This window comes from Pseudomonas sp. S3_B11 (assembly GCF_054667715.1).
In genome coordinates this window covers 114,163-575,535 of sequence record NZ_CP162749.1, presented here as the reverse complement: position 1 = coordinate 575,535, position 461,373 = coordinate 114,163, and the positions used below count along the sequence as shown (strand labels likewise).

Annotated in this window: 393 protein-coding genes, 8 tRNA genes, 3 rRNA genes, 1 other RNA gene and 9 pseudogenes (1 of these 414 only partly in view); 195 read left to right on the top strand and 219 right to left on the bottom strand. The window is 61.1% G+C overall.

Annotation, left to right across the window (positions count from 1 at the left end; genetic code table 11):
* The 4 genes from AB4O22_RS02595 to secA form a co-directional block, all read right to left on the bottom strand.
* Positions 1 to 841, bottom strand: the 5' portion of a protein-coding gene (locus AB4O22_RS02595) for a Nudix family hydrolase (RefSeq protein WP_003205066.1). 104 nt of this gene lie to the left of the window's left edge; only the first 841 of its 945 coding nucleotides appear in the window; the start codon lies at positions 839 to 841; the stop codon falls past the left edge of the window.
* Complete coding sequence (locus AB4O22_RS02590; RefSeq protein WP_223472716.1) at positions 838 to 1,470, bottom strand: glutathione S-transferase family protein; 633 nt, start codon at positions 1,468 to 1,470, stop codon at positions 838 to 840. Before AB4O22_RS02590 ends, AB4O22_RS02595 begins: the two co-directional genes overlap by 4 nt.
* 163 nt (positions 1,471 to 1,633) lie before the next feature.
* Complete coding sequence (gene argJ / locus AB4O22_RS02585) at positions 1,634 to 2,851, bottom strand: bifunctional glutamate N-acetyltransferase/amino-acid acetyltransferase ArgJ (protein ID WP_003205069.1); 1,218 nt, start codon at positions 2,849 to 2,851, stop codon at positions 1,634 to 1,636.
* Positions 2,852 to 2,974: 123 nt separating this feature from the next.
* The gene (gene secA / locus AB4O22_RS02580) at positions 2,975 to 5,710 is read right to left on the bottom strand and encodes a preprotein translocase subunit SecA (RefSeq protein WP_003205071.1); all 2,736 of its coding nucleotides are present in this window, start codon (positions 5,708 to 5,710) and stop codon (positions 2,975 to 2,977) included.
* A gap of 307 nt (positions 5,711 to 6,017) precedes the next feature.
* On the opposite strand from secA, the gene AB4O22_RS02575 reads away from it, so the two are divergent.
* Complete coding sequence (locus AB4O22_RS02575) at positions 6,018 to 6,473, top strand: DUF721 domain-containing protein (protein ID WP_003205074.1); 456 nt, start codon at positions 6,018 to 6,020, stop codon at positions 6,471 to 6,473.
* 136 nt (positions 6,474 to 6,609) lie between these two features.
* Here the strand turns inward: AB4O22_RS02575 and AB4O22_RS02570 are convergent, their stop codons facing one another.
* Entirely contained in the window at positions 6,610 to 8,097 is a 1,488-nt protein-coding gene (locus AB4O22_RS02570) for a helicase HerA-like domain-containing protein (RefSeq protein ID WP_003205079.1), read from the bottom strand.
* Positions 8,098 to 8,405: 308 nt separating this feature from the next.
* Between AB4O22_RS02570 and AB4O22_RS02565 the strand changes: the two genes are divergently transcribed.
* The 3 genes from AB4O22_RS02565 to AB4O22_RS02555 all read left to right on the top strand — a co-directional run bounded on the left by AB4O22_RS02565 (position 8,406) and on the right by AB4O22_RS02555 (position 11,431).
* Positions 8,406 to 9,497, top strand: coding sequence for a glycosyltransferase family 4 protein (locus tag AB4O22_RS02565; protein WP_460095840.1), 1,092 nt, complete (start codon positions 8,406 to 8,408; stop codon positions 9,495 to 9,497).
* Between the two features lie 177 nt (positions 9,498 to 9,674).
* On the top strand, positions 9,675 to 10,439 hold the full coding sequence (locus tag AB4O22_RS02560) for a DUF2334 domain-containing protein (protein ID WP_460097779.1): 765 nt from the start codon (positions 9,675 to 9,677) through the stop codon (positions 10,437 to 10,439).
* Positions 10,436 to 11,431, top strand: a complete 996-nt coding sequence (locus AB4O22_RS02555; RefSeq protein ID WP_053163188.1) for a lysylphosphatidylglycerol synthase transmembrane domain-containing protein — start codon at positions 10,436 to 10,438, stop codon at positions 11,429 to 11,431. Before AB4O22_RS02560 ends, AB4O22_RS02555 begins: the two co-directional genes overlap by 4 nt.
* Positions 11,432 to 11,435: 4 nt before the next feature.
* Here the strand turns inward: AB4O22_RS02555 and AB4O22_RS02550 are convergent, their stop codons facing one another.
* Positions 11,436 to 11,609 (bottom strand): hypothetical protein, encoded by a 174-nt coding sequence (locus AB4O22_RS02550; RefSeq protein WP_003205087.1) that lies wholly within the window; start codon positions 11,607 to 11,609, stop codon positions 11,436 to 11,438.
* Between the two features lie 58 nt (positions 11,610 to 11,667).
* Positions 11,668 to 12,516: a formyltetrahydrofolate deformylase gene (purU, locus tag AB4O22_RS02545; protein WP_003205089.1), complete on the bottom strand. Its 849-nt coding sequence runs from the start codon at positions 12,514 to 12,516 to the stop codon at positions 11,668 to 11,670.
* A 305-nt stretch (positions 12,517 to 12,821) separates the two neighbouring features.
* Between purU and mvaT the strand changes: the two genes are divergently transcribed.
* Positions 12,822 to 13,199, top strand: coding sequence for a histone-like nucleoid-structuring protein MvaT (gene mvaT, locus AB4O22_RS02540; RefSeq protein ID WP_003205091.1), 378 nt, complete (start codon positions 12,822 to 12,824; stop codon positions 13,197 to 13,199).
* Between the two features lie 83 nt (positions 13,200 to 13,282).
* Here mvaT and sbcB read toward each other — a convergent pair whose 3' ends face one another.
* On the bottom strand, positions 13,283 to 14,716 hold the full coding sequence (gene sbcB, locus AB4O22_RS02535; protein ID WP_013694117.1) for an exodeoxyribonuclease I: 1,434 nt from the start codon (positions 14,714 to 14,716) through the stop codon (positions 13,283 to 13,285).
* A 331-nt stretch (positions 14,717 to 15,047) separates the two neighbouring features.
* Here sbcB and AB4O22_RS02530 point away from each other — a divergent pair, with 331 nt between their 5' ends.
* The 6 genes from AB4O22_RS02530 to AB4O22_RS02505 all read left to right on the top strand — a co-directional run bounded on the left by AB4O22_RS02530 (position 15,048) and on the right by AB4O22_RS02505 (position 22,567).
* Positions 15,048 to 15,773: an RDD family protein gene (locus AB4O22_RS02530; protein WP_223472717.1), complete on the top strand. Its 726-nt coding sequence runs from the start codon at positions 15,048 to 15,050 to the stop codon at positions 15,771 to 15,773.
* Positions 15,770 to 16,744, top strand: a complete 975-nt coding sequence (locus tag AB4O22_RS02525) for a stage II sporulation protein M (protein ID WP_223472718.1) — start codon at positions 15,770 to 15,772, stop codon at positions 16,742 to 16,744. The genes AB4O22_RS02530 and AB4O22_RS02525 overlap by 4 nt, the downstream gene beginning before the upstream one ends.
* Positions 16,731 to 18,275, top strand: a complete 1,545-nt coding sequence (locus tag AB4O22_RS02520) for a DUF4129 domain-containing protein (RefSeq protein ID WP_223472719.1) — start codon at positions 16,731 to 16,733, stop codon at positions 18,273 to 18,275. The genes AB4O22_RS02525 and AB4O22_RS02520 overlap by 14 nt, the downstream gene beginning before the upstream one ends.
* Entirely contained in the window at positions 18,272 to 19,435 is a 1,164-nt protein-coding gene (locus tag AB4O22_RS02515; RefSeq protein WP_460105786.1) for a DUF4350 domain-containing protein, read from the top strand. The genes AB4O22_RS02520 and AB4O22_RS02515 overlap by 4 nt, the downstream gene beginning before the upstream one ends.
* On the top strand, positions 19,432 to 20,436 hold the full coding sequence (locus AB4O22_RS02510) for an AAA family ATPase (RefSeq protein ID WP_003205102.1): 1,005 nt from the start codon (positions 19,432 to 19,434) through the stop codon (positions 20,434 to 20,436). The genes AB4O22_RS02515 and AB4O22_RS02510 overlap by 4 nt, the downstream gene beginning before the upstream one ends.
* A gap of 799 nt (positions 20,437 to 21,235) precedes the next feature.
* The gene (locus tag AB4O22_RS02505) at positions 21,236 to 22,567 is read left to right on the top strand and encodes a DUF58 domain-containing protein (protein WP_460095839.1); all 1,332 of its coding nucleotides are present in this window, start codon (positions 21,236 to 21,238) and stop codon (positions 22,565 to 22,567) included.
* Between the two features lie 9 nt (positions 22,568 to 22,576).
* Here the strand turns inward: AB4O22_RS02505 and AB4O22_RS02500 are convergent, their stop codons facing one another.
* The 6 genes from AB4O22_RS02500 to AB4O22_RS02475 form a co-directional block, all read right to left on the bottom strand.
* Positions 22,577 to 25,534: an Ig-like domain-containing protein gene (locus AB4O22_RS02500; protein WP_460158238.1), complete on the bottom strand. Its 2,958-nt coding sequence runs from the start codon at positions 25,532 to 25,534 to the stop codon at positions 22,577 to 22,579.
* Between the two features lie 1,500 nt (positions 25,535 to 27,034).
* Positions 27,035 to 29,548 carry a Tc toxin subunit A-related protein gene (locus AB4O22_RS02495; RefSeq protein ID WP_460158237.1) on the bottom strand — a complete coding sequence of 838 codons (2,514 nt, stop codon included), beginning with the start codon at positions 29,546 to 29,548 and terminating at the stop codon, positions 27,035 to 27,037.
* A gap of 20 nt (positions 29,549 to 29,568) precedes the next feature.
* Positions 29,569 to 31,158 carry a neuraminidase-like domain-containing protein gene (locus tag AB4O22_RS02490; protein ID WP_460158236.1) on the bottom strand — a complete coding sequence of 530 codons (1,590 nt, stop codon included), beginning with the start codon at positions 31,156 to 31,158 and terminating at the stop codon, positions 29,569 to 29,571.
* Complete coding sequence (locus AB4O22_RS02485) at positions 31,136 to 33,001, bottom strand: Ig-like domain-containing protein (protein ID WP_460095837.1); 1,866 nt, start codon at positions 32,999 to 33,001, stop codon at positions 31,136 to 31,138. The genes AB4O22_RS02490 and AB4O22_RS02485 overlap by 23 nt, the downstream gene beginning before the upstream one ends.
* Complete coding sequence (locus AB4O22_RS02480; RefSeq protein ID WP_460095836.1) at positions 32,992 to 34,764, bottom strand: Tc toxin subunit A; 1,773 nt, start codon at positions 34,762 to 34,764, stop codon at positions 32,992 to 32,994. Before AB4O22_RS02480 ends, AB4O22_RS02485 begins: the two co-directional genes overlap by 10 nt.
* 132 nt (positions 34,765 to 34,896) lie before the next feature.
* Positions 34,897 to 36,924 carry a hypothetical protein gene (locus tag AB4O22_RS02475; protein WP_460095835.1) on the bottom strand — a complete coding sequence of 676 codons (2,028 nt, stop codon included), beginning with the start codon at positions 36,922 to 36,924 and terminating at the stop codon, positions 34,897 to 34,899.
* Positions 36,925 to 38,162: 1,238 nt separating this feature from the next.
* Here AB4O22_RS02475 and AB4O22_RS02470 point away from each other — a divergent pair.
* Both AB4O22_RS02470 and AB4O22_RS02465 read left to right on the top strand, forming a co-directional pair.
* Entirely contained in the window at positions 38,163 to 38,531 is a 369-nt protein-coding gene (locus AB4O22_RS02470) for a DUF6124 family protein (protein WP_028237348.1), read from the top strand.
* A gap of 299 nt (positions 38,532 to 38,830) precedes the next feature.
* On the top strand, positions 38,831 to 40,141 hold the full coding sequence (locus tag AB4O22_RS02465; protein ID WP_460095834.1) for a Fic family protein: 1,311 nt from the start codon (positions 38,831 to 38,833) through the stop codon (positions 40,139 to 40,141).
* A gap of 145 nt (positions 40,142 to 40,286) precedes the next feature.
* Here AB4O22_RS02465 and AB4O22_RS02460 read toward each other — a convergent pair whose 3' ends face one another.
* A complete protein-coding gene (locus AB4O22_RS02460; protein WP_003205114.1) occupies positions 40,287 to 40,646 on the bottom strand; it encodes a PilZ domain-containing protein in 360 nt (119 codons plus the stop codon).
* 290 nt (positions 40,647 to 40,936) lie between these two features.
* Entirely contained in the window at positions 40,937 to 41,311 is a 375-nt protein-coding gene (locus tag AB4O22_RS02455) for a tetratricopeptide repeat protein (protein ID WP_003205116.1), read from the bottom strand.
* A 120-nt stretch (positions 41,312 to 41,431) separates the two neighbouring features.
* Here AB4O22_RS02455 and AB4O22_RS02450 point away from each other — a divergent pair, with 120 nt between their 5' ends.
* Positions 41,432 to 41,566, top strand: a complete 135-nt coding sequence (locus AB4O22_RS02450; RefSeq protein WP_256212897.1) for a hypothetical protein — start codon at positions 41,432 to 41,434, stop codon at positions 41,564 to 41,566.
* A 55-nt stretch (positions 41,567 to 41,621) separates the two neighbouring features.
* Entirely contained in the window at positions 41,622 to 43,073 is a 1,452-nt protein-coding gene (gene pyk / locus AB4O22_RS02445; protein ID WP_367859782.1) for a pyruvate kinase, read from the top strand.
* A gap of 211 nt (positions 43,074 to 43,284) precedes the next feature.
* Here the strand turns inward: pyk and AB4O22_RS02440 are convergent, their stop codons facing one another.
* The 3 genes from AB4O22_RS02440 to AB4O22_RS02430 are packed head-to-tail and all read right to left on the bottom strand — an operon-like array spanning position 43,285 to position 46,097.
* On the bottom strand, positions 43,285 to 44,034 hold the full coding sequence (locus AB4O22_RS02440; protein WP_003205119.1) for an enoyl-CoA hydratase: 750 nt from the start codon (positions 44,032 to 44,034) through the stop codon (positions 43,285 to 43,287).
* A 28-nt stretch (positions 44,035 to 44,062) separates the two neighbouring features.
* Entirely contained in the window at positions 44,063 to 44,998 is a 936-nt protein-coding gene (locus tag AB4O22_RS02435) for an iron-sulfur-binding ferredoxin reductase (RefSeq protein ID WP_460095833.1), read from the bottom strand.
* Positions 44,991 to 46,097, bottom strand: a complete 1,107-nt coding sequence (locus AB4O22_RS02430; protein WP_003205125.1) for a GGDEF domain-containing protein — start codon at positions 46,095 to 46,097, stop codon at positions 44,991 to 44,993. Before AB4O22_RS02430 ends, AB4O22_RS02435 begins: the two co-directional genes overlap by 8 nt.
* 378 nt (positions 46,098 to 46,475) lie before the next feature.
* Here AB4O22_RS02430 and AB4O22_RS02425 point away from each other — a divergent pair, with 378 nt between their 5' ends.
* From AB4O22_RS02425 to AB4O22_RS02400, 6 genes are all read left to right on the top strand, one after another.
* Positions 46,476 to 47,999, top strand: coding sequence for a fumarate hydratase (locus AB4O22_RS02425; protein ID WP_003205127.1), 1,524 nt, complete (start codon positions 46,476 to 46,478; stop codon positions 47,997 to 47,999).
* A gap of 208 nt (positions 48,000 to 48,207) precedes the next feature.
* Entirely contained in the window at positions 48,208 to 52,641 is a 4,434-nt protein-coding gene (locus tag AB4O22_RS02420; protein WP_460095832.1) for a SpvB/TcaC N-terminal domain-containing protein, read from the top strand.
* Positions 52,642 to 52,651: 10 nt separating this feature from the next.
* A complete protein-coding gene (locus AB4O22_RS02415; RefSeq protein ID WP_460095831.1) occupies positions 52,652 to 55,465 on the top strand; it encodes an RHS repeat-associated core domain-containing protein in 2,814 nt (937 codons plus the stop codon).
* A gap of 148 nt (positions 55,466 to 55,613) precedes the next feature.
* Entirely contained in the window at positions 55,614 to 57,380 is a 1,767-nt protein-coding gene (locus AB4O22_RS02410) for an ATP-binding protein (protein ID WP_223471476.1), read from the top strand.
* The gene (locus AB4O22_RS02405; protein ID WP_460095830.1) at positions 57,373 to 58,698 is read left to right on the top strand and encodes a sigma-54-dependent transcriptional regulator; all 1,326 of its coding nucleotides are present in this window, start codon (positions 57,373 to 57,375) and stop codon (positions 58,696 to 58,698) included. Before AB4O22_RS02410 ends, AB4O22_RS02405 begins: the two co-directional genes overlap by 8 nt.
* Before the next feature lie 309 nt (positions 58,699 to 59,007).
* Positions 59,008 to 60,327, top strand: a complete 1,320-nt coding sequence (locus AB4O22_RS02400; protein WP_057452573.1) for an MFS transporter — start codon at positions 59,008 to 59,010, stop codon at positions 60,325 to 60,327.
* Between the two features lie 124 nt (positions 60,328 to 60,451).
* On the opposite strand, the gene AB4O22_RS02395 is transcribed toward AB4O22_RS02400, so the two are convergent.
* Entirely contained in the window at positions 60,452 to 61,207 is a 756-nt protein-coding gene (locus AB4O22_RS02395) for a COG4705 family protein (RefSeq protein ID WP_223471474.1), read from the bottom strand.
* Positions 61,208 to 61,548: 341 nt separating this feature from the next.
* On the opposite strand from AB4O22_RS02395, the gene AB4O22_RS02390 reads away from it, so the two are divergent.
* Complete coding sequence (locus AB4O22_RS02390; protein ID WP_460095829.1) at positions 61,549 to 61,998, top strand: heme utilization protein; 450 nt, start codon at positions 61,549 to 61,551, stop codon at positions 61,996 to 61,998.
* Positions 61,999 to 62,296: 298 nt separating this feature from the next.
* Positions 62,297 to 62,917: a flavin reductase family protein gene (locus AB4O22_RS02385; protein WP_223471472.1), complete on the top strand. Its 621-nt coding sequence runs from the start codon at positions 62,297 to 62,299 to the stop codon at positions 62,915 to 62,917.
* Positions 62,918 to 63,018: 101 nt separating this feature from the next.
* Here the strand turns inward: AB4O22_RS02385 and AB4O22_RS02380 are convergent, their stop codons facing one another.
* Together AB4O22_RS02380 and AB4O22_RS02375 are read right to left on the bottom strand one after the other, a co-directional pair.
* The gene (locus tag AB4O22_RS02380) at positions 63,019 to 63,264 is read right to left on the bottom strand and encodes a hypothetical protein (RefSeq protein ID WP_024617534.1); all 246 of its coding nucleotides are present in this window, start codon (positions 63,262 to 63,264) and stop codon (positions 63,019 to 63,021) included.
* 43 nt (positions 63,265 to 63,307) lie between these two features.
* Positions 63,308 to 63,661 carry a putative quinol monooxygenase gene (locus AB4O22_RS02375; protein ID WP_223471471.1) on the bottom strand — a complete coding sequence of 118 codons (354 nt, stop codon included), beginning with the start codon at positions 63,659 to 63,661 and terminating at the stop codon, positions 63,308 to 63,310.
* A 328-nt stretch (positions 63,662 to 63,989) separates the two neighbouring features.
* Between AB4O22_RS02375 and AB4O22_RS02370 the strand changes: the two genes are divergently transcribed.
* Positions 63,990 to 64,919 (top strand): AraC family transcriptional regulator, encoded by a 930-nt coding sequence (locus AB4O22_RS02370; RefSeq protein WP_003205146.1) that lies wholly within the window; start codon positions 63,990 to 63,992, stop codon positions 64,917 to 64,919.
* Between the two features lie 135 nt (positions 64,920 to 65,054).
* Here AB4O22_RS02370 and AB4O22_RS02365 read toward each other — a convergent pair whose 3' ends face one another.
* From AB4O22_RS02365 to AB4O22_RS02340, 6 genes and pseudogenes are all read right to left on the bottom strand, one after another.
* The gene (locus tag AB4O22_RS02365) at positions 65,055 to 66,110 is read right to left on the bottom strand and encodes an ABC transporter ATP-binding protein (RefSeq protein WP_223471470.1); all 1,056 of its coding nucleotides are present in this window, start codon (positions 66,108 to 66,110) and stop codon (positions 65,055 to 65,057) included.
* Positions 66,111 to 66,125: 15 nt separating this feature from the next.
* Entirely contained in the window at positions 66,126 to 66,974 is an 849-nt protein-coding gene (locus AB4O22_RS02360) for an ABC transporter permease (protein WP_003205149.1), read from the bottom strand.
* Positions 66,971 to 67,879, bottom strand: coding sequence for an ABC transporter permease (locus AB4O22_RS02355; protein WP_223471469.1), 909 nt, complete (start codon positions 67,877 to 67,879; stop codon positions 66,971 to 66,973). Before AB4O22_RS02355 ends, AB4O22_RS02360 begins: the two co-directional genes overlap by 4 nt.
* Before the next feature lie 345 nt (positions 67,880 to 68,224).
* Entirely contained in the window at positions 68,225 to 69,328 is a 1,104-nt protein-coding gene (locus AB4O22_RS02350) for an ABC transporter substrate-binding protein (protein WP_003205153.1), read from the bottom strand.
* A gap of 216 nt (positions 69,329 to 69,544) precedes the next feature.
* Positions 69,545 to 70,992: pseudogene (locus AB4O22_RS02345) on the bottom strand (aldehyde dehydrogenase family protein).
* Positions 70,989 to 72,626 carry a 5-guanidino-2-oxopentanoate decarboxylase gene (locus AB4O22_RS02340; protein WP_460097777.1) on the bottom strand — a complete coding sequence of 546 codons (1,638 nt, stop codon included), beginning with the start codon at positions 72,624 to 72,626 and terminating at the stop codon, positions 70,989 to 70,991. Before AB4O22_RS02340 ends, AB4O22_RS02345 begins: the two are co-directional and overlap by 4 nt.
* A gap of 160 nt (positions 72,627 to 72,786) precedes the next feature.
* On the opposite strand from AB4O22_RS02340, the gene AB4O22_RS02335 reads away from it, so the two are divergent.
* Positions 72,787 to 73,695 (top strand): LysR substrate-binding domain-containing protein, encoded by a 909-nt coding sequence (locus AB4O22_RS02335; RefSeq protein WP_003205161.1) that lies wholly within the window; start codon positions 72,787 to 72,789, stop codon positions 73,693 to 73,695.
* Between the two features lie 133 nt (positions 73,696 to 73,828).
* Here the strand turns inward: AB4O22_RS02335 and AB4O22_RS02330 are convergent, their stop codons facing one another.
* Positions 73,829 to 74,848: an alpha/beta fold hydrolase gene (locus AB4O22_RS02330; RefSeq protein WP_223471468.1), complete on the bottom strand. Its 1,020-nt coding sequence runs from the start codon at positions 74,846 to 74,848 to the stop codon at positions 73,829 to 73,831.
* 290 nt (positions 74,849 to 75,138) lie between these two features.
* Complete coding sequence (gene metE / locus AB4O22_RS02325) at positions 75,139 to 77,451, bottom strand: 5-methyltetrahydropteroyltriglutamate--homocysteine S-methyltransferase (protein ID WP_460095827.1); 2,313 nt, start codon at positions 77,449 to 77,451, stop codon at positions 75,139 to 75,141.
* Between the two features lie 109 nt (positions 77,452 to 77,560).
* On the opposite strand from metE, the gene metR reads away from it, so the two are divergent.
* Both metR and AB4O22_RS02315 read left to right on the top strand, forming a co-directional pair.
* On the top strand, positions 77,561 to 78,478 hold the full coding sequence (gene metR, locus AB4O22_RS02320) for a transcriptional regulator MetR (RefSeq protein WP_058546066.1): 918 nt from the start codon (positions 77,561 to 77,563) through the stop codon (positions 78,476 to 78,478).
* Positions 78,479 to 78,628: 150 nt separating this feature from the next.
* Entirely contained in the window at positions 78,629 to 79,876 is a 1,248-nt protein-coding gene (locus AB4O22_RS02315; RefSeq protein WP_039013834.1) for a hypothetical protein, read from the top strand.
* Between the two features lie 4 nt (positions 79,877 to 79,880).
* On the opposite strand, the gene AB4O22_RS02310 is transcribed toward AB4O22_RS02315, so the two are convergent.
* From AB4O22_RS02310 to AB4O22_RS02295, 4 genes are all read right to left on the bottom strand, one after another.
* Complete coding sequence (locus AB4O22_RS02310; protein WP_003205171.1) at positions 79,881 to 80,426, bottom strand: GNAT family N-acetyltransferase; 546 nt, start codon at positions 80,424 to 80,426, stop codon at positions 79,881 to 79,883.
* Between the two features lie 2 nt (positions 80,427 to 80,428).
* Positions 80,429 to 81,067: a LysE family translocator gene (locus AB4O22_RS02305; RefSeq protein ID WP_003205173.1), complete on the bottom strand. Its 639-nt coding sequence runs from the start codon at positions 81,065 to 81,067 to the stop codon at positions 80,429 to 80,431.
* Between the two features lie 24 nt (positions 81,068 to 81,091).
* Positions 81,092 to 81,508, bottom strand: a complete 417-nt coding sequence (locus tag AB4O22_RS02300) for an NUDIX hydrolase (protein WP_003205175.1) — start codon at positions 81,506 to 81,508, stop codon at positions 81,092 to 81,094.
* A gap of 542 nt (positions 81,509 to 82,050) precedes the next feature.
* Positions 82,051 to 82,383 carry a DUF6124 family protein gene (locus AB4O22_RS02295; RefSeq protein WP_003205177.1) on the bottom strand — a complete coding sequence of 111 codons (333 nt, stop codon included), beginning with the start codon at positions 82,381 to 82,383 and terminating at the stop codon, positions 82,051 to 82,053.
* A 585-nt stretch (positions 82,384 to 82,968) separates the two neighbouring features.
* Here AB4O22_RS02295 and AB4O22_RS02290 point away from each other — a divergent pair.
* The gene (locus AB4O22_RS02290) at positions 82,969 to 83,901 is read left to right on the top strand and encodes an IS110 family transposase (protein WP_460095826.1); all 933 of its coding nucleotides are present in this window, start codon (positions 82,969 to 82,971) and stop codon (positions 83,899 to 83,901) included.
* Between the two features lie 619 nt (positions 83,902 to 84,520).
* On the opposite strand, the gene AB4O22_RS02285 is transcribed toward AB4O22_RS02290, so the two are convergent.
* Positions 84,521 to 85,888, bottom strand: a complete 1,368-nt coding sequence (locus AB4O22_RS02285) for an HD domain-containing phosphohydrolase (protein WP_460095824.1) — start codon at positions 85,886 to 85,888, stop codon at positions 84,521 to 84,523.
* A 227-nt stretch (positions 85,889 to 86,115) separates the two neighbouring features.
* On the opposite strand from AB4O22_RS02285, the gene AB4O22_RS02280 reads away from it, so the two are divergent.
* The 6 genes from AB4O22_RS02280 to AB4O22_RS02255 all read left to right on the top strand — a co-directional run bounded on the left by AB4O22_RS02280 (position 86,116) and on the right by AB4O22_RS02255 (position 96,321).
* On the top strand, positions 86,116 to 88,407 hold the full coding sequence (locus AB4O22_RS02280) for a GGDEF/EAL domain-containing response regulator (RefSeq protein WP_039013839.1): 2,292 nt from the start codon (positions 86,116 to 86,118) through the stop codon (positions 88,405 to 88,407).
* Complete coding sequence (locus AB4O22_RS02275) at positions 88,404 to 90,278, top strand: putative bifunctional diguanylate cyclase/phosphodiesterase (protein WP_060614112.1); 1,875 nt, start codon at positions 88,404 to 88,406, stop codon at positions 90,276 to 90,278. The genes AB4O22_RS02280 and AB4O22_RS02275 overlap by 4 nt, the downstream gene beginning before the upstream one ends.
* 42 nt (positions 90,279 to 90,320) lie before the next feature.
* Positions 90,321 to 91,280, top strand: coding sequence for a cytochrome-c peroxidase (locus tag AB4O22_RS02270; RefSeq protein ID WP_223471463.1), 960 nt, complete (start codon positions 90,321 to 90,323; stop codon positions 91,278 to 91,280).
* Positions 91,277 to 93,079, top strand: a complete 1,803-nt coding sequence (locus AB4O22_RS02265; protein ID WP_223471462.1) for a DAHL domain-containing protein — start codon at positions 91,277 to 91,279, stop codon at positions 93,077 to 93,079. Before AB4O22_RS02270 ends, AB4O22_RS02265 begins: the two co-directional genes overlap by 4 nt.
* Positions 93,076 to 94,482, top strand: coding sequence for an ATP-binding protein (locus tag AB4O22_RS02260; RefSeq protein ID WP_223471461.1), 1,407 nt, complete (start codon positions 93,076 to 93,078; stop codon positions 94,480 to 94,482). The genes AB4O22_RS02265 and AB4O22_RS02260 overlap by 4 nt, the downstream gene beginning before the upstream one ends.
* Before the next feature lie 219 nt (positions 94,483 to 94,701).
* Entirely contained in the window at positions 94,702 to 96,321 is a 1,620-nt protein-coding gene (locus tag AB4O22_RS02255) for an FMN-binding glutamate synthase family protein (protein WP_223471460.1), read from the top strand.
* Between the two features lie 475 nt (positions 96,322 to 96,796).
* On the opposite strand, the gene AB4O22_RS02250 is transcribed toward AB4O22_RS02255, so the two are convergent.
* Positions 96,797 to 98,218 carry an amino acid permease gene (locus AB4O22_RS02250; protein WP_223471459.1) on the bottom strand — a complete coding sequence of 474 codons (1,422 nt, stop codon included), beginning with the start codon at positions 98,216 to 98,218 and terminating at the stop codon, positions 96,797 to 96,799.
* A 615-nt stretch (positions 98,219 to 98,833) separates the two neighbouring features.
* Here AB4O22_RS02250 and AB4O22_RS02245 point away from each other — a divergent pair.
* Positions 98,834 to 101,941 (top strand): transglycosylase domain-containing protein, encoded by a 3,108-nt coding sequence (locus tag AB4O22_RS02245; RefSeq protein WP_460095823.1) that lies wholly within the window; start codon positions 98,834 to 98,836, stop codon positions 101,939 to 101,941.
* Positions 101,942 to 101,962: 21 nt separating this feature from the next.
* On the opposite strand, the gene AB4O22_RS02240 is transcribed toward AB4O22_RS02245, so the two are convergent.
* The 7 genes from AB4O22_RS02240 to AB4O22_RS02210 all read right to left on the bottom strand — a co-directional run bounded on the left by AB4O22_RS02240 (position 101,963) and on the right by AB4O22_RS02210 (position 109,908).
* Positions 101,963 to 102,451, bottom strand: a complete 489-nt coding sequence (locus AB4O22_RS02240) for a CS1 type fimbrial major subunit (protein ID WP_460095822.1) — start codon at positions 102,449 to 102,451, stop codon at positions 101,963 to 101,965.
* Between the two features lie 289 nt (positions 102,452 to 102,740).
* Complete coding sequence (locus tag AB4O22_RS02235) at positions 102,741 to 103,223, bottom strand: CS1 type fimbrial major subunit (RefSeq protein ID WP_460095821.1); 483 nt, start codon at positions 103,221 to 103,223, stop codon at positions 102,741 to 102,743.
* Positions 103,224 to 103,267: 44 nt separating this feature from the next.
* Entirely contained in the window at positions 103,268 to 104,011 is a 744-nt protein-coding gene (locus AB4O22_RS02230; protein WP_460097775.1) for a molecular chaperone, read from the bottom strand.
* A gap of 60 nt (positions 104,012 to 104,071) precedes the next feature.
* Positions 104,072 to 105,304, bottom strand: coding sequence for a hypothetical protein (locus AB4O22_RS02225; RefSeq protein ID WP_013694143.1), 1,233 nt, complete (start codon positions 105,302 to 105,304; stop codon positions 104,072 to 104,074).
* Positions 105,305 to 105,366: 62 nt separating this feature from the next.
* Positions 105,367 to 106,614 (bottom strand): hypothetical protein, encoded by a 1,248-nt coding sequence (locus tag AB4O22_RS02220; RefSeq protein WP_460095820.1) that lies wholly within the window; start codon positions 106,612 to 106,614, stop codon positions 105,367 to 105,369.
* Between the two features lie 150 nt (positions 106,615 to 106,764).
* Positions 106,765 to 109,296, bottom strand: a complete 2,532-nt coding sequence (locus tag AB4O22_RS02215; protein WP_223471456.1) for a CS1-pili formation C-terminal domain-containing protein — start codon at positions 109,294 to 109,296, stop codon at positions 106,765 to 106,767.
* Positions 109,297 to 109,422: 126 nt separating this feature from the next.
* A complete protein-coding gene (locus AB4O22_RS02210; RefSeq protein ID WP_003205213.1) occupies positions 109,423 to 109,908 on the bottom strand; it encodes a CS1 type fimbrial major subunit in 486 nt (161 codons plus the stop codon).
* Here AB4O22_RS02210 and AB4O22_RS02205 point away from each other — a divergent pair.
* The 3 genes from AB4O22_RS02205 to AB4O22_RS02195 all read left to right on the top strand — a co-directional run bounded on the left by AB4O22_RS02205 (position 109,907) and on the right by AB4O22_RS02195 (position 111,698).
* Entirely contained in the window at positions 109,907 to 110,098 is a 192-nt protein-coding gene (locus tag AB4O22_RS02205; protein WP_460095819.1) for a hypothetical protein, read from the top strand. The two genes, AB4O22_RS02210 and AB4O22_RS02205, sit on opposite strands and share 2 nt — an antisense overlap.
* 242 nt (positions 110,099 to 110,340) lie before the next feature.
* On the top strand, positions 110,341 to 110,916 hold the full coding sequence (locus tag AB4O22_RS02200) for a PadR family transcriptional regulator (protein ID WP_223471455.1): 576 nt from the start codon (positions 110,341 to 110,343) through the stop codon (positions 110,914 to 110,916).
* Complete coding sequence (locus tag AB4O22_RS02195) at positions 110,913 to 111,698, top strand: siderophore-interacting protein (protein WP_027911403.1); 786 nt, start codon at positions 110,913 to 110,915, stop codon at positions 111,696 to 111,698. Before AB4O22_RS02200 ends, AB4O22_RS02195 begins: the two co-directional genes overlap by 4 nt.
* Before the next feature lie 70 nt (positions 111,699 to 111,768).
* On the opposite strand, the gene AB4O22_RS02190 is transcribed toward AB4O22_RS02195, so the two are convergent.
* A complete protein-coding gene (locus AB4O22_RS02190) occupies positions 111,769 to 114,063 on the bottom strand; it encodes a hypothetical protein (protein WP_460095818.1) in 2,295 nt (764 codons plus the stop codon).
* 196 nt (positions 114,064 to 114,259) lie between these two features.
* Here AB4O22_RS02190 and AB4O22_RS02185 point away from each other — a divergent pair, with 196 nt between their 5' ends.
* Positions 114,260 to 114,736 (top strand): preQ0 transporter, encoded by a 477-nt coding sequence (locus AB4O22_RS02185; RefSeq protein WP_003205220.1) that lies wholly within the window; start codon positions 114,260 to 114,262, stop codon positions 114,734 to 114,736.
* A 77-nt stretch (positions 114,737 to 114,813) separates the two neighbouring features.
* The gene (gene purT / locus AB4O22_RS02180; protein WP_003205223.1) at positions 114,814 to 115,995 is read left to right on the top strand and encodes a formate-dependent phosphoribosylglycinamide formyltransferase; all 1,182 of its coding nucleotides are present in this window, start codon (positions 114,814 to 114,816) and stop codon (positions 115,993 to 115,995) included.
* Positions 115,996 to 116,219: 224 nt separating this feature from the next.
* Here the strand turns inward: purT and AB4O22_RS02175 are convergent.
* Positions 116,220 to 118,633: pseudogene (locus tag AB4O22_RS02175) on the bottom strand (glucose/quinate/shikimate family membrane-bound PQQ-dependent dehydrogenase).
* Between the two features lie 498 nt (positions 118,634 to 119,131).
* On the opposite strand from AB4O22_RS02175, the gene AB4O22_RS02170 reads away from it, so the two are divergent.
* Positions 119,132 to 119,362 carry a VF530 family protein gene (locus AB4O22_RS02170; protein ID WP_003205228.1) on the top strand — a complete coding sequence of 77 codons (231 nt, stop codon included), beginning with the start codon at positions 119,132 to 119,134 and terminating at the stop codon, positions 119,360 to 119,362.
* A gap of 3 nt (positions 119,363 to 119,365) precedes the next feature.
* Entirely contained in the window at positions 119,366 to 120,019 is a 654-nt protein-coding gene (locus AB4O22_RS02165; RefSeq protein WP_223471452.1) for a Pr6Pr family membrane protein, read from the top strand.
* Positions 120,020 to 120,181: 162 nt separating this feature from the next.
* On the opposite strand, the gene AB4O22_RS02160 is transcribed toward AB4O22_RS02165, so the two are convergent.
* The 3 genes from AB4O22_RS02160 to AB4O22_RS02150 are packed head-to-tail and all read right to left on the bottom strand — an operon-like array spanning position 120,182 to position 121,528.
* Positions 120,182 to 120,391, bottom strand: a complete 210-nt coding sequence (locus AB4O22_RS02160; protein WP_003205232.1) for a DUF1289 domain-containing protein — start codon at positions 120,389 to 120,391, stop codon at positions 120,182 to 120,184.
* On the bottom strand, positions 120,388 to 120,912 hold the full coding sequence (locus tag AB4O22_RS02155) for a gamma carbonic anhydrase family protein (protein ID WP_204127686.1): 525 nt from the start codon (positions 120,910 to 120,912) through the stop codon (positions 120,388 to 120,390). Before AB4O22_RS02155 ends, AB4O22_RS02160 begins: the two co-directional genes overlap by 4 nt.
* A gap of 16 nt (positions 120,913 to 120,928) precedes the next feature.
* Positions 120,929 to 121,528, bottom strand: a complete 600-nt coding sequence (locus AB4O22_RS02150; protein WP_003205236.1) for a CoA pyrophosphatase — start codon at positions 121,526 to 121,528, stop codon at positions 120,929 to 120,931.
* 145 nt (positions 121,529 to 121,673) lie between these two features.
* Here AB4O22_RS02150 and AB4O22_RS02145 point away from each other — a divergent pair, with 145 nt between their 5' ends.
* Both AB4O22_RS02145 and AB4O22_RS02140 read left to right on the top strand, forming a co-directional pair.
* Positions 121,674 to 122,225 (top strand): NUDIX hydrolase, encoded by a 552-nt coding sequence (locus AB4O22_RS02145; protein WP_003205238.1) that lies wholly within the window; start codon positions 121,674 to 121,676, stop codon positions 122,223 to 122,225.
* A 41-nt stretch (positions 122,226 to 122,266) separates the two neighbouring features.
* The gene (locus tag AB4O22_RS02140; protein WP_003205240.1) at positions 122,267 to 122,773 is read left to right on the top strand and encodes a L,D-transpeptidase family protein; all 507 of its coding nucleotides are present in this window, start codon (positions 122,267 to 122,269) and stop codon (positions 122,771 to 122,773) included.
* Positions 122,774 to 122,974: 201 nt separating this feature from the next.
* Here the strand turns inward: AB4O22_RS02140 and AB4O22_RS02135 are convergent, their stop codons facing one another.
* The 3 genes from AB4O22_RS02135 to AB4O22_RS02125 form a co-directional block, all read right to left on the bottom strand.
* Positions 122,975 to 123,331 carry a DUF6124 family protein gene (locus tag AB4O22_RS02135; protein WP_003205242.1) on the bottom strand — a complete coding sequence of 119 codons (357 nt, stop codon included), beginning with the start codon at positions 123,329 to 123,331 and terminating at the stop codon, positions 122,975 to 122,977.
* A 242-nt stretch (positions 123,332 to 123,573) separates the two neighbouring features.
* Complete coding sequence (locus AB4O22_RS02130) at positions 123,574 to 124,026, bottom strand: hypothetical protein (protein ID WP_027911406.1); 453 nt, start codon at positions 124,024 to 124,026, stop codon at positions 123,574 to 123,576.
* Positions 124,010 to 124,645: a DUF6036 family nucleotidyltransferase gene (locus tag AB4O22_RS02125; protein ID WP_223471450.1), complete on the bottom strand. Its 636-nt coding sequence runs from the start codon at positions 124,643 to 124,645 to the stop codon at positions 124,010 to 124,012. Before AB4O22_RS02125 ends, AB4O22_RS02130 begins: the two co-directional genes overlap by 17 nt.
* Positions 124,646 to 125,196: 551 nt before the next feature.
* On the opposite strand from AB4O22_RS02125, the gene AB4O22_RS02120 reads away from it, so the two are divergent.
* The 5 genes from AB4O22_RS02120 to nagE are packed head-to-tail and all read left to right on the top strand — an operon-like array spanning position 125,197 to position 132,369.
* On the top strand, positions 125,197 to 125,928 hold the full coding sequence (locus tag AB4O22_RS02120) for a GntR family transcriptional regulator (RefSeq protein ID WP_003205245.1): 732 nt from the start codon (positions 125,197 to 125,199) through the stop codon (positions 125,926 to 125,928).
* Positions 125,929 to 125,945: 17 nt separating this feature from the next.
* Positions 125,946 to 127,052, top strand: a complete 1,107-nt coding sequence (nagA, locus tag AB4O22_RS02115) for an N-acetylglucosamine-6-phosphate deacetylase (RefSeq protein ID WP_003205247.1) — start codon at positions 125,946 to 125,948, stop codon at positions 127,050 to 127,052.
* Entirely contained in the window at positions 127,033 to 128,055 is a 1,023-nt protein-coding gene (locus AB4O22_RS02110; protein WP_003205249.1) for an SIS domain-containing protein, read from the top strand. The genes nagA and AB4O22_RS02110 overlap by 20 nt, the downstream gene beginning before the upstream one ends.
* Before the next feature lie 51 nt (positions 128,056 to 128,106).
* Positions 128,107 to 130,620 (top strand): phosphoenolpyruvate--protein phosphotransferase, encoded by a 2,514-nt coding sequence (gene ptsP / locus AB4O22_RS02105; RefSeq protein ID WP_460095817.1) that lies wholly within the window; start codon positions 128,107 to 128,109, stop codon positions 130,618 to 130,620.
* A 33-nt stretch (positions 130,621 to 130,653) separates the two neighbouring features.
* Entirely contained in the window at positions 130,654 to 132,369 is a 1,716-nt protein-coding gene (gene nagE / locus AB4O22_RS02100) for an N-acetylglucosamine-specific PTS transporter subunit IIBC (protein ID WP_363808914.1), read from the top strand.
* Positions 132,370 to 132,619: 250 nt separating this feature from the next.
* On the opposite strand, the gene AB4O22_RS02095 is transcribed toward nagE, so the two are convergent.
* Both AB4O22_RS02095 and purL read right to left on the bottom strand, forming a co-directional pair.
* On the bottom strand, positions 132,620 to 132,931 hold the full coding sequence (locus AB4O22_RS02095) for an NGG1p interacting factor NIF3 (RefSeq protein WP_460095816.1): 312 nt from the start codon (positions 132,929 to 132,931) through the stop codon (positions 132,620 to 132,622).
* A gap of 4 nt (positions 132,932 to 132,935) precedes the next feature.
* Entirely contained in the window at positions 132,936 to 136,832 is a 3,897-nt protein-coding gene (purL, locus tag AB4O22_RS02090) for a phosphoribosylformylglycinamidine synthase (RefSeq protein ID WP_460095815.1), read from the bottom strand.
* A gap of 288 nt (positions 136,833 to 137,120) precedes the next feature.
* Between purL and mltF the strand changes: the two genes are divergently transcribed.
* A complete protein-coding gene (gene mltF / locus AB4O22_RS02085; RefSeq protein WP_003205258.1) occupies positions 137,121 to 138,581 on the top strand; it encodes a membrane-bound lytic murein transglycosylase MltF in 1,461 nt (486 codons plus the stop codon).
* 84 nt (positions 138,582 to 138,665) lie between these two features.
* On the opposite strand, the gene pdxJ is transcribed toward mltF, so the two are convergent.
* From pdxJ to lptF, 8 genes and pseudogenes are all read right to left on the bottom strand, one after another.
* On the bottom strand, positions 138,666 to 139,409 hold the full coding sequence (gene pdxJ / locus AB4O22_RS02080) for a pyridoxine 5'-phosphate synthase (RefSeq protein ID WP_460095813.1): 744 nt from the start codon (positions 139,407 to 139,409) through the stop codon (positions 138,666 to 138,668).
* A 49-nt stretch (positions 139,410 to 139,458) separates the two neighbouring features.
* On the bottom strand, positions 139,459 to 140,148 hold the full coding sequence (recO, locus tag AB4O22_RS02075) for a DNA repair protein RecO (protein WP_460095812.1): 690 nt from the start codon (positions 140,146 to 140,148) through the stop codon (positions 139,459 to 139,461).
* Positions 140,149 to 140,318: 170 nt separating this feature from the next.
* Positions 140,319 to 141,221 carry a GTPase Era gene (gene era / locus AB4O22_RS02070; RefSeq protein ID WP_003205264.1) on the bottom strand — a complete coding sequence of 301 codons (903 nt, stop codon included), beginning with the start codon at positions 141,219 to 141,221 and terminating at the stop codon, positions 140,319 to 140,321.
* A pseudogene (rnc, locus tag AB4O22_RS02065) lies at positions 141,214 to 141,902 on the bottom strand (ribonuclease III). Before rnc ends, era begins: the two are co-directional and overlap by 8 nt.
* 183 nt (positions 141,903 to 142,085) lie before the next feature.
* The gene (lepB, locus tag AB4O22_RS02060) at positions 142,086 to 142,940 is read right to left on the bottom strand and encodes a signal peptidase I (protein ID WP_003205272.1); all 855 of its coding nucleotides are present in this window, start codon (positions 142,938 to 142,940) and stop codon (positions 142,086 to 142,088) included.
* 5 nt (positions 142,941 to 142,945) lie between these two features.
* Entirely contained in the window at positions 142,946 to 144,745 is a 1,800-nt protein-coding gene (gene lepA / locus AB4O22_RS02055; protein ID WP_003205274.1) for a translation elongation factor 4, read from the bottom strand.
* Between the two features lie 198 nt (positions 144,746 to 144,943).
* Positions 144,944 to 146,005, bottom strand: a complete 1,062-nt coding sequence (gene lptG, locus AB4O22_RS02050; protein ID WP_057448993.1) for an LPS export ABC transporter permease LptG — start codon at positions 146,003 to 146,005, stop codon at positions 144,944 to 144,946.
* Positions 145,998 to 147,119, bottom strand: a complete 1,122-nt coding sequence (gene lptF, locus AB4O22_RS02045) for an LPS export ABC transporter permease LptF (protein ID WP_223470414.1) — start codon at positions 147,117 to 147,119, stop codon at positions 145,998 to 146,000. Before lptF ends, lptG begins: the two co-directional genes overlap by 8 nt.
* A gap of 313 nt (positions 147,120 to 147,432) precedes the next feature.
* Here lptF and AB4O22_RS02040 point away from each other — a divergent pair, with 313 nt between their 5' ends.
* The 5 genes from AB4O22_RS02040 to rlmF all read left to right on the top strand — a co-directional run bounded on the left by AB4O22_RS02040 (position 147,433) and on the right by rlmF (position 154,157).
* The gene (locus AB4O22_RS02040; protein WP_223470413.1) at positions 147,433 to 148,923 is read left to right on the top strand and encodes a leucyl aminopeptidase; all 1,491 of its coding nucleotides are present in this window, start codon (positions 147,433 to 147,435) and stop codon (positions 148,921 to 148,923) included.
* 60 nt (positions 148,924 to 148,983) lie between these two features.
* The gene (locus tag AB4O22_RS02035) at positions 148,984 to 149,412 is read left to right on the top strand and encodes a DNA polymerase III subunit chi (RefSeq protein WP_003205282.1); all 429 of its coding nucleotides are present in this window, start codon (positions 148,984 to 148,986) and stop codon (positions 149,410 to 149,412) included.
* Positions 149,413 to 149,420: 8 nt separating this feature from the next.
* Positions 149,421 to 149,786, top strand: a complete 366-nt coding sequence (locus AB4O22_RS02030; protein ID WP_027911412.1) for a hypothetical protein — start codon at positions 149,421 to 149,423, stop codon at positions 149,784 to 149,786.
* A gap of 241 nt (positions 149,787 to 150,027) precedes the next feature.
* Positions 150,028 to 152,874, top strand: coding sequence for a valine--tRNA ligase (locus tag AB4O22_RS02025; RefSeq protein WP_003205286.1), 2,847 nt, complete (start codon positions 150,028 to 150,030; stop codon positions 152,872 to 152,874).
* 257 nt (positions 152,875 to 153,131) lie between these two features.
* Positions 153,132 to 154,157 (top strand): 23S rRNA (adenine(1618)-N(6))-methyltransferase RlmF, encoded by a 1,026-nt coding sequence (gene rlmF, locus AB4O22_RS02020; RefSeq protein WP_460095811.1) that lies wholly within the window; start codon positions 153,132 to 153,134, stop codon positions 154,155 to 154,157.
* Between the two features lie 80 nt (positions 154,158 to 154,237).
* Here rlmF and AB4O22_RS02015 read toward each other — a convergent pair whose 3' ends face one another.
* A complete protein-coding gene (locus AB4O22_RS02015; RefSeq protein WP_003205289.1) occupies positions 154,238 to 154,519 on the bottom strand; it encodes an HU family DNA-binding protein in 282 nt (93 codons plus the stop codon).
* Positions 154,520 to 154,915: 396 nt separating this feature from the next.
* Between AB4O22_RS02015 and yejK the strand changes: the two genes are divergently transcribed.
* Both yejK and AB4O22_RS02005 read left to right on the top strand, forming a co-directional pair.
* Complete coding sequence (gene yejK / locus AB4O22_RS02010) at positions 154,916 to 155,920, top strand: nucleoid-associated protein YejK (protein ID WP_003205290.1); 1,005 nt, start codon at positions 154,916 to 154,918, stop codon at positions 155,918 to 155,920.
* Positions 155,920 to 156,276, top strand: coding sequence for a glutaredoxin family protein (locus tag AB4O22_RS02005; RefSeq protein WP_027911414.1), 357 nt, complete (start codon positions 155,920 to 155,922; stop codon positions 156,274 to 156,276). Before yejK ends, AB4O22_RS02005 begins: the two co-directional genes overlap by 1 nt.
* A 51-nt stretch (positions 156,277 to 156,327) precedes the next feature.
* On the opposite strand, the gene AB4O22_RS02000 is transcribed toward AB4O22_RS02005, so the two are convergent.
* From AB4O22_RS02000 to AB4O22_RS01980, 5 genes are all read right to left on the bottom strand, one after another.
* Entirely contained in the window at positions 156,328 to 157,263 is a 936-nt protein-coding gene (locus AB4O22_RS02000; RefSeq protein ID WP_100264019.1) for a glutathione S-transferase family protein, read from the bottom strand.
* A gap of 79 nt (positions 157,264 to 157,342) precedes the next feature.
* Positions 157,343 to 157,666: a GIY-YIG nuclease family protein gene (locus AB4O22_RS01995; protein ID WP_460095810.1), complete on the bottom strand. Its 324-nt coding sequence runs from the start codon at positions 157,664 to 157,666 to the stop codon at positions 157,343 to 157,345.
* Positions 157,667 to 157,706: 40 nt separating this feature from the next.
* A complete protein-coding gene (locus tag AB4O22_RS01990; protein WP_063324522.1) occupies positions 157,707 to 158,177 on the bottom strand; it encodes a nuclear transport factor 2 family protein in 471 nt (156 codons plus the stop codon).
* Positions 158,178 to 158,264: 87 nt separating this feature from the next.
* Positions 158,265 to 159,569: a CynX/NimT family MFS transporter gene (locus AB4O22_RS01985; protein ID WP_223470426.1), complete on the bottom strand. Its 1,305-nt coding sequence runs from the start codon at positions 159,567 to 159,569 to the stop codon at positions 158,265 to 158,267.
* Positions 159,570 to 159,605: 36 nt separating this feature from the next.
* Positions 159,606 to 160,265, bottom strand: a complete 660-nt coding sequence (locus tag AB4O22_RS01980) for a FadR/GntR family transcriptional regulator (protein ID WP_460095809.1) — start codon at positions 160,263 to 160,265, stop codon at positions 159,606 to 159,608.
* Between the two features lie 166 nt (positions 160,266 to 160,431).
* Here AB4O22_RS01980 and AB4O22_RS01975 point away from each other — a divergent pair, with 166 nt between their 5' ends.
* Together AB4O22_RS01975 and AB4O22_RS01970 are read left to right on the top strand one after the other, a co-directional pair.
* Entirely contained in the window at positions 160,432 to 160,743 is a 312-nt protein-coding gene (locus tag AB4O22_RS01975; RefSeq protein ID WP_003205297.1) for a type II toxin-antitoxin system MqsR family toxin, read from the top strand.
* Entirely contained in the window at positions 160,740 to 161,228 is a 489-nt protein-coding gene (locus AB4O22_RS01970) for a type II toxin-antitoxin system MqsA family antitoxin (protein WP_223470408.1), read from the top strand. Before AB4O22_RS01975 ends, AB4O22_RS01970 begins: the two co-directional genes overlap by 4 nt.
* Before the next feature lie 67 nt (positions 161,229 to 161,295).
* On the opposite strand, the gene AB4O22_RS01965 is transcribed toward AB4O22_RS01970, so the two are convergent.
* The 4 genes from AB4O22_RS01965 to AB4O22_RS01950 form a co-directional block, all read right to left on the bottom strand.
* Positions 161,296 to 162,060, bottom strand: coding sequence for an amino acid ABC transporter ATP-binding protein (locus AB4O22_RS01965; protein ID WP_003205299.1), 765 nt, complete (start codon positions 162,058 to 162,060; stop codon positions 161,296 to 161,298).
* Positions 162,061 to 162,071: 11 nt separating this feature from the next.
* Complete coding sequence (locus AB4O22_RS01960) at positions 162,072 to 163,169, bottom strand: amino acid ABC transporter permease (RefSeq protein WP_003205300.1); 1,098 nt, start codon at positions 163,167 to 163,169, stop codon at positions 162,072 to 162,074.
* A 10-nt stretch (positions 163,170 to 163,179) separates the two neighbouring features.
* Complete coding sequence (locus AB4O22_RS01955) at positions 163,180 to 164,361, bottom strand: amino acid ABC transporter permease (protein WP_214512392.1); 1,182 nt, start codon at positions 164,359 to 164,361, stop codon at positions 163,180 to 163,182.
* 65 nt (positions 164,362 to 164,426) lie between these two features.
* Positions 164,427 to 165,458: an amino acid ABC transporter substrate-binding protein gene (locus tag AB4O22_RS01950; RefSeq protein ID WP_003205302.1), complete on the bottom strand. Its 1,032-nt coding sequence runs from the start codon at positions 165,456 to 165,458 to the stop codon at positions 164,427 to 164,429.
* Positions 165,459 to 165,931: 473 nt separating this feature from the next.
* Here AB4O22_RS01950 and AB4O22_RS01945 point away from each other — a divergent pair, with 473 nt between their 5' ends.
* From AB4O22_RS01945 to AB4O22_RS01925, 5 genes are all read left to right on the top strand, one after another.
* Complete coding sequence (locus AB4O22_RS01945; protein ID WP_223470406.1) at positions 165,932 to 166,588, top strand: alpha/beta hydrolase; 657 nt, start codon at positions 165,932 to 165,934, stop codon at positions 166,586 to 166,588.
* 98 nt (positions 166,589 to 166,686) lie between these two features.
* Entirely contained in the window at positions 166,687 to 168,150 is a 1,464-nt protein-coding gene (rhlB, locus tag AB4O22_RS01940) for an ATP-dependent RNA helicase RhlB (RefSeq protein ID WP_057448977.1), read from the top strand.
* A gap of 163 nt (positions 168,151 to 168,313) precedes the next feature.
* Entirely contained in the window at positions 168,314 to 169,261 is a 948-nt protein-coding gene (locus tag AB4O22_RS01935) for an ornithine cyclodeaminase family protein (protein ID WP_460095808.1), read from the top strand.
* A gap of 147 nt (positions 169,262 to 169,408) precedes the next feature.
* Entirely contained in the window at positions 169,409 to 170,536 is a 1,128-nt protein-coding gene (locus AB4O22_RS01930; RefSeq protein WP_460095807.1) for an NAD(P)/FAD-dependent oxidoreductase, read from the top strand.
* An 89-nt stretch (positions 170,537 to 170,625) separates the two neighbouring features.
* On the top strand, positions 170,626 to 171,252 hold the full coding sequence (locus tag AB4O22_RS01925; protein ID WP_003205307.1) for a helix-turn-helix transcriptional regulator: 627 nt from the start codon (positions 170,626 to 170,628) through the stop codon (positions 171,250 to 171,252).
* Positions 171,253 to 171,358: 106 nt separating this feature from the next.
* Here the strand turns inward: AB4O22_RS01925 and AB4O22_RS01920 are convergent, their stop codons facing one another.
* From AB4O22_RS01920 to AB4O22_RS01895, 6 genes are all read right to left on the bottom strand, one after another.
* Positions 171,359 to 172,135, bottom strand: a complete 777-nt coding sequence (locus tag AB4O22_RS01920; RefSeq protein ID WP_003205308.1) for an ABC transporter substrate-binding protein — start codon at positions 172,133 to 172,135, stop codon at positions 171,359 to 171,361.
* Positions 172,136 to 172,389: 254 nt separating this feature from the next.
* Entirely contained in the window at positions 172,390 to 172,842 is a 453-nt protein-coding gene (gene moaE, locus AB4O22_RS01915; RefSeq protein ID WP_003205309.1) for a molybdopterin synthase catalytic subunit MoaE, read from the bottom strand.
* Between the two features lie 3 nt (positions 172,843 to 172,845).
* The gene (locus tag AB4O22_RS01910; protein ID WP_003205310.1) at positions 172,846 to 173,088 is read right to left on the bottom strand and encodes a MoaD/ThiS family protein; all 243 of its coding nucleotides are present in this window, start codon (positions 173,086 to 173,088) and stop codon (positions 172,846 to 172,848) included.
* A complete protein-coding gene (gene moaC / locus AB4O22_RS01905; protein ID WP_003205311.1) occupies positions 173,085 to 173,558 on the bottom strand; it encodes a cyclic pyranopterin monophosphate synthase MoaC in 474 nt (157 codons plus the stop codon). Before moaC ends, AB4O22_RS01910 begins: the two co-directional genes overlap by 4 nt.
* A gap of 200 nt (positions 173,559 to 173,758) precedes the next feature.
* Positions 173,759 to 175,153, bottom strand: coding sequence for a PhoH family protein (locus AB4O22_RS01900; protein WP_003205312.1), 1,395 nt, complete (start codon positions 175,151 to 175,153; stop codon positions 173,759 to 173,761).
* A 336-nt stretch (positions 175,154 to 175,489) separates the two neighbouring features.
* On the bottom strand, positions 175,490 to 176,620 hold the full coding sequence (locus tag AB4O22_RS01895) for a polysaccharide deacetylase family protein (protein ID WP_003205313.1): 1,131 nt from the start codon (positions 176,618 to 176,620) through the stop codon (positions 175,490 to 175,492).
* Positions 176,621 to 176,928: 308 nt separating this feature from the next.
* On the opposite strand from AB4O22_RS01895, the gene yaaA reads away from it, so the two are divergent.
* Positions 176,929 to 177,708 (top strand): peroxide stress protein YaaA, encoded by a 780-nt coding sequence (gene yaaA, locus AB4O22_RS01890; protein WP_223470404.1) that lies wholly within the window; start codon positions 176,929 to 176,931, stop codon positions 177,706 to 177,708.
* Positions 177,709 to 177,792: 84 nt separating this feature from the next.
* On the opposite strand, the gene AB4O22_RS01885 is transcribed toward yaaA, so the two are convergent.
* A complete protein-coding gene (locus AB4O22_RS01885) occupies positions 177,793 to 178,047 on the bottom strand; it encodes a hypothetical protein (protein ID WP_223470402.1) in 255 nt (84 codons plus the stop codon).
* 471 nt (positions 178,048 to 178,518) lie between these two features.
* On the opposite strand from AB4O22_RS01885, the gene AB4O22_RS01880 reads away from it, so the two are divergent.
* From AB4O22_RS01880 to AB4O22_RS01825, 12 genes are all read left to right on the top strand, one after another.
* On the top strand, positions 178,519 to 179,835 hold the full coding sequence (locus tag AB4O22_RS01880) for a nucleotide sugar dehydrogenase (RefSeq protein WP_223470401.1): 1,317 nt from the start codon (positions 178,519 to 178,521) through the stop codon (positions 179,833 to 179,835).
* A gap of 100 nt (positions 179,836 to 179,935) precedes the next feature.
* The gene (gene alg8 / locus AB4O22_RS01875) at positions 179,936 to 181,417 is read left to right on the top strand and encodes a mannuronan synthase (RefSeq protein ID WP_003205316.1); all 1,482 of its coding nucleotides are present in this window, start codon (positions 179,936 to 179,938) and stop codon (positions 181,415 to 181,417) included.
* Between the two features lie 35 nt (positions 181,418 to 181,452).
* Positions 181,453 to 182,622, top strand: coding sequence for an alginate biosynthesis protein Alg44 (locus AB4O22_RS01870; RefSeq protein WP_028236669.1), 1,170 nt, complete (start codon positions 181,453 to 181,455; stop codon positions 182,620 to 182,622).
* A gap of 15 nt (positions 182,623 to 182,637) precedes the next feature.
* A complete protein-coding gene (algK, locus tag AB4O22_RS01865) occupies positions 182,638 to 184,122 on the top strand; it encodes an alginate biosynthesis TPR repeat lipoprotein AlgK (RefSeq protein ID WP_028236668.1) in 1,485 nt (494 codons plus the stop codon).
* Between the two features lie 5 nt (positions 184,123 to 184,127).
* Positions 184,128 to 185,618 (top strand): alginate export family protein, encoded by a 1,491-nt coding sequence (locus AB4O22_RS01860; protein ID WP_028236667.1) that lies wholly within the window; start codon positions 184,128 to 184,130, stop codon positions 185,616 to 185,618.
* A 26-nt stretch (positions 185,619 to 185,644) separates the two neighbouring features.
* Positions 185,645 to 187,234 carry a mannuronan 5-epimerase AlgG gene (gene algG / locus AB4O22_RS01855; RefSeq protein WP_053163312.1) on the top strand — a complete coding sequence of 530 codons (1,590 nt, stop codon included), beginning with the start codon at positions 185,645 to 185,647 and terminating at the stop codon, positions 187,232 to 187,234.
* Between the two features lie 11 nt (positions 187,235 to 187,245).
* On the top strand, positions 187,246 to 188,694 hold the full coding sequence (locus AB4O22_RS01850) for an alginate O-acetyltransferase (RefSeq protein WP_053163315.1): 1,449 nt from the start codon (positions 187,246 to 187,248) through the stop codon (positions 188,692 to 188,694).
* A gap of 11 nt (positions 188,695 to 188,705) precedes the next feature.
* Positions 188,706 to 189,842: a mannuronate-specific alginate lyase gene (locus AB4O22_RS01845; RefSeq protein WP_003205322.1), complete on the top strand. Its 1,137-nt coding sequence runs from the start codon at positions 188,706 to 188,708 to the stop codon at positions 189,840 to 189,842.
* 194 nt (positions 189,843 to 190,036) lie between these two features.
* Complete coding sequence (locus tag AB4O22_RS01840) at positions 190,037 to 191,602, top strand: MBOAT family O-acyltransferase (protein WP_460095806.1); 1,566 nt, start codon at positions 190,037 to 190,039, stop codon at positions 191,600 to 191,602.
* An 11-nt stretch (positions 191,603 to 191,613) separates the two neighbouring features.
* The gene (locus AB4O22_RS01835) at positions 191,614 to 192,789 is read left to right on the top strand and encodes an alginate O-acetyltransferase (RefSeq protein WP_223470397.1); all 1,176 of its coding nucleotides are present in this window, start codon (positions 191,614 to 191,616) and stop codon (positions 192,787 to 192,789) included.
* Positions 192,790 to 192,803: 14 nt separating this feature from the next.
* Positions 192,804 to 193,469 (top strand): alginate O-acetyltransferase AlgF, encoded by a 666-nt coding sequence (locus AB4O22_RS01830; RefSeq protein WP_223470396.1) that lies wholly within the window; start codon positions 192,804 to 192,806, stop codon positions 193,467 to 193,469.
* Between the two features lie 217 nt (positions 193,470 to 193,686).
* A complete protein-coding gene (locus tag AB4O22_RS01825) occupies positions 193,687 to 195,138 on the top strand; it encodes a mannose-1-phosphate guanylyltransferase/mannose-6-phosphate isomerase (RefSeq protein ID WP_223470395.1) in 1,452 nt (483 codons plus the stop codon).
* Positions 195,139 to 195,210: 72 nt separating this feature from the next.
* Here the strand turns inward: AB4O22_RS01825 and AB4O22_RS01820 are convergent, their stop codons facing one another.
* Positions 195,211 to 197,928, bottom strand: a complete 2,718-nt coding sequence (locus AB4O22_RS01820; RefSeq protein WP_460097774.1) for an RHS repeat domain-containing protein — start codon at positions 197,926 to 197,928, stop codon at positions 195,211 to 195,213.
* A 167-nt stretch (positions 197,929 to 198,095) separates the two neighbouring features.
* Between AB4O22_RS01820 and AB4O22_RS01815 the strand changes: the two genes are divergently transcribed.
* On the top strand, positions 198,096 to 198,560 hold the full coding sequence (locus tag AB4O22_RS01815) for a multidrug transporter (protein WP_460095805.1): 465 nt from the start codon (positions 198,096 to 198,098) through the stop codon (positions 198,558 to 198,560).
* 35 nt (positions 198,561 to 198,595) lie between these two features.
* Positions 198,596 to 199,420 carry an SDR family oxidoreductase gene (locus AB4O22_RS01810; RefSeq protein WP_123350945.1) on the top strand — a complete coding sequence of 275 codons (825 nt, stop codon included), beginning with the start codon at positions 198,596 to 198,598 and terminating at the stop codon, positions 199,418 to 199,420.
* A gap of 118 nt (positions 199,421 to 199,538) precedes the next feature.
* Here AB4O22_RS01810 and AB4O22_RS01805 read toward each other — a convergent pair whose 3' ends face one another.
* From AB4O22_RS01805 to AB4O22_RS01790, 4 genes are read right to left on the bottom strand one after another with little or no spacing between them, the layout of a single operon-like run.
* The gene (locus AB4O22_RS01805) at positions 199,539 to 200,402 is read right to left on the bottom strand and encodes an efflux RND transporter periplasmic adaptor subunit (protein ID WP_123350944.1); all 864 of its coding nucleotides are present in this window, start codon (positions 200,400 to 200,402) and stop codon (positions 199,539 to 199,541) included.
* A 10-nt stretch (positions 200,403 to 200,412) separates the two neighbouring features.
* Entirely contained in the window at positions 200,413 to 200,613 is a 201-nt protein-coding gene (locus tag AB4O22_RS01800) for a DUF1656 domain-containing protein (protein ID WP_003205331.1), read from the bottom strand.
* Complete coding sequence (locus AB4O22_RS01795; RefSeq protein WP_003205332.1) at positions 200,603 to 202,807, bottom strand: FUSC family protein; 2,205 nt, start codon at positions 202,805 to 202,807, stop codon at positions 200,603 to 200,605. The genes AB4O22_RS01800 and AB4O22_RS01795 overlap by 11 nt, the downstream gene beginning before the upstream one ends.
* A gap of 14 nt (positions 202,808 to 202,821) precedes the next feature.
* Entirely contained in the window at positions 202,822 to 204,294 is a 1,473-nt protein-coding gene (locus tag AB4O22_RS01790) for an efflux transporter outer membrane subunit (RefSeq protein ID WP_123350943.1), read from the bottom strand.
* 330 nt (positions 204,295 to 204,624) lie between these two features.
* On the opposite strand from AB4O22_RS01790, the gene AB4O22_RS01785 reads away from it, so the two are divergent.
* Positions 204,625 to 205,593 (top strand): LysR family transcriptional regulator, encoded by a 969-nt coding sequence (locus tag AB4O22_RS01785; RefSeq protein WP_003205334.1) that lies wholly within the window; start codon positions 204,625 to 204,627, stop codon positions 205,591 to 205,593.
* Positions 205,594 to 205,620: 27 nt separating this feature from the next.
* Here AB4O22_RS01785 and AB4O22_RS01780 read toward each other — a convergent pair whose 3' ends face one another.
* The gene (locus tag AB4O22_RS01780; protein ID WP_223470390.1) at positions 205,621 to 205,878 is read right to left on the bottom strand and encodes a hypothetical protein; all 258 of its coding nucleotides are present in this window, start codon (positions 205,876 to 205,878) and stop codon (positions 205,621 to 205,623) included.
* Between the two features lie 236 nt (positions 205,879 to 206,114).
* Here AB4O22_RS01780 and AB4O22_RS01775 point away from each other — a divergent pair, with 236 nt between their 5' ends.
* From AB4O22_RS01775 to AB4O22_RS01755, 5 genes are all read left to right on the top strand, one after another.
* Positions 206,115 to 207,272 (top strand): efflux RND transporter periplasmic adaptor subunit, encoded by a 1,158-nt coding sequence (locus tag AB4O22_RS01775; RefSeq protein WP_223470388.1) that lies wholly within the window; start codon positions 206,115 to 206,117, stop codon positions 207,270 to 207,272.
* Complete coding sequence (locus tag AB4O22_RS01770; protein WP_223470386.1) at positions 207,269 to 210,385, top strand: multidrug efflux RND transporter permease subunit; 3,117 nt, start codon at positions 207,269 to 207,271, stop codon at positions 210,383 to 210,385. The genes AB4O22_RS01775 and AB4O22_RS01770 overlap by 4 nt, the downstream gene beginning before the upstream one ends.
* Positions 210,386 to 210,394: 9 nt before the next feature.
* Positions 210,395 to 211,078 carry a heavy metal response regulator transcription factor gene (locus AB4O22_RS01765; protein ID WP_027911423.1) on the top strand — a complete coding sequence of 228 codons (684 nt, stop codon included), beginning with the start codon at positions 210,395 to 210,397 and terminating at the stop codon, positions 211,076 to 211,078.
* On the top strand, positions 211,065 to 212,432 hold the full coding sequence (locus tag AB4O22_RS01760; protein WP_027911424.1) for a heavy metal sensor histidine kinase: 1,368 nt from the start codon (positions 211,065 to 211,067) through the stop codon (positions 212,430 to 212,432). The genes AB4O22_RS01765 and AB4O22_RS01760 overlap by 14 nt, the downstream gene beginning before the upstream one ends.
* 231 nt (positions 212,433 to 212,663) lie before the next feature.
* The gene (locus tag AB4O22_RS01755; protein WP_027911426.1) at positions 212,664 to 214,160 is read left to right on the top strand and encodes a sensor domain-containing diguanylate cyclase; all 1,497 of its coding nucleotides are present in this window, start codon (positions 212,664 to 212,666) and stop codon (positions 214,158 to 214,160) included.
* Positions 214,161 to 214,289: 129 nt separating this feature from the next.
* On the opposite strand, the gene lpxC is transcribed toward AB4O22_RS01755, so the two are convergent.
* From lpxC to rsmI, 18 genes are all read right to left on the bottom strand, one after another.
* Positions 214,290 to 215,201, bottom strand: coding sequence for a UDP-3-O-acyl-N-acetylglucosamine deacetylase (gene lpxC, locus AB4O22_RS01750; protein ID WP_003178240.1), 912 nt, complete (start codon positions 215,199 to 215,201; stop codon positions 214,290 to 214,292).
* Positions 215,202 to 215,313: 112 nt separating this feature from the next.
* Positions 215,314 to 216,507: a cell division protein FtsZ gene (ftsZ, locus tag AB4O22_RS01745; RefSeq protein ID WP_003205341.1), complete on the bottom strand. Its 1,194-nt coding sequence runs from the start codon at positions 216,505 to 216,507 to the stop codon at positions 215,314 to 215,316.
* Positions 216,508 to 216,605: 98 nt separating this feature from the next.
* Positions 216,606 to 217,865 (bottom strand): cell division protein FtsA, encoded by a 1,260-nt coding sequence (gene ftsA, locus AB4O22_RS01740; RefSeq protein ID WP_003205342.1) that lies wholly within the window; start codon positions 217,863 to 217,865, stop codon positions 216,606 to 216,608.
* 15 nt (positions 217,866 to 217,880) lie between these two features.
* Positions 217,881 to 218,747 carry a cell division protein FtsQ/DivIB gene (locus AB4O22_RS01735; RefSeq protein ID WP_013694173.1) on the bottom strand — a complete coding sequence of 289 codons (867 nt, stop codon included), beginning with the start codon at positions 218,745 to 218,747 and terminating at the stop codon, positions 217,881 to 217,883.
* Positions 218,748 to 218,750: 3 nt separating this feature from the next.
* Positions 218,751 to 219,716, bottom strand: coding sequence for a D-alanine--D-alanine ligase (locus AB4O22_RS01730; protein WP_460095803.1), 966 nt, complete (start codon positions 219,714 to 219,716; stop codon positions 218,751 to 218,753).
* Positions 219,713 to 221,173 (bottom strand): UDP-N-acetylmuramate--L-alanine ligase, encoded by a 1,461-nt coding sequence (gene murC / locus AB4O22_RS01725; RefSeq protein ID WP_003205345.1) that lies wholly within the window; start codon positions 221,171 to 221,173, stop codon positions 219,713 to 219,715. Before murC ends, AB4O22_RS01730 begins: the two co-directional genes overlap by 4 nt.
* Positions 221,166 to 222,236: an undecaprenyldiphospho-muramoylpentapeptide beta-N-acetylglucosaminyltransferase gene (gene murG / locus AB4O22_RS01720; RefSeq protein ID WP_057451742.1), complete on the bottom strand. Its 1,071-nt coding sequence runs from the start codon at positions 222,234 to 222,236 to the stop codon at positions 221,166 to 221,168. Before murG ends, murC begins: the two co-directional genes overlap by 8 nt.
* A complete protein-coding gene (gene ftsW, locus AB4O22_RS01715; protein ID WP_411740630.1) occupies positions 222,226 to 223,443 on the bottom strand; it encodes a putative lipid II flippase FtsW in 1,218 nt (405 codons plus the stop codon). Before ftsW ends, murG begins: the two co-directional genes overlap by 11 nt.
* The gene (murD, locus tag AB4O22_RS01710; protein ID WP_212799089.1) at positions 223,440 to 224,786 is read right to left on the bottom strand and encodes a UDP-N-acetylmuramoyl-L-alanine--D-glutamate ligase; all 1,347 of its coding nucleotides are present in this window, start codon (positions 224,784 to 224,786) and stop codon (positions 223,440 to 223,442) included. Before murD ends, ftsW begins: the two co-directional genes overlap by 4 nt.
* A 5-nt stretch (positions 224,787 to 224,791) precedes the next feature.
* A complete protein-coding gene (mraY, locus tag AB4O22_RS01705; protein ID WP_003205349.1) occupies positions 224,792 to 225,874 on the bottom strand; it encodes a phospho-N-acetylmuramoyl-pentapeptide-transferase in 1,083 nt (360 codons plus the stop codon).
* Positions 225,874 to 227,241 (bottom strand): UDP-N-acetylmuramoyl-tripeptide--D-alanyl-D-alanine ligase, encoded by a 1,368-nt coding sequence (locus AB4O22_RS01700; protein WP_223470382.1) that lies wholly within the window; start codon positions 227,239 to 227,241, stop codon positions 225,874 to 225,876. Before AB4O22_RS01700 ends, mraY begins: the two co-directional genes overlap by 1 nt.
* Positions 227,234 to 228,697, bottom strand: coding sequence for a UDP-N-acetylmuramoyl-L-alanyl-D-glutamate--2,6-diaminopimelate ligase (murE, locus tag AB4O22_RS01695; protein ID WP_460095802.1), 1,464 nt, complete (start codon positions 228,695 to 228,697; stop codon positions 227,234 to 227,236). Before murE ends, AB4O22_RS01700 begins: the two co-directional genes overlap by 8 nt.
* Complete coding sequence (locus AB4O22_RS01690) at positions 228,697 to 230,436, bottom strand: peptidoglycan D,D-transpeptidase FtsI family protein (protein WP_162893922.1); 1,740 nt, start codon at positions 230,434 to 230,436, stop codon at positions 228,697 to 228,699. The genes murE and AB4O22_RS01690 overlap by 1 nt, the downstream gene beginning before the upstream one ends.
* Positions 230,436 to 230,729 (bottom strand): cell division protein FtsL, encoded by a 294-nt coding sequence (ftsL, locus tag AB4O22_RS01685; protein ID WP_003205353.1) that lies wholly within the window; start codon positions 230,727 to 230,729, stop codon positions 230,436 to 230,438. The genes AB4O22_RS01690 and ftsL overlap by 1 nt, the downstream gene beginning before the upstream one ends.
* On the bottom strand, positions 230,726 to 231,673 hold the full coding sequence (rsmH, locus tag AB4O22_RS01680) for a 16S rRNA (cytosine(1402)-N(4))-methyltransferase RsmH (protein ID WP_003205354.1): 948 nt from the start codon (positions 231,671 to 231,673) through the stop codon (positions 230,726 to 230,728). Before rsmH ends, ftsL begins: the two co-directional genes overlap by 4 nt.
* Positions 231,670 to 232,125 carry a division/cell wall cluster transcriptional repressor MraZ gene (gene mraZ, locus AB4O22_RS01675; RefSeq protein ID WP_003205355.1) on the bottom strand — a complete coding sequence of 152 codons (456 nt, stop codon included), beginning with the start codon at positions 232,123 to 232,125 and terminating at the stop codon, positions 231,670 to 231,672. Before mraZ ends, rsmH begins: the two co-directional genes overlap by 4 nt.
* 309 nt (positions 232,126 to 232,434) lie before the next feature.
* Positions 232,435 to 232,787, bottom strand: an RNA gene (gene rnpB / locus AB4O22_RS01670) — RNase P RNA component class A.
* Between the two features lie 74 nt (positions 232,788 to 232,861).
* Positions 232,862 to 233,767, bottom strand: a complete 906-nt coding sequence (rsmI, locus tag AB4O22_RS01665) for a 16S rRNA (cytidine(1402)-2'-O)-methyltransferase (protein WP_080561008.1) — start codon at positions 233,765 to 233,767, stop codon at positions 232,862 to 232,864.
* A 191-nt stretch (positions 233,768 to 233,958) separates the two neighbouring features.
* Here rsmI and AB4O22_RS01660 point away from each other — a divergent pair, with 191 nt between their 5' ends.
* The 4 genes from AB4O22_RS01660 to AB4O22_RS01645 all read left to right on the top strand — a co-directional run bounded on the left by AB4O22_RS01660 (position 233,959) and on the right by AB4O22_RS01645 (position 237,403).
* A complete protein-coding gene (locus AB4O22_RS01660; protein ID WP_460095801.1) occupies positions 233,959 to 235,770 on the top strand; it encodes a penicillin-binding protein activator in 1,812 nt (603 codons plus the stop codon).
* Positions 235,770 to 236,132, top strand: a complete 363-nt coding sequence (locus AB4O22_RS01655) for a YraN family protein (protein ID WP_223470376.1) — start codon at positions 235,770 to 235,772, stop codon at positions 236,130 to 236,132. The genes AB4O22_RS01660 and AB4O22_RS01655 overlap by 1 nt, the downstream gene beginning before the upstream one ends.
* A 102-nt stretch (positions 236,133 to 236,234) precedes the next feature.
* Positions 236,235 to 236,828, top strand: coding sequence for a phosphoheptose isomerase (locus AB4O22_RS01650; protein WP_007928463.1), 594 nt, complete (start codon positions 236,235 to 236,237; stop codon positions 236,826 to 236,828).
* Positions 236,825 to 237,403, top strand: coding sequence for a BON domain-containing protein (locus tag AB4O22_RS01645; RefSeq protein WP_003178201.1), 579 nt, complete (start codon positions 236,825 to 236,827; stop codon positions 237,401 to 237,403). Before AB4O22_RS01650 ends, AB4O22_RS01645 begins: the two co-directional genes overlap by 4 nt.
* A 225-nt stretch (positions 237,404 to 237,628) precedes the next feature.
* Here the strand turns inward: AB4O22_RS01645 and AB4O22_RS01640 are convergent, their stop codons facing one another.
* The 7 genes from AB4O22_RS01640 to rplM form a co-directional block, all read right to left on the bottom strand.
* Positions 237,629 to 238,042: a ClpXP protease specificity-enhancing factor gene (locus AB4O22_RS01640; RefSeq protein ID WP_003205360.1), complete on the bottom strand. Its 414-nt coding sequence runs from the start codon at positions 238,040 to 238,042 to the stop codon at positions 237,629 to 237,631.
* Positions 238,043 to 238,058: 16 nt separating this feature from the next.
* Positions 238,059 to 238,676, bottom strand: a complete 618-nt coding sequence (locus tag AB4O22_RS01635; protein WP_003178195.1) for a glutathione S-transferase N-terminal domain-containing protein — start codon at positions 238,674 to 238,676, stop codon at positions 238,059 to 238,061.
* A gap of 148 nt (positions 238,677 to 238,824) precedes the next feature.
* Positions 238,825 to 239,607 (bottom strand): cytochrome c1, encoded by a 783-nt coding sequence (locus AB4O22_RS01630; protein WP_109754819.1) that lies wholly within the window; start codon positions 239,605 to 239,607, stop codon positions 238,825 to 238,827.
* Positions 239,607 to 240,818, bottom strand: coding sequence for a cytochrome b (locus AB4O22_RS01625; protein ID WP_003205362.1), 1,212 nt, complete (start codon positions 240,816 to 240,818; stop codon positions 239,607 to 239,609). Before AB4O22_RS01625 ends, AB4O22_RS01630 begins: the two co-directional genes overlap by 1 nt.
* On the bottom strand, positions 240,818 to 241,411 hold the full coding sequence (petA, locus tag AB4O22_RS01620) for a ubiquinol-cytochrome c reductase iron-sulfur subunit (RefSeq protein ID WP_003205363.1): 594 nt from the start codon (positions 241,409 to 241,411) through the stop codon (positions 240,818 to 240,820). The genes AB4O22_RS01625 and petA overlap by 1 nt, the downstream gene beginning before the upstream one ends.
* Positions 241,412 to 241,667: 256 nt before the next feature.
* Positions 241,668 to 242,060, bottom strand: a complete 393-nt coding sequence (gene rpsI / locus AB4O22_RS01615; protein WP_003205364.1) for a 30S ribosomal protein S9 — start codon at positions 242,058 to 242,060, stop codon at positions 241,668 to 241,670.
* A 14-nt stretch (positions 242,061 to 242,074) separates the two neighbouring features.
* A complete protein-coding gene (gene rplM / locus AB4O22_RS01610) occupies positions 242,075 to 242,503 on the bottom strand; it encodes a 50S ribosomal protein L13 (protein WP_003205365.1) in 429 nt (142 codons plus the stop codon).
* Positions 242,504 to 242,748: 245 nt separating this feature from the next.
* Between rplM and AB4O22_RS01605 the strand changes: the two genes are divergently transcribed.
* Positions 242,749 to 243,789, top strand: coding sequence for an NADP(H)-dependent aldo-keto reductase (locus AB4O22_RS01605; RefSeq protein ID WP_003205366.1), 1,041 nt, complete (start codon positions 242,749 to 242,751; stop codon positions 243,787 to 243,789).
* Between the two features lie 129 nt (positions 243,790 to 243,918).
* Here AB4O22_RS01605 and AB4O22_RS01600 read toward each other — a convergent pair whose 3' ends face one another.
* A complete protein-coding gene (locus AB4O22_RS01600) occupies positions 243,919 to 245,055 on the bottom strand; it encodes an acyl-CoA dehydrogenase family protein (RefSeq protein ID WP_003205367.1) in 1,137 nt (378 codons plus the stop codon).
* Between the two features lie 244 nt (positions 245,056 to 245,299).
* Here AB4O22_RS01600 and AB4O22_RS01595 point away from each other — a divergent pair, with 244 nt between their 5' ends.
* Positions 245,300 to 246,196, top strand: a complete 897-nt coding sequence (locus tag AB4O22_RS01595) for a GlxA family transcriptional regulator (RefSeq protein ID WP_172681420.1) — start codon at positions 245,300 to 245,302, stop codon at positions 246,194 to 246,196.
* Positions 246,197 to 246,382: 186 nt separating this feature from the next.
* On the opposite strand, the gene zapE is transcribed toward AB4O22_RS01595, so the two are convergent.
* The 3 genes from zapE to AB4O22_RS01580 form a co-directional block, all read right to left on the bottom strand.
* Positions 246,383 to 247,477 (bottom strand): cell division protein ZapE, encoded by a 1,095-nt coding sequence (gene zapE, locus AB4O22_RS01590; RefSeq protein ID WP_003205369.1) that lies wholly within the window; start codon positions 247,475 to 247,477, stop codon positions 246,383 to 246,385.
* 102 nt (positions 247,478 to 247,579) lie between these two features.
* Entirely contained in the window at positions 247,580 to 248,935 is a 1,356-nt protein-coding gene (locus AB4O22_RS01585) for a tryptophan--tRNA ligase (protein ID WP_223470372.1), read from the bottom strand.
* A gap of 24 nt (positions 248,936 to 248,959) precedes the next feature.
* On the bottom strand, positions 248,960 to 249,589 hold the full coding sequence (locus tag AB4O22_RS01580) for an alpha/beta hydrolase (RefSeq protein ID WP_460097771.1): 630 nt from the start codon (positions 249,587 to 249,589) through the stop codon (positions 248,960 to 248,962).
* A 147-nt stretch (positions 249,590 to 249,736) separates the two neighbouring features.
* Between AB4O22_RS01580 and AB4O22_RS01575 the strand changes: the two genes are divergently transcribed.
* Entirely contained in the window at positions 249,737 to 250,174 is a 438-nt protein-coding gene (locus AB4O22_RS01575) for a Z-ring associated ZapG family protein (protein ID WP_003205372.1), read from the top strand.
* 178 nt (positions 250,175 to 250,352) lie between these two features.
* On the opposite strand, the gene AB4O22_RS01570 is transcribed toward AB4O22_RS01575, so the two are convergent.
* From AB4O22_RS01570 to ehuR, 8 genes are all read right to left on the bottom strand, one after another.
* Positions 250,353 to 251,738: an aspartate aminotransferase family protein gene (locus tag AB4O22_RS01570; RefSeq protein WP_223470370.1), complete on the bottom strand. Its 1,386-nt coding sequence runs from the start codon at positions 251,736 to 251,738 to the stop codon at positions 250,353 to 250,355.
* Positions 251,735 to 253,222, bottom strand: a complete 1,488-nt coding sequence (locus AB4O22_RS01565) for an NAD-dependent succinate-semialdehyde dehydrogenase (protein ID WP_223470368.1) — start codon at positions 253,220 to 253,222, stop codon at positions 251,735 to 251,737. The genes AB4O22_RS01570 and AB4O22_RS01565 overlap by 4 nt, the downstream gene beginning before the upstream one ends.
* Before the next feature lie 130 nt (positions 253,223 to 253,352).
* Positions 253,353 to 253,832 carry an Lrp/AsnC family transcriptional regulator gene (locus AB4O22_RS01560; protein WP_223470366.1) on the bottom strand — a complete coding sequence of 160 codons (480 nt, stop codon included), beginning with the start codon at positions 253,830 to 253,832 and terminating at the stop codon, positions 253,353 to 253,355.
* Between the two features lie 97 nt (positions 253,833 to 253,929).
* Entirely contained in the window at positions 253,930 to 254,931 is a 1,002-nt protein-coding gene (gene doeB, locus AB4O22_RS01555; RefSeq protein ID WP_038859366.1) for a N(2)-acetyl-L-2,4-diaminobutanoate deacetylase DoeB, read from the bottom strand.
* Positions 254,932 to 254,934: 3 nt separating this feature from the next.
* Complete coding sequence (doeA, locus tag AB4O22_RS01550; protein WP_053163286.1) at positions 254,935 to 256,125, bottom strand: ectoine hydrolase DoeA; 1,191 nt, start codon at positions 256,123 to 256,125, stop codon at positions 254,935 to 254,937.
* Positions 256,126 to 256,167: 42 nt separating this feature from the next.
* Positions 256,168 to 257,160, bottom strand: a complete 993-nt coding sequence (locus AB4O22_RS01545) for a cyclodeaminase (protein WP_460095800.1) — start codon at positions 257,158 to 257,160, stop codon at positions 256,168 to 256,170.
* 21 nt (positions 257,161 to 257,181) lie between these two features.
* On the bottom strand, positions 257,182 to 258,153 hold the full coding sequence (gene eutB / locus AB4O22_RS01540; protein WP_028236654.1) for a hydroxyectoine utilization dehydratase EutB: 972 nt from the start codon (positions 258,151 to 258,153) through the stop codon (positions 257,182 to 257,184).
* Between the two features lie 240 nt (positions 258,154 to 258,393).
* Positions 258,394 to 259,788 (bottom strand): MocR-like ectoine utilization transcription factor EhuR, encoded by a 1,395-nt coding sequence (gene ehuR / locus AB4O22_RS01535; RefSeq protein ID WP_460095799.1) that lies wholly within the window; start codon positions 259,786 to 259,788, stop codon positions 258,394 to 258,396.
* Between the two features lie 290 nt (positions 259,789 to 260,078).
* Between ehuR and ehuB the strand changes: the two genes are divergently transcribed.
* From ehuB to ehuA, 4 genes are all read left to right on the top strand, one after another.
* Positions 260,079 to 260,933: an ectoine/hydroxyectoine ABC transporter substrate-binding protein EhuB gene (ehuB, locus tag AB4O22_RS01530; RefSeq protein WP_003205381.1), complete on the top strand. Its 855-nt coding sequence runs from the start codon at positions 260,079 to 260,081 to the stop codon at positions 260,931 to 260,933.
* An 84-nt stretch (positions 260,934 to 261,017) separates the two neighbouring features.
* A complete protein-coding gene (ehuC, locus tag AB4O22_RS01525; RefSeq protein WP_204127525.1) occupies positions 261,018 to 261,677 on the top strand; it encodes an ectoine/hydroxyectoine ABC transporter permease subunit EhuC in 660 nt (219 codons plus the stop codon).
* Entirely contained in the window at positions 261,674 to 262,330 is a 657-nt protein-coding gene (ehuD, locus tag AB4O22_RS01520) for an ectoine/hydroxyectoine ABC transporter permease subunit EhuD (RefSeq protein WP_003205383.1), read from the top strand. Before ehuC ends, ehuD begins: the two co-directional genes overlap by 4 nt.
* A gap of 74 nt (positions 262,331 to 262,404) precedes the next feature.
* A complete protein-coding gene (ehuA, locus tag AB4O22_RS01515; RefSeq protein ID WP_223470419.1) occupies positions 262,405 to 263,199 on the top strand; it encodes an ectoine/hydroxyectoine ABC transporter ATP-binding protein EhuA in 795 nt (264 codons plus the stop codon).
* Positions 263,200 to 263,423: 224 nt separating this feature from the next.
* Here the strand turns inward: ehuA and AB4O22_RS01510 are convergent, their stop codons facing one another.
* Both AB4O22_RS01510 and AB4O22_RS01505 read right to left on the bottom strand, forming a co-directional pair.
* Complete coding sequence (locus tag AB4O22_RS01510) at positions 263,424 to 264,158, bottom strand: OmpA family protein (protein ID WP_003205385.1); 735 nt, start codon at positions 264,156 to 264,158, stop codon at positions 263,424 to 263,426.
* Between the two features lie 152 nt (positions 264,159 to 264,310).
* The gene (locus AB4O22_RS01505; protein ID WP_460095798.1) at positions 264,311 to 265,486 is read right to left on the bottom strand and encodes an acetylornithine/succinylornithine family transaminase; all 1,176 of its coding nucleotides are present in this window, start codon (positions 265,484 to 265,486) and stop codon (positions 264,311 to 264,313) included.
* A 99-nt stretch (positions 265,487 to 265,585) separates the two neighbouring features.
* Here AB4O22_RS01505 and AB4O22_RS01500 point away from each other — a divergent pair, with 99 nt between their 5' ends.
* The 4 genes from AB4O22_RS01500 to AB4O22_RS01485 all read left to right on the top strand — a co-directional run bounded on the left by AB4O22_RS01500 (position 265,586) and on the right by AB4O22_RS01485 (position 269,396).
* Positions 265,586 to 266,503 (top strand): LysR family transcriptional regulator, encoded by a 918-nt coding sequence (locus tag AB4O22_RS01500; protein ID WP_223470357.1) that lies wholly within the window; start codon positions 265,586 to 265,588, stop codon positions 266,501 to 266,503.
* Positions 266,504 to 266,721: 218 nt separating this feature from the next.
* Positions 266,722 to 267,735: a sensor domain-containing diguanylate cyclase gene (locus AB4O22_RS01495; protein WP_003205388.1), complete on the top strand. Its 1,014-nt coding sequence runs from the start codon at positions 266,722 to 266,724 to the stop codon at positions 267,733 to 267,735.
* 91 nt (positions 267,736 to 267,826) lie between these two features.
* Positions 267,827 to 268,570, top strand: a complete 744-nt coding sequence (locus AB4O22_RS01490) for a DUF72 domain-containing protein (protein WP_003205389.1) — start codon at positions 267,827 to 267,829, stop codon at positions 268,568 to 268,570.
* Positions 268,571 to 268,691: 121 nt separating this feature from the next.
* Positions 268,692 to 269,396, top strand: a complete 705-nt coding sequence (locus AB4O22_RS01485; protein WP_003205390.1) for a hypothetical protein — start codon at positions 268,692 to 268,694, stop codon at positions 269,394 to 269,396.
* A gap of 212 nt (positions 269,397 to 269,608) precedes the next feature.
* Here the strand turns inward: AB4O22_RS01485 and AB4O22_RS01480 are convergent, their stop codons facing one another.
* The 9 genes from AB4O22_RS01480 to hmpA all read right to left on the bottom strand — a co-directional run bounded on the left by AB4O22_RS01480 (position 269,609) and on the right by hmpA (position 278,173).
* Entirely contained in the window at positions 269,609 to 269,923 is a 315-nt protein-coding gene (locus AB4O22_RS01480) for a helix-turn-helix domain-containing protein (RefSeq protein WP_003205391.1), read from the bottom strand.
* Complete coding sequence (locus AB4O22_RS01475) at positions 269,920 to 270,264, bottom strand: hypothetical protein (RefSeq protein WP_013694185.1); 345 nt, start codon at positions 270,262 to 270,264, stop codon at positions 269,920 to 269,922. The genes AB4O22_RS01480 and AB4O22_RS01475 overlap by 4 nt, the downstream gene beginning before the upstream one ends.
* A gap of 139 nt (positions 270,265 to 270,403) precedes the next feature.
* Positions 270,404 to 271,291, bottom strand: coding sequence for a heme o synthase (cyoE, locus tag AB4O22_RS01470; protein WP_003178131.1), 888 nt, complete (start codon positions 271,289 to 271,291; stop codon positions 270,404 to 270,406).
* 11 nt (positions 271,292 to 271,302) lie between these two features.
* Positions 271,303 to 271,638: a cytochrome o ubiquinol oxidase subunit IV gene (gene cyoD, locus AB4O22_RS01465; protein ID WP_003205394.1), complete on the bottom strand. Its 336-nt coding sequence runs from the start codon at positions 271,636 to 271,638 to the stop codon at positions 271,303 to 271,305.
* Positions 271,639 to 272,265: a cytochrome o ubiquinol oxidase subunit III gene (locus AB4O22_RS01460; RefSeq protein ID WP_003205395.1), complete on the bottom strand. Its 627-nt coding sequence runs from the start codon at positions 272,263 to 272,265 to the stop codon at positions 271,639 to 271,641.
* A 3-nt stretch (positions 272,266 to 272,268) separates the two neighbouring features.
* Positions 272,269 to 274,299, bottom strand: a complete 2,031-nt coding sequence (gene cyoB / locus AB4O22_RS01455; protein ID WP_003205396.1) for a cytochrome o ubiquinol oxidase subunit I — start codon at positions 274,297 to 274,299, stop codon at positions 272,269 to 272,271.
* Positions 274,300 to 274,302: 3 nt separating this feature from the next.
* Positions 274,303 to 275,250, bottom strand: a complete 948-nt coding sequence (gene cyoA / locus AB4O22_RS01450; protein WP_003205397.1) for a ubiquinol oxidase subunit II — start codon at positions 275,248 to 275,250, stop codon at positions 274,303 to 274,305.
* 775 nt (positions 275,251 to 276,025) lie between these two features.
* On the bottom strand, positions 276,026 to 276,535 hold the full coding sequence (locus AB4O22_RS01445; protein WP_003205398.1) for a disulfide bond formation protein B: 510 nt from the start codon (positions 276,533 to 276,535) through the stop codon (positions 276,026 to 276,028).
* Between the two features lie 456 nt (positions 276,536 to 276,991).
* Entirely contained in the window at positions 276,992 to 278,173 is a 1,182-nt protein-coding gene (gene hmpA, locus AB4O22_RS01440; RefSeq protein WP_460095797.1) for an NO-inducible flavohemoprotein, read from the bottom strand.
* A gap of 152 nt (positions 278,174 to 278,325) precedes the next feature.
* On the opposite strand from hmpA, the gene norR reads away from it, so the two are divergent.
* The 5 genes from norR to AB4O22_RS01415 all read left to right on the top strand — a co-directional run bounded on the left by norR (position 278,326) and on the right by AB4O22_RS01415 (position 283,424).
* Positions 278,326 to 279,882, top strand: a complete 1,557-nt coding sequence (gene norR, locus AB4O22_RS01435) for a nitric oxide reductase transcriptional regulator NorR (protein WP_223470354.1) — start codon at positions 278,326 to 278,328, stop codon at positions 279,880 to 279,882.
* A gap of 160 nt (positions 279,883 to 280,042) precedes the next feature.
* The gene (locus AB4O22_RS01430; protein ID WP_003205401.1) at positions 280,043 to 280,945 is read left to right on the top strand and encodes a chemotaxis protein CheV; all 903 of its coding nucleotides are present in this window, start codon (positions 280,043 to 280,045) and stop codon (positions 280,943 to 280,945) included.
* A gap of 101 nt (positions 280,946 to 281,046) precedes the next feature.
* Positions 281,047 to 281,373, top strand: a complete 327-nt coding sequence (locus AB4O22_RS01425) for a hypothetical protein (RefSeq protein WP_223470353.1) — start codon at positions 281,047 to 281,049, stop codon at positions 281,371 to 281,373.
* Between the two features lie 80 nt (positions 281,374 to 281,453).
* On the top strand, positions 281,454 to 282,203 hold the full coding sequence (locus tag AB4O22_RS01420) for a YkgJ family cysteine cluster protein (RefSeq protein ID WP_460095796.1): 750 nt from the start codon (positions 281,454 to 281,456) through the stop codon (positions 282,201 to 282,203).
* A gap of 249 nt (positions 282,204 to 282,452) precedes the next feature.
* Positions 282,453 to 283,424, top strand: a complete 972-nt coding sequence (locus AB4O22_RS01415; protein ID WP_003205404.1) for a 2-hydroxyacid dehydrogenase — start codon at positions 282,453 to 282,455, stop codon at positions 283,422 to 283,424.
* A gap of 41 nt (positions 283,425 to 283,465) precedes the next feature.
* Here AB4O22_RS01415 and AB4O22_RS01410 read toward each other — a convergent pair whose 3' ends face one another.
* Positions 283,466 to 284,368 carry a DMT family transporter gene (locus AB4O22_RS01410; protein ID WP_013694188.1) on the bottom strand — a complete coding sequence of 301 codons (903 nt, stop codon included), beginning with the start codon at positions 284,366 to 284,368 and terminating at the stop codon, positions 283,466 to 283,468.
* A gap of 136 nt (positions 284,369 to 284,504) precedes the next feature.
* On the opposite strand from AB4O22_RS01410, the gene AB4O22_RS01405 reads away from it, so the two are divergent.
* Positions 284,505 to 285,380 carry a helix-turn-helix domain-containing protein gene (locus AB4O22_RS01405; RefSeq protein ID WP_003205406.1) on the top strand — a complete coding sequence of 292 codons (876 nt, stop codon included), beginning with the start codon at positions 284,505 to 284,507 and terminating at the stop codon, positions 285,378 to 285,380.
* A 135-nt stretch (positions 285,381 to 285,515) separates the two neighbouring features.
* Here AB4O22_RS01405 and AB4O22_RS01400 read toward each other — a convergent pair whose 3' ends face one another.
* Complete coding sequence (locus AB4O22_RS01400; protein ID WP_003205407.1) at positions 285,516 to 285,926, bottom strand: HPF/RaiA family ribosome-associated protein; 411 nt, start codon at positions 285,924 to 285,926, stop codon at positions 285,516 to 285,518.
* Positions 285,927 to 286,434: 508 nt separating this feature from the next.
* On the opposite strand from AB4O22_RS01400, the gene AB4O22_RS01395 reads away from it, so the two are divergent.
* The gene (locus tag AB4O22_RS01395) at positions 286,435 to 286,752 is read left to right on the top strand and encodes a DUF3509 domain-containing protein (protein ID WP_003205408.1); all 318 of its coding nucleotides are present in this window, start codon (positions 286,435 to 286,437) and stop codon (positions 286,750 to 286,752) included.
* Here the strand turns inward: AB4O22_RS01395 and AB4O22_RS01390 are convergent.
* Positions 286,749 to 287,249 (bottom strand): phosphate-starvation-inducible protein PsiE, encoded by a 501-nt coding sequence (locus AB4O22_RS01390; protein ID WP_003205409.1) that lies wholly within the window; start codon positions 287,247 to 287,249, stop codon positions 286,749 to 286,751. The two genes, AB4O22_RS01395 and AB4O22_RS01390, sit on opposite strands and share 4 nt — an antisense overlap.
* A 322-nt stretch (positions 287,250 to 287,571) precedes the next feature.
* On the opposite strand from AB4O22_RS01390, the gene AB4O22_RS01385 reads away from it, so the two are divergent.
* Positions 287,572 to 287,832, top strand: a complete 261-nt coding sequence (locus AB4O22_RS01385; protein WP_003205410.1) for a YebG family protein — start codon at positions 287,572 to 287,574, stop codon at positions 287,830 to 287,832.
* A gap of 75 nt (positions 287,833 to 287,907) precedes the next feature.
* Here AB4O22_RS01385 and AB4O22_RS01380 read toward each other — a convergent pair whose 3' ends face one another.
* The gene (locus AB4O22_RS01380) at positions 287,908 to 289,299 is read right to left on the bottom strand and encodes an aminotransferase-like domain-containing protein (protein ID WP_003205412.1); all 1,392 of its coding nucleotides are present in this window, start codon (positions 289,297 to 289,299) and stop codon (positions 287,908 to 287,910) included.
* Between the two features lie 342 nt (positions 289,300 to 289,641).
* Between AB4O22_RS01380 and AB4O22_RS01375 the strand changes: the two genes are divergently transcribed.
* From AB4O22_RS01375 to glyA, 5 genes are all read left to right on the top strand, one after another.
* Positions 289,642 to 290,847 (top strand): benzoate/H(+) symporter BenE family transporter, encoded by a 1,206-nt coding sequence (locus tag AB4O22_RS01375; RefSeq protein WP_003205413.1) that lies wholly within the window; start codon positions 289,642 to 289,644, stop codon positions 290,845 to 290,847.
* Positions 290,844 to 292,016, top strand: coding sequence for an NAD(P)/FAD-dependent oxidoreductase (locus AB4O22_RS01370; protein ID WP_003205415.1), 1,173 nt, complete (start codon positions 290,844 to 290,846; stop codon positions 292,014 to 292,016). Before AB4O22_RS01375 ends, AB4O22_RS01370 begins: the two co-directional genes overlap by 4 nt.
* 29 nt (positions 292,017 to 292,045) lie before the next feature.
* Positions 292,046 to 292,477 (top strand): Rid family detoxifying hydrolase, encoded by a 432-nt coding sequence (locus tag AB4O22_RS01365; protein ID WP_003205417.1) that lies wholly within the window; start codon positions 292,046 to 292,048, stop codon positions 292,475 to 292,477.
* A 94-nt stretch (positions 292,478 to 292,571) separates the two neighbouring features.
* A complete protein-coding gene (gene thrC / locus AB4O22_RS01360; protein WP_003205418.1) occupies positions 292,572 to 293,825 on the top strand; it encodes a threonine synthase in 1,254 nt (417 codons plus the stop codon).
* Between the two features lie 11 nt (positions 293,826 to 293,836).
* Entirely contained in the window at positions 293,837 to 295,075 is a 1,239-nt protein-coding gene (gene glyA / locus AB4O22_RS01355; RefSeq protein ID WP_003205420.1) for a serine hydroxymethyltransferase, read from the top strand.
* Between the two features lie 137 nt (positions 295,076 to 295,212).
* Here the strand turns inward: glyA and AB4O22_RS01350 are convergent, their stop codons facing one another.
* A complete protein-coding gene (locus AB4O22_RS01350) occupies positions 295,213 to 296,232 on the bottom strand; it encodes a Glu/Leu/Phe/Val dehydrogenase family protein (protein WP_003205422.1) in 1,020 nt (339 codons plus the stop codon).
* Positions 296,233 to 296,419: 187 nt separating this feature from the next.
* Here AB4O22_RS01350 and AB4O22_RS01345 point away from each other — a divergent pair, with 187 nt between their 5' ends.
* Positions 296,420 to 297,223 (top strand): SirB1 family protein, encoded by an 804-nt coding sequence (locus AB4O22_RS01345; RefSeq protein ID WP_003205424.1) that lies wholly within the window; start codon positions 296,420 to 296,422, stop codon positions 297,221 to 297,223.
* A 140-nt stretch (positions 297,224 to 297,363) separates the two neighbouring features.
* Here AB4O22_RS01345 and maiA read toward each other — a convergent pair whose 3' ends face one another.
* Genes maiA through hmgA form a run of 3 tightly spaced genes read right to left on the bottom strand, consistent with a single transcriptional unit; the run spans position 297,364 to position 300,625 of the window.
* Positions 297,364 to 298,002, bottom strand: coding sequence for a maleylacetoacetate isomerase (gene maiA, locus AB4O22_RS01340; protein ID WP_460095795.1), 639 nt, complete (start codon positions 298,000 to 298,002; stop codon positions 297,364 to 297,366).
* A 10-nt stretch (positions 298,003 to 298,012) separates the two neighbouring features.
* Positions 298,013 to 299,317, bottom strand: coding sequence for a fumarylacetoacetase (gene fahA, locus AB4O22_RS01335; protein WP_003205427.1), 1,305 nt, complete (start codon positions 299,315 to 299,317; stop codon positions 298,013 to 298,015).
* Between the two features lie 3 nt (positions 299,318 to 299,320).
* Positions 299,321 to 300,625: a homogentisate 1,2-dioxygenase gene (gene hmgA, locus AB4O22_RS01330; RefSeq protein ID WP_013694190.1), complete on the bottom strand. Its 1,305-nt coding sequence runs from the start codon at positions 300,623 to 300,625 to the stop codon at positions 299,321 to 299,323.
* Positions 300,626 to 300,776: 151 nt separating this feature from the next.
* Here hmgA and AB4O22_RS01325 point away from each other — a divergent pair, with 151 nt between their 5' ends.
* Entirely contained in the window at positions 300,777 to 301,598 is an 822-nt protein-coding gene (locus AB4O22_RS01325; RefSeq protein WP_003205431.1) for an IclR family transcriptional regulator, read from the top strand.
* Here the strand turns inward: AB4O22_RS01325 and AB4O22_RS01320 are convergent.
* The 4 genes from AB4O22_RS01320 to AB4O22_RS01305 all read right to left on the bottom strand — a co-directional run bounded on the left by AB4O22_RS01320 (position 301,563) and on the right by AB4O22_RS01305 (position 308,256).
* Positions 301,563 to 301,958 (bottom strand): hypothetical protein, encoded by a 396-nt coding sequence (locus AB4O22_RS01320; protein WP_050516632.1) that lies wholly within the window; start codon positions 301,956 to 301,958, stop codon positions 301,563 to 301,565. The two genes, AB4O22_RS01325 and AB4O22_RS01320, sit on opposite strands and share 36 nt — an antisense overlap.
* 264 nt (positions 301,959 to 302,222) lie before the next feature.
* Entirely contained in the window at positions 302,223 to 304,772 is a 2,550-nt protein-coding gene (locus AB4O22_RS01315) for a LuxR C-terminal-related transcriptional regulator (RefSeq protein WP_460095794.1), read from the bottom strand.
* Between the two features lie 300 nt (positions 304,773 to 305,072).
* Positions 305,073 to 306,440, bottom strand: coding sequence for a DUF1329 domain-containing protein (locus tag AB4O22_RS01310; RefSeq protein ID WP_003205434.1), 1,368 nt, complete (start codon positions 306,438 to 306,440; stop codon positions 305,073 to 305,075).
* Between the two features lie 22 nt (positions 306,441 to 306,462).
* Positions 306,463 to 308,256, bottom strand: coding sequence for a DUF1302 domain-containing protein (locus AB4O22_RS01305; RefSeq protein ID WP_223472615.1), 1,794 nt, complete (start codon positions 308,254 to 308,256; stop codon positions 306,463 to 306,465).
* A 656-nt stretch (positions 308,257 to 308,912) separates the two neighbouring features.
* Here AB4O22_RS01305 and AB4O22_RS01300 point away from each other — a divergent pair.
* Positions 308,913 to 309,677, top strand: coding sequence for an N-acetylmuramoyl-L-alanine amidase (locus tag AB4O22_RS01300; RefSeq protein ID WP_460095793.1), 765 nt, complete (start codon positions 308,913 to 308,915; stop codon positions 309,675 to 309,677).
* Positions 309,678 to 309,721: 44 nt separating this feature from the next.
* Here AB4O22_RS01300 and AB4O22_RS01295 read toward each other — a convergent pair whose 3' ends face one another.
* The 4 genes from AB4O22_RS01295 to AB4O22_RS01280 all read right to left on the bottom strand — a co-directional run bounded on the left by AB4O22_RS01295 (position 309,722) and on the right by AB4O22_RS01280 (position 313,111).
* Positions 309,722 to 310,633 (bottom strand): SDR family oxidoreductase, encoded by a 912-nt coding sequence (locus AB4O22_RS01295; RefSeq protein ID WP_053181805.1) that lies wholly within the window; start codon positions 310,631 to 310,633, stop codon positions 309,722 to 309,724.
* Between the two features lie 204 nt (positions 310,634 to 310,837).
* Positions 310,838 to 311,740 (bottom strand): alpha/beta fold hydrolase, encoded by a 903-nt coding sequence (locus AB4O22_RS01290; RefSeq protein ID WP_003205441.1) that lies wholly within the window; start codon positions 311,738 to 311,740, stop codon positions 310,838 to 310,840.
* The gene (locus AB4O22_RS01285; RefSeq protein WP_223472613.1) at positions 311,740 to 312,522 is read right to left on the bottom strand and encodes a class II aldolase/adducin family protein; all 783 of its coding nucleotides are present in this window, start codon (positions 312,520 to 312,522) and stop codon (positions 311,740 to 311,742) included. Before AB4O22_RS01285 ends, AB4O22_RS01290 begins: the two co-directional genes overlap by 1 nt.
* Before the next feature lie 133 nt (positions 312,523 to 312,655).
* On the bottom strand, positions 312,656 to 313,111 hold the full coding sequence (locus tag AB4O22_RS01280; protein WP_223472612.1) for a flavodoxin: 456 nt from the start codon (positions 313,109 to 313,111) through the stop codon (positions 312,656 to 312,658).
* Positions 313,112 to 313,264: 153 nt separating this feature from the next.
* On the opposite strand from AB4O22_RS01280, the gene AB4O22_RS01275 reads away from it, so the two are divergent.
* Together AB4O22_RS01275 and AB4O22_RS01270 are read left to right on the top strand one after the other, a co-directional pair.
* The gene (locus tag AB4O22_RS01275) at positions 313,265 to 313,738 is read left to right on the top strand and encodes a PAS domain-containing protein (protein WP_460095792.1); all 474 of its coding nucleotides are present in this window, start codon (positions 313,265 to 313,267) and stop codon (positions 313,736 to 313,738) included.
* Positions 313,739 to 313,792: 54 nt separating this feature from the next.
* Positions 313,793 to 314,398, top strand: a complete 606-nt coding sequence (locus AB4O22_RS01270) for a hypothetical protein (RefSeq protein WP_223472610.1) — start codon at positions 313,793 to 313,795, stop codon at positions 314,396 to 314,398.
* A gap of 54 nt (positions 314,399 to 314,452) precedes the next feature.
* On the opposite strand, the gene AB4O22_RS01265 is transcribed toward AB4O22_RS01270, so the two are convergent.
* On the bottom strand, positions 314,453 to 315,412 hold the full coding sequence (locus AB4O22_RS01265) for a MerR family transcriptional regulator (protein WP_460095791.1): 960 nt from the start codon (positions 315,410 to 315,412) through the stop codon (positions 314,453 to 314,455).
* Positions 315,413 to 315,632: 220 nt separating this feature from the next.
* Between AB4O22_RS01265 and AB4O22_RS01260 the strand changes: the two genes are divergently transcribed.
* The 7 genes from AB4O22_RS01260 to AB4O22_RS01230 all read left to right on the top strand — a co-directional run bounded on the left by AB4O22_RS01260 (position 315,633) and on the right by AB4O22_RS01230 (position 320,325).
* Positions 315,633 to 316,193, top strand: a complete 561-nt coding sequence (locus AB4O22_RS01260; protein WP_028236649.1) for an antibiotic biosynthesis monooxygenase — start codon at positions 315,633 to 315,635, stop codon at positions 316,191 to 316,193.
* 210 nt (positions 316,194 to 316,403) lie between these two features.
* A complete protein-coding gene (gene folM, locus AB4O22_RS01255; RefSeq protein ID WP_223472998.1) occupies positions 316,404 to 317,114 on the top strand; it encodes a dihydromonapterin reductase in 711 nt (236 codons plus the stop codon).
* A 20-nt stretch (positions 317,115 to 317,134) separates the two neighbouring features.
* On the top strand, positions 317,135 to 317,695 hold the full coding sequence (gene folE / locus AB4O22_RS01250) for a GTP cyclohydrolase I FolE (protein WP_003205453.1): 561 nt from the start codon (positions 317,135 to 317,137) through the stop codon (positions 317,693 to 317,695).
* Positions 317,696 to 318,067: a dihydroneopterin triphosphate 2'-epimerase gene (folX, locus tag AB4O22_RS01245; protein ID WP_003178065.1), complete on the top strand. Its 372-nt coding sequence runs from the start codon at positions 317,696 to 317,698 to the stop codon at positions 318,065 to 318,067.
* Between the two features lie 104 nt (positions 318,068 to 318,171).
* Positions 318,172 to 318,468, top strand: coding sequence for a DUF1244 domain-containing protein (locus tag AB4O22_RS01240; RefSeq protein WP_003205454.1), 297 nt, complete (start codon positions 318,172 to 318,174; stop codon positions 318,466 to 318,468).
* Entirely contained in the window at positions 318,461 to 318,799 is a 339-nt protein-coding gene (locus tag AB4O22_RS01235) for a HopJ type III effector protein (RefSeq protein WP_460095790.1), read from the top strand. Before AB4O22_RS01240 ends, AB4O22_RS01235 begins: the two co-directional genes overlap by 8 nt.
* Before the next feature lie 275 nt (positions 318,800 to 319,074).
* Positions 319,075 to 320,325 carry a 2-aminoadipate transaminase gene (locus AB4O22_RS01230; protein WP_460095789.1) on the top strand — a complete coding sequence of 417 codons (1,251 nt, stop codon included), beginning with the start codon at positions 319,075 to 319,077 and terminating at the stop codon, positions 320,323 to 320,325.
* Positions 320,326 to 320,510: 185 nt separating this feature from the next.
* On the opposite strand, the gene trxB is transcribed toward AB4O22_RS01230, so the two are convergent.
* Complete coding sequence (gene trxB, locus AB4O22_RS01225) at positions 320,511 to 321,473, bottom strand: thioredoxin-disulfide reductase (RefSeq protein WP_003205459.1); 963 nt, start codon at positions 321,471 to 321,473, stop codon at positions 320,511 to 320,513.
* Between the two features lie 311 nt (positions 321,474 to 321,784).
* On the opposite strand from trxB, the gene cysZ reads away from it, so the two are divergent.
* Positions 321,785 to 322,540 (top strand): sulfate transporter CysZ, encoded by a 756-nt coding sequence (gene cysZ, locus AB4O22_RS01220; RefSeq protein ID WP_003205460.1) that lies wholly within the window; start codon positions 321,785 to 321,787, stop codon positions 322,538 to 322,540.
* Between the two features lie 40 nt (positions 322,541 to 322,580).
* On the top strand, positions 322,581 to 323,780 hold the full coding sequence (locus tag AB4O22_RS01215) for a glycosyltransferase family 4 protein (RefSeq protein ID WP_003205462.1): 1,200 nt from the start codon (positions 322,581 to 322,583) through the stop codon (positions 323,778 to 323,780).
* 118 nt (positions 323,781 to 323,898) lie between these two features.
* Here the strand turns inward: AB4O22_RS01215 and AB4O22_RS01210 are convergent, their stop codons facing one another.
* From AB4O22_RS01210 to AB4O22_RS01200, 3 genes are all read right to left on the bottom strand, one after another.
* Positions 323,899 to 325,002 (bottom strand): NADH:flavin oxidoreductase, encoded by a 1,104-nt coding sequence (locus AB4O22_RS01210; RefSeq protein ID WP_003205464.1) that lies wholly within the window; start codon positions 325,000 to 325,002, stop codon positions 323,899 to 323,901.
* Between the two features lie 262 nt (positions 325,003 to 325,264).
* Positions 325,265 to 325,747: a glutathione peroxidase gene (locus tag AB4O22_RS01205; RefSeq protein WP_003205465.1), complete on the bottom strand. Its 483-nt coding sequence runs from the start codon at positions 325,745 to 325,747 to the stop codon at positions 325,265 to 325,267.
* Between the two features lie 121 nt (positions 325,748 to 325,868).
* Complete coding sequence (locus AB4O22_RS01200) at positions 325,869 to 326,354, bottom strand: FKBP-type peptidyl-prolyl cis-trans isomerase (protein WP_003205467.1); 486 nt, start codon at positions 326,352 to 326,354, stop codon at positions 325,869 to 325,871.
* Between AB4O22_RS01200 and AB4O22_RS01195 the strand changes: the two genes are divergently transcribed.
* From AB4O22_RS01195 to AB4O22_RS01185, 3 genes are read left to right on the top strand one after another with little or no spacing between them, the layout of a single operon-like run.
* A complete protein-coding gene (locus AB4O22_RS01195; RefSeq protein ID WP_080684674.1) occupies positions 326,323 to 326,661 on the top strand; it encodes a DUF3565 domain-containing protein in 339 nt (112 codons plus the stop codon). The genes AB4O22_RS01200 and AB4O22_RS01195 overlap by 32 nt on opposite strands.
* Before the next feature lie 54 nt (positions 326,662 to 326,715).
* Positions 326,716 to 328,815: a phosphate acetyltransferase gene (pta, locus tag AB4O22_RS01190; RefSeq protein ID WP_003205469.1), complete on the top strand. Its 2,100-nt coding sequence runs from the start codon at positions 326,716 to 326,718 to the stop codon at positions 328,813 to 328,815.
* Positions 328,816 to 329,724 carry an acyltransferase gene (locus AB4O22_RS01185; protein ID WP_460095787.1) on the top strand — a complete coding sequence of 303 codons (909 nt, stop codon included), beginning with the start codon at positions 328,816 to 328,818 and terminating at the stop codon, positions 329,722 to 329,724. It begins immediately after the preceding gene.
* 158 nt (positions 329,725 to 329,882) lie between these two features.
* Here the strand turns inward: AB4O22_RS01185 and cysN are convergent, their stop codons facing one another.
* The 3 genes from cysN to AB4O22_RS01170 all read right to left on the bottom strand — a co-directional run bounded on the left by cysN (position 329,883) and on the right by AB4O22_RS01170 (position 333,719).
* Complete coding sequence (gene cysN, locus AB4O22_RS01180) at positions 329,883 to 331,781, bottom strand: sulfate adenylyltransferase subunit CysN (RefSeq protein ID WP_460095786.1); 1,899 nt, start codon at positions 331,779 to 331,781, stop codon at positions 329,883 to 329,885.
* 9 nt (positions 331,782 to 331,790) lie between these two features.
* Entirely contained in the window at positions 331,791 to 332,708 is a 918-nt protein-coding gene (gene cysD / locus AB4O22_RS01175) for a sulfate adenylyltransferase subunit CysD (RefSeq protein WP_003178041.1), read from the bottom strand.
* Between the two features lie 252 nt (positions 332,709 to 332,960).
* Positions 332,961 to 333,719, bottom strand: coding sequence for a Nif3-like dinuclear metal center hexameric protein (locus AB4O22_RS01170; RefSeq protein ID WP_460095785.1), 759 nt, complete (start codon positions 333,717 to 333,719; stop codon positions 332,961 to 332,963).
* Positions 333,720 to 333,823: 104 nt separating this feature from the next.
* Between AB4O22_RS01170 and algW the strand changes: the two genes are divergently transcribed.
* The 3 genes from algW (at position 333,824) to AB4O22_RS01155 (ending at position 338,056) form a co-directional block, all read left to right on the top strand.
* On the top strand, positions 333,824 to 334,984 hold the full coding sequence (algW, locus tag AB4O22_RS01165; RefSeq protein WP_003205476.1) for a Do family serine endopeptidase AlgW: 1,161 nt from the start codon (positions 333,824 to 333,826) through the stop codon (positions 334,982 to 334,984).
* 233 nt (positions 334,985 to 335,217) lie between these two features.
* The gene (locus AB4O22_RS01160; RefSeq protein WP_460095784.1) at positions 335,218 to 337,323 is read left to right on the top strand and encodes a TonB-dependent siderophore receptor; all 2,106 of its coding nucleotides are present in this window, start codon (positions 335,218 to 335,220) and stop codon (positions 337,321 to 337,323) included.
* 13 nt (positions 337,324 to 337,336) lie between these two features.
* Positions 337,337 to 338,056: a DUF4198 domain-containing protein gene (locus AB4O22_RS01155; RefSeq protein WP_013694201.1), complete on the top strand. Its 720-nt coding sequence runs from the start codon at positions 337,337 to 337,339 to the stop codon at positions 338,054 to 338,056.
* Positions 338,057 to 338,172: 116 nt separating this feature from the next.
* Here AB4O22_RS01155 and AB4O22_RS01150 read toward each other — a convergent pair whose 3' ends face one another.
* Genes AB4O22_RS01150 through AB4O22_RS01140 form a run of 3 tightly spaced genes read right to left on the bottom strand, consistent with a single transcriptional unit; the run spans position 338,173 to position 339,294 of the window.
* Positions 338,173 to 338,796: an SOS response-associated peptidase gene (locus AB4O22_RS01150; RefSeq protein WP_223472414.1), complete on the bottom strand. Its 624-nt coding sequence runs from the start codon at positions 338,794 to 338,796 to the stop codon at positions 338,173 to 338,175.
* A 39-nt stretch (positions 338,797 to 338,835) separates the two neighbouring features.
* The gene (locus tag AB4O22_RS01145) at positions 338,836 to 339,096 is read right to left on the bottom strand and encodes a putative signal transducing protein (RefSeq protein ID WP_072344436.1); all 261 of its coding nucleotides are present in this window, start codon (positions 339,094 to 339,096) and stop codon (positions 338,836 to 338,838) included.
* 15 nt (positions 339,097 to 339,111) lie between these two features.
* Positions 339,112 to 339,294, bottom strand: coding sequence for a CPXCG motif-containing cysteine-rich protein (locus AB4O22_RS01140; RefSeq protein WP_003205483.1), 183 nt, complete (start codon positions 339,292 to 339,294; stop codon positions 339,112 to 339,114).
* Between the two features lie 139 nt (positions 339,295 to 339,433).
* On the opposite strand from AB4O22_RS01140, the gene AB4O22_RS01135 reads away from it, so the two are divergent.
* The gene (locus AB4O22_RS01135) at positions 339,434 to 340,600 is read left to right on the top strand and encodes a 1-acyl-sn-glycerol-3-phosphate acyltransferase (RefSeq protein WP_223472413.1); all 1,167 of its coding nucleotides are present in this window, start codon (positions 339,434 to 339,436) and stop codon (positions 340,598 to 340,600) included.
* Between the two features lie 191 nt (positions 340,601 to 340,791).
* Here AB4O22_RS01135 and AB4O22_RS01130 read toward each other — a convergent pair whose 3' ends face one another.
* The gene (locus AB4O22_RS01130; protein ID WP_072344446.1) at positions 340,792 to 341,073 is read right to left on the bottom strand and encodes a hypothetical protein; all 282 of its coding nucleotides are present in this window, start codon (positions 341,071 to 341,073) and stop codon (positions 340,792 to 340,794) included.
* Positions 341,074 to 341,303: 230 nt separating this feature from the next.
* Between AB4O22_RS01130 and AB4O22_RS01125 the strand changes: the two genes are divergently transcribed.
* Positions 341,304 to 341,510, top strand: a complete 207-nt coding sequence (locus AB4O22_RS01125; RefSeq protein WP_014340170.1) for a hypothetical protein — start codon at positions 341,304 to 341,306, stop codon at positions 341,508 to 341,510.
* 170 nt (positions 341,511 to 341,680) lie between these two features.
* Here AB4O22_RS01125 and AB4O22_RS01120 read toward each other — a convergent pair whose 3' ends face one another.
* On the bottom strand, positions 341,681 to 342,265 hold the full coding sequence (locus AB4O22_RS01120; protein WP_003205489.1) for a YajG family lipoprotein: 585 nt from the start codon (positions 342,263 to 342,265) through the stop codon (positions 341,681 to 341,683).
* A gap of 205 nt (positions 342,266 to 342,470) precedes the next feature.
* Between AB4O22_RS01120 and AB4O22_RS01115 the strand changes: the two genes are divergently transcribed.
* Both AB4O22_RS01115 and mqo read left to right on the top strand, forming a co-directional pair.
* Complete coding sequence (locus AB4O22_RS01115) at positions 342,471 to 342,704, top strand: hypothetical protein (RefSeq protein ID WP_460095783.1); 234 nt, start codon at positions 342,471 to 342,473, stop codon at positions 342,702 to 342,704.
* A gap of 738 nt (positions 342,705 to 343,442) precedes the next feature.
* A complete protein-coding gene (gene mqo, locus AB4O22_RS01110) occupies positions 343,443 to 344,951 on the top strand; it encodes a malate dehydrogenase (quinone) (protein WP_223472411.1) in 1,509 nt (502 codons plus the stop codon).
* A gap of 113 nt (positions 344,952 to 345,064) precedes the next feature.
* Here mqo and AB4O22_RS01105 read toward each other — a convergent pair whose 3' ends face one another.
* Together AB4O22_RS01105 and AB4O22_RS01100 are read right to left on the bottom strand one after the other, a co-directional pair.
* Positions 345,065 to 345,352 carry a PA4642 family protein gene (locus tag AB4O22_RS01105; RefSeq protein WP_223472410.1) on the bottom strand — a complete coding sequence of 96 codons (288 nt, stop codon included), beginning with the start codon at positions 345,350 to 345,352 and terminating at the stop codon, positions 345,065 to 345,067.
* A gap of 61 nt (positions 345,353 to 345,413) precedes the next feature.
* Positions 345,414 to 345,899: a hypothetical protein gene (locus AB4O22_RS01100; protein WP_230148014.1), complete on the bottom strand. Its 486-nt coding sequence runs from the start codon at positions 345,897 to 345,899 to the stop codon at positions 345,414 to 345,416.
* Between the two features lie 268 nt (positions 345,900 to 346,167).
* On the opposite strand from AB4O22_RS01100, the gene dauA reads away from it, so the two are divergent.
* On the top strand, positions 346,168 to 347,910 hold the full coding sequence (dauA, locus tag AB4O22_RS01095) for a C4-dicarboxylic acid transporter DauA (protein WP_223472408.1): 1,743 nt from the start codon (positions 346,168 to 346,170) through the stop codon (positions 347,908 to 347,910).
* Between the two features lie 165 nt (positions 347,911 to 348,075).
* Here the strand turns inward: dauA and AB4O22_RS01090 are convergent.
* Together AB4O22_RS01090 and AB4O22_RS01085 are read right to left on the bottom strand one after the other, a co-directional pair.
* Positions 348,076 to 348,167 (bottom strand): annotated as a pseudogene (locus AB4O22_RS01090) (WbuC family cupin fold metalloprotein); the annotation flags it as partial.
* Positions 348,168 to 348,192: 25 nt separating this feature from the next.
* On the bottom strand, positions 348,193 to 348,750 hold the full coding sequence (locus AB4O22_RS01085) for a hypoxanthine-guanine phosphoribosyltransferase (protein ID WP_223472407.1): 558 nt from the start codon (positions 348,748 to 348,750) through the stop codon (positions 348,193 to 348,195).
* Between the two features lie 164 nt (positions 348,751 to 348,914).
* On the opposite strand from AB4O22_RS01085, the gene upp reads away from it, so the two are divergent.
* Complete coding sequence (gene upp / locus AB4O22_RS01080; RefSeq protein ID WP_223472406.1) at positions 348,915 to 349,553, top strand: uracil phosphoribosyltransferase; 639 nt, start codon at positions 348,915 to 348,917, stop codon at positions 349,551 to 349,553.
* A gap of 2 nt (positions 349,554 to 349,555) precedes the next feature.
* Positions 349,556 to 350,830, top strand: coding sequence for a uracil-xanthine permease family protein (locus tag AB4O22_RS01075; protein ID WP_223472405.1), 1,275 nt, complete (start codon positions 349,556 to 349,558; stop codon positions 350,828 to 350,830).
* Positions 350,831 to 350,954: 124 nt separating this feature from the next.
* On the opposite strand, the gene hemH is transcribed toward AB4O22_RS01075, so the two are convergent.
* Both hemH and AB4O22_RS01065 read right to left on the bottom strand, forming a co-directional pair.
* Entirely contained in the window at positions 350,955 to 351,980 is a 1,026-nt protein-coding gene (gene hemH, locus AB4O22_RS01070) for a ferrochelatase (RefSeq protein WP_460095782.1), read from the bottom strand.
* A 13-nt stretch (positions 351,981 to 351,993) separates the two neighbouring features.
* The gene (locus AB4O22_RS01065) at positions 351,994 to 352,893 is read right to left on the bottom strand and encodes a TIGR01777 family oxidoreductase (RefSeq protein WP_460095781.1); all 900 of its coding nucleotides are present in this window, start codon (positions 352,891 to 352,893) and stop codon (positions 351,994 to 351,996) included.
* Between the two features lie 196 nt (positions 352,894 to 353,089).
* Here AB4O22_RS01065 and AB4O22_RS01060 point away from each other — a divergent pair, with 196 nt between their 5' ends.
* The 6 genes from AB4O22_RS01060 (at position 353,090) to AB4O22_RS01035 (ending at position 358,853) form a co-directional block, all read left to right on the top strand.
* Positions 353,090 to 354,076: an NAD(P)/FAD-dependent oxidoreductase gene (locus AB4O22_RS01060; protein ID WP_460095780.1), complete on the top strand. Its 987-nt coding sequence runs from the start codon at positions 353,090 to 353,092 to the stop codon at positions 354,074 to 354,076.
* 173 nt (positions 354,077 to 354,249) lie between these two features.
* Positions 354,250 to 355,212, top strand: coding sequence for a YbgA family protein (locus tag AB4O22_RS01055; protein WP_460095779.1), 963 nt, complete (start codon positions 354,250 to 354,252; stop codon positions 355,210 to 355,212).
* Positions 355,212 to 356,159 carry a MerR family transcriptional regulator gene (locus AB4O22_RS01050; protein WP_223472400.1) on the top strand — a complete coding sequence of 316 codons (948 nt, stop codon included), beginning with the start codon at positions 355,212 to 355,214 and terminating at the stop codon, positions 356,157 to 356,159. Before AB4O22_RS01055 ends, AB4O22_RS01050 begins: the two co-directional genes overlap by 1 nt.
* 12 nt (positions 356,160 to 356,171) lie before the next feature.
* Complete coding sequence (phrB, locus tag AB4O22_RS01045; protein ID WP_460095778.1) at positions 356,172 to 357,623, top strand: deoxyribodipyrimidine photo-lyase; 1,452 nt, start codon at positions 356,172 to 356,174, stop codon at positions 357,621 to 357,623.
* Between the two features lie 123 nt (positions 357,624 to 357,746).
* Positions 357,747 to 358,520, top strand: coding sequence for an SDR family NAD(P)-dependent oxidoreductase (locus AB4O22_RS01040; protein ID WP_013694208.1), 774 nt, complete (start codon positions 357,747 to 357,749; stop codon positions 358,518 to 358,520).
* Positions 358,521 to 358,547: 27 nt separating this feature from the next.
* Complete coding sequence (locus tag AB4O22_RS01035; protein ID WP_003205513.1) at positions 358,548 to 358,853, top strand: YkgJ family cysteine cluster protein; 306 nt, start codon at positions 358,548 to 358,550, stop codon at positions 358,851 to 358,853.
* Positions 358,854 to 358,977: 124 nt separating this feature from the next.
* Here AB4O22_RS01035 and AB4O22_RS01030 read toward each other — a convergent pair whose 3' ends face one another.
* From AB4O22_RS01030 to hemA, 6 genes are all read right to left on the bottom strand, one after another.
* On the bottom strand, positions 358,978 to 359,496 hold the full coding sequence (locus AB4O22_RS01030) for an acyloxyacyl hydrolase (RefSeq protein ID WP_003205514.1): 519 nt from the start codon (positions 359,494 to 359,496) through the stop codon (positions 358,978 to 358,980).
* Between the two features lie 113 nt (positions 359,497 to 359,609).
* Positions 359,610 to 360,401 (bottom strand): glutamate racemase, encoded by a 792-nt coding sequence (gene murI / locus AB4O22_RS01025; protein WP_460095777.1) that lies wholly within the window; start codon positions 360,399 to 360,401, stop codon positions 359,610 to 359,612.
* On the bottom strand, positions 360,394 to 361,149 hold the full coding sequence (locus AB4O22_RS01020; RefSeq protein ID WP_223472397.1) for a molybdopterin-synthase adenylyltransferase MoeB: 756 nt from the start codon (positions 361,147 to 361,149) through the stop codon (positions 360,394 to 360,396). Before AB4O22_RS01020 ends, murI begins: the two co-directional genes overlap by 8 nt.
* A complete protein-coding gene (prmC, locus tag AB4O22_RS01015) occupies positions 361,143 to 361,973 on the bottom strand; it encodes a peptide chain release factor N(5)-glutamine methyltransferase (RefSeq protein ID WP_223472396.1) in 831 nt (276 codons plus the stop codon). Before prmC ends, AB4O22_RS01020 begins: the two co-directional genes overlap by 7 nt.
* 14 nt (positions 361,974 to 361,987) lie before the next feature.
* Positions 361,988 to 363,070, bottom strand: a complete 1,083-nt coding sequence (gene prfA, locus AB4O22_RS01010; protein WP_003205519.1) for a peptide chain release factor 1 — start codon at positions 363,068 to 363,070, stop codon at positions 361,988 to 361,990.
* Positions 363,067 to 364,356, bottom strand: coding sequence for a glutamyl-tRNA reductase (gene hemA, locus AB4O22_RS01005; protein ID WP_003205522.1), 1,290 nt, complete (start codon positions 364,354 to 364,356; stop codon positions 363,067 to 363,069). Before hemA ends, prfA begins: the two co-directional genes overlap by 4 nt.
* 172 nt (positions 364,357 to 364,528) lie before the next feature.
* Between hemA and AB4O22_RS01000 the strand changes: the two genes are divergently transcribed.
* The 8 genes from AB4O22_RS01000 to ychF all read left to right on the top strand — a co-directional run bounded on the left by AB4O22_RS01000 (position 364,529) and on the right by ychF (position 371,448).
* Positions 364,529 to 366,253: a tetratricopeptide repeat protein gene (locus AB4O22_RS01000; protein ID WP_460095776.1), complete on the top strand. Its 1,725-nt coding sequence runs from the start codon at positions 364,529 to 364,531 to the stop codon at positions 366,251 to 366,253.
* 4 nt (positions 366,254 to 366,257) lie between these two features.
* Positions 366,258 to 366,875, top strand: coding sequence for a lipoprotein insertase outer membrane protein LolB (gene lolB / locus AB4O22_RS00995; RefSeq protein WP_003205525.1), 618 nt, complete (start codon positions 366,258 to 366,260; stop codon positions 366,873 to 366,875).
* A 1-nt stretch (position 366,876) separates the two neighbouring features.
* Complete coding sequence (gene ispE / locus AB4O22_RS00990) at positions 366,877 to 367,728, top strand: 4-(cytidine 5'-diphospho)-2-C-methyl-D-erythritol kinase (protein ID WP_223472394.1); 852 nt, start codon at positions 366,877 to 366,879, stop codon at positions 367,726 to 367,728.
* Positions 367,729 to 367,764: 36 nt separating this feature from the next.
* Positions 367,765 to 367,839, top strand: a tRNA-Gln gene (locus tag AB4O22_RS00985).
* 47 nt (positions 367,840 to 367,886) lie between these two features.
* Positions 367,887 to 368,828, top strand: a complete 942-nt coding sequence (locus AB4O22_RS00980) for a ribose-phosphate pyrophosphokinase (RefSeq protein ID WP_003205529.1) — start codon at positions 367,887 to 367,889, stop codon at positions 368,826 to 368,828.
* 143 nt (positions 368,829 to 368,971) lie between these two features.
* Positions 368,972 to 369,574 carry a 50S ribosomal protein L25/general stress protein Ctc gene (locus AB4O22_RS00975; protein ID WP_003205531.1) on the top strand — a complete coding sequence of 201 codons (603 nt, stop codon included), beginning with the start codon at positions 368,972 to 368,974 and terminating at the stop codon, positions 369,572 to 369,574.
* Positions 369,575 to 369,740: 166 nt separating this feature from the next.
* Entirely contained in the window at positions 369,741 to 370,325 is a 585-nt protein-coding gene (pth, locus tag AB4O22_RS00970) for an aminoacyl-tRNA hydrolase (RefSeq protein ID WP_003205533.1), read from the top strand.
* 22 nt (positions 370,326 to 370,347) lie between these two features.
* Positions 370,348 to 371,448, top strand: a complete 1,101-nt coding sequence (gene ychF, locus AB4O22_RS00965) for a redox-regulated ATPase YchF (protein ID WP_003205534.1) — start codon at positions 370,348 to 370,350, stop codon at positions 371,446 to 371,448.
* 229 nt (positions 371,449 to 371,677) lie between these two features.
* Here ychF and AB4O22_RS00960 read toward each other — a convergent pair whose 3' ends face one another.
* From AB4O22_RS00960 to AB4O22_RS00940, 5 genes and pseudogenes are all read right to left on the bottom strand, one after another.
* Positions 371,678 to 372,055: a c-type cytochrome gene (locus tag AB4O22_RS00960; protein WP_460095775.1), complete on the bottom strand. Its 378-nt coding sequence runs from the start codon at positions 372,053 to 372,055 to the stop codon at positions 371,678 to 371,680.
* A gap of 106 nt (positions 372,056 to 372,161) precedes the next feature.
* Complete coding sequence (locus AB4O22_RS00955) at positions 372,162 to 372,749, bottom strand: hypothetical protein (RefSeq protein ID WP_057451738.1); 588 nt, start codon at positions 372,747 to 372,749, stop codon at positions 372,162 to 372,164.
* A gap of 4 nt (positions 372,750 to 372,753) precedes the next feature.
* Positions 372,754 to 373,197: a DUF3592 domain-containing protein gene (locus tag AB4O22_RS00950; protein WP_367861805.1), complete on the bottom strand. Its 444-nt coding sequence runs from the start codon at positions 373,195 to 373,197 to the stop codon at positions 372,754 to 372,756.
* 370 nt (positions 373,198 to 373,567) lie between these two features.
* On the bottom strand, positions 373,568 to 374,356 hold the full coding sequence (locus tag AB4O22_RS00945; RefSeq protein ID WP_460158253.1) for a methyl-accepting chemotaxis protein: 789 nt from the start codon (positions 374,354 to 374,356) through the stop codon (positions 373,568 to 373,570).
* Positions 374,357 to 374,467: 111 nt separating this feature from the next.
* Positions 374,468 to 375,490 (bottom strand): annotated as a pseudogene (locus AB4O22_RS00940) (methyl-accepting chemotaxis protein); the annotation flags it as partial.
* 1,166 nt (positions 375,491 to 376,656) lie between these two features.
* Here AB4O22_RS00940 and AB4O22_RS00935 point away from each other — a divergent pair.
* Positions 376,657 to 378,957, top strand: a complete 2,301-nt coding sequence (locus AB4O22_RS00935) for a hypothetical protein (protein ID WP_460095774.1) — start codon at positions 376,657 to 376,659, stop codon at positions 378,955 to 378,957.
* A 243-nt stretch (positions 378,958 to 379,200) separates the two neighbouring features.
* On the opposite strand, the gene AB4O22_RS00930 is transcribed toward AB4O22_RS00935, so the two are convergent.
* A complete protein-coding gene (locus AB4O22_RS00930) occupies positions 379,201 to 380,418 on the bottom strand; it encodes an MFS transporter (protein ID WP_460095773.1) in 1,218 nt (405 codons plus the stop codon).
* 332 nt (positions 380,419 to 380,750) lie between these two features.
* On the opposite strand from AB4O22_RS00930, the gene AB4O22_RS00925 reads away from it, so the two are divergent.
* The 3 genes and pseudogenes from AB4O22_RS00925 (at position 380,751) to ggt (ending at position 385,006) form a co-directional block, all read left to right on the top strand.
* On the top strand, positions 380,751 to 382,808 hold the full coding sequence (locus AB4O22_RS00925; protein WP_223472794.1) for a methyl-accepting chemotaxis protein: 2,058 nt from the start codon (positions 380,751 to 380,753) through the stop codon (positions 382,806 to 382,808).
* 103 nt (positions 382,809 to 382,911) lie between these two features.
* Positions 382,912 to 382,988, top strand: a tRNA-Met gene (locus AB4O22_RS00920).
* Between the two features lie 162 nt (positions 382,989 to 383,150).
* Positions 383,151 to 385,006: pseudogene (gene ggt / locus AB4O22_RS00915) on the top strand (gamma-glutamyltransferase).
* Positions 385,007 to 385,177: 171 nt separating this feature from the next.
* Here ggt and AB4O22_RS00910 read toward each other — a convergent pair.
* Both AB4O22_RS00910 and AB4O22_RS00905 read right to left on the bottom strand, forming a co-directional pair.
* Positions 385,178 to 385,609, bottom strand: a pseudogene (locus tag AB4O22_RS00910) (methyl-accepting chemotaxis protein); the annotation flags it as partial.
* Positions 385,610 to 385,717: 108 nt separating this feature from the next.
* Positions 385,718 to 386,404, bottom strand: a pseudogene (locus AB4O22_RS00905) (PAS domain-containing protein); the annotation flags it as partial.
* A 308-nt stretch (positions 386,405 to 386,712) separates the two neighbouring features.
* Between AB4O22_RS00905 and AB4O22_RS00900 the strand changes: the two are divergent.
* The 3 genes from AB4O22_RS00900 (at position 386,713) to AB4O22_RS00890 (ending at position 390,111) form a co-directional block, all read left to right on the top strand.
* Entirely contained in the window at positions 386,713 to 388,131 is a 1,419-nt protein-coding gene (locus AB4O22_RS00900; RefSeq protein ID WP_003205576.1) for a short-chain fatty acid transporter, read from the top strand.
* Positions 388,132 to 388,243: 112 nt separating this feature from the next.
* Positions 388,244 to 389,404: a hypothetical protein gene (locus AB4O22_RS00895; protein WP_223472796.1), complete on the top strand. Its 1,161-nt coding sequence runs from the start codon at positions 388,244 to 388,246 to the stop codon at positions 389,402 to 389,404.
* Positions 389,405 to 389,583: 179 nt separating this feature from the next.
* Entirely contained in the window at positions 389,584 to 390,111 is a 528-nt protein-coding gene (locus AB4O22_RS00890; RefSeq protein ID WP_223472797.1) for an SET domain-containing protein, read from the top strand.
* Positions 390,112 to 390,121: 10 nt separating this feature from the next.
* On the opposite strand, the gene can is transcribed toward AB4O22_RS00890, so the two are convergent.
* Together can and AB4O22_RS00880 are read right to left on the bottom strand one after the other, a co-directional pair.
* A complete protein-coding gene (can, locus tag AB4O22_RS00885; RefSeq protein ID WP_003205581.1) occupies positions 390,122 to 390,766 on the bottom strand; it encodes a carbonate dehydratase in 645 nt (214 codons plus the stop codon).
* Positions 390,767 to 390,771: 5 nt separating this feature from the next.
* On the bottom strand, positions 390,772 to 390,900 hold the full coding sequence (locus AB4O22_RS00880) for a hypothetical protein (RefSeq protein ID WP_256365268.1): 129 nt from the start codon (positions 390,898 to 390,900) through the stop codon (positions 390,772 to 390,774).
* Between AB4O22_RS00880 and AB4O22_RS00875 the strand changes: the two genes are divergently transcribed.
* Positions 390,899 to 391,303 carry a serine kinase/phosphatase gene (locus AB4O22_RS00875; RefSeq protein WP_460095770.1) on the top strand — a complete coding sequence of 135 codons (405 nt, stop codon included), beginning with the start codon at positions 390,899 to 390,901 and terminating at the stop codon, positions 391,301 to 391,303. The genes AB4O22_RS00880 and AB4O22_RS00875 overlap by 2 nt on opposite strands.
* A gap of 188 nt (positions 391,304 to 391,491) precedes the next feature.
* On the opposite strand, the gene rimI is transcribed toward AB4O22_RS00875, so the two are convergent.
* Both rimI and AB4O22_RS00865 read right to left on the bottom strand, forming a co-directional pair.
* The gene (gene rimI, locus AB4O22_RS00870; RefSeq protein WP_003205585.1) at positions 391,492 to 391,944 is read right to left on the bottom strand and encodes a ribosomal protein S18-alanine N-acetyltransferase; all 453 of its coding nucleotides are present in this window, start codon (positions 391,942 to 391,944) and stop codon (positions 391,492 to 391,494) included.
* Positions 391,937 to 392,716, bottom strand: coding sequence for a hypothetical protein (locus AB4O22_RS00865; protein WP_064106943.1), 780 nt, complete (start codon positions 392,714 to 392,716; stop codon positions 391,937 to 391,939). Before AB4O22_RS00865 ends, rimI begins: the two co-directional genes overlap by 8 nt.
* A 181-nt stretch (positions 392,717 to 392,897) precedes the next feature.
* Here AB4O22_RS00865 and mksB point away from each other — a divergent pair, with 181 nt between their 5' ends.
* From mksB to mksF, 3 genes are read left to right on the top strand one after another with little or no spacing between them, the layout of a single operon-like run.
* Entirely contained in the window at positions 392,898 to 394,178 is a 1,281-nt protein-coding gene (gene mksB / locus AB4O22_RS00860; RefSeq protein ID WP_041476417.1) for an Mks condensin complex protein MksB, read from the top strand.
* Positions 394,168 to 394,869, top strand: a complete 702-nt coding sequence (gene mksE, locus AB4O22_RS00855) for an Mks condensin complex protein MksE (protein ID WP_003205590.1) — start codon at positions 394,168 to 394,170, stop codon at positions 394,867 to 394,869. The genes mksB and mksE overlap by 11 nt, the downstream gene beginning before the upstream one ends.
* The gene (gene mksF, locus AB4O22_RS00850) at positions 394,866 to 397,706 is read left to right on the top strand and encodes an Mks condensin complex protein MksF (RefSeq protein WP_367861796.1); all 2,841 of its coding nucleotides are present in this window, start codon (positions 394,866 to 394,868) and stop codon (positions 397,704 to 397,706) included. The genes mksE and mksF overlap by 4 nt, the downstream gene beginning before the upstream one ends.
* A 214-nt stretch (positions 397,707 to 397,920) precedes the next feature.
* Here the strand turns inward: mksF and AB4O22_RS00845 are convergent, their stop codons facing one another.
* The 14 genes from AB4O22_RS00845 to AB4O22_RS00780 all read right to left on the bottom strand — a co-directional run bounded on the left by AB4O22_RS00845 (position 397,921) and on the right by AB4O22_RS00780 (position 413,394).
* Complete coding sequence (locus tag AB4O22_RS00845) at positions 397,921 to 400,224, bottom strand: PqiB family protein (protein ID WP_003205594.1); 2,304 nt, start codon at positions 400,222 to 400,224, stop codon at positions 397,921 to 397,923.
* Entirely contained in the window at positions 400,217 to 400,840 is a 624-nt protein-coding gene (locus AB4O22_RS00840; protein ID WP_013694217.1) for a paraquat-inducible protein A, read from the bottom strand. The genes AB4O22_RS00845 and AB4O22_RS00840 overlap by 8 nt, the downstream gene beginning before the upstream one ends.
* Entirely contained in the window at positions 400,827 to 401,486 is a 660-nt protein-coding gene (locus AB4O22_RS00835; RefSeq protein WP_072344579.1) for a paraquat-inducible protein A, read from the bottom strand. Before AB4O22_RS00835 ends, AB4O22_RS00840 begins: the two co-directional genes overlap by 14 nt.
* A 147-nt stretch (positions 401,487 to 401,633) precedes the next feature.
* Positions 401,634 to 401,749 (bottom strand): 5S ribosomal RNA (gene rrf, locus AB4O22_RS00830).
* A gap of 168 nt (positions 401,750 to 401,917) precedes the next feature.
* A 23S ribosomal RNA gene (locus tag AB4O22_RS00825) occupies positions 401,918 to 404,809 on the bottom strand.
* Positions 404,810 to 405,051: 242 nt separating this feature from the next.
* Positions 405,052 to 405,127: transfer RNA gene (locus AB4O22_RS00820), tRNA-Ala, on the bottom strand.
* A 10-nt stretch (positions 405,128 to 405,137) separates the two neighbouring features.
* A tRNA-Ile gene (locus AB4O22_RS00815) sits at positions 405,138 to 405,214 on the bottom strand.
* Between the two features lie 123 nt (positions 405,215 to 405,337).
* Positions 405,338 to 406,874, bottom strand: a 16S ribosomal RNA gene (locus tag AB4O22_RS00810).
* The 16S, 23S and 5S rRNA genes sit together here with 2 tRNA genes alongside, the layout of an rRNA operon.
* Positions 406,875 to 407,415: 541 nt before the next feature.
* On the bottom strand, positions 407,416 to 408,036 hold the full coding sequence (msrQ, locus tag AB4O22_RS00805) for a protein-methionine-sulfoxide reductase heme-binding subunit MsrQ (RefSeq protein WP_003205600.1): 621 nt from the start codon (positions 408,034 to 408,036) through the stop codon (positions 407,416 to 407,418).
* On the bottom strand, positions 408,036 to 409,049 hold the full coding sequence (msrP, locus tag AB4O22_RS00800; RefSeq protein WP_003205603.1) for a protein-methionine-sulfoxide reductase catalytic subunit MsrP: 1,014 nt from the start codon (positions 409,047 to 409,049) through the stop codon (positions 408,036 to 408,038). Before msrP ends, msrQ begins: the two co-directional genes overlap by 1 nt.
* Positions 409,050 to 409,124: 75 nt before the next feature.
* On the bottom strand, positions 409,125 to 409,970 hold the full coding sequence (gene pssA, locus AB4O22_RS00795; protein WP_013694218.1) for a CDP-diacylglycerol--serine O-phosphatidyltransferase: 846 nt from the start codon (positions 409,968 to 409,970) through the stop codon (positions 409,125 to 409,127).
* A gap of 144 nt (positions 409,971 to 410,114) precedes the next feature.
* The gene (gene ilvC / locus AB4O22_RS00790) at positions 410,115 to 411,131 is read right to left on the bottom strand and encodes a ketol-acid reductoisomerase (protein ID WP_003185459.1); all 1,017 of its coding nucleotides are present in this window, start codon (positions 411,129 to 411,131) and stop codon (positions 410,115 to 410,117) included.
* Positions 411,132 to 411,175: 44 nt separating this feature from the next.
* Positions 411,176 to 411,667, bottom strand: a complete 492-nt coding sequence (gene ilvN, locus AB4O22_RS00785; RefSeq protein ID WP_003205610.1) for an acetolactate synthase small subunit — start codon at positions 411,665 to 411,667, stop codon at positions 411,176 to 411,178.
* A gap of 2 nt (positions 411,668 to 411,669) precedes the next feature.
* Entirely contained in the window at positions 411,670 to 413,394 is a 1,725-nt protein-coding gene (locus AB4O22_RS00780) for an acetolactate synthase 3 large subunit (protein WP_003205612.1), read from the bottom strand.
* 401 nt (positions 413,395 to 413,795) lie between these two features.
* Here AB4O22_RS00780 and AB4O22_RS00775 point away from each other — a divergent pair, with 401 nt between their 5' ends.
* Entirely contained in the window at positions 413,796 to 414,218 is a 423-nt protein-coding gene (locus AB4O22_RS00775; RefSeq protein ID WP_013694219.1) for a DUF4124 domain-containing protein, read from the top strand.
* Positions 414,219 to 414,224: 6 nt separating this feature from the next.
* Here the strand turns inward: AB4O22_RS00775 and AB4O22_RS00770 are convergent, their stop codons facing one another.
* From AB4O22_RS00770 to mrcB, 3 genes are read right to left on the bottom strand one after another with little or no spacing between them, the layout of a single operon-like run.
* Complete coding sequence (locus AB4O22_RS00770; RefSeq protein ID WP_003205615.1) at positions 414,225 to 414,554, bottom strand: YqcC family protein; 330 nt, start codon at positions 414,552 to 414,554, stop codon at positions 414,225 to 414,227.
* Complete coding sequence (locus AB4O22_RS00765) at positions 414,554 to 415,273, bottom strand: tetratricopeptide repeat protein (RefSeq protein ID WP_003205617.1); 720 nt, start codon at positions 415,271 to 415,273, stop codon at positions 414,554 to 414,556. Before AB4O22_RS00765 ends, AB4O22_RS00770 begins: the two co-directional genes overlap by 1 nt.
* A gap of 16 nt (positions 415,274 to 415,289) precedes the next feature.
* Positions 415,290 to 417,608 carry a penicillin-binding protein 1B gene (mrcB, locus tag AB4O22_RS00760; protein ID WP_114731617.1) on the bottom strand — a complete coding sequence of 773 codons (2,319 nt, stop codon included), beginning with the start codon at positions 417,606 to 417,608 and terminating at the stop codon, positions 415,290 to 415,292.
* Positions 417,609 to 417,726: 118 nt separating this feature from the next.
* Between mrcB and AB4O22_RS00755 the strand changes: the two genes are divergently transcribed.
* The 3 genes from AB4O22_RS00755 to AB4O22_RS00745 all read left to right on the top strand — a co-directional run bounded on the left by AB4O22_RS00755 (position 417,727) and on the right by AB4O22_RS00745 (position 420,219).
* Positions 417,727 to 419,283 carry a bifunctional aminoglycoside phosphotransferase/ATP-binding protein gene (locus tag AB4O22_RS00755; RefSeq protein ID WP_460095768.1) on the top strand — a complete coding sequence of 519 codons (1,557 nt, stop codon included), beginning with the start codon at positions 417,727 to 417,729 and terminating at the stop codon, positions 419,281 to 419,283.
* Positions 419,284 to 419,373: 90 nt separating this feature from the next.
* Complete coding sequence (locus tag AB4O22_RS00750) at positions 419,374 to 419,715, top strand: pentapeptide repeat-containing protein (RefSeq protein ID WP_003205621.1); 342 nt, start codon at positions 419,374 to 419,376, stop codon at positions 419,713 to 419,715.
* 231 nt (positions 419,716 to 419,946) lie between these two features.
* Positions 419,947 to 420,219, top strand: coding sequence for a TfoX/Sxy family protein (locus AB4O22_RS00745; protein WP_003205623.1), 273 nt, complete (start codon positions 419,947 to 419,949; stop codon positions 420,217 to 420,219).
* 222 nt (positions 420,220 to 420,441) lie between these two features.
* Here AB4O22_RS00745 and AB4O22_RS00740 read toward each other — a convergent pair whose 3' ends face one another.
* From AB4O22_RS00740 to AB4O22_RS00725, 4 genes are read right to left on the bottom strand one after another with little or no spacing between them, the layout of a single operon-like run.
* Positions 420,442 to 421,296, bottom strand: a complete 855-nt coding sequence (locus AB4O22_RS00740) for a ChaN family lipoprotein (protein WP_223470881.1) — start codon at positions 421,294 to 421,296, stop codon at positions 420,442 to 420,444.
* Between the two features lie 16 nt (positions 421,297 to 421,312).
* On the bottom strand, positions 421,313 to 422,080 hold the full coding sequence (locus AB4O22_RS00735) for a heme ABC transporter ATP-binding protein (protein ID WP_003205626.1): 768 nt from the start codon (positions 422,078 to 422,080) through the stop codon (positions 421,313 to 421,315).
* Positions 422,080 to 423,063: a FecCD family ABC transporter permease gene (locus tag AB4O22_RS00730; protein ID WP_167331299.1), complete on the bottom strand. Its 984-nt coding sequence runs from the start codon at positions 423,061 to 423,063 to the stop codon at positions 422,080 to 422,082. The genes AB4O22_RS00735 and AB4O22_RS00730 overlap by 1 nt, the downstream gene beginning before the upstream one ends.
* A 50-nt stretch (positions 423,064 to 423,113) precedes the next feature.
* Positions 423,114 to 423,992: a heme/hemin ABC transporter substrate-binding protein gene (locus AB4O22_RS00725; protein WP_038857101.1), complete on the bottom strand. Its 879-nt coding sequence runs from the start codon at positions 423,990 to 423,992 to the stop codon at positions 423,114 to 423,116.
* A gap of 255 nt (positions 423,993 to 424,247) precedes the next feature.
* Here AB4O22_RS00725 and AB4O22_RS00720 point away from each other — a divergent pair, with 255 nt between their 5' ends.
* On the top strand, positions 424,248 to 424,565 hold the full coding sequence (locus AB4O22_RS00720; RefSeq protein ID WP_223470883.1) for a Rieske (2Fe-2S) protein: 318 nt from the start codon (positions 424,248 to 424,250) through the stop codon (positions 424,563 to 424,565).
* Here AB4O22_RS00720 and sfsA read toward each other — a convergent pair.
* Entirely contained in the window at positions 424,521 to 425,267 is a 747-nt protein-coding gene (gene sfsA, locus AB4O22_RS00715) for a DNA/RNA nuclease SfsA (protein ID WP_223470885.1), read from the bottom strand. The genes AB4O22_RS00720 and sfsA overlap by 45 nt on opposite strands.
* Entirely contained in the window at positions 425,267 to 426,439 is a 1,173-nt protein-coding gene (locus tag AB4O22_RS00710; protein WP_223470887.1) for a pyridoxal phosphate-dependent aminotransferase, read from the bottom strand. Before AB4O22_RS00710 ends, sfsA begins: the two co-directional genes overlap by 1 nt.
* A gap of 351 nt (positions 426,440 to 426,790) precedes the next feature.
* Between AB4O22_RS00710 and dksA the strand changes: the two genes are divergently transcribed.
* From dksA to AB4O22_RS00635, 15 genes are all read left to right on the top strand, one after another.
* Positions 426,791 to 427,234, top strand: a complete 444-nt coding sequence (gene dksA / locus AB4O22_RS00705; RefSeq protein WP_003185494.1) for an RNA polymerase-binding protein DksA — start codon at positions 426,791 to 426,793, stop codon at positions 427,232 to 427,234.
* A gap of 222 nt (positions 427,235 to 427,456) precedes the next feature.
* Entirely contained in the window at positions 427,457 to 428,347 is an 891-nt protein-coding gene (gluQRS, locus tag AB4O22_RS00700) for a tRNA glutamyl-Q(34) synthetase GluQRS (RefSeq protein WP_460095767.1), read from the top strand.
* Positions 428,348 to 428,425: 78 nt separating this feature from the next.
* Positions 428,426 to 428,602 carry a hypothetical protein gene (locus AB4O22_RS00695; RefSeq protein WP_003176118.1) on the top strand — a complete coding sequence of 59 codons (177 nt, stop codon included), beginning with the start codon at positions 428,426 to 428,428 and terminating at the stop codon, positions 428,600 to 428,602.
* A complete protein-coding gene (locus AB4O22_RS00690; RefSeq protein ID WP_181819118.1) occupies positions 428,586 to 431,540 on the top strand; it encodes a sensor histidine kinase in 2,955 nt (984 codons plus the stop codon). The genes AB4O22_RS00695 and AB4O22_RS00690 overlap by 17 nt, the downstream gene beginning before the upstream one ends.
* 22 nt (positions 431,541 to 431,562) lie before the next feature.
* Positions 431,563 to 432,993, top strand: a complete 1,431-nt coding sequence (locus tag AB4O22_RS00685; RefSeq protein ID WP_460095766.1) for a sigma-54-dependent transcriptional regulator — start codon at positions 431,563 to 431,565, stop codon at positions 432,991 to 432,993.
* A 715-nt stretch (positions 432,994 to 433,708) separates the two neighbouring features.
* Entirely contained in the window at positions 433,709 to 435,106 is a 1,398-nt protein-coding gene (locus AB4O22_RS00680) for a polynucleotide adenylyltransferase PcnB (RefSeq protein WP_003205647.1), read from the top strand.
* 3 nt (positions 435,107 to 435,109) lie between these two features.
* On the top strand, positions 435,110 to 435,595 hold the full coding sequence (folK, locus tag AB4O22_RS00675) for a 2-amino-4-hydroxy-6-hydroxymethyldihydropteridine diphosphokinase (RefSeq protein ID WP_460095765.1): 486 nt from the start codon (positions 435,110 to 435,112) through the stop codon (positions 435,593 to 435,595).
* Positions 435,596 to 435,961: 366 nt separating this feature from the next.
* A complete protein-coding gene (gene panB / locus AB4O22_RS00670) occupies positions 435,962 to 436,762 on the top strand; it encodes a 3-methyl-2-oxobutanoate hydroxymethyltransferase (protein WP_460095764.1) in 801 nt (266 codons plus the stop codon).
* On the top strand, positions 436,759 to 437,619 hold the full coding sequence (gene panC, locus AB4O22_RS00665) for a pantoate--beta-alanine ligase (RefSeq protein ID WP_460095763.1): 861 nt from the start codon (positions 436,759 to 436,761) through the stop codon (positions 437,617 to 437,619). Before panB ends, panC begins: the two co-directional genes overlap by 4 nt.
* A 184-nt stretch (positions 437,620 to 437,803) precedes the next feature.
* A complete protein-coding gene (gene panD, locus AB4O22_RS00660; RefSeq protein ID WP_003205654.1) occupies positions 437,804 to 438,184 on the top strand; it encodes an aspartate 1-decarboxylase in 381 nt (126 codons plus the stop codon).
* Positions 438,185 to 438,525: 341 nt separating this feature from the next.
* On the top strand, positions 438,526 to 440,190 hold the full coding sequence (pgi, locus tag AB4O22_RS00655; protein WP_003205656.1) for a glucose-6-phosphate isomerase: 1,665 nt from the start codon (positions 438,526 to 438,528) through the stop codon (positions 440,188 to 440,190).
* Between the two features lie 223 nt (positions 440,191 to 440,413).
* A complete protein-coding gene (gene acs / locus AB4O22_RS00650) occupies positions 440,414 to 442,351 on the top strand; it encodes an acetate--CoA ligase (RefSeq protein WP_053163343.1) in 1,938 nt (645 codons plus the stop codon).
* Between the two features lie 140 nt (positions 442,352 to 442,491).
* Positions 442,492 to 443,508, top strand: a complete 1,017-nt coding sequence (locus AB4O22_RS00645) for a class I SAM-dependent rRNA methyltransferase (RefSeq protein WP_069971386.1) — start codon at positions 442,492 to 442,494, stop codon at positions 443,506 to 443,508.
* Positions 443,509 to 443,628: 120 nt separating this feature from the next.
* A complete protein-coding gene (locus tag AB4O22_RS00640) occupies positions 443,629 to 446,562 on the top strand; it encodes a DUF748 domain-containing protein (RefSeq protein WP_013694227.1) in 2,934 nt (977 codons plus the stop codon).
* Position 446,563: 1 nt separating this feature from the next.
* Entirely contained in the window at positions 446,564 to 446,860 is a 297-nt protein-coding gene (locus tag AB4O22_RS00635; RefSeq protein ID WP_013694228.1) for a DUF2845 domain-containing protein, read from the top strand.
* Positions 446,861 to 447,188: 328 nt separating this feature from the next.
* On the opposite strand, the gene AB4O22_RS00630 is transcribed toward AB4O22_RS00635, so the two are convergent.
* Both AB4O22_RS00630 and AB4O22_RS00625 read right to left on the bottom strand, forming a co-directional pair.
* On the bottom strand, positions 447,189 to 447,542 hold the full coding sequence (locus AB4O22_RS00630) for a BON domain-containing protein (RefSeq protein ID WP_038857822.1): 354 nt from the start codon (positions 447,540 to 447,542) through the stop codon (positions 447,189 to 447,191).
* A 272-nt stretch (positions 447,543 to 447,814) separates the two neighbouring features.
* Positions 447,815 to 448,240 carry a pilin gene (locus AB4O22_RS00625; protein WP_038857823.1) on the bottom strand — a complete coding sequence of 142 codons (426 nt, stop codon included), beginning with the start codon at positions 448,238 to 448,240 and terminating at the stop codon, positions 447,815 to 447,817.
* A gap of 224 nt (positions 448,241 to 448,464) precedes the next feature.
* On the opposite strand from AB4O22_RS00625, the gene pilB reads away from it, so the two are divergent.
* The 5 genes from pilB to yacG are packed head-to-tail and all read left to right on the top strand — an operon-like array spanning position 448,465 to position 453,082.
* The gene (gene pilB / locus AB4O22_RS00620) at positions 448,465 to 450,165 is read left to right on the top strand and encodes a type IV-A pilus assembly ATPase PilB (RefSeq protein ID WP_003205669.1); all 1,701 of its coding nucleotides are present in this window, start codon (positions 448,465 to 448,467) and stop codon (positions 450,163 to 450,165) included.
* A gap of 2 nt (positions 450,166 to 450,167) precedes the next feature.
* Positions 450,168 to 451,385, top strand: a complete 1,218-nt coding sequence (locus AB4O22_RS00615) for a type II secretion system F family protein (RefSeq protein ID WP_003205670.1) — start codon at positions 450,168 to 450,170, stop codon at positions 451,383 to 451,385.
* Position 451,386: 1 nt separating this feature from the next.
* Positions 451,387 to 452,256 (top strand): prepilin peptidase, encoded by an 870-nt coding sequence (locus AB4O22_RS00610; RefSeq protein WP_003205672.1) that lies wholly within the window; start codon positions 451,387 to 451,389, stop codon positions 452,254 to 452,256.
* Entirely contained in the window at positions 452,256 to 452,879 is a 624-nt protein-coding gene (gene coaE / locus AB4O22_RS00605; protein ID WP_223470904.1) for a dephospho-CoA kinase, read from the top strand. Before AB4O22_RS00610 ends, coaE begins: the two co-directional genes overlap by 1 nt.
* Positions 452,876 to 453,082, top strand: coding sequence for a DNA gyrase inhibitor YacG (gene yacG / locus AB4O22_RS00600; protein WP_003205675.1), 207 nt, complete (start codon positions 452,876 to 452,878; stop codon positions 453,080 to 453,082). The genes coaE and yacG overlap by 4 nt, the downstream gene beginning before the upstream one ends.
* Here the strand turns inward: yacG and AB4O22_RS00595 are convergent.
* The 3 genes from AB4O22_RS00595 to AB4O22_RS00585 form a co-directional block, all read right to left on the bottom strand.
* On the bottom strand, positions 453,079 to 453,294 hold the full coding sequence (locus AB4O22_RS00595) for a hypothetical protein (RefSeq protein ID WP_013694234.1): 216 nt from the start codon (positions 453,292 to 453,294) through the stop codon (positions 453,079 to 453,081). The two genes, yacG and AB4O22_RS00595, sit on opposite strands and share 4 nt — an antisense overlap.
* Positions 453,295 to 453,357: 63 nt before the next feature.
* Positions 453,358 to 454,044, bottom strand: coding sequence for an energy-coupling factor ABC transporter permease (locus AB4O22_RS00590; RefSeq protein ID WP_258636247.1), 687 nt, complete (start codon positions 454,042 to 454,044; stop codon positions 453,358 to 453,360).
* 41 nt (positions 454,045 to 454,085) lie between these two features.
* Positions 454,086 to 454,496 (bottom strand): tautomerase family protein, encoded by a 411-nt coding sequence (locus tag AB4O22_RS00585; protein WP_003205679.1) that lies wholly within the window; start codon positions 454,494 to 454,496, stop codon positions 454,086 to 454,088.
* 151 nt (positions 454,497 to 454,647) lie between these two features.
* Here AB4O22_RS00585 and AB4O22_RS00580 point away from each other — a divergent pair, with 151 nt between their 5' ends.
* From AB4O22_RS00580 to AB4O22_RS00560, 5 genes are all read left to right on the top strand, one after another.
* On the top strand, positions 454,648 to 455,541 hold the full coding sequence (locus AB4O22_RS00580) for a LysR substrate-binding domain-containing protein (protein ID WP_003205681.1): 894 nt from the start codon (positions 454,648 to 454,650) through the stop codon (positions 455,539 to 455,541).
* A 546-nt stretch (positions 455,542 to 456,087) separates the two neighbouring features.
* Positions 456,088 to 456,714 carry a DUF1780 domain-containing protein gene (locus AB4O22_RS00575; RefSeq protein WP_003205682.1) on the top strand — a complete coding sequence of 209 codons (627 nt, stop codon included), beginning with the start codon at positions 456,088 to 456,090 and terminating at the stop codon, positions 456,712 to 456,714.
* Positions 456,711 to 457,238, top strand: coding sequence for an MOSC domain-containing protein (locus AB4O22_RS00570; protein WP_460095762.1), 528 nt, complete (start codon positions 456,711 to 456,713; stop codon positions 457,236 to 457,238). The genes AB4O22_RS00575 and AB4O22_RS00570 overlap by 4 nt, the downstream gene beginning before the upstream one ends.
* A gap of 52 nt (positions 457,239 to 457,290) precedes the next feature.
* A complete protein-coding gene (locus tag AB4O22_RS00565; RefSeq protein WP_003205686.1) occupies positions 457,291 to 457,464 on the top strand; it encodes a DUF3094 domain-containing protein in 174 nt (57 codons plus the stop codon).
* 60 nt (positions 457,465 to 457,524) lie between these two features.
* The gene (locus AB4O22_RS00560) at positions 457,525 to 458,823 is read left to right on the top strand and encodes an NAD(P)/FAD-dependent oxidoreductase (RefSeq protein ID WP_003205688.1); all 1,299 of its coding nucleotides are present in this window, start codon (positions 457,525 to 457,527) and stop codon (positions 458,821 to 458,823) included.
* Positions 458,824 to 458,952: 129 nt separating this feature from the next.
* Here the strand turns inward: AB4O22_RS00560 and AB4O22_RS00555 are convergent, their stop codons facing one another.
* The 6 genes and pseudogenes from AB4O22_RS00555 to AB4O22_RS00530 form a co-directional block, all read right to left on the bottom strand.
* On the bottom strand, positions 458,953 to 459,816 hold the full coding sequence (locus tag AB4O22_RS00555; RefSeq protein WP_371916764.1) for a methyl-accepting chemotaxis protein: 864 nt from the start codon (positions 459,814 to 459,816) through the stop codon (positions 458,953 to 458,955).
* Positions 459,808 to 460,578, bottom strand: a pseudogene (locus AB4O22_RS00550) (MCP four helix bundle domain-containing protein); the annotation flags it as partial. The pseudogene AB4O22_RS00550 and the gene AB4O22_RS00555, both read right to left, overlap by 9 nt.
* A gap of 148 nt (positions 460,579 to 460,726) precedes the next feature.
* Positions 460,727 to 460,803, bottom strand: a tRNA-Pro gene (locus tag AB4O22_RS00545).
* A gap of 93 nt (positions 460,804 to 460,896) precedes the next feature.
* Positions 460,897 to 460,972 (bottom strand) — tRNA-Lys (locus tag AB4O22_RS00540).
* 5 nt (positions 460,973 to 460,977) lie between these two features.
* Positions 460,978 to 461,054, bottom strand: a tRNA-Pro gene (locus AB4O22_RS00535).
* A gap of 7 nt (positions 461,055 to 461,061) precedes the next feature.
* A tRNA-Asn gene (locus AB4O22_RS00530) sits at positions 461,062 to 461,137 on the bottom strand.
* Positions 461,138 to 461,373: the final 236 nt, after the last annotated feature.

The following is a 461,373-nucleotide window of genomic DNA, read 5'->3' as shown; positions in this document are numbered from 1 at the left end:
GCCTGTTGAAGCCCTCGATCAAGCGTGCGGCCTCGGCCCACCCCAACGGCTGTGCGTCAGGGTGGGTCTGGGTCGGCTGCACCGGCGAGAGCGTCACGAAGTCCACGTCCATCTGCTGCGCCAGGGACAGTTCCTCGGCGCTATGGCAGGAGGCCGCCAGCCAGCGGTCCTTGCCAAACGGTCGACCGGCCGCTGCATGCTTGCGCAACTGCGCGGCGGTAATGTGCCAGCCGGCGGAAGGAAAATCTCCCAGCCATTCGAACGGCCCCTTGAGCATCAGCTGGGCCTTGCCGGCACACAGCCCCGCCGCATCCACCGCCAGATCGCGGTATTTCGGGTCGTAACCACCGGGGGCACGTAGCTGGACCAACTTGATCCCGCCGGCAATCGCCTTCTGCATGCCGCGCAGCAAGGCCGGCGTCTCAAGGCCGTCAGGCGTGATCAGGTACTGACCCGGCAAACGGGCCGCCGCGACGATCGGCTGATTGGCCGCCGGGAACTCATAGTTCGTCAGGTCGCGGGCCGTCACCCAGGCCAACGGCTGCCCTTCGGCGCCGTGGGGCTCGCCGGTGAACGCCGAGACTTCCCAGACATCCAGCAACACCTGTTTGTCCGGGTAGTCGTGACGCACCTTGATCAACGGCCGGGCGGCATCGACGACAATACCCAGCTCTTCATGAAGTTCGCGGGCCAGGGCGGTTTCGACGGATTCATCGGCCTCGACCTTGCCACCGGGGAACTCCCACAGGCCACCCTGGTGCTGGGTGTCGGCCCGTCGGGCGATCAGGATTTTACCGGCGGCATCGCGAATGACCGCTGCCGCCACATGGACTCGTTTCACCGCGCAGTGTCCTCCAGGCCAGCTTGTTGCCACGCCTTGAACGCCGGCCATTGATAAAGGGTTTCGACGTAGGCCTCATCGACCTCCGACAGTTTCACCTGATAAGTGCGCAAGCGCACGGCAACAGGGGCAAAAAACGCATCGACCAGGCTCACGCGGCCAAACAGGTAGGGACCGGTTTCGGTCGCCGCGGCACGGCATTCGGCCCACAGCGCCAGCATCCGCTCGATTTCCGCCTGGACGTCAGCCGGCATGGGCGACAGCGGTGCATCGTGCAGCAGGTCAAAGGGCATGTTGCTGCGGACGGCGAAGAAACCGCTGTGCATTTGTGCACAGGCCGACCGCGCCTGGGCCCGGGCGGCCACATCCTTTGGCCAGAGGCCGGCATCCGGGAACTGTTCAGCCAGGTATTCGGCAATCGCCAGGGAATCGGCGATCACGCCGAACTCGGTCTTGAGCAACGGGACCTTGGCCGTGGCCGAATACTTGAGCAGCTTCTCGCGGGTGTCGGGTTGGTCGAGCCTGACCAGCTCTTCGGTGTACTTTGCGCCGGTCAGCGCCAGGGCCAACGCGCCGCGCAGGGACCAGGAAGATAGATCTTTGTCGCCGATGATCAGGTGCAGGCTCATGTCTGGATTCCTTTCTTGTGGTTCTGAGGGTGTCTGTTCTGACGCCATCGCGAGCAAGCTCGCTCCCACAGTGGATTTGTGTTGAGACCACTATCGATGCCACTCAACAAATCCCTGTGGGAGCGAGCTTGCTCGCGATTGGAGCAGCTCGGTCCCGGGCCTGTTAAGTCCGGTACTCAGCGTTGATCTTGACGTACTCGTGGGACAGGTCGGTGGTCCAGATCGTTTCGCTGCAATCCCCACGTCCCAGCTCGATACGGATGGTGATTTCTTCCTGCTGCATCACAGCCGCGCCCTGGGCTTCGGTGTAGGTCGCAGCGCGAGCGCCTTGGCTGGCGATGCAGACTTCACCGAGGAACACGTCGATCTTGCTCACGTCCAGCTCAGGCACGCCGGCACGGCCAACGGCAGCGAGGATCCGGCCCCAGTTCGGGTCGGAGGCGAACAGCGCGGTCTTGATCAGCGGCGAGTGGGCCACGGTGTAGCCGACATCCAGGCATTCCTGATGATTGCCACCGCCATTGACCTGCACGGTCACGAACTTGGTCGCACCTTCGCCGTCACGGACGATGGCCTGGGCCACTTCCATGCACACTTCGAACACCGCCTGCTTCAGGGCCGCGAACAGCGGGCCGCTGGCTTCGGTGATTTCCGGCAGGCTGGCCTTGCCGGTGGCGATCAGCATGCAGCAGTCGTTGGTGGAGGTATCACCGTCGATGGTGATGCGGTTGAACGATTTGTTGGCACCGTCAAGCATCAGGTCTTGCAGCACCTGGCGCGAGACTTTGGCGTCGGTGGCGATGTAGCCGAGCATGGTCGCCATGTTCGGGCGGATCATACCGGCGCCTTTGCTGATACCGGTGACGGTGATGATCACGCCATCATGCTCGAACTGGCGGCTCGCGCCCTTGGGCAAGGTGTCGGTGGTCATGATGCCGGTGGCGGCTGCTGCCCAGTTGTTTTCCGACAGATCATCGAGAGCGGCTTGCAACGCGCCTTCGATCTTCTCGACCGGCAACGGCTCGCCGATCACGCCGGTGGAATACGGCAGCACCTGGCTGGCATCGACACCGGTCAGTTGCGCCAACTTGGCGCAGGTGCGCTCGGCAGCGGCCAGGCCTGGCGCGCCGGTGCCGGCGTTGGCGTTACCGGTGTTGGTCAGCAGGTAACGCACCGGCCCCTGCACGCGCTGCTTGGCCAGGATGACCGGCGCGGCGCAAAAGGCATTGAGGGTGAACACGCCAGCGACCGTCGAGCCTTCGGCGCAACGCATGACCACGACGTCCTTGCGCCCGGGGCGCTTGATGCCCGCCGAGGCAATACCGAGTTCAAAACCGGCAACCGGGTGCAACGTTGGCAACGGACCAAGACCAACAGCCATGAATGCGCTCCTTAAATGAGATGTATATCGGCACCGTCTCCATCGGGACGGTAGATCAAATGGCAAAACGCCGCGACGGCTGGAAGCCGGTCGCGGCGCGGGTCGTTCAGCGTTGAAACGGGATTATTGGATCTGCCCGTGGCAATGCTTGTATTTCTTGCCCGAACCGCAATAGCACAGTTCGTTACGGCCCAGCTTCTGCTCGTTGCGCACCGGTGCGGTCGCCAAGGCGACATCCACATCGACGCCCTCTTCGGCGACCACTTCCAGGCCCGGGGCTTCGGCGTGTTCGAACTGCATGCGCGCAGCCAGGGCTTCGGCTTCCTGGCGCAAGCGGGCTTCTTCTTCGGCCGGGTCTTCGCGGCGAACCTGAACGTGGGACAGCACACGGATCGAGTCGCGCTTGATCGAGTCGAGCAACTCGGAGAACAGCGTGTAGGACTCGCGCTTGTACTCCTGCTTCGGGTTCTTCTGGGCGTAACCACGCAAATGGATACCGTGACGCAGGTGGTCCATGGTCGACAGGTGGTCTTTCCACAAGTCGTCCAGTACCCGCAGCACAATCTGCTTCTCGAAGGAACGCAGCGCCTCGGCGCCCGCCTGGTCTTCCTTCTCGTTGTAGGCAGCGATCAGTTCGGCCAGCAGTTTCTCGCGCAGGGTTTCTTCATACAGGTGATCGTCTTCGTCGAGCCATTGCTGGATCGGCAATGCCACGCCGAAGTCGCTCTGCAGGGCGGCTTCCAGGCCGGCGACGTCCCACTGCTCCGGCAGCGACTGCGGCGGGATGTGGGCGCTGACGGTTGCGTTGAGCACGTCCTGGCGGAAATCGGCGATGGTTTCGCCAATGTTGTCGGCGGCCAACAAACTGTTACGCATGTGATAGATCACTTTACGCTGTTCGTTGTTGACGTCATCGAACTCGAGCAATTGCTTGCGGATATCGAAGTTGCGACCTTCGACCTTGCGCTGGGCCTTCTCGATGGCGTTGGTCACCATGCGGTGCTCGATCGCCTCGCCCGGTTGCATGCCCAGGGCCTTCATGAAGTTCTTCACCCGGTCAGAGGCGAAGATGCGCATCAGGCTGTCTTCCAGGGACAGGTAGAAACGGCTGGAACCGGCGTCACCCTGGCGACCGGCACGGCCACGCAGCTGGTTGTCGATACGACGCGACTCGTGACGCTCGGAAGCGATCACCTGCAAACCGCCGGACTCCAGCACCTGCTGGTGACGTTTCTGCCAGTCGGCCTTGATCTGCGCGATCTGCTCTGGGGTCGGGCTTTCCAGGCTGGCGACTTCCACTTCCCAGTTGCCGCCCAAGAGAATGTCGGTACCACGGCCAGCCATGTTGGTGGCGATGGTCAGCGCACCCGGGCGACCGGCCTGGGCGATGATCTCGGCTTCCTTCTCGTGGAACTTGGCGTTGAGGACCTTGTGCTCGATGCCTTCCTTGTTGAGCAGGGCGGACATGTGCTCGGAAGTCTCGATGGTGGCGGTACCCACCAGGATCGGACGGCCCTGGGCCATGCCGTCCTTGATGTCGTTGATGATCGCCGCGTACTTCTCTTCGGCGGTCAGGAACACCAGGTCGTTGTAGTCTTTACGGGCCAGCGGCTTGTTCGGCGGAATCACCACCACTTGCAGGCCGTAGATCTGGTGGAACTCGAACGCTTCGGTATCAGCGGTACCGGTCATGCCGGACAGCTTGTTGTACAGGCGGAAGTAGTTCTGGAAGGTGGTCGAGGCCAGGGTCTGGCTCTCGGCCTGGATATTCAGGCCTTCCTTCGCTTCGATGGCCTGGTGCAGGCCTTCGGACAGGCGACGACCCGGCATGGTACGGCCGGTGTGTTCGTCCACCAGTACGACCTGGCCGTCCTGCACGATGTATTCGACGTTGCGATGGAACAGCTTGTGCGCACGCAGGCCAGCATAAACGTGGGTCAGCAGGCCCAGGTTGTGGGCCGAGTACAGGCTCTCGCCTTCGGCCAGCAAACCAACACGGGTGAGCATTTCCTCGACGAACTGGTGACCCGCTTCGTTGAGCTCGACCTGACGGGTCTTCTCGTCAACGGTGTAGTGCCCGGCCTGGGTCACTTCGCCTTCGACTTCCTCGACGTGCAACTTGAGCTGCGGGATCAGCTTGTTGATCTCGATGTACAGCTTGGAGCTGTCCTCGGCCTGACCGGAAATGATCAGCGGGGTACGGGCTTCGTCGATGAGGATGGAGTCGACTTCGTCGATCACGGCAAAATTGAGTTCACGCTGGAATTTTTCTTCCATGCTGAACGCCATGTTGTCGCGCAGGTAGTCGAACCCGAATTCGTTGTTGGTGCCGTAGGTGATGTCGGCGGCGTAGGCGGCGCGCTTCTCTTCCGGCGGCTGGAACGGCGTGACGACGCCGACAGTCAGGCCGAGGAACTCGTAGAGCGGGCGCATCCAGTTGGCGTCGCGGCGGGCCAGGTAGTCGTTGACCGTCACTACGTGCACGCCCTTGCCGGACAGCGCGTTGAGGTACACACCCAAGGTCGCCACGAGGGTCTTGCCCTCACCGGTACGCATTTCGGCGATCTTGCCTTCGTGCAAGGTCATGCCGCCGATCAACTGAACGTCGAAGTGGCGCATGCCCATGATCCGCTTGCCGGCTTCACGGGCGACCGCAAAGGCTTCAGGCAGGAGCTGGTCAAGGGTTTCCCCCTTGGCGATGCGGTCCTTGAATTCGGCAGTCTTGGCGCGTAACTGATCGTCCGAAAGGGCCACCATTTGCTCTTCGAAGGCATTGACAGTCTGTACCGTCTTGAGCATGCGCTTGACTTCACGCTCGTTCTTGCTTCCAAAAAGTTTCTTTAACAAAGGCGCAAACATATCGGCAGGATCTTCCACACTAAAGGGATGGAGGGCGGCCCCGTGAGTCGCCCGTGCAGCCCTCATGGCCGCATGCGAACGAGCATTCTACCCGGAAACGATGGAGAGGAAAGTGGCGTTATTCCACGATGCTGGCACAGCGCTGTGACGGGGCTTGCATAAAATAAGGGCTTTTGCGCGAACTTCAACCCACCCAGCGCAGAAGTTAATCATTGATTGTGCAGCCAAAAGCCGCTGGGCGAGAGGGTCGAGGCGCATCCGGCGCTTTCTGCTACCATGGTGCCTCTGTCACTTGCGGTATTCATTCATGGCCTTTCGCCCTCTTCCAGCCAAGGCACCCGCCGTTCTGCTGCGCGAAGCCAAGCCGCTGAAAGCCATCTTTGGCCACGCCAAACGCCTGGGCCACTTGCAACGCCTGCTCGACAGCCAGTTGCAACCGGCCGCGCGCGAGCATTGCCACGTGGCCTCCTGGCGCGAAGGCAGCTTGCTGCTGATCGTCACCGACGGCCACTGGGCCACGCGCCTGCGCTACCAGCAAAAACGCCTGCTGCGCCAACTCCAGGCGTTCGAAGAATTCGCCAACCTGACGCGAATCCTGTTCAAGGTGCAACCGCCCACCGTCCAGGTCGGCGCCAAGGGGCACACGCTGGATTTGTCCACCGACGCCGCCGCGACCATTCAGGCCACGGCGGATGGCATCACCGACCCCAACCTGCGGGCGGCGCTGGAGCGGTTGGCGGCGCATGCGCGGCCAAAGGATTGAGACTTTCGGCGCCGGTTGGATAGCTATCGCGAGCAAGCTCGCTCCCACAGGGGATCTGCGGCGGACACCTATTTCGTGTACGACGCCAATCCTTGTGGGGGCGAGCCTGCTCGCGATGGCGGCGACTCGGCCCTGACTACCGGCGCTTGCTGCCACCAAGCAACGACCCCATCAACCCACGCACCAATTGCCGGCCCAACTGATTGGCCGCCTGGCGCATGGCCGATTTCAATGCCTGGCCGGCCGCGGTGCCGAGAAACTCGCCGGCCTTTTCGGTGAAGCTCGGTTCTTCCGCCGTCGGCTTGCCCGGCGCCTCTTCGGCCTGCGGTTCCAGCCCTTTACGGCCCATCAGCACTTCATAGGCCGATTCGCGATCTATGGGTTTGTCATAGCGCCCTTGCAACGGCGAACTGGCGATCAACCCGGCGCGCTCGGCTTCGCTCAGCGGCCCGATGCGCGATTGCGGTGGCGCCACCAACACCCGCTGGACCACTTCCGGCGTACCTTTTTCCTGCAAGGTGCCCACCAGGGCTTCACCGATGCCCAGTTCGGTCAGCACCGCCAGGGCATCGAACTGCGGGTTGGGCCGGAAGCCGTCGGCCACCGCCCGCAGGGATTTCTGCTCCTTGGCAGTGAAGGCCCGCAACCCGTGCTGGATGCGCAAGCCCAACTGCGCCAGCACGTCGTCCGGCAAGTCGCCCGGCGACTGGGTCACGAAATACACCCCCACACCCTTGGAACGGATCAGCCGCACCACTTGCTCCAGGCGTTCCTGCAAGGCCTTGGGAGTGCCGGCAAAAAGCAAATGCGCCTCGTCGAAGAACAGCGCCAACAGCGGTTTGTCCGCATCGCCGCGCTCGGGTAACTGCTCGAACAGCTCGGCCAGCAGCCACAACAGGAACGTCGCGTAGACCTTCGGCGCCTCATGGACCAGACGGCTGGCGTCGAGCAAGTGAATGCGACCACGGCCATCACTGGCCGGTTGCAGGATGTCTTCGAGCTGCAACGCCGGCTCGCCGAACAACGCGTCCGCGCCCTGCTGTTCCAGGGTGGACAAACGTCGCAACAACGCCTGGCTGGAGCCGGTGGTCATCAGGGCCGCGTCGTCCCCCAGCAACTCGGGGTTGTCCTTGAGATGGTTGAGCAGCGCCTTCAGGTCCTTGAGGTCCAGCAGCAACAGCCCTTCGCGGTCGGCCACCTTGAACGCGGCGTAGAGCGCCGACTGCTGGCTGTCCGTCAGTTCCAGCAGACTGCCGATCAACAACGGGCCCATTTCACTCAAGGTGGTGCGCAGCGGATGACCGGACTGGCCGTGGATATCCCACAAGGTCACCGGATAAGCCTGGGGCTTGTGATTGAGCCAAGGCATGCCGGCGATGCGCTCGGCGATCTTGCCCTGGGGGTTGCCCGCCGCGCCGAGGCCGCACAGGTCACCCTTGATGTCCGCCGCGAACACCGCCACGCCGGCGTCGCTGAACATTTCGGCCAGGCGCTGCAAGGTGACGGTCTTGCCGGTACCGGTGGCGCCCGCCACCAGACCATGACGGTTCGCCAGGCGCATGGCCTGGGCGATGGGCTGGCCGCTAAGGTCGGCCCCGATAACAAGTTGCGATGAGTCAGGCATGTGGTCACCCGTGGTGTTTGCGATGTGACGCCATTTTGCACGCTTATATAAAAGCATGCCTGGCGCATTAAGCCCCTGGCGTCAGGAATAATAGCCTGCGAACCCGGACTGGCCCTATCGCGAGCAAGCTCGCTCCCACATGGGATCTGTGCCTCTCCTGTGGGAGCGAGCTTGCTCGCGATGAGGCCCTGTCAAACCCCACAACCCCACAACCCCACAACCCCAACCGAACATCTATTCTTACTAAAGGTCAACACAGGAGAACACTGACCGGAGGGACGTTCATCGTGCATATAGCGGACATAACCATGTTCTACGCCCCCGCCAGCGGAGGCGTGCGCACTTATCTGGATGCCAAGCACCGGCGCCTGGGCGATCGGCCCGGTATTCGCCACAGTCTGTTGATCCCCGGCGCGCATTTGAGCGAGCACGACGGGATCTACAAGGTCCCGGCCCCTGCACTGCCGTTCGGCAAGGGCTATCGCTTCCCCCTTCGCCTGGCCCCCTGGCGCAATGTCCTGCGCGATCTACAGCCCGATCTGATTGAAGTCGGCGATCCCTACCTTACGGCCTGGGCCGCGCTGGATGCCCGTCGCCAGCTCGACGTGCCCGTCATCGGTTTCTATCACTCCGACCTGCCACTGCTGGTCAGCAACCGCATGGGCAACTGGTTCACCCCCAACATCGAAGCTTATGTCAGCAAGTTGTACGGCAATTTCGACCGGGTCCTGGCGCCGAGCCAGGTCATGGCCGACAAACTGACCGGGTTGGGGGTCAAGAACGTCTACGTGCAACCGTTGGGCGTCGACCTGCAAACCTTCAACCCGGCCGCCCGTGACCCGGAGTTGCGCGCCGAGTTGGGCATCGCCGAAGACGCGCGCCTGCTGATTTTCGCCGGTCGTGGCTCCAAGGAAAAAAACCTGCCGGTGCTGCTCAAGTGCATGAAACGCCTGGGCGAACGCTACCACCTGCTGTTGGTGGGCTCGTCGATGCCCGCCTTGGTGCCGGACAACGTCACGGTGATCGATGAATTCTGCCCGGCGCCGCAAGTCGCCCGGCTCATGGCCAGCGCCGATGCCCTGCTGCACGCCGGTGACCAGGAAACCTTCGGCCTGGTGATCCTCGAAGCCATGGCCAGTGGCATTCCCGTGGTGGCGGTGGCGGCCGGGGCCTTCACCGAAATCGTCGACGAAGACTGCGGCCTGCTGTGCATGCCCAACAACCCACAGGCCATGGCCAATGCCGTGCGCCAACTGTTTTCCGAAGGCTGTCAGCGCCGGGGGATATTGGCACGCCGGCACGTGGAGCGTCATTACGCCTGGGATACCGTGGTCAACAGTTTGCTGGGGCACTACTACGCCGTGCTCGGCGAGCAGATGCCACTGCAGGCCAATGGTTGAGGCGAGGTCCGTGTCGATGAATCACTCGTCCAGTGTCGTGTTTCGCAAATACGTTTCTTTCTTGGCGAGTGGCTGTTGTCGTCAGGCAAGGCGCCGCGACGAGTCATAGCCCGCTATGGCGAGGAGGCAACGCAGCATGACGACAACAGACACCGTTAAAAAGGAACAGTATTTGTGATACAGGACACTAGCGTCCTCCTGGTGCTACACGACGTGGCACCGCAAACCTGGCCCGACTACCAGCCCTTCGTTGACGCCGTTGACGCCCTCGGCCAGGTGCCGATGACCTGGTTGGTGGTGCCGGACTTTCATCGCCACAATGCCTTGGAGGCTCATCCTGGCTTTCGGCGCCTGCTCGACAGCCGGGTCGAGCGCGGCGACGAACTGGTGTTGCATGGCTACTACCATTGCGACGACGGTCCTGTTGCCCGTCACCCCAAGGACTGGTTCATGCGCCGGGTCTATACCCACGAAGGTGAGTTCTACAACCTGTCCGAGGCCGCCGCCCTCGCCCGCCTGCGCGCCGGGATCGACACCTTTGAACGCTACCACTGGCCGCTGGAGGGTTTCGTCGCCCCCGCCTGGTTGATGAGCGAAGGCACGCGCCAGGCCTTGCGCCAGTTGCCGCTAAGCTACACCAGTGACACCCAACACCTTTATCGCCTGCCCGACTTCACTGCCATCGACGCGCCGGGGCTGGTCTGGAGTGCCCGCAGCGCCTGGCGCCGTGGCCTGTCGAAAGTCATCAGCGACCAACGCGAACAGCGCTGGCGCCAGGCCCCGGTGATTCGCCTGGGCCTGCACCCAGTGGACATGCGCCATACCTTTTCCCGGGACTATTGGCTGCGCACCCTCGAACGCCTGCTCAACGACGGTCGTGTACCCATGACCAAAGTCGGCTGGCTGGCGACCCAGGGGCTGCGGGTCAGCAGCGCCGCATGAAACGGCTGATCTGGCTGGGCGCCGCCCTGCTCACAGCGCTACTGGTGCCGCTGCTGGTCGGCGGCGGGGAAATGTGGTCACGGGTGCAGCGCTTTCCGTTGTCGCTACTGCTGGCCATGCTCGGCATGATCGTGCTGTGCTGGGGCTTGAACTCCGTGCGCTTGCGCCTGCTGCTGGGGGAACACCGTGGGCGGATCGGCGGGCTGAAAAGCATCGGCGTGGTGATGTCCACCGAGTTCGCCATGTGCGCGACGCCCGGTGGCAGTGGCGGCCCACTGACGCTGATGGCCCTGCTGGCGCGCAACGGCGTACGCCCGGCCCATGGCAGCGCGGTGTTTGCCATGGATCAATTGAGCGACTTGCTGTTCTTCCTCTGCGCCTTGGTCGGCATTCTGTGTTACGCGCTGTTCCAGAACCTCAGCCAGCGCATGGAATGGATGCTGGCGTTAAGCGCGATTTCATTGTTTGGCGGGCTGTTTGGCTGCGTGTTGGTGGCCCGCTATCACCGCAGATTGATTCTGCTGGGTGCTCGACTGCTTCGCCACCTGCGCGTAAAAGCCGTTACCCGTCGACGCTGGGCGCGCAAGATCCTGAGCTTCCTGGCGGCGTTCACCGACACCTTGAAACTGCCAAAACAGACACTGTTCCAGGTCTTCGGCCTGACCTGCCTGCATTGGGCGCTGCGCTACAGCGTGTTGTACCTGGCGTTGAAGGGGCTGGGAGCGGATCTGCAGTGGGCCTGGAGTTTCCTGATCCAGATGCTGTCCTTGAGTGCGGGACAGTTCAGCCTGCTGCCGGGCGGTGCCGGGGCGGCCGAATTGACTTCGGCGGCGCTGCTGGCCCCCATGGTGGGCAAATCCACCGCAGCGGCGGCGATTCTGATCTGGCGGGCGGTGACCTATTACTTTTATCTGGTGGCCGGCGGGCCGGTGTTCTTCCTGATGGTCGGGCGACCGTTGCTCAAGAAACTGGTCAGGCTCAGACAGGCCTGACGCATCACGGCTTCTGTTCGGGCTCGTCCTGGGGATGCAGTTGCTCCCACAATTGCGCGGCATCGGGAAACTCAGTGCCGTCCTCCGGGCCCAACGCATCTGGGTCATAGCGGCTGAGGCAGCCCTCGCCCAGGGTCGCCGGCGCCTTGGAGGTGGCTTTGTCCAATGGATCGGTCATGGCGAACCTCATGAAAAAAGGGCCTGGCGATCGCTCCTCCAGGCCCTTTGCAGTGTAGTCAGAACACCACGGTCTTGTTGCCGTGCACCAGCACCCGGTCTTCCAGGTGATAACGCAGGCCCCTGGCCAACACCATCTTCTCTACGTCACGGCCGAAACGCACCATGTCTTCGATGCTGTCGCTGTGGCTGACGCGCACCACGTCCTGCTCGATGATCGGGCCGGCATCCAGCTCTTCGGTCACGTAGTGACAGGTGGCGCCAATCAGCTTCACACCGCGCATCGACGCCTGGTGGTACGGCTTGGCACCGACGAACGATGGCAGGAAGCTGTGGTGGATGTTGATGACCTTATGGGCGTATTCGCGGCACAAGGCCGGCGGCAGGATCTGCATGTAGCGGGCCAGCACCACCACCTCGGCATCATGCTGCTTGACCAGCCGCGAGACTTCGGCGAACGCCGGCTGCTTGTCCTGAGGGTTGACCGGCACATGGTAGTAAGGGATGCCGTGCCATTCCACCATGCTGCGCAAGTCGTCATGGTTGGAAATCACACAGGCGATGTCGCAATCGAGCTCATCGCTGTGCCAGCGGTGCAGCAGGTCAGCCAGGCAATGAGACTCGCGGCTGGCCATCAGCACCACGCGTTTTTTCTGCGCGGTGTCGGTGATACGCCAGTCCATCGAGAACTCTTCGGCAATGGGAGCGAATGCTTCACGAAAGGCTTCGATACCAAAGGGCAGCGAGTCGGCACGAATCTCGTGACGCATGAAAAACCAACCGCTTTGATTGTCCGAGTGATGGCTCGCTTCGGTGATCCAGCCGTTATGGGACGCCAGAAAGTTACTGACTTTAGCAACGATGCCGACGCGGTCCGGACAAGCAATCACCAGACGAAAAGTGCGCATTAGGGAAACTCCAGAACTTCGCAAAGGCGGCCATTCTAGCCATTGCGCGGCAAAACTGCAGTATCGATGACGCGCCGAATCATGGGCGACAGCCCAGGTCACAGCCTGCGAGGGTCGGGAAGGCGGATTATATGTGTGAACAGATGTGAAGACTCTGCCGCAGTATTTAACTGCAACAGGCGTTTTTGTGGCACAGCACTAATTAATTAAATAAAACACCGGTTAAATGTTTACTTGATGAAACTGTCTGATTACTATTGCCACACTGTCTCCTTGTCACCCGCGTCCTACATAAGGTAGTCCACATGTCCTTGATCAATGAATACCGTGCCACAGAAGAAGCCATCAAAGAACTGCAAGCTCGCCTGAAAAACCTGTCCCAAGACGACAAACTGCAAACCGAGCTTGAATTCGAAGGCAAACTGCGCACACTGATGGGCGAATACTCCAAGTCGCTGCGCGACATCATTGCCCTGCTGGATCCAGAAGCCAAGTCGAGCAAAGCCCCACGTGGCGCCGTCAAAACTACCGGCACCAAACGCGCTCGCAAAGTTAAGCAATACAAGAACCCGCACAACGGCGAAGTCATCGAAACCAAAGGTGGCAACCACAAGACTCTGAAAGAGTGGAAAGCCAAGTGGGGCGGTGACGTGGTTGAAGGCTGGGCAACCCTGCTGGGTTAAGCCTCACCGGTTCGCACCGTTCTTAGCGAACAAAAAACGCCAGCGATTGCTGGCGTTTTTTTGCCTGTCATCTTTTCACTTCATCACGGCTCAAGGCTTAAACGTTTGCGCAATTGCTGACTGTAACCCTGCCACTCCCTGAGTACTTCTTGCTGTACTGGTGTAGACAGGGCCATCCACTCCCTCATCGCCGCATCAAAACTTTCCAAGGTATTAGGCGCTCCCCATTCCGGGGATGACAGCCGTTGTTGACAGAAAAGTCTCCAACGCCCGTGCTCTTCGGGATTCAACGTGTCTGGAAAGTTGCGCGCGCGATATCGGAACAATAGTTCCGGCAAACGCTCATCATCAAAAGGCCAGCGTTCTTGGGTCAATTGCAGCGGATCCGCCATACGGACTTGTTCACATAAACGTCGATCGCGATCCCCCAGGAAGCCCGCGTATAACTGTTGCTCGGGATCCTCGCTGGCGGTGAAATCCTCCCGACCATAAATAGCCTGAAGTTTATCCTGCCAAACTTTCTGTGCGTCAGTTAGCCGCAATGCCCGTTGCTGATAGCCCTCCATGTCCAGTTCCAGTCGCTGCTGGTCCTCGGCACGCAGCACCGACAACGGCGCGATCACCGGGCATTTGTTGATATGGATAAGCTTGAGCGGCACCGGCAACTCACCTTCGAGCAGTTCTTCACGGCGGGTATACAAACGCTGGCGCAGGCTTTCGGCATCGTGGTCCAGCAGGCCCTGGGGGTCCAGGTGCAGGTCGCAGACGATCAGGGCGTTGCGGTTTTTCGGGTGCCAGGCCAGCGGCAAGACCACGCCGATGTAGTTGCGCGCCGCCGAGAAGCGACCGGAAATATGCACCATCGGCTGCAACAGGCGGATCTGGTCCATTACCTTCTGTTTGCTGCGCAACTGGAACAGCCAGTCGTAGAGCCGGGGTTGCTGCTGACGGATCAGCCGAGCCAGGGCAATGGTCGCGCGCACGTCCGACAACGCATCGTGGGCCTGGCCATGGTCGATGCCATTGGCGGCGGTCAGGCGCTCGAGCTTGAGGGTCACGCGACCGTCCTCTTGCGGCCAGACAATGCCTTGCGGGCGCAACGCATAGGCCGCGCGCACCAGGTCGATCAAATCCCAGCGACTATTGCCGCCCTGCCATTCCCGCGCGTACGGGTCGAAGAAATTTCGATAGAGGCTGTAGCGGGTCATTTCATCGTCGAAGCGCAGGGTGTTGTAGCCGGCGCCACAGGTACCGGGCGCGGCCAGTTGCCCATGGACACGGGTCATGAAATCGGCTTCGCTCAAGCCTTTTTCGGCCAGGCATGTCGGGGTGATACCGGTAATCGCACAGGCCGCCGGATGAGGCAGGATGTCATCGCTGGGCCGGCAATACAGGTTCACCGGTTCGTCGATTTCATTGAGCTCGAAATCGGTACGGATACCCGCCACCTGCAAGGGTCGGTCGCAACGCGGGTTGATGCCGGTGGTTTCGTAGTCGTACCAGAAAATGGAAGTCACGGGCTGTTCCTGAACTGAAGACTGGCGAAGTCTAGGCGCTCGAACCCGCCTGCGACCAGCAGTCCTGTAACTTTTGAAGACTAATGCGCCGCTCCACCACCCACCCCATGTGGGAGCGAGCTCGCTCGCGATAGCGGTGGTTCAGCTTGCATCAATGTTGAATAGACTGATGTCATCGCGAGCAAGCTCGCTCCCACAGTTGATCTGCGGTACCCACGAATCTTGTTGCAAACCATGAAATGACACACACAGTTCTATCGTTTGCCCGCACGAAGACTGCTAGCATCTGGGCCGAGATTGAACATTCGGTCTGGCCCATCACAGGTTGCCCATGCTCGAGACACCAGCACTGCAAAGGAACGCGACGCTGCCCGCGCCCCTGGACACGCGCTATCAGGTTGAAACGCCCGAAGGCATCGACCTGCCGCTGCGCCCGGCGGGATTGATGCCGCGAGCCATCGCTTTCGCCATCGACCTGGGCATACGCGGGCTGGTCCTGGGGCTTTTCTTCCTGGTCCTGGCGTTTTTCGGCGAACTGGGGATCGGCCTGGGCTCCATCCTGCTGTTTGTCGTCAGTTGGTGGTACATGGTGCTGTTCGAGGTGCTCAACCAGGGGCGCTCTCCCGGCAAGCAGATCATGGGGCTGCGCGTGGTGCAGGACGATGGCCGGCCCATCGGCTGGTCGGCGTCGTTGATCCGCAACCTGCTGCGTTTCGTCGACATGCTGCCCTTCGGCTACACCTTCGGGGCCATCAGTTGCCTGCAACATCCGGCGTTCAAGCGCCTGGGCGATCTCGCGGCCGGCACGCTGGTGGTATATCGCGAACAACCGGTCAAACGCCCCGCCTTGCCGATGGCAGCACCGATACGAACACCTTTCACCCTCAGCCTGCATGAGCAACGCGCCGTGCTGGGCTTCGCCGAACGCCAGGCAGAACTGTCCCCAGCGCGGGTCAACGAACTGGCTGCCATCCTGGCCGCGCCACTGAACGTCCAAGTGCCGAATGCCGCGGCCGAACTCAATGGCGTCGCCCGCGGCCTGCTGGGGCCGACATGAAGCAAAGCCTGTTCGAAAGCCGTCACCAAGGGGAATGGGAGCACCTGACCCGGCAACTGGACCAACTGGAGCGCAGCCGCAGCGTGCCCCAGAGCAGCGACTTCCCCGCTACCTACCGACGGCTTTGCCATCACTTGGCACTGGCCCAGGCCCGGGGCTACAGCAGCTTGCTGGTCGACACGCTGCAACAACTGGCGCTGCGCGGTCACCAGCAACTCTACCGGGACCGCAGCCGACCCTCGGCCAGTCTCTCGGCGTTTATCCTCGCCGGTTTTCCCCGACTGGTGCGTGAACAATGGCGATTCGTGCTGGCCGCCAGCCTGATGTTCCTGGGCAGCCTGGTGGGCATCGGGCTGCTGGTCTATCTGTTCCCGGAGCTGGTCTACAGCGTGCTCGGCGCCGACGAAATCAGCCAGATCCGTAGCATGTATGACCCGGCGTCCGGGCACCTGGGGCGCTCGGTCGAACGGGCCGCCAGCGAGGACTGGGTCATGTTCGGTTACTACATCATGCACAACATCGGCATTGCCTTTCAGACCTTTGCCAGTGGCTTGATGTTTGGCCTGGGGAGCGCGTTTTTCCTGTTTTTCAATGGCCTGACCATTGGCGCGGTGGCCGGGCACCTGACCCAGATCGGCTCTGGCGGGACGTTCTGGTCGTTCGTGATCGGCCACGGCGCCTTCGAACTCACCGCCATCGCCCTGGCCGGGGCCGCAGGCCTGCAACTGGGCTGGGCGTTGATCGCGCCGGGGCGCCTGACCCGGGGCGAGGCCTTGCGGCTCGCGGCGGGCAAAAGCGTGCTGATGATCGGCGGTGTGATGCTGTTTTTGCTCATGGCCGCGTTCATCGAGGCCTACTGGTCTTCCAGCGCCGTGACACCGGCCACCAAATACACGGTGGGCGCCTTGTTGTGGTTGTTGGTGATCAGCTATCTGTCGCTTGCCGGACGGGTCCGCCATGCGCCTGAGTGACGCCACCGTCGTCATCCGCCCACGCACCACCTGGGAAGCCATGGACCTTGGGGTGTTGATGAGCCAGCAGCATCGACGCCTGCTGATGACCAGTTGGGCGATCATCACGCTGCCGGTGTACCTGTTGCTGACCCTGCTGCTGTGGGACTCACCATCACTGGTGGTGATGCTGTTCTGGTGGTTGAAGCCGGCCTTCGACCGGCTGCCGCTGTACATTCTGTCCAAGGCACTGTTTGGCGAAACCCCCACCTTGCGGCAGGCGTTGCGTCAGTGGCCTGCGCTGCTCAAGCCGCAGTTGCTGGCCAGCCTGACCTGGCGCCGGCTGAGCCTGAGCCGCAGCTTCGTGATGCCGGTTGTGCAACTCGAGGGCCTCGCCGGTGAGGCGCGAGCGCAGCGCTTGCGGATATTGCAACAACGCAACCGCGGCGCGGCGCAATGGTTGACCATCATCGGCATGCACCTGGAAACCGCCTTGTGGTTCGGCCTGACGGCCCTGTTCTATCTGTTCGTGCCGCAACAAGTCGAACTGCAATGGGATTGGGAAACGCTGGTGTCAGCGGCCGAGCACGACTGGTTGTGGTTCGAACACCTGGTCAACTTCCTCTATCCACTGCTGCTGATCCTGTGGGAGCCGGTGTATGTCGCCTGCGGCTTCAGCCTCTACCTGAACCGGCGCACGATCCTCGAGGCGTGGGACATCGAACTGGTATTCCGGCGCCTGCGCCAGCGCCTGAGCGGCGTGGCCCCAGTGCTGATGCTGCTGGTGTTCATGCTGCTGCCGCTGGCGCCCCCGACGTTTGCCGCCGAAGACAGCGACGCCCCCGACAGCCCGCGGCTGCTCAACCAGCCCCTCACCAGCGAGGCCTCCCGGGACGGTATCAAGGCAATCCTCGACGCCCCGCCGTTCAAGAACCCCGAGACCGTCATCCGTTATCGTTTCGGCGAAGAAACGGCCGAATCCCCCAAGACCGAGACCGAGGCGAAATCGAACTGGCTCAAGACCCTGTTCAAATGGCTCGGCAGCCAACGTTTCGACATCGCCGCCGCACTGATCCAGGTGGTGCTGTGGGCCTGCCTGGTGGCGGCGATCGTCTGGCTGGCCTGGCGCTACCGTGAACGACTCAAGGCCCTGGTCAATCGCCGACCGACGCAGCGCCTGCCGGTGGAGCGTGCCGCACCTGCGCGCATGTTTGGCCTGGATATTCGCGAAGAGAGCCTGCCCGCCGACGTGGCCGCCAGCGTCGAACAACTGTGGGCCACGCAACCCCGTGAAGCCCTGGGCCTGCTGTACCGGGCGTTGCTCAGCCGATTGCATCATGACTTCAAGATCCCCTTGAAACCGGCCGACACCGAAGGCCAGGTGCTGGAACGTGTCGAACAGCTCAAGCAGGGCAACCTGCTGGGCTTCAGCAAAAACCTGACCCTGCATTGGCAGAACATTGCCTATGGACATCGTCCACCGCCGCCACACCTGCAACAGGAACTGTGTGACGGCTGGCGCGAGCTGTTCGGTCCGGGAGCGTCTCGATGAGCCGGCACGCAGGGTGGCTGATCGGCGCCGTGCTGGCCGCGCTGGTGTGCGCATTCGGCCTCTACCTCTACACCAAGGCCGAGCCCTATGAAGAGGTCGTCGAGCACGGCCCCTCCCCTGAAGCCCAGACCAATCCTTACCTGGCCGCCGAACTTTTCCTGCGCCAGCGGGGTATCAACGTCGAGCACGCCAACAGCCTGGACGTGCTGCCCACCCTGGAACCTCGCCAGCACAGCCTGCTGTTGCTGGGCGAGCGTACCCACATGACGCCACGGGAAGTCGAACAACTGATGAACTGGACCCGGGCCGGCGGGCGCTTGCTCTTCGTTGCCGAAGCCTTGTGGGACGACAGCACCGGCAGCAGCGGCGATCTGCTGCTCGACCGCGTGCGCCTGCGGCAACTTTTGAGCAAGGACCTCAAGGAGCCAGCCCCTGAATTGATCAAGGACCGTTACCCGGAACTGACCAAGCTCTATCTGGAAGATGAAGAGGCGCCGGCGTATATCGGCTTCGACACCGACTTCCACCTCGAAGACCCGCATAACCTGGCCCAGGCCTGGGCCAACAGCGCGCTGTCGACCCACATGATGCAGTTGAACCTCGGTCTGGGCTCGATCACCGTGATCACCGACGCCGAGCTGTGGAAGAACGACTCCATCGAGCAGTACGACAATGCCTGGCTGCTCTGGTACTTGAGCGCCGACACGGACGTCACGCTGCTGTTCAACAGCGACCACGACAACTTGCTGACCCTGCTGCTGCGTTATTTCCCTCAGGCACTGGTGGCGCTGCTGGCCTTGATTGCCCTGTGGTTCTGGCGTTCAGCGGCGCGCCATGGCCCACTGCAACAACCGGCCTCCAAGGCGCGGCGTCAGTTGGAAGAGCATGTGCAGGCCAGCGCCGGTTTCCACCTGCGGCACAACGGCCAGGAGTACCTGTTGCATGCCTTGCAACAAGACGTGCTGCGCCGGGCCCGTCATCTTCACCCAGGCTTCGAACAACTGGCCGTCGCCGAACAATGGCAGGTACTCGCCCGCCTGACCCGACAACCGACGCGAGCCATCAGCCAGGCCTTGAGCCCCCGGCCGAAACAGCGCCTCTCCCGCGCTGACTTCTGCCGCCAGGTCGCCCATTTGCAAACCCTCAGGAATGCCTTATGACTGAACAGAACGAACCTGTCGACGGCCAGGCCCACGCCGCCCAACAGCGCCAGCGCGCCAGTCAGTTGGCCCAAGCCATCCGCACGGAACTGCGTAAAGCGGTGGTCGGCCAGAGCGCGGTGATCGACGATGTGCTCACGGCACTGATCGCCGGCGGGCACGTGCTGCTCGAGGGTGTTCCCGGGCTGGGCAAGACTTTGCTGGTGCGAGCCCTGGCTCGCTGTTTCAACGGCGAGTTCGCGCGCATCCAGTTCACCCCCGACCTGATGCCCAGCGACGTCACCGGACACGCGGTGTACGACTTGCAGACCGAGCAGTTCAAGCTGCGCAAGGGCCCGGTGTTCACCAACCTGCTGCTGGCCGACGAGATCAACCGCGCACCGGCCAAGACCCAGGCCGCGCTGCTCGAAGCCATGCAGGAACGCCAGGTCACCCTCGAAGGCCGTGCCCTGCCCATCAGCCAGCCGTTCATGGTCCTCGCCACCCAGAACCCCATCGAACAGGAAGGCACCTACCCGCTGCCGGAAGCCGAGCTCGACCGCTTCATGCTCAAGGTGCGCATGGACTACCCGGACGCCGACCAGGAGCTGGACATGGTGCGCCAGGTCAGCCGCTCGACCCGCGCCGACATGCTCGACGTGCAGCCGCTGCGCATAGTGTTGCAGGCCAAGGACGTGCAAGCGCTGCAACGCATTGCCAGTGACCTGCCGATGGACGACCAGGTACTCGACTACGCCGTGCGCCTAGCCCGTACTACCCGCAGTTGGCCGGGCTTGACCCTCGGCGCCGGCCCGCGCGCCTCGATTGCGCTGGTACGTTGCGCCCGGGCCCGGGCGTTGTTGCGCGGGGGCGAGTTCGTGGTGCCGGATGACATCAAGGGCTGCGCCCTGGCCGTGCTGCGCCATCGCGTACGCCTGGCGCCGGAACTGGACATCGAAGGGCTGTCGGTAGACCAGGTGCTGGGGCAACTGCTCGATCAAGTGCCGGCGCCGCGGTTGTGAGTAACACCAACATGGCGAGGGGATTTATGTGGGAGCAAGGCTTGCCCGCGATGAAAGCGACGCGTTCTCGCAGAAATCGAGATGCCCGTTTCGCGAGCAAGCTTTGCTCCCACCAGCACCATCCCGCTTGTCTGTGGGAGCAAGGCTTGCCCGCGATGAAAGCGACGCGGTCTCGCAGAAATCGAGATGCCCATTTCGCGAGCAAGCTTTGCTCCCACCAGCAGCATCCCGCTTGTCTGTGGGAGCAAGGCTTGCCCGCGATGAAAGCGACGCGGTCTCGCAGAAATCGAGGCGCCTGTTTCGCGAGCAAGCTTTGCTCCCACAAGCACCATCCCGCTTGTCCGTGGGAGCAAGGCTTGCCCGCGATGAAAGCGACGCGGTCTCGCAGAAATCGAGGCGCCTGTTTCGCGAGCAAGCTTTGCTCCCACAAGCACCATCCCGCTTGTCTGTGGGAGCAAGGCTTGCCCGCGATGGAAGCGACGCGGTCTCGCAGAAATCGAGATGCCCGTTTCGCGAGCAAGCTTTGCTCCCACAAGCACCATCCCGCTTGTCTGTGGGAGCAAGGCTTGCCCGCGATGAAAGCGACGCGGTCTCGCAGAAATCGAGGCGCCTGTTTCGCGAGCAAGCTTTGCTCCCACCAGCACCATCCCGCTTGTCTGTGGGAGCAAGGCTTGCCCGCGATGAAAGCGACGCGGTCTCGCAGAAATCGAGGCGCCTGTTTCGCGAGCAAGCTTTGCTCCCACATGAGCCCCCTCTCCACAAAAGCTCGCTCTGCATTTCTCCCAAAGGGTATGTGTCAATGAAACCCTCGCGCCTGCTATTGACCTGGCTTGCGCTTCTGCTGGCCCTCGGCATCGTGTTGGGCGCACTGCGGGCGCTGGGCATCGCGCTGCCATCGACACTGCTGTCGATCAACTGGGGGCTGCTGTTGGCCTTGCTGGCCCTGGCGCTGCTCGACGCGGTGCGCGTCAGGCGCCTGCCTTCGCCCCGGGTGCAACGGCAAATGCCTGGAAGCCTGGCCCTCGGTCGCTGGGGTGAAGTCCGCCTGGAGATCAGCCATGACTTTGCCCAAGCGCTGCACGTGCAGGTCTTCGATCACGTACCCGACGGCCTGGACTTCGAAAACCTGCCACTGTCCGTCGAGCTGCAACCCGACCAACGCAGCCAGGTCGGCTACCGCCTGCGCCCGCTCAAGCGCGGGCACTTCGCCTTCGAACATTGCGAGATCAACCTGCCGAGCCCATTGGGCTTGTGGACAGACAAGCGTCTGCTGGATGCGCTCGATGAGACTCGGGTCTACCCGGATTTCGCCAGGCTCTACGACGGTCAACTGCTGGCGGTGGACAACTGGCTGAGCCAGCTCGGCATCCGCCAGCGGCAACGACGCGGCCAGGGCCAGGAATTCCATCAACTGCGCGAATTCCGCGAGGGCGACAGCCTGCGCCAGATCGACTGGAAGGCCACGGCCCGCCATCGCACGCCGATTGCCCGGGAATACGAAGACGAACGCGACCAACAGATCATCTTCATGCTCGACTGCGGCCGGCGCATGCGTAGCCAGGACGGCGAGCTGTCGCACTTCGACCACGCCCTCAACGCCTGCCTGCTGCTCAGTTACACCGCGCTGCGCCAGGGCGATGCCGTGGGCCTGAGTACCTTCGCCAGCGAACAGTCGCGCTACCTCGCGCCGGTCAAAGGCACGGGACAGCTCAATGTGTTGCTCAACACCGTCTACGACCTCGACAGCAGCCAGCACCCCGCGGACTACCAGGCCGCTGTCACCCAACTGCTGGCCCGGCAGAAACGCCGGGCCTTGGTGGTGTTGGTGACCAACCTGCGGGACGAAGACGATGAAGAACTGCTGACCGCCGTCAAACGGCTGGGTCAACGGCATCGGGTATTGGTGGCGAGCCTGCGGGAAGAGGCGCTGGACCGGCTGCGCCAGGCGCCGGTGCAAACCTTGCCCGAGGCGCTGGCGTATTGCGGGACGGTGGAGTATTTGAATGCCCGGGCGACGCTGCATGAACGGCTGAGCGCCCATGGAATGGCGGTGCTGCAAGCCCGGCCCGGGGAATTGGGGGCCGAGCTGGTGACGTTGTATTTGGGGTGGAAGAAAGCGGGGGATTTGTAGGCGATGTTGTCAGGTCCCATGAACATTCACCTCGGCGTCGATTGACCGCGAGGGCAGGTCCGGACTTCTTAACTCCAACGTGAAAGAACCCCAATGTGATGCTTTGGTCAGGATCGACCAACTCAAGGGGACTGTGGTCACGGGCTGTGGTTGAAACAACGGCGGATCGAAAACCAACTGAAGCGCGTCTCCTCCCGACATCCACAAAGCGACACTCGTGGCGTTTATCAGGGCGCTATCTTCCTTGGCTCGCAGCTCCCAGGTGTTATTGGTTCCATCTTTCAGGCTGAGCCTTCTATGAGCCAGATCGAATTCCTGACTGTTCAGGTAGAAGGTGAACTCCTCCAGCCAGCTATCTTCATCGCGAGTAATCCCTGACAAAGGAGGCGACGGTGGCATTTCGGTTATCAAGGGAATATCGAATTCCAGAACAAAAGGCCTGTTTTGCGCCTGGTCGGTAAAAATAGTCCAACTCAAAGAAGTACCGCCCTGCTCCATCGCAACCAATTGCCCCAAAGGCGGATCGAACACCAGACCCTGCACCTCTTCTCCCGGCTTGAATTGCAGACAAATCTGGGCATCCGGCTCGCCAATCAGCCAACTGCCCCCATAATCCAGCTTCAGCGTGCAAACCTGTCCTGCGAATACATTCAACTTGACTTCAGACCACTCTACGGGCCTGCCATCAACGTAAGGTCTGAAGTCCTGCAACCATGTCATGTCATTGGGCAGCAGCTCAAAGCTGAGAGCTGCCATCTCCCATCCCGCATACCCCCCCGTGACAATGGCGTATAGAACCCCCTTCCTGACTCCGGGCAGCCTGAATTGCACCTCGGCTTGCCCATCGACATTTGTTCTGGTCGCTGCAATCGTGATCTGGGGATACTCCCATCGCACCTCGACGTCCTCCAGAGGTTCGCCAGTCATGGCCGACACCACAGTCACGACCGCTGAAACCAGCTCCCCTAGGTGACCGTTGGGTTTGTCGCTGATGAGCGACTGGATTTCCCGGGGCTCGTGCAAAAAGTACGACAGCGCCACCGATGACGCGTACTGCCCTTGCCCCACCGTCGCAGTCAACTGCGCGGCGCCGGGCGTGGTGGGAACATAGCGCACGCGCGCCACCCCGTAATAATCGGTCACGGTGGTCACTTCCCCCAGGTCATCACCACGCCAGATCACGGTCACCCCGGCAATCGGCTTGCCGCTGATGGAAGAGACCACGGCGACCTGTTCGACCAGTTCCTGCTCCCAGTCCAGTGTCTGGTGAACACCGCTGTCCCAGCGGATCTCCAGCACTTGCTCGCCCTCGCCCAACGACATCGCGTTCGCCGGGGAGAGGCTGGCCAGGCGCTGGGACGCCAGGCGCAAAGCAAAGCCCCCGTCCTTCAGATCGCCGGCCTTGAGCGTGAACCGCAGGCCATCGCTGGGAAACTCGCGAGGCATTCCCAGGGGGTCAGGCAAAAAGCTGATGCCCAGTTCGCTCGGCCCGGTTCCGGTCATGCCAAGCGTCAGCTCGCGCTCAAACAGAGGACTGTTCTCGGGAGCCATCAGCTCAAAAACATGTTCACCCTTGCGGCGTGGGAAGTAGGTTTTTTCGCCCCAGGGCTGCGCCGCGGCGCCATCAAAGCTGACCGTCAGCCCGGCCCAGGGATCAGTTGCCAGCGCCGTGACTTCAAAGGGGCGCTCCTCTTCGTAGCCGTCGTAACGACTGCTCACGGAGGCCTTCACCGCCTGGGTTCCGGCGGCGGCCGGCGCCACGGGAAAACCGGACCAGCCTTCGGCGTCGGTGGGTTGCGCGCTTGACCTGCCCGCTGTCCAGGTCACCGGAACCTGACTCACGGCAAGCCCTGTGAAATGAGAAACCACTTGGACCCACAGCCACGCAGGATCCTGCCCGACCACCGGGTCGACCGGCGATTCGCGCCAGCCCTGGATCCTGACTTTGTTATGCGCCAGCGTCATCGGCTTGGCGGTGGCGACGAAGTCCAGCGCAGGCACTGCCCACGCCAGGGCAAACTCGCCCGGTTGCTCACTGGCGGTAAAATCCAGCATCCAGATCGCGCCGCCGTCGTTGATCGGTTGCGCAAGATTCAACACCGGACGAACCGTTGCCCCCAACTCCTCGGCGGGTGTCCCGGACCATGCCAGCGTTGATTCCAACCCCACCAGCGGGCTCAGCGCATTGGGCAAAACGCTAAACCGATGAAGCGCCCCCAGGCACGGATAAAGCGCCTGGGCGTCCAGTGCTGCGGCAATCTGGTCGAGTCTCAGGCTGACTTCTTCCGCCAGGTCCTCGGACACCAATCGCCCCGTCAGCTCGCGAACGACTGAAACGCTCTCAAGACGCAACTCCAGCTCAAACAGGCTGCTGGTACTGTTATTGACCTGTGAGGCGAGCGTCCATTGGGCGCCAGCCGCCTCCAACCGCTTGGGCGTTCCAAGGTCACTGGGCAACAGCCCAATATCCGGCGCGGCCCCTCGCCAATGCAAACTGATGTTTTTATCGATCCACAGGCTGCCGGCGTTGGGCACGACTTTCAGTGTGTGGGTCTGCCCGCGTCGACAGAGCACACCGAGCGTATTGCGCTGGACCACCTCGCCATCGACCAGAATACTGACTTCGCTTTTCCAGGGGCTGGTCGCAATCGCCGTCACATCGAAAGGCTGCTCCACCGCAACGGCTTGCTCGTGGGCCTTGATGCTGGCGATGACCACCTTGTCCCCAGCGCTCTGCGGCGTGTACAACACACTGGCCCAACCACCGGCGCCCGTGGTGACGGTGGAAATCGACTCGGCGCCAGCCTTCCATTCGACCTGGGCATTGATGACCGGATCGCCGTCGCCGCTGGCCACGAAGTGCACCACCTGCACCCGCAACAGCACGCTTTCGTTTTCGTCCACCACGGGAAATTTGTTGGCCTCTCGGACGTTTCCCACCCGGACCAGATTGCGCGCCAGCGACATGGTTTTTTCGGTGAAGGCAGCAACAGTTTCGAGCAGGCCAGTTGCAGCTCGAAGCGACCGTCATAACGATCTTCGCTGGTCAGGGTCCAGACCAGCTCGGCACCGGTGACCGGCACCGCCGCTTCAAGGGCCGGATTGACGACAACCCCCAGTTGCTCGTGGGAATCACCGCTCCAGTGCAACGACAGCTGCGTCCCCTGCAAGGGACTGGCGGCGGGCAGTTTCACGTCGAGGGGATAATCCGAGCCGCGGTTGGGGTAACCGGTTTTTTCCTCCCAAGGCGACTCAACCCCCTCGACCACCGTTCGCACATCCTTCCACGGATCCGTCGCCAGCACCCGCACCATCAAGGTTTGAGTCAACACGCCAGAGGCGTAGTAAAGGCTCTCGACCGACGCCTGGATCTCGACATCACCGGCCTGCGCCGGCTGAAAATCAAAGTAGGCCCAGCCGTCAGTTCGGGTGATGGCAACGCTGGCGACCTGCCCGGTCGTGGAAGTCCAGTTCACGGTGCGGTCGCTCAAGGGTTGCCCGGTGTAATAAGAAGTGACCTGCACCCCCAAGCGCACACTTTGGTCGTATTCCAGCACCGGGTAATACGCCGCCTCGAGCACTTCACGAAAAGCCAATCGATGATGACCCAGGGACACCTGCACCGGATAGACCTCAGCGGCGTACTGGTTGACCAGGTCCATGGAGAACGAATACGGCCCGTCTTCACCGATTGCCGGGCAGTCCAGGGTCCAGGCCGAATCCAATGGGTGATCCACGCCCCAGGCCGGGGTCGCCATCAGCGCCTCCTGGGGATTGTCGTCGCTGGTCAACGCCGCTTGGGTGCCGACCCAGGCATTGCCCGGATCGGGAACGAACTCTAGCTGGTGAGCCAAGTCACCCGAGGCCCCCAGGCACACGTACAAGCGCCCGGTTGCCGGCCGTGTTTGCTCATCAAGTTTGAGTGCTTGCATCAGCGCTGGCTCAAGGTGCAACTGGAGGTTGATACGCGTGATGCGGACATCCGAGAAAACGTCACCGGGAACGTTTCGCGGGCTATGAATACTCACCGTGAGGATGTCTTGAGCGTTGAACGGCAGGTCCAACGGGACGTTGTAGGGAATGGGTCTGTACTCCCGCGGCTGACCGTCCCTGCGTCGCGCCTGATCCTCCTGCGCATCCCGGGCCGGACCCGGCGGCAACAGGATTTCCTGCTCCTGCGGCTGTTTATCGCTGCTAATGAGCAGCCTGCCCGGTTCGGTGTGCCTCGTCTCGCACAGGAACGTGAGGACGTAGCGAGCTTGAGCGCCCGGATCCTTGGGCGCCGTCAGCGCCTGATTGACCGAAGCCCCATTGCCGGCGGTCAGAAAACGAACGTGCTGGCCCTCCTCTTCATACCAATCGCTCGCAGTCCCCAAGTAACCCGAAGCCGGTTCCTGTATCCAGTGATCGATCCATTGTTCGAAGTCGCCATTGAGCACCAGATTTTCATTGGCCAGGATAATCGGTTTATTCATGGCGACCTGCTCCTTCGACGGTTGAGAAGGGGGACAGTTTGCTTTCGGTCTTGGTGATCTGATCTTCGACGGCTCGCACGAAAGGCGGCTCTCCGGCCCTGGCCATGTAACGGATACGCACGATGATGTCCGTCAAGGACAGCAGCATGCTCTTCTGCGGTTCCTTTTCCGGCCTTGGGAAGCTCAACAGCCAGCGTGAAACCACCCCGGTGTTTTCGAAGGGATTGAGCAGGCTGTCATCGAATTTCATCGCCACCATGCCGTGGTCGCCAAGCCCCATCGACAAGGCTATCTGCTGACCGCTGCGCAGGTTGATCTGCACATCGGAAGGCGCCACGCGACCCGCGGGATCATGCAAGTACTCCACCGCCGGAATGGTGGCCTTGGTAGCCGTCATGCTGCTGATCTGCAGCAAGGTGGCACGTACATGTTCATAAGGCCCGATCAGCACAGGCAGGTCGACCTCGACCGAGCTGATTTGCCGACAGTAATGCCCCGGATGGTCGCGGTCGAACAGCAATTGCGAGAGTTTGAACTCCAGCGTTCCTTTGGTACGCAACTGATCCAGTGCGTTGGCCCAACTGCTGTTGGTGCCCGCCTGCGGGTCGCTCGCGTCATCGAACAACTGGCGCAAGGAAAGGGTCTTGACCAGCTCCAGCCGCCGTTCATAGCGTTGCAGGTACTCGCGCTCCATGCGCAGCAAATGCCCGCGCAGGTGTTCGCCTGCCGTCAGGCCGTGGCGATTGTCCAGCCAGACCTGGGGCAAGGGGATCTGCGAATCATAATCACCGGTTTCGGCACTCAGCGAGGCCTGGGCGCTGAGGCACAGACTGACGACGGCATCGTAGGCCTGGTAGTGCAACGCCTTGAACTGGCCCAGCAGCCAGCCGTACAGCTCGGCGTTGGTTGCGCGCTTTTTGATGAAGTTGTACACCGTCAAGGCCTGGTTGTTGGCCAGGAGGGTTTGATCCAGTGTGGTTTGAGCGGCGCTCACCGCATGGGTCTGGGCGGTGATTTGTGCATCGAGCGCACGCACCTCCGCCAGTGCCTGATTACGCTGCAGTAGCCACTCTTCGCGGCGGCGACGGTAACTTTCGGTGGTGGCCTGTTTGTCCGCGTCTATCTGCATCGTCGACGACGCTATATCCAGGCCGAAACAAACCGCGTCGACCATTTTGTCGATACGATGCCCACCGTTGGCCAAACCAAAAATAGTGGGCAGCGAGGCAATCACGGCGCCCGCAGGTTTGATGCTTGCCGAGGTCAGCGCCAGGATTTTGGAGATCTGCAAGTTCTCCATGACCTCGTACTCAACCTTCGACACATTCTCGTCATAGAGAAGCGCATAAGCGATTGCCCGCTCCTCTGCCACGGCCCGGCTTTGCTCCAGCGCGCTCTTGCTCGCCTGTAGCTGAGTGATGTTCTGTTCCTGCACAGTCCGGGCGTAGATACCCAGTTCCACCAAATGGTTCTGCTGCAGTTCCTGCTGTTCGATCAGGTCCCGTTGTTCGAGTAATCGCAGCACCTGGGTGCCGTGTTCCTGGAGCGCCTGCACGGCGCGCAATGCCACCTCGAACGTCGTGCGCCAGCGGAAAGCCCCCACCACCAACCGCCCGCCCATGGGTCTTGGCGCACCGGAACCACCGGCCGCCAGGTCGCGCAGCAACGCGTTGGGATCGGTGGGCGGGCTGAACAGCGCGAGTTCCAGTGGCTTGCCGTCCAGGGTGAGGTTGTTGCGCAGGTTATGCAGGCGCTGGCCAGGCAAATCGTACAGCGCGAGCAACTGTTCATTGATCGGTGCCTTGAAGGGCTCGTTGGCCAACAGCCCCAGCAGCGGCGGCGCCTCGGCGGCAGCAGGAAAGTCCGCCAGGCTGAACGCGAGGTTTTGTTCAAATTGTTCAAGGGCCGGTCGCGACATGCTTTTGTTCATCAAGCTGTCCACCGTGTCGGTTTCCCAACGGTTGACCGTTCGCACCGCTGGCGCCTTGCCCATCAGGAATTCGGCCTGCACGTAACACAGCTTGGCCGCTACCAGGCTGTCACGGGTGAGTTGGCGGTAATACCAGTCGCCCCAGGCCATCAGGTTCTTGACGTACTCCGAGAACACCAGAATCTGGAAGTGCCGGGGCGCCGAATAGCCGATGGCGTCGGGGTCGGTGGGCGCCCGGGTTTCACAGCCCAGGTTGCCGGCGCTACTCAAGGGGCGGCAGCGCCAATACGCCGGTTTTGGATTGAGGTACTGGCCGTTGTCGGGGTCGGCCGGCGCTTGCGGGTCGAACAGGTAATGCGACCAGTTCTGCGCTTCCAGGAAGCGGTCCTCGGTGCGCAAGCGTGTGGCCACCAGGTGCGGCAGGTGGAAAAACAGTTCCCAGAAGAACAGACCGTTAGCACCGTCGAAGGCCCCGTTGGGCTCACTGATCGTTTTCGATTCCGGGGGCGGCTCCGGCAGAAACTGCGTGTCCCAATCCAGCACCGCATCGACGGAGATATTGGAACGCTGTACCAACTCTGGGCCGAACAGCGAATTCAGCCGGGCGTATTCAAGGGTGAGCTCGGCCTGGTTGAGGGAGAGGAACTGCGCCGCATCGAAGCTGTTCTTGAGCAGTGAGACGGGGGGAAATCCGTCACATTGATAATGGTCAGTTGAAACTGATTTTGGGCACCCAGACCCAAGGAGCCACCCAACGTAAACGTGGTCGGCTGCGGCCATGAACCGCTCGCCCGTCTATAAACCCGCCATGGGGTACTCCAGCCACCGGCAATGGGAAAAGCCTCCGAGACGTCCTCTGGATCATCGGTGGTGCGACCGACCAACCTCAAGTCCATGAGGACAGGGAGTCCGGTCAAACCCGTTGGCCGGCAGTAGCCGCAGACCACCAGTTCATCGAAGCCATCGACGCGAAACACCGCAGCCTGCAGACCCAGGTAGGGTGTCATCGTGCCCGGCCTGTCCACGACAGTGACCATGGCCGGCTGATTCATCAGCGGGTGTTGAACCGTCTCAGCCGTGACAAAACGCTTGAGCGCCGCCTGCTCCAACCAGCCACCATCGTCCCAGGCCAGGGGGCGGAACAGCACATCGCGCACCGCAAACACCTTGAGGGAAGCCTCGTCGTTGGTTAAAAAAACGCCCAGCTTGCCCTTGGGGTTGTAAGGGTCGGCCCACACAGTCGCAATCAACCGGGCGCCTTGGGAAAGGTCGCTGTCATGCACGCTGCTGTGCAGGCTCAGCGGCGCCGACCACCGGCCGTTCTGGGCCTTGAACGCCACTTTGATGTCCAGCCGGTGGGGCAGGCTTACATTGGCCTCCTCGTCCTCTTTCTCTTCCTCTTCCGCGTCCTCGTCTTCGCTTTCGACCTTGTACTGCCACTCGGCCCACACCAGGCACAGTCGCCCACTCCAGAACACCGGCCGGATGTCCATCACCGTCACGCCCGTGGGCGTATCCACCGGCAGCCATTCACTCCAGGCCGCCGGGTTAATGGCGGTGCTACTGGGGGAAAGCTCGACCTCGGCCTTGCGCCAGAAATACTGGTAAGGCGGCACCCGCTGGCGTCCGACAAAGTAGTAGTCGGCCCGGGCCGGCGAGACGCTGTCCATGTAGCTGCTGAGCACGTCCAGGTTGCAGGTTTGCTCGAACGTTTGCAGGTACTCCTGCAAGGCAACCTGAACCGAATCGCTGTTCAAGTGTGCCTGGTTGAGGTTGTTTTCAAGGGTCTTGAACAGGCTGGTCTTGCGCTGCCGCACGAAGGGGTTGATGAAGTTTTCCGGGTAAAGGCCGATCATTTGCAGCGCCGACCAATCCGGGTAGTTGTTGTAGAGTTCCCAGGTGGCCAGGTCCCGCTTGTCGAACTCGGTGTCGGCATAGCCGGGTTCCAGTTTGCGGTAGGCGGCGTGGATGAACTGCTGGGCGCAGCTGGTCGCTTCAGCGACCCAGGAGCTCTGCACCGGGTACCTGTCCAGAGGATCCAGACGCAGCAGTTCAAACAGGTCCGCTGGGGTACGCAGGAATTTGTAGGGTGGATTCTCGCCACTTTTACCAACGTGCCCGAGACTGTATTCGATCAGGGCGGTCCGGCGTTTTTCGAGCAAGTCACCCATCGTGTTCCCTGTCATGATGCTTGCTCCTCGCTTTCAAAGCTGATGGGCGGGAAATCAGCGAACGCGTCACCGTCGGGAGTGATGGTGATCTTGAGCCTTCCGCCGGTAGGGCTGGAAGCAAATGTCCGGGCCAGACCCTCCTGGTTGGTGTAGGACTGGTCCGGTCGATAAACCACCCGGCCTTCCCCCCTCCCATATCCGTGGTTAGCCAGCGTGTCGGATGGTTTGTCGCAAGGTTTCCATGACGGTCCATAATGGTGGCGTAGAGTTCGACTTCCTGACCGAAGGGCACCGTTCCCAGAGGTACTGGCGACATGTACGCTCTTGGGACGTCCAGGTTGAGCTTATCGAAAATGACCTCGACGGTAGGGGCATACTCGCGCTCAAACAGATCGAGCCAGAATTGCGGCGTGTCCCGCCCCAACACCTTGCCCGGTATGTACTCGGCCTCAACTACCCCGTCTGTATTCGTCGCCTGGGTTTCAATGGTTCCCAGCTCGGCGCTCCAGTAAACGTTGACTCCGCTCAACGGTTCCCCATTGCTGTCCATAAGGGTGACGGTGAAGGTGATTTTTTTCCCAGGCGCCGCCACCACCACGGTATTGTCCGGGACGCATGTCACGGTAACGAGCTGTTTCAGATCCCCGGTGAAGGTCGCCGGCGGCCTATCGGATTCGGACAGGCTCAGCAAGGCATGCTCGGCGGCTTCCTTGTAGGCGGCTTTGTCGATCTCTTCCGGCAACCTGCCCAGCAGGAAAATCGTCAAGGCATCCATGCCGGTGCGCGCCGCCAGCACCCGAACCCGCATCAACAGATCCAGTTGGGGCAGGTTTTTCAGGATCTTGTGCTCGGATTCGATGCGGCTGACGCACTCGCGCACCTCTTGCACGCTCCAGTCAAAAAAGTTGGCCAGCCGGATGGACGCCGCTTGTTCGGCCAAATGCATTGCGTGCCCCCCTATCGGAGAAGGCAGCGCATTGACCTCGCGCAGGTAGTCGAGCAACGTCTGCGCCGGCTGGTCGCTCAGCTCAAACGCACGGGCGAGGGTGCTCAGGTAGTAAAGCGTGCGCACCGTGAACGCGTGCTTGTCGTCCTGGTCCAGCCAGGCTTTATGGCCGTAATCCAGATAGTCGCGCAACACCTCGGCGCCAAGCTCCAGTTTCGCCACCACCGCACTGCGACGGCGCACATCGGCCAACAGCGCAAGCAATGGGTCAGTCAATGCGTTGCGACCCTTCACCAGGCCTTCAAGACTCGAAAGGTCGCGTTCGAGCACCTGGCGCAGCAGCCGACTCACCGTTGAATTGGCCCACACCAGCACCTCGAGCGCTTGCTCGGTACCGATACCCGTGTAAACCGCCAGGCATTCCTTGACCACCGACACCTGAGCATCCCTGGCTTCCAACACCACGGTGAGCATTCTCTCGACAATGGCGGGGCGCTCCAGCTCATATTGTTCCCCGAGGCCGATTTCCACGGCGTGCTCAAGCTGTTCTCGCGCAAAGGCCAGGTATTGAGCCTCGGTTCCCGTGCGCGACATCACCAGCCCATCGAACTCGACCAATGTCGTCTGCATCCCCAGCAGCTCCAGCCAACTGGCACCCGCCATCGCCGGCACACCCGCCATCAGGATCGCCGAGTGGGTGAGCAGTGCGCCGGGCAACAGGTTGAGCACCTGTTCAAAAAACCGCCCTTCGGCGTCCAGGGAGGTGTCCAACACCGAGGGCTGGGAGACCTGCTGCACCATCCAGAGCACCGGCAGGTCGCGATCGGCGCACCAGTCCACACACAATTGCATGGCCTGGATGAGGTTCAGCACATCCGGGCTATCGCTTGCGGTGGAATTGATCAGGGGCACACCCGCCAGGCCGTCGAGCCAAAGCTCCCCCCCAGCATCGTCAGCATCAACACGCCTTCGACCGGGGTGATGCCCAACAGCCGGGGCAGCTTCACCATGCGGTAGAAACTGGACATGATCGCCAGGTTACGCGACAGACTCTCTCCGTCGACGCCATGGGCATTGGCAATCGCCAAGGCCAGGTAGTTGTAGGTCTGCAGGTCGATGCCCAACGCGCTGCACAGTTGGCTGACGGTCAGATCGGGCACCTCAGGTGCCGGCACGATCGGAAACGGTCCGTTGTCGAGCTTCAAGGGCTCACGATAATCGCCCTGGTTATTGAAGACCTGATCGAAATGGGAGAGTGCTTCACCGCGACCGTAAATCGACAACTCGTCGATAAACACGGCAAAGTCGTTCACGGGACATTCATAGCGCTCGCGCAACGACTGAAACAGCCCCAGTGCATGCACGACCTGTTCGGTGATCCACCAGGCACTGGTGGCTGCATCACCGCGCACTTCAGCCTTGATGGCTGCCACCAGCAGCGCATCCACCTGTTCACTCGGCAGTGCCAGCCATTGATCCAGGCGCAACTTGCGATTCATTCGGTCGTAACGCGCAAGTCCTGCGGCGTCGCCAGGGCTTACTGACAGCCTGTGGAGGAACGCAGGGCCATCTGCGCTACCCACAATACTGACACCCGGGTGGTCGTTGGCGTTGAGATAAACCGACCCCGAGCGCCCGCTTTCCGGCACGTCGGACTCCGTTTGCGACGAGTAGGTCACATTGGCCGAACGCACTGGCGCAAAGCCGCGTACCGACAGCAAGACCTCGAGCCCCCGGGTGTCGAGTTTGGTCCGTTCGCCGAAGAATGGCATCTCTTCGAGGTCCTGCCATGTCAAGTCATCGGTGCCAAAGTTGTGCGCATAAAATACGTCGCGGTCGGCGAGCTTGGCAGCCTCCTCCGTGAGCAACCGCCGCTGATAAGGTCCCAATCTCGACGCATGGGCCAGGGCCGGTCCCGCATCGTTGTACCAGGCCTGAGCCTGAAAAAAATACGGAAAGGACGGGCTCACGCTTTGGACAAAACTGCCCACCGACAGGCCATGGTGACGGGCGACCGTATCCACCGTGACCCAATGCTGGAAGTAAGGCAGCCCATTGGGATAGCGCGCCTCGATCATGGCTTGCTCAAGGGCCTCTGGCGCCATATCGATAAACCTTTCCAGCACCGGGACGATGATGTCCACCGATGACACGGATCGATGCACCGCGTTGAAATCGACGCTCAGCGGCTTCAGGTCTTTGCGCCGATCATGCAATGGCAGCTTGAACATATCGTTGGAAGCCGCTTCGATGCGTTGCTCGATCCACCTCATCAACTCAATCAAATACGCCACGGGTGACGCAACAGATTCCAGGGCCTGGGGTGGACACAAACTGTCGAACCGGGGATTGAACAGCAGCTCAAAACTGGGGCCTCGAACCATCGACAGCAAGCCACTGCTTGCTCGCCGCTGCTCTTTTGCAGAATCGTACAGGCTGTGCTCGATGAACTGACGCCGCAGGTAAATGGCCATGCTGTTGAGGCGCCGTGACAGCTGACGGGCGTCATCGGGGCTCACGCCAAAGTCTCTCACCAATCCCTGTACGCCCTTTTCCACCAGCGTAAAGATCGAACCGCCCTCTTCAAGGTACGTTTGCAGCGTCGCGTAGGCTGTGAGTTGCTGGTCACTGAACACCTGAGTCAGCAGCTGTAAAGCAGGGCGGGAGTCAGCCATGGACGAGACCTCGAGTTCGATAACGGCCCGCAGCGGTCCGACGAAGCCGTCAGGCCGAGCGTCTGGTAAACGTGATTTGGCGCTTAAGGGCCCAAGCCGTCTACTGTCAGAACCGACAGGTTTTATGACCGTCTATCGGGAGTTGGGCGCCAGGGTCGGGCGGGTGGGCAGCAGGACTTCGAAGCGCCGGCTCTCAACCCAATCGGAAGCCGTCGCGCCGTCCACCGTGTCGGTGATGGTCTGTCCGAACCGGCACCAGTTACCGCCAGCCGAGAGCGCCTGCGACGCCCCGCCTTCCCAACCACTGGCAGCGACGGGGAGACCCGTCGCCCACACCTGATCAGGGTTGAACCAGCTCACCACCTGGCCGATGCCCGGCCGGCCCTGACCTTCGAAGTTGACCGGGTTGTCGACCCAGCCTCCGGCCACGGGCACGTCGATGGAAGGTCGATAGGTGCCCAGCACCACCGGCCGCGGCGGTGAATCGGCAGAATGAAAACCTTCGCTCGACGCCACGGCCATCAGGTCGTAGAGGCCGCCGGGGTGATCGAACGCCACCGTCACCGACCAGGTACGATCCTCCAGCACCGGGCTATCGCCCAACACCGTCAGCGCAGCGTCACCCAGCTTCACCGTCACCGTATCCCCCGGTACGCCGAAACCCGACACCACCACCCGCCGGCCGATGTGCTCGTCGGTGGCCGGGGTTTCAATGAACGGGGCAGCCGGGACGACGTTGAAGGTCAACGGCGCAGTGTCCTTGGAGGTCCGTCCTTCGAAGCGTTGCCGGGCCAGAATCGTGGTCTCGCCCACCGGCAGCGTCACTTCAGCTTTCCAGCCTTCGGCGCCCACAAAAATATCCTCGATCAACGGCTCACTGGCGCCCAGCAGCCAGACATCGACCCGCCCGCCCGGCATGCCTGTGCCAGACAACACCATAGTGCGCGGCAGGTCGCTGCCTGGCTGCGGCACGTCAAACACCGGTGGCAATACCACCACCTCGAATGTCACCGTCTCACTGCGCTCGGAAGGCACCCCACGCAGGGTCTGTTGCGCGTCGATGGTGTAGCGACGAAAGGCCAGCACGGGCAGCTCGACAGACCATTCGCCATCGGCAGTCAGCACCTTGGGCTCGCCCAGATTCGTTTGAAATTGGGCGTCGCGCACTTGCATCGATGCCTCGGCCATGCCCTCACGCCCGCGGACGATCAGCTCGCGACCGACCTCGGCATTGGGGATGGGGTCAGTGATCACTGGCTGGCGCATGGGCAGAACGACCGTGAAGGTTCTGGATGCTGCAGGTGAGGGTTGCTGGGCGGCGGTCTGGATCAGCGTCGCGGTGTGGATGACCTCGGGTGCAAACGGCTCGGTGCGGCGGAAATTCCAGGTGCCGTTGTTATTCTCGACGGGGTGTTCGGTGGTGCTGTCACTGAATGTGAGTGTCAGCACCGCGTCCGGCCAGCAGGTGCCATTGAGGTTGGGCGAGAGGCCATTTTCCACGGGCACGTTCATGACCGGTGCCAGCGGTGGGATGGTGACCTCGATTTCCTGCCAGGTCGGCGACGGTGCTCCATTCAGGTATTGCCTGATATGGACTTTCCGTTTGAATGTCGGCCCCCAAACCTCTGATGCCCTGCTCTGCCACTGACCGGACGACACGCCAGCATCCGGCGCCACCTTCGACGCACCACCGGGATTGAACAGCATCACCGTCGCACCGTTGAACCCTTTACCCGAGAATACGGGCTGGTAGACCGGTGTGTAGGTGATATCGGTCGGGTCTGGAAGTATCAGGTTGACGGGGAAGGTGTATGGCTGCGAGTCAATCCAGCCATTGGCACCGTCGGGAAACCGCTGGATCGCCCGCAGGCTGTACGAGCCAAATGGCCAGTTTGTCGCGGTTGTGTTCCAGCGGCCTCCGTTTACCGGCGCAGGGGCCGGCGCTGTGGCGTTGGGGCCGCTGACGACCGTGATCTCGACGGTTGAGCCGGTATAGCCGTCGCCTTCGAATTTCACTGAGGTGTCGGTCGGGGTGGTGACGGTGACGGCGGTCAATGCCGGTGGGCGGATTTTGAACGCTTGAGGAGCACTAAGCCCCGACGGGAAGGTTTGATAGGTTTGTTCCGCCACCAACGAAACCGTCCCTGGCGGCACTTGCACGTCGGCATTCCAGGAACCGCTCGACCCTACCCCAACTGGAGGACCGACCGGTCTGCCGATGACATCGAGCCTCACTTCGACACTGGCGCCCGACCTCCCGAGTGTTCCGAATACAGTGAAATTCATCTCCTGATGGGTGGTGGGCGCGGTGATGGTCGGTGGGCTTAGGCTTAACACCTCGAAAGATAAATCATTTGTGTAACTTGGAACTGGACTGCTCTCAACTTTGTATTCAGCCCGCACGGTATAGATTTTTCCAGACAGTGCCGCCGTTGATGTGGCTTCCCATGTTGTTCCTGGCCCTACGGCAATCACCGAAGCCAATTCAGTGGTGCCGTCAAGTACTCGGATACGCATACCTGGATCAGTTGGAGTTTCACCTGGAAAGCACTCCCCACCGAAAACAACCTGACCGGGAGCGACTAAACCATTTGAGGGGGGCGTGGTGAGCGTGGTTGGACGCCTTAGGACCGTCCTCGGCCGCGTTTGTCCATGTCCACTTTGGACGGCAACGTACCTTAGGTCAGACTCGTTTCGCATAGTGGCGTCCACCGTCCAACTACCGTCACTATTGACATCGTAACTCGCGCCCAGGCTCTGGGCAGTGCTGGCATCCAGAATCATTACGGCAATGCCAGGTCTGGCGCCGACGCCTGAAACAAGAAAGGTTGATTCTGGGATATAACCCGAGGGAGATAAGATTTGAAACTCAGGATCACGAATCTCCATGTCCTTTATGTTTTCACCAGACTCGTTTTTTTCAATATCGTCGTCAGTGTCCATGACGCACTCCGTAGTCTCTGGCTAACAGGCTGGCGATATGACCGGATAGTTCGTGGACTCATTGAATATCCATCTGGCGACTCTAAACACCTGTTAGTTCTGACAGTGCCGACGAGTGGCGGGGCCTGGTGCAAGGAAATATCCGGGTGACTACAGCGTCTTGCGCAACGGACTACAGATCCGCCAGAATCCGCCGGCTTGTGCGCCTTGGCCTTGCCCCGTAACTTGATTCGCGTCGCTGATATCCAGCGATCGGGTTTAGTCGCCCGGAGGCAAAAGTGATGTGTACAAGCGTCATCCAGTCGGGCTCCCTGCCCGCACTTGATGGTGGCTGTTCGCAGGGCGCCCTCGGGCGCGCCGGGCTTCACTTTTCCACCGGTCGACTAACCTGCGTCCAGCCGCCTCCCTTCGTTTAGTCGCGAACCGGGTGGCAGCCCCATCATGGAAAAGTGAATATGATCAAACCAACTCCAAATCCGCCCCACACCGACCCGCTATCCCCCCACGAAACCCTCGACCCCGAAAAACTCGACCAGGCCGCCCAAAAAGCCCTGGACTATTACCTCAAGCCCAACCACGGCCAACCCGACAAGAAGACTGTCAAACCACCGGATTACTTCATCGTCGCCCCCGACGCCGACCCCGAAGGCATGCTCGCGCACACCTACGAAACCTTCTGCTCGGTGAGCACGCTGATTCTGGATTTATCGGAAGACCTGGAAGGCGCCCCGCGCAACCTGGCCCTGGCGATTCACCAGATGGGCGAGATGGGGGTGTTGTTGCTGGAGAAGATGCTGGATAACGAGGCGAAGGTTCAGCGCTGAAAGCGCCCTGTAGGCGCTGCCGAAGGCTCGGGCCGCGTTCGGATGGTCTTTTGATCTTGATCCGACGGTCTTTCGCTCAGGACTCAATTGTCTGGAAAAAGATCGCAGCCTCGTTGCACTCGGCAGCTCCTACAGGTGTCACGTTTGGGGAACGTATAGGGCATCAAGCCAATGCCAGGCCAGAATCATGATCTCGCCTGCCAGTTCCAGCCTATAGGTTCTCCGCCGTTTCGACGGCTTGCGCACATGTGCAGGTGCTGATTAATCAATTTTAAGTTTTCCGCATAAAAATCCGCAAAATGCTGAAAACAATCTATCGTACGGCATCACTAAACCAAGCAACCACGGGCGTTATCGGCCGTTTTATTTTCCGCATAAATTTCCGCAGAAATTGCCGTTTTGTTCACTGGAAGCAAAAAATGATGATTACCTCGAAAACGTACCTTGACCCGGTACTGCCAGAAAATCTGCCCGACTCGATCATTCAGGCCGCGGATCAGTTGCCGCGTAAGGCAGAATTTCTTGCCGGACGGCTCGCCGATGAGACATCGAAGCAACTGGCGGGCCTGCTGCGCATCACCAATACCTACTACTCGAATCTGATCGAAGGGCATCGAACTGAGATCGCTGACCTCCAGGCTGCACGCACGATACCGAAACGGGAAAGAAAGGAACTCAAAGAGCTTGCCGTGCAACACATGACGCAGCAGGAGGTGATGGAGCGGGTGCTTCGCATGCGCCCAATAGATAACTTCTCCGCTATGTTCGATCCCAAGTTGATCGCTACCCTCCATCGTCGGCTGTTCATGGGTGCTTCTACGCAGGACCTGACCCTAGGCGATGGTCGCATGATGGAACCCGGCAGACTGCGGGCCGAAGAGAATGAGCAGGTCCAGGTTGGCGCACATGTCGCTCCAGCTGCCGCAGCTGTATTGCCCATGCTTGAGCATCTGCAGTTGCATTACGGACGAATAAAGGATCCGCGGCGCCAATTGATCGCCGCCCTGGCGGGTCATCACCGAGTGGCGCTTGTCCACCCCTTCCTTGATGGTAATGGCCGAGTGATTCGGATGCTCACCCACCTGCAACTTGTTCATCTCGGGCTGAAACCTACCCTCTGGTCACTGTCTCGTGGTCTGGCTCGCAGGCAGGATGAGTACTATCGCGTCCTCGCTTTGGCTGATCGCCCTCGTGAGGGTGACTATGACGGGCGCGGCCAACTCTCACAGCGTCACTACTTCAACTTCATTGAGTTCATGCTCGATGTCTGCCACGACCAGATTGATTACATGACGACCTCGCTAAACCCAGCCAGGTTGCGCGAACAGGTTGTTCAGGTGTTCTCTACGGATCCTGACCTTCGCCGTGCCGGTATCAGACCCACCAGCGCAGCTGCTGTGTTGGCTCTTCTCACTCAAGGTGCGATGCCGCGTGCGGAGTTTAAGGTGTTCACAGGTTTGAAGGATCGGCTTGCAACGGAAGAACTGGGCCGCTTGATCGAAGCGGGGATAGTGGTCAGTAATACCCCCAGATCCCGCACGGTGGAAGCGGGTTTGCCCGCACGCTTCGCCGGATTGATCTTTGCGAACCTGCATTTCCAAATGGGTTAAGTTGTGACGGTGACTCAGTGTGTTGTTGCTGGATAACGAGGCGAAGGTTCAGCGCTGAAGCTTTGGACTGTTTCTGAGTAACCTGTGGGAGCACAGCTTGCTCCCACAGAGGCATCAACCAGGCTGGTTATTCCATGGCCTGATTTCAGGCCGATTCCGGCAACGGATAAAAACTGAAATATTGCTGCAACGCGCTGATCAGTTGCCCGTACTCCGGCGGCGCCCATTTCAGGCTGAAACCGGCGTCGAAATGCTGCGGCGTCACGTCTTCGCGGCACCACAGGCAATTGGCTCTGAGCACAATGTTCTGCTGCGGTCCCTCATCGGAAGGGATCTTCAGGTGCAGGTCAAAGTCCGCGCCGACCATCAACGGTAAATGGCTGATCAGCATCAGGCCATCTGCAGAAACGTTGCCCAAGAAACCGATGGGCTTGCCGTTGACGCCATTGAACACTCTCAGGAAACACGGCAACTGCTGCCGTTCGATTCGCCGCTTTTTGTACATGTCCTGTATCGCTTTTTGAACGACCCCGAATCGGGGCAACCTAATACTTCGGAACGAGCACACGCCAGCTCGCTCTCCCCGATCCCGGTGCCAGACGCTCGCAAGCGTCCAGGCCCTACTGCCGCCGGTCACAGGTGACGCTTGAAGTTAGAGATTTAGCTCTAATGACGATTTGTACAAATATAGCTCATGGTCGTGTGGCAGCCAGTCCGTCCGTACACCTTTCATAAACAAAAACACGCCAGGCGCTTGTGGCCAGGGATCGCCCCGGCCATGGCTTGATGAGCCTGTCAGGACGCCGTCGGGCGCATCGCCGACGCGCTGCGGGTCGGATAATGGCCTAGGCTCTGCAGGGTCTCGAGCCGGGCGCGGGCGCGGAAGGCGTATTCGCTGTCAGGGTATTGGGTGATGATGAACTGGTAGGTCTGCGCCGCATCGATAAACAGCTTCTGCCGTTCCAGGCACTGGCCGCGCAGCATCGAGACTTCCGGCTGCATGTAGCGGCGGGCACGGCTGGCGCGGTCGACCTGGGACAGTTCGAGCATGACCTGCTCGCAATTGCCGCGGTCATAGGCCTTGTAGGCCAGGTTCATGTGGTGGTTCATCGACCAACGGGTGCAGCCCGTGACGCTCAGGGCCAGGGCAACGAAAAGCACGAATCGCATGGGAGGTTCTCCTGTCTTGAGCTCTGTATCGACCTGGGTGGGAAAATCTTCAGCCTGAAAAATGGAACTGGGCTTTGTCCTTCTGATAAGGAGGATGATCAGTGATGGAGGCACAGTGACATGAATGAAGCCTTGCTCCCACAGATCATTCCAGCTCACCACCAAGCTGTACTTGAAAGCTCATCCAAGGCGCAAAAATTTTCAGGAATGTTCATTTCGAAAAACAAACGAAAAAGTAGTGCATATGAACAATGACTACACCCAAAGAGCATAGTAGCCTTCGCTGGCGCTTGAACTTGAGGAGTCTTGCATGTCCGTCCGTCGCACCAAAATCGTCGCTACCCTTGGCCCGGCCAGTAATTCGCCGGAAGTTCTCGAACAGCTGATTCTGGCTGGCCTGGACGTTGCCCGCCTGAATTTCTCCCACGGTACCCCCGACGAGCACAAGGCTCGTGCCAAGCTGGTGCGCGACCTCGCCGCCAAGCACGGTCGCTTCGTTGCCCTGCTGGGTGACCTGCAAGGCCCGAAGATCCGTATCGCCAAATTCGCCAACAAGCGCATCGAGCTGAAGATCGGTGACGCCTTCACCTTCTCCACCAGCCATCCGCTGACCGAAGGCAACCAGCAAGTGGTCGGCATCGACTACCCGGACCTGGTCAAGGACTGCGGCGTGGGCGACGAACTGCTGCTCGACGACGGTCGCGTGGTGATGCGCGTCGAAACCGCCACCGCCACCGAACTGAACTGCATCGTGACCATCGGCGGCCCGCTGTCGGACCACAAAGGCATCAACCGTCGCGGTGGTGGCCTGACCGCACCGGCCCTGACCGAGAAAGACAAGGCCGACATCAAGCTGGCCGCGGAAATGGAAGTCGACTACCTGGCCGTGTCCTTCCCGCGTGACGCCGCCGACATGGAATACGCCCGTCAACTGCGCGACGAAGCTGGCGGCACTGCCTGGCTGGTGGCCAAGATCGAACGCGCCGAAGCCGTGGCCGACGACGAAACCCTCGATGGCCTGATCAAGGCGTCCGACGCCGTGATGGTGGCCCGTGGCGACCTGGGTGTGGAAATCGGCGACGCCGAGCTGGTGGGCATCCAGAAGAAGATCATTCTGCACGCACGCCGCCATAACAAAGCGGTGATCGTCGCGACCCAGATGATGGAGTCGATGATCCAGAACCCGATGCCGACCCGCGCCGAAGTGTCCGACGTAGCCAACGCCGTGCTCGACTACACCGACGCCGTGATGCTCTCGGCCGAAAGCGCCGCCGGCCTCTACCCGCTCGAAGCGGTGCAGGCCATGGCGCGTATCTGCATCGGCGCTGAAAAGCACCCGACCAGCAAGACTTCCAGCCACCGCATCGGCAAGACCTTCGAGCGCTGCGACGAAAGTATCGCCCTGGCGACGATGTACACCGCCAACCACTTCCCGGGCGTGAAGGCGATCATCGCCCTGACTGAAAGTGGCTACACGCCGCTGATCATGTCGCGCATCCGCTCCTCGGTGCCGATCTACGCGTTCTCCCCGCACCGCGAAACCCAGGCCCGTGCCGCCATGTTCCGTGGCGTCTACACCGTGCCGTTCGACCCGGCCGCCCTGCAACCAGGCGAAGTCAGCCAGGCGGCGGTGGATGAACTGGTCAAGCGTGGCGTGGTGCAGACTGGCGACTGGGTCATCCTGACCAAGGGCGACAGCTACCACACCATCGGCGGCACCAACGGGATGAAAATCCTGCACGTTGGCGACCCGATGGTCTGAGTGACCGAGCGCTGAAAAACAAAAGCCCTGCCATGTGAATGGCGGGGCTTTTTGGTTTTTGCTCTCGGAGAATGCAGTGCCTGAACTGCCGTCATCGCGAGCAAGCTCGCTCCCACAATGGTTCTGTGGTGTTCCGAGACTTTCCGCTCGCCCCCAACCCCCTGTGGGAGCGAGCTTGCTCGCGATAGGGCCAGTCCAGGCGCTGCAAAACTCAATGCCTGTTGATAAACCCCGACAACGCCGCTACCGCCTCGGGCGAGCGCAGGCGTTGGGTGAACAGCCTGCCCTCTTCTTCGATCACCCTGAGCAGTTGCTCCCGGTCGGGCGCTTTCATCAGTTGCTTGCTGATGTTCACCGCTTCAGCCGGCAGCGATTCGAAGCGCAACGCCACTTCCCGAGCCTTGGCCAAGGCCGCCTCGCCACTGTCCAGCGCCTCGGTGGCAATGCCCCAGGCGACCGCCTGTTCACCACTGAAACCCTCGCCCAAGAGCAACAATTGCGCAGCCCGGGCCTGGCCCAGCAGCCGCGGCAGGATCAGGCTGGAGCCGAACTCCGGACACAGTCCCAGGTTGACGAACGGCATACGCAGCCGCGCGTCCCGGCTGACGTAGACCAGGTCGCAGTGCAGCAGCAATGTGGTGCCGATGCCCACCGCCGGCCCGGCCACGGCGGCGATCACCGGTTTGCGGCAATCGAGCAGGCTGAGCATGAACTGGAACACCGGGTTATCGAGGTCGTTCGGTGGTTGTTCGAGGAAGTCGATGATGTCGTTGCCGGCGGTGAAGCAGTCACTGGAGCCGGTGAGCAGCACTGCGCGAATCTGCGGGTCGGTATCGGCCATCGCCAGGGCTTGGGCCAGTTGACTGTACATGGCCCGGGTCAGGGCGTTTTTCTTTTCCGCACGGTTCAAGCGCACCGTCAGCAGGCCGCGTTCTCGGTCGAGCAACAGGGTTTCGGTCATGGTCGGTCTCGCGTCTGAAGATCAGCGCTCAACCACGGGGCAGGAAGACGTCGGCCAGCAGTTGATTGCGCGGCAAGCCGGCCAGGTACAAGCGCTTGGCGAAGGCCTCGACCCGGTCGGGATGGCCGCAGAGTAAGGCCTGGGTTTGCCGCGAAACAAGCCGCAGTTGCGCCAAGGCGGACGGCGCCTCGGCCGCGGTCAGTAGCTCCACGCTGAGGTTTTGATGCTTGGCCGCCAGCGCCGCCAGGGGTTTGGCCAGGTAATGCCCGGTTCCATCATGGGCCACGTGAATAAGGCGAATCGCGCCTTGGTGATGCTGGCGCAAAGCTTCGCGCAGCAAGCCAAACAACGGCGCCAGGCCGGTGCCAGCGGCGAGCAGCCACAGCGGCCGGTCGTGCCAGTCGGGGTCGTAATGCAAGGCACCGCCGCGCAGTTCGCCCAGGCGGATCGGGTCGCCGGCCTTCATCTGCCGGGCCGCCTCGATGAATTGGCCGGGCTCGCGGCAATCGAGGTGGAACTCCAGGAAACGGTCTTCCTCGGGCAGGCTCGCCAGGGAATACGGCCGGGCCACGTCACCGGCCCACAGCACCAGGTGCTGCCCGGCCTGATAACGCAGCGACCGCTCGGGGGTGATGCGCAGGCGCAGCACCTCGCCACCGAGCCAATCCACTGCAGCCACGTGAGCGGCCTGGCCGTCGCGTTGCGGGTCGAAGGCGTGGATCTGCACATCCTCGACTACCTGGCATTGGCAGGCCAGCCGCCACCCCTGGTCGCGCTGCGTCGGGCTCAGGGCGTCGGGGCGGCTGTCGCGCACATCGCCGCCCACGCACTGCACCAGGCAAGCGTGGCAGCTGCCGGCGCGACAACTGTAGGGCACCGCCACACCGGCGCCGTTCAACGCGTCCAGCAGGTTACTGCCCGCCGCCACCGTCCATTGCCGACCGGCGACTGTCAGTTCAGGCATCAGTGTTCTCCCAGCCGGCAGCGCACCGATTGCGGCCGTCTCGCTTGGCACGGTACAGGGCCTGGTCGGCACGCTGCAACGCGTTGTCCAGGTCATCCCCCATTTCCAGCATCGTCATGCCCGCCGACAAGCTGAGGGCGCCGACCTGCAGACCGATCAGCTCGACTTCAGTGAACGCCAGCCGCAGCCGCTCGCAGCAGGCCGTCAGGCGCTGGGGGTCGCAGGCGGGCAGCAGCATGACAAATTCCTCGCCGCCATATCGGGCCAATACATCGCCCTCGCGCAGGCACGCGGTGGCGACCGCGGCAAAAGCCTGCAGCACCTGGTCGCCCGCAGCGTGGCCGTGCAGGTCGTTAATGCGCTTGAAATGGTCGAGATCGATCAGGGCCAGGCCATGGGCGATGCCGGGCCTGAGGGTGTTGAGCTCGCGGGAAGCGAGGCGCAGGAAGTGCCGGCGATTGAACAGCCCGGTCAGCTCATCGGTGGCCACCAGGTCTTCGAGCTGGCGCATCATCCCGCGCAAGGTGTCCTGGTGCGCTTGCAAGGCAAACCGCCGCTGGCGCATGCGCTGGCGTGATATCTGGACGTAGCGGGCGTAAAACACCAGCCACACCAGCACGAGAAACAGCACGGCCACCTGCAACCCGGCCAAGGTGGGATCGGGCAGCCTGAAGAAGTAACCGTCCCATAGGGTAATCGCGGTGAAGCTGATGAACACCAGCGACGCGCAGCGCACAAAGGCCCGGCGCGACAGGTGGAACAGCCCGAACAACAGGATCAATACATAAAACACCAGGAACACGCCCCGGGCCTGGTCCAGGTGCGCCATCATCCAGGTCTGCCAGCCCAGGCCGATCAGCACCTGCGCTTCGGTGAGGCTGGGGTCGGCGAAGCGCAGGTTACGGTCGGTGATAAACAGCGCGAACAACCCGGCCTGGCACAGCACGACCAACACGCTGCCGATGATGACACCGCGCAACGAATCGAGGTAATGACCACTGAAAAATGCCAGCCACAACAAAACCAGTGCCAGCGCGTACGTCGCGGCCGCCAAAGCGAAGCGTTTCAGCAAAAGACGTTGAATGGCGTTATGGGTCAATCGTTGACTCACCATGGGAAAGGAAACTGACAGGAGGCGTCCTACGCTACAGGCCAGACGCCACTTTAGTGGCGTGTAGGACAAATGACCATTCAATTCTGGAGCAGAAAAATGGCGTCAAAGCAATGGCCTATATTGACGCAGTGGTTTGGTGCCTGACACGTCACCTGTGCACAGCTCTGTTGGGCTGTGGGAGCAAAGCTTCTGTGGGAGCAAGGCTTGCTCCCACAGGGGGGCTAGCCTGCGATATACTGCCGCGCCTTTTTAGCGTCGCGCCAGCATGCCCGGCGTGCCTTATAGAGGTGCCGCCCGTCGACCGATGCACCCAGCGGCCGGCACCTTATTGAATGTTCCCGTCTTTAGAGAGGAGCGCGACTCATGACCGTGATCAAGCAAGATGACCTGATACAGAGCGTTGCCGACGCCCTGCAGTTCATTTCCTACTACCACCCCGTGGATTTCATCCAGGCGATGCACGAGGCCTACCTGCGCGAAGAATCGCCGGCAGCCCGCGACTCCATGGCGCAGATCCTGATCAACTCGCGCATGTGCGCCACCGGCCATCGGCCGATCTGCCAGGACACCGGCATCGTGACCGTGTTCGTGCGCGTGGGCATGGACGTGCGTTGGGATGGCGCGACCATGAGCCTGGACGACATGATCAACGAGGGCGTGCGTCGCGCCTACAACCTGCCGGAAAACGTCCTGCGTGCCTCCATCCTCGCCGACCCGGCAGGCGCACGTAAAAACACCAAGGACAACACCCCGGCGGTCATCCACTACTCCATCGTCCCGGGCAACACCGTGGAAGTGGACGTGGCGGCCAAGGGCGGCGGCTCCGAGAACAAGTCGAAGATGGCCATGCTCAACCCGTCCGACTCCATCGTCGACTGGGTGCTGAAAACCGTTCCGACCATGGGTGCCGGCTGGTGCCCACCGGGCATGCTCGGTATCGGCATCGGCGGCACCGCCGAGAAAGCCGCGGTCATGGCCAAGGAAGTGTTGATGGAATCCATCGACATCCATGAGCTCAAGGCTCGCGGCCCGCAGAACCGTATCGAAGAGATGCGCCTGGAGCTGTTCGAGAAGGTCAACCAACTGGGCATCGGCGCCCAGGGCCTGGGTGGCCTGACCACCGTGCTCGACGTGAAGATCATGGACTACCCGACCCACGCCGCCTCCCTGCCGGTGTGCATGATCCCCAACTGCGCCGCCACCCGTCACGCCCACTTCGTGCTCGACGGCAGCGGCCCGGCGTCGCTGGAAGCGCCACCGCTGGACGCCTACCCGGAAATCGTCTGGGAAGCCGGCCCGTCGGCCCGTCGCGTCAATCTCGACACCCTGACCCCGGAGGACGTGCAGAGCTGGAAACCGGGCGAAACCGTGCTGCTCAACGGCAAGATGCTCACCGGTCGCGATGCCGCGCACAAGCGCATGGTCGAGATGCTTAACAAGGGTGAAACCTTGCCGGTGGACCTCAAGGGCCGCTTCATCTACTACGTCGGCCCGGTCGACCCGGTAGGCGACGAAGTCGTCGGCCCGGCCGGCCCGACCACGGCCACGCGGATGGACAAGTTCACCCGCCAGATCCTCGAGCAGACCGGCCTGTTGGGCATGATCGGCAAATCCGAACGCGGCCCGACCGCTATCGAAGCGATCAAGGACAACAAGGCTGTCTACCTCATGGCCGTCGGCGGCGCCGCTTACCTGGTGGCCCAGGCGATCAAGAAATCCAAGGTCCTGGCGTTCGCCGAACTGGGCATGGAAGCGATCTACGAGTTCGAGGTCAAGGACATGCCGGTGACCGTCGCCGTGGACAGCAAAGGCGAGTCGGTGCACATCACAGGCCCAGCGATCTGGCAGCAGAAGATCAGCGAAAGCCTGGCGGTGGAAGTGCAGTAACCCGCACGCAAGCGTTGTGACGAAGGCCGGTGAGTGACAAGCCCACCGGCCTTTTTCATGTCTCAACCAAAAACCTGTGGGAGCACAGCCATTCATCGGCTGCACCCACCCACCTGTCAGATCTGACAGGTTACACCCCTGCTCTCTCTTGGCATCCTCACCCTGGCCGGGGATCAACCCTGGCGCGGATCAAAGGGATGAACCTTCAATGGCAGAGCAAGCCCCCCTCCAGATCATCACGCCCACCATTGCCGGCGGCGCGTCAATCGCGACCCTCGGCAACAGCCTCGGCCCGGTAGGCACAAGGGGCGCCGCCTCGTTCGAGTTGCCGCTGCCCGTGTCGAGCGCCCGGCATCTGACGCCGGACCTGGCTCTGCAATACAACAGCCAAAACGGCAATGGCCTGTTCGGCATCGGCATGCAGTTGTCGGTCCCCAGCATCAGCCGCAAGACCAGTAATGGCGTCCCGCACTACGGGGAAGACGACGTCATGGTCGGCCCCGATGGGGTGGATCGCTGGCCAGATCTTGAGCGGCAGACCAGCCGCAAGATGGGCGAGCGTATTTTCGCGGTGGTGCGCTATTACCCGAGGGTCGAGAGCACCTTCGACATTTATGAACTCTGGACCTCCATCGATGGCCATCCGTTCTGGCGAGTACAGGGCAGCAACGGCCACGTGTATTGCTATGGGAAAAGCACGACGTCACGTATTGCCGACCCGCAGGTCCCGTCGCGCATTGCCCAATGGCTGCTGCTGGAAGAAGTCAGCCCGCTGGGCGAGCACATCTATTACGAATACAAGGCCGACCCCTGTCCCCCTGACGGCCCCCACGACTATAGCGCCCAGCGTTACCTGCAACGGTTGTGTTATGGCAACGCCACGGCCAGCGAAACCTTGTATTGCTTTGAAGTTGAAGACCCGACCGAACTGGCCTGGCACTTTCACCTGATATTCGATTACGGCCAACGCCCCCTCGAACTCGAGGAAAAACCCGCCTGGACCGCCCTCGACGAAAACGCCTGGCAACTACGCAGCGATCCTATCCACGCTTACCGGTACGGCTTCGAGGTGGGCACCCGGCGCCTGTGCCATCAGGTGCTGATGTTTCACCAATTCCCTGCCGGAGCCGACAACGAACCCGCGCTGCTGCGTCGGTTGCTGTTGGAATACACCCCGACCGAGTTGGGCTACAGCCTGTTGACCGCCGCCCATTATCAAGACTGGGATGCCGAGGGTCGGGTCGGATACAGCCCTCCGGTGGAACTCCGATACACCGACTTCGAGCCGAACCTTGAGCCAGCGGCATTTTTTGCCTTGGAAACCATGCCCGCCCTGGAAGACGGTCGTCGCTACCAGTGTGTCGACCTCTACGGCGAAGGCATTCCGGGTTTCTTGTGCCGCCATGCCGATAGTTGGTACTACCGCGAGCCTGAGCGCGGCGAGAGCGAAGATCATGACGAAATCAGCTATGGTCCCTGGTCAATGCTGCCCAGCATCCCGATCGCCACCGATAACTCGGCGGTGATGCAAATACTGACGGACCTCACCGGCAGCGGTCGTCTCAATTGGGTCATCGCCCAACCCGGCATGAGTGGCTTTTATACCCTCAACCCCGACCGCAGTTGGTCGACCTTTACCGACTTCAAGCGCTTCCCCAGCGAATTCCTGCATCCCGCCGCCCAACTGGGCGACTTGTCCGGCGACGGCTTGCGCTCATTGGCCCTGATCGGCCCGAAAAGCGTGCGGCTCTACGCCAATCTGCGGAAAGAGGGTTTCGCCCCCGGCGTGGACGTCCCCCATGAACCGGACAGCGACCTGCCCCTGTTCAGCGACGTGCGCAGCGAGTTGGTGTTGTTTGGCAATATGCTCGGCAGCGACAGCACCGAGCTGTGCCGTATTCGCTGCAATGAAATCAAGTGTTGGCCGAACCTGGGCCATGGACATTTCGGGGCGGGCTTCGTCGTGAGTGCCCTACCCTTCACCTATAGCGAGTTCGATGCCGAGCGGGTGCGGATCGCCGATCTGGATGGCTCCGGGGCACCCGCATTGATTTATCTGCAAAGCGATTGTTTCGAGATCTACTTCAACCGCGGCGGCAATGGCTTGGAGCAAACACCCCTGCGGGTCCAGTGGCCCGACGGCCTGCGCTATGACCGCCTCTGCCAGGTCACCCTGGCTGATCTGCAAGGCGTGGGTTGTGCCAGCTTGATCCTGAGTGTTCCCCATCACACGCCGGACCTGAAACCGCGCCATTGGCGCTACGACTTCGTCGCGACACGGCCCTACCTGCTCAGCGCCACGAACAACAACATGGGCTACAGCAGTAGCCTGGCCTACCGCAGCAGCGCGCAGTTCTGGCTGGACGAAAAACAGCAGATCCTGAAACGCTCCCAGCCGCCGGTCTGCCATCTACCCATGGCTTTGCCGCTGGTGGCCAGCCAGCAACAATTGGACGAAATCACTGGAAATTGCCTGACCCAGCGCTTCACGTATTTCGAGGGCGACTACGACAGCTTTCAGCGTGAATTCCGAGGCTTCGCCCGGCTTTATCAGCTCGACAGCGAAACCCCCGCCGCAGACTTGGACAGCGGTTTTACCGCGCCGGCACTGGTCAAGACCTGGTTTCACACCGGTCGTAGCGTCGACCAGCCCCTCAAGGATTGTTTCGAAGCCGACAACGACGCGCCAGTGCTGGGCCCAACATTGCTGACTCGTTTCCACGAACAGGACGGAGCCGACCAGATCATCACGCCCGACCCCGAGACCGCCCGGGAAATGGCCTACGCCTTGGCTGGCCATGTATTGCGCAGCGAGACCCACCACGCCGAATCCATCGCCATGCTCCAACCCTACACCGTGACGCAACAACGCTACCTGTTGCGTCAACCTCATGCGGGCCATAAAAGCTTATTGGTACTGGCACTGGAAACAGTCAGCCTTCAATACGATGGGTTTATCAACGACCCACAAGCCCAGCACGGCATCTCCCTGAATTGGAATCACTACGGCCAGCCGGTGCACAGTTTCGTCGTTCATTACGCCCGACGCCTGATCGCAAATGATAATCCCCCCTTCGAAGACGAAGACGAGAACACTTGGTGGCGCGATGCCCATGACGATCAGCAACAGATCTTCCATATCATCGAGAGCCGATCCGAATCACTGGACCTGTCCGACGAGACCGGACTGCGCATAAAGCTCGGCCTCCCTTGGCGCGCTCGCACCAACGGGTTGCGACGCCCCAAGGGAAACCTCCCCGAAGGATTGAACCCGCAACAGGTCAGCTATGAATGCTTCCTGGAACATCAGGATTCGGCTGAGTGGACAGCTGCCCGGGTGTTGATCAGTCTTGACGAACAAACCTACCTGCGCGATGAATCGAACACTATCCTGTTCCAGGCCTTGCCCGGTCCGTTGGAAGTGGCCGAGTTCGATAAGCAGGCGCTGGACGCCTATGACGCCGTGCCAGACCCGTTCGACATTCGCCAGCAATTGGAAACGATTGGCTTCGAACCCATGAGGCTGTTCCTGCCTGAAGACCCAGGCAAGGACGCTGCGCAGGAACTGTGGTCAAGGAAACTCAGTTTCACCACGTACCTGCCGCTGGAAGGTTTCTTCCATGCCAGTGCGTTGCAGGAAACCCAGAGCCATGGCGTTACCACGACCGACTATGACGCCTATCACCTGATGCCCATCGCCGTAACCCTACCGGACGGCTGCGCAACCCACATCGAATACAACTATCACTCGCTGCTGCCACGAAAAATCATCGACGCCAACGACAATGTCCAAGAGGCGCTTTGTGGCCCGGACGGCGTGCCCTTGGCTATCACCTTTCACGGCACCGAGAATGGCGCTCCGGCGGGTTTCGATTCCATCGATACTTATGAGCCGCCCGAAGACCTGTCTCCCGCTCACGCCATTGAAAATCCGGCGGACACCTTGGGCGACATGGCCAGCGCCGTACGGATCGAAGATTTGAGCTGGATGGGCACGCTCGACCTTGCGCTGGTGTTGCCGGAGCAGCGCGATGAATGGATCAGCGCCCGCTACGTGCTGCCCAGCGGCCACATTCGCGCCTCGGCGCGCATTCGCCTGGCCCGGCTCAAGACCCGGAGCGCCGGCGAGGAACTGCTCTGGATGCTGATCCAGGCCACAACCCGGGAACCGGCCCACAGCGTCGTGCTGAGCGCCGATCGCTATCCGGATGATCGACTGCGACAGATCCGCATCGCCGTCAGCGCCGTCGACGGTTTTGGTCGCCCGCTGCAAAGCAAGCAATTGGTCGAGCCTGGGCAAGCCTATGCCGTGGCCGAGGACGGCTCGCTGAGATTGGGCGACGATGGGCGGCCGATCCAACATGATGCCAACCCGCGCTGGCGCGTCAGCGAACGGGTCGAGTACAACAACAAAGGCCTGGTCACGCGGGTCTACCGCCCTTACTTCGCCGATGCCTGGCGTTACATCAACGACGCGTCGCTGCGTGAACACGGCTACCACGACCGGCAGTTCTACGACCCGCCGGGGCGGCTGGTCAAAGTCGTCAATGCCAAGGGGCATGAGGCCTGGCATGTCTATCACCCGTGGTACCAGTGCGATCACGATTACAACGATACCGCGCCATTCGATGGTTCATCGTAGAAGGGCCGACATGAACAGTGTTCACTCCCGAACCCCGGATATCGTTGCCGTCGATGGCCGTGGCCTGCCGGTGCGGCAGATCGCTTATCTGCGAAGCCAGGCCAAGGCCCCCGCAGCCGCGCTGATCACTCGTCAACGGTTCAACGTAACCGGCCATTTGACCGAGCAATGGGACCCACGTCTGTTCGACCATGCCCCCAAACCCAATCAGGCCAAGGTCTACAACCTCCTGGCCAGCCCCCTGCAGACCGACAGCGTCGACGCTGGATGGCGCCTGGCCTTGCCGGGGTTGGCGGGTGAAACCTTGCAGGTATGGAATGCGCGCGGCAACCATTGGCGCACGCAGTATGACAACCAGCTGCGCCCGCTAGTCCTGGAGGAGAATGGCCAGGCGAATGCCGAAACGTTCACCTACGCCGACGCCACTGAAGACACCGTAGATAACCTGCGTGGGCAGTTGCTGGAGCAGACCGACACCTCGGGCGCCTTGCGCCTCGACCGTTACAGTCTGTTGGGTGAATCGTTGCGCCAGGTACGCAGTTTTGCCGACGCCATCCCCTATACCAGTACACAAACCCGGGACGCCTTCGGCGCATTGGTAAGCCAGACTGACGCCGGCGGCCACCGATATGATTTACGCCTGGACGTTTGCGGGCAACTCAAACAAGCGGACCTGAAACTCAAGGACCATGAGACATCACAACCGATTTTGCTGGACACCCTCTATAACGCAGCCGGCCAGATCGAGCGCCAGGACACCGCCAACGGCGTGACCAGCCGCTGGACCCGTGACCCAGCGGATGGTCGGATGAGCACCCTCAAGACAGGAAAAGCCGGTGAGGCCCTGCGCCAGGACCTGGCCTATTTCTATGACCCCGTGGGCAATGTGCTGCGCATCGAGGACCAGACGGTGAGCACCCTGTACTTTGCCAATCAGCGCATGGACGCTCACCGTGAATTCACCTACGACTCGCTCTATCGCCTGACCAGCGCCACCGGCCTGGAGGGAGACACACCACACCTGCTGCCCGGTTTACCGGCCCCGGTCGTTCCCATCGACCCCTCCGTCCGTTTCAACTATACCCAGCTCTACACCTACGACAGCGGCCACAACCTGACCCAACTGCGGCATGTTCGCGAAGGCAACAATCACACCCAGGCACTGCGCATCGCCCCCCACAGCAACCGGGGCGTGCGCTGGACAGTAGACGACCCGGAACCGGATTTCGACGCGCTGTTCGATGCCCACGGTAACCCATTGTATTTGCAACGCGGTGCCCAGCCACTGGTATGGAATGCCCGCGACCAGCTCAGCAGAGTGACATTGCTCAAGCGCGACAACGGCATGGCCGACGATGACGAAACCTACCTTTACAGCCTGGGCGAGCGGGTCAGCAAGACCCACATCACCGCCAGTACCCGCCACGAAACCCGTTATTTGCCGGACCTTGAAATCCGCACGAGCAGCCACGGGGAGCAATTGCACATCATCACATTTGCGTTGGCCCACGGCAGCGTCCGTTGCCTGCATTGGGAAGCCGGCCAACCGGACGGCATCGAAGCCGACCAACTGCGCTACAACCTCGACGACCACCTGGGCTCCAGCACATTGGAGCTGGACCGCGAGGGCGCCTTGATCAACCTTGAGCATTACTATCCGTTCGGTGGTACCAGCTGGCAGGCCGCCCGTTCGAGAATAGAAGTCGACTACAAGACTTTGCGGTATTCGGGCAAGGAGCTGGATGCCAGTGGCCTGTATTACTACGGTGCGCGTTATTACCCGCCGTGGTTGCAGCGCTGGTTGAGCCCGGACCCGGCGGGCACTGTCGACGGGTTGAACCTGTATGGATTCGTCGGCAACAACCCGATGACGCTGACCGACGACCAAGGCTTGATCCTGGAGACACAGGCAGAGAGGGATGACAGGAAAGCGCAGGCCGCGGCCGACCATGAAGGGCGGAAGAAAAAACACAAACTGAACCGGGAGATAGCCAAGTTCAAGGACATCCTGAAGCTGACTTCACGCAGGGCCCGCGAAGCGCAGACCCAACTGGAAAGCCATCGCTCGGTAGCGGCTCACGCCCAGTCCGCCGCGGTACGTGTCGGCGCTCATGTTGGCGCGCAGGTCATCAGTTATGGCGCGGGCATCGCGGTGGGCATGGGGGCGGCGGCACTGGGCAGCGTTGCGGGCCCACCCGGTATCATCCTGGGGGCCGCGCTGGGGTTCACGACCAGCAAAGGCGTGAGCATTGGCCTTGACTATGCACTGGAGCGATTGAGCCTGAGCGCAGCGGTCAACTTCAAGACCCGCAAACTGGACCCGAGCCGCATCGTGAAGAGAGGCGAATACAGGCACCTCAATCTGGACGAGTATGCCAAGGCGAAAGGTCAGGACCTGCTCCATGCCGTGACCGCGCCCACCACCCGAAACGTCTTGAAAGCCGGCAAGGAAGCGGCTGTCACCGGCACCAAAATCGCGCTGAAAGCCAGTGGAAACGTGACCGCCAGCGAAATCGGGGCCGCGGTGGGTACAGTGCTCGGGACAATCGAGATCATTCACGAAATCCGCAGCGCCAACCGTGAACTTTCCGAGGAAAAAATCGCCCGGGCCGACGAGTATATCAATGGCATGATCGAGGTGCTGAACGCACAAATGGACTACATCGACAAGCTGTTCAATAAGGCGGAACTCGGCGCTACCAATACCTACCAGCCGCTGGAAAAGCTATTCGGAGAATCCAGTGGCGACACGCCTCAAAACCTGAGACTTCAGATGAAAGCCACGATCGTTCAACTGAAGAAGACCCAAAGCATGCTCAGATAGCCGGTTTGTCTTGAAGCGAAAGCGGCGGATCGGCTTGCTTCAACGCCGAATGTGAACCTCTTTACGAACTGGCTCTCGATAGCGGCGATTCAGCCGCTAATTCGGCGTGCTATCGTGCCCATCCCTGCCCTGCCCTTGAAACAATCAAATGCCCGCAATGCCGCGCCCCTTGCGCCTGCTCCTTGCCATCGTCCTGATCCTCGCCGGCGCAGCCCTTGCCGCCGTCCTCGCCGTGCGCCATGCCGAGCGCGTGGCCCTGGAGGAAGATGCTAGCCGGGCGAGCCAGCAACTGGCGCTGTACGCCAACTCCCTCCACACCCTGATCGAACGCTACCGCGCCCTGCCCGCCGTGCTGGCGCTGGACCCGCAGTTGCGTGATGCCCTCAAGGGCTCGCTGAGCGCGACGCAACAGGATGCATTGAATCGCAAACTGGAAAAAATCAACGGCGCCGCACAATCGTCCACGCTTGAATTGCTCGACCATACAGGCCTCGCCGTGGCGGCCAGTAACTGGCGTCTGCCCAGCAGCTACGTCGGGCACAATTATGGTTTCCGCCCCTACTTCATCCAGACTCGCACCCAGGGCACCGGGCGGTTTTATGCAGTGGGCGTGACCAGCGGTATTCCGGGTTATTTCTTATCCAGTGCGGTGACCGGCGACAATGATGACTTCCTCGGCGCGATGGTGGTAAAGCTGGAGTTTCCGGAGCTGGAGCGCGAATGGCGCCAAGGCAGCGACACCCTGCTGGTCAGCGATGCCCGGAGCATCATCTTCATCGCCAACCGCCCGGGCTGGCGTTATCGGCACTTGCAGCCGCTGAGCGACAGCGACCGCGCCGAGCTCAAGGCCACCCGTCAATATGACAAGCAACCATTGCAACCGCTGGCTTACGAAACGTTGCGGCGCTTTGACGACAATAGCCATCTGGCCCGGGTCGAGACGCCCGATGGCTCGACGGACTACCTGTGGGAATCCTTGCCGCTGACCGCCGAAGGCTGGACGCTGCACTTGCTGCGCCGTCCGCAGATCGCCTTCGAAGACCGTCGCAACGCCGGGCTCGCGGCCGCCGGGTCGTGGCTGGCGCTGGTGTTCCTGCTGCTGTTTCTCAACCAGCGCTGGCGCCTGGCAAAGTTGCGCCAGCGCAGCCGCGAAGAGCTTGAACGGTTGGTCGAAGAACGTACCCGGGATCTGCACACGGCCCAGGACGGGCTGGTGCAATCGGCCAAGCTGGCGGCACTGGGGCAGATGTCAGCGGCCCTGGCCCATGAAATCAACCAGCCCTTGACCGCCCAACGCATGCAATTGGCGACCCTGCGTTTGCTGCTCGATCATGGTCGGGTCGATGACGCCTACAAGGCCCTCAAGCCGGTGGACGACATGCTGACCCGCATGGCCGCCCTCACCGGTCACCTGAAGACCTTCGCCCGCAAAAGCCCCAGTGGCCTGCGCGAACGCCTGGACCTGGCGGCGGTGGTCGACCAGGCGCTGCAATTGCTGGACACGCGCCTGCGCGACGAACAGATCAGCACCGTGCTGCACCTGACTCGACCGGCCTGGGTGCGCGGCGATGCGATCCGCCTCGAACAGGTATTGATCAACCTGCTGCGCAACGCCCTCGACGCCATGGCCGACCAACCCATCAAGCGCCTGGAAGTGCGCCTGGAAGCCGATGAGCAATTGTGGCGCCTGACCGTCAGCGACAGCGGCACCGGGATCGCCGAGGAACACCTGGCCCAGGTGTTCGATCCATTCTTCACCACCAAGGCGGTGGGCGATGGCCTGGGTCTGGGGCTGGCGGTTTCGTTTGCAATCATCCATGAATCCGGTGGACGACTGACGGCGGACAACCATGAGCACGGCGCGGTATTCTGCGTGACCTTGCCCATTGATCAGGAGGCGCAACTGAATGCTTGATTCAGTCATGGCCGTTGATGACGAAGGCAGCATTCGCAGCGCCGTCGAGCAATGGTTGAGCCTGTCGGGGTTTCAGGTGCAGTTGTTCAGCCGCGCCGATGAATGCCTGGCCCGGTTGCCGGAGCATTTCCCTGGAGTGATCCTCAGCGATGTGCGCATGCCCGGCCTCAGTGGCCTGGAGCTGTTGGCCGAAGTACGCCGCCGCGATCCGGACCTGCCGGTGATTCTGTTGACCGGCCACGGCGACGTGCCGATGGCCGTGGAGGCCATGCGCGACGGCGCCTACGACTTCCTGGAAAAACCCTTCAGCCCCGAAGCCCTGCTCGGCAGCCTGCGCCGGGCCCTGGACAAGCGCACCCTGGTCCTGGAAAACCGTCGCTTGCATGAACAGGCCGACGCCCGGGGTCGCCTCGATGGTACGCTGCTGGGCGTTTCCCGTGCGTTGCAAAACCTGCGGCGCCAGGTGCTGGACCTCGCTGCACTGCCGGTCAACGTGTTGATCCGCGGCGAAACCGGCAGCGGCAAGGAACTGGTCGCCCGTTGCCTGCACGACTTCGGCCCGAGGGCGAGCAAACCCTTTGTCGCGTTGAACTGCGCGGCCATTCCCGAGGCGCTGTTCGAAGCGGAGCTGTTCGGTCATGAAAGCGGCGCCTTCACCGGCGCCCAGGGCAAGCGCATCGGCAAGCTCGAATACGCCGATGGCGGCACGCTGTTTCTCGACGAAATCGAGAGCATGCCCCTGGCCCAGCAGGTCAAGTTGCTGCGGGTGTTGCAGGAACAGAAGCTCGAACGCCTGGGCTCCAACCAGAGCATCCAGGTGAACCTGCGCATCATCGCCGCCACCAAGCCCGACCTGCTGGACGAAGCCCGGGCCGGACGTTTTCGCGAAGACCTGGCCTATCGCCTGAACATCGCCGAACTGCGCCTGCCACCGCTGCGCGAACGGCGCGAGGACATTCCCTTGCTGTTCGAACACTTCACCCACAGCGCCGCCGAACGCCTGGGTCGCCCCGCCGCGCCCCTGAGCGGCCCGCAGTTGAGCCATCTGCTCAGCCACGACTGGCCGGGCAACGTGCGGGAGCTGGCCAACGTCGCCGAACGCCAGGTGTTGGGGCTGGATCAACTCCCCGTCCTGGAGACGGAGCCGGGCCAATCCCTCGCGGCCCAACAGGAAGCCTTCGAAGCCCAATGCCTGCGCGCCGCCCTGACCCGGCACAAAGGCGATGTGAAAGCCGTGCTCGAAGAACTGCAACTGCCACGCCGCACCTTCAATGAAAAGATGCAGCGGCATGGGTTGAGTCGGGAGATGTTTTTGTAAGGCCCGCTGAATTCTTTGGGTCTGTACCGGCCTCATCGCGAGCAAGCTCGCTCCCACAGGGGCATGTGTAAGCCGGACGAAATGTGGGAGCGAGCTTGCTCGCGATGGGGCCAGTACAGACAACAACCCTCTCCCTGCATAAGCGGATTCCCGCCCACACCCCCAGCCACAATGAGCGATTTTCCGCTCACCTAGCGCCATGCCCCCCTCTAAACCGGCCTTCTGTCACCTGGCACAGCTCCTGCTATAGCCCTGTCAGGCTGCGTTCCCACGCGCTCCACAAAAACAATTAAACGAAGGGATCCTTCAATGGACAACTCCAACGCCCTGCCCCTTGGGTCGGCTGCCGTGCCCGCCCGTGAAAGAACCACCGCCAGCCGGATCAAATCGATCTTCAGCGGCTCGGTCGGCAACATGGTCGAGTGGTATGACTGGTACGTCTACGCCGCATTCTCGTTGTACTTCGCCAAAGTCTTCTTCCCCAAGGGCGACACCACCGCCCAATTGCTCAACACCGCCGCGATCTTCGCCGTGGGCTTCCTGATGCGCCCGATTGGCGGGTGGTTGATGGGTCTGTACGCCGACCGTGCCGGTCGCAAACGGGCGTTGATGGCTTCGGTGTACCTGATGTGCTTCGGCTCGCTGATCATCGCCTTGAGCCCGAGCTACGAAACCATCGGTGTCGGCGCGCCGATCCTGCTGGTGTTTGCCCGCCTGCTCCAAGGCCTGTCGGTAGGTGGCGAGTACGGCACCTCGGCGACCTACCTGAGCGAGATGGCGACCAAGGAACGTCGCGGCTTCTTCTCCAGCTTCCAGTACGTGACCCTGATCTCCGGCCAGCTCATCGCCCTGGGCGTGCTGATCGTGCTGCAACAGTTCCTCACCACCGAACAGCTGTATGCGTGGGGCTGGCGCATCCCGTTCGCCATCGGCGCGCTGTGTGCGATCGTGGCGCTGTACCTGCGTCGCGGCATGGAAGAAACCGAGTCGTTCACCAAGAAGGAAAAAGCCAAGGAAAGCGCGATGCGCACCTTGATGCGCCATCCCAAGGAACTGATGACCGTGGTCGGCCTGACCATGGGCGGCACCCTGGCCTTCTACACCTACACCACCTACATGCAGAAATACCTGGTGAACACCGTCGGCATGAGCATCTCCGACTCCACCACCATTTCTGCCGCCACATTGTTCCTGTTCATGTGCCTGCAACCGGTGATCGGCGGGCTGTCGGACAAGATTGGCCGCCGGCCGATCCTGATCGCCTTCGGCATCCTCGGCACCCTGTTCACCGTGCCGATCCTCACCACCTTGCACACCATCCAGACCTGGTGGGGCGCGTTCTTCCTGATCATGGCCGCGCTGATCATCGTCAGCGGCTACACCTCGATCAACGCCGTGGTGAAAGCAGAGCTGTTCCCCACCGAAATCCGCGCCCTGGGCGTCGGCCTGCCGTACGCACTGACCGTGTCGATCTTCGGCGGCACCGCTGAATACATCGCCCTGTGGTTCAAGAGCATCGGCATGGAAACTGGCTACTACTGGTACGTGACGGCCTGCATCGCCGTGTCGCTGCTGGTGTACATCACCATGAAAGACACCCGTAAGCACTCGCGGATCGTGACTGACTGACAGAGGGGGCCACAGTCACTGCAACGGTGACGGTGATGGCCCCGTCGCGAGCAAGCTCGCTCCCACAGGGTTGGCGTAAATCCCTGTGGGAGCGAGCCTGCTCGCGATTGGAGACGACTCGGTTTCAAGTCAACTCAGCAGCGCCCTGCTTGCCATAACGGTTCTGCGCATAGGTTGCGCCAACGATCATCACGATCAATATCCCCGCCAGCACCGCCGACGAGCCGATGGTGCCGAAGTCCAGGCCACCCTTGTCATGAGGCTTGGTCATCAAGTCGCCCAGCGTCGCTCCCAGGGGGCGCGTCAGCACGAACGCGATCCAGAACAACACCACTGACGAAATGCGGGTGAAGTACTTGAGCAGCACGACCACGGCAATGGTCGAGCCGATCAGCAATGCGCCGCCGGCAAAGCCCAGGCCCGAATCGTCGGCCAGGTAATCACCGAGCGCGGTGCCCAAGGTGTTGGAAAACAGAATCGCCATCCAATAGAACATCTCGCCGCGAAAGGTCTGCACCTTGGTGACGTTGAGCGAATCCCCACTCAGGCGCCAAGCCGCGAAGATCGCCAACAGAATCGCAATCAGGATCATCGACCCGGTGGCGTAACCCAACTCAAGGGTGCGATCCATGAAGTCGGACATTGTGGTGCCCGCAGTGCTGGTGGACAGGATCACGATCCAGTACAGCATCGGCTTGTAGGTCTTGGCCATCAGTTGGGTAACCAGTGTCAGGACGAACACGCTGATCAGAATCAGCGAGCTGATGGCGTAACCGACATCAAGGGTCATCGACAGCAAATCCCCCGCGGTTTCGCCCAGGGTGGTCGCGCAGATCTTCATGACCCAGAAGGCCAGGGTAATTTGGGGCAATTTATTCATCGCAGGGCAATCTCCAGTGTGTGACGGCAGGCTCTTGGTGACCATGGGGGGGCAGACTGGAGATGCATGGGTGAAAAACAGGTCGGGAATGTATGAAAAATCTGTCACACAGCCAAAACAGCGATTAATCACCCGTTAATGCTGGTGCTGCATCTTGGGCTCACCTGATCGATGACCTGCGCGACGTTCGCTCCGACGATGGAAGCGAATTGCATACGCCGCCCTTAATATCTATTTAATCGATTGTTTTTAGCATTATTTTGCGCTTTTCAATCAACTTAGTTGGCGTAGCATTCAACCCATGCAAGGCACATCGCCAACGCCCCCTAGGAGTAACCACCATGAAAACCAAACTGATCCTCGCCCTGACCCTGTCCGTACTCGCTGCCAACACCTTCGCCGCTGACGGTTTCGACCGCACCAGCTCGGCCATCGCCGCCGACGGTTATGACCGTACTAGCGCTGCCACCGTTGCTGCTGATGGCTTCGACCGCACTGGCAGCGCTACCGTCGCCGAAGACGGCTTCGACCGCACTGGCGGCGCTACCGTCGCTGAAGATGGCTTCGACCGTACTGGCGGCGCTACCGTTGCTGAAGATGGCTTCGACCGCACTGGCGGCGCTACCGTCGCTGAAGATGGCTTCGACCGTACTGGCGGCGCTACCGTTGCTGAAGATGGCTTCGACCGCACTGGCGGCGCTACCGTCGCTGAAGATGGCTTCGACCGCACTGGCGGCGCTACCGTCGCTGAAGATGGCTTCGACCGCACTAACACTGCTGCCATCAGCTAATCCGAGAACGACACCCTCACAGCCCGGCTTCGGCCGGGCTTAGTTATTTATGGGTCACAGGAAAACGGGCAGTCTTAGTCGAGCACAAAGTGAAAATCACTGAAGAACTAATGTGGGAGCGAGCCTGCTCGCGATGACATCATCCGACGCGGCAACGGTTGCGCGTTGTAAACAGCTATCGCGAGCAGGCTCGCTCCCACAAGGGTATCGGGCGCTCAGGTTTTGCTTGCTCGGCTGGAAATAACTCACCAACCCTTGCACTATCCCTTCGTTTTCAAACCATTCAGGACCCGGCCCGATGCCCGACGATATCCATTTCTACGAACCCGCCAACGGCCACGGCCTGCCCCATGACCCGTTCAACGCCATTGTTGGCCCGCGCCCCATCGGCTGGATTTCGTCCCAGGATGCCGAAGGCCGCCTGAACCTGGCGCCCTACAGTTTCTTCAACGCCTTCAACTACATCCCGCCGATCATCGGATTCTCCAGCGTCGGGCGCAAAGACAGCCTGAACAACATCGAACAGACCGGCGAATTCGCCTGGAACCTGGCCACGCGCCCGCTGGCCGAGCAGATGAACCAGAGCTGCGCGACGGTCGCGCCAGAGGTCAATGAGTTCGAACTGGCGGGTTTGACGACAGCGTCGTCACGGGTAATCCAGGTTCCGCGCGTCGCCGAAAGCCCGGTGTCCTTCGAATGCAAGGTCACGCAGATCATTCAACTGCAGCGGGCGGACAAAGGGCTGGTGCCAAGCTGGCTGATCCTCGGCGAAGTAGTCGCCGTGCATATCGCCAAGTGGCTGTTGAAGGATGGGGTATACGACACTGCCGCCGCCGAACCGATCTTGCGCGGTGGCGGGCCGGCGGATTATTTCCAGTTGGGGCCTGAGGCGTTGTTCAAGATGCATCGCCCTCGATAGAAGATTGCACTGTGGGAGCAAGGCTTGCCCGCGATGCAGGCCCCTCGGTTCCCAAGACAGACCGCGTGCCTTCATCGCGGGCAAGCCTTGCTCCCACAGCGTTAATCTCGTGGGTTCCAGACCAAGCCGCCCTCGTCGTCGACGCCTTTGAGGTGGGTCAGTTGCAGGGCTGCCGCTTCATCGGCTTTGACGGCGGTTTCGAAGGTCTGCTCTTCAAGGATCTTGTTGAAGCGCGGCGCGCCTGAGCCGCCGATGGCCTTGGTGGCAATGGCGGCATGGTAGCCGCCGCCTTCCTTGGGAACGACGGCGGAAACAGCTTCAAAGGTTTCAAAGGCTTTACGTGCCATGTCTTGTGCATCCTGGCGGTGGAAAATGACGCTCATTAAACCTTCAACCGGCCAGTTTGTGTACCTGCGCCCGGCACCCTTCGGTCGCCTGGGCGGCGGAGACTTCCCTGAAGGTATGAAAATCCAGGCTGCTCACCACCAGGTCCTGCACCAGCTCGGCGAAAATCGCCATGGCCGGTGAATTGAAGTAGGCATCCATCGACGGCTGATTGACCCACAGCCCCGACACCAGCCACAAATCAGCGTCGCATTGCGATTGCTGCAAGGCAAAGTGCAAGCAACCGGGAGCCAGGCGCGAGGGCGCGATCAGCGTACTCAGGCGCGCCCCCAGTTGCCTGGAGCAACCGGCACGGGCCCGGACGAAAGTCATGTGGCTGACGGGGATCTGTGTAGTCATGTTCAACCCTCCCAGGTAATCCGTTGTGCAGCCGGGGACAGGCTGCGACAGGATCAAAGGTTAAGCGCCACGACGCCAGTTTCGTTAGTCGATTCCTGCCGACCCATTGCACAATCCTGCGCATCGGCATCACAAAATTTGCCATCGATCCGGTCGAAACCAGGGAAGTTGAAACAAAAGGTTTCAAGCAAGTTTCCACAGCATTGCAGCGTCATGGCCCCTTGCGCCGTGCAGGATCAGGCAAGCTTTCAACAGGATGTTGCTACCGCTGCGCCTTGCACAAACATAAGCTTTTGTTCATCGCTCCCTATCGCCTGAGGATCCCGGCATGTCGCCACTCGACCACGCCCACGTCCCGCTGGACACGCACTTGGAACAACAGCGCGCCGAATTGGCGTCGATCATCGACCGCAATACCAGCGAAGACGGCAGCTATGCCACGGCCATCGGCTCGCTGAACCTGTCGCGCCACAGCAAGCCTCAAAAGTTCGCTCCGGTGCTGGCCCAACCGGCGCTGTGCATCATGGCCCAGGGCAGCAAACAGGTGCGCCTGGCGGATGAGCTCTTCAACTATGACCCGCTCCATTACCTGGTGGTCTCGGTGTCGATGCCGTTGAGCGGTTGCATCGCGGACGTTTCGCCGCAAGAGCCGATCCTCGCCCTGCGCCTGGACATCGACCCGGCGGAAATCACCGCACTGATCGCCGACGCCGGCCCCCTGGGTGTTCCGACCCGCCCCGCCGGACGGGGGCTGTATGTCGAACGCCTGGACACGCCGACGCTCGACGCCGTGCTGCGCCTGGCGCGGTTGCTCGATACACCGAAAGACATCGCCATGCTCGCGCCGCTGGTGCGCCGGGAAATCCTCTATCGCCTGCTGCGCAGTCCCCAGGGTTATCGGCTGTACGAAATCGCTATCGCCAACAGTCAGAGCCATCGCATCAGCCAGGCGATCAAGTGGCTCAACGGCCATTTCGAACAGCCGCTGCGCATCGATGACCTGGCCCGGGAAGTGAACCTCAGTGTCTCGACCCTGCATCACCGCTTCAAGGCCATGACCGCCATGAGCCCGCTGCAATACCAGAAGCAACTGCGCCTGCAGGAAGCCCGGCGGCTGATGCTGGCCGAAGGGCTGGAAGCCTCGGCGGCGGGGTATCGGGTGGGTTATGAAAGCCCTTCGCAGTTCAGCCGCGAGTACAGCCGGTTGTTCGGTGCGCCGCCGTTGCGGGATCTGGCGCGGTTGCGGATGACTGTTTGACCTGGGGTTTGTGTTGACTGGGCCGGCCCCATCGCGAGCAAGCTCGCTCCCACAGGGGTTCGCTGTTCACAACAATCAACTGTGGGAGCGAGCTTGCTCGCGATGAGGCCAGTAAAAGCACCTCATTTCTTGAACTCAGGCACCGAGCAACCGACACGCCTGCGCCGGTATGGTCACCGACACCGCATGCCCAATGCCCAGGTCCATGCCCTGGCAAGGCGTGTTCAGCGCCGTGAACGAGATCCCGGAACACTCCACCGTGGTCTCGACGGTCGCGCCAATGTCCCGCACGAACGTCACCTTGCCCAGCAACCGGTTACCCGCCGAGGCCTGGGGCGAGGACAGTTGCAGGTCTTCGGGGCGCACCAGCAACTTGATCTTCTCGCCAGCGATGACGCTATGGCTGGCCGGCACGTCCAGCGTGTCCCCGCCCGGCAGCCCGACCCGTCCGTTGCCCAGGGTGGTCGCCGGAAAAATGTTGCCTGAGCCGATGAAGTCGGCGACGAACTCATTGGCCGGGTGCCGGTAGATCTCGATCGGCGTACCGACCTGTTGCACCCGATGCTCCCCCAGCACCACGACGATGTCAGCCATGGTCATGGCTTCGCGTTGATCGTGGGTCACCAAAATGGTGGTGATGTTCAACCGCTTTTGCAGTTGGCGGATTTCCACTTGCATCGACTCGCGCAACTTCGCGTCCAGAGCCGACAGCGGTTCGTCCAGCAGGAGGATTTTCGGCCGGGCGGCAATGGCCCGGGCAATCGCCACGCGCTGGCGCTGGCCGCCGGACAGTTTCGCCACGGGCCGGTCGATCATCGCCTGGAGCTGGATCAGTTCCAGCAACTCCACCACCCGCGCCTGTTGCTCGGCCTTGCCCACGCCCCGCAGCTTCAGCGGATAGGCGATGTTCTCGCCGACGGTCATGTGGGGAAACAGGGCCAGCGATTGAAACACCATGCCGAAGTTGCGCAGGTGCGCCGGGGTGTGGCCGATGTCTTGGCCATCCAGGCGGATTTCGCCGCCGCTGAGGCTTTCCAGGCCGGCGATCATGCGCAGCAAGGTGGTCTTGCCACAGCCCGAAGGCCCGAGGAAACACACCAGTTTGCCCTCGGGCAAATGCAGGTTCACGTCCGTGACCGCGCAGGCCGAGCCGTAATGCTTCTCGACGTTTTCCAGTATCAGTCCAGTCATGTCTTCACCTCGAAATCAAAAGGAAACGCCGCCCTCGCCCACCAGCTTCTCCAACGCCCAGATCAACACGAAATCGATCAGCACGATGAGCACGGCAAACGAGAAAACGGTGGGGTCCAGCGATGACACGGTGCGGCTGTACATCCAGATCGGCACGGTCATGACATCGATGGTGTAGAGGAAATAGGTCACGGTGAATTCGTTGAACGAGACAATGAACGCCAGCAGCATCCCGGCGAGAATCCCCGACTTCATCAACGGCACCACCACATCGACGATGGCCCGCCGTGGTGTCGCCCCGAGCATTCGCGCGGCTTCTTCGACTTCACTGCCGATACCGAGCATGGCGGCGGTGCAGTTCTTCACCACGAACGGCAAGGCGAGGATCACGTGGGCAATGACCAGTCGCGAGGTGGTCATCTGGAATGGCAGGCTGTCGAACACCAGCAGCAGCGCCAACCCCAGCACCACCATGGGAAACACCAGCGGCAGCGACATCAGTTGCAACGCCACGGCCTTGCCACGGAACTCGCAACGGGTCAGCGCGTAGGCCGCCGGCACCGCGATCAGCGTGGCGAATATCATCGTCAGGCAGGCCACCAACAAACTGGTGCCCATGGCCTGGCCCAGGCTCAGCACGTCGCTGGCATCCGGCGATACGAAGGTGTGCCACGCCGCCCGATACCATTGCAGGCTGTAGCTGCTCGGCGGAAAGTCCAGGTTCGCCGCGCCGCTGAAGGACATGACGATCATGGTCAGGATCGGCAGCACCGCCAGCAACAGGATGAAACCCGACAGCAGCCCCACTGCGCGCCCGGTTTCACCGGGCAACAGCGACTGGCGTTTTTTGCTCAACGCGGTCATTGAGAAGCCTCCAGCATCCGTCGACGACGGCCGGTGAAATATTCGGACAGGGTCATGATCATCAGCGTGGTGACAATCAGCACCACCCCTGCAGCGGACGCGGCGGGCCAGTTCATCAACGGGGCAATCTGGTCGTGGACCATCACAGCCAACATCGGCACCCGCCGCCCACCCAACAGCAGCGGCACGACAAAGCTGCTGGCGTTGTAGGCAAACACCAGCGTCGCGCCGGTAATGATCCCTGGCAGGCTCATGGGCAGCACCACTTGGCGAAACACCTGGAAGCGGCTCGCGCCGAGGGTGGCGGCGGCCTCTTCATAACTGCGGGCAACGCCACGCATGGCGCTGGCGATGGGCAGCACGGCCAGCGGGAAGGCCGTCTGGACCAGGCCCATCAACACACCATTCTGGTTGTACAGCAGCATGATCGGCCGCTTGATCAGGCCCAGGCCCATGAGCGCCTGATTGAGCATGCCGGCAGGGCCGAGGATCACCAGCCAGCCATAGCTTTGCAGCAGCAGGTTGACCAACAGCGGTAACAGCACCGCCGCCAGGAACACCCGCCGCAACAACGGCGAGGCCAGGCGCGACATGGTGTAGGCCACAGGGATCGCCAGCAGCACGGCGATCACCGCACTGATCAACGCAAGGCGCAAGGTCAGCAGCAGGGACTTGAGGTAATAAGGCTCCAGCAACTGCCCGTAGCTGGCGAGGCTGAACCCACTCCACTCCGCGCCCTTGGTGCCGACGCTCATGCGCAGCACCAACAGGCTGGCAGCGATCAGCACGCCGAGAAACAACATCGACGGCGACAGGAACAGCCAGGCTCGGCGGGTGGGGGAAATCTCCCGGGGTGGACGCATGGGCGCGACACTCTGGTGACGGGTTAATGGTAGGTGTTCCATGGCAAGATCTCGTCAGTGGAAAACGACAGAACAAACACAATCTCAAAACAACCCAATCCCCGTGGGAGCGAGCCTGCTCGCGAAGGCGACAGCACAGTCAGCATCTCCATCAACTGAACCACCGCTATCGCGAGCAAGCTCGCTCCCACACTGGTTCTCGGCTGGGCCGCAAGACCAATGCACACCCCAATGCCCCTGTGGGAGCGAGCTTGCTCGCGATGGCGACGGCACAGTCAGCATCTCCAGCAACTGACTCACCGCTATCGCGAGCAAGCCCGCTCCCACACTGGTTCTCGGGCGGTCACAGAGGCCGCATTGCTGGGCAGCCGGTGTCGGGCGTTCGTTTCAGGAAGAGAAGATTTCCGTGTACCGGCGGATCCATTGGTCATGCACCGTCGCCAGGAAGGCGTTGTCGTGCATGATCGCTTTGTCGGCGATTTGCTCCGGGGTCAGGATGTAGGGGCTCTTGCGCGCTTCGCTGGAGATGATGGCCTTGGCGTTGACCGGGCCGTTGAAGATGTCTTCGGCCATCTTGCCCTGCACCAGCGGGTCGAGGGAGTGGTCGATGAAGGCGTAGGCCAGGTCGGTGTCGCCCGGGCGGTTTTTCGGCATGACCGAGAGCATCAGGTCGGTATAGAAACCTTCCTTCATGCCGAACGTCGCCCCCAGGCTGTAGGCCGGGTCGCGGATCTGCTTGGGGAAAAACGCTGGCGCATACAAGCCGCCCATGTCCAGGGAGCCGGTGCGAAACAACTCGGCGATCTGGTTCGGGTTTTCCCCCAGGGTCACCACCCGGTCCTTGAGCTCGGCGAGTTTCTTGAAGCCGGGCTCGATGTTGTGTTCGTCACCACCGGCCAGCTTGGCGGCGATGATGATCAGGTCCATGGCCTCGGTCCAGTTCGGCGGCGGCAGGAAGATGTTCGGCGCCAGCTCCGCATCCCAAAGCGCGGCGTAACTGTCCGGCGCCTGACTCAAGGTCCGGGTGCTGTAGACCAGGCTGTTGCACCACAGCAGGTAACCGATGCCATGGCCGCCAGCGCCGGTGCGGTATTGCGCCGGCACGTCGGCCAGGTTGGGAATGCGGTTGAGGTCGGGTTTTTCCAACAGCCCGGCGGCGGCCAGGCCCTCGGCGCCGACGCCGGCCAGGGTGATGATGTCGTACTGCGGCCGGTCACCACCGGCCTTGAGCTTGGCGACCATTTCCGAGGTACTGCCGGTGCGGTCGGCAATGACCTTGGCCCCGGTCTTGGCCTCGAAGGTGGCGGCGATGTTGCGCAACGCCGCCAGCCCGGTGTCATCGGACCAGGTGAGCAGGCGCAGGGTCTTGCCGACGAACCGCGTATCGCTGGCCCGGGCGCTGATGAAGGGCACGCTCATGGCGGCCGCCGCTACCGAAACCACACTTGCAGTCTTGATGAATTGACGTCTGTTCAGATCATGCTCGCCCATGGAGGACTCCCTTTATTCTTTTAAGTATGAGGTGGGTAAAAACCGTTGCGCCCGCACCGTTCGACGTCGAGCAAAGCCCCGTACAACAAGGGCTTCACCGCCGTCTGCGGCCATCCTGAGGTTGTGCAAAATCCCTGACTATCGAAAAAAACTCATTGGAGCCATGTTCCTGGCGCATGCCTTTTTTCGAGGCATGCGTGACCTGATAACGTGCCGTCAGACCGCCCGGATCACATGCTTGATTTCCTGAAACGCGGCCAATCCCCAGGGCCCCAATTCGCGGCCGAGACTGCTCTGTTTGTAACCGCCCCACGCCGCCTGGGGGAAAATCACCTGCGGCGCGTTGATCCACACCAGCCCTGCCTGCAAAGCGTTGGCCACCTCTTCGGCAGCCGCCGTATCACGGCTGACCACGCTGGCCACTAGGCCGAAACGGCTGTCGTTGGCCAGGGCGATCGCCTGCGCCGGGGTGCTGAAACGGCGCACGCACAACACAGGCCCGAAGATCTCTTCGCACCACAACGCACTGTCCAGGGGCACGTCGGTGAAGATTGTCGGCTGTAAAAAAAGCCGCGCGGCAGATGCGCGGGTCGCTGCCCACCGCACACCAGCGTCGCTGCGGCGCTCAAGCCACGGTCGATGTGCCCCAGCACCCGCTGGTATTGCGCCTGGTTCACCAGCGCGCCCATCTCCACATCCGGGTCGAACGGGTCGGCCACGCGGATCGCCTCGGCGCGGGTCTTGAGCCGTTGCAGGAATTCATCGGCCAGTTCATCGGCGACCAACACACGACTGGTGGCCGAACACATCTGCCCGGCATTGAAGAAACCACCACCGCAGGCCAGCTCCACCGCCAGGTCCAGGTCGGCATCGGCCAGCACCAGCAGGGACGATTTGCCGCCCAGTTCCAGGCTCACGCCCTTCACCGTTTCCGCCGCCCGTTGCATCACCTGCACACCCACCGCATTGCTGCCGGTGAAGGAAATCTTTGCCACGCGCGGGTCCGCCGCCAATGGCGCCCCAACTGCCAGGCCCGTGCCGCAGACCAGGTTGAACACGCCGTCGGGCAACCCGCATTCGGCGATGATCGACGCTAGTTCCAGCTCCGGCAACGGCGTGACCTCCGACGGCTTGAGCACCACGCAGCAGCCGGCAGCCAACGCCGGGGCGAGTTTCCAGGCCGTGGTGACCATCGGGAAATTCCACGGCACGATCAGGCCGACCACGCCGCAGGGTTCGCGGCGCAGGCGTGCGCTGAAATCAGCACTGGGCAACGCCAGCGGGCTGTCTTGCCGGGCGTCCAGGCCTTCGGCCAACTCGGCGTAATACTCGAAGGTGGCGACCACATCGTCGACATCGATGGCCGCTTCGAACAGCGGTTTGCCGTTGTTGCTCGATTGCAGGTGCATCAACCGTTCACGAGCGTCCCGCACGCCAGCGGCAATCCGGCGCAGAATCGCGCCACGCTCGGCGCCGGTGGTGTTCGACCAGTGCGTGAAGGCCTGGGTCGCCGCGTTCAACGCCTGATCGACAGCGCCCTCGTCGCCGCCATAAACGGTGGTCAGCAGCGCTTCGGTCGCCGGGTTGATCACCCGCAGCGGTTGATCGCCGGCCAACCACTCACCGTTGATGTACAGCCCGTCTTGCGTCGTAGGGAAATTCATTTCGACACCTGCGCCATCCAGGTTGCCTGGTCGATTTCGATCAGCGTCGGGCCCTGCCGGTCGCAAGCGGCGAGCAACGCGGCGTGCAGTTGCGCCACGCCGTCGATGGCTTCGGCAGCGCAGCCCAAGGCCTTGGCGACGCCGATGAAATCCGGGGTGTAGATGTCCACGCCCACCGGTTCGATGGCGCGGTTGACCATGTATTTCTTGATCTCTTCGTAGCCCTGGTTATTCCACAGCAGCACGATCACCGGCGTGCGCGCCTCCACGGCGCTGGCCAGTTCCGGCAGGGTGAACTGCAACCCGCCGTCGCCAATCAAACACACCACCGGCGGGCGACCGTGGCCCCGGTCCTTGCCACCTAGCCAGGCACCAATGGCCGCTGGCAAGGCGTAGCCGAGGGTGCCGTAGCCGGTGGATGAATTGAACCAGCGGCGCGGCTGCTCCGGGTTGAAGGTCAGGTTGCCGGTGTACACCGGTTGGGTCGAATCGCCGACGAACACCGCCTCCGGCAGCGCTTGCAAGACGGTGTCGAGAAACAAGGTCTGGGCACGGGTCGCCGCGTCCCAACTGCCTTGAAGATCCGCGCGCAACCGGGCGGCACGCGTAGCGCCCCAATCGTCACGGCGCTCGGCCAAGGGGGGCTGGCTCAAGGCGTCGAGCACGGCCCGGGCGGCGACGCGGGCGTCGGCCACCAGCGCCAGGTGCGGCGGGTAGTTGCGCACGGTCTGGTCCGGGTCGATGTCGATGCGCAGCAGCGCACCGGGGATCTCGAAGCCGCCGGCGAAGGTAATGTCGTAGTCGGTCTCGGCCAGCTCGGTGCCGATGGCCAGCACCACATCCGCCTCGGCCACCAACGCGCGGGTGGCGACCAGGCTCTGGGTGGAGCCGATCAGCAACGGATGGCGGGCCGGCAACAGGCCCTTGGCATTGATGGTCAACGCCACTGGCGCGCCGAGGCGTTCGGCCAGTTCGGTCAATTCGGCCGCCGCGTCGAGGGCTCCGCCGCCGGCCAGGATCAATGGCCGCTTGGCCGATGCCAGCGTTGCCGCCATTTGCGCCACGGCACTCGGCGCAGCACCGGCGCGGTTGATGTTCACCGGCACGCTGGCGAGCAGGGCATCGGCGTCTTCGACCAGCACGTCCAACGGAATTTCGATGTGCACCGGCCGCGGGCGTCCAGCCTGGAACACGGCGAACGCCCGAGCCAGCACGCCGGGCAATTCAGCGGCGGACATCAGCGTGTGGGAAAACGCCGCCACCCCACCCACCAATGCAGCCTGGTTCGGCAGTTCATGCAACTTGCCGCGCCCGCCGCCCAACTGGCTGCGCGACTGCACGCTGGAGATCACCAGCATCGGGATCGAATCGGCGTAAGCCTGGCCCATGGCGGTGGTGATGTTGGTCATGCCGGGGCCGGTGATGATGAAACACACGCCGGGCTTGCCGCTGACCCGGGCGTAACCATCGGCCATGAAGCCTGCGCCCTGTTCATGACGCGGGGTCACATGGCGGATGCTGGAACGGGCCAGCCCGCGGTACAACTCGACGGTGTGCACGCCAGGAATGCCGAACACCTGCTCCACGCCATACGCTTGGAGTAACTTGACCAATACTTCGCCGCACGTCGCCATTGCCATTGCCTTTTTCTTGTCGTGTAAAGGGCCTCGCACAGCCTGCGGCGGGACCCTTTTTTGTCTTGGGAATGGCGTTATTGGAACGGTCCGACCATAGCGGCAACAATGGATAAAAAGTCATACTAGCCATGTCCTCACGTCATGGCTTGGATCCGAAATGAAACGACTTCCCCCGCTGCCGGCGCTGCACACGTTTCTGATCACGGCCCAATGCTGCAACTTCACCCGGGCCGCCGAACAACTGCACATCACCCAGGGCGCGGTGAGCCGGCAGATCGCCGGGCTGGAAGATCATCTGGGTTATGCGCTGTTCCAGCGCCAGGCACGCGGCCTGAGCCTGACCGCCGAAGGCCAGGCCTGGCTACCCCGAGTGCAGCAGGTGTTCAGCCTGATCGGCGAAGCGGTCGAGCAGGTCGGCGAAAAACGCCAGACCCTGCAACTCAAGGCTCCGACCTGCGTGATGCGCTGGCTGCTGCCGCGCCTGTTGCAATGGCAGAAGGAACGGCCGGACGTGCCGGTGGAACTGACCACCACGGTCAGGCACGGCGTGGACTTCCAGCGCGAAGCCTTCGACGCCGCGGTGGTCTATGGCCCACCACCTGACGCCTCGCTGGCGTGCGTGCATCTGTTCGATGAACAACTGACGCCCGTCTGCTCTCGCCCGATCCTGGAAGGCCCGGTGCCGCTGCGTGAACCCGCCGACCTGCAACAACACCTGCTGTTGCACCCCACCCGTGACGAGCGCGACTGGAACGCCTGGCTGGCGGCGGCCGATGTGCACTTGAGCAATGTCAGCAAGGGCCAGCATTTCGAAACCCTGGACCTGGCGATGTCCATGGCTTCCCAAGGCACTGGCGTGGCGATTGGCGACTGGTCGCTGATCGGCGACGACCTGAGCGCCGGCCGGCTGGTGATGCCGTTCGAGCTGAAGGTCAAGACCGGCCTGGGTTATCACCTGGTGCACCCGCACAAACCCCAAGTGTCGGGGCCGTTGCAGGAATTGATGGGGTGGTTGGTGGAGCAGGCCCAGGCGCGGTCCTGTGGGAGCAAGGCTTGCCCGCGATGAAGGCGACGCGGTCTTGATCATTCCCACGCTCCTGCGTGGGAATGCCGCCAGGGACGCTCCGCGTTCCGCTTCTGGAAGGTGACGCGGAGCGTCACGGGATGCATACCCACGCAGAGCGTGGGAACGATCAAGATCAGAGCAGATTAGGCGCCTGCACCGGCTCGATCTGCGCCCAGTGCGACGTGTCTTCACGGTGCTGCTGCAGATACGGCAACACGGCCCCTAGCAACGGCGCCTTGAATGCTTCCTGGAAACGATGGGCCAGGCCCGGGATCAACTTCAACTGGCTGCCTTGGATGTGCGCCGCCAGATGCACGCCGTGCATCACCGGCAGCAAAGGATCGGCGGTGCCGTGGACCACCAGGGTCGGCACCCGCAGTTGATTGAGCAGCGCCACCCGACTCGGCTCGGCCATGATCGCCATGATCTGGCGCTTCACGCCTTCGGGGTTGAAGGCCCGGTCATAGGCCACGGCGGCCTGATGCAGCAATGCCTGGCGATCATCCACCACCATCGGGCTGCCCAACGCGGCCAGCAGATCGGCCTGCTGCTGCAGGGCCGCTTCGCGATTCGGCGCACTGCGCCGCGACAGCAACTGCACCAGCGCGGCGCTGGGTGCGGGCAAGCCTTCGGCACCGGAACTGGTCATGATCAGGGTCAGGCTTTCGACCCGCTGCGGCGCCATGGCGGCCATGTGCTGGGCGATCATCCCGCCCATGCTCACGCCCAACACATGGAAGCTTTGCACCTGCAAGGCGTCCATCAGTCCCAGCCCATCATCGGCCATGTCGGTCAAGGTATAAGGCGCGGCCACGGGCAAGCCGAGTTTGTAGCGCAGGGCTTCGAAGGTCAGGTTGGCGCTGCCGGGAGCCTGGCGCCAGGTGGACAGGCCGACGTCGCGGTTGTCGTAGCGAATCACCCGGAAACCCTGCTCGCACAGGGCGACCACCACTTCGTCCGGCCAATGGATCAACTGCCCACCCAGGCCCATCACCAGCAACAGCGCCGGATCCGAAGCACGGCCAACGCTCTGGTAGGCCAGGCTCACCTGATCCAGATCGACCCGTTGGGTCGCAACATTGATGTCACACCGAGAAGCCGCCATCGACGGCAGGCCGAAAAACAACGCGGCCAGGAAAATGAATACACGCATGAAGAAACACCGAAACGCAGAACCCCAGTAGAGCGCGAGTCTGATGAAGTTTGTTCAAGCGCGCTGCCACAGTTGCGTGACAGTTTGATGAAGATTGCCGAATGGTTGCCTGCGCGAAGGATATATCTGTGGGTAAGGATGTATCTGTGGGTAAGGATGTATCTGTGGGTAAGGATGTATCTGTGGGAGCAAAGCTTGCTCGCGATACAGGCACCTCGATTCCAGAGAAATCGCGCTGGCTTCATCGCGAGCAAGCTTTGCTCCCACAGGTACCCGCCCATGCGTCAGCTTCAGGCCAGCTGGCTACGCAACTGCCGCGCCGCCGCCACCATATTCACCAGTGCCGCTTCCGTTTCCGGCCAGCCCCGGGTTTTCAACCCGCAGTCGGGGTTGATCCACAGCCGCTCGGCGGCGATCCGTTTTACCGCCTTGCTCATCAGCGCAACCATCTCGGCCGTGTCCGGCACCCGTGGCGAGTGGATGTCGTAGACGCCCGGGCCGATGTCGTTCGGGTAGTCGAACGCCTCGAAAGCCTCCAGCAACTCCATGTCCGAACGCGAAGTCTCGATGGTGATGACATCGGCATCCATGTCGGCGATGGCCTTGATCACATCATTGAATTCGCTGTAGCACATGTGGGTATGGATCTGGGTTTCATCAGCCACCCCCGACGCGCACAAACGGAACGCGTCAACCGCCCAATCCAGGTACTCCTGCCATTGCCCGCGACGCAGCGGCATCCCTTCGCGGAACGCCGCCTCGTCGATCTGCACAATCTTGATCCCGGCCTTTTCCAGGTCCAGCACTTCGTCCCGCAGGGCCAGGGCCAGTTGTTGCGCCTGGACCTGGCGCGACACATCTTCGCGGGGGAACGACCACATCAGCATGGTCACGGGGCCGGTGAGCATGCCTTTCATGACCTTGTCGGTCAGGCTTTGCGCGTAGCGGATCCAGTCGACGGTCATGGCGCTCGGCCGACTGATGTCGCCATAGATGATCGCCGGTTTCACGCAGCGCGAACCGTAGCTCTGCACCCAACCGAAACGGGTGAAGACGTAGCCGTCCAGTTGCTCGGCAAAGTATTCCACCATGTCGTTGCGCTCGGCTTCACCGTGCACCAGCACGTCCAGGCCCAGGCGCTCCTGGATCTGCACGGCATGGCGGATCTCGGTGTGCATGGCGTCCTGATAGTCGTTGGCCGACAGCTTGCCTTGCTTGTAGGCCTGGCGTGCCAGGCGAATGGCCGGGGTCTGCGGGAAGGAACCGATGGTGGTGGTGGGAAAGGCCGGCAGTTTCAGTCGGGCGCGCTGGCCTTCGATGCGTTTGGCAAACGGTGAACGCCGCTGGCTGTCCTGTGGCCCGATTGCCGCCAGGCGCGCCTGGACCGCGGGTTTGTGAATGCGCGCCGAGCTGGCGCGACTGGCCTGCACCTGGCGGCTGTCGGCCAAGGCCTGCTGCACAGCGGGGGCCTGGGGATCGTTCAGGGCATCACGCAGCACCGCGACTTCACCGCATTTCTGCACGGCAAAGGCGAGCCAGCTCTTGAGTTCCGGATCGAGGCGGTCTTCACGCTCCAGGTCCACCGGGCTGTGCAGCAGCGAGCACGAGGTGCTGACCCAGAGGTTGTCGCCAAAGCGCTCCTGGGCCGGTTGCAACTGCGCCAGCGCCTGTTCCAGTTCGCAGCGCCAGACGTTGCGCCCGTTGACCAGGCCCACCGAAAGAATCTTGTAGGTCGGCAGGCGGTCCAGCACCTGGCCCAGTTGTTCCGGGTCACGTACCGCGTCGATGTGCAAGCCGTCCACCGGCAGGCTCACCGCCAGGCCGAGGTTGTCTTGCAGGCCACTGAAATAGGTGGCCACGAGTTTTTTCAGCGGCGAGTACTGGAGGATGTGATAAGCCCGCTCGAAAGCGCTCTTCCAGGCTTGAGGCAGATCGAGGGTAAGGATCGGTTCGTCGATCTGCACCCATTCCACGCCCTGGGCCTTGAGGCGGTTGAGGATTTCCCCGTAGACCGGCAGCAGGCGCTCCAGCAGGTCGAGCTTGTCGAACGCCTCGCCCTTGGCCTTGCCCAGCCACAAGTAGGTCAACGGGCCGATGATCACCGGTTTGACCTGATGGCCCAAGGCATGAGCCTCGTCCACTTCATCGAACAACTGTTCCCAGCTCAGGGCGAAGGTCTGGTCGGCGGAAAACTCCGGGACCAGGTAGTGGTAGTTGGTGTCGAACCACTTGGTCAGCTCCTGGGCGTATTGCGCCTGGCCGTGGTCGGCACCGCAGCAACTGGCCGTGGCGCCACGGGCCATGGCGAACAGGGTGTCGAGGGTCGGCCGGCCCTGGGCATTCAAGGTGCTGTGGAAACGCTGTGGAACCACGCCCAGGGTCAAGGAGTGGCTGAGCACCTGGTCGTACCAGGCAAAGTCGCCGACGGGCAGCAGGTCGATGCCGGCGTCTTTCTGCAATTGCCAGTGCCGGGCCCGCAGTTCGCGACCCACCGCCTGCAACGCGGCCGGGGCCAGGTCACCTTTCCAGTAGGCTTCGAGGGCTTTTTTCAGTTCGCGGTCGGCGCCGATGCGGGGAAAACCGAGGGTGTGGGCCAGGGCCATGGTGTGCGTCCTCCTGTAAAAGATGGCGCCATTGTCGACAGCTGACCCTACATGAGACAAACTCAACCTTTTCGTGTTGATCACAAGTTTTACTCATGGAGCAACTCCGGTGCTTGAACTCCGTCACCTCAAGACCCTGCACGCCCTGCGCGAAGCCGACAGCCTGGTCGAAGCCGCCGAACGCCTGCACCTGACCCAATCCGCTCTCTCCCACCAGTTCAAGGAACTGGAAGAGCGCCTGGGCATGCAGTTGTTCGTGCGCAAGACCAAGCCGGTACGGTTCACCAGCGCCGGCCTGCGCCTGTTGCAACTGGCCGATGCCGCCCTGCCCTTGCTGCGCGGCGCCGAACGGGATATCGCCCGCCTGGCGGGCGGCACCGCCGGACGGCTGCACATGGCCATCGAGTGCCATAGCTGCTTCCAGTGGTTGATGCCGACCATCGATCAGTTCCGCGATGCCTGGCCGGAAGTCGAACTGGACCTGGCCTCGGGCTTCGCCTTCGCGCCGTTGCCAGCCCTGGCCCGGGGCGACCTCGACCTGGTGGTGACCTCCGACCCGCTGGAACTGGCCGGCATCACCTACGTGCCGCTATTCACCTACGAAGCGATGCTCGCCGTGGCCAACCAGCATCGACTGGCGGGCAAGCCCTACATCGTGCCCGAGGACCTGATCAGCGAAACCCTGATCACCTACCCGGTGGAGCGCGACCGGCTGGACATCTTCACCCGCTTCCTGGAACCGGCCGACATCGAACCGGCCCAGGTACGCACCTCTGAACTGACGGTGATGATGATGCAACTGGTGGCCAGCGGTCGCGGCGTCTGCGGCATGCCGCACTGGGCCCTGCATGAATACAGCTCGCGGGGCTACGTGAAAGCCAAGCGGCTGGGAGAGAAAGGCTTGTTTGCCACGCTGTATGCGGCGGTGCGCACCGACATGCTCGACGCGCCGTACATGCGCGACTTTTTGCTGACGGCCAAGGACACGTCGTTCTCCACACTCGACGGCGTCAGTGCCGTGCGCTGAAGCACAGGGGGTTTCACTCGGTGTGCAAAATGACCATCCGTCTTGATCTCGCACTCGCCTGTCAGATCTGACAGGCGACACTCTTCTCCTTTCGCGCTCTGATGGTGTCTGTCCCGAATCAGTTCAGGCACCGCAGCCGAGGAGAAAAAGATGAACAGCCTCCGCAACTCATCGCAGGCCGACGCAGCTCTTGAGCTGTGGCCCATGTACATTCCAGGATGGAAGACACCCGTGCTGCCGACAGGGACCTACCACGGCGGCATTCCCCTGACCATTCACTCGCCGTCCATCCGCCTGTACATGGTGATTGATCCGCTCAAGACACTCTCTAAACCACTGGCCATCGATGATTCCGTGGAGCTGTGGGTCAATGGCCAACCGACATCAGTGATCAAGATCATCAAGGTGGGCGAGGAGAACGACCGCATAGACATGGAATTGCCATGGGGATGGCTGGTGAACGGCGCAAATACAATGTTTTACCGAGTGACTCGGGTCAGCCAGAATCACGATGACTCGCTCCCGATCCTGGACCTGCTGTTTCATTACCCGCCATCCGAGATCACCGTCAGCCATCCGGCCAGCGCCAACCCCGCACAGCCAGGCACGTTTACGTTAACCCGCAGCTACCCGCGCGAATATGATGGGGTGACACTGACCGTGGGGACTTGGAGTAAAACGATTCCCTATGTTCATCCCGCCAACCCAATCACTTACACGTTGACGGCCGCTGACCTTCAGCAGATCGGCGACGGCACGCATCCGGTGAGCGCCCGGATAGTTGATCAATTGGGCAACAGTAATGTATCGACGACGAGCTCCATCATCATCGGCACGGCACCGGTGGAATGGGAGGATCACTACACTTCACTGGCGGACGCTTATAACGGCTGGATTCCCTATCTGGCGGCTCGTTCCGGATCTATCCGTCAGCACGTCATGAACCATCAATTAGTAAACGCGTTTTTCAACTTCACCGACCAAGGCACCCCATACGGCTTCGCCGGGGTCATCCTCTATCAAGACTTCCTGTTCATTCCCGGGCAATACCAATTCACGTTCGAAGGAACCCATGTTGCCGACAACAGCCACATTCCGGGGCTGGTCAACCCGATCCTTTACCCAGATACCGGCATGCCGCAATGGCGTGGCGTTCCCCGCCATGTCCCCAAGGATGGAGTCTGGTACGTGTTTTCAATCGTATTCACCATCATCGAAAGAGGGACGGTACGAATGTATATAAACAATGACCAGGATGGCAGTAACGGTAACGATTTCGGCATACGAAACATAAGAATCGTGCGATTGAACAGTGGAGCAGGAAGCATGAGTGCGCCTGCGCAGGAATCCGATTTGCCCGTCTATACCGGTCCACGGCCAGAGATCAAATACCCTTGACCGATTATCGGGACAGGGGCGAATCGACCTCTTCGCACTTGATCTCAGGCATCGATATCTGGCGCCACATGTGGATTTTGTCGAAGTAATCCTCGCCCACCCGCACTGCTAAAGGTTCAAGTCCGAACTGGATGAAGCCGCAGCGCTGGTACAACTTGAAGGCGGCCTCATTGCCGGCGGTAACGGTGAGCTGGATGAGTTTCAGTGCAGGATGGTTTTGCGCCTCGGCCAGTGCTGCTTGCACCAGCTCATGACCCCAACCGTGCTGACGAAAATCGGCCGACACATACATGCCAAACAGTGTTGCCTTGTGGCGAGCCTTTTCCCGCGCTTCGAAGGCCAGGCCAACGATGCCGGCCAACTTGCCTGCTTCGAACGCGCCCAGCAGCACATCGAGCTTGCTGGTCAATCGCCCCTCCCACCAACTCAACGGCATCATTGCCCGCTCCCGCACACTGGAGGTGAACGCCTGCGGATGGCAATCGTAGGCTTCAAGCATCAGCTCGCGGTAGGCCAGGGCATGACTGGCATCCAACCGTTCGATCCACATGCTCACGCCGTCCTGCGTTGTTCAAGCATCAGTCGCAACGCCAGCGCACCGAGGACAAACCCCATGAAGTAGCGCTGCGCCGCCAGCCACGTCGGGTTGTGGACGAACCATGAGGCAATGCCTGCAGCGAACAGGGCGATCAACAGGTTGACGCTGAAACTGACGCTGATCTGGGTCAGGCCCAGGATAATGCTCTGGGTGAACAGCGAACCGTGTTCCGGACTGATGAACTGCGGGAACACCGACAGGTAGAACACCGCGATCTTGGGGTTCAGGGCGCTGGTGAGAAAGCCCATGGTGATCAGCTTGCGCGTCGAGTCCGCCGGCAATTGCTGGGCCTCGAAGGGCGAACGCGCGCCCGGCTTGACGGCCTGCCAGGCCAGCCACAACAGGTACAGCGCACCGGCCCACTTCAATACTTCATAGGCCACAGGCACCGCCAGGAACACCGCCGTCAACCCGGCGGCCGCGGCGAACATGTGCACGAAGAACCCCGCCACCACCCCCAGCAGGGAGGTGACGCCGGCCTTGCGGCCCTGGCAGATCGAACGGGAGATCAGGTAGATCATGTTCGGGCCGGGCGTCAGTACCATCAGCAACGCGGCGGCGGCGAAAATCAACAGGTCCGGCAATGGAATCATGAGCGTCAGTCCTTGAGGCGTGAATCAGCAGGTAGCGAGAAGTGTCGCTCGATAAAACGGCAGGATCACCTCGCCTGTCAACGGTGCCAGCAAAAGATTGCTGTCGCCGGCCGGGTCGATCCAGCACACCTCTTCAATTTCGGCAGCCGGCGAAACCGGGGCGTCGATGCTCAGCAAAAACACCTCGGCCTGCACGACAAACCCCGGCTCGTTGGCCGCCGGAGCGCTGAATACGCCCAGGTAACGGGCCTGTGCCGGGTCGATCTGCAGCCCGAGCTCCTCCTCCAGCTCACGGGCCAGCGCCTGCACGGGCTGTTCATGGGCCTCGATCTTGCCGCCCGGCTGCATGAAGGCCCGGGTGCCGCGCTTGCGCACCAGCAAGGTTCGACCATCCGGCCCGAGCAACAGGGCGGCGGCGATGCGGATGAGGGAAGTGGTCATGGGTGATCGAAGCCTTGGCCGGGAAAGTGACGGGGAGATTACAACGCGTAGGGGTGGGAGCAAAGCCTGGTGCTGGACTAAAAATCAGTGCAGTTCCTGTGGTCAGTTTCGACCGATTGGGGTTGGTGTGTATATCCGTTGCTGCGGTCACGGCGACTTAGGGTTCCGCCCTGACGGCGGCTCACTTTTGAGAAGCCCGGAAGCCGGCCCAGTCAAAAGTAAACAAAACGCTCCTGCCCCACCACTCGGTGCCTCGCCTAGGCTCGGCATGCCTGAACGAAGGCATTGCTCCGTGGGCCCACCGCGAAGGGCCATCCATGGCCCAGCGCGGTTAACGGGGCGCCGAGATCAACGTCCGCCGCGAGGCGGCCTAGTAGCCGGCCTGGCTCTTGCGGTCGTACACCTCATCAGATCTGTGGGAACCATCAGATCTGTGGGAGCAAAGCTTGCTCGCGAGGCGGCCTGACAGCCGACCTGGCTCTCCCGGTCGTACCCCGGTCCAATTGTGGAAGCGAGCCTTCTCGCTTCTGCGCGCGGTGTGGTCAGGGTTGTGTATTGACGTTGTCCAGCATCCGATTCGCCAATAAAGCGCCCAGCTCGATCAGTTGCTGAATGCCAAGGGCAACATGGCGTCGCGAGCCTTTAAGGTCGAAGGCAAGGTCGCTGACCATGGCATCGGCTGAGGCCAAAGTTTCGCTGAGGTTGGCCAGCAGGCTTTCGGTGTCGACACCGTCCACGACGGTGAACAGTTGACCTGAGGGCTTTTTCTTTTTGGCTTGAGGCTTGGGGTCGAGATAATGGTCGATGGCGCGCTTGGCGGCTTCATCGAGTTCTTGGGGATCGGTTTCGGGGGGATTGGGTGTGGCTTTGAACATAGGGTGACACTCCGTCTACAGGTTGGAGCTGCCACGTTCGTTTCCAAGCGAGGGGTGGCAGCCGTACGCAGGTTGGAAAACCGGGGTAAACGAGCCCGACAGACCCGAAGGTCTCCCGCGCACAGCTGCCATAACGAAAGCATGGTCAAAAAACGACCGCAAGCATACGTCATGAAGGGCGCTTTCGCGCCGTCTACTTATCGGATTTCCAAGCCCGGCCGCTGAATTTGCAGCGACGGGAAAAGACTAGCGACAGCCCTTCCCACCCGGCAACCGCCAGAGTTCGTCGGAAAAATCTGCTGCAACCCGGAGGATTGTCCGACCATTCCCACAATCCTGGTCGGCTGTCAGGCCGCCTTCGCGAGCAAGCCCGCTTGTGTCTTGCGCTGCGATTAGACTGAAGATGAGAGCGGTGGGCGGCAAGCTGAACGCCCGAAGTGCTTAAAGCACGTGTGGGAGCCCATGCTGCCACTCACCTCTCCACTCTGGTCATTGAGCCCGAACAGTTGAACGAGCCCACCTCGAACAGTTACAAGCGTGGGCCAAGCCAGAGCGCTCTCACCTTGAGTGTAAGAGGGTTTGGCTATGTTTTCCTATCCAGCAGGTATTGATGTTTCCAAAGACAGTCTTCAGGTTCAGGTTGATCTGTTAGATGTCGGGGTGAGTTGCCCTAACGCCGAGGGTGATTTTCCTGGATTAATTGGTTGGCTACTGCTCCATCAGGTCGGTCGCGTGTTGCTGGAAGCCACAGGCGGTTACGAACGAAACGTCATGAAAGCGCTTCAGGCTGCAGGCTTTGAGGTCATTCGGATCAACCCTTGCCGTGCCAAGAACTTTGCCAAAGCAATGGGACAACAAGCTAAAACCGACCCGATAGATGCGCGCCTCCTGGCACAATTTGCAGCGGTTATCAAATCTGCTAACAGCCGGGTCACAAGTGCCGAACAGGACGACTTACGCGCACTGGTCCAGCAACGGGAAAACTTTGTTCAGCAAAGAGATGACGACAAGCGCAGACTTAAAACGGCCTCGTCTGAGGCAGTCAAACCCGCGTTGCAGAGTCATATCGACTATCTATGTGAAGCCGTTAAGCTGATAGAAAAATTGATCCGTCAAAGCGCTGAAAGCCTGGACCGTGAAAAAGTTACTCGTCTGCGCTCGGTTAAGGGGATCGGTCTCGTTACGGCGGCTAGTGTAATGGCCTATCTTTCAGAGCTCGGCGAGGTTGGCCGGCATCAGATCGCTGCATTAGCAGGTATCGCCCCCTACAACGACGATAGCGGTACGCACAAAGGCAAACGCTACATCAGTGGCGGTAGGTTCGCCGCCAGACGCGCTCTGTATATGGCCTGCTGGTCTGTGATCAGGTTTCAGCCTGACTTCAATGCGCGGTATAAGGCGCTGCGCGAGAGAGGTAAATGCGCCAAGGTTGCGCTCATCGCATGTATGCGAGTCTTGTTGGTACGTCTAAACGCAATGATCCGGGAGGGTTCTGAGTGGAAGGGCCGCATCGCCTGAATTGTGATTATGGGAATCCCCTTCAGACTTGCATAGCCCAGAGCTGTGGGAGCCTCGCTGTCCCTGGAAAAGATGGCTAAATAAATCATCCAAGACAGTTGCTCCCACAATGGGATCGGGGTACGACCGGAAGAATCAGGTCGGCTGTCAGGCCGCCTCGCGAGCAAGCTTTGCTCCCACAGATCTGACAGGTGTACGACCAAGAGAGCCAGGTCGGCTACTAGGCCGCCTCGCGAGCAAGCTTTGCTCCCACAGGTCTGATGGGTGTACGACCAGAAGAGCCAGGTCGGCTCTAAGGCCGCCTCGAGGTGGACGTTGATCTCGGCGCCCCGTTAACCACGATGGCCGAACGTAGGTATTGCGCAGTGGGCACCTCGGCATGGATGCCGAGGTAGCCGCGCTGGGCCATGGATGGCCCTTCGCGGCGGGCCCACGGAGCAATGCCGGAGTGAGGGCATGCCGAGCCTAGGCGAGGCACCGAGTGGTGGGGCAGGAGCGCTTTGGTTACTTTCGCGCTTTTCGAAAGTGACCCGCCGTCAGGGCGGAACCCTAAGCCGCCGTTACCGCAGCAACGGATATGTACCCAATCCAATCCAATCCAATCCACCCCAACCCCCAGTCACCCCAAAATCGGCTTCGGCGCCGCAGGGTCGGCCTGCTCTTCGGGGATCTTGACGAACACGCTGTACCGCGCACCCTCCATCGATTCGAAGGCAATGAGTTTTTCGATCAACGGCCCGCTCAGGATTTTGCCGGCGTTGAGCAGCAACATACCGTTGTCGGCATTGAGGTTGCGCGCCAGGATCATCCCCGCGGTCAACTCGCGCGTGGTGGAGACTTGTACCGTCGGGTCCGACAGGGTCACGTCTTCCAGGTATTCGGCACACGCCTTGATGAAATCCTCGATCATATCCGGGTCATACAGCTTGCCAGCGTACTTGCGAATGTAGACCAGCGCTTCGTCGCTGTTCATCTGCCGCTCCAGGATCAACCCGCGCTGCAGCTCGATGAAGTCCACCGCCAGTTTCAACAGCCGCGCACCGAACGGAATGGCCTCGCCCCTGAGGTGCTCGGGGAAGCCGCTGCCGTCCCAACGCTCCTGGTGATGGCGAATGATCCGCGCCGCGTCCTTCATCGGGTCCAGGGTCATCAGCAGCGACTCACTCTGCTTCGGATAGGCCCGATAGAGATCCAGTTCGTTGTGGTGCAGCAAGTCGGCGGGCGTGACCATCATGTTGTCGGTCCAGCTCAGCTTGCCGATGTTGTAGAGCGCCGCGGCCATGGTCAGGTCGCGGTCGGTGGACTCATCGAGGAAATGCAGCCGGCTATAGACCCTGATCAACTCGATGATCTGCCGGTTGGTCTGCTTGGCCTTGGGCAGGCGCAGGTTGGCAATCAGCGAAAACACTTCGGTGCTGGTCACATAACTGCGCTTGAGCTCGTCATAGGCCAAATCGAGCATGTCGGCGGTCTGCTGCAGCTCGGAGGTGCGCGACGCCACGCGTTTTTCCAGGGTGGCGTTAAGGGTCTTGAGTTGCTGGTTCTGCTCGCGGTTCAGCGCTTCGAGGCGCTGGCGCTCGCTTTCGGAATGCTGGTGGGACAGGGCCTGGCGCAAGGCCTGCACCAGTTCCTCATCGTTCCAGGGCTTGCTGAGGTAGCGATAGAGCTGCCCCTCGTTGATGGCCTTGGTCATCATGTCCACATCGGCATAACCGGTGAGCAGGATGCGCAAGGTCGATGGGTACAGCTTGCGGATCTCGGCCAGCAATGTGGCGCCATCCATGTTCGGCATGCGCGCATCGGTCATCACCAGGTCGACCGGCCGCTCCTTGAGAATTTCCAGGGCCTTGGCGCCACTGTCGGCCAGCAGGATCTCGTATGGCTGGCTGCGTAATAGCCGACGCAGGCTATTGAGGATCGACTCTTCGTCATCGACCAACAGCACCGCTGGCTTTCTTACCGGAACATCCTGCGATTGATCTTCCATTTGAAACCCCCTCCTATTCACGACAACCGTTCTACCTTACCCCCGAAATACAGGCTAGTAGATTGCGAATATTTAGACACATTTGCCATCACTGACCGAGCGTATCCCGATGAGGCGACTATGCTGTACCCCATGAAGGGCCAAGTACAGGCCGAATACTCATGCCAGCGAAAGGGATATCAGATGTTTCCAGGGTTCTATAGTCAGCATCAAAACGGTGCACGGCCATGAGCCTGCCGTTGGATAAAACCAATCGGCGAATCCTGATCGTCGACGACACGCCGACTATCCATGAGGATTTCCGCAAGATCCTCAGCCCCGAGGCGAACACCCAGGACAGCCTGAGCAGCGCCGAGCAAGCCCTGTTCGGCTCGCCTGTGGCGGTTTCCTGCATGAGTTTCGTGCTCGATTCGGCATTCCAGGGCATGGAAGCCCTGAACAAGGTCGAAACGGCGCTGGCCCAGGGGCAACCCTTCGCCATGGCGTTCATCGACATGCGCATGCCGCCGGGCTGGGACGGCCTGGAAACCATCGAACGGCTGTGGCGCGCCGATCCCAAGCTGCAGGTGGCCCTGTGCACCGCTTACTCGGATTATTCCTGGGAAGACATCGCCGATCGCCTTGAACTGGGCGATCGCCTGCTCATCCTGAAAAAACCCTTCGACGCCATCGAGATCCGCCAGATGGCCAGCACCTTGACCGTCAAATGGCAGATGACCGAAGACGCGGCGCTGAAAATGGACATGCTCGAGCGCGCGGTCGAGGAACGCACTCGCGAACTGGCCGACGCCAACATCATCGTGCAGAACAGCCCGACCATTCTCTATCGCCTGCGGGGCGAGCCGCCGTTCGCATTGATGTACATCTCCCACAACATCACCAAGTTCGGCCATTCCGCAGCGCAACTGACCAATTCTCCGGACTGGGCGCAAACCCTGATCCACCCCGACGACCAGGAGAAGGTCCATGAGGCCATGGTCCGTGTCCTGGACCGCGACACCGCAGGCGCGTCCATCGAGTTCCGCATGCGCACCGGCGACGACACGTACCGCTGGGTAGAAAACCGCTACATCCCGGTGCGCAACGAGCAAGGCCTGTTGCTGGAAATAGAAGGCATCATCCTCGACATTACCGAGCGCAAGCTGGCCGAAGAGAAAATCGCCCTGCTGGCCCGCACCGACGGCCTGACCGGACTGGCCAACCGCGCCACCATGATCGAGCGCCTGCACCAGGCCTTCGCCGCCGCTCGTCGGGGTGCGGCGCCGTTTGCGATGTTCTACCTGGACCTGGACCACTTCAAACGGATCAACGACACCCTGGGTCACCCCATCGGCGACCTGTTGTTGCAGGAAGTTGCCAAGCGGATCAAGGGCTGCACCCGGGAAAACGACGTGGTGGCACGCCTGGGGGGCGACGAGTTCGCCATCCTGCAACTGGACGTCCATGAAGCGACCCATTGCGCCGCGCTGGCGGGCAAGATCCGCGATACGCTCGTGGCGCCCTATTCCCTGGACGGCAACGACGTGCGGATCTCGGTGAGCATCGGCATCGCCCTGTACACCCCGCAGAGCCTGAGTGCCGACAGCCTGATGGCGCAGTCCGACATGGCCCTGTACCGCTCCAAGGAAAAGGGCCGCAACCAGTACCATTTCCATAACGAGGAAATTAACCAGGAAGTCACCGACCGGGTCGCCCTCGCCAACGACCTGCGCCAAGCCATTGAAAACAATGAACTGCACTTGCACTACCTGCCGGAAGTCGACCTCGGCAGCGGCAAGATCCTCGGCATGGGCGTGCAAGTACGCTGGAACCATCCCCAACGTGGCTGGCTGGAACCGGCGGTCTTCATGCCCGCCGCCGAGAAAACCGGGATCATCATTGGCCTGGGGCACTGGGTGCTGGACCAGGCCTGCCAACAAATGCGCCAGTGGCGCGACCAGGGCATGGCGCCCCCGGTGATCGCCATCGACCTGTCCCTGACCCAGCTCAAGACCGGGCCGGAACTGATCTACGACGTGCTGCGCACCACCGCGCGCTGGGAACTGGCGCCCTGGGACCTGCGCTTCGACGTCACCGAAGCCACCCTGGCCCAGACCAAGTGGACCCACAACGACGTGCTGCCGCGCCTCTGCGAATTGGGCGTGCAGATCGCCATCGATGATTTCGGCACCGAGTACTCCTCGTTCGATTACCTCAAGACCTACCGGGTCAATCACCTCAAGCTTGCCCAGCGTTTCCTCGACAGCGCCAACGCCGACCCCGAAAACGCCACGACGTTGCGGGCGATCATCAACTTCGCCCGGGACGTGGGCATCGGGATCATTGCCGAGGGCGTCGAGACTCAGGAGCAACGCACCACGCTGATGTCCAGCGGCGGGGAGATGCAGGCCCAGGGGCATTACTTCAGCACCGTGGTCGACAGCGACCAGGCCGCCGAACTGCTCAAGGCCGGCACCATCGTTCCGGCGACAGACCACTGGACCCGACCGGCGAGCCAGCTATCGGAGAGCAATCCATGAATCCAATGTCGGTACCTGCCAACCGGCGAATCCTGGTGGTGGACGACACGCCCGCGATCCACCAGGACTTTCGCAAGATCCTCAGCCCCAGCGCCGGCAGCGATGACTCACTGGACGACACCGAGAGCCTGCTGTTCGGCACCCCGCAGGTCAGCCGGCTGCAATTCCAGATCGACTCGGCCTACCAGGGCGAGGAGGCGCTGGAACTGGTCAAGCGCGCCCAGGCCGAAGGCCAGCCCTATGCGCTGGTGTTCGCCGACATGCGCATGCCACCGGGCTGGGACGGCCTGCAAACCATCGAGGCGCTGTGGGAGGCCGACCCGCGCCTGCAAATCGCCCTGTGCACGGCGTTCTCGGACTACTCCTGGGAAACCATGTCCGAACGGATCGAGTTCGACGATCAGTTGCTGATCCTCAAGAAACCCTTCGACACCCTGGAAATCCGCCAGATGGCCAGCGCCATGACCTGGAAATGGCAGTTGGCCCAGGATGCGGCAAGAAAAATGCGCAGCCTGGAACGCACGATCGAAGAGCGCGTCCAGGAATTGCTCAAGGTGTCCCACCTGCTGCAATACGACGTGCTCACCGAGTTGCCCAACAGCATGTTGCTCGGCGACCGCCTGACCCAGGCCATGGCCCAGTGCCGCCGGCACGACCGGCAACTGGCGGTGATGTTCATCGGCCTGGACCGCTTCAAGCGCATCAATAACGCGCTGGGCCATCCCGTGGGCGATGAAATGCTCAAGCGAGTGGCCCGGGCACTGGCGACCGTGGTGCGTGAATCCGATTCGGTGTTTCGCTACGGTTCCGATGAGTTCGTGGTGGTACTGGGAGATGTCGTCGACCCGCAACAGACCAAAGGCGTGGCCGACAAACTGCTGGCGGCCATCAGTTCCCCGCAACCCATCGACGGCCATGACCTGAGCGTCACCGCGAGCCTGGGCATCAGCGTGTACCCCACCGACGGTTTCGACGCCGTGGCGCTGATCAAGAAAGCCGAGACAGCGATGCGCAACGTCAAGGAAACCGGCCCCAACGACTACCGGTTTTTCACCGAAGACATGAACCGCCGGGCCCGACAGCAACAGACCATCGAATCCGGCCTGCGCCTGGGCCTGCAACGCAAGGAATTCGTGCTGCATTACCAACCCAAGCTCGACCTCAAGAGCGGCAAGGTGGTCGGTGTCGAGGCGCTGGTGCGCTGGGACAGACCGGATCATGGCCTGGTCTATCCCTCGGATTTCATTCCAGTGGCCGAGGACAGCGGCCTGATCGTTCCGCTGAGCCAATGGGTGCTGCAGGAAGCCTGCCAGCAGGCCTGCCGCTGGCAAGCCCAGGGCATGCGCCCGCTGTACCTGTCGGTGAACATCTCGGCCATCGATTTTCGCCAGCGCGGCTTCGTCGAAGGCATCGCCCGCACCCTCAAGGAAACCGGCCTGGCTCCGACACAGTTGGAACTGGAGATCACCGAAAGCGTCCTGATGCAGAACGTCGATACCACGGTCGCCATCCTCAAGGCCATCAAGCAGCTGGGGATTCGCCTGGCCATCGACGACTTCGGCACCGGCTATTCGAGCCTGAGCTACCTGCAGAAATTTCCGGTGGATGTGTTGAAGATCGACCAGTCGTTCGTCGGTGACCTGAGCATCGACAGCAACGACGCCAAGCTGGTGAGCACCATCATCAGCCTGGGCAAGAGCCTGAACCTGCACATCATTGCCGAAGGTGTGGAAACCCTCGAGCAGTTGGAATTTCTCAAGAAGCACCAATGCGAGGAGGTCCAGGGTTATTACTTCAGCAAGGCCGTCGAACCGCAGGCCTTCGCCGACTGGATGACCGAGTGGGAAAAACGCCAGAACCCGTTTTCGTGAACACCTGAGTGTTATCAACCAAAGTTTCAAGGAAAGCATCCCATGGCGTCACATGGACTGATTCTGGCTCTCGGCCTGCTCGTGGGATCAAGCGTGACCGCTCACGCCGAGCCACTGGACGAACCCCTCAAACCCCTGCCACCGGCTCCGGCCCTGGACCCCAAGCACGTCCAACTGGGGCTGCGGCTGTTCAATGACCCGCGGCTGTCGGTCAACAACACCCTGTCCTGCGCCAGTTGCCATCGCCTGGACAGAGGCGGCGCCGACGACAAGCCGTTTTCCTTAGGCTTCGATGGCAAGCCGGTGGAGGTCAACACGCCCACCGTGTTCAATGCCGGCCTGAACTTCCACCAGTTCTGGGATGGCCGCGTCGACACGTTGGAAGAACAGGTCAACGCGGTCGTGACCAGCCCGGTGGAAATGGGCAGCACCTGGGAAGCCGTGGTCAAGCGCATCGCCGATGACCCCGGCTATGCCAAGGACTTCAAGGACGCGTACCCCGATGGCGTGACCAAGCCCAATATCCAGGGCGCACTGGCTGATTACGAGCGCACCTTGCAGACGCCCAATTCGCGCTTCGACCAATACCTGCTGGGCAATACCGACATCCTCACGCCCCGGGAAAAGTTCGGTTACCAGCGCTTCAAGGAGTACGGCTGCATCGCCTGCCACCAAGGCGTGAACATCGGCGGCAACATGTTCCAGAAGTTCGGGGTCATGGGCGACTACATCAAGGACCGGGGCAATCCCACCCGAGCCGACGAAGGACGCTACAACATTACCGGCGACGAAGCCGACCGCCAGGTCTTCAAGGTGCCCAGCCTGCGCAATGTGGCCGTCACCGCCCCGTATTTCCATGACGCGTCGGCACCGACCCTGGAACGCGCGGTGGAGGTCATGTTCAAGTACCAATTGGGTCGCGAGCCTCTGAAAAACGATACGACCCTGATCGTCGAATTCCTCAAGACCCTGACCGGTGAATCGGAAGGCAAGCCTCTATGACCACTCTCCGTCGCCTCGGTCTTGCGTTCATCGGCCTGTTACTGGCTTCGGTCCTGCTGTTCATGTACGTCAATTCGGGGGCCCAGCAGGCCGCCTCGTACATTGAGTCCCGGGATCTGATCCGCCTGCTCAAGCAGCAAGACGCCATTTGGGACAACGAGGTGCTCAAGTCGCGGATCGCCCTGACCCACAACTACGACCCCCTGGTCTCGCCCCTGCACGAAATGTCGCGCCTATGGCAGCGTCTGGACGCCATCGAATCGGAGCCCGGGCGCCACAAACCGTCGCTCTGGGAAGCCCAGCGCGACGAGTACCTCAAGGCGATCAAGGAAAAAACCCGGCTGGTGGAACAGTTCAAGTCCCACAACGCGGTGCTGCGCAACTCCATGGCCTTCCTGCCCGCCGCCGAAGACGACATCCAGTCCCAATTCGCCCGGCTGGCTGACACCGAGCGGCTGCAGCTGCAAAACGTCGCCATCGACACCTATGACCTGTTGCTCAGCAGCATGGAGTTCGCCCAGCTCAGCACCCCCGAGGTAGCTGCCGACGTGCTGCTGGGACTGAACCGGCTGGACGTCAACAAGGAGCGCATGCCCCAGGGGCTTCAAGGCCCCGTTGACATCCTGAGCAGGCACATCGCGCTGATCCTGCGCGAACAACCGCGGGTCAATGAGCTGTTGGAGGCCATTGAAGCGATTCCCGTGGCCAGGCACCTGGACACCATTACCGACCTGTTGGAGAAAGACCAGGGCAAAGCCGCGGCCAAATACGAACGTAACCACATCTACCTGCTGGTATTCGCCACGTTCCTGGTATTGATATTGATCTGGCTGGCGATCCGGCTGGTACGCAGCTTCGCCGAGATCAAACGGGTCAACAACGCCCTGCAAAGCGCCAACGATGAACTGGAACAGCGGGTTGAAGAACGGACCCGTCAGCTCAAGGACACCCAGAGCGAATTGATGGACACCGCTCGCCAGGCCGGCATGGCGGAAATCGCCACCAACGTGCTGCACAACGTCGGTAACGTGCTCAATAGCGTGAACATCTCCGCCGACCTGGTCAGCCGCAAACTGCGCAGCAGCAAGGCCCAGGGGCTGGGCAAGGCGATGCAACTGATCAACGAACACGCCGATGACCTCGGGCACTTTCTCACCGAAGACGCCAAAGGCAAGCTGCTGCCCGGTTACCTCAACCAACTGGTCGAGGCCATCGCGCTAGAGCAACAGGGCCTGACCGACGAACTGGCCCAGTTGAGCAAAAGCGTGGACCACATCAAGGACATCGTCTCCACGCAGCAATCCTATGCCGGGGCCAACAGCCTGCTGGAACCCTTGGTAGTCAGCGAGCTGCTTGAAGATGCCCTGCGCATGAACTCGGGCGCCCTGACCCGTCACCATGTTACGGTGATCAAGGAATACGGCGAAGTGCCGCGGATCATGGGTGACAAGCACCGCTTGCTGTTGATCCTGATCAACCTGATCAGTAATGCCAAATACGCCATGGCGGGGGTTTCCAATCATGCGCGTAACATGACCCTGAAGGCTGCCGTCGTCGATGGCCAGACCCTGCAAATCAGCGTCAAGGACGAAGGCGAAGGTATCCCGGAGGAAAACATGACGCGCATCTTCGCCCACGGTTTTACTACGCGTAAGGACGGCCACGGCTTTGGCCTGCACAGCTGCGCATTGGCGGCCATTGAAATGGAAGGCCGCCTCACCGCCCACAGTGAGGGGCCAGGCAGGGGGGCGACGTTCCAACTGCAACTGCCCCTGAAACTTGCAGAAGGTGAGCCATGAATAGCATGAGTAACCGCCGCATCCTGTTGATCGACGATACACCCGCCATTCATGAAGATTTCCGCAAGATCCTCACCCCGGAGGATGACAGCAACGCTGACTTGCTGGACATGGAAAGCGCGCTGTTCGGCGATGCACCAAAACCTACCGCCACGGTGTTCGAACTCGACTCGGCCTATGGCGGGCAGGAAGGCCTGAACAAGTTGCTGGAGGCATCCGCAAAAGGGCGTCCTTACGCCCTGGCCTTTGTCGACATGCGCATGCCCGAAGGCTGGGATGGCGCCAAGACCATCGAAGAACTCTGGAAACGCGATCCGTTGCTGCAAGTGGTGGTCTGCACCGCGTACTCGGATTATTCCTGGGATGAACTGCTCGATCGCCTGAACGGCCACGACCGTTTGCTGATCCTGAAAAAGCCGTTCGACAACATCGAAGTCCAACAGATGGCCAACACCCTGACCACCAAATGGGAGATGACCTCCCGTGCGCAACTGAAAATGAACAAGCTCGAAGACCTGGTGGAACAACGCACCCAGGCGTTCAAACAGGCCAGCGAGCTGCTGCAAATGGAAATCGACGAACGCAAGATGTTGGAAACCCAACTGGTGCAATCGGAAAAACTCGCCTCGCTGGGCCAGTTGGCGGCTGGGGTGGCCCACGAAATCAACAACCCGATCGGCTTCATTTCTTCCAACCTGGGGGCATTGGACGGCTACTTCGGCAAACTCCAGGAAATGCTCAGCGCCTACGGCAGCGCCGAGGGGGCCATCGCCTCGCCGGAGCTGGTGGTGCAATTGCGCAAGCTGCGCGAACAGGTAGAGCTGGACTTTCTCGTCGAAGACATCCCGTTGCTGATCAAGGAGTCCAAGGATGGCATCGGCCGCGTCGGACAAATCGTCAAGGACCTGAAGGACTTCTCTCGCGTCGATTCCAGCCAGGAATGGCAGATGGCTAATTTGCAGCAGGGCATGGATTCGACGTTGAACATCGTCGCCAATGAAATCAAGTACAAGGCCGACGTGGTCAAGGAGTACACACCGTTGCCGGAGGTGGAATGCCTGCCGTCGCAGATCAACCAGGTGATCATGAACCTGATCGTCAACGCCGCCCAGGCCATCGGCCCCGAGCGCGGCACCATCACCCTGCGCAACGGCGTCGGTGATGAAACCGTATGGATCGAAGTCGCCGACAACGGCTCGGGCATCCCCCCCGATACCCTGCAGAAAATCTTCGACCCGTTCTTCACCACCAAACCCATCGGCCAGGGCACAGGGCTCGGGCTGTCGTTGTCCTACGGCATCGTGAAAAAACACAACGGCGAGATCACGGTACGCAGCGAAGTCGGCGTCGGCACCACCTTCCGCGTGGAATTGCCGGTGCGGCAGATGAAGCAAGCGAGCTGAGCCCCCCGGCAGTTCAAATTGTCTCTGATCGTTCCCACGCTCTGCGTGGGAACGCATCCAGTGACGCTCTGCGTCACATTTCAGAATCGGAACGCAGAGCGTCCCTGGCAACATTCCCACGCAGAGCGTGGGAACGATCGAAACACCAACCCCGCGCCCTCGCCACAGGTCGCATTCCAAGCTAATGTCTCGCCAATCGCTCCCTCCCAAGGAAACCGTATGAGCCTGTCTCTGCTGAGTCGCTACGCCTTCTTTGCCGGCTGTGTCATCTTCACCCTCGCCAGCCTGCCGTTCCTGCAACACGACTGGCTTTGGCCGATCGCGCTGGTGACCGGGCTGTTGAGCCTGCTGGGGGTGTTCGACCTGTTGCAAAGCCGCCACGCCGTACGGCGCAACTACCCGATCCTGGGCAACATCCGCTACCTGGTCGAAGGCATCCGCCCGGAGATCCGCCAGTACCTGCTTGAATCCGACAGCGATGCCCTGCCCTTCTCCCGGGCCCAACGCTCGCTGGTGTATTCCCGGGCCAAGAACGAAAGCGCCGACAAGCCGTTCGGCACCTTGATCGACGTCTACCAGACCGGCTTCGAATTCATCGGCCATTCCATGCGCCCGGCCCCGCTGAGCGATCCCAGCGGTTTTCGCGTGGCGGTCGGCGGCCCGCAATGCACCCAGCCGTACTCGGCGTCGGTGTTCAACATCTCGGCCATGAGCTTCGGTTCCCTGAGCGCCAACGCCATCCGGGCGTTGAACCAGGGGGCCAAGCTCGGCAATTTCGCCCACGACACCGGTGAAGGCAGCATCAGCCCCTACCACCGCGAACACGGCGGCGACCTGACCTGGGAACTGGGCAGCGGCTATTTCGGCTGTCGCACCCCCGACGGACGCTTCGACCCGGAACGCTTCGCCGCCCAGGCGCAGAACCCGCAGGTACGGATGATTGAAATCAAGATGAGCCAGGGCGCCAAACCCGGCCATGGCGGGATCTTGCCCAAGCACAAGGTCACCCGGGAAATCGCCGAGACCCGGGGCATCCTTATGGGCGAGGATTGTGTTTCGCCGTCACGTCACAGCGCGTTTTCCACGCCGATCGAACTGATGCAGTTCGTCCAGCAACTGCGCGAACTGTCCGGCGGCAAACCGGTGGGCTTCAAGTTCTGCCTGGGTCACCCGTGGGAGTTCATGGGTATCGCCAAGGCCATGCTGGAAACCGGGATCCTGCCCGACTTCATCGTGGTCGACGGCAAGGAAGGCGGCACGGGCGCGGCGCCAGTGGAATTCACCGACCACATCGGTGTGCCATTGCGCGAGGGCCTTTTGTTCGTGCACAACACCCTGGTGGGCCTGAACCTGCGGGACAAGATCAAGCTCGGCGCCAGCGGCAAGATCGTCAGCGCCTTCGACATCGCCAGCGTCCTGGCCATCGGTGCCGACTGGGCCAACGCCGCGCGTGGCTTCATGTTCGCCATCGGCTGCATCCAGTCGCAAAGCTGCCACACCAACAAATGCCCGACTGGCGTCGCCACCCAGGACACCCTGCGCCAGCGCGCTCTGGTCGTCCCGGATAAAGCCCAACGGGTCTACAACTTCCACCGCAACACCCTCAAGGCCCTGGCCGAAATGCTCGCCGCCGCCGGGCTTGAGCATCCGTCGCAATTGCAGCCCAAACATCTGGTACGGCGTATGTCGGCGACTGAGATCAAGTTGTTCTCTCAGTTGCATGTGTTTCTCAAGCCAGGGGAATTGCTGACGGGTGAGGTCAATGGAGCGTTTTATTCGCGGATGTGGCAGATGGCGCGGGCGGACAGTTTTGAGCCGCAGGAAATAGCAGCGGCATAAACACCGGATATTTATGGGTACACACAAGCCCTTGTGGCGAGGGAGCTTGCCCCCTCACCACGGGGTTATCACTCCCTGAAGAACATCGCATCACCGGCTCTTGTTCCAGATATACGACCCACCTGTAAGTTCTGACAGTAGACACCAACTTCCTCACGATTAACCATCCACCCCGATGGTTCATTCGTCACGGAAGGTGCTGACGTTTACCCGTCGCGATCTGGTTGGTTTTGCTTCGCTTTCCGCGGCCTTGGGTTCGTCTGGATTTGTCCGTATGTCGGTGGTCGGGCAGTCCTCACCGAGCATATCGAAGGTCTGACACTATGGACCGGACTCGCCTGGCCTCGGCGGCTTTGCTCGCTGAAGGACACCATGCACCATAGCTCGGATGGGATTTCGACGGACGGTTAGGTTCATTCCTACGAAAAAGCCCCAGTCATTCCGACCGGGGCTCTTGTTTGACAGCACTATCAGGTTACGAAGCTGAACGCACCGAACCCTGTACATCGCCCGTCGGCTGCAACTTGAAGGTATAAAACAGCCCCGTCAGCAGCACCAGGAACGCAGGGCCGACATACAGCGCCACGCGGGTGTCCGGGAAATAAGCCATCAGGCCCACCACCAGCACCAGGAAGGCCAGCGCCAGGTACGAGCTGACCGGGTACAGCCACATGCGGTATTTCAGGGCCGCACACTCTGAAGCGCTGAGGCTTTTGCGGAACTTGAGCTGGGCCAGCAGGATCATCACCCAGGTCCAGATCGCGCCGAAGGTGGCAATCGACGTCACCCAGACGAAGACTTTCTCCGGCACCAGGTAGTTGAGCAGCACGCCCAACAGCAATGCGGCGATGGACAGCAACAATGCGCGGCGCGGTACGCCGTTGGCCGAGGTCTTGGCGAAACCGGCCGGGGCCTGGCCGTTCTGCGCCAGGCTGTAGAGCATCCTCCCGGTGCTGAAGATCCCGCCGTTGCAGGACGACAGTGCGGCGGTGATCACCACGAAATTGATGATGCCGGCGGCGGTCTTGATGCCCAGGCGCTCGAAGGTCATCACGAACGGGCTGCCCTGGGTGCCGATCTCGTTCCACGGGTAGATCGACAGGATCACGAACAGCGCGCCGACGTAGAACAGCAGGATTCGCCAGAACACCGAGCCGATGGCGTTGGGAATGGTTTTCTGCGGGTTCTTCGCCTCACCGGCGGTCAGGCCGATCATCTCCACGCCCAGATACGCGAACATGACCATTTGCAGGGACATCAACACGCCGGACACGCCGTTGGGCATGAAGCCGCCGTGGGCCCAGAGGTTGGAAATGCCCAGGGCCACGCCGTCGTTGCCGACCCCGAAGGCGATGATGCCGACGCCGCCGATGACCATGGCGATGATGGTGACGATCTTGATCAGGGCGAACCAGAATTCGAACTCACCGAAGGCCTTGACCGCGATCAGGTTGATCGACCCCATGCTGACCAGCGCCGCCAGGGCCCAGATCCAGCGGGGCACATCAGGGAACCAGATGCCCATGTACACCGCTACCGCGGTGATTTCCGCCACGCAGGTCACCAGCCACAGGAACCAGTAGTTCCAACCGGTCAGGAAGCCTGCCAGCGGGCCGAGGTAGTCCTGGGCATAGCGGCTGAACGAACCGGCCACGGGGTTATGCACGGCCATTTCGCCAAGGGCGCGCATGATCACCAGGATCGCCAGGCCGCCAATGATGTAGGACAGCATGATCGCCGGACCGGCCATTTCAATGGCCTTGGCCGAACCGAGGAACAGCCCGACACCGATGCAGGCGCCGAGCGCCATCAGGCGGATATGCCGCTCACCGAGTTCACGTTTGAGCGGACCACCCTGGGTGGTCTCGCCATGGGGCAGATGATTGCCGACAGGCATAGGGATACAACCTCGTCTTGTTATTGGATTAGCCACCGAGTGTCCAAAGCCACAGGCCGGTGAGCCTGCCGCCTTGCCGAAACCGGGTCTGTCTTGTGGGCAGACCGTCCTGTGGAACGACAACCTCAGGATCAGCGGGCCATGCAGTATAAAAAGCCAGGGATAGAGAGTTTCACTGTAAAACCTGGGAAATTCAGGGATAAGCCTGCGTCGGAAGTGGCTTTTGGAGAGGCGTTGTCTGGGATTTCAGGTCATACGGAAACGGCGCCGAGTATTGCACAGCATTGGTGCAGCGTCATGTTTTGGCATGGGTAGATGGCTCTAGCGCAGGGCTTTCGGACAACTCCCCGTTTCGCAGCGCCCGCAGTTTTTGATCGTTCCCACGCTCCTGCGTGGGAATGTCGCCAGGGACGCTCCGCGTTCCGGTTCTGGAAGGTGACGCAGAGCGTCACGGGATGCATTCCCACGCAGAGCGTGGGGAACGATCACACCGACAGAGCGGCACCACTGGAGCCTCCTGACAGACGAGGGCAGACAATTTCCCCTCCCCCCACGCCAACCACCGTCTAAGCTTCAAGCAAGTCCGATCAATCTGCGTGAATGGATCAGTCGACTATGGGCGCTTTGTGGCAAACCGATTCGAATGAACCTGTGGTCCCGACTGAACGTATGGAAGAAGCGCCTTTACCTCAAAAAAAACGCCGCGCACGACACGGCTGGCGGGCATTCTGGTTACTGCTGCTGATTATCGTGGTGGTGGTCGGCCTGGCGGTGGCCAAGGAAATGCGCACCTCGCGATTTCAGGCCCGGGAGATCAGCAAATACGCTGCGTCCCTGAGCTATGCGGTGCAGCCGGGGCGCAGCGATGCCATCGTTTACCCGGGTGCAGGCCCGTTCGACCGGCGCTTGGGCTACAGCGCGCTGGGGGAATTCCTGCCGCGCCTGCTCAAGCGCGACTACGTGATCCAGGCCCAGGCGCAGTTCTCGCCGGCCTTGATGGGCTACGTCGAGAAAGGTCTGTTCGTGCCCTATTCGGAAAAGATCCAGGCCGGCCTGACTATCACCGACTGCCGCGCCGCACCGGTCTATCAGTTCAAGTACCCGCAGCAACTGTATGCGAACTTCGAAGCGATCCCGCCCGTGGTGGTGCAGAGCCTGTTGTTTATCGAAAACCGCTTCCTGCTCGACCCCAAGCAACCTTTGGCCAACCCGGCGGTAGACTGGCCACGCTTCGGCATGGCGGCCTGGTCGCAGGTCGCCAAGCTGTTGAGCCTGCCGGGACAATCCGCTGGGGGCAGCACGCTGGCGACACAATTGGAGAAGTACCGTCACTCGCCTGAGGGCCTGACCGTGTCCGGCGCGGAGAAAATCCGCCAGATGATTTCCGCCAGCGTGCGGGCTTATCAGGCCGGTCCGCAAACCCTCGAGGCGCGGCAGCGGATCATTCGCGACTACCTCAACAGCGTGCCGCTCTCCGCCGTGCCCGGGCATGGTGAAGTCCATGGCATGGCTGAAGGCTTGCGGGTCTGGTACGGCGCCGATTTCAAGCGGGCCAATGAACAGCTGTTCAGTACCGCCACCGACCCCAAGAGCCTGGCGGAAAAAGGCTTGGCCCTGCGGGAAATGCTGTCGTTGATGATCGCCCAGCGCCGCCCCTCCCATTACCTGTCCAAGGGTCGCGATGAACTGGCGCGCCTGACCGACAGCCACATCCGGCTGTTGGCGCAGAACGGCGTGATCGATGCGGCACTGTCCGAGGCAGCCCTGGCGAGCCAGGTCGGTTATCGCGACTGGGTACAGGACCCGACCGTCCAGCCCAACGAAACCAACAAAGGCATCAGCGCCGCCCGCAGTCGCCTCGCAGCCCTGCTCAATCGTCCGCTGTACGACCTCGATCGCCTCGACCTCTCCGCCACCAGCACCTTGCAAAGCGACTTGCAGGCCCAGGCCACCGACTACCTCAAGCGCTTGGCCGACCCGGCCTTCGCGACCGAGATCGGCCTGATGGGCGAACGCCTGCTGACCCCCACCAGCACCACCCAGGTGCGCTACAGCTTCACCCTGCTGGAACTGACCCCCGACGGCTCGCGCGTGCGGGTGCAGACCGACAGCACCGACCAGCCCTTCGACATCAACGAAGGCAGCAAGCTGGAACTGGGCTCCACCGCCAAGTTGCGGGTGCTCACCACGTATCTGCAGATCATCGCCGAGCTGCACGAGCGCTATGCCCAGCAAACCCCGGCGGCATTGAAGAAAGTCGACATCGCCGAGCCGGACCGCCTCTCCCGCTGGGCCGTGGACTACCTGACCCAGAACACCGACCGCAGCCTGCCGAAAATGCTTGAAGCCGCGCTGGACCGCACCTATTCAGCCAGCCCCGGAGAAGCGTTCTTTACCGGTGGCGGGCTGCACACCTTCCACAACTTCCGTAACGAGGACAATGGCCGCATCCCCACGCTGCGCGACGCCCTGCGTGAATCGATCAACCTGCCTTTCATCCGCCTGATGCGCGACCTGGTGCGTTACGCCACCTATGCCGGCCCCAATAACAGTTCCGAACTGCTCAAGGACGACAAGGACCCGCGCCGCCAGGAATACCTGGCCCAGTTCGCAGACCGCGAAGGCACCTCGTTCCTGCTCAGGTTCTGGAAGAAGTATCAGAAAAAGGACACCGGCCAACGCCTGGAAACCTTCCTCGACGGCATGCGCCCTACGGCGATCCGCCTGGCCGCCGTGCACCGTTATTTCTTTCCCAACGACAGCCAGGAGAGCTTCAACCGCTTCGTGCGCGCGCACTTGAAGTCGGCCAAGGGAGCCGAAAAACTCACCGACGAACGCCTGGAACGGCTCTACCAGAGCTACGGCCCCGGCGCCTATGACCTGCCGGACCAAGGCTTCATCGCCAAGGTCCACCCGCTGGACCTGTGGTTGATGGGTTACCTGCTGAACAACCCCGACGCCAAGTTCAGCCAGATCGTCAAGGCCAGTGAGTTCGAGCGCCAGGAAGTCTACAGCTGGCTGTTCAAGAGCCGGCACAAGAGCGCCCGCGACAGTCGCATCCGCACCATGCTGGAGATCGAAGCCTTCCTGGATATCCATCAGCGCTGGCAACAAGTCGGCTACCCTTTCGACCACCTGGTACCGTCGCTGGCCACCGCCATCGGCAGCTCCGGCGACCGCCCCGCCGCGCTGGCGGAACTGGTGGGCACTATCCTCAACGATGGCATCCGCAAGCCCGCGCTGCGCGTCGACAGCCTGGACTTTGCCGTCGGTACGCCTTACGAGACACGGCTGGTGAGCAATCCGGATAACGGCAAGCGCGTGATGCCGGTGGAAGTGGCCCAGGCCTTGCGCGGCGCGCTGTCCCAGGTGGTGGATGCCGGCACCGCGAAACGCGTGGCCGGCAGTTTCAAACTGGCCGATGGCACACCGTTGGCCATGGGCGGCAAGACCGGTACCGGTGACAACCGCATCGAAGCCGTCGGCTCCGGCGGGCGAGTGATCAGTTCCAAGTCGATCAACCGCACCGCCACCTTCGTCTTCTACATCGGCGACAGTCATTTCGGCACCTTGACCGCCTTCGTGCCAGGCGCGTCGGCGCAGAACTTCAAGTTCACCTCGGCCCTGCCGGTGCAGGTGCTCAAGGGCATGGCGCCGTTCCTCTCGCCCTACTTGCAACCGGGCAGCCACACCCAGTGCAAGCCCTTGGTAACGAGCCACTGATGGTCAGCGACGCGGTGTGGGTCAAGGGGTTACGCGAGGCACCGCGTCGAAGATCACGGTCAAGTCGGCGGTGTACAGGCCGTGCTGACCATCGTAGACCTTGTCCGAGGCCATGATGTGCATGTCCGCCTGGGTGCCTGGCGTGGACGTTGCGTCATCCACCACTTCCTGGGACACACCGGTCAGGCGGATATTGTTGAACCTGACAAGCAGGGGAATGGCGTCACTGCCGTTGGTCAACCACGCCCGGCCGCCCTCGAGATAGGCGTGGACCGAGCCATCGGTGTGCTTCACATCGAAGGTCTGGCGCAGCGGGCTCAGTTGGCTGTTCACCGGGTCGAAATGCATGACCTCATCCTTGCCGAAGTCCGGATTGCGCGGCTGCACATGGAACTGCTTGTTGGGAATGTTCGCGGTGATATGGATGGCGGTGCGTGCATCATCAGCCGCCAGCACCAGTGAAGGACTCAGGGTTGCAAGGGTCGTCATGAACATCACTTTTCTAAACATGCTTGATACCTTTTCAGAGTAATGAAACGAAGTGGAGACCACCTTGTGGCGAGGGCGCTTACTCCCGCCGGTTGCACCTGCAGCAGCTATGTTGATCGTTCCCACGCTCTGCGTGGGAATGCATCCCGTGACGCTCTGCGTCACCTTCCAGAAGCGGAACGCGGAGCGTCCCTGGCGACATTCCCACGCAGGAGCGTGGGAACGATCAAGATCAAAAGATCGCAGGCTTCGCCAGCTCCTACAGAACCGGGACGCTCGTAGCCCGTATTCCAACCCACACCTTTGCGCCTCACGGCGCAATGGCATCGAACACCATGTGCACCGTGCCGTAGTAATCGCCGGGCTTGTATTCGTCGGCGGGTTTGATGGCGGCGATTTCCAGCGGCACCTGGCGTCCGGGCCGGGCCTCGATAGCTGACACCACGTGGTTCGAATCCAGGGTCAACTCGACGTTGTTGAACCGTACCCGCAGGTCGATGCGCTCACGACCGTTGGATAGGTACGCCTCTTCGGCCAGGCGCGCGCCGATAGCACCGTTGCTGTTCTTCACCTCATAGGTCGCCCGCAACGGGCTGAGCTCGTTGGTGATGGTGCTGAAGGGCAAGCGTTGTTCACGCTGGACCAACTGCGGATCGAGGGGCAGCACATAGAAATCCAGCGTCGGGATGGTCACGTAGAGTTCGAAGGTTTCCCGTTCGACCGCGCCCCAGGCAGGGCTCCAGGGCAACATCAGAGCGGTCAATGCGAGGGAACTTAGCAGTGTCTTGAACATTTTGATTACCTGTGGCGTCAACGACGGTTCGGCGACGGCAACCGTCAACCCTTGATCTCGACGGTCTTGCTCTGGCCGCCCTCGATCAGCGTGAAGCGATATTCACGCCCCGCCTCCTTGTCGAACGAAAACGAGCGACCGGCCATGACGTGGTGTTTGGTGGTCGGCCGGCAGTCGTTTTCTTTCTTCACCGCACAATCCTTGAACTCATCGAGCACCAGGACGCTGTTGCCGTTGTTGCGCATCACGTAGCGACTGGCGCTGTCATCGATCACCGTCTCGAAACGGGTGTCCTTGGGACGCACAAAGAACACCGTGCCGTAGCCCGCCAGGACCTTGACCCCCGCCGCCACGCGTTCCTTCTTGTACTCTTCGCGCTCCTCGGCGCTGACGGCGAATTCGTCCTCCGCTTCCGGCACCACCGGCACGAAACGCACCCGGAAGTAACGCTCCTTGTCGCGGTTGCCCATGAACAGCAAGCGTGTGCCCTGCATGCCGTTGGCCGGCACGATCAGCCGCGCCGGGCTGGCCATCAGGCCGTCCTTGGCCATGGCACTGGCCTGGTTCTGCAGCGGCACTTCCTGATAGGTGCCGTCCTCGTTGTAGATGATTTCCAGAATGTTGACCTTGACGAATGCCGTGGACGTCCCGCCGTTGAACACCCGTTTCATGTAGGTGCTTTTGTCGCCATCCAGATAGTCGTAGACCACCCCGACACCAATCTGCGGCCCGGCCTGGGCCATACCGCAAAACAGATAAAACCCAATCCATGCCCATAGATGTTTCATCACTTCTTTAACCTCATGCATTAAACGTAACTCACTGAATATGGCTGGCCCTAAGGGCACTCAGACTTCTGAATCCCAGATCACCGTGACGTTGCCGGCATAGGCCTTGGCGCCGCTGTCGAGCATCTCTTCGACGCTGGTGCGGGCTACTTCAAAATGCAGAGTGCCCGGCCGGCGATCGATGTAAAAACCCGGCTGGAACAGCTCGGTGCCACTGCCGTCACGCAGTAATCGGCGGCGGTTGATCGATTGCCCGGCGGCGTCGGTCAACCCGTCGGGCAGGGTCACGCTGACGTCCACCGGCACGGCATGACCGGTGCCGGTTTCGGCAATCGCGCAGGTGTTGCCGCTGGTGTGCTGGCATTCGATGGCCATCTTGAAACGTGACGAGGCCGAGATATGGAAACGTTGGTCGCGAAACAGCTGCGCCGGTTTTCGTCCGCTGTTCAGCCAGGCTTGCCAGCCTTGCGGAGGCACCAGTTCCACGAGGTTTCCGCCAGGGGGCACTTCGACCTGGAGGGTGTGCTCGATATCGAGTTTGAAATTGAGGGTGATCACCGAGTCACTGGGGAGCATGACGTCGCCCATGTCGAAGTCTTGTCCCGGCCCAACGCCATAGCTCACTGAACCGGTGTATTGGCCGGACGACATCCTCAATGGGTTGGGGGTGCGCAGTTCGTAGGCGAAATCCAAGTGGCGGTAGGACATGCTGGGGATCAAGTAGCTGGCCCTTTTGGCACACACACCCTCGGTCGGTGTCTTCCAGAAAAAGTTATAGATCCACTCGTTCATGGTCGCAAAATTACTGGATCGACAGGGCGAAGGCGCATACCTCCAGCTGGAACCGCTCCATAACCTGGTATGAGCGGTTGAGAGATCCACACCGCCGCCCACCAGGCTGATTACGCTGACAGGAAGTTGGTAACGCGAACCTATGCCGGAGATGCGAACTTGAACAATTTCAGTTTCGCCCGTACCCGTATGGGTCACCTGTGCCAGACGCCAAGTGGCCGGTACATCGAACATTGCCCCTTGCCGGGAATCCCCATGATTGGCCTGAATGGGACCGGTGGAGTCGAAGACAATGGGCAGCTGGATGCTGAACATTTTTTCCGCATCGCATACCGCCGGATACAGTGCGCAATAACCCGAGACCGGGGTGGTATTGAGAAAGGTGTTTTGGTTGGGCTTCGAGGGATCGGGCCTGAAGATCGCGCTGATATCCTTGCTCACGGCATCAGCCGTCGATGCACACGTCAACACCACCACCGATACCATGCCTTGCACTGCCATTGGTAACTGCTTCATCTCTACCTCACCCTCAAATCGGCCCGGACCGCCCAAGCCACTCCTTTTTAAACTTCCGAATCCCAGATAACGGTGACGTTGCCGGTGTAGGCCTTGGCGCCGCTGTCGAGCATCTCTTCGACGCTGGTGCGGGCCACTTCAAAGTGCAGGGTGCCCGGCCGGCGATCGACATAGAAACCTGGCTGGAACAGTTCGGTGCCGCTGCCGTCACGCAGTAACCGGCGGCGGTTGACCGGTTGCCCGGCGGCGTCGGTCAAGCCATCGGGCAAGCTGACGCTGACATCCACCGGCACGGCATGACCGGTGCCGGCTTCGGAGATCGCGCAGGTATTGCCACTGATGATTTGGCATTCGAGCGCCATCTTGAAACGTGAGGAAGCGGAGATATGGAAGCGCTGGTCACGAAACAACCGCGTTGGTTTGCGGCCGCTGTTCAGCCAGGATTGCCAGCCTTCCTGGGGGACCAGTTCCACGCGGTTGCCGCCGGGGGGGACTTCCACCTGGAGGGTGTGTTGGACTTCAAGATTGAAATTGAGCGTGAGCGCCGAATCGTTGGGGAGCATGACATCGCCCATGTCAATGTCCTGCCCCGGCCCGACGCTATAAGTCAGCGACCCGGTGTATTGGCCGGACGACATTTTCAGTGGGTTGGGGGTGCGCAGTTCGTAGGCAAAGTCCAGATAGCGGTAAGAAAAGCCAGGGATCAAATAATTGGCCCCTTTTGCACATACCCCCTCTACCGGGGTTTTCCAGAAGAAGGTGTAGTCGGTATTGGTATACAACCCTATACCGCTGTATCTACAAGGCGATGGGGCATATACCCAACTAAGACCGCTCCATAATCGTTGATGGGCGATCAAGAGCGACACGCCGCCACCTACCAAGTCGATGACGTTACCAGAGAGTCGGTATGTCGAACCTATACCGGACCAGCGCACTTCAACGACCTCGGTTTCACCCGTCACTGAATGGGTCACCTGTGTCGTGCGCCAAGTAGTAGGGAGTTTAAACATCGCGCCCTGTCGAGCATCCCCATGGTTGGCTTGAATAGGACTGGTCGAACTGAAGATAAAGGGCAACCGAATGCTGAACATCTTTGTTGCCCTGCATTCCGACGGATATTGTGCGCAGTAACCGCTAACAGGCGTGGTATTGAGAAAGGTATTTTCGTTGGGTTTCGATGAGTCAGGCCTGAACAGTGCGCTAATGTCCTGGGTCAAGGCATTGGCCATAGGCACACACGCAAACAACAACACCGAGACCACGCTGCGCACTGCAACCGATAAGGGTTTCATTTATACAACCTCATACATCAAGACAAATCATTGCAAATAGGTGGTGAGCAACTCACCTGTGGGAGCAAGGCTTGCCCGCGATGCAGGCGCCCGGGTCTTCAGGTGAACGGCGTTATCGTTCATCGCGAGCAAGCTTTGCTCCCACGGTTCTCATGAGCGCTGCTTCGTCCCGGCCTCGGCCAGCGTCGTATCGGCCAGGGTGTCCGGCGTGCAGCGCAAGTCACCGATCATCAGCACATCGCCTTCGCGGCCGGCGTTGTCCGGGTCGAGGCGGAACCGGCAGAACAACTCATTGCCGTAGCGCACTTCCAGGGTGGGCGAGCCGGCATTCATTTCCATGGAGAAGAACCCGTCCACCTCGCTGATGCCGCGACTGGCGTGGTTGATCACGTGATGGCCCCGAAGCGGCTGGCCCTGCCCGTCGAGCAAACGCCCGAGCACGGTCACGGTTTTCATCACGTGGATCTTGCGGTAGTCCACCCCACCCTTGTTCAGGTGATAACGGGTGCGCGAAGGCTCGATGTTCGCCGCCGGCGGATGCACGCCGTCGAAGTCGAAGGTCACCATGCTGTTTTTGTAGGCGGTGATAGGGACGAAGTTACGGCCCGGACGCAACGCCGTGCTGCCACCGGTCAAGTCATCGGCGCGCAGGGCGACATCGTCCAGGTCGGTTTCCACATCGACGATCATGCCCGCGCCGCGCCCCTGGGGCAGGCCGGTGAAGGCGGCTTTCTGGTCGCCCACGGCCACGGTGCTGCTCAGGTTCAGGCCGCCGGTGAGGTTGTCGTTATAGGATGAGCGCTGGACGAAACCGTCGCCGTAAAGCGAATCGGTCATGAAACTGGCGATGCCGGACAGGCCCACGCCATAGGTGTCGGCCAGCGCCGTGGCGGAGACGCTTTGCAACACGTGATCTTCCAGGTCCCGGCGATAGGTCAGCGAGGCATTGTGGTCGCGATCGCCGTCCCGCGAGGTGCGGGTGCCGATGCTGCCCGACCAGTACTCGCCCGGCCCGCCCAGGGCGACGCTGACGCTCAGGTCGACGCCGCGATTGCGCCGGTCGGCGGTACTTGAGGTGCCGGGGCGGTCGAACACCGACAGCCGCCAGTTGGCATCGCTGCCGCGCAACTTGCCGCGCTGGGTCCAGCCCAGGTCCAGGCCGGTGCCCTGGACATTGCCTTCGCTGTAGGCCAGCCGTCCGTTGACGGAGGTCTTGTTGCTCAAGCGATGGTTGACCGACAGCGACGAGTTGCTGGTATGGCCGACGAACACGTTGCGCTGGCGGATACGAGTGCCGTCCGCAAGGGTTTCATAGGTGTTGCGGGTGTCCAGCCAACTGCGGTTGTGGCTGGCCACCACGCTGCCATGGCCATAGCTGTACAAGCCTTGCACGTCCATGCCGGTGCCGTACTGCTGGGTCTGATAGACGTTGGCGTACAGGCTGGTGTTGGTCGCCAGCGTCCAATCCACCGAGGTGCCCACTTGCAGTTTGTCCTGCACCTGGCGCGTGGAGGCGCCCAGGATCACCCGCGGATGCAGCAGGTAGTTGAAGCCGACGCCCGCTGTCGTGAACCCCGAGGGCTGGTCTTCCCAGTTGCTCCAGAGCCTGGTCTCGCGCCCGGCGAACAGGTTGTAGCGCCAGCGGTCCTCCGCGTCGCTCCAGTTATTGGGCTTGTAGACCAGCTCCTGGCTGGTGGCGGTGGTTTGCCCGTCCTCGATCAGCCGCACTTCCACTTCATAGATACCGCCGGGCAAGGGCCGGGTGTCCAGGCTCTGCAAGCCGGCGCTGACCGCCTGAGTGTTGATCAGCAGCCCGCTGCGGTAAATCTCCACCGACGCCTGGCGGCTGGCGGTGACATAAATGGGGTAGACGCTGGGTTTGGGATTTTCGATCGCCAGGCTGTCGGAGCTGCCGTACATCACCCCCAACGCGGTGTCCGGGTTGGCGCCGAACGAACGGATCTGCCGATTCAAACCATCGGAGCTGGGCGTGAAATAGCCCAGGCGGAAAAAAGTCCCCTCCATTTCTCGTTGGGTATGGAGCTCATGGACAGCGCGGTACAGCTTGTCGTCCGGCCCGCCAAGACGCGAAAGCTGAAGGTCCAGCGACTGGCTCCAGTTGCCCACGCTGGAACTGGCATTGAGGCCATAACGCCCGCCCGTGTCCTGCTCCTGGCCACCGTTGATGTTCAGTTGGTTGTTGAAGATCAGGCCGAGGCTGCCGCCTTCCGGTTGATCGTAATAGCGCTTGGCTTCGGTGCCTCGCTCGACATCCCGGGTCAGTATCGACACCAATGAATTTTCAAGGCTGTAGTGCACGGCCAGCAGCCCTGACGGACAGCTGCCTTCACAGGCGCCCAGTACTTGTCCTTGCTTGAGATGCTGCGCCCATTGGTCGCGCTCGACAGCTTTTATCGTGCTGTCGTGCGTGTCGGTGAATTCGAGCAGGGTTATACGATCGTCCCGCGACAAGACCACCATGGCTTCGCCGAGGTACTGTTGATTGAGTTCAATACGAACCGCCAGAGGCACATCGAAGAAGTGCGATTCAAACTCCGCCGGCAGGCCCTTGGCCTGGGACAACAGGCTTCTCGGTGTCGTACCGGGGGCAGTCGGCGCGGCCCATGCATTCGCGCACAACAATAGCGCGAGCGCACCCGCGATGGGTGTCATCGGAAACATCAACGGATTCTCATAATCTGCGAGCGATCAAGGCGTTTCAGGTGCTGGCCGCCCGGCTGGGGAGCGCCGGACGGCCTGCGGCGATGCCCGTGCAGTGAGCTGGAACTCACCGGGCATCGAACAGGATCACGGGCGCGGCACGGCGTCGAAGATCACGGTCATGTCGGCGGTGTACAGACCGTTCTGGGTATCCAGAGGCTTGGCCGCGACAATGGTCATGTCAGCCTGGGTGCCTGGAGTGGACGTCGCATCATCCACCACTTCCTGAGCGATGGCGGTCAGGGTGACGCCATTGAAGTTGGTGGTCAGGGCAATGGAGTCACTGCCGTTGTACAGCGCCGCCGGGCCACCCTCGATGTAGGCATGGACCGAACCTTCGGTGTTCTTCACGTCGAAGGTCTGGCGCAGCGAAGTCAGGGTGCCACTGACCGTGTTGTAGCTCATGATTTCATCCTTACCGAAGTTCGGGTCACGTGGCTGCACGTGGAACTGCTGGGTCGGGATGTTCGCGGTGATGTGGATAGCGGAGCGTGCATCATCGAGCGCGAATACCTGCGAAGCGCCCAAGGCAGCGGCAGTCAGGGAAGCAGCGGTTACGAATTGTTTGAGCATGTTGTTAACACCTGTTCTTGGCATAAAGAGAAAGGTTGAAGTGGCAGTTCAACAACAACTTGATCTGCTCCTCCAACGCTGGGGCATGATCGGCTCTTTGCAATTAAAAAAAGCAGGCAGATTCCCACAAGCGTGTAGTAAAACCGGCACACGAATGGGCGAAAAATACCCGATTCTTTATAAAATTTAAGTTTGTATGTCAGAAACGGCCCACACGCCCAGCAGTATCGCCGCGCCCTTCAAAGTCAAGAAAAACCGCCGCAAAATCCCATCATCCACTGCCATATCGTATTCAGGTAAGGTCTTGTTTCATCAGAAGTAGCGGGCAACGAAACTCGATATATCTTAGTTCCTAGTTATATCCATCCTTAAAGATATATCTCACGGCAAAGTTATATCTCAGCCCTATCTTATGCAGAACGGAGAACGCATATGACAGATCCTTATTCCCATTTCAAACGCGAATACGAACACGACGGTTTCGAACGACACTCGGCGCGCCGTGAACGTAACAGTCGCGCCCCACGGGTCTTTGCCGCCGGTGACCTGAAGTTGCTGTCACTGGCGCTGATTGCCGAACAACCTTGCCACGGTTATGACCTGATCCGCCGGATCGAAAACATGTTCGACGGCGCCTACAGCCCCAGCCCCGGCGTGATCTACCCGACCCTGTCCTTCCTGGAAATGAGCGCAATGGTCACCTGCGGCGTCGATGATGGAAAAAAATGCTACAGCGTGACCGATGCCGGACGTCTATTACTTGAGGACCAGGCCCAAGCGTTGAATGAGGTGCGCACGCGCATTGAAATCAGCAAGCGCACGCTGCGCGGCCATGATCGTCCCCCGGAAATCCAGGAAGCGGTGTATAACCTGCGGCATGCGCTGCAAAAGCATCCTGGCCACTGGAGCCCGGAAGAAATCCGGCGGGTGCGCGACCTGCTCAACGACACCGCCAAAGCCATTATCGACAGCACCGACCGTCCACCTGTCTCGGAGTCAAGCCAATGACTGAAGTCGATCCAAACGCCATTCACCGCGTCACCCACGAGATCAAACGCCGTCGCCTGCAGGTGTTGCGGGTGCAGGACCTGACCCCACGCATGCGCCGCATCACCGTCGGCGGGCCGGAATTGGCCGGGTTCGTCAGCCTCGGCACCGACGATCACGTGAAGTTGCTGTTCCCGCAGAACGCCGAGGAACATGCCGCCCTGGAAAACTTCAACCCCGGCGCCGGCAAGGCTCAGGGGCCAATGCCAGAGATGCGCGACTACACCCCGCGCCGCTATGACCTGGACACCCTGGAGATGGACATCGATTTCGTGCTTCACGGCGACGGCCCGGCATCTACCTGGGCGGCCCAGGCGGCGCCAGGCCAATACCTCCACATAGCCGGGCCACGGGGCTCGATGATCGTGCCGGACATCTTCGACAGCTACCTGCTGATCGGCGACGAAACCGCCCTGCCCGCCATCGCCCGCCGCCTCGAAGGCCTGGCGTCCAACCGGCGTGCCCTGGTGGTGGTGGAAGTGGAAAACGGCGCCGAACAGCAAGTGCTCCAAAGCCCGGCGCAGGTGCACGTGATCTGGGTGCTGCGCGAAGGCCGCCAGGACAACCTGCTGCGCACCGTGCAACAGCTGGAAATGCCCGGCGGCAAGCTGTACGCCTGGGTCGCGACCGAAAGCAAGGTGTCGCGGCAGATTCGCAAGGTGTTGCTGGAGGAGAAAGGCCTGGACCAGGATTTCGTGAAGGCGGTGGGGTATTGGAAGGCGGAGGGTAGCGACGAAGAATGAGGGGCCGTTCACTGGCCCCTGTGCCACGGGCATCGTCTCCCATCACTCGCTCATGACGGCGTAACCTTGGCTACAGCATGCGCAGACGGATGTCGGTCACGTAGTAGTCATTGCCCATGCCACTGGCTTGGTGACTGTTGACATGCAGCTCGATTTCCCGCTCAGTCGCGACAAATTCACCCCTGAGCACTTGCCAGGTGGTCGTTGCCAAGGTGACAACCTCACTGATACGTCCATGGGTTTTCGTCGCAAGCGACAGGCTGGGCACCGCATCGGACGTGTTGGCGTGGCGTCGTGCATCGAGACTGAATTCGTAGCGTGCGCCTACCCTCAGACCGATGTAGCCCTTCCATAGCACGATCCCGGCGGAATTATTGGTATAGGTTCCATTGCCCAGGTATGTGCGTCCGCCTTCGCCCTGACTAAAATTCCAATCCCGCGGATCCTGCGCCGCCGGTCCAGCACGCCATCCATTCCAGTTAGTGTTTTCAAATCTGGACACGTCATCCAGGGGCAACGGGGTTACCAGATAAGTTCGTATTGGAAAGGCGGTGGCCTGGCTTTTATCAACGCTGCGATTGAAGGTCACATCCAGGATAAGCTTGAGGTCCGAGCCGTTGCGCAAGCGATTGATCTGGGTCCGCGGCAGCACTATCGACAGGCCCGCAGTCACTTCCCCGGGGCTCACCGGCCTCGCGGTGTACAGATCAATACTGAAATCCACGCCGATCAAGTCAGTCCCTTCAGCACGCAACCACACGCACTGGCCTGCGGCGATCAGCGGCCAGGGCTCCACGTCGACGCGGGAGTCTCCGGCGAAGCTGTCGATGTTGAACTCAGCGCCCACACCGCCATTGGCGGCATCCACGATCAAGGGTCTGGGCAGCGCGGAAAGCTCCAGCACAGTCAATGTCAGGGGCGGCGACGGTGGCCAGGTCACGTCGCGCGTCACGGTGTAGATGACCGTCACCGACCTGCCCAGACTGTAGGCCACGACCTCGGGTGGCAGACCGATCGGTTTCTCACCCACCGTCCCCACCTCTTGCGGCGTGGTGGTGTGCGAGCCCCCCTCCGGCGTGCCGTGCCCGGCCCAGGTCACGCTCACCTTGTCCGTGCTCAGCATGCCTTGGTAATGCGGCACCAGCGCGGTCAGTGTACTGGCGGCCTTGATAGGATCGAGCACGCTGCCAGTGGCCTCTTCGATTTCGGGTGGTGGCAACCCCCGTGCAGTGCCGATGACCGTCGCAATTGCGGTTTTTGAAGAGCCTATGGGTGTGGTGCCCCTCAACAACCTGTATGACACGTGCACGGTACTGTCCCGGAAGACCTTGTCGTTAGGGATCTGAAGCACGCAGGCCTTTTTCTGCCCCAACTCATCCACCTCGACAATGCCCGTCACGGGCACCACGACCTCCGGCTGGCCCATGACTTTGGCCGTATAAGTTGCCTCGATGAGGTCCCCAGGCATAAAACGCGGGTCGCTGGTCAGGATGATCAACGACAGCGGGTTGGCACCCAGTTTGTCGAGATCGATGATGCTTGGGTCATCGCCCGCTTCGCTCAGGATTTCCCGTGGAATCGGCGCCAACAGTCTTTGCCCGGCCTTGTCCACATCCACTATTTGCACGGCCGACCAAACGTTGTCGAGATCCGGGCTGTTAAAGAGTTGGTCTCTGACAGTGAAGGAAAACATGAATTCAGGATCGTCGACCAGATCGGCGCTGGTGACGTCGAAACATATCCGGGTAGGCGTCGCCGAGCCGTGGTTTGGCGGGGCGGGGGCCTGGGTTGCATCCACCTTGTGAAATACGTCACGGCCATTACAGTTGAGCCGGATTTCGTCATAGGCCCGGCAGTAGGGGTATTCCACGCAGACCGTCGCACTGACGAAACCTGGGCCCACACCGTTCTTGATTTCGTCCGGCAATAGCAACACCAGTTCCGAATGCCCGGGCTCACCCGGTGACCTGTCCTGGTTGCCCGGTCGGATGCTGTTGTACAGGATCTCCAGCGGAGGGGTCGAGGTTTGATCGTTCATACCGGGGCGTTTCACGGTGTACGTCAGTCGATTGACCAGGCCGGGCAACAATTTGCCATGTGGAATGTACAACGTGACATCATCATCGAGGCCCTGAGTCTGTTTGCTATCCAGCGCCTCCTCACCATTGAGGTTGATCGAAACGTTGTCGTTTGGCTGCTGGCCCCAATAAGCCTGCACCAACACTTCGCAGCCGAAGGGCAGCGGCACATAAAGGTGGATGGGGACACCATAGTCGGCGCCTGCCACGGGCTGGGTGGCGCCGGGTAAGCTGGGCGGGTACAGGTCAAGTATGGTGGAATCAGCCGTTTTCGATGAGTCGGTCATGAGTAATCCCCACGGAATGGAACAGATATACCGAGGCTCTATCAGAGCTCGAATGCGCGTGGGGGCCTACTGTCAGAGTTGACAGATCCGAACAGGTTTTAGACGAGCGGTTGGGCGGGGGATTTGAATATCACCTTGCGGATCCCGGCCAGATAATCAATTGTTCTGCCGACATTCCATTCAGGTACCCCGCCCCATGCTTTTCCTGCTCGCCTACATCAGCAGTGTCGTGCTGATCAACTTCGCGTTTTCCGCCGCACCGCACCTGGACATTATCTGGTCGGCCTGGGGTGGCCTGGTGTTTATCCTGCGGGACATGGTGCAGACCCGCTTCGGCCACGGTGCCATTGCGGCGATGCTGGTGGCGCTGGTGTTGTCCTATGTCACCTCGGACCCGACCATCGCCCTGGCGAGCGCCACGGCATTCGCGGTGTCCGAGTGCATCGACTGGCTGGTGTTCACGATCACCAAGCGCCCACTCCATGACCGGTTGTGGATCAGTTCGGCCCTGAGCATTCCCCTGGACACGTTCATCTTCTTCGGTTTGATCGACGCCCTGACGCCTGCTGTGGTGATCACCGCCCTGCTCTCGAAATTCGCCGGGGTCACCGCCGTCTGGCTGATCATGGCCTGGCGTTTACGCAAACAGGCCATCGCCGGGCGGTTCATGTAAAATGCCGCGCTTTCTCCCATGGGAAGCTCGCCCGGCGCGCAACCCGCGATGATCCGCTCCTGTTTGAGGACCTTCAGATGACCCGTATCGGAACCCCATTGTCGCCCACCGCGACCCGCGTTTTGTTGTGTGGCAGCGGTGAGCTGGGCAAGGAAGTGGTAATCGAACTGCAGCGCCTGGGCGTCGAGGTGATTGCCGTGGACCGCTACGCCAACGCGCCGGCCATGCAAGTGGCCCACCGCAGCCATGTGATCAACATGCTCGACGGTGCTGCCCTGCGTGCGGTGATCGAGGCCGAGAAGCCGCATTTCATCGTGCCGGAAATCGAAGCCATCGCCACCGCCACCTTGGTGGAACTGGAGGCCGAAGGCTTCACCGTGATCCCCACCGCCCGTGCCGCGCAGTTGACCATGAACCGTGAAGGTATCCGTCGCCTGGCCGCCGAAGAGCTGGGCCTGCCGACCTCGCCGTACTTCTTCGCCGACACAGTGGAAGACTACCGCAAGGCCGTGGAGACCCTGGGTTTCCCGTGCGTGGTCAAGCCGGTGATGAGTTCCTCGGGCAAGGGCCAGAGCCTGCTGCGCAGTACCGATGACGTGCAAAAAGCCTGGGACTACGCCCAGGAAGGCGGCCGTGCCGGCAAGGGCCGAGTGATCATCGAAGGGTTCATCGATTTCGACTACGAAATCACCTTGCTCACCGTGCGCCACGTCGGCGGCACCACCTTCTGCGCACCGGTCGGCCACCGTCAGGAAAAGGGCGACTATCAGGAATCCTGGCAGCCACAAGCCATGAGCCCGGTGGCCCTGGCCGAATCCGAACGCGTCGCCAAGGCGGTGACCGAGGCCCTGGGTGGTCGCGGCCTGTTTGGCGTCGAGCTGTTCATCAAGGGTGACCAGGTGTGGTTCAGCGAAGTCTCGCCGCGCCCGCACGACACTGGCCTGGTGACGCTGATCTCCCAGGACCTGTCGCAGTTCGCCTTGCATGCCCGCGCCATTCTCGGCCTGCCGATCCCGCTGATCCGCCAGTTCGGCCCTTCGGCCTCGGCGGTGATCCTGGTGGAAGGCCAATCGACCCAGACCGCTTTCGCCAACCTGGGCGCGGCCCTCAGCGAACCGGACACCGCCCTGCGCCTGTTCGGCAAACCGGAAGTCAACGGCCAGCGCCGCCTGGGCGTGGCCCTGGCCCGCGACGAGTCCATCGAAGCCGCCCGCGCCAAGGCGACCCGCGCTTCGCAGGCCGTCAGGATCGAACTGTAACCAATATCGCTTGCCCCCAGTTAACTGGGGGACATCGATAATAAAAAAGGCGATACCCGCAAAGGTATCGCCTTTTTCATAAGCGCCTGTTTTATCCCAGATCGTTCCCACGCTCCTGCGTGGGAACGCCGCCAGGGACGCTCCGCGTTCCGCTTGTGGAGAGGATGACGCAGAGCGTCACCGGATGCATTCCCACGCAGGAGCGTGGGAACGATCACTCCCGCTTAATCCGGCAGTTTGTAGGCGATCACATAATCGCCCTGCTTGGTGCCCAGGGAACCGTGGCCACCGGCAACAACCAGCACATATTGCTTGCCGTCCTTGCCGGTGTAGGTCATCGGCGTGGTCTGGGCGCCGGCTGGCAGGCGGCCTTCCCACAGTTGCTTGCCGTTTTTCACGTCATAGGCACGCAGGTACTGGTCGAGGGTGCCGCTCAGGAACGCCAGGCCGCTGGCGGTGGTGAACGTGCCACCCAGGCTCGGAACGCCCATGCTCAGCGGGATCGGTACCGGCGAGCTGTCACGCACGGTGCCGTTCTTGTGCTTCCACAGGGTTTTGTTGTTGGTCAGGTCCACGGCCGCGACATAACCCCATGCAGGCGCCTGGCAAGGCAGGCCCATTGGCGAGAGCAGCGCTTCGAGGATCACACCATAGGGCGCGCCCTTGTTCGGCTGCACGCCTTCGGTTTCGCTCTTGCGCCCCGGGCCACCAGCCACTTCGGCCGCCGGCACCAGTTTCGACTTGAACGCCATGTAGCTCGGGTTGACGAAGGCGATCTGGCGCACCGGGTCCACCGAAATGCCACCCCAGTCGAACACGCCGAAGTTACCCGGGTAAACGATCGAGCCTTGCAGCGATGGCGGCGTGTACATGCCGTCATAGCGCAGCGACTTGAAGTCGATCCGGCAGAGCATCTGGTCGAACGGGGTCACGCCCCACATGTCGCGTTCCTTGAGGACCGGCGGCACGAAGTTCAGGTCGGACATCGGTTGGGTCGGCGAGGTGTGGTCACCTTCCACCGCGCCTTGGGGCACCGGGATTTCCTTGATCGGGATGATCGGCTGGCCATTGCTGCGGTCCAGCACGTAGATGCTGCCCTGCTTGGTGGAAGCCAGTACAGCCGGTTTCACACCATCGGCGGTCTTCATGTCCATCAGGGTCGGTTGACCGCCGACGTCCATGTCCCACAGGTCGTGGTGAGTGAACTGGAAGTACCAGCGCACCTTGCCGGTGGCGATGTCCAGGGCGGTCAGACCGGCGGAATATTTTTCCGACTCCGGCGTGCGCAGGCCGCCGAACTGGTCGGGAGTCTGGTTGCCCATTGGCAGGTAGAGCATGCCGAGTTTTTCATCGACGCTGAACATGGACCACATGTTCGGCGAGTTGCGGGTGTAGGTCTGGCCTTCGGCAATCGGTGTGGTGTCGTCCGGCTTGCCACTGTCCCAGTTCCACACCAGCTTGCCGGTGTGCACGTCGTAGGCACGGATGACGCCGCTAGGCTCGTCGGTGGAGACGTTATCGGTGACGTGGCCGCCGATCACCACCAGGTTCTGGGTAACCGCCGGTGGCGACGTGGAGTAGTAACCGCCGGCCGTGAAACCGCCGATGTTGGCGGTCAGGTCGACCTGGCCCTTGTCGCCGAAGTCTTCGCACATCTTGCCGGTGTCGGCGTTGAGGGCGATCAGACGGGTGTCGGCGGTCGGCAGGAAGATCCGCCGTGGGCAGACGGTGCTGGCCGGCGTGGAGCTGGCGGCACCCGTCGGGCTCTGCTCGGCAGAGGCGTACGCGGCGTCATCGTGATAGGTCACGCCACGGCAGGTCATGTGGGCCCAACCCTTGAAGTTTTGCGCTTTTTGCGTGGAAAGCTTCGGATCGAAACGCCAGATTTCCTTGCCGGTGTCAGGCTCCAGGGCGATCACCTGGCTGTGAGGCGTGCACACGTAGAGCATGCCGTTGGCCTTCAGCGGGGTGTTTTCGGCAGTGGTTTCACCCGGGTCGTTCGGCCCTGGCAGGTCGCCGGTGCGATAGGTCCAGGCCGGCACCAGTTTGCTGACGTTCTCGGGGGTGATCTGTGCCAGCGGCGAATAGCGGTCGCCATGGGCACTGCGCCCGTAGGAGTTCCAGTCGCCGTCCGGCATGGCCGGTGCGGTGTTGGCCATGCCCGGCACGCTGTCGCGGTCCAGTTGGCCCTTGATCTCACCCGGGTTGGTGAACTGGCTGGCGAGCGCGGCGATACCGGCGATGACCACGGCGGCGCCCAATGCGCGGGTGCCCATGGCCGAGGCTTCGGCGGTCAACAGCGGGCGGCGGAACCACGGCAGCAACATGACGATGCCCAGGGCAAACAGCATTGCCAGGCGCGGCACCAGTTGCCACCAGTCCAGGCCCACTTCCCACAACGCCCACACGGTGCTGGCGAACAGCACCAGCGCGTACAGGCCCAGGGCCGCGCGACGGGCCATGATCAGCAACACGCCGGTCAGCGCCAGGCCGATCCCGGCCAGCAGGTAATACAACGAGCCGCCAAGCGTGCTCAGCTTGACTCCCCGGCCAACAGGACCAGGCCCATCAATAGAAGCAGAATGCCGAGCAAACTCGGTAGCAGACGGCTTCGACTCAAAGCACCCTCAGTGCTCATAGTGTGTTTCTCCGTGACGTTTTAAGGAGTCCCGCGCAAGTAGTCACTGTAGATGACGATCTTGCGAGGGCTTGGTTCAGTTGAAAAAAGGCAAATTCGGTTGCCGCGATCCCTTGTGGGAGCGAGCTTGCTCGCGATGGCGGCGTGTCAGTTGGCTTCAAGGTTGAATGTGCAATCGTTATCGCGAGCAAGCTCGCTCCCACAGGAATTCGCCGAGACAGCGCTGTCTTTCAGCGTCTGGACACTGGGCGTTTTTTAATCTTTCAGCAGGATCGAGCTGGACGCAGAGGCTTCGGCACGCCAGAAGAAGCGTTTCAGCAGGTGGCGCAAGGATAATGTCCCGTTCTCAATAGAGAAAGGGCTTTTGTTGACATGAATCATCTCGGATTCGGTAACAGTGCGCCTGGCGCTGGGCGGCCATGATGAAGGCTATGCTTCCACCCTAAGGGCACCTCGGCTAAGGTGCGCGGTTTTACACCTTTAGCGCGAAGGCCTCCCATGACCGAACCCAACAACAATCCACTGCACGGCGTGACGCTGGAGCAGATCCTCAACGCCCTCGTGCAGCACTATGAATGGTCGGGCCTGGCCGAACGCATCGACATCCGTTGCTTCAAGAGCGACCCGAGCATCAAGTCGAGCCTGACCTTCCTGCGCAAGACGCCATGGGCGCGGGAGAAAGTCGAGCGCCTGTACATCAAGTTGATGCGCACCAAGCGGCCGGTCTGAGTCGTGGGGAGTAATCAGGGTCGTCACCTCACGCTGCGACAGCGTTTTGTCTGCGTGACGGCACTGCTGGGCTGGGTGGGATTGAGCATCCAGCTGTATCTGATCCTGCTTGGTCGCTGGAAACTGGACGCGAGCCTGCTGGGCGGGCTGGTGAGTTTCTTCAGTTTCTTCACGGTCCTGACCAACACCCTGGTGGCCGTGGTGCTGACCTGGGAACTGACCGCTCGCGAGTCGGCGGCCCGGCGCTGGTTCCTGCTGCCCAGCGTGCGCAGCGGCGTCGCAGTGAGCATCGCCCTGGTCAGCCTGGCCTACAACCTGCTGCTGCGCCACCTCTGGCAACCCGAAGGCTGGCAGTTCGTGGCCGACGAGCTACTGCACGACGTGGTGCCCTTGCTGTACATCGTCTATTGGTGGCTCTACGTGCCCAAAGGCAGCTTGCGCCTGGGCCACATCGGGCTTTGGGTGATCTACCCCTTGGTGTATTTCGCCTATGTCCTGCTGCGCGGGGATCTATTGGCGGCTTACCCCTACCCTTTCATCGATGTGGCGAATCTGGGTTATCCACAGGTGTTCATCAATGCCGGGGGGATATTGCTGGGGTTTATCGCGATTGCGTTGGGGGTGGTGGGGTTGGATCGGTTGGCATCGTTGAAATAGAGGCCTGCAGAGCACATAGCGGTGTGAGTCAAACCTGTGGGAGCAAGGCTTGCCCGCGATGAAGATCACGCGGTTTACCTGAAGACCAGGGCGCCTGCATCGCGAGCAAGCTTTGCTCCCACAGATAGGTATCCCACAGGGGTTTGTGTTCCATATCCGGCATCAGCGCCTTGCTGGCAACATCCACACCAACCCACTGGCCTTGGCCCGCTCATGACACAGCGCCAACACACTGCGCCGCTCGTCGTTGTCCATCCGGCTCCAACGGGTGATCTCCGCCACGGTGCGCTGGCAACCGGTGCAGATGTCGTCATCGTCCAGCGCACAGATGTTCACGCAGGGCGAAGGCACCGGGCGTTCAGGGGCGCTCATGGTTCCTGCTCGACCAGGTCGCGGGCGTAGCGCTGGGAATTGTGCACATAGTGCGCCGCGCTGGCCTCGAGCATTTTTTTCTGGGCCTCGGTCAGTTCACGCACCACCTTGCCGGGCGAGCCCATCACCAGCGAACCATCGGGAATTTCCTTGCCCTCGCCGATCAGCGAGTTGGCGCCGATGATGCAGTTCTTGCCGATCTTCGCGCCGTTGAGAATCACCGCGTTGATGCCGATGAGGCTGTAGTCGCCCACCGTACAGCCATGGAGCATGGCGTTGTGGCCGATGGTCACGCCGGTGCCGATGGTCAGCGGATAGCCCATGTCGGTGTGCATTACCGTGCCGTCCTGCACGTTGCTGTTCTTGCCGATCAGGATCAGTTCGTTGTCACCGCGCAGCACGGCGTTGAACCAGACATTGGCGCCCTCTTCGAGGCGGACCTTGCCAACCAGCGTGGCGTTGGGCGCGACCCAGCTCTGTGGGTGGGTTTCGACACGGGCATCGCCCAGGCGGTATTTCATGAGAGTCCTCGGGGCGTCAGGTATTGATGAAGCTCTTGGGCGGTTTGTGCAGGTCGATTTCGGCGTCGTACAGCAGGTTGACCAACTCCACGACCATGATCGCCGTCAGGCCCCAGATCTTGAATTCGCCAAACCGATAGCTGGGCACGTACCAACTGCGGCCCTGGTAATCGATCCGGTGCGTGTGTTCGCGTGGATCCTTGCGGAAAAACTCAAGCGGCACGCTGAACACCGCAGCGATCTCGGCATCGTTGGCCTGGTATTCGACGTAGTCCGGAATCACTCCGACATAAGGCGTGACCTTGATGCCGTGAAGTGAGATCAGCGGGCTGAGGGGGCCGATCACTTCCACCAGCCCGGGCGGCAGGCCGATTTCTTCCTCGGCTTCGCGCAGGGCAGTGAAGATCAGGTCCGGGTCTTCCGGGTCGCGGCGCCCGCCGGGGAACGCCACCTCGCCGCCATGGGTCGAGAGCCCGCTGGCGCGCAGGGTCAGTACCAGCTCCGGTTCATCGCTGCGGGTAATCGGCACCAGCACCGCGGCTTCAGGGAAACGTTGGTCAGCCTGCAGATCGTGCGGGGTATGGTTGCTTACTCGATGCAGTAGCTCGTCCAGCATGAGACTTCTCGATTTATTCGCTACCTTGCATCATGCACCAATCGTTCAAGCGGCCCAACCCCCGCACCGCGTCGTGTCGCGAAAGGACAACTTGCCGACACCGGCCTGCACCGCCAAGATAGGCGCAGCATTCAGGAATCCAAGCATGAAATTCTGCAGCCAGTGCGGTAACCCGGTGACCCAGCGCATACCCGAAGGCGACTCGCGCCTGCGTTTTGTCTGCGACGCCTGCCATACCATCCATTACCAGAACCCCAACATCGTGGCCGGTTGCGTACCGACCTGGGGCAGTAAGGTCCTGTTGTGCCGGCGCGCCATCGAGCCGCGGCGCGGTTACTGGACGCTGCCGGCGGGCTTCATGGAGAACGGCGAAACGGTCGAACAGGCCGCCGTGCGCGAAACCGCCGAAGAAGCCTGCGCCCGGGTGCGAAATTTGAGCATCTATACGCTGATTGACGTACCGCATATCAGCCAGGTACATGTATTCTTCCGCGCCGAACTGGTGGATGAGGATTTCGCCGCCGGGCCCGAGAGCCTGGAGGTGAAGCTGTTCGAAGAAGCGGACATTCCCTGGGACGAACTGGCTTTCCGCACAGTGGGCCGTACCCTGGAATATTTCTACGCGGACCGCCGGGCCGAAGATTACCCTGTGCGATCCGAATCGATCCCACCGCTGGCTCAGCCTGCCAATACATAAAAAACCAATATAGCCACAACACCTCTAGGGATATCGTTTCAATGCGCTGGTTGCTTGTCTTGTTCTGCTTGTCGTTCACTGCGATGTCCCAGGCCTCTGCGGTGGGAACCTACAACGGCAAGGTCATCGAAAAAGTGCTGGTGCTCAAGTCCGCCCATCAATTGCAATTGATCAACGACGGCAAGCCGCTCAAGACCTATCGCATCTCACTGGGCAGGGGCGCCAAAAAAGGCCCCAAGCTGATCGAGGGCGACAAGCGCACCCCTGAAGGTTTCTACTGGATCGACTGGCGCAAGACCAGCGAGAACTACTACCTGTCGATGCATATTTCCTACCCCAACATCAGCGACGCCGCCCGCGCCCGCCGCGAAGGCGTTGAGCCGGGGGGCATGATCATGATCCACGGCACGCCTGATTCGGAAGAGAACCCTGAGCAGTTGTTCCATACGCTGGACTGGACCGACGGCTGCATCGCCATGCGCAATGTGGACATGCGCGAGGTCTGGAACCTGGTGCCGGATGGCACGATGATCGAAATCCGGCCGTAGCGCCTCCCCCTCCTGCGGCAGGAGCTTCTTGTGGCGAGGGAGTCCCCGCTGGGCTGCGCCTGTAGGAGCTGTCGAGTGCAACGAGGCTGCGATCTTGCCCCAGGCACTTGAGTCTCAAGCGAAAGATCAAAAGATCGCAGGCTTCGCCAGCTCCTACAGAGCCCCGCGCGAGATTGCTCCCTCACCACAGGTTACGTGGCATCAAGTCCGAAGCTCTACCCGGTCCAAGGCCTTGTTTGCCAACAACGTTCCCAGATCGATCATCTGCGCCACACCCAACGCCACATGCCGCCGCGAACCGTCCAAGTCAAACAGGAGGTCGCTAAGCACCGCATTGGCCGAGGCCAGGGTTTCGCTGAGGTTGGCTAGTAAGGTTTCGGTGTCAACGTTGTCCGATACGCTGAACAACTGCACCGAGGGTTGGGGGTCTGGTTCGCTGCCGTCGGGTTTGAGGTAATGGTCCATCGCGCGGTCGGCGGCTTCTTTCAGCTTGTCGGGGGCGTAGTCGCCGTAGGGGAAGGTGGAGGCGGGTTTTGGCATGTCAGAATTATTTTTCAATTGAAGCTCCTTTAAATTAATGGAGCCCAGGACAAAACGTCCGGGCCTGTTGCCCCTTGATTTTTTCGGACGGTCAAACCCGGTCGCTGAATTGGCAGCGACACCCAAAGGCTAGAGCCCTCGCTTCCGAGGCACAACCTTAAAAACATGTCGGAAATTTCGGGGCGTCTGACAGACCAAAGAGTGATCATTCACACAACAAAAAACCGGCCGAAGCCGGTTTTTGAGGATGGCATTTGGGTCTACACAAACGCTGCACGCTGCTCAGCCTCATAATGCCGAGTCTGAAAAGGCAGGAGGGTTTGCACCTTCAAGCCAAGACCTTCATTCAGCCCCCAAGAGAGAGCGAGTTCATCACGGCGTTTGCGAAGCGCAACAGCGGTTTGTGAGGTTATGGCTTGCTTGGGTGTCGAACGTAAAAATAGCTCAAGGGCTTTGAAGACTTCCAACGCACGGCTGTCCGTGACACACGAAAATCGGGTGAGCCGTTCGAGCAAATAGCCTGCACGACGCAACTCGACCTCATCCGTGTGTTGGCTCAGAAAAGCTTGAGCTGCGCTTATCAAGTCCGAGTTGGAATACCAGACAGCCTTGGCCGCGCTCACGAGTGCAGCATCATCTGCATGATCCAACGGGCTTTTGACCAATGTGTCCAGAGCGGCTGAGAGGACGTGGCGGTTAGCAGGCTTCGCCATCTGTATTCTCCAAATAATCTTGCAAAATTTGAGTAAGAACAGAAATTGGAGGCTCTTTGTTGCCAACATATACATCAATTGCCTGCAATGCCAGTCGACGCAGCTCAGTGGTCAATATGAAGCCGGCCCTTAAGAGCGCCATGATGTCGCCAATATCCTGATCCGTTGCTCTGCCCAACTTTGAAATCGCAATATCTACAGGGGCAGCAACGTGAACGTGTAGAGGAGACTCTACCGGGAACTCTTCAAGAGGGAGGCTTCGAGCCCAATAGTCCTCGTGAATCGGACCAAAGCTGGTGTTGTATTGGAGGTCGTAGTTGAGTTCCATCAAACGGCCGGACTTTTCGACAAATTGCTCAGGCACTTCCGCAAGTAACGTTCGAAGATGAAAGCCTTCTGGAAGGCTAGCCTCATAAATTTCGGCGTCAACGTCCGTGGAGACACGATGGTTTGTATAAAGGTGCACTGCACACCCACCAAAAACGATGACTTTGACCACCCCAGGCACTGCATTCTCAGAAGTCAGCTCCGCTTCGACGGACTTGAACATTGAAACCAAAGCCTGTCCCAGCGCGGTACTTGTATTGAGGCGGGGGGCGATCGTATCCGGCATTTCCATGTTTGAACCTCAGAGGCTGATGTTGCTCCTTGAAACTGGGATCTGCCACTTGGCCTTGCCAAAGACCAGTGAGCGATCCCTGCGTTTGGAGATGTAGGCCCCGAAAACTAGAGCCCCCGTTTCTGAGGGACAACCTTAAAAACATGTCGGAAACTTCAGGGCGTCTGACAGATCAGCCATCTGATCGGGGATGTTTCGCACAAATTTCAGATAGGCTTTTTTTGGATTGAATTGGGTACATATCCATTGCTGCGGTAACGGATATTCACACCGACCAAATAAACAACCCACCACCGGCCACCACGAAAATAAACATCAAATTTCAAAACCCGCCCTCCATGCATACCACTGACCTCTAATCCCCCCAACCCAACGCAGTAACCCCACGATCTATCCACACCATCCTAATACCACTTAAAGCTAGCCACCTTTAAGCCCCCCAGAAAATCTAGACAACCCGCCAAAACCAGCGTTGACATGGTATTCAAGTGGTATTAGCTTCGATCCCCATCACCGAGCGAAAACTCCTACAACCGCATCGGACACACCACATGAACGACATCCTGGCCCTGCGCCCCGACGACACCCAACCCACCCCGCTCTACCTGCAACTGGCCCGCAACCTGGAGGCCGCTATCCACGCCGGCCAGTGGAAAGCCGAGCAAGCAATGCCCTCCGAACGCAGCTTGAGCGAGCAACTGGGCATTTCCCGGGTCACCGCCCGCAAAGCGCTGGAAGTACTGTTCGAACAAGGCCTGATCCGCCGCAACCAAGGCTCGGGAACGTTCATCACCCCGCGCCTCGAACAACCGCTCTCGCGCCTCAGCGGGTTCAGCGAAATGCTCCGGCTCAAAGGCTTCGTGCCCGGCTCCCAGTGGCTGGAGCGGGAAATCACCCCGCCAACCCACGAAGAACTGATTCGCCTGGGCCTGTCACCCACTGACAAAGTCGCCCGGCTCAAACGGCTGCGCAAGGCCGACAACACGGTCATGGCCATCGAGATGAGCACCCTGCCCGCATCAATCATTCCCAAGCCACAGGCGGTGGGCGATTCGCTTTATGAATTCCTCGATGGCATCGGCAAACCGGTGGTGCGCGCCCTGCAACACATCCAGGCCATCAACGCCTCGGACGAGTTCGCCGCCCTGGTGGGCATTGCCCCCGGCACCGCAATGCTACTGATGACCCGGGTCGGCTACCTGGAAGACAACACGCCCATCGAAGTCACCGACACCTATTGCCGCAACGACTACTACGACTTTGTCGCAGAGCTGCGGCGCTAGACGACCAGAGAATCCCAATGTCCGAAGACAACATCCTCACCGCCAACGGCTGGATACGCGGCCGCCTGGTCCACGAACACGGCAAGGTCGTGTCCGTCGAAGGCCAGCCCTGCGACCCGGCGAGCAACGACCTGCCCTACCTGCTGCCCGGCTTCATCGACCTGCATGTGCACGGCGGCGGCGGCAAAGACATCATGGAAGGCGCGCCAGCGTTCGAAACCATTGCCCGCACCCACGTGCGCTTCGGCACCACGGCGCTGCTCGCCACCACCATGACCGCGCCGAGCGAAGAAATCGCCAGCGTACTCAAGGCCCTCGGTGAGTTCTGCGAACAGCGGCCCAGCGGCAGCGCACGCGTGCTGGGGGTGCATTTGGAAGGCCCCTATATCAACCCCGGCAAACTCGGTGCCCAACCGAATTTCGCCCACACCGCGTTGATGGCCGAAGTGGAGGCCTACCTGGCCCTGGCACCGATCCGGGTGATTACCATCGCACCGGAAATCGCCGGGCACGACGCCTTGATTCGCGCGCTCAGCGCCCGGGGCGTGCGCATGCAGATCGGCCATACCCTGGGCAGTTACGAAGAAGGCGTCGCGGCACTGGCGGCCGGGGCCAGCAGTTTCACCCATTTGTACAACGCCATGAGCCCGTTGCATCACCGCGAACCGGGCATCGTCGGCGCGGCTCTGGCCCATGCCCGATATGCCGAGTTGATTCCCGATTTGCTGCACGTGCACCCCGGTGCCATGCGCGTGGCCTTGCGTGCGATCCCGTGCCTGTATTGCGTCACCGACTCCACCGCCGCCGCCGGAATGCCCGACGGCGAATACAAGCTGGGCAGCCACACCGTGACCAAATGCCTCGGCGGTGTGCGCCTGGCCGACGGCACGCTGGCCGGCAGCACCCTGACCATGGACCAGGCCCTGCGCAACCTGGTGAAGATCGGCCTGCCCCTCGCCGAAGCCTCGCAACGCCTGTCGCAATTCCCCGCCGACTACCTCGGCCTGCCCGAGCGCGGACGCCTGCAACCCGGCGCCTGGGCTGACTGTGTGCGCCTTGATCGTGCCCTGAACCTGATCGACGTGATGGTCGAAGGAGAAGCCATTGACTTCCAAAATGCTTGAAGAGGCCCTGGCCTCGTCCGCCGCCGTCGAGCGCCAATTGCGGCTATTGGACCCCGCCCTGCAGGAAATTGCCGGGCGTCTGCGCCGCCAACCGCCGCAAGTGGCGATGACCGTGGCCCGTGGCAGCTCCGACCACGCCGCCAGCTACTTTGCCTACCTGACCATGCAACAACTGGGGTTGCCGGTGGCGTCGCTGCCGATGTCGGTGGTGACCATGCAGCAGGCGCCGCTGAAGGTCAGCGGCCAGGTGGCGTTCGCATTCTCCCAATCGGGGCAAAGCCCGGACCTGGTGAACAGCCTGCGCCTGTTGCGCAAGCGCGGCGCGTTGAGTGTGGCGATGGTCAACGCAGAGGACTCTCCGCTGGAGGCGGCCTGTGAATTCAGCGTGCCCTTGTGCGCCGGCATCGAAAGCAGTGTCGCCGCGACCAAGAGTTTCATCGCCACTCTCAGCGCCAGCGCGCGTCTGGTGGCCCATTGGAAAGACGATGCAGAATTGCTCGAAGCCGGCACCGCGCTGCCCGAAGGCCTGCGCGATGCCGCGAGCCAGGATTGGAGCGCCGCCGTCGAGGCCCTGCGTGACGGCCAGCGCTTGATGGTCATCGGCCGTGGCGCCGGGTTCGCCATCGCCCAGGAAGCCGCGCTCAAATTCAAGGAAACCTCAGCGATCCAGGCCGAAGCCTTCAGCAGCGCCGAGGTCCGCCACGGGCCGATGGCACTGATCGATGCAGATTACCCGCTGTTGGTGTTCGCCCCGCGCGGCGCCGAGCAGGCTGGTGTGTTGAGCCTGGCCGCCGACATGCGCCAACGCGGCGCCCGGGTGCTACTGGCCGCGCCCGATGACATCGCCGAGCGCAACCTGACGCTGTCCCGCGCCGAACACCCGGCCCTGGACCCGATCCTGGCGATCCAGAGCTTTTACCGCATGGCCGCCAGCCTGGCTGAGGCCCGAGGCCTGGACCCGGACCAGCCACGGCACTTGAGCAAGGTCACCCGGACCCACTGAACCGACAATCCTTTAACGCAAGGTCAACGAAATTACAAAGAGAGCGAGCCCATGCCCAACAACAATAAAGAGCTGACCCTCAGCGCCCCGCTCAGCGGGCCGGTGCTCACCCTCGCCAACGTCCCGGACGCGGTGTTCGCCAGCGGCGCCATGGGCGACGGGATCGCCATCGATCCGCTGAACGACACCCTCTACGCCCCCTGTGACGGCGAGGTGATCCACGTCGCTCGCACCGGCCACGCCGTGACCCTGCGGGCCGACAACGGCGCCGAACTGCTGCTGCATCTGGGGCTGGACACTGTCGAATTGCAGGGCGACGGTTTTTCCATGCTGGTCAAGGAGGGCACGCGGGTCAGCAACGGCCAGGCGCTGCTGCGTTATGACCTGGACAGCGTGGCACAGCGCTGCAAAAGCCTGGTCAGCCTGCTGATCATCACCAATGGCGAGCACTTCCAGGCTCGGCCGATTACCCTCAAAGGGGTCAAGGTCGGCGAGCCGTTGCTGCACATCGTCAGCAAGACACCGGGTGAAACACGCGACGATGAAGCGGACGTCGGCATCGAAGTGTTCGGCCAGATCCGCATCGCTCATCGAGGCGGCCTGCACGCGCGGCCGGCCGCCTTGGTTCGCCAGACCGCCCAAGGCTTCAAGAGTCGCTCGCACCTGCACTTCAGCGGTCGATTGGCGTCCTGCGACAGTGTGATGGGCATGATGGGCCTGGCGATCACCGAACAGGCCGAAGTGCACGTCAGTTGCCGTGGCAGCGATGCCGAGGCGGCGTTGCAAGCGCTGCTGAAAACATTATCCACAGCCCTGGCCGAAGAGGCCCATGCCGAGGCACCGCCGGCCAAGGCGCCCAGCCGTAGCGCCGAAGACGGTGTGCTGCACGGCGTATGCGCCGCGCCCGGCCTGGTCAGTGGAGCGCTGGTTCACCTGGAAGGCATTCAGTTGCCCGAGGATGTCGGGGGTCACGACGTCGCAGAACAACGGCAACGGCTTCGCGATGCCTTGGCGCAGGTCAGTCGCGAGATCCAATTGACCCTGGAAAACGCCAAGGCCCGGCGCCACGTCGATGAGCAAGCGATCTTCAGCGCCCACCTGGCATTGTTGGAAGATCCGGTCCTGCTGGACGCCGCCGACCTGTCGATCGAACAAGGTTGCGCCGCGCCCCACGCTTGGAGCCGCTCCATCGACGAGCAATGCCAAGTGCTGCGGCAACTGCAAAGCACGCTGCTGGCCGAGCGCGCCAATGATTTGCACGACTTGCGCCAGCGGGTCTTGCGGGTGCTGTTGGGGGAAGCCTGGCAATTCGACGTACCGGCGGGCGCCATTGTCGTCGCGCAGGAACTGACCCCATCGGACCTGTTGCAACTCAGCGCCCAAGGCGTGGCCGGTGTGTGCATGGCCGAGGGCGGCGCGACGTCCCACGTGGCGATCCTGGCCCGTGGCAAAGGCCTGCCCTGCCTGGTGGCATTGGGCGAGGCACTGCTTGCACAGGCACCGGGGCAATCGGTGGTGCTGGACGCCGACGGCGGCCGCCTCGAACTCACGCCAACCGCCGAGCGCCTGGCGCAGGTGCAGCAAGCACAGACCCGACGCACAGCCCTGCGCGCCCAGCAACAGACCCTCGCCCACACGCCGGCGCGAACCGTCGATGGGGTGGAGGTTGAAGTTGCCGCTAACGTCGCCTCCAGCGCCGAAGCCAGCCAGGCCTTTGCCAACGGCGCCGATGGCGTTGGCTTGCTGCGCACCGAGTTTCTCTTCGTCGACCGCCACACTGCCCCCGACGACGAAGAGCAACGCCAGGCCTATCAGGCCGTGCTCGATGCCATGGGCGACAGGCCAGTGATCATCCGCACCATCGACGTCGGTGGCGACAAACAATTGGATTACCTGCCGCTGCCGGCCGAAGCCAACCCGGTGCTCGGCCTGCGGGGCATTCGCCTGGCCCAGGTGCGCCCGGAACTGCTGGATCAGCAATTGCGAGCCCTGCTGCAGACTCGCCCACTGCACCGCTGCCGGATTTTGTTGCCGATGGTTACCGAGGTTGACGAACTGCTGCACATCCGCCAGCGTCTCGACGCCTTGGGTGCCGAACTCGGCCTGAGCGAACGCCCGCAACTGGGGGTGATGATCGAAGTACCAGCCGCCGCCCTGCTGGCCGAGCAACTGGCCGAGCACGCGGACTTCCTGTCCATTGGCACCAACGACCTGTCCCAGTACACCCTCGCCATGGACCGCGACCACGCCGGCCTCGCCGCCCGGGTCGATACCTTGCACCCGGCGCTGTTGCGACTGATCGCCCAGACCTGCGCTGGCGCCGCCAAGCATGGGCGCTGGGTTGGCGTATGCGGGGCCTTGGCTTCCGATCCCCTGGCCACACCGGTGCTGATAGGCCTGGGCGTACGGGAGCTGTCGGTCAGCCCGCCGCAGGTCGGCGAAATCAAGGACCGCGTGCGTCACCTCGATGCCGCCCAGTGCCGCCGCGTCAGTACCGATTTGCTGAACCTGGCCAGCGCCGCCGCCGTGCGCCAGGCCTGCCATCAACACTGGCCCCTGGGCTGAGCCACGTCGGACAACAATAAAAGGAGAGACGCCATGTACCAGCATTTCATTGAAGGGCTGCAACGCCTCGGCCGGGCGCTGATGTTGCCCATCGCGATCCTGCCGATAGCCGGCCTGCTGCTGCGCCTGGGTGACACGGACCTGTTGAATATCGCGATCATCCACGATGCCGGCGAAGCGATTTTCGCCAACCTGCCGATGATCTTCGCCATCGGCATCTCTGTGGGTTTCGCCCGGGACAACAACGGCACGGCGGGGCTGGCCGGGGCCATCGGTTACCTGGTGATGATCGCGACGCTGAAGGTGCTCGACGCCAGCATCAACATGGGCATGCTCGCCGGGATCATCAGTGGTCTGCTGGCCGGCGCGCTGTACAACCGCTTCAAGGACATCAAGCTGCCGGAGTACCTGGCGTTCTTTGGCGGCCGACGCTTCGTGCCGATTGTCACCGGCTTCAGCGCCGTCGGTCTCGGCGTCGTGTTCGGCCTGATCTGGCCGCCGATCCAGCACGGCATCAACAGCTTCGGCGAGCTGCTGATGGCCAGCGGCAGCTTCGGCGCGTTCGTCTTCGGTGTATTCAATCGGTTGCTGATCGTCACCGGCTTGCACCACATCCTCAACAACATGGCCTGGTTCATCTTCGGCAGCTTTACCGACCCGGCGACCGGGGCGGTGGTCACCGGGGACCTGACCCGTTATTTCGCCGGCGACCCCAAGGGCGGCCAGTTCATGACCGGGATGTTCCCGGTGATGCTTTTCGGTCTGCCCGCGGCGTGCCTGGCGATGTACCGCAACGCCCTGCCCCGGCGACGTAAGGTCATGGGCGGGATCCTGCTGTCCATGGCGCTGACCTCGTTTCTGACCGGTGTCACCGAACCGATCGAATTCGCCTTCATGTTCCTTGCGCCGCTGTTGTACCTGGTCCACGCGCTGCTCACCGGCCTGTCGATGGCGGTGACTAATCTACTGAACATCCACTTGGGCTTTACCTTCTCCGGCGGTTTCATCGACATGGTCCTGGGCTGGGGCGAATCCACTAACGGCTGGCTGGTCGTCCCGGTGGGCCTGGCCTACGCGGCGATCTATTACCTGGTGTTCGACTTCTGCATCCGCCGCTTCGACCTGAAGACGCCGGGGCGCGAAGAGGTACCGGCGGGCGACAAACCGGCCATCGCTGAAAACCAGCGGGCCGCTGCCTACATCCAAGCGTTGGGCGGCGCTGACAACCTGATCACCCTCGGCGCCTGCACCACGCGCCTGCGACTGGACCTGATGGATCGCAACAAGGCGTCCGACGCCCAGCTCAAGGCCCTCGGCGCCATGGCCGTGGTCCGCCCCGGCCACGGCGGCAGCCTGCAGGTGGTGGTGGGGCCGATGGCCGACAGCATCGCCGATGAAATCCGCTTGGCGTTGCCCTCTTCCGAACGGCCAGCCAGCGCATCCGTGGCCGAAGTGGTTGCGTCTGCCCCACCGGCTGTCGTCTCCGAAGCCGAAGCGCAACAATGGCTCGCGGCCCTGGGCGGTGGCGGGAATGTAGTGCAGCTCGATTGCGTGGCGATGAGCCGTTTGCGCGTGCAACTGGCCGATGGCAAAGGGTTGTCGGAAGGCCAGCTCAAGGCGCTGGGTTGCCAGGGGGTCAGTTCGCTGGAGGATGGTGTGTGGCACTTGTTGCTAGGGGAAAAAGCGCCAGGGTTGTGGCGGGCGTTGGAGGCGGTGGTGCCGAGTCGTCAGGCGGGTGTCAAAGCCTGAGTTTTCGTTGCCTGAAAGTACGCCATCGCGAGCAAGCTCGCTCCCACAGGGTTCGGTGTCGATCACTTGTTTTGTTAACAACACCCATCCACTGTGGGAGCGAGCTTGCTCGCGATGGGGCCTGTACACACCCCACAACTATATCTGACACAGCGCAATCCCCGTGGCGAGGGTTCATGTACACAGAATCACGGGCAATAAAAAACCCGCTGAATCCATCAGCGGGTTTTTCATTTCAAGCGCCAGAGGATCAGAAATCCTCCAACCGCCACACTTCATACGCCGGTGTCTCGTAGGGATGGCTGTGCTTCAGCGCCTCCACCACTGGGCGGATCAACTCATCGGCCACCACCAGTTCCACCTTCCATTCCTCGACCTGCTCGACCTGCCCTGCTTCGCCAATGAACGGCTGGCTGCCGTCCAACGGGCGAAACTGGCCCAGGCCCAACACTTGCCAGGCGCAGTGGTCATAGTCGCCGATTCGCCCGCCACCGGCAGCGAATACGGCGTTTTTGACCACGTCCAGATGGCTGACCGGAACGAAGAAGCAGAGCTTGTACACCGCCTTAGTTCACCCAGACGCGGGCGTTGCGGAACATGCGCATCCATGGCGCGTCTTCGTTCCAGTCGTCCGAACGCCACGAGTTCTGCACCGCGCGGAATACACGCTCCGGGTGCGGCATCATGATCGTGACGCGGCCGTCGCGGCTGGTCAGGCCGGTGATCCCGCGCGGCGAGCCGTTCGGGTTGGCCGGGTAGGTTTCGGTGACCTTGCCGTGGTTGTCGACAAAACGCAGCGACACGCAACCAGACAAGTCGGCTTCGAGCAACGCTTCTTCGCTTTCGAACTCCGCGTGGCCTTCGCCGTGGGCGATGGCGATCGGCATGCGCGAACCGGCCATGCCCTGCAGGAAGATCGAATTCGACTCCTGGACCTGGACCATCGCCACGCGCGCTTCGAACTGCTCGGAACGGTTACGCACGAAGTGCGGCCAGAACTCGCTGCCCGGGATCAGCTCGTGCAGGTTGGACATCATCTGGCAACCGTTGCACACGCCGAGGGTGAAACTGTCGGTGCGTTCGAAGAAACCCTGGAACGCATCGCGGGCGCGGCTGTTGAACAGCGCCGACTTGGCCCAGCCTTCACCGGCACCCAACACGTCACCGTAGGAGAAACCGCCGCAAGCGACCATGCCCTTGAAGTCGTTCAGGTCGACACGGCCAGCCAGGATGTCGCTCATGTGCACATCGATCGCATTGAAACCGGCGCGGTCGAATGCCGCCGCCATCTCCACCTGGCCGTTGACGCCCTGCTCGCGCAGGACCGCCACTTGTGGGCGAATGCCTTTCTTGATGTAGGGCGCGGCCACGTCGTGGTTGACGTCGTAGCTGAGCTTGGCGCTCAGGCCCGGGTTGTCTTCTTCCAGCAGCGCGTCGAATTCCTGCTCGGCGCAATCGGCGTTGTCGCGCAGGCGCTGGATCTGGTAGCTGGTTTCCGCCCACTGGCGCTGCAACAGGCTGCGCTGGCCTTCAAAGACGGTGTCGCCATTGAAGGTGATGTTGATGTGGGCGTTGTTGATCGGCTGGCCGATCACCGAGACGCAGTCGGCCAGGCCAGCTGCGCTGAACTGGGCGAGGATGTCCGGGGTGGCGTCCTGGCGAACCTGGATCACCGCGCCCAACTCTTCGTTGAACAGGATGGCCGGGATTTCGGCCTTGGACTCGGCAACGCTGTCGAGGGTCAGGCTCAGGCCGCAGTGGCCGGCAAAGGCCATTTCCACCACGGTGGTCAGCAAACCGCCGTCGGAACGGTCGTGGTAGGCCAGCAGGTGACCGTCGGCGTTGAGACCCTGGATGACGGCGAAGAATGCCTTCAGGTCTTCGGCATCATCGACGTCCGGCGCTTGCGAGCCGAGCTTGCCGTGCACCTGGGCCAGGATCGAGGCGCCCATGCGGTTCTGGCCACGGCCCAGGTCGATCAGGATCAGATCGGTGGTGCCCTTGTCCATGCGCAGTTGCGGGGTCAGGGTCTGGCGGATGTCGGTGACCGGGGCGAAACCGGTCACGATCAGCGACAGCGGCGAAGTCACGCTCTTGTCCACGCCTTCGTCGTTCCAGCGCGTGGCCATGGACATGGAGTCCTTGCCCACCGGAATGGTGATACCCAGCTCAGGGCACAGCTCCATGCCGACAGCCTTGACCGTGTCGTACAGGCGGGCGTCTTCACCCGGGTGACCGGCGGCGGACATCCAGTTGGCCGACAGCTTGATGTCGGAAATCTTGCCGATGCGCGAAGCCGCAATGTTGGTCAGGGTCTCGCCAATCGCCATGCGGCCCGACGCCGGGGCGTCCAGCAGTGCCAGCGGCGTGCGCTCGCCCATCGCCATGGCTTCACCGGTGTAGACGTCGAAGCTGGTGGCGGTCACGGCCACGTCAGCCACCGGCACCTGCCACGGGCCGACCATCTGGTCACGGGCCACGAGGCCGGTGATGGTGCGGTCGCCGATGGTGATCAAAAAGCTCTTGCTCGCCACGGCCGGGTGATGCAGCACGCGCTCGATGGACTCGGCGAGATCGAGGGTCGATGGATCGAAATCGTCGCCCAACTCGGCTTCGCGAACGGCCGAACGGTGCATACGCGGGGCCTTGCCCAGCAGCACTTCCAGCGGCATGTCCACCGGGCTGTTGCCGAAATGGCTGTCGGTGACGGTCAATTGCGGCTCGGCGGTGGCTTCCCCCACTACCGCGAACGGGCAGCGCTCGCGCTCGCAAATGGCCTTGAAGCGCTCGAAGTCCGCCGGACCGACCGCCAGGACGTAACGTTCCTGGGATTCGTTGCTCCAGATTTCGTGCGGGGCCATGCCCGGCTCGTCGTTTGGAATGTTGCGCAGTTCGAAGCGGCCACCGCGGCCACCGTCGTTGACCAGTTCCGGGAAGGCGTTGGACAGGCCGCCCGCGCCGACGTCGTGGATGAAGCTGATGGGGTTGTGGTCACCCAACTGCCAGCAACGGTCGATGACTTCCTGGCAACGGCGTTCCATTTCCGGGTTTTCCCGTTGGACCGAAGCGAAGTCCAGGTCCGCCGAGCTGGTGCCGGTGGCCATGGAGGAAGCGGCGCCGCCGCCCAGGCCGATGAGCATGGCCGGGCCACCGAGGACGATCAGCTTGGAGCCGACCAGGATCTCGCCTTTCTGCACGTGTTCGGCGCGGATGTTGCCCATGCCACCAGCCAACATGATCGGCTTGTGGTAACCACGGACTTCCTCACCACGCGGGGTGGTGATGGACTGTTCGAAGGTACGGAAATAGCCGGTCAGGGCCGGACGGCCGAATTCGTTGTTGAACGCCGCGCCCCCCAGGGGACCTTCGATCATGATGTCGAGGGCGTTGACGATGCGCTCAGGTTTGCCGTACGGCTTTTCCCACGGCTGTTCGAAGCCCGGGATCTGCAGGTTCGACACGGTGAAGCCGGTCAGGCCGGCCTTGGGCTTGGCACCGCGCCCGGTGGCGCCTTCGTCGCGGATCTCGCCACCGGAACCGGTGGACGCGCCCGGGAACGGGGCAATCGCCGTCGGGTGGTTGTGGGTCTCGACCTTCATCAGGATGTGCACCGGTTCCTGGACCGCACCGTACTGGCGGGTCTCAGGGTTCGGGTAGAAGCGACCGGCAACGTTGCCGACGATCACCGCCGCGTTGTCCTTGTAGGCCGACAGCACACCTTCGTTGTGCATCTGGTAGGTGTTCTTGATCATGCCGAACAGGCTTTTTTCCTGGTCCTGGCCATCAATGTCCCAACTGGCGTTGAAGATCTTGTGGCGACAGTGCTCGGAGTTGGCCTGGGCGAACATCATCAGTTCGATGTCGTGCGGGTTGCGATTCAAGCCCTGGAAGGCGTTGACCAGGTAATCGATCTCGTCTTCAGCCAGGGCCAGGCCCAGCTCGACGTTGGCTTTTTCCAGCGCGGCACGGCCGCCGCCCAGTACATCGATGGCGGTCAGTGGCTTGGGTTCGGCGTGGCTGAACAGGCCGGCGGCCTGCTCCAGGTTGCCCAGGACGACCTGGGTCATGCGGTCATGCAGGCCGTCGGCGATCAGTTGGGCCTCGGCCTCGCTGAACTCACCGGCGACATAAAAGGCAATACCGCGCTCCAGGCGCTGGACTTTCGCCAGGCCGCAGTTGCGGGCGATATCGCTGGCCTTGCTCGACCATGGCGAAATGGTGCCGAAACGCGGCAGCACCAGGAACAGGCGACCGGCCGGCTCCTGGACAGGAACACTGGGACCGTACTTCAGAAGGCGCGCAAGCACCTGCTGTTCGTCGCCGGTCAAACCGCCGGTGACTTCGGCGAAGTGAGCGAATTCAGCATACAAGCCACTGACAGCCGGAACCTTCTGGCTCAGTTGCTCAAGGAGTTTGCTGTGGCGAAAGGCAGAAAGGGCAGGAGCGCCGCGCAGGATCAACATCTTCGGGACAGCCTCGGGAAGGGGGTGTGCTTTGAGGCCGTGCATTCTAGCCTAAACCGCCGCCAACGGCACCCGAAACGGCACGCGCGGTGCTGGCCGAATGTCGGTCTTTGCGCACACGGCGCAATTGGACACCCGCGCCAAGGTTTTCGCAGAGTTATTTTTCAGCGACGCAAAGCCCTGCGCACCCCGGCCGGCCGGTGCTGCGGACATGTTTTGCAATGGCTAGCAGACTGGCCATTTGCTGTCGAGATATGGCGGTAGGGGCCGTTTGCGTATACTGCGCAGATGTTTTCCCCAACGGCTTTGCGTCCGCGATATGCCAGATGGCTGATCGCAACCGGACTCTTCCTGGTGCTCAGTGGTTGTGTTGAGAAACCCAACACACTGGAGCGCGTAAAGGAGGATGGCGTGCTGCGGGTGGTTACCCGAAACAGCCCCGCCACCTACTTTGAGGATCGTAACGGTGAAACCGGCTTCGAATACGAGCTGGTGAAGCGCTTCGCCGACGATTTGGGGGTGGAACTGAAGATAGAGACCGCCGACAACCTCGACGACCTGTTCAGCCAGATCGGCAAGCCCAACGGTCCGGTATTGGCGGCCGCGGGCCTTGTCAGCAGCGAACAGCGCAAGAAGCAGGTACGGTTTTCCCGCTCCTACCTGGAAGTCACCCCACAGATCATCTACCGCAACGGCCAGTCACGCCCGACCGACGCCGCCGCCCTGGCCGGCAAGAAAATCATGGTGCTCAAGGGCAGCACCCACGCCGAACAGCTGGCACAGTTGAAGCAGCAGTATCCGGGCATCGAATACGAAGAATCCGACGCGGTCGAAGTGGTCGACCTGTTGCGCATGGTCGACGAGGGCCAGATCGACCTGACCCTGGTGGACTCCAACGAAGTGGCGATGAACCAGGTGTACTTCCCCAACGTGCGCGTGGCTTTCGACCTGGGCGATGCCCGCAGTCAGAGTTGGGCGGTCGCCCCCGGCGAGGACAACAGCCTGCTCAACGAGATCAACAGCTACCTGGAAAAGGTGCAGAAGAACGGCACCTTGCAGCGCCTCAAAGACCGCTATTACGGGCACGTCGATGTCCTCGGCTACATGGGCGCCACCACATTCGCCCAGCATTTGCAGCAACGGCTGCCCAAATACGAACAGCACTTCAAGGCCTACGCCAAGCAAGAGAAAGTCGATTGGCGCCTGTTGGCCGCGATCGGCTATCAGGAATCGCTGTGGCAACCGGCGGTCACGTCCAAGACCGGCGTGCGCGGCCTGATGATGCTGACCCAGAACACGGCCCAGGCCATGGGCGTGTCCAACCGCCTGGATCCGAAGCAGAGCATCATGGGCGGTGCCAAGTACCTGGCGTACATGAAGGACCAACTGGACGAAAGCATCGAAGAGCCCGACCGCACCTGGTTCGCCCTCGCCGCCTATAACGTGGGCAGCGGTCATCTGGACGACGCCCGCAAACTGGCGGCCAAGGAAGGGCTGAACCCGAACAAGTGGCTGGATGTGAAAAAGATCCTGCCGCGCCTGTCGCAGAAACAGTGGTACAGCAAGACCCGCTATGGCTATGCCCGCGGTGGCGAGCCGGTGCATTTCGTGGCGAACATCCGTCGCTACTACGACATCCTGACCTGGGTGACGCAGCCACAGCTTGAAGGCAACCAGGTGGCCGAGGGCAACCTGCACGTGCCGGGTGTCGACAAGAGCAAGCCTAGCCAGGAATCCCCGCAGCTCTGACAGCCAGACACAACCCTTAATCTGGGGGGACCTGCGGGAACAAACACTCCCACAGGCAAGCTCCCGCAGGATGTGGTGGCAGGGTCAGGGTTTGGCGGCAGCCAGGATCAGCACTTTCATTTCCGCCACCGCCGACTTGAACCCGACGAACAACGCATGGGCCACCAGCGCGTGACCGATGTTCAGCTCGTTGATGCCCTTGATGGCCGCGACGGCTTCGACGTTATGGTAGTGCAGGCCATGGCCGGCGTTGACGATCAGGCCCTGGGCCAGGCCACAGGCGACGCCATCGGCGACCCGTTGCAGCTCATCGGCCACATCCGTGGGGGTCTGGGCATCGGCGTAACGGCCGGTGTGCAGTTCGATGGCCGGCGCGCCAACACGCTTGGACGCCTCGATCTGCCGTTCGTCGGCATCAATGAACAGCGACACTTCGGCGCCGATCTTCGACAGGCGTTCCACCGCCATGCTGATCCGCGCCTCCTGCCCCGCCACGTCGAGGCCGCCTTCGGTGGTCAGCTCCTGGCGCGTCTCCGGCACTAGGCAGATGTGCGCCGGGCGGATGCGCTCGGCGAACGCCATCATTTCTTCGGTCACGCCCATCTCGAAGTTCATGCGGGTTTGCAGCACATCCTTGAGCAGCAGCACGTCCCGCTCCTGGATGTGACGACGGTCTTCACGCAGGTGAACGGTGATGCCGTCGGCGCCCGCCTCTTCCGCGTCCAGTGCTGCCTTGACCGGATCCGGGTAACGCGTACCGCGGGCCTGACGCAGGGTGGCGACATGGTCAATGTTCACGCCGAGAAGAATGCGATTGCTGGTGCTCACGAAAAGGCTCCTGAATGGGCAAATGGTCGGCCCACAGCATACGGGTTGATCAGGGCTTGCGAAACAACTCGCGACTGACCAGTGGCCGTCCGCCCAGATGCACAGCCAGGGCCTGGCGCATCAGCCGCTTGGCTGCCGACAAGGCGCCCGGCGCACTCCAGTCGGCCTTGGCCATGGCCAGCAGCTCGGCACCGTTGAACAACCCCGGTTGCAGCAGGTAGACCTGCTCCAGGCCGGCATCCACCTGCAAGCGGTACAGGCCATCGGCGGCGATGGGTTCGCCGTGCAGGTCAGTGTTCAGGGCGAAGCCATAGCCCAGGTCATCCAGCAGTCGCCATTCGAAGGAGCGCAGCAGCGGCTCCAGCGGCCGACCTTCAGCCAGCGCCAGCAGCGTGGCGGCGTAGTGGTCGAAGACGGCCGGGTGGGGATCTTCGGCGGGCAGCAGGCGGATCAGCAGTTCATTGAGGTACAGGCCGCTGAACAGCGCCTCACCATTGAGCCACGCCGCAACGCCATTGCTTTCCATGCGCCCGACATTTTTCAACTCGCCCCGGCCACGGAACTCGACTTCCAGCGGCACGAACGGCCGCGCCAACGTCCCGGCCTTGCCCCGCGCCCCACGCAACACCGCCCGCAGCCGCCCTTGCGGCGTGAGGAAGTCCACCAGGGCGCTGCTTTCGCGGTAGGCGCGACTGTGGAGGACGTAGGCGGATTGGCCGGTGGGTTGGGTTGGGGGCATGGGAATCAGAGTTCTCAATGAGTAATGCGATTTTACTGACAACCACAAACCACTGTGGGAGCGAGCCTGCTCGCGATGAGGGACTGGTATTCAACAGGGATGTTGACTGACAGACCGCTATCGCGAGCAGGCTCGCTCCCACAGTGGAATTCATGCACTCAAGTAAACGATTACAGGTCGCCGTAACCCAACGAACGCAATGCCCGCTCGTCATCGGACCAGCCACCCTTCACCTTGACCCACAGGTTGAGCATGATCTTGGAGTCGAACAGCAGCTCCATGTCCTTGCGCGCCTCGGTGCCGATGCGCTTGATGCGCTCGCCCTTGTCGCCAATGATGATTTTCTTCTGGCCGTCACGTTCGACGAGGATCAACGCATGAATGTGCAGGGTCTTCCCCTGTTGCTTGAACTCTTCGATCTCGACCGTGATCTGGTAGGGCAGCTCGGCGCCCATCTGACGCATGATTTTCTCACGCACCAGCTCGGCAGCGAGGAAACGGCTGCTGCGGTCGGTGATCTGGTCTTCGGGGAAGAAATGATCGTTTTCCGGCAGGTGTTCGGCAATCACCCGCTCCAGCGCGTCGAGGTTATGGCCGTGCTGGGCAGAGATCGGGATGATCTGGGCGTTCGGCAACTGTTCCTGCAACCAGGTCAGGTGCGGCATCAGTTCAGCCTTGTCTTCGATGCGATCGGTCTTGTTCAGCGCCACGATCAAGGGACCCGTCACGTACTGAACGCGTTCCAGGACCATCTGGTCTTCTTCGGTCCACTTGGTGCGGTCGACCACGAAGATCACCACGTCGACGTCTTTCAATGCCGCCGAGGCAGTCTTGTTCATGTAGCGGTTCAGGGCCTTTTCGCCGCCCTTGTGCATGCCCGGGGTGTCGACGTAGATCGCCTGCACGGCGCCTTCGGTCTTGATGCCCAGCATGTTGTGACGGGTGGTCTGGGGCTTTCGCGAAGTGATTGCCAGCTTCTGGCCCAGGATGTGGTTCAGCAGCGTGGACTTGCCCACGTTCGGCCGACCGACAATGGCGACATAGCCGCAGCGGGTGACGGTTGTATCAGTCATTGCCATTCTCCACACCCAGGGCAATCAGTGCTGCGGCGGCCGCTACCTGTTCGGCAATACGACGACTCACACCCTGACCCCGGCTTTTTTCATTCAATAGGACCACTTCGCATTCGACGAAGAAGGTACGGCAATGCGGCTCACCCTGGATATCCACGACTTCGTAGCGCGGTAGCTCGCAACTGCGCGATTGCAGGAACTCCTGCAAACGGGTCTTCGGGTCCTTGTTGGTGTCCACCAGCGTCAGGCTGTCGATCTCGGAGGTCAGCCAGGCCAGCACGCGTTCGCGCGCCATTTCCATGCCTGCATCCAGGTAGATCGCACCAATCAACGCTTCCAGGGCATCGGCCAGGATCGACTCGCGACGGAAACCGCCGCTTTTCAACTCACCAGAGCCCAGGCGCAGATAGTCGCCAAGGTCGAAACCACGGGCCAATACGGCCAGGGTCTCACCTTTACCAATCGTGCGCGCAAACGCGACAATTGGCCTTCGCGGGCCAGCGGGAAACGCTCGAACAGCGCCTCACCGGCCACGAAGTTGAGGATGGCATCACCGAGGAATTCCAGGCGTTCGTTGTTGCGCCCGGCAAAACTACGGTGAGTGAGGGCCAGGAGCATGAGGTCCTGGTCCTTGAAGGTGTAGCCGAGCTGACGCTCGAGACGGCTTAGAGAAACGCTCACGGTTTACCCACGCTGAGTTCGTGGCTGGATTCCACCGCCACGGCGGCAAGGCGCCGTTGGCTTGGGACAATTAACGCTGTGTTCAAAAATACGTCCTGACTATCGTTGGCTTCATGCCTTCGGGCAACCTTGCGCAGGCTCCAGAAAAGCATTCGGCGCTGTGTTCAACAGCGCCGTGTGTGATTACTTGATCAGGCCAACCCGCGAGAAATTCGGCAGGTGACTGAGTTTGGGTTCCGGCCAGCTCATCCAGACCGCAAAGGCCTTGCCGACGATGTTCCGGTCCGGGACCATGCCCAGCAGGTCCTTGGGAATGTTCGGATCATCCCAGTACCGGCTGTCGTTGGAGTTGTCGCGGTTGTCGCCCATCATGAAGTAGTGCCCCGCCGGCACGGTCCACGAATGGTCCGGCGTTGCGCGGTAGCGGCTCATTTCCTTGCGGATCAGGTGCTCGGCCTCGCCGAGTTTTTCCCGGTAGAGCTCGGCACTGCCCAGCGTACCCGGCTCGGAACCGAGCAACTGTTCGGCCACCGATTCGCCATTGACGAACAGGCGCTTGTCGGCGGTGTAGCGAACCGTGTCGCCCGGCAGGCCGACCACACGCTTGATGTAGTTGACGTTCGGGTCGCTCGGGAAGCGGAACACCATGACATCGCCGCGTTGCGGGTCACCGACTTCGATGACCTTCTTGTCGATCACCGGCAGGCGGATCCCGTAGGAGAACTTGTTCACCAGGATGAAATCGCCCACGTCCAGGGTCGGCTTCATCGAGCCGGACGGGATCTGGAACGGCTCCACCAGGAACGAGCGCAGCACCAGCACGATGAACAGCACCGGGAAGAACGACTTGCCGTACTCGACCAGCAGCGGTTCCTTGTTGAGCTTTTCGACCACCACACCATCAGGCTGGCTGACGCTGCCCTGATAAGAGGCGATGGCCGCCCGGCGCCGAGGCGCCAGGAACAACAGATCAAGCAACGCCAACAGGCCGCAGACAAACACGGCGATAACCAGCAACAGCGGGAAATTTAGCGACATAGGACCTAACTATCCAACCTGAGCACCGCAAGGAAGGCTTCTTGTGGAATTTCCACGTTACCGACCTGCTTCATGCGTTTTTTACCGGCCTTCTGCTTTTCCAACAGCTTGCGCTTACGGCTGACGTCGCCACCGTAGCATTTGGCCAATACGTTCTTTCTGAGCGCCTTGACGGTTGTACGCGCCACAATCTGCCCGCCAATGGCGGCCTGGATTGCCACATCGAACATCTGCCGCGGAATCAGTTCCTTCATCTTCTCGGTCAATGCACGACCTTTGTAGTGCGCGTTGTCACGGTGCACGATCAATGCCAGGGCATCGACTTTCTCACCGTTGATCAGCACATCCAGCTTCACCAGATTAGCCGATTGGTAACGATCGAAATGATAGTCCAGCGAAGCATAGCCGCGACTGGTGGATTTGAGGCGGTCGAAGAAGTCCAGTACCACCTCGTTCATCGGCAGGTCGTAGGTCACCTGGACCTGCGTGCCGAGGAACAGCATGTCGTGTTGTACGCCACGCTTCTCGATGCACAACGTAATGACGTTGCCCAGGTGCTCCTGAGGCACAAGGATGTTGGCCCGCACGATCGGCTCGCGCATGTCTTCGATGGCCGACAGGTCCGGCAGCTTGGACGGGTTGTCGACGTAGATGGTCTCGCCGTTCTTGAGCAACAGCTCGAAAATAACCGTCGGCGCCGTGGTGATCAGGTCCAGGTCGTACTCGCGCTCCAGGCGCTCCTGGATGATTTCCATGTGCAACATGCCCAGGAACCCGCAACGGAAGCCGAAGCCCAGGGCATCGGAGCTTTCCGGGGTGTATTGCAGGGACGAGTCGTTCAGGGTCAGCTTTTGCAGGGCTTCGCGGAAATCCTCGAAATCGTCGGAGCTGACCGGGAACAGGCCGGCATAGACCTGTGGCTGGATGCGTTTGAAACCTGGCAGCACATCGACATCAGGGGTAGAGCTCAAGGTCAGGGTGTCGCCGACCGGCGCCCCGTGGATGTCCTTGATGCCGGCGATGATGAAGCCCACTTCACCGGCCTTCAGGTCTACGGTGGCGGTGTGTTTCGGGTTGAATACACCGACGCTGTCCACCAGGTGGATCTTGCCGGTGGACTTGACCAGGATCTTGTCGCCCTTTTTCACGCGGCCATGGCGCACGCGAACCAGGGAAACCACGCCCAGGTAGTTGTCGAACCAGGAGTCGATGATCAACGCTTGCAGCGGATCCTCGATGTTGCCGGTCGGCGCGGGAATGGTGTGCACCAGGCGCTCGAGCACTTCGTCCACGCCCAGGCCGGTCTTGGCACTGCAGGTGACCGCGTCGGTGGCGTCAATGCCGATGATTTTCTCGATTTCTTCCTTCACGCGGTCCGGATCGGCCTGGGGCAGGTCGATCTTGTTCAGCACCGGCATGACTTCCAGGCCCTGCTCGATGGCCGTATAGCAGTTGGCAACCGACTGGGCTTCGACGCCCTGGCCAGCATCGACCACCAGCAGCGCACCTTCACAGGCCGCCAACGACCGGCTGACTTCATAGGTGAAGTCGACGTGGCCCGGGGTATCGATGAAGTTCAACTGATAGGTGATGCCGTCGCGGGCCTTGTAGTAGAGGGTAACGCTGTGGGCCTTGATGGTGATCCCGCGTTCACGCTCCAGGTCCATGGAGTCCAGGACCTGGGCTTCCATTTCACGCTCGGCCAGGCCGCCGCACATCTGGATGAAGCGATCGGCCAGCGTCGACTTGCCATGGTCAATGTGGGCGATGATGGAGAAATTGCGGATATGACTCAAATCACTCACGGATCAACACTCAAAAAGGCTGCAGGCATAGCCCGCCGAAAAATAGCCGGGAATTGTACCTGATACACCGCGCAAGTGGGAGCAAAGCTTGCTCGCGAAACAGCCACCTCGATCTATGAAAGACCACAGGGCCTTCATCGCGGGCAAGCCTTGCTCCCACACAGCCTTGCTCCCACAGCCCCCTCGCTACACGAGCAATCAACCGGCCCGACGCAACAGCCAGAGCCCGGCCAACGCGCAGATACCGGCCGGCACCAGCACCGCAAACAACGGCGAGAAGCCGAACACCAGGCTCGACGGCCCCAGCAGATCCTGGGCAATGCGGAAAGTGAAGCCCACCAGCACGCCGGTAAACACCCGCTGGCCAAGGGTCACCGAACGCAGCGGGCCGAAAATGAAGGAAATCGCCATCAACACCAGGGCGGCGGTGACCAACGGTTGCAACACCTTGACCCAAAAAGCCAGCCAGTAGCGACCGTTATTCAAGCCCTGGTCCGCCAGGTAGTGGATATACCCCCACAAGCCGGTAATCGACAGCGATTCAGGCGCCATCACCACGGTGCTGAGCAACTGCGGGCTGATCGACACGTCCCAACGCTCCTGCGGGGCGGCGACCACCTCGGTGCGCTTGTCATGGAACAAGGTGGTCGTGACATCGCTCAGCTGCCAGTGGTCCTCGGCGAAATTGGCGCGCTTGGCAAAGCTCGACGACAGCATGTGCCGCTGGTCGTCGAAGCGATAACGGGTCACGCCGTACAGAATGCCGTTGGGCTGGACCGAGTTGATGTGGATGAATTCGTCGCCCTGGCGGTGCCACAGGCCGTGCTTGGCGCTTTGCGCATCGCCGCCACCCTGGGCCAGGGAACGATTGGCCTGGGCAGTATTTTCGGTGGCTGGGGCGATGTATTCGCCGATCAACACACCCACCAGCATCAACACCAGCATGGGCTTCATCACCGCCCAGACGATCCGACCAATGGACACGCCGGCGGCGCGCATGATGGTCAGTTCGCTATTGCTGGCCAGGCTGCCCAGGCCGATCAGGCAACCGATCAGCGCCGCCATCGGCAACATGTCGTACAGCCGCCGAGGCGCGGTCAGCAGCACGTAGCTCATGACGTCCATCAGGGTATAAGTGTCGCTGACGTCGCTCATTTCATCGATGAAGGCAAACAGGGTCGCCAGGCCGAGAATGATCCCCAGCACCGCGAGGATCGCCATGAACACGCTGCTGCCGATGTAGCGATCGAGTTTAACCACGGGCCACCTCCAGCGCGCTGCGACGACTGGCCAGCTTCAGGCGTAGCGGCTCCCAATAGAGCAACCCCAGGCCGATGACCAGGAAGATCGAGTGCACCCACCACAGGCCCAGGGCTGGCGGGATCTTGCCTTTCTCCAGCGCACTGCGGGCGGAAATCAGGATGGTCAGGTAAGCCATATAGAGAAGAATCGCCGGCAGCAGCTTGAGGAAACGCCCCTGGCGCGGATTGACCCGCGACAGCGGGACCGCCATGAGGGTCACGATGAATACCAGCAGCGGCAAGGACAGGCGCCATTGCAGCTCGGTACGGGCACGAATGTCGTCGTTGCCCAGCAGGCTGGCGGTGGGCATCGCGTCGCGGTCAGTGACTTCGTCGCTGACCTCGGGCTTGGGCAACAGCACGCCATAGGTGTCGTACTGGATGGCCCGGTAATCGGCCTGCCCCGGCTTGCCGTCATAGCGATAGCCGTTTTCCAGGATCAGGTAGCGGTTGCCGTCGGGATTGATTTCCTGCCGGCCCTTCTCGGCCACCAGCACGGAAATGCCACGGTCCTTCTTGGTATCCGAAGACAGGTTCTTTTGTGTAATGAAGACGCCGGCCAGGTCGATCCGATCGTCCGAGAGCTGTTCGGTGTAAGTCACCCGCGTACCGTCGCGCAGGGCCTGGAAACGCCCCGGCACCAAGGTGTCGAACTCAGTCATGGCGTCCTGCTGGTTGATCAGCAGTTGGAACTGGTTGGCGCCCTGGGGTGCCAGGCTCAGGCTCAGCCAGGCCACCACCAGCGCCACCAACGTGGCCGGGAACAGCGTCATGCGAAACAGTCGTTGTTGGCTCATGCCGGTGGCCGACAGCACGGTCATTTCGCTGTCCAGGTACAAGCGCCCGTAGGCCAGCAGGATGCCGAGGAACAACCCCAGCGGCAGGATCAATTGCAGGAAGCCCGGCAGGCGGAACCCCATGATCAGGAACAGCGAGCCCGGGTCCAGGGCACCGGAGGCCGCCTGGGCGAGGTATTTGATGAAGCGTCCGCTCATGATGATGACCAGCAGCACGGCGCTGACGGCACTCAAGGTCAATAAGACTTCGCGGGATAGATAACGAAAGACGATCAAACCAGACACTCCAGGGTTGTCAGGCTAAGGCGGCCAAACAAGCAAACGTATCGAGTCGGCGCGCCAACGCGAGCCGCCGAAAAAAGAGCCGCATTATCCTGTGATTGGAGGCGCCTGTCACTTCGCACGCTTTAAGCCGGTGCTTAAAGCCAAAAGTTAGCGCCGTCGAGGGTTGTCAGGCTCGGGCGCCGGGGTTCAAACTGCGGCCTTTGTCGCCGGCAAGCACCGGCGCTTCTTTTATATAGAAGAAGCTCGCTCAGCGCGCCACCGTCTCGGCGCCTGGCCTCTTGACCATTGACTCAGGGATCCGGACATGGAACTGGTTGTAAAAAGCGTCAGCCCAGAAACGTTGAAAACCGCCACACTGGTAGTCGCCGTCGGTGAAAACCGCAAGCTTGGCGTGGTCGCCACCCAGCTCGATACCCTGAGCGGCGGGGCCATCAGCGCCGTACTCAAGCGCGGCGACCTGGCCGGCAAGGTCGGCCAGAGCCTGTTGCTGCAAAACCTGCCCAACCTCAAGGCCGAGCGCGTGCTGCTGGTGGGCGTGGGCAAGGACGCTGAACTGGGCGACCGTCCATTCCGTAAAATCATTGCTGGCGTGCTGGGTACCCTCAAGGGCCTTGGCGGCGCTGATGCCACCCTGGCGCTGGACGAGTTGGTGATCAAGGGCCGCGACAGCTACGGCAAGAACCGCTTGCTGGCCGAAACCCTGGTGGACGGCGAATACCAGTTCGACCAGTTCAAGAGCCAGAAAGCCGAACCCCGCGCCCTGAAAAAAATCACCCTGCTGACCATCAAGGCTGCCCAGGCTGAAGTCCAGCGTGCCGTGACCCACGCCACCGCGATTGCCAACGGCATGGCGTTCACCCGCGACCTGGGCAACCTGCCGCCGAACATCTGCCACCCAACGTTCCTCGGCGAACAAGCCAAGGCACTGGGCAAGGAGTTCAAGGGCCTGAAGGTCGAGGTCTTCGACGAGAAGAAGATCAAGGACCTGGGCATGGGTTCGTTCTATTCCGTCGGCCAGGGCAGCGCCCAACCTCCGCGCCTGATCGTCATGCAATACAACGGCGGCAAGAAATCCGAGAAGCCGTACGCACTGGTCGGCAAGGGCATCACCTTCGACACCGGCGGCATCAGCCTCAAGCCGGGCGCGGGCATGGATGAGATGAAGTACGACATGGGCGGCGCCGCAAGCGTGTTCGGCACCCTGCGCGCGGTGCTCGAATTGCAACTGCCGATCAACCTGGTGTGCATCCTGGCCTGCGCCGAGAACATGCCCAGCGGTACGGCCTCGCGTCCGGGCGACATCGTCACCACCATGAGCGGCCAGACCGTGGAAATCCTCAACACCGACGCCGAAGGCCGCCTGGTGCTGTGCGACGCCCTCACCTACTCCGAGCGCTTCAAGCCGCAAGCGGTGATCGACATCGCGACCCTGACCGGCGCCTGCATCGTCGCCCTCGGTTCCCACACCTCGGGCCTGCTGGGCAACAACGATGAGCTGATCGGCCAACTGCTCAGCGCCGGCCAACAGGCCGACGACCGCGCCTGGCAGTTGCCACTGTTCGACGAGTACCAGGAACAACTGGACAGCCCGTTCGCCGACATCGCCAACATCGGCGGCCCGAAAGCCGGGACCATCACCGCAGCCTGCTTCCTGTCGCGCTTTACCAAGAACCTGAACTGGGCGCACCTGGACATCGCCGGCACGGCGTGGACCAGCGGCGGTAAGGACAAGGGCGCCACCGGTCGTCCGGTGCCCCTGCTGACCCAGTACCTGCTGGACCGCGCCAAGGCCTGACACCAATGACCGTCGCTGGCGTCGCCCTCGGGTGGCGCCAGCGGCGGCTCAGGAACCGCAATGACCAAAGTCGATTTCTATATCCTGCCCAGCGCCGATCCGTCGGCGCGGCTGGATTTCGCCTGCAAGCTCGTTGAAAAAGCCTGGCGCATGGGGCACCGCATCTACCTGCATTGCAGTGATGCCGCCCAGCGCGAGGACCTGGACGCACGCCTGTGGGCCTTCAAAGGCGAGAGCTTCGTGCCCCACGGCCCGGCCGAGAGCGAACCCGAAGGGTTGATCGTGCTGGGGCTGGGGGATGACTGCGGCCAGCACCAGGACCTGCTCGTCAACCTCGACCTGAAAGTACCGGCCTTTGCCCAGCGCTTCGCCCGTGTGGCGGAAGTGGTGGTCGAAGACCCGGCCATCCGACAAGCCGCGCGGGAGAGTTTCCGTTTCTACCGCGAACAGGGCTATCCTCTGCAAGACCACCGTTTACAGCGACTCTGAGCCCTACGATGGACACTCCAAAACCGCCACAAAAACCCGCGCACCTGCTGGATGACCTCGAGTCGATCCGCCAACTGCTCGGCGACGACAACCTGCAACCGCCGCTGCTGACCGACACGGTCGTGCACGAGCCGGTGCATGATGAACAGATCCCCCTGCTGTTCGACCCGATCAACGGCCAGCCGGAACCCAAGCCTGCCGCCAAGACCGAAGCCAAAGGGCCCGACGCCCTGCTGCACCTGGACCGCGAACTGCGCGCTGCGGCGCAGTTGATCATGCAGGACGTCATCGACGACTTCGCCCCGCACATCGAGACCGAGATCAAGCGTCGGCTGGATGCGCGGATGGAGCGGTTGCTGAGCCAGTACGAGTAACCCCGAGATTTACTGACTACCGAACACCTTGTGGGAGCGAGCTTGCTCGCGATAGCAGTGTGTCAGTCAACATCAATGTTGCTGATCTACCGCTATCGCGAGCAAGCTCGCTCCCTCATTGTTCGGTTGCGCCCACAAGCCATCTGCCAAGCTTCCAGCTTGCTGCATGTGGCTTGCACCAGCCCCGCCCGCTATACTTCCCGGCTTTTCCTGAATAAATGCCAATAGGGTCCCGCCGCGCATGGATAAGACCTACCAGCCGCACGCCATTGAAACTTCCTGGTACAACACCTGGGAGTCCGAGAATTATTTCGCTCCGCAAGGCGCGGGCGATTCCTACACCATCATGATCCCGCCGCCGAACGTCACCGGCAGCCTGCACATGGGCCACGGTTTCAACAACGCGATCATGGATGCGCTGATCCGTTTCCGGCGCATGCAAGGTCGCAACACCTTGTGGCAGCCGGGCACCGACCACGCCGGTATCGCCACGCAGATGCTGGTGGAGCGCCGCCTCGAAGCCCAGGGCCAGAATCGCCATGACCTGGGCCGCGAGAAATTCCTCGAGAAAGTCTGGGAATGGAAAGACGAGTCCGGCGGCAACATCAGCCGCCAGATCCGTCGCCTCGGCTCGTCCGTGGACTGGAGCCGCGAGCGCTTCACCATGGACGACGGTCTTTCGGAAGCGGTGAAGGAAGCCTTCGTGCGCCTGCATGAGGACGGGCTGATCTATCGCGGCAAGCGCCTGGTCAACTGGGACACCAAGTTGCACACGGCCATTTCCGACCTCGAGGTGGAGAACCATGACGAGAAAGGTTTCCTGTGGAACCTGAAGTACCCACTGGCCGACGGCGCCAAGACCGCCGAAGGCAAGGATTACCTGATCGTCGCCACCACGCGTCCGGAAACCATGCTGGGCGACTCCGCCGTGGCGGTGAACCCGAACGATGAACGCTACCAGGCGCTGATCGGCAAGTTCGTCGAACTGCCCCTGGTTGGCCGCCGTATCCCGATCATCGGCGACGACTACTGCGACCCTGAATTCGGCACCGGCTGCGTGAAAATCACCCCGGCCCACGACTTCAACGACTACGAAGTCGGCAAACGCCACAACCTGCCGCTGCTGAACATCTTCGACAAGAACGCCAACATATTGCCGGCAGCCCAGGCGTTCAACCTCGACGGCACGCTGAACGAAAGCGTCGACGGCCAGATCCCGGCCGAATACGCAGGCCTGGACCGCTTCGAAGCACGCAAGCAGATCGTCGCGGCGTTCGATGCCGCCGGCCTGCTGGTCAGCGTCGACGACCATGCCCTGAAAGTCCCGAAAGGCGACCGCTCCGGCACCATCATCGAACCGTGGTTGACCGACCAGTGGTACGTATCCACCAAGCCGCTGGCCGAGCCTGCGATTGCCGCCGTGGAAGACGGCCGCATCCAGTTCGTGCCCAAGCAATACGAAAACATGTACTTCTCGTGGATGCGCGACATCCAGGATTGGTGCATCAGCCGTCAACTGTGGTGGGGCCATCGCATTCCGGCCTGGTACGACGAGTCGGGCAAGGTCTATGTCGGCCGTGATGAAGCCGAAGTCCGCGCCAAGCACAACCTCGGCCCGGACGTGGCGCTGCAACAGGACAACGACGTCCTCGACACCTGGTTCAGCTCCGGCCTGTGGACCTTCTCCACCCTGGGCTGGCCGCAGCAGACCGAATTCCTGAAGAAATTCCACTCCACCGACGTCCTGGTCACCGGCTTCGACATCATTTTCTTCTGGGTCGCCCGGATGATCATGTTGACCATGCACCTGGTGAAGAACGAAGACGGCACTCCGCAAGTGCCGTTCAAGACCGTCTACGTCCACGGCCTGGTGCGCGACGGCCAGGGCCAGAAGATGTCCAAGTCCAAGGGCAACGTCCTGGACCCGCTGGACATCATCGATGGCATCGACCTGGAAACCCTGGTGCAGAAACGCACCTCCGGCCTGATGCAGCCGAAACTGGCGAAGCAGATCGAGAAAGCCACCCGCGAAGAATTCGCCGAGGGCATCGCCAGCTACGGCACCGACGCCCTGCGCTTCACCTTCTGCTCGCTGGCGTCCACCGGTCGCGACATCAAGTTCGACATGGGCCGCGTCGAAGGCTATCGCAATTTCTGCAACAAGATCTGGAACGCCGCGCGCTACGTGCTGGATAAAGGCGAAGACTGCGGCCAGAACGGCGAAGCCTTTGAGCTGACCCTGGCCGATCGCTGGATCATTTCGCAGTTGCAGCGCACCGAAGCCGAAGTGACCCGCCAGCTCGATCAGTTCCGTTTCGACCTGGCCGCACAAGCCTTGTACGAGTTCATCTGGAACCAGTATTGCGACTGGTACCTGGAACTGTCCAAGCCTGTGCTGTGGGACGAAAACGCACCGGTCGAACGCCAGCGCGGCACCCGTCGCACCCTGGTGCGCGTGCTGGAAGTGGCCCTGCGCCTGGCGCATCCGTTCATGCCGTTCATTACCGAGGAAATCTGGCAGCGCATCGCACCGCTGGCAGGCGCCCAAGGCAAGACGATCATGCTGCAACCGTGGCCGGTGGCCAACGAAAGCCGCATCGATCCGGCGGCCGAAGACGACATCGAGTGGCTCAAGACCTTCATGCTGGGCCTGCGTAACATCCGCGCCGAAATGAACATCGGCCCGGGCAAGCCACTGGCCCTGTTCCTGAAGAACGCCAGCGCCGAAGACCTGCGCCGTCTCAACGAAAACGAGGCGTTGCTCAAGAAACTGGCGAAGCTTGAATCGGTGACGGTCCTGGCAGCCGGCGAAGAAGCACCACTGTCGGCCACCGCCCTGGTTGGCGAGATGGAAGTGCTGGTGCCGATGGCGGGCCTGATCGACAAGGCCGCGGAACTGGCGCGCCTGGACAAGGAAATCCTGCGCCTCAAAGGCGAAGTGCAGCGGGTCGGTGGCAAGCTGTCCAACGCAGGCTTCGTCGACAAGGCGCCGGCCGAAGTCATCGAGAAGGAACGGGCCAAACTGGCCGAGGCGGAACAGGCCTTGGGCAAGCTGGCCGAGCAGCACGCGCGGATCGCCAGCCTGTAACAGCGGTTCGCAATGAAAAGGGAGGTCCAGTTGGACCTCCTTTTTCATGCCTGTCACTTTCCTTTTCAGGTATCGCAAAACCCATGTGGGAGCGAGCTTGCTCGCGATAGCGGCGGGTCAGCCAACCCATATGCCAACTGACACACTGCTATCGCGAGCAAGCTCGCTCCCACATTTAAACCGTGCAGTCATCAAGACCGGGCCGGATGTGGGACAATGCCCGCCACTTTTTGAGCCATCCCCGAATCGACTCGCCCATGACCGCCCCCCGCACACCCAAACCTGCCCGCCAGAAGCCCAAGTCCGCCCCAGAGGCTAAAACCGTGGCGCCGCGTGAGAAGGCCAGCCTGCATCCGCGCAACCGCCACCAGGGCCGCTACGACTTCCCAGCGTTGATCAAGAGCACGCCGGAACTGGCAAAGTTCGTGATCATCAACCCCTACGGCAAGGAAAGCATCGACTTTGCCAGCCCTGAGGCCGTGCGAGTGTTCAACCGGGCATTGCTCAAAGCTTTCTATGGCATCGCCCACTGGGATATCCCGGCCGACTACCTGTGCCCACCGGTGCCAGGTCGGGCGGACTATGTACACTTCCTCGCCGATTTGCTCGCCAGCCACAACGAAGGTGAAATCCCCCGCGGGGCGGCGGTCAAGGTGCTGGACATCGGCACCGGCGCCAACTGTGTTTATCCATTGATCGGCTACAGCGACTACCGCTGGCACTTCCTCGGTTCGGAGATCGATCCGACGGCCATCGCCTCGGCCAAGGCCATCGTCCAGTCCAATGGCTTGAACAAAGCCATCCAGTTGCGCCAGCAAGCCAACCGCAAGCAGATTCTCCTGGGCCTGCTGGACGACACCGAACGTTTCGACCTGACGATGTGCAACCCGCCGTTCCACGCCTCCCTGGAGGAAGCCACCAAGGGCAGCCAGCGCAAGTGGCGGGCACTGGGCAAGGCCGATCCGAAGCGCAAGCTGCCGGTGCTGAATTTCGGCGGCCAGGCTGCGGAGTTGTGGTGCGAGGGTGGGGAAGCCCGGTTCGTGACGCAACTGATCGGCGAAAGCGCGCAGCTGGCCGGGCAAGTGCTGTGGTTCAGCACTCTGGTGTCGAAGGCGTCGAACCTGCCGGCGATTCAAACCGCGCTGAAAAAGGCCGGGGCGCTGCACAGCCAGGTGGTGGAGATGTCCCAGGGTCAGAAGCAGAGTCGTTTCGTGGCCTGGACCTTCCAGACCGAGGCGCAGCAACAGGCTTGGCGCAAGTCGCGTTGGGTTCGCAAGGATTAGAAAGACACCTACGGGTGATTTTCAAGGCAATAAAAAACCGTGCCCGGATCGCTCCGAGGCACGGTTTTTTTATTGCGGTCTTACTTGTTGACCGCGTCGGTCAGGCCTTTGGCCACAACCAGCTTGATCACTTTCTTGGCAGCGATTTCGATGGCAGCGCCAGTCGAAGGGTTGCGGCCGGTACGGGCAGGACGCTCGGTGACTTTCAGCTTGCCAACACCTGGCAGAGTGATTTCGCCGCCATTTTCCAGCTGATCGGCAACGACTTGGCCCAGTTGGTCCAGCAGCGAACGCACGGTAGCTTTTGGTGCGTCTACAGATTCAGCCAAATCAGCGATCAGTTGGTCTTTAGTAAGAGCCATGTAGTGTTCCTTCCCTATCAAATTCATATGGATTGCAGAGTGCAGTGTCAGCCATCGAGCCCGATCTCTCTTGATCAGGCACCCTCGGCAATCACCGCGACGGATCGGGGTAATAGATGCCGAAAACCGGGATTGGTTCGACCTGACAGATGCTGAATGCACGCTTAACGCAGTGACTTCGCGTAAGACCGGGCAAAACTAGCACAACGCCTCTGAAATATCCGCCTCTAGCTACCCATTTGGTCAGCTTTCTTGCGCTAAAACGTTAAAAAAATGCATATAGGGTGTCGGACGGGTCTGAAAGGGCCTTTGCCGGATTCCAAAACCAGTGATTGCGGTACACTGGGCCCTTTTTCGGGGAGCGCGCCCTCCTCTCTTTCATCAGCCGAGAAATCCATGCCGATCCGTCATTGCATCGTCCACCTGATCGACAAAAAACCCGACGGCACCCCAGCTGTGCTCCATGCCCGCGACTCCGAACTGGCAGAGTCCACGGCCATCGAGAACATGCTCGCCGACCTCAACGAGAGCTATAACGCCAAGCAAGGCAAGGCCTGGGGCTTTTTCCATGCCGAGTCCGGGGCGCATCCGTTCAGCGGCTGGCTGAAGGAGTACCTGGACGGCGGCAAGGACTTCACCGCCTTCAGTCGCGTGGCGGTGGAACACCTGCAAAAGCTGATGGAAGAGTCCAACCTGTCGGTGGGCGGCCACGTGCTGTTCGCACATTACCAGCAAGGCATGACCGACTACCTGGCCATCGCCCTGCTGCACCACAGCGAAGGCGTAGCGGTGACCGATGAGCTGGACGTGACTCCGTCCCGCCACCTGGACCTTGGCCAGTTGCACCTGGCGGCGCGGATCAACGTGTCGGAATGGCAGAACAACAAGCAATCGAAGCAGTACATCTCGTTCATCAAGGGCAAGAACGGCAAGAAGGTCTCGGAGTATTTCCGTGATTTCATCGGCTGCCAGGAAGGTGTCGACGGCCCCGGCGAGACTCGGACCCTGCTCAAGGCCTTCAGTGACTTCGTCGAAAGCGAAGACCTGCCGGAAGAGGATGCCCGGGAAAAAACCAAGACCCTGGTCGACTACGCCAGCAGCCAGGCCAAGCTCGGCGAGCCGATGGGCCTGGAAGAACTGTCCGAACTGATCGACGAAGATCGCCCGAAAGCCTTCTACGACCATATCCGCAACAAGGACTACGGGTTGTCGCCGGAAATCCCGGCGGATAAACGCACCCTCAACCAGTTCCGCCGCTTCACCGGCCGCGCCGAAGGCTTGTCCATCAGCTTCGAAGCGCACTTGCTGGGCTCCAAGATCGAGTACGACGAAGAGGCCGGCACGCTGATCATCAAGGGCCTGCCCACGTCGCTGACCGACCAGCTCAAGCGTCGCAATTGATGTTTGGTGGGGTGCTGAAGAAATTCCTGCTGATTCTGCTGGTGGTGGTGGCCTATCAGAACTGGGGCAAGATCGAGCGGGTGTTCAACCCGTCACAGATGGTTTCCGAGCAGATCCGCAGCAACGCCCGCGTCGTGCTGTATGCCACCGACTGGTGCGGCTACTGCAAGGCAACCCGGCGGTTCCTGGATGAGAAAGGCGTGCCGTTTCGCGAGTTCGATATCGAGAAGGACACCGAGGCGCGCAAGACTTATGAGGCGCTGGGTGGCCGGGGGATTCCGATCCTGGATGTAAACGGTACGTTGATTCGTGGGTATGAGCCGGAGAATATTCTCAAGGCTTTGTCCGCGATATAGGTTTGAGGGCCTCATCGCGAGCAAGCTCGCTCCCACAAGGTCATTCGTTGTTCATCGAGCCTCGATCCGGAAGCCAAACCGCGGAAAGTGCACATGCACCACCCCGCCCCGCTCGTCTTCGCGACGCAGAATCAATTCTTCGCTGCCAGCAAACAACAACTCCCCGACCACCGGATCGACACCATAGTCGGTCGCGGCGATGCTCACCTGCTGCCCTGCCGTGAACCCGTTCGGCTCGTCGAATACCTCATCCGGCAGCGCTGCCGGCGTAGCGTTGCGGGCAACGTCCAAGGCTTCTTCGGCACTCATCTGGCTCGAGGCACCATGGCCGAAACCCAACACCCGCGCCAACCAGGCCGAGACAGCCGGATAAGCATCCACCAGCGGCGAGGTAACCGGAGTGCCCTTGAGGAACCACAGCGGATGGGCCATGGCGAAGTCGGCGATCGACGGATCACCCAACAGGAAATCGCCCTCCTCGCGCTGCAACTGTTGCTCCAGACGCGCCATGATCGTCGGCCATTGGTGCTTGGCCTGCTCGGCGGCCAAGCGCGTAGTCGTGCCGCCACTGAACAGCCCGGCACGGTCGCTGATGAACGCCTTGATCGCTTCGGGCGATAGCTTGGCGAACCGTGCCGCCACCGACTCCGGCTGGAACACCAGGCTCACCGCATGCTGGAACACCACCGAATCGGCCCACGCTGCAAAGGACGCGGCAAGCATTTCCCGGCCTTCGGGGAACAGCGCCGGCGAAGCTTTTTCCTGCTCCAGGCGGCGAGCCATCAGCGACGTATCGCAATAGACATCCGCGCCGACCTGCAACACCGGCGTCTTGCGATAGCCACCCGTCAACGCCGTCAGGTCAGGCTTGGGCATCATCGGCGGGATGTTCACCGAACGCCAGGACAGCCCCTTGAAGCCCAGCAGCAGCCGGGCTTTTTCCGCGAAAGGAGACGTTGGGTAATGATGAAGGATCAGCTCTGACATGAGATTAGCCACTGCAGGAATGAAGTCTTACAGCTTAGCGCGCCTGATCGGGACAGCCTACCGGCCTGATAAAGGCCTATCAGCCCGGCTGATGAAGCGAAAGCGCGCTGGCCACCAGGCATTCCTTGGCGCTTTTCTTGAGTTTTTTGATCAGCCGCTCCTGGCGCAGGGCCTCGCCCTTGTCGCGACAAGCCTCGGTGTATACCAGGGCCACTGCCGGGCTGGAAAGAAAGAAGCGTGCCCCCTTGCCGCTTTGATGCTTGGCGAAACGCCGCACCGGGTCATCACTGACGCCGCAGTACAGCGAACCGTTGGCGGCCCGCACCAGGTAGACGAACCAGGGCTTGTCCGCTTCGGTGGGACCTTGTGCAGGCAGATCGGGAGAGAGAGTGGCGGTCGTCACTAGATGTTCAACAGGTCGGCAAAGACAAGCCGCGATCTTATCAGCGACTGGCCTGGAACGCCCGAAGCCCCTTGAGCGCCTGGGCCCTGACGGCGTTGCGTACCAGTGGTGTCCAGCCCAGCAACAGGCCCTTGGCACCCAATGCCTGGCGAGACCAGCGCCACAGATCGAAGCTGTCGTGGTGCTCACAGATCTTGCCGTCGCGAAAAACGAAGCGCGCCTGAATGTCATTGATCACGACGTTGCCGGTCTGGCTGAACAAGTACGTCGCCACCCAATGGGCACCACCGGTACGCTCATCGCTGCGCACGTTATCGAAGGTCAGGGAAAAGTCCTTGGCCCGGGTCGTCAGCATGCGCCACATGTCGCCGGCATCGCGCCCGCGCAGCTCGCCGAACGCCGGGTCGCTGAACAGCACGTCGTCGGTGTAGCAAGCGCTCATGGCTTCGGCGTCCAGGCGTTGGAAGGCCTGATAAAAGCGGCTGATCAAGGCGTTGTGGGCATCACTCATGGACAGGCTCCGAAAAACGTTTCAGTAGGCCAGTACGATAATCTTCCGCCGCAGGGAAGACTATCGTCATTCGCCATGAAAATGATATCAACGAAGGTCAGTGACCCTTTCGCTGCTGACCCCGACGTACAACGCCCGGCCTGCGCCGATGCCGGCGATGATCGCCCCCAGGCCAACCAGGCCGAAGATCCAGCCCAGGGCATTCCAGCCGCCGGTCAAGTCGTGGACCACACCCACCGCGAACGGCCCCAGCGACGCCAGGGTATAGCCGAACCCCTGGGCCATGCTGGAAAGGTTGGCGGCCACGTGGGCGTCCCGCGAACGCAACACGATCAGCGTGAGCGCCAGGCTGAATGATCCGCCCTGCCCCAAGCCCAGCAGGATCGCCCAGCCCCACAAGCCATCGAGCGGCGCGTAGAGGCAACCGAACAAGCCACCCAGGACCATGAGCATGACGATCACGATGGCCAGGCGCTGGTCCTTGCCGCGCGTTGCCAACCAGGGCGCCGCGAGGGAACTGATCAACTGCACGATGACCGAACCGGACAGCACGAGCCCGGCCTGGGTCGGGGTCAGGCCACGGCCAATCAGGATCGACGGCAGCCAGCCAAAGACGATGTAGGCCAGGGACGATTGCAGCCCCATGTACAACGTCACTTGCCAGGCCAGGGGATCACGCAGCAAGCCGCGGACCCGATAAGCCACTTGGTGGGCTCCGTGTTTCTCGCCCACTTGCGGTAACCAGAACACCGCGGCCAGCAGCGCCGGGACCACCCAGAAGCCCAGGCCCAAGGCCCAGCTGTGGCCAAGCTGCTCGCTCAGCGGCACGGTCGCCCCGGCCGCCATCGCCGCGCCCAGGCACAAAGCCATGGTGTAGACACCGGTCATGGTGCCGGCCTGTTTGGCGAAGTCGCGCTTGACGATGCCCGGCAGCAGCACGCCGATCACACCGATACTCGCGCCGGCCAGGATGCTGCCGACAAACAGCCCGACCTGACCGAAGGCGCTGCGCAAGACAATCCCGCCCGCCAGCGTCAACAAGATCCCCAGCACCACGCGCTCGGCACCGAAGCGCCGCGCCAGCACCGGCGCCAGCGGCGCGAACAGGCCCAGGCAAAGCACAGGCAATGTGGTCAGCAAACCGGCCTGGGCAGCCGACAGGCCGAGGCTTCCTGACACTTCGCTGAGCAACGGCGCCATGCTCGACAACGCCGGACGCAAGTTCAGCGCCACCAGGATCAACCCGAGCAGCAACAGCCAGGGGCGGCGCACCAACGGAGGGTGCTGCTGGGCCTGCTCATCGTCGGCCTCGGCGTCGATCAACAGTTCTTCGAGTTCGGCGGCGCGTTTGGGCGCCGTCGAAGTGGCAGGGTCAAGCAGATCGCGGGACATGGAAAACTCGGGTTCGGGGCTCAGGGTTTCAAGCACTCAGGGTTCATTGATCAATTGGCGGCACAGGGACTTGGCCCGTTGCGGATCCTGTTGCTCGACGGCTTCAAGGATTTCGACATGCAGGTCGAACACATGTTGATGGCGCGGGGTGTTGTTGAGGCTCTGGCGCAGCTGTGCGCCGATGACGCTGGAGAAGTAGCGATAGAGTTCACTGAGCGCAGGGTTGTGCGCGGCATCCACCAGGAGGCGGTGGAACACCAGGTCGCAGGCGATGTAGTGCTCCAGGTCGCCGTGATAATGCTCGCCGCTGTCTTGCAGCGCCCGGCGCAAGGCAAGCAGATCCTCATCGGTGCGCCGCAGCGCCGCCAGGCCAATGGCCTCTACCTCCAGGATATGCCGGGTTTCCCGGGCCTGTTCCAACGAACAGCGGGACAGCACCTTGAGCGTATCCAGCGGATCAACCACTGCCCGCACGTAACTGCCGTCGCCCTGGCGGATCTCGATCAGCCCGGAAAACGCCAGCACGCGCATGGCTTCGCGCACGGTGTTGCGGCTGATACCCAGTTCCGCCACCAACTCCGGCTCGGTGGGCAAGCGCTGGCCGACGGCCCACACACCATCGCTGATACGTCGACGCAATTGCTCCAAGGCCTGATCGACTAGGGAGCGCTTTATTAATGGAGAAATATCTGACATGGAGTCCGCCCTTTCATCCAATCATAGGATGAATTTTCTGACATGTTAGTCAGCTTCATCCCAGAGAACAAGCGCCTAGGGTTTAAGGGCAGATAAAGAGCGAGATTTTCGATTGGTCAAAATTACCCTTTGAGGGTAATTTTAGAGACAAGGTAAATGACTTCTTATGGAAAAGAGCACGCCCCATTACGAGCTGGCAGAGGTCAAGGCCGAGGTTCGCAGGTTGGGAAGCAAGGCGTTCACGATGAGCGCGCGGGAAGGCGGACGGAGGATGACGTTAAGTCTTGCCCAGATGCTGCGGATCGTTCACCTGCTGGAGTACAGGATGCTGCACAAATCGATGACCACCTATGCCGATCACCGAATCTGGCAAGACGTCTATCACACAACATTTCAGGATCGGGAGATCTACATCAAAGTGACTTACCGCCCCGGCGGTGGGCATCCGGTGATCTCCTTCAAAGAGAAAAACCAATGAAAACACAGCAATGTGTCAGCTGTGGCACAGACAAGGCGATGCATCACTTCAAGAATCGCAGCTTCTCAGTCGACTACAAGCGGGTCGCCCGACCGGTGCACGACATCGCCGGGTGGGAGTGCCAGGTCTGTGGCGAAATAGAATTCGATCACGATACCGACAGCGCCGAGCGCTATTCCAAGGCAAGCGACCAGTTGCTCGAAGACTGTGTTCAAGCCATGGGCGCAGAGATCAAGCGCATCCGTCGCAAACTGCATCTCACCCAGAAAGAAGCCGTGAAGTTACTGTCCGGCGGTGGGCACAATGCCTTTTCCCGCTATGAGCGAGGCGAGATCCCCCCACCTCAACCGCTGTTCATGCTGATGCGCCTGCTGGATCGTCATCCGCACCTGATGGCCGAGATCCAGATCCTGGACGAAGGCACCAACCTGCGGCAGTTGTTGCTTGACCGCCACCCCGAGCGCGAAACGGTGCTCAGCTCCTGAGGTGAAGAAAACGCAGGCAAAAATAAACCCGGACAAGTCCGGGCTTATTTCACTGCCTAAGGCCGGATCAATGCAGGATCTGGCTCAGGAACAGCTTGGTGCGGTCATTCTGCGGGTTGTCGAAGAAGTCGTTCGGCGCGGCCTGTTCGACGATTTCACCCTTGTCCATGAAGATCACGCGGTTGGCCACGGTGCGGGCGAAACCCATTTCGTGGGTCACGCAGAGCATGGTCATGCCGTCTTCGGCCAGGCCGATCATGGTGTCCAGCACTTCTTTCACCATTTCCGGGTCGAGGGCCGAGGTCGGCTCGTCGAACAGCATGATTTTCGGTTTCATGCACAGGGCACGAGCGATGGCCACGCGCTGTTGCTGACCGCCGGAGAGCTGGCCCGGGTACTTGTTCGCCTGCTCTGGAATGCGCACGCGCTCCAGGTAATGCATGGCGATTTCCTCGGCCTTGCGCTTGGGCATCTTGCGTACCCACATCGGCGCCAGGGTGCAGTTCTGCAGGATGGTCAGGTGCGGGAACAGGTTGAAGTGCTGGAACACCATGCCGACTTCACGGCGGATCGCTTCGATCTGCTTGAGGTCGTTGGTCAGCTCCACGCCGTCGACCACGATGCGGCCCTGCTGGTGCTCTTCCAGGCGGTTGAGGCAGCGGATGGTGGTGGACTTGCCGGAGCCCGACGGGCCGCACAGCACGATACGCTCGCCCTGCTTGACGTTCAGGTTGATGTCTTTCAACACGTGGAACTGGCCGTACCACTTGTTGACGCCCTGCATCTGAATAATGCCTTCAGGGCTCACAGGCTGTTTGATCGCTTCACTCATAAACTACGCTCCTAACGCTTGTGGCCAGTGTCCAGCTTGCGTTCCAAATGCATGGAATAGCGGGACATACCAAAACAGAAAATCCAGAACACCAGGGCGGCGAACACATAGCCTTCAGTGGCCATGCCCAGCCATTTCGGGTCAGCGGCAGCTTGTTTCACGCTGTTGAGCAGGTCGAACAGGCCGATGATGATCACCAGGCTCGTGTCCTTGAACAACGCAATAAAGGTGTTGACGATACCCGGGATCACCAGTTTCAGGGCTTGCGGCAGAATCACCAGGCCCATGCTGCGCCAGTAACCCAGGCCCATCGCCGCGGCCGCTTCGTACTGGCCCTTGGGAATGGCTTGCAGGCCACCACGCACCACTTCGGCAATGTAGGCCGACTGGAACAGGATCACCCCGATCAACGCCCGCAGCAGCTTGTCGAAGTTCATGCCTTCAGGCAGGAACAGCGGCAGCATCACCGAGGACATGAACAGCACCGTGATCAATGGCACGCCGCGCCAGAACTCGATGAAGGTCACGCAGACCACGCGAATCGCCGGCATGTTCGAACGACGGCCCAACGCCAGGACGATGCCTAGCGGCAGTGCACCGACGATACCGACGGTAGCGATCACCAGGGTCAGCATCAGGCCGCCCCATTGGCTGGTCGCCACGGCGTCCAGGCCGAACACGCCGCCGTGCAGCAGGCACCAGGCGATGATCGGATACAGCACCAGGAAACTCAGGCCGTAGATCGCCTTGCGCGGGAAGCGCGAGATGAACAACGGCGCCACACCGATCACTGCCAGCCATACGGTCAGGTCGACGCGCCAGCGCAGATCCGTCGGGTAATAGCCGTACATGAACTGACCGAAACGCTGCTGGATGAACACCCAGCAGGCGCCTTCCTTGGTGCAGTCGGCGCGGGTGGTACCGACCCAGTTGGCATCGAGGATCGCCCAGTGCAACAGCGGTGGAACGATCAGGTAGATCAGGTAGAACGCAAACAGGGTCAGCAGCGTGTTGATCCAGCTGGAGAACATGTTGGCGCGCATCCACGCCACCACGCCGATGCTGCTGCCCGGCGGGGGCATGTCTGGTTTGAAAGTATGAGTCGTCATGCGCGTTTCCTCACCGCTCGATCAGCGCAATGCGCTTGTTGTACCAGTTCATCAGCAACGAAATGCTGATACTGATCGCCAGGTACACACTCATGGTGATCGCAATCACCTCGATGGCCTGGCCCGTCTGGTTCAACACTGTGCCGGCAAACAGCGAAACCATTTCCGGGTAGCCGATACCGGCCGCCAGGGAGGAGTTTTTCGCCAGGTTCAGGTATTGGCTGGTCAACGGTGGAATGATCACGCGCAGGGCCTGCGGGATGATCACTTTGCGCAGGGTCGGACCGTTGCGCAGCCCCAGGGAACGGGCGGCTTCGGTCTGGCCGTGGCTGACCGACTTGATGCCCGAGCGTACGATCTCGGCGATGAACGCCGCGGTGTACACGGTCAAGGCCAGGGTCAAGGCCAGCAGTTCCGGGATCAGCACCCAGCCACCGACGAAGTTGAAGCCCTTGAGCTCCGGCATTTCCCAATGCACCGGCGCACCAAAAAGCAGCGCGCTCAACGCCGGGATCACCAGAAACAGCGCCAGGCCGACCCAGAATTTATGAAACGGCTCGCCAGTCGCTTCGAAACGCTTGTTGGCCCAACGCGTCATCAGCACGATGGCGACGATCGCCAGCACAACACTGATCACGAACGGCCAGAACCCTTCGGCCATCAGCGCGGCAGGCATGTTCAGGCCCCGGCTGCTGACAAAGAAGGTGTCGCCGAAGTTATGGGCGGCCCGCGGTCCTGGCATGCTCAGGAATACCGCGAAGTACCAGAACAGGATCTGCAACAGTGGCGGGATATTACGGAAAACCTCGACATAAACGGTTGCCAGCTTGGAAATGATCCAGTTCTGCGACAGCCGTGCCACACCGATGATGAACCCCAGGATGGTTGCCAGGATCACGCCAATGAACGTGACCAGCAGCGTGTTGAGCAACCCGATGAGAAAAACCCGGGCATAGCTGTCCGCTTCGGTGTAGTCGATCAGGTGTTGGGCGATGCCGAAACCGGCACTGCGTTCCAGGAAGCCGAAACCGGAGGTGATGCCTCGGTGCTGAAGATTGGTTTGTGTGTTATCGAACAGAAACCAGCCCAGCGCGATAACCGCCACGACAGTGACGATTTGAAATACCCACGCACGCACTCGTGGATCGCTGAGGCTGAGCCTCTGCTTAGGTGCGCCGATTGAATTTTGCATGAAGTGCCCCGCAAAGAATGGAACAGAACATCACCCGGTGGTTGGCCCACCGGGTGATAGAACCATCAGCGCACTGGTGGTGCGTATTGAATGCCGCCGGCGTTCCACAGAGCGTTCAGGCCGCGGTCGATTTCCAGCGGAGTGCCCTTGCCGAGGTTGCGCTCGAACATTTCACCGTAGTTGCCGACCTGCTTGACGATCTGCACAACCCAGTCTTTCGGCAGTTTCAGGTCTTTGCCGTATTCACCGTCAGCGCCCAGCATACGAGCGACATCAGGGTTCTTGGTGGACTTGGCTTCGGCCTCGACGTTCTTCGAGGTCACACCCGCTTCTTCAGCGTTGAGCAAGGCGTAGCCGGTCCAACGGACAATGGCCAGCCACTCGTCGTCGCCGTTACGCACGACTGGGCCCAGGGGCTCCTTGGAAATGGTTTCCGGCAGAACCACGTAGTCCTTTGGCGAAGCCAGCTTGCTGCGCTGGGCGAACAGCTGGGATTTGTCCGAGGTCAGCACGTCGCAACGACCGGATTCCAGCGACTTGGCGCTTTCATCGGAGGTGTCGAAAGTGATCGGGGTGTACTTCAGGCCGTTTGCGCGGAAGTAGTCGGAAACGTTCAGCTCGGTGGTGGTACCGGCCTGGATGCAGATGGTTGCACCGTCCAGTTCCTTGGCGCTCTTGACGCCCAGCTTGTTGTTGGCCAGGAAGCCGATGCCGTCGTAGTAGGTGATGAAGCCTGGGAATTTCAAGCCCATGCCCGCGTCACGGGAGCTGGTCATGGTGGAGTTGCGCGAGAGCATGTCGATTTCGCCCGATTGCAGCGCGGTGAAGCGCTCCTTGGCGTTCAACTGGCTGAACTTGACCTTGGTCGCATCGCCAAATACAGCAGCGGCCACGGCACGGCAGAAGTCAGCGTCGATACCGACGATTTTGCCGGTCGAATCAGGCACCGAGAAACCCGGCAGGCCATCACTCACACCACATTGCACAAAACCTTTTTTCTGCACGGCATCCAGAGTTGCACCCGCCTGAGCGAACCCGCTGACACCAAGGACTGCTGCTGCAGTCATGACGGCCAGGGTGGATTTCAGTAACTTCATTCAAACCTCCAGTTTTGCTCTTGTTGTGTCGGAGCTCGAGCCCTGTCGCACCCTTTTGGGGCATTGCCGACCCTTGTTGGCTTTTTTTAGGGTCAACCGACGTCTGGACCTTCGCTATGAGTCTAATAATGAGGATGTCCGTAAACAGTGGTCATGCCCATCTCTCACCAATCGGCCGAACGGGCTGTAGCCCTTCACGTTCGCGAAGCCCGTAGCGGCTACTGGCGAACATTCATCACCGGATTTCTGATATCCCATGCGTCGCGGTGAACTGATAGTGTTACCGCACAGCGTAAGAATCATCACTCGGGTACACCCATAGCAAAGCCCGTACCAGACCGCTGCGCTTAGCCCTTGTAAAACACGTCAAGACAAAAACTTTCAACTTTGCGACATCTAATTAACTGAGACACCGGACACGCACTGTAATCACGCACTGATTGGGCGCGCCCGCACAGATTTGGAGCACAACCATGACCGACCCCCTGATTCTCGAGCCCAGCAGCACTGCCGACGCGTGCGTTATCTGGCTTCACGGCCTGGGCGCCGATCGTTTTGATTTCCTGCCAGTCGCCGAAATGTTGCAGCAAAGTTTGCTCACCACACGTTTCGTTCTACCCCAGGCACCGACCCAACCAGTAACGATTAACGGCGGCTACGCCATGCCCAGTTGGTACGACATCCGGGCCTTGAGCCCGGCGCGGGCCATTGACGAACAGCAGCTCGAAGCCTCGGCACAACGGGTCATCGACCTGATCGACACCCAGCGAGCCAGCGGAATAGACGCCTCGCGGATTTTCCTGGCGGGTTTCTCCCAGGGCGGCGCGGTGGTCTATCACACGGCATTCGTGAAATGGCAGGGCCCGCTGGGCGGCGTGGTCGCGCTGTCTACTTATGCACCGACTTTCAGCGATGAGCTGCAATTGTCGGCCAGCCAGCAACGCATTCCGGTCCTGGCGCTGCACGGCCAATACGACGAAGTGGTACTCAACCCCATGGGTCGGACCGCAAAAGAGTATTTGAAGCAGCATGGTGTCACCGTGACATGGCAAGAATACCCAATGGGCCACGAAGTGTTACCCGAGGAGATTCGCGACATCGGCACCTGGCTGGCCGAGCGGTTGCGCTAAGAGGCTGATAGCCACGCCGGCCCTTTGACGATCACACTACGCCGCGCCCGTTTCTTGCATTACACTGGCCGGCGTACATTCCTTAACCAATCGATGAGATGACCGTGCTCAAAGCACTCAAGAAGATGTTCGGTAAAAGCGAGGCCGAGCAACTCGCGCCTGGCTCCACTGCGCCGACCCACGGCCCGAGCCGTACCGATGCGCAACAACCGCGCCGGGCGGCACCTGTTGCACAGGCAACAAAAGAACCCGTCGCCCAGCCTGTTACGGCCCCCGAGCCCGAGAAACCACGCAACGAAGCCCCCAGGCCACGTCGCGAACGCGCACCGAAACCGCCGGTCGTCGCCTGGAAGCTCGAGGACTTCGTCGTAGAACCCCAGGAAGGCAAGACCCGCTTCCACGATTTCAAGCTCGCCCCGGAACTGATGCATGCCATCCAGGACCTGGGTTTCCCGTATTGCACGCCGATCCAGGCGCAAGTGCTCGGTTACACCCTCGCCGGCAAAGATGCCATCGGTCGCGCCCAGACCGGCACCGGCAAGACCGCCGCGTTCCTGATTTCCATCATCACCCAGTTGCTCCAGACCCCACCGCCCAAGGAACGCTACATGGGCGAACCGCGGGCGCTGATCATCGCGCCGACCCGCGAGCTGGTGGTGCAGATCGCCAAGGACGCCGCCGACCTGACCAAGTACACCGGCCTGAACGTCATGACGTTCGTGGGCGGCATGGATTTCGACAAGCAGCTCAAGCACCTCGAAGCCCGTCACTGCGACATCCTGGTCGCCACGCCGGGCCGCCTGCTGGACTTCAACCAGCGCGGCGACGTGCACCTGGACATGGTCGAAGTGATGGTGCTGGACGAAGCCGACCGCATGCTCGACATGGGCTTCATCCCGCAAGTGCGCCAGATCATTCGCCAGACTCCACCGAAAAGCGAACGCCAGACCCTGCTGTTCTCCGCCACCTTCACCGAGGACGTGATGAACCTGGCCAAGCAGTGGACCACCGACCCTGCCATCGTCGAGATCGAAGCCGAGAACGTCGCCAGCGAAAACGTCGAGCAACATATCTACGCAGTCGCCGGGGCCGACAAGTACAAGCTGCTCTACAACCTGGTCAACGACAACGGTTGGGAGCGGGTGATGGTGTTCGCCAACCGCAAGGACGAAGTGCGCCGCATCGAGGAACGCCTGGTGCGCGATGGCGTCAACGCGGCCCAGCTCTCGGGCGACGTGCCGCAACACAAGCGCATCAAGACCCTCGAAGGTTTCCGTGAAGGCAAGATTCGCGTGCTGGTGGCCACCGACGTGGCCGGTCGTGGTATCCACATCGACGGCATCAGCCACGTGATCAATTTCACCCTGCCGGAAGTGCCGGACGACTACGTGCATCGCATCGGCCGTACCGGTCGTGCCGGGGCCGCGGGGGTTTCGATCAGCTTCGCCGGTGAGGATGACTCCTACCAGTTGCCGTCGATTGAGGCGTTGCTGGGGAAAAAGATTAATTGCGAAACTCCGCCGACGCATCTGTTGCGACCGGTCGAGCGCAAGCGCCCTTAGCATCGAGACGGACGCAGAGCGTCCATGAGGCATTCCCACGCAGAGCGTGGGAATGATCAGCGCAGCCAAGACAGGCTGCGCTTTTTTTTGCCTGGGGATATTGCTCGATTAAACTAAAAGTCCATAATGGACAAATTAGTTTACGCAAGCATCCGGAGCCCCCATGTCCAGCACGCCCCATGTGATGACCCAAGCCCAGGCCCGAGAACTGCTCGGGCAAATCGACGTGCCGCACATCCTGCGCAAGCTGTTCCGTGATCTCGCCGCTGGACAAGCGGTGCAGCCACCCCAGCAACTGGTGGTGTTTCCACAGGGCGCCGGGGACTTCATCAACTATCTGGGTGTGCTGGCTGAAGACCAGGTCTACGGGGTCAAGACCTCGCCCTACATCGTGCGCGAGCAAGGTCCGCTGGTGACCGCCTGGACCTTGTTGATGTCGATGCAGACCGGCCAGCCGCTACTACTGTGCGATGCCGCCGAGTTGACCACCGCTCGCACCGCTGCCACCACGGCTGTTGCCGTCGATGCCCTCGCCCCGCACACCGCCCGGCTCCTGGCGGTCATCGGCAGCGGTGCGGTGGCGCGGGCACACGTGCAATACGTCAAGGGCCTGCGGGACTGGCAAGCTATCAGCCTATATTCGCCAGGCCTGAAGACCAAGTCGGCACAAGAACTTGCCTCCATCACCGACCTGGACCCGCGCCTGCACATCGCCGACAGCCTTGAAGCGGCGCTGCACGACGCTGATGTGGTGATGCTCTGCACCTCGTCCGCCAAAGCGGTACTCGACCCGCAGGCCTTGGGCAAACCGGCGCTGATCACCTCCATCAGCACCAACGCCCCACGCGCCCATGAAGTCCCCCCTCAAAGCCTCAACGACATGGACGTGTTCTGCGACTATCGTCAGACCACCCCAGGCTCGGCCGGTGAAATGCTGATCGCCGGCGAAGAGCATGGCTGGGAGGCGTCGAGCATCGTCGGCGATTTGCCCGAATTACTCAGCGAACACGTGGCGCGTCCCGACTACCAACGCCACGTGTTCTTCCGCTCCATTGGTCTGGGCCTGGAAGATGTTGCGCTGGCGAATGCCCTGTATCGACTTCACAACTGACACCCCCCATTCCCTTGTGGGAGCGAGCTTGCTCGCGATGGCGGTGGGTCAGTCACCTTCAATATCGACTGTCAGGCCGCCTTCGCGAGCAAGCTCGCTCCCACAGGGGTCTTCGAGTTCCCGGGCACATTCTTCGCAGGAGAATTCATGAAACAAGCAGATTTCATCATCATCGGCGGCGGCATTGCCGGTGCATCCACCGGTTACTGGCTCGCCCCCCACGGCCGTGTGATTGTGCTCGAACGCGAATCCCATCCGGCCTACCACTCCACCGGACGCTCGGCGGCGCTGTATACCGCCGCCTACGGCACCCCTCAGGTGCGGGCACTGACCCAGGCCAGCCGGGATTTTTTCGACGCCCCGCCGACCGGTTTCTGCGAACACCCCTTGCTGACCCCACGGGGCGAAATGACCGTGGACTTCACCGGTGACCCGGCCGAGTTGAACAACCAATACCTCAGCGCCAAGGCCACGGTGCCGCAGATGCAACTGCTCAGCGCCGACGAGGCCTGTGTGCGGCTGCCGATCCTGCGACGGGAGAAAGTCCACGGAGCGATCTACGACCCCACGGCCTGCGACATCGACACCGATGCACTGCACCAAGGCTACCTGCGCGGTATTCGTCGCAATGGCGGTGAAGTGCACACCGACAGCGAAGTGCTGCAATTGAGCCGCGATGATCAGGGGCTGTGGCAGGTGAAGACCGCCAACCAGACGTTCACCGCACCGATCCTGATCAATGCTGCCGGCGCATGGGCCGATCACATTGCCGAAATGGCCGGCGCCCGGAAGCTGGGGTTGCAGCCCAAGCGGCGCGCAGCGTTCATTTTTGCCGGGCCCGAGGGCGTGGACATCCATGACTGGCCGATGCTGGTGAGCCTGGACGAATCCTTCTATATGAAGCCTGACGCCGGCATGTTCCTCGGCTCGCCAGCCAACGCCGACCCGGTGGAACCTCATGACGTGCAGCCGGAAGAGCTGGACATCGCCATGGGCATCTACCAGATCGAAGAAGCCACTACCCTGACCATCCGCCGCCCGACCCGCACCTGGGCCGGCTTGCGCAGTTTCGTGCCCGACGGTGACCTGCTGTCCGGTTTCGATCCGCAGCTGCCCGGGCTGTATTGGGTCGCAGCCCAGGGTGGCTACGGCATCCAGACCTCACCGGCCATGGGCCAGGCCAGCGCGGCGCTGGTGCGTGGCGAACCGCTGCCCGAGGCCCTGGCCCGTTTCGGCCTGAACAGCGCCATGCTGTCACCCGAACGCCTGGGCTGAGCCACCTTGAGGTGACGCATCGCCACGATTGCGGCACACTCCCCCGCGCCCCTGTTCCACGGGGCGCTGACGCTGCCTGGAGCCCTGTCATGACTGCCTCGCCACCCGATCCGGCGCTGGAAAACTTCCGCACCATCGCCGACGCCATCGCCACGCTGTTCTACCCCCACGCCGAAGTGGTGCTGCACGACCTGCGCACCCAGAAAGTCGATTACATCGCCAATAACCTGTCCAAGCGCGAAATTGGCGATGACTCGTCCCTGGAAGACATGCTCAGCGAGGACGTCAGCGAACGTAATATCGGGCCCTACGAAAAGCTGAACTGGGACGGACAGAAGATTCGCAGCCTCAGCAGCGTACTGCGCGACGCCGACGGTCATCCGCTGGCGGTGCTGTGCATCAACCTGAATATTTCGCTGTTCGAGAATGCCAAGGCCGCGCTGGATCTGTTCCTGTCGCCGAGCAAGTTGATCCCCCAGCCCGACTCACTGTTTCGCGATGACTGGCAGGAACGGATCAACACCTTCCTGCATGCCTGGATGCGCGAGCGTCAGTTGAGCCTGAACCTGCTGACCCGCGACCACAAACGCGAGCTGGTGCTGGCGCTGCATGCCGAAGGCGCATTCAAGGGCAAGAGCGCGTCCAACTACGTGGCCAATGTGCTGAATATGGGGCGGGCGACGGTGTACAAGCATTTGAAGGAGCTGAAGGGCTGAAATCTGCTTTGCCAGGTCTGCCGCCTTCGCGAGCAAGCTCGCTCCCACACTGGATCTTTGTACCCAGGTCCCCTGTGGGAGCGAGCTTGCTCGCGATGGCGGTCAATCAGTCGCCATAGATATCCGACTTGAAATACTTGCCCTGGATCTTCTGATACTCCCCATTGGCCCGAATCCCATCGATGGCCTTGTTCAAATCCGCCACCAGTTGGGTATTGCCCTTGCGCACCGCGATACCGGCGCCTTCGCCGACGTATTTGGGGTCCTTGAGCTCGGGGCCGACAAAGGCGTAGCCCTTGCCACGAGGCATCGACAGGAAGTCTTCCAGCGGGATGGTGTCGGCGAAAATCGCGTCGAGCCGACCGGACGCCAGGTCCATGTAGATTTCTTCGTTGTTGCTATAGCGCTTGACGATCACACCCTTGGGTTCGAGGACTTCAGTGGCGTAGCGGTCAGTGGTGGTGGCCCGCTGCACACCGACGGTCTTGCCCTTGAGGCTGGCGTACTGGTCATCGACCACCGCCCCTTCCTTCATGACCAGGCGCGATGAGGTGAAGTAGTACTTGTGGGTGAAATCCACCGATTTCTTGCGCTCTTCGGTAATGGTCATGGACGACAACGCCAGATCGATCTTCTTCACCTTGAGCGCCGGAATCAGCCCGTCGAACTCACCCTCGATCCACTCGCACTTGACCTGCATCTGCGCGCACAGGGCATTGCCGATGTCGTAGTCGAACCCCTCGATCTTCCCTTCCGAGGTCTTGGAAGCAAACGGCGGATATGCCGCCTCGATGCCGATGCGCAAGGTTTTCTCAGCGGCGAACAGGCTGCTGGAGGCCAACAGGCTCAAGGCCAGGCCGGTGATGAGGGGGAGTTTTTTCATGATCGATCTCTCGCGGGTTGTTGTTGGTTTGGCAGAGAAAGGTGGGGCGATGACTTTATATGTACTTATAAATCCATATTGGACTTTAATGTACACGCCGTCAATCGGTAGGCAGGGGAATGTGATGGGAGGTTGATGGCCTCATCGCGAGCAAGCTCGCTCCCACAAGGGACCTTGTGTACAACGAAGATCCACTGTGGGAGCGAGCTTGCTCGCGATGGCGACTTATGGCTTGCGAAAAAACAACAGGTTGCTTACTGTTTCCAGCGATCCGCCGCCGCATGGTCACTGTCCCGCCCTTCAACCCAGCGCGGGCCGTCGACAGTGTTTTCCTTTTTCCAGAACGGCGCTCGGGTCTTGAGGTAGTCCATGACAAAGGCGCAGGCGTCGAACGCCGCCTGGCGATGGGCACTGGCGGCACCGACGAAGACGATCGGCTCGCCCGGTTCCAGGGCACCGATCCGGTGCAGCACCTCCAGCTTGAGCAACGGCCAGCGCTGCTCGGCCTCGGTGGCGATCTTGCCCAAGGCTTTTTCTGTCATGCCTGGGTAATGCTCCAAGAACATCCCGGACACATCGAGGCCGTCATTGAAGTCACGCACGTAGCCGACAAAACTCACCACCGCCCCCACGCCGACATTGGCCGCGTGCATCGCGTTGACTTCGCCCCCTGCGTCGAACGGTTCGACCTGCACACGAATCGCCATGGTTCAGCCTCCGGTCACGGTGGGGAAAAACGCCACTTCGTCGCCGTCCGCCAGCGGTTCGTCGAGCTGGCACAGGTCTTCATTGCGCGCGCACATCAGGTTTTGTTCCTTCAGCACCTCGGCCCCGTCACGCAGGGCAAGCAGCACGCGCACATCGTCGACCGTGGCGAAATCGCCTTCCACCTTTACCGAATCCACGCCAAGCGCTTCACGGTAACGGGCAAAGAACTTCACGTTGATTTTCATGACGCATCCGCCTGGAAATGGCCGCTCTTGCCGCCGAGTTTTTCCAACACCCGCACGCCTTCGATGGTCATGCCACGGTCGACGGCCTTGCACATGTCGTAGATGGTCAGTGCGGCGACGCTGGCGGCGGTGAGCGCCTCCATTTCCACGCCGGTCTGCCCCGACAGTTTGCAACGGGCGACGATGCGCACCCGGTCCTCGCCTTCGGCATTGAGCTCGACCTTGACGCTGGTGAGCAGCAGCGGGTGGCAGAGCGGAATCAGGTCACTGGTTTTCTTGGCCGCCTGGATGCCAGCAATGCGTGCGACGGCGAACACATCGCCCTTGGGGTGACCGCCGCTGACGATCATCTGCAGCGTGTCGGGCAACATGCGCACAAAGGCCTCGGCCGTGGCTTCACGGAACGTCACGGCCTTGTCGGTCACGTCGACCATGTTGGCGCGACCTTGGGAATCGAGATGAGTCAGCACAGGGTTACTCCTGATCGGGAGTGTCGATTGTAAACCCGTGGGTCAAATTCCGGCAGGCTTGATTGTCGCACCCTGTTATATCCCGCAACTTCCCAAATACCGAAAATCCCCTTGCTATCGCGAGCAGGCTCGCTCCCACAGGGGTTATGTGGCGCATACAAAAAACCGGGCGACGGTGAGGTCGCCCGGTTTGGCTGGGGTTACAGGTGGGATTCGGCGTATTCGGCCAGGATCGAGCGCGGTACGCCCTGCAGGGTGATGTGGACCCCGTTGGGGAAGTCCTTGAAGCGTTCGGTCAGGTAGGTCAGCCCGGAGCTGGTCGCGGACAGGTAAGGGGTGTCGATCTGCGCCAGGTTACCCAGGCACACCACTTTGGAACCGGCACCGGCACGGGTGATGATGGTTTTCATCTGGTGCGGGGTCAGGTTCTGGCATTCGTCGATCAGGATCAGGCTCTGCTGGAAGCTGCGCCCCCTAATGTAGTTGAGGGATTTGAACTGCAACGGCACTTTGCTGAGGATGTAGTCGACGCTGCCATGGGTGCTTTCGTCATCCATGTGCAAGGCTTCGAGGTTGTCGGTTATCGCCCCCAGCCACGGCTCCATTTTCTCCGCTTCGGTACCGGGCAGGAAGCCGATTTCCTGGTCCAGGCCCTGCACGCTGCGGGTGGCGATGATGCGCCGGTAGCGCTTGCTGACCATGGTCTGCTCGATGGCAGCGGCCAGGGCCAGAATGGTCTTGCCGGAACCGGCGGCGCCGGACAGGTTGACCAGGTGGATATCCGGATCAAGCAAAGCGAACAGCGCCAGGCTCTGATAGATGTCACGGGGCTTGAGGCCCCAGGCTTCCTGATGCAGCAAAGGTTCCTGGTGCAGGTCGAGGATCAGCAGCTTGTCGACATGGATTTCCTTGATCCAGCCGACGAAGCCTTGTTCGTCGATGATGAACTCGTTGATGTGCACGGCCGGCAGGTTGTCGATCAACTGCACCTGGTGCCAGGTGCGGCCGTGGTCCTGGCGGGTCTCGACCTTGCTCACACGGTCCCAGAAGGAGCCGGTCATGTTGTGGTAGCCATTGGGCAACAGCGAGACGTCGTCGACCAGTTGGTCGGTGCTGTAGTCCTCCGCCGCGATCCCGCAGGCGCGGGCCTTGAGCCGCATGTTGATGTCTTTGGTCACCAGCACCACGGCCTGGTCCTTGGTGCGCGCGTGCAGGTCGATCAACTGGTTGATGATGATGTTGTCGTTCAGGTGTTCAGGCAGCACCAGATTGGGTTCGGTGCGCTTGCTCATCAGGATCGAAAGCAGGCCCTTGGGGCCACTTTTGCCGCGCTGGATCGGCACGCCGAGCTCAACGTCCTCCGGAGAGGCGTCACCCAGGGTCTTGTCGATCAGGCGGATCGCCTGCCGGCATTCGGCCGCAACGCTGTGGTGTCCGCTCTTGAGCTTGTCCAGCTCCTCAAGCACGGTCATCGGGATGGCAACGTGGTGTTCTTCGAAGTTCAGCAGGGCGTTTGGATCGTGGATCAATACGTTGGTATCGAGTACATAGAGGATTGGCTGGTTGGAGGAAAGGCTGCGTCCGTGGTCATCCATACTCGGTCACCTATGTGGGGGCCATTCGACGCAATACCGTGACAGTGCTGCGCCTCGAGGTAGCCACCGAATTCACCTGCGACGATTCAGGTGAACTGCACACAATCTGGGTCTTGGAAGACGCCACCTGTGTTGCAGGTTTCGGCGGTCTGTCTTCTTGATACTCCAAAAACCATGACAGGAAAAAGCACTTTGACGCTTTTTTGAAGTTTATTTTTCAGAGTGACGAATAACCCTTGGCGTACCGCCATTGCGCCGTTAAAGTCGGAAGTCCGGTTGTCATGAATGTGCGCCGATTTTTTCTCGTCCCCCAATGTTTCCGGGCCTTTTCAGGTTTCAGCGAAACGCTTCCTGGCAGTCCGCCCAACCGATCCCGCTTTGCGCCGTCTGCGTCATCAACCAGGGCATCGCCGTTTTCACCCCATCCTGCTTGGCATTGAAATTGATCACCCCGTGGCGCCACAGCAGCATCAGGGTCAGCACACGCTGGGCGCTTTGCTCAGGCTTGAGTCGATTGTTGCTGTCCTGGGGATCGATGTCCCACAGCGCCACTTGCAAGCCCTGCTGCTGGAAGAACGCTTGCGCATCGCCGCGCCGCTGGCCTTGGGGCGGACGGAACAGCGGCACGAAATTTTCGGGCAGCTTGCCCTTGACCAGTTCGACACTGCGCCGGACCGAGTCTTGCCAGTCCTGCCAATAACTGTGGGAGCGGAACTCCCAGCCCTGCACGCCCACGCATTGTCTCGAATACAACGCCTGGAGATTGTTGACCGAGCCCTCTTGCAACCGCGCCTGAATGTCCTTGCCCAGCACGAAGAAGGTGCCATTGATGTTCGCCTTGCGCAGGTATTCGGCCAACCACGGGGTGTTGTCCGGCACAACGTTGGCGGCGCTGTCGAAGGTCAGCAGGAACAGGCGGTCGTTCATGCCTTCGCCGTTGCGTTCGTAATCGCCGAAACGTTCGATTTCGCTGCTGGTTTGCGGAAAAAGCGCGGCTTTACGCAGCAGTTCGTCGCGGTATTGGGTATGAAAGATCTGGCTCGGCGCGGCCCACTTGATGTAGTAGGAATTGTCATCCAGATGGAATCTGCGTGCCTCTTCGCGCAGGGTCGCCATGTCCTCGACCAGGTAACAGAAGGAAGCGTCCTGATCGCAACTGCGTTGGGCAAAGTTGTAGTTGGCCAACAACCGCTGCCACAGCCGGGCGCGAAGCGCGTCGATAGCAACCATATTGACCGAACGCAGCCCCAGGTACTGCTTGAGCGCAATTTCGTCCATCGCATCGACGTCCAGCAGGACCCGGGCGAACATCAGGATCTCGGCCCGCGAGGCCACGTCGAACAGCGTCGGGCTGGTGAGTTGTTCCGGCCAGGTGCTGCGGTCCAGGGTCGCGACGTCGTTGAGCGCGGGCGCGGCAATGGCACCCAGGCTCAACAGCCAGGCCGATAACAGAAGAGCGATACGCAAAAGGGATGTCTCCATAACGAAACCCGCGCGGCATCATAGCCGATCCTGGCGCAATACCCTTGTGATCAGAGGACTTGGGGAGCAGACCTGTGGGAGCAACGCTTGCTCGCGATGCAGGTGACAAGGTCCATCTGCAAGATTGCGTCATCGTTCATCGCGAGCAAGCTTTGCTCCCACGGACTTTGCTCCCACAGCTCCCTCACCACAAATGCCCGTCAATACTCGCCCATCCATCACCTATCACCCCAATAGCTGGAGTCCACCCGGACAACCCCCTAGAATCGCCGCACCCTCAAGGAGACGATTTCATGCTGATGGTGATTTCCCCCGCCAAGACCCTCGATTACGAAACACCGCCGGCCACCGCGCGTTTTACCCAGCCTCAGTACCTGGATCATTCCCAGGAACTGATCGAGCAACTGCGCGAACTCTCCCCGGCACAGATCAGCGAGCTGATGCATGTCTCCGACAAGATCGGCGGCCTCAATGCCGCGCGATTCGGCAGTTGGACGCCGGCGTTCACTGCGGCCAATGCCAAGCAGGCGCTGCTGGCCTTCAAGGGCGACGTGTATACGGGCCTCGATGCGCAAAGCTTTGGCGATGCCGACTTCGACTACGCCCAGCAGCACCTGCGCATGCTCTCTGGCCTCTATGGCCTGCTGCGGCCACTGGACCTGATGCAACCCTATCGCCTGGAAATGGGCACGAAGCTGGCCAATGCCCGGGGCAAGGACCTTTATGCTTTCTGGGGCACGCGCATCAGCGAATGGCTGAACGAAGCCCTCGCCGACCAGGGCGACGACGTACTGCTGAACCTGGCCTCCAATGAATACTTCTCGGCGGTCAAGCGCAGCGCACTGAAAGCACGAGTCATCGATACCGAATTCCGCGACCTGAAAAATGGCCAGTACAAAATCATCAGCTTCTACGCCAAGAAAGCCCGGGGCCTGATGAGTCGTTTCGTGATTCAGGAACGGATCAACGACCCTGCGGCACTCAGCCAATTCGATGTACAGGGCTACCGCTTCAACGCCCAACAGTCGAGCCGGGACAAACTCGTTTTCCTGCGCGATCACGCCCCCGAATAAAGCATGACCTTATACCGCCCCCTGATCGGGGGCTTCGATCATCTGCCTATTTGTCATCTTAGTTCCTCGCCCACTTCGACAGTTTCATGGCGCCAATAAATCGCCCCACCCCTGCGCTAACTTTTCTTTCACTCGACACTCGTCAGTTTTTTGCGTAGTGGCACCGATTTTTTTCATCGGTAGTGGCACAAAACTATCTACCCCTCCTAACTCCCCATTAATAAAGGGCGAAACGGTAAGTGCCATCATATTGAGGGCAGTGCCATCTTCGATAATATTTCGAAAAATTTCGAAAATCGCGATGAGCGGATCGGAACTATGTGAAATTGCATGGCTCATACCATCCGTAACGATTCTCGGCGAGCGTGTACGAGATAACTTACAAAGGACGACGAACGGATTAACCAAGTTGTCACGACAACTTAGTGAAACCGTCGTCTAATTGGATCCACCCTTAAAGGATGGGAGATAAAGCACCATTACTATCCCCTACAAGGCCAAGGCTGCGCCCCTATAACGTGCTCACCCGAGCACACAAGCTTCTGATTTTGTGGGCTTTTTGCCAGGGATCGGAAGTGAAGGACCTTTGCACGAGCGTTCCCGATAACGAGGACTGGCTGCATAACAGGGCAGGTCATAACAACTAGGCCACATTGCGCACAACTTGAGTGCATTTATTTAGACACTCGGAACTTAGTATGCCTGCACACGGCATTGTGGCGCCTGCATTCCACACTTCCGAGTGCACTATGACCGCTGAACACTATTAACTCCGGCCATTTAATGGCGTGAAAAACAGAGGGAAATGCGATGCGCATTAGCATATTTGGTTTGGGTTACGTCGGTGCAGTATGTGCCGGTTGCCTGTCTGCACGGGGCCATGATGTAGTTGGCGTAGATGTCGCCAAAGACAAAATCGACATGATCAACGCCGGCAAATCGCCAATCGTTGAACCGGGTCTTGGCGAGCTATTGGCGCAAGGCATTCAAACAGGTCGACTGCGCGGTACCACCAACTTCGCCGAAGCCATTCGCGATACTGACCTGTCGATGATTTGTGTCGGTACACCGAGCAAGAAGAACGGCGACCTGGAACTGAACTACATCGAAGCCGTGTGTCGCGAGATCGGTTTTGTCCTGCGTGACAAGACCACCCGCCACACCATTGTGGTTCGTAGCACCGTATTGCCGGGCACTGTGGCAAACGTCGTCATCCCGATCCTGGAAGACTGCTCCGGCAAGAAAGCCGGCGTCGATTTCGGTGTCGCAGTCAACCCTGAGTTCCTGCGCGAAAGCACCGCGATCAAAGACTACGACCTGCCGCCGATGACCGTTATCGGTGAGTTCGACAAAGCCTCTGGCGACGTTCTGCAATCGCTGTACGAAGAGCTCGATGCGCCGATCATCCGCAAGGACATCGCCGTTGCCGAGATGATCAAGTACACCTGCAACGTGTGGCACGCCACCAAGGTGACCTTCGCCAACGAGATCGGCAACATCGCCAAGGCCGTCGGCGTCGATGGCCGTGAAGTGATGGACGTCGTCTGCCAGGACAAGACCCTGAACCTGTCCCAGTACTACATGCGCCCAGGCTTTGCCTTCGGCGGCTCCTGCCTGCCCAAGGACGTTCGCGCCCTGACCTACCGCGCCGGTTCCCTGGACGTGGACGCGCCGCTGCTCAACTCGCTGATGCGCAGCAACGAATCCCAGGTGCAGAACGCCTTCGACATCGTTTCCAGCCACGACAAGCGCAAAGTCGCCCTGCTGGGCCTGAGCTTCAAGGCCGGTACCGACGACCTGCGTGAAAGCCCACTGGTAGAACTGGCGGAAATGCTGATCGGCAAGGGTTTCGACCTGAAGATCTACGACAGCAACGTCGAATATGCCCGCGTCCACGGTGCGAACAAGGATTACATCGAGTCGAAGATTCCTCACGTCTCGTCCTTGCTCAACTCCGACTTCGACTCGGTGATCGACAGCTCCGACATCATCATCCTGGGCAACCGCGACGAGAAGTTCCGCGCGCTGACCGAGAACGTACCGGAAGGCAAGCAGGTCATCGACCTGGTCGGCTTCATGTCCAAGGCCACCAACCCGAGTGGCCGGACCGAAGGCATCTGCTGGTAAGTCTGTTTGCCGGCCGGGGCATGCCCCGGCCGGCCTTTCGCCTGCCTTAACCCATCGGGCCGCCCACAAGGCCCGCCCGAGATAGAGACGGATGCAGATTATGCACAGGCTAAAGCACGGCCTGCTTCAGGCCGCCGGTTGGCTGTTTTACTTGAGTTTATTGATGGGCATCGCCATGGCGCTGCCCACGTCCACGTTCGACTCCGAATCCAAGGACTTCATCTTCCTGATCGGCGCCGTGGGCATCTGGCGTTACTCCATGGGAGCAACGCATTTCGTGCGCGGCATGATCTTCCTGTACATCGTCTACCCGCACCTGCGCCGCAAGGTCCGCAAGCTGGGCAAGGCGGCGGATCCGTCCCATGTGTACCTGATGGTCACCAGCTTCCGGATCGATGCGCTGACCACCGCTCAGGTGTATGGCTCGGTGATTCGCGAGGCCATCGAATGCGGGCTGCCCACCACCGTGGTCTGCTCCATCGTGGAAATGTCCGACGAACTGCTGGTCAAGAGCCTCTGGGCCCGCATGAACCCGCCAGCGCGGGTCAAGCTGGACTTCGTGCGCATCCCTGGCACCGGCAAGCGCGACGGTCTGGCCTACGGTTTCCGCGCCATCTCCCGCCACTTGCCGGACGACCGTGCCGTGGTAGCGGTGATCGACGGCGACACCGTGCTCGCCGAAGGCGTCGTGCGCAAGACCGTGCCGTGGTTCCAGCTGTTCGGCAACGTCGGCGGCCTGACCACCAACGAGTTCTGCGAAGTGCGCGGCGGCTACATCATGAGCGAATGGCACAAGCTGCGTTTCGCCCAGCGTCACATCAACATGTGCTCCATGGCCTTGTCCAAGCGCGTGCTGACCATGACCGGCCGCATGTCGGTGTTCCGCGCCACCGTAGTCACCAACCCGGACTTCATCGCCGACGTGGAAAGCGACTCGCTGCAACACTGGCGCCTGGGTCGCTTCAAGTTCCTGACCGGCGATGACAAGTCGAGCTGGTTCAGCCTGATGCGCCTGGGCTACGACACGTTCTACGTGCCCGATGCAGCGATCAATACCGTCGAACACCCGCCGGAGAAGAGCTTCATCAAGGCCAGCCGCAAATTGATGTTCCGCTGGTACGGCAACAACCTGCGGCAGAACTCCCGGGCACTGGGCCTGGGTCTGCGCCGTCTGGGCCTGTTCACCTCGGTGGTGCTGTTCGACCAGCGTGTGTCGATGTGGACCTCGCTGCTGGGCCTGACCGTGGCACTGATCGCCAGCTTCAAGTACGGCACCGCGTTCATCCTGGTGTACCTGCTGTGGATCGGCATCACGCGGTTGATCCTGACCCTGTTGCTGTCGTGCTCCGGACACCGGATCGGCCCTGCCTACCCGGCGATTCTCTATTACAACCAGATCGTCGGTGCCCTGGTGAAGATCTACGTGTTCTTCCGCCTCGATCAACAGTCCTGGACCCGCCAGCCCACCCACCTGACCCGTGATCTCGCCAGCTTTCAACGTTGGTTCAACACTTGGTCGTCTCGGACCATGACCTTCTCCGCCGGCAGCATTTTTGTCGCCGTGCTGCTGACGATGGTCTGACCGGACTTGAATGAATTAACTAGGAAATCGCCCCTATGAACACCGCCGTGAATGTCAACGTAGTGCATGAATCCGAAGCCCAGCGCCAACACGCCCGGGTCAAAATCCCGGCCAAGCTGCGCTTCTTCGGTCCTGACCGTACGCCGATGGAAGTCAAGGTCCAGGACCTGTCCGCCGGTGGCCTGAGCTTCAACGCCGGCCAGATGCCCCTCAAGACCGGGGAGTCCTACAAAGGTCGCCTGCAGTTCGTCATCGACAACCTTGGCCTGGCCATGGACGTGGAATTGCAGATCCGTTCCTACGACCGCCAGACCGGCCGCACCGGTTGCCAGTTCCAGAACCTGGAGCCTCGGGACATCTCGACACTGCGTCACATCATCACCTCGCACCTGGCCGGCGACATCGTCGGTGTGGGCGATGTGCTGGCGACCCTGCAGCGCGATAACTTCACCAAGGCTCGCAAACAGAAAGACGAAAACGGTGGCATGAGTGCCTTCGGCCGCCTGCGCGCCGTGACCTTCAGCCTGGGCGTCTTCGTCGTTGGCTTGGCGGCGTTCGGTTTCGTCTTCAAGTCGGTGTACGGCATGTATTTCGTCAGCCACGCCCAGGCCGGCCTGGTGAATGTACCGGGCATGGCCATCACCATGCCGCGCGACGGCACTGTGCAGAGCCTGGTCAAGGCCGACGGCGTGGCCGCCAAGGGCGCCCCGCTGGCGACCTTCAGCACCAGCATGCTCGACGTGCTCAAGGGTCACCTGGACGACAACCAGTTGCAACCGGCCAAGGTCGAGGAGCTGTTCGGCAAGCAAATGACCGGCACCCTGACGTCGCCGTGCGACTGCATCGTGTCCCAGCAACTGGTTGCCAACGGCCAGTACGCCAGCAAGGGTGACGTGATCTTCCAACTGGTCCCACGGGGCACCGAGGCCAACGTCGAAGCGCGCTTCTCCTATCGCCAGTTCGGCGACGTGCGCCCAGGTACGCCAGTCAACTTCCAGGTCGCCGGCGAAGACACCACCCGTACCGGCAAGATCGTCAGCAGCACCAGCCTGAAAAGTGCCGACCTGTCCTCCGATATCCGTGTGCTGATCCAACCTGACGAACCTCTGGACAGCTCGCTGGCCGGCCGTCCGGTAGAAGTCACCAGCGACCGTGGCCCGAATCTGAACTGGCTGATCGACAAAGCCATGGCCGTCGGTATTTAAGTCGAGGATATGCCCGTGACCATTATAAAAATCCTGAACACCCCACAGACCCTGTGGGAGCGAGCTTGCTCGCAAAAGGATCAACGCGGTCAGGATGCTATGCCGCAAACTCGCTCCCACATGGGAACTCTGTGTGCCCTGGCACTGGCCGTCAGCCTGGCCGGTTGCGCCGGTCTGCCCGATCAACGCCTGGCCAATGAAGCCCTCAAGCGCGGCGACACGGCGCTGGCGCAGCAGAACTACCAGCAACTGGCCGACCTGGGCTACAGCGAGGCCCAGGTGGGCCTGGCTGACATCCAGGTGGATAGCCACGACCCCGAGCAGATGAAAAAAGCCGAGGCGACTTACCGCGCCGCGGCCGATATCTCGCCACGGGCCCAGGCTCGCCTGGGTCGCCTGCTGGTGGCCAAGCCCGGTTCCACTGAAGCGGAAAAACACGAAGCCGAAGGCCTGTTGAAGAAAGCCTTCGCCAACGGAGAAGGCAACACCCTGATCCCGCTGGCGATGCTGTACCTGCAATATCCCCACAGCTTCCCGAACGTCAACGCCCAGCAGCAGATCAGCCAATGGCGCAGCGCCGGTTACCCGGAAGCGGGCCTGGCGCAGATTCTGCTCTACCGCACCCAGGGCACCTACGACCAGCACCTGGACGAGGTCGAGAAGGTCTGCAAGGCCGCGCTGGCGACCACGGACATCTGCTACGTCGAACTGGCCACGGTCTATCAGAAACGCGGCCAGCCGGAACAGCAGGCCGCATTGCTCAAGCAGATGCAGGACGGTCACGCCCGTGGCGTCGTATCCGCCCAGCGCGTGGACAGCGTCGCCCGTGTCCTGGCCGATGCCAGCCTGGGCAAGACCGACGAAAAGACCGCCCAGTCGTTGCTCGAAGGCATTGCTCCTGGCTACCCCGCTGCCTGGGTCAGCCTGGCGCAACTGCTCTACGACTTCCCGGAACTGGGTGACGTCGACAAGATGATGCAGTACCTGGAAAACGGCCGCGCCGCCGACCAGCCGCGCGCCGAGCTGTTGCTGGGCAAGCTTTACTACGAAGGCAAGTGGGTCCCGGCCGATGCCAAGGTCGCCGAGGCGCATTTCCAGAAAGCCGTGGGCCGCGAAGTGGCTGCCGACTACTACCTCGGCCAGATCTATCGCCGCGGTTACCTGGGCCAGGTGTACTCGCAAAAAGCCCTGGACCACCTGCTCAAGGCCGCCCGCAACGGCCAGAACAGCGCCGACTTTGCCATTGCCCAGCTGTTCTCCCAGGGCAAGGGCACCAAGCCCAACCCGGTCAACGCCTATGTGTTCAGTCAGTTGGCCAAGGTGCAGAACACCCCGCAAGCCACCGAGCTTGCCCAAACCCTCGAAGCACAATTACCGCCGGAACAACTTGCACAAGCCCAACGCCTGCTACAACAAGAGCAGGCCATTCGCGGCGCTATGAGCCCCGATACGCTTGAACTGCAAGCCCTAAAAGAAGATGACGGCGAGGAACCTCTATGAAGCTTTTGAAGCTCAACCCTTTTGTGCAGGCTGGTATTGGCCTGTCGTTTGCCCTGCTGTGGTCCTGTCCGACCCTGGCGGCACTGACCGATAGCAAGAATTTCGGCCTGGAAGTGAAGATCACCGGACAGTCCGAAGATGACCGTGACCTCGGCACCCAGAGCGGTGGCGACGTCAACGGTGTCGGCCTGGACCTGCGTCCATGGGTCTACGGTGAAAGCGAAAGCGGCGCCTGGAGCGCCTATGCCATGGCCCAGGCCGTGACGTCCAGCGACATCATCGAGACCGACACCCTGCAGCAGTCCGATGGCAGCACCCAGCAAACCGACAGCGGTGACCGCGAAGCCAAGAAAAGCTACCTGGCCATGCGCGAGTTCTGGATTGGCTACCGCGGCCTGACCCCCTACCCGGGCGAGCAGTTGAAATTCGGTCGCCAGCGCCTGCGCAACGACGACGGCCAATGGCGCGACACCAACATCGAAGCCTTGAACTGGACCTTCGATACCACCTTGCTGCGGGCCAACCTCGGCGTGGCCGAACGGTTCAGCGAGTACCGTACCGACCTCAAGGAATTGTCCCCCAAGGACAAGGACCGCCTGCACGTCTATGGCGACGTGGGCTACCAGTGGATGCCAGGCCAGTGGGCCGGTATCCGCGCCCACCACTCCCATGACAATGGCAGCCTCGATTACCCGACCCCGGGCGAAGCCACCGACACCCTGGACAAGACCCAGAACGGCGACATCTCCTGGCTGGGCCTGGAAGCCAACAGCGATGCCTACAACTGGCGCAACACCAACACCGTCAACTACTGGGCCAGTATCACCGGCATGAGCGGCGAGCGCGACACCGTCAACCCGCTCAACGCCGACGGCACGCGCCCGACAGAAGCCAAGCACAGCGATGACGTGGACGGCTGGGCCACTGACCTGGGTATCCGCCTGCGTCTGGACCCGCAATGGCAAGTCGGTGCGGCCTATGCCCGCGCCAGCGATGAGTACCAACAGAACGGCCTGCAAAGCAACCGCTCGAACTTCACCGGCACCCGCTCGCGCGTGCACCGTTTCGGCGAAGCGTTCCGTGGCGAAATGGCCAACACCCAGAGCGCCAGCCTGTTCGGCTCCTGGCAACTGCGTGACGAATACGACGCCAGCCTTGTGTACCACAAGTTCTGGCGCGTGGACGGCAACAAGCCAGTGGGCAGCAACGGTATCAACGCCGTGGAAAACAACACCGACGACGTGACCGGCGCGATTCTGTCCACCTCGTCCCTGCCGCTGAATGATGGCGAAAAGGACCTGGGCCAGGAAGTCGATCTGGTCGTCACCAAATACTTCAAGCAAGGCCTGCTACCGGCCGCGCTGAGTCAATCCATTGATGAGCCGTCGGCGCTGGTGCGCTTTCGTGGCGGCGTGTTCAAGCCAGGCGACGCCTACGGCAAAGAGGTCGATTCGTACATGCATCGCGCCTTTGTCGACGTGATCTGGCGCTTCTGATGCGAATGGCCATGGGAGTGCCCGAAATGAACCGCTACCTCAGGAACAGCCAGGCGATGAAAGGTTCGATCAGCCTGTTGGTCGCAGCGATGCTGCTGGCCGGCTCGCCGGCGTTCGCCAACGTTGAACCGGTGGTCAAGCCGGGCAACGTGGCCAAGGGCCTGCAACGGGCCAAGACCTACACCGTCAACAGTGCACCGACCGCGCCACTGGAGCTGGCCAAGCCAACCTTGCCCGACCTCTCCGGCTACACCGCCGAAGCGGTCGCGGCAAAAATTGTCCGCACCAAGCCCGGCAAGGTCAGTGTGCGCCGGATGATGCAGGAAAACGCCTTGAAGGACTTCATCGGCGGCGACAACAAGATGGCCGAGTGGGTCGTGCGTCAGCACGGCATCCCACAGGCCATCTTCGTCGACGATGGCTACATGAATCTCAAGGACCTGGCCAAGAAACAGCCCAAGTACGTCATCGAAACTTCGCCAGGTGTCTACCTGGCGAAGATTCCGATCGTGGTCGGTCAGAAAGGCATCCTGGAAATCGACAAACAGACCCAGGAACTGCGCCTGTCCCAGGAAGGCGGCGCATTCCTGGTCAACGATGGTCATATGTTCATCCGCGACACCAAGGTCACCGGCTGGCGTGAAAAGGACAACGGCCCTGCGACCTTCCGTTCACCCAAGGAATTCCGTCCGTTCCTGCTGGCCTGGGGTGGCACCGAGACCTACATCGTCAACACCAAGATGGCGAGTTTCGGCTACTCCAACAGTAAGTCGTACGGGGTGAGTATTTCCCAGTACACGCCGAACATGGCCAAGGTCCTCAAACGCCCGGAACCGACCGGTTGGATCATCGGTTCCGAGTTTTCGGACATGTGGTACGGCTTCTACTGCTACGAAACCCGCGACTTCGTGGTCAAGAGCAACACCTACAAAGACAACATTGTCTACGGCATCGACCCCCACGACCGTTCCCATCGGCTGGTCATCGCCGACAACACCGTCTACGGGACCAAGAAGAAGCACGGGATCATTATTTCCCGTGAGGTCAACGACAGCTTCATTTTCAACAACCGCAGCTATGACAACAAACTCTCGGGCCTGGTGATCGACCGTAACAGCGTGAACAACCTGATCGCCTACAACGAGATCTACAAGAACCACACCGACGGCATCACGCTCTATGAGAGTGCTGACAACCTGTTGTGGGCCAACAAGGTGATCAGCAACCGCCGCCACGGCATCCGTATTCGTAACAGCGTGAACATTCGCCTCTACGAAAACGTGTCCATGGCCAACGGCCTGACCGGTATCTACGGTCACATCAAGGACCTGTCCGATACCGACCGTGACATCAAGCTCGACCCGTTCGACGCCGAAGTCTCGCTGATCGTGGTCGGCGGCGAACTGGCTGCCAATGGCAGCGGCCCGCTGTCCATCGACTCGCCGTTGAGCGTCGAGCTGTACCGCGTGTCCATGCTCGCGCCGACCAAATCCAGCGGCATCAGCTTCACGGGAATCCTTGGCGAGCGCCAGGATGAAATTCTCGACCTGCTGGTGCGCCAGCAGAAAGCCGTGCTGATCGACCCCGTCGAACGCCAGACCGAAATGCGGGACTGAGGATGACCTTTATGAACCCAAAGATGATCAAACTCCTGGGCCTGTCCGCCCTGACTGCCGGCATTCTCGCCGCCGCAAGCGGCGCTCGCGCCGATGAAATCAAGGCACCGAGCTTCACCGCCGAGCCATGCTGCAACCTGTGCCCTGAAGCCCACGACGCGAAGAACTACACCACGCGCTACCAGCAGAACTTCACCACGCTGGTGCAGGCCCAGGGCGACTGGTTGTTCCGAACCCAGGAAGACCTGCGGACCGAATTCAACACCACCCCGGCCGGCTACAAGCGCCTGCAGCAGTTGCACGATGCGTTCAAGGCAAAAGGTGTCGAGCTGGTGCTCGTCTACCAGCCAACCCGGGGCCTGGTGAACCGCAACAAGCTCAACCCACAGGAAAAGGCCGCTTTCGACTACGAGAAAGCCCTGACCAACTACAAATCCATGCTCGGCCGTTTCGCCCAGATGGGTTACGTGGTGCCGGACCTGTCGCCGCTGACCAACGAAAGCCTGCCCGAAACCCTGCCGGCCCACGATTTCTATTTCCGTGGCGACCAGCACTGGACGCCATACGGCGCCCAGCGCACCGCCAAGATCGTCGCCGAGAAGGTCAAGCAGATCCCGGCCTTCGCCGACATTCCCAAGCGTGAGTTCGAGACCAAGAAGTCCGGCCGCATGGGCAAGACCGGCACCCTGCACAACATGGCCGGGCAGCTGTGCGGCACCAGCTATGCGATCCAGTACATGGACCAGTTCACCACCGAGCCTAAGGGCGAGGCTGGCGACGGCGACCTGTTCAGCGATTCCGGCAACCCGCAGATCACCCTCGTGGGCACCAGTCACAGCGGCAAGAACTACAACTTCGCAGGTTTCCTGGAAGAGGCCATCGGCGCCGACATCCTCAACGTAGCCTTCCCCGGCGGCGGTTTCGAGGGCGCGATGATCCAGTACCTGGGCAGCGAAGAGTTCCAGAAGAACCCGCCGAAAATCCTCATCTGGGAATTCTCGCCGCTGTATCGCCTGGACCAGGAAACCATCTATCGCCAGATGATGGCGCTGCTGGACAACAACGGTTGCGAAGGCAAGCCGGCATTGATGAGCAGCAAGACCGCGCTCAAGCCGGGCAAGAACGAATTGATGGTCAATAGCAAGAACATGGATCTGCGTAACGGCAGCCACCAGGTCGACATCCGCTTCGCCGACACCTCGGTGAAAACCTTGCAAGCCACCCTCTGGTACATGAATGGGCGCCACGAGGATATCAAGATCGAAAAACCGGATACCTCCGAAACCGACGGACGTTTCGCCTTCCAGCTGCGCACCGACGAGGACTGGGCTTCGCAAAACCTTCTGGCTGTTGAAGTCCAGGGCCCCGAAGCCGGTAAAGAGCCGCAGCAGATCGAAGCGAAAATCTGTAAACGCAACGCATCTCCGCAAGCCGAACAAACGGCTCAAATCGGACAATGAGGTCTCGTCTCATGACCAGTACCACGCGCACCCGAACGTTGAAAACGCTGCTGGCGCCCTCCCTGCTGACCCTGGCGATGTTCGCCGGGGCCACGCAGGCGGCGGCCCCGCTGCGCCCGCCACAGGGTTACTTCGCCCCGATCGAAAAGGTCAAGGCCGGCGAAGCGGCCCAAGGCTGCGACGCCACACCGACGCCCTACACCGGCTCCCTGCAATTTCGCAGCAAGTACGAGGGCTCCGACAAGGCCCGTGCAACCCTGAACGTGCAATCGGAAAAAGCCTTCCGCGACAGCACCGCCGACATCACCAAGATCGAGCGCGGCGTCAGCAAGCAAGTGATGCAATTCATGCGTGACGGCCGTCCCGAACAATTGGAATGCACCCTCAACTGGCTGACCGCGTGGGCCCAGGCCGATGCGCTGATGTCCAAGGACTTCAACCACACCGGCAAGTCCATGCGCAAATGGGCACTGGGTAGCATGGCTTCGGCCTATGTGCGCCTGAAGTTTTCCGAGTCCCGCCCACTGGCCAATCACCCGGAGCAGGCGCAACTGATCGAAGGCTGGTTCAGCCGAATGGCCGATCAGGTGGTCAGCGACTGGGACAACCTGCCGCTGGACAAGACCAACAACCACTCCTACTGGGCCGCCTGGTCGGTGATGGCCACCTCCGTGGCAACCAACCGCCGCGACCTGTTCGATTGGGCCGTCAAGGAATACAAGGTCGGCGTCAACCAGGTCGATGCCGACGGTTTCCTGCCCAACGAACTCAAGCGCAAGCAACGCGCCCTGTCCTACCACAACTATGCCCTGCCGCCACTGGCGATGATCGCCAGTTTCGCCCAGGTCAATGGTGTGGACCTGCGCCAGGAAAACAACGGCGCCCTCAAGCGCTTGGGTGACCGGGTGCTGGCCGGGGTCGAAGACCCGGACATCTTCGAAGAGAAGAACGGCGACAAGCAGGACATGAAGGACCTGAAGGTCGACTCGAAATTCGCCTGGCTCGAACCGTTCTGCAGCCTCTACACCTGCAGCGAGGATGTGCTGGAGCGCAAGCATGAGATGCAACCGTTCAAGACCTTCCGCCTCGGCGGTGACTTGACCCGGGTGTACGACCCTTCGCGGGAGAAAGGCGAAAAAGGAAGCTGATTCACCGCTGATCGTTCCCACGCTCTGCGTGGGAATGCAGCCCGGGACGCTCTGCGTCCCACAAAGCCGAACGCGGAGCGTCCGTAGAGGCATTCCCACGCAGAGCGTGGGAACGATCATCACCCCTCTTTTTCATTGGGGGGGTTTGGGGGGGCTCTTGCCCTTGACTGTTGATTCAACATGGAGAGATCGGGATGGTATTTTCATCCAATGTGTTCCTGTTTCTGTTCTTGCCGATCTTTCTCGGCTTGTACTACTTGAGCGGGCAACGCTATCGCAACCTGCTGCTGCTGATCGCCAGCTACGTGTTCTATGCCTGGTGGCGGGTGGACTTCCTGGCGCTGTTCGCCGGCGTCACCCTGTGGAACTACTGGATCGGCCTGAAAGTCGGCGCCGCCGGTGTGCGCACCAAACCGGCCCAGCGTTGGCTGTTGCTCGGCGTGGCGGTGGACTTGTGCATCCTGGGTTACTTCAAGTACGCCAACTTCGGCGTGGACAGCCTCAACGCGATCATGACCAGCTTCGGTCTCGAACCGTTCATCCTGACCCACGTGCTGTTGCCGATCGGGATCTCGTTCTACATCTTCGAGTCCATCAGCTACATCATCGACGTCTATCGCGGTGACACCCCGGCGACCCGCAACCTGATCGACTTCGCGGCGTTCGTGGCGATTTTCCCGCACCTGATCGCCGGCCCCGTGTTGCGTTTCCGCGACCTGGCCGACCAGTTCAACAACCGTACCCACACGCTGGACAAGTTCTCCGAAGGCTGCACGCGCTTCATGCAGGGCTTCATCAAGAAAGTGTTCATCGCCGACACCCTGGCGGTGGTGGCCGACCATTGCTTCGCCTTGCAGAACCCGACCACGGGCGATGCCTGGCTCGGCGCCCTGGCCTATACCGCGCAGCTGTACTTCGACTTCTCCGGCTACAGCGACATGGCCATCGGCCTGGGCCTGATGATGGGTTTCCGTTTCATGGAAAACTTCAAGCAGCCCTACATCAGCCAGTCGATCACCGAGTTCTGGCGTCGCTGGCACATCAGCCTGTCCACCTGGCTGCGCGACTACCTCTACATCACCCTGGGCGGTAACCGCAAAGGCACGCTGATGACCTATCGCAACCTGTTCCTGACCATGCTGCTCGGTGGTCTGTGGCACGGCGCGAACTTCACCTACATCATCTGGGGTGCCTGGCACGGCATGTGGCTGGCCATCGAAAAAGCCGTGGGCATCAACACCACACCACGCAGCATCAACCCGATCCGCTGGGCGCTGACCTTCCTGCTGGTGGTGATGGGCTGGGTAATTTTCCGCTCCGAGAACCTGCATGTGGCCGGCCGCATGTACGGCGCCATGTTCAGCTTCGGCGACTGGTCGCTGTCGGAGCTGACCCGCGCCAACCTCACCGGCCTGCAGATCGCCACGCTGGTGGTGGCCTACATCACCCTCGCCTTCTTCGGCCTGCGGGACTTCTACACCAACCGTCCGCCGGTCAAGACCAAGCCTGAGGTCAATACCGAGGCCAACGGCCCTGCCACCGCACAGCCGGGGATGATCAAGGCCGTACCGGGTGACAATCCATCGACGATCCATGAACCAGGCTACACCGTGGGTGTCGAAGCCCAGGTGCAACCGGCCTACTGGACCGTGGACTGGTCACGCTACGTGATGCGCGCCCTGGTGCTGCTGTTGTTCATCGCCTCGATTCTCAAACTCTCGGCGCAAAGCTTCTCGCCGTTCCTTTACTTCCAGTTCTGAGGGATCTGAACATGACCCGCTCATTACGCATCTTTTACATCGCACTGTTCATGCTGATCCTGACAGCATTGGGCCTGTGGTCGATGCGCAGTTTCTTCGGCTTCAGCACCAACCCCGACGCCACCGTGCTCAACGGGCGCTGGGCCAAGGCCGTGGAAACGCACTACGACGATCAGTTCCCGATCAAGCGCCTGGGCACCAACATCTGGGCTGCGCTGGACTACAAGCTGTTCAACGAAGGCCGCAAAGGCGTGGTCCTGGGCCGCGACCAGTGGCTGTACAGCGACGAAGAGTTCAACCCGATCGTCAACGAAGAGCTGAACCTGCAAGGCAACTACGCGCTGGTCGAAGGCGTGCGCCAGAAGCTCAAGGAACAAGGCGTGACCCTGGTCATGGCGATCGTGCCGGCCAAGGCGCGGCTGTACCCCGAGCACCTGGGTGACGTGAAGCCATCGAGCATTCACGCCAACCTCTACCAGGATTTCCATGCTCGCGTGGCGGCCGACAAGATCCTCGCGCCGGACCTGCTCGGCCCGCTGCAACAGGCCAAGCAAGGCGGCCAGCAAGTGTTCCTGCGCACCGACACTCACTGGACTCCGGAAGGTGCTCAGGTCGCTGCCGAGAACCTGGCCAAGGCCATTGCCGAAGGCACACCGCTCAACGGTGAGCCGCAACGCTTCGTCACGGAACCTGCGGAGAAAATCACCCACAAGGGTGACCTGCGCCAGTTCCTGCCCCTGGACCCGCTGTTCGAAAACCTGATGCCAGCCCAGGAGCCGCTGGTCAAGCGCAACACCCGCGAAGCCGACGACAAGCCGGCCGGCGACGACGCATTGTTCGCCGACGCCCAGGTGCCCGTGGCCCTGATAGGCACCAGCTACAGCGCCAACCCCAACTGGAACTTCGTCGGTGCACTCAAGCAAGCCCTGCACAGCGATGTCGTCAACTACGCCGAAGACGGCCATGGCCCGATTCTGCCGATGCTCAGCTACCTCAAGAGCGACGCCTTCAAGAACAGCCCGCCACAGGTGCTGATCTGGGAGTTCCCTGAACGTTATCTGCCCGTGAACAACGAAATCGGCGACGCAGACCCACAGTGGGTCGCAGAGCTCAAGCAAACCGGCGCGCGCCAACAGAACGTAGCCGCCAACACCCCATCCGAGACGCCCGACCGGGCGCAAAACTGAAAGAGAGGTCCACCATGACTTTCAACACTACTCCTCGCCGTCTCGCTGCTCGCTCCTTCAAGGTCGTTGCACTCGTCGCCAGCATGAGCGCCCTCTCACTGTCAGCCTTTGCCGGTGACGCGGCCCTGTACGGCCCGGTCGCGCCAAAAGGCTCGAGCTTCGTGCGGGTGTACAACGCCGCCAACGCCGAAGTCAGCGCAACCGTCGGCAGCACCAACATCAGCGACGTAGCTCCCTTGGCCAGCAGCGACTTCAGCTTCATGCCCGGTGGCGACTACAGCGCCAAGGTCGGCAGCCAGACCGTGCCGGTGAAACTGGCTTCCGATCACTATTACACCTTGGTCAACAACGCCAGCGGCCAGCCGCAACTGATCGAAGAGCCGCCGTTCAAGAACAAGCAGAAGTCCCTGGTCCGCGTACAGAACCTGAGCGACAAGGCACTGACCCTCAAGACTGCCGACGGCAAGACCGAAGTGGTGCCGAACGTGGCCGCCAAGGGCCGTGGCGAGCGTGAAATCAACCCGGTGAAAGTGTCCCTGGCGCTGTTCGAAGGCGACAAGAAAGTCGGCGACCTCAAGCCCGTGGCCCTGGAGCGCGGCGAAGCAGCCGTGCTGTACGTCACAGGTTCAGGCAGCAGCCTGTCGCCAGTGTGGGTCAAACGCCCAGTGTCGACCCGCTGATGAATTCACTTGATTGACGTTGTACCCCTGTGGGAGCGGGCTTGCTCGCGAATACGGTCTCACATTCAACATTGATGTTGGCTGAAGCACCACTTTCGCGAGCAAGCCCGCTCCCACCCTGAATCGGGGTGTCAGTCGGGTACGGAACAAGAACAAGAGAGTGAAACGACAGAACGCAGTAGCTCTAACAACCATTTCGCTTCAAGGAGTAACAAACATGATTCCGGTGATCTTGTCAGGTGGTAGTGGCTCACGTCTTTGGCCGCTTTCGCGCAAGCAATTCCCTAAACAGTTCCTGGCCCTGACCGGTGAACACACCCTGTTCCAGCAGACCCTCGAGCGCCTGGTGTTCGAAGGCATGGACACGCCGATCGTGGTCTGCAACACAGACCACCGTTTCATCGTCAACGAACAGTTGACCAACCGTAATCTCGAAGCCCAGCGCATCCTGATGGAACCGTTCGGGCGCAACACCGCACCGGCCGTGGCGCTGACCGCGATGATGCTGGTCAACGAAGGCCGCGACGAGCTGATGCTGGTGCTGCCGGCCGACCACGTGCTGGAAGACCAGAAAGCCCTGCAACGCGCCCTGGCCCTGGCCACCGTGGCCGCCGAGCGTGGCGAAATGGTGCTGTTCGGCGTACCGGCCACAAAACCGGAAACCGGCTACGGCTACATCAAATCGACCAACGACGCGCTGCTGCCTGAAGGCGTGAGCCGCGTTTCGCACTTCGTCGAAAAACCCGACGTCAAGCGCGCCACCGAGTTCGTCGAGGCCGGCGGTTACTTCTGGAACAGCGGCATGTTCCTGTTCCGCGCCAGCCGTTTCCTCGAAGAGCTGAAAAAGCACGATCCGGACATCTACGACACCTGCCTGCTGACCCTGGAGCGCAGTGAGCAGACGGCCGACACCATTACTTTCGACGAAGCCACCTTCGCCTGCTGCCCGGACAACTCCATCGACTACGCCGTGATGGAAAAAACCCAGCGCGCCTGCGTGGTGCCACTGTCGGCGGGTTGGAGCGATGTCGGCTGCTGGTCGTCGCTGTGGGAAGTCAACCCCAAGGATGCCAACGGCAACGTCACCAAAGGCGACGTGGTCGTCCAGGACAGCCGCAACTGCATGATCCACGGCAACGGCAAGCTGGTGTCGGTGATCGGCCTGGACAACATCGTGGTGGTCGAAACCAAGGACGCCATGATGATCGCCCACAAGGACAAGGTCCAAGGCGTCAAGCAGATGGTCAACACCCTCAACGCACAGGGCCGCACCGAGACCCAGAACCACTGCGAGGTCTATCGTCCTTGGGGCTCCTATGACTCGGTGGACATGGGCGGTCGTTTCCAGGTCAAGCACATCTCGGTCAAGCCGGGCGCGTGCCTGTCGCTGCAGATGCACCACCACCGCGCCGAACACTGGATCGTGGTCAGCGGCACTGCCGAAGTGACCTGCGACGAGAACGTGTTCCTGCTCTGCGAAAACCAGTCGACCTACATCCCGATCGCGTCGGTCCACCGCCTGCGCAACCCGGGCAAGATCCCACTGGAAATCATCGAAGTGCAGTCCGGCAGCTACCTGGGCGAAGACGACATCGAGCGTTTCGAAGACATCTACGGTCGCTCCACCCCGATCGAACGCGGCGTGTCGGTGAAGACCATCGCGCAGTAACGATCAGCAGAACAAGAAGCCCCCATCCAGCCCACTGCGTCCCCTATCCGCAGCGGGCTGGGTGGGGGCTTTTTATTGATTGACCACTCTCTTGGCATCAAACTTTTCGGCAATCCTGGCCGAGCGCGGATTGACAGCGTCCGTTCTGATTTTTCTGATATCCGCTCCCTTCGAAATCGCCTTGATTGCGCGCACCGTCAAGAATGTACCCACTCCCTTCAGAATCGGCAGTCGCGCCACTGAGGTGGCCTCTGCCAGCGCCTCTTTTTTCAACGTTCCGTCACCCTGGGTTTCAGGATGGACGACCACTTGCACAACATCCACTTCCGTTTTTCCCTCGGAAGTAAACATGTTCAGTTCAGCCAGACCATAAATGTGCCGCTCCTCGGGCGATTTCAACTTGTCGGATTTTTTCATGACTGCGAAAAAGCGCCGCTCAACGACGAAGTCAGGGTGTCTGTGCAAAGCGTCCGGATCGTTCGGCTCGTCCACAAATACGTCATTGGCACTGCGCAACATATAACCGGAAATGCTTGCCCCCAGACCGAAGTTTGAAGGCTGCCCAACGACCTTCGAACGCGCCGTTTCGCTGGAGAGGGTTTTATAGCGTTGCTTGTAGTGTTGAAGATTCTGTTTGACCTCATCTCCTCCCACCAGATAATCATTGAATGCGCCGACCTCCACCACTTTGAAGTCGTTCACTTCACTGTACTTTCCCGTGGCTTGCTTAAACACGCTAACCCGGCTCGTAAGCGCTGCCCCTGTGAGCTTGAGTCGATTCTTCAAGCCCATTTCAATTTCGTACTTTCCAGTCTTGTTAAGCCCGTCGGCGTCCCGAAAAGTCAGTGGGTTATTGCTCACCATCGCGTACAGGTTCAGCCCATCGATATCTCCTGCGGGGTCTGGATTGAGCCAGCGCTGCAAGCCAGGCATGTAGTAGCGATAGCCGTAATAATAGAACCCCGTCGCATCCCGTTCCTTCCCCGAATAACGAACCGTCTTGTAACTGACCTCGACCCCGTCAGCCCCCGCCAGGTACGCGGTCTCGCCGAAGGGATAGAAGTGCTCCCGGCTGATGATTCGCCCGTCCTGGCCAAGCTCCAGGCTGGTCGAGCCCAGATGGTCGGTAAAACTGTATAGATAGAGGTCATTGGCCCCCGCAGGTGGTGGGCTTTCCCAGTGCAATAACCGAACGCTGTTGAGCCCACCCTGGGCGGTGATGACCTGGAGTAACTCTCCGGTGCTGCTGTCGGCACGCAACTGCAGGCCCGGCAAATAACGCACCTCGGCGGCCAAGCTGCGGGCGCCGGTTTGCAGCGATCGCAGCTTGCGCACACGTTGCCCACCGCCGTCGTAGGCATACACTTCACTGTCGTCAAGCCCCGAGTCGCGCTCAATGGACGTGACCGAACTCAACTGGTTGCGCAAGTCCCAGACCAGGAACCGTCCCGCGTACAGTTCCAAGCAGTTGCCCCGCGCATCGAACGCCGCAGCGATTTCGTCCTCCGTGGGCGGCACACCATTACGGTACGGCAAGCAGCGATTGCTATAGCGAGCCGCTTGGATTTCCCGACCATGGTTTTGTGCCCCGACGTGAACCAGCGTCAACAGATTGCCGCCTTCGTCGTAGCGGTAGGTCTGTTGGTAATTGCTGACCGCCGCCGGGTCGTTCTGCCTCAGCGAGTCGGGCCCTTGGTTCGCCGAGCCCGCCTCCCAACCGGTGGCTTTGATCAGTTGATAGAGACTGTCGTAGACAAAGCGGCTGATCGGGTCGATGCGCTGGTTGGCAAAGTAGCGGACCGCCAGGGCTGCGTCCTCGATGCTCAACACGTTGCCCATCGGGTCATAAACGTAGCGCAAGTGTTGCAGTGCCTGGCCGGAACGCAGGGCTTGGCGCTCTGCCAGGCGTCCGTCTTCAGGGCTGTAGATAAGGGTGGTTTTCACGCCGTTGCCGGCTGTTTCTCCCTCGATCTGTCCAAGGGCATCGTAGCGAATATCACTCACCAGCGTCTGCCAATCGCCCTGCCCCGCCAATAGCAGTTGGCTGCCGGACAGCCGGCCATCGAGCGTAAGGCGTTGGCGTTGGCGATTTCCCCGGGCGTCGACTCGCTCCAGCACGTCTCTCAGCGGGCCGACGCGCCACGTCGAAACGGCACCGCTTCCAGGTTCAAGGAGTTGTTCGCGATCGGGTTCCGGCCCCGGCCAATCGGGCAAAGCCGCATCGAGGATGTAACGGCGGTCCTGCATGAGGTTTTGCCCGGTCAAGGCAAACGACGCCAGCAACAGCACACCCGCCGTATCGTCGTGCCGAATCAACTGCCCATACTGATTTTGGTCCTGATCGCCCTGGCCCGGATATCCGTAGGTCATGCGCTCGGTACACCGACGCGGCATCCCATCACCTTGCTCGAACACCGCCACGGGGCGAAGCGATTCGTCGTAGAGCACATCGCGCTGCGCCCCTCGACTGTCCCAGCCCAGCAGTCCTTCCTCGGCGAGCCCCGGCAGATCGGTCTGCCGGCCGGCATCGACGCTGTCTGTGCGCAGCGTGACGCCGGACAACGAATAAATCGCCGAAAGGTTGCTGGGCGCCAATTCGTCACTGTCCTGCATGGCCCACAACCGCGGATCCCACTGTTTCACCGCGCGCCCGGCGAGGTCAAGGAGGCTGCGGTTGATACGCCGCTGCGCGGGGCCGTTCTCCAGGCTGCGGCAGTATTCGAGCGAACGAACCGGCCTACTTCGCGAGTCGACGGCTATCAACGTCGGCGTTCGATAATCCATGCCCATCTGTAGGAACCCGTGTAGTGCCAGGGTATCGCGGTCCATCTAACCAACGAGTCTGCAAGGCTGCCAACTGTCAGATATGACAGTGACGACCGACGGTGCAGGATCGGTGAATATCCATCGCCCCCTCCCTTCGGTAGGATGTGGCAACGGGAACGGAGGCTTCCACCATGCTTATCGGCGTCTTGCTGGTCATCACCTGGCTCATCCTGCTGTTGCGCTACCCGGCCAGGGCCTTGCCGGTTTCCCTGGCGGCGTTCATCGGGCTGGGACTGGTCGCTGCGTGGGTGCTCTGGCAGGAAAACCGCGAGACCCGGCAATTGGAGCGCCTGGAAATGCGCATCACCTATGCCCCCGGACAATGCCCCGCCGACCGACCGCTGTCGCTGAACCTGAAAAACACCAATGACGTGCCACTGATCGAACTGCGCTGGCAGGTCGCGGCCTACGCGCCTGGCGACACCATCAACCTGGCCGACACCCCCTACGATGCACCGCGCTACCGAGGCCCCGGCCAATTGCAGGCCGGCGCTGACTGGCAAGACTGCCTGCCGCTGCCGCCCCTGCGTCCGGGTTATCGCCCGCAGACCCTGGAGTTTCGCGCCGAGCGATTGCACGGTAGCTTTTCCAACTGATTGCTCTCCCCCCACTTTTGCACAAGGAATGCGCCATGCCTGTTGCGCTGATTACCGGATGTTCCAGCGGCATTGGCCGCGCCCTCGCCGACGCCTTCAAGACTGCGGGTTATCAGGTCTGGGCCACGGCGCGCAAGGTTGAAGACGTAGCGACACTCAGCACCGCCGGGTTCACCGCCGTGCAACTGGACGTCAACGACGGCCAGGCCCTGGAACAACTCAACGAACGGATCAACCAGCAGCATGGCGGCCTGGATTTGCTGGTCAACAACGCAGGCTACGGCGCCATGGGCCCGTTGCTCGACGGCGGCGTGCCGGCCATGCAGCGTCAGTTCGAAACCAACGTGTTCGCCATCGTCGGGGTCACCCGGGCGCTGTTCCCGGTGTTGCGCCGGGCCAGGGGGCTGGTGGTGAACATCGGCAGCGTTTCCGGGGTGCTGGTCACGCCGTTTGCCGGGGCCTACTGCGCCTCGAAGGCGGCGGTGCATGCCTTGAGCGATGCCTTGCGCATGGAACTGGCGCCGTTCGGCATCCGCGTGATGGAGGTACAACCCGGCGCCATTGCCTCCAGCTTTGCCAAGAATGCCGGCCATGAAGCCGAACAACTGATCAGCGAACAATCGCCCTGGTGGCCCCTGCGCGACGGCATCCGCGCCCGGGCCAAGGCCTCCCAGGACAACCCGACCCCGGCCCCCGAATTCGCCGCCGCGCTGCTCAAGGCGGTTCAACAACCCAAGCCTCCTCGCTTGCTGCGTCTGGGCAATGGCAGCCGGGCATTGCCATTGATGGCCGGCTTGCTGCCCAAGGGGTTGCTGGAAAAAGGGTTGATGAAGCGGTTTGGGTTGGGTGGGTCGCTTTGATAAATAGCGGCCACCCTGAAAACTGTGGGAGCGAGCCTGCTCGCGAAGACACCGGCACAGTCAACATCTTTGCAAACTGACTCACCGCTTTCGCGAGCAAGCTCGCTCCCACAAGGGGTCAGCGCTTGTCGTGGGGTTCTACCACCACCGTACAAGTCATCCCCGCCGCCAGCAGCACCCCGTCGGGCACTTCGTCGAGATGGATGCGCACCGGCACCCGCTGGGCCAGGCGAACCCAGTTGAAAGTCGGGTTCACGTCGGCGATCAGTTCGCGGCTTTCGGGGTTGTCCCGGTCGTAGATGCCGCGGGAGATGCTTTCCACATGCCCCTTGAGCATCTCACCGCTCATCAACTGCAACTGCGCTGAATCGCCGACCCGCACCTTGGGCAATTTGGTCTCTTCGAAGAAGCCGTAGACCCAGAACGAATTCATGTCTACCACGGCCATCTTCGCCTCGCCGATGCGGGCGTAGTCGCCACGGTGCACGTTGAGGTTGGTGACGTAGCCATCCACCGCCGCGCGGACTTCGGTGCGCGACAGATTCAGCTCGGCGGCTTCCAACTGGGCCTGGGCCTGCTGGTAATCGGCCTGGGCCGAGTCGGCGATGTTGCTGGCGTCGTCGCGGTTTTCCCGGGAGATCACCAGGCTGTCCAGGTCGGCACGCCGATGGGCGTTGACCTTGCGCATCTCCCAGGTGGCCTTGCGCGACTCCACCAGGGAGCGAGCCTGCTTCACGGCGATGCGGTAATGCTCAGGATCGATGCGCATCAACAGGTCGCCCTTTTTCACCGATTGGTTATCGCGCACCGGTACTTCGACCACCTCGCCACTGACATCGGCGGCCACATTGATGATGTCGGCCCGCACCCGGCCATCGCGGGTCCAGGGCTCGTTCATGTAATGGACCCATAACGTACGGCCGATCCACAGCGCCAGGGCCAGAACCAACAGCGTCGCCAGCAGGCTGAAAAACTTTCTCATCGCATCGATCTCAACGGTAGACCGTCAGCGCCAGCGCGCCGAACAGACAGGTAAACAGACTCAGGCGCAGCAACGCCGGGTGCCAGAAGAAGCGGTACAGGTCCAGCCCCGACAGGAAGCGGTCCAAGGCCCAGGCCAGGCCGGCGGCGATGAAAAACATCAAGGTCATGGTGGGCATGTACACGCCATGGAAGGCGATCTCACGGGGCATGTTCAAGTTCCTGGGGAAGCGGTGTGGCGTGCGGCATGGCATAGCCGGCCAAGGGCGATTGCGGGTCGAGCAACGAGGTACGGATGAAATGCAGATAGCTTTTCACCCGGCGCAGGGCCGATGTGTCGAAATGCGGGGCGAAGGGTTCGTCGGTGGCCTGCACGCGGCCGATGGCGTGGTCCACCGCCACCAGGGCACGCTCCAGATTGCTCTGGCTCGGTTGGCGGAACAGTCGCACCAGCGCCCGCCCCATCACCCGAATCGCCTGGCGCCACGGCTGGCTTTCGGCATACGCCGGATGCACCGGCAAAATCGCCTGTTCCTTGCGCAGCTCGATAATCGCGTGGCCGACCTCCAGCACCACGAACATCCAGCGCAGCAAGTCCCGTTGCACCCGAGGCTGCCCCGCTGCCAGCCCGTAGGCCTGGTGCAGCAAGTCGCGGGTACCACTTTCGAAGCTCGATGCCAGGCCCTTGAGCTTGCCACTGATAGCAAACACCACTTGCTCGCGCAAATCCTGTTCGAGCCGGCGCCACAACCAGCGGCTGTTGGGCGGCAGAATGATTGCCCCGGCCGCGGCACACACCAGCATGCCGAGGATCATCGCGATGTAATCGTTGATGAAGGCGTAGGGGTTGTAGACCGTCAGGTTGTCCGGCACCGAACCGGTGCTGAAAAAGATCAACAGACCCAGTCCGACCCCGGCGTATTTCGGTCGCGAGCTGAGGAATGAACCGAGCATGATCACCGGCGCCAGCATCACGCAGAGCAAAGGAAAGCCGTCGATCAACGGGAAGATGAAGAACATCTCGACAAAGCCGATCAACGCCCCGAACAACGTGCCGCAGGCCATCTGGAAAGCCATGCGCTTGGGGTTCGGCGTCGCGGCCGACAAGCCCACGGTGGCAGCGGCGATCATCGTCATGGTCGCGCCGCTCGGCCAAGCCGTGGCGACCCAGTAACTCCCCAGCACCAACAGGATGAAGGCGGCGCGAACACCCGATGCCGTGGCGGCCAGCCAGTTGGTCTGCGGCACGAACGGTTCGTCCCAGCGCTCACGTTCGTGGCTATGATCGGCCAGGGAGGCGTGGGTCAAGGCATAGCCGTGCAAGTCGTCGACGAATCGATAAAGCAGCTCGTAGGCAGTATGGAAATCCAGTTGCTGCCCATCACTGGGCGCCGTTTCCTGGAACAACGCCCGCAGCCGCCGCACCTGGGCCGGCAGCTCGGCCTTGTACTCGGCCAGCGCCGCCGCCAGACGGGCCGCATCGGCGTCGGTCAGGGCGCGGCCACTGAAACCGTCGAGCAGCTCGGCCAACGTTTGCAAGCCCGGCTTGATGGCATTGACCACGTGATCCGCCGCACTGCTGCGCAAGCGCTCGAGCAATTGGTGCAAGGCGTTGAAGCGAGTAGTGATGCCCATGAATTCGCTGTTCAAGCGACTGAGCCGGCCGTTGCGTCGACGCATGTGCGGGTCTTCGAAAACGGTCACGCTGCGCAGGCTTTCCAGGCCCACCGCCTCGGCAATGAAGCCCACGTTGCGCGCTTCGAATGCCTCCCGCTTGCTGCGCCCACGCAGGCCATCGGTAACAAACAGGGCAAATACCCCAAAGCGCTGGTACAAGGCATTGCGCATGGCGGCACTGGCGGTTTGCGGCAGGATCGCGGCGCTGACCAGGGTGGCGCAGAGAATCCCCAGCGAAATCTCCAGCACCCGCCAGACCGCCGCCATGAACGCGCCTTCCGGATGGGCCAGGGCCGGCAGGCCGATCATCGCCGCGGTGTAGCCGGCCAGCACAAAACCATAGGCCCGGAAGTTGCGATAACGCGCCGCCCCTGCCGAACAGAGACCAACCCAGACCGCCAGGCACGCGAGGAACGGCTCGGTGTTCTGGGCAAACAAGGCGATCAGCGCCACCATCACCGCCGAGCCGGCCAGGGTGCCGAGGAAGCGGTAGAAACTCTTGGCGAACACCTGCCCGCTCTGGGGCTGCATGACGATGAACACGGTGATCATGGCCGTGCGCGGTTGCGGCAACTCCAGGCGCATCGCCAACCACAAGGTCAGGAACGCGGCAAACAGGACCTTGAAGATATAGACCCAGGTCACCCCGTCGCTGCGGGCCCAGTCGAAGAAACCCCGGCGCCATTCGAGGCGGTACAGCCAGCGTGCGGGGGCTAGTAAAGACGTCACAGGGGAAATATGGCTCACCGTACGTGGCCCAAGTCAGGGCTGTCGTTGCCGGCCTCAAGCCCGCCCCCCAACGCCGTCACCAGGTCGGCATGGGCACTCAAGCGCGCCGCCTGCACTTGCTGTTGCACCTGTTGCTGCTTGAACAACAGGCTTTGGGCGTTGAGCACGTTGAGGTAGTCGGTGAGCCCACGCTGGAACGCCACCATTGCGATGTCGTAGGTGCGCTGGGCTGCGGCCACCGATTCGGCGGCGAAGGCCTGCTGCTTGTCCATGGATTGGCGGCGGATCAACTGATCGGAAATGCCCTTGAGGGCGTTCACCAGTGTCTGGTTGTAGTGCGCCACGGCGATGTCATAACCCGCCGCCGCCTCGCCCAATTGCGAACGCAAGCGCCCGCCGTCGAAGATCGGCAACGTGATCGCCGGCCCGACGTTGTAGGTGAGCTTCTTGCCCGTCAAGAACTCCAGCGCCCCACCACCGGTGGCCATGTAGCCAAGGCTACCCACCAGGTCGACGTTGGGATAAAAACCGGCCCGGGCCACATCGATGTCCCGGGCCTGGGCCGCCACTTGCCAACGCCCGGCAACCACATCCGGACGCTGGCCGAGCAGTTCGGCGGGCAAGGCCGACGGCAGCTTCAACGGCGCGCCGAGGGCCAGGGTCGGGCGTTGCAGTTGCGCGCCCTCTCCCGGCCCCTTGCCGGCCAGGGCCGCCAACTGATTGCGGCTCAAGGCGATGGCTTCGTCCAGGGCGTCGAGTTGGCGGTGGGTCTCGGGCAGTGGTGCCTGGGCCTGGCTGACTTCGAAATGGGTGCCGATGCCGCCGTCCAGGCGCTTGTGCGCCAGGTCGAGAATCTGCTCTTGTTGGTGGAGGGTCGCGGCGACGATATCGCGTTGGGCGTAGTGCAGCGAAAACTGGATGTAGGCGCGCACGATGTTGCTCTGCAGTTCCAGTTGCGCCTGACGCGCCTCAGCGACACTGGCATGGGCCAGGTCAACCGCCCGTTCGCTGGCATTGCGCTCGCGGCCCCACAGGTCCAGGGCGTAGCTCAAGCCCAGGGCGGCATTGTTGTCCCAGGTCGTGGTGTCGGCCAGTTCGCCCGGGCCATAGAACTGATCGGTGGGCCAGTTATGGCGCTTGAGGGTCGCCTCGCCATTGATCTGCAGCGACTCGGCGGCCTCGGCAACACCGGCCATGGCCTTGGCCTGGCGCACCCGCGCGGCGGCCATGGCCAGGCTCGGGCTGTCCTGCATGGCCAGGTCGACCCAGCGATCCAACTGCCGATCGCCATAAGCTTGCCACCACTGGTGAGTAGGCCAGTGGGCGTCGCGAGCCGCCTCGCGGATGGCGGCATCGGTCGCCAATTGATTGGCCGGCATTACCTGGCTTTGCGGCCCTATCCCGCCTGTCCCGATGCAACCGCTGATGGTTAATGTCAGAACCCAAACACTGAGAGTCTTCAGCTCTCTGCTGATGCAACGCGGCACTTGCGCAAAATTCCTGAGATGGAGCATGACGACGAGGATGGCTGCCTGTTAACGCAAAACTTGTGGGAGCGAGCCTTTGTGGGAGCCGAGCTTGCTCGCGATGGGGACGACACGGTTTCTCATCGTTCATCGCGAGCAAGCTCGGCTCCCACAAGGGCTCCCACAGGAATCAGTGCCCCAGGATTGACGGTAATTCTAGGCATCGCCCTACCCGGCGATAAGCCGATCTTTCTGTGAATCTTTGTTACCGTTAACGCGATAATCCATTAGTCGGGTCCCGCTGCTCTGTAACTTCGTGTCACAATTTGCCACCTCCCAAGAGAGCCCTCCATGGACACCTTGCAAAACATGCGCGCGTTCAGTTGTGTTGCCGAAGCTGGCAGTTTCACCGCTGCCGCCGCGCAACTGGACACTACGACGGCCAACATCTCGCGCGCAGTTTCCAACCTGGAAGCCCATCTGCAAACCCGCCTGCTCAACCGCACCACTCGCCGCATTGCCCTGACCGAGGCGGGTAAACGCTACTTGTTGCGTTGCGAGCAGATCCTGGCTTATGTCGAAGAAGCCGAAGCCGAGGCCAGCGACGCCCATGCGCGACCGGCCGGGCAGTTGAAGGTCCACACGATGACCGGTATCGGCCAGCATTTCGTGATCGACGCCATCGCCCGTTACCGCAAGACCCATCCGGATGTGACCTTCGACCTGACCCTGGCCAACCGCGTGCCGGACATCCTCGACGAGGGCTACGACGTCTCAATCGTGCTCGCCAGCGAGTTGCCGGATTCGGGATTCGTCTCCCAGCGCCTGGGGATCACCTACAGCATCGTCTGCGCATCGCCCGCCTACGTGAAAGCCAGCGGCTGCCCGCAAAAACCCGGCGACCTGCTCAACCACGCCTGCCTGCGCCTGGTCAGCCCGGTCATTCCGCTGGAAAAATGGGTGTTCGACGGCCCGGAAGGCCAGGAGATGGTCACCATCAACAGCTCACCGTTCCTGGTGAATTCGGCCGATGCGATGAAAACCGCGATCACCAGCGGCATGGGCGTGGGGGTATTGCCGGTGTACGCGGCCATCGAAGGCTTGCGCAACGGCACGTTGGTGCGGGTCATGCCCAACTACCGCTCCCAGGAACTGAACCTCTACGCCATCTATCCGTCGCGCCAATACCTGGATGCGAAGATCAAGACCTGGGTCGAGTACCTGCGAGGCTCGTTGCCGGAAATCCTCGCGGCGCACCAGTCTGAGCTGGCGGCTTACGAATTGAGTGGAAGCCTGGCAGGCGCACGGGTCGCGAACTGAAGTCGCCCCCGTGCGTGAAGGATGATGTCAGCGCTTGCCCATCGAACGACGTGTGCCGGGAGGCGCGGCACCCGGGGTCTTGGTATGGCCATTCTTGGCGCCGTTCTTGTACCACGGCTGCTGGCCGGCGCCCTTGGCCGCAGCCAGTTCACCGGGTTTGAACGGGAATTTGAAGGCAGGGATCGCCGCCTTGGTGTCCTCGGCGCTGGAAACATCGCTGTCGGACAAATCGGCCTGTTCGCCGCCGGGAAGTTCATCCGCAGGCGAAAGTGTCGGGGAAGTCATGTAAGGCTCCGGGTCATGCATGCAAGTCGGGCCCGAAGGGCGAGCCGCGAAAGGCGGCAGTATACCTGCCCGATATCACAGCGCGCAGGGCAGTTTCATCTGGCACAACCATTCATCCGACAGCAAGCCAGGACAAAACTGACAAGCCTGTCAGTTAGCCGTCACCTTCCTGACCGGCTCGTAACGCTATATAAGAAAGCTCAAACTCCTGTGTCCCGAACCGGCCCTTCATATCCATGCACACCCAGAAGAAAACCGTCCTGCTCGTCGTGTTGTTGGCCGCCCTGGCCGCCCTCGTCCTCTGGTTTGTGCTCAAGCCCGTGACCGCCAAGCCCAGCGCTCCCGCCGCCGTTCCGGTGCGGGTCGTCAGCGTGGTGCAAAAGGATGTGCCGCGCTTTGCCAGCGGCATCGGTACGGTCCTGTCGTTGCACAGCGTGGTGATCCGGCCGCAGATCGACGGCATTCTCACCCGGCTGCTGGTCAAGGAGGGGCAACTGGTCAAGAAAGGTGACCTGCTGGCGACCATCGACGATCGTTCGATCCGCGCCAGCCTCGACCAGGCCCGGGCCCAGCTCGGCGAGAGCCAGGCGCAGCTGGCGGTGGCCCAGGTCAATCTCAAGCGCTACAAATTGCTGAGCGTCGATGACGGCGTCTCGAAGCAGACCTACGACCAGCAACAGGCGCTGGTCAACCAGCTCAAGGCCACCGCCCAGGGTAACCAGGCGGCCATCGACTCGGCGCAGGTGCAACTGTCCTACACCCAGATCCGCTCCCCGGTGAGCGGTCGCGTCGGCATTCGCAACGTGGATGAAGGCAACTTCCTGCGCACCAGCGACACCGAAGGCCTGTTCACGGTGACCCAGATCGACCCGATCGCCGTGGAGTTCTCCCTGCCCCAGCAAATGCTGCCCACCTTGCAACGCTTGATCGCGGCGCCCGAGCAAGCCTTGGTCAAGGCCTATATCGGTGCCGACGGCGCCACCGGGGAACTGCTCGGCGAGGGGCGCCTGAGCCTCATCGACAACCAGATCAACGCCAACACCGGAACCCTGCGGGCCAAGGCTGAATTCAACAACGCCGCGCAACGGCTGTGGCCCGGGCAACTGGTGACGCTGAAAATCCAGACCGCCCTCGACAAGGACGCCCTGGTGGTGCCTCCCACCGTCGTCCAGCGTGGGCTGGAGCAACACTTCGTGTACCGGATCAAGGGCGACAAGGTCGAGAGCGTGCCGGTGGTCATGGTTTACCAGGACAGCGACATGCACATCATCAAGGGGGTGAACGCTGGCGATCAACTGGTGAGCGACGGTCAGTCACGACTCAAGCCAGGCAGCCACATCCAGGTGCTCAGTGATCCGCCCGCCCTGGCCAAGACCACGGAGCCGCAACCGTGAAGGGCCGCGGCTCGGTTTCGGCGTGGTGTATCGACCACCCCATCGCCACGGTGCTGCTTACGTTTGCCCTGGTACTGCTGGGCGTGATCGCGTTTCCTCGCCTGCCCGTCGCGCCGTTGCCAGAGGCCGAATTCCCGACCATCCAGGTTAACGCGCAGTTGCCTGGGGCCAGTCCCGAAACCATGGCTTCGTCAGTGGCGACGCCGCTGGAAGTGCAATTCAGTGCCATTCCCGGCATCACCCAGATGACCTCCAGCAGTGCCCTGGGCTCGACCAACCTGATCCTGCAATTCAGCCTCGATAAAAGCATCGACACCGCCGCCCAGGAAGTGCAGGCAGCGATCAACACCGCCGCCGGCAAACTGCCCAACGACATGCCGAACCTGCCGACCTGGCGCAAGGTCAATCCCGCCGACAGCCCGGTGTTGATCCTCAGCATCAGCTCCTCCCTGATGCCCGGCACCGAGCTGAGCGACTACGTCGAAACCCTGCTCTCGCGTCAGATCAGCCAGATCGACGGCGTAGGACAAATCTATATCTCCGGCCAACAGCGTCCGGCGATCCGGGTCCAGGCCTCGGCCGACCGGCTCGCCGCCATCGGCCTGACCCTGGCGGACATCCGCCTGGCGCTCCAGCAGGCCAGCCTCAACCTGGCCAAGGGCGCCCTGTACGGCGCTTCGAGCATTTCCACCCTGTCCACCAACGACCAGCTGTTCCAGCCTGAGGAGTACGGTGAGCTGATCGTGTCCTACAAGGACGGCGCACCGGTTCACCTCAAGGACATCGCCAAGGTCGTCAACGGCTCGGAAAACGCCTACGTCCAGGCCTGGTCCGACAGCGAACCAGGGGTCAACCTGGTGATCTTCCGGCAACCGGGAGCGAACATCGTCGAGACCGTCGACCGCATCCAGGCGGCCCTGCCCACCCTGCAAGCCATGTTGCCCGCCGCCGTGCAGGTCAAGGTCCTGATCGATCGCACCCAGACCATCCGCGCCTCGTTGCATGAGGTGGAGATCACCTTGCTGATCGCGGTGCTGCTGGTGGTCGCGGTGATGGCGCTGTTCCTGCGTCAGCTCTCGGCGACCCTGATTGTCTCGGCGGTGCTGGGGGTGTCGCTGACCGCCAGTTTCGCCCTGATGTACGTGATGGGGTTCAGCCTGAACAACCTGACCCTGGTGGCGATCGTCATCTCGGTGGGGTTCGTGGTGGACGATGCGATTGTGGTGGTGGAGAACATCCACCGGCACCTGGAGGCCGGTGACGGCATGCGCGAAGCGGCGATCAAGGGGGCTGGTGAGATCGGCTTCACCGTGGTCTCCATCAGCTTCTCGCTGATAGCCGCGTTCATTCCACTGCTGTTCATGGGCGGCGTGGTCGGGCGACTGTTCAAGGAATTTGCCCTGACCGCCACCTCGACCATTCTGATTTCGGTGGTGGTGTCGCTCACCCTGGCGCCGACCCTGGCCGCGCTGTTCATGCGTGCCCCGGTACATCATGCCCACAGCAAGATGGGATTCGGCGAGCGTCTGCTGGGCTGGTACGAGCACGGCTTGCGTCGGGCCCTGGCCCATCAAAAACTGATGATCGGCGTGTTCGGCCTGACCCTGGCGCTGGCGGTGGTGGGCTACGTGTTCATTCCCAAGGGGTTCTTCCCGGTACAGGACACCGGCCTGGTACTGGGCACCAGCGAAGCCGCCGCCGACGTATCGTTCCCGGACATGGTCGCCAAGCACAAGGCCCTGGCCGACATCGTCGCCGCCGACCCGGCGGTGCAGACCTTCTCCCACTCCGTCGGCGTCTCGGGCAATAACCAGACCATCGCCAACGGCCGCTTCTGGATCGCCCTCAAGCCCCGGGGCGAGCGTGACGTGTCGGCCAGCGGCTTCATCGACCGGATTCGCCCGCAATTGCTGAAAATTCCCGGCGTGGTGCTGTACCTCAGGGCCGGGCAGGACATCAACCTCAGCTCCGGCCCCAGTCGCGCCCAATATCAATACGTGCTCAAGAGCAACGACGGGCCGAGCCTCAACGCCTGGACGCAAAAACTCACCGACAAGCTGCGTGGCAACCCGGCGTTCCGTGACATCTCCAACGACCTGCAACTGGGTGGCAGCATCACCCACATCAACATCGACCGCAGCGCGGCGGCGCGCTTCGGCCTCACCGCCACCGATGTCGACCAAGCCCTGTACGACGCCTTCGGCCAACGGCAGATCAATGAATTCCAGACCGAGACCAACCAGTACAACGTGATCCTGGAGCTCGACACCCAGCAACGCGGCAAGGCAGAAAGCCTGGCGTATTTCTACCTGCGTTCGCCACTGAGTGGGGAAATGGTACCGCTCTCGGCCCTGGCCCGCTTCGATGCGCCGAGCAACGGCCCGCTGTCGATTGCCCACGATGGCATGTTCCCGGCCGCCAACCTGTCATTCAACCTGGCGCCCGGCGTGGCCCTGGGGGACGCGGTGCGCCTGCTCGACCAGGCGAAGAACGAGATCGGCATGCCCGCCGCCATTACCGGCAACTTCCAGGGCGCGGCCCAGGCCTTCCAGAGCTCCCTGGCCAGCCAGCCATGGCTGATTCTCGCCGCGCTGGTGGCCGTGTACATCATCCTCGGCGTGCTCTACGAGAGTTTCGTGCACCCGTTGACGATCATCTCTACCCTGCCCTCGGCCGGCCTCGGTGCGCTGATCATGCTCTGGCTTCTGGGCCAGGACTTTTCGATCATGGCGCTGATCGGGCTGGTGCTGCTGATCGGGATCGTCAAGAAGAACGGCATCCTGATGATCGACTTCGCCCTCGACGCCCAGCGCAACAAAGGCATGGTGCCCCAGGAGGCGATTTTCCAGGCGTGCCTGACACGCTTCCGGCCGATCATGATGACCACCCTGGCCGCCCTGCTCGGCGCCTTGCCGCTGATGCTCGGCTATGGTCCCGGCGCGGAGCTGCGCCAACCCCTGGGCATCGCGGTGGTGGGCGGCCTGCTGGTGAGCCAGGCGCTGACGCTGTTCACCACACCGGTCATATACTTGTGGCTGGAGCGACTGTTCCATCGACCCGCCCATCAGCCAGGGTCGGCGCCGACGGCGGCGCTGGCGAGCACAGACCACTGAGGCAGGGCCATGCGCGTTCTGATTATCGAAGACGAAGAAAAAACCGCGGACTATCTGCACCGCGGCCTGACCGAACAGGGTTACACCGTGGACGTGGCGCCGGACGGCATCGAGGGGCTGCACCTGGCCCTGGAAACCGACTATGCGGTGATCGTGCTCGACGTAATGCTGCCGGGCCTGGACGGCTTCGGCGTACTGCGAGCCCTGCGCGCCCGCAAGCAGACACCGGTGATCATGCTTACCGCCCGGGAACGGGTCGAGGACCGCATCAAGGGCTTGCGCGACGGCGCCGATGACTACCTGGGCAAGCCTTTCTCCTTCCTCGAACTGGTGGCCCGCCTGCAAGCCCTGACTCGTCGCAGCGGCGGCCATGAACCGGTGCAGGTGAGCATCGCCGACCTGTGGATCGACCTGATCAGCCGCAAGGCCACACGGGCCGGCCAGCGCCTGGACCTGACGGCCAAGGAGTTCTCCCTGCTCAGTGTCCTGGCCCGCCGCCAGGGCGAAATCCTCTCGAAAACCGCCATTGCCGAAATGGTCTGGGACATCAACTTCGACAGTGACGCCAACGTGGTGGAAGTGGCGATCAAACGCTTGCGAGCCAAGCTCGATGGGCCGTTCGAACAGAAGTTGCTGCACACCATTCGCGGCATGGGTTATGTGCTGGAGAGTCGCAGCGATGACCGTCCCTGACAGCATCGCCCTGCGCTTGAGCGGCATGTTCACGCTGGTGGCCGCACTGGTGTTCCTGTTGATCGGGGGCGCTTTATACCAGCAGGTCGCCAAGGGCCTGGGCCTGTTGCCCGAAGCCGAGCTCGATGCCCGCTACAGTGTCCTGGAGTCCACCGTTGGCCGCTACGGCACGCCTGAACACTGGGTGAAGATCAACAACAAGCTGCGATTGCTCGGCGAAGAAGACAAACGCATCCATTTCTGGATCGTCAGCGACGATCCGCGCTTTGAATACGGCAATCCCGATGCGCAGATCCGTGCCTTTGCCCAAGGCGCCCTGGGTAAGCGCGACCTGACCTTGCCCCAACGACACTACCCGATGAAAGTGCTGGTGAGCCAATTCCCGGCCAAGGACCAGCGTCCGCCGCTGCGCTTCATGATCGGCATCGATACCGAGACCTTCTACCAGACCCAGCATCGCCTGCTGGTGGCACTGGTGAGCCTGGCGATTGTCGGTGTGTTCCTGGCTTCGTTGCTGGGCTACTGGGTCGCACGCATCGGCCTCAAGCCGCTGATCAAGCTGTCCGATGAAGCCCGGCGCCTGGCCCCGCCCCGCCTGTCCGGGCGCTTGCAGCTGTCGCCCTTGCCGCCGGAGCTGAGTCAGTTCGTCAGTTCCTTCAACGCCACCCTAGACCGGGTCGAACAGGCTTACTCGCGGCTGGAATCGTTCAACGCCGACGTCGCCCATGAATTACGCTCGCCCCTGACCAACCTGATCGGCCAGACCCAGGTAGCACTGACCCGTGGGCGCTCGGCCGAACACTACTTCGAAGTACTGCAATCGAATCTCGAGGAGTTGGAGCGGCTGCGCTCGATCATCAACGACATGCTGTTCCTGGCCAGCGCCGACCAAGGCAGCAAGGCCACCAAACTGACCAGCACCTCCCTGGCCGGCGAAGTGGCCACCACCCTCGACTACCTGGACTTCATTCTCGAAGACGCCCAGGTCCAGGTCCGGGTCAGCGGCGATGCCCAGGCCAACATCGAGATCGCCCACCTGCGGCGGGCGCTGATCAACCTGCTGAGCAATGCCGTACAGCACACCGCCCCCGGGCAAGTGATCGACGTGCGCATCGAAGCCCTTGGCGACCAGATCACCCTCGCGGTCACCAACCCCGGCGAACCGATTGCCGGCGAGCACCTGCCGCGCCTGTTCGAACGCTTCTATCGCGTCGATGCCTCGCGCAGCAACAGTGGCGCCAACCATGGGCTGGGGCTGGCCATCGTCAAGGCCATCGCGCTGATGCATGGTGGCGATGTATTTGTGCTCAGCGACCAGGGCGCCAACACGTTCGGGATCCGCTTGCCAGCCTGAGGCAGCCACAAGGTTCGATCTTTTCCAGCATTGAATGCTGGGCGAAAGCCAACTCGATCAAAATCAACAGATAGCAGCCTTCGGCAGCTCCTACCCGGTTATTGCGCAAACACTGATTGCCCGCCCTCACCGATCCAAGCACAATCAGCAAAAGGCCAGCATCTGGTTCATTGCCGGTTTGCAATCCTTTGGGACGGATCCCAGCCACATCACAATGCAGACATCGGACCCATGAGCGCGCGCAGTGCGACACCCGGCAACACCCCGTCTTCGATACGTTCAGAACGGGTACTCGTACTGGCCAGTTCGCTGGTTGTCATTGCCATCCTGAGCATCGTGACTTTCCTGCTGATTCGCGAACATGCCGCCGCACAACAGGCAGCAACACGTGCGGCGAACAATATCGTGCAACTGATTGACGCCGATGTGCTGCGTAACGTGGAGCTCTACGATCTGTCGCTGCAAGGTTTGGTCAAGGCCGCCAAACGCGAAGACCTGAAAGACGTTTCGCCAGCGATCCGCCATCTGGCGCTATTCGACCGCGCCACCGCCGCCCCCTATAAAGGCGACATCCTGCTGCTGGACAAACGCGGCGATGTGATCGCTGACTCCGCCTCGATCACGCCGCGCATAGGCAACTATGCCGATCGGGAGTATTTCCAGTCCCATATCCAAGATCCGAACCCGGGCATGATGATCAGCCGCCCGTTCCACTCCAGAAGTCATGGGCAGGAATGGCGCATCAGTTTCAGCTATCGATTGAGCGACGAACGGGGTGAGTTCATGGGCGTGGCCGAGGCCGCGATGCGCCTGAGCTACTTCAACCAATTGTTCAAGAGTCTGAACATCGGTCATGGGGGGACGGTCAATCTGGTCAGCCGCGACGGTATCCTCCTGGCACAAGAGCCCCCCTTGGCCGAAGACCTGACAGGCAAGGACTTCAGTCACCGACCGAATTTCATGCGAATCCTGCGCGAAGGCAATGGGAGTTTCACCAGCATTTCCGGCCAGGATCAAAAGCCGCGCCTGTACACTTTTTCCCAGGTGGGCAACTTGCCATTGATCGTCGTGGTGGCGCTCTCCTCTCAAGAGGTGTTCGCGTCATGGCAACGCACGGCATTGCTGGTCAGTGGCGCCACTGGCGCACTGTGCATCGGTTTGCTCTGGCTCACCTGGCTGCTGCGCCGCGAATTGCGACGCCGCTACAGAGCTGAACGGGAATTGGCCCAACTGGCATCCGTCGACCCCCTTACAGGACTGGCCAACCGACGAACACTGGACGAGACGTTGCAACAGGAATGGCTGCGTGCCCAGCGTTCGGGCCAACCGTTGTCTGTGCTGATGATCGATGCCGATCACTTCAAGGCATTCAACGACCGTCATGGCCATCAACGGGGTGACGAGGCCTTGCGAACCTTGGCGCAGTTGATCAGCAAGCATGTCCGTCGCCCCGCCGACCTGGCAGCGCGCTACGGTGGTGAAGAGTTCTCGGTTGTGCTGCCCGAGACCACCACCGCTGGCGCGTTCACCATGGCCCAGAACATTCGCGAAGCAGTTGAACAGTTGCTGCCTGTGGCCGAGGGGGAAGCGCCGATGACGGTCAGTATCGGCATCGCCACTTGGGTAAACGGGCCGTATGGCGAGCTCCAACAACTTTTGTTCGCGGCGGACAAGGCGCTGTACCAGGCCAAGGCCAGTGGGCGAAATCGTGTGGTTTGTGCGATGTGACGCTTTCCCTGTGGCTGTTCACTTAGTGTGTATATCCGTTGCTGCGGTAACGGATATAAACACCAAGAAAGCGCCCATAAAAAAAGGCCACCCAAAGGCAGCCTTCAAAAACTAGAGAGGTTTTTTTGCCTACACGGCCGCAACAGGGCGCATGTAGGAGATTGGTGCGGTGCTGGCGTCTTCGAACGTCACGACTTCCCAAGCATCTTTCTGCTCAATCAACTTGCGCAGCAGCTGGTTGTTCAGTGCATGGCCGGACTTGAAGCCCTTGAACTCACCAATCAGGCTATTGCCCAGCAGGTAGAGGTCGCCGATTGCATCGAGAATCTTGTGTTTGACGAATTCGTCTTCATAGCGAAGGCCGTCTTCGTTCAATACACCATCGGAATCGACCACGATCGCGTTTTCAACACTGCCGCCGAGTGCGAGGTTGTGCTTGCGCAGGTACTCGATATCACTCATGAAACCAAAGGTACGGGCGCGGCTGACTTCTTTTACGAACGAAGTGCTGGAAAAATCCACGCTTGCACTCTGGGTGCGGTCACGGAAAACCGGGTGATCGAAATCGATCTCGAAGCTCACCTTGAAACCTTCGAAAGGGACGAAAGTGGCACGCTTGTCGCCGTCTTCCACTGTCACTTCCCGCAGGATGCGGATGAACTTCTTGGCGGCATCCTGCTCTTCCAGGCCAGCCGATTGAATCAGGAATACGAAGGGTCCGGCACTGCCATCCATGATCGGGACTTCGGACGCGGAGAGCTCGACGTAGGCGTTATCGATGCCCAGGCCAGCCATGGCCGAGAGCAAATGCTCCACCGTATCCACTTTGGTGTCACCGTTGACCAGAGTGGTCGACATAGTGGTTTCACCAACGTTTTCCGCGCGAGCAGGAATCTGCACCACAGGGTCGAGGTCGGCACGACAAAACACAATGCCGGTATCGATAGGCGCGGGCTTGAGGGTCAGGTAGACCTTCTCGCCGGAGTGCAAGCCGACACCTGTGGCACGGATAATATTCTTCAGGGTGCGTTGTTTAATCATGGCATGGGCCGCTTCAGCGCAAATTGCGAACTGGTATCAACAAAGGCTGGCGATGATAGCAGACCAGACCTTTGCTGAACACCAATCACCCGTATCCCCCTGATACATTTCATCAATCGGCCTGACGACGCAGGAAAGCCGGGATGTCCAGGTAATCCAGATCGTCTTGCGGATTCATCTTCGCGGCAGTCGCTGTACCGGCCTGGGCCTGGTTTCGCATGACGGTCGGACGGTCCAGGTCACGGTAGTTCACCGCAGGCGCTTCCTGACGCGAAGCCACTTGTTGTTGCGGTTGCGAAGCCATGGAGGTGTGAACGGTGTTGTCGATGACCTTCACAGGCTTCTCGATTTTCGCGCCCAGACCGGTGGCAACCACGGTAACGTGCAACTCGTCGCGCATGTCCGGATCGATAACGGTACCGACCTTGACCATCGCGTGCTCGGAAGCGAAGGCTTCGATGATGCTACCCACGTCGGAGTACTCACCCAGGGACAAGTCAGGACCGGCGGTGATGTTCACCAGGATGCCGCGTGCACCTTGCAGGTTCACGTCTTCGAGCAACGGGTTGCGGATGGCCGCTTCGGTGGCCTCGCGTGCACGGTTCGGACCGCTGGCGCAGCCAGTGCCCATCATTGCCATGCCCATTTCGCTCATGACAGTCCGTACGTCGGCAAAGTCGACGTTGATCATGCCTGGACGCTTGATGATGTCGGAAATACCGCGAACGGCCCCGGCCAGTACGTCGTCAGCCTTGGCGAAAGCCGACAGCAGGCTTGCGTCTTTACCCAGGATGGTCAGCAGCTTCTCGTTGGGAATGGTGATCAACGAGTCGACGCTTTCAGACAGCAGACGGATACCTTCGTCGGCGATCTGCATACGCTTGCGGCCTTCGAAAGGGAACGGACGAGTCACCACCGCAACGGTGAGGATCCCCATTTCCTTGGCCACTTCGGCGATGATCGGCGCCGCACCAGTACCGGTGCCGCCGCCCATGCCCGTGGTGATGAACACCATGTTGGTGCCTTGCAGGACTTCAGCGATGCGCTCACGGTCTTCGAGAGCGGCCTGACGACCGACTTCCGGGTTGGCGCCGGCGCCCAGGCCTTTGGTCACGCCAGTGCCCAATTGCAGGATGGTCCGCGCGCCGATGGATTTCAGTGCCTGGGCATCAGTGTTGGCGCAGATGAATTCAACGCCTTCAATGTTGCTCTTGACCATGTGGTTGACAGCGTTGCCGCCGCCACCGCCGACACCGATTACTTTGATAACCGGGCTAGCGGGGATGTTGTCTACGAGTTCGAACATTTTCCCTCTCCTTTCATTCTCTAGTTTTTTCGCCTACTGCGTTTGCTGCGTCTTCCAGCGCCAAGCCTGAAACCTGCCGCGTGAAGCTTTGAAACTGTTTAAAAGTTGCCTTTGACCCAAGCCTGGAGCCGCTCGAACAGCGGAGCCTTCGGCTCGTCGCTGCTGTAGCTGTCGCGGCTGCCGATGCCTGAGAACGAAATCCCGTCGGACTGCTTCTGCAGGCCGTACATCAACAGACCCACGCCGGTGGAATAGATCGGGTTGCGGACCACGTCATCCAGGCCCTTGACGCCATGGGGCACGCCCAGGCGCACCGGCATGTGGAAAATCTCTTCGGCCAGCTCGACCGCGCCTTCCATCTTCGACGTACCGCCGGTCAGCACGATGCCGGCCGGGATCAGGTCTTCGTAGCCACTGCGACGCAGTTCGGCCTGGATCAGCGTGAACAGCTCGTCGTAACGCGGCTCGACCACCTCGGCCAGGGCCTGGCGCGACAGCTCGCGCGGTGGACGGTCGCCAACGCTTGGCACCTTGATGGTTTCGCCAGCACCGGCCAGCTTCGCCAGGGCACAGGCGTAACGGATCTTGATTTCCTCGGCGTACTGGGTCGGGGTGCGCAACGCCATGGCGATGTCGTTGGTCACCTGGTCACCGGCAATCGGGATTACCGCCGTATGGCGAATGGCGCCTTCGGTGAAGATCGCGATGTCGGTGGTGCCGCCGCCGATGTCCACCAGGCACACGCCCAGCTCTTTCTCATCGTCGGTCAGCACCGAGTAGGCCGAAGCCAGTTGCTCGAGGATGATGTCGTCGATTTCCAGGCCGCACCGGCGCACGCATTTCTCGATATTCTGCGCAGCGTTCACCGCACAGGTCACCACGTGGACCTTGGCTTCCAGGCGCACGCCGGACATGCCCAGGGGCTCACGCACGCCTTCCTGGTTATCGATCACGTAATCCTGCGGCAGGGTGTGCAGCACACGCTGGTCCGCCGGGATCGCCACGGCCTGGGCCGCGTCGAGCACGCGCTCAAGGTCGGCGGAGCTGACTTCGCGATCACGAATGGCCACGATGCCGTGGGAGTTCAGGCTGCGGATGTGATTGCCCGCCACGCCGACGAACGCCGAGTGGATCCGGCAACCGGCCATCAGCTGCGCCTCTTCGATGGCGCGCTGGATCGATTGCACGGTGGACTCGATGTTCACCACCACGCCTTTTTTCAAGCCACGGGACGGGTGTGTACCGATCCCGACGATGACCAGCGTGCCGTCGTCCGCGACTTCGCCTACCAGCGCCACCACCTTGGAAGTGCCGATATCGAGACCGACGATCATTTTCCCGCTTTGCACGTTTGCCATGGGTCCTGCCTCTTCTTAATTCTTCGCGACGGCGGGTACGGCCGTCGTGGGCGCTACAGGTTCCCGCCAGCCAACAGCCAGGCCGTTGGCGTAGCGCAGATCGATGCGCGCAATGTTCGTAATCTGTTCTTTAAGCGTCTTGTCATAGATGGCGATGAAGCGGCGCATCTTTTCCACCAGGTTGCCGCGACCGAGCAACAGCTCGATGCCCGGCCCCGAGCTACCCGCGCCAGTGGTCAGGAACCAACTGCCGCGCTCACGCAATTCCAGGCGCGCGATGGAGAAGCCCAATGGCCGCAACATCTGGCTCAACACCTGGTATTGCTGCATCACTTGCTGCTGGGCCCGCTGTGGGCCGAACAGTTGTGGCAAATGTTCATAGTTGGCCAGTTCCCGCGGCGTAAACGCCTGGCCCTGGTTGTTCAACAACGACTCGTCGCCCCAACGGGCCACCGGCAATTGCTCTTCCAGGCGGATCGACACCTGGTCAGGCCACACCCGGCGGACTTCGGCGTGGGCGATCCAAGGCATCTGCTCCAGTTCCTTGCGCATGCCCGCCAGGTCGATGGTGAAGAAACTCGACGCGACGAACGGAGCGATCCGCTGCTGCACGGCCTGCTGGCTGATGTAGCTCAGGTCGCCCTGGACGTTGATCCGGGCGATCGGCCGGTCGGCATAAGGCAGCAACCGTTGCGCGCCTTCATACGTACCGAACCCCAACGCCACCAGCAGCACCGGCCAGAACAGGCTCTTGAGAAAGCCAAAATTGGCTTTCGGCAAGCGCGCCGACATCGGCTCTTTGGCCACCATTCGGCTGGCACCCCGCGGCACCGGCTTGCGACCGGGTGCGGATGGCTGATGACGAAGCGATGCGCCTTGCATGGCTTAACCTCTTGGCTCTTGATGGCCGACACTGGCGGCCAGGATCGACACCACCAGTTGCTGGAAATCCAGACCGGCGGCGCGCGCCGCCATTGGCACCAGGCTGTGGTCGGTCATGCCAGGCGCGGTGTTGACTTCCAGGAACCAGAACTGCCCATCGGCGTCCTGCATCACGTCTGCCCTGCCCCAACCGGCGATACCCAGCGCCTCACAGGCCTTGGCCGTGAGGTCCATCAGTTCTTTTTCCTTGGTGGCGTCCAGCCCGCAGGGAATGCGGTACTGGGTATCGTTGGCGACGTACTTGGCGTCGTAGTCATAGAACGTGTGGGGCGTGCCCAACGCAATCGGAGGCAATACCTGGTCACGCAGGGTGGCGATGGTGAACTCGGGACCGGTGATCCATTGTTCGACCAACACTTGCGAATCGTAGGAACTGGCGTCTTTCCATGCCGCGGTCAACTCAGGCAGCGAATTCACTTTCGCCATGCCGATACTTGAACCTTCATGGGCCGGTTTGACGATCAAAGGGAAGCCCAGTTCCGTGGCCGCCGAAATACAATCGGCCTCGGATGCCAGCACGGCGTGACGCGGCGTCGGAATGCCGAGACTGTGCCAGACCTGCTTGGTGCGCAGCTTGTCCATCGCCAGGGCGGAAGCCAGGATGCCGCTGCCGGTGTAGGGAATGCCCAGGCATTCGAGCAGACCTTGCATGCTGCCGTCTTCACCACCGCGACCATGAAGGATGATGAATGCGCGGTCGATCTTTTCGCTCAGCAGGCGCTGCAGGAAGTCGTCGCCCACGTCGATGCCGAATGCGTCGACACCGGCGCTTTGCAGGGCTTGCAGCACGGCATTGCCGGACTTGAGGGACACCTCGCGCTCGGCGCTCTTGCCGCCGAACAGCACGGCAACACGGCCGAAGGCTTTCGGATCAAGGGTCGAGACCAGGTTGGCGTAGGCAGCAGTCATTTCAGTTTCCCCTCGCTGGAAGCCACGATTGCCCCGGCGAATAACGGACTGTTCAACAGTTTCGGAGCCAGGCCCCCAATGTCACCGGCACCCTGGCACAGCAGGATGTCGCCGGCGCGCAGCAGCGGCTTGACCAGCGGCGCGAGGTCCACACCGCGTTCGATGTAGATCGGGTCCAACTGGCCGCGCTGGCGAATGCTGTGGCATAGCTGGCGGCTGTCGGCCCCCGGGATCGGCTCTTCACCGGCCGGGTAGACTTCCATCAACAGCAACACGTTGGCGTCGGCCAGCACCTGGACGAAATCGTCATACAGGTCGCGGGTGCGGCTGTAGCGGTGTGGCTGGTAGACCATCACCAGGCGGCGTTCCGGCCAGCCACCGCGCACGGCCTTGATCACCGCCGCGACTTCGGTCGGGTGGTGGCCGTAGTCGTCCACCAGCATCACGTTGCCGCCGTCCACCGGCAGTTCGCCGTAGACCTGGAAACGTCGGCCCACGCCCTGGAACCCGGACAGGCCCTGGACGATGGCTTCATCACTGACGCCTTCGTCGGTGGCGATGCAAATGGTGGCCAAGGCGTTGAGCACGTTGTGGTTGCCGGGCATGTTCACCGACACATCCAATGGCTCGCGATCAGGGCGCAGCACGGTGAAGAACGTCTGCATGCCTTGCTGGCGCACGTTGATGGCGCGCACGTCGGCTTCTTCGCCGAAACCGTAGGTCATGGTCGGACGCTTGATCAGCGGCAGGATTTCGCGCACCACTGGGTCGTCCAGGCACACCACCGCCAAACCGTAGAACGGCAGGTTGTGCAGGAACTCGACGAAGGTTTTCTTCAGTTTGTTGAAGTCGCCGTCGTAGGTCGCCATGTGGTCGGCGTCGATGTTGGTGACCACGGCCACCAGCGGTTGCAGGTGCAGGAAACTCGCATCGCTCTCGTCGGCTTCGGCGATCAGGTAGCGGCTGGTGCCCAGTTGGGCATTGGTGCCCGCGGCGTTCAGGCGACCGCCGATCACGAAAGTCGGGTCCAGGCCACCGGCCGCGAACACCGAGGCGATCAGGCTGGTGGTGGTGGTCTTGCCGTGGGTACCGGCGACGGCGATGCCGTGGCGATAGCGCATCAGCTCGGCCAGCATCTCGGCCCGTGGTACCACGGGGATACGGCGCTCCAGGGCGGTGGCGACTTCCGGGTTGGAGGTGTTCACGGCACTGGAAACCACCAGCACGTCGGCATTGGCGGCGTTCTCGGCACGGTGGCCGATAAAGATCTGCGCGCCGAAGGATTCCAGGCGCTCGGTGACCGGGGAGGCCTTCAGGTCGGAACCCGAGACCTGGTAACCCAGGTTCAGCAGCACCTCGGCGATCCCGCACATGCCCACGCCGCCGATACCGACGAAGTGGATGCGGCGGATACGGCGCATTTCCGGTTGCGGCATGGCTTTGCGATTCTCAACCATGGGCCACCTCCAGGCAGGTATCGACCACTTGGGTCGTGGCATCGGGTTTGGCCAGGCGGCGGGCGGCGCGGGCCATGTCTTCAAGTCGTTGCGGCTGCATCAAAACCTCTGTCAGGCGGGCGGCAAGATCCGCGGCGCCAGTCGTTCTTTGCGGCATCAGGAAGGCAGCGCCTTCACGGGCCAAATAATCGGCATTACGGGTCTGGTGATCGTCGATGGCGTGGGGCAAAGGCACCAGCATCGAAGGCAGACCGGCGGCAGCCAGTTCACTGATGGTCAGCGCGCCTGCGCGGCAGACCACCAGGTCGGCCCAGCCATAGGCCTGGGCCATGTCTTTGATGAAAGGCTGCACTTGCGCCTCGACGCCAGCGGCGCGGTAGCGCTCGGCGGTCACTTCATCGTGGTTTTTGCCGGCCTGGTGAAACACTTCCGGGCGCAGTTCGGGGGCGACCTGCGACAGGGCTTCGGGCAGCAATTTGTTCAACGGTTCGGCCCCCAGGCTTCCGCCCAGGACCAGCAAACGCGCCTTGCGTCCGGCCAAGGCCGGGCGCGGTGTATCGAAAAACAGCTCGGTACGCACCGGATTTCCGGTGGTGCGGCGGCTGCCCGACAGGGTAAAGGTGTCGGGAAAGGCTTCACAGACCCGGGCGGCCAACGGCACCAGTAACCGATTGGCGGTACCGGCCACGGCGTTTTGTTCGTGAACGATCACCGGTACACCGGCCAATTTCGCCGCTACACCGCCGGGACCGGTCACATAACCGCCAAACCCCACCACGCACACCGGCCGCAACCGACGGATGATCGCCCGCGCCTGCCAGACCGACTTGAGCAGCATCAGCGGCGCCTTGAGCAACGACAACTTGCCCTTGCCCCGCAGGCCGCTGGCGTCGATCCGGTGCAGCTCAAGGCCAGCAGCTGGCACCAGTTCGTTCTCTATGCCCCGTGGCGTGCCTAGCCAGTGCACGGTGTATCCGCGCGCCTGGAACTCCCGGGCACAGGCCAGCGCCGGGAATACATGCCCGCCGGTACCGCCCGCCATGATCAGCACGTTAGCGCCCATGAGTCGGCTCCTCGGCGAAGTCGCTCTCTTGAAACTCCATCTCTTCGCTGCCCAGGTGGGTTCGACTCTCCCATTCGATGCGCAGCAACAGGCCGAGACAGGCACAGCAGATCACCAGGGAACTGCCGCCATAACTGAGGAACGGCAGCGTCAGGCCCTTGGTCGGCAACAGGCCGACGTTCACGCCGATGTTGATCAGGAACTGGCCGATCCACAGGAACGACAAGCCATACGCCACGTAAGCGGCAAAAAACTGCTTGGCTTTCTCGGCCCACAAGCCGATGTACATGCCGCGCACGCAGACGAACACGAACAAGGCAACGGTGCACAGGGAGCCGACCACGCCCAGCTCTTCGGCCAATACCGAGAACACGAAGTCGGTGTGGGCTTCCGGCAGGTAGAACTGCTTCTGCACGCTGTTGCCCAGGCCTACGCCCAGCCATTCGCCGCGACCGAAGGCGATCAGCGCCTGGGTCAATTGATAGCCGGAACCGAACTGGTCGGCCCACGGGTCGGTGAAAGTGATCAAACGTGCCATCCGATAAGGCTGCGCCTGGACCAACACGGTCACAGCCGCCACTGCCAATGCCACCATCAGGATGAAACGGAACAGCCCGACGCCACCCAGGAACAACATCGCCGCCGCCGCACCCATCATCACCACCGTGGCACCGAAGTCCGGCTCCATCAGCAGCAGGCCCGCCATCGGCAGCAACACGATGAACGGCTTGAAAAAGCCCATCCAGCTCTCGCGCACTTCTTTCTGGCGACGCACCAGGTAACCGGCCAGGAAAATCACCACGAAGACCTTGGCGATTTCCGAAGGCTGCACGTTGAAGAAACTGAAACCGATCCAGCGCATGGAGCCGTTGACCTCGCGGCCAATCCCCGGCAACAGCACCATCACCAACAGGCCGAAGGCACCGAGCAGCATCATCCAGCCCAGGCGCTGCCAGGTGGCGATCGGCACCATCATGGTGACGACGCACGCACCCAAGCCGATCACCAGGTAAACCAAGTGGCGGATCATGTGGTAAAGCGTGTTGCCCGACTGCACCGCGGCCACTTCCGACGACGCGGAGGTGATCATCACCAGGCCAAGGCCCAGCAAGGCCAGGCAACCGGCAAGCATCGGGAAATCCAGGTCGATGCCGCGCCCGGTGATCAGCGGCGACGGGTACGGCTTGATGATGTTCATCAGGCTCATGCCAAGTCCTCCGCGGCCCGGGCGAACAACTGCCCACGCTCTTCATAGTTCTTGAACATGTCGAAACTGGCGCAGGCCGGTGACAACAGCACCGCATCGCCCGGTTGCGCAAGGGCGCGGCACTGTTGCACCGCCTCGTCCAGCGAACCGACCCGAACCAGCGGCACGGCATCGCCGAGGGCCTGGGCGATCAATTCGCGATCGCGGCCCATCAGCACTACGGCACGGCAGTTGGCCGCCACCGGGTCACGCAGGTCCTTGAAGTCGGCGCCCTTGCCGTCGCCGCCGGCGATCAGCACGAGCTTGCCTTCAATGTCCGCGCCCAACCCTTCGATGGCCGCCAGTGCGGCACCGACATTGGTGGCCTTGGAGTCGTTGTACCAGGCCACGCCGTCCAGGTCGCGCACCCACTGGCAGCGGTGCTCAAGGCCGGCGAAGGTGCGCAGGGCCGAGAGCATGGCGTCGAACGGCAGGCCGACCGCATGCCCCAGGGCCAACGCGGCCAGGGCATTGGCCTGGTTGTGGGCGCCACGAATCTTCAGTTCGCGCACCGGCATCAGGTTCTGGAATTCGAAGGCCAGGTATTTCTCGCCATTCTCTTCGCGCAACCCGAAGCCTTTGAAGTCCGGCACGCCCAGGCCGAAGGACCAGCACGGCATGCCCTCGCCCAACAACGGACGAGTCAGGGCGTCCTGGCGGTTGAACACCACTTGCCGGGCACCACGGAAGATCCGGTGCTTGGCCAGGTGATAAGCCGGCAGGCCGCTGTAGCGGTCCATGTGGTCTTCGCTGACGTTGAGCACGGTCGCCACTTCGGCGCCCAGGTGGTCGGTGGTTTCCAGCTGGAAGCTCGACAGCTCCATCACGTACAACTCGACGTCGTCACTGAGCAGGTCCAGTGCCGGGGTACCAAGGTTGCCGCCCACGGCGACGCGCTTGCCGGCCGCCGCGGCCATCTCGCCCACAAGGGTGGTGACGGTGCTCTTGGCATTGGAACCGCTGATGGCGATGATCGGCGCCTTGGCGTTACGCGCGAACAGCTCGATGTCGCCGGACAATTTCACGCCACGGGCAGCGGCCGCCTGCAGGGCCGGAGTCGCCAGGGCCAGGCCGGGGCTCACGTAGAGCTCATCGGCGCGGCACAGGAATTCGACGTCCAGCTCGCCACAACGCACGTCCACCTGCGGATAGTCACGGCGCAGCGTGGCCAGCTCAGGTGGATTTTCCCGCGTATCAGCCACGGCAAACGACACGCCCCGGTTCGCCAGGAAGCGAACCAGGGACATGCCGCTCTTGCCGAGACCGACAACGATGCGGAAGTGGTCAGAAGCGATCAGGGACACTCGTTCTACCTCAGCTTCAGGGTGGCAAGGCCGATCAGCACCAGAATCACGGTGATGATCCAGAAACGGACGATCACGCGCGGCTCGGGCCAGCCCTTGAGTTCAAAGTGGTGGTGGATCGGCGCCATGCGGAATACGCGGCGGCCGGTCAATTTAAAGGAGGCAACCTGAATGACGACTGACAGGGTCTCCATCACGAACACACCGCCCATGATGAACAGGACGATTTCCTGGCGAACGATGACGGCGATGGTGCCCAGGGCCGCGCCCAGCGCCAACGCGCCGACGTCGCCCATGAAGACTTGCGCCGGGTAGGTGTTGAACCACAGGAACCCCAGGCCGGCACCGATCAGCGCTCCGCAGAACACGATCAGCTCGCCCGCCCCTGGCACATAGGGGATCAACAGGTATTCGGCGAATTTCACGTTACCCGACAGGTAGCAAAAGATCCCCAGGGCGCCGCCGACCATGACCGTGGGCATGATCGCCAGGCCATCGAGGCCGTCGGTGAGGTTGACCGCGTTGCTCGAACCGACGATCACCAGGTAGGTCAGCACGATGAAACCTGCACCCAGCGGGATGCTGTAGTCCTTGAGCATCGGCAGGATCAGGGTGGTCTCCACCGGCGAGGCGGCGGTCATATAAAGGAAGATCGCCGCGCCGAGGCCGAACACCGACTGCCAGAAATACTTCCAGCGGCTTGGCAGCCCACGGGAGTTCTTCTCGATGACCTTGCGGTAGTCGTCGACCCAGCCGATGGCGCCAAAGAGCAAGGTCACCAGCAGCACGACCCAGACATACCGGTTCGCCAGGTCGGCCCAGAGCAAGGTGCTGATGCCGATGGACGACAGGATCAGCGCGCCGCCCATGGTCGGGGTGCCGGATTTGGACAGGTGCGATTGCGGGCCGTCGTTACGTACCGACTGGCCGATTTGCAGGTTCTGCAGGGTGCGGATCATCCACGGGCCCAGGAACAGCGACAACGACAGCGCGGTCAGCACACCCAGGATCCCGCGCAGGGTCAAGTACTGGAAGACCGCGAAGCCTTTGTGGAACTGTTGCAGGTACTCCGCTAGCAGCAGCAGCATTAATGTTTCTCCGTGGAGGCGCCGCACAGCGCCGCGACGATGTTTTCCATCGCTGCGCTGCGTGAGCCCTTGATCAATAAGGTGGTGTTCGGATCCTGCTCGGCGCCCAGGGCCTGGATCAGTTCGGCCTGAGTGGTGAAATGCCGTGCGTGCTCGCCAAACGCGGCGACCGCATGGGCCATCATCGGGCCGACCGCATACAGCGCGTCGACCTTGCCGCGCGCATAGGCACCGACGTCGTGATGCCCCTGTTGCGCCCACTCGCCCAGTTCACCGATATCCCCCAGCACCAATACGGTACGGCCGGAGAAACCGGCGAGGATATCCACGGCCGCGCACATGGACGACGGATTGGCGTTATAGGTGTCGTCGATCACGCGCATACCGTTGCTGGCCAGTTGCGCAACACTGCGCCCCTTGACCGGCTGCACGGCGTTCAACCCGGCGACGATGCCCGGCAGCGACACGCCCAGCGCATGGGCAGCCGCTGCCGCGGCCAGGGCGTTGGCAACGTTATGGGTGCCAAGCAGGTTCAACTGCACCCGCTCGGCGCCATCCGGGCTGTGCAGGTTGAAGGCCGGGCAACCGCGAGCATCGCGGTCCAGGTCGCTGGCGTAGAAATTCGCGGCGAGGTTGCTCAGGGCAAAGGTCAGCACCTTGCGCTCGCCCGCCCGGGTCTTCCAGATTTCGAAGGCCTTGTCGTCGAGATTCAGCACCGCGACACCATCGGCATCCAGCCCCTCGATGATCTCGCCCTTGGCCTCGACGATTTTTTCCGGGCCGCCGAACTCACCGACGTGAGCAGTCCCGGCATTGTTGAGCACCGCCACATGAGGCTTGGTCATGCCCACGGTGTAGGCGATCTCGCCGAGCCGCGAAGCGCCCAGTTCGATGACAGCGGCGCTGTGTTCCGGCGCCAGCTCCAGCAGGGTCAGTGGCACGCCGAGGTCGTTGTTCAGGTTGCCACGGGTCGCCAGCACCGGACCACGGGTGCGCAGGATGCTGGCAAGCATTTCCTTGACAGTGGTCTTGCCGCTGGAGCCGGTGATGGCTGCGACCGGGTTGCCATACGCCGCGCGGTTCAGCGCACCGAGCTGGCCCAGGGCCAGGCGGGTGTCGTTGACGAGCAATTGCGGCAGCGTGCTGTTGGTCACTTCGCGCTCGACCAGGGCCGAAACCGCACCTTTGGCGGCGACCTCGTTCAAGTAATCGTGACCATCGAAGCGCGGCCCGGCCAGAGCGACGAACAATTGCCCCGGCGCGATCGCCCGACTGTCGATGCTGACGCCGTCGAACGTGGCGTCCGCGGCGATGAGGCGTGCATTCAGGGCGTTGGTCAGTTCGCTGAGCTTCAGGGCCTTAAGCATGGGCCACCTCCCACGCGGTCAGGGCGTGATCGGCTTCCACCAGATCGGAGAAAGCGTGGCGTTCGCCGTTGATTTCCTGATAGTCCTCGTGGCCCTTACCGGCCAGGACGATGACATCGTCCGCCGAGGCACTGGCGATCAACTGGGCAATGGCCTGGCCGCGACCAGCCACGAAGGTGACGTTATCCACAGCCGTAAAACCGGCGCGGATGTCGTCGAAAATCCGCTGCGGATCTTCGGTACGAGGGTTGTCGTCGGTGACCAGCACGCCGTCTGCCAGCCGCTCCACCACTTCGGCCATCAATGGGCGTTTGCCGCGATCACGATCGCCACCGCAGCCGAACAGGCACAGCAATTTGCCCTTGGCGTGAGGACGCAGGGCCGTGAGAACTTTTTCCAACGCGTCGGGGGTATGGGCGTAATCGACCACAACCAGTGGTTGAGTCCCACCGCCCAAACGCTGCATGCGACCGGCCGGGCCCTCGAGCTTCGGCAAGACCTTGAGAATTTCGTCCAGCGCGTAGTCCAGGCCGAGCAAAGCGCCGATGGCCGCCAATACGTTGCTCAGGTTGAAGCGGCCGAGCAAGGTGCTGCGCAAATGGTGCTCGCCCTGGGGCGTGACCAAGGTGGCACGCACGCCTTCGTCATTGAATTGCGCCTGGCGTACATAAAGGTAGGCGCTGGCATCTTCCAGGCTGTAGGTGATCAACCGCGACTCGCGCTTTTCGGCGGCCAGTTGCCGACCGAATTCGTCATCGAGGTTGATGACCCGGCACTTCAGGTCATTCCAGGCAAACAGCTTGGCCTTGGCTTCACCGTAGGCCTGCATGGTGCCGTGATAATCCAGGTGATCCCGGGACAGGTTGGTCAACACCGCGACATCGAACGCCAGCGCGGTCACACGGCCCTGGTCCAAACCATGGGAAGAGACTTCCATCGCAACGGCCTTGGCACCAGCCTTTTTCAGGTCCGCCAGGGTCGCTTGCACGGCAATCGGGTTCGGCGTGGTGTGCAGTCCGCTTTCCAGCGCGCCATGGAAGCCGTTGCCCAGGGTCCCGACAATGCCGCAATGCTGGCCGAGCAGGTCGAGGGCCTGGGCCACCAGTTGGGTCACGCTGGTCTTGCCGTTGGTGCCGGTCACGCCCACCAGGTTCAGGTGACGGCTCGGGTCGCCATAAAAACGCCCGGCGATGTCCGACAGCTGCGCTGCCAGGCCCTTGACGGGAATCAGCGGAACGTCGGTGATCGGCAGTACAGTAGCGCCTTGCACTTCATAAGCCACGGCAGCCGCGCCACGCTTCAAGGCATCGGCAATATGGTCGCGACCATCGACACGCGCGCCCGGCACCGCCAGGAACAAGTCCCCGGCGCGTACATTGCGGCTGTCCAGGGCCAGTTCGCGAATCAGCAGATCGTGACCGGCGTGGGCAAAAATCTTGTTCAGGCTCAGGGACATCAGCCACGCCCTCCTTCGGCTTTCAAGGGAACGACCGGTGCGGTATTGGCCTGCTGGGTCGGCGGCAGGTTATCCGGGGTAATGTTCATCAGGCGCAGGGTGCCGGACATCACTTTGCTGAACACTGGCGCCGAAACCAGGCCACCGAAGTAGCCTGCCTTGCTCGGTTCATCGATGACCACGACGATGGCATAGCGCGGGTCGCTCATCGGGCCGAAGCCGGCAAACAGCGAACGGTAGGAGTTCTCGGCGTAGCCTTTGGTGCCCACGGAGGTCTTACGGGCCGTACCCGATTTGCCTGCCACGTGATAGGCCGGCACCTGGGCGCGATAGACACCGCGCGGCGCCTCGATCACCTGTTGCAGCATGCCCTGCATGGTCTTGGCGACGTTCTCCGGGATCACTTGGGTGGTCTGCGGCGCCTTGTCGGTCTTGATCAGGGTCAGCGGGGCGATACGGCCATTGTTGGCCAGCGCGGAGAACGCGTGGACCAGTTGGATCGCCGTCACGGAAACACCATAGCCATAGGACAACGTGGCGGTTTCAGCCTTGCGCCAGTCACGGTAGTTCGGCAGGTTGCCGACACGCTCGCCCGGGAAGCCCAGGCCGGTGTCCTGGCCGAGGCCGATTTTCTGGGCCAGGCGATAAATCGTCTCACCGCCGATATCGAAGGCGATCTTGCTCATGCCCACGTTACTGGAGTTGATCAGGATGCCGGTCAGGTCGAGCACCGGGCCTTCGGTCTTGGACACGTCGCGGATGGTGTACTTGCCGATCTGCAGGGTGCCCGGGTACACCTCGACGGTGTCGCTCGGTTTCCAGCGCCCGGTTTCCAGGGCGGCGGCCATGGACACGGCTTTCATGGTCGAACCGGGCTCGAACACGTCGATCATCGCGCGGTTGCGCATCATCGCCGGTTGCAGGTTGCGACGGTTGTTCGGGTTGTAGGTCGGCTGGTTGACCATCGCCAGGATCTCGCCGGTCTTCACGTCCATGATCACCAGGCTGCCGGCCTTGGCACCGTTCTCGACGATGGCATTGCGCAGCTCACGGTTGGCCAGGTATTGCAGGCGCAGATCAATGGACAACGCCAAGGGCTTGCCGGCCTTGGCGTTTTTGGTGACTTGGACATCCTTGATCAGCCTGCCGCGCCGGTCCTTGATGACCTGGCGCTTACCGGCGACCCCGGCGAGCCATTCGTCATAGGCCAGTTCGACACCTTCGCGCCCTCGGTCATCGATGTCGGTAAACCCGACCATGTGGGCCGTGACTTCACCAGCCGGGTAGAAACGCCGGAACTCTTCAATGCCGTAGACACCGGGTACTTTCAGGTCGAGCACGCTCTGGCCCTGCTCGGGCGTCAGGCCGCGCACCAGATAAATGAATTCCTTGTTGGCCTGGGCTTCGAGGCGCTCGGCCAGGGCCTTGGGATCCTGCCCGAGGGCCGCGGCCAGTGCCGGCCATTTTTCCTTGGCCAGCTGCATTTCCTTGGCGTTGGCCCACAAGGTGGTCACCGGGGTGCTCACGGCCAGGGGTTCGCCATTGCGGTCGGTGATCAAGCCTCGGTGAGCCGGGATCGGAATATGCCGGACACTGCGCGCATCGCCCTGACCCTTGAGGAAATCACGGTCGACGACCTGCAGGTCGATGATGCGCCACGAAATCGCCGCCACCATGATCCCGAGCAAACCCAGGACCAGACGAAACCGCCACGGGAACAGCGCCCCTTCGAGTTTCATCATGGCGCCACCATCTGCACTTCGGCGGCGCCGGGAATGCGCATTTTCAGCTGCTCGGTGGCCAATACTTCGATACGGCTATGGGCGGTCCAGGTGCTCTGCTCCAGGATCAACCGGCCCCATTCGGCCTGCGCCTTGTCGCGCACGCTCAGCTCGTTGTAAAGGGAATTGAGAAGCTGCCGGTTCCAGTGCGCGCTATAGGACACGCCGATGGCCGACACGAGCACGCCGATAAACAGCAGCAGCATGAAAAAGCTGCCGCCGGGCAGTGGCTTGGCGAAGAGCTTGCTCACCGCAACTTCTCCGCGACACGCATGACGGCGCTACGGGCACGTGGGTTGGCCTTGAGTTCAGCCTCGGAGGCGAACTGCGCCTTGCCATGGATCTTGATTTTTGGCACGAAGGCTTCGAAACGCACCGGCAGGTTGCGCGGCAGGTTATCGGCTTCGCCCTTGGTGAGTTTGCGCATGAACAGCTTGACGATGCGGTCTTCCAGGGAATGGAAGCTGATCACCACCAGCCGACCGCCAATCTCCAGCGCTTCAAGCGCCGCTTCGAGACCGACTTCCAGATCGCCCAGCTCGTTATTGACGTGGATGCGCAAGCCCTGGAACGCACGGGTCGCCGGGTTCTTGCCCTTTTCCCAAGCCGGATTGGCAACTTTCAGTACCTCGGCCAGGTCGCCGGTGCGCTCAAATGGCTTGATGTCGCGCCGCTCGACCACGGCACGGGCCATACGGCCGGAGAAACGCTCTTCACCGTATTCCTTGAAGACGCGAGCGATTTCTTCCACCGGGGCAGTGTTGACGAATTCGGCGGCGCTGATGCCACGGGACGGGTCCATGCGCATGTCCAGCGGGCCGTCATTGAGGAAACTGAAGCCGCGCTCCGGATCGTCCAACTGCGGCGAAGACACGCCCAGGTCGAGCAGCACGCCACTGACCTTGCCGGCCAGGCCACGCTCGGCGACTTCCGAAGCCAGCTCGGCAAAGCTGCGTTGCACAATGACAAAGCGGCCGTCTTCGGCCGCCAGCGCTTGCCCGGTGGCAATCGCTTGAGGATCCTTGTCGAACCCCAGCAACCGGCCACCCGGACCGAGCTTGCTGAGAATCAACCGGCTGTGTCCGCCACGCCCGAACGTACCGTCCAGATAGCAGCCATCAGGACGTACGGCGAGAGCCTCGACGGCTTCGTCAAGCAGTACGGTGATGTGGTTAAAGCCGCTATCAATAGTCACAGGATCAAATCACGCAGTTCATCAGGCATGGCGCCCGGTTGTTGAATAGCAGCGAGGTCAGCGGCAGAAACCGCATTCCAGGCATCTTCGTCCCACAGCTGGAACTTGTTCAGTTGGCCCACCAGCATCGCGCGCTTGTCCAGCTTGGCGTACTCGCGCAGGCGCGGCGGAACCAGGAAACGACCACTGCCATCGAGTTCGAGGTCGACGGCATTACCGATCAGCAAGCGTTGCAGACGGCGGTTTTCTTCACGCAACGAAGGCAGTGCGCGCAGTTTGGTTTCGATGATTTCCCACTCATCAAGAGGGTAAACACACAAACATGGGTCAACGGCGTCGATCGTGACGATTAACTGCCCCGAACTTCGCGAAACGAGCTCGTCACGATACCGGCTCGGCATGGCGAGACGGCCTTTTGCATCGAGACTGATAGCGTTAGCTCCGCGAAACACGTCTGCGTTTCTCCACTTTTTGGCGTTTTACCTTCAAAAAAACCCACTTCATGCCACTTTCCGCCACTTGCGCACACTATAGGAATGCGCCCACCGCACCGTCAAGGCGCGGATTGAAGGAAAAGCCTTATAGATCGGAGATTTAGGAGCGTTTCAGGAGGGGTAACAAGAATCTGACGTAGGAATTTTCGCCTCAACCCGAATGAGCACAGGAAGCTGCGCGCACAAGTTAAAGTGATTTATTAAGAGTAAGATTTTTTTGGTATTAGCAACTGCGTCTGCCAGTGATTCCGGCAGGGAGGGAAAAAGGTGGAGAGTCGATCTGTAAGCCGGGTTCTGTCTTGAACAGTCATTCGTCTACGATGGCCATCACTGGACATCTTTAGCAACCTACCCGGTCCCAGCGCGGGCCACGCCTTGGGACCCTATTTGGTCTTGCTCCAAGTGGGGTTTACCTAGCCACGAACTGTTGCCAGACGTGCGGTGCGCTCTTACCGCACCTTTTCACCCTTACCGGCACCGAAGCGCTTAGGCGGTTATTTTCTGTGGCACTTTCCGTAGGCTCACGCCTCCCAGGCATTACCTGGCACTTCGCCCTATGGAGCCCGGACTTTCCTCCCCCCCTAATTCTCATAGAGGGCAGCGACTGTCCGATCGACTCTCCGCCGCGAAGGTTAACGGTAGAGCGCTCGAAGAACAAGCGCTAAAAGCCTTGGGCCAGCCCTGCGCCCCGCTTTCACTGATCCTTCTGTTTCTCCAGTGCGACCTGGTACAGCACATTCTTGCGCTCGCCAGTGATCTGCGCCGCAAGGGCCGCGGCACGCTTGAGCGGCATTTCCTCGAGTAGCAGGTTCAGGATGCGCATCGCTTCGCTGCTGACAGCGTCTTCACTTTCCGGCGCTGTCCACCCGGCCACCAGCACTACACACTCGCCGCGCTGCTGGTTGCTGTCGCTTTCGACAAACGCCCGCAGCTCTGCCAACGGCAACCCCTTGAGGGTTTCGAAGGTCTTGGTCAACTCACGAGCCAGCAACGCCGGGCGCTCGGCGCCGAACACCAGTTCCATGTCTTGCAGGCATTCCAGAATGCGGTGCGGCGCCTCATAGAAGATCAGCGTGCGTGGTTCTTCCTTTATAGCTTCCAGGCGCGCCCGCCGCCCCACCGCCTTGGCCGGCAGGAAACCCTCGAAGATGAAACGGTCCGACGGCAGCCCCGCCGCCGACAGCGCTGCGATCAATGCACAAGCGCCTGGCACCGGCACCACGCTGATGCCTGCCGCCCGGGCCTGGCGCACCAGATGATAGCCAGGGTCGGAAATCAGTGGCGTACCGGCATCGGAAATCAGCGCGACGTTATCGCCCGCCAGCAGCCGGGTAATGAAACGACTGCCCTCATCCCGTTCATTGTGTTCATGACAGGCGGCCAACGGCGTGGAAATGCCGAAATGCTGCAGCAGGCGCTGGGAGTGACGCGTGTCTTCAGCTGCGATCAAAGCAACTTCCTGCAGGATTTTCAGCGCCCGGGCACTGATATCGTCCAGGTTGCCGATGGGCGTCGCCACCACATAAAGCGAGCCGGCAGCGGAATTCAAAGCACCTGGAGCAGTCAAGACACATACCTCATGATCGGTAAAAACCGCCATTGTAGCGTGTAGCGGCGGTCTCGGCTGTTCGTCCTTAAACGACGACAGTGCAGGACACCCTGACGGCCTTTTGTGTTGCCCCGCACTCTTTGAAATACCTAAATTGATCGATTCACACCACTAACATCGCGCCCCGGCCAGTGCTTGGGTACAATTCGACGCTAATTTGATCTCGTATCAGGAACACTTACATGATCGCTTGCCTGCGGCTGCTCTCCGCCCTCTGCCTCGCTGCCCTCCTGGCGGCTTGCGCCAGCTCGCCCTCGTCCAGCCTTGGCGAACTTCCACGCACCCCGGATGCCAGTATCGAGCAGTTGCTCGAACAGGCCACTCAAAGCAAAAATCCGGAAAAAGCCGCCCTGCTGCGCCTGAGCGCTGCCGACCTGGCCTACCGCCAGGGCAATGCCGGCCAGTCCGCACAGATCCTGCAACAAGTGCCGATGGAACAACTCAAGCCCGGCCAGCAGATTTTCGCCAGCACGCTGTCGGCTGAACTGGCGATGACCCGCAACCAGCCCAAGGCGGCACTGACCGCCCTGAGCCACCCAAGCCTGCAACACCTGAGCGAAATGCCGGTGGAGCAACAGGTTCGCACCGGTACCGTCCGCGCCCGCGCCCTGGAGGCCGATGGCCAGACCCTGGCCGCCGCCAAGGAGCGCATTTTCATCGCGCCCCTGTTGGAAAACGACGCTGCGGCAAAAAACCACGAAGCCATCTGGTCGTTGATCGCCTCGCTGCCCACCGACCAGTTGCAGCCAAGCTCCAACGACGACCTTGGCGGCTGGCTGAGCCTGGCCCAGGCCGTCAAGACCGCCGGCACCCTGGAACAACAGCAGGCGGCCATCGACCACTGGCGCGAACAGAACCCGAAGCACCCTGCCGCCCTGCAACTGCCGACACCCCTGGTCAAGCTCAAGGAGCTGGCGAGCCAGCCGCTGAGCAAGATCGCCCTGCTGCTGCCACAGAATGGCCAGCTAGCTGCGGTTGCCAAGGCCTTGCGCGAGGGCTTCATGGCCGCGCATTACCAGGCCCAGCAGGCCGGTCAGAAGCCGCCAAGCATCCAGTTCTATGACAGCTCCAGCCTGACCTCCATGGACGAGTTCTATCGCAAGGCCCAGGCCGACGGCGTGCAACTGGTAGTCGGACCGCTGGAAAAACCCCTGGTCAAGCAGATCAGCACCCGCCCGCAACTGCCGATCACCACCCTGGCGCTGAACTACAGCGAAGGCGAACAAGGGCCACCGCAACTGTTCCAGTTCGGCCTGGCCCCCGAGGATGAAGCCCGCGAAGTCTCCCGCCGTGCCCGCGCCGACGGCCTGCATCGCGCCGCCGCCATGGTACCGAAGGGTGAATGGGGCGATCGTGTCCTGAAAGCCTTCAGCCAGGACTGGCAGGCCAATGGCGGCACCATCATCGCAATCGAACGGGTCGACCAGCCGGTGCAACTGGCCCAGCAGATCGCCGACATGTTCCAACTGCGCCAGAGCGAAGGTCGCGCCAAGAACCTGCAAAGCACCGTTGGCACCACGGTCGCGGCCCAGCCGTCCCGTCGCCAGGACATCGAGTTCATCTTCCTGGCCTCGACGCCGCAACAGGCCCAGCAGATCAAGCCGACCCTGAACTTCCAGTACGCGGGTGATGTGCCGGTCTACGCGACGTCTTCAGTGTTCAGCGCCAGCGGCGACCAGAACCAGTACAACGACATGAGCGGTATCCGCTTCTGCGAAACCCCTTGGCTGCTCGACGCCAATGACCCGCTGCGCAAGCAGGTCACCGCACAGTGGCCACAGGCGGGTAGCAGCCTGGGCCGGTTGTACGCGATGGGGGTAGACGCCTATCGCCTGGCACCACGCCTGGGCCAGCTCAAGACGTTGCCGGACAGCCGCATCGAAGGCCTGTCGGGCAGCCTGGCAGTGTCTCCAACCCAGCGCGTACAGCGTCAACTGCCTTGGGCCGAGTTCGTCAATGGCCAGGTGCAGCGCCTGCCGGATACCCAGCGCTGATGCCCGACCGATCACGCCAGCAAAGCGGACGGGATGCCGAGGGCCAAGCTCTCGCGCATCTCCAGCAACAAGGCCTGCGGCTGGTGGCGCAGAACTGGTTGTGCAAACGCGGCGAGCTTGATCTGGTCATGCTTGACGGCGATACAGTAGTATTCGTCGAAGTCCGCTACAGAAAAAATACTCAATGGGGTGGCGCGCTCGACAGCATTGACGAGCGCAAGCGCCAGAAGCTGGTTTTCGCCGCGCAGTATTTTCTGCAACGCGAGTCTCGCTGGGCCGATCATCCCTGCCGCTTCGACGTGGTTGCCATCGACAGCAACGCCGCCCAGTTGAACTGGCTGCAGAACGCCTTCGACAGTTGAGCGCCCATGCCGAGCCGGACACCTTCACCTAACTTTTTTGCTCTTTGCTTTGCGCGCCGCACATGTTTGTGCCGATAAGCCGCGCTACTTAAGGTCACACAGATGGACATGCAATCGCGAATTCGCCAGCTTTTTCAGGCCAGTATCGACACCAAGCAACAGGCGATGGACGTACTTGCACCGCACATCGAGCAAGCCAGCCAAGTGATGGTCAACGCCCTGCTCAACGAGGGCAAGATGCTTTCGTGCGGCAATGGCGGCTCGGCCGGCGACGCCCAGCACTTCTCTTCGGAACTGCTCAACCGCTTCGAACGCGAGCGCCCGAGCCTGCCGGCGATCGCCCTGACCACCGACAGCTCGACGATCACCTCGATCGCCAACGACTACAGCTACAACGAAGTATTCTCCAAACAGATCCGCGCCCTGGGCCAACCCGGCGATGTGCTGCTGGCGATTTCCACCAGCGGTAACTCGGCCAATATTATTCAAGCGATCCAGGCCGCACATGATCGCGAAATGATTGTCGTAGCATTGACCGGTCGTGACGGCGGCGGCATGGCGTCCCTGCTATTGCCAGAAGACGTCGAGATCCGCGTACCGGCCAATGTCACCGCACGTATCCAGGAAGTCCACCTGCTGGCGATCCACTGTCTTTGCGACTTGATCGACAGCCAACTGTTCGGGAGTGAAGAATGACCCCTAATCGCCTAGGCCTTCTGGCCCTGACCCTGTGCCTCGGCATCAGCGGCTGCACATCGGTGGTTAACGCCAGCCGGGAAAAGCCGATTGAAGACGATCGCGGCACCCGCACCTTCGGCAGCAAGATCGACGACTCCCTGATTGAAACCAAGGTCGGCGTGAACATTGCCAAGGCCGACCCGGACCTGGACAACAACTCGCACATCGTCGTCACCAGCTTCAACGGCGTCGTACTGCTGGCCGGCCAGACCCCACGCGCCGACCTCAAGGCCAAGGCCGAACAGGAAGCCAGCGCCGTGCAACGGGTCAAGACCGTGCATAACGAACTGCAGGTCCTGCAACCCTCCTCGCTGCTGGCGCGCCAGAACGACGCCTGGCTGACCACCAAGATCAAGACCCAGATGCTCACCGACGCCAGTATTCCCGGCTCGCGCATCAAGGTTGTGACTGAGAATGGCATTGTCTATTTGCTGGGGTTGTTGACCAAGAAAGAGGCTGCGCAGGCGACCAACCTGGTGCAGGGTGTGTCCGGGGTGCAGAAAATCGTCAAGTTGTTTGAGTACATTGACTGATTTTTGAACTTCAGTTGCTCAAGAAAAACGGCGCTTCTTCTGGGACGGAGGACGCCGTTTTTTTTGCTTCTTTTTTGGTGGGATCGATGTGTATATCCGTTGCTGCGGTAACGGATATACACACCAACCACAACAGCAAAAAAAAATGCCCACATCTCACGATACGGGCATTTTCTTAACCAGGTTACCAAGCTTTCAAACAGCCTGTATCTGGCACATATCTACCTACTTCACCACTTTCAAACTCGGCCGCCCGCTAGGACGCGGCGGCTCGTCATCCGGTGGCGGCAGGTCATCATCCGGCTCGAACTCTTCTTCGCCATCAAGCGGCGCTTCCAGCTCAAACACCATGCCCTGGCCATTCTCCCGAGCATAAATCCCCAGGATCGCAGCAATAGGCACGTACAAAGTGTGCGGCACGCCACCGAAGCGCCCTTCGAAGCTGACGGCGTCGTTATCCATATGCAAGTGACGCACAGCGGCTGGCGACACGTTCAAGACAATTTGCCCGTCATTGGCAAAACCCTGCGGCACCTGCACCGACGGAAACTCGGCGTTGACCAGCATGTGCGGGGTGCAATCGTTGTCCACAATCCACTCGTAGAGCGCGCGGACCAGATAAGGTCGACTGGAGTTCATAGCGGCTCCCTAAGCCTTAGCGCATGTCACGTTCGACGCCAGACAGACTCGCCTGGAAAGCCTCACGCGCGAATTGGCGCTCCATATAATCAAGCAGCGGCTTGGCAGGCCGCGGCAGTTCGATACCCAGAATCGGCAAACGCCAGAGTATGGGCAATAGGCAGCAATCCACCAGACTTTGTTCCTCACTGAGGAAAAACGGCTTATCGACGAATAGCGGCGATACGCCAGTCAGGCTTTCACGCAATTCCTTGCGTGCCACGACCCGCGCCGGCTCCTTGGTCCGAGAATCCAGGATCAGATCCACCAACCCGCACCAGTCACGCTGGATGCGATGGATCAGCAAACGGCTGTTGGCCCGCGCGACAGGGTACACCGGCAGTAAAGGTGGATGCGGATAACGCTCATCCAGATATTCCATCACCACGGTCGACTCCCACAACGCCAGGTCACGATCGACCAGTGTGGGCAGGCTGCCATAAGGGTTCACCTCGATCAGCTTCGGCGGCTGACGGCCCGCTTCGACGTAAATGATCTCGGCGCTGACACCCTTCTCTGCCAGTACGATGCGTACCCGGTGGGAATAGTGGTCGGCGGGGTCGGAGTAACAGGCCAACCGATTGGTCACGCCCATGGCGATCCTCCTCGCTTGTTGAAATTATCGAAAAACGGAAAAACGAGCGCGCCCAGAGGGCATCTCCCGTAACACCTGGCTGGCCAGGCTCGTTACATTAGAGACGCCCTTGGGCGCGCACGATTAACAGCAACGGCTTACAGCTTTATCAATGCACGTCTTTCCAGTATTCACGCTTGAGCAGGTAAGCGAATACGAAGAAGAACGCCAGGTACAGCAATACATAGGTACCGATGCGCTGATGCTCCAGCTTCACCGGGTTGGCCGAGTAGGCCAGGAAGGTCACAAGGTTCTTGACCTTCTCGTCGAACTGCTCCGGAGTCAGGCTGCCGGTGTTCGGCAATACAGTCAGCTGGTCGCAGGCTTCATGAGTCAAAGCGGTGCCGGTCAGCGGATCGAATTGCTTTTTACCGCCCTCAACGATCTGAACCTGTTTGCAGCCTACCACCTGGCGCCCTTGGAGGCCGACCAGTACGTTAGGCATGCCGACGTTCGGGAAGACCTTGTTGTTCACGCCCCATGGACGCGCAGGATCTTCGTAGAACGAACGCAGGTAACCGTAGAGCCAGTCAGTACCACGCACACGCGCCACCAGAGTCAGGTCTGGCGGCGCGGCGCCGAACCAGGTCTTGGCGTCCGCAGGTTGCATGCCAATGGTCATGTGATCGCCCAGTTTGGCACCGGTGAACACCAGTTTCTCGAGCATCATTTCATGAGGAATGCCCAGGTCATCGGCAACACGCTCGTAGCGCTGGAACTTGGCACTGTGGCAACCCATGCAGTAGTTGGCGAACGTACGTGCGCCGTCCTGCATGGCAGCTTTGTCGGAAACGTCGATGTCGACTTTTTCCAGCTCTGGACCACCGTGTTCAGCCGCGAAGGACAGTACAGGCATAGCAGCAAGAATCAGTACAGCAAATAGCTTTTTCATCAGCCAGTCACCCTTTCCGGAACCGGTTTGGTCTTCTCGAGCCTGGTGTAGAAAGGCATCAGAATGAAGTAGGCGAAGTACAGGAAGGTGCAGACCTGCGATAGCAACGTACGCTCCGGTGTCGGGGCCAATACGCCCAGCACGCCCAGGATCACGAACGAGATGCAGAACACCACGAGCCAGATCTTGCTCAGCCAGCCTTTGTAGCGCATCGACTTGACGGGGCTGCGGTCCAGCCAAGGCAGGACAAACAGCACTGCGATGGCCGCGCCCATGGCGATAACGCCCATCAGCTTGTCCGGGATCGCCCGCAAAATCGCGTAGAACGGCGTGAAGTACCAGACCGGGGCAATGTGCTCAGGGGTCTTGAAGGCGTTCGCCTGCTCGAAGTTCGGCTTCTCGAGGAAGTAACCACCCATTTCCGGGAAGAAGAACACGATGGAGCAGAAGATGAACAGGAAGACCACCACGCCGACGATATCTTTCACGGTGTAGTACGGGTGGAAGGCGATGCCATCCAGCGGTACGCCGTTCTCGTCCTTGTGCTTCTTGATGTCCACGCCATCCGGGTTGTTCGAGCCAACTTCGTGCAAGGCCAGGATGTGCAACACCACCAGGCCGAGGATCACGATCGGCAGCGCGACCACGTGCAGGGCGAAGAAGCGGTTCAGGGTAATGCCCGAGATCAGGTAGTCACCACGAATCCACTGGGTCAGGTCGTCACCGATGACCGGGATCGCACCGAACAGCGAGATGATCACCTGGGCACCCCAGTAGGACATCTGGCCCCACGGCAGGAGGTAGCCCATGAAGGCCTCGGCCATCAGCGCCAGGTAGATCAGCATGCCGAAGACCCACACCAACTCACGAGGCTTCTGGTACGAACCGTAGAGCAGGCCACGGAACATGTGCAGGTAGACCACGATGAAGAACGCCGAAGCACCGGTGGAGTGCAACAGACGCAGGATCGAGCCGTACTCGACGTCGCGCATGATGTATTCGACGGAAGCAAACGCTTCTTCCGCCGACGGGGTGTAGCTCATGGTCAGCCAGACACCGGTAACGATCTGGTTGACCAGAACGAGCAGCGCCAGGGAGCCAAAGAAGTAGAAGAAGTTGAAGTTCTTCGGAGCGTAATACTTGCTGAGATGGTCTTCCCACATTTTGGTCGCGGGAAAGCGCGCATCAACCCAATCCATGAATTTGCTCATCACGCTTTCTCCGTATCGACGCCGATGACAATGATGTCGTCGGTCTCATAGGAATGCGGGGGAACTGGCAGGTTCAGAGGTGCAGGCTGCGACTTGTAGACGCGACCAGCCAGGTCGTAGTGGGAGCCGTGGCAAGGGCAGAAATAACCACCGACCCAGTCCTTGCCCAGATCGGCAGGAGCCACTTCAGGACGGAACGTTGGCGAGCAACCCAGGTGCGTACAGATCCCGATCAGCAGCAAAACCTCTGGCTTGATCGAACGCGTTTCAGGATTGACGTACTCCGGTTGGACCGAGTTCTTGGAGGAAGGGTCGGACAACTGACCCTCGATCTTTTTCAGATTCCCCAGGATTTCCTCTGTACGGCGGACGATGAACACCGGCTGGCCGCGCCACTCAGCAATCATCTGCTGGCCTGGCTCGATCTTGCTGACATTCACTTTCACCGGTGCACCCGCGGCTTTCGCCTTGGCACTGGGAAACCATGACCCCACGAACGGGACCGCAGCCCCCACCGCTCCTGCAGCACCCACCACGGATGTGGCTGCTACCAGGAAGCGACGCCGGCCTGCATTCACGCCGTCATTGCTCATTCAGTCCTCTCCCATCAGCTTTGTGGCCTGTTAGATCAGGCGTCTACTAAGTAAAAATCTGAACTTATAAAAATTTTGCCGAATGGTAATGAAAAGCCCCAATTCTGACAAGGTAATTACCAAGCGGCCAAACCGCCAAGCCTTGTAGTATAGGGGCTCTACGAATGTGGCAAGTTGTCACAGAGCAATTCTTTTGCCCATAAAAAAACGCCCAGCTCCGTGAGGAACTGGGCGCCTTTTGAAAGCGGAAGCGAAATTAACGCTTCGAGTACTGCGGACGCTTACGCGCTTTACGCAGACCGACTTTCTTACGTTCAACTTCGCGAGCATCGCGAGTTACGAAGCCGGCTTTGCGCAGAGCACCACGCAGAGTCTCGTCGTAATCCATCAGGGCGCGAGTGATGCCGTGGCGGATTGCGCCAGCCTGACCACTTACACCACCACCGATAACAGTGACGTAGATGTCGAATTTTTCGACGGTCTCGGTCAGTTCCAGCGGCTGACGAACTACCATGCGGGCAGTTTCGCGGCCGAAGAAGTTATCCAGGGAGCGGTTGTTGATGGAGATGTTACCAGTGCCCGGACGCAGGAAAACGCGTGCGGTTGCAGTCTTGCGACGGCCAGTGCCGTAATTTTGAGTCGCCGACATAATGAACTATTCCGTTAAAACTTCAGTTCTTGGGGCTGCTGAGCAGTATGAGGGTGAGCAGCGCCCGCATAAACCTTCAGCTTACGATACATGTCGCGACCCAGTGGGTTTTTAGGCAGCATGCCTTTAACCGCGGTCTCGATCACGCGCTCAGGGGCTTTGGCGATCAGCTTTTCAAAGTTGATCGACTTGATGCCGCCAGGAAAACCGGAGTGGGAGTAGTACATTTTGTCAGTGGTTTTAGCGCCAGTAACACGTACTTGCTCAGCGTTGATCACGACGATGTAGTCACCGGTGTCAACGTGAGGGGTGTACTCAGGCTTGTGCTTGCCACGCAGACGGCTCGCGATTTCGGTGGCCAGACGACCCAGGGTCTGACCAGCAGCGTCGACGACAAACCAGTCGCGCTTTACTGTTTCCGGTTTAGCAGTAAAAGTTTTCATTCTTTATAGCCTCAGGGGCCGCCCTGTAAATTAGACGGCGGATCTTACTGAATAGTGCGTACTTTGACAAGTCAAAGGCAGCCGGATACAGACGCTTTCGGGGGCTCGGGTCGGCGCGTCCGTTCAACGGCAAGATTCTTCGGCGGCGGCGCATCACTTCCACTGCAGAAAGAGGTGCGCAATTATGCAGATTGCGAAAAATATTTCAACCTGCTTTTATGATTGTTTTGCCCAAGGAGTTCCCGATGGACTATCGCCCGCTAGGCCGTACCGACCTGAACGTGAGTGCCCTGTGCCTCGGAACCATGACCTGGGGTGAGCAGAACAGCGAGGCCGAGGCCTTCGCCCAGATCGAACGCGCCAAGGCTGCCGGCATCAATTTCATCGACACCGCCGAGATGTACCCGGTGCCACCCAAGGCCGAAACCTACGCCACCACCGAGCGCTACATCGGCAATTACTTCAAGAGTCGCGGCGATCGTGCCGACTGGATCCTGGCGAGCAAGATCGCCGGCCCCGGCAACACCATCGACTACATCCGCGACAAGAACCTCAAGCACAACCGCCGCCACATCGTCGAAGCCGTGGACGCCAGCCTCAAGCGCCTGCAGACCGACTGGATCGATCTCTACCAGCTGCATTGGCCGGAGCGCAGCACCAACTTCTTTGGTCAACTGGGCTACCAGCACAATGCCGACGAAACGTTCACCCCGCTGGAGGAAACCCTCGAAGCCCTGGACGAACAGGTTCGCGCCGGCAAGATCCGCCATATCGGCCTGTCCAACGAAACGCCGTGGGGCACCATGAAGTTCCTTGCCCTGGCCGAGGCCCGTGGCTGGCCGCGGGCGGTGTCGATCCAGAACCCGTACAACCTGCTCAACCGCAGCTTCGAGATCGGCCTGTCGGAAATCGCCATTCGCGAGCAATGCGGCTTGCTGGCTTATTCGCCGCTGGCGTTCGGCTTCCTGTCGGGCAAATACGAAAACGGCGCACGGCCAGCCAAGGGCCGCCTGACGCTGTACAGCCGCTTCATGCGCTACTTCAACCCGCAATCGGAAGCGGCGTGCAGCCGGTATGTGGCCCTGGCCCGCGAGCATGGCCTGGACCCGGCGCAGATGGCCCTGGCGTTCGTCACCCGGCAGCCGTTCGTGACCAGCAACATCATTGGCGCCACCACGCTGGAGCAACTGGACAGCAACATCGCCAGCTTCGACCTGAAACTGTCGGATGAAGTACTGGCGGGGATCGAGGCGATTCACAAGGATCAGCCGAACCCGGCGCCTTGATCCGTAGGCCTCATCGCGAGCAAGCTCGCTCCCACAGGGGTTCGATGTTGATCACAAAATAGCGATCAGACACGACTCCCCTGTGGGAGCGAGCTTGCTCGCGATAGCGGACCCAAGCTCACCACTGCATCAAAGCGACCGCGCAATGATCTCCTTCATGATCTCATTGGTCCCGGCATAGATCCGCTGCACCCGCGCATCCGCCCACGCCCGGGCAATCGGGTATTCCCACATGAAGCCGTAGCCGCCATGCAACTGCACGCATTCGTCTAGCACCTTGCATTGCAAGTCGGTGCCCCAGTACTTGGCCATCGCCGCCGTCGGCACGTCCAGCTTCCCTTGCAGGTGCAATTCCAGGCAACGGTCCACGAAGACCCGGCCGATCTGGATTTCGGTGGCCATTTCCGCGAGCTTGAAACGGGTGTTCTGGAAGTCTGCGATGGATTTGCCGAACGCCTTGCGCTCGCGGGTGTAGTCCAGGGTCCATTGCAGCGCCGCTTCGGCCGAAGCCAGGCCGCCGATGGCGACGGTCAGGCGCTCCTGGGGCAGCTCCTGCATCAAGTAGGCGAAGCCCATGCCGGCCTGCCCCAGCAGGTTCTCCTTCGGCACGCGGACATCCTGGAAGAACAGTTCCGACGTGTCCTGGGCCTTCATGCCGACTTTTTCCAGGCGCTTGCCCTTTTCAAAGCCCGGCGTACCCGCCTCCACCAGGAACAGGCTGGTGCCCTTGGCGCCGGCCTTCGGATCGGTCTTGGCGACCACGATCACCAGGTCTGCCAGGAAGCCGTTGGTGATGAAGGTCTTCGAGCCATTGATGACATATTCATCGCCGTCCAGCACCGCCGTGGTCTTCACCCCTTGCAGGTCGGAACCGGCGCCCGGCTCGGTCATGGCGATGGCCGTGACCATTTCGCCAGACACCAGCTTCGGCAGGTACTTGTGTTTCAACGCTTCGCTGCCGTAATGCAGGATGTACGGTGCGACGATGTCGGAATGCAGCGAGAAGCCAATCCCTGTCAGCCCCAGGCGGCCGATCTCCTCGATCACCACCGTGCTGTAGAGAAAATCTGCGTCCAGCCCCCCATAGGCTTCCGGGAGGTGCGAGCACAACATGCCCGCCTCCCCTGCCTTGTTCCAGAGCTGGCGATCGACATGCCCCTGTTTTTCCCACTGGCTGTGGTACGGCACGGCTTCTTTTTCAAGGAAGGTTCGTACGCTGTCGCGAAACAACTCGTGCTCGGGACTGAACAGTGTTCTTGGGATCATGGCGCACCTTTGGTTATTGTTGGGCGTTGTTATCCGACAGAGCCTAAGCCTGCGGGGTACGACAGGACACTGGACACATCCGACAAAAAATAAGACGATCCAGCCGTCTGTTGACCACTTTCCCCTATAAAAATAAAGATGAATTATGTCTATGCACGCCTCCACGCCCTTGCGGCGCGTCAGCATCCTGGCAATCGACCAGGTCTTCGCCTCCACCCTCATGCAAGCCAAGGATTTTTTCCACCTGGCCAGCCTGCGCTACGGCAAACAACTGGGCCACGGCCTGACGCCGGCCTTTGAAACCCGGCTGGTCAGCCCCGATGGCAAACCGGTGAACAGCTTCAGCGATGTGATCATGCCGGTGGACGGCGGCCTGGAAAACACCGATGTCATCATCCTGCCGGCCTTCTGGGATGATTTCGCCACCCTCTGCCAACGTTATCCCCAGGTCCTGCCTTGGCTGCGCGAACAACACGCGCGCGGTGCGGTACTCTGCGGCGAAGCCACCGGGGTGTTCTGGCTGGCGGAGGCCGGGCTGCTCGACGGCAAGGAAGCCACCACCTACTGGCGTTTCTTCAATGCCTTCAAGGAGCGCTTCCCCCAGGTATACCTGAACCAGGACAAGCACCTGACCGACGCCGACAACCTGTTCTGCGCCGGCGGCACGACCTCAGCCTGTGACCTCTACATTTATCTCATCGAACGCTTCTGCGGCGCCAACGTGGCCCAGGCCGTGGCGCGGGACATCCTGTATGAGGTGCAACGCAGCTATTCGCCAGGGCGGATCGGCTTCGGCGGGCAGAAACTGCATCAGGATGTGATCATCCTGCAGATCCAGCAATGGCTCGAAGAGCACTTCGCCGATAAGTTCCGCTTCGAGGACGTTGCCCGGGAACATGGCATGAGCATCCGCAACTTCATGCGCCGCTTCCAGACCGCCACTGGCGACAAACCGCTGCATTACCTGCAACGACTGCGGATCGAAACCGCCAAGGGCCTGCTCTCCGGCAGCCGCAAGAGCATCAAGACCATCAGCTATGAAGTCGGCTACGACGACGCGAGCTTTTTCGCCCGGCTGTTCCGGCAACATACCGACCTGTCGCCGAACCAGTATCGGCAGCAGTTCCAGCAGGCGGCGTAGCCCGAGGGCTTGGCAACGATCCACTGTGGGAGCGAGCTTGCTCACGATGGCGGTGGTTCAGCGGCACTGATGTTGACTGACACGACGCCATCGCGAGCAGGCTCGCTCCCACAAGCTCAGATGGGGAATATGCACATACAAAAAAAGGCCCGCAATCGCAGGCCTTTTTTGGTGTTCCGAATGTCCCTACGGCTTATGCGCCCGCGCCAGGAATTCGTGGGACTGCATCTCCAGCAAGCGACTCAAGGTCCGCTGGAATTCGAAGGTCAGGCGACCGCCGGTGTAGAGGTCCTTGAGTTCGACTTCGGCCGAAATGATCAGCTTCACGTTACGGTCGTAGAACTCGTCGACCATGTTGATGAAGCGACGGGCGATGTCGTCGGTGGTGACGCTCATCTGCTCGACGTTGCTCAGCAGCACGGCGTGGAAGATCTTGCCCAGTTCGATGTAGTCGTTCTGGCTGCGAGGGCCGTCGCACAGTTCGCGAAAGTCGAACCAGGCCACGTCATCGCACGTACGCACAGCGCGGATTTCGCGATTTTCGATGACCAATACATCATTTTCCACAGCCTGGGTGCATTCCGGCGTCAGGGCGCGGAAGCTCTTGCGCAGGCTTTCCTGGGCAGCGGCATCCAACGGGAAGTGGAACAGCTCCGCTTGTTCGAGGTGACGCAGGCGGTAGTCGACGCCGCTGTCGACGTTGACGATTTCAGTGTGTTCCTTGATCAGCGCGATGGCCGGCAGGAAACGCGCCCGCTGCAGGCCGTCCTTGTACAGGCCGTCCGGCACGATGTTCGAGGTGGCGACCAGGGTCACGCCGTTCTTGAACAGCTCTTCCATCAAGGTGCCGAGGATCATGGCGTCGGTGATGTCGGAAACGAAGAACTCATCGAAGCAGATCACCCGGGTCTCGTCGGAAAAACGCTTGGCGATGATGGTCAGCGGGTTCTTCTCGCCGCCCAGGGTCTTCATCTCCTCGTGCACGCGCTTCATGAAACGGTGGAAGTGCGTCCGTGTCTTCTCCTTGAACGGCAACGCTTCGAAGAAAGTGTCCACCAGGTAGGTCTTGCCACGGCCCACGCCGCCCCAGAAATACAGGCCCTTGACCGGTGTCTGGTCTTTTTTGCCGAACAGTTTGCCCAACAGGCCGGGCTTGTTGTTCGCCGCCGCGACCAGGTCGTCGTACAGGCGTTGCAAATGCCGCACCGCCGTTTCCTGGGCTGCGTCGTGGAAGAACTCCGGGCGTTTCAGATCAGCTTGATATCGTTCTAGGGGCGTCATATTCGTTAGCAAGGCAACAAAAACGGGCCGTCACTGTAGCGACGGCCCAGAGGAATGGCAATCGGCCCTTATTCGGGCCGATGGTCGGGTGACGTGCCGAGATCAGTCCTGGGCAGGCGTCAGGGCAACGCGCAACGCATCGATGGCTGCATCCCGGGCGGCGCTGTTGGCGAAGGCCGGGCTGTTCGCCACGCACTCGCCTTCGAGCCAGACGCTGAAACTCAGGTCGTCGCTGCGTACGTCCAAGGGCTGGCCGGACTGCAATTGCTTGGTCACCTGCCCTGCGGTCTTGCCGTCGGCAAAATTGTTCGACAGCAACAGTTGCTCGCCGTCGGCGGCCAGCAGACGGAAGCGGAAACTGCCGTCGTCTTCGCGAAAGCTGACGAAGCGTGCTGCCTTGGCGGCTTTCTTCTTGGTGCTGGCGGCCACTTGGACCTGGCTGACAAACGAACGCAGGCCAACGGCCTCGCGCAGTTCGTTGAGGAACGGCGTCGCCACGGCCCGGGCTTTTTTCGCGCCCAGTTGCAGGATGTCTTCAAGGTCCGATGGACGCTCGATGAACTGGTGATAACGCTCGCGCGCTTCACCCAACTCGCTGTCGAGCAATTGGAACAGGCGGTTCTTGGCTTCGCCCCAACCCAGGCCTTGCAGCAGTTCGCTGCGGAACTCGGCGGACTGTTCGGCAGTGGCGAAGGCCTGGAACAGGGTGAACAGGTGCGAATTGTCCGGATCCTTGGCTTCGCCCGGGGCACGCGAGTCGGTAACGATCCGCGAGATCGCGTCCTTCATGTCCTTCGCGCTGCTGAACAACGGGATGGTGTTGTCATAGCTCTTGGACATCTTGCGGCCATCGAGGCCCGGCAGCGTGGCGACGCTTTCTTCGATCAGCGCCTCGGGCATGGTGAAGAACTCCTTGCCCTGGCCGAACAGGTGGTTGAAGCGCTGGCCGATGTCGCGGGCCATTTCCACGTGCTGGATCTGGTCGCGACCGACCGGCACCTTGTGAGCGTTGAACATCAGGATGTCGGCGGCCATCAACACCGGGTAGCTGTACAGCCCCATGGTGATGCCGGCGTCCGGGTCTTCGCCGGCCTCGACGTTCTTGTCCACCGACGCCTTGTAGGCGTGGGCACGGTTGAGCAGGCCCTTGGCGGCGACGCAGGTCAGCAGCCAGGTCAGCTCCGGGATCTCGGGAATATCGGACTGGCGATAGAACGTCACGCGGTCCACATCCAGGCCGCCGGCCAGCCACGTGGCGGCGATTTCCAGGCGCGAACGCTGGATACGCAGCGGGTCATCGCACTTGATCAGGGCGTGGTAGTCAGCCAGGAAGTAGAACGAATCGGCGTTGCTGTCGCGGCTGGCGAGGATCGCCGGACGGATGGCGCCGGCATAGTTGCCCAGGTGCGGGGTGCCGGTGGTGGTGATGCCGGTCAGGATACGGGTACGCGTCGTCATGGGTTATCGCTTGTCAGACTGCTGTCAATTCGAGAGGCGCGGCAGGATCAGATCCTTGAGATCGGTCAGCTTGCCATGAAAAAAGTGTCCGCATTCTGCCACTTTCAGCAGCTCATGGGGACGTTGGAGCGTGTCGGACCATTCGTAAACCAGTTGCGGATCGACCACTTCGTCGGTTTCCGGCTGGATCACCGTCAACTCGCCGCTCATCGGCAAGGGCGACTGCTCGTCCAGGCGCATTACCGCCGGGGCCACCATGAACAGGTGCTTGACCGGTTGACCCTGGGCTTCCAGGCGCCCGCCCAGGCTGGCGGCGACAAAGCCGCCAAAGGAAAAACCGAACAGGGTCAGGGGCAATTGCGGGTATTTTCCCCGCAGCCATTGGGCGACCGCCTGGGCGTCATCCACTTCGCCAGCGCCCATGTCATGACTGCCGGCACTGGCCCCCACGCCACGATAATTGAAACGCAACGTAACCAGGCCAGCATCGCGGGCAGTGCGTTGCAGGGTCGAGACCACTTTGTTGAGCATGGTCCCGCCCTGCACCGGGTTCGGGTGGCAGATCAGCGCCAGGCCACGGGGGGCCTCGTTGTCCAGGTACAAGGCTTCCAGTTGGCCCACCGGGCCATCGATGACTACAGGGGTTTCGCGCATAAGCAAGGGAAAGAACTCCGTGACCTCGAATTGGGTCGTCTCGTCTAGCTAAAGTCTGTGCCTGGCATGATTGCGATGTTCTTCGCGGTATACAGCGCAGGTCCGAGCCGTTAACGTAAAGCAAAGCCGTTTATAGAGGAAGGACTCGTGGAACACTCGCTCTTAGTTTGGTTGTTGCCGACTCTTGCCCTGGTTGCCGGTGTCGCCATTGGATTCCTGCTTGCCCGACTGCTGCCCAACGCGGTGCCCAACAGCACGCAACGTCAGCTGGACGACATCCAGGAACGTTTCGACAGTTATCAGAATGAAGTGGTCACTCACTTCAACAGCACCGCTTCTCTGGTGAAAAAACTCACCCAGAGCTACCAGGACGTCCAGGATCATTTGTCCGAGGGTGCCAATCGCCTGGCCCTGGACGAGCAGACTCGCCAGCGCCTGCTGGCCGCCCTGCAAGCCGATGCGGCACAGACTCCACGGGAACGCCTGACCCCACCGAAAGGGATCCAGGAACCGCCGCGGGACTACGCCCCCAAGGCCCCGAATTCACCCGGCATGCTCGATGAGCATTACGGTTTGAAGAAGTAATCGCCAAGCCACAACCAAAAGCCCGCCCGATCACATGATCGGGCGGGCTTTTTATTGGCCTCAAGAAAATCTCCCTGTGTGGGAGCGAGCTGGCTCGCGATGGCGCCAGCACATCCAACATCGCCGGTTCAGACAGACCGCCATCGCGAGCAGGCTCGCTCCCACATTTAAAGCGGGCTTAAGCCAACACCTCACCCGCCACTTGATCGATAGCCCCTTTGGTGATGTCGACGATCAGGTCCGCATCCTCGCGAGTCAGGATCAGTGGCGGGGCGAAGCCCAGGATGTCGCCGTGGGGCATGGCGCGGGCGATCATGCCGCGTTCCAGGCAGGCGGCCGAGACCTTCGGGCCGACTTTCAGTGCCGGGTCGAATGCCGTGCGCCGTTCACGGTCGGCCATGAACTCCACCGCCGCCAGCATGCCGTCACCACGCACCTCGCCCACCAACGGATGACCTTCAAGGGTTTCACGCAGGCGACGATTCAGGTAGCCACCCACATCCTCGGCGTTGGCCGTGAGGTTTTCCCGTTCAAGAATGTCGAGGTTCGCCAGTGCCGCCGCCGCGCAAATCGGGTGCCCGGAATAGGTCCAGCCATGGCCCATGGCCCCTTCGGCCTGGGAGGCTTTTTCAATCACGCTCCAGACCTTTTCCCCGATGATCACCGCTGACAGGGGCGCATAGGCACTGGTCAGGCCTTTGGCGGTGGTGATCAGGTCCGGCTTCATGCCGTATCGCTGGCTGCCCATCTTCGAACCCAGGCGGCCGAACGCGCAGACCACTTCATCGGCAATCAGCAGCACGTCGTATTTTTTCAGCACGGCCTGGATCGCATCCCAATAACCGGCAGGGGGAACGATGATGCCCCCGGTGCCCATCAACGGTTCGCCAATGAACGCCGCCACAGTATCCGGACCTTCGGCGAGGATCATTTTTTCCAGCTCATCGGCGCAATACCGCACGAAGGCCGCTTCATCCATGCCCGCCGGAGCCTTGCGATACCAGTGTGGGCAGACGGTGTGCTTGACCCCTTCCACCGGCAGATCGAAATGCTGGTGGAAGGTCGCCAGCCCAGTGAGGCTGCCGGTCATGATGCCCGAGCCATGGTAGCCACGGTCCCGTGAAATGATTTTCTTCTTCAGCGGCCGGCCCAATACGTTGTTGTAGTAGCGCACCAGCTTGACCTGGGTTTCGTTGGCATCGGAGCCGGACAAACCGTAATAAACCTTCTTCATCCCCTCCGGCGCCCAGTCCATGATGCGACTGGACAGCTCGATGATCGCCTCGCTCGAATGGCCGACGTAGGTGTGATAGTAGGCCAGTTCCTTGGCCTGTTTATAGATTGCGTCGGCCACCTCGGTGCGGCCGTAACCAATGTTCACGCAGTAGAGGCCGGCAAAGGCATCGATGAACTCACGGCCTTCATGGTCGCGAATGCGAATGCCTGACGCACTCTTGATGATCCGGCCCTTGAGCGCGCCGCTGGCGTGGTCGTGAGCGTGGGTCGAGGGGTGCATGAAATGCGCACGGTCGTGTTCGAACAGCGTGTTGAGTTCTTGGCTCATGCGGGCTCTCCTGGGAACTGGCCTTGATGGTGCAGGCAAAAATATTTGGTTTCGACAAAGGGCTCGAAGCCCTCGCTGCCACCCTCGCGACCGAGGCCCGAGGCTTTCATGCCACCGAAGGGAATCGGGTGGCCGGTGAACTTGACGCCGTTGACCGCGACCATGGCGTGGTCGAGACGGCGGATCAGCGGATAAATGAGGTCCAAGCGATTGGAACAAATATAGGCCGCCAACCCATACTCGGTGTCGTTGGCCATTTCGATGACTTCGTCCAAAGTGTCGAACGGCATCACCCCGGCAATGGGCGCGAAGTTTTCTTCACGGTAGATGCGCATCTGCGGCGTGACGTCGGCCAGCACCGTGGGTTGATAAAACAACCCGCCCAAGGCATGGGCCTCACCGCCCACCAGGCGTTGAGCGCCAAGGGCCAGGGCATCGGCGACGCGGTCAGCGGTCGCATCGAATGCCGCCTGATGCATCAACGGCCCGACCTCCACGTCCTGCTCCTGTTGATCGACCATTGCCGGCCCGACGCGCAAGGCGCGCACCGCAGCGGCGAAACGACTGAGGAACGCCTGGTACACCGGGCGCTGCACCATGATCCGGTTAGCCGCACAGCAGTCCTGCCCCGAGGTCTGGAACTTCGCCTCCACGGCGACTTTTACCGCCAAGGCCAGGTCGGCATCGGCGCAGACAATGAACGGCGCGTTGCCGCCCAGTTCCAGTGCAACCTTCTTCACGTCATGGGCTGCAGCCTGCAACACCAGCTTGCCCACCCGGGTCGAGCCGGTGAAGCTCACTGAGCGTACGCGACGATCCTTGACCAGGGTTTCCATGGCCATTTGCGGCTCGCCCAATACCACGTTGAAGACCCCGGCGGGAAAACCGGCTTCCTCGGCCAATTGCGCCAGCGCCAAGGCCGAGTACGGCGTTTCGTGGGCCGGCTTGATCACCACGGTGCAACCGGCGGCCAGGGCAGCGGCGGCCTTGCGGGTGATCATCGCCGACGGGAAATTCCACGGTGTGAGCAGCGCGCAGACGCCCACCGGTTCCTTGATCGTACCCAGGTGCGCATTCGGGATATGGCTGGGGATGTTCTGACCGTACAGGCGCCGGGCTTCCTCGGCGAACCACGGGATAAAGCTGACAGCGTAGGCGATTTCGCCACGGGACTCGGCCAATGGCTTGCCCTGCTCAAGGCTGAGAATGCGGGCGAGGTCTTCGCTGTGTTCGACGATCAATGCCGCCCAGCGCCGCAGCAACGCGCCCCGGGTCTCCAGGCTCTGCTCACGCCACACAGGGAATGCGCGATGCGCCGCGTCCACCGCCGCGACGATCTGCGGCTGATCCAGCATCGGCACATGGCCGATGACGGTGCGGGTGGCAGGGTTGTGGACGGCCACACTGTGACCGCTGTCGCTGTGGACCCAATGGCCGTCGATGTAGCAAAGCGCTTTGAACAGCAGCGGATGTTGGTAAGGCATGACGTTCACTCCAGAGCGTGTGCGTGAATCCATGCTAGGGCAGCGGCGCTTGGGGAATTGGGGGTTTACCGTGGGTCAAACCCTGGTTTTTTTCTGAATCGAGGGCGGCAAACCGGGTTTTCTGCGGTGCTCAGCACGGCTCGGCCAGCTCCGCCGGCAAGGCACCGGCGGTCTTGATGGTCTTGGTGACGATGTAGGTGAAGTAGCGTTCGATGCCAAGGTCTTCGAGCAGCAGTTGGTCGACGAAACGCTGGTAGGCATCGACGTCCGGCGCCTGGATCATCGCCAGGTAATCCACGCCGCCGCCCGTGGCGTAACAGAACGCCACTTCTGGCGCGGCGATCATGCGTTGCTCGAAACGGCGCATGTCCTGGGCGGTGTGCCGGGCCAGGGTGATTTCCACCAGCACCTGCTGACGCTTGAACACCGCACCCCAATCGATCTGCGCCCGGTAGCCGATGATCAGGCCTGCTGCTTCGAGCTTGCGCACCCGTTCCCAGGCCGGGGTCACCGACAGGTTGATGGCCTCGGCCAGGCTCGACTTGGTAATCCGCCCGTCCTCGGCGAGGATTTGCAGGATCTTGAGATCGTAGCGATCGAGCTTGTGCATGGGCCGGGCTCCGGGTGGTTACATAAAACTTCCAGACATACATCAATTGTGGCGAGGGGATTTATCCCCTCGCCACAGGTTCTGTGTTCCATCTGACCTAAGCCAACACATCCGCAATCACCGCCAAGGTATCGCCACACCGCACCAACCCGGGAAAGTGCCGGGCCGCCAGCAGGCCGCTGCGGGCGGCGCGGTATTCGACCGGGGCGACGCCGCTGCGGGTGGCGTCGTAGATGCGCGCCACCACCTCGCCCCGGGTCACGTGTTCCCCCAGGTCGCGGCACATTTCCAGCAGGCCGTCGTGTTCGCTGGCGATGAAACAACTGGCGTCCGGCATGTCGAGCACCAGCGATGGCTGCAACTCGATCGTGCCCCGCAGGATGCCGGCGTGGATCAACAGGTTGCGTACCCCACGCTCGGCAATCGCCACGCTACGGGCGGTCGACGAACCGCCGCCGCCCAACTCGGTGGTGACGAACACCTTGCCTTGGGACTCGGCCGCCGTGTCGTACATCGCCCCGGCGTCCAGCTCCAGCATGCGCATGCAATACGGCGCGTTGAACGCCAGCATCCCGGCCTCGCAGCGCGCTTGCTGCTGTTTGTCCGGCAACACGTGGCAGGCGGCAAACGGCAGGAAATCCAGGGTCCGGCCGCCGGAATGAATGTCCAGGACAATGTCGGCCAAGGGCAGCAGGGTGCGATTGAAATAGTCGGCGATTTTCTCGGTAACGGTGCCGTCCGGCCTGCCGGGAAAACTGCGGTTCAGGTTGCCCTTGTCGATGGGCGAAGTCCGGCGTCCGGCGTGGAAGGCCGGGGTGTTCATGAACGGCACGATGATCACCCTCCCGCTCACCTCTTCAGCCGTCAGTTGCTGCGCCAGTTTGCTCAGGGCCACCGGACCTTCGTATTCATCGCCGTGGTTGCCACCGCTGAGCAGCGCCGTCGGGCCGCTGCCGCGCTGGATGACCGTGATGGGAATCATCACCGCGCCCCAGGCCGAATCGTCCCGCGAATACGGCAGCTTGAGAAAGCCGTGCTGCACGCCCTCGCGGGTGAAGTCGACCGTGGCGCTGATGGGATTATTAGGCAGATCGGGCATGGCTCAATCCTTCACGAACAATTGACGAGGCACGTTGCACAGCGTCTCGACGCCGGTCTCGGTGATCAGGATGCTTTCGGTGATTTCCAGGCCCCAATCGTCCATCCACAGCCCCGGCATGAAGTGGAAGGTCATGCCCGGCTGCAACACGCTATTGTCGCCGGGGCGCAGGCTCATGGTGCGCTCGCCCCAATCCGGCGGATAACTGATCCCGATGGGGTAGCCGCAACGGCTGTCCTTGTGAATGCCGAATTTCTCCAGCACCTTGAAAAACGCCACCGCGATGTCGCCAGTGGTGTTGCCCGGCTTGGCTGCGTCCAGGCCGGCGGCGATGCCCTCGACCACGGCTTTTTCGCCGTCGAGGAAATGTTGCGGCGGCTTGCCCAGGTAAATGGTGCGCGACAACGGGCAGTGGTAACGCTTGTAGCAACCGGCGATTTCAAAGAAGGTGCCGGCGCCCTTCTCGAAAGGTGAATCGTCCCAGGTCAGGTGCGGCGCACTGGCGTCGGCCCCGGTGGGCAACAGCGGCACGATGGCCGGGTAGTCGCCGCCATGGCCGTCGGCACCGAGGATGCCGCTGCTGTAGATCTCGGCCACCAGTTCGTTCTTGCGCATGCCCGGCTCGATGCGTTCCAGGATCCGACTGTGCATGTTCTCGACGATGCGCGCGGCGATGCGCATGTAGGCGATTTCCTGGGGCGACTTGACCGCTCGCTGCCAGTTCACCAGGCCTACCGCGTCCACCAGTTTTGCCTGGGGCAAATGCTTTTGCAGCGACAGGTACGCGGCGGCGCTGAAGTAATAGTTGTCCATCTCCACGCCGATGGTCAGCGCGCCCCAGCCACGGGCGATGATCACCTCGCGGGACAGGTAGTCCATGGGGTGGCGCTCGCGGGACTGCACATAGATGTCCGGGTAGCCGACGATGTTATCGGCCTGCATGAACACTGTGCGCTTGGCACCGTTGGCATCCTGGCCACGACCGAACCACACGGGTTCGCCCTCCAGTGCCAGCAGCACGCACTGGTGCACATAGAACGACCAACCGTCATAGCCGGTGAGCCAGGCCATGTTCGACGGGTCGGTGACCAACAGCAGCTCCAGGCCCTGGGCCTGCATGGCGGCGCGAACCTTCGCCAGGCGTTGGGTGTATTCCTCCCGTTTAAACGGAAGATTGACGACGATCTCAGACATCCATCTGCCCTCTGTTCAAATGACGCACGAATAAAAAATGCTTTAGCGACCGAACGCGAATCCCTTGCCCGCCGCCCGCGCCCGCTCGAACGCCAGGTTGGCGATGGCGGTGTCCTGGGCACCGGTGCCGGTGAGGTCGCACAGGGTGACTTGCGCCTCGCGGGTGCGACCGACCCGTTGCCCCGCCAACACCTGGCCCAGTTCCAGCAAGGCCAACTCATCGCGAACGGTGCCGGCCAGCGAGGCGTGGTGCAGCTCGCCAAGCACGCGGGTCTGGCTCAGGCGATCGGCGACATAGCAGTCGACGGCCGCCAGGGCTTGCGGGGAAATTTCGTTCTTGTGTTCGGCGTCCGAGCCCATCGCCGTGATGTGCAGGCCAGGATGCAAATGGCGGGTTTGGATCAACGGCTCGCGACTGGGTGTGCAGGTAATGGCGATGTCCACGCCTTCCAGGGCATCGTCAATGGAGGCGCATGGCGAGACGGCAAGCCCGGTGTCACGCGCCAGTTCCTGACTGAACGCCTTGGCCTTTTGCGCATCGCGCGCCCAGACCCGCACATCGTCGATGGGCCGCACCAGGCGCAACGCCTGAAGCTGCAACGCCGCCTGCTCACCGGCTCCGATCAGCGCGACGCTGCGGCTCTCCTCGCGAGACAGGCAACGCGCCGCCACCGCACCCGCCGCAGCGGTGCGCACAGCGGTGAGGTACCCGTTGTCCAGCAGCAGGGCCTCCAGCAGGCCGGTGCGTGCCGAGAGCAGCATCATCATGCCGTTGAGGCTGGGCAGGCCGAGCTTGGGGTTATCGAAGAAGCCCGGGCTGACCTTGATGGCGAAGCGATCCAGGCCCGGCAGGTAAGCGGTCTTCACATCCACTTCACCGTTGTGCTCGGGAATGTCCAAGCGCAGGATCGGCGGCATCGCCACGGCGGCGGTGGCCAGCAGCACGAAAGCCTGTTCGATGGCGTCGATGCTGGCCAGATCGAGGGCCACGCAACTGCGCAGGTCGGCTTCGCTCAATAGGGTGACTTCACTCATGACAGGCTCCGTTAGGGGTTATCAGGCGTTGGCGCCAGCGATCACGCGGGCATGGTGTTCGGTGTCGACGTTGCGCCCGCTGACCACCAGGACAATGGGGCCGCGCGGCTCGATCAGGCCGTCGAGCAGCGCCGCGATGCCCACCACGGCAGCGCCTTCGAGCACCAGGCGTTCGTGGTGATAGGCGTGGCGGATGGCATTGGCGATAGAGACTTCCGAGAGCAGATGTACGTCATCGCTCAGTTGCCGGGTCATGGCGAAGGTGTAGCGGTTGTCCAGGCCGATGCCGCCACCAAGGGAGTCGGCCAGCGTCGGCAGTTCCTCGATGTCCACGGGCTGCCCGGCGGCGAGGCTGGCGTGCATCGCGGCACCTCGGGCCATGCTGATGCCGTGAACTTGAATCGCTGGGTTGGCACTTTTGAGGGCCAGGGCAACTCCGGCGAACAGGCCGCCACCGGACAACGGCACCAGGACCTGGGCCACCTCCGGTTGCTGCTCGAGGATCTCCAGGCCGAGGGTGCCCTGCCCGGCGATGATCGCCGGGTGATCGAAGGGCGGCAAAAAGGTCGCGCCCTGCTCCCGGGCGATGCGCTCGGCCTCGCGCTGGGCATCGTCCTGGGACTGGCCGACGATGCACACCTCGGCGCCCAGGTCGCGGATCGCCTGCACCTTGTTGGCCGGCACCAGGTTCGACAGGCAGACCATCGCCTTGACGCCCTGCTGTGACGCGGCATGGGCCAGCGCTCGACCATGATTACCCGTCGACGCGGTGACCACGCCTCGGGCCTTTTGCTCGGAACTAAGTTGCGCGACGGCATTGCTCGCCCCGCGCAGCTTGAAGCTGCCGGTGATTTGCAGCGCCTCAAGCTTGAGGTACACCTCAACACCCATCAACCGCGACAAACTCGGGGAATGCTCCATGGGCGTACGCCTGACCTGCGACTCGATGCGCTGGCGAGCGAGGTAAATGTCCTGAAGCTGCAACCCTGTCATGACTGCGTCCCGAGCGGATGTGTTGGGCGCAGTCTAAGAGGGCTGGATTGTGGTGATGAATGTACTAGGGCAATTTAGATCGATTACTTGAACCCCCATCCCAAGCCCCTCACAAATCCCCTGTGGGAGCGAGCTTGCTCGCGATTTGGCCCGCGGATTCAACACCTCTGCTGACTGATACACCGCTATCGCGAGCAAGCTCGCTCCCACAGGGGGATGTGTCGTTCATGCATTCGGCGTTTAGAAATCATGAATCTGCGGGTACTGGTTGAAGATCTGCCGCATGCCGATCAGCGCATGGCGCATTTCTTCGTCACTGCATTCGGCACCGACGCAGACCCGCACCGCGCGGGGCCTGGGGGTGCCGCGGACGGTGAACGGATCGGGCGAGGTCACGGCGATGTGCTTGTGCCGCAGCGCCCGCACCAGGCTGTCCACTTCCCAATGGGACGGGATACCGACCCAGGCACTCAAGGCATGCGGGTGCTGGCCCAGCAGATGTTCGCCCATGTACTCGGTGACCATCGCCTGGCGCCCGGCCAGCAGTTGACGTTGCAATTGCACCAGCGACTCGGCGCGTCCATCGCGAATCCAGCGGGTGGCGATCTCCGAGACCATGGGCGTGGCCATCCAACTGTTGACCCGCAGGATGCTCTCGGTGCGCAGGGCCAGGCGCTTGGGCACCACCAGATAACCGGTGCGCAGGCCCGTGAGCACCGACTTGGTCATGCTCGTGCAGTAGAACGACAGCTCCGGCAGGTAATGGCTGATAGGCGGCGCCCGGCGCTCGTCCAGCAGCGGGCCGTACACATCGTCTTCAATAATGTGCACACCGAAGCGCCGGGCAATTTCGGCGATTTCCCGGCGGCGGGCGTCGGGCATCAGGCTGGTGGTGGGGTTGTTCAGGTTCGGCGTGCACACCAGCGCCGTGATGCGCTCGTTGCTGCACATGTCTTCGAAATGTTCGGGGTCGATGCCATAGAGGTCCATCTCCAGGCCCTTGAGGGTGAAGCCCAGCACCTGGGAATTGCCGATCACGCCGTGGTCGGTCAAGCCTTCGCAGAGCACCACGTCATCAGGGCCCGCCAGCGAAGCGAGAGCCAGGAAAATCCCGTGGGCCGCGCCGTTGGTGATCAGCACATCGTTACGGTCGACTTTCAGCCCTTGCCGGCCGATCCACTGCGCCGCCGCTTCGCGATGGGATTCAAAACCGGCGATGGGGCGAAACGCATGAATCCACGGCTGATCCTCTTCAGTGCTCAGCGCCGCGCAGGTATCACGCCAGGCCTGGTCATGCTCGCGGGTGTGGAGGATGCGGGTGATGGAAAAATCCACCAGCGCTCGCTCGGGACTGTCGAGAATGTACGTCGCCACCCGGTCGCTCATGCGCCGCGAGACGAAACTGCCACGCCCGACCTCACAGCGCACCAGTCCCTGGCGCTCCAACTCCTTATAGGCGTTGGTGACGGTCTGCACGCTGATACCCATGGCGTCAGCTACCTGCCGTTGCGGCGGCAGGCGCTGGTCATTGGCCAGGGTGCCCTGTTCGATATCGTCGGCAATGGCCTGCACCAGAATCTTGTATTTGGATTCACCGCTGCGGGCGAGGTCCAAGGCTGACTTCCACTTATCCATGACAGCTGCAACCGGCGTGTGTAGGGGTGCGCACAGCATTGCGCGACCATCGCGGCAAAGCAATTGTCCTAGTGCAATACAATCGATGCCGGGGCTTTTGTATGCTCGGTCCAAGGTCGTCACCCAGGCGGGCTCATCGCCCTGACAAAAAGCCGGATCGACCTGTACCGGCGCTGTTCCCGATTCCAGGCCACGCCAGGATCCGCCGCTGTACGCTTTGCTCTTGTAACACTGCCTCCTACCACAGAGCCGTCAAACGACGGATCCACAAGAAACAGGAGATTTTATCGATGAGCAATTTTCTTCCCAGCACCGGTGCGCCCTTGCGTCGGCTCTTGTTGACCTGTGCCGTACTGGGCCTGGCCGGCAGCGTTCAAGCGGCCACCCTGGATACGATCAAAAGCAACAGCAGCATCCGGATCGGCTACGCCAACGAAACCCCGTTTGCCTTCACCGAAACCGACGGCAACGTTACCGGTGAGTCGCCGGAGATCGCCAAGATCATCTTCGCCAAGATGGGCATCAAGCAGGTCAATGGCGTGCTCACCGAATGGGGCTCATTGATTCCAGGCCTGCGGGCCGGCCGTTTCGATGTCATCGCCGCCGGCATGTACATCACCCCGGCGCGCTGCAAGCAAGTGTTGTTCACCGATCCGCAGTACCAGTTGCCCGATGCCTTGCTCGTGGCCAAGGGCAATCCGAAAAAACTCCACAGCTATGAAGACATCGCCAAGCAACCGGATGTGAAACTGGCAATCATGGCCGGCACGGTGAACCTGGCTTATGCCCGCGACTCCGGGGTCAAGGACGACCAGATCCTCCAGGTGCCCGACACCACCGCACAATTACAAGCCGTGCGCGCCGGACGCGCGGACGCTGCCGTCGGCACCCAACTGACCATGAAAGGCCTGGCCAGCAAGGGCGGCGACAAGGTGGAAGCGATGACCGAATTCAAGGACGACCCGTCCCACATCGGCTACGGCGCCCTGGCCTTCCGCCCCGAAGACAAAGACTTGCGCGATGCGGTCAATGCCGAGCTGAAAAAGTGGCTGGGCTCCGAAGAGCATCTCAAGACGGTTGCGCCATTCGGGTTCGACAAATCCAACGTGACCAGCAAGACCGCGGCCGAGCTCTGCGCTCAGTAGTCGCCAAAAACTGGCGTGCCGAAACGGGCATGACGCACGGTGCGTGATGCCTGTTCCCTGCTTCACCGGACATTGGGTTGAACCATGGGCGAATTACTTCCGTTATTGATACAGGGGGCCTGGGTCACGCTCCAGGTGACCTTCTTCGGCTCGCTGCTGGCCATCGTCGCGGCGGTGCTGGCAGCCCTCGGGCGACTCTCGCCGTGGCGAGCGTTGCGCTGGTTTTCCATCACCTACATCGAAGTGTTCCGTGGCACCTCGCTGCTGGTGCAATTGTTCTGGCTGTTCTTCGTGCTGCCGCTGCCCCCCTTCAACGTTGAGCTGAGCCCTTACGCCGTGGCGATTGTCGGCCTGGGCCTGCACATCGGCGCCTACGGTGCGGAAGTGATGCGCGGCGCCATCAGTTCGGTCGCCAAGGGCCAATACGAAGCCTGCACGGCGTTGAACTTCAGCGGTTTTACGCGCTTCAAGCGGATCATCCTGCCGCAGGCGTTGCTGGCGGCGATTCCACCGGGCACCAACCTGTTGATCGAGCTGCTGAAGAACACCTCGCTGGTGTCGCTGATCACCTTGTCGGACCTGAGTTTCCGGGCGCGGCAGTTGGATCAGGCGACCTTCCAGACCCTGGAGATCTTCAGCCTGGCCCTGGTGATGTATTTCATCCTCGCCCAGGCCATCAACTTCGGCATGCGCCACGTCGAACGACGACTGAGCCGGGGCCGGATGCGTGGAGGTCTGTCATGACGCTGTTCGACTGGTCCTATGCCGCACAAATCCTGCCGGACCTGCTGCGCGCCTCCCTCAACACCGTGGGCATTACCCTGATCGGTTTCCTGATCGCGATTGTCCTGGGATTGTTCCTGGCGATTGGCCGGCGCAGTCGCAAATTCTGGCTATCGTGGCCGGCCACCGCGGTGATCGAGTTCATCCGCAGCACACCGCTGCTGATCCAGGTGTATTTCCTCTACTACGTGCTGCCCAACTACGGCTTGAGCCTGACGGCCATGCAGGTTGGCATCCTCGGCATCGGCCTGCACTACGCCTGCTACATCGCCGAGGTCTATCGCAGTGGTCTGGATGCGGTGCCGCGGGCGCAGTGGGAAGCGGTGACGGCACTGAACATCGCGCCGTACGACGCCTACCGCAACATCATCCTGCCCCAGGCGCTGCGTCCGATCGTGCCGCCGCTGGGCAATTACCTGGTGGCAATGCTCAAGGACACGCCGGTGCTGTCGGCGATCACCGTGGTGGAGATCATGCAGCAGGCCAAGAACATCGGTTCCGAGAATTTCCGCTACCTGGAACCGATCACCATGGTCGGCCTGTTCTTCCTCGCCCTGAGCCTTGCCCTGGCTTATCTGGTACGGCGCCTTGAAACGCGCATGGAGCTACGCTAATGACTTTACCCCTGTCCACGCCCACCGACTTGTCCCGGCGCAGCACGCTGGCGTCGCAGCAGGAGGCCCCGGCCATGCAAGATCCAACAACGTCCCGGCCGATCGTGAGTTTCCAGGACGTGACCAAAAGCTATGGCAGCTTCACCGTGCTCGACCATCTGAACCTGGATGTCGCCCCCGGTGAAAAGGTCGCGATCATCGGCCCCAGCGGCTCGGGCAAGTCCACGCTGCTGCGGGTGTTGATGACCCTGGAAGGTATCGACCAAGGCCAGATCCGCGTCGAGGATGACTCCCTGACCCACATGCCCAACCGCAACGGCGTGCTGGTGCCGGCCAACGACCGACACATCCGCCGGGTGCGCGGCAAGATCGGCATGGTGTTCCAGAGCTTCAACCTGTTTCCCCACATGACCGCGCTGCAGAACGTGATCGAGGCACCGGTGCAGGTGCTGGGCATGAACCCGAAAGAAGCCCGGGAGCGCGCCGCCGACTTGTTGGAGCTGGTAGGGCTGGGCAACAAGCTCGAGCATTACCCGTCGCAGTTGTCCGGCGGCCAGCAACAACGGGTGGCGATCGCCCGGGCGCTGGCGATGCGGCCCAAGGTGATGCTGTTTGACGAAGTGACCTCGGCGCTCGACCCGGAGCTGTGCGGCGAAGTGCTGAATGTAATCCGCAAACTGGGGGCCGAACATAACCTGACGATGCTGATGGTGACCCACCAGATGGGCTTCGCCCGGGAATTCGCCGACCGGGTGTGTTTCTTCTACAAAGGGCAGATCCACGAACAGGGCACCCCGGCGCAGATCTTCGAGAACCCGCAGCAGGAGCGTACGTGTGCGTTCTTGAGTGCGGTAAAAGAGGCGAATTGATCCCCTTGTGAACACCTTTGGGCGAGGAGACTTGTGGGAGCAAGGCTTGCCCGCGATGAAAGCGATGCGGTCTTTCAGAAAATCGAGGCGCCTGTTTAGCGAGCAAGCTTTGCTCCCACAAATCCCCTCGCCACAAATGGCGGCATCAGGCGGATAGAAACTGACAACCACAAAAAAACGGGGGCCCTGTTTCCAGAGCCCCCGTTTCATTTGCCGCCCAGCCGTTATGGGTATTGCTGGTAAGTCTGGCCCTGCTGCGCCGGTGCCTGGTACTGCTGGCCGGGAATGGCCTTGAGGTTGACCTCGACACGACGGTTTTGCGCACGGCCATTGACGTCGGCGTTGCTGGCCACCGGGTTGTCCGGGCCGGCGCCACGGGCCGACAGGTTGGCACCGCTCACGCCCTGGGACGTCAGGTAGGTCGCCACGCTCTGCGCACGACGCTGGGACAGGTCCATGTTGTGCTGGCGGCTGCCGGTGCTGTCGGTGTAGCCGACGATTTCAATCTGGTTCTGGTTGAACTCCTTGAGGGAGTTGGCCAGGTTGTTCAGCGGCTGGTAGAAGCTGGACGCGATGTTCGCCGAGTCGGTGGCGAAGGTGATGTTGCCCGGCATGATCAGCTTGATCTGGTCGCCCTGGCGCTGCACTTCAACGCCGGTATTGGCCATGCTCGCACGCAGCTTCTTTTCCTGCTGGTCGGCGTAGTAGCCGTAACCGGCCGCGGAAGCCCCCACCACCGCTGCACCGATCAACGCACCCTTGCCCCGGTTATCGTGACCGATGGCCGCACCAGCCAACGCCCCCGCCAGTGCACCGAGGCCACCATACTTGGCGGTTTTGCTCATGCCCGAAGATTCGGTAGAGGCCTGGCCCTGGTTGTCGTAGGGGTTAGGCGACGCACAGCCGGACAACAGGGCCACAGCAGTTGCGACAACGATCAAGCGACGCGAGGTGAACATGAAGATGCTCCTGGGTTTTCAGTCTGAATGCCAAAGTGTAGGCAATCGACTCTGGCAGGCGTTGGAACGCGGCAATCGTTAAAAATTCCGTCGCGCTGCGTTGCGCTTCGCCCGGCTGACCGATAAGAAACCGGCGTCCGGGCGAACGCCCCTCACCCCTGCGCCAGACAGCGGCTTACACCCCGGACAATCATCTCCACTTCCCGCCCATCGATCGTCAACGGCGGCAGCAGGCGGATGGTCTGGCCCCGAGTGATATTGATCAGCAGGCCGTGATCCCGGGCGGCACGCAGGGCCAGGTCGCGAACCGGCTGCTTGAGTTCAATGCCGATCATCAACCCCTGGCCGCGAATCGCCAGGACATTCGGGTTGTCCGCCAACTCGGTACGCAGCCGGCCCAGCAACTGTTCGCCCTGATGCCTGGCGTTGTCCACCAGCGCTTGTTGCTCAATGATCTCCAGCACCGTGCAGCCGACCCGACAGGCCAGTGGATTACCGCCAAAGGTGCTGCCATGGCTGCCAGGGGTAAACAGCTCGGCCGCCTTGCCCCGTGCCAGGCAGGCCCCAATGGGCACGCCGTTGCCCAGGCCTTTGGCGAGGGTCATGACGTCCGGCACGATGTCCTCGTGCTGGAACGCGAACCATTGGCCAGTGCGACCGATGCCGGTCTGGATCTCGTCGAGCATCAACAACCAGGCGCGCCGGCTGCACAGTTCCCGCAGGGCCTTGAGATAGCCCGGCGGGGCGAGTTGCACACCGCTTTCGCCCTGGATCGGTTCCACCAGTACTGCGACGATGCGCTCGGCATGAGCCTGCTGGATCGCTTCCAACGCTGCCAGATCGCCGAACGGCACCTTGATGAAATCCCCCGGCAAGCGGTTGTAGCCCAGCCGCACGGACGGGCCGTCACTGGCGGACATCGTGCCCAATGTGCGCCCGTGGAACGCATTGTCCATGACCACCACCAACGGCTGCTCAATGCCTTTATGCCAGCCATAGAGGCGCGCCAGTTTCAGTGCGGTTTCGTTGGCCTCGGCACCTGAGTTGTTGAAAAACACCCGATCCAGCCCCGACAGCTGAGTGAGCTTTTGCGCCAGGCGTTGCTGCCAATCGATGCTGTACAGGTTCGACGTGTGCAACAGCAGGCCGGCTTGCTCGCTGATGGCGGCCACCAACCGCGGGTGGGAGTGGCCGACATTGGTCACTGCCACGCCCGCCACCGCATCAAGGTATTCGCGGCCGTCCTGGTCCCACAGGCGCGTACCCAACCCATGGGTGAAACTCAGCGCCAGGGGTTGGTAAGTGGTCATCAGGCAGGCAGCGGTCATGGCATCAAGCTCCATTTGGTTGGTTTTTTCCAGTATGGTTAGCCACCAAGGCTGGATAAACTCCGCTTTACTTCAATCATTTAAAAGCTGAGCTTGATAATGGACTTGTTCCAGGCGATGACCGTTTACGTGAAGGTGGTAGAAACCGGAAGCCTGACGGCGGCGGCCCACGCATGCGAAATGTCCACCACCATGGTGGGCAATCATCTTCGTGCACTGGAGCAACGTCTCGGCGTACGCCTGATCAACCGTACGACGCGGCGCCAGCGCCTGACCGAGTTCGGCTCGGCCTACTACCAACGCTGCCTGGAAGTGCTCGGGCTGGTGGCCGATTCCGAGCGCCTGGCCGAGCAGACCCAAGGCGAGCCCAGCGGCACCCTGCGCATCACCGCGCCGCTGACCTTTGGCACCGAGCGCCTCGCACCGGCCCTGGCCGAATTCAGCCAGCGCTTCGCCCAGGTCAAGCTCGACGTGGTGCTGACCAACCAGCGTCTGGACCTGCTTGAGCATGGATTCGACGTCGCCATCCGCCTCGGCCATCCCGACCCGAAACTGATTGCCCGTCCGTTGGTGGACTACACCCTGACCGTCTGCGCCTCTCCTGCCTACCTGGCGCGGCGCGGCACACCGGAAAAACCCGCGGACCTGCAACTGCACGACTGCCTGTCGTTCGCCTATTCGGCAGCAGACGAATGGCGCTTCGCCCAGGATCACTGGCCGATCAACGGCCCGGAGGGCGAGATCAAGGTCCCGGTGAACGGGCCGATGCTGATCAACAGTTCCTCGGGCCTGCATCGCGCCGCCCTGGCCGGGATGGGCGTGGTCATGCTGCCCGATGCGCTGGTGGCACAGGATCTGAAGGATGGACACCTGGTGACGTTGTTGCAGGGCTACCAGTTGCCCCATCGCCCAATGAGCCTCATGTACGCGCAGGATCGCTACCGTTTGCCAAAACTGCGCAGTTTTGTCGAGTTCGCGCTGGAGAAATGGGGCAAACCCCCAACACCAGCCGAATGATGTTGTGGCGAGGGGATTTATCCCCGCCGGGTTGCGCAGCAACCCCAAGGCTATCGGTTCACATCGGGGGCCGCTACGCGACCCAACGGGGATAAATCCCCTCGCCACAAAAGCGAACCCCGCCTGAACATCCCCCCGCTAGTGCCTCTCGCCCCCCATCAGCTACTCTTCCTCCTTGGACGAGCATTTTGATATCAAGGCTGATTGAGGGAACGACGATGGGAGATGCCTCGAACATCGATATGCTGCGGTTCGACCTGTCCGATCTGGACGAAGGCGTACTGCACACCATCCTGGAACTGGTCAGCGATGGCATCTGGGACTGGAATGCCAACACCGGCTTCGTCTACCGCAACCCCGGCTGGTACACGATGCTTGGCTACCAGCCTCATTCACTGGACAACACCGTGCTGACCTGGGAGAGCGTGATCCACCCGGATGACTATCCACGGGTCATGGCGTTGTTCGACGACTACCTGGAACACCGATCCCACGTCTACCAAGCCGAATACCGCTGCCGCACCCACGACGGTTCCTACATCTGGATCGAGGATCGCGGCTACGTGATCGCCCGTAACCCAGACGGCACGGTGGCGCGCATGATCGGCGCCCATCGCAGTATCGATGACAAGAAACGCCTGTTCGAACAACTGGAACGGCGCAACAAATCCCTGGAAGCCGTGATCGAAGAACGCACCCGCGAACTGTCCCGGGTCAACCATCAGTTGCAGATCCAGCTCGACGAAAACCGCAAGCTTGCCGAAACCGACGCCCTGACCCGGGTCGCCAACCGTTATCGCCTGGACCAGGCGCTGCCGCTGGCCTGTGAGCGCGCGCAGCGTTTTCGCGAGCCGTTATCGCTGATCGCCATGGACGTGGATGATTTCAAGGACATCAACGATCGCTACGGCCACGCCTTTGGCGACGCAGCGTTGATACAAGTGGTGCAGAGCGTCAAGCGCTGCGAGCGCGGCGGCGACTTGCTGGTTCGCTGGGGCGGTGACGAATTCATCATGATCTTGCCCAACACCACCCTGGCCGACGCCCGCCTGCTGGCTGAGAGCATTCGCCGGGGTCTGTCCGACCTGCTGCCGGTGGGCGACTTCCAGATCACCATGAGTTTTGGCGTGGTGCAGCGACTCGAGGATGAACAGCACGCCGTGTTGCTGCACCGGGCGGACCAGGCGCTGTATCGCTCCAAGATGTCGGGCAAGAATGTGATTTGTGAATGAACCGAGCCCAGGCCCGAAGGCAAAAAAGAATGCAGACATGAGGCGCTGCCAACGGTCATAGGCTGTATCCCTAGCAATCAGGCTTTCACCCTTGCCGACTCGACCGCCCTCCCTCTCACGCCTTTACCTGGGCTGCGCCGGCTGGTCGCTGCCCCGGGAGCACTGGCCGGCCTTTGCTGTCGACGGGACTCATTTGCAACGCTATAGCAGCCGATTCCCGGCCGTGGAAATCAACAGCTCGTTCTACCGCCCTCACCGTCCCGCCACGTATGCAAAGTGGGCAGCCAGCGTGGCCCGGGATTTTCGTTTCTCGGTCAAAGTGCCCAAACAGATTACCCATGAACGGCGACTGATCGACTGCGGAGGGCTTGTGGATGAATTCCTCGGGCAATGCTCGCAACTGGGAGAACAGCTTGGTTGCCTGTTGATTCAGTTGCCACCGTCGCTGGCCTTCGATGCCGCAGTGGCCGGGGGGTTCTTCAAGGCCTTGCGGGACCGTTATCAGGGTTACGCAGTGCTTGAGCCGCGACACCCGAGCTGGCTCATGCCCGAGGTCGCAGCGATGCTGCAAGACGAATGCATCGGCCGTGTCGCCGCCGATCCGTCCCCCTTGCCCGGCGGCGATCAACCCGCAGGCTGGCCCGGCATTCGCTACTACCGCTTGCACGGCTCACCACGAATTTACTACTCAGCTTACGAAGACGCCCGGCTGGAGCACCTCGCCCGAACGTTGAAAGCCGACCCCGACACGCCGACATGGTGCATCTTCGACAACACCGCCAGTGGCGCCGCGACGCCGGATGCGTTGCGGCTGATGGATTTGCTGCGCGACTGAAATAGACACCGGTGACCGGTCCGACCGTGACAACACCGCCCGCGTCCAATAGATTAGGCGACCGGAAAAAAGCTCAATGCCTTTCTCGCCTCATCCCGCTAACAGAAGTAGTGAAATTTCAATGTCCGATTCCAACACCGCTGAATCCTTAGTCACCCTGTCGTCCAAAGCGGAATACGAAAACTCCATCAATCTTTCACAGCATCTGCCCCAGGCCAAAACCATCAGCGAAATGGTCCTCGATGCGTTCCAGTCGAATCGCGAAAGCGACCAGATCCGCGAACTGCGCAACGCCATCCGCCAGGCTCACGATGCGTTCGACGACGACAAGGCCTATGAACTCATGGGCCAGCTCAAACAACTCAAGGACGCCGAAGCCGCCGATTTCGCAGCCCTGGAAGACCTGAGCAGCCGCTTCCCGATCAGCCGTATCCTCTCCAGCTACAAGGACGACCCGTCGTTCCAGGAACTGGTCTACGGCCTGGCCCTGAAAGTACTGAACCAGACCCACCAGGCCATCAGCAACCCGAGCGGCAGCAAGGGCAAGGCCTCGCGGGCCAAGAAGGAAGCCGAAGTGTTTGTTATCAGCAAGGATGGCATCAGCGTCACCCTGCCCCTGCGCACACCACGCTCCAAGCCGAACGTCGACCGCGAGGCCTTCGAGTTCCTGGGCTTCAATTTCGTAGGCGAAGGCGACGAAGCCGAGCTGGAAAGCGAAACCTTCCTGGACAATGACGGCACCGAACAACAGGCCACCCGCAAAAGCATCGTCACCGCCCTGCAACAGCAGAAAGCGTTCGATGGCTACAGCATCGCCCAGCAATAAGCCCATGTGGGAGCGAGCTTGCTCGCGATCGATAGTCCCCACGCTCCGCGTGGGAATGACTCCTCGGACGCTCCGCGTTCGGCTCTTGGGGGACGCAGAGCGTCCCAGGCTGCATTCCCACGCGGAGCGTAGGAGCGATCCTCCAGGCAGTGGCCATGAAAAAGCCCCGCGCTTCTCTCGAAGGCGGGGCTGTTTTCATGGATATGAGCTGATCAAACAGCGCCAAGCCGTTCGACCATATCTGGAAACTTCTCGACCAGCTTGATCAACAAAGCCGCCTGGGCGTTAGGCTTGGACTTCTCCTGCTCCCAGTTCCTGAGCGTACCTGGACTGGTCCTGATGCTCTTGGCGAAAACGGCTTGAGACATGTGGAGCTTGTCGCGCAACGCCACGATTTCTTGGGCAGACACCTCGGGAACCGGTTTGTCTTCGATCGATATCTGGCGAAGGGTAATCTTGCCCTCCCGGTGGGCGGCCATCTCCTCGACGCCTTGCATCATCTCGGCAAACAGATCGCGCTTTTTCATAAGGTACCTCGTACTTTCAACTCAGCTTCTATGGCGCGTTTGAGCGTCTTCTCTTGCTCGGAGGTCAGGTTTTCCAACTCGTCCTTGTCATAAATCGCGAACATCCAGAACTGACGATCGTTCATGAGCCAATAGTAAATAACGCGCAACCCGCCTCGCTTCCCTTTACCACGACGTTCATCGAACCAGCGCAGCTTACGAAAGCCGCCGGTACGTGGCATGACGTCACCAACCTCTGGATGCTGCAGCATATAGGACTGAAGCAGGCGATACTCATCATCAGTCAGGTAATGGCCAACCGTGTCGGTGAATGTAGTCGTTTCAAAAAATAGGGTACGCATGGCAGAAACTATAGGCAAATTGCGCATAGTTCAACAAACCATAATCTATTGCGACGAATGACAGCCAATCCACACCTCACCTCAACAAAAAGCCCCGCGCTTCTCTCGAAGGCGGGGCTTTTTTTGTGGCGTCTGAAGCTTAAGGCGCGTAGGTCAGCAGCAGCTCACTCGGCACCTTGAAGTCCAGGGACATCATGACGCTCAGGGCGGTGATGGTGAAGATCGAGAACACGAACAGCTTGCGTGCCCAGACCGTGTCATCCACCGCCTTGTAGCCGGTCCAGGCCATGTACAGCCAGTACATGCCCATGGCGGCGGCGACGGCGAGGTAGCTCATGCCGGCGTAGCCACTGAAGGTCAGCATCAAGGTCGCCACGAGGAAGGCCAGGATGTACAGCAGGATGTGCTTCTTGGCCACCCGGATACCGCGCTTGACCGGTAGCACCGGAATCGAGGCCGCCAGGTAGTCGTTGAAGCGGAAGATCGCGATGGCGTAGGAATGCGGCATCTGCCAGAGGCTGAACATCACCAGCAGCGTCAGCGCAGCCATGTCGAAGCTGTTGCTGACCGCCACATAGCCGATCACCGGCGGCATCGCCCCCGACAGGCTGCCCACCAGCGTGCCGTGGACCGACTTGCGCTTGAGGTACAGGCTGTAGAGGCCGACGTAGATGACAAAACCGATCACCGCGAACAACGCAGCCAGCGGGTTGGCCACCCAGTACAACAGCGCCACGCCGGCCACGCCCAGCACCGTGGCGAACGCCAGGGCCAGTTGCACCGGAATCAGGCCCTGGACCAGCGCCCGATTCTTGGTGCGTTCCATCTTGATATCGATGTCACGGTCGATGCAGTTGTTGAACACACAACCGGACGCCACCACCAGGGAAGTGCCGATCATCGCCGCCAGGAAGATGGCCAGATCGACATGCCCTTTCGAGGCCAGGAAAAACCCGCCTGCCACAGAAAGCACGTTACCGAAAATGATCCCCGGCTTGGTGATTTGGATAAAGTGCTTCAGGGACATCCGGACTTTCCTCAGTGCGCCATCATGTTGGTGTGGATGCTGAACATGATCCACAACGACAGGCCAACCAGCAGGACAATCACGATCGCGGCAAAGACAAACGCGACCACGTTGTTACGTTGGGCGGCGGAGCGGTCCAGGTGCAGGAAGTACACCAGGTGCACCAGTACCTGGACCACGGCGAAGATCAGTACGATCCACAGGGTCAGGCTCTTGGGCAGCGATGGGTACATCACCAGGCCGAACGGAATGACGGTCAGGATCACCGACAGAATGAAACCGATGGCGTAGGACTTGACGCTGCCGTGGCCGGCGTCGTGGCCATCATGGGAATGTGCGTTAGCCATTTACAGGGTCCCCATCAGATAAACAACGGTGAATACGCAGATCCACACCACGTCCAGGAAGTGCCAGAACAGGCTCAGGCAGCTCAGGCGCGTCTTGTTGGTGGCGGTCAGGCCGTTTTTCTGGACCTGGTACATCATGATCGCCATCCAGATCAGGCCGCTGGTCACGTGCAGACCGTGGGTGCCGACCAGGGTGAAAAACCCGGACAGGAAGCCGCTGCGGTTAGGGCCGTAGCCCTCGGAGATCAACATGTGGAACTCGTTGATCTCCATGCCGATGAAGCCGGCACCGAACAGGAAGGTCATGGCCAGCCAGCCCAGTACCTGGGTTTTCTTGCCCTTGAACAACGCCAGCATGGCGAAGCCGTAGGTGATCGAGCTGAACAGCAGCAGCGCGGTTTCGCCCAGTACGTACGGCAGTTCGAAGATGTCGTGGCCCGATGGGCCACCGGCGACGTTGTTAACCAGCACCGCGTACGCTGCGAAGATCGACGCAAACAGAATGCAGTCGGTCATCAGGTAGAGCCAGAAACCGAATACGGTCATCTCGCCCGAGTCGTGGTGATGGTCATCGTGCCCATGGTCATGACCATGGGCGTGTCCAACAGTGGTCACTAAGTTCGACATGGTTTAAGCCTGTTCCAACGAGGTTTCAACACGGGTGGCGGTGGCAGGGACTTTCCCGGCCGCTACCAGACGTTTGTGCTGCTCGGCTTCGATGCGCTCGATGACATCCACCGGCACCATGTAGCCCTGATCGTCACGGGCAGCATGGATAGCGAAATACACCACGGTGCCGACCAGGCTGGCGATGGCCAGCCACCAGATGTGCCAGATCATCGCGAAACCGAACACGGTCAGCAGCGCGCCCATGACCACACCGGTAGCGGTGTTGTTGGGCATGTGGATCGGCTCGTACTTGGCCGGGACCGGGTACGCGGTGCCGTTTTCCTTGGCTTCGGTGAACGGGTCGATGACGTCTGCTTTTGGCAGCACGGCGAAGTTGTAGAACGGCGGTGGCGAAGAGGTCGACCATTCCAGGGTATGGGCATTCCACGGGTCACCGTGGTCGCACATGTTCTCTGGCTTGTTGCGATCGCGCACGCTGACATACAACTGGATCAGCTGGCAGGCGATACCAACAGCGATCATCACCGCACCGAACATGGCGACGTACAGGTACGGCACCCACTCAGGGTTGGTGGTGGTGTTCAGGCGACGGGTCATGCCCATGAAGCCCAGTACATAGAGCGGCATGAACGCGACGAAGAAGCCGGTGATCCAGAACCAGAACGCTGCCTTGCCCCAGCCTTCGTGCAGCTTGAAGCCGAACGCTTTCGGGAAGTAGAAGGCGAAGCCGGCGATGTAGCCAAACACGGCGCCACCGATGATCACGTTGTGGAAGTGCGCGATCACGAACAGGCTGTTGTGCAGCACGAAGTCAGCACCCGGGATGGCCAGCAATACGCCGGTCATGCCGCCGATGGCGAAGGTCACCATGAAGCCCAGGGTCCACATCACGTGGCTGGTGAAACGCAGGCGGCCCTGATAGATGGTGAACAGCCAGTTGAATAGCTTCACCCCCGTCGGGATCGAAATCAGCATCGTCGCCAGGCCGAAGAAGGCGTTGACGCTGGCGCCCGAACCCATGGTGAAGAAGTGGTGCAGCCAGACCATGAAGCCCAGTACCGAGATCGCGCCGCTGGCGTAGATCATCGAGTGGTGGCCGAACAGTTTCTTGCCGGAGAAGGTCGAGATGACTTCGGAGAAAATCCCGAACGCCGGGAGGATCAGGATGTACACCTCAGGGTGACCCCAGGCCCAGAACAGGTTGACGTACATCATCGGATTGCCACCAAGTTCATTGGTGAAAATGTGGAAATCCATGTAGCGGTCAAGCGTCAGCAGAGCCAGGGTAGCGGTCAGGATCGGGAAGGAAGCGACGATCAGGACGTTGGCCCAGGTGCAGGTCCAGGTGAAGATCGGCATGTCCATCAGCTTCATGCCCGGGGTACGCATTTTGACCACGGTGGCCAGGAAGTTGACCCCCGTCAGCGTTGTACCCAACCCGGATAGCTGTAGCGCCCAGATGTAGTAATCCATCCCCACGCCCGGACTGTATTGCAGGCCCGACAGCGGTGGATAGGCAACCCAACCGGTCTTGGCGAATTCGCCAACGCCCAGGGACAGGTTGATCAGCACTACGCCGGAAACCAGCAACCAGAAGCTCAGGGAGTTCAGGAACGGGAAGGCGACGTCACGGGCGCCGATCTGCAGCGGCACTGCAAGGTTCATCAGGCCGGTGAAGAATGGCATCGCCATGAAGATGATCATGATCACACCGTGGGCGGTGAATATCTGGTCATAGTGTTCAGGCGGCAGGTAGCCAGGCGAACCCTCGGTGGCCATGGCCAGCTGGGTACGCATCATGATGGCGTCGGCAAAACCACGCAGCAGCATGACCATGGCGACGACGATGTACATCACGCCGATTTTCTTGTGGTCGACCGATGTCAGCCACTCGGTCCACAGGTAGGTCCACTTCTTGAAGTAAGTGATCCCCGCGAACAGCGCCAGACCGCCGAGTGCGATGATGGCGAGGGTCACCATGACAATCGGCTCGTGGAACGGGATCGCTTCCCAACTTAATTTACCAAACATCGTTTACTCCTCTGCCCCGGCAGCTGAATGCGAACTCATGTCCATCCCTTCCATGTTGTGGGCCACTTCCTTCTCGTTCTTCTCGTGGTGCATCGGCTTGCCCGGATTCATCCCTTCATACTTGTCGATGATGGTCTGAAACAGGTTCGGCGTAACCGACGAGTAGAGTTCGACTGGATTGTTCTGGCTCGGCTTGGAAAGGGCTTCGTATTCAGCTTTTTCAAGCTGTTTAGGTGCCTTCTTCACATCGTTGACCCAGGCGTCGAAATCTTCCTGGGTCGTGGCGATTGCTTTGAACTTCATACCGGTAAAGCCCGCGCCGCTGTAGTTGGCGGAGATACCGTCGAGTTCGGCGTTCTGGTTGGCGATCAGGTGCAGCTTGGTCTGCATGCCCGCCATCGCATAGATCTGGCCGCCCAGGCCCGGGATGAAGAACGAGTTCATCACGGTGTCGGAAGTGACCTTGAAATTGATCGGCGTGTGGGCCGGGAACACGATCTTGTTGACCGTGGCAATGCCTTGTTCCGGATAGATGAACAACCACTTCCAGTCCATGGAGACCACTTCAATGGTGATCGGCTTGACGTCGGAATCCAGCGGACGATACGGGTCCAGGGCGTGGGTCGACTTGTAGGTGACGTAACCCAGGGCAATGATGATCAGAACCGGAATGGTCCACACCGCCACTTCGATCTTGGTCGAATGCGACCACTTCGGCGTGTAGGTGGCATTGGTATTGGTTGCGCGGTACTTCCAGGCGAACAGGAAGGTCATGACGATGACCGGCACAACGACCAGCAACATCAGCAGCGTAGCGGTGATGATCAGGTTTCGTTCATCCAGGCCGACCTGGCCCTTGGGATCGAGCAAGGTCATGTTGCAGCCTCCCAGCAGCAACGTGCCGAGCAGCGGCAACAAGCCTAGTAATCGGGGGTACCTGTTTTTACTCATCTCACGACCTCTAAAGCAGCTTGCGCAATGCAGTTGGGTTTTGATCGCCAACACTTCACCCTGCCAAGGGTTGGCATTTTCTTGGATTGAATAAGGGCTGCCCGTCGAACGTCAGCGGCTGTTCGACACATCCTGGGCCAGCAGTGAGTTCTTATTCGTTGGTCAAAGGCCTAGTTCAAGCCCAATTCCATTTGGTGCGGGTAGTTGGAGGCACCGACACCTGGGGTCGCATGGGGCGCTGGCGCCCTTCGACCACTCTCGTGCTCAAGCTTGAGCCGGGTCGGAAAATCGGTGCGGGCGATTGTAGTGAGCTGAGGCGCTGTAGACCATGTCTCATCTCGAAATAATTTTTATCCGATCCGGCAACAATCTTTCGCAGATATTGCAACAAGTCAGTATGTTATCGAAATTAATTCTCAACAAGAACCCCAAAAAACGTAGGGCTACTATGCCCGATTTAGACAGCTCGACAGGATCACGAAGAGCTTTTTTGCCCGGCAAGCGCCCAGTTTTCGGGGGCTCTGGCGCCCGACGCTTCGCTGTTAAAAATGCCTGCTGCAGGTGATACGCGTTTTGCGAAACCGGACGGCTTTTTGTTACAGGAAGGTGCGCTTAATTGCCCTCGAAAAGGCTGAGCGGCTCAAGATATGTGACAACATGTCGCACATTGTCGCAGGCTATTCTTGCCTCGGATCAAGGACGGTCCGGCTCAAGAGTGAAACGCAAAACGCCCCGGCTCTCCAGAAGAGAAACCGGGGCGTTTCATGAAGACGCTTCAGCGAATCTGTTTACGGTTACGTGACACCAGCAACGGCACCAGCACTACCGTCAACACGAAGGCCACCAGTGCCCATTGCGCCAGGGACAGACCCAGGATCGGTGGGTAGGGGGTGGAGCAAAAGCCATCGACCTGGAACCCCAGCGGAAAGATCTTCGCCAGCGGCAGGTCATCGACAATCGGTTGCAACACGTCGATGCCGCAACTGACCGCCGGGAAGAACTGGGTGTACACGTGATGCCCTGCCACCCCGGCACCGGCCAGGGCGCTGAGCACCACCAGGCCTTCGAAGATCGTCAGGCTGCGGCGGGTGCGCATGGCGGCACCGATGAAGGCGAAGATCGCGATCAGCAACAGCGCATAGCGTTGCAAGATACACAGCGGGCACGGCGCCTCGCCGAGGGCCACCTGCATGTACAGCGCACCGCCGATCAGCGCCAGGCAGATCAGCCCCAGCAGCACCAGATAGCGCCGCTCACGGCCTAACCGCATCATTTCCTCACTCATTGCGTTTCCCTTTGTCTGCATTGATCGACGCGCGGCACGGCGACGCTCGGGCGCGCGGTCGGATGCCCGAAGTCTACACGCAGACCATGACAGTGAACGAGCAGCGGGCGTCGACATTGAAGGGGAATAGACCTTGAGAAGGTTAAGTACGGATTAATTCTGGTCAGTTGGACCCAGGATGGACCTGCCGCCGCCATCGCGAGCAGGCTCGCTCCCACAGTTTTTTTGTGGTGTTCACAGGAATCGTGTCCACCGCAGATCCCTTGTGGGAGCGAGCCTGCTCGCGATAGCGGTGGGTCAGCTTGCATTGATGTTGAATGTACTGACGCAATCGCGAGCAAGCCCGCTCCCACAGTTTTTTTGTGGTGTTCACAGGAATCGTGTCCACCGCAGATCCCTTGTGGGAGCGAGCCTGCTCGCGATGAAGGCAACCCGGTCTCCCGGTTTAGCGCGGCCTTATTCCAGTGCCGCCGCCGGGCCGAAGAATTCGTAACGGCTCTGCTGCTCCGGCACGCCCAAGGCCTTGAGGTGGCGCTTGACGGCGCCCATGAAGCCCTTCGGCCCGAGGAAATAGGCGTCCACGTCACGTTGCTGCGGCAGCCATTGCGCCAGTTGTTCCTGGCTCAACAGCCCCACCTTGTCGGCCGCTGGGCTCAAGCCGTCGTCTTCGTCGTAGCAGTAGAAGCGCTTGAGCTGCGGATGCCGCTTGGCCAGCTCGTCGATCCAGTCGCGGAAGGCATGGGCACGGCCGTTGCGCGCGCAATGAATGAAATGCACCGGCCGCTCGGTTTGCAGCGCCGCCTGCAACATGGCCAGGGTCGGGGTGATGCCGACACCGCCACTGATCAGCACCAGCGGTTTGTCGCTGGCAGTCAGGTAGAAATCCCCGGACGGTGGGAACAACTGGATGCGGCTGCCGACGTCGAAATGATGATGCAGGTGGTTGGACACCCGCCCGCCCGGCTCGCGCTTGACGCTGATACGGTATTGACCGTTGTCCGCCAGGGCTGACAGTGAATAGTTGCGGCGTACTTCCTCGCCATCGAGCATGAGCTTCATGCCGATGTACTGGCCTGGCTCGGCCAGCAGGATCGGGCCCTTGTCCGCCGGTTCAAAGTAAAACGAAGTGATCTCCGAGCTTTCCTGCACCTTGGCAGTCAGGATGAACTCACGCTCGCCACGCCAGCCGCCCGGCGCCTCGGCCTTCTTGTCGTACATGCCGGCTTCGGCGCCGATCAGGATATCGGCCAACTGGTTGTAGGCTGCGCCCCACGCCGCAATCACTTCGGGCGTGGCGATCTCTGCGCCCAGCACTTCGGCAATTGCTCGCAGCAGGCACGAACCGACAATCGGGTAATGTTCCGGCAGGATCTGCAGGGCAACGTGCTTGTTGACGATCTTCGCCACCAGGTCGTCCAATTGATCGAGCTGGTCAATGTGCCGCGCATACATCAACACACCGTTGGCCAAGGCCCGCGGTTGATCGCCACTGGCCTGGTGAGCCTGGTTGAACAATGGGCGCACCTGCGGGTATTCGGACAGCATCATGCGATAGAAGTGAGTGATCAGCGCCTCACCACCACTTTCAAGCAACGGAACGGTGGAGCGAATGATGGCGCGTTCTTCTCGACTGAGCATAGGGTGACTCCTGGCGTATGACCGATAACAGTTAGGTAAGTCTTATCAGTTTCCATGCCATAAATTTTTTCATTAAATATCAGATAGTTAAAAACAATGTAGTCATATCGACACGGCCCACCTTATAGTCGTTAAGACTACATGGAGTCATTATGACCGCAACCGCCCTGCTGACCTCCCTGCTACCACTGGTGGCCGATCTGTCCCGCGAACTGCCTGAAGGCGAACGTTATCGTCGCCTGCTCGGCACCTTGCGAACCCTGCTGCCCTGCGATGCGGCGGCATTGTTGCGCCTGGACGGCGACTGCCTGGTGCCGCTCGCCGTGGATGGCCTGAGCACCGATACACTGGGCCGGCGATTCCGGGTCAGCGAACACCCGCGCTTCGAAGCGCTGCTGGCCAGCCCACAGCCCACTCGCTTCGCCGCCGACAGCGGCCTGCCCGATCCGTACGACGGACTGGTCGAGGGGCTCGCCGAACATCTGGAGGTTCATGACTGCATGGGCTGCCCGCTGTTCGTCGACGAACGGCCCTGGGGCCTGCTGACCCTGGATTCGCTGGATCCTGAGCGCTTCGAGCCCATCGACCTGAGTGCCCTGCAAGCCTTCGCCAGCCTCGCCGCCGCCACGGTCAGCGCCGCCGAGCGCATCGAGCGCCTGGCACTGAAGGCCGAGGACGAGCACCGCCGCGCCGAGGTCTATCGCCAGGCCAGCGGCCAGCAACCTCGCGACATGGTCGGCCAGAGCAAGGCCCACAAGCGCCTGGTGGAAGAGATCGCGCTGGTGGGCAGCAGCGACCTGACGGTATTGATCACCGGCGAAACCGGCGTGGGCAAGGAACTGGTCGCCCAGGCCATCCATGCCGCGTCGAAACGTGCCGAGCAGCCACTCATCAGCCTCAATTGCGCCGCCCTGCCCGATACGCTGGTGGAAAGCGAACTCTTCGGCCATGTACGAGGCGCCTTCACCGGGGCCACGAACGACCGGCGCGGCAAGTTCGAACTGGCCGACGGCGGCACCTTGTTCCTCGACGAAGTGGGCGAGTTGTCCCTGACTGTCCAGGCCAAGTTGTTGCGGGTACTGCAAAGCGGCCAACTGCAACGCCTGGGCTCGGACAAGGAACACCGGGTCGATGTGCGCCTGATCGCGGCCACCAATCGCGACCTGGCCGAAGAAGTGCGCAACGGCCGGTATCGGGCCGACTTCTACCATCGCTTGAGCGTGTATCCGCTGCAGGTGCCGGCGCTGCGCGATCGCGGGCGGGACGTGCTGCTGCTCAGCGGTTTTTTCCTGGAGCACAACCGTTCGCGCATGGGCCTGGGCAGCCTGCGCCTGACCAGCGATGCCCAGGCCGCACTGCTGGCCTACGACTGGCCGGGCAATGTGCGCGAACTGGAACACCTGATCGGCCGCAGCGCCTTGAAGGCCTTGGGCCGGTGCGCGACGCGCCCGAAAATCCTCAGTCTCAGCGCCCAGGACCTGGATTTGCCCCAGGCGCCTGTGGACAACCCCATACCTTCGCCCATCAGCCCGGCACCGACCGCGCAGGGCGTAACCGGAGACTTGCGCGAAGCGGTGGACGAGTTCCAGCGCACGCTGATCGCTGCCTGCCTGGAGCGTCACCGGCACAACTGGGCCAGCGCCGCCCGGGAGCTAGGGCTGGACCGGGCGAACCTGGGGCGGATGGCCCGGCGGTTGGGGCTGAAATAGAAACCTGTGGATTGGCACACTCAAAGGAAATTTGAGCAAGTGAATTGGGTTGCCGACGGCTTTTGCCCTAAAGCCTGTCCCCAACGAGTCGATAACCCAATATCAAAAGCTGTTTTGGCGATCCTCGAGTTCGCCCCACCTTTTTCCACAGAAGGTTTTTATGTCTTCCAACAAAGCCCGCGCAGATTCACTTTCGCTTCTGCTGTTTACCTTGCGCAGCGGCAAGCTGATGGCAATCAACCTGCTCAAGGTCAGTGAAATCATTCCCTGCCCACCATTGACCAAGCTGCCGGAGTCGCATCCGCACGTCAAAGGCATCGCCACCCTGCGCGGGACATCGTTGTCGGTGATCGACCTGAGCCGCGCCATTGGCGAGCGACCGCTGGAAGACCCGGATGGCGGCTGCCTGATCGTCACTGACGTCAGCCGTTCCAAACAGGGTTTGCACGTGCAGGCGGTGAGCAAGATCGTGCATTGCCTGACCACCGACATCAAACCGCCGCCCTACGGCTCCGGCGGTGTGCGTTCGTACATCACCGGCGTGACCTCGGTGGACGGCACGCTGGTGCAGGTGCTGGATATCGAAAAGGTCATCCACGGCATCGCCCCGGCACAGATCGAAACCGCGCCGACCGAACTGAGCATGGAAGACGCCGAGGTGCTGGGCAACGCACGGATCCTGGTGGTCGATGACAGCCAGGTCGCGCTGCAGCAATCGGTGCACACCCTGCGCAACCTGGGCCTGCAATGCCACACCGCGCGCAGCGCCAAGGAAGCCATCGAGTGCCTGCTGGACCTGCAAGGCACGGCCGAACAGATCAACCTGATCGTCTCCGACATCGAGATGTCGGAGATGGACGGCTATGCCCTCACCCGGACCCTGCGCGAAACCCCAGACTTCGCCCACCTCTACGTATTGCTGCACACCTCGCTGGACAGCGCCATGAACAGCGAAAAAGCCCGGCTGTCGGGTGCCAACGGCGTGCTCACCAAGTTCTCTTCACCGGAACTGACCAAGTGCCTGATCACGGCGGCCAAGGCCGTTGCCGAGCAGGGTCACTGAGTCATATAGGTTGCTCGCTTCTGCGTTCACGCGTGGGGGCGATCACCGTCCGACAACCTCAGGCATAATCTTGTCCTGGCTTCCCGGAACAAGGCTCCCTGATGAAAATCCGTCTACTGATTCTCCTTGGCCTCACCGTCCTGGCCTCCCAGGCCCATGCCTCCAGCCCGGACGCCTGGGCCGCCCACGACAAAGCCGTGCTGGCCAGTTGCATCAAGGCCAGCGGCTTGAAGAGCGCCGAGCCGGTGGGTAACGCCGCTCAATTCGACGACCAAGTCGGCTACACCGCGCTGTTACTGCAAGGCCAATATCCGCAGAAACACATGAAAGGGGCGATCGGCACCGAGTTGTGCCTCTACCGCAAAAAAACCAAAACCGCCTATGTGACCGAGTGGGACTCGATCCGCCCGGCCGCTACCGACCGGTGAGTGGCGCATAACTTGCTTCGCACGGTCCATCACGGCGTTTTTCTGTCGCCGTTCCCCAGCTTTCTGCGACCGGGCGCTCAATGAACACAACGTTTTCCTGTGTAGGGTGCGGCAAATGCTGCACCGATCACCACGTCCCCCTGACCCTCGACGAGGCCCGGATGTGGGCGGACGACGGCGGCCAGGTGATTGTCCTGGTGGAAGCCTTCCTGCCCAACGGCCTCGGCCTGCCGGCAGGGCAACGCGAGCATGCCGAGCGCCGCTCGGCGGTGGTCCACAGCGGCAGCATCGACGCCCTTGTGGCGATCACCTTTGCCGCCTACAACGTCGGCCGTTGTCGGAATCTTGACGATGAAAACCTGTGCCGCATCTATGAGCGCCGCCCCTTGGTGTGCCGCATCTATCCGATGGAAATCAACCCGCACATCCCGCTCAATATCGCCGTCAAGGAATGCCCTCCAGAGTCGTGGGAAACCGGGCCACAACTGATACTCGGCGGTGAACTGGTCGATCAGGAACTGGTCCGGTTGATCGAGCGTTCACGCCAGGCCGACCGTGAAGAGATCGCCATCAAGGACCGCATCTGCGCCGCCCTGGGCATCCGCACCACCGCGCTCAAGGGTGACGGGTTCACCGCGTATCTGCCGCAGATGAGCGCATTCGTGGCCGCCCTCGATCAGGCACGCCTGCAACCTGCGCAACAGCACACCAGTGAATGGCTGTTCCATCTGTCTGGCGATGATGTGGCCAGCCAGGTATTGGCCAGCGGCGCGCGGGTGGTCACTGAAGCGCCGATCAATTACGCCTTTATTTCGCTGCGGGCGGCATAAACCTAGCGACTCGCTCCCACATTCTACCTGGGGTGAGCCCCAATGCCTTGTCCACTGCAGGCCCCTGTGGGAGCGAGCTTGCTCGCGATGGCGGACTGTCAGCCGACATCCATGTTGAGTGGTCTACGGCTATCGCGAGCAAGCTCGCTCCCACAGGGGTTGGCTACATTCCCAATCAGCTCCCTCTCGCCTAACCCTCGCCAGGAATGTTAGCGTGCTTGGTATCTTCTCCCCGATGAGCCTTGCACGATGAAAAAAACCGTACTTGCCTTCAGTCGTATCACGCCCCAGGTGGTCGAGCGCCTGCAACAGGACTTCGACGTAATTGTGCCGAGCCCGTCCAAGGGCGATATCAACGCACAGTTCAACGAAGCCCTGCCCCACGCCCACGGGCTGATCGGGGTCGGTCGCAAGCTCGGGCGCGAACAACTGCAAGGCGCCGCGAACCTGCAAGTGGTATCCAGCATATCGGTGGGCTACGACAACTATGACCTGGCCTACTTCAACGAGCGCGGGATCATGCTCACCAATACCCCCGACGTACTCACCGAAAGCACCGCCGACCTTGCCTTCGCCCTGCTGATGAGCAGCGCCCGGCGCGTGGCCGAACTGGACGCCTGGACCAAGGCAGGCCAATGGCAGGCGACAGTCGGCCCGCAACTGTTCGGCAGCGATGTACATGGCAAGACCCTGGGTATCGTCGGCATGGGCAACATCGGCGCAGCCATTGCCCGGCGTGGCCGGCTGGGGTTCAACATGCCGATCCTCTACAGCGGCAACAGCCGCAAGACCGAACTGGAAAACCAATTGGGCGCACAATTTCGCGAACTGGACCAGTTGCTGGCCGAAGCGGACTTCGTCTGCCTCGTCGTGCCATTGAGCGAGAAGACCCGCCATCTGATCGGCCAGCGTGAACTGGGCCTGATGAAACCGAGCGCCATCCTGGTCAACATTTCCCGGGGCCCGGTGGTGGATGAACCGGCGCTGATCGAAGCCCTGCAGAACAATCGCATCCGCGGCGCCGGGCTGGATGTCTACGAGAAAGAACCGCTGGCCGAATCGCCGCTGTTCCAGTTGAAAAACGCCGTCACCCTGCCCCACATCGGCTCGGCCACCCACGAAACCCGTGCCGCCATGGCCGATCTGGCTGTGGATAACCTGCGCAGTGCATTGCTGGGCGAGCGACCGCAGAACCTGGTCAACCCGCAGGTCTGGAAGTAACCGCTTAGGCCGGCCCGAGCGGGCCGGCCTAAGCAGTCATTTCAACGCGCACCCAAGGCGGCCTTCATGGGCTGCGGCCGAGGCTTGCGAAACACCAGCACGTTCCCCAGCATCACCAATACCAGCCCCACCAATGCCGGCGCCGTCCACTGGTAGCCCTCGACAAACGCCGACACGTTCAACGCCACCACCGGGAACAACACGGTGCAATACGCCGCCCGCTCCGGCCCCATGCGCCCCACCAGCGTCAGATAGGCCGTAAAGCCGATCACCGAACCCGGGATCACCAGGTACAACAGTGAGCCGATGTAGCGCGTGTTCCATTCCATGTCGAACGGGATGCCTTTGAACGCGCACCACACCGCCAACATCGCCGCGCCATAGGCCATGCCCCAGGCGTTGGTGGTCAACGGCTTGAGGCCGGCCTTCTGTTGCAGGCTCGACAGCATGTTGCCTGCCGAGAAACACAAGGTGCCCAACAACGCCAGCGCCAGGCCAAGCAAGGTTTGTGGGCTGGCGCTATGACCGGCCAGTTCCGGCCAGAACAGCAGCGCCAGCCCCAGCAGCCCCAGGGCGCCACCCAACAGCACGTTACGGGCAATCCGCTGACCGAAGAACACACGGGCATTGAGGGCATTCCAGAGCGTGGCGGTGGAAAACACCACGGCGACCAATCCACTGGGAATCCACTGGCTGGCGGTCAGGAAGCACATGAAATTGATGCAGAACAGACACAGGCCCTGGGCAACGCAAATCAAGTGACCGCGCCGGTTCATCACCTGCAAGCGCCGGCTGAGCAAAAGCATCGCAAACAGGATCAGGGCCGCAAGACCGAAGCGATAGACAATCGACACCGGGATGGCGACGACGCCCAACTGCAGTTTCAGGGCAATCCAGGTGGTGCCCCAGATGAGCACGGTAAGCAGGTACAACGAGAGGTTCATGGTGACGGCTCCTGACAATGACGTTCAGTGTCCCGCTGCCATTGACCCGGCGCTTGCGTAAACTTGCGGTTTTGTCAGCTGACAGGCTGGCACGGACCGGCCGACGGAGTAGGATGCAAGCGTTGGAGAACCGATCATGTCCACACTGCAAACCTTGCAAGTCTTTCAAGCCCTCAACAGCTCGCCCAATGCTCGCCTGGAGCACAGCGCCGAGCTCGGGGACGGCTTGGCGGCCGCTTTGTGGAGCAATCACCACGATGCCCAGGACTACGAGGCGCCAACGCACCATACGCTATCGTGCTACATCGCTGGCGGCACCGGTACGTTTCGCCGCGAGCGACCCGACACCACGGGGGCACCGGACAAACTCTGCATCCTGCCGGCCGGGCATGAATCAGCCTGGGTCATCAACGGCGATATTCGCCTCGCCCACCTGTATTTCAGTGCGGAACAATTTGCCCTTGGTTGCGTCACGCTGCTGGACCGCGAGCCCCGGCAGGTGCAACTGCACGAGGAGACCTTCCTCGACGACCCGCGACAAGCACAGCGTTTTCGCCAGTTGATCGCGCTGAACTGGGACGAACCCGGTGAACGCCTGCTGACCACCAGCCTGGCCCATGACTTGCTCAATCACCTGCTGCTCAGCCAGGTGGGCCAGCGCCAGGGACTTCGCCTCAAAGGCGGCCTGGCCGCTCATCAACGGCGGTTGCTGGTGGATTACGTCGACAGCCACTTGGCCAATGCCATCAGCCTCGGCCAATTGGCGGCGCTGTGTGCGTTGTCCGAATACCACTTCGCGCGGATGTTCCGCGAAAGCTTCGGGCTGCCTCCTCATCAATATGTGCTGGCCAGACGCTTGACCTGCGCGCGGCATTTGCTGCGCACCACCTCACAACCGCTGGGCGACGTGGCGCTGGCCTGCGGATTTGCCAGCGCCAGCCACTTCACCAATCGATTCCGTCAGGCCCTGGGTGCGACGCCTGGGGAGTATCGGCAGGCGTTCTTGCGCTAGCGCCGGCTATCGCCATCGCGAGCAGGCTCGCTCCCACAGGAGAATGTGATCAATGCAGGAGCGCAAAGCGATAAAAACAAAACGGGCCTGCGATTGCAGGCCCGTTTTTCAGTCGCAAGTGAAATGAACGAGGTTTCAGCCGTGAAGCGCGGCCCGTTCGTTTTCCAGGAATTCCTCTTCCAGCATCGCATCGGCCAAGGCTACGGATTCGCTCGGCTCCTCAATGACGGCGCGCTTTCCGCGCAGTTTGCCGAACAAATGCTCCAGGGCATTTTCAAGTTTGGTGGCCGCGCCTTCGATCGCCAGTTCCAGCGATTCGGCCTTATGCGTCACGGAAATCGGCTGATGGCCCTTCGGCCGTGCTTCAAGCTGGCAACGCAGATCATGGGGACCAGGCTTATCGCCGTTCTCGTCCCGCAGATGAACCTCAACCCGTGTCAGGTCCTCTTCATAACGTTCGAGCGTGCTTTCGATGGTAGTACGTACCCACTCCTCCAGTCGGATGCTGCTTTGAATATGGTTATCGCTGTTGACTTGGATTTGCATAGTTCATCCCTTATTTCAGCTAGCTCGCCGGGGGCCGTCGACGTTGATGCAACGGCCCCTTGAATACAGAGTCGGGCTGGCGGAAGAACAATTCAACCCCTAAAAAAAGATAAATATTCATATGCAAATAAAGCCAGACAACAGCCAAAAGCGCTGTTAATGTCGGGAGTTACCCCTGCCCTGCCTGCCCACCGTAAATCGCCTCCCCTCCTGCACCGTCAGCGAACATCCGCGCGTTATTGCCCCGAAACGGGCAGCGGCCACAGCCGCATTCCAGAGCGTTTGGCGCCCAGGCGCCGTGATCATTGTCCGACAGTTTTTCCGGCATGCCACTTGCTAACTCCCTGTAGGAGCTGCCGCAGGCTGCGATCTTTTGATCTTGAGACCTGCCCGGCCCCAGGAATCTCGAGATGAACACGATCATGGAATGGCCGGTGGTCCGGTGTTGCGAACTAATCCCGATCATGGCCGGTCAACAACTGCACGTTCAATCAGGCGGTGACGCATCATGGACAACCCTTTTCAGATCATTACCGACGCCTTTGCGCCGCATTATCAAATCAACCTGAGCATTCAGGGCCTGGACGGCAGCATCATGCTGACCCTGTCCAAGAGCGGGCGCATCGTTGCCAAACGCATGATCAGCGCCCAGCAGCGCAACGACCCGGAGCGGCTCAAGCGCCTGGTGCAAAGCATTCAGTTCGGTATCGCCATCGAGCAGGGCCACAGCGCCGTGGCCATCCTCGAAGCCATGACCGGCGGTGACAGCATCAAGCTGCCACCACCGCACGCACAGGGGCCGGCGCCCTCTGCCGCCGGGATCTAGATTTCTCCTTTCTCCACCTCGGCATGCTCGCTGGAACCCGCGCCGACCTTGCGGTGCGGGTGCTCGATCTTCACCGAGGGAAACTGCGACGAAGCGTAGCGCACCACCAGGATCGAGAACGCCAGCAGCAGGATGCCACCACACAGGTAGATGATTCCCAGGTCCGGCGGGCTGTGATGGGAAACGTTGGAAATCAGCAGCCGCGTCAGCGCCGTGATCGCCACGTAGATCAGGAACCGCACCGGCATGTGGTTGGTCTTGAAGTAGATCCCGACCATCGCCCCCAATTCCAGATAGATGAACAGCAGCAGGATGTCATCGATCTTGATGTGTCCTGCTTCGATCATCTGCAAGAATTCCATTACCGCCGCCCACGCGGTCACCGCTCCGATGGCGAACAGGGCCAGGTAATGGAAGGTCTCGACGAACAGGTTTCCCAGGGACTCGGCCAGTTGATGGACGTTCTGGCGCAAGGTCTCGGCCCAGTTGATTTTCACGATGTAGTTTCCTTAGGTCGGCTCGACCGGATGATGCGGGTTGGACGTGACGGTTGTTCTGCATGCAGAAAAAAGGCCAGCGACTGAAGGTGAGATGGCGATAGGCTGGTATCCGGCACTTTTGTGATCGTCATGCGGCCTTGTCGCGAGCAAGCTTTGCTCCCACACAAGCTTTTACTCCCACAAGCTTTGTCCTCACATGCCGAAACCGATCTACATTAAAAAGCCACTATCCAAAGCAACAGGATTCGCTTATTCTTTTGCCTGTATATAAATACAGTAGTCACAAAGACAACCAATGTGAAGGCATGTGAGGTGGTGAATGGCCGTCGAAGTGGTATACCGCAGCAGCCGAGATCTGGAGCGCTTGTTCATGGATAAAGCCGAAGCTGACCGTCATGACAAAATGCTGGAACTCGCCGAATTGCTGGCAGAGGTGTTGCAAAAAGCCGTTCCATCGCTGAGCGAGCAACAGGTCGAGGAAGCCGGGATCTACATGGCGAAGAATCGTGATGTGTTCGCCAAGGCGTTCAAGAGCCAGCCGGACGCCTTGTCCGAACTGCTCAATCCGTCGGACGAATAACTAAAAAAGATCGCAGCCTTCGGCAGCTCCCACATGGAACAACCGTGCAGGAGCTGCCGAAGGCTGCGATCTTTTTCAGTAATAACGGCGCGGATCTGAATCGATCAGGCTCGCCAGCTTGGTCAGGGCGAAACGCAGTTCGTCCTGGCTGGTAGGGGACATCAACACCAGCCGTACACAGCGGGTGGTCCCTGAGCGCTCAGCCTGGAATTGGGTGCCGCTGAGGACCAATACACCGTTGGCCCGGGCGAGCATGGTGAACTCGTCGCTGGTCCATGGCTCCGGCAGCGTCAACCAGACGTGATAGGAATATGGCTGGGTCTTGAGCTCGAAATTGGCAAAGATTTCCCGGGCGATCGCTTGTCGCCCCGCCGCCTCGTTGCGCTGGATGCGAATCAGTTTCTTGTCCAGGCCCTCGGTAATCACATTGCTGGCCAACTGCGCGGTCAATGGCGACGGCATCCAGACGCTGCTGCGCACCATCGAGGTCAGGCGCGACAGCAGTTTCGGCGGGCTGTAGATATAACCGACACGAAGCGCCGGCATGACCGATTTCGACAGACTGGTCAGGTACACCGAACGGTCCGGCGCAAAGGCCGACAGTGGCTTGATCGATGGGTCGGTGGCCAGGAAGCCATAGATATCATCGTCCAGGATGATGAAGTCGAACTCCTCGGCAAGCGCGGCGATCTGGGCCCGACGCTTCTGCGACATGATCGCCGCCGTCGGGTTCTGGCAGGTCGCCACGCAGACCAGCATCGCCGGCTTCTCTCGCAGGCACAGTTCACGCAACGCTTCGGGAATGATGCCCTCGTCATCCATCGGCACGCCACGCAGGCGCCGCTCAAGACCGTGGGCCAGGGAGATGATGCCCGGGTAGCAAAGCGCTTCGCAGAGCACCAGGTCACCGGCGTTGGTCAGGGCGCTCATCGCCACCATCAAGCCATGCTGGGCTCCTGCGGTAATCACCACTTGCTGCCATTGCGCGTCGGGCAATGAATGACGCAACCATTGCGCCCCCGCCTCGCGATGCGCCGGGTGACCGCCATCCGGCGCGTAATCCAGTGCGCGAGCGAAATCGGTGCTCTTGGCCATGCCCACCAGCGCGCCACGCAACCAGTACTCCAGGGTTTCGCTGTAGGGCTTGATGATCGAAAGATCGAGCAGTTCGGATTGCCCCAGGTTCAGCGGCGCGGAGGCGCTGTTGCTGGCCGGCAGCTCCAGCTGTTTCTGGTTGAGCACGTAGGTGCCACGCCCCACTTCCCCCTGCACCAAGCGACGCCGATGAGCTTCGCTATAGGCCCGACTGATGGTGCCCGGCGTGACATTCAAGGTGGTGGCCAGCTCCCGCAAGGTCGGCAGGCGATCGCCCTCGTTCAACACGCCGTTGTTGATATCGCGCGCCAACGCATCGGCAATCGACAAATACATCGGCTGACTGAACTCGCTTAGCTGGGGAACCCACATGAATGATCACTGCCCATCGTAGAAATGATGAATATCCGAGCATATCACATGGAGGTTAGGCAACTAATAATTCGACACAATCGACACATTGAGTCGATTGATACGATTATTGAATCGTTTCTCAATGCCATGTGAAGAAATTTTTAATAGAAATAAAATCATTTAAAATCAAATACTTAGTTCTTTAAATTCGCAAAAATAGCCCATCACAACAGAAAAATATCTCGTAACAATCCCGCCCCCTATTGAATCAACTCAATTCATTCAAATACACTGATCTCGAATCGAAGCAATCGACTCAATCATTCACTGCGCGCTCCTGTCGCGCCAAGTCGAGACATCATGGACACATTCAGAAAGGATCTATCTCTGTCGGCGATCATCGCGGGCTTCATCGCCGTGATCATTTCCTACGCCGGCCCGCTCATCATCGTGTTCCAGGCAGCCAAGGAAGCGCACCTGCCCAACGACGTGGTGTCTTCATGGATCTGGGCCATCTCCATTGGCAGCGGGATTACCGGCCTGTTCCTGAGCTGGCGCCTGCGTGTTCCGGTCATCACCGCATGGTCGACACCGGGTGCAGCGTTGCTGGTGTCGATGCTGCCCACCGTGACCCTGCCCCAGGCCATCGGTGCTTATGTGGTGGCGTCGGTGATCATCGCGCTGGTCGGCCTGTCCGGTGCGTTCGACAAGCTGATGAGCCGCTTGCCCAAGGCCATTGCCGCCGCCATGCTCGCCGGGATCCTGTTCCGCTTCGGCGCCGAGCTGTTCACGTCGATCAAACTGCAGCCGGCTCTGGTCTTGGCGATGATCGCGGCATACCTGATCTTCAAGCGCTTTTCGCCACGCTACGCGATCCTGTCGGTGCTGATCGTCGGTTGCGCGGTGGCCGCCTCGTTCGGTGAACTCAATAGCACCTCGATCACCATCGCCGTGGCCCAGCCGATCTTCATCGCCCCTGAATGGAACTGGCACGCAATCATCAACATCGGCCTGCCACTGGCGCTGGTGACCTTGACCGGCCAGTACGTGCCAGGCATGGCGGTGTTGCGCACCTCGGGCTACAACACGCCGGCACGCTCGATCATCTCGGTCACCGCGATTGGCTCGATCCTGATGGCCCCGTTCGGTTCCCACGGTTTGAACCTGGCGGCCATTACCGCAGCGATCTGCACCGGCCGCGAAGCCCACGAAGACCGCGACAAACGCTACATGGCCGGGATTGCCTGCGGGGTGTTCTACATTCTGATGGGGACCTTCGGCGCCACCCTGGCCTCGGTGTTCTCCGCACTGCCGAAAGAATTGATCGCCGCCCTCGCCGGCCTCGCCTTGTTTGGCGCAATCAGCGCCGGGCTGACCGGCGCCATGGCTGACGAGAAACAACGCGAAGCGGCACTGATCACTTTCCTGGTGACGGCTTCGGGCATGAGTTACCTCGGCCTGGCCGCCGCATTCTGGGGCTTGATCTTCGGCCTCGTGGCGCACTTCGTGCTGACCTACACCCGCGAACGCAAAGCCGCCGTTATCGCCGAGGGCAGCCGACCATGACCGCTCGTTACGACTTCATTGTGGTGGGTGGCGGCATCGCCGGCGTGTCTGCCGCTTATGAATTGGCAGCCCATGGCAGCGTCTGCCTGCTCGAACAGGAACAGCAACTGGCCTATCACACCACGGGGCGCTCAGCCGCGATCTCGATGGAAAGCTACGGCAACCAACAGATCCGCTCACTGACCTGCGCGTCCCGGCGCTTTTTCGAAAACCCGCCCGAGGGCCTGGCCGAGCATCCGCTCTGGTCGCCCCGGGGCGCGCTGATCGTGGCCCAGGCAGCACGGGTGGACAAACTCAAAGCGCGTTTCAGCGCCGTCCTGGGGCAAGTGCCCACGGCCGAGCTGCTCGACGACAAGCAAGTGCAGGAGCTCGTGCCCTACCTCGCCGAAGGCGCCTGGAGCGCCGGGATCTACGAGCCCAGCGCCTTCGATTTGGATGTGCACGGTATTCACGGCGCCTACCTCGGTGGGCTGCGTGCCCGCGGTGGTGTGATCAAGCGCGAGACCGAAGTGCTGCGTGGCGAATATCGCGACGGGCACTGGCGCTTGCACACCCAGGACGGCCAGCAATTGCAAGCAGCCATCGTGGTCAACGCCGCCGGTGCCTGGGCCGATGAATTGGCCGAGCGCTGCGGCGTGCCCAAGGTCGGTGTCCGACCGTTGCGGCGCACCGTGCTGGCGGTCGATCCACAGTGCGACGTGCACCACACGCCCTACCTGGGCACGGTCGACGAGGACATTTTCATCAAGCCTGAAGCCGGGCGGCTGATCGTCTCCCCCTGCGATGAAAGCCCTTCGTTGCCCTGCGACGCGCTGCCGGAAGAGCTCGACCTGGCCATCACCATGGATCGCCTGCAAAACACCACGCGCCTGCGCCCACGCTCGATCATCAACAAATGGGCGGGCCTGCGAACCTTCGTCGCCGACCGCTCGCCGGTGCTCGGCCAGGACCCACAGCAAGAGAGTTTTATCTGGCTCGCCGCCCTCGGTGGCTACGGCATCCAGGCCGCGCCCGCCATTGCACGCCTGTGCAGTCATGCGGCGCTGGGCATCGCCATGCCGGACGACCTGGCGGCGCTGCAACTCAACTACCAGCATTTTTCCCCGGCCCGTTGCCGCGACGAGGAATTTTCCAGCCTGGCCGTCAAGCAGGTTGCCGATTTGCACTAACCCCCACCCACTTAACAAGGAACGTCACTATGCAAACCACCGCTCAAATCCAGCCCGCCGCCAAACCTTTCCTGGGCGAAGAGAACGTCATTTTCACCGATAAGGCACCACTGCCGCTGGGTACCTATTCCCAGGGCATCAAGGTCAGCCACGGGCAGACCATCTACCTGTCGGCACAGACCCCGGTCTCGGCGCTGAACAACGAAGTGCTGGCCAAGGATTTCGAAGGCCAACTGCGCCAGACCCTCGACAACCTGGTGCAAATGGCCGAAGCGGCAGGTGGCACTCTGGCGAACGTGGTCAAGGTCACGGCGTTCATCACTGACTTGAGTGAGTTCCCGACCCTCAACCGCGTCATGGAAGAGTACTTCACCAAGCCCTACCCGGCCCGCACCACCGCCGGCGCCAGTGCACTGGCACGCAACACCCTGGTTGCCATCGACGCCATCATGGTGATCTGAAACACCTTCTGTCAGCGGAGTGCCCGTCGGTCCGGTGAGCTGGACCGACGTTGGCAAGGAAAGCACCAGCACAGCGTACTTTCAGAGGGTGACCATGAAAAATTCGTACAGAGAGTATGTATTGCAGTGCCTGGTTTGCGATCGAAGCTACCAGCCCCATGAGGTCAGCTATTACTGCCCTCATTGCAAAGTCGATGGTGCCCTGGACGCGCTTTACGATTACCCGACACTCAAGCGCGAATGGTCCCGGGACAGCCTGGCCCATGACCACGCCCGTGGCATGTGGCGCTATGACCGCTTGATGCCGTTGAGCTCGACGCAATTCATTCCACCGTTACTGGTGGGCAACACGCCGCTGTACTCACGCCCGGAATTGCTCGGCAAAGGCGCCCGGATCAAAGTCTTCGTAAAAGACGAATCGCGGCAACCGACCGGGTCGTTGAAGGATCGCGCCAGCGCCCTGGCGGTGGCCCACGCCATGCAATCCGGTGCACGCACCGTGGCAGTGGCCAGCACCGGTAATGCCGCTTCGGCATTGGCCGGGATGAGCGCCAGCCTGGGCTTGCACAATGTCATTTACCTGCCCAAGAGCGCGCCCCGCGAAAAACTCGCGCAGATGCAGGGCTACGGCGCCGAGATCGTGCTGGTCGACGGGCAATATGACGAAGCTTTCGAGCAATGCCTCAACGCCTGCGAAGAACATGGCTGGTACAACCGCACCACCGGGATCAACTCGTACATGAGCGAAGGCAAGAAAACCGTCGCCTTCGAGATGTGCGAACAACTCAACTGGCAGGTGCCGGACCTGGTGTTCGTGCCCGTCGGCAACGGCTGCATCCTGGGCTCGGTCTACAAGGGCTTTTTCGACTTGCTGCAATTGGGCTGGATCGAACGCATCCCACGCCTGATCGGCGTGCAGGCCGAGCACAGCAACTTCATGTACCGCGCCTGGCGCGACGACCGCTCGATGCAGAAAACCGAGCGCCGTCCCCCCACCAGCCTGGCCAGCAGCATCAATGTGGCGCTGCCGCGTGATCGCCTCAAGGCCATGCGTGCGGTCACCGCCAGCGGCGGCGAGTTCATCTGTGTCAGCGACCCGAGCATTGTCGCCGCCGCCTCGAGATTGGCCGCCAGCACCGGCGTGTTTCCGGAAGCCGGCGCCGCCAGTGCCTTCGCCGGTCTGCTCAAGTATGCCGAAACACACCCCGACACACCGCAAACCGCCGTGATCCTGATCACCGGCAGCGGTTTGAAAGACACTTCCATTTTTCTATCCGACTCGACCAAAAGCCAGCCACGGGTGTTGCCGCATCACGTGACCGCGCCACTGGCCGAGGCGCTTATCTAGGGAATCACACCATGAGCCTGCAAAATTTCGACCCCACCATTGCCCGCCTGATCGACCGCGAGCGCAACCGCCAGGAAACCCACCTGGAGCTGATCGCTTCGGAAAACTATGTCAGCGAGGAAGTGCTCCAGGCCCAGGGTTCCGTGCTCACCAACAAATACGCCGAAGGCTATCCGGGCAAGCGTTACTACGGCGGCTGCAAGGTCGTCGATGAAATCGAGAACCTGGCCATCGAACGCGCTCGCAAGTTGTTCAACTGCGAATACGTCAACGTGCAACCGCACTCCGGCTCCCAGGCCAACCAGGCGGTTTTCCTGGCAGTACTTGAACCCGGCGACACCATCCTGGGCATGTCCCTGGCCCATGGCGGCCACCTGACCCACGGCGCCTCGGTGAATTTTTCCGGCAAGATCTACCGGGCATTTTCCTATGGCCTGGACACGGAAACCGAAACCCTCGACTACGAAGAAATGGAAGCCCTGGCCAGGGAGCACCGGCCGAAGATGATCATCGCCGGGGCCTCGGCCTATTCGCGGACCATCGACTTCCAGCGCTTTCGCAAGATCTGCGATGAAATCGGTGCCTACCTGATGGTGGACATGGCGCACTACGCCGGGTTGATCGCTGCCGGCGTGTATCCGTCGCCGGTTGGCATCGCCGACTTCATCACTTCCACCACCCACAAGACCTTGCGCGGCCCGCGCGGCGGTCTGATCCTGGCCAAGGCGCAATATGGCGCCCTGCTCGACAAGACGATTTTCCCGGTGTACCAGGGCGGCCCGCTGATGCACGTCATCGCCGCCAAGGCCGTGGCGTTCAACGAAGCCTTGGGCGATGGGTTCAAGCATTACCAGCAGCGGGTGATCGACAACGCCCGCGTCATGGCCGACGTCCTGACCCGACGCGGCTTGCGGGTGGTGTCCGGCGGTACCGATTGCCACATGTTCCTGCTCGATCTGCGCTCGATGAACATCACCGGCAAAGACGCCGAGGCGCTGCTGGAAAGCGCCCATATCACCTTGAACAAAAACGCGATCCCCAACGACCCGCAGAAACCGGCCATCACCAGCGGCATTCGCATCGGCACGCCAGCACTGACCACCCGCGGTTTTGGCGAAGCCGAATGTGCCGAAGTGGCGAACTTGATCGCCGACCTGCTGGAACAGCCGGACAACGCAGCACGCCTGGACAACACCCGGCGCCGAGTGATGCATCTGTGCGAATGCTTTCCGGTGTATCTGCTGAGGTAATTGCAACTGCGAGAGCAAAGCTTGCTCGCGATGAACGCTGACTCGATTAGCCTGAACAGTCGCGGCGCCTGCATCGCGGGCAAGCCTTGCTCCCACAGATAGCAGCTTCACTGCTTCCCAATACTTCCTTTGGATTTTCAGCGGTACAGCAGACGCTCCGCCAGCTCATCGGCCACCCGGGCCGGTGAGCGCTTCTCCGCCTGGGCGTGGGCAAAGACTTCCGTGAGCCGGGCACCGATTTTCGACAAGTGCGCGGTGATCGTCGACAGTTCTTCGCCACGATGTTTCAGCGCGACGTAGATCAGGCCACCGGAGTTGATCACATAGTCCGGCGCATAGAGAATTCCACGTCTTTCCAACTGGTCGGCCACTTGCAGGTTGCTCAACTGATTATGGGCCGAGCCGGCAACGGCCGAGCAGCGCAGTTGGGCCACGCTTTGGCTGTTGAGCACCCCACCCAGCCCGCAAGGAGCAAGGATGTCGCAGGGCGTGCTGAGCAACGCGTCGTTGGCGATCGGGTGGGCGCCCAGTTGCTCCATCGCCAATTGCACCTTGCCAGGGTCGATGTCGCTGACCAGCAATTCGGCACCAGCCGCGTGCAGTTGTTCGGCCAGGGCATAACCGACGTTGCCCAGGCCCTGGATCGCCACCCGCAGGCTTTCGAGGTTATCGCTGCCCAGGCGGGCCATGGCGGTGGCACGGATACCGGCAAAGACCCCCATTGCCGCGTGGGGCGCGGGATCTCCCGAGGCCGTGGTGCTGGTGACATGGCGAGTCTGCTGGGCGATGCAATCCATGTCGGCCACCGACGTGCCGCTGTCGATGGCCGTGATATAGCGACCGTCCAACTGCTCGATACAACGACCAAAGGCTTCGAACAACGCAGCCCGACTCTCGACATGGGCCGGGCGCATGATCACCGCCACCCCGCCGCCCACGGGCAAGCCGGCCAGTGCCGCCTTGTAGCTCATGCCTTGGGCCAGGCGCACGGCATCGGCCACGGCACTTTCGTCGTCGGGGTAGGCAAGATAACGACAGCCCCCCAGGGCGGGCCCCGGACGGCTGCAATGAATGGCAATCACCGCCTTCAACCCGGTTGCCGGGTCTACGCTTAGGTGCAGCGATTCAAGGCGGGAGCTTTGCATGAGAGCAAACATCGAAAGGCTCCCGAATCACTTTTGTTTGTTTCGCCAGTATAGGCGTGCAGTCGAAATTTGCTGGAGCACGCAGGAATAAGTCGCCGGGGTGGTCAGTCCTTTTCGGCATAACCTGTTACAGCCTCTGTCCGAGACTGGACGAAAATCCACGGCAGGGCTAAAACGGGAGCATAGCCCGGAGAGTTTGATGAAACCGCGCCAAGCCTTTTTTGATTGTCTGCACCGCTCGCCACCAGCGCTGTTCGAAGCGGCGCTGTGGATCGCTGCCGAACATGATCGCGAGGTCGACGTACCGGCCTTGCTGAAGGATTTCAAGGAGCTGCAACAACGGGTCAGCCAGGGCTTGCCGATGCTGCCTGTCAGCGAACTGGGCCAGCCCTTGCTGCGACGGCTCAATGACTTGGGTTTCGCCCAGGACGACTTCACGCCTTTGCGACCGCGAGCGGCGTTACTGGACAAAGTCCTGGCGCGCAAACGCGGGCAGCCCCTGGCCCTCGGCCTGATCGCCCTGGAACTGGCCCGAGGCCTGGAAATTCCGATGGTCGGTGTCAATTTCCCCGGGCATTTCCTGTTGAAGGTGCCCGGCGCCGATCACCTGCTCGATCCGTGCGGTGGCCGCCGGTTGTACCCCAATGACTGCCGGGAACTGCTACAGCGCCAATACGGCGCGAACATGCAGCTCAAGGCTGAACACCTGGTCAACGCCGAGCCGATGCAGATGCTGCAGCGCCTGTCGCGCAACCTGCGTCAACTGCATCTGGCGAACGACGATTACATCGCGGCCCTGATCGACGCCGAACGGGTGCTGGAGCTGGGCAACGCCAGCGCCGCCGACTACCTGGCCCGCGCCAGCCTGTATCAGCGACTCGATTGCCCCAACGCCGAACGCTTCGACCTGGAGCATGCCCTGATGCTCAGCGACGATCCGATCCAGCGAATCCGACTGACGGAGCGGCTGGGGCATTTGCCACCGAATTCGGTTGTGCATTGAGCGGTTGCAGGTGGTTAAATCGCTATCGCGAGCAAGCTCGCTCCCACAGTTGATCGCATTGAACTCAGGTTTTGTGCTTGTCACAGTCCAATGTGGGAGCGAGCTTGCTCGCGATAGCGGTGCAACGGCCTACATCAATGTCAGGCCGGGGTATCCGGCTGCTTCGCCGGGTGCGCCTGTTGGAACGCCACATGCCCAGCCGCCAACGCCGCAACACGACGGATCCGCGGATACGCCAGCAACGAAACATTGAACCGCTCGGCCGCGTACAACTGCGGGATCAGGTATACATCCGCCAGCCCCGGCGCTGCACCGAAGCAATAGCCATCGTCGCCAATCAACTGCTCCACCGCCGCCAAGCCCTGGCTGATCCAGTGGCCGATCCACTCCGTCACCTGCGTTTCATCGTGGCCCCACTGCCGCAGTTTGTTGAGCACGCTGACGTTGTGCAGGGGGTGAATGTCGCAACCGATCAGCGCGGCGACGCCTCGTTCGTGGGCGCGCATCGCCAGGTCGGCGCTGAGCAGCGGCACCTGTGGATAACGCTCCTCCAGGTATTCGATGATGGCCGGCGATTGCACCAGCAGCGCGCCCTCATCGGTGCGCAGCGCCGGCACCCGGCCCTGGGGGTTGATCGCCAGATAGGCCGGCTGGCGATGCTCGCCCCCAGGCGTAGCGATCAGGTTGACCGGCAGGGCCTGGTAATCCAGGCCCTTGAGCGCCAGTGCAATGCGCACCCGATAGGACGAGGTGGAGCGATAGTAGGTATAGAGTTCCATGCCCTGCCCCTCAACGCGCCGGCAGGATCTTGCCCCGGCACTCGCCGAAGCCGATGGACGCGAAACCCTCGCGGCGGCAACGGGCCCGCAAGATGATTTCGTCACCGTCCTCAAGGAATCGGCGCACTTCGCCAGACGCCAGTTCGATCGGTTTTTTACCGCCTTCGGTGATTTCCAGCAGACTGCCGAATTGATGGTTTTCAGGGCCCGACAGGGTGCCCGAGCCAAACAGGTCGCCGGCCTGCAACTGGCAACCGTTGACGCTGTGGTGCGCAACCATTTGCGCCACGGTCCAGTACATGTACTGGGTGTTGCTCAGGGTCAGGCGCTGGGCCGGCAGGTTTTGCTCGCCCATGGCCTCGGTGAGCAACAGGACTTCCAGCTCGATGTCGAAGGCACCGCCGGCCTGGTCACGCTTGTCCAGCAGATACGGCAGCGGTTGCGGATCGCCTTGCGGGCGTGCCGGTTGCGGGCGACGGAACGGTTCCAGGGCTTCAGCCGTCACCACCCATGGCGAAATACTGGTCAGGAAACTCTTCGACAGGAACGGCCCCAGTGGCTGGTATTCCCACGCCTGGATATCCCGGGCCGACCAGTCGTTGAGCAGGCAGAACCCGCCAATGTGTTCGGCGGCATCGCCGATGGGGATCGGTTCGCCCAGGGCATTGCCCTTGCCGATCCAGATGCCCAGTTCCAGCTCATAGTCCAGCCGCGCACACGGGCCGAAGGTCGGCTCGCTCTGGCCGGCCGGCAGGGTCTGGCCCTTGGGACGGCGCACGTCGGTGCCGGACGGGCGAATGGTCGAGGCGCGACCGTGGTAACCGATGGGGACGTATTTGTAGTTGGGCAGCAACGGATTGTCGGGGCGGAACAGCTTGCCGACATTCTGCGCGTGCTCGATACCGACGTAGAAGTCGGTGTAGTCGTTGATCCTGGCCGGCAGGTGCATCTGGCAGTCGGCCGCGAGGAGCAGCAGTTTCGCGCCCTGGGCTTCGACCTTGCCACGCAGGGGGCTGTCCTCGCGCAGCAGTTCCAGCAGTCGTTCACGCAGGGCAACCCGGGCGCCTCGGCCCAGGTCGAAAAATGCATTCAACTGGCCGTCGGCCATGGCTTCGACAGCCTGGCGTGCCGCGCCGTCAAACAAGCCCGCGTGCAGCGCCGCCTGCAGATCGAAAATGCGCTCGCCAATCGCCACGCCGCTGCGCAGGGCACCGCCATCGACACTGAAGATACCCAATGGCAGGTTCTGCAACGGGAAGTCCGCATGGCCGTTGGCACAGGCGACCCAGCTACGGGCAGGGGAAAGTTGAGTCATGGGTTATCTCCGGGTCGGGTCGAACGTGACAGGCAGCGAGGCCCAACATGCATCGTAGTCGGTTTGCAGTTGCGGGCAGCCCAGGGCGAAACGACTTGGACGCAGCACCTGGCTGGTCTCGAACATGAACGCCATGGTGTTGTCGATTTTCGCCGGCTGTAGATCGGCGTTGATCGCCTTGGTACAGGTCTCGCCATCCGGGCCATGGGCACTCATGCAGCTGTGCAAGGACGCACCGCCCGGTAGGAAACCTTCGGCCTTGGCATCGTAGGCGCCCTGGATCAGGCCCATGAATTCGTTCATCAGGTTGCGGTGGAACCACGGTGGACGGAAGGTGTTCTCTGCCACCATCCAGCGTGGCGGGAAAATCACGAAATCGAGGTTGGCCAGGCCGTGGACGCTGGTGGGCGAGGTCAACACGGTGAAAATAGACGGGTCCGGGTGATCGAAGCTGACCGTGCCAATGGTGTTGAAGCGGCGCAGATCATATTTATACGGCACGTTGTTGCCGTGCCAGGCCACCACGTCGAGGGGCGAATGATCCAGCTCGCACCCCCACAACTCACCGAGGAATTTCTGCACCAGCGGGGTCGGTTGCGCGAGGTTCTCGTAATGGGCGACCGGAGTCAGGAAATCCCGCGGATTCGCCAGGCCATTGCTGCCGATGGGCCCGAGGTCCGGCAGGCGTAGCGGCGCGCCATGGTTTTCGGCGAGGTAACCACGGGCCTGCGGATCGAGCAGTTCAATGCGAAATTTCAGCCCCCGGGGCAGCACGACGATTTCCAGTGGTGCCAGTTCCAGCACGCCCAACTCGGTGGCGATCCGCAGCCGTCCCAGTTGCGGCACGATCAGCCATTCACCGTCGGCATTGAAAAATACCCGCTCCATGGAGCGGTTGGCCCGGTACTGATAAAGGCTGATGCCGGCCGGCTTGTCCGCACCGGCATTGGCCGCCATGCACACCAGCCCGTCGATGAAATCGGTGGGCTCGGCGGGGATCTCCAGCGGGTTCCAACGCAGGCGATTGGGTGTGACGTCGCCCAATGGGCCGCCCGCCAATTGCCGTTCGAGCTTGGTGAAGGCCGGATGATTGGCCGACGGCCGGATGCGATACATCCAGGTACGCCGCGCTTCGCTGCGAGCCATGGTGAACGCCGTGCCGGAGAACAACTCGGCATAGAGACCGTACGGGGCTTTCTGTGGCGAGTTCTGGCCGACGGGCAGTGCGCCGGGCAATGCTTCGCTGGCAAATTCGTTGCCCAAGCCTGATTGGTAAGCCAGGTCCGACGCTGGGGAATCGAGGTTCATGGAGCCTCCAGGAATGCGGCCCGTCACTCAACGGAGTGGTTGAGGCGCACCGGGTTATTTTTATCGTAATTCGATTACGCATAACGTAATTTGCTCGACAGCGACCGTCAAGCTATAAAGACGCCCATTCGCCTCTGGACCCTGCGCCTCCATGGAAACCCCGCTCAGCAACGGTAAACAGAAAGTCCGCTCGGCCGAAGTCGGCACCGACATCCTCAAGGCCCTGGCCGAACTGTCGCCCTCCACGTCGCTGTCGCGGCTGGCCGAACACGTGCAAATGCCGGCGAGCAAGGTTCATCGGTATCTGCAGGCCTTGATCGCCAGCGGGTTTGCCGAGCAGAACGCCGCTACCAACCACTATGGCCTGGGCCGCGAGGCCCTGCGCGTAGGCCTGGCAGCGCTCAACGGTATGGACGTGCTGCAAGTGGCCGCCCTGCCCCTGGCCGAACTGCGCGACGACTTGAACGAAACCTGCTTCCTGGCGGTGTGGGGCAACCATGGCGCGACCGTGGTACGGATCGAACCCGCCGTGCGGGCCGTGACCGTGGTGACGCAACTGGGTTCGGTATTGCCACTGCTCAGTTCGTCCACGGGGCTGGTGTTCAGCGCTTATCTGCCGGAGCGCGAGACCATCGGTTTGCGCGAGCAGGAAGTACAAGGCACCGAGCACCACGCCCTCGCCGACGATCGCGTTTATGCCGCGTTGTGCGAACAGATTCGCAGTCGCGGCCTGCACCATGTGCATGGCTTGCTGATGCCGGGCGTGGATGCCTTGTCCGCTCCGGTATTCAATGCCGTCGGCGAGGTGAAAGCGGTGATGACGATCGTGGGACCGACCTCGCTGTTCCACGCCGACGAAGACGGCCCGGCGGCGCAACGCCTGTTGGCGGCGACCCGGGCCGTGAGTTGGCGGATGGGGTATGAAGCGAGTCCGGGATCAGCCCAGCAAATCCGGGACAATCCTGATCACTAAATCATTCAGGTGAGAGGTGATCAGTTGCGGATGGAGATAACGCTCTTCGCCGCTGAAGGGAACGGTATAAATCCCCTGGTGACGGCCCTTGGAGTGATAGGGAATCACATCATTCCTGAAGTGGCCCAATAGATACTCAATCAGTTGCTCGGACGACGACACCATGCGCTTGCCGGGGCCGTGCGCAATAAAACTGGTCACGTACACGCCATCCGGATCGACGTTGGGCACGTGGACTTTCAATGCCCCGTGCACATCCTCGACGGACAAGGGCCTGAGGGGACGCGGGGATAAATCCATTGCAGGCTTGTCCGTCAAACTTGCAACAATGTCCGTGACGATTGTCTCAAACGCTATCAAGTCCAGCGTCCTGACCCGGTCCTCGGAGTCTTTCAGAGTGGGAAGAAAACAACGGAGTATTCATAAGGCATCCTTGTCATTTCATCGCCTCGAACTTCCTGTCCGGGCCGTTATTGATTGTGCGGCTGATACAACAGCGCGGCATCTCGATTCAACTGAAGACGCAACTTAGGCTTGAACTTCAGTCTCGCCGTTATACACAGGCCAGCGCGTGACTGTAAAAAAGGCAAGTGTAAGCGCGCGTGAAGTGTCGAATCATTGCATCTAACCCATCACGCCCATGACCTTGGCTTTTGCCACTGCCTGCGTACGCCGCTGCACGCCCAACTTGCTGTGGATTCGCCGCGCATGGGTTTTCACCGTGTGCAACGAAATGAACAGCCGTTCGGCAATCTGTTGGTTTGAATGACCTTGCGCAATCAGCTCCAGGACCTCCAGTTCGCGATGACTGAGCAAGGTGTCCTCGGCGCTGGCGGTCGGCTCGACCTGCTCTGCCGATTGTGCCCAACGTACCAGCTCCGGCTGGCGCAAGCGCAGCTCGCACAAGGCTTGCTGGGCCCGCCAGCAAGTGACTCGCTTGAGCCCTTCTTGCAGGAGTATCCGGGCCTGGGAGCGATCGCCGGACAACCAGACAACCTCCGTCAACACCAGCTGCAGTTCGGTTTCCAGGCTGTGCATTTCACTCTGCTGTGCCCGGGCGATCATGGCTTGCAGGCGCGCCTGCGGCTCCTGTGCCCGCTGCAGGTAAACCTCGGCCAGCACCAGCAGGTATTCAAGTCGTGCAATCAATTCCAGGGTCGCGGGAGGCGCATGCTTGGCCTGCGGCCCGTGAAAATGGCGCAAGACGCGGGTCAAGGCTTCATGGGCCAGTTCCGCCCGCCCCTGTTGCAGCCAGAACTGGCAGCTGGTTTGCAGCAACACACCACGGTAAACGGTGTCGGGGATGTGCCGCTGCTGCATGATCCGCTCGGCATCGCGCAGTTGCATGAAGGCCTCGCCATAGTCGCCCTGGTTGGCAGCCAGGCTGGCCTTGCCGAGAAAGCCATAGAGCACTTGTTTGTCCAGGCTGTGCAGGCCCGTTTCCAGGCCCGTTTGAAACTGCTCGGCGGCGCGCTCTTCAAACCCCATGCGCAATGCCAGGCGCCCGCGCCGCAGGGCGATACGCCCCAACAGCGGGGAAAAGTCCTGGCCTGGTTTATCCAGCAGCGCCTGGACGGCGGCCAGCAGATGATCGGCCCGGTGAGGCGCGCCACGTTGTTCCAGGACTTGGGCGTGGTCCAGTTCCAGCAATCCTTCGAATACCAGTGAACCTTGCGCACGCGCCAGGCACAGCGCCTGGCGGTTGATCCGATGCGCAGAAGCCAGTTCGCCTTCAAGCAGCGCCTGCTGCGTGAGCCCACCCAGGCACAGCACCCGTTGAGCCCAGGCCTCGGGGTCCAGGCAGGCCTGGGCTTGGAGGAAGTGCTCGCGCGCCTGTTCGCCATCGCCCGAGAGGTGCAGCAACCAGCCTTGCAAGACCTGCCACCTGGCCAGCAGCTGTCGCTGCCGGCAGGCCGAAGGCTGCGGCATGAACCTGGCCAGTTGCTCAATGCACGTCGACGCCTGGTCGAAGCGTCCGGCGAACAACAGCGCAGCAGTGACCAACCCCACCGATTGCGGCGTACAGAGGGTCAGCGCTTCGCCTTGTTGATCGTGCAGGCCCAGCAACAGCACCACGTTGCGACGCTGCAAGACGTGCTCGAAGCTCAAATGCTGCAAGAAACTGACGGCAGTCTCGAACTCCTCGGCCAACATGGCTTGCTCGAACGCCATTTGCCAATCCTGCTCGGCAGCAAACCACTGGCAGGCCCGTCGATGCCAGGAACGCCCCTGCGGCCAGGGTTCTTCACGTACCAGCCGAGCCAGGGCCGGAAAAATCTGCAACCAGTCCGACGTCTGCTCCCATGGCTCGATGAAACATCCCAGGTCCAGTAGCAAGGGCAAGCATTGCGCGCCCACGGTGTCGCCGAACAGATGCTCGCACAGCCGGGCATTGAAGCGCGGCAGATGCGCCAGCACACGCCAGGCCTGCGCCAGATCCGGGGTCAGCGTGCTGAACAGTTCATACTCCAGGTAGTCGACCAAGGTCCCCGGCCGTCCCGGCGTTGCATGACTGCGCGCCCATTCGCAACGCTCCAGCAGCGTGATGCGCACCCCGGCACACCAGCCGCCACTGCGCTGGATCACCTCGTGGGCAGTCCGGGCAGCCTGGGGACCGGGCAGATGACGCAGCAATGGCAGGACATCGTCGGGGGTGAAGAACAACGCCTGCGCATCGAACTCGTGCAACTCGTCATCGAGCAACAGCCGCGGCCAGTTGCAGTGGGGACGGCGGCGGCTATTCAGCCATAGGTGCAACGCCGGACTGCTGGTGTTCAACAGACGGTCGAGCAACTGGTCCAGTTCGGGATTCGGCACCCGGCAGTAGTCATCCAGGAACAACCACGTGGGTGTCTGCAAACGCGCCAGGTGGGCCAGCAGTCCCGCTTCATCGAGCATCGGCAACCCGAGGGCCTGGGCCAGGCGCTCGCACATTTGCACCGAGCTCAACGCCGCGCCCCCCAGTGGCAACCAATGCAGCCGACACCCGGCGGGAGCCTGCAGGAAGCACTCGGCGAACAATGCACTCTTGCCACTGCCCGCTGGCGCGCAAAGCAGTTTTACCCGCGCTTCGGACGTCAGCAGCGGCTCGCTCAGGGACCGCCGCGGCACGTGCGTCGAGGACAGGCGAGGCAACAATCCTGGACGGTGCGGACACGGGGTCATGGCGGTCATGTGTGCAGATCCTGTTTATTGTTATCTCACCACCCTAGTCCTGTGTCGCCGAGCTTTGGAGAAGTATTCAGCGCGCTGATTGGCGCCCATAAAAAAACGACCCGCAGGGACGCTGCCGGTCGATCACGATCATCAAGTCAGGCACAACCTTGTGGGGAAAGGATTCACTGTGGGAGCAAGGCTTGCCCGCGATGAACGATAACGCGGTTCAGCTTTCGAACAGCGGTGCGGCCATCGCGGGCAAGCCTTGCTCCCACAGATAAATCCCTTTGCCACAGTTATCTTTCCAACAGTCAGACCTTACCGAACCCCGGTCGAACGCAGCGCTGCCGGCGTGTAGTCGGCGGCCCTGGCCTCGAAGCCGTACTCGTAGCTGTGCTTCTCTTCGTTCTTCATGCCCAGGGCGATGTAGCGGCCGGCGATGATGTCGTAGAGCGCCTCGAGGGTGTAGCCCGGGTTCTGATGGTCGTAGTAGAACTGGGCATGACCTTCGGCCACCCGCCACAGTTGGCCGCGACCGTCGTAGTGATCCACCAGCGCCGCCTGCCAGCTGTCCTCGTCGAAGTACATGTGGCGCTTGGCATAGATGTGCCGCTCGCTAGGCTTGACCGTGCCGACCACTTCCCAGACCCGGTGCAATTCATAGCGAGTCAGGTCCTGGTTGATGTGGCCGGCCTTGATCACATCGTCGTACTTGAGGCTTGGCGAATCGAGCTTGTAGCTGTTGTACGGGATGTACATTTCCTTTTTGCCGACCAGCTTCCAGTCGTAGCGGTCCGGCGCACCGGAAAACAGGTCGAAGTTGTCGGAGGTGCGCAACCCGTCGGCGGCGGTGCCCGGGCCGTCGTAAGCCACTTGCGGGGCACGACGCACCCGGCGCTGGCCGGCGTTGTAGATCCAGGCCAGGCGCGGTTCCTTCACTTGGTCGAGGGTCTCATGCACCAACAGTACGTTGCCGGCCAGGCGCGCCGGCGCAGTCACCTCCTGCTTGAAATAGGTCAATACGTTGCTGGCCTTCTCCGGGTCGGCATCCTTGATCAGGAACGGCACGGCAATTTCTTCTTCAAAGCGGATCGGCGTGAAGCTGCCATTGGTCTGCGGCGTAGCCTGGGTGATGATGCGCCGCAAGTTGCCGCCGTGATAACGGGTGACGTGGTTCCACAGCACTTCCACGCCGCTCTTGGGAAGCGGGAAGGCGTAGTAGCGGTTGCCGGTGAAATTGGCCAGGCCATTACCGTCGTTGATGGCGTTCACGTTGAGGGCGCTGCGCTTGGCCGACTCGTAGATTTCCGGCGGCAGGCCCACGCTGCGGTGAGTCGGATAGACCGGGATCTTATAGGTTTCCGGGTAGCGCTTGAACATCGCGACCTGGCCTTCGGACAGCTTGTCCTTGTACTTGTCCACGGTCGCCGCGGTGATGGTGAACAGCGGTTTTTCATTGGCGAACGGGTCGGCCAAAAAGCCCTTGCTGTCCACGGCACCGGCGTTTTTCGGGATACCGCCGGTCCAGGCCGGAATCGAGCCATCGGCATTGCCGGCTTTTTCCGCGCCCAACGGCGTAAGGCTGGTACCCAGTTTATTCGCTTCATCCGGCGAGACCGCCGCCATCACGTTCGCGGCCAGCAGGCTCAGGGCCAGGGCACCGCATTGCAGGATCATCTTGCGCATTGGGTTTTCCTTGTCAGCCAGATCAGAAGTTCACGCCGAAGCTCAACGCGAGGAAGTCGCGGTCTTCGAGAACGTTGTAATCGCCGCCAAAAAAGTCGGTGTAGCTCAGGCTGGCGGTGTAGGTATTGCGGTAGTCGGCATCGACACCGACGCTGATAGCCTTGGCGCCTTCGTTGAACAAGCCATTGGGGCCGTAGCCGGCCACATCGTGAGACCAGGACACGTTGGGCTTGAAGTTCACACCACCGATCACGTTGGCGTAGTCGAGAATCGCCCGGGCGCGGTAGCCCCAGGAAGTCGAAGTGACAAAACCATCGGTGTCACCTCGGAAGCCATACTGGCCGTAGACCGAATCGCGGCCGTAACGCAGCTTGTCCTTGGACTCCAGCCCGCCGACATGCACCACTGCCGCCTCGCCCACCAGGGTCAGGCGTTCGGCGCCCAGTACCTGATCGACAAAATGCGTCAGGGTGCTCTGGACTTGGGTGATTTCCTTGCGCCGATAGCCGGTGTTGTCTGCACCCGGCGTGGTCGCGATGGGCGACGCCGCGCCACCGGCAATCGGATTGACCAGGGCCAGGGTCAGGTCGTTGGTATTGATCTGCACCGGTGCGTTGGGGCGGTAGCTGATTTCCCCGGTCCAGGCGGTGCCAGTGGGCAACGTCGTGGAGAAACTGGCGCCGTACAGGCGGATGTCTTCCGGGTATTCAAGGTAGTACCCACCGCGGCCCAGCATCACGCTTTGCGCCAGACCCGCACCGCTGCCGGGGGCCAGGCGGTTGGCGGTCGTAACCATGCCCGGCAACGCCGCCAGCGTCGAGAGCCCCGCCGTGGTGGTCCCGACGGTAGGCGTGCGGCTGTGGTAGTTCATGAAGTACAGGCCGTATTCGGTGTCATCGCCGAGCCAGCGCAACGCCGTGCCCCACTGGCCGGAGTCACGGGCGTCGCGGTCACCGCCACGGGGAACGATCACCCCTTCGCTGGACACCTGGATCTCCTGGCCGAATGCCCGGGTCAATGGCACGAACGGCGCAATCGCCGGGCTGCCCACGGTGTAGCCACTGGTGCAACCATCGGCCACCACGTCATTGCCGAAGAAGGTGCCGCAGTTATCCACAACCGTCTGGTCCCACTCCAACTGGTAGAAACCTTCGACGGTGAGCTTGTCGGTCAGGCCCTGGGAGGCGAACAGCATGTTCACCGGGATCAGACCCTCCTTGATCTCCGCACCGGGACGACGGAACGCGGACACGTCCACCGGGTTGATGCTGTTGATCGAGTTGCCGATGAAGGTACTTTCCCCCCAACTGACCACCTGCTTGCCGGCGCGCACGGTGCCCGGCAAATCGGCGATGGAATAGTTGTGATAGACAAAAGCATCGAGAATCTGCGCCCCTGAGGACTTGGCGCCTTCCTTGCGATTGCTGTCGCTGATGTCCTTGAACTCGCGGTTCTCGTCCTTTAGCTCGAAGTCATACCAGTACTTGCCGCGCACGAACACGCCGGTATCGCCGTACTTGAGTTCGAGGTCGTGCAGGCCTTTGAAGATTTTGGAAAAGGTCTCGCCTTTCTTGAAATTCAGCCGCCCATCATCACCGGTGGAGGATTGGCCGCGACCGCCGTTGACCGTGCCAACCAGGTCCTTGTCGGCATCGCGCATGCCCCAGCTTGCGCCCACGGACAACGACGAATCGAACTGACCCTCGATCTCGCCAATGTTGAATGAAACGGCCTGCGCCTGGGCACAGCAACCCAAGGCCACCGCGACGGCCAGCGCCTGCGGCTTGAAGATGGCGCGCATTGTTATTGTTGTCATGCGTCTTCCCCGGTGAGTGACAGAGGCTTCACCCTACTGCCGCGCGCCATGGGCGATAAGCGCACCAAGGAGGTATTCGCGCTGTACCTAAAAAGGATTACAGCCCATGCGGGACGGGCCTTTGCGCCGTGCATGGATGGACTGGATGATGGGTCATCAGCGCCGCGCATACTCATGCCCAGTATTCGACTGTTACGCGCCCTGCAACGGTGCATGTCCGGATCCGGGCTGTTTCCCGCAAGGCTCGATGCCTATGCTGGCCGGGCTTTCAGGGTAACGGGCCTGCAAGCACAGCCTCATGGCATCCCTCATGCCTGGCACACCGTCTTCGGATGGATTGGCGTCTCGGTCCATCATCCCGTGTTTACCGACGTTGGTTTGTAGCTCCTTTGCAACGTCACGCTTAGGCCGCTGCTTTTTGCAGCGGCCTTTTTTATGTGGTTTATTTTCCCCGGATGAGTTTTTCAGGCGGTTGTTTAGTTATCCAAGAATCGCTTCTACCTTCTTACTTCTATGAACAATCAATTCCTAGACATCCAAATGCCTGCTCCTACAACAAAGCAGGAAACTCACTACAAGCCCATGAAAAATCCACTGGTAGGCTGAAAGTCAGTCGCAGCATTCTGCTTCGATTTTAACTTAGTGAAGTTTCCACGATGCCAATCAACTACAACAGCTATCGATCAAAAAAAGGCTACAACAGCCGAATTCGTTTCCTGGTTTTCCATTACACCGCAGCTAACTTCTCATCCTCCGTCAACGCGCTGACCGGCGCCTCCGTCAGTGCCCACTACTTGATTCCGGACATCACCGACCCAAGCTATTTGAACGCGGGTTTCAACGACCAACAGATTTTCAACCTGGTGGACGAAAACCAGCGCGCCTGGCACGCAGGAGTGAGCAGTTGGGGTGGCCGAACCAATCTGAATGACACTTCGATTGGCATTGAAATCGTCAATCGCGCCACCGATAACCAAGGGCAGTTCAGCTTCCCGCCGTATCAATCCCGGCAGATCAAGGCGATCGAAGTCCTGGCGCTGGACATCCTCAAGCGTTATCCCGACATCAGCCCCGTCAATGTGGTGGGGCATTCGGACATTGCCGCTGGCAGGAAAAGCGACCCGGGCCCGATGTTTCCCTGGCAGGCGTTGTACGCCAAAGGCATCGGCGCCTGGTTTCATGAGCCCACGCAGAAGGCGTACAGGGAGTTGTATCAAGGCAACGGATTGCCGACTCGTGAACAACAACTTGGACTGTTCAAGAAGTATGGCTATGACACGTCGGCCGCCACGACGGACACAGGTTTCCAGCGCCTGGTGCGCGCCTTCCAGTTGCACTTCCGTCCGGCCAGATATGACGGGGTGATGGATATTGAGACCGCCGCGAACCTGGCGGCCTTGGTGAAAAAGTATTGCCCATGAGCACGGTTGTCGCGGCTGACGGCAACCGGCCCGGGCAATGAAACCTAAATGGCGTGGCGTTGCAGATTCGCCATCATTTCCTTCAGCGCTTCCAGGTTGTCGTTCGGGTGTACGGCATTTTCGAAGTCGCAGATCTGCTGCCAATGGGCGGCGACGTCTTCGGGTGAAAAACCTTTGCGCGGATCGAAGCCCGCCCCCAGGCTGCGCTCCCAGCGCACCTTGCCCATCCAGCCGCCGCCCACTTCGAACAGGCCGGAGGTTTCCTGGCAGGTCTCACTGGCCAGGTACACCACCAGCGGGCTGACGAGTTCGGGCTTGAGCTGTTCGAACACCTGCGGCGGGATCAGGCCTTCGGTCATGCGCGTGCCGCCGGTGGGAGCGATGGCATTGACCAGGATGTTGTTCTTGCGGCCTTCGATGGCCAGGGTCCGCGTCAGGCCATAAAGGCCGAGCTTGGCCATGCCGTAGTTGGATTGACCAAAGTTGCCGTAGATGCCGGAGGTGGAAGCAGTGAAGATCACCCGCCCGTAGTTTTGCTCACGCAGGTGCGGCCACGCGGCGCGGGTCACCTTGTAGGCGCCCTCGACGTGGACGCGGTAGACCAGGTCCCAATCGGCGTCGTCCATTTTGTGGAACGTCTTGTCCCGCAGGATCCCGGCGTTGTTGACCACCACATCGACGCGGCCGAACGCGTCGAGGGCATTTTGTACCAGTTTGTCGCCATCGGTCACCGAGTCGTGGTTGGCCTCGGCGATGCCACCCGCCTCGCGGATTTCGGCGACCACCCGGTCTGCTGCCGAGGCGTTGGCCCCTTCCCCTTGAGCTGAGCCGCCAAGGTCGTTGACCAGCACTTTCGCGCCTTGTCTGGCGAACAGCAGCGCATGGGCGCGGCCCAGCCCCCCGCCGGCTCCCGTGACGATCACGACTTTATCTTCGAAGCGCACAGACTCACTCATGGCAGAACTCCAGCAGGCGGACAGGACAATGGGCACGAGTGTCCGGCACAAGTTGGCCGGTCACAATCAACACGGTTGCAAGTGAATGGTGGCCGATAAGGTGAGGGGATGATTCAGGCCCAGGCCACGGCGGCACATTCGATTTCCGGCGCCGCTATCGCGAGCAAGCTCGCTCCCACACAAGCTCGCTCCCACAGGGTGTCGTCATGAACAGGCCATTTGTCTGCGCGGCGCGACGATGGCTTCGCGAAACGCCAGGTAATGCTGGAGCACCTGCACCGGCGCCTCGGTGTGTGGGTAATGACCGATGTCGGGCAACAACACCGTGTCCGGGTTCGGGATCAGTGCCTCGTAGCGCGCCACCATGTGTTCACCGGAAATCGGGTCGACCGCGCCGTCAATCACCCGCAACGGCACGTCGCCGCGCCGCATCGCCTGCACCCAACGATCACGCTGCACGCGGCGTTCGGGAATATAGGCGATGAGCTTGTGCATGATCCGCGGGCCACGATGGGCTTCTATCAGGCTCCAGAAATCATCCAGTTCGCTTTCAGTGGGGCCGGTCCTGGGACCGAAAATACGCCGAAAGCTACTGACCAGGCTTTCCCGGGAGAACGCCCGCCCCAGCAGCCAGCCCAGGGGGCTGAGCAAGAGTTTCTGGGCCCAGACCGGACGATGGGTTTCCGGGAACAGGCCGCCATTGAGAAAGACACAACTGGCGAGGCGGATGCGCGCTTCGTAGTGCCGCGCCAGCAGCTCCTGGGCCACGCTGTCACCGTAATCGTGGGCCAGCACATGCAGCGCGCCCCTCACATTCAGGTGCGCCAGCAAGGCCTGTTGCAGATCGGCTTGCTCCAGCAGGCTGTAGACGTGATCCGTCGGTTTGGCGGAGTCGCCGAAACCGAGCATGTCACACGCGATCACCCGGTAGCGTTGCGCCAACGGTTGCCATAGGTAATGCCAATCCCAACTGGCGGTGGGAAAACCGTGGATCAGCAGCAGCGGCTCGCCCTGCCCGGCCACCCAGTAACGGATGGCATGACCACGGAACATGAAGATCTGGCTGCGCTGGCGCCAGATACGCAGGGGAATCTGGGCCAGAGCAATCAACTTCTATACCCGGCATCTTGTTGATCGAGCTTGCGCAATAAAGCCGGCCAGGCCAACGCGCCGCCCATGCCCTGGGCGCTTTTGGTCACCCCGGCGATCATCGCCCGGGCGCCAGCCAGGATCTGCGGTTCGATGGCAATCAGCTCGGCCCCGCCGCTCTGCGCCAGGACCTGGATGTCACAGGCCCGTTGAAAGGTGAACATCATCAGGAAAGTATCGGCGATGGTCCCGCCGCAGGTCAGCAAGCCATGGTTGTGCAGCATCAGGAAGTTGCTCTCGCCCAGGTCCGCCTGCAGGCGAGCCTTTTCTTCGTGATTCAAGGCCACCCCTTCGTAGGCGTGATAGGCCAGGCTCGACAGCACGAACAGCGATTGCTGGCTGATCGGCAGCACCCCCTGCTTCTGGGCCGATACCGCCACGCCGGCTGCCGTGTGGGTGTGCAACACACAGGCCACATCATGGCGCACCTCATGCACCGCGCTGTGGATGGTGTAGCCGGCCGGGTTGATCTCGTAGGGGCTATCCATCAACTTGTTGCCGGCCTGATCGACCTTGACCAGGCTCGAGGCGGTGATTTCATGGAACATCATCCCGAACGGGTTGATCAGGAAATCCTCGGTACCGGGAACCTTTGCGGAAATATGGGTGAAGATCAGGTCATCCCAACCATGCAGCGCGACAAGCCGATAACAGGCGGCAAGGTCCACCCGGGTTTGCCATTCGGCCGCACTGACCTGATCCTTGATGCTGAGTGTCGTTTGGAGGGGCGCTACGCTCACGGCTCTGACCTCTGGTTTCTTATATGTCTCGATCGAAACGTCGTACGCAAGAAAATCAGTCTAGTCAGCTCTTTCAGAGGCGGTAGTTGCATTGGCAGCCAGCTTACTGGCCGAACGAGTCAGCGCATCCGCTTCAAGCGCGCAATGTGTCGATCAACTCAGCGAGCCATGGCTCGGCGTCGGTTTCCGGCGTGACACTTTCGCTGGCATCCAGACGCAGCATCGGCAGCACCTCGCGTACGCCCAATTCGACGAACAGCTCGCACATCTGCTCGCCACCGGCGCAGAAGGTATCCCCATAGCTGGCGTCGCCCAGGCCGATCACCGCGCCAGGCAAACCGCGAAAGAACCCGGGCAACTGGTCGCGGATGACCGAATACAACGGCATCAGATTGTCCGGCAACTCCCCCATACCGGTGGTGGAAGTCACTGCCAGCACGGCCTCTGGTGCGAATGCCTGCACATCCGCCAGGGTCGCACGCGGGTCGTGCCAGGCTTCGAAACCTGCCTCGCGAAGCAGTTTGGCGGCGTGCCGGGCGACTTCTTCGGCGGTGCCATACACCGAGCCGGAAAGAATGGCGACTTTCATCAATCTGATCCTGAACCTGAAAAAAGAGCCGGAATAGTAACAGTTGCACCTGTCCGGCTGCGAATGGCTCTCAACGGCCCCAATGGCCAGTGGACAGCCTATCGATTTCTTTTAGAATGCTGATCCTACAAGGATGTTCAAAGGGTTCTCCCCATGATCAACGCTCAACTGATGCAACTGGTCATCAATGCTTCGAACGACGGGATTGTCATCGCCGAAAAAGAAGGTGAAGACAATATCCTGATCTACGTGAACCCGACCTTCGAACGATTGACCGGTTATCACCGCGACGAAATCCTTTATCAGGACTGCCGGTTCCTGCAATCGGGTGATCGGGACCAGCCTTCGCTGGAGCCCATTCGCAAAGCCTTGAAAGAGGGCGGTGCCTGTCGTGAGGTGCTGCGCAATTACCGCAAGGACGGCACGCCGTTCTGGAATGAGTTGTCACTGTCCACGGTAAAAAACCAGGCTGACGGGCATACCTATTTCGTGGGTGTGCAAAAAGACGTCACGACCCAGGTCAAGGCTCAACAACGCGTCGCCCAGCTGGAAAAGGAGCTGGCCGACGCACGGGAGACCATTGCCCGGCTCGAAGCGACGAACGGTTCAAACAAACCCACGAATTAATGGTCAGTCACTACAATCACCAGTGAACACGTAAATTATCATTTCGAGCAGATCATGCAGCGCGATGCCCTCCTGACGCAGGATGAACTGGATTTCATCCGGACCATGCAACACAACCCGCAGTTGAACGAGCGGGATGTCACGTCGAGCTTGCTGGTAAACGGTGGGTCGCAGATCCGTGACTTGCTGACACGTCTGGCGGCAAATGAGCAGGTTACGCTGCAAGCCAATTTTGAAAACCAGCAGATGACCTTTCCGCTGCATCTGGTGGAAGACGAATTCCATGCGATGCACCTGCGCCTGGGTGTGCCGAGCATCTACGAGGACGGACCGAAGATACGCCCATGGCGCCTGGCGCTCGAAGAGCCGGTGGCGCTGGAAAATATCAAGGGTCAGCCGGGACCGCTGTGGGTCCACGAAGTCTCCTGCAAAGGCGTATTGGTAGAGAACCGCAGTCGAACCAAACCGCCGAAGCAGTTTGCCTTGTGGTTCAGCCCATCAGGCTACGAGAGAATTTCGTTGCGAGGCAGCTTCGAACGGGAAACCGATCGCGGCCTGTTTGCCTACCACCTGAACCAGAATGACCAGGACGAGACGGAGCGCCTGCGCCAGTACATCCTGCAGCAACATCGCCTGACCCATCCGACCATGCATCTCTAGTGTCCTGTTTCGCAAATACGTTTCTTTTTGACAAGGTGATACAGGACACTCCATTCAGGTATCCAGATTGCCCGCAATGAATTGACGCAGGCGCTGGCGCATAACTGCCCCCTCACTCCCCAGGCACCCGATCGACGATCCAACCAGGCTCTCCTGTGCCAGATCGGATGCATCACCGGCCAGCATCAACGGACAATCCAGGCTCATCGCCAACTTGCCCAGGCGCTTGGGCAAATCTGGGGCCGGCGCATGATTGGAAACCAGCACCAATGCCACCGGCTGGATCTTCTGGCACACCAGGATCAGTTCCTCGAACGGCAGGCCGATCGACAACAACCTGACGCCTACATCCGCCTTGGACAGGAACAGCGCCGTGACCAGCAACTCCAGTTCATGGCAATGGTCGGCAATCGCGCAGACCAGGACACGCGGCGACGCACCTTCGCGCTTGAGCAAGAGCCGCTGGATGATGCGCGAACGCAGGAAACCATCAAGAAACACCCATTCGCTGGCTTGCCCGAACGTCTGCTGGCGTTGCAATAGCTGTCGCCAAAGCGGCATCAGGATGTCCTGGAAGACGATTGGCACGGTATAGGTGGAAAAGACCTGCCCGTAGACGCGATCCAGGTCCACATCGTCAAAGTTGCTAACCGCGTCCGCCACCTGTTGTTGCCAGCGGGCGTGATCGGCCCTGACCAGATCGGAGGAAATCAGCGTGGAGACCGGTTGCACCGACTCGGTCTTCGCCAGGATCTTTCCCACTTTGCTGACGGCCACCCCGCGCTCTATCCAAGCCAGGATGCTGCGCACTTTTTCAATATCGCCCAACGAGTACAGGCGATGCCCGCTTTCGGTGCGGGTAGGTTGGATCAAACCGTAGCGCCGCTCCCAGGCGCGCAGGGTCACGGGGTTCACGCCGGTCATGCGCGCGACTTCGCGAATGGGAAACAGGTCTTCCCGCTTCAAGGCACCTGATGCCTGGAAAACGAAGCCATCCTCTGTGATCACACTCATTTTGGCAGGCAATTCCGACTGGCAAATTGGATCCTAGTTTACCCCTCCCAGGACATGTCATGACAAGGATAAACGTACTCGATGTGCGGTTTTGTTGTTTTATGCGCAATCGGGAATAATCCTTGCCTGTTTTTTGGCGACCAGACGCTACCCACCACCCCGGGGCGTCCCCCGCGAACCTCCTACCCGGAGTGCCGCGCCTGTCTTACGGAGATACATGATGTCTACCTCACCCGTCACCTTGATGGTTGCCCGCCGCGTCGCCAATGGACGCTATCAGGACCTGATCGCCTGGTTGCGCGAAGGCGAACAACTGGCAACCGACTTTCCCGGCTACCTGGGTTCCGGCGTGCTCGCTCCACCGCCCGAGGACGATGAATTCCAGATCATCTTCCGTTTTGCCGACGAGCAGACGCTGCACGCCTGGGAACACTCGGCCTCGCGCACGGCCTGGCTGGGACGGGGCAGCGATCTGTTCGCCCATCCCTCCGAACACCGGGTGCGTGGCATCGATGGCTGGTTCGGCGCGGTCGGCCAGCGTCCGCCACGTTGGAAACAGGCCGTGGCCATCTGGCTGGCGTTCTTTCCCGTCTCGCTGTTGTTCAATTTCCTGTTGGGGCCGCTGCTGGGCGAACTGGGCCTGTTGAGCCGCGTACTCATCAGCACACTCATGCTGACACCGCTGATGGTCTATCTGTTTATCCCGATGTCGACCCATCTGCTGGCGAACTGGCTCAACAGTGCACCGCAGCGGACGTTGCCGGCTACGCAGAATCATTGAAGCCGCCAGCCCAGACTCACGGGCGACAAAAAACCTGTGGGAGCGAGCTTGCTCGCGATGAGGCCAGTACATCCACACCAGGCGTTGCCCGTCAGTCCGCTATCGCGAGCAAGCTCGCTCCCACAGAGGAACTCTGGATTCACCTTTGAACATAGGACGCGCCCCGTGTCGCTGTTATAGTTTTGCTCTTGCCGTGAACCGAGCCGTCCTATGTCCAGCGCCACCGCTCCGATCCTGATCACTGGCGCAGCCCAGCGCGTCGGCCTGCATTGCGCCCGGCGATTGCTGGAAGGCGGGCAACCGGTGATCGCGACCTACCGAACCGAACGCCCCGGCGTGCAGACGCTGCGGGACCTGGGCGCGGTCGTGCTGTTCGCCGACTTCTCCAGCGAAGCGGGGATCCTGGCCTTTATCGAACAACTCAAGCAGCACACCGACCGGCTGCGGGCCATCGTGCACAACGCCTCGGCCTGGCTGGCCGAAGACCCGGGCAGCGAAACGGCGGCCTTCAACGCCATGTTCGGCGTGCACATGCTTGCGCCTTACCTGATCAACCTGCACTGCGCCGAGCTGCTGCAGCGTTCAGCCCCGGCGGATATCGTGCACATCAGCGATGACGTGACCCGCAAGGGCAGCGCCCGGCATATCGCCTATTGCGCCACCAAGGCCGGCCTGGAAAGCCTGACCCTGTCGTTCGCGGCGAAGTTCGCCCCGGCGATCAAGGTCAACGGCATCGCCCCGGCCCTGCTACTGTTCAACCCCGAAGACGACGCGGCTTACCGCGCCAAGGCCCTGGCCAAGTCCGCGCTGGGCATCGAACCCGGCAGCGAAGTGATCTACCAGAGCCTGCGTTATCTGCTGGACAACCCTTATGTCACCGGCACGACCCTGACCGTCAACGGCGGGCGGCACGTCAAATAGCCTTGTTTCGAGGATGCACCATGACGCTATCCCTGCCCCAGAATTACCGCGAGATCCTTATAGGCCTGGGGGAAAACCCCGAGCGCGAAGGTCTGCTCGATACCCCGGTCCGTGCCGCCAAGGCCATGCAGTACCTCTGCCATGGGTATGAACAAAGCGTCGAGCAGATCGTCAACGGCGCGCTGTTCGCCTCTGACAGTGATGAAATGGTGATCGTCGCCGACATCGAACTCTATTCACTCTGCGAACATCACCTGTTGCCCTTCATCGGCAAGGCCCATGTGGCTTATATTCCTACGGGCAAGGTCCTGGGGCTGTCGAAAATCGCCCGGCTGGTGGACATGTTCGCCCGTCGCCTGCAAATCCAGGAGAACCTGACCCGGCAAATCGCCGACGCGGTGCAGCAGGTCACCCAGGCCGCCGGCGTGGCGGTGGTGATCGAGGCCCAGCACATGTGCATGATGATGCGCGGTGTCGAAAAACAGAACTCGACCATGAACACCTCGGTGATGCTCGGCGCCTTTCGCGATTCCAGCACCACGCGCCAGGAGTTCCTGCAATTGATTCGACGGAGCAATTAAATGCCACAACTTCAGCCAGCCATGGCACGCATCAAGGTCAAGGACCTGCGTCTGCGTACCTTCATTGGCATCAACGAGGATGAAATCCTCAACAAGCAGGATGTGTTGATCAACCTGACCATCCTCTATGCCGCCCAAGAGGCGGTGCGCGACAACGACATCGACCACGCGCTGAACTACCGCACCATCACCAAGGCGATCATCGCCCACGTGGAAGGCAACCGTTTCGCCCTGCTCGAACGCCTCACCCAGGAATTGCTCGACCTGGTCATGGCCAACGAATCGGTGCTGTATGCCGAAGTCGAAGTCGACAAACCCCACGCCTTGCGATTTGCCGAGTCGGTGTCGATTACCCTTGCGGCAAGCCGCTGAGCGGCACGTTTTCAGCGGCGAGCTTGAAGCGGTAAGCTTGAGGCCACCGCAATCCATCTTGCAGCTTGAAGCCCAGCGCTTGCAGCTGCCCGTCAAGGAACACCATGAACGACCAACAACGCCTCGAACTCGAAGCCGCCGCTTTCCGTCGGCTGGTTGCCCACCTGGACAGCCGCAAGGATGTGCAGAACATCGACCTGATGAACCTCGCCGGCTTCTGCCGCAACTGCCTGTCCAAGTGGTACAAGGCCGCCGCCGATGAACGCCAGGTCGAGGTCAGCCTCGACGACGCCCGCGAAGTGGTCTACGGAATGCCGTACGCCGAGTGGAAAGCCCAATACCAGAAAGAAGCCAGCGCCGAACAACAGGCGGCGTTCGCCAAAGGAAAACCCGATGCCTGATCTCAATACCCTGCGCGCCCGCCTCAAGAGCGGCGAACATGCCTTCGCCGACACCCTGGCCTTTATCGCCGCCGGTTACGACTACCAGCCCCAGGCCTTCGACAACGGTGGCGTGCACAACGCCGCCGGGCAGAACGAAGGTTCGTGCAAGACCCTGGGCCTGGCGCTGCTCGAAGGCTTGAGCGATGAAGAAGCGCTCCTGGCGTTCGGCGAACATTACCGTTCGGTGCTGGCCACGCCCGAAGGCAGCGATCACGGCAATATCCGCGCGCTGATGGCCCATGGGCTGGCCGGTGTGAGGTTCGAGGCACAGCCGCTGCAGCGGCGCTGATCCACAGATTCTTGCAGCCCTCTTCTGTGGCGAGGGCATTCATCTGTGGGAGCATGGCTTGCCCGCGATGGGCGCGCCGAGGTTTAACAGCAGCTGAACCGCGTTATCGTTCATCGCGGGCAAGCCATGCTCCCACAGGTCTTCCTCCCGCAAATAAATCCTCCCGCTCCACATCCCGACTTTTAAGATTGACCCGGCAACTTTATTTCGTTTGCCGGGCCCCTCTGCTCGCGGCTTAGATAATGGAAATTTCTCCACCGTCCGAGCCGTCATCCATGAGCAGCGAAACCATCAGCCAATCGATCTCCATCGTGCATCCCGTCAGCCTCAGCCACGGCAAGAATGCCGAGGTCTGGGATACCAACGGCAAACGCTACATCGATTTCGTCGGCGGCATCGGTGTGTTGAACCTCGGCCACTGCCATCCGCGCATCGTCGAGGCGATCCGCGAACAGGCCACCCGGCTGACCCATTACGCTTTCAACGCCGCGCCCCATGCGCCGTACATTGAATTGATGGAACGCCTGGCGGCGTTTATCCCGGTGGATTATCCGGTCAGCGGCATGCTCACCAACAGCGGCGCCGAAGCGGCGGAGAACGCCTTGAAGATCGTACGCGGCGCCACGGGCCGTACCGCCGTGATTGCGTTTGATGGCGCCTTTCACGGCCGCACCCTGGCGACCCTCAACCTCAACGGCAAGGTCGCGCCTTACAAGCAGAAAGTCGGCGTTCTGCCCGGGCCGGTGTACCACCTGCCGTACCCCAGCAAGGACAACGGCGTCACCGGCGAAGAAGCCTTGAAGGCCATGGAGCGGCTGTTCAGCGTCGAGATCGACGTGAATGACGTGGCCTGTTTCATTGTCGAGCCGGTGCAGGGCGAAGCCGGCTTCCTGGCGATGGACGTGCCCTTCGCCCAAACCCTGCGGCAGTTCTGCGACGATAAGGGCATTGTGCTGATCGCCGATGAAATCCAATCGGGCTTCGGCCGCACCGGCCAGCGCTTTGCCTTCTCGCGATTGGGCATCGAACCGGACCTGATCCTGCTCGGTAAAAGCATTGCCGGCGGCGTGCCCTTGGGCGCGGTGGTGGGACGCAAGGCGCTGCTGGACAACTTGCCCAAGGGTGGCCTGGGCGGCACCTACTCGGGCAACCCCATCGCCTGCGCCGCCGCCCTGGCGACCCTGGATGAAATGACCGACGCCAACCTGCACACCTGGGGCTCGCAACAGGAGGAGGCGATCGTCAGCCGCTACCAATCCTGGCGCAGCCGTGGGCTGACACCCTACCTCGGCCGCCTGACCGGCGTCGGCACGATGCGCGGCATCGAGCTGACCCACGCCGACGGCACCCCGGCTTCCGCACAACTGACACAACTGCTGGCCCTGGCGCGGGAATCGGGGTTGCTGCTGATGCCCAGTGGTAAATCGCGGCACATCATCCGGCTGCTGGCGCCGTTGACGACCGAGGCGACGGTGTTGGAGGAGGGCCTGGATATCCTGGAGGCGTGCTTGGCGAAGCTGGCCTGAACACGGTCCTCCTGACCGCACAGAACCCTGTGGGAGCGAGCTTGCTCGCGATAGCGTCAGGTCAGCCAACATCGATGTTGACTGATACACCGCCATCGCGAGCAAGCTCGCTCCCACAGGGGGTCAGCGGCAGGTATCCACCCATGAAAAAACCGGCCGAAGCCGGTTTTTTTGTACTCGCCGAATCAGAACGAAGCGTTCTGCAAGCCATCCAGGTAGCGCTCGGTGTCCAGGGCTGCCATGCAACCGGCACCGGCCGAGGTGATCGCCTGGCGGTAGACGTGGTCGGCCACGTCGCCGGCCGCGAAGATACCTTCGACGCTGGTGGCGGTGGCGTTGCCGTCGCGGCCGCCCTTGACCACCAGGTAGCCGTCCTTGAGTTCCAGCTGGCCTTCGAACAGCGAGGTGTTCGGGGTGTGGCCGATGGCGATGAACACGCCGTCAACCTTGATCTCGTCGAAGCTGCCGTCGTTGTTCTTCAGGCGGGCACCGGTCACGCCCATGTTGTCGCCCAGCACTTCGTCCAGGGTCGCGTTGAGCTTGAGGATGATCTTGCCTTCGGCGACGCGGGCATTGAGCTTGTCGATCAGGATCTTCTCGGCGCGGAAAGTCTCGCGACGGTGGATCAGGGTGACCGTGCTGGCGATGTTGGCCAGGTACAATGCTTCCTCGACCGCGGTGTTGCCGCCACCGACCACTGCCACAGGCTTGTTGCGGTAGAAGAAACCGTCGCAGGTGGCGCAGGCGGAAACACCTTTGCCCATGAAGGCTTCTTCCGACGGCAGGCCCAGGTAACGAGCGCTGGCACCGGTGGCGATGATCAGTGCATCGCAGGTGTAGGTCGCGCTGTCGCCGGTCAGGGTGTACGGCTTGGCGGCGAAGTCCACGGCATTGATGTGGTCGAAAACGATCTCGGTCTCGAAGCGCTCGGCGTGCTCCTTCATGCGTTCCATCAAGGCCGGGCCGGTCAGGCCGTGGACATCGCCCGGCCAGTTGTCGACTTCGGTGGTGGTGGTCAATTGACCGCCGGCCTGCATGCCGGTGATCAGCAGTGGCTTGAGGTTGGCACGGGCCGCATAAACCGCAGCGCTGTAACCGGCAGGGCCGGAACCGAGAATAATCACTCGCGAATGACGCACTTCAGACATGACCTGCTCCTGTTGACCGGACCTTGCGGGCCGGAACGCCGGGTGAGCGGCGTGAATAAAAAAGGACCGTTGACGCACTTGGGGAAGGCTTGGGTTCGACGGTCCTGGAAAAGAATGGGTGCAGCGTATCGAGGGAGCGAAGATTAAGGAAATACGGTTTAACAATCCAGCTCATAGGTGAGCTCTATCCCCAGCGGTCCCTTCAATAGGTGCCTTCGCCTCAAGAAACGTTGTTACACGCCATGTCGCCGCTTTCCCGGGCGCGGCAAAGCCGGTAAGGTCGGCGCGTTCACCTTCGCTCGGAGCCACCTATGCCCGCCCCCGTCCTGTCCGGCCCGCAATATTTGCGAGAGGGCCTCAAGCTGGTCTTGAGCCCGGGCCTGCGCTTGTTCGTACTCTTGCCCCTGGCGATCAACCTGGTGCTGTTCGTCGGATTGATTTACCTGGCCGGCCATCAGTTCAGCCTGTGGGTCGATACGCTGATGCCGTCGCTGCCGGACTGGCTCAGTTTCCTCAGCTATGTGCTCTGGCCGCTGTTCGTGGTGCTCGTCGTGCTGATGGTGTTTTTCACCTTCACCATGCTCGCCAACGTCATCGCCGCACCGTTCAACGGCTTTCTTGCGGAAAAAGTCGAAGTGGTCATCCGTGGCACCGACGACTTCCCGGCCTTCAGTTGGGCCGAGTTGATCGCCATGATCCCGCGAACCCTCGGCCGGGAAGCGCGCAAGCTCGGCTATTTCCTGCCCCGCGCCCTGGGCTTGTTCGTGCTGTCGTTCATCCCCGTGGTCAATCTGGTGGCGGCACCGCTGTGGCTGCTGTTCGGCGTGTGGATGATGGCGATCCAGTACATCGACTACCCGGCGGACAACCACAAGCTGGGCTGGAACGAGATGCTCGCCTGGCTGCGGGAAAAACGCTGGCAGAGCCTGGGCTTTGGCGCCAGCGTGTACCTGGTGCTGCTGATCCCGGTGGTCAACATCCTGATGATGCCGGCAGCGGTGGCCGGCGCGACGTTGTTCTGGGTCCGTGAGCAAGGCGCCGAGACCGCGTTGGCCCGCCAGGGCTGAGCCGGTCACAAATCCATCATCTTGTCGTCACAATGACGAAATGGCCCCGGTCGACACTGGGGTCATGACCACACCTCTGCACATTACCCTGATCACCGAAACCTTCCCGCCGGAAATCAATGGCGTGGCCAATACCCTGGGCCGCCTGTACGACGGCCTGCGCGCCCGCGGGCATCAGGTCGAGCTGATACGGCCGCGCCAGGTCGATGACCAACGCCAGGCCAGTGACGGGCAATTGCTACTGTGCCGGGGCTGGCCGTTGCCGGGCTATCCAGGTTTGCAGTGGGGCCAGGCGTCGATGCACAAACTGCTCAGGCGCTGGAAACGCCATCGTCCAGACGTGCTGTACATCGCCACCGAAGGGCCGCTGGGTTTGTCGGCACTGCGCGCGGCACGACGCTTGGGCATCTCGGTGGTCAGCGGCTTCCACACCAATTTCCAGCAATACACCCAGCAGTACGGCCTCGGGCTGTTGAGTCGCGTGCTCACCCATTACCTGCGCTGGTTTCACAACCGCTCCAGCCTGACCCTGGTGCCCAGCCTCAGCCAGCGCCTGGAACTGGAGCGACGACATTTCGAGCGCGTGGCGCTGCTCTCGCGCGGCGTGGACAGCCAACTGTTTCATCCGGTCAAGCGCTCGACGAGCCTGCGTGAGGCGTGGGGCCTGGGCGACGATGACATCGCCGTGATCCACGTCGGACGCCTGGCTCCGGAGAAAAACCTCGGGCTGCTCAAGCGCAGTTTCGCCACGCTGTGCAGCGCTTTCCCGGGGCGACGGATGAAATTGGTGGTGATCGGCGACGGCCCGCAGCGCTCCGCCCTGGAGCAGGAACTGCCCGAAGCGATCTTTTGTGGCTCGCAACGCGGCGAGGCGCTGGCTAGTCATTATGCGTCCGGGGATGTGTTTGTCTTTCCGAGCCTGACCGAAACCTTCGGCAATGTGGTGCTGGAGGCGCTGGCGTCCGGGCTGGGCGTGGTGGCCTACGATCAGGCTGCGGCGGCCCAACACATTCGCCACGGCTACAACGGCGTGCTGGCAATGCCGGGGGATGAGGAGGCGTTCTGCGATGCCGCCCGTTGGCTGCTGGAAGAGCGCGAGACTTTGCGTTGCGTGCGGCTCAATGCGCGCCAGCATGCCAGTCGCCAGGGTTGGGCATCGGTGATCGAGCAGTTCGAGGCGCAGTTGCGGGGGGTTTGCCAGGTCGAATCGTCGCTGCCCCAGGCAGTGTCGCAGCGCTGAAAAGCATCGCGGGCAAGCCTTGCTCCCACAGAGTTGTCAGTCGTTCACGCACAATGTGTTCGCTGAAGATCAATGTGGGAGCAAGGCTTGCCCGCGATGAGGCCCAACAAGGCGCCGCTTAAACCAGGGTCATCAACGCCTCGCGACTGAACGGCAAGATATCCTGCTCCCGCCCTTCGCGCACTTTCTGCGCCCAGTCCGGATCCACCAGCAGCGCACGCCCCACCGCCACCAGGTCGAACTCGTCGTTGTTCAGGCGCTCCAGCAGTTTTTCCAGGCTGGCCGGTTGCGCGACTTTGTCGGTGTTGACCATAAACTGCAGGAACTCGCCGTCCAGGCCGACGCTGCCAACGGTGATGGTGGGCTTGCCGGTGAGCTTGCGGGTCCAGCCGGCCAGGTTCAGCTCGGAGCCTTCAAACTCCGGCTCCCAGAAGCGCCGTGTCGAGCAGTGGAAAATATCCACGCCGGCGTCAGACAATGGCTTGAGGAATTCGCCCAGGGTTTCAGGGGTCTGCACCAGACGCGCGGTGTAGTCCTGCTGTTTCCATTGGGAGAAGCGGAAAATGATCGGGAAACCCTCGCCCACCGCCGCGCGCACGGCACGGATCAATTCGATCGCAAAGCGCGAACGGTTGGCCAGGCTGCCGCCGTAACCGTCGGTGCGCTGGTTGCTGCCTTCCCAGAAGAACTGGTCCACCAGATAGCCGTGGGCACCGTGGATTTCCACCCCGTCCATGCCGATGCCTTGAGCGTCTTTTGCCGCCTGGGCGAACGCGGCGATTACCTCGTCAATGTCCGCCTGGGTCATACCGTGGACCACCACCTGGCCGTCCTTGAGCTTTTCGGTCGGGCCATAGCCCGGCACGCTGGCGTCCGGCTCGGTGCCGATGCGTCGCACACTGCCCACATGCCACAGCTGTGGAACGATCTTGCCGCCTTCGGCGTGTACCGCATCAACCACTTTCTTCCAGCCGGCCAACGCGGCGTCGCCATAGAAATGCGGCACGTTCGGGTAGCCGTTGGAAGCCTTGTGCCCCACCGTCGTGCCCTCGGTGATGATCAGGCCGACCCCGGCCGCCGCGCGGCGACGGTAATACTCGATGACCTTGGCGTTCGGCACGCCGCCCGGCGAAAACGAACGGGTCATTGGCGCCATCACCACCCGGGTCGGCAACTCGAGCGCGCCGAGGTGGAAAGGTTTGAACAGGGCTTTTGCAGGCATGAGGCACTCCACGGGACAAGGTCGCAGGTCGATATGACGACGATAATATGTGGAGTCCGAGGCGCTCGGTAGCACTATTGATTGGAGTGATTAAGGATCAAAAGGGCGCCGAGTAGGAGCTGTGTAGGAGCTGTCGAGTGCAACGAGGCTGCGATCTTTCCCCAAACACTTGAGTCTCAAGCGAAAGATCAAAAGATCAAAAGATCAAAAGATCAAAAGATCGCAGCCTTCGGCAGTTCCTACATCTGCAATTTCTTGAGGATCAAGCCAGCGCTTTTTCGATCGCCTGGATCACGGCAGGATCATCCGGCGCCGTGCGCGGTGAGAAACGTACCAGCACGCGACCGTCCTTGCCGACCAGGAACTTCTCGAAGTTCCAGGTAATGTCTCCGGGAAACTCGGCGCCCTCGCCCGCCAACAGGCGATAGAGCTGATGACGACCGGGGCCGTTCACGTCCAGCTTGCTGGACAGCGGGAACGTCACGCCGTAGTTGAGGCTGCAAAAGTCCTGGATTTCCTGCTCGGTTCCCGGTTCCTGCCCGGCGAACTGATTGCAGGGCAAGCCCAGCACGCTGAACCCCTTGGCCTTGTATTGCTGATAGAGATTTTCCAGCGCCGCATATTGAGGCGTCAGGCCACATTTGGAGGCGACGTTGACCACCAGCACGACTTGCCCCTTGAACGGCGCCAGAGCAAGCTCCTGACCATCCAGGGCTTTGAGTTTAAGGTCGTGGAAAGCACTCATGACGAACTCCAGGTTTGCGGATCTTTTCGAAACAGCCGTGGTTGATGCTAACAGCAACCGACTAAAAAGGCGCCGTATGGCGCCTTTCCAGTTCACTGCTCATTTGAGCGTAGCGCACAAATCAGTGGTGATGGCCGCCTTCGCCATGGACGTGACCATGGGCGATTTCTTCCTGGCTGGCGTCACGGATGTCGACGATCTTGACTTTGAAGTTCAAGCGCTGGCCAGCCAGCGGGTGGTTGCCGTCAACGGTGACGTCGTCGCCTTCCAGGTCGCGAATGGTGACGATCTGCATCTGACCATCGGGGGCGGAAGCGTGGAACTGCATGCCCACTTCCAGCTCATCGACGCCTTCGAACATGCTGCGGCTCAGGGTGCTGACCAGTTCGGCGGAGTATTCGCCATAGGCGTCTTCCGGCTCGACGGTAACGTTCAGGTCGTCACCGACCGTTTTGCCTTCCAGGGCTTTTTCCAAGCCCTGGATGATGTTGCCTGCGCCATGCAGGTAGACCAGCGGAGCGCCGCCGGCAGAGCTGTCGATGACCTCACCAGCGTCGTTGGTCAGGGTATAGTCGATGGAGACAGCCTTATTGGCGGCGATCAGCATGGGGCGAGACCTTTTGCATAAGAATGAAGAACGGACAAGTCTAAACAAGGATTTGCCCGAAAGCGAACGGAACCCGGACAAACGGACTTGCCCGAACAGACCGACGGTCACCGGTTTCCATCAGGACGAGGACGGGCATTGGGTGGCCGAGCTGTCTTGTGGCCATACTCAGCATCTGCGTCACCAGCCACCGTGGCAGTCCCGGGCCTGGGTGCTGGACCCCGGGCAACGTATTGAAAAAATAGGCCAGCCCTTTGATTGCGGCTGGTGCGCTCAAGGCCCGGTTAGCGATAACCTTGACGACTGAATTGTGGGTAGACGGCCAGTCATAGGCCGCGCCATTCCCCCTTAGAGAATTCGCATGCAAACTTTTTTTATCGCGCCCACCGATTTTGGTGTGGGCCTGACCTCCATCAGCCTCGGGCTGGTGCGTACCCTTGAACGGGCCGGACTGAAAGTCGGCTTTTTCAAACCCATTGCCCAACCTCACCCCGGCGACACCGGGCCGGAACGCTCCACCGAGCTGGTGGCCCGCACCCACGGCCTCAAGCCGCCGCAGCCCCTGGGCCTGGCGCACGTCGAGCGCATGCTCGGCGACGGCCAGCTCGATGAGCTGCTGGAAGAAATCATTACCCTTTATCAGCAGGCGGCCATCGGCAAGGACGTGCTGGTCGTCGAAGGCATGGTCCCGACCCGCAACGCCAGCTACGCCGCCCGGGTCAACCTGCACCTGGCCAAGAGCCTGGACGCCGAGGTCATCCTGGTGTCGGCGCCGGAAAACGAAGTGCTGACCGAACTGTCTGGCCGGGTAGAATTGCAGGCACAGTTGTTTGGCGGGCCGAAGGACCCGAAAGTTCTCGGAGTGATCCTGAACAAGGTCCGCACCGACGAAAGCATGGAGGCGTTTTCCGCACGGCTCAAGGAGCACTCGCCCTTGCTGCGCAGCGGCGATTTCCGCCTGCTCGGCTGCATCCCGTTTCGCCCCGAGCTCAACGCTCCGCGCACCCGCGACGTGGCCGACCTGATGGGCGCGCAGGTGCTCAATGCCGGCGACTACGAAAGCCGGCGCATGAGCAACATCATCATTTGCGCCCGTACCATGCGCAACACCGTGGAACTGCTCAAGCCCGGCGTGCTGGTGGTGACCCCCGGCGATCGCGACGACATCATCCTGGCCGTGAGCCTGGCGGCGCTCAATGGCGTGCCGCTGGCCGGCCTGCTGCTGACCAGCGACACCCTGCCCGACCCGCGCATCATGGACTTGTGTCGCGGCGCCTTGCAGGCGGGGTTGCCGGTGCTGTCGGTGAGCACCGGTTCCTACGACACCGCCAACCTGCTCAACGGCTTGAACAAGGAAATCCCCATCGATGACCGCGAACGTGCGGAGATCATCACCGATTTCGTCGCCAGCCACCTGGACGCCAAGTGGCTGCACCAGCGCTGCGGCACGCCACGGGAAATGCGCCTGTCGCCAGCGGTGTTCCGCTATCAGTTGATCCAGCGCGCCCAGGCCGCCAACAAACGCATCGTGCTGCCCGAGGGCAGCGAACCGTTGACCGTCCAGGCCGCCGCCATTTGCCAGGCCCGGGGCATTGCCCGCTGCGTGTTGCTGGCAAAACCGGCCGACGTCGAAGCGGTGGCCCGCGCCCAAGGCATCGAACTGCCGCCGGGGCTGGAGATTCTCGACCCGGATTCGATTCGCGAACGCTACGTCGAACCGATGGTGAGGTTGCGCAAGAGCAAGAGCCTGAACGCGCCGATGGCCGAGCAGCAACTGGAAGACACCGTGGTCATCGGCACCATGATGCTGGCCCTGGATGAAGTGGACGGGCTGGTATCCGGCGTCATCCACTCCACCGCCAACACCATCCGTCCGGCCCTGCAGCTGATCAAGACCGCGCCAGGATGCTCGCTGGTGTCCTCGGTGTTCTTCATGCTGTTTCCCGAAGAAGTGCTGGTCTACGGCGACTGCGTGATGAACCCGCACCCCAGCGCTGCGGAGCTGGCGGAAATCGCCCTGCAAAGTGCCGACTCGGCCGCCGCGTTCGGCATCACACCGCGGGTGGCGATGCTCAGCTATTCCAGCGGCGAGTCAGCCAGTGGCGAAGAAGTGGAAAAAGTTCGCGAAGCCACCCTGCTGGCCCACGAGGCCCAGCACGGTCTGTTGATCGATGGTCCGTTGCAATACGACGCCGCCGCCAACGAAACCGTGGCACGCCAATTGGCGCCCAACAGCCAGGTGGCCGGCCGGGCGACGGTGTTCATCTTCCCGGACCTCAACACCGGCAACACCACCCACAAGGCCGTGCAGCGCAGCGCCGATTGCGTCAGCCTCGGGCCGATGCTGCAAGGCTTGCGCAAACCGGTGAATGACTTGCCGCGCGGCGCCCAGGTCGACGACATCGTGTACACCATCGCCCTGACCGCGATCCAAGCCGCCAACCGACCTTTGGACATTTAAATGCTGGACTTCTTGCCTGCCCCCTTGCGCGGCGTCATTGCCTCGCTGCTATTGGCGCTGAACACCATCGCCTGCTGCACGCCGCTGTTCATCGTGGCGATTTTCAAATTGCTGCTGCCCTTCCCCGCAGCCCAGCGCTTCACCGACTGGTTGATGGGCCACATCCACGAAGCCTGGATCAGCAACAACAAGGCCTGGATGAAGCTGCTGCGTCGTACCCGCTGGCACCTCAGCGGCCTGGAGGGCCTGGACTACCAGCATTCGTACCTGATCACCAGCAACCACCAGAGCTGGGTCGACATCATGGTGTTGCAGTACGTGCTGAACCGACGCATCCGGCCGTTGAAGTTCTTCCTCAAGCAGGAACTGATCTGGGTGCCGGTGATCGGCCTGGCCTGGTGGGCGCTGGGGTTCCCGTTCATGAAGCGCTACTCCAAGGCTTACCTGGAAAAGCATCCGGAAAAGAAAGGCAAGGACCTGGAAACCACCCGCAAGACCTGCGCGAAGTTTCGCGACAACCCCGTGGGCATTTTCAATTTCGTCGAAGGCACGCGCTTCACCGACGGCAAGCATGCCCAGCAGCAGTCACCGTTTCGCTACCTGCTCAAGCCCAAGGCCGGCGGCATCGCGTTTGTACTGGATGCCATGGGTGAACAGCTGGAGTCGATCATCAACGTGACCATTCATTATCCAGGCGGTCGTCCGGGGTATTGGGATTTGCTCTGCGGCAACGTTGGAGAGGTGGTGGTGCATTTCCAGGAACTGAAGATCCCACCGCAGTTCATCGGCAAGAACTACGATCAGGATGGCGTGTATCGCCTGGAGTTCCAGGGCTGGATCAACCAGTTGTGGCAGGACAAGGATGCGTTGCTTGCGCAGATGCATCGGGAGTATCCCGCCAAGTCTTGAGGTGGCTGCACTGGCCTCATCGCGAGCAAGCTCGCTCCCACATTTGCTCCACCGCTGACCATTGTGGGAGCGAGCTTGCTCGCGATAGCGTCCTTCCAGACAACAGAAAGCCCGCAGATGATCACTCATCTGCGGGCTTTTAGTTACAGCGACTTGCCTTAGATCGCCCCACGCTTGCGCAGCAGATCGAGCACCTGCTTGACGCTCTCTTCCAGGGTCAGCGACTGGGTGTCGATCACCAGGTCGGCATCCAGCGGCACGTCATACGGGAAGGATTCGCCCGGGATGTTGTCGCCAGCGGCGGCATACAGCCCTTGCGGATCACGCTGGGCACACACCGTTGGCGAGGCCTGGACGTAGACGGTCAGCAGACGCTCCTTGCCGATCAGCGCCTTGGCCTGTTCGCGGCCTTCGGCATCCGGGGCGACAAACGCGGCGAGGGTCAGCAGGCCGGCTTCGTTGAACTGACGGGCGACATGAGCCGCACGGCGCCAGTTCTCGGTACGTCCGGAGCGATCCTGCGGCAAGCCCTTGTTCAGGTCATGACGCAGGTTCTGGCCATCGAGAACAAAGACCGCACGGCCCGAGTCGAACAACTTGCGCTCGACCGCATAGGCCAGCGTGCTTTTGCCAGCGCCCGACAGGCCACTGAACAGGACCGTGGCCGGCTGCTGGCCGAAACGCTGGGCGCGTTCTTCCACCGACACATGGGCCAGCTTGCCGTGGTGCGTGCTGCTGCCGTGAGCCAGCGGCTGGGCGACGATCATGCCGGCACCGACCGTACCATTGGTCAGGCGATCGATGATGATGAACGCGCCGGTGGTGCGGTTGCTCTCGTAACCGTCCAGGGCGATCGGCGCATCCAGGGCGATCTTCACCTTGCCGATTTCGTTGAGCTGCAACGCGCTGGCCGGGCCTTCTTCAAGGGTGTTCACATCCACCTTGTTGACGATGCTGGCAATCGAGCCCGGCACGTAGCTGGTGGCGCGCTTGATGTCGTATTTCTTGCCCGGCAGCATCGGCTCCTCGGCCATCCACACCAGCATCGCTTCGAAGTTGTCGGTGACCGGCGGCACGTTGTCGGCATGCACCAGCAAGTCGCCACGGGAGATGTCGATTTCGTCTTCCATGGTCAGCGTTACCGCCTGGCCAGGACCTGCCTGTTCCAGCTCGCCTTCGAAGGTGACGATGGATTTCACGCGGCTGCTCTTGCCCGACGGCAGCACCACCACTTCGTCGCCCTTGTGCACGATGCCGCTGGCGAGGGTGCCGGCGAAACCGCGGAAGTTCAGGTTCGGACGGTTGACGTACTGCACTGGGAAACGCAGGTCGGTGAAGTTACGGTCGCCCGCCACTTCCACGGTCTCGAGGATTTCCATCAGCGACTGGCCGGTGTACCACGGCGAACGCTCGGACTTGTTCACCACGTTGTCGCCCTTGAGGGCGGACATCGGCACGAAGTGCATGCTGGTGGGCTTCATCTTCAAGCCTTCGGCGAACTTCAGGTAGTCGGCCTTGATCGACTCGAACACGCCCTGGTCGAAGTCCTTGAGGTCCATCTTGTTGATGGCCACGACGATGTGCTTGATGCCCAGCAACGAAGCAATGAAGCTGTGGCGACGGGTCTGGGTCTGCACGCCGTAGCGGGCGTCCACCAGGATGATCGCCAGGTCACAGGTGGAGGCACCGGTGGCCATGTTGCGGGTGTACTGCTCATGGCCTGGAGTATCGGCAATGATGAATTTACGCTTGGCGGTGGAGAAATAGCGGTAGGCGACATCGATGGTGATGCCTTGCTCGCGCTCGGCCTGCAGGCCGTCGACCAGCAACGCCAGGTCGATATCGTCACCGGTGGTGCCGACTTTCTTCGAATCGCGGGTGATGGCTTCCAGGTGATCTTCGTAGATCATCTTGGAGTCGTGCAGCAGGCGCCCGATCAGGGTGCTCTTGCCGTCGTCGACGTTACCGCAGGTCAGGAAACGCAGCAGCTCTTTGCGCTCGTGCTGGCCCAGGTAGGCGAGGATGTCCTCGCTGATCAAATCAGATTGATGCGACATGACAGCCCCTTAGAAATAACCTTGACGTTTTTTATCTTCCATCGAGCCTGCGCCATCGTGGTCGATGACCCGGCCCTGGCGCTCGGAAGTTCGCGTCAGGAGCATTTCCTGGATGATGTCCGTCAGGCTTTCGGCCTCGGACTCCACCGCGCCCGTCAACGGGTAGCAGCCAAGGGTACGGAAACGCACTTTCTTCTTGACGATACGGGCTTTGTCTTCGTCGGACAGGTGCTCGAGGATGCGCTCGTCGTCGATCATGATCAACGTGCCGTTCTTCTCGATCACTTCACGCTCGGCGGCGAAGTACAGCGGCACGATCGGGATGCCTTCGAGGTAGATGTACTGCCAGATGTCCAGCTCGGTCCAGTTCGACAGCGGGAATACCCGGATCGACTCGCCTTTGTTGACCTTGCCGTTGTAGACGTTCCACAGCTCCGGGCGCTGGTTCTTCGGGTCCCAGCGGTGCTTGCTGTCACGGAACGAGTACACGCGCTCCTTGGCGCGGGATTTCTCTTCATCGCGACGGGCACCGCCGAACGCGGCGTCGAAACCATATTTGTCCAAGGCCTGCTTGAGGCCTTCGGTCTTCATGATGTCGGTGTGCTTGGCACTGCCGTGGGTGAATGGGTTGATGCCCTGCGCCACGCCGTCCGGGTTCACATGGGTGATCAGGTCCAGGCCCAGTTCCTCGACCATGCGATCGCGGAACTTGTACATTTCCTGGAATTTCCAGCGGGTGTCGACGTGCATCACCGGAAACGGCAGCTTGCCGGGGAAGAACGCCTTGCGTGCCAAGTGCAGCATCACGGCGGAGTCTTTACCGATGGAGTACAGCATCACCGGGTTATCGAACTCGGCGGCCACCTCGCGGATGATGTGGATGCTTTCCGCCTCCAGCTGTTTCAGATGCGTCAGTTTGTCGACCATGGCTACTCACGAAAACTTTCTTATGAACGGCCAGCGGGCCGTGTTCGAGCGGGGAATCCTAGCACAGCGACCTCTTCTAATCAGGGCGCCAACTAGATCGAAACAGCATATGGATATGCCTGCCGGTTCGGGCCCCGCACGCGCTTTTCTGTGGGAGCGAGCTTGCTCGCGATGACGGCGTGTCAGCCATATTAATGTCGGCTGATCCGCCGCCATCGCGAGCAAGCTCGCTCCCACAGGGGTTATAAACAGTCAGATGGGATTCGGGCAATCGATGAATATGTGTTCCAGGGCAAAGCGCCGCGCCAGGTAATCACCCAACGCCTGGACGCCATAGCGTTCGGTCGCATGATGCCCGGCGGCGATGAAACTGATGCCATTTTCCCGCGCACTGTGGAAGGTCTGCTCCGACGCCTCGCCGCTGAGGTACAGGTCGACGCCGGCCAACACCGCCTGATCGATATAGCCCTGGCCACCGCCTGTGCACCAACCAACCCGGCGGATCATCTGCTCGCCTTCGATCAACAACGGCTCACGCCCCATGATTTCCTGGACCTTGCGCGCGAAATCCCGGGCCGTCATCGGTTCGGACAAGGAACCGACCAGGCCGACGATCTTGGGGTTGTCCGGATCCAGCGGCCCCTCGACGGTGATGTCCAACTGGCGAGCCAACTGCACGTTATTGCCCACCTCCGGGTGCAGGTCCAAAGGCAAGTGGTAGGCCAGCAGGCTGATGTCATGCTTGAGCAACGTCTTGAGGCGACGCTGTTTCATGCCGGTGATGCAAGGGTTTTCGCCCTTCCAGAAATAACCGTGATGCACCAGCACCAGGTCGGCCTCGGCCTCGACGGCAGCGTCAAGCAAGGCCTGGCTGGCGGTGACGCCACTGACGATGCGCATCACCTGGGGCGCGCCCTCGACCTGCAGGCCGTTGGGGCAATAATCGACAATCCGACTGCTGGCCAGGTAACGGTCCGCTTCTTCGACCAGGGTGTTCAGGGCTACGGCCATCAAAAGACTCCTAAATATCCCGTTCAGAGGCACGCGCGGCCTCGTATAATGCGCGACATTATGGGCGGTCTCATACCGCCTGCAACCTTTGTAGGACGTGCTTAATGCTCAAGGCGCTGCGTTTTTCCGGCTGGCCGCTGTTGGCCGGCGTGCTTGTCGCTCTACTGATTATCCAGCGCTACCCGGAATGGGTGGGCCTGCCGAGCCTCGACGTCAACTTGCAGCAGGCGCCGCAAACCAAGGCGGTGCAACAGGGGCCGGTGTCCTATGCCGATGCCGTGACCACCGCCGCGCCAGCCGTGGTGAACCTGTACACCACCAAGGTCATCAACAAACCCAGCCATCCGTTGTTCGAAGACCCGCAATTCCGGCGCTTCTTCGGCGACAACTCGCCCAAGCAGAAGCGCATGGAGTCGAGCCTGGGTTCGGGCGTGATCATGAGCCCGGAAGGTTATATTTTGACCAACAACCACGTCACCAGTGGTGCCGACCAGATCGTGGTTGCCCTCAAGGACGGCCGCGAAACCCTGGCCCGAGTGATCGGCAGCGACCCGGAAACCGACCTCGCGGTGCTGAAGATCGACCTCAAGAACCTCCCGGCCATCACCATCGGCCGCTCCGACAGTATCCGCATCGGCGACGTGGCCCTGGCCATCGGCAACCCGTTCGGCGTCGGCCAGACCGTAACCATGGGCATTATCAGCGCCACCGGGCGCAATCAGTTGGGCCTGAACAACTACGAGGATTTCATCCAGACCGACGCCGCGATCAACCCCGGCAACTCCGGCGGCGCGCTAGTGGATGCCAATGGCAACCTGACCGGGATCAACACGGCGATCTTCTCCAAGTCCGGCGGCAGCCAGGGTATCGGCTTCGCCATTCCGGTGAAGCTGGCGATGGAGGTGATGAAGTCCATCATCGAACACGGCCAGGTGATTCGCGGCTGGCTGGGCATTGAAGTCCAGCCGCTGACCCAGGAACTGGCGGAGTCCTTCGGCTTGTCCGGGCGGCCCGGCATCGTGGTGGCGGGGATTTTCCGCGACGGCCCGGCGCAGAAGGCCGGCCTGCAACTGGGCGATGTGATCCTGAGCATCGATGGCGAACCGGCCGGCGATGGCCGCCGCTCGATGAACCAGGTGGCGCGGATCAAGCCCACTGACAAGGTGACGATCCAGGTCATGCGCAATGGCAAGGAGCTCAAGCTCACCGCTGAAATCGGCCTGCGCCCACCGCCGGCACCAGTGGCGCTCAAGGAAGAACAGTAAGCCGCGTCATAGCCGACTAGCGCGAATCGATCGTTCCCACGCTCCTGCGTGGGAATGTCGCCTGGGACGCTCTGCGTTCCACTGCTGGAAGTGACGCAGAGCGTCACGGTATGCATTCCCACGCAGAGCGTGGGGACGGTCATCTCATCCTGATTCACCTGAAAATACAGATAGCATAAATTCTCATTAGTAGTGTTATATTGTTTCAATACTAAAAATTGGAACAACATAACATGTCATCCCTGAAACGGATTTCCGTTGCCAGTCTCGCCCTGGGCTTGCTCGCCGATCCCGCCTACGCCGAAGAAGTCCAGCCTCTGGAACTGGACGCCGTCAACGTGACGTCCGACTACGAATCCCCCACCGGCCCCGTCACGGGCTATCGCGCCACCCGCTCTGCCAGCGCCACCAAAACCGACACGGCCCTGCGCGACATCCCGCAATCGATCAGCGTGATCCCTGCCAGCGTGCTCAAGGACCTGGGCAGCACCAACGTCGAACGAGCATTGGAATACGCCGGCGGTGTATCGAAGCAGAACAACTTCGGTGGCCTGACGCTCTACGAATACAGCGTGCGCGGCTTCACCACATCGGAATTCTACAAGGACGGTTTCAGCGCCAACCGTGGCTATCCGAGCACGCCGGACGCGGCGAACATCGAACGCATCGAAGTGCTCAAGGGCCCAGCCGCCAGCCTGTATGGCCGTGGCGATCCCGGCGGTACGGTGAACATTGTCACCAAGAAACCCCAGCCCGAAGCCTTCACCACCTTGCAAACCAGCGCCGGCAGCTGGGATCGCTACCGCACCGCGCTGGACGTCAACAGGCCACTGGACACCGAAGGCAACCTGTTGTCGCGGGTCAACCTGGCGGTCGAGGACAACCACAGCTTTCGCGATCACGTCGACAGCCAGCGCGTCTTCGTCGCGCCTTCCATCAGCTGGCAATTGAACCCCGACACCCGGTTGCTGGTGGAAAGCGAAATCGTGCGCCACAGCTCGACGTTCGACCGTGGCATCGTCGCCCCGAACAATCGCTGGAGCGGCGTTTCCCGCTCGACCTTTTTGGGCGAACCCAACGATGGCGACATCGACAATCACAACAACATGCTCCAGGCCGCCCTCGAACATCAGCTCAACGACACCTGGCAACTGCGCCTGGCCAGCCATTACAAGCAGGGTGAACTCTGGGGCTTCGCCTCCGAAGCGCGCCCGCTGAACGCCGATGGCCACACGGTGAACCGCCGCTATCGCGAGCGCGACAACAATTGGCACGACAGCATCACCCAACTGGAATTGCGCGGCCTGTTCGACCTCGGCCCCTGGCAACACGAACTGCTGATCGGCAGCGAATATGAGGATTACCGCAAGAACGAGCGCGTGACCACCATCGGTGGCAGCACCTACCCCATCGACATCTATCAGCCGATCTACGGCCAGCCGAAACCCAATGGTACTCGGACCGGCACCGACTTCTTCGAACATGTGCAAAGCCGCGCGCTGAACCTGCAAGACCAGATCGTCTTCACCGACAAACTGCGGGGCATGCTCGGCGTGCGCTATGAGCATTTCGAGCAGAGCATCGACGATCACACCCGCGATCGCACCAACCGCCAACGCCACGATGCCCTGACGCAGCGGGCCGGCCTGCTGTATCAACTGACGCCCGAGGTTGGCCTGTTCGCCAACGCCTCAACCTCGTTCAAACCCAACAATGGCCTGGATGCCGGCGGTAAACCCTTCGACCCCGAGGAAGGCGTCGGCTATGAAGTGGGGATCAAGAGCGAATTGTTCGACGATCGCCTGAGCACCACCCTGGCGGCGTTCCATATAAAGAAGGAAAACGTCCTGAACCCGATCGCCGGGACCGACTTCAGCCGCGCCATGGGCAAGGCCCGCAGCCAGGGCATCGACCTGCAAGTCACCGGGCAGGTGACCGATGCCGTGCGGGTGATTGGCGCCTTCGCCTACATCGATGCCGAAGTGACCAAGGGTGACGAGCAAATCCCCACGGGCAGCCGGATCCTTGGCGTCGCCAAACACAGCGGCAGCCTGCTCGGCGTCTACGAATTCCAGGACGGGCACCTGCGCGGTTCGGATGTTGGCGCGGCGTTCACGTACGTCGGCGATCGCTCGGGCGAAGCGGGCAAGGACTTCGAACTGCCGGCCTACCACACCGTGGATCTGCTGGCCCATTACAAGGCCAGCGATGACGTCACCGTGGGGCTGAACCTGAACAACGTCTTCGATGAAAAGTACTACGAGCGCGCCTACAGCAACTACTGGGTCACCCCCGGCGAGCCGCGCAACTTCACCGTCAGTCTCACCCTCGCTCTGTAAAAGGAACATCCGCATGAAATACCCCAAGACCTTCGCCCTGCTCGGCCTGCTCCTGGCCACACAGGCCTCGGCCCATGGCCTGTGGACCGAACAGCGTCGCGGCAACATCGAAGTGATCTACGGCCACGGCGCCGAAGACAATGCCTTCAAGGCGCAGAAAATCAGCGGTGCCTGGGCCTATGATCAGGTCGGCAAGATGATCCCCGTCACCGTCGAGCGCCTGCCGGACCACGCCCGCCTGCAACCGCTCAAGCCACCGGCGGTGCTGGCCGTGGCGCTGGACAACGGCATGTGGTCCCAGACGGCGGACAAGAAGTGGATCAACGAAGGCCGCAGCAAAGTGCCCGGGGCGATCGAGTCGACCCACACGTTCAAGTACAGCCTGGCGATCTATGAGCCGGGGGCGAAACTGCCGACGCTTGCACCGATCAAGTTCGTGATCCTGCCGGAAGTCGACCCGCTGACCGTAGGGCCAGGCCAGTCATTGCCGGTACGGGTGCTGCTGGACGGCAAACCGGCAGCGGGTGTGAAACTGGTGGGTGACTACCGCAGCGCGCCGAACACCGTATCGACTGAAACCGACGCAGAAGGCCGGGCCAAGGTGCTGGTGCGCAACGAAGGCTTGAATGTGATCGCGGCGCAGATGGAAATTGCACTCAAGGACAACAAGGACGTGGCCACCCGTGGCGTGTTCACCTCGTTGACCTTCCTGGGTGAACCGCATCACGAGTAACGCCACAGGGGGATAGGCGGTGAACACATTTTTTGTGAACACCCGTAGCCTATTGTGGGAGCGAGCCTGCTCCGGGCGGCGATCCGACGATAAGGCCAATACAAGCGCCGCAAAGCTCAAGCCGGAGTCAAGCACTCCGGCCCATTGAGCTTCGGATCATTGACCATGTTGGCCAGCACTCGCTCGCGCAGTACCGCCGGCTCGCTTGCCAGCAGTCCTTGCAAGGCATGCAGCGGTGTCTCGGGGTCGAGCCACAGGCGCTGGCCTTCTTCGTCCAGGATCAACGGCCGGCGCTGACCCGCCGCCGGTTGGGTGATGACCGCCGTGCTCAGCCACACCTGTTCCTGCACCGGATACGCTTCCCAGATCGCGGCGAAAAACAGCGACGAACCCTCCCCCGGCGTCAACCAGTACGGACGCTTGCGCGTGCCGCCGCGCCACTCATAGAAACCATTGGCCGGCAGCAGACAACGGCGCAGGCGCAAGGCCTCTCGGAACATCGGTTGTTCGGCCACGGTTTCAGCCCGGGCATGAGCCGGGGTGCGGGACAGGTCGGTCAGCCACGGCGGCGTCAGGCCCCAGCGTGCCCGGGCCAGCTCACGCTGGCCCTCGGCGCCGGCCCGCAGGATCAGCACGGAATCGTTAGGCGAAATATTCCATTGAGCCTTCTGATCGGCGGGAAAACCGGGCAGGGCTGCAAAGGTGGGGTTCCAGCGAAACAGGGCATAACGTCCACACATGGGGCAACACGACTCTTGATCGAACAAACGGCCGCCAGCCTAACAGACCAGCGTGCCGGGATAGCTGTCCGGTTCATCGCCGGGCAACGGCAGTGCGGCATTGTACGCGGCGATCAACTCCCGGGCGTATTGCGCCTGGTCATCCTCCACCGCCAGTCCCAGCAAGCCCTGCATCGGCAACTCCCCCGCACCGCCCAGCAAATCGCGCCCCACCAGATGCGCCGTGATGCCTTCGCTGGCAAGCATGCCTTGCAACAACTCGCCTTCCATCAGGTTTTCCAGCTCGTAGATTCGCCGCATCGGTGTTGCCCCCCGTCAGTCGTCTTCTCTGAAGACCTCGAGATGCCATTCCTCACCATGGACCTGCAACACAAAGGTGATTGGCCGGCAACACACCTGACAATCCTCGATGTAGGTCTGGTCGCCGCCGGACAAGTCCAGGGATGTCTCAACGTCCTCCCCACAATAGGGACATTCATAATGAGCGCTTTCCAGCATCGCGGTCTCCCAGGTGACTTGTGCGTATAATCGCCGGTCTATTTGCAGGGCTATTTTTGTCTGGCTTATCTTCCTGACCGTGCCCTGTCGTTTTTTCGTTAGAACCTTTACTTACCCTAGCCGTTTCCAACAAGAGAGCATGATGGGCGAATTCGATGCCATCCGACCTTACGACGACAGCGAAGTCCCAGCGGTGCTGGCACGACTGCTTGGCGACAAGGCGTTTCTAGATATCCTCACCCACTTCCGCTTCCCACGCCTGGCCGGCGCCTTCGGCTGGATGCTCAAACCCCTTATAGCGCAAAGATTGCGCCGTGAGTTCGCCGGGGTGACGTCGGTCGCCACGTTGCAGGACAAGGTGGAGTTCTATGTCGACCACACCATCGAGCGCGCCACCGATGGCGTGACCTATACAGGGGTGGAGCAATTCAAGTCCGGCAGTGCGTACCTGTTCATCGCCAACCACCGCGATATCGTGATGGACCCGGCCTTCGTCAACTACGCCGTCTACCACGCCGGCCTGCCGACCCCGCGCATCGCCATTGGCGACAACCTGCTGCAAAAGCCCTTTGTCAGCGACCTGATGCGCCTGAACAAGAGCTTCATCGTGCACCGCTCCATCACCGGGCGGCGGGAAAAAATGGCGGCGTACCAGTTGTTGTCGGCGTACATCAACCATTCGATCCGCAACGACTGCGCCTCGATCTGGATCGCCCAGGCCGAAGGACGAGCCAAGGACGGTGACGACCGGACCGAATCGGCGATCCTCAAGATGTTCCACATGAGCCGCAAGGACGAGCCGTTCGGCGAGGTGATCCAGTCACTCAACCTTACGCCGGTGTCGATCAGCTACGAATACGACCCGTGCGACCAGGCCAAGGCCCGCGAGCTGTACATCCGCGCCACCACCGGCACCTACACCAAGGTCCCGGGCGAGGACGACGTGAGCATCGCCAAGGGCATCACCGGCTACAAGGGCCGGGTCCACGTGAACTTCGCCGCGCCCATCACCGAGCTGTTCGAGGACACCAAGCAATTGGCCCAGGAGATGGACCGGCAGATTCTCGGCGGCTACCGCCTGTTCCCGGTGCACTACCTGGCTTACGCCCAATGGGCCGACGCCGACCCGCAGTTGCAGGTGCCTAAGGCGGCCAAGGTGTTCGGTGCCGAAGAGCTGGCCAAGGCCGAGCAGGAATGGCAGCGCAGGCTGGACGCTTGCCCACCGGAACACCGACCGTTCCTGGTGCTGCAATACGCAACGCCGGTGCGAAATCAGTATCGGGTCAAGGCGGGGTTGGCGCTTTAAAGCCACGACGAGGGAGCTTGCTCCCGCTGGGTTTGTGCAGGAGCTCCCGAAGGCTGCGATCTTTTGTTCTTTCGCTTGAGATTCAAGTGTCTGGAGAGAGATCGCAGCCTCGTTGCACTCGACAGCTCCTACGGGCGCAGCCCAGCGGGAGCAGCCCAGCGGGAGCAAACGCCCGTTCCACGGCTACTGCGTTAGAACTGCGTACTGATCCACGACACCAGCAACGCCAGCGCCAGGCAGCCAAAGCCAAACCGGTAGAAAAACCGGTTCATCCGCTGAGTGGCCAGATCCAGCAGCGCTTCAAATCGTTCGTTGCCATCGCGATTGCGCGCTTCAAGGCAGGCTCGCGCCCGTTGTTCACGGCGGCGCGTCGCATGCAGCACCCAGCCGCCCGGGCAGGCAAACAGCAACGCGAGCAGGTTGATCAGTTTGGCGGGGTGGGCGGCGAACAACGAAAGCAGATGCAGCGACATCACGAACCTCAAGCGAAAAACGGACAGGACACGCCCGTGGCCTACGAACAGGGCGCGGATTCTACCGAAAGCCTGCCGCCCTGCACCGTTTTTTCCGACCAGTAACGATCCCGCCGCAACGCTGGGTTCTTTTGTGGCGAGGGAGCACGCCCAAGGTTAATTTCACCCGTCACGGTTTCGTCATCTGATTAGGCCACTCTGTCGCCCTTCAAACCTGCACGGAACCCGTCATGCTGCACGCCGAAAACCAGGACCGCCTCTATCTCATCAGCCCAAGCGACGAACAGCAGAACCTCGTCGACAGCCTGTCCTTCAACGTGCAGGACCGTCATTGGCTGGTGTATTGCGCCCTGGGCGGCCATCAACATGCCGATCTTCCGGAGACAGACCTGCTGACCGGGATCAGTGTGCTGGAGCTGTACTCAGAGGCTGCATGACGGTTTCACTCTGTGGGAGCAAGGCTTGCCCGCGATGAGGGCAGCACCTTCGACAACGCTGTGAAGGACAGATCGCTATCGCGGGCAAGCCTTGCTCCCACAGGTCTTGCTTTCAAAAGTCTCATTCGCCCCCTGGACCATTGCAGCCCAGGGGTCATGCCGCCGAAACCTTACTCGGCCAGCACCTGGCCAATGGTCGGATCCTTGAACAGCCGGGTCAGGGCATCGCTCAAGACGTCGCTGACCAGCTTGGTGTTGGTGTCCTGGTTAGGTGCCATGCCGAAGCGCTGGTCCAGGGACGCACCGTAACGGCCGCTGTAGCGACGGTTGGCGTTCTGCACGTCGGAGCGGAAGGTCGCGCCGATGGTGGCTTCGGTCACGTACATGCCTTCCTTGGGCGACTGGTACTTGAGCTCGGCCAGGGTCACCGTCAGTTGTGGTGCATTCAAGGCATTGGCGGTCGGCGTGAAGCCCAGCAAACGCACGGCGGCTTCAGCCTGGGCCTGCAGCTTGGGCAGGATCTGCGCGCCCTGCACCGTGATCACACTGGTTTCCGGATACAGCCCGCCACGGGTGCCGAGCGTCGGCGACGGACGACCGTCCACCACCCGCACCACCACCGGCTGGCCACGACCCACAGGCGCCAGCTGGGCATTGAGCTTGGGCTCCGGGTTAAGTTGTTGCGGGCTGTGGGCGCAGCCGACGAGGGTCAGACTGGTCACAGCGATCAAACCGAACAACAGGCGTTGCAACATGCTCTTCTCTCCAGAATCGGGCACAAACAGGCCGGCAGTATAGCGGTGCGCCATCGCCGTGAACTAGCGTCGCACGATGAATACTGAAATGTCTGACACGGGCCTCGGTTGCCGGTTCCTGTCACCCCATTGTCACGGTACTTACACCGGCATGTCATAGCCCACTGTCAGGCTTATCCCAAGCTCCCTGACCCGGTATCCGATCATGCGCTTCCTTATTTCCCTGTTCACCCCTCGTCCTCATCACCGCAGCTTCGCCTTGCTCGATCGCGACGGCCGTTGCCAGGCGTTCAAGCAGTGCAGCCTGCAACCCATGGGCGAAGGCTGGGTGGAAATCGAAGAGATCCGTCTCAACTGGCTGCACCAGCCACTGCCCACCAGCGCCCGCGTGCAAGCGCTTCCTGCTCGAGCACGTAACCGGCAGCTGTTGACCGTCTGACCGGACGGCTAATAAAAGTCATTAAACACGACCATTTCCCTGCGTTTCTTCGATACAATCTCCCCCCGATTATAAGGACGTCTCCTGATCGGGCCTCGCAACACCGCTGATGCGCTGGTATTGGCACCCCGCAACGCCCACAGAGAGCCGCCCACACAGATCGAGTGAAGCTGGCGTGCTTGCTGTTCCTCCAGGCAAATCACCACTTTTCGCGAATCTGCAGAGCTGTCATTACGCTCGGTCACTGAGCTGTCTGCCCGTTTTGCCTGTCATGTATTACATGGGGGCAACCAAACCGGGCGCAGTGCCAGGCTGGGACAGCCCTTTTTTGAGGTTCACGTCTTCAAAAGAGCGTGAAAAAACGGGTTTTCACAACTTCACGAGAGTGTGGCGAGCAAATGAAGAGTTTTGCGTCTGAACAAGCACCATTAGCGTCTGAAACAGCCCAACGACACAGGACCGGATATCGCTCAAGAACCGGCGCCTGAAGCCTGTCCGCTACGGATTTGGTTGCACGAACGGATGTCTCGGCCATAAGTCGAATTGCCTGCCCGGCGCTTAAATGAGTTCATGTGACTCTTGAGGCCAGGCTGCATGCATCCGCAGTAGGTGCGAAAAATTGCGAAGATTCGGACATGGCGATCCTGGCCATGGATAACTGGGGCGCAACTGACCTGCCCCGCCACTCTTGGCCGCTATGCCGACAATTTGGTGCTGCAGATTTTGGAGACGCGTTAAATGGCGCATAACGAAGCAGTCGATGTAGTTCTGGTAGGGGCCGGCATCATGAGTGCCACCCTGGCCGTACTGCTCAAGGAGCTCGACCCCGCGATCTCGCTGGAAGTCGTCGAGCTGATGGATTCCGGTGCCGCGGAGAGTTCCAACCCGTGGAACAACGCCGGTACCGGCCACGCCGGGCTGTGTGAGCTCAACTACACGCCCCAGGCAGCCGACGGCAATGTCGACATAAAGAAGGCCGTGCACATCAACACCCAGTTCGAGGTGTCGAAGCAGTTCTGGACGTACCTGACCAGAAAAGGCACGTTCGGCTCCTCCAAGTCCTTCATCGCCCCGGTGCCACACCTGAGCTTCGTGCAAGGCGAGAAAGGCGTGTCGTTCCTGAAGAAACGCTTCGAGCTGATGCGCCAGCATCACGCCTTCGCCGACATGGAATACACCGAGGACAAGGCCCGGATGACCGAGTGGATGCCGCTGATGATGCCTGGTCGGCCGGCCGATGAGGTCATCGCCGCCACCCGCGTCATGAACGGTACCGACGTCAACTTCGGCGCCCTGACCAACCAGTTGCTCAAGCACCTGACCAGCGCCCCGGACACCCAGGTCAAATACTGCAAGCGCGTCACCGGTCTCAAGCGTAACGGCAGTGGCTGGACCGTGAGCATCAAGGACGTCAATTCCGGCAGCAGCCGCGATGTCGACGCCAAGTTCGTGTTCCTGGGTGCCGGCGGTGCGGCGTTGCCGTTGCTGCAAGCCTCGGGCATCGAGGAAAGCAAGGGCTTCGGCGGCTTCCCGGTCAGTGGCCAGTGGCTGCGTTGCGACAACCCGGAAGTGGTCAAGCACCACCAGGCCAAGGTCTACAGCCAGGCTGCCGTGGGCTCGCCGCCGATGTCGGTGCCGCACCTGGACACCCGCGTGGTCGATGGCAAGAAATCCCTGCTGTTCGGGCCATACGCCGGTTTCACCACCAAGTTCCTCAAGCACGGCTCGATCATGGACCTGCCGCTGTCGGTACGTGCCGGCAACATCGGCCCGATGCTGGCCGTGGCCCGGGACAACATGGACCTGACCAAGTACCTGATCAGCGAAGTGATGCAGTCCATGGAACAGCGCCTGGAATCCCTGCGTCGCTTCTACCCCGAGGCGAAAGCCGAGGATTGGCGCCTGGAAGTGGCCGGCCAGCGGGTGCAGATCATCAAGAAAGACCCGAAGAAAGGTGGCGTCCTGCAGTTCGGTACCGAACTGGTGGCGGCCAAGGACGGCAGCCTCGCCGCTCTGCTCGGCGCATCGCCGGGTGCTTCGGTGACCGTGTCGATCATGCTGGAACTGATCGAGCGCTGCTTCCCGGACAAAGCCAAGGGCGAGTGGGCTACCAAGCTCGCAGAGATCTTCCCGGCCCGGGAAAAAGTGCTGGAAACCGACGCGGCGCTGTATCGCAAGATCAATGCGCAGAACAACATCGCGCTGGAGCTGGTTGAAGAAAGCAGCGAGACTCAAAGCTACGCTTGATTTGATCGCATAAAAAAACGCCCCGTTCTCCATGAGAGCGGGGCGTTTTTGTTTAAAGGATCGCAGGCTTCGCGATCTCCTGTAGGAGCTGGCGAAGCCTGCGATCTTTTGATCTAACCGCGAGCCTTGTTGACCAGCTCGATGTAATCCTCGGCATTACGCTGGTCACGAACCAGTGCGACGAAATCGTTGCCATGCTCATCCTTGCCATTGAGGTCATGACCGGCCGCGACGAAAAACGTCAGGAAACGCTCGAAATCGTCGACCCGCAGGCCACGGTAGGCCTTGATCAATTTGTGCAGCGACGGCGACGTGGCATCGACCGGTTCGAAATTGAGGAACAGCTTGATCTGTTCATCGCCAATCTCGTCGCCAATCACTTGTTTCTTGTCTTTACGCATTGCCGGCTCCAGCTCGCACAGTTCACGGGGCGGGCAGTTTACCCCCGGCAGGCCTCGGGGCTCAACGCGGGCGTTCGGCACCGGTGTGCAGGTCGGCCCAGATATGGCCGTTGGCGTAAGTGAGAAACTGCACATAGACCGTGTTGTTGCGCAGCAGATCGATGACCACCCGGTACTGGGCCTGTGGATAAGACAGCGTCAGGGTCTTGCTTGCCTCGTCGAAGACCGGTTTCTTCAGGCTTTTGCTTTCGCCGTCGAAGTTAAGGATCACCTGGCTGAGGGTCGCACCCTTGTTCATCGGCTTGCCCTTGAGGCGGACCAGCAGCGGCGAAGTGACTGGAATCGGTTGCTGATTGGACTGACGCTGGTTACCCAGCACCACCGAATACTCGGTCACTTGCAGCAACTGCTGCTGTTCAGGCTGCTCCTGGCGCACCACCAGGTCATCAGGCGGCAGGAACTGGCTGTGCATCGGCGCAGCCACGGCCGCCAAGGGCAGGCTGGAGATCAACAGCAAAGTGGCGCAGCGGCGGATCGATACACGCATGACAAGCTCCGGGGTCTTGGCCGGGCACTCTAGCATGAGCCCAAGCGATAAAAATAACGATCCAGATCAATACATCTGCGCAACGAGCACGGCATACTCAAAGAGCCATCAGCCCCGGTCTACCGACGCATGATCGTTCCCACGCTCCTGCGTGGAAATGCATCCAGTGACGCTCCGCGTCACATGGGACGCGGAGCGTTCCGGGCGGCATTCCCACGCGGGATCTGTATAGGGCCAGTGCCAGCCCCCCCCTTTGCGAGGAGTACTCATGTCTTTCTCCGCCCCACCGTTGTTTGCCGCCTGGCGTCAGGCCTGGCGCGCCGGTTACACCCTTGAACGCCTGCGTGGCGACCTGGTGGCCGGGCTGACCGTCGGCATCATCGCCATCCCACTGGCCATGGCCCTGGCGATTGCCGTTGGCGTGCCGCCGCAACATGGCTTGTACACGGTGTTGGTGGCCGCGCCCTTGATCGCCCTCACCGGCGGCTCGCGCTTCAACGTCAGCGGGCCGACGGCGGCGTTCGTGGTGATCCTGCTGCCCATCACTCAACAATACGGCCTCGGCGGCCTGTTGTTGTGCACCATGCTCGCCGGCCTGATTCTCATCACCTTGGGATTGATGCGCGCCGGACGGCTGATCCAATACATCCCCTACCCGGTGATCCTCGGCTTTACCGCCGGGATCGGCGTGGTCATCGCCACCTTGCAACTCAAGGATTTGCTGGGGCTGACCACCATCGGGCAAGCCAAGCACTACATCGAACAGTTGGGCGAACTGATCATGGCACTGCCCAGTGCCCGGCTCGGCGATGGCATCATCGGCGTCACGTGCCTGGCGGTGTTGATTGCCTGGCCACGCTGGGTACCTCGGGTTCCCGGGCATTTGGTTGCCTTGCTGGTCGGGGCGCTACTGGGACTGGCGCTGGAGCGCGGCGGTTGGCCGGTGGCAACATTGGGCGAGCGTTTCAGCTACGTGGTCGATGGCATCAGCCATCCCGGTATCCCGCCGTTTTTACCGAGCTTCGAGTGGCCATGGAACCTGCCTGATGGCCAGGGGCATCCCTTGACGCTTTCCTATGACCTGATCCGCCAATTGCTGGGCCCGGCCTTCGCCATTGCCATGCTTGGCGCCATCGAGTCGCTGCTGTGCGCCGTAGTGGCGGATGGCATGACCGGCAGCAAGCACGACCCCAACGCCGAACTGATCGGCCAAGGCCTGGGCAACCTCGTGGCGCCGCTGTTTGGCGGTATCACCGCCACGGCGGCCATTGCCCGCAGCGCGACCAATGTGCGCAGCGGCGCCTCTTCGCCGCTGGCCGCGATCATTCATAGCCTTGTGGTGCTGCTGGCGATGGTGCTGCTGGCGCCCTTGTTCAGCTACCTGCCCATGGCTGCCCTGGCGGCGCTACTGGTGATAGTGGCCTGGAACATGAGCGAAGCCGGACACGTGCTGCATACCTTGCGCATCGCACCGCGCAGCGACGTACTGGTGCTGCTGACCTGCCTTAGCCTGACCGTCCTGTTCGACATGGTCATGGCCGTCGCCGTCGGCCTGCTGCTGGCCGCCGGGCTGTTCATCAAGCGCATGAGCGAACTGACCGACAGCGCCGAACTGCCGCGCCACTTCCACCAGGCGCTGCTGGACATGCCCGAGCATGTGCGCTGCTACGCAATTCGTGGGCCGCTGTTCTTCGGTGCGGCAGAAAAAGCCCTGGACGTGCTGCGCAAGTTCGATCCGGGGGTGCGCGTCGTGGTGGTGGAAATGAGCGCCGTGCCCATGCTGGACATGACCGCGCTGGCTGCGTTTGAAAACGTCCTGAAGGATTACCGCAAACAGGGCATCGGCCTGATCCTGGTCGCGACGGCGCCAAGGGTGCGCCTGAAGCTGCGCCGTGCCGGTATTCATCGCGAGCAGCGGCAATTGGCGTATGTGCAGACCCTGGAGCAGGCGCGGGTCAAGAGCGAGCAATGGCTGGCTGCTGGCAGCACCGCTCATTCCAGTCTTGCCTGAACCGTGGCAAGGGGGCTTGCTGGTGCCGGGGGCGGATGCCAAAAACTGTGGGAGCGAGCTTGCTCGCGACGACGGCGGCACGTCCGACACCCTGGTAATCTGACACTCCGCTATCGCGAGCAAGCTCGCTCCCACCCTCGGGAACAAGCTCCTCGTTACGGAGTACTAGTCGAACTGGGCGCGCGTCCATGCGTGGTATTGCGCCACGCCGGCCTCGCCTTCACGGGGTGCCCGTGGGCCAGTTCGCCATCGTCCACGGTCCGGAGCTGGCCGGGCCATCGATTACATTCCCTTGACGGCGAAAATGCCATTGGCGTTGCGCCAGTAACCTTTGTAGTCCATGCCGTAGCCGAAGATGTAGCGGTCGATGCACGGCAGGCCGACGAAATCGGCTTTCAAGTCCGGACGAGCCTTGCGGTCGTGGTCCTTGTCGATCAGCACGGCGGTGTGCACGGCGCGGGCACCGGCGTGTTTGCAGAAGTCGATGATCGCACCCAGGGTGTGACCTTCGTCGAGGATGTCGTCGATGATCAGCACGTCGCGGTCGATGAACGAGACTTCCGGCTTGGCTTTCCAGAACAGGTCGCCGCCGCTGGTTTCGTTGCGATAACGCGTCGCGTGCAAGTAGGACGCTTCCAGGGGGAAGTTCAGGTAGGTCAGCAGCTTGCCGGAGAAAATCAGCCCGCCGTTCATGACACAGAACACCACCGGGTTGGCAGCGGCCAGTTGGTCGTTGATTTGCGCACCGACACGGGCGATGGCCGCTTCGACTTCGGCTTCGGTGTACAGGCAGTCAGCCTCTCGCATGATTTGACGGATATGCTCGAGATCAGCGGACATGGCGCTCTCCAAGGGTGGCAGGGTTCGGAAAAACCGGCAAAGGTACGCATCCCGCCCGGCCAGATCAAGCGTTTGTGGACTAACGTTCTGTATTGTCTATAGGACAACACCCTCGGATAGATTAATCTAGGCCGGTTTTTTTGCCCGCCGCCGGAGCCTTCCCCATGCCCATCCTCGAGATCCGCCATCCGCTGATCAGACACAAACTCGGCCTGATGCGCCGCGCTGACATTAGCACGAAGAACTTCCGTGAACTCGCCCAGGAAGTCGGTGCCCTGCTCACTTACGAGGCCACCAAGGACCTGCCGCTGGAGTCCTATGAAATCGAGGGTTGGGCCGGTACGGTCCAGGTCGAGAAAATCGCCGGCAAGAAGATCACCGTGGTGCCGATCCTGCGCGCCGGCATCGGCATGCTCGAGGGCGTGCTGAGCCTGATCCCGGGGGCCAAGGTCAGCGCCGTGGGCGTGGCTCGCAACGAGCAGACCCTGCAGGCGCACACCTACCTGGAAAAACTGGTGCCGGAAATCGACGAGCGCCTGGCGATGATCATTGACCCGATGCTCGCCACCGGCAGCTCCATGGTCGCCACCATCGACCTGTTGAAAAAGGCCGGCTGCCGGGACATCCGCGCCATGGTGCTGGTCGCCGCTCCCGAAGGCATCAAGGCCGTGCAGGATGCCCACCCGGACGTGACCATCTACACCGCGTCCATCGATCAGAAACTCAACGAACACGGCTACATCATCCCGGGCCTGGGCGATGCCGGCGACAAGATCTTCGGCACCAAGCAGAAGGACGCTTGAGCATGCAGGATGAGTTCAACGATCCGCTCTGGCGCCAGGTGCTGTCCGGCGCGCAGATGCTGTTCGTCGCCTTCGGCGCGCTGGTATTGATGCCGCTGATCACCGGGCTGGACCCTAACGTGGCGCTGTTCACGGCCGGCCTGGGAACGATCCTGTTCCAAATCGTCACCGGGCGCCAGGTGCCGGTGTTCCTGGCTTCGAGCTTTGCCTTCATCACCCCGATCATCCTCGCCAAGGGCCAGTTCGGCCTGGCCGCGACCATGGGCGGCGTGATGGCGGCAGGTTTCGTCTACACCTTTCTTGGCCTGGCGGTGAAGATCAAGGGCACCGGGTTCATCGACCGGCTGCTGCCGCCGGTGGTGATTGGCCCGGTGATCATCTCCATCGGCCTGGCCATGGCGCCGATTGCCGCCAACATGGCGATGGGCAAGGCTGGCGATGGCACCGAGCTGATTCATTATCAAACCGCGATGCTGATTTCGATGCCGGCCTTGCTCACCACCCTGATCGTGGCGGTGTTCGGCAAAGGCATTTTCCGCCTGGTGCCGATCATTTCCGGCGTGGTGGTGGGCTTTGCCATGGCGTTTTTCTTCGGCGTCGTGGACACCGCGAAAATCGCCGCCGCGCCGTGGTTCGCCCTGCCGAACTTCACCGCACCGGAGTTCAATTGGCAGGCGATCCTGTTCATCGTACCGGTAGCGCTGGCGCCGGCCATCGAGCACATCGGCGGCGTGATTGCCGTGGGCAGCGTGACCGGTCGCGACTACCTGAAAAAACCCGGCCTGCACCGCACACTGCTCGGTGACGGCATTGCCACCACCGCCGCCGGCCTGTTCGGCGGCCCGCCCAACACCACCTACGCCGAGGTGACTGGCGCGGTGATGCTGACCAAGAACTACAACCCGAAGATCATGACCTGGGCGGCGATCTTTGCCATCAGCCTGGCATTCATCGGCAAGTTCGGCGCGCTGCTGCAAAGCATCCCGGTGCCGGTGATGGGCGGGATCCTGTGCCTGTTGTTCGGTTCGATTGCGGCGGTGGGCATGAACACTTTGATCCGCCACAAGATCGACCTGGGCGAGGCGCGCAACCTGGTGATCGTTTCGGTCACACTGGTGTTCGGCATCGGCGGTGTACTGGTGGGCACTGGCACTGGGCCGGACGACTTCGGCCTCAAAGGCATCGCGCTGTGCGCGGTGGTGGCGATCGCGTTGAACCTGCTGCTGCCGGGCAATGACAGCTGGAAGCAGAAGCAGGCGGATGAGCCGCTGCTGTAGATTCACCGCCTGCACTATTGTCATCGCGGGCAAGCCTTGCTCCCACAGGTTTTGAGTGGACCATGCTTGAATGGTCAAGACAAAATCTGTGGGAGCAAGGCTTGCCCGCGATGCTTTTCGAGGTTTACAGAGCTATCGGCGCCCGTTCGCAGAGGGTACTCAACGCCTGCGCCCACTGCGCCTCATCATTGAGGCAAGGCACCAACACCAACTCTTCTCCCCCCGCCTCGCGGAACTGCTCGCGGCCGCGATCGCCGATTTCCTCCAGGGTTTCAATGCAGTCGGCCACGAACGCCGGGCACATCACCAGCACTTTCTTCACGCCGCTTTTAGCCAGTTCCTCCAAGCGCGCCTCGGTATAGGGTTCGATCCACTTGGCCCGTCCCAATCGCGACTGGAACGACACCGACCACTGACCATCCTTGAGCCCCATGCGCTGGGCGAACAGTTCGGCAGTGCGAATGCATTGCGCGCGGTAACAGGTCGCCATGACCTCCGGCGGCGCGTTCTTGCAGCAGTCGGCATCCTTGAAGCAATGAAACCCCGTAGGGTCGAGCTTGGTCAGGTGTCGCTCCGGCAAGCCGTGGAAACTCAACAACAGATGATCGTGTTCCTGCATCAGGTACGGCTTGGCGCTGGCCACCAGGGCGTCGACGTATTCGGGCTGATCGTAGAATGGCTGGAGAATCGAGAACTGCACATCGAGTTTCTTTTCCCGCACAACCCGCTTGGCCTCCTCGATCACCGTGGTCACGGTGCTGTCGGCGAACTGCGGGTACAACGGCGCCAACGTGATCTTCTTGTGACCCTGGCTCGCCAGCCGCACCAATGCCGATTCAATGGACGGCTCGCCATAACGCATTGCCAGCTCTACCGGGCCCTGGGTCCACTGTGCGGTCATGGCCTGTTGCAACCGGCGGCTGAGCACCACCAGCGGCGAACCCTCGTCCCACCAGATCGAGGCGTAGGCATGGGCCGACTGCTCGGGACGCTTGATCAGGATCAGCGACACCAGCAAGCGCCGCACCGGCCATGGCAGGTCGATGACATACGGATCCATCAGGAATTGATTGAGGTAGCGGCGCACATCGGCCACCGAAGTGGAGGCAGGCGAACCCAGATTCACCAGAAGCAACGCGTGATCGGTCATGCAACGTCCTATTTCAAAGGCGGCTGGACAAGTCTTCCAGGGCCGCAGGCAAATCAGTGAACCGGAATGTGAAACCCGCCGCCTGCAATCGGGCCGGCGTGGCGCGCTGGCCGCCGAGCAACAGCAATGACAACTCCCCCAACGCGACTTTCAACACAAGTTCCGGCATCGGCACCACGGCTGGCCGATGCAATACATGCCCCAGGGCCTTGGCAAAATCGCGGTTGCGCACCGGGTTCGGAGCGCACGCATTATAAGGACCGCGGGCATCAAAGCGGTGCAGAAGAAAATCAATCAGGGCGATTTGATCGTCAATATGAATCCACGGCATCCACTGCCGACCATTGCCGATACGCCCGCCCAGCGCCAGTTTGAACGGCAGCAGCAGCCGCGACAAAAAGCCGCCCTCGGCAGACATGACCAGGCCGGTACGAACCAGCACCACGCGCATGCCCAACGCCTCGGCCCGTTGCGCGGTTTCTTCCCAGGCGATACACAACTGGCTGGCGAAATCTTCGCTCACCGGCCCCGATTCCTCGGTCAACTCACGCTCGCCACCGTCGCCATACCAACCCACCGCGGAACCGGAAATCAATACCTGCGGTTTCTGCTCGCAACGCTCCAGCCACGCCAGCAAAACTTCCGTCAACGTGATGCGACTGCTCCACAACAACATCTTGCGCTTGTGGCTCCAGGGCCGGTCGGCAATCGGCGCTCCCGCGAGGTTGACCACCGCGTCCACCGGCTCGACAATTTCATCGAGCCGGGCAACGCCTCGCACATCTGCCCCACAGATTTTCGCCACTTCTTCGGGTCGGCGACTCCATACCGTCAAGCGATGTCCCTGCCCCAACCAGAGGCGGCAGAGCTGACGTCCGATCAAACCAGTACCGCCGGTCAGCAATATGTGCATGAGATGTTCCTCGCATCGCGTTTTACCCGGCCCATTAGTCTATTTTTATAAGCAGGGATTTTTCGTATTGGACAGGGTCTGTGTTTAACAATAGGACAAGCTGTCCAAACGCGAACGGTAAAACTTATACCAAAAACCCGAATTGTACAGGTTTAAACGACGGCGTAGCCTGTACAGAAAGGTAAACGAGGCCCTCATGACTGTACCTATCGCAATCATCGGCACCGGCATCGCCGGACTTTCAGCCGCCCTGGCCCTGACGGAGGCCGGGCATATCGTTCAACTCTTCGATAAAAGCCACGGCAGCGGCGGACGCATGTCGAGCAAACGCAGCGACGCCGGCGCATTGGACATGGGTGCGCAATACTTCACCGCCCGCGATCGCCGCTTTGTCACGGAGGTCCAGCGCTGGCAAACCAACGGCTGGGCGGCGGAATGGAACCCGCAACTCTACAACTTCCAGAACGGACAACTGAGCCCATCGCCGGACGAACAGACCCGCTGGGTCGGCACGCCGCGCATGAGCGCCATCACCCGCGCCTTGCTCGACAAGTTGCAGGTGCAGTTTTCCTGCCGGATCACTGAGGTGTACCGTGGCCAGGAACACTGGCATTTGCAGGACGCGGAAGGTTTCACCCACGGCCCCTTCGGCCAGGTGGTGATCGCCACGCCCGCGCCCCAGGCCACCGCATTGCTGGCGGCCGTACCGAAGCTGGCCGCAGTGGCCGCTGGTGTGAAGATGGACCCGACCTGGGCCGTGGCGCTGGCCTTCGAAACACCGCTGGATACACCCATGGAAGGCTGCTTCCTACAGGACAGTCCCCTGGACTGGCTGGCGCGCAACCGCAGCAAGCCGGGACGCGACAACACGCTCGACACCTGGGTACTGCACGCCACCAGCGAATGGAGCCGGCAGCACATCGACCTGTCCAAGGAAGCGGTGATCGAACACCTGCACGGCGCATTCGCCGAACTGCTGCACAGCGCGATGCCCGCACCGAGCTTCAGCGTGGCCCATCGCTGGCTCTACGCCCGCCCCGCCGGCAACCACGAATGGGGCGCCCTGGCCGATGCCGACCTGGGCCTGTATGTGTGCGGCGACTGGTGCCTGTCCGGCCGGGTCGAAGGCGCATGGCTCAGCGGCCAGGAGGCTGCGCGCCGCCTGCATGCAAGCCTGCAGTAAAGCGCGTCATCCATCGCTATCCGCTGCTGTCGAAAGAGACAGCAGCCTGCCTGCGACACAGATTGAGGTCGCCTCGCCACACAATCCGGTTGACTTGTGCCCGTTCGGACCTATGATGAAAATATTGTACAGAAACACAAAACTGTACAAGATTTAGCAATCAGAGGCCGCCTATGCCCAGCACAGCCATCGCCAAACCCAGAATCGCCATCAGCGCCTGCCTGATGGGTGCTGAAGTTCGCTTTAATGGCGGGCACAAGCAATCGCAGTTGTGCAGCCGCACCCTCGTCAACTATTTCGATTTCGTGCCGGTGTGCCCCGAAGTCGCCATCGGCCTGGGTATTCCCCGGGAGCCGATTCGCCTGGTGGGCGACCCCGAACATCCCGAGGCGCTCGGCACCGTGAATCGCGACCTCAACGTGACCCGGCCACTGGCCGACTACGGGCAGCAAATGGCCGGGGAACTGGATGACATCTGCGGCTACATCTTCATGCAGAAATCGCCGTCCTGCGGACTGGAGCGGGTCAAGGTCTACGACCACAACGGCGTGACCCAGGATGGCGGCGGGCGCGGCATCTATGCCCAGGCCTTCTGCGAACGCCACCCCGACCTGCCGGTGGAGGAAGACGGTCGCCTCAACGACCCGGTGCTGCGCGAGAATTTCCTGACCCGGGTGTTCGCCTATGCCGCCTGGCAATCTTTGCGTCGCGACGGACTGACCCGTCGCAACCTGATCGAATTCCACTCGCGCTACAAATACCTGCTGATGGCCCACAATCCGGTGCAATACAAGGCCCTGGGCAATTTGCTGGGCAACATGGGCAAGGCCGACCCCAATGAGTTGGGCCCACGTTATTTCAGCGCATTGATGGCCGCCTTGAAGAAATGCGCCACCCGCCGCACCCACACCAATGTGCTGCAACACCTGAGCGGTTACCTCAAGCGTGCCATCGACGCCGAGGACAAGCAGGAAGTACAGCATCTGATCGGGCAATACCGCCTCGGCATCGTGCCCTTGGTGGTGCCACTGACGCTGCTCAAACATCACTTGCGCCAGCATCCCGATCCTTACCTGGCGCAGCAGGTCTACCTGCAACCGCACCCGGAAAACCTCAGCTTGCGAAACGCTATTTGATGAGCAACGAACCCGACTCCAGCGCCAGCGAAGATCTGGGGGCCGACTTTGCCAAGGCTTTGGCGCAAGGCTGGCTGCCTATACGCGAGGTCGCCCGGCAAACCGGTGTCAACGCCGTCACGCTGCGAGCCTGGGAACGCCGTTACGGCCTGATCGTGCCGCACCGCACGCCCAAGGGGCACCGGCTGTTCAATGCCGACCATGTGCAACGGATCCTGAGCATTCTCACCTGGATCGACCGTGGCGTTGCGGTGAGCAAGATCAAGCCTTTGCTGGACACACCGCAGCCACCGACCGAACCCACACAGGTGCCGGAGAATGACTGGCAGCGTCAGCGCCACGCCCTGGTGCTGGCGGTGACGCAACTGGCCGAGCGCCAGATCGATGACCTGGTCAACCAGGCGATGGCGCTGTACCCGCCCTGGACCGTGTGCGAGCAGTTGCTCTTGCCGTTGCTGGCCGAGCTGCACCAGCGCTGGCAAGGCCAGTTCGGTGCGCAGCTGGAACGGGTCTTCCTCAACTCGTGGCTGCGCAGCAAGTTCGGCAGCCGGATCTACCACAACAACCGTCAGTTGCGCGGCGCGCCACTGTTACTGGTCAATCATTCGGACTCGCCCCAGGAGCCGCACCTGTGGCTCACCGCCTGGCTGGCCAGCAGCGCCGACTGCCCGGTGGAAGTGTTCGACAGCCCGCTACCGGCCGGCGAACTGGCCCTGGCGGTCGAGCGCCTCAAGGCCCGCGGCGTCCTGCTGTATTCCAGTCACGCCCTCAACCTGTCCCAACTGCCCAGGCTGCTGGGTGGGATCGATTGCCCGATCGTCATTGCCGGCCCGGCCGCGTCGATCCACCACGCCAGGTTATCCACAGGCGTGTCGATGATTGACGTGTCCTGGGCCGAAGACCCGTTATCGGCTCACCGCGAACTGAGTCGCCGAGAACTCCTTTAAATGGAAGACAGCATGCAACTGATCTGGCTGCGCAGCGACTTGCGCCTGCACGACAACACCGCCCTCGCGGCGGCCGCAGCCCAAGGCCCCTGCGTGGCGGTGTACCTGACCAGCCCCGAACAATGGCGGGCCCATGACGACGCACCGTGCAAGATCGATTTCTGGCTGCGCAACCTCGGCGCGTTGAGTGCGGCCCTGGCCGAATTGAACATCCCACTGTTGATCCGCGCTGCTGCGCATTGGCACCAGGCCCCGCAGGTACTGCTCAAGCTGTGTCGCGAACTGAACGTCGGCGCCGTGCATGTCAACGAAGAGTACGGCCTGAATGAAACGCGACGCGACGCCGAAGTCGCCCGCGTGTTGAATGACCAGGGCGTTGAATTTCACAGCCACCTCGATCAACTGCTGTTCAAGCCCGGTAGCGTGCTGACCAAGACCGGCAATTACTTCCAAGTGTTCAGTCAGTTCCGCAAGGTCTGCTACAGCCGTCTGCACTTTTCATTGCCGAGCCTGGTCGCCACGCCGGCCCGGCAGGCCCTCACCGGCATTGCCCGCGACCCGGTGCCGACGCAAGTCGATGGGTTCGCCCCGCCCAGCGAAGCGCTACGCGCCCTCTGGCCCGCCGGGGAAACCGAAGCCCGTCGGCGCCTGGACACCTTTGTCGACCAGCACATCGACGATTACCAAGGCGAACGGGATTATCCCGCCAGACCCGGCACCAGCCAGCTCTCGGCCTATTTGGCGGCCGGCGTGGTGTCGCCACGTCAGTGCCTGCACGCCGCGCTGCAAGCCAACCAAGGTGAATTCGAGAGCGGAAGTGCCGGTGCTGTGACCTGGATCAATGAATTGCTCTGGCGCGAGTTTTATAAACACATTCTCGTGGGCTATCCACGCGTGTCGCGCCATCGTGCGTTTCGCCCGGAAACCGAGGCGCTGGCATGGCGCAAGGCCCCCGCAGAATTGGAAGCCTGGAAGCAAGCACGCACCGGCCTGCCGATTATCGATGCAGCCATGCGTCAATTGCTGGAGACCGGTTGGATGCACAACCGCTTGCGGATGGTCGTAGCCATGTTCCTGACCAAGAACCTGTTGATCGATTGGCGCGAAGGCGAGCGCTTTTTCATGCAGCACCTGATCGACGGCGACCTGGCCGCCAACAATGGCGGCTGGCAGTGGAGCGCCTCCACCGGCACCGATTCCGCGCCCTGGTTCCGTATCTTCAACCCGTTGAGCCAGTCGGAAAAATTCGACCGCGAGGGCCTGTTCATCAAACGCTGGCTACCTGAACTGAACGATCTGGACAAGCAACAGGTCCATAGCCCAAATACCCAGGGCGGCTTGTTTGGCGCCGCGGATTATCCGGCACCGATTGTCGACTTGAGGCAATCCAGGGCGCGTGCGCTGGCAGCGTTCAGAAACCTGCCAGCACGACAGGACGCGACCGTCGAGGGGATGGGCGATTAGCGAACAAGAAATTGCCAGCCAGCGGGATGCATTGTTTATCCGATAACATATAGTCTTACTAGTCGTACGGACTCTACTGAAAAGCTACGTATCAGTGCGCTGTCCAATCGAAAGGAGTAGGGAATGGGTCTAAGACTGCCACGGCGCTATTGGCTCACCGGGGCTGGCAACGGAATCGGCGCTTCGTTGGCTGAGGCGATACTGGAGACAGGTGCATACCTGGCCGTCAGTTCGCGCTCGACCCGATCATGCGAAACCCTTTCGGTACGTTATCCAGGACAAGTGCTAAGCGTGCCCGGCAATTTGACCGACAGCCAGGCCGTGCGCGAGATCGGCGAACAGATCGCCCGTCAATGGGGCGCCCTGGATCAGGTGATCGTCAATGCCGGGACGGCTGAGTACGTTGACGGGCAGCCGGCTGATCACACATTGATCGAGCATATCGTGCGCAGCAATCTGCTGGCTGCCAGTTTCTGCCTCGAAGTGGCCATGCCCTTGTTGCGCGCCGGGACCGAACCTCATCTGGTGGGCATTGCCAGCCCGGCGACTTACCTGCCGCCTTCGCAAATAGAAACGGGTGGCAGCGGGATGCGTCATCTGTTCGAATCGGCTCGGGCAGACTTGGCGTGCGCGGGTGTCGATGTGACGTTGGTACACCCTGGCTACGACGGCCCATTGCTGGGGCCCGACGATTGCTTCCAAACCCCGATTCACTGGTCGGCGGACGAAACAGCGCGGCATGTGCTGAATCAGTTGGTCGAGCGCCCGCGAGAAGTTGCGCTTCCCATTGCCTCCATGACCGCACTCTGGCCTTTGCCTTCGTCGACCGAAACCCTGCCAACCGATATCGGCTCATGCCAGGCGAAAAACGGCTATCCGATCAAGGGACAACCCTGAGCCGCCGATTGCCTTACACTGCGGACCATGAAAACCATCCCCGTCCATGAAATCCCGGCACCGGCCGTCACGTGTTCGACGTGCGCGGCGTGCTGCTGCCAGTTGGAAGTGATGTTGATCACCGACACTGGGGTTCCGGAGCGTTTTATCGACACGGACGATTGGGGTGGAGAGGTGATGCTGCGGCTGGATGACGGTTGGTGCGCGGCCCTGGATCGCGACAGCATGATGTGCACCATCTACGAAAAGCGTCCGCTGATCTGCCGGGAGTTCGAGATGGGCGCACCGGAGTGCCTGGAAGAACGCCAAGGGATTGCGACGGCGTATCGATAAAGGCGTGGTCTGATCTATTGTGGGAGCGAGCTTGCTCGCGATAGCGGTGAGTCAGACAACTTTATCTTGGCTGGTCTATCGCTATCGCGAGCAAGCTCGCTCCCACTGTTCTCAAACTGTTTTGTTACAGCGGCATCGTGTAGTGCAGCGAGTAGCTTTCTACACCGTCGTTAGTCGACTTGATACCGGCGTTGGAGTAATGAGTGGCGCGAATGCCCACTTCATGCCCACCGTTGAAGCGCAGGCCGAAGCCGATACGATCTTCAAATTGGAAAGCCGTACCGAGCTTGTTGTCTTCCACTTCGGTATTGGCGAACAACGCCACACCGACACCCGCCTCGATGTAAGGCTTCACGTTCTGGCCGGAAAACTCATACACAAACACAGGCGAAAACGACAGGCTGTGATTGCTGGATGTCTCGTCCCCTTCCCAATAGGTGTAGGCGCCGCTCCAGTAGCCAGTCAGGCGACCGACATCACTTTGCAGCCAACTCTTGTCCCAGTCGAACTGCATGCCCAGGCGATAGGTCATGGTCGAATCGCTGGTCTGGCCAACCCCAAATTCCACACCCGCTGCTTGTGCAGTGTAAGTGTGCCCCAACAATGCGGCCGCAAGCGCGGAAAAGCAGAATAAGCGCTTCATTAGAAACATCCTTTTCGAACAGACTTAGTTAGTTTTGTTACAAACAGACAAAGCTATAGAAATCCGCATCCAAACAGAAGTTCAGCCCGTTTCACACGGTTTTCACATTCTTTTTACAGATCGAAGCTTCGCACAACGCCGGACGAATGCCATAGCGTTGGTAGGATTTTTCTTAAATGTATCGGGTCTGCACTCGTCCAGAAATACGTTTCGCCGGCTGGCCCCTCAGCCAACAGCTCTCGCTCAGCCAAAAGGCGCTGAAGTTGCCGGGCCACGGCGGCACCGGTGTCGATCAGGCTGATGTGCTCCGGAATCATCCGCGCGAGCAATGGCTTGAGGAAGGGATAGTGCGTGCACCCCAGGATCAGCGTATCGCAGCCGGCTGCCAGCAAGGGGTCGACGTAATGTTGCAGCAACTGATACAAGGCCGGACTGTGCAAATCACCCGTTTCGATCAGTTCAACCAGGCCCGGACACGGTTGCGTGATGACTCGCACATCGGTGGCGAAACGGTCGAGCAAAGCGGCGAACTTGGCGCTCTGCAAGGTGCCGGTGGTGGCGAGCACGCCGACGATACCGCTACGGGTCGCGGCAGCCGCCGGCTTGACCGCCGGCTCCATCCCGACGATGGGCCAATGGGGAAAATCACGGCGTAGATCGGCAACGGCAGCAACCGTTGCGGTGTTGCAGGCTACAACCAGCGCCTTGGCGCCCTGGCCCAGGAGAAAGTCGGCAATGATCGAGCAGCGTTGTCGGATGTATTCCGGGGTCTTCTCGCCGTAAGGAATATGCCCACAGTCGGCGATATACAACAGCGATTCATTGGGCAGCAACTGGCGAATTTCCCCCAGCACCGACAACCCGCCGACACCCGAGTCAAGCACACCAATCGGCGCTTCACTCATGCTGGCCACCGCAGACGCTGCAACCCGGGTCACGCTTGACCCGCAGTTCACGGAAACGCGTGCCCAGGGCGTCGATCAACAGCAAGCGCCCCACCAGCGGCTCACCGAAACCGGCCAGCAACTTCAAGGCTTCAAGGGCTTGCAGGCTGCCCACCAATCCTACCAGCGGTCCGATCACACCGGCCTCGCTGCAGGTCAGCTCGGCTTCGCTGCCGTGGCCATAAAGGCAGTGGTAGCAAGGGCTTTCGGGGCGGCGTGGGTCGAACACCGACAACTGCCCTTCCAGGCGAATCGCCGCGCCGCTGACCAGCGGTTTACCCGCTGCGACACAGGCCGCGTTCACCGCTTCGCGGGTCGAAAAATTGTCGGAGCAATCGAGTACCACATCCACTGCCGCGACTGCCGCGGCCAGACTGTCTTCGTCCATGGCCGCCCGGAGAGGCACCAGTCGAACCTCGGGGTTGATCGCCCCAAGGCGTCGCATCGCCGAATCAACCTTGCTCAGGCCAACGCTGTCGGTGTCATGGATGATCTGGCGTTGCAAGTTGGTCAGGTCAACGGTGTCGAAATCCGCCAAGTGCATCTCACCCACGCCAGCGGCGGCCAGGTACAACGCCACCGGGGCGCCGAGGCCGCCAAGGCCGATGATCAGCACGCGGCTTTGCTTGAGACGCAATTGGCCGTCGATGTCGACGTGCTGCAACAGAATCTGCCGGCTGTAGCGCAACAACTCCTGATCGTTCAGCACGGCAAGCACCCCAGGCTGATGCGCTCATGACCACCCAGGTCCTTGCGACTATGGACTTCGACAAAGCCTTGGGCGCGCAGCAAATCGCGCACCGCTTCGGCCTGATCGTAACCGTGCTCGAGCATCAGCCAGCCGCCCGGCTCGAGGTGAGCCGGTGCCTGGGCAACGATCTGGCGCAAATCATCGAGCCCGTCCGGCCCGGCAACCAAGGCACTGGCCGGCTCGAAGCGCACGTCGCCCTCGATCAGGTGCGGATCGCTGGCCGCAATGTACGGCGGGTTGCTGATAATCAACTCGAAACGCGTGTCTTCCAGCGCACTGAACCAGTGGCTGCTCAACACCGTGACGTTGTGCAGGTCCAGGCGCTGGCGATTGCGCTCGGCCAGGGCCACAGCCTCCAGCACCCGGTCGACCGCCGTAACTTTCCAGGCCGGGCGCTCGCTGGCCAGTGCCAGGGCAATCGCGCCGCTGCCGGTGCCCAGATCCAGGACCCGGGCCGGTGTAGCCGGCAGCAAGGCCAGCGCGGTTTCCACCAAAAGCTCGGTGTCAGGACGCGGGATCAGGGTATGGGGCGCGACTTCCAGATCGAGTTTCCAGAAGCCCTGTTGTCCGAGTATGTACGCCACCGGCTCGCCAGAGCGCCGCCGCCGCAGGTATTCGGAGAACAGCAACGCCGCCTCGCTGGGCACGATCCGCTCGGGCCAGGTGTGCAGGAAGCTGCGGGACTTGCCCAAGGCTGCGGCCAGCAACAACTCGGCGTCCAGCCGTGCCGTGGGCGAATCCGGCAACTCGGCCGCGCGTAACAGACTGGCGATGATGGTCATTTTTTCACCTGTGCTTACTCGCCAATCGCAGCCAACTGGTCGGCCTGGTATTCGGCCAGTAACGGCTCGATCACCGCATCGACACCACCGGCAAGGATCTCGTCCAGGGAATACAGGGTCAGGTTGACGCGATGGTCGGTGACCCGGCCCTGGGCGAAGTTGTAGGTACGGATCCGCTCGGAACGATCGCCCGAGCCCACCAGCAATTTACGTTCGCTGGCGATGGCATTGGCGGCGGCGCTGGTCTGCTGGTCGTTGAGCTTGGCCGACAACCAGGCCATGGCCCGCGCGCGGTTCTTGTGCTGGGAACGTTCTTCCTGGCACTCGACCACGATGCCCGAGGGCAAGTGCGTGATGCGGATCGCCGAGTCGGTCTTGTTGACGTGCTGGCCGCCCGCGCCGGAGGAACGATAAGTGTCGACCCGCAGATCTGCCGGGTTGATCTCGATGGCTTCCTGCTCGTCCGGCTCGGGCAATACCGCCACGGTGCAAGCCGAGGTGTGGATCCGCCCTTGGGACTCGGTGGCCGGCACGCGTTGCACGCGATGGGCGCCGGATTCGAATTTCAGCTTGCCGTAGACGTTGTCGCCTTCGACCCGGGCGATGACTTCTTTATAGCCACCGTGTTCGCCTTCGTTCTCCGAGAGGATCTCCACCCGCCAACCGCGACGTTCGGCGTAGCGCGAATACATGCGAAACAGGTCGCCGGAAAAAATCGCCGCCTCATCGCCGCCGGTACCGGCACGGATCTCAAGGAACACATTGCGCCCGTCATTCGGGTCCTTGGGCAACAGCATGCGTTGCAGACTGCTTTCCAGTTCAACCAGTTGATCCTTGGCTTCGCGGACTTCCTCCACGGCCATTTCGCGCATATCCGGGTCGCTGTCCTTGAGCAGTGCCTGGGCACCTTCAAGGTCACCCTGCACTTTGAGCAACTGTTTATAGGTGGCGACAATCGGCTCGACTTCCGCGTATTCCTTGGAATAGGTGCGGAATTTGTTCTGGTCGGAAATGACTTCGCCATCGCCCAGCAAGGCGGTCAGTTCTTCGAAACGGTCCTGGAGGATGTCCAGTTTGTTGAGCAGTGACGCTTTCATTGCGGTTTTTTATCCGAAAAGCTATCCGGTGAGCCCTCACCGAGGGCGAAGAGTTCCTGGGCCATGGCCAGCGCATCGAGGCGGCCTTCGGCGGTCAACTTCTTGAGCTGGACACTGGGGGCGTGGAGCAATTTGTTGGTCAGGCCGCGGGCCAGTTGTACCAGCACCTCTTCGGCATTGCCGCCGTTGGCCAGCAGGCGCTGGGCTTTTTGCAGTTCCTCGTCGCGCAGGCGTTCGCTCTGCTGACGATAGGCCTTGAGCACATCCACCGCCGCCAGCTCGCGCAGGCGCACCATGAAGTCGTCGGCACCGACGCTAATCATCTCTTCGGCCGCCTGGGCCGCGCCCTGCCGGCTCTTGAGATTCTCGGCGACCACCTCATGCAGGTCGTCGACGCTGTAGAGATACACGTCATCCAGCTCGCCGACTTCTGGCTCGATGTCCCGGGGAACAGCAATGTCCACCATGAAAATCGGCTTGTGCTTGCGCAGCTTCAGGGCACTTTCCACGGCGCCCTTGCCAAGGATCGGCAACTGGCTGGCGGTGGAACTGATGACGATGTCGCTGTGTACCAGTTCCGCGGGAATGTCCGACAGCAACACCGCATGGGCACCGAACTGCTCGGCCAGGGTACTGGCCCGCTCCAGGGTCCGGTTGGCGACGACTATGCGCTTGACCCCCAGGTCATGGAGATGGCGGGCGACCAGGGTGATGGTCTCCCCAGCGCCGATCAGCAGTGCCTGGCTGCGTTGCAAATCACTGAAAATCTGTTTCGCCAGGCTGACAGCGGCAAACGCCACTGACACCGGGTTCTCGCCGATAGCGGTGTCGGTACGCACCTGCTTGGCGGCGTTGAACGTCGCCTGGAACAGGCGACCCAGCAGCGGGCCGACGGTGCCGGCCTCGCGGGCCACGGCGTAGGCCGACTTCATCTGGCCGAGAATCTGCGGTTCGCCCAACACCAGCGAGTCGAGCCCCGAGGCGACACGCATCATGTGACGAACGGCCGCATCATCTTCATGCACATAGGCACTGGCGCGCAGTTCTTCAAGGCTCAGCTTGTGATAGTCGGCCAGCCAGCGCAGGACTGAATCGGCCGAAACGTGATCCTGTTCTATATAAAGCTCGCTGCGATTGCAGGTGGAGAGGATCGCAGCTTCGCGGCTGTCGGTGAGTCGGCAGAGCTGCTGCAAGGCCTCAACCAGCTGCTCAGGCGTAAAGGCCACGCGCTCGCGGACGTCTACTGACGCAGTCTTGTGGTTAATACCGAGTGCAAGGAAGGCCATTCAAGGTCGCTGATAGTGACGTGAAGCCGGCAATTGTCCTACTTCGTCAGATTCAGAACAACCACTCGATCTCTATCGCCCTGCCCGGGGTTGTAAATCGACGGGGCGGTTATGTTTGACCGAAGGCTTGTGTCATGATGATCTGACCGCAGGTTAGTCGTCCTCTTCCTATATGAATAGATCTTCCGCGTTGCTCCTCGCTCTTGCCTTGCTCAGCGGCTGCCAGTCCATGGCCCCCGTTTCGACGGACGGTACGCCGCCGGTCGAAGACAGCGTGCAGGTACCTGAAAAACCCAAGGTCTACGGCTCGTTCAGCGAAGAAACCATCTTCAGCCTGTTGAGCGCCGAACTGGCAGGCCAGCGCAATCGCTTTGACATTGCGCTGGACAACTACGTGACGCAGGCCATCAATACCCAGGACCCGGGAATTTCCGAGCGGGCATTTCGCATTGCCGAATACCTGGGCGCCGACCAGCCCGCGCTGGATACCGCGCTGATCTGGGCCAAGAATGCCCCGGACGACCTCGAAGCGCAGCGCGCCGCTGCCGTGCAACTGGCCCGGGCCGGACGCTACGACGACTCCATGATGTATATGGAGAAGGTCCTGCAGGGCAAGGGCGACACCCATTTCGACTTCCTGGCCCTGTCCGCCGCCGATACCGACCAGGAAACCCGCAACGGCCTGATGAAAAGCTTCGATCGCCTGTTGCAGCGCCACCCGAACAACGGCCAGCTGATTTTCGGCAAGGCCCTGCTGCTGCAACAGGATGGTGACACCCAGGGCGCCCTCACCCTTCTGGAAGACAACCCACCGGAAGCTGGCGAAGTAGCGCCAATCCTGCTGCGCGCACGCCTGCTGCAAGGCTTGAACCGCGGCGACGAAGCGCTGCCGCTGCTGGAAAAAAGCATCAAGAAGTACCCGGACGACAAACGCCTGCGCCTCACCTACGCCCGCATGCTGGTGGAAAACAACCGCATGGACGACGCCAAGGTGGAGTTCTCCAGCCTGGTCCAGCAATACCCGGAAGACGACGAGTTGCGCTATTCGCTGGCGCTGGTCTGCCTGGAAGCCAAGGCCTGGGAAGAGGCCAAGGGTTACCTGGAAGACCTGATCGCCCGGGAAAGCCATGTCGACTCGGCCCATCTGAACCTGGGTCGCATCGCCGAGGAGCGCAATGACCCTGAGAGCGCACTGATCGAGTACGCCCAGGTCGGCCCGGGCAACGACTATCTGCCGGCGCAGTTGCGCCAGGCCGATATCCTGATCGGCAATGGCAAGACCGCCGATGCCCAGAGCCGCCTCGCCGTACAACGCGACTCCCAACCGGACTACGGCATCCAGCTGTACCTGATCGAAGCCGAAACCCTGGCGGCCAACAATCAGGGCGACAAGGCCTGGAACGTGCTGCAACAAGCCTTGAAGCAGTACCCGGATGACCTGAACCTGCTTTACACCCGCGCCATGCTGGCGGAGAAACGCAATGACCTGGGCCAGATGGAAAAAGACCTGCGCCTGATCATCCAGCGTGACCCGGACAACGCCATGGCCCTCAACGCCCTGGGCTATACGTTGTCGGATCGCACCACCCGTTACGACGAAGCCAAGCTGCTGATCGAACAGGCCCACCAGATCAATCCGGAAGACCCGGCGGTGCTCGACAGCCTTGGCTGGGTGAATTTCCGCCTGGGCAATCTCGATGAAGCCGAACGCCTGTTACGCCAGGCCCTGGAGCGCTTTCCCGACCAGGAAGTCGCCGCTCACCTGGGCGAGGTCCTGTGGGCCAACGGCAAACAACGCGAAGCCCGGCAGATCTGGAGCCGATTCCTCAAGGATCAGCCTGACAGCCCTATCTTGCGCAGCACCATCAAACGCCTGACCGGATCCGAGACTCTTTAAGATTATGTTTTTGCGCCATCTCATCGTTTTCAGCTTCATTGCCTTGCTCGCCGGTTGCGCGGGCTTCGGCGCCCGTGAATCCGTCCAGGGCCAGGGCAACCAGGCCCAATGGCGCGAGCACAAGCAACAACTGAGCGGCCTCGACGGCTGGCAGATCGACGGCAAGATCGGTATCCGCGCCCCGAAAGACTCGGGCAGTGGCACGCTGTTCTGGCTGCAACGCCAGGACTACTACGATATTCGCCTGTCAGGCCCATTGGGGCGCGGTGCGGCCCGCCTGACCGGCCGACCGGGCCAGGTATCGCTGGAAGTTGCCAATCAGGGACGCTACGAGGCGCCCACGCCCGAAGCGCTGCTGGAAGAACAACTGGGCTGGAAGCTGCCGGTTTCCCACCTGACCTGGTGGGTTCGCGGGCTGCCGGCACCAGACAGTAAAAGCCGCCTGACCCTCGACGCCGACAGCCGCCTGTCCAACCTGGAACAGGATGACTGGCAGATCGAATACCTCAGCTATGCCCAGCAGAACGGCTACTGGCTGCCCGAACGCATCAAACTGCATGGCAGCAACCTCGACGTCACGCTGGTGATCAAGCAATGGCAGCCGCGCAAACTGGGGCAATGACATGAGCGCCGCACGCCTGACCCTGCCCTCCCCGGCCAAGCTCAACCTGATGCTGCACATCCTCGGTCGTCGCCCGGACGGCTACCACGAGCTGCAGACGATTTTTCAGTTCCTGGACTACGGCGACGAAATCACCTTTGCCGTACGCGACGACGGCGTGATTCGCCTGCACACCGAATTCGAAGGCGTTCCCCACGACAGCAACCTGATCGTCAAGGCCGCGAAAAAACTCCAGGCACAATCCGGTTGTGCGCTGGGCATCGATATCTGGATCGAAAAGATCCTGCCCATGGGTGGCGGCATCGGTGGCGGCAGCTCGAATGCGGCCACCACGCTGCTGGGTCTCAACCACTTGTGGCAACTGGGCTGGGACGCGGATCGCCTGGCCGCCCTGGGCCTGACACTGGGCGCCGACGTGCCGGTTTTCGTGCGTGGCCACGCCGCTTTCGCCGAGGGCGTAGGGGAAAAACTCACCCCGGTGGACCCCGAAGAACCCTGGTACTTGGTGCTGGTGCCGCAAGTCTCTGTAAGTACAGCAGAAATTTTTTCAGATCCACTGTTGACACGTAACTCTCCTCCCATTAAAGTGCGCCCCGTTCCCAAGGGAAACAGTCGAAATGACTGCTTACCGGTGGTAGCAAGGCGTTATCCAGATGTTCGTAACGCTTTGAATTTGTTAGGTAAATTTACCGAAGCAAAACTCACCGGAACTGGAAGTTGTGTGTTTGGGGGCTTCCCAAGCAAAGCTGAAGCTGATAAAGTCTCGGCCCTTCTGACAGAGACCCTTACAGGGTTTGTAGCAAAAGGAAGCAACGTTTCGATGTTGCATCGCAAGCTGCAAGACCTGCTCTAAAGGAATCGAGTGCTGGGCACTCGCAGCAACAGATACAGGGGCGTCGCCAAGCGGTAAGGCAGCAGGTTTTGATCCTGCCATGCGTTGGTTCGAATCCAGCCGCCCCTGCCATTTTCCTATACTCATCCAGGTATACCCTCAGCCTTCAGGTACTGCGCGTGTCCAAGATGATGGTCTTTACGGGGAACGCCAACCCCGATCTGGCTCGGCGTGTCGTACGTCAGCTGCATATCCCTCTCGGTGACATTTCTGTCGGTAAGTTTTCCGACGGTGAAATCACTGCGGAGATCAATGAAAACGTTCGCGGTAAAGACGTCTTCATTATTCAGCCGACTTGCGCTCCGACCAACGATAACCTGATGGAACTCGTCGTGATGGCTGATGCCTTCCGTCGCTCCTCGGCTACTCGTATCACTGCTGTTATTCCTTACTTTGGTTATGCCCGTCAGGATCGCCGTCCGCGTTCCGCACGTGTGGCAATCAGCGCGAAAGTCGTGGCTGATATGCTGACCGTAGTCGGCATCGACCGTGTTCTCACGGTTGATCTGCATGCTGACCAGATTCAGGGTTTCTTCGATATTCCCGTGGATAACATCTACGGCTCCCCGGTCCTGGTGGATGATATTGAAGATCAGCGCTTCGAAAACCTTATGATCGTGTCCCCGGACATTGGCGGCGTCGTGCGTGCACGGGCGGTTGCCAAATCCCTGGGCGTGGATCTGGGTATCATCGACAAACGCCGTGAGAAAGCCAATCACTCCGAAGTGATGCATATCATCGGCGACGTCGAAGGGCGTACCTGTATTCTGGTCGATGACATGGTCGATACCGCCGGCACCCTGTGCCACGCGGCCAAGGCCCTGAAAGAGCATGGCGCTGCCAAGGTCTTTGCCTACTGCACACACCCTGTGCTGTCGGGTCGAGCGATCGAGAACATTGAAAATTCCGTGCTGGACGAGCTGGTGGTCACCAATACCATTCCGCTGTCCGCTGCAGCACAAGCCTGTGTGCGTATCCGCCAACTGGATATCGCACCGGTTGTTGCCGAAGCGGTTCGCCGCATCAGCAACGAAGAATCGATCAGTGCGATGTTCCGCTAAGGGCCCTGCCCTTTCCAGGACATCTCGTTGACGAAAAGCGCCCCGCCCCGGCATTACCTGTCGGGGCGGGGCTTTTTTGCCCATATCGCCTTAAGCGCTGGTCGCAAGCGCTGGGGTGAATGTGGTTACTTTGGAGATACAACATGAACGAATTTACTCTGAATGCTGAAGTGCGTTCCGACCTGGGGAAAGGTGCGAGCCGCCGCCTGCGTCGTCTCGCAAGCCTGGTTCCAGCTGTAGTCTACGGTGGCGAGAAAGCCCCTGAGTCCATCAGCATGCTGGCCAAAGAAGTTGCCAAACTGCTCGAAAACGAAGCGGCCTACAGCCACATCATCGAGCTGAACATTGGCGGCACCAAGCAGAACGTCGTGATCAAGGCCCTGCAGCGTCACCCGGCCAAAGGCCACGTGATGCACGCCGACTTCGTACGCGTAGTAGCTGGCCAGAAACTGACCGCTATCGTGCCTGTACACTTCGTTGGCGAAGCTGCTCCGATCAAGAAAGGCGGCGAAATTTCGCACGTTGTTTCGGAAATCGAAGTGACCTGCCTGCCGAAAGACCTGCCTGAATTCATCGAAGTCGACCTGGCTGACGCCGAAGTCGGCACGATCATTCACCTGTCCGACCTCAAGGCTCCTAAAGGCGTTGAGTTTGTTGCTCTGGCACACGGCGATGACAAGGCAGTTGCCAACGTCCACGCCCCACGTGTTGCTCCAGAAGCCACTGAAGAAGGCGCTGCAGAGTAATTTCACTCTGTCGCCGGAGTGACCGGAAACATCGCGGACTGGAACGTAGCGAGACAGCGGGCGAGAACGCGAAGTTTACTTAACGGTAAATCCGCCATTATCGTCCACTGTCGCAACACCGCCTGATTGCGACATCGTTATCCACACTCCAGGAAGGGCCCCTATCGTGACTGCCATTAAACTGATCGTTGGCCTGGGAAATCCAGGCGCTGAATACGAACAGACCCGGCATAACGCAGGGGCCCTTTTTGTTGAGCGCATCGCGCAGGCACAAGGCGTCAGCCTGGCAGCCGATCGCAAGTATTTCGGCCTGACCGGTCGCTTCTCGCACCAGGGTCAGGATGTTCGTCTGTTGATTCCCACCACCTACATGAACCGCAGCGGCCAGGCCGTGGCGGCATTGGCCGGTTTCTTTCGCATCAAGCCTGAAGAAATCCTGGTGGCCCACGACGAACTCGACCTGCCTCCGGGCGTTGCCAAGCTCAAGCAAGGCGGCGGCCATGGCGGTCACAACGGGTTGCGCGACATCATCGCGCAACTGGGTAATCAGAATACCTTTCACCGCCTGCGGCTCGGCATCGGCCACCCGGGCGTTGCCAGTATGGTTTCAAACTTTGTCCTGGGTCGTGCGCCTCGCGCCGAACAGGAAAAACTCGATGCCAGCATCGACTTTGCCCTCGGCGTGCTGCCGGATATCCTCGCCGGTGAATGGAACCGCGCGATGAAAAACCTGCACAGCCAGAAGGCCTGACACTTATCCGAGGGGAAACACCATGGGATTCAATTGCGGCATCGTCGGCCTGCCTAACGTCGGCAAGTCCACCCTGTTCAACGCCCTGACCAAATCCGGTATCGCGGCTGAGAACTTCCCCTTCTGCACCATCGAGCCGAACACCGGCATCGTTCCGATGCCCGATCCACGCCTGGAAGCCCTGGCGGCCATCGTGATCCCGGAGCGCGTGCTGCCGACCACCATGGAGTTCGTGGACATCGCCGGCCTGGTGGCTGGGGCTTCGAAAGGTGAAGGCCTGGGCAACAAGTTCCTGGCCAACATCCGCGAAACCGATGCCATCGCCCACGTGGTCCGCTGCTTCGAAGACGAGAACGTGATTCACGTCTCCAACAGCGTCGACCCGAAACGCGATATCGAAATCATCGACCTGGAACTGATCTTCGCCGACCTCGACAGCTGCGAGAAGCAACTGCAGAAAGTCGCTCGCAATGCCAAGGGTGGCGACAAAGACGCCGTCGCCCAGAAAGCCCTGCTCGAGCAGTTGATCGCCCACTTCACCTTGGGCAAGCCGGCACGCAGCCTGATCAAGAACATGGGTGCCGATGAGAAGCAGATCGTTCGTGGCTTCCACCTGCTGACCACCAAGCCGGTCATGTACATTGCCAACGTTGCCGAAGACGGCTTCGAGAACAACCCGCTGCTGGACGTGGTAAAAGCTATCGCCGAAGAAGAAGGCGCGATCGTGGTACCGGTCTGCAACAAGATCGAAGCGGAAATCGCCGAGCTTGAAGACGGCGAAGAGAAGGACATGTTCCTGGAGGCCCTGGGCCTGGAAGAGCCTGGCCTGAATCGCGTGATCCGCGCGGGTTATGAAATGCTCAACCTGCAGACGTACTTCACCGCTGGCGTAAAAGAAGTCCGCGCCTGGACCGTTCGCGTCGGGGCTACCGCGCCACAAGCCGCGGCCGTGATCCATACCGACTTCGAAAAAGGCTTCATCCGCGCCGAAGTCATCGCCTATGACGATTTCATCCAGTACAAAGGTGAAGCCGGTGCCAAGGAAGCCGGTAAATGGCGTCTGGAAGGCAAGGAATACATCGTCAAGGACGGTGATGTGATGCACTTCCGCTTTAACGTCTAAGTTGTTGCTGGTGTTGCGGGTGATGGCGTGTATATCCGTTATTTAGGTAACGGCTGCTTAGGGTTCCGCCCTGACGGCGGCTCACTTTTGACTGGGCCGGCTTCCGGGCTTTTCGAAAGTGACCCGCTGTAAGAGCGGAACCGCCAGTAGCCCTTACCGCAGAAACGGATATACACACCACCCCAAACCGTTTCTATCGCACTCAAGAGATCAACAGCAGCCCAAAAAATCATCGGCCCTTCGAAATCACACCACCCATATACTGATTCAAATCGCGAAAATCCTTAACACTCCAAGGATACGGCGATAGCTTCACACCATTCTCTCGCAAGGTCCTCGGAATCAAATCACCATTGGGTCGAAGTATTATCGACGACACAATCACACCCGGATAATCACCGAGTCGTTTCTTGAAAGCGGCAGTTGTAAGGTCAGGCGTAGGAGGATTGCTTTTATGAGCCAACGGCCCTGTCCCCTTGATATCTGCTCCGTGACACATGGCACATCTCTGTAAATAGAGATTTTTACCATTGGCATTATCTGCAAAGGATAGTGATGTTTGAATGAGCGATAAAAACCCTAGCGAAGCGATGACTAATATTTTCATTTTGCTTTCGGCACGTGCCAATTCTTATGGGCGCAACTTCCTGTGGGGGCGAACTCATTCCCACAGGTTTTAGATGCCGGGATTGTTGTCCGCTCGCACAATCCGACTAGAACAGATAGCCCATGTAGATCGCCGCGCCACCACCGGCCTGCAGGCCAGCGTTCACCCCGGCCATGACCACCGCGCCCTTGGCCGAGCGCGCCAGTTGCCGATTGACCGTGGTCGAAGCGATGAGCGAGGTTGCCGGGTTGGAGCTCAGGGCCACCGACAACGCCAGCAACTTGGGATCGAGCCCGAACAGCAGGGCCGTGGCCGAACCGCCGATCCCCAGGCCCACGCCCACTTCGGTATACATGCAAGGGCCGGTGATGTCGTCACTGCTCAGGTCGCGGTCGACCAGGGCGTCGCTGACAAACACCTTGCCAGTGCTGGGAAACGCCTCTGCCGCACCGGCCGCAGCCACACCCTTGCCCTTGATCTGGATATTGATCTTGCCGAAACGCGGCAGCCTGGCGCCGAACCCGACACCCACGCCAACCCCGCCATAGCGGTAGCTGACGTCTTCGCCCTGGGGCGAGCGCAGGATAATCGAGCCACCACTGCCAGCCACCATGACCACGGTCAGGCCACCACCGCTAGCGGTCTGGTACTGCCAGCGACTTTCATTAACCGGGAGTGGGATGTTGTAGCTCATACGTTCAAAGTCCTTTATGTGAATGAACCGCATCGCGACCGCGTTGGCGGGTAGCTTTCAGCAGGCCGACAAGGGTGAACACCAGGCCGATAAAACCCAGTACCCCGGAAGTGCCCCACAGTGCCGCCGGGGCATCGACGATGGCGCTGGCCGTCGGCTGCTCGGGCAGGTAATGCACCCGCACCGGTTGGTCCTTCTGATAGCCGAAGATAAAGCCGCCCTGGGGGTAGGAAATTTTTTCACCGCTGACGGTGGTGAAGGCGATCTCGGGATGCGAACCACCGGCATTCAAGTGGCTGACGATGCCATCGGCGGTCTGTGCCCGGGCGAGGAAGTCGCGACGGTCGAGGGTGAGATTGACGGCAATGCCCAGCAAGCCAATGCCAATCAGCGCAAAAAGCAGGCCCAGCAGTATCGTCCCGATGCGTGACGGGGTGTCGTTAGCCATAGCTTGTCCCGGTATTCATCCATGAAAGAAGACGGCGAGGATAACAAAAAAGCCTGCTGTGCCGTAATGCTGTTCATTCGAGGTTTGTGATCGCCGTGGCGAGTGAACTTGCTCTCATGGAACAAATTGCAATCATGTGATTTTTAAGGCTGGAAATACATATCGATCGTTCCCACGCTCCTGCGTGGGAATGTCACCAGGGACGCTCCGCGTTCCGCTTCTGGAAGGCGACGCAGAGCGTCACGGGATGCATTTCCACGCAGAGCGTGGGAACGATCAAAAACAGATATCTCGTGGACGTCGCTCTAGTTCCCTGCGCGACAGCGCAGCGTCGAAGACGCGGCGGCCTCTCCCTCGCTACGGATGCCCATTAACCTCTTTTGACTTTGAAGCGTCCCAATACACGCTGCATCAGCGAGGCTCGCTCTGAAAGGTCCTTGGCCGCCACCGCGCACTCTTGCGAGTTCGACTGGTTTTTCTGCGTCACTTCGTCGATCTGCTCAAGCCCGATACTGGCCTGCTGCAAGCCCGAAGCCTGCTCGCTGGAGGCCTGGTAGATCAGCGAAACCAGGCTCGACACCGCGCCGGTTCCGCTGACGATGTTCTTCAGCGATTCGGCGGTCCGGCCGGCGATGATCATGCCGCGCTGGGTCTTGCTCGAGGAATCGGCGATCAGCGCGGCGGTCTGCTGGGCGGCCTCGGCACTGCGGGCGGCCAGGCTGCGTACTTCATCGGCCACCACGGCAAAACCGCGCCCAAGCTCACCGGCCCGGGCAGCTTCGATCGCCGCGTTCAGGGCCAGCAGGTTGGTTTGTGCGGCAATGTTGTCGATGGTGGTGATGATCGCCGTGATGTCCTTGCCCGAGTTGTCGATTTCGGCCATGGCGACAATCAGTTCGCTCATCAATTTGTCGCTTTCACCGGCATCGGCCCGCGAGGCCTGGGATTGCTCATCGGCTTTCTTGGCGTTGGCGGCGTTGTCCCGGGTCTGGGCGGCCATCTGCGTCATCACCGCGCTGATTTCGGTGATCGACGAGGCGGAATTGGAGGCCCCGTCGGAGAGTGACTGACTCAAGTCGGTGACCTGCGCCGAGCTGCCGGTGATCTGGGTGGCGCTGATTTGAACCTCGGAAATCAGCTGGTTCAGGTTGCTGACCATCTTCTCCAATGACTTGCCGAGGGTGTCATGAGGTGAAGACAAGCGGACCTCCAGGTCCAGGTCACCTTCGGAAATACGCTCAGCCACCCGCACCTGCCGTTGCAGGCTTTCAGACATGTCGTTGAGGGCCGCAGACAACTGCCCGACTTCGTCTTCGGATTTCTGCACCAGGCGACGAGAGAAATCTCCCAGGCTGATGGTGGCGGCCAAGGCGGCGGCTTCGCGAATCGGCCCAACGATTTTTGCCGCGGCATACCACAGGGCAGCCAGGGCCAACAACGAAATGACCAACCCTACCGACACTTGCCAGATGCTGTTGTTGAGGCTGCGTGCCTGCAGCTCCTGCTCCAGGGCGATGGCCTGGCTCATGACCACAGCCTTGGGCAGGCGAATCAACACCGCCCATGGCTTGCCCGTGCGACCGAGCGCAATGGGCATCAGCACTTCAATGTTCTGTGTTTGCGCATTGAGCAGGCCATCACCCCGACCGCCCTGGATATCGCGGAGCACTTTTTCCCAGGATTCAGGCAACAAGGCCTTGATCGGCTGGCCAATCAGGTCGGTCCGCTGGCTGTCCGCGACCACCAAGCCCTGGTTACTCAGGATCGAAACCGTGCCTTTGCCGCCGTAGAGATCAGCAGACATCTGCTCGCTGAGTTTCTGGATAAACGCGATATCGAAGTCAGCCCCGACCACACCGTAGAACTTGCCGTTGGACACAATGGGCACCGACAAGGTGGTCAGCCAGACGTTTTTCCCCTGGACCACATAAGGAATGGGGTCCAGCACGCTTTCCTTCAGGGTGTCGCGCGGGCCGCTGTACCAACCGCCCTTGGGCACACCGTTGGGATGACGGTCCGGGGAGTCATACTCGACCAATGGCTGCACCGCGACATGGCCGTCGGCGCTGCGCGTCCAGTAAGGCGTGAAGCGTCCGGTCAGTGGGTTATTACCATCCTCTGCATTGCGGAACGCCGGATCCTGCCCGTCCAACGCATTCGGTTCCCAGCAGGAATAGGTGCCGTTGAAGTCCGGGTTATCCTTGAGGACGCTGAGCAGTACGCTGTTGATCTGTTCACGCCCCAATGCCAGGGGGCTTTGCGAGGCCTTGCTGGCGGCAAAGGCATTGGCCATGGTGCGGGCCGCATCCAGCGCATTCTGCAACTTGGCCTGGATGGCGTTGGCCCGGGATTCGGCCAGGTTCTGAATTTCCCGGATGGTTGATTTCTCAACCAGTGCGCTGACCTCGGTCGAGACATATTGCTCATTGGCCCGGGCGCTGAAGAGCCCGTAGACAATCAGGCTGATGGATGAAACAAACAGGCATACGCCTGCCGTGACACAAATGCGTGCCTGCAATGACTTGAACTTCATATCATTCCCCGCCTGATTCTATTTATGGCCAACGTCAAAAGACGGCAGCATCTAACGTGTGCACGACACGGCATGACAATCGATCACGGCTGCTACGCCCCCCCCAAGACAAACACCTTGGAAGAACTTGGCGATACAGCTCTTTATAAGAATTTCAATATGGCAGGTGGGGGGCGCAACCCCTGTCCGCCCGCAGCGCAGAAGAGGTCATCAAACCAAAAACCGAAGGCCTTATGTCCGGGACAATAAGGGCGATAGGTGGAAAGAATGTGAAAACCTGCTTTTCCAGTCACCACAGGGGTCACCCTTGAATAATGCTGCAGATTCCCTTCTAACCATTAACCACAACAGCAAATTAACACGACCAACCTTTATACAAATACCCACTTAAGGCTTATACAAACCAGTACTTTGGTCGCAACAGCAACGTACTTATCAAGTACAAGATTCAAGTTGAGACTCTCTCGTTGCACGGCACTGGCCGCCACCCCGCAATGGCGACCTCGGGCAAGATATGAGTGCCGGGCTACACTCCATGCGCGTCCTGCAAGGCACAACGCTCAAGCGCCTTCTTCCGCATGGATAGGGAGATTCTCATGCACAGTCTCGCAGACTACGGATATACGAAGAGACCAGCCCCCGCCCCCGCCATTCGTGCAGTGCTGCCAGCCACTGGCGACATTGAACGGCACCCTCCTGGCTGAGTATTCCCTCGGCTACCTCAAGTCCGGGAGCGGTTGATTCGCTCCGGGACCTGTTCGCGACCCAACACTTGAAAAGACTTCCCGATCAATTGCATCGGCGTAGCAGGCACAGGCGCGCCGGATTCGTGGGAGTGGGAGCGCAACCGTGCCCATGCACCGCGCGCTCTCACGTCCGAAAACAACCGCAAGGCGTCCACCCAATGTCGTGAAAAGGAGATCAACATGAATAACCTGAGCGATATAGCGCTGGCAACATCCACCAACCCCAGCACCTTCCTCACGGTCCCGCTCGGCGATCCGGTCCAGGCTGACAACGGCAACATTCCACCCAACACGCGGATGCTGCCCGGCCAGTGGGCGGCAGCGGACGGCAACGGCTATGTGTTGCTGCTGCAGCCTGACGGCAACCTGGTGCTGTACCAGGTCGTCACAGGTCCCGTGGCGGCCAACAGCTCGTTCACCGGTAGCGCGATCTGGGCCACTGGCACCAACAACGGTGCCTACTTCGATGTCCAGACCGATGGCAATCTGGTCCTGGGTACCAGCGACGGCAACGTGGCATGGTCGCCCTACACCAATGGCATCGACCCTCAGGAACTGCTCGTCCAGACCGACGGCAACCTCGTGCTGTACAACACCCTCAACCAAGCCTGCTGGGCCTCGAGCAGCAATCACTATCAGGTTTGGCCGCCGACTCGCTGGGTCAATGTACAAAGCCGTCTCGTCGCGCCCGAGAAAGGCGTGCCCTTTGTACTCACCGCCAGTTCCGACGGCGTGACGTTGAGCCCCTTCGTGGCCGGTTCGCCCAACCAGATCTGGCAAGTCACCGCCGATGGACGGCTGCTCAGTGGCCTGCTCGACGGGTTGGTGTTGGGTCAGGATGCCGGCAGCAGTACGCCAATCAACACCACACAGAGTATACCCGTCCCGGTCGAGCAGACCTGGCTCTGGGGAACGGGGCTCGGCCCCACGGCCATCCAGAACAGCGCTTCGAATCAGTATCTGAGTGTCGATATCACGGGGGGCTCGGTACAGATGCAAGACACCGACACCTCGAGCCAATGGTACTTCATGCCGACCACGCCCCTGGACAGCATCATGGCCTTGCCGGCGTCCGACCCGGCCTTCCCGGCCTTTACGCCTGACCAACAGGCTGTCTATGACTGGATCAACAACAAACTGGCGGCCATGAACAATCAGCGCCATTTGATCCTGCGCGAGCAGTACACCAACGGCGCCAGCACCCTGGACAATTACCGGCAAGACATGCTCGGCCTGGACTACAGCGCGTTCCCACCGCAAGTCTGGCAACCCGTAGTGGAGCAGTTGAAGTTGGAGCTCAGCGCAGCGAGCGCCGTCAACAGCCTGTTCGCCTGCTACACCAGTTTCCACACCCTGTTATTCGTGGACCAAGGAGCGCTGCTCTCCGAACTGGGCCTGGATGCCGGCTTCGAGGACGGTGACTCGACCAATATCGGCGGCATCATCCTGGCGGTGCTCTCGGGCGTCATCTACACCGTGCTCTCGGCTGAAACGATGGAAGGCGACATCAATTATTTCGCCGTCGCGGCCAACGTTCTCCAGAGCGGCATCAATGTGGCGGTCGCGGCCCAGAGCTCGAATGTTTCTCCCAGCCTGTTCCAGGTGGCCTATGCCGACCTGTGGGGACAATTGAGCACTACCTTCGAAGGGTTGCTGGACACGTTCGACACCATGGAAACCGCCATCCTGACAGACTGGGCCAAGCTGAAAATCACCTATACGCTGATCGCCTCGACAGCGCCCGACGGATTGTTCTGGAACTCCGGTGAAACTGGAAATATGGTGAAAGCCGCCAAGCAGGGTTACGTGCTGTCAGTAATGCAGATGCTGCTGCCGGCCAAATACCAGATCTACCAATACCTGGACGTCAATAACAACCCCATCGACGGTGTGCCCGCCTATGCGCAGTACATCACACCCGCGATCGACGGGACCTACTTCAAATACTGGATCGCCGATTCGACGGACTGGTCAATCTATCCGGAAGAAATCGCGCTCACCCAGGTCTGGGACAATGGCGGCTCGAAGGACGACTTCTTTAACAGCAGTAACGGTTGGGCGTTCGCCTTGACGCGGCCCTACACCTACAGCGGCAACGCCGCCAATTACCTGGTAATCGCGCTTACCAACCTGAGCCCGAACACGCTGGTGGCCACGGTGTTCAATCCGTCCCCCACCTCCGCCGGGCCGTCCCCACAAACCCTGTATCCCTACGAGACGGTGTTGATCGAGGCCGAAGCTGCATATCCTGGTGGCGTAGCGATCACTCTCTCGATCTTCGACCCTTCCCGTGGCAACTACTTCGACGAGCCAATCGCCTCGTTCGATGCCTTTCAGGATTACTCTGGGTTCGCGGCTGGTAATGTGCGCACCGCCAACGCCACGACGGCGGGCGACTACCAACTATCGACACCGCTGTGCAACACGGGCGGGTACAAGCAATACCCTGGCGCCATCCAGGCCAGTATCTACCGTCCTTGAGGGGTGAATCGCAGGCATGAGGAGCGGGAGTTCCGCTCGAAGAAAAAGCCGTGTTGATCGGCGGGCTTGCTCCGAAGGCGTTGGGTCGGTTTGCATTGATACAGGATGTGCCGACGCCTTCGCGAGCAAGCTCGCTCCCACAGGTTTTTGTGTCGTGTGCAGATGGCCGAGAACACCCACCAACCCATGTGGGAGCGGGCTTGCTCGCGAAGGCGTCGGCTCAGCTACATGGATCTTCTCGCCTCAAGCCTTTCGAGTCCTCGGCAAGAAAATCGCCAACACCCCGAACAGCGGCAGGAACGAGCACAACCAGTACACATACTCGATGCCACGGATGTCCGCCAGGTGCCCCAGCAGCGCGGCGCCAATCCCGCCGAAACCGAACATCAGCCCGAAGAACACACCGGCGATCATCCCGACATTGCCCGGTACCAGTTCCTGGGCATACACCACGATGGCCGAGAACGCCGAGGCCAGGATGAAGCCGATGACCACGCTGAGGATGCTGGTCCACAACAGGTCGACATGAGGCAGGATCAGGGTGAACGGTGCCACGCCGAGGATCGAGAACCAGATCACCGCCTTGCGCCCGATCCTGTCGCCAATCGGTCCACCGAAGAAGGTCCCCGCCGCCACCGCCCCGAGAAACAGGAACAGGTGCAACTGCGAAGAGGCCACCGACAGGTCGAACTTCTCGATCAGATAGAACGTGAAGTAGCTGGTGAAACTGGCCATGTAGAAATACTTGGAAAACACCAGCAGCCCCAGCACCACCAGCGCACTCAAGACCCGTCCCTTGGATAGGCCATGCGTGGCCGCCTGGCCTTGCTTGAGTTTGAACAGGTTCAGGTGGTTGGCGTACCAACGGCTGATGCGGTACAGCACGAACAGCGCAAACAGGGCGAACAACCCGAACCAGGCCACATTGCCTTGCCCATAGGGAATGATGATCGCCGCCGCCAGCAGCGGGCCGAAGGCTGAGCCGGCGTTACCGCCCACCTGGAACGTCGATTGCGCCAGCCCGTAGCGGCCGCCCGAGGCCAATCGCGCCACCCGCGACGCTTCCGGATGAAAGGTCGACGAGCCTATCCCGATCAACGCCGCCGTCAACAGGATCAAGGCAAAACTGCCGACCATGGACATCATCACGATGCCGATCAGCGTGCACACCGTCCCAGCCGGCAGCAGCCAGGGCTTGGGGTGCCGGTCAGTGTGATAGCCGACCCAAGGCTGCAACAAAGAGGCGGTCAACTGGAACGTCAGCGTGATCAAGCCAACCTGCGTGAACGTCAGGCCATAGCTATCCTTGAGCATTGGATAAATCGAGGGCAGCACGGCCTGGATCAAGTCATTGATCAGGTGCGCCAGCGCCACGGCACCGATGATCCGCATGACCAACGGGCTGCTTTGCGCAGTGGCGGCAACGGCTGGGGTCTCGGCCTGGGTATTGCTGATAGCCATGGGAGTTTCCATACGACAGAGGGTGCACACGGGCAGGTGCGTCAATGTGCCATTTTTCGGTGCAGCAAGGCTATCCCCTTAGCTAGCTATCGACCTCGAAAAATTGCCGAAATCCAAGGTGATAGCCCTACGCCATGGTCTGAATCTTGCCTTGTTAATGGCCTACAACGCGGCTCCTTACAAAGGGGACCGAGAATGGGAAGTTTCGCTACAGAGCTGGCCTACCGAGCCGATTTGGACAAACTTTCGAGGCCTTTTAAAAGGGCACCTGTTTCAGCACTTGTGTAGAAAACGCACAAAAATAGTGCAAGGGTGTTCAGGGGAGTATGGGCATGCAGGCTTTTCTATCACCGGGAATCAGGTTGTTGGGGCATTTCGGCTTCGCCCGCAAATTCCAATTGCTGTTCCTGCTTTTTATCCTGCCGCTCATGGGCAGCCTGTGGCTCATCGGCCAGGACTATCGCGACAAACTCAGCCTGATTTCCGGGGAACGCGCCGGGGTGCGCCAATTGCTGGCCCTGGATAACCTGGACAACCTGCTCACCGCCCAGCGCAACCGCGCCGCCCGCTGGCGCGCCACCGAAACCAATCGGCAGCCGACACCCGCGACGCTGGCCGCCATGGCGGCGTATGACGCAGTGCAACCGGCCCTTACCCAGGCCGCCAGTGACCTGGGCAACGCCCTGCAAACCGAAGGGGCCGAGGCCGATACCCTCGCCCGCTATCAAGCCCTGCAAACCAGCCTCAACGGCCTGGATTCGAAGAGCCTGGGCAGCGTGGGCTGGTGGCCGGATGGCTACGACCGCTTCACCGCTGCCCTCAGCGCCCTGCAAGCCTTGCGCGAGCAGATGGTCATGGACAACCGCCTGACCCTCGCCTCCTGGCTGGAAACGTATTTGCTGACGCAGATTTCCACTCAGCAGACGCCGGACCTGATCGAACGGGTCGGTCGCCTGGCCAGCGTTGGACAAGCTTCCGTGGTATCAGGCCAGTTCACGTTGCAGAGTCGCCTGCAACTGCGGGACCTGCGCAGCCGTATCGGCGACGCCCGGGACCAGTTGGTCAAGACCGGAGCGCTGCTGGAAACCCGCCTGCCCAGCGATCTGCAAACCTGGGCCGGACAATACCAGGGCAGCCTCAAGCACTTGGATGCCGGCCTGAAAGTGTTGGATGACGGCGTGTTCGGCGGTTCCATCAATCTCAAGCCCGAAGACTTCGAGAAACACATGGACGCCCTCCTCGCCGACCTGGCGACCCTGCGGCAACAGTCACTGGTGGCACTGGATACGCGGCTGGACCACTACCACGGTTCGGCGATTCGCCAGTTCACCCTGGTAGCAACGGTACTGGGCTGCCTGCTGCTGGCGGCGCTGTATCTTTTTGTTTGCCTGCAATCGTCGATCCGGCGCAGCGCCAGCGGCATCACCCTGCTGGCCGAAGCCCTGCGCGACGGCAATCTCAGCTTGCAAGTGCCAGTGCAAGGACGCGATGAACTGGCGGCCATCAGCACCGCCCTCAACGTCGCCGTGGTGCAGCTGCGCAACAGCCTGCTGGGGGTGGACCACGAAACGTTGCAGTTGAGCGACGCCGTACGCACCCTCAATACCCACTCCAGCGGCGCCCTGGGCGAAGTCGAAGCCCAGCAGATGCAGATCAGCCAGATCGCTGCCGCCGCAACACAACTGGCCGCCACCTCCCAGGGCGTGGCGAAGAGTTGTGAACAGGCCTCCGATAGCGCCCAGCAGACCCGCCGCATCGCCACCGACAGCAGCCGCGACAGCCAACGCACCACGGCCAGCATCCAGCAGCTCAACCAGCGCCTCAACGAAACCGCCGCCGCACTGGGGCGGGTCAGCGAACAGGGGCAACAGATCCAACTGGTGGTCGATACCATTCGTGGCGTGGCCGAGCAGACCAATCTTTTGGCCCTCAATGCCGCCATCGAAGCCGCTCGCGCCGGGGAACAGGGCCGTGGTTTCGCGGTGGTGGCCGACGAGGTGCGCAGCCTGTCGCAACGCACCCAATCCTCCACGCAACAGATTGCCGCCACCGTCGACAGCCTGCGCGCCACGGTCAACGAAGCCGTCAGCCTGATGGAAGCCGCCTGCGGCCAGGCCCAGACCGACGCCCAAGCAGTCACCGGTCTTGGCGAACGGCTGGGAGAAATTGCCAGCGCGGTGCAAAGCGTCACCGACACCCTGGCGCAAATCGCCACCGCCGTGGATGAGCAAGCCAGCACCGCCGACGAGGTCAGCGGCAATATCCAGCAGGTCGACCAGGCAGCGATGCGTTTGCTTGAAGGCGCAAGGGCCGTGAACCTGGCGGCGGATACCCTGAGCCAGGGAAGCCGGGCCCTGAGTGCCAACACAGGGAGATTTCAGCTCGGTTGATAGCGATTTGCAGCGAGGATTGTTAAGCGGTTGAAAGCGCAGAGAAATATTTCAGATTTACGCTTGACACATCTTCGTTACCGGCGAATAATGCGCGCCACTTGGCTACATAGCTCAGTTGGTTAGAGCATAGCATTCATAATGCTGGGGTCCGGGGTTCAAGTCCCTGTGTAGCCACCAAGTACTAAAAACGGCCTATCGAAAGATAGGCCGTTTTTTTATGCCTCGAGAAAAGTGCCTGTCCTCTCAGGATTTGGTTGCCCCCCTGTGGCGAGAGGCCTTGTTGATTTGCGCCACACGCCTCGCATCGCTACAGTCGATCTCCATACCCCTGGCCCACGGATGGAGCGACACGTGCTTATAGATCTGAAACCAAACCTTCATCGTCTTTCAGCCGTTTCGTTGCTGGCTGTCGCGCTAACGCTTAGCGCCTGCAAGGCCCCGCCCTCCTCCTCCGCCACACCGGCATTGCCCGCTCCGCCGGAAATCACCTCAGGCTACCGCACCGATGTGCAGACCCGTTACGCCGACAAGCACATGGCGGCCGCGGCCAACCCGTTGGCGGCCGAGGCCGGGCGGGAGATGTTGCGACGCGGCGGCTCGGCCATCGACGCGGCGATTGCGATGCAAGCGGTGCTGACGCTGGTGGAACCACAATCTTCAGGTATCGGCGGTGGCGCGTTCATTGTGCTGTGGGATGGCAAGGCCGTGCGCACCTACGACGGTCGCGAAACGGCACCGGCTGGCGCCACCGAAAGACTTTTCCTGCAAGCCGACGGCAAACCCATGCCGTTTACCGCCGCTCAGATCGGCGGCCGCTCCGTGGGTACGCCGGGGGTGCTGCGCGCCCTGGAACTGGCCCATCGCAAACACGGGCGCCTGAAATGGGCGACACTGTTCGAGCCGGCCATCGCGCTGGCAGAGCAGGGTTTTGCAATCTCGCCCAGGCTGCATTCGTTGATCGCGACCGATCCGTCCCTGCCGGGCTCGCCGGACATGGCCGCCTACTTCCTGAACGCCGATGGCAGCCCGAAAGCCGTCGGTACGACACTGAAGAATCCAGCCTTGGCCGACGTGCTCAAGCGCATCGCCAACGAAGGCCCGGATGCGTTGTACAAAGGGCCGGTGGCCGAGGAGATGGTCGCCAAGGTGCGAGGTCATGCCAATCCAGGCAGCCTTTCGCTCAATGACCTCCAGGGCTACGCCGCCCGAGAGCGCGCGCCGTTGTGCTCCGACTACAAGCGCTGGCAAGTGTGCGGCATGGCCCCCCTTCTTCCGGCGGGATCGCCTTGGCGCAGATCCTCGGGACATTGCAGGCCCTGGAACAACGCAACAGCCACAATGCCCTCGCGCCGTTGAAACCACTCAAGACCGAAAAACCCGCCGGCCTCGAGCCCGCGCCCGAGGCGGCGCACTTGATCGCTGAAGCGGAACGCCTGGCCTACGCTGACCGCGCCCAGTACGTCGCCGACTCGGATTTTGTTCCCGTGCCGGTCAAAGGCCTGGTCGACCCGGGCTATCTGGCCAGCCGCGCAGGCCTGATCGGCGCACGCAGCATGGGCGTCGCCAAGCCCGGGACACCGCCGGGCATTCAAGTGGCCTATGCGCCGGACCGTTCGCCACTGCGCATTTCCACCTCGCAAGTGGTGGCGGTGGATGACCAGGGCGGTGCAGTGTCCATGACCACCACGGTGGAATCGGCGTTTGGCTCGCACTTGATGGTCCAGGGTTTCATGCTCAACAACCAGATGACTGACTTCTCGTTCATCCCTGAAGAAAACGGGCAAAAAGTCGCCAACCGCGTCGAACCCGGCAAACGCCCGCGCTCGTCCATGGCGCCGACGCTGATCTTCGATCGTCAAAGTGGTGAGCTGCTGGCCGCTGTTGGTTCACCGGGCGGCTCGCAAATTATCGAATACGTCGCCAAGTCAGTGATTGGCCTGCTCGACTGGAACCTGGACCCGCAAACCGCCATCAACTTCCCCAACTTCGGCAGCCGCAACGGCCCCACCGAACTGGAAAAGGGGCAGTTCAGCCCGACGCTGATCCAGGCGCTGAAAGACAAAGGCCATGCGGTAAGCGAGATCGACATGAACAGCGGCACCCAGGCGATCGTCCGGGTGCGTGATGCACAAGGGAAAACGTCGCTGGCCGGCGGCGCGGACCCGCGGCGCGAAGGTGCCGCGCTGGGGGATTGAGCGCTCGCCGATCAGGTTGAGTCAGCGTGCAAGGATGTTGAATGTGTGGCCGCCATCGCGAGCAAGCTCGCTCCCACAGGAGGTGGCGGCGAACACAATATCAAGGCTATTCAGGGAGAACTGTGGGAGCGAGCCTGCTCGCGATGACGGCGGCTCGCTCAGCAGTTTTCCTCAGGTCGATAGCTGGTTGGCAAACTGGCTCACCGCATCGACCACCTTCTTCGCCCCGTCCTGGATCTCGACGATCACCGTGCCCGCCTCGGCGGCCAGGGCCAGGCCGTGCTCGGCCTGGTGCTGACCGTCGGTCATCAGGGCCACGGCATTGCGGGCCATGTCCTGGTTCTGGCGGACCACGCCAACGATTTCATCGGTCGCCTGGCTGGTGCGCGATGCCAGTTGTCGCACTTCATCGGCCACCACCGCAAAACCGCGACCTTGCTCGCCGGCCCGGGCCGCTTCGATCGCGGCGTTGAGCGCCAGCAGGTTGGTTTGTTCGGCGATGCCGCTGATGGTCTTGACGATGGTACCAATCACCAGGGATTGCTCGTTCAACGCCTCGATGCCTTCACCAGCGGTTTGCATGTGCCGGGCCAGGTCGCGCATCACCTCCACGGCCTGGGTCACCACCGTCGTGCCGCGCTGGGCGGTGTTGTCGGTCTGCAGCGAGGTGCTGTAGGCGATGCTGGCCGCATCAGCGACGGCTTTTTCCTGGTTGACCTGGTCGGTGATGTTGGTGGCGAACTTGACCACTTTGTACAGTCGATCGTTGGCATCGACCACCGGGTTGTAGGAGGCTTCCAGCCAGACCTCACGACCGTTGCTGTCGAGACGCTTGAAGCGGCCGGCCACGAATTCACCGCTGTTCAGGCGTTTCCAGAACTGCTGGTAGGCCGCACTGTTGTATTCCTCGGGTTCACAAAACGTGCGGTGATGCTTGCCCTTGATCTGCGCAAGGCTGTAACCCATGGCATTGAGGAAACGATCATTGGCCGTCAGCACGTGACCACCCAAATCGAATTCGATCACCGCCGTTGAACGCACCAACGCACCGATGAGGTTTTCATGCTCGCGAGAGGCCTCGATGGTGCGGGTCAGGTCATTGGAATACATCGAAAAATAGCGGATCCGCCCGTCTGCACCCCGTACAGGCTGGAGGATCGAACGCAGCCAGGCTTCCTGGCCATTGCCTCGCAGCAGGCGCACGGCACCGGAAAAGTGCTCGCCACGGGTCAGCGCCGACTTGAAACGAACCTGGAACTCATTGGATTTCAAATACGCAGGGACCAGTTCATCCACAGGCCGGCCGATCAAGTCCTGGCTCTTGTAGCGCATCTCGTCGAGGAAATTCTGATTGACCGATTGAATCCGTCCATCGGCATCCAGGGTGAGGCCAAGCATTTCGCGATCCAGGCTTTCCTTGACTTGCGCAAGGCTGGACAGTTCTTGGCGAAGAGCCAGCAGCTCCTGCTTCAGGCGGTTGTTGAACATGGGCAGCTCCGACAGCAGGAGAATTAAATGCTGTTCCCTAGCCATCGGCCCGGCGATTTTTTTCTAAAGAGCACCACGAGCCCCTGGTGAAAATATTCCAGGACGCCCCTCGAACCCGATAAGCCTCCCATGGTCACTGGATTGTTCTACTGTTGCGCCTGCCCCTTGAAGCCTTTGCCGCCATCAATACCCATAACCATAAAAACGAGGTAATTGCCGTGACCACCGACATCGAAGACAGCCGTTCCGCCCGCTTCGCCTTGCGCTGTTCCAGTTTCGCCGAGCGCTGGTTCCCCGACTCCTGGGTCTTCGCCGCGCTGGCGGTGCTGGTGGTCGCCGTGGCGACACAATTCATCGGCGCCACGCCCACGGCGGCAGCCATGGCGTTCGGCGACGGCTTCTGGAGCCTGATCCCGTTCACCATGCAAATGGCCTTCGTGGTGATCGGCGGATACGTGGTCGCCAGCTCGCCACCGGCCGTCAAATTGATTGACCGCCTGGCACGGATTCCGACCAACGGCCGCTCCGCTGTGGCGTGGGTGGCGCTGATCTCCATGGTCGCGTCGTTGCTCAACTGGGGCCTGTCGTTGGTGTTTGGCGGTTTGCTGGTGCGCGCCCTTGCCCGGCGCACCGACTTGAAAATGGACTATCGCGCCGCCGGGGCCGCTGCTTACCTGGGCCTGGGCGCAGTGTGGGCCCTGGGCTTGTCTTCGTCGGCAGCGCAATTGCAGGCCAACCCGGCCAGCCTGCCGCCCTCGATCCTGTCCATTACCGGCGTCATTCCCTTTACCCAGACCATTTTTCTCTGGCAGTCCGGGGTCATGTTGCTGGCGCTGATCGTGATTTCCCTGATTGTCGCCTACGCCACCGCCCCCGGGCCGAACAGCGCCCGTGACGCCGCCGCTTGTGGTATCGACCCCAGTTTCAGCATGCCGGCGTTGCAGCCGCGTACCCGCCCAGGAGAATGGCTGGAGCACAGTCCGCTGCTGATCATCGCCCTGGTGCTGTTGGCGGCCGGCTGGCTGTTCCACGAGTTCTCGACCAAGCCTGCGATCAGTGCCATTTCCGGGCTCAACACTTATAACTTCCTGTTCATCATGCTGGGCGCCTTGCTGCACTGGCGGCCGCGCAGCTTTCTCGACGCCGTGGCTCGCGCGGTGCCGACCACCACCGGCGTGTTGATCCAGTTTCCGTTGTACGGCTCGATCGCCGCGCTGCTGACCACGGTCAAAGGCAGCGATGCCCAGACCCTGGCCCACCACATCTCGACCTTTTTCGTACAAATCGCCTCCCATGACACCTACGCCTTGTTGATGGGCGTCTATTCGGCGGTACTGGGCTTCTTCATTCCTTCTGGCGGCGGCAAGTGGATCATTGAAGCGCCCTACGTCATGCAGGTGGCCAACGACCTGAACTATCACCTGGGCTGGGCGGTGCAAATCTATAACGCCGCCGAAGCGCTGCCGAACCTTATCAACCCGTTCTACATGCTGCCGTTGCTCGGGGTCCTGGGGCTGAAGGCCAGGGACCTGATCGGTTTTTCCTTCGTGCAGCTGCTGGTGCATACGCCGTTGGTGCTGGCGCTGCTATGGGCGCTGGGGACAACATTGAGTTATTTGCCGCCAGTGATGCCATAAAGCCATAAAAAAGGGCCGATATTTCCATCGGCCCACTTCTTCTTCGGCCCGGTCTGTTTCAGTATGGATGCGCCCTGTTTCGAGGGGCCCACACGCTGAAAAGGATCTGAGCATGTCCAAACTCGCCGTACTTTCTTTTGCCGCCCTGGCCTTCAGTGCCGCCGCCCACGCCACCGACATTGACGTACAACTGGGTAGCACCGAACGCGTCACCCGTCTCTTTGCCTTCCCCAATAACTGCAACGTCATCTGCTTTCGCGACTGGACCCTGGAACAGACCGTCGAGCACTACCTGACTCAAAGCGTGCAGCGCGACGGCTACGGCACGGCCAAGGTCCACGTCAAAATCGATAACGACAAGGTCTATGCCAGCATCAGCGGCGTACCGAAGAGCTACGGCCAACCACTCAAGGCCCTGCTCGACGCCGGTGACCTGGCGTACAACGGTGCCTCGAAACTCAACAGCGACAAGAAATGGTCCTACAACTGGTATCTGTTCCTGCCGCTGGGCATGGCCCTGGAAAACCGCAAGAGTGTCGAGTTGCTGCACTTCCCGCCGGACTACTCCCTGACCCAGGCCCAGGACTACCTGGAGTCGGCCACCACCGACCGTTGGGCCACGCTGCTGACCGTCAACGGCATTGCGGTTGAACAGACGCCGGCCTACCAGACCATTATCGACATCGCGCCCATCGCGGCACCGTCCAATGCTGGCAGCACATTGGAAGGGCTCTACAGCTACTTCAACGATTACCAAACCACCATGGTCACACAGGTCACCCAAACCGCCAGCGGCGCCGCATTGCCGATGGTGGCCTTCGGAGCGCCCGTTCGGAACTGGATCAAGACCCAGTACGGCCAGACCGTGAATGTGCTCAGCTTGGCGACTATCACAACCGGCAGCGGGGTCAAGGTTCCGGTCCTGGGCTCCAACCATCCGAGCTACATCTGGTACGCCGCCGACAAGGACAACTACGAGGGCGACGAAGCCAAGGCCGATGCCGCTGGCCTGAAAGTCATGGGCCAGGACCTGAGCGCTGCATGCTGGCAGGCCGGCATGGGCAGCAAGCCGGGCACCGACCCGAACACCCTGCTGAACCAGTGCACGCAGACCTGGCAGGTCACGCAGAAGGAGAAAACCTGCGAGTTGTTCTACACCTCGGTTCGGAAGTTGAGCGAGGAAGACGCAGCGAAAAAATGCGAGACACCGGCGATCAAGTCGCAACTTCCACAACTGAAGGTGCCCATGCCGCTGCCTGCCGAGGCGGTCTAAACCTAGAGGCGCCTTCCCGCGTAGGCTGGCGCTGACGCGGGGAAGCGCCTTTGGCACCTGTCAGAGTCGACAGTAGATGACGCCCCCGACTTGGGCGAAGCTATCAAGGTTTTTTAAACGACCGCCGGCAGGATCGCCAGCGCCAGAAAGTCGAGTGTTTAGCACCGACAAGGACTGTCATGACCACGTTCATTACAGATCGCGCCTGCTCACAGTACCGGGATTGCATCTACCCGGAAAAACCACTCAGTACCCGCCTGGGCTACCCCTCGGTGCACGACTTCGAAGTGCGTCGCACGACCGACGGCCGCGGCAACGCCATCATCGCCCGCAAATCATTCGCACCCATGGAGAGGATGTGCAGGGTTTCGGGGCTGCTGGTGAGCCGACGGCGCCTGCACACGCTGCAGATCCTGCCGGACGTCCACATGTATGACCCGCGCTTCGCCGGATTGCTGCTGCATTCCTGCAACCCGAATGTCTTCCTCGACATGAGCGAACTGTGGCTGTGGTCACTGGCCCACATCGATGAAGGTGACTGCCTGACGATGGACTACGCCAGTACCGAACAGAAACTGTATCGACAGTTCGCCTGCCGGTGCGGTTCACCCAACTGTCATGGCTGGATTACCGGCTATGACGAACCGCCCAATGAGCAGGGAATGAAGTTTCTACGGCACTGGCGCCGACAATGTCACCGCGACTGACGAACCGGACTCAAGGCGCGTCGACCGGACGCAGCCGATACTGTGGCGGCAACTGTTCGAAACCGCTGATCGTGGTGTCCAGGCTCTTCCAGCGTCCATCCTTGATGCCGTAGATGCAGCCATGGATCGACAGTTTCTGCCCGCGATGCCAGGCGTTCTGCACTATGCTGGTATGGCCGACGTTGGCCACCTGCTGGATCACGTTCAGCTCGCACAGCCGGTCGACACGTTCCTCCTCGGTCGGCAATTGGCCCAACGCCTCGCGATGTTCGTAGTACAGGTCGCGAATCGAGCGCAGCCAACCGTCGATCAGGCCCAGTTGCCGGTCCTGCATCGAGGCACGCACACCGCCACAGCCGTAATGGCCAGTGACCAGGATGTGTTTGACCTTGAGCACGTCCACCGCGTACTGGATCACCGACAGGCAGTTGAGATCCGTGTGCAGCACTACGTTGGCCACGTTGCGGTGTACGAACAGATCGCCCGGCAGCATGCCGACGATCTCGTTGGCCGGCACCCGCGCATCGGAACAGCCGATCCACAGGTATTCCGGGGTTTGCTGACGAGCCAGCTTGGAGAAGAAGTCAGGATCTTCCTGCTTGATCGCATCGGCCCAACGCGCGTTGTTATCAATCAGATCTTGTAATTCGTTCATGCTGTCTAGCCTCGATTGAGAGTGCGCAACTGTGACAAACGACCGCCGGTCGAGGTCACGTCGGCGATGCATTGGAATTCCTGGATGCGCTGCCGGTCGACACCAGTAAGGCCCACAGTATGAGGAATTGCCATGAATGATTCACGACGCCCCTTCGATGCGACGCAACCGGAACCCATTGACGACAATGAGGATCGCATGGGCTCGATGCATGAACTGGAGTTCGACGAAGAAGAACCCAGCGCGAAGATCGGTGACGAACTGCCGGAAAACGAACGCGAGCACCTGATGCCTCGCGAACGCGTCCGTGAAGTCGGGATGACCGGGGCTTCGACGGATGATCACGAATCGACCGATGACGACATGAGCCCGGAAACCCTCATCCACGAAGACGGCGCCCGGGACGCCCACGAGACCGGGGACGACGAACAGGCAGACTGGGACCTGAGCGTGGTGGATGAAAATGATATTGGCGGGGGCGATGGGCTGGACGAAGCGGAAATGGCGGATATCGATCCGCTGGATGGCAAGCGCTGACCCGACAATCGCCATCGCGAGCAAGCTCGCTCCCACAGTGGTTTTGTGTTTGGCCTCGGATTTAATGTACACCGCCAAGCCCCTGTGGGAGCGAGCTTGCTCGCGATAGCCGTGGCTCAGTTTGCATCAATGTTGGATGTACCGCCGTCTTCGCGAGCAGGCTCGCTCCCACAGGGGGGCGTGGCAGTTCAGTCCACCAAGGTACAAGCCATGACCACCGCATCCTCACGCCCACCCACCGCCGGGTAGTAATCCCGGCGCCGGCCAATTTCATTGAAGCCATAGCGCTCATACAGCCGGAACGCCGTGCGGTTGCTGTCGCGCACTTCCAGGAAACACTCCCGGGCCTCCGCCTTGTAGGCAATCGACATCAAGTGTTCCAACAGGCGCAAACCCAGGCCTCGGCCCTGGTTTTCCGGTTTGACGGTGATATTGAGCAGGTGCGCCTCATCCAGGATGATCTGCACCACGCCATGGCCCACTTGCTGCTGGCCTTCGAACATCAGCCAGATCTGGTATTTGCCCAGACCGTCGAGAAATATCCCCCGGGTCCAGGGGTGGCTGTAGGCGGCGTATTCGATTTTCAGTACAGCGTCGAGGTCCGCCTCGGTCATCGGGCGGAACGATACAGCGTCACTCATTCGATTCTTTCCAGCGCGCCATCAGCCGGCGCATGGCTTGCCAGACATCAGCCTTGCGCTGTGGCGTTTCCATTAACAGTTCCAACCCGGGCAACGCCCAGGCCGAGCCCAGGCCTTCGACCTGCAATTCACGATTGAACGCTTCGGCATCCGCCTCGCCGGCAAACTTCACCGCCGGCAGGCCGATCAGCCACAGGCACACGCAGGGCTCGTCTTCGAGGCGCGCCGAAACGAACCCCTGGACAAAATCCCGCGCCGCTTCGGGCCCCTGGTCCATGGTGCCGCGCGACAACAGCGGCCAGCGCACCGGTTCGCCAATGATCTGCGGGCTATCCGGCAGACCGGCGGCGCGCAGCATGTCCTTGAGCAGCAAGTAGGCTGGATCGCGGCTTTGAAACGGCTCCCCCGTGGGCAACTCCACCAACAGCAGGCAACGCCCGGCCCGCAGCAGTTGCAGGGCGAAACGCGGCGGCGCGACGTAGGGGGCCTTGGGCGGTGCCTCGACAACCTCTTCCACCGGCTTGGCGTTGGTACGGGTCGAGGCCAGGCTCGGACGCGGCACTTCGATTTTTGGCCGTTCGACCACGGGCGCCACCGGCTCGGCGACCGTCTTGGCCACAGGCGCGGTCACGACCGGCGCGATGTACTCGGGCTCGGGCGTTTCCAGCAGCTCGGGCCGCGACGGGGCGGCGAACGGCAATTCGGTACGCGGCAGCCAGTTGACCACCTGCATGGCGGTCAGATAGGCGCGGCGACGGGACTCGATAAGCAAGGGTCGGCCACTTGTGGATAACTGAAAGTGGGAGGGATTCTACCGCCCTTCGAGGCGGATCGCTTCCCTGTTGAGCCAATAGTTGATCGATAGCAAACGACAGTCCGTCCAAGGGGTGAATCGCAACCGGCCCGATGCAGTACAATTGCCGCTTTTAATTGCCAACCCGACGGCCATTGCGATGATCGAACCCAAGCGCGTCTTGCGCGCCCTCGCTGAACACTGGGCATTGCTGGAACCTTTGTGCGAGCACTTCGACCAGGGCACCCTGAGCCTCAACGAATTGCGTTCACAGTTGGCCGCCCAACAACTGGACAGCACGCCCCAGGACATCACCAGCCTGCTGGATGTGTGGATCCGCCTGGACATTCTCGTACCGGTGGCGAAAAGCCCGAACCGCTTCGAGCTCAACGCCCAGATCCATGACTTCCTCGCCTACCTGCGCCGCGAGCACCGCCTGGGCCTGTGCCTGGAGATCGAAGCCTACCTGCGCCACCTCGAACGCCTGGCCGGCTACATCCAGGACGCCTTCGACATTCGCGACGGCAACGACCTGGCCCGCCAACTGCGCCTGCTGGACATGCGCGTGCGCGACGTGCTCAAGAAACTCGCCAACGACGAACAGGCCCTGGTGGCCGTGGCCGAGCGGGCCAAGACCAGCGACCGGCAGATCCCGCTGCGCCAGCGTTACGCCGAAGTGTTGGCGACCTGGGACGAATACGTCGAGCCGATGATTCAACTGGTGAACGCCGACGGCGCCTTCGAGCAAGGCGTGCGCAAGGTCGAGAACGTGCTGTTGCGCATGCTCACCGAACAGCAGCGCCTCGGCCATCTGGTGGACGACGACATGCTGCTGCGCACCCACGCGCGCATTCTCGAGATGCAGACCAGCGCCCAGTTGACCCTGCGGCATGCCCGTGAACTGCTCCTGCCACTGCGCGAAGAAGCCCGCCGGCATAACGCCGTGACCCGTGGCGCGGCTTTGGCCCTGGCGGCCATTCGTCGCAAAGGCATCGATGCCGTGCCGCAGGCCGCCATGCCGATGTTTACCCGGCCGCAAAGCACGTTCCTGGGCAGCGCCAGCCAGGTCGAAGCCTATGTCTATGCGCTGGCCCGTTTCGAGCCGAAACCGGCGCGCTTCCCCAAGTCCCACAAGACCCACAAGGGCGGCGAGGCACCGCGTGCGCCACGCACCGTGCGCGAGATGGTCGAGCGCTGCGAAGACGCCCTGCCGATGCCGGACCTGATGACCTGGCTGCTGGAACAGGAACCGGACGGCGCCACCGACGAATTGCTGTACTGGTTCTCGCGCCTGTCGCGGGAAAAACGTTTCAAGCGCGAGCGTCTGGAACGCCGCGACTATCACACTCACGAGCATCAGGTCAGCCTGCGCTCCTTCGCCCTGCTCTCGGCCGGCGACACCGCCGCCGAGGATTCTGCGAGCATCCCCCATGCATCTTGATCTATCCGAACTGTCACAGCTGGCGCCGATCTTCCGCGAGCTGTTCAAGGGTTACCACGTCAGCCGCCGCGACCCGGAGCTGTACGCACAACTGTCGAACTTCCAGGACCAATACCGCACGCTGTTCAAGGCCCTGGGCTTCGAACTGGTGTGCGACACCCGTGGCTTCTATTACTTCGTGCCGGACCTGGCCGCCGCGGCGGTGAACAAGACCGCCCAGCGCCTGGCCCTGTTCACCTTCATCCTGGTCGAGCACCTGGCCGACCAGGGCCGCGACCCAATTGCCGTGCTCGACGGCGGCAGCCTGGGCCGCGATGAGCTGCCGTCGCTGCTGGAAAAATACCGCGACCTGTTCATCCAGGCCGAAGTACAGACCCAGGAAGAGTTGGAAGAAAAAATCATGCGACGCATGACCCAACTGGGTTTTGCCAGTGAAGAAAATGGCGTTTACCGCTTCCTGCCGCCGATGCATCGCTTCCTCGACGTGTGCCTGTCGGTCCAGCAGGACCGCGACCTGGCCGCCAGCCTGCACAGCGTGCTGCCGTTGCCGGTGCCCGTGCTGATCGACGAAGACAGCGACGAAAAACTGCTGCAGACCGATGATCCGCTGGACCTCAGCGAATTTGAAGGTGAGAGCGAAGAAGACGCACTGGCCCGCGCCATTGCCGAAGAACAGGAGACCGACGCATGAGCAAGGAACGCTACGGCATCCGCCGCTTTGCCCTTTTGAACACCGCCGGCTACAGCCTCGGTCTGTTCCCGCTGGAAGAACCGCTGTCGGTCTATGGCGCGAACAACCTCGGGAAATCCGCCTCGATCAACGCCTTGCAGTTCCCGATCCTGGCGCGCATGTCGGACATGAGCTTCGGCAAGTACAGCCTGGAACAATCCCGGCGTTTCTACTTTGCCTCGGACACCAGCTACATCCTGGTGGAAGTCGCCCTGCCCCACGGCCCGCACGTGATTGGCGTGGTCGGTCGCGGCCCTGGCGGCGGTTTCGGTCACCAGTTCTTTGCCTACGCCGGCAAACTGGACTTGGCCCATTATCAGAAAAATGACACCTGCCTGCGTCAGAAAGAACTGTTCACCAACCTGGAGCGCGAAGGCCTGAAAGCTTACGAACTCAAGCCGGATGAACTGCGACGCCTGCTGGTGGGTGGCCACACCTCGATCCCGCTGGACCTGACGCTGATCCCGCTGCGCTCCACCAGCGAGCAAAGCCTCAAGACCTTCCGCGCGCTGTTCATCAACCTGCTGCACATGCGCGAAATCACCGCGGCCAAGCTCAAGCAACTGTTCCTCGACGCGTTCGAGCACAGCCTGCGTTCCGGTAGCGTGGACTACATCGCCGCGTGCGAAGAAGCCTTCCGCGACGTACGCCGCATGGAGCAGGACTACAACTCCCTGGTGGCGGCCGGTCCGCTGGTGGAAGCCCTGGCCAATGGCGTGAAGCAGCGCGATGTCCTGCGGGGCAAACTGCATCGCCTCTCGCCGCTACTCGATTCGTTGCTGGGCACCTGGTCGGACTACGCCAGTGCGCGCAAGGAAGAGCTGACCATCCAGGCCGAACACTACCGCAACGAACAGGATTCGCTGCAGAACGACCAGCGCGGCGGCACTCAGGAGCTGATGCGCCTGGAGCGGGAAATCAGCGGCATCCAGCGTTGGCTCGGCGAACTGTCGGTGCTCAAGCATCGCTTTGCCCTGGTGGATGACGTCAAGGTCCTGGAGCAGCAACTGCTCGCCGCCAAGGACGCCCACGACGAACTGGCCGGCGCCCTGGCCCAGTCCCGGCAGTTCAGCGCCGAGGACCTGGAGGAGCGCCTGCGGGACCTGGAAAAACGCCTGAAGTCGGTCAAGCAGCAACTCGATCACGCCGACAACAACAGCTATGCCCGCCTGCGGGAAGAGTTCTCGCAGCAGGACGTCGAACGCCTGATGCGCCTGTTCAACAGCGCCCTGTTCAGCCTGCCGCTGGGCGAACACGGCATCGCGCTGGACGAGAATGGCGAGTGGGTCAAATCCATGGAGCTGATCCTCGACGGCTTCAAAGGCGAGCGCTTCGAAGTGCCGGGCCTGTCCATCGACCTGTCCCACATCGAGCCGCCTGCCCTGCAAGCCCTGGCCGACCGTGCCGCGTTGCGCGACCAGAAAGAACGCCTGGAAAAAGAACTCAAGCAGCTCAAGACCCAGCAAGCCGTGGCCGCCGACCGCGCCGCGAGCAAGACCCAGACCGAAGCGCTGTACCAGCAGGTCCTCGATGCGCAGAAAGCCCTGGAAGACTTCCGCCGCAGCCAGACCCTGAGTGCCGAAGAAGGCGAGAAACTCGAGCAACTGGCGCAAATGGAAGCCGCCCAGGACGAACTCAAGCGCTCCAGCGATGCCTTCACCGAGCGCGTCCAGCAGTTATCCGCCAAGTTGCAGTTGGTGGGCCGGCAGATCGCCGACATGGAAGCCAAGCAACGCACCCTCGACGACGCCCTGCGCCGTCGTCAATTGCTGCCGGCGGACCTGCCGTTCGGCACGCCGTTCATGGACCCGGTCGACGATTCCATGGACAACCTGCTGCCGCTGCTCAATGACTACCAGGACAGCTGGCAAGGGCTGCTGCGGGTCGACGGCCAGATCGAAGCGCTGTATGCCCAGGTGCGCCTCAAGGGCGTGGCCAAGTTCGACAGCGAAGACGACATGGAGCGACGCCTGCAACTGCTGATCAACGCCTATGCCCACCGCACCGACGAAGCCCTGACCCTGGGCAAGGCGCGCCGTGCGGCCGTGACCGACATCGCCCGGACCCTGCGCAACATCCGCAGCGACTACGACAGCCTCGAGCACCAACTGGCGCTGTTCAACCGCGAGATCAACAAGCGCCAGGTGTCCAACCTGCAGAGTTTCCGGATCGTCCTGGCGCCGAACAAGGAAGCGCTCAAGCACATCGACCAGATCATCCACAGCGCCGGCCAGTACGAGGAAGGCGAGACGCTGTCGGTGTTCGACCTCAGCCAGAGCGCCGAGCAGGACAACAAGAACGAAGAAGCCAAGGAATACCTGGCGCGGCTGGTGGCGGCGAACCATAACCAGCTCGGTCTCAAGGACCTGTTCGAGCTGGCGTTCGAGATCACCAAGGTCAACGGCCAGCCAGTGATCCACACCGACATCGACGGCGCGGCGTCCAACGGCACCACAATGACCATCAAGGCGCTGACCAACATGTACTTGTTGCTGCACCTGATGGACCGCGAACAGGCCGGCCGCGTGCGTCTGCCGTACTACCTGGACGAAGCCGCGGACATCGACGAGAAAAACCAGGCCGCCCTGCTGGAAACCAGCCTGCAACTGGGCTTCGTGCCGATCCTGGCCAGTGTGAAGCCGCAAGTCTGCGCCAGTGTCGCCATCGACCTGGAAGGTGGCAGCGGCCCGAACGGCATCTACATCGACGAAGCGGACTGGAAGTACATCCGTCGTCACGATGCGGTGAAGGCCACGGTGAATGTCCAGGCCGACGAGCCGGAGCTGGATTCGGTGTGAGGTGAATTACCGGGCATGAAAAAGGCCGCGATCCATTGGATCGCGGCCTTTTTTATTGCGCTGGTTTTGAGTCGTCAGTGCAACTGATGGCCTCATCGCGAGCAAACTCGCTCCCACAGGTTTGGCGTCGTTCATGGCAATCAAGTACGACATTCATCCATTGTGGGAGCGAGCCTGCTCGCGATGGCGTCAGAACAGACTAACGCCACTCCAATCACTTACCGAGACTGATCTTCGGCGCCCAAGTCAGCCATTCATCTTCAAACTTATCGAACAGTGGGAAAGTCTGCTCCGGTCGAGCCGGATTGCCCATTCGTTCGCCATCCGGTGTTGCGAACGCAATGCCGCCCTGGATAAGCGTTTCAAGCGACTCGGTGCGCACCGTCGCGCCCTTGAACAGACCGAAGTCCAGACCGAAACCACTGCTATTCCAGAAACGCGTGCCGCTGCGCACCAGCGGCGCATACTTGGGCTCGATCAGGATATGGATCAGCACCCGGTCCGCGGTCTGGCCCAGTTCATAACCGGTGACCTTGCCCACCGTAATCTCGCGGTAGGTCACCGGTACGCCGATCTTCAACGAACCACGGCGGGCCGCGCTCAGCACCAGGCTCAGTCCTGCTTCGGGCACAGCGCTTTCCGGTGGATTGGCCAGGGCCACGAAGCTTTTCTGCGGCCCGAGGTTTTTCGCCGAAGGCTGCACTTCAATGTATTGGCCGGTTACCAGCGTTTCCAGGTTGGAGGTCTTCATCAACCCCAACTCCGGCTTGACCACCCAGAACTGGGACCCGACCCGGGCGATGCGCTCCGGCACTTCGGTGATACGCGCCGTGAGCAGCACCGATTGCATATCGGCGCTGAGATCAACATCCTCGATCTTGCCCACATCCAACCCTTTGAACCGGATCGGCGTACCACTGCGCAAACCATCGGCGCGATCGACCTTGATCGTGACCTCAGTGCCTCGCTGTTGTGCAGCTTCGTGATCGGCGAACAGGCGGAAACGGGGAATACGTCTTTTCAGCGGCACATTCGGTTCCGGAGTTTCGAAGGCAATCCCACCAGCCATCAGGCTTTGCAGGGACTCGCTCTTGACCTGGATCCCGCCCGTCAAACCTCCCGTAAGCGTGATACCACTGGCGTTCCAGAAACGTGTCGAGCCGTTGACCAGCCCTTCGTACTCCTTCTCGATGTGCACACCAATGATCAGCTGCTTCTTCTTGCGGGAGAACTGATAGCTCTGCACCGACCCGACCTTGACCTGCTTGTAGAGGATCGGACTGCCGACCTCCAGCGATCCGAGGTTTTCGGTCAGCAGGACCAGGTGCAGCCCCGGGGAACGCAAGTCCAGTGGTGGAGCTTTTGCCCGGGCTTCGAACTCCCGTTGCGGCGCGCCGCCCTTGTCACCCGGTCGCACGGCAATGTAGTTGCCCTTGACCAACGCTTCCAGGCCGGTGATACCCGCCAGCGAGATCGATGGCTTGACGACCCAGAACTGCGTGCCGGTTACCAGGTAATCTTCGGCCAAGGGGTCCAGGGTCAATTCAGCCGTGGCGCTGGCCAAGTCCGGATCAACCTTGAGGTTCTTCAGGCTGCCGACCTGGATACCTTTGTACATGACCGGCGTACGACCGGCCTGCAACCCTTCGAAATCGCTGAGCTTGACCTTCACTCGAATGCCCGCCGCAGCGGCGTCAAAGTCTTCGTAAAGACGGAACGGCAGGCTTGGGTCCGTCGGCGGGCTGTCCTTGCGGCTTTCCGGCGTGGCGAAGGCAATCCCTCCGGCCACGATGCTGGCCAGGGACTCGCTGCGCACTTTGACGCCCGAGAGGTTGGCATCGATGCTGATGCCACTGGCATTCCAGAAACGCGTGTGTTTGCGCACCAGGCTGGCATAGGTCGGCTCGATGAAGATTTTGATCTCGACCTTGCTCTGATCCTCCGATAGCAGGTAGCTCTTCACCTGACCGACCTGAATCTGTTTGTAGAACACCGGGCTGCCACGGTTCAGCGAACCCAACCGATCAGCCTTGAGGGTCAAGTGCAACCCCGGCTTGGCATCCGACAGCGGCGGCTCTTCGGCCAGGGCCTTGAATTTACGGGCCGACTCCCCTTCACCTGGGCTGATAGCCACATAGTTACCCGAGACCAGGGTTTCCAGGCCAGTGATCCCGGCCAGACTCACGCTCGGCTTGACCAGCCAGAAACGTGTTCCGGTCTTGAGGTACTGCTCGACGTCCTTGTTCATCTCGATGGTCGCGACCACCCCCTTGGAGCTGCCTTCGTCATCGAGGGTAAGAGCCGTCACTTTGCCGACCGTCATCCCTTTGTAGACGACTTCGGTTTTGTTGACCTGGATGCCTTCTCCGCTCTCAAAGCGCACATTGATCTCGATTCCGGTCTCGTTATAAGCCCGCCAGCCGAGCCAGCCGCCGATGATCAAGGCAATCAACGGCAGGACCCAGATGGCCGACCAGTTCGAAGCCGGTCGAGTTTTAGCGGTAGGCAAATCAGTCATGGTCGTCATCCGACTCCGTGTTATCCCAAATCAGTCGGGGATCGAAGGTTACTGCGGCAATCATTGTCAAAATCACTACGCTGGCAAAAGCGATCGCGCCGAGACCGGCTTCGACACTGGCGAGCCGTCCGAAATTCACCACGGCCACCAAAATGGCGATCACGAAAATATCCAGCATCGACCAGCGACCAATGAACTCGATGAAACGGTACATAAGGATGCGTTGCTGCGCCGACATAGGCTGATGCCGCTGAACGGAAAACAACAACAAGGCGATGCCCACCAGTTTGAAAGTGGGTACGACGATGCTGGCGATGAACACCACGGCAGCAATAGGAATCATGCCGTGTTGAACCAGCTCGATGACGCCGGCCATGATGGTACTCGGGGCGCCCTGGCCCAGCGAGTTGATAGTCATGATCGGCAACATGTTGGCCGGAATATAAAGAATCGCGGCCGTGATCAACAATGCCCAGGTCCGCATCAAGCTGTTCGGGCGACGGGGGTGAACCAGCGCACCGCAGCGAGTACAGGTTTGGTTATCGGCCTCAGCATCCTGCCGATTCAACTCGTGGCACTCCGTACAGATCAGAATCCCTGCATCAATCGCCCGCATGGGCATCTTCTCCTGATAACGCCTGCCAGATCTGATGGGGTGACATCACCACCTCCAGCCAGACCTGGACCAGCAACAAACTGATGAAGCACACCAGGCCAAGGCCTACGGTGATGGCCGCCATGTCTGCCAACTTGACGATGGCCACCAGCACCCCCATGAGGTAGACCTCAAGCATCCCCCAGTCTCGTAGATGGTGATAAATGCGATACAGCAACAAACCGTAACTACGGCCAAAGTCCAAGCGAATGGACAACAGCACCACCAACTGACAAAGCAACTTGAGTAGTGGAATTCCCATGCTGCACAGGAACACCACTGCCGCGATGCCTTGCATACCGGTATCAAACAGGCCGACCACCCCACTCCAAACGGTGTCCTGGGAGGACTGCCCGAGCAGATTGAGTTCCATGATGGGTAAGAAGTTGGCCGGCACATATAACAGCAGGGCCGCGATAACCAAGGCAAGGCTGCGTTCAACTACATTGTGCCGGTGAGCATAGAGCTCATAGCCACAACGGGGGCACTCGGCTTTTTCACCATGGGCCAGCTGAGGCTTGCGCATCAACAGGTCGCACTCATGACACGCCACCAGATCGCTCAGGGGCAGATCTGACAACCTATCAATGTCTGACGGATCGGGCATAAACAGCTCTGGCTCAGCTAAGGTGGGGCTATTCTAGTGCTCCGGCTCGGAAATAACTGTGCAAATTTATCACGAGCTTTCGCAGACTTTCCTGGGCGCAAAAACAAAACCCCTACCTGCATCAGCAGATAGGGGTTTCGAATTTAATCTTGACGATGACCTACTCTCACATGGGGAAACCCCACACTACCATCGGCGATGCATCGTTTCACTGCTGAGTTCGGGATGGGATCAGGTGGTTCCAATGCTCTATGGTCGTCAAGAAATTCGGGTACTGAGTCGTGGCCAGTTGGCCTCGCTTCAGCAAATTGGGTATGTGATAGCTTCGGTGTTTTGTGAGATTCGAACTTTCGGTTCGTTTCGTCTTCACACACCGCAATCTGGTCTCGTTCGCTTTTCAGCTCGGAGGTTACAAATTGCTTGGGTGTTATATGGTCAAGCCTCACGGGCAATTAGTACAGGTTAGCTCAACGCCTCACAGCGCTTACACACCCTGCCTATCAACGTCGTAGTCTTCGACGGCCCTTCAGGGGACTCAAGGTCCCAGTGAGATCTCATCTTGAGGCAAGTTTCCCGCTTAGATGCTTTCAGCGGTTATCTTTCCCGAACATAGCTACCCGGCAATGCCACTGGCGTGACAACCGGAACACCAGAGGTTCGTCCACTCCGGTCCTCTCGTACTAGGAGCAGCCCCTCTCAAATCTCAAACGTCCACGGCAGATAGGGACCGAACTGTCTCACGACGTTCTAAACCCAGCTCGCGTACCACTTTAAATGGCGAACAGCCATACCCTTGGGACCGGCTTCAGCCCCAGGATGTGATGAGCCGACATCGAGGTGCCAAACACCGCCGTCGATATGAACTCTTGGGCGGTATCAGCCTGTTATCCCCGGAGTACCTTTTATCCGTTGAGCGATGGCCCTTCCATACAGAACCACCGGATCACTAAGACCTACTTTCGTACCTGCTCGACGTGTCTGTCTCGCAGTCAAGCGCGCTTTTGCCTTTATACTCTACGACCGATTTCCGACCGGTCTGAGCGCACCTTCGTACTCCTCCGTTACTCTTTAGGAGGAGACCGCCCCAGTCAAACTACCCACCATACGCTGTCCTCGATCCGGATAACGGACCTGAGTTAGAACCTCAAAGTTGCCAGGGTGGTATTTCAAGGATGGCTCCACGCGAACTGGCGTCCACGCTTCAAAGCCTCCCACCTATCCTACACAAGCAAATTCAAAGTCCAGTGCAAAGCTATAGTAAAGGTTCACGGGGTCTTTCCGTCTAGCCGCGGATACACTGCATCTTCACAGCGATTTCAATTTCACTGAGTCTCGGGTGGAGACAGCGCCGCCATCGTTACGCCATTCGTGCAGGTCGGAACTTACCCGACAAGGAATTTCGCTACCTTAGGACCGTTATAGTTACGGCCGCCGTTTACCGGGGCTTCGATCAAGAGCTTCGCGTTAGCTAACCCCATCAATTAACCTTCCGGCACCGGGCAGGCGTCACACCCTATACGTCCACTTTCGTGTTTGCAGAGTGCTGTGTTTTTAATAAACAGTCGCAGCGGCCTGGTATCTTCGACCGGCGTGGGCTTACGCAGCAAGTGCTTCACCCTCACCGGCGCACCTTCTCCCGAAGTTACGGTGCCATTTTGCCTAGTTCCTTCACCCGAGTTCTCTCAAGCGCCTTGGTATTCTCTACCCAACCACCTGTGTCGGTTTGGGGTACGGTTCCTGGTTACCTGAAGCTTAGAAGCTTTTCTTGGAAGCATGGCATCAACCACTTCGTCACCCAAAGGGTAACTCGTCATCAGCTCTCGGCCTTGGAATCCCGGATTTACCTAAGATTCCAGCCTACCACCTTAAACTTGGACAACCAACGCCAAGCTGGCCTAGCCTTCTCCGTCCCTCCATCGCAATAACCAGAAGTACAGGAATATTAACCTGTTTTCCATCGACTACGCTTTTCAGCCTCGCCTTAGGGACCGACTAACCCTGCGTCGATTAACGTTGCGCAGGAAACCTTGGTCTTTCGGCGTGGGTGTTTTTCACACCCATTGTCGTTACTCATGTCAGCATTCGCACTTCTGATACCTCCAGCAAGCTTCTCAACTCACCTTCACAGGCTTACAGAACGCTCCTCTACCGCATCACTTACGTGATACCCGTAGCTTCGGTGTATGGTTTGAGCCCCGTTACATCTTCCGCGCAGGCCGACTCGACTAGTGAGCTATTACGCTTTCTTTAAAGGGTGGCTGCTTCTAAGCCAACCTCCTAGCTGTCTAAGCCTTCCCACATCGTTTCCCACTTAACCATAACTTTGGGACCTTAGCTGACGGTCTGGGTTGTTTCCCTTTTCACGACGGACGTTAGCACCCGCCGTGTGTCTCCCATGCTCGGCACTTGTAGGTATTCGGAGTTTGCATCGGTTTGGTAAGTCGGGATGACCCCCTAGCCGAAACAGTGCTCTACCCCCTACAGTGATACATGAGGCGCTACCTAAATAGCTTTCGAGGAGAACCAGCTATCTCCGAGCTTGATTAGCCTTTCACTCCGATCCACAGGTCATCCGCTAACTTTTCAACGGTAGTCGGTTCGGTCCTCCAGTTAGTGTTACCCAACCTTCAACCTGCCCATGGATAGATCGCCCGGTTTCGGGTCTATTCCCAGCGACTAGACGCCCTATTAAGACTCGCTTTCGCTACGCCTCCCCTATTCGGTTAAGCTCGCCACTGAAAATAAGTCGCTGACCCATTATACAAAAGGTACGCAGTCACCCAACAAAGTGGGCTCCCACTGCTTGTACGCATACGGTTTCAGGATCTATTTCACTCCCCTCTCCGGGGTTCTTTTCGCCTTTCCCTCACGGTACTAGTTCACTATCGGTCAGTCAGTAGTATTTAGCCTTGGAGGATGGTCCCCCCATATTCAGACAAAGTTTCTCGTGCTCCGTCCTACTCGATTTCACTTCTAAGATCCTTTCGCGTACAGGGCTATCACCCACTATGGCCGCACTTTCCAGAGCGTTCCGCTAAAATCAAAGAAGCTTAAGGGCTAGTCCCCGTTCGCTCGCCACTACTAAGGGAATCTCGGTTGATTTCTTTTCCTCAGGGTACTTAGATGTTTCAGTTCCCCTGGTTCGCCTCTTGCACCTATGTATTCAGTACAAGATAACCATCTTATGATGGCTGGGTTCCCCCATTCAGACATCTCCGGATCAAAGTCTGTTTGCCGACTCCCCGAAGCTTTTCGCAGGCTACCACGTCTTTCATCGCCTCTGACTGCCAAGGCATCCACCGTATGCGCTTCTTCACTTGACCATATAACCCCAAGCAATCTGGTTATACTGTGAAGACGACATTCGCCGAAAATTCGATCTTGCTCATGAGAGCAACTCACAAATTTTACCTTAGCCTGATCCGTTACCAGTGAAAGTAACGTCCAGTCTATCTTTCTATCACATACCCAAATTTTTAAAGAACGATCTAATCAAAAGACTAGAAATCAACATTCACCATCACTTTGATGGAATGCTCATTTCTAAGCTTTCAGAAGCAGTTTATGGTGGAGCCAAGCGGGATCGAACCGCTGACCTCCTGCGTGCAAGGCAGGCGCTCTCCCAGCTGAGCTATGGCCCCATTACAAAATTGGTGGGTCTGGGCAGATTCGAACTGCCGACCTCACCCTTATCAGGGGTGCGCTCTAACCAACTGAGCTACAGACCCAATTTCGAGCTTGTAACTGTTAGCTATGAGCTATCAGCTTGGAGCTTAAAGCTGCTTCTATCGTCTTCTTCAATGAATCAAGCAATTCGTGTGGGAGCTCATGAAGCAGCTGCGGTCGTCGATTAAGGAGGTGATCCAGCCGCAGGTTCCCCTACGGCTACCTTGTTACGACTTCACCCCAGTCATGAATCACACCGTGGTAACCGTCCTCCCGAAGGTTAGACTAGCTACTTCTGGTGCAACCCACTCCCATGGTGTGACGGGCGGTGTGTACAAGGCCCGGGAACGTATTCACCGCGACATTCTGATTCGCGATTACTAGCGATTCCGACTTCACGCAGTCGAGTTGCAGACTGCGATCCGGACTACGATCGGTTTTGTGGGATTAGCTCCACCTCGCGGCTTGGCAACCCTCTGTACCGACCATTGTAGCACGTGTGTAGCCCAGGCCGTAAGGGCCATGATGACTTGACGTCATCCCCACCTTCCTCCGGTTTGTCACCGGCAGTCTCCTTAGAGTGCCCACCATTACGTGCTGGTAACTAAGGACAAGGGTTGCGCTCGTTACGGGACTTAACCCAACATCTCACGACACGAGCTGACGACAGCCATGCAGCACCTGTCTCAATGTTCCCGAAGGCACCAATCCATCTCTGGAAAGTTCATTGGATGTCAAGGCCTGGTAAGGTTCTTCGCGTTGCTTCGAATTAAACCACATGCTCCACCGCTTGTGCGGGCCCCCGTCAATTCATTTGAGTTTTAACCTTGCGGCCGTACTCCCCAGGCGGTCAACTTAATGCGTTAGCTGCGCCACTAAGAGCTCAAGGCTCCCAACGGCTAGTTGACATCGTTTACGGCGTGGACTACCAGGGTATCTAATCCTGTTTGCTCCCCACGCTTTCGCACCTCAGTGTCAGTATCAGTCCAGGTGGTCGCCTTCGCCACTGGTGTTCCTTCCTATATCTACGCATTTCACCGCTACACAGGAAATTCCACCACCCTCTACCATACTCTAGCTCGACAGTTTTGAATGCAGTTCCCAGGTTGAGCCCGGGGATTTCACATCCAACTTAACGAACCACCTACGCGCGCTTTACGCCCAGTAATTCCGATTAACGCTTGCACCCTCTGTATTACCGCGGCTGCTGGCACAGAGTTAGCCGGTGCTTATTCTGTCGGTAACGTCAAAACACTAACGTATTAGGTTAATGCCCTTCCTCCCAACTTAAAGTGCTTTACAATCCGAAGACCTTCTTCACACACGCGGCATGGCTGGATCAGGCTTTCGCCCATTGTCCAATATTCCCCACTGCTGCCTCCCGTAGGAGTCTGGACCGTGTCTCAGTTCCAGTGTGACTGATCATCCTCTCAGACCAGTTACGGATCGTCGCCTTGGTGAGCCATTACCCCACCAACTAGCTAATCCGACCTAGGCTCATCTGATAGCGCAAGGCCCGAAGGTCCCCTGCTTTCTCCCGTAGGACGTATGCGGTATTAGCGTCCGTTTCCGAGCGTTATCCCCCACTACCAGGCAGATTCCTAGGCATTACTCACCCGTCCGCCGCTCTCAAGAGGTGCAAGCACCTCTCTACCGCTCGACTTGCATGTGTTAGGCCTGCCGCCAGCGTTCAATCTGAGCCATGATCAAACTCTTCAGTTCAAACATCTTTGGGTTTTGAGAAAACCCTAAACTTGCTCAGCAATCGTTGGTTACATCTTTGATTTCTCGCGGAGTAACTTGTGATGCTGATAATCTGTTGACTAGCAGTCTGACCCCACAAGCACCCACACGAATTGCTTGATTCAGTTGTTAAAGAGCGGTTGGCTGAGCCTTTCGTCTCAACCGAGGCGCGCATTCTACAGCGCCCCGTGCATCTGTCAAGCGGTTATTTTAAGAAGTTTTCAAAGTTTCCTTTGCAACTTCAACCACTTGCGCTTCCGATCTCTCGTTAGCGGGAGGCGAATTCTACAGCGTTACTCGCTGCTGTCAACACCTCTTTTTCACCGCTTTCGACCGAGAAGATCGAACCGCCGATAGAGCCAAACAACACCGCTCTATCTGCTCCTTCCGGGCTTCGATGAACTGAAGCCCAACACCTTCGAAACCTACTTAACTCATTGAATATCAAGGAGTTTTCCGTTTCGACTGCGCCGGAAGTGGGGCGAATTATAGACTTCCAGAATCTGCCGTCAACCCCTAATTACGCTTTTGTTGCAGAAGGAACTTTCCTACCCAGCAAACGCGGGATCCGACGCATAACCGGCGGGACTCTCAGCATCAACAGTACAGCCCCTATAAAGGCGTATATCGCCCACTCCTTCAGATCTGCCCGCACGATCCACAGCATATGCAACAACCCAAGCCCCAGGATCAGATAAACCAGGCGATGCAATTTCTTCCAGCGCACGCCAAGCCGCCGCTGACTGTAGCGATTGGATGTGACCGCCAGCGCCAGCAGGCCGAGAAAGCCAAGCGCCCCGACAATAATGTAAGGCCGCTTGCTCAACTCGACGCCCAGCTGCGACCAGTCGAACCCCAATATGAACGCCGCATACCCGCTCAAATGCAGCACCACATAAGTAAAGCACCACAACCCCAACTGCCGCCTGACCGCAATCCACCCTGCCCATCCCGTCAGCTTTTGCAGCGGCGTCATGCTCAAGGTGATCAACAACAGGATCAACGTGCCCAACCCGAGCCGATCCACCAGCACCTTGCCCGGGTCAGGACCCAGCGAGTTCATCAAGGCCTCGTAAAGCCAGAACAAGGGCCAGATCGCCGCCGCGATGAAGACGCCGATTCGCCAGACTGGAAAACGCATCAGTAGTCCTTCCTCAGGTCCATCCCTGCATATAAAGAAGCGACTTCATCCTGATAGCCGTTGAACATCAACGTATCGCGAACATTGGGACTGAACAGCCCGCTCGGTAAACGACGCTCATGCGCCTGGGTCCACCGCGGATGATCGACCGTCGGATTGACGTTGGCATAGAAACCGTATTCGTCAGACGCGATGCTCTGCCAAGTCGTCTTCGGCTGCTCACTCACCAGACTGATACGCACGATGGACTTCACACTTTTGAAACCGTATTTCCATGGGACCACTAGCCGCAGCGGCGCGCCATTCTGGTTCGGCAACTCCCGTCCGTACATTCCCACCGCCAGGATAGCCAACGGATTCATGGCCTCATCCAATCGCAAGCCTTCGACATATGGCCAGTTGATCAAGGCGAAACCGGAACGCTGCCCCGGCATGACCTTGGGATCCTGCAGGGTTTCGAAGCGGATGTACTTGGCCTTGGAGGTCGGCTCGACCTGCTTGAGCAATGCAGAGATGGGGAAGCCAATCCACGGAATAACCATCGACCAGGCCTCGACACAGCGCAATCGATAGATACGCTCTTCCAGTTGATAAGGCTTCATGAAGTCTTCCAACCCGTAGCGTCCCGGCTTGCCCACCTCCCCGTCCACGACCACGCTCCAGGGCTCGGTCTTCAACGACCCGGCATTGGCTGCCGGGTCTCCCTTGTCGGTTCCGAACTCATAGAAGTTGTTGTAATGGGTCGCGTCCTTGAACGGCGTGATGGGCTCATTCTTGACCGTGACCGCGCCCCATTGGACTGAAGGCAGTTTCTCGGCAAACCAGGACGGCGCCTTTCCGGGCTCGACATCGGCATACCGCGCCGCATCGGCAGCACTGGCCCATTGAGGCAAGCTGCTGACGGCGAGGCCAGACAGGGTTGCACCGAGCATTTGCCGACGGGATAGATAGAGGGATTCGGGCGTGACGTCCGATTCACGGCAGTCGGACGACTTAGGGATCTTGATCAGCATGACAACTCCGCAGTATTGGAGGGCAGATGCACCAATAGACTGCGGAGTATGGGGGAAATTACATTAAGGCAACGTTTAGCGTCGACGAAGACGCAACAAGTATTGCACCGGTCCGGAGGCGGCATAGCCCAGGAACACCAACAACAGGATACGCGGCGGATCACTGAACACCACTGCGAACACCAGCACCACCGCCAGAATCGCCACGAACGGCACACGGCCCTTCAGATCCAGCTCCTTGAAGCTGTTGTACTTGATATTACTGACCATCAACATCCCGGCCGCCGCAACCAGCAACGCCACCAGGAACGACATTTTCGACCCCTGGATGCCGTAGTCGCTGAATGCCCAGACAACACCTGCCACGACACCCGCCGCGGCCGGACTGGCCAGGCCGATGAAGTAGCGTTTGTCAGCCTTGCCAACCTGGGTGTTGAAACGAGCCAGGCGCAATGCCGCCCCCGCCACATAGATAAAGGCAACCATCCAGCCGACCTTGCCCATGTCCCCCAGCGCCCAGCCGAACGCCAGCAAGGCGGGAGCCACGCCAAAGGCGACCATGTCGGACAGCGAATCATATTCGGCGCCAAACGCACTCTGGGTATTGGTCATGCGGGCCACGCGCCCGTCCAGGCCATCGAGCACCATGGCGACGAAGATCGCAATGGCGGCGAACGCGAAGTAACGGCTCGCCCCTGCGCTATCGCCAGCGCTCAAGGCAGCCTGGGCACTCATGGAACTGATGATGGAATAGAAACCGGCGAACAGGTTCGCGGTGGTGAACAGGTTCGGCAACAGATAGATGCCACGATGCCGGACCTTACGGCCTTCAGCGTCATGGCCTTCTTCGACGTGCTCATCGATGGGCAACAGGCTTTCGGCGTCAGGAGCCTGGTTTGGCTCGTCGGGACGTTCGCTCATGGACAATACCTTGCAACGGTGTGAAAAAATTCGACAGATGTCTGGGACGACGGTTCGGCCGCAAACGATGCAGCTTTATACCAGAAGCCACCGCCCAAACGAAAAAACGCGGCCGAGGCCGCGTTTTTCGATCAAGTTCGCGACTTAGTTCTTGGCTTTGTCGACGATCTTGTTGGCACCGATCCACGGCATCATCGAGCGCAGTTGCTCGCCGATGATTTCGATACCGTGAGCGGCATTGTTACGACGCTTGGCGGTCATCGAAGGATAGCCGGTAGCGCCTTCGCTGATGAACATCTTGGCGTATTCGCCGTCCTGAATACGTTTCAGGGCGTTGCGCATGGCCTGACGGGATTCGGCGTTGATGACTTCCGGACCAGTCACGTACTCGCCGTATTCGGCGTTGTTGGAGATCGAGTAGTTCATGTTGGCGATACCGCCTTCATACATGAGGTCAACGATCAGCTTCAGTTCGTGCAGGCACTCGAAGTAGGCCATTTCCGGCGCGTAGCCAGCTTCAACCAGGGTTTCGAAACCGGCCTTGACCAGCTCGACGGTACCGCCGCACAGAACGGCTTGCTCGCCGAACAGGTCGGTTTCGGTTTCGTCCTTGAAGGTGGTTTCGATGATGCCGGTACGGCCGCCACCCACGCCAGCAGCGTAGGACAGGGCCACGTTCTTGGCGTTGCCGGACGCATCCTGGTAGATCGCGATCAGGTCAGGGATACCGCCGCCTTTCACGAACTCGGAACGCACGGTGTGACCCGGGGCCTTCGGCGCGATCATGATCACGTCGAGGTCGGCACGTGGCACAACCTGGTTGTAGTGGATCGCGAAACCGTGGGAGAAGGCCAGGGTGGCGCCTTTCTTGATGTTCGGTTCGATTTCGTTCTTGTACAGCGCCGATTGGAACTCGTCCGGGGTCAGGATCATGACCAGGTCGGCCGCAGCAACGGCAGAAGCCACGTCGGTCACTTTCAGGCCATGGGCCTCGGCCTTGGCAACGGTGGCCGAGCCTTTACGCAGGCCGACAGTCACGTCAACGCCGGAATCTTTCAGGTTGCACGCTTGGGCGTGACCTTGGGAGCCGTAGCCGATGATGGCGACTTTCTTGCCCTGGATGATCGACAGGTCGCAGTCTTTATCGTAGAAAACTTTCATGAATTTCCCCTATATCCGGCCGTTCAGGCCATTCGCTAATTTGGTTAGATGCTCAGTACTTTGTCGCCACGGGCAATCCCGGTGACGCCACTGCGTACGGTTTCCAGAATCGAGGCAGTGCCGATCGATTGAATGAAGCTGTCGAGCTTGTCGCTGGTACCGGTCAACTGAACGGTATAGACGCTGGCGCTGACATCGACGATCTGCCCACGATAAATATCGGTAGTGCGTTTGATCTCGGCGCGCTGGGCGCCGGTGGCCTTGACCTTGACCAGCATCAGTTCACGCTCGATGTGAGCGCTTTCCGACAGGTCCACCAGCTTGACCACCTCGATCAGCTTGTTCAGGTTCTTGGTGATCTGCTCGATGATTTCATCGTGCCCTACGGTGGTCAGCGTCAGACGCGACAGGGTCGGGTCTTCGGTTGGCGCCACGGTCAGGCTTTCGATGTTGTAGTTGCGCTGCGAGAACAGGCCCACAACACGAGACAGCGCACCTGGTTCGTTTTCCAGAAGCAGGGAAATAATATGTCGCATGATTAGGTACGCTCCGTCTTGCTCAGCCACATATCGCGCATGGAGCCGTCTTTGATCTGCATCGGGTAGACGTGCTCGCTGGTGTCGACCGCAATATCGATCACCACCAGGCGATCCTTCATGGCGAACGCTTCCTCCATCTTCGACTTCAAATCCTTCGATTCGGTGATGCGCACGCCAACGTGACCGTAGGCCTCTGCCAGCTTGACGAAATCAGGCAACGATTCCATGTACGAGTGCGAGTGACGGCTGCCGTAGCTCATGTCCTGCCACTGGCGAACCATCCCCAACACGCCGTTGTTCAGGATCACGATCTTCACCGGCAAACCGTATTGCAGGCAGGTGGACAGCTCCTGGATGTTCATCTGGATGCTGCCTTCGCCCGTGACGCAGGCGACATCAGCCTCTGGGAAGCTCAACTTGATGCCCATGGCCGCCGGGAAACCGAAGCCCATGGTGCCCAGGCCGCCGGAGTTGATCCAGCGATTGGGTTTGTCGAACTTGTAGTACTGCGCAGCGAACATCTGGTGCTGGCCCACGTCGGAGGTCACAAAGGCATCGCCCTTGGTCACTTCGCACAGGGTTTCGATCACGGTCTGCGGCTTGATCACACTGCCGTCACCCTTGTCATAAGGGAACAAGCCACGATCGCCGCGCCATTCATCAACCTGCTTCCACCAACTGGCCACGGATTCCTTGTTTGGAACCTCGCCGATTTCCTTGAGGATGGCGACCATTTCGGTCAACACGCTCTCTACAGGACCGACAATCGGCACGTCTGCCTTGATGGTCTTGGAGATGGACGCCGGGTCGATGTCGATGTGGATGATCTTGGCGTTCGGGCAGAATTTCGCCGGACCATTGATGACGCGGTCGTCGAAACGTGCGCCGACCGCCAGGATCACATCGGCGTGGTGCATCGCCAGGTTGGCGGTGTAGCTGCCGTGCATGCCGAGCATACCGATGAACTGACGGTCGGTGCCCGGGAACGCGCCCAGGCCCATCAGCGTATTGGTGACCGGCAGGTTGAGCATTTTCGCCAGTTCGGTCAGCGGCGCGGAGCCACCACCGAGGATCACGCCACCACCGGAGTACAGCACAGGGCGCTTGGCCGCCAGGAGCATTTCGGCTGCCTTGCGGATTTGCCCCGAGTGGCCGCGTACGGCCGGGCTGTAGGAACGCAGCTTGGCTTTTTTCGGGAAGATGTATTCGAACTTCTCGGCCGGGTTGGTCATGTCTTTCGGAACATCGACCACGACCGGGCCCGGACGACCGGATTCTGCCAGGTAGAAGGCCTTCTTCATGACTTCCGGGATTTCCGACGCGTGCTTGATCATGAAGCTGTGCTTCACGATCGGCCGGGAGATACCGATCATGTCGGTTTCCTGGAATGCGTCGGTACCCACCATGGTGCTGGGCACCTGGCCGGAAATGATCACCATCGGGATGGAGTCCATGTACGCGGTGGCGATACCAGTGATGGCGTTCGTGGCGCCTGGACCGGAAGTCACCAGTACCACGCCGGCCTTGCCGGTGGCACGGGCATAGCCGTCAGCCATATGGGTGGCGGCCTGCTCGTGACGAACCAGGATATGGGTCACTTCCGGTTCTTTGAACAGGGCATCATAGACATGAAGAAGAGCACCACCGGGGTACCCGTAGATATATTTGACGCCTTCGTCACGCAAAAAGCGGACGAGCATCTCACCGCCAGATAAAAGCTCCACGTTGTTCACCTCTAAAACGCCAGAATACCGACCCACAAGAAAGGGACGGGTCTTAATAGGTTTACTTCTCGGCAGAGCATGAGCGACGGTGGTCGCCGACTACGTCAGCACTGACTGAGCAAGTATTGGGATCGTCCCAAGTGTTGCGGGCCTTTCCCACCCAGCGCGAGGTAACGCGTTGCGGGTGTAACAGGTCGGCGCGGATGTGCGCCTCATGATCTGCTGAGTGGGTCTGCTTCTGGCAGTCCCTCTACAGCGGACTTTGGATTCTTCTGTTTCGCCTCCTTCAAGTCAAGTCGTCTATGTGTTTTATTCGAAGTAAGCGCATGAGAACGCAAGAAAAAACCTTTAAACGGCAACTGTGTTAGCTTCAATTGCGCAACCCATGACAAGGAAACAGCATGCGAATGATCTTCTTGACGGCCAGCCTGCTGGTTGGCCTGAGCCCGATGTGCATGGCCGGTCAGGTCTACAAATGGGTGGACGCCCAGGGCGTTACCCACTTCGGCGCCCAGCCGCCCGAAGGCACGGAGGCCACGACCGTGATCAAGTCCGCCCCGCCGCCCGCCAAACCGGCGGCACCGCCGTCTGGCGGAGTCATTGGCGACCAAAAGGCCATCGACCAACAGGTCAAGAAACAGATTGCCGAGCAGGAAGCCCAACTCAAGGCGTTCTGCGAACAGGCCCGGACCAATCTGGCGCAATTGCAGAACAACCCCAGGGTACGTGAAGACGTAGAGGGGGAAATGCGCCGCCTCACCGAAGAAGAGCGGCGCCAGCGGATCGACGAGACCCGCAAGCAAATCGAGGAGAATTGTCAGTAACGCCGGTCAGCCGGCGTTGCTGATCAACTGATCGAACTGCGCCAGCAGCCGCTGCAACTCGATGCCCTGCCCTGGCCGCTGTGCATAGACCATCTCGGCCATGGCAAGGATGCCCGAGGCGTTGGGCAGCGGCAGGTCGTTTTCCAGGATGGCTTTCATCCTGGGCAGGAAGATCCATTGCAGCCATTGCTCGAAGTCCAGGGTGTCGACCGCGAATGGCTCGACACTGGCCAGTGCCTGCGCCGAAGGCGAAACATCGCTCCACCAGCCCTGGACTCGCAACTCCCGCTCGATCAACAGCAACTGATCGGCGATTTGAGGAAAACGCGTATCCATCAAAGCGAAACCTTGGCCTTCTGACGGGCCAATGCCGCGCCAGCGGAATCGCCCTGTTTCTCACGGGCCTGGGCGATCAACTCCCACAGGCTGGCCTGAAGTGCCGGGCGACCACTGGAGAATGTCAGGCCACGACGGGCCAGCTGTTCGGCTTGCGGCGCATCGCCCTGGGCCATGCGCACCTGGGCCAGGCGATAAAGCACCTGGGGTTCGCGCGGCGCGACACGCTGGGCACGCTCCAGGCTGGAAGACGCACCGTTGAGGTCACCACCGGCCTGTTGCTGTTGCGCCGTGGTCAACAGGGCCAGAACCGGGCCGTCGAGCTGTTCATCGGCGGACAGACCACCGGCTCCTGCCGACGGAATGCTGCTCGGCGTCGAAGGCATGCTGTAGCTGCCCTGGTCGATCGGCGAGGTTTCGATTGGCCCGGGGGTGATCGGGCCCGGCGTGATCGGCGTGCTGCTGATCGGCGCAGAGGTCGTCGCGCCGCCACCTGGCACCATCACGACGACACCGGTGTCGCCCTGCGGGATTGCCTGGACCTGGCCCTGCGCCGGCCGCTTCACTGTCGTTTGACGGAAACCGCCATTGGCCGAGACCCGCTCGCTGTTGGAAACAGCGGTGCCGGAATCAACGACCGGAATCGAACCGCGTTGTACGGTAGAGCAACCACTGAGCAAAGCCACGGCTGTTACCGCTGGAATCAACCACTTGTTCACTTGAAACCCTCTTTGCTTAATTCATCCAGTCCTTGACCCAATCCATCACCGATTCGGCGGGATTCGTGCCGCCACAGGCTGCACCGGGTGGCGGTTCGCTGCCGCGAATATACGGCATCTGCACGGCGCCCGGGCAATTGGCATCGGAGCCTTGCCCCGTACGCGAATCGACCCACGCCTGGACGATGTTGTCCGGTTGCGGCATGTCCAGCGGCAACGGGTCGGCCTTGCGCATGAAGCTGGTCCAGACCTGCAGCGCACCGGTGGCACCGGTGAACGGGGTCTTGCCATTGTCATCACGTCCGAGCCAGACCACCGCCAGCAGGTCCTGGCTGAAGCCGGCGAACCAGCTGTCGCGCGAGTCGTTACTGGTACCGGTCTTGCCCGCCAGGGTCAGGGTCCGGGGCAGCACGTTATAGACCGAGCTGCCGGTGCCTTCACGCATGACCCGCTGCATCGCGCTCTGGATCAGGTAAATGGAGGCCGGATCGAAACGCTGCTGGATCTGGAACGGATAACGCTTGAGCGGTTCGCCATCGGCGGTCAGCACGCTGCGGATCCCGCGCATCGGCGTATTGAAACCGCCGTTGGCCAGCGTCTGGTACATGGCCGCCACTTCGATCGGCGTAAGGCCACCGGCCCCCAGCAACATCGATGGGAACGCCGGGAATTCGCGACTAACCCCCAGGCGCACCAGGGTCTTGAGTACGTTCGGTACGCCGACTTCCAGCCCGAGGCGAGCGGTCGACAGGTTGTAGGAGTGCGCCAGCCCCTGGTACAGGAACACCGTACCGTGGGAACGACGATCATAGTTCTGCGGTTTCCAGACCTGGCCATCGGCGCCCTTGACCGAGAACGTCTCGTCCGACAGCCAACTGGTCAGCGTATATTGGCTCGGCTTTTCCAGGGCGGTGAGGTACACCGCCGGCTTGATCAGCGAGCCAATCGGACGCACCGCATCCAGCGCTCGGTTGAAACCGGCGAAACTGGCCTGCCGGCTGCCGATCATGGCCTGGACTTCACCGGTTTCCGGGTTGGTCACCACCATGGCCGCTTCAACTTCGTCGGCGCCCTTGCGCCCACCCAGCCGCTTGAAAGTGTCCTCGACCGAGGCTTCAGCCTTCATCTGCAGGATCGGATCGAAACTGGTGAAGATGCGCAGGCCTTCTTCGGTCAAGTCTTCGTCGCGGTAGTCTTCCCGCAGCTGACGCTTGACCAGGTCCATGAAGCCGGGGAAGGAGCTGTCCGCCAGGCTGCCGCGCTTGGTCACGCCCAACGGCATCTTTTTCGCCGCCTCGACTTGCTCGGCCGTCGCCACACCCTGTTGTTGCAGCAGGTCGAGCACCAGGTTGCGCCGTTCGAGGGCGCGCTCCGGATTACGACGCGGGTTGTAGGAAGACGGTCCCTTGACCATGCCCACCAGCAACGCCACCTGATGCAACTTGAGCTCGGACAGCGGTTGGCTGAAGAAGAACTGGCTGGCGAGGCCGAAACCGTGCACCGCCCGTTGACCGTCCTGACCGATAAATACCTCGTTGAGGTACGCCTCCAGGATCTCCTGCTTGTCGTAGTGCAGCTCCAGCAACAACGCCATCATGGCTTCGGTGAGCTTGCGGGTCAGGCTGCGTTCGTTGGTCAGGTAGAAGTTCTTGACCAACTGTTGGGTCAGGGTACTGCCGCCCTGGCGCATGTGGCCCGAGGAGGTATTGACCCAGATGGCCCGGGCAATCGACTTGGGCGAGACGCCGAAGTGATGGTAGAAGTCGCGGTCTTCGACGGCGATCAGCGTATCGAGCAGGAACGGCGGCACCTGGTCGATCTTGATCAGGATCCGGTCTTCGAGGTTCTTGGGGTACAGGCCACCAATGAGCAGCGGCTCAAGGCGCACCACCGACAGGCTTGCGTTGTTGGCGCCGGTCAGCGCAGCGACATAATCACCGGAAAAACGCACCCGCACCGGTTGTGCCTGCTCCATGCCTTCATAGAACTGGAAGCCACGGGTATTGAGGTCGATGGTATTGCCATTGACCGAGGCCGCACCCGGACCATTGGCCACGCTTTCACGGCGATAACCCAAGGCATCGAGCTCGGTCAGGAAATCATCCTTGCTCAGCTTCTGTCCGACGAACAGCTCCAACGGCCGGGCATAGACCTTGGCCGGAATGGTCCAGCGCTTGCCGGAGAACTTCTCCTGGACCACGGCATCGAGATAGACCGCAAAACCGGCGAGCACGACGAGGCCCACCAGGCTGAGTTTAAGGGCCCAGCCCAGCCAGGGCCGCAGGCGGCTGGCGGGTGGTTTCTTGGGGGTACGGGGGGATCGGGTACGAGTCATGGCGGCGGATTATACGCACTTTGCCTCGGTTCAACATGAGCCCTCCACGCGGTTTGCGTTAGCGCGGCTTGCGGCCATAATGACGGCCTTGAATTTTCCAGTCTATGAAGGACCGCCCGTGAGCCAATCCCTGATCGCTGCCCTGCAAAACCCGGCCCTCTACCCGCATCCCGTCGAAGGGTTCCAGGTCATCGAGACCCACATTTCCTGGGTATTGCTCACTGGGCCATACGCCTACAAATTCAAAAAGCCGGTCAACTTCGGCTTCCTCGACTTCACCAGCCTCGAGGCGCGCAAGCACTTCTGTGGTGAGGAGTTGCGCCTCAACCAGCGCCTGACCCAGGACCTGTACCTGAACGTCCTGCCGATTACCGGCAGCGCCGAAGCGCCACAGCTGGGTGGCGACGGCCCGGCCATCGAGTACGCCCTGAAGATGCGTCAGTTCCCGCAGAGCGAACTGCTCAGCACGCTGCAAGCCAACGGCGAACTGACCACCGCGCACATCGACGAGATGGCCGCGCAGATCGCCCAGTTCCATCTCTCCACGCCCAAGGTGCCCGCCGAAAACGACGCCGGCACCCCGCAAAGCGTGATGGCACCGGTGCTGCAGAACTTCGAACAGATCCGCCCGTTCCTCAACGACAAGGCCGACCTGTTGCAACTCGAAGCCCTGCAAGCCTGGGCCGAGAGCAGCTTCGAACGCCTCAAGCCGCTGTTCACCCAACGCAAAGCCGAAGGTTTCATCCGCGAATGCCACGGTGATATCCACCTGGGCAACGCCACCGTGATCGACGGCAAGGTGGTGATTTTCGACTGCATCGAGTTCAACGAACCGTTCCGTTTCACCGACGTCTACGCCGACACCGCATTCCTGGCGATGGACCTGGAGGACCGAGGCCTGAAATCGCTGGCACGGCGCTTCGTCAGCCAGTACCTGGAACTGACCGGTGACTACCAGGGCCTGGAGCTGCTGAACTTCTATAAAGCCTATCGTGCCCTGGTCCGGGCAAAAGTCGTGTTGTTCAGCATGCCGGCCGAAGCCGATCCGGTGCAGCGCGCCACCACCCTGCGCCAGTACCGCAACTACGCCAACCTGGCGGAAAGCTACAGCACCATTCCTTCGCGCTTCCTGGCCATCACCCACGGCGTCTCGGCCGTTGGCAAAAGCCATGTCGCGATGCGCCTGGTAGAGGCGCTGGGCGCCATTCGCCTGCGTTCGGACGTGGAGCGCAAGCGTCTGTTCGGCCAGCAACAAGTACCCAACGATCCAGAGGCCGGCATCTATAGCAGTGACGCCAGCAGCGCTACCTACGCCCGCCTGCATGAAATCGCCGCGGTGATCCTGCGCGCCGGCTTCCCGGTAGTGATCGATGCCACTTACCTCAAGCGCGATCAACGCGACGCAGCGGCGAAAATCGCCGAGGCCACCGGTGCTCCGTTCCTGATTCTCGACTGCGACGCGCCGCAAGCGGTCATCGAAAGCCGCCTGGCACAGCGTCAGGCCGACCAGAAAGACCCCTCCGATGCGAACCTGGCGGTCATTGCCGCACAACAATCCAGCCGCGAAGCCCTGACCCCGGCGGAAATTCTCTGCAGCAAACGGGTCCAAACCAATGAAAGCGGCACACTCGACATCGTGGTCGCGCAGATCCGTCAGCGCCTGCCAGGCCTGTAGATATTTTTTCGGCCGTGAAGCGATGCCCGGCTTCACGGCCGTCAAATAGTGGCACTATACTGGCGTCATAAAACCAACAGGTGATATGAAATGAGCCTTCCCAAGCTTCTCAACACCCCGCTTTATGCCTTGCTGCGCAAAGACGATATCGCCGGGTTCAACAACGAACGCCCACAAGGCCCGGTCGACATGCGTGGCGGCGACTTTCGAGGCCTTGATCTGCGGGAACTGAATGCGGACGACGTTGACTTCAGCGACGCCTACTTCCGCTCCGCCGATCTGCGTGGCATCGATTTTCGCAAGTCGTCACTGGAAGGCGCGAGCCTGGCCCATGCGCAAATCTCCGGTGCCTACTTCCCGCCGGAACTGTCTGCGGACGAGATCCTGATGTCGATGAACTTCGGCACCCGGTTGCGCTACCGCACTCGCTGAACCTGTTTGAAGCGGGTCGGCCAACGAGCGGACCTGCCACAGACTGAACGGATCTCCAGCGCCCCCGCTTGCGCTGGAGCATATAGTTTGCAGCCTTTTCCCACCCCATCGTGCGTAATGCATTAGAAGCTTTTGCGTCGAATCCGACCAAACAATCACGCTTTTCCTACTGACCGCTACACTGCTCAGAAGCTTGCCCACTGCACCAGTCGGCCGTCGCAAGGAGGCTCGATGAATGATGAACTGCAACACCTGAAGAATCTGGGCAAGACATCAGCCCAGTGGCTGCACGCTGTGGGCATCCACAGCGCATCCGATCTACGCCGGCTCGGCGCGGTGGACGCCTATCGCGCCGTACGCACGCGCGGCTTCCGGGCTTCCAAGGTGTTGCTGTACGCCATCGAGGGCGCGTTGATGGATGTGCATTGGAATGACATTCCCGCCGAGCGCAAAGAAGCCCTGAATAAACAGCTGGACGCCATTTCGACGCGCCACAAGGCCTGACGCCCTTTCGTTTCCTGCACGGACCCTGACCGCGAGGTTATTTCGGCGAATCGCAAAACAATGTTTGACATGGTAATGAGAATCGCTATGATTACCACATCCGGTCGCGAGACTGGTCGATATTTGAACAGCCCTTGGTTCGGACTCTCAGATATCTCCTCATCAGGCTAATCACGGTTATTTGACCCGGCTTTTGCCGGGTCTTTTTTTGCCTGTAGAAAATCACTTTCCGACGTGTTCACGCATCTGCGCACAGTAATCCTGTGGCGGCATGGCCGGCGTGTACCACACGTAATCCGCCATGGCCGACGTCACCTCACTGCCCTCCTCGGCCAGCATCAGGACGATCGGTGCCTCGCTGGCGCCAAGATCCAGCGCATGCAGCGGCACACCAACATCCTTTCGCGCATGCCAGGCACCGGCGAACAACAATGCCGGTGTCGGCGCTTGCAGCAGGCGTTCGGCCATGCGTCGGTCACGCTGTTGCTGCACGGCCAGCATCGCCGGCATTTGCGACTCTGGCAGCAAACCGCAGTGGGATTCACGGATTTGCCCCAACAATTCGTCCTTCACAGTGACTGCATTGGAGCGAGCGCCCATCAAGCCCGGTGCTTGTCGATAGAAGCGCTGAATCTCGGCGGCGTCCAGATTGGCGGCCAACAGCGGATAGCGTTGCGCCAGGGCAAACTCGACGACGGGGCCATACAGGCTCCAATCCCAGCCGGGCGACCAGCCCAGTGCGCCGGGCAGGTCCTTCGGCAAGGCGGGTAACTGGCGGACCGAATCAACGCGTGGCTGCTGGGCGGGGGTGAGCATTTCCAGCAACAGACTGCCCTGGGCCCGCTGCCCGGCCAGGGCCTGGAGCAGCCAGACCTGCAGCGCGTGGTGATCGCGATTGTCGTGCCGCTCCCCCACCACCACCCGAGGCGCCTTGGCCAAGCGTTCAACCAATGCCTGGGGCGTCACGGCCTGGCCATTGTGCAAATCACGGATTCGTCCGCCGAGTGGGGGCGGTGCGATGCTCTGACACGCCGTCAGTACACTCAATGCCAGAATCAGAAGCAGGCGCACGTCCATATCCTCCAGGGTGCCCTCAGCGGGCAATGATCAATGGATGCCCACGCTCCGGATGGTCTTGCACCAGCACGTCCAAGCCAAACACCGCCTTGAGCGGTTCCGGGCGCAGCACATGCCGGGGCGTGTCCAGGGCCACCGGCCGACCGGACGCGAGCAGCAACAGGCGATCACAGTAACGCGCCGCCAGGTTCAGGTCATGCAGGATCACCAGCACGGCAGCGCCGCGACTGGCGAATTCACGCACCGCCAGGAGGATGGTGTGCTGGTGCAGCGGATCGAGCATCGAGGTCGGCTCGTCCAGCAACAGGGTTTGCCCCGCTTCACCTGGCCACAACTGCGCCAACACCCGCGCCAGGTGCACCCGCTGACGTTCACCGCCGGACAACGCCAGGTAACTGCGACCGTGCAGATGCGCGGCGTCTGCCGCTTGCAGCGCCGCGGCGACGACTTGCTCATCGCGCACTCGACCACTCTGGTGCGGCAGGCGCCCCATGCCGACGACCTCCTCGACACGAAAGGCGAAATCCAGGGTCGAGGACTGCGGCAAGACCGCCAGGCACCGGGCGCGCTCGGCACCCTGCCACTGGGCCAATGGCCGGTCATCGAGCCAGACCTGCCCCTGGGCCGGGCGCAGTTCGCCGCACAGCCCCGCCAACAAAGTACTTTTACCTGCGCCGTTGGGCCCAAGCACTCCGAGCACTTCGCCAGGGTTGAGTTCGAGATCGACGTCCGCCAGCACCGTCTTGCGGCCACGTTGAATGTGCAGGTTCTGCGCTCGCAGCATCAGGCGCGCCCTCGCACCAATAGATAAAGGAAGAACGGCGCGCCGATGAAGGCCGTGACAATGCCGATCGGCAATTCCGCAGGAGCCAGGGCCAGGCGCGCCACCAGATCGGCGAACAACAGCAGGCTGGCACCCGCCAACACCGAAGCGGGCAGCAACACACGGTGGTCGGGGCCTGCCACCAGGCGCACCAGATGCGGCACTACCAGCCCGACAAAGCCGATCATGCCCGCAGCCGCCACCGCCGCGCCAACCCCCATGGCCGTACAAAACACCAGTTCACGCTTGAGGCTTTCGACGTTAACGCCCAGGTGGGCAGCCTCGGACTCCCCTAGCAACAGTGCATTAAGCGCCCGGGCCCGCCGTGGTAGCCAGAGCGCCACGCCGACGCTGACCAGCAACAGCGGCCACAACCGCGCATAGCTGGCGCCGTTGAGACTGCCCAGGTTCCAGAACGTCAGGGTGCGCAGGGTCGCGTCGTCCGCCAGGTAGGTGAACAGGCCGACGGCCGAACCGGACAGCGCGGTCAGGGCAATACCGGCCAGGAGCATGGTCGCGACATGGGTCTGGCCGTTGCGTCGCCCGAGACGATAGACCAGCGCCGTAACGCCGAGCCCGCCAAGAAATGCACACAACGACAGCACGTAGGGGCCAAAGGCTTCGGGCAACCCACCCAGCGCCGAGCCACCGACAATGGCGAACGCGGCGCCCAGTGCCGCACCGCTGGACACACCCACCAGCCCCGGGTCCGCCAGTGGGTTGCGAAACAACCCCTGCATCGCCACACCGGACAACGCCAACACCCCGCCCACCGCCAACCCCAGCAAGGTACGCGGCAAGCGGATCTGGCCAAGGATCAGTTCGGCCTGCTCCAGGCCATCGGCGGCCACCGGCAAGCCCAACAGACGCAAGGCAGCGCGCAAGGTGTCGAGCAACGGCAAACTTACCGGCCCCAGGGCCAGGGACAGCCAGGTTGCCAGCAGACACAGCAGGCCCAGGCCAATGAACAAGGTACCTGGCTTGACCAACGAGGTCATGGCGCCGTGGCCGACGCAGCCGGATAAAAGCCTGCCGTCAGTGTCATCAGGCTTTGTGGCAACCGCGGGCCCAAGCCGCCTACCAGCAGCGTCGGATCAAGCTCCATGACGCGCCCGTCCCTGGCGGCCCGGGTCGAAGAAAGAATCGGGTTTTCCCTGAACAACGCCGCACGCGCTTCTTCACCGCTCAAGGCACGGTCAGCAAAGACCAGAACTTGCGGATTCAGGCTGGCCAGGGTTTCCACGGAAAAAGACTTGTAGCCGCTGTGGGTCGCCAGGTTGTGACCGCCGGCCTGCTGTAACAACCAATCAGCGGAAGTGCCCTTGCCCGCAACCAGTGGTTTGCCGCCGGAACTACCCACCAACAGCAATACGCCGGGAGCCTTTTGCTTGCGCTGGGCTTCGGTCACCCGGGCCTGTTGCTGGGTGAGTTGTTTTTGATAAAGGTCGAACAACCGCGCCGCCTCGGCCTCGGCCCCCAGCAGTTTTCCCAGGTGCCGCAAATTGCCCTGCAGGGCCGGCAGGTCTGGTGTGGCCGAGAACAGTTCGACCTGCACACCGGCGCTGCGAATTTGCGCCAGCACGGGCGGTGGCCCCATTTCCTCAGTGCCCACCAGGATCTGCGGACGCAGGCTCAGCACGCCCTCCGCCGACAGCTGTCGCTGATAGCCAACACTGGGCAAGGCCCGCAAGGATTCAGGATGCTGGCTGGTGGAGTCCACGCCCACCAGCTTCGATTCGCCCCCCAGCGCACTGACCCACTCCGACACGGCGCCGCCGGCACTGACCCAGCGTTGCGGCAATTGAGCCGCGCTGGCCCCCTGGTTGACCAACAGTGCGACACAGAGCGCAACAACGCGGATATTCAGGCGCATCGGGCAGCTTCCTCAAAGAAGTTTTTCACAGGACCGGGCATGGCCAAGTATCCTCAGCCTCCTGCGAAGAAGGCGCCATTTGATAATTGTTTTCATTTGACCGTCAAGCGTGGATCTTTTGCCACACGAAACCTTGTGGGAGCGAGCTTGCTCGCGATAGCGGCGAGTCAGTCACCGAGATGTTGAATGTGCCGCCGTCATCGCGAGCAAGCTCGCTCCCACAGTGGATTCACTCCGACAAATATTGAGACACACATGAAGTTTCTTTGTACCGCCGCCCAATTGCCCGACAACGGCAGTCGCGGTTTCGACCTCGATGGGCGCAAGGTGCTGGCCGTGCGGCGTGCCGGCCAAGTGTATGCCTATCTCAACCGCTGCCCGCACCGGGGCGTACCGCTGGAATGGCAACCCGACCAGTTCCTCGACCCCAGCGCCACTCTGATCCAGTGCGCCACTCACGGCGCGCTGTTCCTGATAGAAAGCGGCGAATGCGTGGCGGGCCCCTGCGCCGGTCAGTTCCTGGCTGCGCTAGACAGCCGGGAGGACGAGCAAGGCATCTGGGTCGAGCTCTAGCAATACCGGCAACGCACGGTCCACCCACATCTGCTCGGATGTCAGCGTGACCCCATAGGCCAGCACCTCCACACCCGCCGCCACCGCATCACGCAAGGCCGCGGCGTACACCGGGTCGATTTCCTGTGCCGGGCGCACCGCTTCGATGCCGCTCAGGTTCACACAATACAGCTGCACCGCTCGCACACCTTCCCGGGCCAGGCAGGCGAGTTCCCTCAGGTGTTTGGCCCCGCGCAGGGTCACCGCATCGGGAAACGCCGCCACATTCGTGCCATCGAACCCCAGCGTGACACTTTTGACTTCGACCCAGGCCGAGCCTTGATCGTAGTCCAGGCGAAAATCGATACGGCTGTTTTCCACCCCATAAGCCACTTCCCGCTTGAGCCCGGTAAACCCTTTCAGTTCGCTGATGACCCCGGAGCGCAAGGCTTCTTCGACCAAGGCGTTGGCCCGCGCGGTATTGATGCAGGCGAGCCGCCCTTGAGGGGTTTCGCCGATTTCCCAGGTGCCGGGCAACTTGCGCTTGGGGTCGCTGGAGCGACTGAACCAGACACGCGCGCCTTCAGCCATGCAATTGAGCATCGAGCCGGTGTTGGGGCAGTGAATAGTGAGAAGTTCGCCGTGAACGGTCTCGATATCGGCGAGAAAACGCTTGTAACGTCGAATCAAGCGACCCTCTTCCAACGCAGGGGAAAAATGCATCAGCCTTGCCAGCTCCGTAGTCCGCGTTCGATTCGTGCCACCGCTTCCTGTAGCCGCGGCAGGCTCTGGGTGTAGGCGAAACGCACGTGGTGACCGGCCTGATGGCGGCCGAAATCCAGGCCCGGTGTAAAGGCCACGTGTTCGGTCTCCAGGAAGTGCTGGCAGAACGCAAAGGCATCGCCGCCGAACGCACTGATATCGGCATAGAGGTAAAACGCCCCTTCCGGCTCCACCGCAATACCGAAGCCCAACTCACGCAAGGCCGGCAGTAGAAAGTCACGGCGCCGCGCAAACTCGGCCCGTCGCTGCTCGAAGATCTCGATGGTCGCCGGCTCGAAACAGGCCAGGGCGGCGTACTGGGCCATGCTCGGCGCACTGATGTAGAGGTTCTGCGCGAGCTTTTCCAGCTCGCCGACAGCCGCCGAAGGGGCCACCAGCCAGCCAAGTCGCCAGCCGGTCATGCCGAAATACTTGGAGAAACTGTTAAGGACAAAGGCATCGTCATCGACTTCCAGCACGCTGGCGGCGTCGGTGCCGTAGGTCAGGCCGTGATAGATCTCGTCCACCACCAGATGGCCGTTGTGGCCCTTGGTGGCCTTGGACAGTCCCGCCAGCTCGTCCCGGGTGAGAATCGTCCCGGTCGGGTTGGCCGGTGAGGCCACCAACGCACCGACGCTGTCCTGATCCCAATAGCGGTTCACCAGGTCTGGCGTCAATTGGTAACGCACATCCGGCCCCACCGGCACCAATTGCGCCGCCCCTTCGACCAGGCGCAGGAAATGACGGTTGCACGGATAACCGGGGTCGGCCAGCAGCCAATGCTTGCCTGGGTCCACCAGCAAGGCGCTGGCCAGCAACAACGCGCCGGACCCGCCCGGAGTCACGAGGATGCGCCGGGGGGCAATCTCCACCCCATAGCGCTGAGCGTAGAAACCGGCGATGGCCTCGCGCAGCTCGGGAATGCCACGGGCCGCGGTGTAGCGGGTCTTGCCCGCCGCCAGCGCGGCCTGGCCGGCCTGGATGATTGGCTCGGCGGTGGTGAAGTCCGGTTCGCCGATCTCCAGATGGATGACGTCATGCCCGGCGGCCTGCAGTTCGTTGGCACGGGCCAGCAACGCCATCACATGGAAAGGTTCGATGGCGCGGCTGCGCGCACTGTAGGGCTGAGCCATTGGCCTTCCTTCAGGGGGAAAAAGAACCGATTCTACCCAACTCTCCAGCCAAGTCAGAAACAACTGCGGGAACGCGCGCGAACCGTAAGTGGTCTGAGCCCGTGAATTGCAGGAAATGACTCCCGCGATTGGCCCAGGCTTGACTAGAATCAAGCATTGAGCAGGTTTAAATCCCCACCGAAGCGAACCCGGCCACGTTTTACAAGCCCCGGCCACCGCAGGCTCGACAACCGGGAGTAGCGCGGCCCGATTTGATCTGGTAAGTTCGCCCGCTTGCAGCCGCAGGGCCGGCAGGTGTCGGTGATGGAGCAATCCTGCGTAGTGGATTACAAGAGTAGAGGCGGTCCATTCATGCCCACCCAAGCAAAGCAAAATCAAAATCAAACGCTCAGCGGGTTTGAGCCGTACGTCCCGCAAGCTGGCGAAGAGTACATGGGCGCCCCCATGCGCGCGCACTTCACCAAGATCCTGAACAAGTGGAAACAGGACTTGATGCAGGAAGTCGACCGCACCGTGGATCACATGAAAGACGAAGCGGCCAACTTCCCCGACCCGGCCGACCGTGCCAGTCAGGAAGAAGAGTTCAGCCTCGAACTGCGCGCCCGTGATCGCGAGCGCAAGCTCATCAAGAAAATCGACAAGACCCTGCAGTTGATCGAAGACGAAGAATACGGTTGGTGCGAGTCCTGCGGCATCGAGATCGGCATTCGCCGCCTGGAAGCCCGCCCGACAGCCGATCTGTGCATCGACTGCAAGACCCTGGCGGAAATCAAGGAAAAACAGGTCGGCAAGTAACTGCCGGGGCTGTCACCGAAACGGAGCGTTCATACGCTCCGTTTTTTGTTTCCGATACTTTCAATATCCCTGTGGGAGCGAGCTTGCTCGCGATAGCAGTGGGTCAGCCAGCGTTGATGTGACAGATACACCGCTATCGCGAGCAAGCTCGCTCCCACAGGGGGATATGCTTCGGCATCAAGATTTGTATTCCTACCGCTCAGACTCAGTAACATTCGCCCTATGACTGCCACCGCCCCCTACATCGGCCGCTTCGCCCCTACCCCCAGCGGCTACTTGCACTTCGGTTCACTGGTCGCCGCACTGGCGTCGTACCTGGATGCCCGCGCCGTGGGCGGGCGTTGGTTGCTGCGCATGGAGGACCTCGACCCGCCCCGGGAAGAACCGGGCGCGCAAGCGGCGATTCTCAAGGCACTGGAAAGCTACGGGTTCGAATGGGACGGCGAGATGGTTCGCCAGAGCGAGCGCCATGACGCCTACGATCAGGTCATCAACCGGCTGTTCAGCCAGGGCCTGGCCTACGCCTGCACCTGTTCGCGCAAGCAACTGGAGGCGTACCAGGGCATTTATCCGGGGCTGTGCCGCAACGCCGGGCACGACACCGAGGACGCCGCCATCCGCCTGCGCGTCCCCGAGCTTGAGTACCACTTCACCGACCGGGTCCAGGGCGAGTTCCGCCAGCACCTGGGCCGTGAGGTCGGTGACTTCGTGATCCGCCGCCGCGACGGGCTCTACGCCTATCAATTGGCCGTGGTCCTGGACGACGCCTGGCAAGGGGTGACCGATATCGTGCGCGGCGCCGACCTGCTGGACTCCACGCCGCGCCAGCTCTACCTGCAAGAACTGCTCGGGTTGCCGCAACCGCGTTACCTGCACGTGCCGCTGATCACCCAGCCTGATGGGCACAAGCTCGGTAAATCCTACCGCTCACCGCCCCTGGCTGCCGATCAGGCCACGCCACTGCTGTTACGGGCGTTGCGCGCGCTGGGCCAGCAACCGGGCCTCGAACTGGTCGATGCCAGCCCACGGGAACTGCTGGCTTGGGGCATTCGCCACTGGGATGCAGGCAAGATCCCGCGCACACTGAGCCTGCCCGAAGCGCAAATACGTTGACGGCCCTTGCAGCTTGGCGCCCATCCGTTACCATCGCCGCACGTTTTTTGGGCACGCGCATAAATTAGAGAGGCCGGGATGTATATCTATCGCTTGGTCCTGCTCCTGGTAGTGGGGATTTATCTGTTCTCCCCGGCCATCATGGATTGGTGGATCGATGCCACGGGTGCCTGGTATCGGCCGTATCTGCTCTGGCTGATCCTGATTGTCGTGACCTTCATCCTGCAGAGCCAAAAAGATGCCGATGAGCTTTAGCCTGACCCAGATGGTCCTGATCAGCGCCGCCTACCTGGCAGTGCTGTTCGGCGTAGCCTGGATCAGCGAACGAGGCATGATCCCCCGGGCGATCATCCGCCACCCGTTGACCTACACCCTGTCGCTGGGTGTCTATGCCAGCGCATGGGCGTTCTATGGCACGGTCGGGCTGGCCTATCAGTACGGCTATGGTTTCCTCTCCAGTTACCTCGGCGTATCGGGCGCGTTCCTGCTGGCGCCGGTGTTGCTCTATCCGATCCTGAAAATCACCCGCACCTACCAACTGTCGTCGCTGGCCGACCTGTTCGCCTTTCGCTTTCGCAGCACCTGGGCCGGCGCGCTGACCACGATCTTCATGCTGGTCGGGGTACTGCCGCTGCTGGCCCTGCAGATCCAGGCCGTGGCCGACTCCATCAGCATCCTGACCCGCGAGCCGGTGCAGCACCGGGTGGCGCTGAGCTTCTGCGTACTGATCATCCTGTTCACGATTTTCTTTGGTTCCCGACACATCGCCACACGGGAAAAACACGAAGGCCTGGTGTTCGCCATCGCTTTCGAATCAGTGATCAAGCTGATTGCCATCGGTGGTGTCGGTCTCTATGCCCTGTACGGCGTGTTCGACGGCCCACAACAGCTGGAAGTGTGGCTGCTGCAGAACCAGACAGCCCTCGCCGCCCTGCATACGCCCTTGCAGGAAGGCCCATGGCGCACGCTGTTGCTGGTGTTCTTCGCATCGGCCATCGTGATGCCGCACATGTACCACATGACCTTTACCGAAAACCTCAACCCGCGCTCGCTGGTAAGCGCCAGTTGGGGCCTGCCGCTGTTCCTGCTGCTGATGAGCCTGGCGGTACCGCTGATCCTCTGGGCCGGCTTGAAGCTGGGCGCCAGTACCAATCCGGAATACTTCACCCTGGGTATCGGCATCGCCGCCAACAGCAAGGCCCTGGCGTTGCTGGCCTATGTCGGCGGCCTGTCGGCGGCCAGCGGCTTGATCATCGTCACCACGCTGGCATTGTCGGGCATGGCCCTCAACCACCTGGTGCTGCCGCTCTACCAGCCACCGGCCGAAGGCAATATCTACCGCTGGCTGAAATGGACACGGCGGGCGCTGATCGTCGCGATCATCATGGCCGGCTACGGTTTTTACCTGATGCTGGGTGAGGGACAGGACCTGGCCAACCTGGGCATCGTCGCCTTCGTTGCCACCTTGCAGTTCCTGCCCGGCGTGCTGTCGGTGCTGTATTGGCCGACCGCCAACCGCCGTGGCTTCATCGCCGGCCTGTTGGCAGGGATCCTGGTGTGGCTGGTCGCGATGCTGTTGCCGCTGATGGGCAACCTGCAGGGCTTCTATATTCCGCTGCTGAACATGATCTACGTGCTCGACGACACCAGTTGGCATATGGCGGCCATCGCCTCTTTGGCGGCGAACGTGCTGATGTTCACCCTGATCTCGCTGTTCACCAACGCCAGCAGCGAAGAGGCCAGCGCCGCCGAAGCCTGCGCGGTGGACAACGTCCGCCGCCCGCAGCGCCGCGAGCTGCACGCCGCCTCGCCCCAGGAATTCGCCACGCAACTGGCCAAGCCCTTGGGCGCCAAGGCCGCGCAAAAGGAAGTCGAACAGGCCCTGCGCGACCTCTACCTGCCCTTCGATGAACGTCGCCCGTATGCTCTGCGTCGCCTGCGGGACCGGATCGAGGCCAACCTGTCCGGCCTGATGGGCCCCAGCGTGGCCCAGGACATGGTCGAGACATTCCTGCCCTACAAGGCCGGCGGCGAGAACTACGTCACCGAAGACATCCACTTCATCGAAAGCCGCCTCGAGGATTACCATTCGCGCCTCACCGGCCTTGCCGCCGAATTGGACGCCTTGCGCCGTTACCATCGCCAGACCCTGCAGGAACTGCCGATGGGCGTGTGCTCCCTGGCCAAGGACCAGGAAATCCTGATGTGGAACAAGGCCATGGAAGAACTGACCGGGATCGCGGCCCAGCGCGTGGTCGGTTCACGCCTGAGCACCCTGGGCGAGCCGTGGAAAGGCTTGCTGCAAGGCTTCATCGACCTGCCGGACGAGCACCTGCACAAACAGCACCTGGCCCTCGACGGCCAGACCCGTTGGCTGAACCTGCACAAGGCGGCGATCGACGAGCCGTTGGCGCCGGGTAACAGCGGCCTGGTGCTGCTGGTCGAAGACCTGACCGATACCCAGATGCTCGAAGACAAGCTGGTCCACTCCGAACGACTGGCAAGCATCGGCCGGCTGGCCGCCGGGGTGGCCCACGAAATCGGCAACCCGATCACCGGCATCGCCTGCCTGGCGCAGAACCTTCGCGAAGAGCGCGAGGACGACGGCGAGCTGACGGAAATCAGCGGCCAGATCCTCGAACAGACCAAGCGCGTGTCGCGCATCGTCCAATCGCTGATGAGCTTCGCCCATGCCGGCGGTCACCAGCACAATGACGAGCCCGTCTGTCTGGCCGAAGTGGCCCAGGATGCCATTGGTCTGCTGGCGCTCAACCGGCGCAATTTCGAGGTGCAATTCTTCAACCTGTGCGATCCGGACCATTGGGTCGATGGCGACCCCCAGCGGCTCGCGCAGGTGTTGATCAACCTGCTATCCAACGCGCGGGACGCCTCACCGGCCGGCAGCGCGGTGCGGGTCAAGAGTGAAGCCTTCGAACACACGGTCGACCTGATCGTCGAAGACGAAGGCAGCGGTATCCCACAGAACATCATGGACCGATTGTTCGAACCTTTCTTCACCACCAAGGATCCTGGCGAAGGCACCGGTCTGGGCCTCGCACTGGTCTATTCCATCGTTGAAGAGCATTATGGACAAATCACCATCGACAGCCCGGCCGATGTACAAAGCCAACGCGGCACCCGTATCCGGGTGACCTTGCCGCGTCATGTCGAAGCGACGTCCGCTGTGAACTGAGACCGTCGAGAGAATCGAATCAATGCCGCACATTTTGATCGTCGAAGACGAAACAATTATCCGCTCCGCCTTGCGCCGCCTGCTGGAACGCAACCAGTACCAGGTCAGCGAAGCCGGTTCAGTGCAGGAAGCACAAGAACGTTTCAGCATTCCCACGTTTGACCTGATCGTCAGCGACCTGCGCCTGCCTGGCGCCCCGGGTACCGAGCTGATCAAGCTCGGCCAGGGCACACCCGTGCTGATCATGACCAGTTACGCCAGCCTGCGCTCGGCGGTCGACTCCATGAAAATGGGTGCGGTGGACTACATCGCCAAACCTTTCGACCACGACGAGATGCTCCAGGCCGTGGCCCGTATCCTGCGTGACCGACAGGCGGCGACCAGCAACCCGGTGGAGCCCGTTGGCAAGGCCAGCGCCTCGGCGAAAGCCGGCGCCAGCAACAATAATGGCGAAATTGGCATCATCGGTTCCTGCCCACCCATGCAGGACCTGTACAGCAAGATCCGCAAGGTGGCACCGACCGACTCCAATGTCCTGATCCAGGGCGAGTCCGGTACCGGCAAGGAGCTGGTAGCCCGCGCCCTGCACAATCTGTCACGCCGGGCCAAGGCGCCGATGATCTCGGTGAACTGCGCGGCGATCCCGGAAAGCCTGATCGAGTCCGAACTGTTCGGTCACGAGAAAGGTGCGTTCACCGGCGCCAGCGCCGGGCGCGCAGGCTTGGTGGAAGCGGCGGACGGCGGCACGCTGTTCCTCGATGAAATCGGCGAGTTGCCGCTGGAAGCCCAGGCGCGGTTGCTGCGGGTGCTTCAGGAAGGCGAAATCCGCCGGGTCGGCTCGGTGCAGTCGCAAAAGGTCGACGTCCGCCTGATCGCGGCCACCCACCGTGACCTAAAGAGCCTGGCGAAGATCGGCCAGTTCCGCGAAGACTTGTATTACCGCTTGCATGTGATCGCCTTGAAGCTGCCAGCCCTGCGCGAGCGTGGCGCGGACGTCAATGAAATCGCCCAGGCATTCCTGGCTCGCCAGAGCGCGCGGGTCAACCGCACCGACCTCAAGTTCGCCCCGGACGCCGAGCAGGCCATTCGTCATTACGCCTGGCCGGGTAACGTTCGCGAGCTGGAAAACGCGGTCGAGCGGGCGGTGATCCTGTGCGAGAGCCCGGAAATCTCGGCCGACCTGCTGGGCATCGACATCGAACTGAGTGACCTGGACGACGAAGAGTTCATCGGCCTGGCCCCGCAACAGGGCGGCGCTGCCAACAACAGCCACGAACCCACCGAAGACCTGTCCCTGGAGGATTACTTCCAGCATTTCGTCCTGGAACACCAGGACCACATGACCGAGACCGAACTGGCACGCAAGCTGGGCGTAAGCCGCAAGTGCCTGTGGGAACGTCGCCAGCGCCTGGGAATTCCACGGCGCAAGACCGGAGCGACCAGCGAAAGCTGAGGTGTGGGGGTAACACCGCTGAATGTGAAAAAACTGTTACCTCAGCTTTTTCACGTAACAGAAGCCGGGGTTTACGGTAACGAAACCCCGGCTTTTTTTCGCCCCGAAAAAATGGTTATAACCCTAGAACCCCCGGTTTCGCTGGGCCTCGCAAAAGTTGGCACGCACCCTGCTATAGCTTTGGTACAAGAACAATAACAAGCAATGCAAAAGACAATAAAAATAAGACGAATCGACTCACGCACAATAAAAACAAGACGGCGAGAGGCGCAGCTAACTGATTCTTTTGGAGAGGCGTTGTATTTGGGGCTTGCCCCACAACCAGGCCGAGAACAATAAAAACTGTCTCAAGACAGGTGCCTGAACTGGTTGGATCGATAGATCACTGCAACACAGCGACCAAAGCAATCCGTTTGCTCTTGACTCCCGATTGGGAGGGTCACGAAGGGAAAACCTCGTGACGCGGGCACTCAACAAAAACAAGAAGCCCGAAACCAATAATAAAAATAGAGCACGTAACTAATTCTGGGGGAGCTTCGGCTCCCCTTGTGGTTTCTGTCGTTCCGCCTCCCCGCAGCCTACAAGGCTTGTCGCTGAAGCTTGCAGCTCTAAACTGCTCCGTCCTACACCATCCCTCGACTAAATGCTAGAATCTCGGCCCATCATGCGGTCATTCTTCGTTTTTGGCCGAATATTCCTTCAAACAGTGCATCCCATGCTGAAGAAGCTGTTCCAGTCATTCCGTTCTCCCTTGCGTCGTACGCAACACATTCGCAGCACGCCTGAAGTGCTCAACAGCGGCCAGCATTCACTGCAAAAGGCCCAGTTCAGCCGTTATGCGGTGAACATCGTCGAACGTTTGCAGAACGCCGGTTACCAGGCTTACCTGGTCGGTGGCTGCGTGCGCGACATGCTGCTCAACATCACCCCCAAGGATTTCGACGTCGCCACCAGCGCCACGCCGGAACAGATACGGGCCGAATTTCGCAATGCGCGGATCATTGGCCGGCGCTTCAAGCTGGTCCACATTCACTTCGGCCGCGAAATCATCGAAGTGGCGACCTTCCGCGCCAATCATCCGCAAAACGATGAAGAGGAAGACAGCAACCAGTCTTCCCGCAACGAGAGCGGGCGCATCCTGCGCGATAACGTCTACGGCACGCTGGAAGAAGATGCGCAACGCCGCGACTTCACCATCAACGCCCTGTATTACGATCCGGTCAGCGAGCGCATCCTCGATTACGCCAACGGCGTACACGACATTCGCAATCGCCTGATCCGCCTGATTGGCGACCCCAAGCAGCGCTACCAGGAAGACCCGGTGCGAATGCTGCGGGCCGTGCGTTTCGCCGCCAAGCTGGATTTCGGCATCGAAAAACACAGCGCCGTGCCGATTCGCGAACTGGCACCGATGCTGCGGGAAATCCCTTCGGCGCGCCTGTTCGAGGAAGTGCTCAAGCTGTTCCTGTCGGGCAACGCCGCAGACACCTTCGAGATGCTCGTGGACCTGCAGTTGTTCGATCCGCTGTTCCCCGCCAGTGCCGAGGCCCTGGAGCACAACCCGACCTACACCCACACCTTGATCAGCGAAGCACTGATCAACACCGACCTGCGCATCAAGCAGAACAAGCCGGTGACGCCTGCGTTCCTGTTCGCCGCGTTGCTCTGGCCTGCCCTGCCGGCCCGGGTGTTGCGCCTGCAAGAGCGTGGCATGCCGCCGATCCCGGCGATGCAGGAAGCTGCCCACGAGCTGATCGCCGAACAGTGCCAGCGCATCGCCATTCCAAAACGCTTCACGATGCCGATCCGCGAGATCTGGGACATGCAGGAACGCCTGCCACGGCGCAGCGGCAAACGTGCCGACCTGCTGCTGGACAACCCGCGTTTCCGCGCTGGCTACGACTTCCTGCTGCTGCGTGAAAGCGCGGGCGAGCAGACCGATGGCCTGGGCGAATGGTGGACCGATTACCAGGACGCCAACGACAGCGAGCGCCGCGACATGATTCGCGAACTCAGCGGCAAGGATGAAGGCGCCAGCGGCCCGCGCAAGCGCCGTCGCAGCAGCGGTGCCAAGCGCAAGCGCGCCGGTGTACCGAGCGCATCGGGCGAGTAATCGATGGAACGCATCTACATCGGCATGGGCAGCAACCTGGCCGAACCCGCCGAACAATTGCGCAGTGCCATCCAGGCGCTGGCGCAATTGCCCGATACCCAACTGGTGGGGGTCTCGGCGTTTTATCAAAGCGATTCCCTGCTGCCCGGCCAGCCGCGCTACACCAACGCGGTGGCGGCGCTGGACAGCCGCCTGGCACCGCTGGACCTGCTCGATGCGCTGCAAGCCATCGAAACCGGGCAGGGTCGAGAACGCCTGGAACGCTGGGGCCCGCGCACCCTGGACCTGGATATCCTGCTGTTCGGCGATCAGCTGATCGACGAGCCTCGCCTCAAGGTCCCCCACTACCACATGCAGGCCCGGGCCTTCGTGCTGTACCCACTGGCCGAGTTGGCACCCGCCGACCTGCACCTAGCCGATGGACGCTCACTCAAGGATCTGCTCGCGGCGTGCCCATTCGTTGGCCTGGAACGCTTGCCGCCTATCTGACGAAGACCATCCCCTGTGGGAGCGAGCTTGCTCGCGATAGCGGTGTAGCAATCGACATTTATATTGACTGGCCCGCCGCCATCGCGAGCAAGCTCGCTCCCACAGGATCCGGGACCCGGCAGTCAGATCCGAAACACGCCTCTACGCTGAAACGCATCAGTAACCCCGGTAACACCCGGCGGTAACACATCCAATTGACTTCCCGAGATCTCCTCACGACTATAGGCGTCCCGATGCCGCCAACGCGGCGTTTAAAGGGCGCAATCCAGGCCTTACAAGCACCACACATAGAGGGTGCGCCTGTATAGATGACGATTCATGCGCGTTACTCGCAGTAGCTCAAGAGCGCCTAATGAGGACTTTTTCATGCCAGCTATTACCCTGACCACGCTGCAAGGTCTCAAGCAAAAAGGTGAGAAAATCACCATGCTGACCTGCTATGACGCAACTTTCGCCCACGCCTGCAATGAGGCCGGTGTCGAAGTGTTGCTGGTGGGCGATTCCCTCGGCATGGTGCTGCAAGGTCACGACAGCACGCTGCCGGTGACCACCGCCGAGATGGCCTACCATGTGGCCGCCGTCAAACGCGGTAACACCGATGCACTGATTCTCGCCGACCTGCCATTCATGGCCTACGCCACCCTTGAACAAACCATGACCAACAGCGCCATGCTGATGCAGGCCGGTGCCCATATGGTCAAGGTCGAGGGCGCGTTGTGGCTGGCCGATTCGATTCGGCTGCTGGCCGAGCGGGGTATCCCAGTGTGCGCGCACATGGGACTGACCCCACAATCGGTCAATATCCTCGGTGGCTACAAGGTCCAGGGCCGCAATGAGAACCAGGCGCGGCAGATGCGCGCCGATGCGATTGCGCTGGAGCAGGCTGGCGCGGCGATGTTGCTGCTCGAATGCGTGCCCAGCGAGTTGGCGGAAGAAATCACCCAGGCGGTGAAGATCCCGGTGATTGGGATCGGCGCCGGCCACGCCACCGACGGCCAAGTGCTGGTACTGCACGACATGCTCGGGCTGTCGATCACCGGTCGCGTGCCCAAGTTCGTGAAAGACTTCATGGCAGGGCAAACGTCCATCCAGGGTGCCCTGAGTGCCTATGTCGCTGAGGTCAAGGCCGCGACCTTCCCTGGCGCCGAGCACGGGTTTTCTGCATGAACACCGTCAAAACCGTACGCGAACTGCGGGCCGCCGTGGCCCGTGCCCGCGGCGAAGGCAAACGCATCGCCTTCGTGCCGACCATGGGCAACCTGCACAGCGGCCACGTGGCGCTGGTCACCAAGGCCGCGCAACGGGCCGACTTCGTGGTGGCGAGCATTTTCGTCAACCCCCTGCAATTCGGTGCCGGCGAAGACCTGGACAAATACCCCCGCACCCTGGCGGCCGACCAGGAGAAACTGCTCCAGGCTGGCTGCCATCTGCTGTTCGCGCCCAGCGTCGAAGAGATGTACCCCGACGGCATGGCCGGGCAGACCCGGGTCAGCGTCCCGCAATTGTCCGAAGGCTTGTGCGGCGCCAGCCGTCCAGGGCATTTCGAAGGTGTGGCGACAGTGGTCAGCAAGCTGTTCAACATGGTCCAGCCTGACCTGGCGGTGTTTGGCCAGAAAGACTACCAGCAACTGGCAGTGATCCGCGCACTGGTCCATGACCTGAACATGCCGATCCAGATCATCGGCGAGCCGACCGTTCGCGCCGAGGATGGCCTGGCGCTGTCCTCGCGCAACGGCTTCCTCAGCCCGGATCAACGTGCCGTCGCGCCCGTGGTCTATCGCGTCCTGAGCCAGATCGCCGAGACCATCAAACAGGGCCGACGAGATTTTCCGGCGCTGATCGGCGAGCAGCTCAAGCAACTCGAAGCCGCCGGCCTGCGTCCCGATTACCTGGAAATCCGTCACGCCAAGACCTTGCGCCCGGCATTGAGCGAGGACCGTGACTTGGTGATTCTGGTGGCGGCCTTCCTGGGCACCACGCGCCTGATCGACAACCTGCACCTGGACCTCGACATACCCGCCTAAGCATCACAAAACCCTGTGGGAGCGAGTTTGTTCGCGATAGCAATCTGTCAGCCAGCCTATCGGTCAACTGACCCACCGCTATCGCGAGCAAGCTCGCTCCCACATGGGTCCTGCGGTGTTATTGCCGCCTCGGCAGGCTTCAGGCAGACTGCCCGCCGTTCGGACCCGACCAGAGGAAAAATTCATGCACGCCATCATGCTCAAGGCCAAGCTGCATCGCGCCGAAGTCACTCACGCAGTGCTCGATTACGAAGGCTCCTGCGCCATCGATGGTGAGTGGCTGGACCTGTCGGGGATCCGTGAATACGAACAGATCCAGATCTACAACGTCGACAACGGCGAGCGCTTCACCACCTACGCCATCCGTGGCGAGGAAGGTTCGCGGATGATCTCGGTGAACGGCGCCGCAGCGCACAAGGCCAAGGTCGGTGATCGTGTCATCATCTGCGCCTATGCCCACTACAGCGAAGCCGAACTGGTCAACTTCAAGCCGCGCATGCTGTACATGGCGCCAGGCAACGAATTGAGCCACACCAGCAATGCCATTCCGGTCCAACTGGCCTGATCGAAACACCTGCGTCACCACTTTCCCCTGTGGGAGCGAGCTTGCTCGCGATGGCGGCGGGCCAGTTGATACAGATGCCGACTGACACACCGCTATCGCGAGCAAGCTCGCTCCCACAGTAAGCAATCTGCGTTTCCGTTTGTCGGACCTTCCCCACCCAGTTGTATAAAAAAGTACCGGGAACCGGTCAGACAAAGTCAAGACAGATCGCAACGCGAGGTTTACTGTATCCGCGCTGCGTCCGGCGATCGTGTCGATGCAGTGTCCGGACGCCCACCTCGAGCCGCGCCGGAATTTTTAGTGTACAAAAGGTCGTTCAAGTAAAAAGGAAACCCGCAGCGATGGCGTATTACCGAACCCCTCATGACGTGACCGCTCTGCCAGCCTGGCAAGCGCTGAATGACCACCGCAAAGCCATGCAGGATTTCAGCATGCGCGAAGCGTTCAATGCCGATCCGCAGCGTTTTACTCAATTCACCCTGTCGAGCTGCGGCCTGTTTCTCGACTACTCGAAAAACCTGATCAACGCCCAGACCCGCGACCTGCTGGTGGGCCTGGCCAACGAAGTCGACCTCAAGGGCGCGATCAAGTCGCTGTTCGAAGGCGAAATCGTCAACGCCTCGGAAAACCGCCCTGCCCTGCACACCGCCCTGCGTCGGCCGGTGGGCGACAAGTTGCTGGTCAACGGCGTCAACGTGATGCCGGACGTGCACAAAGTGCTGAACCAGATCACCGACCTGGTGGGCCGCATTCACGACGGCCTGTGGCGCGGCTACACCGAAAAGCCCATCACCGACGTGGTGAACATCGGCATCGGTGGTTCTTTCCTCGGCCCGGAGCTGGTGTCCGAAGCGCTGTTGTCCTACGCGCAAAAAGGCGTTCGCTGCCACTACCTGGCGAACATCGACGGCAGTGAGTTCCATGAACTGACCATGAAGCTGCGCGCCGAGACCACGCTGTTCATCGTCTCGTCGAAATCCTTCAACACCCTCGAAACCCTGAAGAACGCCCAGGCCGCCCGCGCCTGGTACCTGGCCCAGGGTGGCTCCGAAGCGGAGCTGTATCGCCACTTCATCGCCGTGTCGAGCAACAACGCCGCCGCCGTGGCCTTCGGCATCCGCGAAGAAAACATCTTCCCGATGTGGGACTGGGTCGGCGGGCGTTACTCGCTTTGGTCGGCCATCGGCCTGCCGATCGCCCTGGCCATCGGCATGTCGAACTTCAAGGAATTGCTCTCCGGGGCCTATTCCATGGACCAGCATTTCCAGAGCGCCCCGTTCGAGCAGAACATGCCGGTGCTGCTGGCACTGCTGGGCGTGTGGTACGGCAACTTCTGGGGTGCGCAGAGCCATGCGATCCTGCCGTACGACCACTACCTGCGTAACATCACCAAGCATTTGCAGCAATTGGACATGGAATCCAACGGCAAGAGCGTGCGCCAGGACGGTACCCCGGTGTCGACCGACACGGGCCCGGTCATCTGGGGCGGCGTCGGCTGCAACGGTCAGCACGCTTACCACCAGTTGTTGCACCAGGGCACCCAGTTGATCCCGGCCGACTTCATCGTGCCGATCGTCAGCTTCAACCCGGTTTCCGATCATCACCAGTGGCTGTACGCCAACTGCCTGTCCCAGAGCCAGGCGCTGATGCTCGGCAAAACCCGCGCCGAAGCCGAAGCCGAGCTGCGGGACAAGGGCGCCAGCGAAGAAGAGGTGCAGAAACTGGCCTCCCACAAGGTGATCCCGGGCAACCGTCCGAGCAACACTCTGGTAGTCGAACGCATCAGCCCACGTCGCCTCGGCGCACTGGTGGCGCTGTATGAACACAAGGTGTTCGTGCAGAGCGTGGTCTGGGGCATCAACGCCTTCGACCAATGGGGCGTGGAGTTGGGCAAGGAACTGGGCAAGGGCGTCTACAACCGCCTGGTGGGCAGCGAAGAAAGCCTGGCCGAAGATGCTTCGACCCAGGGCTTGATCAACTACTTCCGCGGACGCCACCGCGGCTGATCCCTGGGTTTGCATTCCCCCTGTGGGAGCGGGTCTTGTGGGAGCAAAGCTTGCTCGCGATAGCGGTCTGATATCAACCTATGTGTTGAATGAGACGGCGTCATCGCGAGCAAGCTTTGCTCCCACGAGGCTCGCTCCCACAGTTGCTTTGTGCATGACTTGAACCCCCAGGCGACTGGGCGCATCTTTATGACTTGTCGCAAAACAAGAATAAGGAACCGTCATGTTCGATATCAGCCAGTACCCTCAAGCCGATGCCGTCCGCCGGGCTGCGCAACTGAGTCAGGACGAGTACACGCGGCTCTATAAAGAATCCATCGAACACCCCAGCGCCTTCTGGGCCGAGCAGGCCACGCGCTTTCTCGACTGGATGACGCCCTGGCAAACCGTCCAGCGCTATGACCTCAAGAACGGCGATGCGACCTGGTTCGCCGGTGGCAAGCTGAACGTCAGCGCCAATTGCATCGACCGTCACCTGCAAACGCGCGGCGACCAGACGGCAATCATCTGGGAAGGCGACAACCCCGCCGAATCGGCAGAAATCACCTACAAAAAACTTCACAACCATGTGTGCCGCCTGGCCAACGTGCTGAAAAGCCGTGGCGTGAAGAAAGGCGACCGGGTCTGCATCTACATGCCGATGATCCCCGAGGCCGCCTACGCCATGCTCGCCTGCACCCGCATCGGCGCCGTGCATTCGGTGGTGTTCGGCGGTTTCTCACCGGACTCGCTGCGCGACCGGATTCTCGACGCCGACTGCCGCACCGTGATCACGGCGGACGAAGGCGTGCGCGGCGGGCGCTTCGTACCGCTCAAGCGTAACGTCGACAAGGCCCTGGAAAGTTGCCCGAACGTCAGCACCGTGCTGGTGGTCGAGCGCACCCAGGGTGAGGTGGGCTGGGTTGAAGGCCGCGACCTGTGGTACCACCAGGCCATGCACGAGATGAGCGACGACTGCCCACCGGAACCGATGGACGCCGAAGACCCGTTGTTCATCCTCTACACCTCCGGCAGCACTGGCAAACCCAAGGGCGTGCTGCACACCACGGGCGGTTATCTGCTGCAAGCGGCGATGACGTTCAAGTACGTGCTCGATTACCGCGACAACGAAGTGTTCTGGTGCACCGCCGATGTCGGCTGGGTCACCGGCCACAGCTACATCGTCTATGGCCCGCTGGCCAATGGCGCCACCACGCTGATCTTCGAGGGCGTGCCGAGCTACCCGAGCAGTTCGCGCTTCTGGCAGGTGATCGACAAGCATCAGGTCAACATCTTCTACACCGCACCGACCGCCCTGCGCGCGCTGATGCGCGAAGGTGCCGGACCGTTGCAGGAAACGTCCCGCAAAAGCCTGCGACTGCTCGGCACCGTTGGTGAGCCGATCAACCCGGAGGCGTGGGAATGGTATTTCAACACGGTAGGCGAACAACGCTGCCCGATTGTCGACACCTGGTGGCAGACCGAGACCGGCGGCATCATGCTCAGCCCGTTGGTGAGCGCCCCACGGCTCAAGCCAGGCTGCGCCACCCGGCCGATGTTCGGCGTGCAACCGGTCTTGCTGGATGAAGTGGGCAAGGAAATCAGCGGTGCCGGCAGCGGCGTACTGGCGATCAAATCCAGTTGGCCCGGGCAGATTCGCAGCGTCTACGGCGATCATCAACGCATGGTCGACACCTACTTCAAACCCTACCCCGGCTATTACTTCACCGGCGACGGCGCGCGCCGCGACGAAGACGGCGACTACTGGATCACCGGGCGCATCGACGACGTGATCAACGTCTCCGGGCATCGCATCGGCACCGCCGAAATCGAAAGCGCCCTGGTGCTGCACGACAACATTGCCGAAGCGGCCGTCGTCGGCTATCCCCACGACCTCAAGGGCCAGGGCATCTATGCCTTTGTCACGCCGATGAACGGTGTGGAGGCCAATGACGAGCTGAAGAAGGAATTGCTGGCCCACGTCAGCAAGGAAATCGGCAGCTTCGCCAAACCGGAACTGATCCAGTGGGCGCCAGCGTTGCCCAAGACCCGTTCGGGCAAGATCATGCGGCGCATCCTGCGCAAGATCGCCTGCAACGAACTCGATAGCCTCGGCGATACCTCGACCCTGGCCGATCCAAGTGTGGTGGAGGGGCTGATCGACAAACGCCTCAATCGCTGAGGATTCCTGTGGGAGCGAGCTTGCTCGCGATGGGGCCCTGTCAGTCCAGACCGCCATCGCGAGCAAGCTCGCTCCCACAGGGACCACGCCAGCCATAACTGCTAAACTCCCGCGCCTCATTTCTCTAAGGCGCGCCCGGCATGTCTTCCTTGAATCAGGCGCTGCGCGCCGCCCTCGACCAGCGCCAGGAGCTGCTCGGCCAACTGCACCAGCAAGGCACCGACTGCTATCGCCTGTTCCATGGCAGCCAGGAAGGCGCCCCCGGACTGACCATCGACCGCTACGGCCCGCAACTGCTGGTACAGAGCTTCCATCAGTCGCTGGAGCGCGACGACCTGCTGCAACTGCACGGCATCGTCAACGAAGAGCTGGGATTGGAGACTTTGTTGGTCTACAACGACCGCGCCCGGGGCAATTCGCGCATCGACCGCCAGGACACCGTCTACCAGGCTGACGAAGCCGCCCTGCAAGACCTTGTCGGACATGAATGGGGCTTGAATTATCGCGTCCGTGGTCGCCATGCCGGGCAGGATCCACTGCTGTTTCTCGACCTGCGCAACGCCCGGGGATGGGTCAAGGCACACAGCCGCAACAAAAGCGTGCTGAACCTGTTCGCCTACACCTGCGGCGTCGGCCTGAGCGCTGCGGCCGGTGGTGCGCGGGAGGTGTGCAACCTGGACTTCGCCGAAGGCAACCTGGCGGTGGGCCGCGAGAACGGCCTGCTCAACCCCGATTTGCCGCCGATGGAGTTCGTGCAGTCGGACTACTTTCCGGCGATCCGCCAACTGGCCGGCCTGCCCATCAGCCAGCGGCGCGGGCAAAAACTGCCCAGCTACGTGCGCCTGGAGCAACGCCAGTACGACCTGGTGCTGCTCGACCCACCGGCCTGGGCCAAAAGTGCGTTCGGCACCGTCGACCTGTTGCGCGACTACCAAAGCCTGCTGAAACCGGCGCTGCTCACCACCGCCGACAATGGTGTGCTGATCTGCTGCAACAACCTGGCAAAAGTGCCCATGGACGACTGGCGCGAGCAAGTGCTGCGTTGTGCGGAAAAAGCCGGACGCCCGGTACGCGAGTGGAGCGTGCTGACGCCCGGCAGCGATTTCCCCTCCCGGGACCAGCAGCCGCCGCTCAAGACTCTGGTGCTCCAGCTCTAAGCCAGACTCAGAATTCTTACTCGAAAAACGGACAAATCTCATAAATCACAGTGGCTTCGGAACCGTAAACGCATGCCATACTCCAAGGCATTCCGAATTCACACCAAGATGAAGCCACACATGCCCAAAGGATTGATTCGCGCCATCGGCGCTCTGTTGACCGCACTGGCCCTCTATAGCCTGTTGGGCTTTCTGATTTTGCCGGGCATCGCCTTGCGCATCGCCAACCAGCAATTGGCCACCCTTGCGACGGTGCCGGCTCAGATCCAGCGCATCGAACTCAATCCCTTCAGCCTGGAAGTCACCCTCTGGGGCCTGAATATCGGCGAACCAGGCAAGGAACAGGTCGGCTTCGAACGGCTGTACGCCAATTTGCAACTCGACAGCTTGTGGTCCGGCGCCCTGCACCTGGTCGACATCGAGCTGGACAAGCCCAAGACCGAAGTGATGTTCGCCAAGGACGGTCAGTTGAACCTGCTGGGCCTGTTCAAGCTGCCGGCCAGCGAGCCGACGCCTGCCGACCCCGAGGCCAAGCCGTTCCCCCTGCGGGTCGACCGAATCAAGTTGGCCGGCGGCTATGTGCATTTCCAGGACCTGCGCCCCAGCGAACCCATTGAGTTTCTCTACGACACCCTCGATTTCGAGCTGAAGAATCTCAGCACCCTGCCCGACGACAACGCCGACATGACCCTGGTGGCTGCTGGCCCCGAAGGCGGACAGATCGACTGGACCGGTAATTTCAGCCTCACGCCGATTGCCTCCCAAGGCACGCTCAAAGTCACTGGCGGCCAAATGAAAGCCTGGTGGCCCTATGTGCGCGACGCCGTGCCGCTGGTTCTGGAAAACGGTGTCCTGAACCTCAGCACCGACTACAAGCTCAACCTGGCCAAGGGCACCGAACTGCTGCTCAACAACGTCGCGGTCAGTGTCGCGCCCTTCGCCATCAAGGCACCCGATGGCCGTCCACTGGTGAAGCTCGAACGCCTGGACGTAAGCGAAACCACGGTAGACCTGGCCAAGCAGCAAGTTATCGTGGGCAAGATCCGCAGCCAGAAGCTGGAAACCTGGGCCGCTCGCGAGGCAGACGGGCAGCTGGACTGGCAAAAACTCTTCGCCAGCCAGCCGGCCAAACCGCAGGTCAAGGCTGAACCGACATCCGCCCCGGCAGCGGCTGACTCGCCAAAAGCTGAACCGGCACCGCCCAGCAAACCCTGGCAGGTGATGTTGAAGGACGTGCAGCTGCGCGACTATAAGGTGCACTTGGCTGACCGTCAGGCCCAGCCCGCCGTGGCACTGGAGGTCGGCCCGCTGAACCTCGACCTGCAGAACTACGACACCCTCAACGGCTCGCCCTTTACCCTCAAGCTGGACACCGGGATAGGCAAGCAGGGCAAGATCCTCGCCGACGGCGAGGTCAACCTGAACCCGATCACCGCCAAGCTCAAGGTCAAGACCCAGGACGTCGACCTGCGCGTCGCCCAGTCGTACATCAACCCGTTCATTCGCTTGGAGCTGCGCTCCGGGATGCTCGGCAGTGACCTGGCGGTCGACCTCAAAAGCACCGAACCGCTGGCATTTGCCGTCACCGGCCGCGCCCAGGTCGATCAGTTGCACACCCTCGACACGCTCAAGACCCGCGACTTCCTCAAGTGGCAGAGCCTGGTCCTCGAAGGCTTGAATTATCAGCACGGTGACAGCCTGTCCATCGACAAGGTCAACCTGTTCCAGCCGTATGCGCGCTTCATGATCAACGACGACCGCACCACCAACGTCGATGACCTGCTGATCCCGCAACCGGCCGACAGCGGCACGAAGAACACTGCGGCAAAACCGGCGTCCCAGGAAAAACCGCTGGGTATCCACATCGGTGGTATCGCCATCAATGACGGTTCGGCCAACTTCGCCGACTTCAGCCTGACGCCCAATTTCGCCACGGCCATCCAGCAGCTCAATGGCCAGATCGGCACCATCGACAGTCGCCAGACCAAACCGGCCAGTGTCGACATCAAGGGCAAGGTCGATCGTTATGCACCGGTCACCATCAAAGGGGCGGTCAACCCCTTCGATCCGATGGCCAGCCTCGACATCGCCACCAGTTTCAAACGGGTCGAACTGACCACCCTGACGCCCTACTCCGGCAAGTTCGCCGGCTATCGCATCCGCAAGGGCCGGCTCAATCTCGACCTGCATTACCGGATCACCCAAGGCAAGCTCCAGGCGGAGAACAAAGTGGTGGTCGAGCAACTGCAACTGGGTGAGAAAGTCGACAGCCCGGACGCCGTGAGCCTGCCACTCAAATTGGCCGTCGCATTGCTGAAGGATTCCGACGGCAAGATTTCCATCGAGCTACCGGTGTCCGGCGATCTCAACGACCCGCAATTCAGTGTCATGCCGATCATCTGGCAGACCCTGCGCAACCTGGTGGTACGAGCGGCCCAGGCGCCGTTCAAGCTTATCGGTGGGCTGGTGGCCGGCGGCGGCTCGGAAGACCTGGGCAGCGTGGCGTTTGCGCCGGGCTCCAGCGACCTGAGCAAGGACAACGAAGGCACGCTGCTCAAACTGTCCGAGGCCCTTGGCAAACGTCCGGAGCTGCGTCTGGAGATCGAAGGCACCGCCGCCGAAAGCAGCGACGGCCCGCTGCTCGCCGCCCAGCGCCTGGAACGCGAATACCAGTACAACTACTACAAGATGCTGCAGCGTCGGGGCGACAAAGTTCCGGCCCAGGCCTCGCTGATACAGGTGCCGGAAGACGAAAAGGCGCCGCTGCTCGAAGGCATCTACCGTACCCGCCTCAAGACCCAACCGCCCGCCGAATGGACGCAATTGGACAAAAAGGCGCGCATCGAGAAACTGCGTGAAGGCGTGATCAAGTTCTGGAGCGGCAGCGACGTGCTCTTGCGTCAACTGGGACAGGAACGGGCCAGCAGCATCAAGGACTTCCTGGTGGACAAAGGCCAGTTGGCCGATGACCGCGTGTATTTCATCGACGCCAGCCTCGGCCAGGCCGAGAGCGATGGCCGGGTGATTACCCCGATGCATCTGGATGCCGAATAAGATGAAACCCTGGTTCGGGCTCTGCCTGGGTCTTGTGCTGGCCGCCGGCCAGGCCGCGGCTGCCGACACGCTGCGTTGCGGCAGCCAGTTGATCAGCGTCGGTGACCGCTCCAGCGAAGTGCTGCAAAAGTGCGGGGAGCCAGCGGCGCGGGATGACCTGGGCTACAAGCGCAGTGTCAATCGCCGGGAGGAATACCCGGTGGAGGAATGGACCTACGGCCCCAACAGCGGCATGTATCAGTACCTGCGCTTCGAGGGGAATCGGCTGGTGCAGATCACCAGCAAGCGGGGGCGGTGAGCTTGTCCGCACAGATGTGTTGAATGTGCCGCCGCCATCGCGAGCAAGCTCGCTCCCACATTGTTTAGGGTGATCTCAAAATCCGTGTTCACCGCCGCCCCCGGTGGGAGCGAGCTTGCTCGCGATGGCGGCAACTCGGTTCTGACTCGTGTGTAAACGCTGACCCGCAGATTGATTCCCCAGAATAGAACAGGCCCCCGGCACGAATGCCGGGGGCCTGTAATGGCCACGTCCGTGTGGCCTTTCGCATGAACTCCAAAGCGACGGCAAACGTATATCCTGGCCCGCTTGCCGTGCCTTCTCCCAGTCCAGGCGAGAAGTCTTGGCCTTACTCGGCTTTCAGGCCGTCAGCCGATACGGCCTTGACGCCTTTGATTTTCTTGGCGATCGCCACAGCGGTGGTTTTCTGGGCTTCGGTCACGGCAACAGTGGAAGACAGCGACACAACGCCTTTGTTGGTTTCGACTTTGATGTCGGTACCTGGAATGCCTTTTTCGGTGACCAGGTCGGCTTTGACCTTGGTGGTGATCCAGGTATCAGAGGTGGCTTCCTTGGCCTCTGTCACTTCGCCCGCAGCCAGCATCATTGGCGCCTGAGTTGCTTGAGTGGTCTCGGCGAATGCGCTAGCCATGGTCAGGGTCAGAGCGGTAGCAGCGGCGGCAGTGATAGCGAACTTCTTCATACGAGTAACTCCTGTTTTTCTCAAAAACTGCCGGAGGTGCATCCCGGCAGGGTTATCAGGAGTAGTGCGAACGCTGTGCCAGCTTTTAAAAATTAATTAATTTCTTATAAATCAGCAAGTTAAGCGAAGCGGCAATTTTCGTGATCATGCAAAATGCATGAAGCGGTGATTCTGGACATGCAACTTGCGGGTTTTTGGCCAATTTCTAAGCTCATGAATTGCGAAGGGTTTCTGTATCGAGGCAGTTCACTGCCTCGATACGTGCACTCAAATCATGGAGTCGTCGCTGCTGTACCTGTGCATCCAGCCGGCAGGAATTCCTGAGCGGCGGTGGCGCCGCAGGTCCAAACGCCTTGAGTAGAGCGCGTAAGGGTGATCACTTTGCCGAGTACCGGAGCAGGCGCATTCAAAAGGGTACACTTGATAGTGCCCCCTCCATTCGATGCTGTTCCTGCAGCCTCCAACGTGCAATTGCTGGTGGGCGATGTCCCACCGATGTTGGCCAACGTTGGATCGGTACCTTGATTCATGATGTCCTCAAACGGCACTTTCAACGCAGAGACCTCCGCCAGCCCCGCCGTAGCCTTGGCCCGCGCCTGGTATTTGGAATATTGCGGCAACGCAAACGTCGCCAGAATGCCGATGATCGCCACGACGATCAGCAGCTCGATCAAGGTAAAGCCACTCTGCTTATTCATAGACATCTCCCATGCATGAGTCGAAATCTCATGACCTGAAACGGCCATTGCAGGGCACATGCCAACCCTGAAACCCCATCACTCAAGGGATTTGAACCAGCACAACGGCAACGTCCTACCTCAACAACCGCACTATCTGACGTTTTTTGTCACCCTGCCCCGCTGGTTTGGCGTCGAGGCTTGACTAGGCTATAAGTCATGAACTGTTCGCCGCCGGGATTCCCATGAATGACATCGCCCTCAGCGGCCTGACCAAGCAATTGGTGCTGGCCGAACTGCTCACCGAGCAAAGTGCGCAACAGGCGTATCAACAGGCTCAACGCAATCGCATCCCCCTGGTCAGCTATCTGGTGCAGAACAAACTGGTCCAGAGTCGACAGGTCGCGGAGATCGCCTCGGAGCATTTCGGCGTCGCCCTGCTGGACCTCAACAGCCTGGACAAAGAAACCCAACCCACAGGCCTGGTCAGCGAAAAACTGGTGCGCCAGCATCACGCCCTGCCGCTGTGGCGGCGCGGCAACAAGCTGTACGTGGGCATCTCCGACCCGACCAATCACCAGGCCATCAATGACATCCAGTTCAGCACCGGCCTGACCACCGAAGCCATCCTGGTGGAGGACGACAAGCTCAGCGACGCCATCGAAAAGTTTTTCGAATCCAGCAGCACGGGCCTGGAAGGCATGGGCGATGTCGACCTCGACGGCCTGGACATCGAATCGATCGACGACACCAGGCAGGACTCCATCGCCGGCCAGGACACCGACGACGCGCCCGTGGTGCGCTTCGTCAACAAGATGCTGCTGGACGCGATCAAGGGCGGCTCTTCCGACCTGCACTTCGAGCCCTACGAAAAAATCTACCGGGTGCGGGTGCGCACCGACGGCATACTGCGGGAAGTGGCCAGGCCGCCGATCCAGTTGGCCAACCGTATCGCCGCACGCCTGAAAGTCATGGCCAGCCTGGATATTTCCGAGCGGCGCAAACCCCAGGACGGGCGCCTGAAAATGCGCCTGTCGAAAACCAAGTCCATCGATTTCCGGGTCAACACCCTGCCCACGCTCTGGGGCGAAAAAGTGGTGATCCGGATCCTCGACCCGTCCAGCGCACAAATGGGCATCGATGCCCTGGGCTACGAACCGGACCAGAAAGACCTGTACATGGCCGCCCTCAAGCAACCGCAAGGGCTGATCCTGGTGACTGGCCCAACCGGCTCGGGCAAGACCGTGTCGCTCTACACCGGGCTGAATATCCTCAACACCGTGGACATCAACATTTCCACCGCCGAAGACCCGGTGGAAATCAACATGGAAGGCATCAACCAGGTCAACGTGAACCCGCGCCAGGGGCTGGATTTCGCCCAGGCCCTGCGCTCGTTCCTGCGCCAGGACCCGGACGTGATCATGGTCGGCGAGATCCGCGACCTGGAAACCGCCGAGATCGCCATCAAGGCCGCCCAGACCGGGCACCTGGTGCTCTCCACCCTGCACACCAACAGCGCCGCAGAAACCCTGATCCGCCTGCAGAACATGGGCATTCCGGGGTTCAACATCGCCACCGCCGTGCACCTGATCATTGCCCAGCGGCTGGCGCGCAAGCTGTGCAGTCACTGCAAGAAGGCCATCGAGATTCCCGAGGAAACCTTGCTCAAGGAAGGTTTCCCTCGGGAACGCATCGGCACATTCACGATCTATGAGCCGGTCGGTTGCGAACAGTGCAACAACGGTTACAAAGGGCGCGTGGGGGTTTACGAAGTGGTCAAGAACACGCCCGAGCTGCAACGGCTGATCATGGCCGAGGGCAACTCGCTGGAAATCGATCTGCAAATGCGCAAGGACGGTTTCAATGACCTGCGCACCTCGGGGCTGCTCAAAGTGATGCAGGGCGTCACCAGCCTCGAAGAAATCAACCGGGTCACCAAGGATTGAACATGGCGGTCAAGGCAGTCAAAACCGATGTTTACACTTGGGAAGGCAAGGACCGCAAAGGCACGAAAATGAGTGGCGAGCTGACGGGTCAAAGCCCGGCGCTGGTCAAGGCACAGCTGCGCAAACAAGGCATCAACCCGCAGAAGGTGCGCAAGAAATCCACCTCGATATTCAGCAAGGGCAAGCGCATCAAGCCGCTGGATATCGCCCTCTTCACCCGCCAGATGGCCACCATGCTCAAGGCTGGTGTGCCGCTGTTGCAGGCGTTCGACATCATTGGCGAAGGCTTCGACAACCCCAACATGCGCAAGCTGGTGGACGAGGTGAAGCAGGAAGTCGCCGCTGGCAACAGCTTCGCCGCGGCGCTGCGCAAGTGCCCGCAATATTTCGACGAGCTGTACTGCAACCTGGTAGACGCCGGCGAGCAGGCCGGTGCCCTGGACACGCTGCTGGACCGGGTCGCGACCTACAAGGAAAAGAGCGAAGCGCTCAAGGCCAAGATCAAGAAAGCCATGACCTATCCAGCGGCAGTGGTCCTCGTCGCCGCAGTGGTCACGGGGATCCTGCTGGTCAAGGTCGTGCCGCAATTCGAATCGGTATTCTCCGGGTTTGGCGCGAAGCTGCCAGCCTTCACGGTGATGGTCATAGGCCTGTCGGAAATCATGCAGCAATGGTGGTGGGTGATGCTTGGCGGGGCGGTGGGGGCTTTTTTTGGCGTGAAGTATGCGCTCAGGCGTTCGGAGCGCTTTCGCGACTGGCGCGACAAATGGCTGCTCAAGCTGCCGCTGATCGGCACCTTGCTGTACAAATCCGCCGTGGCCCGCTACGCCCGCACGCTGTCCACTACCTTCGCCGCCGGCGTGCCGCTGGTGGAGGCCCTGGATTCGGTGTCTGGCGCCACCGGCAACGTGGTATTCAAACGTGCCGTGCAGCGCATCAAGCAGGAGGTCTCGACCGGCATGCAGTTGAATTTCTCCATGCGTGCCTCAGGGATTTTTCCGAACCTGGCGGTCCAGATGACCGCCATCGGCGAGGAATCCGGTGCGCTGGACGACATGCTCGACAAGGTGGCGAGCTTTTATGAGGCCGAGGTGGACAATCTGGTGGACAACCTCACCAGCCTGATGGAACCCTTCATTATGGTGGTCCTGGGGGTGGTCGTCGGTGGCCTGGTAGTTGCCATGTACCTGCCCATCTTTCAACTCGGCTCTGCGATCTGACATGCCCCTGAGCGAATTCTTCGTGCTGTATCCCCTGGCTTTCGTGCTCGTTGCAGCATTGCTCGGCCTGATCATCGGCAGCTTCCTCAACGTGCTGGTGTGGCGCCTGCCGAAGATGCTCAACCGCGAATGGCGCCTGCAGGCCCACGACCTGCTGGGCCTGCCGGCCGAAACCCCGGGCCCGGTCTACAACCTGATGCTGCCCCACTCCCAGTGCCCGCACTGCGGCCATCGCATCCGCCCCTGGGAAAACATTCCGCTGCTCAGCTACCTGATACTGCGCGGCCGCTGTTCGAGCTGCGCCGCGCCCATCGGCAGGCGTTACCCCCTGACCGAATTGGCCTGCGGCGCGTTATCGGCGTTCGTCGCCTGGCATTTCGGTTTTGGCTGGCACGCCGCGATGGTGATGGTGTTGACCTGGGGCCTGCTGGCCATGAGCCTGATCGACGCCGAGCATCAATTGCTGCCCGATACCCTGGTGCTGCCGCTGTTGTGGCTGGGCTTGATCATCAACAGCTTCGGGCTCTTCGTGTCCTTGAACCAGGCGATGTGGGGCGCGGTGGCCGGCTACCTGGCGCTGTGGTCGGTGTTCTGGGTGTTCAAGCTGATCACCGGCAAGGAAGGCATGGGCTATGGGGATTTCAAGCTGCTGGCGATGCTCGGCGCCTGGGGTGGCTGGCAGATCCTGCCGCTGACGCTGCTGCTGTCGTCGTTGGTCGGCGCCGTTATTGGGGCGATTGTGCTGCGCTTGCGTGATGCCCCGGGGTCGACGCAGATCCCCTTTGGACCTTATCTGGCCATTGCCGGCTGGATTGCCTTGCTCTGGGGTGGTCAAATAACCGACTTCTATTGGCAGTCTGTCGGTTTTTAATGAATACCTCAGTGAAAAAACCCTGGATTCTCGGCCTGACCGGTGGCATCGGCAGCGGCAAGAGCGCGGCGGCCCAGCATTTCATCGACCTGGGCGTGCACGTCATCGACGCCGATCATGCGGCGCGCTGGGTGGTCGAGCCCGGGCGTCCGGCGCTGGCGAAAATCGCCGAGCACTTCGGCCCCGGCGTATTGCAGGCCGACGGCGCCCTGGACCGAGCGGCGCTGCGCAAGTTGATCTTCGAGAATGCCGATGAACGCCGCTGGCTCGAGGCGCTGCTGCATCCGCTGATCGCCGAGGAAATCGCCCATCATCTGGCCCAGGCACAATCGCCCTATGCGATCCTGGTGTCGCCGCTGCTGATCGAGTCAGGGCAGTACACCATGACCCAGCGGATCCTGGTGATCGATGCGCCGGAACAATTGCAGATCGAACGTACGTTGCAGCGCGACCAGACCAGCGAACAGCAGGTCCAGGCGATTCTCAAGGCCCAGTCCAGCCGCCAGGATCGCCTGAGCCATGCCGACGACGTGGTGGTCAACGATCGCGACCTCGCCTGGCTGCACAGCGAGGTCGAGCGCCTGCATCACTTTTACCTTACTTTGCGTGGAGGCCAATCATGAGCCAAACCCCAACCGTTGATTGCCCAACCTGTGGCGCCCCTGTGGAATGGAGCCCGGAGAGCAAGTTCCGGCCGTTCTGCTCTGACCGCTGCAAACTGATCGACCTCGGTGCCTGGGCGTCGGAAGAACACAAGATCCCGGTCAGCCCCGACGCCGAGGACGAGCTGTTCAGCGAAGACTTCGAGCCTCGCTCACATCATTAAGGCCGCATGAAACCGTAGTCCTGTTCATCGTCGAGGTTTTCCGCCAGGAAACTCAACTCATCGGCCAGGTCTTCAGGGCTGCGCACTGTCTTGCTCTGTTGCACGATCGCACTGAGCAAGGCGCGCAGGCTCAAGCCTGGGTCAAAACCAATCTCCATTGCGGCATCGTGGCTACGCCTGATCTCTTGTCTCGCCCACTCATAAACACTCATGGTTGTGCTCCTGGAAGTTTTCCAAAGCATGAAGGGCGTGTGGTGGTGCAGCCTTGACGTGAATCAAGGCTTGTCATCATCGTTCCACGGAGCCGACAGGTAGCGCGTGCGGTTGAAGGTCTCCAGCCATTCGGGACTGAACACCACCAACGCACTGATCACCATGCCGTTGATGAAGGCCTCGGGGAAGATGATCAACCAGAGGTAGCCGACAAAATCTTCCAGCCAGTAAGGCATGGCGAATATACCGTCGTACCACAGCAGGCCAAGCCCCAGCAGCAGGCACGCCAACGCCGAAAGCGCGGCCGCGAGAAACCCCGAACAGAAGATATACACGAACAGATTGCGCGGCTGGGCGCGCTCCACCAGGATCGCGCAACACTCGGTGACCAGCACCGGCAACAGGATCAGCAGCGCACCGTTGACCCCTACCGCGGCCATGTCCTGACGGCCCAGTAGCACCAGCGCGAGCTGCGCGCACAAGCCACCGAGGATCGACAACGGCCAGTCCAGCAGCAGCGTCACGGCAGTCATGCCAATGAAGTGATACGAAACGCCCGTATCGAAATCCCGGCGCACCAGCCACAGCATGAACAACGCCAGCACCGTACCGAACAGCAGGTGCTGGCGACGGCTGTCGGTGAACAGTTCGACCCACGGCGCCCGCACCACGGCCCAGGCCAACACCGGCACATACACCAGCCAACCGGCCGCCAGGGTCTGCGGTGAAAGCAGTTCGGCACCGATCATGGGCTACTCCTGCGAGAACTAGAACGCCGTCCGTGCGCTACTTAAGTAGCGACACTTCCTGGCTGTTGTACCAAGGCCATAGCAAACTTACCAAAGCCTACCGACCAATCCGAATAGTCATTCTCGTGCATGAAGATGAAAACGTCTTGCGGACGAACCTGGGCTTGAACCCCGAGATTGTCCGCGATTTTTTTGTAGAGCTCGCGCTTCATCGCATCACTGCGCCCTCTGCGCATCGTAATCTCAATCACGATCAAATGGTCTGAACGAGCCACACCGTTAAACGTGCGGCTGTAGAAAAACTGTTCAGGGTCATAGTCCGTGACCAGGTTGAACAATTCATCCTCTGGCATACCAATGCTCTCGACCAGTGCTTGATGTATGCCATCGACGATGCGCTGACGTTGCTGCTGGCTGGTGCCCTTGATGACGGCGGTACGAACGAATGGCATGTGAGGTGCTCTCAATTTGATAGGGAATGCCCCTCAATCCTGGCGACTCGGAACAGTCGGCAGACACTGCGGGAGCCGGGGGATTCTGCAAAATACGCCCGATACCTGATATCGATTTATACGCTCGATGTAATTGAGTTAAAGTCACTTTATGAAACGTCGCCTCCCCCCATTGAATGCGCTGCATACCTTCGAGGCCGCTGCCCGACTGGGCAAAATGATCGCGGCCGCCGAGGAGCTGTCTGTCACGCCTGGCGCGGTGAGTCGCCAGGTACGCCAGCTGGAGCTGAGTCTTGGTGTGGACCTGTTCGAAGGCCCAAAAAACAAACCTCAGCTCACCGTTGCCGGTAGAGAACTGCTGCCGGAACTGACGGCCGCACTGGATCAGATCGAGGCCGCGGTGAGCAGGGTCCGAGACACGGCGACAGGCACCTTGGACGTGTCCTGCTTCAGCACATTTACGGTCAAGTGGCTGATACCGCGTCTTTTCGACTTCAATACGACTTATCCAGGGATCAAGATTCGCCTGAGCTCACCGGTTCACGGGAGCGATCCGGGCCGGGATCGCTATGACGTGATGATCACGGCTGAACAGGGCATCGTGGGCGAGCAGAAAAACACCGTCCGGCTGTTTCCTGAACGATTGGGCGTCGTGTTGTCGCCCACCTTATCCGCACGTATTCAATTAGCCGACGTGGGCTCGATTTTCAGCCATCCCCTCCTGCATACCAAAACCCGTCCGGATGCCTGGGCAAACTGGGGGGATGCGATTGGACACCAGGCCACCGCGCCGGCCGGGCTGGAATACGAGCACTATTACTTTACGTTGGAGGCGGCGATTGCCGGCCTGGGGATTTGTGTCGCCCCATGGCACTTGGTGGCTGACGACATTCGCCTGGGTCGCCTGGTGGCGCCGTTCGGGTTTCGCCCGAGCCGCTACGTCTATATCGCCAAGCGCAGCGCGCAGCAGAGCAAGAAGCTGGATTTGTTTTGCGCTTGGTTGGCGTGTCAGGCTGAACAGGATGGCATGCTGGGGCCTGCCTGAGGGTAATGCTACTCACTTGAGCGTTTATCGGAATTTTATCTTCCATTCCGAGATCTGTTTCAGCCTGGCGTGTATATCCGTTTCTGCGGTAACGCCTACTTAGGGTTTCGCCCTTACGGCGAGTCACTTTCGAAAAGCCCGGAAGCCGACCCAGTCGAAAGTAACCAAAGCGCTCCTGCCCCACCACTCGGTGCCTCGCCTAGGCTCGGCATGCCTGGCTCTCCCGGTCGTACATCCGTTAGATCTGTGGGAGCAAAGCTTGCTCGCGATAGCGGTCTGTCAGGCAACATCAATGTTGAATGCGCCGCCATCTTCGCGAGCAAGCCCGCCCCCACACTGTTTTTGAGGCATGCACAAAAACCAACGTTCACCGCAGCCCCCCTGTGGGAGCGAGCCTGCTCGCGATAGCGGTGGTGCAGATGCATAGAGGCTCGCCCCCTTGCTTTAGGCTCTAAGTGAACAGCATTACCTGGCCTGAGCGGAAATTTGCCCCTTCACAGCAAGCTTTATTTTTTTTGATCACATTTGAACGCTAAGCTTGGGCTCATGGATGACTCAGATTACTTACGCCTGCTGACCATCGCGGCCGAGCAAGCCAACGCCTTTCTCTCCAATGCCCGCAAATGGGAGCGTGAGCGTTGGGTCTGCCAGCGTCTGCTGCAAGGGCTGAACGTGCCTTATCGCGCCGACGAGTTCGCGCCGGCCGGCGAGCCGCCGGACGTGTTGTTTCGCGATGCCAATTTCGAGGTGTTTTTCGTGCTCGACGAGGGCCGCCGCCTCAATGACGAATGGCGCGATGAACTGCAACGCCGCCGCAGCGCTTTCTCCCTGAGCCAGCTGGTGCGTCGTGAGGCCAAGCCGCGGCGGATCCCGGCCAATGAGTTCCTGATGCGGCTGGCCCCGACCCTGCGCAAGAAAGCTCACAACTACACCGAGCGCGGCATGGACCTGGGCGACCTGGACATCATCGCCTTCGCCAGTCTCAAGCGCGAAGTGCTGGACCTCAACAGTCACTTCCCACCACCGACCGAATACCTGCGCCAGGGCTGGCGCTCGCTGTCACTGGTGGGGCCGACGTTTGCCCGGGTGCTGTTCGCCCACCCCGACGCGCCGGACTTCCTGCGCAGCAACCTGGGTCGCAGCATCGTGTTCGATGTCGGGATCAGCCTGTGAGCCCACTGCAGGAACTGATTGCCGCTGTGCCCCAGCAAGGCCGCGTACGCTGGATTGGCGTACGACCCCAGGGCCATGCCCCCATGATCGAACTGGACGCCGTGGAGGCCCGCCTGGAGGCTGGGCTGACCGGCGATCATGCGCGCCCCGGCGCGCGCAATGCGCGGCAAGTGACGCTGATCCAATGGGAGCACCTGGCCGTGATCGGCGCGCTGATGGGCCGTCCCGAAGACCGGCCCGTGCTGCCACAGGAGCTGCGACGCAATATTGTGGTCAGCGGCATCAATCTGTTCAGCCTCAAGGGCCGGCGCTTTCGCATTGGCCAAGCCATTTTTGAAACCACCGGTTGGTGCCAGCCGTGTGCCCGACTGGAGCGAAACCTCGGCGAAGGTACGTTCCAGGCGGTACGCGGCCATGGCGGAATCACCGCCCGGGTGTTAAAAAGTGGAATCATTCGCCTGGACGACAGCCTGAGCGTCGAACCCGTTCCGGCGAGCGGCTACGCTGCTTTCAATGCCGGCTAGCCGGACGCTGTAACGTCTTCACATTCCGCAACGTCTACCTGACGAGGCCTTTATGACCAGCCGCCTGAACCCAGAAGACCAGAAGCATGTCGAAGAGTACCTGCAACTGTCCCAGCACCGAGTCGAGCGCCGGCCTTTCCGGCCGTGGATGCTCCTGGTGGTGGTACTGGCCGTGACCATCGGCCTGGGCCTGTTGAGCCGACTGATCAGTTACCTGACGCTATGAGTTGCATGGCACTCGCGCAGGTAACGGCACCGATTTCCTTTAGCCTTGCGAGATATCCCCATGACTCATCGTATTGTCATCGTTGGCGGCGGCGCCGGCGGTCTGGAGTTGGCTACCCGTCTGGGTAAGACTCTGGGCAAGCGTGGCACGGCCAGTGTGATGCTGGTCGACGCGAACCTGACCCACATCTGGAAACCGCTGCTGCACGAAGTGGCCGCCGGCTCCTTGAACTCCTCCGAAGACGAACTCAACTATGTCGCCCAGGCAAAATGGAACCACTTCGAGTTCCAGCTGGGGCGCATGAGCGGCCTGGATCGCGAGCGCAAGAGAATCCAACTGGCCGCCACCTATGACGAGACCGGCGTCGAGCTGTTGCCGGCCCGGGAACTGGGCTACGACACCCTGGTGATTGCCGTCGGCAGCACCACCAATGACTTCGGCACCGAAGGCGCGGCGCAGCACTGCCTGTTCCTCGACACCCGCAAACAGGCCGAGCGCTTCCATCAGCAATTGCTGCACCACTATCTGCGCGCCCACGCCGGGCAGACCGATATCGTCGAGCGCATCAGCGTCGCCATTGTCGGCGCCGGTGCGACCGGGGTCGAACTGGCCGCCGAGCTGCATAATGCCGCCCACGAACTGCACGCCTACGGCCTGGACCGGATCAAACCGGAGAACATGCACATCACCCTGATCGAGGCGGGCCCACGCGTCTTGCCGGCCCTGCCGGAGCGTATCGGCGGGCCGGTGCACAAGACCCTGGAAAAACTCGGGGTCAACGTCATGACCAACGCCGCCGTCAGCCAGGTGACCGCCGACAGCCTGATTACCGCGGACGGCAAAGTGATCGACGCGAGCCTGAAAGTCTGGGCCGCCGGGATTCGCGCCCCGGACTTCCTCAAGGACATCGACGGGCTGGAGACCAACCGGATCAACCAGTTGCACGTGCTGCCCACTTTGCAGACCACCCGCGACGAGAACATCTTCGCCTTCGGCGATTGCGCCGCCTGCCCGCAACCCGGCAGCGAGCGCAACGTCCCACCTCGCGCCCAGGCCGCACACCAGCAAGCCTCACTGCTGGCCAAATCCTTGAAGCTGCGGATCGAGGGCAAGGCCCTGCCGGAATACAAATACACCGACTACGGCTCGCTGATCTCGCTGTCGCGGTTCTCGGCAGTGGGCAACCTGATGGGCAACCTGACCGGCAGCGTGATGCTCGAAGGCTGGCTGGCGCGGATGTTCTATGTGTCGCTGTACCGCATGCACCAGATGGCGCTGTACGGCATGTTCCGCACGGCCATGTTGATGCTGGGTAGCAAGATCGGGCGTGGGACCGAGCCTCGGCTGAAGCTGCACTGAGTCAGCAGCACTGACATTGAATGATCCACCGTCATCGCGAGCAAGCTCGCTCCCACAGTTGATCGCGGTCATCCTGTGGGAGCGAGCTTGCTCGCGATGAGGTCGGTACAGCCAGTACTGAATCCTCGATCAAACCTGAAACCGCTGCACCATCATGCGCAGCGAATTCGCCAGCTGCGACAACTCATGGCTGGACGCGCTGGTCTGGCCCGCGCCGGAAGCCGAGCGCACCGACAAATCACGAATGTTCACTAGGTTGCGATCCACCTCGCGGGCCACTTGCGCCTGTTCTTCGGCGGCGCTGGCGATCACCAGGTTGCGTTCGTGGATTTCATTGACCGACGCCGTGATGGTCTGCAACGCGTCCCCCGCCCGTTCCGCCATGGCCAGGGTACTGGCGGCGCGACTGGAGCTGGCCTGCATGGAGTCGAGTGCCTGGGTGGCACCGCTGCGCATGCCCTGGACCATTTGCTCGATTTCCTGGGTCGATTGCTGCGTGCGATAAGCCAGCGCCCGCACCTCATCGGCCACCACCGCAAACCCACGCCCGCTCTCACCCGCCCGGGCCGCTTCGATGGCCGCGTTGAGGGCCAGCAGGTTGGTCTGCTCGGCGATGGCGCGGATCACGTCCAGCACCTTGCCAATATCCTGCGATTGGTTGGCCAGGGATTGCACCAGGCCACCGGTCACCTGCACATCGCTGGCGAGGGCGCCGATGGCATCGACCGTGTCGCTGACCCGCTGCTGCCCAAGGGACGCCGATTCACTGGACTGACGCGTGGCATCGGAGGTGGAAACCGCATTGCGCGCAACCTCCTCCACGGCAGTGGTCATTTCGGTGACGGCCGTGGCCGCCTGTTCAATTTCGTTGTTCTGTTGTTGCAGGCTGTGGGTGCTGTCGAGCGTGACAGCGTTCAGCTCATCGGCGGCGGTGGCCAGTTGCGCGGCCGAACCGCTGATGCCCTGCAACGTCTCACGCAGATTCTGCTGCATGGCCGCCAACGCCTTGAGCAAGCGACTCACTTCGTCGTTGCCATGGGTCTCGATTGGCCGGGTCAGGTCACCCCGGGCGACGTTCTCCGCAGCGTTGAGCGCCTCACCCAAGGGCTTGACGATACTGCGCGTAAGCAACATGGCCAGGGCTACCGTGGCCAGGGCGGCAAGCACAACGAACAGGCTGACGATCATGCGGGAATTGGCGTAGTGCTCCTGGGACTTCTGGCTCTCGATGGAGACCTGCTTGGAGAACAGCTCCGCCAGGTCGTTGAGCTGCTTGCCGGAACCGTCCACCACGGTCTTCATGTCCACCAGCAGCAGCTTGATCAGCTCATCCCGACGCCCTTGTTCTGCCAGGGTGAAAGATTGCGCAATACCTGCACGGTAAGCGGCGAAGGTCTGCTTGAACTGGTCGTAGAGGGCTTTGCCTTCAGGCGTCACAACGAGCTTTTCGTAGGCCGTGATTTTTTCGCTCAGCTCCTTGTCGCGCGTATCCATCTGCCCGCGATACACCGCAATGTTCTTCGGGTCCTGGTCCAGGGCCATGCGCAGGGAAATGGTGCGGATCCGCAGCATCCACTCGCGAATCTCGTCACCGCCGCGAATACTGGGCAGCCATTGGTTTTCCACCGCGACTTCACTGTCACGAATACTCGACATCTGTCCCAGCGCGAACACCCCGAGCAACGCCACCAGCACGGCGATCAAGGCAAAACCCAACGCGGCACGAGGGGCGATATTCAGCTGACGAAGAACCATAGGGAATGCCTTTTTTTATTGTTGGCCTGAAGTGGGGCCAGGCCCCTGTCGGCGGGTTATCGGCAGGTTGTACGATGTCTTAAATCCAATTTACTTTATCGCAGGCAAAAAAAAATCCCCGTATCTTTCGATACGAGGATTTTTAATATGGTCGGGGTAAGGGGATTCGAACTCCTGACATCCTGCTCCCAAAGCAGGCGCGCTACCGGACTGCGCTATACCCCGGTAAAAAAAAGGCGACCTTTGCAAGTCGCCTTCTCGATCAGCGCTTTTGGCCTCTGATCTTAAGATTCGATTCCAGCGAGCTGGTTTCAAAAATGGTGGGTCGTGTGGGATTCGAACCTACGACCAATTGGTTAAAAGCCAACTGCTCTACCAACTGAGCTAACGACCCAAAAATGGTCGGGGTAAGGGGATTCGAACTCCTGACATCCTGCTCCCAAAGCAGGCGCGCTACCGGACTGCGCTATACCCCGATTGAAATGGCTCCGTGACCAGGACTCGAACCTGGGACCCAATGATTAACAGTCATTTGCTCTACCGACTGAGCTATCACGGAACTGATATTTCAAGTTACAACGTTGAAGCTAGCTTCAACCTCTTCTACCCTTACGCATCGCTGCGTTCGTGTGTCTGAGGCGCGCTATTCTACAATCTTCAAAACCTCTGTCAACCCCTTAAATTGCTTTCAAGACAATGATTTGCAACTTATTTTGGATTCCTTCTCAGCGAGAAGTAACCCTTGGGGTGACTGACTGCGGGGCGCACTTTACAAGCCTTTTCCTTTGAGTTCAA

Coding starts and splice junctions, on each gene's coding strand:
- AB4O22_RS02590 (WP_223472716.1), bottom strand. CDS start 1,470: ATGAGCCTGCACCTGATCATCGGCGACAAAGATCTATCTTCCTGGTCC.
- argJ (WP_003205069.1), bottom strand. CDS start 2,851: ATGGCTGTTGGTCTTGGTCCGTTGCCAACGTTGCACCCGGTTGCCGGT.
- secA (WP_003205071.1), bottom strand. CDS start 5,710: ATGTTTGCGCCTTTGTTAAAGAAACTTTTTGGAAGCAAGAACGAGCGT.
- AB4O22_RS02575 (WP_003205074.1), top strand. CDS start 6,018: ATGGCCTTTCGCCCTCTTCCAGCCAAGGCACCCGCCGTTCTGCTGCGC.
- AB4O22_RS02570 (WP_003205079.1), bottom strand. CDS start 8,097: ATGCCTGACTCATCGCAACTTGTTATCGGGGCCGACCTTAGCGGCCAG.
- AB4O22_RS02565 (WP_460095840.1), top strand. CDS start 8,406: ATGTTCTACGCCCCCGCCAGCGGAGGCGTGCGCACTTATCTGGATGCC.
- AB4O22_RS02555 (WP_053163188.1), top strand. CDS start 10,436: ATGAAACGGCTGATCTGGCTGGGCGCCGCCCTGCTCACAGCGCTACTG.
- AB4O22_RS02550 (WP_003205087.1), bottom strand. CDS start 11,609: ATGACCGATCCATTGGACAAAGCCACCTCCAAGGCGCCGGCGACCCTG.
- purU (WP_003205089.1), bottom strand. CDS start 12,516: ATGCGCACTTTTCGTCTGGTGATTGCTTGTCCGGACCGCGTCGGCATC.
- mvaT (WP_003205091.1), top strand. CDS start 12,822: ATGTCCTTGATCAATGAATACCGTGCCACAGAAGAAGCCATCAAAGAA.
- AB4O22_RS02530 (WP_223472717.1), top strand. CDS start 15,048: ATGCTCGAGACACCAGCACTGCAAAGGAACGCGACGCTGCCCGCGCCC.
- AB4O22_RS02525 (WP_223472718.1), top strand. CDS start 15,770: ATGAAGCAAAGCCTGTTCGAAAGCCGTCACCAAGGGGAATGGGAGCAC.
- AB4O22_RS02520 (WP_223472719.1), top strand. CDS start 16,731: ATGCGCCTGAGTGACGCCACCGTCGTCATCCGCCCACGCACCACCTGG.
- AB4O22_RS02515 (WP_460105786.1), top strand. CDS start 18,272: ATGAGCCGGCACGCAGGGTGGCTGATCGGCGCCGTGCTGGCCGCGCTG.
- AB4O22_RS02510 (WP_003205102.1), top strand. CDS start 19,432: ATGACTGAACAGAACGAACCTGTCGACGGCCAGGCCCACGCCGCCCAA.
- AB4O22_RS02505 (WP_460095839.1), top strand. CDS start 21,236: ATGAAACCCTCGCGCCTGCTATTGACCTGGCTTGCGCTTCTGCTGGCC.
- AB4O22_RS02500 (WP_460158238.1), bottom strand. CDS start 25,534: ATGTCGCTGGCGCGCAATCTGGTCCGGGTGGGAAACGTCCGAGAGGCC.
- AB4O22_RS02490 (WP_460158236.1), bottom strand. CDS start 31,158: ATGACAGGGAACACGATGGGTGACTTGCTCGAAAAACGCCGGACCGCC.
- AB4O22_RS02480 (WP_460095836.1), bottom strand. CDS start 34,764: ATGGCTGACTCCCGCCCTGCTTTACAGCTGCTGACTCAGGTGTTCAGT.
- AB4O22_RS02470 (WP_028237348.1), top strand. CDS start 38,163: ATGATCAAACCAACTCCAAATCCGCCCCACACCGACCCGCTATCCCCC.
- AB4O22_RS02465 (WP_460095834.1), top strand. CDS start 38,831: ATGCTGAAAACAATCTATCGTACGGCATCACTAAACCAAGCAACCACG.
- AB4O22_RS02460 (WP_003205114.1), bottom strand. CDS start 40,646: ATGTACAAAAAGCGGCGAATCGAACGGCAGCAGTTGCCGTGTTTCCTG.
- AB4O22_RS02455 (WP_003205116.1), bottom strand. CDS start 41,311: ATGCGATTCGTGCTTTTCGTTGCCCTGGCCCTGAGCGTCACGGGCTGC.
- AB4O22_RS02450 (WP_256212897.1), top strand. CDS start 41,432: ATGAATGAAGCCTTGCTCCCACAGATCATTCCAGCTCACCACCAAGCT.
- pyk (WP_367859782.1), top strand. CDS start 41,622: ATGTCCGTCCGTCGCACCAAAATCGTCGCTACCCTTGGCCCGGCCAGT.
- AB4O22_RS02440 (WP_003205119.1), bottom strand. CDS start 44,034: ATGACCGAAACCCTGTTGCTCGACCGAGAACGCGGCCTGCTGACGGTG.
- AB4O22_RS02435 (WP_460095833.1), bottom strand. CDS start 44,998: ATGCCTGAACTGACAGTCGCCGGTCGGCAATGGACGGTGGCGGCGGGC.
- AB4O22_RS02425 (WP_003205127.1), top strand. CDS start 46,476: ATGACCGTGATCAAGCAAGATGACCTGATACAGAGCGTTGCCGACGCC.
- AB4O22_RS02420 (WP_460095832.1), top strand. CDS start 48,208: ATGGCAGAGCAAGCCCCCCTCCAGATCATCACGCCCACCATTGCCGGC.
- AB4O22_RS02415 (WP_460095831.1), top strand. CDS start 52,652: ATGAACAGTGTTCACTCCCGAACCCCGGATATCGTTGCCGTCGATGGC.
- AB4O22_RS02410 (WP_223471476.1), top strand. CDS start 55,614: ATGCCCGCAATGCCGCGCCCCTTGCGCCTGCTCCTTGCCATCGTCCTG.
- AB4O22_RS02405 (WP_460095830.1), top strand. CDS start 57,373: ATGCTTGATTCAGTCATGGCCGTTGATGACGAAGGCAGCATTCGCAGC.
- AB4O22_RS02400 (WP_057452573.1), top strand. CDS start 59,008: ATGGACAACTCCAACGCCCTGCCCCTTGGGTCGGCTGCCGTGCCCGCC.
- AB4O22_RS02395 (WP_223471474.1), bottom strand. CDS start 61,207: ATGAATAAATTGCCCCAAATTACCCTGGCCTTCTGGGTCATGAAGATC.
- AB4O22_RS02390 (WP_460095829.1), top strand. CDS start 61,549: ATGAAAACCAAACTGATCCTCGCCCTGACCCTGTCCGTACTCGCTGCC.
- AB4O22_RS02385 (WP_223471472.1), top strand. CDS start 62,297: ATGCCCGACGATATCCATTTCTACGAACCCGCCAACGGCCACGGCCTG.
- AB4O22_RS02380 (WP_024617534.1), bottom strand. CDS start 63,264: ATGGCACGTAAAGCCTTTGAAACCTTTGAAGCTGTTTCCGCCGTCGTT.
- AB4O22_RS02375 (WP_223471471.1), bottom strand. CDS start 63,661: ATGACTACACAGATCCCCGTCAGCCACATGACTTTCGTCCGGGCCCGT.
- AB4O22_RS02370 (WP_003205146.1), top strand. CDS start 63,990: ATGTCGCCACTCGACCACGCCCACGTCCCGCTGGACACGCACTTGGAA.
- AB4O22_RS02365 (WP_223471470.1), bottom strand. CDS start 66,110: ATGACTGGACTGATACTGGAAAACGTCGAGAAGCATTACGGCTCGGCC.
- AB4O22_RS02360 (WP_003205149.1), bottom strand. CDS start 66,974: ATGACCGCGTTGAGCAAAAAACGCCAGTCGCTGTTGCCCGGTGAAACC.
- AB4O22_RS02355 (WP_223471469.1), bottom strand. CDS start 67,879: ATGGAACACCTACCATTAACCCGTCACCAGAGTGTCGCGCCCATGCGT.
- AB4O22_RS02350 (WP_003205153.1), bottom strand. CDS start 69,328: ATGGGCGAGCATGATCTGAACAGACGTCAATTCATCAAGACTGCAAGT.
- AB4O22_RS02340 (WP_460097777.1), bottom strand. CDS start 72,626: ATGGCGACGTGCGGCGAAGTATTGGTCAAGTTACTCCAAGCGTATGGC.
- AB4O22_RS02335 (WP_003205161.1), top strand. CDS start 72,787: ATGAAACGACTTCCCCCGCTGCCGGCGCTGCACACGTTTCTGATCACG.
- AB4O22_RS02330 (WP_223471468.1), bottom strand. CDS start 74,848: ATGCGTGTATTCATTTTCCTGGCCGCGTTGTTTTTCGGCCTGCCGTCG.
- metE (WP_460095827.1), bottom strand. CDS start 77,451: ATGGCCCTGGCCCACACCCTCGGTTTTCCCCGCATCGGCGCCGACCGC.
- AB4O22_RS02315 (WP_039013834.1), top strand. CDS start 78,629: ATGAACAGCCTCCGCAACTCATCGCAGGCCGACGCAGCTCTTGAGCTG.
- AB4O22_RS02310 (WP_003205171.1), bottom strand. CDS start 80,426: ATGTGGATCGAACGGTTGGATGCCAGTCATGCCCTGGCCTACCGCGAG.
- AB4O22_RS02305 (WP_003205173.1), bottom strand. CDS start 81,067: ATGATTCCATTGCCGGACCTGTTGATTTTCGCCGCCGCCGCGTTGCTG.
- AB4O22_RS02300 (WP_003205175.1), bottom strand. CDS start 81,508: ATGACCACTTCCCTCATCCGCATCGCCGCCGCCCTGTTGCTCGGGCCG.
- AB4O22_RS02295 (WP_003205177.1), bottom strand. CDS start 82,383: ATGTTCAAAGCCACACCCAATCCCCCCGAAACCGATCCCCAAGAACTC.
- AB4O22_RS02290 (WP_460095826.1), top strand. CDS start 82,969: ATGTTTTCCTATCCAGCAGGTATTGATGTTTCCAAAGACAGTCTTCAG.
- AB4O22_RS02285 (WP_460095824.1), bottom strand. CDS start 85,888: ATGGAAGATCAATCGCAGGATGTTCCGGTAAGAAAGCCAGCGGTGCTG.
- AB4O22_RS02280 (WP_039013839.1), top strand. CDS start 86,116: ATGAGCCTGCCGTTGGATAAAACCAATCGGCGAATCCTGATCGTCGAC.
- AB4O22_RS02275 (WP_060614112.1), top strand. CDS start 88,404: ATGAATCCAATGTCGGTACCTGCCAACCGGCGAATCCTGGTGGTGGAC.
- AB4O22_RS02270 (WP_223471463.1), top strand. CDS start 90,321: ATGGCGTCACATGGACTGATTCTGGCTCTCGGCCTGCTCGTGGGATCA.
- AB4O22_RS02265 (WP_223471462.1), top strand. CDS start 91,277: ATGACCACTCTCCGTCGCCTCGGTCTTGCGTTCATCGGCCTGTTACTG.
- AB4O22_RS02260 (WP_223471461.1), top strand. CDS start 93,076: ATGAATAGCATGAGTAACCGCCGCATCCTGTTGATCGACGATACACCC.
- AB4O22_RS02255 (WP_223471460.1), top strand. CDS start 94,702: ATGAGCCTGTCTCTGCTGAGTCGCTACGCCTTCTTTGCCGGCTGTGTC.
- AB4O22_RS02250 (WP_223471459.1), bottom strand. CDS start 98,218: ATGCCTGTCGGCAATCATCTGCCCCATGGCGAGACCACCCAGGGTGGT.
- AB4O22_RS02245 (WP_460095823.1), top strand. CDS start 98,834: ATGGGCGCTTTGTGGCAAACCGATTCGAATGAACCTGTGGTCCCGACT.
- AB4O22_RS02240 (WP_460095822.1), bottom strand. CDS start 102,451: ATGTTTAGAAAAGTGATGTTCATGACGACCCTTGCAACCCTGAGTCCT.
- AB4O22_RS02235 (WP_460095821.1), bottom strand. CDS start 103,223: ATGTTCAAGACACTGCTAAGTTCCCTCGCATTGACCGCTCTGATGTTG.
- AB4O22_RS02230 (WP_460097775.1), bottom strand. CDS start 104,011: ATGAAACATCTATGGGCATGGATTGGGTTTTATCTGTTTTGCGGTATG.
- AB4O22_RS02225 (WP_013694143.1), bottom strand. CDS start 105,304: ATGGCAGTGCAAGGCATGGTATCGGTGGTGGTGTTGACGTGTGCATCG.
- AB4O22_RS02220 (WP_460095820.1), bottom strand. CDS start 106,614: ATGAAACCCTTATCGGTTGCAGTGCGCAGCGTGGTCTCGGTGTTGTTG.
- AB4O22_RS02215 (WP_223471456.1), bottom strand. CDS start 109,296: ATGTTTCCGATGACACCCATCGCGGGTGCGCTCGCGCTATTGTTGTGC.
- AB4O22_RS02205 (WP_460095819.1), top strand. CDS start 109,907: ATGTTGTTAACACCTGTTCTTGGCATAAAGAGAAAGGTTGAAGTGGCA.
- AB4O22_RS02210 (WP_003205213.1), bottom strand. CDS start 109,908: ATGCTCAAACAATTCGTAACCGCTGCTTCCCTGACTGCCGCTGCCTTG.
- AB4O22_RS02200 (WP_223471455.1), top strand. CDS start 110,341: ATGACAGATCCTTATTCCCATTTCAAACGCGAATACGAACACGACGGT.
- AB4O22_RS02195 (WP_027911403.1), top strand. CDS start 110,913: ATGACTGAAGTCGATCCAAACGCCATTCACCGCGTCACCCACGAGATC.
- AB4O22_RS02190 (WP_460095818.1), bottom strand. CDS start 114,063: ATGACCGACTCATCGAAAACGGCTGATTCCACCATACTTGACCTGTAC.
- AB4O22_RS02185 (WP_003205220.1), top strand. CDS start 114,260: ATGCTTTTCCTGCTCGCCTACATCAGCAGTGTCGTGCTGATCAACTTC.
- purT (WP_003205223.1), top strand. CDS start 114,814: ATGACCCGTATCGGAACCCCATTGTCGCCCACCGCGACCCGCGTTTTG.
- AB4O22_RS02170 (WP_003205228.1), top strand. CDS start 119,132: ATGACCGAACCCAACAACAATCCACTGCACGGCGTGACGCTGGAGCAG.
- AB4O22_RS02160 (WP_003205232.1), bottom strand. CDS start 120,391: ATGAGCGCCCCTGAACGCCCGGTGCCTTCGCCCTGCGTGAACATCTGT.
- AB4O22_RS02155 (WP_204127686.1), bottom strand. CDS start 120,912: ATGAAATACCGCCTGGGCGATGCCCGTGTCGAAACCCACCCACAGAGC.
- AB4O22_RS02150 (WP_003205236.1), bottom strand. CDS start 121,528: ATGCTGGACGAGCTACTGCATCGAGTAAGCAACCATACCCCGCACGAT.
- AB4O22_RS02145 (WP_003205238.1), top strand. CDS start 121,674: ATGAAATTCTGCAGCCAGTGCGGTAACCCGGTGACCCAGCGCATACCC.
- AB4O22_RS02140 (WP_003205240.1), top strand. CDS start 122,267: ATGCGCTGGTTGCTTGTCTTGTTCTGCTTGTCGTTCACTGCGATGTCC.
- AB4O22_RS02130 (WP_027911406.1), bottom strand. CDS start 124,026: ATGGCGAAGCCTGCTAACCGCCACGTCCTCTCAGCCGCTCTGGACACA.
- AB4O22_RS02125 (WP_223471450.1), bottom strand. CDS start 124,645: ATGGAAATGCCGGATACGATCGCCCCCCGCCTCAATACAAGTACCGCG.
- AB4O22_RS02120 (WP_003205245.1), top strand. CDS start 125,197: ATGAACGACATCCTGGCCCTGCGCCCCGACGACACCCAACCCACCCCG.
- nagA (WP_003205247.1), top strand. CDS start 125,946: ATGTCCGAAGACAACATCCTCACCGCCAACGGCTGGATACGCGGCCGC.
- ptsP (WP_460095817.1), top strand. CDS start 128,107: ATGCCCAACAACAATAAAGAGCTGACCCTCAGCGCCCCGCTCAGCGGG.
- nagE (WP_363808914.1), top strand. CDS start 130,654: ATGTACCAGCATTTCATTGAAGGGCTGCAACGCCTCGGCCGGGCGCTG.
- purL (WP_460095815.1), bottom strand. CDS start 136,832: ATGTTGATCCTGCGCGGCGCTCCTGCCCTTTCTGCCTTTCGCCACAGC.
- mltF (WP_003205258.1), top strand. CDS start 137,121: ATGTTTTCCCCAACGGCTTTGCGTCCGCGATATGCCAGATGGCTGATC.
- recO (WP_460095812.1), bottom strand. CDS start 140,148: ATGCCCCCAACCCAACCCACCGGCCAATCCGCCTACGTCCTCCACAGT.
- era (WP_003205264.1), bottom strand. CDS start 141,221: ATGACTGATACAACCGTCACCCGCTGCGGCTATGTCGCCATTGTCGGT.
- lepB (WP_003205272.1), bottom strand. CDS start 142,940: ATGTCGCTAAATTTCCCGCTGTTGCTGGTTATCGCCGTGTTTGTCTGC.
- AB4O22_RS02040 (WP_223470413.1), top strand. CDS start 147,433: ATGGAACTGGTTGTAAAAAGCGTCAGCCCAGAAACGTTGAAAACCGCC.
- AB4O22_RS02035 (WP_003205282.1), top strand. CDS start 148,984: ATGACCAAAGTCGATTTCTATATCCTGCCCAGCGCCGATCCGTCGGCG.
- AB4O22_RS02030 (WP_027911412.1), top strand. CDS start 149,421: ATGGACACTCCAAAACCGCCACAAAAACCCGCGCACCTGCTGGATGAC.
- AB4O22_RS02025 (WP_003205286.1), top strand. CDS start 150,028: ATGGATAAGACCTACCAGCCGCACGCCATTGAAACTTCCTGGTACAAC.
- rlmF (WP_460095811.1), top strand. CDS start 153,132: ATGACCGCCCCCCGCACACCCAAACCTGCCCGCCAGAAGCCCAAGTCC.
- AB4O22_RS02015 (WP_003205289.1), bottom strand. CDS start 154,519: ATGGCTCTTACTAAAGACCAACTGATCGCTGATTTGGCTGAATCTGTA.
- yejK (WP_003205290.1), top strand. CDS start 154,916: ATGCCGATCCGTCATTGCATCGTCCACCTGATCGACAAAAAACCCGAC.
- AB4O22_RS02005 (WP_027911414.1), top strand. CDS start 155,920: ATGTTTGGTGGGGTGCTGAAGAAATTCCTGCTGATTCTGCTGGTGGTG.
- AB4O22_RS02000 (WP_100264019.1), bottom strand. CDS start 157,263: ATGTCAGAGCTGATCCTTCATCATTACCCAACGTCTCCTTTCGCGGAA.
- AB4O22_RS01990 (WP_063324522.1), bottom strand. CDS start 158,177: ATGAGTGATGCCCACAACGCCTTGATCAGCCGCTTTTATCAGGCCTTC.
- AB4O22_RS01985 (WP_223470426.1), bottom strand. CDS start 159,569: ATGTCCCGCGATCTGCTTGACCCTGCCACTTCGACGGCGCCCAAACGC.
- AB4O22_RS01980 (WP_460095809.1), bottom strand. CDS start 160,265: ATGTCAGATATTTCTCCATTAATAAAGCGCTCCCTAGTCGATCAGGCC.
- AB4O22_RS01975 (WP_003205297.1), top strand. CDS start 160,432: ATGGAAAAGAGCACGCCCCATTACGAGCTGGCAGAGGTCAAGGCCGAG.
- AB4O22_RS01970 (WP_223470408.1), top strand. CDS start 160,740: ATGAAAACACAGCAATGTGTCAGCTGTGGCACAGACAAGGCGATGCAT.
- AB4O22_RS01965 (WP_003205299.1), bottom strand. CDS start 162,060: ATGAGTGAAGCGATCAAACAGCCTGTGAGCCCTGAAGGCATTATTCAG.
- AB4O22_RS01960 (WP_003205300.1), bottom strand. CDS start 163,169: ATGACGACTCATACTTTCAAACCAGACATGCCCCCGCCGGGCAGCAGC.
- AB4O22_RS01955 (WP_214512392.1), bottom strand. CDS start 164,361: ATGCAAAATTCAATCGGCGCACCTAAGCAGAGGCTCAGCCTCAGCGAT.
- AB4O22_RS01950 (WP_003205302.1), bottom strand. CDS start 165,458: ATGAAGTTACTGAAATCCACCCTGGCCGTCATGACTGCAGCAGCAGTC.
- AB4O22_RS01945 (WP_223470406.1), top strand. CDS start 165,932: ATGACCGACCCCCTGATTCTCGAGCCCAGCAGCACTGCCGACGCGTGC.
- rhlB (WP_057448977.1), top strand. CDS start 166,687: ATGACCGTGCTCAAAGCACTCAAGAAGATGTTCGGTAAAAGCGAGGCC.
- AB4O22_RS01935 (WP_460095808.1), top strand. CDS start 168,314: ATGTCCAGCACGCCCCATGTGATGACCCAAGCCCAGGCCCGAGAACTG.
- AB4O22_RS01930 (WP_460095807.1), top strand. CDS start 169,409: ATGAAACAAGCAGATTTCATCATCATCGGCGGCGGCATTGCCGGTGCA.
- AB4O22_RS01925 (WP_003205307.1), top strand. CDS start 170,626: ATGACTGCCTCGCCACCCGATCCGGCGCTGGAAAACTTCCGCACCATC.
- AB4O22_RS01920 (WP_003205308.1), bottom strand. CDS start 172,135: ATGAAAAAACTCCCCCTCATCACCGGCCTGGCCTTGAGCCTGTTGGCC.
- moaE (WP_003205309.1), bottom strand. CDS start 172,842: ATGGCGATTCGTGTGCAGGTCGAACCGTTCGACGCAGGGGGCGAAGTC.
- AB4O22_RS01910 (WP_003205310.1), bottom strand. CDS start 173,088: ATGAAAATCAACGTGAAGTTCTTTGCCCGTTACCGTGAAGCGCTTGGC.
- AB4O22_RS01900 (WP_003205312.1), bottom strand. CDS start 175,153: ATGGATGACCACGGACGCAGCCTTTCCTCCAACCAGCCAATCCTCTAT.
- yaaA (WP_223470404.1), top strand. CDS start 176,929: ATGCTGATGGTGATTTCCCCCGCCAAGACCCTCGATTACGAAACACCG.
- AB4O22_RS01885 (WP_223470402.1), bottom strand. CDS start 178,047: ATGAGCCATGCAATTTCACATAGTTCCGATCCGCTCATCGCGATTTTC.
- AB4O22_RS01880 (WP_223470401.1), top strand. CDS start 178,519: ATGCGCATTAGCATATTTGGTTTGGGTTACGTCGGTGCAGTATGTGCC.
- alg8 (WP_003205316.1), top strand. CDS start 179,936: ATGCACAGGCTAAAGCACGGCCTGCTTCAGGCCGCCGGTTGGCTGTTT.
- AB4O22_RS01870 (WP_028236669.1), top strand. CDS start 181,453: ATGAACACCGCCGTGAATGTCAACGTAGTGCATGAATCCGAAGCCCAG.
- algG (WP_053163312.1), top strand. CDS start 185,645: ATGAACCGCTACCTCAGGAACAGCCAGGCGATGAAAGGTTCGATCAGC.
- AB4O22_RS01850 (WP_053163315.1), top strand. CDS start 187,246: ATGAACCCAAAGATGATCAAACTCCTGGGCCTGTCCGCCCTGACTGCC.
- AB4O22_RS01845 (WP_003205322.1), top strand. CDS start 188,706: ATGACCAGTACCACGCGCACCCGAACGTTGAAAACGCTGCTGGCGCCC.
- AB4O22_RS01840 (WP_460095806.1), top strand. CDS start 190,037: ATGGTATTTTCATCCAATGTGTTCCTGTTTCTGTTCTTGCCGATCTTT.
- AB4O22_RS01835 (WP_223470397.1), top strand. CDS start 191,614: ATGACCCGCTCATTACGCATCTTTTACATCGCACTGTTCATGCTGATC.
- AB4O22_RS01830 (WP_223470396.1), top strand. CDS start 192,804: ATGACTTTCAACACTACTCCTCGCCGTCTCGCTGCTCGCTCCTTCAAG.
- AB4O22_RS01825 (WP_223470395.1), top strand. CDS start 193,687: ATGATTCCGGTGATCTTGTCAGGTGGTAGTGGCTCACGTCTTTGGCCG.
- AB4O22_RS01820 (WP_460097774.1), bottom strand. CDS start 197,928: ATGGGCATGGATTATCGAACGCCGACGTTGATAGCCGTCGACTCGCGA.
- AB4O22_RS01815 (WP_460095805.1), top strand. CDS start 198,096: ATGCTTATCGGCGTCTTGCTGGTCATCACCTGGCTCATCCTGCTGTTG.
- AB4O22_RS01810 (WP_123350945.1), top strand. CDS start 198,596: ATGCCTGTTGCGCTGATTACCGGATGTTCCAGCGGCATTGGCCGCGCC.
- AB4O22_RS01805 (WP_123350944.1), bottom strand. CDS start 200,402: ATGAGAAAGTTTTTCAGCCTGCTGGCGACGCTGTTGGTTCTGGCCCTG.
- AB4O22_RS01800 (WP_003205331.1), bottom strand. CDS start 200,613: ATGCCCCGTGAGATCGCCTTCCATGGCGTGTACATGCCCACCATGACC.
- AB4O22_RS01785 (WP_003205334.1), top strand. CDS start 204,625: ATGGACACCTTGCAAAACATGCGCGCGTTCAGTTGTGTTGCCGAAGCT.
- AB4O22_RS01780 (WP_223470390.1), bottom strand. CDS start 205,878: ATGACTTCCCCGACACTTTCGCCTGCGGATGAACTTCCCGGCGGCGAA.
- AB4O22_RS01775 (WP_223470388.1), top strand. CDS start 206,115: ATGCACACCCAGAAGAAAACCGTCCTGCTCGTCGTGTTGTTGGCCGCC.
- AB4O22_RS01765 (WP_027911423.1), top strand. CDS start 210,395: ATGCGCGTTCTGATTATCGAAGACGAAGAAAAAACCGCGGACTATCTG.
- AB4O22_RS01760 (WP_027911424.1), top strand. CDS start 211,065: ATGACCGTCCCTGACAGCATCGCCCTGCGCTTGAGCGGCATGTTCACG.
- AB4O22_RS01755 (WP_027911426.1), top strand. CDS start 212,664: ATGAGCGCGCGCAGTGCGACACCCGGCAACACCCCGTCTTCGATACGT.
- lpxC (WP_003178240.1), bottom strand. CDS start 215,201: ATGATTAAACAACGCACCCTGAAGAATATTATCCGTGCCACAGGTGTC.
- ftsZ (WP_003205341.1), bottom strand. CDS start 216,507: ATGTTCGAACTCGTAGACAACATCCCCGCTAGCCCGGTTATCAAAGTA.
- ftsA (WP_003205342.1), bottom strand. CDS start 217,865: ATGGCAAACGTGCAAAGCGGGAAAATGATCGTCGGTCTCGATATCGGC.
- AB4O22_RS01735 (WP_013694173.1), bottom strand. CDS start 218,747: ATGCAAGGCGCATCGCTTCGTCATCAGCCATCCGCACCCGGTCGCAAG.
- AB4O22_RS01730 (WP_460095803.1), bottom strand. CDS start 219,716: ATGACTGCTGCCTACGCCAACCTGGTCTCGACCCTTGATCCGAAAGCC.
- murC (WP_003205345.1), bottom strand. CDS start 221,173: ATGGTTGAGAATCGCAAAGCCATGCCGCAACCGGAAATGCGCCGTATC.
- murG (WP_057451742.1), bottom strand. CDS start 222,236: ATGGGCGCTAACGTGCTGATCATGGCGGGCGGTACCGGCGGGCATGTA.
- ftsW (WP_411740630.1), bottom strand. CDS start 223,443: ATGAGCCTGATGAACATCATCAAGCCGTACCCGTCGCCGCTGATCACC.
- mraY (WP_003205349.1), bottom strand. CDS start 225,874: ATGCTGCTGCTGCTAGCGGAGTACCTGCAACAGTTCCACAAAGGCTTC.
- AB4O22_RS01700 (WP_223470382.1), bottom strand. CDS start 227,241: ATGCTTAAGGCCCTGAAGCTCAGCGAACTGACCAACGCCCTGAATGCA.
- murE (WP_460095802.1), bottom strand. CDS start 228,697: ATGTCCCTGAGCCTGAACAAGATTTTTGCCCACGCCGGTCACGATCTG.
- AB4O22_RS01690 (WP_162893922.1), bottom strand. CDS start 230,436: ATGAAACTCGAAGGGGCGCTGTTCCCGTGGCGGTTTCGTCTGGTCCTG.
- rsmI (WP_080561008.1), bottom strand. CDS start 233,767: ATGGCGGTTTTTACCGATCATGAGGTATGTGTCTTGACTGCTCCAGGT.
- AB4O22_RS01660 (WP_460095801.1), top strand. CDS start 233,959: ATGATCGCTTGCCTGCGGCTGCTCTCCGCCCTCTGCCTCGCTGCCCTC.
- AB4O22_RS01655 (WP_223470376.1), top strand. CDS start 235,770: ATGCCCGACCGATCACGCCAGCAAAGCGGACGGGATGCCGAGGGCCAA.
- AB4O22_RS01650 (WP_007928463.1), top strand. CDS start 236,235: ATGGACATGCAATCGCGAATTCGCCAGCTTTTTCAGGCCAGTATCGAC.
- AB4O22_RS01645 (WP_003178201.1), top strand. CDS start 236,825: ATGACCCCTAATCGCCTAGGCCTTCTGGCCCTGACCCTGTGCCTCGGC.
- AB4O22_RS01640 (WP_003205360.1), bottom strand. CDS start 238,042: ATGAACTCCAGTCGACCTTATCTGGTCCGCGCGCTCTACGAGTGGATT.
- AB4O22_RS01635 (WP_003178195.1), bottom strand. CDS start 238,676: ATGGGCGTGACCAATCGGTTGGCCTGTTACTCCGACCCCGCCGACCAC.
- AB4O22_RS01630 (WP_109754819.1), bottom strand. CDS start 239,607: ATGAAAAAGCTATTTGCTGTACTGATTCTTGCTGCTATGCCTGTACTG.
- AB4O22_RS01625 (WP_003205362.1), bottom strand. CDS start 240,818: ATGAGCAAATTCATGGATTGGGTTGATGCGCGCTTTCCCGCGACCAAA.
- petA (WP_003205363.1), bottom strand. CDS start 241,411: ATGAGCAATGACGGCGTGAATGCAGGCCGGCGTCGCTTCCTGGTAGCA.
- rpsI (WP_003205364.1), bottom strand. CDS start 242,060: ATGTCGGCGACTCAAAATTACGGCACTGGCCGTCGCAAGACTGCAACC.
- rplM (WP_003205365.1), bottom strand. CDS start 242,503: ATGAAAACTTTTACTGCTAAACCGGAAACAGTAAAGCGCGACTGGTTT.
- AB4O22_RS01605 (WP_003205366.1), top strand. CDS start 242,749: ATGGACTATCGCCCGCTAGGCCGTACCGACCTGAACGTGAGTGCCCTG.
- AB4O22_RS01600 (WP_003205367.1), bottom strand. CDS start 245,055: ATGATCCCAAGAACACTGTTCAGTCCCGAGCACGAGTTGTTTCGCGAC.
- zapE (WP_003205369.1), bottom strand. CDS start 247,477: ATGACGCCCCTAGAACGATATCAAGCTGATCTGAAACGCCCGGAGTTC.
- AB4O22_RS01585 (WP_223470372.1), bottom strand. CDS start 248,935: ATGACGACGCGTACCCGTATCCTGACCGGCATCACCACCACCGGCACC.
- AB4O22_RS01580 (WP_460097771.1), bottom strand. CDS start 249,589: ATGCGCGAAACCCCTGTAGTCATCGATGGCCCGGTGGGCCAACTGGAA.
- AB4O22_RS01570 (WP_223470370.1), bottom strand. CDS start 251,738: ATGAGCCAAGAACTCAACACGCTGTTCGAACACGACCGTGCGCATTTC.
- AB4O22_RS01565 (WP_223470368.1), bottom strand. CDS start 253,222: ATGCCTTACCAACATCCGCTGCTGTTCAAAGCGCTTTGCTACATCGAC.
- AB4O22_RS01560 (WP_223470366.1), bottom strand. CDS start 253,832: ATGCACAAGCTCGATCGCTACGATCTCAAGATCCTGCAAATCCTCGCC.
- doeB (WP_038859366.1), bottom strand. CDS start 254,931: ATGCCCGATCTGCCTAATAATCCCATCAGCGCCACGGTCGACTTCACC.
- doeA (WP_053163286.1), bottom strand. CDS start 256,125: ATGTCTGAGATCGTCGTCAATCTTCCGTTTAAACGGGAGGAATACACC.
- AB4O22_RS01545 (WP_460095800.1), bottom strand. CDS start 257,160: ATGAGTGAAGTCACCCTATTGAGCGAAGCCGACCTGCGCAGTTGCGTG.
- eutB (WP_028236654.1), bottom strand. CDS start 258,153: ATGACAGGGTTGCAGCTTCAGGACATTTACCTCGCTCGCCAGCGCATC.
- ehuR (WP_460095799.1), bottom strand. CDS start 259,788: ATGGATAAGTGGAAGTCAGCCTTGGACCTCGCCCGCAGCGGTGAATCC.
- ehuB (WP_003205381.1), top strand. CDS start 260,079: ATGAGCAATTTTCTTCCCAGCACCGGTGCGCCCTTGCGTCGGCTCTTG.
- ehuC (WP_204127525.1), top strand. CDS start 261,018: ATGGGCGAATTACTTCCGTTATTGATACAGGGGGCCTGGGTCACGCTC.
- ehuD (WP_003205383.1), top strand. CDS start 261,674: ATGACGCTGTTCGACTGGTCCTATGCCGCACAAATCCTGCCGGACCTG.
- ehuA (WP_223470419.1), top strand. CDS start 262,405: ATGCAAGATCCAACAACGTCCCGGCCGATCGTGAGTTTCCAGGACGTG.
- AB4O22_RS01510 (WP_003205385.1), bottom strand. CDS start 264,158: ATGTTCACCTCGCGTCGCTTGATCGTTGTCGCAACTGCTGTGGCCCTG.
- AB4O22_RS01505 (WP_460095798.1), bottom strand. CDS start 265,486: ATGACCGCTGCCTGCCTGATGACCACTTACCAACCCCTGGCGCTGAGT.
- AB4O22_RS01500 (WP_223470357.1), top strand. CDS start 265,586: ATGGACTTGTTCCAGGCGATGACCGTTTACGTGAAGGTGGTAGAAACC.
- AB4O22_RS01495 (WP_003205388.1), top strand. CDS start 266,722: ATGGGAGATGCCTCGAACATCGATATGCTGCGGTTCGACCTGTCCGAT.
- AB4O22_RS01485 (WP_003205390.1), top strand. CDS start 268,692: ATGTCCGATTCCAACACCGCTGAATCCTTAGTCACCCTGTCGTCCAAA.
- AB4O22_RS01480 (WP_003205391.1), bottom strand. CDS start 269,923: ATGAAAAAGCGCGATCTGTTTGCCGAGATGATGCAAGGCGTCGAGGAG.
- AB4O22_RS01475 (WP_013694185.1), bottom strand. CDS start 270,264: ATGCGTACCCTATTTTTTGAAACGACTACATTCACCGACACGGTTGGC.
- cyoE (WP_003178131.1), bottom strand. CDS start 271,291: ATGTCCCTGAAGCACTTTATCCAAATCACCAAGCCGGGGATCATTTTC.
- cyoD (WP_003205394.1), bottom strand. CDS start 271,638: ATGGCTAACGCACATTCCCATGATGGCCACGACGCCGGCCACGGCAGC.
- AB4O22_RS01460 (WP_003205395.1), bottom strand. CDS start 272,265: ATGTCGAACTTAGTGACCACTGTTGGACACGCCCATGGTCATGACCAT.
- cyoB (WP_003205396.1), bottom strand. CDS start 274,299: ATGTTTGGTAAATTAAGTTGGGAAGCGATCCCGTTCCACGAGCCGATT.
- cyoA (WP_003205397.1), bottom strand. CDS start 275,250: ATGAGTAAAAACAGGTACCCCCGATTACTAGGCTTGTTGCCGCTGCTC.
- AB4O22_RS01445 (WP_003205398.1), bottom strand. CDS start 276,535: ATGAGTGAGGAAATGATGCGGTTAGGCCGTGAGCGGCGCTATCTGGTG.
- hmpA (WP_460095797.1), bottom strand. CDS start 278,173: ATGCTCAGTCGAGAAGAACGCGCCATCATTCGCTCCACCGTTCCGTTG.
- norR (WP_223470354.1), top strand. CDS start 278,326: ATGACCGCAACCGCCCTGCTGACCTCCCTGCTACCACTGGTGGCCGAT.
- AB4O22_RS01430 (WP_003205401.1), top strand. CDS start 280,043: ATGTCTTCCAACAAAGCCCGCGCAGATTCACTTTCGCTTCTGCTGTTT.
- AB4O22_RS01425 (WP_223470353.1), top strand. CDS start 281,047: ATGAAAATCCGTCTACTGATTCTCCTTGGCCTCACCGTCCTGGCCTCC.
- AB4O22_RS01420 (WP_460095796.1), top strand. CDS start 281,454: ATGAACACAACGTTTTCCTGTGTAGGGTGCGGCAAATGCTGCACCGAT.
- AB4O22_RS01415 (WP_003205404.1), top strand. CDS start 282,453: ATGAAAAAAACCGTACTTGCCTTCAGTCGTATCACGCCCCAGGTGGTC.
- AB4O22_RS01410 (WP_013694188.1), bottom strand. CDS start 284,368: ATGAACCTCTCGTTGTACCTGCTTACCGTGCTCATCTGGGGCACCACC.
- AB4O22_RS01405 (WP_003205406.1), top strand. CDS start 284,505: ATGTCCACACTGCAAACCTTGCAAGTCTTTCAAGCCCTCAACAGCTCG.
- AB4O22_RS01400 (WP_003205407.1), bottom strand. CDS start 285,926: ATGCAAATCCAAGTCAACAGCGATAACCATATTCAAAGCAGCATCCGA.
- AB4O22_RS01395 (WP_003205408.1), top strand. CDS start 286,435: ATGGACAACCCTTTTCAGATCATTACCGACGCCTTTGCGCCGCATTAT.
- AB4O22_RS01385 (WP_003205410.1), top strand. CDS start 287,572: ATGGCCGTCGAAGTGGTATACCGCAGCAGCCGAGATCTGGAGCGCTTG.
- AB4O22_RS01380 (WP_003205412.1), bottom strand. CDS start 289,299: ATGTGGGTTCCCCAGCTAAGCGAGTTCAGTCAGCCGATGTATTTGTCG.
- AB4O22_RS01375 (WP_003205413.1), top strand. CDS start 289,642: ATGGACACATTCAGAAAGGATCTATCTCTGTCGGCGATCATCGCGGGC.
- AB4O22_RS01370 (WP_003205415.1), top strand. CDS start 290,844: ATGACCGCTCGTTACGACTTCATTGTGGTGGGTGGCGGCATCGCCGGC.
- AB4O22_RS01365 (WP_003205417.1), top strand. CDS start 292,046: ATGCAAACCACCGCTCAAATCCAGCCCGCCGCCAAACCTTTCCTGGGC.
- thrC (WP_003205418.1), top strand. CDS start 292,572: ATGAAAAATTCGTACAGAGAGTATGTATTGCAGTGCCTGGTTTGCGAT.
- glyA (WP_003205420.1), top strand. CDS start 293,837: ATGAGCCTGCAAAATTTCGACCCCACCATTGCCCGCCTGATCGACCGC.
- AB4O22_RS01350 (WP_003205422.1), bottom strand. CDS start 296,232: ATGTTTGCTCTCATGCAAAGCTCCCGCCTTGAATCGCTGCACCTAAGC.
- AB4O22_RS01345 (WP_003205424.1), top strand. CDS start 296,420: ATGAAACCGCGCCAAGCCTTTTTTGATTGTCTGCACCGCTCGCCACCA.
- maiA (WP_460095795.1), bottom strand. CDS start 298,002: ATGGAACTCTATACCTACTATCGCTCCACCTCGTCCTATCGGGTGCGC.
- fahA (WP_003205427.1), bottom strand. CDS start 299,317: ATGACTCAACTTTCCCCTGCCCGTAGCTGGGTCGCCTGTGCCAACGGC.
- hmgA (WP_013694190.1), bottom strand. CDS start 300,625: ATGAACCTCGATTCCCCAGCGTCGGACCTGGCTTACCAATCAGGCTTG.
- AB4O22_RS01325 (WP_003205431.1), top strand. CDS start 300,777: ATGGAAACCCCGCTCAGCAACGGTAAACAGAAAGTCCGCTCGGCCGAA.
- AB4O22_RS01315 (WP_460095794.1), bottom strand. CDS start 304,772: ATGACCGCCATGACCCCGTGTCCGCACCGTCCAGGATTGTTGCCTCGC.
- AB4O22_RS01310 (WP_003205434.1), bottom strand. CDS start 306,440: ATGCGCAAGATGATCCTGCAATGCGGTGCCCTGGCCCTGAGCCTGCTG.
- AB4O22_RS01305 (WP_223472615.1), bottom strand. CDS start 308,256: ATGACAACAATAACAATGCGCGCCATCTTCAAGCCGCAGGCGCTGGCC.
- AB4O22_RS01300 (WP_460095793.1), top strand. CDS start 308,913: ATGCCAATCAACTACAACAGCTATCGATCAAAAAAAGGCTACAACAGC.
- AB4O22_RS01295 (WP_053181805.1), bottom strand. CDS start 310,633: ATGAGTGAGTCTGTGCGCTTCGAAGATAAAGTCGTGATCGTCACGGGA.
- AB4O22_RS01280 (WP_223472612.1), bottom strand. CDS start 313,111: ATGAAAGTCGCCATTCTTTCCGGCTCGGTGTATGGCACCGCCGAAGAA.
- AB4O22_RS01275 (WP_460095792.1), top strand. CDS start 313,265: ATGATCAACGCTCAACTGATGCAACTGGTCATCAATGCTTCGAACGAC.
- AB4O22_RS01270 (WP_223472610.1), top strand. CDS start 313,793: ATGCAGCGCGATGCCCTCCTGACGCAGGATGAACTGGATTTCATCCGG.
- AB4O22_RS01265 (WP_460095791.1), bottom strand. CDS start 315,412: ATGAGTGTGATCACAGAGGATGGCTTCGTTTTCCAGGCATCAGGTGCC.
- AB4O22_RS01260 (WP_028236649.1), top strand. CDS start 315,633: ATGTCTACCTCACCCGTCACCTTGATGGTTGCCCGCCGCGTCGCCAAT.
- folM (WP_223472998.1), top strand. CDS start 316,404: ATGTCCAGCGCCACCGCTCCGATCCTGATCACTGGCGCAGCCCAGCGC.
- folE (WP_003205453.1), top strand. CDS start 317,135: ATGACGCTATCCCTGCCCCAGAATTACCGCGAGATCCTTATAGGCCTG.
- folX (WP_003178065.1), top strand. CDS start 317,696: ATGCCACAACTTCAGCCAGCCATGGCACGCATCAAGGTCAAGGACCTG.
- AB4O22_RS01240 (WP_003205454.1), top strand. CDS start 318,172: ATGAACGACCAACAACGCCTCGAACTCGAAGCCGCCGCTTTCCGTCGG.
- AB4O22_RS01235 (WP_460095790.1), top strand. CDS start 318,461: ATGCCTGATCTCAATACCCTGCGCGCCCGCCTCAAGAGCGGCGAACAT.
- AB4O22_RS01230 (WP_460095789.1), top strand. CDS start 319,075: ATGAGCAGCGAAACCATCAGCCAATCGATCTCCATCGTGCATCCCGTC.
- trxB (WP_003205459.1), bottom strand. CDS start 321,473: ATGTCTGAAGTGCGTCATTCGCGAGTGATTATTCTCGGTTCCGGCCCT.
- cysZ (WP_003205460.1), top strand. CDS start 321,785: ATGCCCGCCCCCGTCCTGTCCGGCCCGCAATATTTGCGAGAGGGCCTC.
- AB4O22_RS01215 (WP_003205462.1), top strand. CDS start 322,581: ATGGCCCCGGTCGACACTGGGGTCATGACCACACCTCTGCACATTACC.
- AB4O22_RS01210 (WP_003205464.1), bottom strand. CDS start 325,002: ATGCCTGCAAAAGCCCTGTTCAAACCTTTCCACCTCGGCGCGCTCGAG.
- AB4O22_RS01205 (WP_003205465.1), bottom strand. CDS start 325,747: ATGAGTGCTTTCCACGACCTTAAACTCAAAGCCCTGGATGGTCAGGAG.
- AB4O22_RS01195 (WP_080684674.1), top strand. CDS start 326,323: ATGGAGACAGCCTTATTGGCGGCGATCAGCATGGGGCGAGACCTTTTG.
- AB4O22_RS01200 (WP_003205467.1), bottom strand. CDS start 326,354: ATGCTGATCGCCGCCAATAAGGCTGTCTCCATCGACTATACCCTGACC.
- pta (WP_003205469.1), top strand. CDS start 326,716: ATGCAAACTTTTTTTATCGCGCCCACCGATTTTGGTGTGGGCCTGACC.
- AB4O22_RS01185 (WP_460095787.1), top strand. CDS start 328,816: ATGCTGGACTTCTTGCCTGCCCCCTTGCGCGGCGTCATTGCCTCGCTG.
- cysN (WP_460095786.1), bottom strand. CDS start 331,781: ATGTCGCATCAATCTGATTTGATCAGCGAGGACATCCTCGCCTACCTG.
- cysD (WP_003178041.1), bottom strand. CDS start 332,708: ATGGTCGACAAACTGACGCATCTGAAACAGCTGGAGGCGGAAAGCATC.
- AB4O22_RS01170 (WP_460095785.1), bottom strand. CDS start 333,719: ATGGCCGTAGCCCTGAACACCCTGGTCGAAGAAGCGGACCGTTACCTG.
- algW (WP_003205476.1), top strand. CDS start 333,824: ATGCTCAAGGCGCTGCGTTTTTCCGGCTGGCCGCTGTTGGCCGGCGTG.
- AB4O22_RS01160 (WP_460095784.1), top strand. CDS start 335,218: ATGTCATCCCTGAAACGGATTTCCGTTGCCAGTCTCGCCCTGGGCTTG.
- AB4O22_RS01155 (WP_013694201.1), top strand. CDS start 337,337: ATGAAATACCCCAAGACCTTCGCCCTGCTCGGCCTGCTCCTGGCCACA.
- AB4O22_RS01150 (WP_223472414.1), bottom strand. CDS start 338,796: ATGTGTGGACGTTATGCCCTGTTTCGCTGGAACCCCACCTTTGCAGCC.
- AB4O22_RS01145 (WP_072344436.1), bottom strand. CDS start 339,096: ATGCGGCGAATCTACGAGCTGGAAAACCTGATGGAAGGCGAGTTGTTG.
- AB4O22_RS01140 (WP_003205483.1), bottom strand. CDS start 339,294: ATGCTGGAAAGCGCTCATTATGAATGTCCCTATTGTGGGGAGGACGTT.
- AB4O22_RS01135 (WP_223472413.1), top strand. CDS start 339,434: ATGATGGGCGAATTCGATGCCATCCGACCTTACGACGACAGCGAAGTC.
- AB4O22_RS01130 (WP_072344446.1), bottom strand. CDS start 341,073: ATGTCGCTGCATCTGCTTTCGTTGTTCGCCGCCCACCCCGCCAAACTG.
- AB4O22_RS01125 (WP_014340170.1), top strand. CDS start 341,304: ATGCTGCACGCCGAAAACCAGGACCGCCTCTATCTCATCAGCCCAAGC.
- AB4O22_RS01120 (WP_003205489.1), bottom strand. CDS start 342,265: ATGTTGCAACGCCTGTTGTTCGGTTTGATCGCTGTGACCAGTCTGACC.
- AB4O22_RS01115 (WP_460095783.1), top strand. CDS start 342,471: ATGCGCTTCCTTATTTCCCTGTTCACCCCTCGTCCTCATCACCGCAGC.
- mqo (WP_223472411.1), top strand. CDS start 343,443: ATGGCGCATAACGAAGCAGTCGATGTAGTTCTGGTAGGGGCCGGCATC.
- AB4O22_RS01105 (WP_223472410.1), bottom strand. CDS start 345,352: ATGCGTAAAGACAAGAAACAAGTGATTGGCGACGAGATTGGCGATGAA.
- AB4O22_RS01100 (WP_230148014.1), bottom strand. CDS start 345,899: ATGCGTGTATCGATCCGCCGCTGCGCCACTTTGCTGTTGATCTCCAGC.
- dauA (WP_223472408.1), top strand. CDS start 346,168: ATGTCTTTCTCCGCCCCACCGTTGTTTGCCGCCTGGCGTCAGGCCTGG.
- AB4O22_RS01085 (WP_223472407.1), bottom strand. CDS start 348,750: ATGTCCGCTGATCTCGAGCATATCCGTCAAATCATGCGAGAGGCTGAC.
- upp (WP_223472406.1), top strand. CDS start 348,915: ATGCCCATCCTCGAGATCCGCCATCCGCTGATCAGACACAAACTCGGC.
- AB4O22_RS01075 (WP_223472405.1), top strand. CDS start 349,556: ATGCAGGATGAGTTCAACGATCCGCTCTGGCGCCAGGTGCTGTCCGGC.
- hemH (WP_460095782.1), bottom strand. CDS start 351,980: ATGACCGATCACGCGTTGCTTCTGGTGAATCTGGGTTCGCCTGCCTCC.
- AB4O22_RS01065 (WP_460095781.1), bottom strand. CDS start 352,893: ATGCACATATTGCTGACCGGCGGTACTGGTTTGATCGGACGTCAGCTC.
- AB4O22_RS01060 (WP_460095780.1), top strand. CDS start 353,090: ATGACTGTACCTATCGCAATCATCGGCACCGGCATCGCCGGACTTTCA.
- AB4O22_RS01055 (WP_460095779.1), top strand. CDS start 354,250: ATGCCCAGCACAGCCATCGCCAAACCCAGAATCGCCATCAGCGCCTGC.
- AB4O22_RS01050 (WP_223472400.1), top strand. CDS start 355,212: ATGAGCAACGAACCCGACTCCAGCGCCAGCGAAGATCTGGGGGCCGAC.
- phrB (WP_460095778.1), top strand. CDS start 356,172: ATGCAACTGATCTGGCTGCGCAGCGACTTGCGCCTGCACGACAACACC.
- AB4O22_RS01040 (WP_013694208.1), top strand. CDS start 357,747: ATGGGTCTAAGACTGCCACGGCGCTATTGGCTCACCGGGGCTGGCAAC.
- AB4O22_RS01035 (WP_003205513.1), top strand. CDS start 358,548: ATGAAAACCATCCCCGTCCATGAAATCCCGGCACCGGCCGTCACGTGT.
- AB4O22_RS01030 (WP_003205514.1), bottom strand. CDS start 359,496: ATGAAGCGCTTATTCTGCTTTTCCGCGCTTGCGGCCGCATTGTTGGGG.
- murI (WP_460095777.1), bottom strand. CDS start 360,401: ATGAGTGAAGCGCCGATTGGTGTGCTTGACTCGGGTGTCGGCGGGTTG.
- prmC (WP_223472396.1), bottom strand. CDS start 361,973: ATGACCATCATCGCCAGTCTGTTACGCGCGGCCGAGTTGCCGGATTCG.
- prfA (WP_003205519.1), bottom strand. CDS start 363,070: ATGAAAGCGTCACTGCTCAACAAACTGGACATCCTCCAGGACCGTTTC.
- hemA (WP_003205522.1), bottom strand. CDS start 364,356: ATGGCCTTCCTTGCACTCGGTATTAACCACAAGACTGCGTCAGTAGAC.
- AB4O22_RS01000 (WP_460095776.1), top strand. CDS start 364,529: ATGAATAGATCTTCCGCGTTGCTCCTCGCTCTTGCCTTGCTCAGCGGC.
- lolB (WP_003205525.1), top strand. CDS start 366,258: ATGTTTTTGCGCCATCTCATCGTTTTCAGCTTCATTGCCTTGCTCGCC.
- ispE (WP_223472394.1), top strand. CDS start 366,877: ATGAGCGCCGCACGCCTGACCCTGCCCTCCCCGGCCAAGCTCAACCTG.
- AB4O22_RS00975 (WP_003205531.1), top strand. CDS start 368,972: ATGAACGAATTTACTCTGAATGCTGAAGTGCGTTCCGACCTGGGGAAA.
- ychF (WP_003205534.1), top strand. CDS start 370,348: ATGGGATTCAATTGCGGCATCGTCGGCCTGCCTAACGTCGGCAAGTCC.
- AB4O22_RS00960 (WP_460095775.1), bottom strand. CDS start 372,055: ATGAAAATATTAGTCATCGCTTCGCTAGGGTTTTTATCGCTCATTCAA.
- AB4O22_RS00955 (WP_057451738.1), bottom strand. CDS start 372,749: ATGAGCTACAACATCCCACTCCCGGTTAATGAAAGTCGCTGGCAGTAC.
- AB4O22_RS00950 (WP_367861805.1), bottom strand. CDS start 373,197: ATGGCTAACGACACCCCGTCACGCATCGGGACGATACTGCTGGGCCTG.
- AB4O22_RS00945 (WP_460158253.1), bottom strand. CDS start 374,356: ATGGTCAGCAACCTGAACCAGCTGATTTCCGAGGTTCAAATCAGCGCC.
- AB4O22_RS00935 (WP_460095774.1), top strand. CDS start 376,657: ATGAATAACCTGAGCGATATAGCGCTGGCAACATCCACCAACCCCAGC.
- AB4O22_RS00930 (WP_460095773.1), bottom strand. CDS start 380,418: ATGGCTATCAGCAATACCCAGGCCGAGACCCCAGCCGTTGCCGCCACT.
- AB4O22_RS00925 (WP_223472794.1), top strand. CDS start 380,751: ATGCAGGCTTTTCTATCACCGGGAATCAGGTTGTTGGGGCATTTCGGC.
- AB4O22_RS00895 (WP_223472796.1), top strand. CDS start 388,244: ATGTCCAAACTCGCCGTACTTTCTTTTGCCGCCCTGGCCTTCAGTGCC.
- AB4O22_RS00890 (WP_223472797.1), top strand. CDS start 389,584: ATGACCACGTTCATTACAGATCGCGCCTGCTCACAGTACCGGGATTGC.
- can (WP_003205581.1), bottom strand. CDS start 390,766: ATGAACGAATTACAAGATCTGATTGATAACAACGCGCGTTGGGCCGAT.
- AB4O22_RS00875 (WP_460095770.1), top strand. CDS start 390,899: ATGAATGATTCACGACGCCCCTTCGATGCGACGCAACCGGAACCCATT.
- AB4O22_RS00880 (WP_256365268.1), bottom strand. CDS start 390,900: ATGGCAATTCCTCATACTGTGGGCCTTACTGGTGTCGACCGGCAGCGC.
- rimI (WP_003205585.1), bottom strand. CDS start 391,944: ATGAGTGACGCTGTATCGTTCCGCCCGATGACCGAGGCGGACCTCGAC.
- mksB (WP_041476417.1), top strand. CDS start 392,898: ATGATCGAACCCAAGCGCGTCTTGCGCGCCCTCGCTGAACACTGGGCA.
- mksE (WP_003205590.1), top strand. CDS start 394,168: ATGCATCTTGATCTATCCGAACTGTCACAGCTGGCGCCGATCTTCCGC.
- mksF (WP_367861796.1), top strand. CDS start 394,866: ATGAGCAAGGAACGCTACGGCATCCGCCGCTTTGCCCTTTTGAACACC.
- AB4O22_RS00845 (WP_003205594.1), bottom strand. CDS start 400,224: ATGACTGATTTGCCTACCGCTAAAACTCGACCGGCTTCGAACTGGTCG.
- AB4O22_RS00840 (WP_013694217.1), bottom strand. CDS start 400,840: ATGCGGGCGATTGATGCAGGGATTCTGATCTGTACGGAGTGCCACGAG.
- AB4O22_RS00835 (WP_072344579.1), bottom strand. CDS start 401,486: ATGCCCGATCCGTCAGACATTGATAGGTTGTCAGATCTGCCCCTGAGC.
- msrQ (WP_003205600.1), bottom strand. CDS start 408,036: ATGCGTTTTCCAGTCTGGCGAATCGGCGTCTTCATCGCGGCGGCGATC.
- msrP (WP_003205603.1), bottom strand. CDS start 409,049: ATGCTGATCAAGATCCCTAAGTCGTCCGACTGCCGTGAATCGGACGTC.
- pssA (WP_013694218.1), bottom strand. CDS start 409,970: ATGAGCGAACGTCCCGACGAGCCAAACCAGGCTCCTGACGCCGAAAGC.
- ilvC (WP_003185459.1), bottom strand. CDS start 411,131: ATGAAAGTTTTCTACGATAAAGACTGCGACCTGTCGATCATCCAGGGC.
- ilvN (WP_003205610.1), bottom strand. CDS start 411,667: ATGCGACATATTATTTCCCTGCTTCTGGAAAACGAACCAGGTGCGCTG.
- AB4O22_RS00775 (WP_013694219.1), top strand. CDS start 413,796: ATGCGAATGATCTTCTTGACGGCCAGCCTGCTGGTTGGCCTGAGCCCG.
- AB4O22_RS00770 (WP_003205615.1), bottom strand. CDS start 414,554: ATGGATACGCGTTTTCCTCAAATCGCCGATCAGTTGCTGTTGATCGAG.
- mrcB (WP_114731617.1), bottom strand. CDS start 417,608: ATGACTCGTACCCGATCCCCCCGTACCCCCAAGAAACCACCCGCCAGC.
- AB4O22_RS00750 (WP_003205621.1), top strand. CDS start 419,374: ATGAGCCTTCCCAAGCTTCTCAACACCCCGCTTTATGCCTTGCTGCGC.
- AB4O22_RS00745 (WP_003205623.1), top strand. CDS start 419,947: ATGAATGATGAACTGCAACACCTGAAGAATCTGGGCAAGACATCAGCC.
- AB4O22_RS00740 (WP_223470881.1), bottom strand. CDS start 421,296: ATGGACGTGCGCCTGCTTCTGATTCTGGCATTGAGTGTACTGACGGCG.
- AB4O22_RS00735 (WP_003205626.1), bottom strand. CDS start 422,080: ATGCTGCGAGCGCAGAACCTGCACATTCAACGTGGCCGCAAGACGGTG.
- AB4O22_RS00725 (WP_038857101.1), bottom strand. CDS start 423,992: ATGCGCCTGAATATCCGCGTTGTTGCGCTCTGTGTCGCACTGTTGGTC.
- AB4O22_RS00720 (WP_223470883.1), top strand. CDS start 424,248: ATGAAGTTTCTTTGTACCGCCGCCCAATTGCCCGACAACGGCAGTCGC.
- sfsA (WP_223470885.1), bottom strand. CDS start 425,267: ATGCATTTTTCCCCTGCGTTGGAAGAGGGTCGCTTGATTCGACGTTAC.
- AB4O22_RS00710 (WP_223470887.1), bottom strand. CDS start 426,439: ATGGCTCAGCCCTACAGTGCGCGCAGCCGCGCCATCGAACCTTTCCAT.
- dksA (WP_003185494.1), top strand. CDS start 426,791: ATGCCCACCCAAGCAAAGCAAAATCAAAATCAAACGCTCAGCGGGTTT.
- gluQRS (WP_460095767.1), top strand. CDS start 427,457: ATGACTGCCACCGCCCCCTACATCGGCCGCTTCGCCCCTACCCCCAGC.
- AB4O22_RS00695 (WP_003176118.1), top strand. CDS start 428,426: ATGTATATCTATCGCTTGGTCCTGCTCCTGGTAGTGGGGATTTATCTG.
- AB4O22_RS00690 (WP_181819118.1), top strand. CDS start 428,586: ATGCCGATGAGCTTTAGCCTGACCCAGATGGTCCTGATCAGCGCCGCC.
- AB4O22_RS00685 (WP_460095766.1), top strand. CDS start 431,563: ATGCCGCACATTTTGATCGTCGAAGACGAAACAATTATCCGCTCCGCC.
- AB4O22_RS00680 (WP_003205647.1), top strand. CDS start 433,709: ATGCTGAAGAAGCTGTTCCAGTCATTCCGTTCTCCCTTGCGTCGTACG.
- folK (WP_460095765.1), top strand. CDS start 435,110: ATGGAACGCATCTACATCGGCATGGGCAGCAACCTGGCCGAACCCGCC.
- panB (WP_460095764.1), top strand. CDS start 435,962: ATGCCAGCTATTACCCTGACCACGCTGCAAGGTCTCAAGCAAAAAGGT.
- panC (WP_460095763.1), top strand. CDS start 436,759: ATGAACACCGTCAAAACCGTACGCGAACTGCGGGCCGCCGTGGCCCGT.
- panD (WP_003205654.1), top strand. CDS start 437,804: ATGCACGCCATCATGCTCAAGGCCAAGCTGCATCGCGCCGAAGTCACT.
- pgi (WP_003205656.1), top strand. CDS start 438,526: ATGGCGTATTACCGAACCCCTCATGACGTGACCGCTCTGCCAGCCTGG.
- acs (WP_053163343.1), top strand. CDS start 440,414: ATGTTCGATATCAGCCAGTACCCTCAAGCCGATGCCGTCCGCCGGGCT.
- AB4O22_RS00645 (WP_069971386.1), top strand. CDS start 442,492: ATGTCTTCCTTGAATCAGGCGCTGCGCGCCGCCCTCGACCAGCGCCAG.
- AB4O22_RS00640 (WP_013694227.1), top strand. CDS start 443,629: ATGCCCAAAGGATTGATTCGCGCCATCGGCGCTCTGTTGACCGCACTG.
- AB4O22_RS00635 (WP_013694228.1), top strand. CDS start 446,564: ATGAAACCCTGGTTCGGGCTCTGCCTGGGTCTTGTGCTGGCCGCCGGC.
- AB4O22_RS00630 (WP_038857822.1), bottom strand. CDS start 447,542: ATGAAGAAGTTCGCTATCACTGCCGCCGCTGCTACCGCTCTGACCCTG.
- AB4O22_RS00625 (WP_038857823.1), bottom strand. CDS start 448,240: ATGAATAAGCAGAGTGGCTTTACCTTGATCGAGCTGCTGATCGTCGTG.
- pilB (WP_003205669.1), top strand. CDS start 448,465: ATGAATGACATCGCCCTCAGCGGCCTGACCAAGCAATTGGTGCTGGCC.
- AB4O22_RS00615 (WP_003205670.1), top strand. CDS start 450,168: ATGGCGGTCAAGGCAGTCAAAACCGATGTTTACACTTGGGAAGGCAAG.
- AB4O22_RS00610 (WP_003205672.1), top strand. CDS start 451,387: ATGCCCCTGAGCGAATTCTTCGTGCTGTATCCCCTGGCTTTCGTGCTC.
- coaE (WP_223470904.1), top strand. CDS start 452,256: ATGAATACCTCAGTGAAAAAACCCTGGATTCTCGGCCTGACCGGTGGC.
- yacG (WP_003205675.1), top strand. CDS start 452,876: ATGAGCCAAACCCCAACCGTTGATTGCCCAACCTGTGGCGCCCCTGTG.
- AB4O22_RS00595 (WP_013694234.1), bottom strand. CDS start 453,294: ATGAGTGTTTATGAGTGGGCGAGACAAGAGATCAGGCGTAGCCACGAT.
- AB4O22_RS00590 (WP_258636247.1), bottom strand. CDS start 454,044: ATGATCGGTGCCGAACTGCTTTCACCGCAGACCCTGGCGGCCGGTTGG.
- AB4O22_RS00585 (WP_003205679.1), bottom strand. CDS start 454,496: ATGCCATTCGTTCGTACCGCCGTCATCAAGGGCACCAGCCAGCAGCAA.
- AB4O22_RS00580 (WP_003205681.1), top strand. CDS start 454,648: ATGAAACGTCGCCTCCCCCCATTGAATGCGCTGCATACCTTCGAGGCC.
- AB4O22_RS00575 (WP_003205682.1), top strand. CDS start 456,088: ATGGATGACTCAGATTACTTACGCCTGCTGACCATCGCGGCCGAGCAA.
- AB4O22_RS00565 (WP_003205686.1), top strand. CDS start 457,291: ATGACCAGCCGCCTGAACCCAGAAGACCAGAAGCATGTCGAAGAGTAC.
- AB4O22_RS00560 (WP_003205688.1), top strand. CDS start 457,525: ATGACTCATCGTATTGTCATCGTTGGCGGCGGCGCCGGCGGTCTGGAG.
- AB4O22_RS00555 (WP_371916764.1), bottom strand. CDS start 459,816: ATGCAGCAGAATCTGCGTGAGACGTTGCAGGGCATCAGCGGTTCGGCC.